Origin of the sequence: Streptomyces sp. NBC_00236 (assembly GCF_036195045.1) — a bacterium.
In the GTDB taxonomy this organism is placed as follows: domain Bacteria; phylum Actinomycetota; class Actinomycetes; order Streptomycetales; family Streptomycetaceae; genus Streptomyces.
In genome coordinates this window covers 3,830,352-4,284,654 of sequence record NZ_CP108100.1, presented here as the reverse complement: position 1 = coordinate 4,284,654, position 454,303 = coordinate 3,830,352, and the positions used below count along the sequence as shown (strand labels likewise).

General features: G+C 70.4%; 423 protein-coding genes, 8 tRNA genes and 3 pseudogenes (2 of these 434 only partly in view). 239 read left to right on the top strand and 195 right to left on the bottom strand.

Annotated elements, in window-relative coordinates:
- The 4 genes from OG446_RS19305 to OG446_RS19290 form a co-directional block, all read right to left on the bottom strand.
- On the bottom strand, positions 1-1,487 hold the 5' portion of the coding sequence (locus OG446_RS19305; RefSeq protein ID WP_328898340.1) for a HAMP domain-containing sensor histidine kinase. It extends 28 nt beyond the left edge of the window; the window shows 1,487 of its 1,515 coding nt (coding positions 1-1,487); the start codon lies at positions 1,485-1,487; its stop codon lies off the left edge, out of view.
- A gap of 64 nt (positions 1,488-1,551) precedes the next feature.
- Positions 1,552-2,292, bottom strand: a complete 741-nt coding sequence (locus tag OG446_RS19300; RefSeq protein ID WP_328895226.1) for a response regulator transcription factor — start codon at positions 2,290-2,292, stop codon at positions 1,552-1,554.
- 90 nt (positions 2,293-2,382) lie between these two features.
- Positions 2,383-3,294 (bottom strand): amidohydrolase family protein, encoded by a 912-nt coding sequence (locus OG446_RS19295; RefSeq protein ID WP_328895225.1) that lies wholly within the window; start codon positions 3,292-3,294, stop codon positions 2,383-2,385.
- 35 nt (positions 3,295-3,329) lie between these two features.
- Positions 3,330-4,214, bottom strand: coding sequence for a DUF2797 domain-containing protein (locus tag OG446_RS19290; protein ID WP_328895224.1), 885 nt, complete (start codon positions 4,212-4,214; stop codon positions 3,330-3,332).
- Between the two features lie 143 nt (positions 4,215-4,357).
- Between OG446_RS19290 and OG446_RS19285 the strand changes: the two genes are divergently transcribed.
- From OG446_RS19285 to OG446_RS19275, 3 genes are all read left to right on the top strand, one after another.
- Complete coding sequence (locus tag OG446_RS19285; protein WP_328895223.1) at positions 4,358-5,758, top strand: FAD-binding oxidoreductase; 1,401 nt, start codon at positions 4,358-4,360, stop codon at positions 5,756-5,758.
- A 61-nt stretch (positions 5,759-5,819) separates the two neighbouring features.
- Positions 5,820-6,764: an RNA polymerase sigma-70 factor gene (locus OG446_RS19280; protein WP_328895222.1), complete on the top strand. Its 945-nt coding sequence runs from the start codon at positions 5,820-5,822 to the stop codon at positions 6,762-6,764.
- A gap of 93 nt (positions 6,765-6,857) precedes the next feature.
- Positions 6,858-8,081: an NAD(P)/FAD-dependent oxidoreductase gene (locus OG446_RS19275; protein WP_328895221.1), complete on the top strand. Its 1,224-nt coding sequence runs from the start codon at positions 6,858-6,860 to the stop codon at positions 8,079-8,081.
- An 80-nt stretch (positions 8,082-8,161) separates the two neighbouring features.
- Here OG446_RS19275 and OG446_RS19270 read toward each other — a convergent pair whose 3' ends face one another.
- From OG446_RS19270 to OG446_RS19260, 3 genes are all read right to left on the bottom strand, one after another.
- Complete coding sequence (locus OG446_RS19270; protein ID WP_328895220.1) at positions 8,162-8,431, bottom strand: hypothetical protein; 270 nt, start codon at positions 8,429-8,431, stop codon at positions 8,162-8,164.
- A gap of 108 nt (positions 8,432-8,539) precedes the next feature.
- Positions 8,540-9,532 (bottom strand): cell wall protein, encoded by a 993-nt coding sequence (locus OG446_RS19265; RefSeq protein ID WP_328895219.1) that lies wholly within the window; start codon positions 9,530-9,532, stop codon positions 8,540-8,542.
- 428 nt (positions 9,533-9,960) lie between these two features.
- A complete protein-coding gene (locus OG446_RS19260; RefSeq protein ID WP_328895218.1) occupies positions 9,961-10,287 on the bottom strand; it encodes a helix-turn-helix domain-containing protein in 327 nt (108 codons plus the stop codon).
- Positions 10,288-10,451: 164 nt separating this feature from the next.
- Between OG446_RS19260 and OG446_RS19255 the strand changes: the two genes are divergently transcribed.
- Complete coding sequence (locus tag OG446_RS19255; RefSeq protein ID WP_328895217.1) at positions 10,452-10,889, top strand: hypothetical protein; 438 nt, start codon at positions 10,452-10,454, stop codon at positions 10,887-10,889.
- A 391-nt stretch (positions 10,890-11,280) separates the two neighbouring features.
- On the top strand, positions 11,281-11,718 hold the full coding sequence (locus tag OG446_RS19250; protein ID WP_328895216.1) for a glutaredoxin domain-containing protein: 438 nt from the start codon (positions 11,281-11,283) through the stop codon (positions 11,716-11,718).
- Between the two features lie 15 nt (positions 11,719-11,733).
- Here the strand turns inward: OG446_RS19250 and OG446_RS19245 are convergent, their stop codons facing one another.
- Entirely contained in the window at positions 11,734-12,282 is a 549-nt protein-coding gene (locus tag OG446_RS19245) for a hypothetical protein (RefSeq protein ID WP_328895215.1), read from the bottom strand.
- Between the two features lie 265 nt (positions 12,283-12,547).
- Here OG446_RS19245 and OG446_RS19240 point away from each other — a divergent pair, with 265 nt between their 5' ends.
- On the top strand, positions 12,548-12,988 hold the full coding sequence (locus tag OG446_RS19240; RefSeq protein ID WP_328895214.1) for a VOC family protein: 441 nt from the start codon (positions 12,548-12,550) through the stop codon (positions 12,986-12,988).
- Positions 12,989-13,057: 69 nt separating this feature from the next.
- On the opposite strand, the gene OG446_RS19235 is transcribed toward OG446_RS19240, so the two are convergent.
- Complete coding sequence (locus OG446_RS19235; RefSeq protein WP_328895213.1) at positions 13,058-13,504, bottom strand: hypothetical protein; 447 nt, start codon at positions 13,502-13,504, stop codon at positions 13,058-13,060.
- 445 nt (positions 13,505-13,949) lie between these two features.
- On the opposite strand from OG446_RS19235, the gene OG446_RS19230 reads away from it, so the two are divergent.
- Complete coding sequence (locus OG446_RS19230) at positions 13,950-14,561, top strand: TetR/AcrR family transcriptional regulator (RefSeq protein WP_328895212.1); 612 nt, start codon at positions 13,950-13,952, stop codon at positions 14,559-14,561.
- Positions 14,558-15,013: a DUF6069 family protein gene (locus tag OG446_RS19225; RefSeq protein WP_328895211.1), complete on the top strand. Its 456-nt coding sequence runs from the start codon at positions 14,558-14,560 to the stop codon at positions 15,011-15,013. Before OG446_RS19230 ends, OG446_RS19225 begins: the two co-directional genes overlap by 4 nt.
- A gap of 897 nt (positions 15,014-15,910) precedes the next feature.
- Here the strand turns inward: OG446_RS19225 and OG446_RS19220 are convergent.
- Positions 15,911-16,453 (bottom strand): GNAT family N-acetyltransferase, encoded by a 543-nt coding sequence (locus tag OG446_RS19220; protein ID WP_328895210.1) that lies wholly within the window; start codon positions 16,451-16,453, stop codon positions 15,911-15,913.
- Entirely contained in the window at positions 16,450-17,223 is a 774-nt protein-coding gene (locus OG446_RS19215; RefSeq protein WP_328895209.1) for a GntR family transcriptional regulator, read from the bottom strand. Before OG446_RS19215 ends, OG446_RS19220 begins: the two co-directional genes overlap by 4 nt.
- Before the next feature lie 640 nt (positions 17,224-17,863).
- On the opposite strand from OG446_RS19215, the gene OG446_RS19210 reads away from it, so the two are divergent.
- The 14 genes from OG446_RS19210 to OG446_RS19145 all read left to right on the top strand — a co-directional run bounded on the left by OG446_RS19210 (position 17,864) and on the right by OG446_RS19145 (position 27,846).
- A complete protein-coding gene (locus OG446_RS19210; protein ID WP_328895208.1) occupies positions 17,864-18,130 on the top strand; it encodes a DUF6284 family protein in 267 nt (88 codons plus the stop codon).
- Positions 18,127-18,324, top strand: a complete 198-nt coding sequence (locus tag OG446_RS19205; RefSeq protein WP_328895207.1) for a hypothetical protein — start codon at positions 18,127-18,129, stop codon at positions 18,322-18,324. The genes OG446_RS19210 and OG446_RS19205 overlap by 4 nt, the downstream gene beginning before the upstream one ends.
- Positions 18,324-18,608, top strand: coding sequence for a DUF6303 family protein (locus OG446_RS19200; protein ID WP_328895206.1), 285 nt, complete (start codon positions 18,324-18,326; stop codon positions 18,606-18,608). The genes OG446_RS19205 and OG446_RS19200 overlap by 1 nt, the downstream gene beginning before the upstream one ends.
- The gene (locus tag OG446_RS19195) at positions 18,605-19,930 is read left to right on the top strand and encodes a hypothetical protein (protein WP_328895205.1); all 1,326 of its coding nucleotides are present in this window, start codon (positions 18,605-18,607) and stop codon (positions 19,928-19,930) included. The genes OG446_RS19200 and OG446_RS19195 overlap by 4 nt, the downstream gene beginning before the upstream one ends.
- Positions 19,930-20,262, top strand: a complete 333-nt coding sequence (locus OG446_RS19190) for an RRQRL motif-containing zinc-binding protein (RefSeq protein WP_328895204.1) — start codon at positions 19,930-19,932, stop codon at positions 20,260-20,262. The genes OG446_RS19195 and OG446_RS19190 overlap by 1 nt, the downstream gene beginning before the upstream one ends.
- 15 nt (positions 20,263-20,277) lie before the next feature.
- Entirely contained in the window at positions 20,278-20,661 is a 384-nt protein-coding gene (locus tag OG446_RS19185) for a DUF6251 family protein (RefSeq protein ID WP_328895203.1), read from the top strand.
- Positions 20,662-20,738: 77 nt separating this feature from the next.
- Positions 20,739-21,059: a hypothetical protein gene (locus OG446_RS19180; protein WP_328895202.1), complete on the top strand. Its 321-nt coding sequence runs from the start codon at positions 20,739-20,741 to the stop codon at positions 21,057-21,059.
- A 51-nt stretch (positions 21,060-21,110) separates the two neighbouring features.
- Positions 21,111-23,264, top strand: a complete 2,154-nt coding sequence (locus tag OG446_RS19175; RefSeq protein ID WP_328895201.1) for a cell division protein FtsK — start codon at positions 21,111-21,113, stop codon at positions 23,262-23,264.
- A 210-nt stretch (positions 23,265-23,474) separates the two neighbouring features.
- Entirely contained in the window at positions 23,475-23,645 is a 171-nt protein-coding gene (locus tag OG446_RS19170; RefSeq protein ID WP_328895200.1) for a hypothetical protein, read from the top strand.
- Positions 23,646-23,730: 85 nt separating this feature from the next.
- Positions 23,731-24,633, top strand: a complete 903-nt coding sequence (locus tag OG446_RS19165) for a bifunctional DNA primase/polymerase (RefSeq protein WP_328895199.1) — start codon at positions 23,731-23,733, stop codon at positions 24,631-24,633.
- Complete coding sequence (locus tag OG446_RS19160; protein ID WP_328895198.1) at positions 24,630-24,980, top strand: hypothetical protein; 351 nt, start codon at positions 24,630-24,632, stop codon at positions 24,978-24,980. The genes OG446_RS19165 and OG446_RS19160 overlap by 4 nt, the downstream gene beginning before the upstream one ends.
- Complete coding sequence (locus OG446_RS19155) at positions 24,977-26,185, top strand: DUF3631 domain-containing protein (RefSeq protein WP_328895197.1); 1,209 nt, start codon at positions 24,977-24,979, stop codon at positions 26,183-26,185. Before OG446_RS19160 ends, OG446_RS19155 begins: the two co-directional genes overlap by 4 nt.
- A 189-nt stretch (positions 26,186-26,374) precedes the next feature.
- Positions 26,375-26,572, top strand: coding sequence for a helix-turn-helix domain-containing protein (locus tag OG446_RS19150; protein ID WP_328895196.1), 198 nt, complete (start codon positions 26,375-26,377; stop codon positions 26,570-26,572).
- Entirely contained in the window at positions 26,572-27,846 is a 1,275-nt protein-coding gene (locus OG446_RS19145) for a tyrosine-type recombinase/integrase (protein WP_328895195.1), read from the top strand. The genes OG446_RS19150 and OG446_RS19145 overlap by 1 nt, the downstream gene beginning before the upstream one ends.
- Before the next feature lie 80 nt (positions 27,847-27,926).
- Here OG446_RS19145 and OG446_RS19140 read toward each other — a convergent pair.
- A tRNA-Arg gene (locus OG446_RS19140) sits at positions 27,927-27,999 on the bottom strand.
- Positions 28,000-28,219: 220 nt separating this feature from the next.
- A tRNA-Ser gene (locus OG446_RS19135) sits at positions 28,220-28,310 on the bottom strand.
- 225 nt (positions 28,311-28,535) lie between these two features.
- Here OG446_RS19135 and OG446_RS19130 point away from each other — a divergent pair.
- Complete coding sequence (locus tag OG446_RS19130) at positions 28,536-28,994, top strand: SSI family serine proteinase inhibitor (protein ID WP_328895194.1); 459 nt, start codon at positions 28,536-28,538, stop codon at positions 28,992-28,994.
- Positions 28,995-29,207: 213 nt separating this feature from the next.
- Positions 29,208-33,644: a PAS domain-containing protein gene (locus tag OG446_RS19125; protein ID WP_328895193.1), complete on the top strand. Its 4,437-nt coding sequence runs from the start codon at positions 29,208-29,210 to the stop codon at positions 33,642-33,644.
- A 93-nt stretch (positions 33,645-33,737) separates the two neighbouring features.
- Here the strand turns inward: OG446_RS19125 and OG446_RS19120 are convergent, their stop codons facing one another.
- The 8 genes from OG446_RS19120 to OG446_RS19085 form a co-directional block, all read right to left on the bottom strand.
- A complete protein-coding gene (locus OG446_RS19120) occupies positions 33,738-35,387 on the bottom strand; it encodes a long-chain fatty acid--CoA ligase (protein ID WP_328895192.1) in 1,650 nt (549 codons plus the stop codon).
- 356 nt (positions 35,388-35,743) lie between these two features.
- Positions 35,744-36,388, bottom strand: coding sequence for a SigE family RNA polymerase sigma factor (locus OG446_RS19115; protein ID WP_328895191.1), 645 nt, complete (start codon positions 36,386-36,388; stop codon positions 35,744-35,746).
- A gap of 203 nt (positions 36,389-36,591) precedes the next feature.
- Positions 36,592-37,758, bottom strand: a complete 1,167-nt coding sequence (locus tag OG446_RS19110) for a lipid-transfer protein (protein WP_328895190.1) — start codon at positions 37,756-37,758, stop codon at positions 36,592-36,594.
- Positions 37,755-38,150 (bottom strand): MaoC family dehydratase, encoded by a 396-nt coding sequence (locus OG446_RS19105; protein ID WP_328895189.1) that lies wholly within the window; start codon positions 38,148-38,150, stop codon positions 37,755-37,757. The genes OG446_RS19110 and OG446_RS19105 overlap by 4 nt, the downstream gene beginning before the upstream one ends.
- Positions 38,147-39,205, bottom strand: coding sequence for an acyl-CoA dehydrogenase family protein (locus OG446_RS19100; protein WP_328895188.1), 1,059 nt, complete (start codon positions 39,203-39,205; stop codon positions 38,147-38,149). Before OG446_RS19100 ends, OG446_RS19105 begins: the two co-directional genes overlap by 4 nt.
- 1 nt (position 39,206) lies before the next feature.
- Entirely contained in the window at positions 39,207-40,220 is a 1,014-nt protein-coding gene (locus tag OG446_RS19095; protein WP_328895187.1) for a bifunctional MaoC family dehydratase N-terminal/OB-fold nucleic acid binding domain-containing protein, read from the bottom strand.
- Positions 40,217-41,398 carry an acyl-CoA dehydrogenase family protein gene (locus OG446_RS19090; RefSeq protein ID WP_328895186.1) on the bottom strand — a complete coding sequence of 394 codons (1,182 nt, stop codon included), beginning with the start codon at positions 41,396-41,398 and terminating at the stop codon, positions 40,217-40,219. The genes OG446_RS19095 and OG446_RS19090 overlap by 4 nt, the downstream gene beginning before the upstream one ends.
- Before the next feature lie 291 nt (positions 41,399-41,689).
- Positions 41,690-42,001 carry a hypothetical protein gene (locus OG446_RS19085; RefSeq protein WP_328895185.1) on the bottom strand — a complete coding sequence of 104 codons (312 nt, stop codon included), beginning with the start codon at positions 41,999-42,001 and terminating at the stop codon, positions 41,690-41,692.
- Between the two features lie 310 nt (positions 42,002-42,311).
- On the opposite strand from OG446_RS19085, the gene OG446_RS19080 reads away from it, so the two are divergent.
- Together OG446_RS19080 and OG446_RS19075 are read left to right on the top strand one after the other, a co-directional pair.
- Complete coding sequence (locus OG446_RS19080; protein ID WP_328895184.1) at positions 42,312-43,226, top strand: bifunctional DNA primase/polymerase; 915 nt, start codon at positions 42,312-42,314, stop codon at positions 43,224-43,226.
- Between the two features lie 640 nt (positions 43,227-43,866).
- Entirely contained in the window at positions 43,867-44,439 is a 573-nt protein-coding gene (locus OG446_RS19075) for an O-methyltransferase (protein WP_328895183.1), read from the top strand.
- 26 nt (positions 44,440-44,465) lie between these two features.
- On the opposite strand, the gene OG446_RS19070 is transcribed toward OG446_RS19075, so the two are convergent.
- Entirely contained in the window at positions 44,466-45,584 is a 1,119-nt protein-coding gene (locus OG446_RS19070) for an IS630 family transposase (RefSeq protein WP_328895182.1), read from the bottom strand.
- Positions 45,585-45,740: 156 nt separating this feature from the next.
- On the opposite strand from OG446_RS19070, the gene OG446_RS19065 reads away from it, so the two are divergent.
- A complete protein-coding gene (locus OG446_RS19065) occupies positions 45,741-47,060 on the top strand; it encodes an IS630 family transposase (protein WP_328898339.1) in 1,320 nt (439 codons plus the stop codon).
- A gap of 806 nt (positions 47,061-47,866) precedes the next feature.
- On the opposite strand, the gene OG446_RS19060 is transcribed toward OG446_RS19065, so the two are convergent.
- The 12 genes from OG446_RS19060 to OG446_RS19005 form a co-directional block, all read right to left on the bottom strand.
- A complete protein-coding gene (locus OG446_RS19060; RefSeq protein ID WP_328895181.1) occupies positions 47,867-48,970 on the bottom strand; it encodes a tyrosine-type recombinase/integrase in 1,104 nt (367 codons plus the stop codon).
- A complete protein-coding gene (locus tag OG446_RS19055) occupies positions 48,970-49,191 on the bottom strand; it encodes a helix-turn-helix domain-containing protein (RefSeq protein ID WP_443050164.1) in 222 nt (73 codons plus the stop codon). Before OG446_RS19055 ends, OG446_RS19060 begins: the two co-directional genes overlap by 1 nt.
- Positions 49,192-49,193: 2 nt before the next feature.
- Positions 49,194-50,609, bottom strand: coding sequence for a replication initiator protein RepSA (gene repSA / locus OG446_RS19050; protein WP_328895179.1), 1,416 nt, complete (start codon positions 50,607-50,609; stop codon positions 49,194-49,196).
- A gap of 91 nt (positions 50,610-50,700) precedes the next feature.
- Complete coding sequence (locus OG446_RS19045) at positions 50,701-51,015, bottom strand: SpdD-like protein (protein ID WP_328895178.1); 315 nt, start codon at positions 51,013-51,015, stop codon at positions 50,701-50,703.
- Between the two features lie 27 nt (positions 51,016-51,042).
- Positions 51,043-51,198 carry a hypothetical protein gene (locus OG446_RS19040; RefSeq protein WP_328895177.1) on the bottom strand — a complete coding sequence of 52 codons (156 nt, stop codon included), beginning with the start codon at positions 51,196-51,198 and terminating at the stop codon, positions 51,043-51,045.
- Positions 51,199-51,210: 12 nt separating this feature from the next.
- On the bottom strand, positions 51,211-51,402 hold the full coding sequence (locus tag OG446_RS19035) for a mobile element transfer protein (protein WP_003967784.1): 192 nt from the start codon (positions 51,400-51,402) through the stop codon (positions 51,211-51,213).
- A gap of 5 nt (positions 51,403-51,407) precedes the next feature.
- Positions 51,408-51,593: a hypothetical protein gene (locus OG446_RS19030; protein ID WP_328895176.1), complete on the bottom strand. Its 186-nt coding sequence runs from the start codon at positions 51,591-51,593 to the stop codon at positions 51,408-51,410.
- Between the two features lie 18 nt (positions 51,594-51,611).
- Entirely contained in the window at positions 51,612-52,265 is a 654-nt protein-coding gene (locus OG446_RS19025) for a DUF2637 domain-containing protein (protein ID WP_328895175.1), read from the bottom strand.
- On the bottom strand, positions 52,265-52,450 hold the full coding sequence (locus tag OG446_RS19020) for a hypothetical protein (protein ID WP_328895174.1): 186 nt from the start codon (positions 52,448-52,450) through the stop codon (positions 52,265-52,267). Before OG446_RS19020 ends, OG446_RS19025 begins: the two co-directional genes overlap by 1 nt.
- 83 nt (positions 52,451-52,533) lie before the next feature.
- Entirely contained in the window at positions 52,534-53,889 is a 1,356-nt protein-coding gene (locus OG446_RS19015) for an FtsK/SpoIIIE domain-containing protein (RefSeq protein WP_328895173.1), read from the bottom strand.
- Positions 53,890-53,891: 2 nt separating this feature from the next.
- Positions 53,892-54,251 (bottom strand): SCO3933 family regulatory protein, encoded by a 360-nt coding sequence (locus tag OG446_RS19010; RefSeq protein ID WP_326659849.1) that lies wholly within the window; start codon positions 54,249-54,251, stop codon positions 53,892-53,894.
- Positions 54,252-54,390: 139 nt separating this feature from the next.
- Positions 54,391-55,170: a GntR family transcriptional regulator gene (locus OG446_RS19005; RefSeq protein WP_328895172.1), complete on the bottom strand. Its 780-nt coding sequence runs from the start codon at positions 55,168-55,170 to the stop codon at positions 54,391-54,393.
- A gap of 18 nt (positions 55,171-55,188) precedes the next feature.
- On the opposite strand from OG446_RS19005, the gene OG446_RS19000 reads away from it, so the two are divergent.
- Both OG446_RS19000 and OG446_RS18995 read left to right on the top strand, forming a co-directional pair.
- Positions 55,189-55,653 carry an NUDIX hydrolase gene (locus OG446_RS19000; protein WP_328895171.1) on the top strand — a complete coding sequence of 155 codons (465 nt, stop codon included), beginning with the start codon at positions 55,189-55,191 and terminating at the stop codon, positions 55,651-55,653.
- A gap of 477 nt (positions 55,654-56,130) precedes the next feature.
- The gene (locus OG446_RS18995) at positions 56,131-58,944 is read left to right on the top strand and encodes a DNA methyltransferase (RefSeq protein ID WP_328895170.1); all 2,814 of its coding nucleotides are present in this window, start codon (positions 56,131-56,133) and stop codon (positions 58,942-58,944) included.
- A 205-nt stretch (positions 58,945-59,149) separates the two neighbouring features.
- On the opposite strand, the gene OG446_RS18990 is transcribed toward OG446_RS18995, so the two are convergent.
- From OG446_RS18990 to OG446_RS18975, 5 genes are all read right to left on the bottom strand, one after another.
- Complete coding sequence (locus tag OG446_RS18990) at positions 59,150-59,458, bottom strand: hypothetical protein (protein WP_328895169.1); 309 nt, start codon at positions 59,456-59,458, stop codon at positions 59,150-59,152.
- Positions 59,455-60,198, bottom strand: coding sequence for a GntR family transcriptional regulator (locus tag OG446_RS18985; protein ID WP_328895168.1), 744 nt, complete (start codon positions 60,196-60,198; stop codon positions 59,455-59,457). Before OG446_RS18985 ends, OG446_RS18990 begins: the two co-directional genes overlap by 4 nt.
- Positions 60,195-60,419 (bottom strand): hypothetical protein, encoded by a 225-nt coding sequence (locus tag OG446_RS18980; protein ID WP_328895167.1) that lies wholly within the window; start codon positions 60,417-60,419, stop codon positions 60,195-60,197. Before OG446_RS18980 ends, OG446_RS18985 begins: the two co-directional genes overlap by 4 nt.
- A 199-nt stretch (positions 60,420-60,618) precedes the next feature.
- The gene (locus OG446_RS37205; RefSeq protein ID WP_443050162.1) at positions 60,619-60,930 is read right to left on the bottom strand and encodes a hypothetical protein; all 312 of its coding nucleotides are present in this window, start codon (positions 60,928-60,930) and stop codon (positions 60,619-60,621) included.
- Between the two features lie 12 nt (positions 60,931-60,942).
- Positions 60,943-61,221, bottom strand: a complete 279-nt coding sequence (locus OG446_RS18975; protein ID WP_328895166.1) for a hypothetical protein — start codon at positions 61,219-61,221, stop codon at positions 60,943-60,945.
- Positions 61,222-61,299: 78 nt separating this feature from the next.
- Between OG446_RS18975 and OG446_RS18970 the strand changes: the two genes are divergently transcribed.
- On the top strand, positions 61,300-62,055 hold the full coding sequence (locus OG446_RS18970; RefSeq protein WP_328895165.1) for a GntR family transcriptional regulator: 756 nt from the start codon (positions 61,300-61,302) through the stop codon (positions 62,053-62,055).
- Positions 62,056-62,219: 164 nt separating this feature from the next.
- Here the strand turns inward: OG446_RS18970 and OG446_RS18965 are convergent.
- Together OG446_RS18965 and OG446_RS18960 are read right to left on the bottom strand one after the other, a co-directional pair.
- A tRNA-Ser gene (locus tag OG446_RS18965) sits at positions 62,220-62,306 on the bottom strand.
- Positions 62,307-62,359: 53 nt separating this feature from the next.
- Positions 62,360-63,847, bottom strand: a complete 1,488-nt coding sequence (locus tag OG446_RS18960) for a S1C family serine protease (protein ID WP_328895164.1) — start codon at positions 63,845-63,847, stop codon at positions 62,360-62,362.
- Positions 63,848-64,037: 190 nt separating this feature from the next.
- Here OG446_RS18960 and OG446_RS18955 point away from each other — a divergent pair, with 190 nt between their 5' ends.
- The 3 genes from OG446_RS18955 to OG446_RS18945 all read left to right on the top strand — a co-directional run bounded on the left by OG446_RS18955 (position 64,038) and on the right by OG446_RS18945 (position 67,076).
- Positions 64,038-64,883, top strand: coding sequence for a glycerophosphodiester phosphodiesterase (locus tag OG446_RS18955; protein WP_328895163.1), 846 nt, complete (start codon positions 64,038-64,040; stop codon positions 64,881-64,883).
- Positions 64,884-65,104: 221 nt separating this feature from the next.
- Entirely contained in the window at positions 65,105-65,794 is a 690-nt protein-coding gene (locus tag OG446_RS18950; RefSeq protein WP_328895162.1) for an ATP-binding protein, read from the top strand.
- Positions 65,795-66,110: 316 nt separating this feature from the next.
- On the top strand, positions 66,111-67,076 hold the full coding sequence (locus tag OG446_RS18945; protein WP_328895161.1) for a DUF5926 family protein: 966 nt from the start codon (positions 66,111-66,113) through the stop codon (positions 67,074-67,076).
- A gap of 718 nt (positions 67,077-67,794) precedes the next feature.
- On the opposite strand, the gene OG446_RS18940 is transcribed toward OG446_RS18945, so the two are convergent.
- Positions 67,795-68,517, bottom strand: coding sequence for a bifunctional DNA primase/polymerase (locus tag OG446_RS18940; protein ID WP_328895160.1), 723 nt, complete (start codon positions 68,515-68,517; stop codon positions 67,795-67,797).
- A gap of 481 nt (positions 68,518-68,998) precedes the next feature.
- On the opposite strand from OG446_RS18940, the gene OG446_RS18935 reads away from it, so the two are divergent.
- Entirely contained in the window at positions 68,999-70,486 is a 1,488-nt protein-coding gene (locus tag OG446_RS18935; protein ID WP_328895159.1) for a PP2C family protein-serine/threonine phosphatase, read from the top strand.
- Between the two features lie 123 nt (positions 70,487-70,609).
- On the top strand, positions 70,610-72,073 hold the full coding sequence (locus OG446_RS18930) for an aminopeptidase P family protein (RefSeq protein WP_328895158.1): 1,464 nt from the start codon (positions 70,610-70,612) through the stop codon (positions 72,071-72,073).
- A 37-nt stretch (positions 72,074-72,110) separates the two neighbouring features.
- On the opposite strand, the gene OG446_RS18925 is transcribed toward OG446_RS18930, so the two are convergent.
- Positions 72,111-72,707: an ATP-binding protein gene (locus OG446_RS18925; RefSeq protein WP_328895157.1), complete on the bottom strand. Its 597-nt coding sequence runs from the start codon at positions 72,705-72,707 to the stop codon at positions 72,111-72,113.
- Positions 72,708-72,964: 257 nt separating this feature from the next.
- On the opposite strand from OG446_RS18925, the gene OG446_RS18920 reads away from it, so the two are divergent.
- The 9 genes from OG446_RS18920 (at position 72,965) to OG446_RS18880 (ending at position 82,920) form a co-directional block, all read left to right on the top strand.
- Positions 72,965-73,768 (top strand): hypothetical protein, encoded by an 804-nt coding sequence (locus OG446_RS18920; protein ID WP_328895156.1) that lies wholly within the window; start codon positions 72,965-72,967, stop codon positions 73,766-73,768.
- 165 nt (positions 73,769-73,933) lie between these two features.
- Complete coding sequence (locus tag OG446_RS18915; RefSeq protein WP_328895155.1) at positions 73,934-74,677, top strand: YcnI family copper-binding membrane protein; 744 nt, start codon at positions 73,934-73,936, stop codon at positions 74,675-74,677.
- 79 nt (positions 74,678-74,756) lie between these two features.
- Complete coding sequence (locus OG446_RS18910) at positions 74,757-75,410, top strand: SCO family protein (RefSeq protein WP_328895154.1); 654 nt, start codon at positions 74,757-74,759, stop codon at positions 75,408-75,410.
- On the top strand, positions 75,407-75,853 hold the full coding sequence (locus tag OG446_RS18905) for a copper chaperone PCu(A)C (RefSeq protein ID WP_328895153.1): 447 nt from the start codon (positions 75,407-75,409) through the stop codon (positions 75,851-75,853). Before OG446_RS18910 ends, OG446_RS18905 begins: the two co-directional genes overlap by 4 nt.
- 14 nt (positions 75,854-75,867) lie before the next feature.
- Positions 75,868-77,805, top strand: coding sequence for a copper resistance CopC/CopD family protein (locus OG446_RS18900; RefSeq protein ID WP_328895152.1), 1,938 nt, complete (start codon positions 75,868-75,870; stop codon positions 77,803-77,805).
- Positions 77,806-77,921: 116 nt separating this feature from the next.
- Entirely contained in the window at positions 77,922-79,169 is a 1,248-nt protein-coding gene (efeB, locus tag OG446_RS18895) for an iron uptake transporter deferrochelatase/peroxidase subunit (protein ID WP_328898338.1), read from the top strand.
- Between the two features lie 101 nt (positions 79,170-79,270).
- Positions 79,271-80,206, top strand: a complete 936-nt coding sequence (gene pheA, locus OG446_RS18890; protein ID WP_328895151.1) for a prephenate dehydratase — start codon at positions 79,271-79,273, stop codon at positions 80,204-80,206.
- 630 nt (positions 80,207-80,836) lie between these two features.
- Entirely contained in the window at positions 80,837-82,126 is a 1,290-nt protein-coding gene (serS, locus tag OG446_RS18885) for a serine--tRNA ligase (RefSeq protein WP_328895150.1), read from the top strand.
- Complete coding sequence (locus tag OG446_RS18880; RefSeq protein WP_328895149.1) at positions 82,123-82,920, top strand: HAD family hydrolase; 798 nt, start codon at positions 82,123-82,125, stop codon at positions 82,918-82,920. The genes serS and OG446_RS18880 overlap by 4 nt, the downstream gene beginning before the upstream one ends.
- 26 nt (positions 82,921-82,946) lie before the next feature.
- Here the strand turns inward: OG446_RS18880 and OG446_RS18875 are convergent.
- The 6 genes from OG446_RS18875 to OG446_RS18850 form a co-directional block, all read right to left on the bottom strand.
- Positions 82,947-83,032 (bottom strand) — tRNA-Ser (locus OG446_RS18875).
- 274 nt (positions 83,033-83,306) lie between these two features.
- Positions 83,307-84,002, bottom strand: a complete 696-nt coding sequence (locus OG446_RS18870) for a hypothetical protein (RefSeq protein ID WP_328895148.1) — start codon at positions 84,000-84,002, stop codon at positions 83,307-83,309.
- Between the two features lie 281 nt (positions 84,003-84,283).
- Positions 84,284-85,003 (bottom strand): ABC transporter permease, encoded by a 720-nt coding sequence (locus OG446_RS18865; RefSeq protein WP_328895147.1) that lies wholly within the window; start codon positions 85,001-85,003, stop codon positions 84,284-84,286.
- A 28-nt stretch (positions 85,004-85,031) separates the two neighbouring features.
- On the bottom strand, positions 85,032-85,943 hold the full coding sequence (locus OG446_RS18860; protein WP_326659883.1) for an ABC transporter ATP-binding protein: 912 nt from the start codon (positions 85,941-85,943) through the stop codon (positions 85,032-85,034).
- On the bottom strand, positions 85,940-86,848 hold the full coding sequence (locus tag OG446_RS18855; RefSeq protein WP_326659885.1) for an ABC transporter permease: 909 nt from the start codon (positions 86,846-86,848) through the stop codon (positions 85,940-85,942). The genes OG446_RS18860 and OG446_RS18855 overlap by 4 nt, the downstream gene beginning before the upstream one ends.
- Complete coding sequence (locus OG446_RS18850) at positions 86,838-87,872, bottom strand: ABC transporter ATP-binding protein (protein WP_328895146.1); 1,035 nt, start codon at positions 87,870-87,872, stop codon at positions 86,838-86,840. Before OG446_RS18850 ends, OG446_RS18855 begins: the two co-directional genes overlap by 11 nt.
- A 299-nt stretch (positions 87,873-88,171) precedes the next feature.
- Between OG446_RS18850 and OG446_RS18845 the strand changes: the two genes are divergently transcribed.
- From OG446_RS18845 to OG446_RS18830, 4 genes are all read left to right on the top strand, one after another.
- Positions 88,172-89,023: a M24 family metallopeptidase gene (locus tag OG446_RS18845; RefSeq protein ID WP_328895145.1), complete on the top strand. Its 852-nt coding sequence runs from the start codon at positions 88,172-88,174 to the stop codon at positions 89,021-89,023.
- Positions 89,020-90,801: an SDR family oxidoreductase gene (locus tag OG446_RS18840; RefSeq protein ID WP_328895144.1), complete on the top strand. Its 1,782-nt coding sequence runs from the start codon at positions 89,020-89,022 to the stop codon at positions 90,799-90,801. Before OG446_RS18845 ends, OG446_RS18840 begins: the two co-directional genes overlap by 4 nt.
- Positions 90,798-91,769: a MerR family transcriptional regulator gene (locus tag OG446_RS18835; RefSeq protein WP_328895143.1), complete on the top strand. Its 972-nt coding sequence runs from the start codon at positions 90,798-90,800 to the stop codon at positions 91,767-91,769. Before OG446_RS18840 ends, OG446_RS18835 begins: the two co-directional genes overlap by 4 nt.
- Before the next feature lie 149 nt (positions 91,770-91,918).
- Entirely contained in the window at positions 91,919-92,461 is a 543-nt protein-coding gene (locus tag OG446_RS18830) for an RNA 2'-phosphotransferase (protein ID WP_328895142.1), read from the top strand.
- Between the two features lie 55 nt (positions 92,462-92,516).
- Here the strand turns inward: OG446_RS18830 and OG446_RS18825 are convergent, their stop codons facing one another.
- Complete coding sequence (locus tag OG446_RS18825) at positions 92,517-93,479, bottom strand: LLM class flavin-dependent oxidoreductase (RefSeq protein ID WP_328895141.1); 963 nt, start codon at positions 93,477-93,479, stop codon at positions 92,517-92,519.
- Positions 93,480-93,688: 209 nt separating this feature from the next.
- Here OG446_RS18825 and OG446_RS18820 point away from each other — a divergent pair, with 209 nt between their 5' ends.
- Positions 93,689-94,555, top strand: a complete 867-nt coding sequence (locus OG446_RS18820) for an HAD hydrolase family protein (RefSeq protein WP_328895140.1) — start codon at positions 93,689-93,691, stop codon at positions 94,553-94,555.
- 213 nt (positions 94,556-94,768) lie between these two features.
- Here the strand turns inward: OG446_RS18820 and OG446_RS18815 are convergent, their stop codons facing one another.
- The 5 genes from OG446_RS18815 to hisC form a co-directional block, all read right to left on the bottom strand.
- Positions 94,769-96,574, bottom strand: a complete 1,806-nt coding sequence (locus OG446_RS18815; protein ID WP_328895139.1) for a sensor histidine kinase — start codon at positions 96,572-96,574, stop codon at positions 94,769-94,771.
- A gap of 63 nt (positions 96,575-96,637) precedes the next feature.
- Positions 96,638-100,186, bottom strand: a complete 3,549-nt coding sequence (cydD, locus tag OG446_RS18810) for a thiol reductant ABC exporter subunit CydD (RefSeq protein ID WP_328895138.1) — start codon at positions 100,184-100,186, stop codon at positions 96,638-96,640.
- A gap of 45 nt (positions 100,187-100,231) precedes the next feature.
- On the bottom strand, positions 100,232-101,233 hold the full coding sequence (cydB, locus tag OG446_RS18805) for a cytochrome d ubiquinol oxidase subunit II (protein ID WP_328895137.1): 1,002 nt from the start codon (positions 101,231-101,233) through the stop codon (positions 100,232-100,234).
- 19 nt (positions 101,234-101,252) lie between these two features.
- On the bottom strand, positions 101,253-102,761 hold the full coding sequence (locus tag OG446_RS18800) for a cytochrome ubiquinol oxidase subunit I (protein ID WP_148019612.1): 1,509 nt from the start codon (positions 102,759-102,761) through the stop codon (positions 101,253-101,255).
- A 271-nt stretch (positions 102,762-103,032) separates the two neighbouring features.
- Positions 103,033-104,112, bottom strand: a complete 1,080-nt coding sequence (gene hisC, locus OG446_RS18795; protein ID WP_328895136.1) for a histidinol-phosphate transaminase — start codon at positions 104,110-104,112, stop codon at positions 103,033-103,035.
- A gap of 370 nt (positions 104,113-104,482) precedes the next feature.
- Here hisC and OG446_RS18790 point away from each other — a divergent pair, with 370 nt between their 5' ends.
- The 3 genes from OG446_RS18790 to OG446_RS18780 all read left to right on the top strand — a co-directional run bounded on the left by OG446_RS18790 (position 104,483) and on the right by OG446_RS18780 (position 107,833).
- The gene (locus tag OG446_RS18790; RefSeq protein ID WP_219567042.1) at positions 104,483-105,595 is read left to right on the top strand and encodes a LacI family DNA-binding transcriptional regulator; all 1,113 of its coding nucleotides are present in this window, start codon (positions 104,483-104,485) and stop codon (positions 105,593-105,595) included.
- A 173-nt stretch (positions 105,596-105,768) separates the two neighbouring features.
- A complete protein-coding gene (locus tag OG446_RS18785) occupies positions 105,769-106,827 on the top strand; it encodes a metallophosphoesterase (protein ID WP_328895135.1) in 1,059 nt (352 codons plus the stop codon).
- 181 nt (positions 106,828-107,008) lie between these two features.
- Positions 107,009-107,833, top strand: coding sequence for a hypothetical protein (locus OG446_RS18780; RefSeq protein WP_328895134.1), 825 nt, complete (start codon positions 107,009-107,011; stop codon positions 107,831-107,833).
- Positions 107,834-107,961: 128 nt separating this feature from the next.
- On the opposite strand, the gene OG446_RS18775 is transcribed toward OG446_RS18780, so the two are convergent.
- Positions 107,962-109,653: a DUF885 domain-containing protein gene (locus OG446_RS18775; RefSeq protein ID WP_328895133.1), complete on the bottom strand. Its 1,692-nt coding sequence runs from the start codon at positions 109,651-109,653 to the stop codon at positions 107,962-107,964.
- A gap of 100 nt (positions 109,654-109,753) precedes the next feature.
- Positions 109,754-111,553 carry a phosphomethylpyrimidine synthase ThiC gene (thiC, locus tag OG446_RS18770; protein WP_328895132.1) on the bottom strand — a complete coding sequence of 600 codons (1,800 nt, stop codon included), beginning with the start codon at positions 111,551-111,553 and terminating at the stop codon, positions 109,754-109,756.
- A 197-nt stretch (positions 111,554-111,750) separates the two neighbouring features.
- Between thiC and OG446_RS18765 the strand changes: the two genes are divergently transcribed.
- Complete coding sequence (locus OG446_RS18765) at positions 111,751-113,082, top strand: YibE/F family protein (protein WP_328895131.1); 1,332 nt, start codon at positions 111,751-111,753, stop codon at positions 113,080-113,082.
- 80 nt (positions 113,083-113,162) lie between these two features.
- On the opposite strand, the gene OG446_RS18760 is transcribed toward OG446_RS18765, so the two are convergent.
- The 4 genes from OG446_RS18760 to OG446_RS18745 form a co-directional block, all read right to left on the bottom strand.
- Positions 113,163-113,600, bottom strand: a complete 438-nt coding sequence (locus tag OG446_RS18760; RefSeq protein WP_114245561.1) for an SsgA family sporulation/cell division regulator — start codon at positions 113,598-113,600, stop codon at positions 113,163-113,165.
- A 101-nt stretch (positions 113,601-113,701) separates the two neighbouring features.
- Positions 113,702-114,472, bottom strand: a complete 771-nt coding sequence (locus OG446_RS18755) for an IclR family transcriptional regulator (protein ID WP_326659923.1) — start codon at positions 114,470-114,472, stop codon at positions 113,702-113,704.
- 241 nt (positions 114,473-114,713) lie between these two features.
- Complete coding sequence (locus OG446_RS18750) at positions 114,714-114,926, bottom strand: DUF5326 family protein (RefSeq protein ID WP_219567035.1); 213 nt, start codon at positions 114,924-114,926, stop codon at positions 114,714-114,716.
- A gap of 146 nt (positions 114,927-115,072) precedes the next feature.
- A complete protein-coding gene (locus OG446_RS18745; protein WP_328895130.1) occupies positions 115,073-115,390 on the bottom strand; it encodes a cupin domain-containing protein in 318 nt (105 codons plus the stop codon).
- A 68-nt stretch (positions 115,391-115,458) separates the two neighbouring features.
- Here OG446_RS18745 and OG446_RS18740 point away from each other — a divergent pair, with 68 nt between their 5' ends.
- The 6 genes from OG446_RS18740 to OG446_RS18715 all read left to right on the top strand — a co-directional run bounded on the left by OG446_RS18740 (position 115,459) and on the right by OG446_RS18715 (position 120,212).
- Positions 115,459-115,836 carry a phage holin family protein gene (locus OG446_RS18740; RefSeq protein ID WP_328895129.1) on the top strand — a complete coding sequence of 126 codons (378 nt, stop codon included), beginning with the start codon at positions 115,459-115,461 and terminating at the stop codon, positions 115,834-115,836.
- A 69-nt stretch (positions 115,837-115,905) separates the two neighbouring features.
- Complete coding sequence (locus tag OG446_RS18735) at positions 115,906-117,036, top strand: cystathionine gamma-lyase (RefSeq protein WP_328895128.1); 1,131 nt, start codon at positions 115,906-115,908, stop codon at positions 117,034-117,036.
- A 204-nt stretch (positions 117,037-117,240) separates the two neighbouring features.
- Positions 117,241-118,137: a LysR family transcriptional regulator gene (locus OG446_RS18730; RefSeq protein ID WP_328895127.1), complete on the top strand. Its 897-nt coding sequence runs from the start codon at positions 117,241-117,243 to the stop codon at positions 118,135-118,137.
- A gap of 63 nt (positions 118,138-118,200) precedes the next feature.
- On the top strand, positions 118,201-118,680 hold the full coding sequence (locus OG446_RS18725; RefSeq protein WP_266780427.1) for an NUDIX domain-containing protein: 480 nt from the start codon (positions 118,201-118,203) through the stop codon (positions 118,678-118,680).
- A gap of 90 nt (positions 118,681-118,770) precedes the next feature.
- Positions 118,771-119,298 carry a DUF2269 domain-containing protein gene (locus OG446_RS18720; protein ID WP_328895126.1) on the top strand — a complete coding sequence of 176 codons (528 nt, stop codon included), beginning with the start codon at positions 118,771-118,773 and terminating at the stop codon, positions 119,296-119,298.
- Between the two features lie 5 nt (positions 119,299-119,303).
- Positions 119,304-120,212 carry a GNAT family N-acetyltransferase gene (locus tag OG446_RS18715; protein ID WP_328895125.1) on the top strand — a complete coding sequence of 303 codons (909 nt, stop codon included), beginning with the start codon at positions 119,304-119,306 and terminating at the stop codon, positions 120,210-120,212.
- Between the two features lie 54 nt (positions 120,213-120,266).
- On the opposite strand, the gene OG446_RS18710 is transcribed toward OG446_RS18715, so the two are convergent.
- The 3 genes from OG446_RS18710 to OG446_RS18700 all read right to left on the bottom strand — a co-directional run bounded on the left by OG446_RS18710 (position 120,267) and on the right by OG446_RS18700 (position 122,651).
- On the bottom strand, positions 120,267-120,896 hold the full coding sequence (locus OG446_RS18710) for a hypothetical protein (RefSeq protein WP_328895124.1): 630 nt from the start codon (positions 120,894-120,896) through the stop codon (positions 120,267-120,269).
- Between the two features lie 69 nt (positions 120,897-120,965).
- Entirely contained in the window at positions 120,966-121,391 is a 426-nt protein-coding gene (locus tag OG446_RS18705) for a GlcG/HbpS family heme-binding protein (RefSeq protein WP_328895123.1), read from the bottom strand.
- A 45-nt stretch (positions 121,392-121,436) separates the two neighbouring features.
- Positions 121,437-122,651 carry an MFS transporter gene (locus OG446_RS18700; protein ID WP_328895122.1) on the bottom strand — a complete coding sequence of 405 codons (1,215 nt, stop codon included), beginning with the start codon at positions 122,649-122,651 and terminating at the stop codon, positions 121,437-121,439.
- A gap of 140 nt (positions 122,652-122,791) precedes the next feature.
- On the opposite strand from OG446_RS18700, the gene OG446_RS18695 reads away from it, so the two are divergent.
- From OG446_RS18695 to OG446_RS18685, 3 genes are read left to right on the top strand one after another with little or no spacing between them, the layout of a single operon-like run.
- On the top strand, positions 122,792-123,250 hold the full coding sequence (locus tag OG446_RS18695) for a MarR family winged helix-turn-helix transcriptional regulator (protein ID WP_326659940.1): 459 nt from the start codon (positions 122,792-122,794) through the stop codon (positions 123,248-123,250).
- A gap of 37 nt (positions 123,251-123,287) precedes the next feature.
- The gene (locus tag OG446_RS18690; RefSeq protein ID WP_328895121.1) at positions 123,288-123,740 is read left to right on the top strand and encodes a GNAT family N-acetyltransferase; all 453 of its coding nucleotides are present in this window, start codon (positions 123,288-123,290) and stop codon (positions 123,738-123,740) included.
- 28 nt (positions 123,741-123,768) lie between these two features.
- The gene (locus tag OG446_RS18685) at positions 123,769-124,932 is read left to right on the top strand and encodes a winged helix DNA-binding domain-containing protein (protein WP_328895120.1); all 1,164 of its coding nucleotides are present in this window, start codon (positions 123,769-123,771) and stop codon (positions 124,930-124,932) included.
- A gap of 36 nt (positions 124,933-124,968) precedes the next feature.
- Here the strand turns inward: OG446_RS18685 and OG446_RS18680 are convergent, their stop codons facing one another.
- Complete coding sequence (locus tag OG446_RS18680; protein ID WP_328895119.1) at positions 124,969-126,351, bottom strand: serine hydrolase domain-containing protein; 1,383 nt, start codon at positions 126,349-126,351, stop codon at positions 124,969-124,971.
- Positions 126,352-126,532: 181 nt separating this feature from the next.
- Here OG446_RS18680 and OG446_RS18675 point away from each other — a divergent pair, with 181 nt between their 5' ends.
- The gene (locus OG446_RS18675) at positions 126,533-127,096 is read left to right on the top strand and encodes a dihydrofolate reductase family protein (RefSeq protein ID WP_328895118.1); all 564 of its coding nucleotides are present in this window, start codon (positions 126,533-126,535) and stop codon (positions 127,094-127,096) included.
- A gap of 47 nt (positions 127,097-127,143) precedes the next feature.
- Here OG446_RS18675 and dnaB read toward each other — a convergent pair whose 3' ends face one another.
- Positions 127,144-128,622, bottom strand: a complete 1,479-nt coding sequence (gene dnaB, locus OG446_RS18670; protein ID WP_148019636.1) for a replicative DNA helicase — start codon at positions 128,620-128,622, stop codon at positions 127,144-127,146.
- Between the two features lie 459 nt (positions 128,623-129,081).
- Between dnaB and OG446_RS18665 the strand changes: the two genes are divergently transcribed.
- On the top strand, positions 129,082-130,419 hold the full coding sequence (locus OG446_RS18665; protein ID WP_328895117.1) for an MATE family efflux transporter: 1,338 nt from the start codon (positions 129,082-129,084) through the stop codon (positions 130,417-130,419).
- A 196-nt stretch (positions 130,420-130,615) separates the two neighbouring features.
- Here the strand turns inward: OG446_RS18665 and rplI are convergent, their stop codons facing one another.
- The 4 genes from rplI to rpsF form a co-directional block, all read right to left on the bottom strand.
- Positions 130,616-131,062, bottom strand: a complete 447-nt coding sequence (rplI, locus tag OG446_RS18660; RefSeq protein ID WP_073733221.1) for a 50S ribosomal protein L9 — start codon at positions 131,060-131,062, stop codon at positions 130,616-130,618.
- Between the two features lie 18 nt (positions 131,063-131,080).
- On the bottom strand, positions 131,081-131,317 hold the full coding sequence (gene rpsR / locus OG446_RS18655; RefSeq protein WP_003967857.1) for a 30S ribosomal protein S18: 237 nt from the start codon (positions 131,315-131,317) through the stop codon (positions 131,081-131,083).
- Between the two features lie 43 nt (positions 131,318-131,360).
- The gene (locus tag OG446_RS18650; RefSeq protein WP_328895116.1) at positions 131,361-131,978 is read right to left on the bottom strand and encodes a single-stranded DNA-binding protein; all 618 of its coding nucleotides are present in this window, start codon (positions 131,976-131,978) and stop codon (positions 131,361-131,363) included.
- A gap of 74 nt (positions 131,979-132,052) precedes the next feature.
- Positions 132,053-132,343, bottom strand: coding sequence for a 30S ribosomal protein S6 (rpsF, locus tag OG446_RS18645; protein ID WP_148019639.1), 291 nt, complete (start codon positions 132,341-132,343; stop codon positions 132,053-132,055).
- A gap of 279 nt (positions 132,344-132,622) precedes the next feature.
- Between rpsF and OG446_RS18640 the strand changes: the two genes are divergently transcribed.
- From OG446_RS18640 to OG446_RS18630, 3 genes are all read left to right on the top strand, one after another.
- A complete protein-coding gene (locus OG446_RS18640) occupies positions 132,623-132,943 on the top strand; it encodes a hypothetical protein (protein ID WP_328895115.1) in 321 nt (106 codons plus the stop codon).
- Positions 132,944-133,129: 186 nt separating this feature from the next.
- Entirely contained in the window at positions 133,130-134,248 is a 1,119-nt protein-coding gene (locus OG446_RS18635; protein WP_219569104.1) for a lipid II:glycine glycyltransferase FemX, read from the top strand.
- A 133-nt stretch (positions 134,249-134,381) separates the two neighbouring features.
- Positions 134,382-135,413, top strand: coding sequence for an alanine racemase (locus OG446_RS18630; protein WP_136330867.1), 1,032 nt, complete (start codon positions 134,382-134,384; stop codon positions 135,411-135,413).
- 21 nt (positions 135,414-135,434) lie between these two features.
- Here OG446_RS18630 and OG446_RS18625 read toward each other — a convergent pair whose 3' ends face one another.
- Both OG446_RS18625 and OG446_RS18620 read right to left on the bottom strand, forming a co-directional pair.
- Positions 135,435-136,931, bottom strand: coding sequence for a glycosyltransferase family 87 protein (locus tag OG446_RS18625; RefSeq protein WP_328895114.1), 1,497 nt, complete (start codon positions 136,929-136,931; stop codon positions 135,435-135,437).
- A 124-nt stretch (positions 136,932-137,055) separates the two neighbouring features.
- Positions 137,056-139,797: a transglycosylase domain-containing protein gene (locus OG446_RS18620; protein ID WP_328895113.1), complete on the bottom strand. Its 2,742-nt coding sequence runs from the start codon at positions 139,795-139,797 to the stop codon at positions 137,056-137,058.
- Positions 139,798-140,199: 402 nt separating this feature from the next.
- Here OG446_RS18620 and OG446_RS18615 point away from each other — a divergent pair, with 402 nt between their 5' ends.
- The 3 genes from OG446_RS18615 (at position 140,200) to OG446_RS18605 (ending at position 143,450) form a co-directional block, all read left to right on the top strand.
- Positions 140,200-140,904 carry a PadR family transcriptional regulator gene (locus OG446_RS18615; RefSeq protein ID WP_328895112.1) on the top strand — a complete coding sequence of 235 codons (705 nt, stop codon included), beginning with the start codon at positions 140,200-140,202 and terminating at the stop codon, positions 140,902-140,904.
- Between the two features lie 61 nt (positions 140,905-140,965).
- The gene (locus OG446_RS18610) at positions 140,966-142,048 is read left to right on the top strand and encodes an inositol-3-phosphate synthase (protein WP_328895111.1); all 1,083 of its coding nucleotides are present in this window, start codon (positions 140,966-140,968) and stop codon (positions 142,046-142,048) included.
- Between the two features lie 124 nt (positions 142,049-142,172).
- Positions 142,173-143,450 carry an MFS transporter gene (locus OG446_RS18605; protein ID WP_328895110.1) on the top strand — a complete coding sequence of 426 codons (1,278 nt, stop codon included), beginning with the start codon at positions 142,173-142,175 and terminating at the stop codon, positions 143,448-143,450.
- Positions 143,451-143,555: 105 nt separating this feature from the next.
- On the opposite strand, the gene OG446_RS18600 is transcribed toward OG446_RS18605, so the two are convergent.
- Positions 143,556-144,998: a CCA tRNA nucleotidyltransferase gene (locus tag OG446_RS18600; protein ID WP_328895109.1), complete on the bottom strand. Its 1,443-nt coding sequence runs from the start codon at positions 144,996-144,998 to the stop codon at positions 143,556-143,558.
- A 183-nt stretch (positions 144,999-145,181) separates the two neighbouring features.
- Between OG446_RS18600 and OG446_RS18595 the strand changes: the two genes are divergently transcribed.
- From OG446_RS18595 to trxA, 7 genes are all read left to right on the top strand, one after another.
- Positions 145,182-147,479, top strand: coding sequence for a DUF6049 family protein (locus OG446_RS18595; protein WP_328895108.1), 2,298 nt, complete (start codon positions 145,182-145,184; stop codon positions 147,477-147,479).
- A 49-nt stretch (positions 147,480-147,528) separates the two neighbouring features.
- Positions 147,529-149,688, top strand: coding sequence for a murein biosynthesis integral membrane protein MurJ (gene murJ, locus OG446_RS18590; RefSeq protein ID WP_328895107.1), 2,160 nt, complete (start codon positions 147,529-147,531; stop codon positions 149,686-149,688).
- Positions 149,689-149,816: 128 nt separating this feature from the next.
- A complete protein-coding gene (locus tag OG446_RS18585; RefSeq protein ID WP_328895106.1) occupies positions 149,817-151,511 on the top strand; it encodes a protein kinase family protein in 1,695 nt (564 codons plus the stop codon).
- Between the two features lie 25 nt (positions 151,512-151,536).
- On the top strand, positions 151,537-152,241 hold the full coding sequence (sigM, locus tag OG446_RS18580) for an RNA polymerase sigma factor SigM (protein WP_328895105.1): 705 nt from the start codon (positions 151,537-151,539) through the stop codon (positions 152,239-152,241).
- Complete coding sequence (locus OG446_RS18575; RefSeq protein ID WP_328895104.1) at positions 152,238-153,179, top strand: anti-sigma factor family protein; 942 nt, start codon at positions 152,238-152,240, stop codon at positions 153,177-153,179. Before sigM ends, OG446_RS18575 begins: the two co-directional genes overlap by 4 nt.
- Before the next feature lie 133 nt (positions 153,180-153,312).
- Entirely contained in the window at positions 153,313-154,275 is a 963-nt protein-coding gene (gene trxB, locus OG446_RS18570; protein WP_148019650.1) for a thioredoxin-disulfide reductase, read from the top strand.
- A gap of 42 nt (positions 154,276-154,317) precedes the next feature.
- The gene (trxA, locus tag OG446_RS18565; protein WP_219569130.1) at positions 154,318-154,647 is read left to right on the top strand and encodes a thioredoxin; all 330 of its coding nucleotides are present in this window, start codon (positions 154,318-154,320) and stop codon (positions 154,645-154,647) included.
- Between the two features lie 76 nt (positions 154,648-154,723).
- Here the strand turns inward: trxA and OG446_RS18560 are convergent, their stop codons facing one another.
- The 9 genes from OG446_RS18560 to rpmH all read right to left on the bottom strand — a co-directional run bounded on the left by OG446_RS18560 (position 154,724) and on the right by rpmH (position 161,508).
- Positions 154,724-155,341 (bottom strand): GNAT family N-acetyltransferase, encoded by a 618-nt coding sequence (locus tag OG446_RS18560; protein WP_328895103.1) that lies wholly within the window; start codon positions 155,339-155,341, stop codon positions 154,724-154,726.
- A 227-nt stretch (positions 155,342-155,568) separates the two neighbouring features.
- Complete coding sequence (locus OG446_RS18555; protein ID WP_328895102.1) at positions 155,569-156,672, bottom strand: ParB/RepB/Spo0J family partition protein; 1,104 nt, start codon at positions 156,670-156,672, stop codon at positions 155,569-155,571.
- On the bottom strand, positions 156,669-157,745 hold the full coding sequence (locus OG446_RS18550; protein ID WP_328898337.1) for a ParA family protein: 1,077 nt from the start codon (positions 157,743-157,745) through the stop codon (positions 156,669-156,671). The genes OG446_RS18555 and OG446_RS18550 overlap by 4 nt, the downstream gene beginning before the upstream one ends.
- A 255-nt stretch (positions 157,746-158,000) precedes the next feature.
- Positions 158,001-158,717, bottom strand: a complete 717-nt coding sequence (gene rsmG / locus OG446_RS18545) for a 16S rRNA (guanine(527)-N(7))-methyltransferase RsmG (RefSeq protein ID WP_219569136.1) — start codon at positions 158,715-158,717, stop codon at positions 158,001-158,003.
- Positions 158,718-158,825: 108 nt separating this feature from the next.
- Positions 158,826-159,335 (bottom strand): Jag family protein, encoded by a 510-nt coding sequence (locus OG446_RS18540; RefSeq protein WP_148019656.1) that lies wholly within the window; start codon positions 159,333-159,335, stop codon positions 158,826-158,828.
- Positions 159,336-159,349: 14 nt separating this feature from the next.
- A complete protein-coding gene (gene yidC / locus OG446_RS18535) occupies positions 159,350-160,618 on the bottom strand; it encodes a membrane protein insertase YidC (RefSeq protein WP_328895101.1) in 1,269 nt (422 codons plus the stop codon).
- Between the two features lie 3 nt (positions 160,619-160,621).
- Positions 160,622-160,981 carry a membrane protein insertion efficiency factor YidD gene (gene yidD, locus OG446_RS18530; RefSeq protein ID WP_219569142.1) on the bottom strand — a complete coding sequence of 120 codons (360 nt, stop codon included), beginning with the start codon at positions 160,979-160,981 and terminating at the stop codon, positions 160,622-160,624.
- Entirely contained in the window at positions 160,978-161,349 is a 372-nt protein-coding gene (rnpA, locus tag OG446_RS18525; protein WP_148019659.1) for a ribonuclease P protein component, read from the bottom strand. Before rnpA ends, yidD begins: the two co-directional genes overlap by 4 nt.
- A gap of 21 nt (positions 161,350-161,370) precedes the next feature.
- Positions 161,371-161,508, bottom strand: a complete 138-nt coding sequence (rpmH, locus tag OG446_RS18520) for a 50S ribosomal protein L34 (RefSeq protein WP_010985740.1) — start codon at positions 161,506-161,508, stop codon at positions 161,371-161,373.
- A gap of 380 nt (positions 161,509-161,888) precedes the next feature.
- Here rpmH and dnaA point away from each other — a divergent pair, with 380 nt between their 5' ends.
- From dnaA to OG446_RS18470, 10 genes are all read left to right on the top strand, one after another.
- Positions 161,889-163,694 (top strand): chromosomal replication initiator protein DnaA, encoded by a 1,806-nt coding sequence (gene dnaA / locus OG446_RS18515; RefSeq protein ID WP_328895100.1) that lies wholly within the window; start codon positions 161,889-161,891, stop codon positions 163,692-163,694.
- 951 nt (positions 163,695-164,645) lie between these two features.
- On the top strand, positions 164,646-165,776 hold the full coding sequence (dnaN, locus tag OG446_RS18510; protein ID WP_148022051.1) for a DNA polymerase III subunit beta: 1,131 nt from the start codon (positions 164,646-164,648) through the stop codon (positions 165,774-165,776).
- Between the two features lie 147 nt (positions 165,777-165,923).
- Positions 165,924-166,802, top strand: coding sequence for a phosphogluconate dehydrogenase (NAD(+)-dependent, decarboxylating) (gene gnd, locus OG446_RS18505; protein WP_123460434.1), 879 nt, complete (start codon positions 165,924-165,926; stop codon positions 166,800-166,802).
- Between the two features lie 66 nt (positions 166,803-166,868).
- A complete protein-coding gene (gene recF, locus OG446_RS18500) occupies positions 166,869-167,999 on the top strand; it encodes a DNA replication/repair protein RecF (protein ID WP_328895099.1) in 1,131 nt (376 codons plus the stop codon).
- Positions 167,996-168,565: a DUF721 domain-containing protein gene (locus OG446_RS18495; protein WP_328895098.1), complete on the top strand. Its 570-nt coding sequence runs from the start codon at positions 167,996-167,998 to the stop codon at positions 168,563-168,565. The genes recF and OG446_RS18495 overlap by 4 nt, the downstream gene beginning before the upstream one ends.
- 403 nt (positions 168,566-168,968) lie before the next feature.
- The gene (gyrB, locus tag OG446_RS18490) at positions 168,969-171,074 is read left to right on the top strand and encodes a DNA topoisomerase (ATP-hydrolyzing) subunit B (protein WP_328895097.1); all 2,106 of its coding nucleotides are present in this window, start codon (positions 168,969-168,971) and stop codon (positions 171,072-171,074) included.
- Positions 171,075-171,120: 46 nt separating this feature from the next.
- Complete coding sequence (gene gyrA, locus OG446_RS18485; RefSeq protein ID WP_328895096.1) at positions 171,121-173,790, top strand: DNA gyrase subunit A; 2,670 nt, start codon at positions 171,121-171,123, stop codon at positions 173,788-173,790.
- Between the two features lie 93 nt (positions 173,791-173,883).
- Positions 173,884-174,483 (top strand): DUF3566 domain-containing protein, encoded by a 600-nt coding sequence (locus OG446_RS18480; RefSeq protein WP_328895095.1) that lies wholly within the window; start codon positions 173,884-173,886, stop codon positions 174,481-174,483.
- Positions 174,484-174,560: 77 nt separating this feature from the next.
- A tRNA-Ile gene (locus OG446_RS18475) sits at positions 174,561-174,634 on the top strand.
- Positions 174,635-174,755: 121 nt separating this feature from the next.
- The gene (locus OG446_RS18470) at positions 174,756-174,956 is read left to right on the top strand and encodes a superinfection immunity protein (protein WP_328895094.1); all 201 of its coding nucleotides are present in this window, start codon (positions 174,756-174,758) and stop codon (positions 174,954-174,956) included.
- 214 nt (positions 174,957-175,170) lie between these two features.
- Here the strand turns inward: OG446_RS18470 and OG446_RS18465 are convergent, their stop codons facing one another.
- Positions 175,171-175,545 carry a DUF6344 domain-containing protein gene (locus OG446_RS18465; RefSeq protein ID WP_328895093.1) on the bottom strand — a complete coding sequence of 125 codons (375 nt, stop codon included), beginning with the start codon at positions 175,543-175,545 and terminating at the stop codon, positions 175,171-175,173.
- Between the two features lie 317 nt (positions 175,546-175,862).
- Between OG446_RS18465 and OG446_RS18460 the strand changes: the two genes are divergently transcribed.
- The 3 genes from OG446_RS18460 to OG446_RS18450 all read left to right on the top strand — a co-directional run bounded on the left by OG446_RS18460 (position 175,863) and on the right by OG446_RS18450 (position 179,425).
- Entirely contained in the window at positions 175,863-175,997 is a 135-nt protein-coding gene (locus OG446_RS18460; protein WP_003958712.1) for a DLW-39 family protein, read from the top strand.
- 150 nt (positions 175,998-176,147) lie between these two features.
- Positions 176,148-178,085 carry a vWA domain-containing protein gene (locus OG446_RS18455; protein ID WP_328895092.1) on the top strand — a complete coding sequence of 646 codons (1,938 nt, stop codon included), beginning with the start codon at positions 176,148-176,150 and terminating at the stop codon, positions 178,083-178,085.
- Complete coding sequence (locus tag OG446_RS18450; RefSeq protein ID WP_328895091.1) at positions 178,085-179,425, top strand: hypothetical protein; 1,341 nt, start codon at positions 178,085-178,087, stop codon at positions 179,423-179,425. The genes OG446_RS18455 and OG446_RS18450 overlap by 1 nt, the downstream gene beginning before the upstream one ends.
- 13 nt (positions 179,426-179,438) lie before the next feature.
- On the opposite strand, the gene OG446_RS18445 is transcribed toward OG446_RS18450, so the two are convergent.
- The gene (locus tag OG446_RS18445) at positions 179,439-180,797 is read right to left on the bottom strand and encodes a serine/threonine protein kinase (RefSeq protein WP_328895090.1); all 1,359 of its coding nucleotides are present in this window, start codon (positions 180,795-180,797) and stop codon (positions 179,439-179,441) included.
- A 109-nt stretch (positions 180,798-180,906) separates the two neighbouring features.
- Positions 180,907-181,455, bottom strand: coding sequence for a helix-turn-helix domain-containing protein (locus OG446_RS18440; RefSeq protein ID WP_219571613.1), 549 nt, complete (start codon positions 181,453-181,455; stop codon positions 180,907-180,909).
- A gap of 170 nt (positions 181,456-181,625) precedes the next feature.
- Here OG446_RS18440 and OG446_RS18435 point away from each other — a divergent pair.
- Positions 181,626-181,698, top strand: a tRNA-Ala gene (locus tag OG446_RS18435).
- 70 nt (positions 181,699-181,768) lie between these two features.
- On the opposite strand, the gene OG446_RS18430 is transcribed toward OG446_RS18435, so the two are convergent.
- Positions 181,769-182,488 carry a DUF5324 family protein gene (locus tag OG446_RS18430; RefSeq protein ID WP_328895089.1) on the bottom strand — a complete coding sequence of 240 codons (720 nt, stop codon included), beginning with the start codon at positions 182,486-182,488 and terminating at the stop codon, positions 181,769-181,771.
- 362 nt (positions 182,489-182,850) lie between these two features.
- On the opposite strand from OG446_RS18430, the gene OG446_RS18425 reads away from it, so the two are divergent.
- Both OG446_RS18425 and OG446_RS18420 read left to right on the top strand, forming a co-directional pair.
- Positions 182,851-183,378 (top strand): peptidylprolyl isomerase, encoded by a 528-nt coding sequence (locus tag OG446_RS18425; RefSeq protein WP_328895088.1) that lies wholly within the window; start codon positions 182,851-182,853, stop codon positions 183,376-183,378.
- 151 nt (positions 183,379-183,529) lie between these two features.
- Entirely contained in the window at positions 183,530-184,429 is a 900-nt protein-coding gene (locus OG446_RS18420) for a rhomboid family intramembrane serine protease (protein WP_328898336.1), read from the top strand.
- A 328-nt stretch (positions 184,430-184,757) separates the two neighbouring features.
- Here OG446_RS18420 and crgA read toward each other — a convergent pair whose 3' ends face one another.
- Positions 184,758-185,012 carry a cell division protein CrgA gene (crgA, locus tag OG446_RS18415; RefSeq protein ID WP_136326732.1) on the bottom strand — a complete coding sequence of 85 codons (255 nt, stop codon included), beginning with the start codon at positions 185,010-185,012 and terminating at the stop codon, positions 184,758-184,760.
- Between the two features lie 141 nt (positions 185,013-185,153).
- Between crgA and OG446_RS18410 the strand changes: the two genes are divergently transcribed.
- Genes OG446_RS18410 through OG446_RS18385 form a run of 6 tightly spaced genes read left to right on the top strand, consistent with a single transcriptional unit; the run spans position 185,154 to position 189,659 of the window.
- The gene (locus OG446_RS18410; RefSeq protein WP_328895087.1) at positions 185,154-185,921 is read left to right on the top strand and encodes a DUF881 domain-containing protein; all 768 of its coding nucleotides are present in this window, start codon (positions 185,154-185,156) and stop codon (positions 185,919-185,921) included.
- A gap of 25 nt (positions 185,922-185,946) precedes the next feature.
- Positions 185,947-186,657, top strand: coding sequence for a class E sortase (locus tag OG446_RS18405; protein ID WP_328895086.1), 711 nt, complete (start codon positions 185,947-185,949; stop codon positions 186,655-186,657).
- A gap of 56 nt (positions 186,658-186,713) precedes the next feature.
- Positions 186,714-186,902 carry a hypothetical protein gene (locus tag OG446_RS18400; protein ID WP_328895085.1) on the top strand — a complete coding sequence of 63 codons (189 nt, stop codon included), beginning with the start codon at positions 186,714-186,716 and terminating at the stop codon, positions 186,900-186,902.
- Positions 186,899-187,537, top strand: coding sequence for an aminodeoxychorismate/anthranilate synthase component II (locus OG446_RS18395; protein WP_328895084.1), 639 nt, complete (start codon positions 186,899-186,901; stop codon positions 187,535-187,537). Before OG446_RS18400 ends, OG446_RS18395 begins: the two co-directional genes overlap by 4 nt.
- Positions 187,534-188,898, top strand: coding sequence for a class E sortase (locus OG446_RS18390; RefSeq protein WP_328895083.1), 1,365 nt, complete (start codon positions 187,534-187,536; stop codon positions 188,896-188,898). The genes OG446_RS18395 and OG446_RS18390 overlap by 4 nt, the downstream gene beginning before the upstream one ends.
- A gap of 32 nt (positions 188,899-188,930) precedes the next feature.
- A complete protein-coding gene (locus OG446_RS18385) occupies positions 188,931-189,659 on the top strand; it encodes a class E sortase (RefSeq protein WP_328895082.1) in 729 nt (242 codons plus the stop codon).
- 79 nt (positions 189,660-189,738) lie between these two features.
- Here the strand turns inward: OG446_RS18385 and pknB are convergent, their stop codons facing one another.
- From pknB to OG446_RS18355, 6 genes are all read right to left on the bottom strand, one after another.
- Positions 189,739-191,739, bottom strand: a complete 2,001-nt coding sequence (pknB, locus tag OG446_RS18380; protein ID WP_328895081.1) for a Stk1 family PASTA domain-containing Ser/Thr kinase — start codon at positions 191,737-191,739, stop codon at positions 189,739-189,741.
- 167 nt (positions 191,740-191,906) lie between these two features.
- Positions 191,907-193,370 carry a peptidoglycan D,D-transpeptidase FtsI family protein gene (locus tag OG446_RS18375; RefSeq protein ID WP_328895080.1) on the bottom strand — a complete coding sequence of 488 codons (1,464 nt, stop codon included), beginning with the start codon at positions 193,368-193,370 and terminating at the stop codon, positions 191,907-191,909.
- A complete protein-coding gene (locus OG446_RS18370) occupies positions 193,367-194,779 on the bottom strand; it encodes an FtsW/RodA/SpoVE family cell cycle protein (protein WP_328895079.1) in 1,413 nt (470 codons plus the stop codon). Before OG446_RS18370 ends, OG446_RS18375 begins: the two co-directional genes overlap by 4 nt.
- Positions 194,780-194,802: 23 nt before the next feature.
- The gene (locus OG446_RS18365; RefSeq protein ID WP_328895078.1) at positions 194,803-196,296 is read right to left on the bottom strand and encodes a Stp1/IreP family PP2C-type Ser/Thr phosphatase; all 1,494 of its coding nucleotides are present in this window, start codon (positions 196,294-196,296) and stop codon (positions 194,803-194,805) included.
- Between the two features lie 129 nt (positions 196,297-196,425).
- Positions 196,426-196,941, bottom strand: coding sequence for an FHA domain-containing protein FhaB/FipA (locus OG446_RS18360; protein WP_148019768.1), 516 nt, complete (start codon positions 196,939-196,941; stop codon positions 196,426-196,428).
- A gap of 10 nt (positions 196,942-196,951) precedes the next feature.
- Complete coding sequence (locus OG446_RS18355) at positions 196,952-197,839, bottom strand: DUF3662 and FHA domain-containing protein (RefSeq protein ID WP_328895077.1); 888 nt, start codon at positions 197,837-197,839, stop codon at positions 196,952-196,954.
- Between the two features lie 315 nt (positions 197,840-198,154).
- On the opposite strand from OG446_RS18355, the gene OG446_RS18350 reads away from it, so the two are divergent.
- A tRNA-Leu gene (locus OG446_RS18350) sits at positions 198,155-198,237 on the top strand.
- A gap of 220 nt (positions 198,238-198,457) precedes the next feature.
- Here OG446_RS18350 and OG446_RS18345 read toward each other — a convergent pair.
- Positions 198,458-199,069 (bottom strand): FMN-dependent NADH-azoreductase, encoded by a 612-nt coding sequence (locus tag OG446_RS18345; protein WP_328895076.1) that lies wholly within the window; start codon positions 199,067-199,069, stop codon positions 198,458-198,460.
- Positions 199,070-199,192: 123 nt separating this feature from the next.
- Between OG446_RS18345 and OG446_RS18340 the strand changes: the two genes are divergently transcribed.
- The 4 genes from OG446_RS18340 (at position 199,193) to OG446_RS18325 (ending at position 202,647) form a co-directional block, all read left to right on the top strand.
- Entirely contained in the window at positions 199,193-199,540 is a 348-nt protein-coding gene (locus OG446_RS18340) for a winged helix-turn-helix transcriptional regulator (RefSeq protein WP_326660046.1), read from the top strand.
- Between the two features lie 148 nt (positions 199,541-199,688).
- Positions 199,689-201,140 (top strand): DUF2252 domain-containing protein, encoded by a 1,452-nt coding sequence (locus tag OG446_RS18335; protein WP_328895075.1) that lies wholly within the window; start codon positions 199,689-199,691, stop codon positions 201,138-201,140.
- Positions 201,141-201,198: 58 nt separating this feature from the next.
- A complete protein-coding gene (locus tag OG446_RS18330; protein WP_328895074.1) occupies positions 201,199-202,254 on the top strand; it encodes a J domain-containing protein in 1,056 nt (351 codons plus the stop codon).
- Between the two features lie 48 nt (positions 202,255-202,302).
- Complete coding sequence (locus OG446_RS18325) at positions 202,303-202,647, top strand: rhodanese-like domain-containing protein (protein WP_328895073.1); 345 nt, start codon at positions 202,303-202,305, stop codon at positions 202,645-202,647.
- A 64-nt stretch (positions 202,648-202,711) separates the two neighbouring features.
- Here the strand turns inward: OG446_RS18325 and OG446_RS18320 are convergent, their stop codons facing one another.
- The 6 genes from OG446_RS18320 to paaA form a co-directional block, all read right to left on the bottom strand.
- A complete protein-coding gene (locus OG446_RS18320; RefSeq protein WP_328895072.1) occupies positions 202,712-203,893 on the bottom strand; it encodes an acyl-CoA dehydrogenase family protein in 1,182 nt (393 codons plus the stop codon).
- Positions 203,894-204,021: 128 nt separating this feature from the next.
- On the bottom strand, positions 204,022-205,080 hold the full coding sequence (locus OG446_RS18315; protein WP_328895071.1) for a 2Fe-2S iron-sulfur cluster-binding protein: 1,059 nt from the start codon (positions 205,078-205,080) through the stop codon (positions 204,022-204,024).
- The gene (gene paaD / locus OG446_RS18310; RefSeq protein WP_328895070.1) at positions 205,081-205,596 is read right to left on the bottom strand and encodes a 1,2-phenylacetyl-CoA epoxidase subunit PaaD; all 516 of its coding nucleotides are present in this window, start codon (positions 205,594-205,596) and stop codon (positions 205,081-205,083) included. It abuts the gene before it with no gap.
- Positions 205,590-206,291: a 1,2-phenylacetyl-CoA epoxidase subunit PaaC gene (paaC, locus tag OG446_RS18305; RefSeq protein WP_328895069.1), complete on the bottom strand. Its 702-nt coding sequence runs from the start codon at positions 206,289-206,291 to the stop codon at positions 205,590-205,592. Before paaC ends, paaD begins: the two co-directional genes overlap by 7 nt.
- The gene (gene paaB / locus OG446_RS18300; protein WP_328895068.1) at positions 206,288-206,578 is read right to left on the bottom strand and encodes a 1,2-phenylacetyl-CoA epoxidase subunit PaaB; all 291 of its coding nucleotides are present in this window, start codon (positions 206,576-206,578) and stop codon (positions 206,288-206,290) included. The genes paaC and paaB overlap by 4 nt, the downstream gene beginning before the upstream one ends.
- Positions 206,575-207,672 carry a 1,2-phenylacetyl-CoA epoxidase subunit PaaA gene (paaA, locus tag OG446_RS18295; protein WP_328895067.1) on the bottom strand — a complete coding sequence of 366 codons (1,098 nt, stop codon included), beginning with the start codon at positions 207,670-207,672 and terminating at the stop codon, positions 206,575-206,577. The genes paaB and paaA overlap by 4 nt, the downstream gene beginning before the upstream one ends.
- A 114-nt stretch (positions 207,673-207,786) precedes the next feature.
- On the opposite strand from paaA, the gene OG446_RS18290 reads away from it, so the two are divergent.
- From OG446_RS18290 to OG446_RS18280, 3 genes are read left to right on the top strand one after another with little or no spacing between them, the layout of a single operon-like run.
- Entirely contained in the window at positions 207,787-208,572 is a 786-nt protein-coding gene (locus OG446_RS18290; protein WP_328895066.1) for a DUF5819 family protein, read from the top strand.
- Positions 208,569-209,834, top strand: coding sequence for an HTTM domain-containing protein (locus OG446_RS18285; RefSeq protein ID WP_443050158.1), 1,266 nt, complete (start codon positions 208,569-208,571; stop codon positions 209,832-209,834). Before OG446_RS18290 ends, OG446_RS18285 begins: the two co-directional genes overlap by 4 nt.
- Positions 209,831-210,556, top strand: coding sequence for a TrmH family RNA methyltransferase (locus tag OG446_RS18280; protein ID WP_328895065.1), 726 nt, complete (start codon positions 209,831-209,833; stop codon positions 210,554-210,556). Before OG446_RS18285 ends, OG446_RS18280 begins: the two co-directional genes overlap by 4 nt.
- Positions 210,557-210,738: 182 nt before the next feature.
- On the opposite strand, the gene paaN is transcribed toward OG446_RS18280, so the two are convergent.
- Positions 210,739-212,439: a phenylacetic acid degradation protein PaaN gene (gene paaN, locus OG446_RS18275; RefSeq protein ID WP_328895064.1), complete on the bottom strand. Its 1,701-nt coding sequence runs from the start codon at positions 212,437-212,439 to the stop codon at positions 210,739-210,741.
- 152 nt (positions 212,440-212,591) lie between these two features.
- Between paaN and OG446_RS18270 the strand changes: the two genes are divergently transcribed.
- Positions 212,592-213,185, top strand: a complete 594-nt coding sequence (locus OG446_RS18270; RefSeq protein WP_328895063.1) for a TetR/AcrR family transcriptional regulator — start codon at positions 212,592-212,594, stop codon at positions 213,183-213,185.
- A gap of 36 nt (positions 213,186-213,221) precedes the next feature.
- On the opposite strand, the gene OG446_RS18265 is transcribed toward OG446_RS18270, so the two are convergent.
- Complete coding sequence (locus OG446_RS18265) at positions 213,222-213,728, bottom strand: Lrp/AsnC family transcriptional regulator (RefSeq protein WP_389256959.1); 507 nt, start codon at positions 213,726-213,728, stop codon at positions 213,222-213,224.
- Positions 213,729-213,999: 271 nt separating this feature from the next.
- On the opposite strand from OG446_RS18265, the gene pdhA (OG446_RS18260) reads away from it, so the two are divergent.
- From pdhA (OG446_RS18260) to OG446_RS18230, 7 genes are all read left to right on the top strand, one after another.
- The gene (pdhA, locus tag OG446_RS18260) at positions 214,000-215,163 is read left to right on the top strand and encodes a pyruvate dehydrogenase (acetyl-transferring) E1 component subunit alpha (protein WP_326660076.1); all 1,164 of its coding nucleotides are present in this window, start codon (positions 214,000-214,002) and stop codon (positions 215,161-215,163) included.
- Complete coding sequence (locus OG446_RS18255; protein WP_328895061.1) at positions 215,160-216,191, top strand: alpha-ketoacid dehydrogenase subunit beta; 1,032 nt, start codon at positions 215,160-215,162, stop codon at positions 216,189-216,191. The genes pdhA (OG446_RS18260) and OG446_RS18255 overlap by 4 nt, the downstream gene beginning before the upstream one ends.
- The gene (locus OG446_RS18250; protein WP_328895060.1) at positions 216,191-217,660 is read left to right on the top strand and encodes a dihydrolipoamide acetyltransferase family protein; all 1,470 of its coding nucleotides are present in this window, start codon (positions 216,191-216,193) and stop codon (positions 217,658-217,660) included. Before OG446_RS18255 ends, OG446_RS18250 begins: the two co-directional genes overlap by 1 nt.
- Before the next feature lie 255 nt (positions 217,661-217,915).
- Entirely contained in the window at positions 217,916-218,764 is an 849-nt protein-coding gene (locus OG446_RS18245; protein ID WP_328895059.1) for an NTP transferase domain-containing protein, read from the top strand.
- Positions 218,761-220,338, top strand: a complete 1,578-nt coding sequence (locus OG446_RS18240) for a molybdopterin molybdotransferase MoeA (protein WP_328895058.1) — start codon at positions 218,761-218,763, stop codon at positions 220,336-220,338. Before OG446_RS18245 ends, OG446_RS18240 begins: the two co-directional genes overlap by 4 nt.
- A 20-nt stretch (positions 220,339-220,358) precedes the next feature.
- Positions 220,359-221,432: a potassium channel family protein gene (locus OG446_RS18235; protein WP_328898334.1), complete on the top strand. Its 1,074-nt coding sequence runs from the start codon at positions 220,359-220,361 to the stop codon at positions 221,430-221,432.
- A gap of 241 nt (positions 221,433-221,673) precedes the next feature.
- A complete protein-coding gene (locus tag OG446_RS18230; RefSeq protein ID WP_328895057.1) occupies positions 221,674-222,663 on the top strand; it encodes an NAD(P)H-quinone oxidoreductase in 990 nt (329 codons plus the stop codon).
- Positions 222,664-222,779: 116 nt separating this feature from the next.
- Here the strand turns inward: OG446_RS18230 and OG446_RS18225 are convergent, their stop codons facing one another.
- The 5 genes from OG446_RS18225 to OG446_RS18205 form a co-directional block, all read right to left on the bottom strand.
- The gene (locus OG446_RS18225) at positions 222,780-223,328 is read right to left on the bottom strand and encodes a bacterial proteasome activator family protein (protein WP_148019789.1); all 549 of its coding nucleotides are present in this window, start codon (positions 223,326-223,328) and stop codon (positions 222,780-222,782) included.
- Positions 223,329-223,459: 131 nt separating this feature from the next.
- Positions 223,460-226,300 carry an ABC transporter permease gene (locus OG446_RS18220; protein WP_328895056.1) on the bottom strand — a complete coding sequence of 947 codons (2,841 nt, stop codon included), beginning with the start codon at positions 226,298-226,300 and terminating at the stop codon, positions 223,460-223,462.
- Entirely contained in the window at positions 226,297-227,064 is a 768-nt protein-coding gene (locus OG446_RS18215) for an ABC transporter ATP-binding protein (protein WP_328895055.1), read from the bottom strand. Before OG446_RS18215 ends, OG446_RS18220 begins: the two co-directional genes overlap by 4 nt.
- A 110-nt stretch (positions 227,065-227,174) precedes the next feature.
- Positions 227,175-227,786: a PadR family transcriptional regulator gene (locus OG446_RS18210; protein ID WP_328895054.1), complete on the bottom strand. Its 612-nt coding sequence runs from the start codon at positions 227,784-227,786 to the stop codon at positions 227,175-227,177.
- An 84-nt stretch (positions 227,787-227,870) separates the two neighbouring features.
- Positions 227,871-228,122 (bottom strand): hypothetical protein, encoded by a 252-nt coding sequence (locus tag OG446_RS18205; RefSeq protein WP_328895053.1) that lies wholly within the window; start codon positions 228,120-228,122, stop codon positions 227,871-227,873.
- Between OG446_RS18205 and OG446_RS18200 the strand changes: the two genes are divergently transcribed.
- Complete coding sequence (locus OG446_RS18200) at positions 228,112-228,399, top strand: hypothetical protein (protein WP_328895052.1); 288 nt, start codon at positions 228,112-228,114, stop codon at positions 228,397-228,399. The genes OG446_RS18205 and OG446_RS18200 overlap by 11 nt on opposite strands.
- A gap of 363 nt (positions 228,400-228,762) precedes the next feature.
- Here OG446_RS18200 and OG446_RS18195 read toward each other — a convergent pair whose 3' ends face one another.
- On the bottom strand, positions 228,763-230,424 hold the full coding sequence (locus tag OG446_RS18195) for a protein kinase domain-containing protein (RefSeq protein WP_328895051.1): 1,662 nt from the start codon (positions 230,422-230,424) through the stop codon (positions 228,763-228,765).
- A gap of 317 nt (positions 230,425-230,741) precedes the next feature.
- On the opposite strand from OG446_RS18195, the gene OG446_RS18190 reads away from it, so the two are divergent.
- The gene (locus tag OG446_RS18190) at positions 230,742-232,382 is read left to right on the top strand and encodes a protein kinase domain-containing protein (RefSeq protein ID WP_328895050.1); all 1,641 of its coding nucleotides are present in this window, start codon (positions 230,742-230,744) and stop codon (positions 232,380-232,382) included.
- Positions 232,383-232,385: 3 nt separating this feature from the next.
- Here OG446_RS18190 and OG446_RS18185 read toward each other — a convergent pair whose 3' ends face one another.
- The 3 genes from OG446_RS18185 to OG446_RS18175 all read right to left on the bottom strand — a co-directional run bounded on the left by OG446_RS18185 (position 232,386) and on the right by OG446_RS18175 (position 234,726).
- Positions 232,386-233,375: a phosphotransferase enzyme family protein gene (locus OG446_RS18185; RefSeq protein WP_328898333.1), complete on the bottom strand. Its 990-nt coding sequence runs from the start codon at positions 233,373-233,375 to the stop codon at positions 232,386-232,388.
- 63 nt (positions 233,376-233,438) lie between these two features.
- Complete coding sequence (locus tag OG446_RS18180) at positions 233,439-233,867, bottom strand: pyridoxamine 5'-phosphate oxidase family protein (protein ID WP_328895049.1); 429 nt, start codon at positions 233,865-233,867, stop codon at positions 233,439-233,441.
- A 199-nt stretch (positions 233,868-234,066) separates the two neighbouring features.
- The gene (locus OG446_RS18175) at positions 234,067-234,726 is read right to left on the bottom strand and encodes a response regulator transcription factor (RefSeq protein ID WP_328895048.1); all 660 of its coding nucleotides are present in this window, start codon (positions 234,724-234,726) and stop codon (positions 234,067-234,069) included.
- Positions 234,727-235,065: 339 nt separating this feature from the next.
- Here OG446_RS18175 and pdhA (OG446_RS18170) point away from each other — a divergent pair, with 339 nt between their 5' ends.
- Genes pdhA (OG446_RS18170) through OG446_RS18160 form a run of 3 tightly spaced genes read left to right on the top strand, consistent with a single transcriptional unit; the run spans position 235,066 to position 238,627 of the window.
- Complete coding sequence (gene pdhA / locus OG446_RS18170) at positions 235,066-236,229, top strand: pyruvate dehydrogenase (acetyl-transferring) E1 component subunit alpha (protein ID WP_328895047.1); 1,164 nt, start codon at positions 235,066-235,068, stop codon at positions 236,227-236,229.
- 2 nt (positions 236,230-236,231) lie between these two features.
- Positions 236,232-237,212 carry an alpha-ketoacid dehydrogenase subunit beta gene (locus tag OG446_RS18165; protein ID WP_328895046.1) on the top strand — a complete coding sequence of 327 codons (981 nt, stop codon included), beginning with the start codon at positions 236,232-236,234 and terminating at the stop codon, positions 237,210-237,212.
- A gap of 11 nt (positions 237,213-237,223) precedes the next feature.
- Positions 237,224-238,627 (top strand): dihydrolipoamide acetyltransferase family protein, encoded by a 1,404-nt coding sequence (locus OG446_RS18160; protein ID WP_328895045.1) that lies wholly within the window; start codon positions 237,224-237,226, stop codon positions 238,625-238,627.
- A 106-nt stretch (positions 238,628-238,733) separates the two neighbouring features.
- Here OG446_RS18160 and OG446_RS18155 read toward each other — a convergent pair whose 3' ends face one another.
- Entirely contained in the window at positions 238,734-240,218 is a 1,485-nt protein-coding gene (locus OG446_RS18155) for an alpha/beta hydrolase (RefSeq protein ID WP_328895044.1), read from the bottom strand.
- A 389-nt stretch (positions 240,219-240,607) separates the two neighbouring features.
- Here OG446_RS18155 and OG446_RS18145 point away from each other — a divergent pair.
- Together OG446_RS18145 and OG446_RS18140 are read left to right on the top strand one after the other, a co-directional pair.
- Positions 240,608-240,865 (top strand): annotated as a pseudogene (locus tag OG446_RS18145) (S41 family peptidase); the annotation flags it as partial.
- A 299-nt stretch (positions 240,866-241,164) separates the two neighbouring features.
- Positions 241,165-241,842, top strand: a complete 678-nt coding sequence (locus OG446_RS18140; RefSeq protein ID WP_328895043.1) for a DUF4232 domain-containing protein — start codon at positions 241,165-241,167, stop codon at positions 241,840-241,842.
- A gap of 101 nt (positions 241,843-241,943) precedes the next feature.
- Here the strand turns inward: OG446_RS18140 and OG446_RS18135 are convergent, their stop codons facing one another.
- Entirely contained in the window at positions 241,944-242,843 is a 900-nt protein-coding gene (locus OG446_RS18135) for a D-alanyl-D-alanine carboxypeptidase family protein (protein WP_328895042.1), read from the bottom strand.
- Positions 242,844-243,229: 386 nt separating this feature from the next.
- Between OG446_RS18135 and OG446_RS18130 the strand changes: the two genes are divergently transcribed.
- Positions 243,230-244,465 carry a serine hydrolase domain-containing protein gene (locus tag OG446_RS18130; protein WP_328895041.1) on the top strand — a complete coding sequence of 412 codons (1,236 nt, stop codon included), beginning with the start codon at positions 243,230-243,232 and terminating at the stop codon, positions 244,463-244,465.
- Here the strand turns inward: OG446_RS18130 and OG446_RS18125 are convergent.
- A complete protein-coding gene (locus OG446_RS18125; protein ID WP_328895040.1) occupies positions 244,462-245,040 on the bottom strand; it encodes a TetR/AcrR family transcriptional regulator in 579 nt (192 codons plus the stop codon). The two genes, OG446_RS18130 and OG446_RS18125, sit on opposite strands and share 4 nt — an antisense overlap.
- A gap of 70 nt (positions 245,041-245,110) precedes the next feature.
- Between OG446_RS18125 and OG446_RS18120 the strand changes: the two genes are divergently transcribed.
- Entirely contained in the window at positions 245,111-246,004 is an 894-nt protein-coding gene (locus OG446_RS18120; protein WP_328895039.1) for an NADP-dependent oxidoreductase, read from the top strand.
- A 161-nt stretch (positions 246,005-246,165) separates the two neighbouring features.
- Here the strand turns inward: OG446_RS18120 and OG446_RS18115 are convergent, their stop codons facing one another.
- Positions 246,166-247,080 carry a D-alanyl-D-alanine carboxypeptidase family protein gene (locus OG446_RS18115; protein ID WP_328895038.1) on the bottom strand — a complete coding sequence of 305 codons (915 nt, stop codon included), beginning with the start codon at positions 247,078-247,080 and terminating at the stop codon, positions 246,166-246,168.
- 230 nt (positions 247,081-247,310) lie between these two features.
- Between OG446_RS18115 and OG446_RS18110 the strand changes: the two genes are divergently transcribed.
- Positions 247,311-247,985, top strand: a complete 675-nt coding sequence (locus OG446_RS18110) for a GntR family transcriptional regulator (RefSeq protein ID WP_328895037.1) — start codon at positions 247,311-247,313, stop codon at positions 247,983-247,985.
- Positions 247,982-249,292, top strand: a complete 1,311-nt coding sequence (locus OG446_RS18105) for an MFS transporter (RefSeq protein WP_328895036.1) — start codon at positions 247,982-247,984, stop codon at positions 249,290-249,292. The genes OG446_RS18110 and OG446_RS18105 overlap by 4 nt, the downstream gene beginning before the upstream one ends.
- Before the next feature lie 69 nt (positions 249,293-249,361).
- On the opposite strand, the gene OG446_RS18100 is transcribed toward OG446_RS18105, so the two are convergent.
- The gene (locus OG446_RS18100; protein WP_328895035.1) at positions 249,362-250,186 is read right to left on the bottom strand and encodes a maleylpyruvate isomerase family mycothiol-dependent enzyme; all 825 of its coding nucleotides are present in this window, start codon (positions 250,184-250,186) and stop codon (positions 249,362-249,364) included.
- A 185-nt stretch (positions 250,187-250,371) separates the two neighbouring features.
- Here OG446_RS18100 and OG446_RS18095 point away from each other — a divergent pair, with 185 nt between their 5' ends.
- A complete protein-coding gene (locus OG446_RS18095; protein WP_328895034.1) occupies positions 250,372-251,172 on the top strand; it encodes a carbon-nitrogen family hydrolase in 801 nt (266 codons plus the stop codon).
- A gap of 45 nt (positions 251,173-251,217) precedes the next feature.
- Here the strand turns inward: OG446_RS18095 and OG446_RS18090 are convergent, their stop codons facing one another.
- On the bottom strand, positions 251,218-251,709 hold the full coding sequence (locus OG446_RS18090) for an LURP-one-related/scramblase family protein (protein WP_328895033.1): 492 nt from the start codon (positions 251,707-251,709) through the stop codon (positions 251,218-251,220).
- 64 nt (positions 251,710-251,773) lie between these two features.
- Here OG446_RS18090 and OG446_RS18085 point away from each other — a divergent pair, with 64 nt between their 5' ends.
- Positions 251,774-253,585, top strand: coding sequence for an NHL domain-containing thioredoxin family protein (locus tag OG446_RS18085; protein WP_328895032.1), 1,812 nt, complete (start codon positions 251,774-251,776; stop codon positions 253,583-253,585).
- 258 nt (positions 253,586-253,843) lie between these two features.
- On the opposite strand, the gene OG446_RS18080 is transcribed toward OG446_RS18085, so the two are convergent.
- The 3 genes from OG446_RS18080 to OG446_RS18070 all read right to left on the bottom strand — a co-directional run bounded on the left by OG446_RS18080 (position 253,844) and on the right by OG446_RS18070 (position 257,740).
- Positions 253,844-256,675 carry an AfsR/SARP family transcriptional regulator gene (locus tag OG446_RS18080; RefSeq protein WP_328895031.1) on the bottom strand — a complete coding sequence of 944 codons (2,832 nt, stop codon included), beginning with the start codon at positions 256,673-256,675 and terminating at the stop codon, positions 253,844-253,846.
- 126 nt (positions 256,676-256,801) lie between these two features.
- A complete protein-coding gene (locus OG446_RS18075; protein ID WP_328895030.1) occupies positions 256,802-257,020 on the bottom strand; it encodes a DUF6458 family protein in 219 nt (72 codons plus the stop codon).
- 129 nt (positions 257,021-257,149) lie between these two features.
- Positions 257,150-257,740 (bottom strand): cysteine hydrolase family protein, encoded by a 591-nt coding sequence (locus OG446_RS18070; RefSeq protein WP_328895029.1) that lies wholly within the window; start codon positions 257,738-257,740, stop codon positions 257,150-257,152.
- A gap of 153 nt (positions 257,741-257,893) precedes the next feature.
- Between OG446_RS18070 and OG446_RS18065 the strand changes: the two genes are divergently transcribed.
- Positions 257,894-258,886, top strand: a complete 993-nt coding sequence (locus tag OG446_RS18065; protein WP_328895028.1) for a GlxA family transcriptional regulator — start codon at positions 257,894-257,896, stop codon at positions 258,884-258,886.
- Positions 258,887-258,935: 49 nt separating this feature from the next.
- Here the strand turns inward: OG446_RS18065 and OG446_RS18060 are convergent, their stop codons facing one another.
- The 3 genes from OG446_RS18060 to OG446_RS18050 form a co-directional block, all read right to left on the bottom strand.
- Positions 258,936-260,234, bottom strand: coding sequence for a M18 family aminopeptidase (locus OG446_RS18060; RefSeq protein ID WP_328895027.1), 1,299 nt, complete (start codon positions 260,232-260,234; stop codon positions 258,936-258,938).
- Between the two features lie 60 nt (positions 260,235-260,294).
- Positions 260,295-260,969 carry a hypothetical protein gene (locus tag OG446_RS18055; protein ID WP_328895026.1) on the bottom strand — a complete coding sequence of 225 codons (675 nt, stop codon included), beginning with the start codon at positions 260,967-260,969 and terminating at the stop codon, positions 260,295-260,297.
- 122 nt (positions 260,970-261,091) lie between these two features.
- Positions 261,092-262,918, bottom strand: coding sequence for an acyl-CoA dehydrogenase (locus tag OG446_RS18050; RefSeq protein ID WP_328895025.1), 1,827 nt, complete (start codon positions 262,916-262,918; stop codon positions 261,092-261,094).
- A gap of 150 nt (positions 262,919-263,068) precedes the next feature.
- Here OG446_RS18050 and OG446_RS18045 point away from each other — a divergent pair, with 150 nt between their 5' ends.
- From OG446_RS18045 to OG446_RS18035, 3 genes are all read left to right on the top strand, one after another.
- The gene (locus OG446_RS18045; RefSeq protein ID WP_018522179.1) at positions 263,069-263,509 is read left to right on the top strand and encodes an SseB family protein; all 441 of its coding nucleotides are present in this window, start codon (positions 263,069-263,071) and stop codon (positions 263,507-263,509) included.
- A gap of 189 nt (positions 263,510-263,698) precedes the next feature.
- Positions 263,699-264,655: a pirin family protein gene (locus OG446_RS18040; RefSeq protein ID WP_219573270.1), complete on the top strand. Its 957-nt coding sequence runs from the start codon at positions 263,699-263,701 to the stop codon at positions 264,653-264,655.
- An 84-nt stretch (positions 264,656-264,739) separates the two neighbouring features.
- Complete coding sequence (locus tag OG446_RS18035) at positions 264,740-265,825, top strand: AI-2E family transporter (protein WP_328895024.1); 1,086 nt, start codon at positions 264,740-264,742, stop codon at positions 265,823-265,825.
- 15 nt (positions 265,826-265,840) lie between these two features.
- Here the strand turns inward: OG446_RS18035 and OG446_RS18030 are convergent, their stop codons facing one another.
- Positions 265,841-267,937: an ATP-binding SpoIIE family protein phosphatase gene (locus OG446_RS18030; protein WP_328895023.1), complete on the bottom strand. Its 2,097-nt coding sequence runs from the start codon at positions 267,935-267,937 to the stop codon at positions 265,841-265,843.
- A 152-nt stretch (positions 267,938-268,089) separates the two neighbouring features.
- Here OG446_RS18030 and aspS point away from each other — a divergent pair, with 152 nt between their 5' ends.
- Both aspS and OG446_RS18020 read left to right on the top strand, forming a co-directional pair.
- Positions 268,090-269,907: an aspartate--tRNA ligase gene (aspS, locus tag OG446_RS18025; RefSeq protein ID WP_328895022.1), complete on the top strand. Its 1,818-nt coding sequence runs from the start codon at positions 268,090-268,092 to the stop codon at positions 269,905-269,907.
- A 300-nt stretch (positions 269,908-270,207) separates the two neighbouring features.
- Positions 270,208-271,050: a L,D-transpeptidase family protein gene (locus OG446_RS18020; protein ID WP_328895021.1), complete on the top strand. Its 843-nt coding sequence runs from the start codon at positions 270,208-270,210 to the stop codon at positions 271,048-271,050.
- 609 nt (positions 271,051-271,659) lie between these two features.
- Here OG446_RS18020 and metG read toward each other — a convergent pair.
- Positions 271,660-273,261: a methionine--tRNA ligase gene (metG, locus tag OG446_RS18015; protein ID WP_328895020.1), complete on the bottom strand. Its 1,602-nt coding sequence runs from the start codon at positions 273,259-273,261 to the stop codon at positions 271,660-271,662.
- A 157-nt stretch (positions 273,262-273,418) separates the two neighbouring features.
- On the opposite strand from metG, the gene OG446_RS18010 reads away from it, so the two are divergent.
- Complete coding sequence (locus OG446_RS18010) at positions 273,419-274,072, top strand: response regulator transcription factor (protein ID WP_326666483.1); 654 nt, start codon at positions 273,419-273,421, stop codon at positions 274,070-274,072.
- Positions 274,069-275,265: a sensor histidine kinase gene (locus tag OG446_RS18005; protein WP_328895019.1), complete on the top strand. Its 1,197-nt coding sequence runs from the start codon at positions 274,069-274,071 to the stop codon at positions 275,263-275,265. Before OG446_RS18010 ends, OG446_RS18005 begins: the two co-directional genes overlap by 4 nt.
- On the opposite strand, the gene OG446_RS18000 is transcribed toward OG446_RS18005, so the two are convergent.
- A complete protein-coding gene (locus OG446_RS18000) occupies positions 275,214-276,620 on the bottom strand; it encodes a VWA domain-containing protein (protein ID WP_328895018.1) in 1,407 nt (468 codons plus the stop codon). The genes OG446_RS18005 and OG446_RS18000 overlap by 52 nt on opposite strands.
- Positions 276,621-276,942: 322 nt before the next feature.
- On the opposite strand from OG446_RS18000, the gene OG446_RS17995 reads away from it, so the two are divergent.
- Both OG446_RS17995 and OG446_RS17990 read left to right on the top strand, forming a co-directional pair.
- On the top strand, positions 276,943-278,613 hold the full coding sequence (locus OG446_RS17995) for a hypothetical protein (RefSeq protein WP_328895017.1): 1,671 nt from the start codon (positions 276,943-276,945) through the stop codon (positions 278,611-278,613).
- Between the two features lie 61 nt (positions 278,614-278,674).
- A complete protein-coding gene (locus tag OG446_RS17990) occupies positions 278,675-279,082 on the top strand; it encodes an RNA-binding S4 domain-containing protein (RefSeq protein ID WP_326660181.1) in 408 nt (135 codons plus the stop codon).
- Between the two features lie 24 nt (positions 279,083-279,106).
- On the opposite strand, the gene OG446_RS17985 is transcribed toward OG446_RS17990, so the two are convergent.
- The 5 genes from OG446_RS17985 to OG446_RS17965 all read right to left on the bottom strand — a co-directional run bounded on the left by OG446_RS17985 (position 279,107) and on the right by OG446_RS17965 (position 284,281).
- Entirely contained in the window at positions 279,107-281,083 is a 1,977-nt protein-coding gene (locus tag OG446_RS17985; RefSeq protein WP_389256801.1) for an FUSC family protein, read from the bottom strand.
- 22 nt (positions 281,084-281,105) lie between these two features.
- A complete protein-coding gene (locus OG446_RS17980; RefSeq protein WP_328895016.1) occupies positions 281,106-281,357 on the bottom strand; it encodes a DUF2630 family protein in 252 nt (83 codons plus the stop codon).
- A 27-nt stretch (positions 281,358-281,384) separates the two neighbouring features.
- Positions 281,385-282,347, bottom strand: coding sequence for an NADP-dependent oxidoreductase (locus OG446_RS17975; RefSeq protein WP_328895015.1), 963 nt, complete (start codon positions 282,345-282,347; stop codon positions 281,385-281,387).
- A gap of 81 nt (positions 282,348-282,428) precedes the next feature.
- On the bottom strand, positions 282,429-283,391 hold the full coding sequence (locus tag OG446_RS17970; protein ID WP_328895014.1) for an endonuclease/exonuclease/phosphatase family protein: 963 nt from the start codon (positions 283,389-283,391) through the stop codon (positions 282,429-282,431).
- Positions 283,388-284,281, bottom strand: a complete 894-nt coding sequence (locus OG446_RS17965; RefSeq protein WP_328895013.1) for a hypothetical protein — start codon at positions 284,279-284,281, stop codon at positions 283,388-283,390. The genes OG446_RS17970 and OG446_RS17965 overlap by 4 nt, the downstream gene beginning before the upstream one ends.
- 133 nt (positions 284,282-284,414) lie before the next feature.
- Here OG446_RS17965 and OG446_RS17960 point away from each other — a divergent pair, with 133 nt between their 5' ends.
- A complete protein-coding gene (locus OG446_RS17960) occupies positions 284,415-284,813 on the top strand; it encodes a hypothetical protein (RefSeq protein ID WP_328895012.1) in 399 nt (132 codons plus the stop codon).
- A gap of 73 nt (positions 284,814-284,886) precedes the next feature.
- Here OG446_RS17960 and OG446_RS17955 read toward each other — a convergent pair whose 3' ends face one another.
- From OG446_RS17955 to OG446_RS17945, 3 genes are all read right to left on the bottom strand, one after another.
- Entirely contained in the window at positions 284,887-285,309 is a 423-nt protein-coding gene (locus OG446_RS17955; protein WP_328895011.1) for a universal stress protein, read from the bottom strand.
- Between the two features lie 118 nt (positions 285,310-285,427).
- Positions 285,428-286,081 (bottom strand): FMN reductase, encoded by a 654-nt coding sequence (locus tag OG446_RS17950; RefSeq protein ID WP_328895010.1) that lies wholly within the window; start codon positions 286,079-286,081, stop codon positions 285,428-285,430.
- Positions 286,082-286,085: 4 nt separating this feature from the next.
- On the bottom strand, positions 286,086-287,171 hold the full coding sequence (locus OG446_RS17945; RefSeq protein ID WP_328895009.1) for an LLM class flavin-dependent oxidoreductase: 1,086 nt from the start codon (positions 287,169-287,171) through the stop codon (positions 286,086-286,088).
- Positions 287,172-287,415: 244 nt separating this feature from the next.
- Here OG446_RS17945 and OG446_RS17940 point away from each other — a divergent pair, with 244 nt between their 5' ends.
- From OG446_RS17940 to trpS, 4 genes and pseudogenes are all read left to right on the top strand, one after another.
- Positions 287,416-287,571, top strand: coding sequence for a DUF6126 family protein (locus OG446_RS17940; RefSeq protein ID WP_328898331.1), 156 nt, complete (start codon positions 287,416-287,418; stop codon positions 287,569-287,571).
- Positions 287,572-287,782: 211 nt separating this feature from the next.
- Positions 287,783-288,019: pseudogene (gene tnpA / locus OG446_RS17935) on the top strand (IS200/IS605 family transposase); the annotation flags it as partial.
- 199 nt (positions 288,020-288,218) lie between these two features.
- On the top strand, positions 288,219-288,599 hold the full coding sequence (locus tag OG446_RS17930) for a VOC family protein (RefSeq protein WP_443050275.1): 381 nt from the start codon (positions 288,219-288,221) through the stop codon (positions 288,597-288,599).
- A gap of 230 nt (positions 288,600-288,829) precedes the next feature.
- Positions 288,830-289,867, top strand: a complete 1,038-nt coding sequence (gene trpS, locus OG446_RS17925; protein ID WP_328895007.1) for a tryptophan--tRNA ligase — start codon at positions 288,830-288,832, stop codon at positions 289,865-289,867.
- On the opposite strand, the gene OG446_RS17920 is transcribed toward trpS, so the two are convergent.
- From OG446_RS17920 to OG446_RS17900, 5 genes are all read right to left on the bottom strand, one after another.
- On the bottom strand, positions 289,864-290,454 hold the full coding sequence (locus OG446_RS17920; protein WP_328895006.1) for a 3'-5' exonuclease: 591 nt from the start codon (positions 290,452-290,454) through the stop codon (positions 289,864-289,866). The genes trpS and OG446_RS17920 overlap by 4 nt on opposite strands.
- A 66-nt stretch (positions 290,455-290,520) precedes the next feature.
- Positions 290,521-292,509 carry an NAD-binding protein gene (locus OG446_RS17915; protein ID WP_328895005.1) on the bottom strand — a complete coding sequence of 663 codons (1,989 nt, stop codon included), beginning with the start codon at positions 292,507-292,509 and terminating at the stop codon, positions 290,521-290,523.
- 29 nt (positions 292,510-292,538) lie between these two features.
- Positions 292,539-297,512 carry a DNA repair ATPase gene (locus OG446_RS17910; RefSeq protein WP_328895004.1) on the bottom strand — a complete coding sequence of 1,658 codons (4,974 nt, stop codon included), beginning with the start codon at positions 297,510-297,512 and terminating at the stop codon, positions 292,539-292,541.
- A 423-nt stretch (positions 297,513-297,935) separates the two neighbouring features.
- Positions 297,936-300,044: a flotillin family protein gene (locus OG446_RS17905; RefSeq protein WP_328895003.1), complete on the bottom strand. Its 2,109-nt coding sequence runs from the start codon at positions 300,042-300,044 to the stop codon at positions 297,936-297,938.
- 118 nt (positions 300,045-300,162) lie between these two features.
- Complete coding sequence (locus tag OG446_RS17900) at positions 300,163-300,825, bottom strand: hypothetical protein (protein ID WP_328895002.1); 663 nt, start codon at positions 300,823-300,825, stop codon at positions 300,163-300,165.
- Positions 300,826-301,128: 303 nt separating this feature from the next.
- Between OG446_RS17900 and OG446_RS17895 the strand changes: the two genes are divergently transcribed.
- The gene (locus OG446_RS17895; protein ID WP_328895001.1) at positions 301,129-302,214 is read left to right on the top strand and encodes a PucR family transcriptional regulator; all 1,086 of its coding nucleotides are present in this window, start codon (positions 301,129-301,131) and stop codon (positions 302,212-302,214) included.
- A 489-nt stretch (positions 302,215-302,703) separates the two neighbouring features.
- On the top strand, positions 302,704-304,248 hold the full coding sequence (locus OG446_RS17890; protein WP_443050156.1) for an MFS transporter: 1,545 nt from the start codon (positions 302,704-302,706) through the stop codon (positions 304,246-304,248).
- A 19-nt stretch (positions 304,249-304,267) separates the two neighbouring features.
- Here OG446_RS17890 and OG446_RS17885 read toward each other — a convergent pair whose 3' ends face one another.
- Positions 304,268-304,783: a nitroreductase family deazaflavin-dependent oxidoreductase gene (locus tag OG446_RS17885; RefSeq protein ID WP_328894999.1), complete on the bottom strand. Its 516-nt coding sequence runs from the start codon at positions 304,781-304,783 to the stop codon at positions 304,268-304,270.
- A 129-nt stretch (positions 304,784-304,912) separates the two neighbouring features.
- Here OG446_RS17885 and OG446_RS17880 point away from each other — a divergent pair, with 129 nt between their 5' ends.
- Together OG446_RS17880 and OG446_RS17875 are read left to right on the top strand one after the other, a co-directional pair.
- Positions 304,913-305,560: a class I SAM-dependent methyltransferase gene (locus OG446_RS17880; RefSeq protein WP_328894998.1), complete on the top strand. Its 648-nt coding sequence runs from the start codon at positions 304,913-304,915 to the stop codon at positions 305,558-305,560.
- Between the two features lie 64 nt (positions 305,561-305,624).
- Entirely contained in the window at positions 305,625-306,227 is a 603-nt protein-coding gene (locus OG446_RS17875; protein ID WP_328894997.1) for a MarR family winged helix-turn-helix transcriptional regulator, read from the top strand.
- Here the strand turns inward: OG446_RS17875 and OG446_RS17870 are convergent.
- The 5 genes from OG446_RS17870 to OG446_RS17850 form a co-directional block, all read right to left on the bottom strand.
- Entirely contained in the window at positions 306,224-307,492 is a 1,269-nt protein-coding gene (locus OG446_RS17870; RefSeq protein WP_328894996.1) for a cation:proton antiporter, read from the bottom strand. The two genes, OG446_RS17875 and OG446_RS17870, sit on opposite strands and share 4 nt — an antisense overlap.
- A 2-nt stretch (positions 307,493-307,494) precedes the next feature.
- Entirely contained in the window at positions 307,495-307,965 is a 471-nt protein-coding gene (locus OG446_RS17865; RefSeq protein ID WP_326737269.1) for a cation:proton antiporter regulatory subunit, read from the bottom strand.
- A gap of 176 nt (positions 307,966-308,141) precedes the next feature.
- Complete coding sequence (locus tag OG446_RS17860; RefSeq protein WP_328894995.1) at positions 308,142-309,581, bottom strand: flotillin family protein; 1,440 nt, start codon at positions 309,579-309,581, stop codon at positions 308,142-308,144.
- Positions 309,582-309,659: 78 nt separating this feature from the next.
- Entirely contained in the window at positions 309,660-310,169 is a 510-nt protein-coding gene (locus OG446_RS17855) for a hypothetical protein (RefSeq protein WP_328894994.1), read from the bottom strand.
- Positions 310,170-310,275: 106 nt separating this feature from the next.
- Positions 310,276-310,761, bottom strand: a complete 486-nt coding sequence (locus OG446_RS17850; protein ID WP_328894993.1) for a peroxiredoxin — start codon at positions 310,759-310,761, stop codon at positions 310,276-310,278.
- Between the two features lie 111 nt (positions 310,762-310,872).
- Here OG446_RS17850 and OG446_RS17845 point away from each other — a divergent pair, with 111 nt between their 5' ends.
- On the top strand, positions 310,873-311,580 hold the full coding sequence (locus OG446_RS17845) for an alpha/beta hydrolase (RefSeq protein ID WP_328894992.1): 708 nt from the start codon (positions 310,873-310,875) through the stop codon (positions 311,578-311,580).
- An 81-nt stretch (positions 311,581-311,661) separates the two neighbouring features.
- On the opposite strand, the gene OG446_RS17840 is transcribed toward OG446_RS17845, so the two are convergent.
- Positions 311,662-312,309, bottom strand: coding sequence for a TetR/AcrR family transcriptional regulator (locus OG446_RS17840; protein WP_328894991.1), 648 nt, complete (start codon positions 312,307-312,309; stop codon positions 311,662-311,664).
- A 69-nt stretch (positions 312,310-312,378) separates the two neighbouring features.
- Here OG446_RS17840 and OG446_RS17835 point away from each other — a divergent pair, with 69 nt between their 5' ends.
- A complete protein-coding gene (locus OG446_RS17835; RefSeq protein WP_328894990.1) occupies positions 312,379-313,845 on the top strand; it encodes an MFS transporter in 1,467 nt (488 codons plus the stop codon).
- A 99-nt stretch (positions 313,846-313,944) separates the two neighbouring features.
- Positions 313,945-315,663, top strand: a complete 1,719-nt coding sequence (locus OG446_RS17830; RefSeq protein WP_328894989.1) for a SpoIIE family protein phosphatase — start codon at positions 313,945-313,947, stop codon at positions 315,661-315,663.
- Between the two features lie 19 nt (positions 315,664-315,682).
- On the opposite strand, the gene OG446_RS17825 is transcribed toward OG446_RS17830, so the two are convergent.
- The 5 genes from OG446_RS17825 to OG446_RS17805 all read right to left on the bottom strand — a co-directional run bounded on the left by OG446_RS17825 (position 315,683) and on the right by OG446_RS17805 (position 319,512).
- Entirely contained in the window at positions 315,683-316,531 is an 849-nt protein-coding gene (locus OG446_RS17825) for a GNAT family N-acetyltransferase (protein ID WP_328894988.1), read from the bottom strand.
- A gap of 50 nt (positions 316,532-316,581) precedes the next feature.
- Positions 316,582-317,175, bottom strand: coding sequence for a hypothetical protein (locus OG446_RS17820; protein ID WP_328894987.1), 594 nt, complete (start codon positions 317,173-317,175; stop codon positions 316,582-316,584).
- The gene (locus OG446_RS17815; RefSeq protein WP_328894986.1) at positions 317,172-318,437 is read right to left on the bottom strand and encodes an MAB_1171c family putative transporter; all 1,266 of its coding nucleotides are present in this window, start codon (positions 318,435-318,437) and stop codon (positions 317,172-317,174) included. Before OG446_RS17815 ends, OG446_RS17820 begins: the two co-directional genes overlap by 4 nt.
- 63 nt (positions 318,438-318,500) lie before the next feature.
- Positions 318,501-319,061, bottom strand: a complete 561-nt coding sequence (locus OG446_RS17810) for a toxin (RefSeq protein WP_328894985.1) — start codon at positions 319,059-319,061, stop codon at positions 318,501-318,503.
- A gap of 1 nt (position 319,062) precedes the next feature.
- On the bottom strand, positions 319,063-319,512 hold the full coding sequence (locus OG446_RS17805; RefSeq protein ID WP_328894984.1) for a hypothetical protein: 450 nt from the start codon (positions 319,510-319,512) through the stop codon (positions 319,063-319,065).
- A gap of 625 nt (positions 319,513-320,137) precedes the next feature.
- On the opposite strand from OG446_RS17805, the gene OG446_RS17800 reads away from it, so the two are divergent.
- From OG446_RS17800 to OG446_RS17785, 4 genes are all read left to right on the top strand, one after another.
- Positions 320,138-320,476, top strand: coding sequence for a MerR family transcriptional regulator (locus OG446_RS17800; protein ID WP_328894983.1), 339 nt, complete (start codon positions 320,138-320,140; stop codon positions 320,474-320,476).
- Between the two features lie 335 nt (positions 320,477-320,811).
- On the top strand, positions 320,812-321,015 hold the full coding sequence (locus OG446_RS17795; RefSeq protein ID WP_319684733.1) for a cold-shock protein: 204 nt from the start codon (positions 320,812-320,814) through the stop codon (positions 321,013-321,015).
- 424 nt (positions 321,016-321,439) lie between these two features.
- Positions 321,440-323,026, top strand: coding sequence for a DEAD/DEAH box helicase (locus OG446_RS17790; RefSeq protein ID WP_328894982.1), 1,587 nt, complete (start codon positions 321,440-321,442; stop codon positions 323,024-323,026).
- 51 nt (positions 323,027-323,077) lie between these two features.
- The gene (locus tag OG446_RS17785; RefSeq protein WP_328894981.1) at positions 323,078-323,389 is read left to right on the top strand and encodes an SCO5918 family protein; all 312 of its coding nucleotides are present in this window, start codon (positions 323,078-323,080) and stop codon (positions 323,387-323,389) included.
- 87 nt (positions 323,390-323,476) lie between these two features.
- Here the strand turns inward: OG446_RS17785 and crcB (OG446_RS17780) are convergent, their stop codons facing one another.
- Complete coding sequence (crcB, locus tag OG446_RS17780) at positions 323,477-323,851, bottom strand: fluoride efflux transporter CrcB (RefSeq protein WP_328894980.1); 375 nt, start codon at positions 323,849-323,851, stop codon at positions 323,477-323,479.
- Complete coding sequence (gene crcB, locus OG446_RS17775; RefSeq protein ID WP_328894979.1) at positions 323,848-324,285, bottom strand: fluoride efflux transporter CrcB; 438 nt, start codon at positions 324,283-324,285, stop codon at positions 323,848-323,850. The genes crcB (OG446_RS17780) and crcB (OG446_RS17775) overlap by 4 nt, the downstream gene beginning before the upstream one ends.
- Before the next feature lie 210 nt (positions 324,286-324,495).
- On the opposite strand from crcB (OG446_RS17775), the gene OG446_RS17770 reads away from it, so the two are divergent.
- The 9 genes from OG446_RS17770 (at position 324,496) to OG446_RS17730 (ending at position 333,942) form a co-directional block, all read left to right on the top strand.
- Complete coding sequence (locus OG446_RS17770) at positions 324,496-326,043, top strand: hypothetical protein (RefSeq protein ID WP_328898330.1); 1,548 nt, start codon at positions 324,496-324,498, stop codon at positions 326,041-326,043.
- 218 nt (positions 326,044-326,261) lie between these two features.
- Positions 326,262-327,026, top strand: a complete 765-nt coding sequence (locus OG446_RS17765; RefSeq protein WP_328894978.1) for a peptidoglycan recognition protein family protein — start codon at positions 326,262-326,264, stop codon at positions 327,024-327,026.
- A gap of 79 nt (positions 327,027-327,105) precedes the next feature.
- Positions 327,106-327,690 carry a GNAT family N-acetyltransferase gene (locus OG446_RS17760; RefSeq protein WP_328894977.1) on the top strand — a complete coding sequence of 195 codons (585 nt, stop codon included), beginning with the start codon at positions 327,106-327,108 and terminating at the stop codon, positions 327,688-327,690.
- A 140-nt stretch (positions 327,691-327,830) separates the two neighbouring features.
- Positions 327,831-330,041, top strand: coding sequence for an MMPL family transporter (locus OG446_RS17755; RefSeq protein ID WP_328894976.1), 2,211 nt, complete (start codon positions 327,831-327,833; stop codon positions 330,039-330,041).
- 5 nt (positions 330,042-330,046) lie between these two features.
- Positions 330,047-331,240 (top strand): sensor histidine kinase, encoded by a 1,194-nt coding sequence (locus tag OG446_RS17750; RefSeq protein WP_328894975.1) that lies wholly within the window; start codon positions 330,047-330,049, stop codon positions 331,238-331,240.
- Positions 331,237-331,890: a response regulator transcription factor gene (locus OG446_RS17745; protein ID WP_328894974.1), complete on the top strand. Its 654-nt coding sequence runs from the start codon at positions 331,237-331,239 to the stop codon at positions 331,888-331,890. Before OG446_RS17750 ends, OG446_RS17745 begins: the two co-directional genes overlap by 4 nt.
- 160 nt (positions 331,891-332,050) lie before the next feature.
- A complete protein-coding gene (locus OG446_RS17740; RefSeq protein ID WP_328894973.1) occupies positions 332,051-332,782 on the top strand; it encodes a dienelactone hydrolase family protein in 732 nt (243 codons plus the stop codon).
- Positions 332,783-333,035: 253 nt separating this feature from the next.
- Positions 333,036-333,722: a polysaccharide deacetylase family protein gene (locus OG446_RS17735; protein ID WP_328894972.1), complete on the top strand. Its 687-nt coding sequence runs from the start codon at positions 333,036-333,038 to the stop codon at positions 333,720-333,722.
- Positions 333,723-333,819: 97 nt separating this feature from the next.
- A complete protein-coding gene (locus OG446_RS17730) occupies positions 333,820-333,942 on the top strand; it encodes a hypothetical protein (RefSeq protein WP_328894971.1) in 123 nt (40 codons plus the stop codon).
- Positions 333,943-333,962: 20 nt separating this feature from the next.
- Here the strand turns inward: OG446_RS17730 and OG446_RS17725 are convergent, their stop codons facing one another.
- Together OG446_RS17725 and OG446_RS17720 are read right to left on the bottom strand one after the other, a co-directional pair.
- Positions 333,963-334,301 (bottom strand): P-II family nitrogen regulator, encoded by a 339-nt coding sequence (locus OG446_RS17725; RefSeq protein WP_328894970.1) that lies wholly within the window; start codon positions 334,299-334,301, stop codon positions 333,963-333,965.
- Positions 334,298-335,623: an ammonium transporter gene (locus OG446_RS17720; protein WP_328894969.1), complete on the bottom strand. Its 1,326-nt coding sequence runs from the start codon at positions 335,621-335,623 to the stop codon at positions 334,298-334,300. Before OG446_RS17720 ends, OG446_RS17725 begins: the two co-directional genes overlap by 4 nt.
- Positions 335,624-336,133: 510 nt before the next feature.
- Between OG446_RS17720 and OG446_RS17715 the strand changes: the two genes are divergently transcribed.
- From OG446_RS17715 to OG446_RS17705, 3 genes are all read left to right on the top strand, one after another.
- Positions 336,134-337,039: a helix-turn-helix domain-containing protein gene (locus OG446_RS17715; RefSeq protein WP_328894968.1), complete on the top strand. Its 906-nt coding sequence runs from the start codon at positions 336,134-336,136 to the stop codon at positions 337,037-337,039.
- Positions 337,040-337,121: 82 nt separating this feature from the next.
- Positions 337,122-338,093, top strand: coding sequence for a hypothetical protein (locus OG446_RS17710; protein WP_328894967.1), 972 nt, complete (start codon positions 337,122-337,124; stop codon positions 338,091-338,093).
- Positions 338,094-338,525: 432 nt separating this feature from the next.
- Complete coding sequence (locus OG446_RS17705) at positions 338,526-339,302, top strand: polysaccharide deacetylase family protein (protein ID WP_328894966.1); 777 nt, start codon at positions 338,526-338,528, stop codon at positions 339,300-339,302.
- Positions 339,303-339,307: 5 nt separating this feature from the next.
- On the opposite strand, the gene OG446_RS17700 is transcribed toward OG446_RS17705, so the two are convergent.
- The gene (locus OG446_RS17700) at positions 339,308-340,129 is read right to left on the bottom strand and encodes a helix-turn-helix domain-containing protein (RefSeq protein WP_328894965.1); all 822 of its coding nucleotides are present in this window, start codon (positions 340,127-340,129) and stop codon (positions 339,308-339,310) included.
- Positions 340,130-340,279: 150 nt separating this feature from the next.
- On the opposite strand from OG446_RS17700, the gene OG446_RS17695 reads away from it, so the two are divergent.
- Positions 340,280-340,699 carry an SRPBCC family protein gene (locus OG446_RS17695; protein WP_328894964.1) on the top strand — a complete coding sequence of 140 codons (420 nt, stop codon included), beginning with the start codon at positions 340,280-340,282 and terminating at the stop codon, positions 340,697-340,699.
- Positions 340,700-340,736: 37 nt separating this feature from the next.
- On the opposite strand, the gene eno is transcribed toward OG446_RS17695, so the two are convergent.
- Positions 340,737-342,044 carry a phosphopyruvate hydratase gene (eno, locus tag OG446_RS17690; protein ID WP_328894963.1) on the bottom strand — a complete coding sequence of 436 codons (1,308 nt, stop codon included), beginning with the start codon at positions 342,042-342,044 and terminating at the stop codon, positions 340,737-340,739.
- Positions 342,045-342,206: 162 nt separating this feature from the next.
- Here eno and OG446_RS17685 point away from each other — a divergent pair, with 162 nt between their 5' ends.
- Entirely contained in the window at positions 342,207-342,629 is a 423-nt protein-coding gene (locus OG446_RS17685) for a MarR family winged helix-turn-helix transcriptional regulator (protein ID WP_328894962.1), read from the top strand.
- A 114-nt stretch (positions 342,630-342,743) separates the two neighbouring features.
- Here OG446_RS17685 and OG446_RS17680 read toward each other — a convergent pair whose 3' ends face one another.
- Positions 342,744-343,979 carry a hypothetical protein gene (locus tag OG446_RS17680; protein ID WP_328894961.1) on the bottom strand — a complete coding sequence of 412 codons (1,236 nt, stop codon included), beginning with the start codon at positions 343,977-343,979 and terminating at the stop codon, positions 342,744-342,746.
- A 63-nt stretch (positions 343,980-344,042) separates the two neighbouring features.
- Positions 344,043-344,552 (bottom strand): SigE family RNA polymerase sigma factor, encoded by a 510-nt coding sequence (locus OG446_RS17675; RefSeq protein WP_328894960.1) that lies wholly within the window; start codon positions 344,550-344,552, stop codon positions 344,043-344,045.
- 176 nt (positions 344,553-344,728) lie between these two features.
- On the opposite strand from OG446_RS17675, the gene OG446_RS17670 reads away from it, so the two are divergent.
- Positions 344,729-345,640, top strand: coding sequence for an NAD(P)H-binding protein (locus OG446_RS17670; RefSeq protein WP_443050155.1), 912 nt, complete (start codon positions 344,729-344,731; stop codon positions 345,638-345,640).
- A 48-nt stretch (positions 345,641-345,688) separates the two neighbouring features.
- Here OG446_RS17670 and OG446_RS17665 read toward each other — a convergent pair whose 3' ends face one another.
- On the bottom strand, positions 345,689-346,630 hold the full coding sequence (locus OG446_RS17665) for an AraC family transcriptional regulator (RefSeq protein ID WP_328894959.1): 942 nt from the start codon (positions 346,628-346,630) through the stop codon (positions 345,689-345,691).
- Between the two features lie 125 nt (positions 346,631-346,755).
- Between OG446_RS17665 and OG446_RS17660 the strand changes: the two genes are divergently transcribed.
- The 3 genes from OG446_RS17660 to OG446_RS17650 all read left to right on the top strand — a co-directional run bounded on the left by OG446_RS17660 (position 346,756) and on the right by OG446_RS17650 (position 350,076).
- Positions 346,756-347,979, top strand: a complete 1,224-nt coding sequence (locus OG446_RS17660; protein ID WP_328894958.1) for a Clp protease N-terminal domain-containing protein — start codon at positions 346,756-346,758, stop codon at positions 347,977-347,979.
- A gap of 62 nt (positions 347,980-348,041) precedes the next feature.
- Positions 348,042-349,427 (top strand): sensor histidine kinase, encoded by a 1,386-nt coding sequence (locus OG446_RS17655; RefSeq protein WP_328894957.1) that lies wholly within the window; start codon positions 348,042-348,044, stop codon positions 349,425-349,427.
- 4 nt (positions 349,428-349,431) lie between these two features.
- Complete coding sequence (locus OG446_RS17650) at positions 349,432-350,076, top strand: response regulator transcription factor (protein ID WP_328894956.1); 645 nt, start codon at positions 349,432-349,434, stop codon at positions 350,074-350,076.
- 81 nt (positions 350,077-350,157) lie between these two features.
- On the opposite strand, the gene OG446_RS17645 is transcribed toward OG446_RS17650, so the two are convergent.
- A complete protein-coding gene (locus OG446_RS17645; protein WP_328894955.1) occupies positions 350,158-350,502 on the bottom strand; it encodes a hypothetical protein in 345 nt (114 codons plus the stop codon).
- 330 nt (positions 350,503-350,832) lie between these two features.
- Between OG446_RS17645 and OG446_RS17640 the strand changes: the two genes are divergently transcribed.
- Positions 350,833-352,575 carry an acyl-CoA dehydrogenase family protein gene (locus OG446_RS17640; protein WP_328894954.1) on the top strand — a complete coding sequence of 581 codons (1,743 nt, stop codon included), beginning with the start codon at positions 350,833-350,835 and terminating at the stop codon, positions 352,573-352,575.
- Positions 352,576-352,770: 195 nt separating this feature from the next.
- Here OG446_RS17640 and OG446_RS17635 read toward each other — a convergent pair whose 3' ends face one another.
- Complete coding sequence (locus OG446_RS17635) at positions 352,771-352,998, bottom strand: DUF6243 family protein (protein WP_328894953.1); 228 nt, start codon at positions 352,996-352,998, stop codon at positions 352,771-352,773.
- A gap of 223 nt (positions 352,999-353,221) precedes the next feature.
- A complete protein-coding gene (locus OG446_RS17630; RefSeq protein WP_328894952.1) occupies positions 353,222-353,626 on the bottom strand; it encodes a winged helix-turn-helix transcriptional regulator in 405 nt (134 codons plus the stop codon).
- A 161-nt stretch (positions 353,627-353,787) separates the two neighbouring features.
- On the opposite strand from OG446_RS17630, the gene OG446_RS17625 reads away from it, so the two are divergent.
- Positions 353,788-354,519, top strand: coding sequence for an alpha/beta hydrolase (locus OG446_RS17625; protein WP_328894951.1), 732 nt, complete (start codon positions 353,788-353,790; stop codon positions 354,517-354,519).
- Positions 354,520-354,643: 124 nt separating this feature from the next.
- Positions 354,644-355,612 carry an FG-GAP repeat domain-containing protein gene (locus OG446_RS17620; RefSeq protein WP_328894950.1) on the top strand — a complete coding sequence of 323 codons (969 nt, stop codon included), beginning with the start codon at positions 354,644-354,646 and terminating at the stop codon, positions 355,610-355,612.
- A 153-nt stretch (positions 355,613-355,765) separates the two neighbouring features.
- Here OG446_RS17620 and OG446_RS17615 read toward each other — a convergent pair whose 3' ends face one another.
- Both OG446_RS17615 and OG446_RS17610 read right to left on the bottom strand, forming a co-directional pair.
- Complete coding sequence (locus OG446_RS17615) at positions 355,766-356,104, bottom strand: thioredoxin family protein (RefSeq protein WP_328894949.1); 339 nt, start codon at positions 356,102-356,104, stop codon at positions 355,766-355,768.
- Positions 356,105-356,192: 88 nt separating this feature from the next.
- The gene (locus OG446_RS17610; protein ID WP_328894948.1) at positions 356,193-357,332 is read right to left on the bottom strand and encodes a PucR family transcriptional regulator; all 1,140 of its coding nucleotides are present in this window, start codon (positions 357,330-357,332) and stop codon (positions 356,193-356,195) included.
- An 86-nt stretch (positions 357,333-357,418) separates the two neighbouring features.
- Between OG446_RS17610 and OG446_RS17605 the strand changes: the two genes are divergently transcribed.
- The 6 genes from OG446_RS17605 to OG446_RS17580 all read left to right on the top strand — a co-directional run bounded on the left by OG446_RS17605 (position 357,419) and on the right by OG446_RS17580 (position 365,137).
- Positions 357,419-358,474 (top strand): ferredoxin reductase, encoded by a 1,056-nt coding sequence (locus OG446_RS17605; RefSeq protein WP_328894947.1) that lies wholly within the window; start codon positions 357,419-357,421, stop codon positions 358,472-358,474.
- 7 nt (positions 358,475-358,481) lie between these two features.
- Entirely contained in the window at positions 358,482-359,600 is a 1,119-nt protein-coding gene (locus OG446_RS17600) for a fatty acid desaturase family protein (protein WP_328894946.1), read from the top strand.
- Between the two features lie 264 nt (positions 359,601-359,864).
- A complete protein-coding gene (locus tag OG446_RS17595; RefSeq protein WP_328894945.1) occupies positions 359,865-360,536 on the top strand; it encodes a lytic polysaccharide monooxygenase auxiliary activity family 9 protein in 672 nt (223 codons plus the stop codon).
- A 136-nt stretch (positions 360,537-360,672) separates the two neighbouring features.
- Positions 360,673-362,232, top strand: a complete 1,560-nt coding sequence (locus OG446_RS17590) for a PQQ-dependent sugar dehydrogenase (RefSeq protein ID WP_328894944.1) — start codon at positions 360,673-360,675, stop codon at positions 362,230-362,232.
- A gap of 105 nt (positions 362,233-362,337) precedes the next feature.
- A complete protein-coding gene (locus OG446_RS17585; protein WP_328894943.1) occupies positions 362,338-364,740 on the top strand; it encodes a PA14 domain-containing protein in 2,403 nt (800 codons plus the stop codon).
- A 55-nt stretch (positions 364,741-364,795) separates the two neighbouring features.
- Positions 364,796-365,137, top strand: coding sequence for a hypothetical protein (locus OG446_RS17580; RefSeq protein WP_328894942.1), 342 nt, complete (start codon positions 364,796-364,798; stop codon positions 365,135-365,137).
- Positions 365,138-365,182: 45 nt separating this feature from the next.
- On the opposite strand, the gene OG446_RS17575 is transcribed toward OG446_RS17580, so the two are convergent.
- Entirely contained in the window at positions 365,183-366,154 is a 972-nt protein-coding gene (locus OG446_RS17575; RefSeq protein ID WP_328894941.1) for a helix-turn-helix transcriptional regulator, read from the bottom strand.
- A gap of 122 nt (positions 366,155-366,276) precedes the next feature.
- Here OG446_RS17575 and OG446_RS17570 point away from each other — a divergent pair, with 122 nt between their 5' ends.
- A complete protein-coding gene (locus OG446_RS17570; protein WP_328894940.1) occupies positions 366,277-366,672 on the top strand; it encodes a RidA family protein in 396 nt (131 codons plus the stop codon).
- Between the two features lie 187 nt (positions 366,673-366,859).
- Positions 366,860-367,246: an Imm32 family immunity protein gene (locus OG446_RS17565; protein ID WP_328894939.1), complete on the top strand. Its 387-nt coding sequence runs from the start codon at positions 366,860-366,862 to the stop codon at positions 367,244-367,246.
- A gap of 545 nt (positions 367,247-367,791) precedes the next feature.
- On the opposite strand, the gene OG446_RS17560 is transcribed toward OG446_RS17565, so the two are convergent.
- Positions 367,792-368,541 (bottom strand): SDR family NAD(P)-dependent oxidoreductase, encoded by a 750-nt coding sequence (locus OG446_RS17560; protein WP_328894938.1) that lies wholly within the window; start codon positions 368,539-368,541, stop codon positions 367,792-367,794.
- A gap of 486 nt (positions 368,542-369,027) precedes the next feature.
- Here OG446_RS17560 and OG446_RS17555 point away from each other — a divergent pair, with 486 nt between their 5' ends.
- Positions 369,028-369,981, top strand: coding sequence for a hypothetical protein (locus OG446_RS17555; RefSeq protein WP_328894937.1), 954 nt, complete (start codon positions 369,028-369,030; stop codon positions 369,979-369,981).
- A 493-nt stretch (positions 369,982-370,474) separates the two neighbouring features.
- On the opposite strand, the gene OG446_RS17550 is transcribed toward OG446_RS17555, so the two are convergent.
- Positions 370,475-370,876 carry a DNA-binding protein gene (locus OG446_RS17550; RefSeq protein WP_328894936.1) on the bottom strand — a complete coding sequence of 134 codons (402 nt, stop codon included), beginning with the start codon at positions 370,874-370,876 and terminating at the stop codon, positions 370,475-370,477.
- On the bottom strand, positions 370,873-371,121 hold the full coding sequence (locus tag OG446_RS17545; protein WP_328894935.1) for a type II toxin-antitoxin system CcdA family antitoxin: 249 nt from the start codon (positions 371,119-371,121) through the stop codon (positions 370,873-370,875). The genes OG446_RS17550 and OG446_RS17545 overlap by 4 nt, the downstream gene beginning before the upstream one ends.
- Positions 371,122-371,419: 298 nt before the next feature.
- On the opposite strand from OG446_RS17545, the gene OG446_RS17540 reads away from it, so the two are divergent.
- Entirely contained in the window at positions 371,420-373,246 is a 1,827-nt protein-coding gene (locus OG446_RS17540; RefSeq protein ID WP_328894934.1) for a GmrSD restriction endonuclease domain-containing protein, read from the top strand.
- A 65-nt stretch (positions 373,247-373,311) separates the two neighbouring features.
- Positions 373,312-373,793 (top strand): annotated as a pseudogene (locus OG446_RS17535) (tyrosine-type recombinase/integrase); the annotation flags it as partial.
- 56 nt (positions 373,794-373,849) lie between these two features.
- Here the strand turns inward: OG446_RS17535 and OG446_RS17530 are convergent.
- Positions 373,850-373,923, bottom strand: a tRNA-Gly gene (locus OG446_RS17530).
- A gap of 503 nt (positions 373,924-374,426) precedes the next feature.
- Between OG446_RS17530 and dcd the strand changes: the two genes are divergently transcribed.
- Together dcd and OG446_RS17520 are read left to right on the top strand one after the other, a co-directional pair.
- Entirely contained in the window at positions 374,427-375,002 is a 576-nt protein-coding gene (dcd, locus tag OG446_RS17525; RefSeq protein WP_136326616.1) for a dCTP deaminase, read from the top strand.
- Positions 375,003-375,008: 6 nt separating this feature from the next.
- On the top strand, positions 375,009-375,521 hold the full coding sequence (locus OG446_RS17520; RefSeq protein WP_328894933.1) for a phosphoribosyltransferase: 513 nt from the start codon (positions 375,009-375,011) through the stop codon (positions 375,519-375,521).
- Positions 375,522-375,908: 387 nt separating this feature from the next.
- Here OG446_RS17520 and OG446_RS17515 read toward each other — a convergent pair whose 3' ends face one another.
- The 3 genes from OG446_RS17515 to OG446_RS17505 all read right to left on the bottom strand — a co-directional run bounded on the left by OG446_RS17515 (position 375,909) and on the right by OG446_RS17505 (position 377,861).
- Positions 375,909-376,067 (bottom strand): hypothetical protein, encoded by a 159-nt coding sequence (locus OG446_RS17515; RefSeq protein ID WP_328894932.1) that lies wholly within the window; start codon positions 376,065-376,067, stop codon positions 375,909-375,911.
- Positions 376,068-376,527: 460 nt separating this feature from the next.
- Positions 376,528-377,091, bottom strand: coding sequence for a GNAT family N-acetyltransferase (locus OG446_RS17510; RefSeq protein ID WP_328894931.1), 564 nt, complete (start codon positions 377,089-377,091; stop codon positions 376,528-376,530).
- Positions 377,088-377,861, bottom strand: a complete 774-nt coding sequence (locus OG446_RS17505; RefSeq protein WP_328894930.1) for a GntR family transcriptional regulator — start codon at positions 377,859-377,861, stop codon at positions 377,088-377,090. Before OG446_RS17505 ends, OG446_RS17510 begins: the two co-directional genes overlap by 4 nt.
- Before the next feature lie 157 nt (positions 377,862-378,018).
- Between OG446_RS17505 and OG446_RS17500 the strand changes: the two genes are divergently transcribed.
- The 10 genes from OG446_RS17500 to repSA (OG446_RS17455) all read left to right on the top strand — a co-directional run bounded on the left by OG446_RS17500 (position 378,019) and on the right by repSA (OG446_RS17455) (position 383,845).
- Complete coding sequence (locus OG446_RS17500) at positions 378,019-378,348, top strand: SCO3933 family regulatory protein (protein WP_328898328.1); 330 nt, start codon at positions 378,019-378,021, stop codon at positions 378,346-378,348.
- 2 nt (positions 378,349-378,350) lie between these two features.
- Complete coding sequence (locus OG446_RS17495) at positions 378,351-379,706, top strand: FtsK/SpoIIIE domain-containing protein (RefSeq protein WP_328894929.1); 1,356 nt, start codon at positions 378,351-378,353, stop codon at positions 379,704-379,706.
- Positions 379,707-379,788: 82 nt separating this feature from the next.
- On the top strand, positions 379,789-379,977 hold the full coding sequence (locus OG446_RS17490; RefSeq protein ID WP_328894928.1) for a hypothetical protein: 189 nt from the start codon (positions 379,789-379,791) through the stop codon (positions 379,975-379,977).
- 79 nt (positions 379,978-380,056) lie between these two features.
- On the top strand, positions 380,057-380,728 hold the full coding sequence (locus tag OG446_RS17485) for a DUF2637 domain-containing protein (protein WP_328894927.1): 672 nt from the start codon (positions 380,057-380,059) through the stop codon (positions 380,726-380,728).
- Positions 380,729-380,749: 21 nt separating this feature from the next.
- Positions 380,750-380,938: a mobile element transfer protein gene (locus tag OG446_RS17480; RefSeq protein WP_328894926.1), complete on the top strand. Its 189-nt coding sequence runs from the start codon at positions 380,750-380,752 to the stop codon at positions 380,936-380,938.
- Between the two features lie 12 nt (positions 380,939-380,950).
- Positions 380,951-381,280: a SpdD protein gene (locus OG446_RS17475; protein ID WP_328894925.1), complete on the top strand. Its 330-nt coding sequence runs from the start codon at positions 380,951-380,953 to the stop codon at positions 381,278-381,280.
- A 93-nt stretch (positions 381,281-381,373) separates the two neighbouring features.
- Positions 381,374-381,556 (top strand): hypothetical protein, encoded by a 183-nt coding sequence (locus tag OG446_RS17470; protein WP_328894924.1) that lies wholly within the window; start codon positions 381,374-381,376, stop codon positions 381,554-381,556.
- 5 nt (positions 381,557-381,561) lie between these two features.
- Positions 381,562-381,756 carry a hypothetical protein gene (locus tag OG446_RS17465; RefSeq protein ID WP_328894923.1) on the top strand — a complete coding sequence of 65 codons (195 nt, stop codon included), beginning with the start codon at positions 381,562-381,564 and terminating at the stop codon, positions 381,754-381,756.
- Between the two features lie 5 nt (positions 381,757-381,761).
- Positions 381,762-382,448 carry a DNA methylase gene (locus OG446_RS17460; protein ID WP_328894922.1) on the top strand — a complete coding sequence of 229 codons (687 nt, stop codon included), beginning with the start codon at positions 381,762-381,764 and terminating at the stop codon, positions 382,446-382,448.
- Entirely contained in the window at positions 382,445-383,845 is a 1,401-nt protein-coding gene (repSA, locus tag OG446_RS17455; RefSeq protein WP_328894921.1) for a replication initiator protein RepSA, read from the top strand. Before OG446_RS17460 ends, repSA (OG446_RS17455) begins: the two co-directional genes overlap by 4 nt.
- Positions 383,846-383,985: 140 nt before the next feature.
- Here repSA (OG446_RS17455) and OG446_RS17450 read toward each other — a convergent pair whose 3' ends face one another.
- The 5 genes from OG446_RS17450 to OG446_RS17430 all read right to left on the bottom strand — a co-directional run bounded on the left by OG446_RS17450 (position 383,986) and on the right by OG446_RS17430 (position 391,308).
- On the bottom strand, positions 383,986-385,419 hold the full coding sequence (locus OG446_RS17450; RefSeq protein WP_328894920.1) for a recombinase family protein: 1,434 nt from the start codon (positions 385,417-385,419) through the stop codon (positions 383,986-383,988).
- A gap of 385 nt (positions 385,420-385,804) precedes the next feature.
- On the bottom strand, positions 385,805-386,713 hold the full coding sequence (locus OG446_RS17445) for a Yip1 family protein (RefSeq protein WP_328894919.1): 909 nt from the start codon (positions 386,711-386,713) through the stop codon (positions 385,805-385,807).
- A 109-nt stretch (positions 386,714-386,822) separates the two neighbouring features.
- Complete coding sequence (locus tag OG446_RS17440) at positions 386,823-387,989, bottom strand: FG-GAP repeat domain-containing protein (RefSeq protein WP_443050152.1); 1,167 nt, start codon at positions 387,987-387,989, stop codon at positions 386,823-386,825.
- A 194-nt stretch (positions 387,990-388,183) separates the two neighbouring features.
- Entirely contained in the window at positions 388,184-390,466 is a 2,283-nt protein-coding gene (locus tag OG446_RS17435) for a (Fe-S)-binding protein (RefSeq protein WP_328894918.1), read from the bottom strand.
- A 146-nt stretch (positions 390,467-390,612) separates the two neighbouring features.
- Positions 390,613-391,308 carry a sugar transferase gene (locus OG446_RS17430; protein ID WP_328894917.1) on the bottom strand — a complete coding sequence of 232 codons (696 nt, stop codon included), beginning with the start codon at positions 391,306-391,308 and terminating at the stop codon, positions 390,613-390,615.
- A gap of 369 nt (positions 391,309-391,677) precedes the next feature.
- On the opposite strand from OG446_RS17430, the gene dnaK reads away from it, so the two are divergent.
- From dnaK to OG446_RS17410, 4 genes are all read left to right on the top strand, one after another.
- Positions 391,678-393,531, top strand: coding sequence for a molecular chaperone DnaK (dnaK, locus tag OG446_RS17425; protein WP_328894916.1), 1,854 nt, complete (start codon positions 391,678-391,680; stop codon positions 393,529-393,531).
- Positions 393,528-394,193, top strand: coding sequence for a nucleotide exchange factor GrpE (gene grpE, locus OG446_RS17420; RefSeq protein WP_328894915.1), 666 nt, complete (start codon positions 393,528-393,530; stop codon positions 394,191-394,193). Before dnaK ends, grpE begins: the two co-directional genes overlap by 4 nt.
- 69 nt (positions 394,194-394,262) lie before the next feature.
- Positions 394,263-395,450 carry a molecular chaperone DnaJ gene (gene dnaJ / locus OG446_RS17415; protein ID WP_328894914.1) on the top strand — a complete coding sequence of 396 codons (1,188 nt, stop codon included), beginning with the start codon at positions 394,263-394,265 and terminating at the stop codon, positions 395,448-395,450.
- A gap of 1 nt (position 395,451) precedes the next feature.
- Positions 395,452-395,898, top strand: coding sequence for a heat shock protein transcriptional repressor HspR (locus OG446_RS17410; RefSeq protein ID WP_093899393.1), 447 nt, complete (start codon positions 395,452-395,454; stop codon positions 395,896-395,898).
- 28 nt (positions 395,899-395,926) lie between these two features.
- Here OG446_RS17410 and OG446_RS17405 read toward each other — a convergent pair whose 3' ends face one another.
- The 3 genes from OG446_RS17405 to OG446_RS17395 form a co-directional block, all read right to left on the bottom strand.
- A complete protein-coding gene (locus OG446_RS17405; protein ID WP_328894913.1) occupies positions 395,927-396,964 on the bottom strand; it encodes a helix-turn-helix transcriptional regulator in 1,038 nt (345 codons plus the stop codon).
- Complete coding sequence (locus OG446_RS17400) at positions 396,961-397,941, bottom strand: helix-turn-helix transcriptional regulator (protein WP_328894912.1); 981 nt, start codon at positions 397,939-397,941, stop codon at positions 396,961-396,963. Before OG446_RS17400 ends, OG446_RS17405 begins: the two co-directional genes overlap by 4 nt.
- A gap of 189 nt (positions 397,942-398,130) precedes the next feature.
- The gene (locus OG446_RS17395; protein ID WP_328894911.1) at positions 398,131-399,141 is read right to left on the bottom strand and encodes a helix-turn-helix transcriptional regulator; all 1,011 of its coding nucleotides are present in this window, start codon (positions 399,139-399,141) and stop codon (positions 398,131-398,133) included.
- An 83-nt stretch (positions 399,142-399,224) separates the two neighbouring features.
- Here OG446_RS17395 and OG446_RS17390 point away from each other — a divergent pair, with 83 nt between their 5' ends.
- The 3 genes from OG446_RS17390 (at position 399,225) to OG446_RS17380 (ending at position 400,871) form a co-directional block, all read left to right on the top strand.
- Positions 399,225-399,482 (top strand): hypothetical protein, encoded by a 258-nt coding sequence (locus OG446_RS17390; protein WP_328894910.1) that lies wholly within the window; start codon positions 399,225-399,227, stop codon positions 399,480-399,482.
- 1 nt (position 399,483) lies between these two features.
- Entirely contained in the window at positions 399,484-399,804 is a 321-nt protein-coding gene (locus OG446_RS17385; protein ID WP_136326604.1) for a (2Fe-2S)-binding protein, read from the top strand.
- A 194-nt stretch (positions 399,805-399,998) separates the two neighbouring features.
- Positions 399,999-400,871 (top strand): hypothetical protein, encoded by an 873-nt coding sequence (locus OG446_RS17380; protein ID WP_328894909.1) that lies wholly within the window; start codon positions 399,999-400,001, stop codon positions 400,869-400,871.
- 67 nt (positions 400,872-400,938) lie between these two features.
- Here the strand turns inward: OG446_RS17380 and OG446_RS17375 are convergent, their stop codons facing one another.
- The gene (locus OG446_RS17375; RefSeq protein WP_328894908.1) at positions 400,939-401,343 is read right to left on the bottom strand and encodes a pyridoxamine 5'-phosphate oxidase family protein; all 405 of its coding nucleotides are present in this window, start codon (positions 401,341-401,343) and stop codon (positions 400,939-400,941) included.
- Positions 401,344-401,533: 190 nt separating this feature from the next.
- Between OG446_RS17375 and clpB the strand changes: the two genes are divergently transcribed.
- Complete coding sequence (gene clpB, locus OG446_RS17370; RefSeq protein ID WP_328894907.1) at positions 401,534-404,128, top strand: ATP-dependent chaperone ClpB; 2,595 nt, start codon at positions 401,534-401,536, stop codon at positions 404,126-404,128.
- Positions 404,129-404,268: 140 nt separating this feature from the next.
- Positions 404,269-404,832, top strand: a complete 564-nt coding sequence (locus tag OG446_RS17365) for a YbjN domain-containing protein (protein WP_328894906.1) — start codon at positions 404,269-404,271, stop codon at positions 404,830-404,832.
- A gap of 57 nt (positions 404,833-404,889) precedes the next feature.
- Here OG446_RS17365 and OG446_RS17360 read toward each other — a convergent pair whose 3' ends face one another.
- Positions 404,890-406,071 carry a pyridoxal phosphate-dependent aminotransferase gene (locus OG446_RS17360; RefSeq protein ID WP_328894905.1) on the bottom strand — a complete coding sequence of 394 codons (1,182 nt, stop codon included), beginning with the start codon at positions 406,069-406,071 and terminating at the stop codon, positions 404,890-404,892.
- A gap of 727 nt (positions 406,072-406,798) precedes the next feature.
- Here OG446_RS17360 and OG446_RS17355 point away from each other — a divergent pair.
- The 18 genes from OG446_RS17355 (at position 406,799) to OG446_RS17270 (ending at position 425,172) form a co-directional block, all read left to right on the top strand.
- Positions 406,799-407,323, top strand: a complete 525-nt coding sequence (locus tag OG446_RS17355; protein ID WP_328894904.1) for a DUF2617 family protein — start codon at positions 406,799-406,801, stop codon at positions 407,321-407,323.
- Between the two features lie 84 nt (positions 407,324-407,407).
- Entirely contained in the window at positions 407,408-409,006 is a 1,599-nt protein-coding gene (locus OG446_RS17350; protein WP_328894903.1) for a polyamine aminopropyltransferase, read from the top strand.
- Between the two features lie 83 nt (positions 409,007-409,089).
- Complete coding sequence (locus tag OG446_RS17345; protein ID WP_328894902.1) at positions 409,090-410,133, top strand: SRPBCC domain-containing protein; 1,044 nt, start codon at positions 409,090-409,092, stop codon at positions 410,131-410,133.
- A 21-nt stretch (positions 410,134-410,154) separates the two neighbouring features.
- Entirely contained in the window at positions 410,155-410,949 is a 795-nt protein-coding gene (locus OG446_RS17340) for an aldose epimerase family protein (RefSeq protein WP_328894901.1), read from the top strand.
- 51 nt (positions 410,950-411,000) lie between these two features.
- Entirely contained in the window at positions 411,001-411,540 is a 540-nt protein-coding gene (gene pyrE / locus OG446_RS17335; protein WP_148019897.1) for an orotate phosphoribosyltransferase, read from the top strand.
- Positions 411,541-411,741: 201 nt separating this feature from the next.
- Positions 411,742-412,764 (top strand): class II fructose-bisphosphate aldolase, encoded by a 1,023-nt coding sequence (gene fbaA, locus OG446_RS17330; protein WP_328894900.1) that lies wholly within the window; start codon positions 411,742-411,744, stop codon positions 412,762-412,764.
- A 93-nt stretch (positions 412,765-412,857) separates the two neighbouring features.
- Positions 412,858-414,024 (top strand): MalY/PatB family protein, encoded by a 1,167-nt coding sequence (locus tag OG446_RS17325; protein ID WP_328894899.1) that lies wholly within the window; start codon positions 412,858-412,860, stop codon positions 414,022-414,024.
- A 94-nt stretch (positions 414,025-414,118) separates the two neighbouring features.
- Positions 414,119-415,624 carry an MFS transporter gene (locus OG446_RS17320; RefSeq protein WP_328894898.1) on the top strand — a complete coding sequence of 502 codons (1,506 nt, stop codon included), beginning with the start codon at positions 414,119-414,121 and terminating at the stop codon, positions 415,622-415,624.
- 65 nt (positions 415,625-415,689) lie between these two features.
- A complete protein-coding gene (locus OG446_RS17315; RefSeq protein ID WP_328894897.1) occupies positions 415,690-416,103 on the top strand; it encodes a DUF3151 domain-containing protein in 414 nt (137 codons plus the stop codon).
- A gap of 200 nt (positions 416,104-416,303) precedes the next feature.
- The gene (locus OG446_RS17310; protein WP_328894896.1) at positions 416,304-417,152 is read left to right on the top strand and encodes a tryptophan 2,3-dioxygenase family protein; all 849 of its coding nucleotides are present in this window, start codon (positions 416,304-416,306) and stop codon (positions 417,150-417,152) included.
- A complete protein-coding gene (kynU, locus tag OG446_RS17305; protein WP_328894895.1) occupies positions 417,145-418,350 on the top strand; it encodes a kynureninase in 1,206 nt (401 codons plus the stop codon). Before OG446_RS17310 ends, kynU begins: the two co-directional genes overlap by 8 nt.
- Positions 418,351-418,465: 115 nt before the next feature.
- Positions 418,466-418,966 carry a hypothetical protein gene (locus OG446_RS17300; protein WP_328894894.1) on the top strand — a complete coding sequence of 167 codons (501 nt, stop codon included), beginning with the start codon at positions 418,466-418,468 and terminating at the stop codon, positions 418,964-418,966.
- Positions 418,963-420,123, top strand: coding sequence for an RNA-guided endonuclease InsQ/TnpB family protein (locus OG446_RS17295; RefSeq protein ID WP_328894893.1), 1,161 nt, complete (start codon positions 418,963-418,965; stop codon positions 420,121-420,123). Before OG446_RS17300 ends, OG446_RS17295 begins: the two co-directional genes overlap by 4 nt.
- Positions 420,018-420,602 carry an SUKH-4 family immunity protein gene (locus OG446_RS17290; protein ID WP_328894892.1) on the top strand — a complete coding sequence of 195 codons (585 nt, stop codon included), beginning with the start codon at positions 420,018-420,020 and terminating at the stop codon, positions 420,600-420,602. The genes OG446_RS17295 and OG446_RS17290 overlap by 106 nt, the downstream gene beginning before the upstream one ends.
- Before the next feature lie 99 nt (positions 420,603-420,701).
- The gene (locus tag OG446_RS17285; RefSeq protein WP_328894891.1) at positions 420,702-421,577 is read left to right on the top strand and encodes an alpha/beta hydrolase family protein; all 876 of its coding nucleotides are present in this window, start codon (positions 420,702-420,704) and stop codon (positions 421,575-421,577) included.
- 109 nt (positions 421,578-421,686) lie between these two features.
- On the top strand, positions 421,687-423,000 hold the full coding sequence (locus tag OG446_RS17280; RefSeq protein ID WP_328894890.1) for a sensor histidine kinase: 1,314 nt from the start codon (positions 421,687-421,689) through the stop codon (positions 422,998-423,000).
- A complete protein-coding gene (locus OG446_RS17275; protein WP_328894889.1) occupies positions 422,997-423,674 on the top strand; it encodes a response regulator transcription factor in 678 nt (225 codons plus the stop codon). Before OG446_RS17280 ends, OG446_RS17275 begins: the two co-directional genes overlap by 4 nt.
- 256 nt (positions 423,675-423,930) lie before the next feature.
- A complete protein-coding gene (locus OG446_RS17270; protein ID WP_328894888.1) occupies positions 423,931-425,172 on the top strand; it encodes a cytochrome P450 in 1,242 nt (413 codons plus the stop codon).
- A 76-nt stretch (positions 425,173-425,248) separates the two neighbouring features.
- Here OG446_RS17270 and OG446_RS17265 read toward each other — a convergent pair whose 3' ends face one another.
- Positions 425,249-426,877: an ABC transporter permease gene (locus OG446_RS17265; RefSeq protein ID WP_328894887.1), complete on the bottom strand. Its 1,629-nt coding sequence runs from the start codon at positions 426,875-426,877 to the stop codon at positions 425,249-425,251.
- Complete coding sequence (locus tag OG446_RS17260) at positions 426,874-427,800, bottom strand: ABC transporter ATP-binding protein (RefSeq protein ID WP_328894886.1); 927 nt, start codon at positions 427,798-427,800, stop codon at positions 426,874-426,876. The genes OG446_RS17265 and OG446_RS17260 overlap by 4 nt, the downstream gene beginning before the upstream one ends.
- Positions 427,801-427,901: 101 nt before the next feature.
- On the opposite strand from OG446_RS17260, the gene OG446_RS17255 reads away from it, so the two are divergent.
- Positions 427,902-428,456 carry a GbsR/MarR family transcriptional regulator gene (locus tag OG446_RS17255; protein ID WP_328894885.1) on the top strand — a complete coding sequence of 185 codons (555 nt, stop codon included), beginning with the start codon at positions 427,902-427,904 and terminating at the stop codon, positions 428,454-428,456.
- 21 nt (positions 428,457-428,477) lie between these two features.
- On the opposite strand, the gene OG446_RS17250 is transcribed toward OG446_RS17255, so the two are convergent.
- Both OG446_RS17250 and OG446_RS17245 read right to left on the bottom strand, forming a co-directional pair.
- Positions 428,478-430,436, bottom strand: coding sequence for a hypothetical protein (locus OG446_RS17250; protein WP_328894884.1), 1,959 nt, complete (start codon positions 430,434-430,436; stop codon positions 428,478-428,480).
- A gap of 134 nt (positions 430,437-430,570) precedes the next feature.
- Positions 430,571-431,425 carry a diacylglycerol kinase gene (locus OG446_RS17245; protein ID WP_328894883.1) on the bottom strand — a complete coding sequence of 285 codons (855 nt, stop codon included), beginning with the start codon at positions 431,423-431,425 and terminating at the stop codon, positions 430,571-430,573.
- A 186-nt stretch (positions 431,426-431,611) separates the two neighbouring features.
- Here OG446_RS17245 and OG446_RS17240 point away from each other — a divergent pair, with 186 nt between their 5' ends.
- A complete protein-coding gene (locus tag OG446_RS17240; protein WP_328894882.1) occupies positions 431,612-432,895 on the top strand; it encodes an adenylosuccinate synthase in 1,284 nt (427 codons plus the stop codon).
- 63 nt (positions 432,896-432,958) lie between these two features.
- Here the strand turns inward: OG446_RS17240 and OG446_RS17235 are convergent, their stop codons facing one another.
- Positions 432,959-434,494 (bottom strand): substrate-binding domain-containing protein, encoded by a 1,536-nt coding sequence (locus OG446_RS17235; protein ID WP_328894881.1) that lies wholly within the window; start codon positions 434,492-434,494, stop codon positions 432,959-432,961.
- A gap of 196 nt (positions 434,495-434,690) precedes the next feature.
- Here OG446_RS17235 and OG446_RS17230 point away from each other — a divergent pair, with 196 nt between their 5' ends.
- Positions 434,691-435,623, top strand: a complete 933-nt coding sequence (locus OG446_RS17230; protein WP_443050151.1) for a glycoside hydrolase family 19 protein — start codon at positions 434,691-434,693, stop codon at positions 435,621-435,623.
- Between the two features lie 313 nt (positions 435,624-435,936).
- Positions 435,937-436,833, top strand: a complete 897-nt coding sequence (locus tag OG446_RS17225) for a glycoside hydrolase family 19 protein (protein ID WP_328894879.1) — start codon at positions 435,937-435,939, stop codon at positions 436,831-436,833.
- Positions 436,834-436,899: 66 nt separating this feature from the next.
- On the opposite strand, the gene OG446_RS17220 is transcribed toward OG446_RS17225, so the two are convergent.
- On the bottom strand, positions 436,900-438,372 hold the full coding sequence (locus tag OG446_RS17220; protein WP_328898326.1) for a helix-turn-helix domain-containing protein: 1,473 nt from the start codon (positions 438,370-438,372) through the stop codon (positions 436,900-436,902).
- Between the two features lie 347 nt (positions 438,373-438,719).
- Here OG446_RS17220 and dnaN (OG446_RS17215) point away from each other — a divergent pair, with 347 nt between their 5' ends.
- A complete protein-coding gene (dnaN, locus tag OG446_RS17215) occupies positions 438,720-439,844 on the top strand; it encodes a DNA polymerase III subunit beta (protein WP_328894878.1) in 1,125 nt (374 codons plus the stop codon).
- Positions 439,845-439,935: 91 nt separating this feature from the next.
- Here dnaN (OG446_RS17215) and OG446_RS17210 read toward each other — a convergent pair whose 3' ends face one another.
- The 4 genes from OG446_RS17210 to OG446_RS17195 form a co-directional block, all read right to left on the bottom strand.
- Positions 439,936-441,963 carry a YncE family protein gene (locus tag OG446_RS17210; protein WP_443050150.1) on the bottom strand — a complete coding sequence of 676 codons (2,028 nt, stop codon included), beginning with the start codon at positions 441,961-441,963 and terminating at the stop codon, positions 439,936-439,938.
- 141 nt (positions 441,964-442,104) lie between these two features.
- Entirely contained in the window at positions 442,105-444,126 is a 2,022-nt protein-coding gene (locus tag OG446_RS17205; protein ID WP_328894877.1) for a serine/threonine-protein kinase, read from the bottom strand.
- A gap of 168 nt (positions 444,127-444,294) precedes the next feature.
- Positions 444,295-444,795 (bottom strand): MarR family winged helix-turn-helix transcriptional regulator, encoded by a 501-nt coding sequence (locus tag OG446_RS17200; protein WP_328894876.1) that lies wholly within the window; start codon positions 444,793-444,795, stop codon positions 444,295-444,297.
- Entirely contained in the window at positions 444,792-445,385 is a 594-nt protein-coding gene (locus tag OG446_RS17195) for a type 1 glutamine amidotransferase family protein (protein WP_328898324.1), read from the bottom strand. The genes OG446_RS17200 and OG446_RS17195 overlap by 4 nt, the downstream gene beginning before the upstream one ends.
- 169 nt (positions 445,386-445,554) lie before the next feature.
- Here OG446_RS17195 and OG446_RS17190 point away from each other — a divergent pair, with 169 nt between their 5' ends.
- From OG446_RS17190 to OG446_RS17180, 3 genes are all read left to right on the top strand, one after another.
- Entirely contained in the window at positions 445,555-446,916 is a 1,362-nt protein-coding gene (locus tag OG446_RS17190) for an aspartate aminotransferase family protein (protein ID WP_328894875.1), read from the top strand.
- A gap of 66 nt (positions 446,917-446,982) precedes the next feature.
- Positions 446,983-447,747, top strand: coding sequence for a GntR family transcriptional regulator (locus tag OG446_RS17185; RefSeq protein WP_328894874.1), 765 nt, complete (start codon positions 446,983-446,985; stop codon positions 447,745-447,747).
- 163 nt (positions 447,748-447,910) lie between these two features.
- Positions 447,911-448,561: a hypothetical protein gene (locus OG446_RS17180; RefSeq protein WP_328894873.1), complete on the top strand. Its 651-nt coding sequence runs from the start codon at positions 447,911-447,913 to the stop codon at positions 448,559-448,561.
- A 101-nt stretch (positions 448,562-448,662) separates the two neighbouring features.
- On the opposite strand, the gene OG446_RS17175 is transcribed toward OG446_RS17180, so the two are convergent.
- Positions 448,663-449,442 carry an SLATT domain-containing protein gene (locus OG446_RS17175; RefSeq protein WP_443050274.1) on the bottom strand — a complete coding sequence of 260 codons (780 nt, stop codon included), beginning with the start codon at positions 449,440-449,442 and terminating at the stop codon, positions 448,663-448,665.
- A 394-nt stretch (positions 449,443-449,836) separates the two neighbouring features.
- Between OG446_RS17175 and OG446_RS17170 the strand changes: the two genes are divergently transcribed.
- The 3 genes from OG446_RS17170 (at position 449,837) to OG446_RS17160 (ending at position 451,636) form a co-directional block, all read left to right on the top strand.
- On the top strand, positions 449,837-450,172 hold the full coding sequence (locus tag OG446_RS17170) for a YbaB/EbfC family nucleoid-associated protein (RefSeq protein WP_148022075.1): 336 nt from the start codon (positions 449,837-449,839) through the stop codon (positions 450,170-450,172).
- 103 nt (positions 450,173-450,275) lie between these two features.
- Positions 450,276-450,875 (top strand): recombination mediator RecR, encoded by a 600-nt coding sequence (gene recR / locus OG446_RS17165; protein WP_266780167.1) that lies wholly within the window; start codon positions 450,276-450,278, stop codon positions 450,873-450,875.
- 101 nt (positions 450,876-450,976) lie between these two features.
- Positions 450,977-451,636: a DUF5063 domain-containing protein gene (locus OG446_RS17160; protein WP_328894871.1), complete on the top strand. Its 660-nt coding sequence runs from the start codon at positions 450,977-450,979 to the stop codon at positions 451,634-451,636.
- Here OG446_RS17160 and OG446_RS17155 read toward each other — a convergent pair.
- Entirely contained in the window at positions 451,629-451,781 is a 153-nt protein-coding gene (locus OG446_RS17155; RefSeq protein ID WP_328894870.1) for a hypothetical protein, read from the bottom strand. The genes OG446_RS17160 and OG446_RS17155 overlap by 8 nt on opposite strands.
- On the opposite strand from OG446_RS17155, the gene OG446_RS17150 reads away from it, so the two are divergent.
- The 3 genes from OG446_RS17150 to OG446_RS17140 form a co-directional block, all read left to right on the top strand.
- Positions 451,771-452,136 (top strand): hypothetical protein, encoded by a 366-nt coding sequence (locus OG446_RS17150; RefSeq protein ID WP_328894869.1) that lies wholly within the window; start codon positions 451,771-451,773, stop codon positions 452,134-452,136. The genes OG446_RS17155 and OG446_RS17150 overlap by 11 nt on opposite strands.
- Positions 452,137-452,520: 384 nt before the next feature.
- A complete protein-coding gene (locus OG446_RS17145; protein ID WP_328894868.1) occupies positions 452,521-453,792 on the top strand; it encodes an aspartate kinase in 1,272 nt (423 codons plus the stop codon).
- Positions 453,789-454,303 carry the beginning of an aspartate-semialdehyde dehydrogenase gene (locus OG446_RS17140; RefSeq protein WP_328894867.1) on the top strand. Its footprint extends 550 nt past the window's final position, so the window shows 515 of its 1,065 coding nt (coding positions 1-515); the start codon lies at positions 453,789-453,791; its stop codon lies off the right edge, out of view. Before OG446_RS17145 ends, OG446_RS17140 begins: the two co-directional genes overlap by 4 nt.

The window sequence follows — 454,303 nt, the reverse complement described above, 5'->3', positions numbered from 1 at the left end:
TGCTGTGAGTGGGGTTCGGCCGGCCAGGGGGAGGCGGCGTCCGCCGGCAGATGGACGGCGAACACCGTGTCCCCCGGCACCGACCGCACCTCGACGACGCCGCCGTGCGCGACGACGACGGCCTGCACGATGGCGAGCCCGAGCCCCGTCGAACCGGCGTGCCGGGACCGCGAGGCGTCCCCGCGCGCGAACCGCTCGAAGACGTGCGGCAGCAGCTCCGGAGGGATGCCGGGCCCGTTGTCCCGGACCTCCACGGTCACCCACGGGTTCCCGGCCGCCGCGAGCACCCGGGTCGTGACCGTGGTCCCGGGCGGGGTGTGCGTACGGGCGTTGGCCAGCAGGTTGACCAGGACCTGCTGGATCCGGGTCGGGTCGGCCCGTACGGTCGCCGGAACCTCGGGAAGGTCCAGCCGCCAGTGGTGCGTGGGCCCCGGCCCCTCCGGCGAGGCGGGTCTGCCCGCGACCCGCGCGTCGCTGACCGCGTCTATGACGAGCGGAGAGAGATCGGTGCTCTCGTCACTGAGCGGGCGGCCCGCGTCCAGCCGGGCGAGCAGCAGCAGATCCTCCACCATGCCCGTCATGCGCTGCGCCTCGGACTCGATCCGTCCGAGTGCGTGACGGGTGTCGGGGCCGGTGTTCTCCCGGCCGCGCCGGGTGAGTTCGGCGTACCCGCGGATCGAGGCGAGGGGCGTGCGGAGCTCGTGGCTGGCGTCGGCGACGAACTGGCGTACCCGCATCTCGCTCTTCTGCCGCGCGTCCAGGGCCGAACCGACGTGTTCCAGCATCCGGTTGAGGGCCGCACCGACCTGACCGACCTCGGTGCGTGGGTCCGCCTCGGCGTCCGGGACCCTTTCGAAGAGGGTGACCTCGCCGCTGTGCAGCGGGAGTTCGGCGACGCGCGTCGCGGTGGCGGCCACCCGGCGCAGCGGCCGCAGGGCGACCCCGACCATGGCGGCACCGGCGATCCCGGCGGCGATCAGTCCGGCCCCGGTGACACAGACCTCGACGAGGATCAGGGTGTTGAGGGCGCCGCTCACCTCCGAGGTCGGGATGCCGACCAGGACGGTCGTGCCGTCCCTCGCGGGGGCCGCGGCCTGCACCCGGTAGCCGCCCAGTCCGGGCAGTTCGACGTCGTGCGCCTTGCCGTTCGCGGGGATGCGGGCCGCCTCCAGCGCGGCCGTCTGCGCGCCGGTCAGCGGTTCGGTGTTCTCCGAGGCGTCGAAGCCGCCGCCTGTGGCGACCGCCGAGTCGGTGACCTCTCCGTCCGCGGTGAGCGCGCCGAACGTCTTGAGGGGCTGGCCGCCGCCCATGCCGATGAAGCCGAGCGGCCCCTTGTCCTCGGGCCCTCCGGGCTCGGGCGTGCCCGGCATGCGGGCGGCCCGGATGCTGATGTCGCGCAACTGGCCGTCCAGCTTGCCGTACATGTAGGTGTGGAACGCGATGGCGGTGACCGTGCCGATCACGGCCGCGACGACCGCGATCAGCATCACCGAGGACACGGCGAGCCGGGTCCGCAGCGTCCACGGCCCCTTGCCCAGCCGCTTCAGGCGGCTACTCACCGGGCTTGATGAGATACCCGGCACCACGCCGGGTATGGATCATCGGCATCCGTCCGGCGTCGATCTTCTTGCGCAGGTACGAGATGTAGAGCTCGACGACGTTGGCCTGCCCGCCGAAGTCGTAGTTCCAGACCCGGTCCAGGATCTGCGCCTTGCTCAGCACCCGACGCGGATTGCGCATCAGGAAGCGCAGCAGCTCGAACTCGGTCGCGGTGAGGTGGATGTTCGTGCCGCCCCGGCTGACCTCGTGGCTGTCCTCGTCCAGTGTCAGGTCACCGACGACGAGCGTCGACTCGCTGCGTACCGCCGCCGTGCCGGACCGCCGGATCAGGCCGCGCAGCCGGGCGACGACCTCCTCCAGGCTGAACGGCTTGGTGACGTAGTCGTCCCCGCCGGCCGTGAGCCCGGCGATCCGGTCCTCCACGGAGTCCCGCGCGGTCAGGAACAGCACGGGCACCTCGGACAGCTCCCGGCGCAGCCGGCCGAGGACGGCGAGCCCGTCCGTGTCGGGGAGCATCACGTCGAGGATCACCGCGTCGGGCCGGAACTCCCGGGCCGTACGCAGGGCGCCGGCACCGTCGCCCGCGCTGCGGACCTCCCAGCCCTCGTAGCGAAGCGCCATGGAGAGCAGCTCGGCCAGCGGAGCCTCGTCGTCCACGACCAGCACCCGGACGGGGGTCCGGTCCGGCCTGAGCAGTTCGGTACGCCCCTGGGGCGAGGTCGTCGTCGTCATGTCCCCACCTTGTGAGGCGCCCCTGAGAGAGTTCTTTCCCGATTCTGTGAATTCCCTGAGAAAGCGTGCGGGCGCCCGGGCGAGCGCTCCTCAGCAGTCGAACAGCACCTTCGCGTTGTCGTGACAGACCGCACGCAGCCAGTCGTCCCCGAGCCCGAGCCGCTCCAGGGCGTGCAGCTGGTGGGCGTACGGGTACGGAATGTTCGGGAAGTCCGTCCCCAGCAGGATCCGGTCCCCGAGCGCCGCGAGGCGCCCGCGCTCCGCCACCGGGAACGGGGTGAAGTCCTCCACGAAGTCGGTGAACGCCATCGTCGTGTCGAGCCGCACCTCCGGGTACGTCTCCGCGAGCGTCAGGAACTCCGTGTACTCCGGCATGCCCATGTGCGCCACGACCAGCGGCAGCCGGGGGTGCCGGGCGAGCAGCCGACCGATCGGTTCCGGCCCGGTGTGCGTGCCGGGCGCCGGCCCGGACCCGCAGTGCATGACGACGGGGATCCCGGCCTCGGCGAGCAGCCCCCAGACCGGCTCCAGCAGCGGATCGTTCGGGTCGTACGAGCCGACCTGGATGTGCGACTTGAAGACCCGCGCCCTCGCCTCGACGGCCTCCGCCACGTACTTCTCGACGCCCTCCTCGGGGAAGAAGGTCGCGGTGTGCAGACAGTCGGGCACCCGGGCGGCGAAGTCGGCCGCCCAGCCGTTCAGCCAGGCTGCCATGCCCGCCTTGTGCGGGTAGATCATCGAGGTGAACCGGAGCACGCCGAACGAACGCAGCAGCGCGAGCCGCTCGTCCTCGTCGTGGCGATAGGCGATCGGCCAGTCCATCCCGGTCAGCGGCCCGACCGCGTCGAAGTACGCCCAGACCTTGCGCAGCACCCGTTCCGGCATGAAGTGCGTATGGACGTCCATGAGACCGGGCAGCCCGAGCCGCTCCCGGAACCGCACCACGTCCTCGCGCCCGTCACGTTCATCGCGCCCGACGTGTTCCTCGCGCTCGACACACATACAGCGCTCCCCTCGTTCGATCGCTCCCGTCGGTCTCAGAACAGCCCGGTCTGCAACGCGCCGCCCCCGACCACCACGGTCGGCACACTAACCCCGGCCCCTTCACCGGCCGCCGCCAGCGCCCAGCCGGTCATCAGCCGGGTGTCCACGACGACGACCCCGTCCCCTCCCGCGTCCAGCCGCAGATCCGGCCCGGCCGCCGCGATCAGCCGCCCGGCGACCACGCCCCCGTCCACCAGTCCGGTCACCGACCGCACCACCCCGCCCTGCCCCTCGTCGAGCGCGAAGATCCCCGCGTGATCGACCGCCTCGAACGGCAGCCGCTCCAGCGCCTCGGGCCAGCCGCGCCCGTCGAGCGCCGCCGCCCGCCCGTACAGCTCCGCCACCTCGGCGGCCCGTGCGGCAGGGTCCGGAAGGTCCGCCCGCACCGCCCGCTTGCGCGCGTACGGGATCCGGTCCGGCACCCCGAGCGCGGCCCGCAGCACTTCCTCGGCCCGCCGAGCCGCCATCAGCGGACCCCGTCCCAGCCAGCTGAAGACCACCGCCCCCTGCTCCCGCAGCCGGGCCGCGCCCCGCTCCTCGGCGGTGATCCCGACCTTGACCATCCCGGCCCCGAACCAGGCCAGGTACACGCGGTACGTCCGCGGATCATCGGGGATCGTGTCGGCCGCCACCGAATGCGCCCGGTCCAGCCGCCCGCACTCCGCGCACCGCGCGCCGGTACTGCGTTCCGGAACCGGGGCCGCCGTCGGGCAGGCGTTGCCCCGCGCACCGACACAGGTCCGCACCCCCGCGGCCCGGAACCCCAGCTCCGTCCCGTACGCCAGCACGCTGCCCCGCGTCTGCCGGCCCCTGCACCACCCGAGGACGGGCCCGCCCTGCGCGTCGGGCCAGCGGAGGCCGGTGCACTGCCATCCCATGGGCGAACTCCCGGACTCCTGGACGCGGATGCGGACGGACGAACCCGCAATGCTCCCACACATGGCCCACCAGTGTGATCTGCGTCACACTGGAAGGTGGTGGATTCGATTCCAGAGCCTTAGGTCCTCAGAGGTGTTCGACCATGACCAGCATCGACGGCACTGCACTCGACAGCCTGCGCACGAGCTTGCGGGGGACGGTCCTCGCGCCCGGGGACAAGGACTACGACGAGAGCCGCAGCCTCTACAACGCCATGATCGACCGCCGCCCCGCGGCCCTCGCCCGGTGCGTGGACGTCGCGGACGTACGGGCCACCCTCGCCTTCGCCCAGGACCAGGGCCTCGACCTGGCCGTACGCGGCGGCGGCCACAGCGGGCCGGGGCTGTGCCTGGTCGAGGACGGACTGACCCTCGACCTGTCCCCCATGCGCGGGGTACGCGTCGACCCCGAGGCGCGGACGGCGCAGGTGGGCGGGGGCGGTCAACTGGGCGATCTGGACCACGCCACACACACCTTCGGCCTCGGCGTACCGGCCGGGATCATGTCGACGACGGGCGTGGGCGGCCTCACGCTGGGCGGCGGGCACGGCTATCTGACCCGTGCCTACGGCCTCACCATCGACAGCCTGACCGCCGCGGATGTCGTCCTGGCCGACGGCACCTTCGTCACCGCGACGGAGACCGAGCACCCGGACCTGTTCTGGGCGCTGCGGGGCGGCGGTGGCAACTTCGGCGTGGTCACGTCGTTCACGTACCGGCTGCATCCGGTGGACACGGTCGGCGTCGGGGTGACCGTGTGGCCGGTCGACCGGACGGCCGAGGTGCTGCGCTGGTACCGCGACTTCCTGCCCGCCGCTCCGGACGACCTGTACGGCTTCTTCGCCCTCCTGGCCGTCCCGCCCGCGCCTCCGTTCCCGGAGGAGATCCACGGGCAGAAGATGTGCGGCGTCGTCTGGTGCCACACGGGCGACCCGGCGTCCGGCCGCATGGACGAGACGCTCTCGGCGGTCAACGACCCGGCGCCCCCGGCCTTCCACTTCACCAGCCCCATGCCCTACCCCGCCCTCCAGACCATGTTCGACGGTCTGATCCCGAAGGGACTCCAGTGGTACTGGCGCGGTGACTTCTTCGACGCCATCTCCGACGCGGCGATCGAGGTGCACGCCAAGTACGGCCGCAACCTCCCCACGGGCCTGTCGACGATGCACCTGTACCCGGTGGACGGAGCCGCCCACCGCGTCGCCCCCGACGCGACCCCGTGGGCCTACCGGGACGCCACGTGGTCCGGCGTCATCGCGGGCATCGACCCCGACCCCGCCAACGCCGGCCTGATCCGCCAGTGGTGCGTCGACTACTGGACCGAGCTGCACCCGCACTCGATGGGCGGCGCGTACGTCAACTTCCTCGGCGAGTCCGAGGAGCCGGACCGCGTCCGGTCCACGTACCGCGGCACGTACGACCGCCTGGCCGCGGCCAAGCACACGTACGACCCGGACAACTTCTTCCGCGCCAACCAGAACATCGCACCGGCCGCGGCAGCGTGAAACACCCGGCGGACCGCACCACTTCGGCCGGGCGGGCCCCCTGCGCGTTAGGATCCGGGCCATGCCACTGACCGTGCAGGACGTGGAGCGGTTCGAGGCCTCCCGGCCGCGCCTGGAGGCCATCGCCTACCGCCTTCTCGGCTCCGCGAGCGAGGCCGAGGACGCCGTGCAGGACACGTTCCTGCGCTGGCAGGCCACGGACGTGGACCGGATCGAGGTCCCCGAGGCCTGGCTGACGAAGGTCCTCACCAACCTGTGCCTCAACCAGCTCACCTCGGCCCGTGCCCGGCGCGAGATGTACGTGGGCCAGTGGCTCCCCGAACCGCTGCTCGCCGGAGACCCGATGCTCGGGCCCGCCGACACCGTGGAACAGCGCGACTCCGTCTCGTACGCGGTCCTCACCCTCATGGAACGGCTGTCCCCCAACGAGCGGGCGGTGTACGTGCTGCGGGAGGCCTTCGGCTACGCGCACCGTGAGATCGCGGAGATCCTCGACCTCACCGAGGCCGCCGCCCAGCAGATCTTCCACCGCGCCAAGAAGCACGTCGCGGACGGCAGGACCCGCACCGAGATCGACGAGGCGACCGCCCGGCGGATTGTCGAGGAGTTCCTCGCGGCCGCCACCAGCGGCCGCACCGAGCCACTCGTGCGACTGCTCACCGAGGACGCCGTCGCAATCGGCGACGGCGGCGGCAAGGTCCCGGCCCGCGCCAAGGCGTTCGAGGGCGCCCTCGCGGTCGCGAAGTTCATGCGCGGGCTGTTCAAGCCCGGCAAGGCCCAGCGCGCCCTCGCAGGCGGCCGGGTCGACGTGTACGCCACGCACGCCAACGGCTCCTCCGCGCTCCTGGCGGTCGTCGACGGCCGGATCATCGGCGTCATCTGCCCGGAGATCACCACGGAGGGCATCGCTGCGTTCCGCAGCCAGGTCAACCCCGACAAGCTCGAACGCGCGACCAGGCGTTGGGCGGCCTCCGACCACGGAGAACCCCTGTTCAGCGCCTTCTGATCGCTGTGTGACGTGGATCACACCCTCTCCCTGTCAGGAAACTGCGGGCTGCCCGGTTCAAGGGGCGAAACCGCGCGAGACAGGAGCAGGGAAATGCAGCAGCAGCACCGCATCATCGTCCTCGGCGCCGGATACTCGGGAGCCATCGCCGCCGGCCGCCTCGCCAAGCGGCTGCGCAGCGAAGACGTCGCCATCACCCTCGTCAACGCCGAGCCCGACTTCGTCGAGCGCGTCCGGATGCACCAGCTGGCGGTCGGCCAGGAACTGGCGCCGAGGCCGTTCAGCGAAATGTTCGCGGGCACCGGCGTCGCACTGAAGTACGCGAAGGTGACCGCGGTCGACGCCGACCGCAAGCGCGTCACGGTCGTGGACGTGAAGACGGACGCGGACGCGGACGGCGCCGAGGAACTGCCGTACGACACCCTCGTGTACGCCCTCGGCAGCGGCTGGAACAGCCAGGGCGTCCCCGGCACCGCCGAGCACGCCCATGAGATCGCTGGCCGCCCCGGCGCACTCCGGCTGCGCGAACGCCTCGCCGGCCTGGACGCCGGACAGCAGGTCGTCGTCATCGGCGGTGGACTGACCGGCGTGGAGGCCGCGACCGAGTTCGCCGAGGCCCGCCCGGACCTGGACATCGCCCTCGCCGTCCGCGGCGGCCTCGGCGACAACCTCTCCGCCAAGGGCCGTGGGCACCTGCGGAAGGTCTTCGGCAAGCTCGGCATCACGGTGCACGAGCACACAGCCGTGACCGAAGTGGCGGCCGGGTACGTGACAACGGCGGACGGCACCTCCATCCCCGCCGCCGTCACCGTCTGGACCGCCGGCTTCGCCGTCCACCCGATCGCGGAGGCCACCACCCTGGACATCTCCGACACCGGCCAGATCGTGGTCGACGCCACCATGCGCTCGCTCTCGCACCCGGACGTGTACGCCATCGGCGACGCGGCGCTGGTGGCCGGCCCCGGCGACAAGCCCCTGCGGATGTCGTGCGCCTCGGGCGTCCCCACCGCATGGCAGGCCGCCGACGCCATCGCGGCCCGCCTGACGGGCACGAAGCTGCCGAAGACCCCGCTCCGCTACTTCAACCAGTGCATCTCGCTGGGCCGCAAGGAAGGCCTCATCCAGTACGTCACCGCCGACGACCGCGCTGTGAGTGCGGCCCTGACCGGCCGCTTCGCCGCCGTCTACAAGGAACTGGTCTGCAAGGGCGCGGCCTGGGGCGTCGCCCACCCGACCCTCGGCGTTCCGGCCCGCCGCCGGCCGGTGGTCCGGGCCGAGCGGCAGCCCCAGGTCGCCGCCGCGAACGCCGAGGCCTGAACGCGGCGTTGTCCCTGTCCTGTTCCGGGCACAGCGGCTCAGCGCTTCTGTGCCCGGAAGGGGCCCTCCGAGCAGGCCGTTCATTCGCGCCAGGTGGCCACCAAGCGCGCCGCCAGAGCCAGTACCAGCGCGGCCCCGAGGAGATACATGCCAAGGCGCTCCTCGGTCACCGCCGACGACCACACCCGCCAGGCCGACGGGCTGTGGACCTCGGAACTCGAGGATCCGTACAGGAACAAACTGTCCGCCGAACTGTTCCGGCTGCGCAGCCACAGCAGGGCTCCTATGACGGCACTGGTCGCGGCTGTCGCGTACAGAGCCGTAGCGCTGTGCGGGGTCGGTCTCTTCATGGGTTCTTCCTCATCCATGTCGTTGCGGTGTGCGGGTCGTGGTGGTGTGCGGGTCGTGGTGGTGTGCGGGTCGTCGTGGTGTGCGGATCATCTCGCCTTCCGCACCGATCACATGAGGGTGGGGTGGCGCCCAATTCCGGTACGCCCACGGCGCACTCCGGTGAACTCGTACAGCAGCACCTCGTCCACGAGCCGGTTGGTGTACAGCCGACGGGTGTCCCGCTCGCCGAGGTTCTCCAGGGCGGCGATCACCAGGCCCGGGTCGTTCGCGGCGGCCGAGCGCAACTGGACGACCTCCCCACGGGTCAGCCCTCCGACGCCGTACGCCGGGCTGTCGGCACCCACCACGGACCACGCCTCCCGCGCATCGGTCACGGAGCGACGGAACGCCTCGGACGGGTCCGTACGCCCATGCCCCCTGGGCTCCCCCTCGCGCGACAGAACGGCGGTGATCCAGGCGGCCGGTCGGACCGGCCGCCATCCCGCAGCCAGGCCGCAGAGCTCGGCCGCGATGGCGAGGGCGTCGAGGCCCCGGTCGATGAGCGGACGCAGCGCGTACGCGAGACGGCGCAGCCCTTCACGCTGGGTCCAGCCGACGAGCGGGCGCACCTGCCGGGCGACGGCGATGTCCCGGGCGACCTGGAGCGGGGACCTGCGCGAGGTGTAGTTCCTCTTCCCCTCCACTTGAACTTGGCGTACGTCGTGGTGGCGCCCGGAAGAATGGGGCGCACGCCCGGCTGAACTGCGGTGATCCGCAGGCGGGTTATCCACAGGCCGGGACCTCGACTGCGCAGCCTCGACCGCACGCTCCCGGCCCTTGCCCGTCACCCCGCACACCCGCGCCCCGTAGCCGGAGCCCTCCAGGCGGTGGCCCATCGCCGCGTCGTACACGGCCGGAATCGTCGCGGCGTAGACCGTCGCCGTACCTGCGTAACGGCGGCCGGGCAGGCGCAGGTTGCGCTTCGTCCCGTGCCGCCGCCACACCAGCGCGCCCAACTCCCGTAACACCCGGACGTGCCGTTTCACCGTCGCCACGGAGACCCCGCACCGGGCAGCCGTGCCCTCCAGGTCGTACAGGACGAAGCCGAGCCGGTAGTCCATCCGCCCGGCCAGATCCCGCGCGACAGCGAGCGTCGTCGCCCCTGCCCGCGGGTGCAGCCCCGCCTCGACGAGCCATGCGACGGCCCGCAGCCACGCACGTGGTCGGGCGCGCCGGGATGCCGTCGCGTCGAGCTCCTGAAGGGGGCGGGGGACGGGAAGCCATGCCGTATCCGGGCATGACGGAGAAGCGCAGCACGAAGCCGCGCCGGTGGGAGGGCGCATCACTGTCCGTGGGGGTCGGGGGCGGCCGCCGGGGCCGCGGCAGGGATCTGTTTCCGGACGACTCAGGGCGCGGGAGTGGTCACCACGCGGGCACCGGACCTAGGATCGAGGACGAATCCTTCTCTTCAGGGTGGATTTCGGATCGGCGGGGTGATCACCCGCTGGTCATAACGGCCGGGCGGTCTCTACACCGCTCGGCCGTTCTGCTATTCGGCCGAGGTCTCGGTGTTCTTCTTGGGGCGGTTCTTCCCGGACCCGGAGTAGCCCCGCTCGATGTCCTGCACGGTTCCGATCGAGACCCCCAGGTTTTCGGCGATCTCGCGGTACGTCACCTTCTGCGACCGCAGGTGCAGCACGATCCTCCGGCGGTGCTCCTTCAGCCGCTTGGTGCGCTCGGTCTGATCTCTGAGCAGGCGGCTGATGATCTGCGCCTTCTCTAGCGAGTCCTCCATCGCCTCGACGGCGTCCAGGCCATCGAAAACACGCTGCACCTCCTCCCTCTCGACCGGCCCTTCACTTTCTGTCTCGGCCATCCCGTTCCTTCGGATCGGGCGTGCCGCTTGACTTGCATTATGGGACTCCCATAAATTTGCCGTCAAGTGGCGACGCCACCAGCAACAGAAAGGCTCCGGACCGGAGTTCGCACCTCCATATGGCCGGGGCCAGTCAGAACCCTGAGATCACCAGGAGACCGACCATGCGCCATCCTTCCACCCCGGCCCCCGAACCTGACAGGCGGCTCGTCACGCTGCCACCAGTCGTGACGCTCTCCGCCCAGCAGCAGCGAGGCGTGCACTGCGTCTACTGCGGTACGGCCCTGCACACCGGGGCGGTTGCGGTTCGCGACCTCGGCCCGCAGCTGACCGAGGCGCACGGATCGGAGGTCCGCTGGTTTCCGCGCAGCTGCCACTCCTGCCCGAAGGAACAGGCGTTGCCGATGACGTGCGACCGCTGCGACAGGCCGATCCCGGCCGGGGACGAGGAACGCGTAACGATCCACGGAGCGTCCGGGCCGGGCGGCACGATCACCGTGCACGCGGCGTACTGCCCTCCGCCACGGACCCGCCCGCCCGCTCCCGCAACGCCTCAGAACCCGGCCATGGACTTCGCAAGCACGCCGCCCACGGCGCCGTAGACGCTGCATCGGACCGAGTGCTCTGCTCTGCGGCGGAGCCCGAAGCCCACAGTGAACGACAACGTGAGGAGCCCACCGAGGGCGACGGCACCGGTGGGGCCGTACACGAAGTACACACAGCACGCGACGCCGGCCCAGACCAGGAGCGGCAGCATAGAGCCACGCAACACCGTCCGGAACGAGACCCGTTCGGGAGCGTTCGGCAGCACACGCCCGTGCCACACCTCTATGTGGTTCCGGGTCGCGCAGTTCTCACGTCGCATGAAGCCATGAGACCACTGCCCGTACAACCGGTCCTGTGCAGTCCCTTGTTGGACCGGCGCCAACGAGAATGTTCGAGCGAGCGGGGTGGTCCGAGGAGTAGCTCGACTCGCCGATAGCCTGCGCCCTCATGAAGCGCACCTGGATCCTGCCGACGCTGTTCGCACTCTGCGGCTCACTCGTCGCGACCGGGATGGTCCTCAGCGGGAGCCCCGGCGAAGCCGCAGCACTCCTGCTGATGTTCCTGCTGCTCGCGGGCATGCACTCGTCCCTGGTCTTCCCGAGATCGGTCGGCGCGCGGGAGGCACGACGCCGTAGCGCGGTCGACGGCCGGCCGATCGTCTACTGGCGTCCGGGCTGCAAGTACTGCCTTCGGCTGCGCATCCGGCTCGGCCGTCGCGCCCGCCAGTTGCACTGGGTCAACATCTGGCAGGACCCGGATGGAGCGGCAGCGGTGCGGGCGGCGAATGACGGCAACGAGACCGTGCCGACCGTCGTCGTGGCTGGTCGGCCGCACACCAACCCCGGTCCTTCGTGGGTGCGCGAGCAACTCTCCTCCGCCACGTGATCGAAGGCGTACCACTCAACTACCGGTGTGGAGAGCGGCACTGCCGACGACAGCCGCCAACTCTGCGGCGGCCTCGTCGGTCAGACGGTAGAAGCCCTGAAGGCTGATCGAGTTCTCGAGACGGCCATCCACCACGTACTTCAACGTACGAGTCCGGCCTCGGCGGTTGCGCCAGGTGAGCCGCCCGAGTAGTTCACCGGGTATGGGCACGTCGAAGCGTACGGGCGTCGCGTCCACATGCACCGCCTCGGCTCCGCAGCCCTCGGCGCCGAGCATCGACCAGTCTCCGTGACCGGGATACGCAGGGCCCTCCCAGGCCGCGGGAGCCGTGCCGCAGCAGTCGCGTCGCTCCACGTCGATCACGCGCATCCGGCTCACCACGAAGACCTCGCGCCGGTTGACGTGCAGCGCGTACACCTCGTCGTCGGCGCGGGCACCCGACCACGCCGGCAAGGACGAGTGAACGCCGCTGAAGGCGACCGGCGGCCGCTCGCCAGTGCGGCCTGCCTTGCGCAGCCCACGGCACGTGTCATGGGTCCACAGGACGGTGAAGGCGTCAGACATGCCGTGAGCCTATGGAGGGGGACTGACAACGCTCCCGCCGTGGACGCCACGACGCATGGTCGGCGGGCCTACGAAGCGGCCATCCTGCCCCCCGGAACCGGCGTACGCGTCCATCCGGACGAATCTCGCCTCATGAGCGCCCCGGATTCTTCGAAGACCGGCGATCCGGGGATGTCGAGAACGTGTCACCGGCTCCGTCCCAGGAGCAGCAGGGGCCGTCAGCGGCCACCAGAGGCCGTACAGGGAACAAGAAGGAGAAGCCAGCATGGCGATTCAGCGGATGGACAACGTCGGCATCGTCGTCGAGGACCTGGACGCCGCCGTCGCGTACTTCGTGGAGCTCGGTATGGAACTGGAGGGCAAGGCGACGGTCGAGGGCCTCGTCGCCGACCAGTGCACCGGACTCGACGGCGTCAGCTGCGACATCGCGATGGTCCGGACCCCGGACGGTCACAGCCGGCTCGAGCTGGCGAAGTACCGGACCCCCAAGGCGACCAGCGAAGGGCCACGCAACCGGCCGCACAACATCCTCGGTACGCACCGCGTCATGTTCGCCGTCGACGACCTCGAAGACACGGTCGCCCGCCTGCGTCCTCACGGCGCCGAACTCCTCGGCGAGATCGCCCGGTTCGAGGACAGCTATCTGCTCTGCTACGTCCGCGGGCCGGAGGGCATCATCGTCGGGCTGGCCGAGCAACTGGGCTGAACAGGGGTACTTCGCGGGCTACGCGCAAGACCCTCAGGGCTCTTCCTGAGGGCCCCGTGCGTGCCACCCTCAGGACGCGGGACAGAGCGTCTTGCGCAGCCCGATGTTGATGTGGCTGCCGTCGTCATCGGTCAGCGTGATGCCGTCGTAGGAGAACCGCTGCGCGGCACTGTGGTCCGTGTTCGCGGCGCCGCCGTCGAGGGCCGCGCACTGGTTGCGAGCCGCGTCGATGGCCTTGTCCTCGTCCTGGGTGAGCCTGCTGTTGACGTCCATGACGGCCGCAAGGACGGCGTCCCGCTCGGCGCCGGTGGGCTCGGGCGGAAGGCCGGTGTCCTTGGTTGCGGCGCTGCCGTCCGCAGCGGCGCCACTGCCGTCCGCGCTGCTCGAAGCCTCGGCCGCGCTGCTCGTGGCGGTCTCGGCCTTGCTGCCACTGTCACCGGTGCTGTCGCTGTCGCAGCCAACGGCGGCGAAGGCAAGTACGGCGGCGAAGGCCGCAGTGGTGGTACGGATGCGCATGGTCCCCCCTGGCGTGATGCGAGTAGGCACATGGTGGGGTCTGGATGGCACCCACGCCGCAGTAGTGACGGAGTCATGACACTCTGCGGACACATTTGGAACGGCACCGCCACGGCACGCCCGCCGCAATGCCCGCCGCAACGGGTGGAGCGATGGCGGCGAGTTGAGAGTGAAGTGGGTGTACCGCATGCGGTCGGGACCGCCTCCGGGGCGAGTGCGTGCACCCACATCGCTCTCAACCCGTGAGGGAGGCGCGTCGGCGGCCGAGCGCGCTTGGGCGCCCTATGGGCGGGCCGGCCCGTGAACGCCGTACGACGGACCGTCGGCCGCTCCGGCCCCACACCGCTGACGGTGCGGCCGCCACCTCCGGCGCATCGGCCACGACCTGAGCGGAGTGAGTCCTCACTCATTGACGGAGTGAGGACTCACTCCGTACCTTGGCATCATGACAGCACCCAAGGAAAGCCGGACCACCCGCCGTCGCGCCCCCGCCATGTCTCCGGAACAGCGCCGCGAAATGATCATCCGGACGGCGATCCCGCTGATCGCCGAGTACGGCGCCGCGGTGACGACCGCGAAGATCGCCCGCGCCGCGGGGATCGGGGAGGGCACGATCTTCCGGGTCTTCGCCGACAAGGACGAACTGATGCAGGCCTGCGTGGCCGAGGCACTCTCCCCCGACCACGCGGTCCGTGAACTCGACGCGATCGACGTGTCCCAGCCGCTGCCCGACCGGCTCGCGGAGGCGGCCGAGGCGCTGCAGGCGCACATGGCCAGGATGGGCGCGATCGCCGGCTCGCTGGGCCATCGCGGCGGCAAGCACCCCGGCACGGTCCGCGGCGCGGGCCGCGACGAGTCGACGACCCGCATCCGTGCGGCGCTCGCAGATCTGCTGGAGCCCGAAAGGGCCACCCTGCGGCGGCCGCCGGAACAGATCGCGGCTCTCTTCTTCGGACTGCTCTTCGTCCAGCCGCGTACGGACGACGAACCCGACCTGACCCCGCAGGAACTGGTGGAGGTCTTTCTGCACGGGGCCCTCTCGGGGACCACCAAGTGAGCCCGGGGCGGAGGCGCCTGGGAGTCACGGCTCTGACCGTCCTGGCCCCCGTTCTGGTGTGGCTGGTCACGGACCCACTGCTGGGACACCGGCTGCGGATGGCCGACGGCGACCAGACGCTCGACATCGGCGCCGCGCCCGTGGCGGTCGTCGCACTGTTCGCGTCGCTCGCCGGCTGGGGACTGCTGGCCGCCCTGGAGCGGTTCACGGCCGGGCGCGCCCGGACCATCTGGATCTGGGTGGCCGGAGCCGTACTGGTCGTCTCCTTCCTGCCGTTCATCGGCGACACCATGAACGGCGGCACCAGGGCCTCCCTCGCCCTCATGCACCTGGCGGTGGCGGCGGTGCTGATCCCCGGCCTGGTCGGCGGGCCCCCGGGGCGGACACCGGTGCCGCCGGGGACCGGCCGGCCTCCGACACCGAGCGGACCGACGCCCGACGTCACCCGCTGACGCCGAAGGCCCCCTGGACGATGTCCAGGGGGCCTTCGGTTTGTGTGCACTCGGCAGGATTCGAACCTGCAACCTTCTGATCCGTAGGCGGGTGCACCCACGGATCATTCGGTCTGCCACTGCCGTGGTGACCCGTTGACCACGCGACTCATGTACGCCGATGTATCCCCGTGTACGCCGACGTTGATGTCACGTGTTGATGTCAGACGGCAACGCCGACTGGCCACCGAGTGGGGGTCGCGCCCTTAGTTCGTACAGGACCAGGAAGGGCGCAGCGTAGTCCGAGGCCTCGGGTACTGATGCATGGCCGCTGACCACCAACGCTACGCCCGCCAGTGGGGCAGCCGCGCAGCATAAGATTGTCGCCCATCCGGGCCACGCGAAACCCTGGCCACGCGGCCTCTCTTCTTTCATACTGGGTAGTGCTCCAATCGGGATCGATCGGGGTCACGGCCACTCGCTTGTTTTCCGGCGCGCGAGTGGCCGCCCCGTTTTCTGGGCGCCAGATAAGTACCGCCACTGCCGCATCCTTTCGGACGCCAAGGGCGAGTGTCAAGCGCTACCTAAGCACCTCAGACAGAACTACCCACATTTCTATGGCACGTGCCATAGAAATGTGGGTAGCACTTTCGAATCACGTCCTGGAATCACTTCTGAATTACCCCTTCTGAATTACCCCTTCTGGAATCACACCGTCGAAGAGGTAATTGGGATGACGTAATCCGGTTGCAATACAAGGATGCAATGCAATTGCGGCGCGAATTGCTAGCAATGTTGCCCTGGCGCTACATGTCGCGTCTCGCGAGCCCGCGCCGCGACCGCCCGCTGAGCGAACCTCCCGAGCATCGATGGACAGGGCCCTCCACGTGCCCACACCTCTCGCATGCCGGTTATACGTCAGGTGGTGAGATCCTCGAAGCCATGTTCCATCGGCACGGCTCGCCGCTGCGCGAGCCAACCCGAGACGCGCGGCCCCCCATTAACCGCGCCGCCGACGCGGACTGTGCGCACGTGCTCGAACCCCCGCCTGAGGTAGTACTGCTGTAGGGCCGCATTCGTCGTCCACGCATCCAAACGCAGCCACTGCGCACCGTCGCGATACGCGCGGTCGCCCGCCCAGTCGAGAAGCCGACCACCGAGATTCTGCGCGGCATGAGTCCGGGCCACGGTCAGCTTGGTGACGAAAATCGATGGCTCGCTCAATTCCTCTTCGGTCCACAAACCATCTTCGACGTCCGCCGAGAGTGTGACGGTTGCTGCCGTCACATCGCCATCCATGACCATGAAGACGGAACCCGCCTGGATCGTGGCCAGCAGTCGGTCAGCCGGATAGGGGCGCTGCCACTGGTCAGTACCGAGACGCGTGAGCCAAGCCGCCGCCTCCTCGCGGAAGGCCAACAACTTGGTCACGTCGTCCGGGCACGCGTTGCTGATCTTCACTGGGGCTCGTTCTCGTTTCGCGCGGCCTGGTCGCCGATCTCGTAGTTCATCCGGTTCAGGTCACCCCGGAACGTCGTGACGGTGCAGCGAATGGGCCGCTCCGCCGAGTACCCCGTACGCATCCACAACAGAACAGGCACCCCTGCCCCGATCTCCAGCAACCGCGCCTCATCCGGGGTCGGCATGCGGGTCGAGATCTCGTCGAAGTATCCGATCTGCTCGGTGCCATGAGCGGCCAGGTATCGGGTGGTGCCCTCTTCGATGTCGCCGGGCTCAGCAAGGCGGGGAGCCTCATCGACTAGCCACGCCGGGTAGTAGGTGGCCTGAGTCGACCACGGCACGTCATCGACGTACCGATGGCAGAACCGCAGGACCGTACGGGATTCAGGGCCGACCTTGAGCCGGTCCGCCACATCGGCCGGCGCGGGCAGGATCTCGACCCTGAACGTCTGATGCGGACGGCGCCCTGCGGCCGTGACGTCCGTGCTGTAAGCGTCGCCGTTCTGCGGAAAGCTCAGGTTCTCGAACCGGGAGGCGTTCAGCTCGAACACCTCATGCTTTGCCACCTCGTATCCGAGGCCCTGGCTGGACGTGACAAGCCCCTGCGTAACCAGCAGGCCAAGCCCTGACCGCACGGTGTTCCGAGACGCGTCGAAGCGCGCGGACAACTCACTCTCCGAGGGGAGCCGCGACCCGGGTGGATACGTCCCGTTGTCGATTTCGCGGCGCAGAGCATCCGCGACTTGCCGGTACTTCGGCTGCTTGCTCATAGCCCCATCATGACGCACTCGCTCAACTTGTTGGTACATGTGGGCCCCGATCGCTTGACGCTTCACAGTCCGTTGGTGCACCATCACTGCATCAGCTTGTACCAACAAGTTGAGCAAGCGGTGCAGCTCCTTCAAGTGTGCTCGCTTGGGCGTTATTCCCGCTGGCTTCGGGCCGGTGGGCGGCACAACAGGAGGGGCCGGATGCGGCCGCTCTTGAGCTGAGGGCGGGGACGCTGCAATCCCGCTAAAGGCCAGGGGACAGGGCTTCGGCCCGACTGGCGAGGTGGCCCGGTGACCGCGAGCAACGGCCGGCGAGTGGGGACGTGATCCCCCTTGCAGTGATTGCCCTGATCCGAACACAAGAGAGGAACCCCATGAGTCAGCGAAGTACGTGGGCGCCGCCCGTGCTGGACCGGCCTGAGCGGTAAGCCCCTCGCGTCATCGCGTCGCCTGATCTGCCGCTCGCGCGGCCGGTTGCCTCCCCCGCCCGTCCAGACCGTCTAGCGCGGTGCTGTACGGGCGGGGCTGAGGGGAGCCGGAACACCTTTTCCCGCTTCACCCACGGACGGCGCGCGGCCCCGGTGCTGACACACCGGGGCCGCTGTTTGGGCCGTCGCACCTGCTAGGGAGACCACGACCCATGAAGACCATCGCTGCACTTCAGGCCACTGTTACGGCCGCCTCGCTCGACTTCGAGCCGTCGGCCGCCGAGCTGGACGCGATTGAGCTGGAGATGCCGCTCATCCGGGCGGAGGTCGAGTTGCTGGACGCGCAGATCATGACCATCGACCGGCCGGCGAACGAGCTGGACGTTCGGCGCGTGCGCCGGGCCCGCAACCGGGTCATGGCGGCGCGGCGGAACCTCACCAACCGCACCACGTCGACCCTGACGGGCGGTGCGGCATGAGCGTGACCCTTACCTCCGAGCGGGGCGCCCTGGTCGTCGTGTTCGTCGGCATCGCGCTGGCGCTGGCCGGGGCGGTTCTGGCGTCCCTGCTGGATGAGCCGTCCTTGCGGTGGCTGGCCACGGGCGGCGTGCTCGTCCAGGTCACCGGTTGGGTGCGCTACGGCCGCGCCCGGCGGGGCGGTGAGCGGTCGTGATGACGCTCCCCGCGCAGATGTCGAACAGCGGCGGCACGTGGCACCTGTACGTCCCGCTGATGAACACCCCGCATGCGTGGCCCGAGTACATCTGGCCCCGCACGGCCACGGTCCCGACCATCGCGGAGCGCGAGCGCGCCTTGAACGGTCTCGGCTACGAGAGCGTGCCGGGTGACGAGTGGTCCTGGATCGAGGACAGCGACATCCCCGGCGACCCCGCGTCGCCGGTCCGGCTGATCGCCTCGGTGCGGGTCCGGCCCATGCTGTGGGGCGGTAGCCGATGAGCACCTACAGCGAAGAGCGTCGCGCGGACCGGGCGGCCGATGCCGAGCAGCGTCGTATCGATCAGGCCGCCGCGGCTGAGCGTCGTGCGGAGCGGGAGAAGGTGGCCGACGAGCGGGCGGCCCGGCTTCGTGAGCAGCAGCTCGCGGAGAAGGGGCGGGCGAAGGATGCGCGAGCGCAGGCCCGTGCGGCCCGCCGGGCGGCCCGTGGGGCGTCGCTGACGGCGGGCAATGTGTACCGCAAGGGCACGCTCGGCCTGGTCACCGCGTCGGCCCTCGGTTCGCTGCCTGCTCAGGTTCTGCACTTCGCCGGTATCTCGCCGATGCTCCTGCCGTTGCCTCTGGCGATCGAGGGGGCGGCGTGGGTGATGGCGGCAGGTGTTGCCTACGCCGACGAACGCGGGCTGCCTGTCTGGGTGCGGTGGCTCCTGCGGTCGCTCGTGGTCGGCGCGGCAGGGTTCGCCGCGTCCATCAACTACACCTACGGCACCCACCTCTCCGGCCTGTCCCCTTCGGACGCACAGACCGCGGGGATCGGGCTTGCCGCGGTCACGCTGCTGGGCCCGCTTCTGTTCGAGGTACGGCAGTGGGTAACGACCTTGTCGGCCAAGACCGGCGACGCTCAGGACAAGGCCCGTCGCCGCCACGACCGCAAACGGCGCCGGCAGCACCGCTCCATCGCGATCCTGGCCGACCGGCTCGTATCCGCTGCCCCGTTCGGAGAGCTGTCCTTCGAGGACGCGTTCGCTCACGCATGGGAGATCGAGACAGGCACCACCACGCCCGGCATGACACCCAAGCTGCACCGCCGGGCCGCTCGATCGCTCGCCGCTCTCACCGACGCCCAGCACCCGTCAGACCGTACGCAGCAGCGCGGTGCCGGTTGGCTGCGGCGACGTCGACCGATCGAGCCCCTGGCCATTGAATCGGTCGATACATCAACAAATCGGTCTAGGGCTGACCTGGGAAAGTCGACTCCGGTCGCGATCACGACGGTCGAGCCGCGCCCGGCGCTGCCCGCCCCGGTGGTCATCGACCTGGTGAAGCCGGTCGAGTCGATCCCGGTCCGGGCGGTGGCCGCTGAGTCGGTTCGTCCCCGTCGGGCGACCGGCCGCGTACCGGCCGCTGCCCGATCGAGCCGACCGGCCCGCACCGCCGATCAGTTGCTCGATGAAGCCCGATCGGCCACCGCCGACTGGCCGGTCAAGGAACTGACGGCCGAGGGCATCCGCAAGGCCGTCCACACCTCACCCGCAAAGGCCCGCGTCCTGCGCGACACCCTGCGCGGCGAGCGTTCGGCCGCACCGGTCGACGCGGTCGCGTGATGGCCACGCTGCCCGAATACCGGTGGCGCCTGGCCCCGGACGGATATGCGACCCGCCGGCAGTTGCGGGCGTTGGGGTTGCGGCCCGGCGGACAGGACGTCGCGGCCGTACTCCACCGCCCCCGGCGTCGGCGGGAACCGCTGGTCGCCTACCTCTACCGCATCGACCTCGCCCGCCCGGTACGCCCCATGACCCCGGGCCGTGCCGCCGCGCTGGCCAAGGCCATGCGGGCCCGCCGCACCTGCCCGAACTGCCGCCGGGATGCCGGGTACTGCATCCCGCGCTCGCTCGGCATGTGCGTGCCCTGTCACGACTCCCCGCTGACTTCCTGACCTGGAAGGACTCGCATGGACCCCAACCTGCCCGCACCCCGGGCACTCACCGTGATTCAGCTCCCGGACGGCACGTACACCTACGCCGATGCCGCGAACCTGCCCGCACAGCAGGCGCCGCAGCAGATCGTCCAGCACATCCACCAGGCCCCGCCCGACCGCACGGTCCAGCGCCTCGCGCTCGGTTCCGGCATGGGTGCCGGGGCGGTCGCGGCTGGCGTCTACTTCGGCCCGCTCCTGGTCGGTGTCCTGACCGCCATCGCGGCGAACCTCGCGATGCTCGCGTTCCTCGCGGCCGTCATGGCGTGGGGCGTGGTCACCGTCGTGAAGTCGATCGGGGGCGGTGAGGGCAAGGCGGCCTCCAAGTCGGTGTCCCGGGCCCGGCGTGGCCGTGGCTGACGTGCCTGTGTCCGCCCGGACGTCGTTCCGGGCGGGTGCAGGACCGGACAGCCCGGCCCGACACCTGGGAGGACACCGTGGAGAGCTATACCCCCGCCGAGAAGCGTGAGCGTGCCCGGCTGTTCCGCAAGGGATTCCGCCAGGCCATGGCCGACTGCGTCGACCCCCGCCTTGAGGCCCGGATCGAGAAGATCGACCAGCGGGCCGCGGAGCGTGGCGCGCAGGAGCTGCGGGCCCTGCACCAGGTGCAGGCAGATGCCCGCCAGACCCTGGCCAACGCGAAGGCCGCCGAGCGCACCGCTCCCCGTTCCGACCGCCCCGCCGCCCGGCAGGCCCGCAAGGCCGCCGAGGACGCCGTGCGCCGCGCGGAGCGCGCCGTGCTGCGGGCCGAGCGCTGACCGCCTGCACGTCTTCCGCTCATCCGAAGTGAGACAGGAGTACAACCCGTCATGACCGAACTCGCCACCGAGGGGCCCGACATGGGCACCCTGCACCACCTGGACGACCACCGCCCCAGCCCCGACCCCCTGACCAAGACCGCCCCGGCATCCGACGACACCGCCACGGTGGTGGCGGGTGTCGAGGCGGTCGACCGTGCCGACAACCCGCTGTCGGACTGGCTGACCGTCCCGGACGCGCCGGTTCTGCCGGCGTGGGCCCGGTCGGCCGCGTCCATCAAAGCCAACGCCGCCGCCCTGGTGCGGCTCACGTGGTGGCACTCGCGCTATCACGCGGTCCGCACCCCGAAGTATCTGGTCAAGACTGTGCTGCTGGCCGCCCGCGGGTTCTTCCGCGCCACGGTGGGGATGTGGCCGACGCTGTCGGCGCAGGACCACACCGCCGCAGTGAAGGCGCTGCGGGCGCAGAGCAAGGCCCGGCCCGAGGACGTGGAACTCGCGGTGCGGTTGCAGATCGCGCATGCGGAGCGGACCCGGTCCCGTCGGTGGCGGTTCGGTGCCGCCGCCGTGGGTGTGGCCGCCGCCGCGATCGGCATCATGCTGGCCGACCCGCTGTTGCAGACCGGTATCGCCGGGGCGGTCGTGACGCCGCTCGCCTACCTGGGCAGGGGCAAGGACACCCAGTTCCTGGACCAGGGTGCGCCGCCGCTGCGGGTGGACATGTCCGCCCAGCAGCTCAACGACGCGTTGCGCGCTGCCGGCCTCCTGAAAAGCGGCCGGGGTGACGAGGAAGGCCCGCGTGTTTCTTGCTCGATGGGCCCGGTCCGTGACGGCCGTGGCTGGGCCGTGATCTTCGACCTTCCCCGGGGTGGCGGTAAGACCGCCTCGGACGTGCTGGCCAAGCGCGAGGTCATCGCGCAGGAACTCGGGGTCGATGAAATCCAGGTCATCATGTCCCGCGTCCGCGCCGCCAAGGGCGGCAACGCCGGCCGGGTGTCCATGTGGGTCGCCGACGATGACCCCTACCTCGGACCGCTGAACCCGTCGCCGTTCGAGACGGCCGAGCGGTTCTCCATCTGGGACCCGGTCCCCTTCGGCCAGGACGCCCGCGGCGTGCGGGTGAACATCCCCGTCATGTGGCAGTCGATGTTCTTCGGCGGCCTGCCCCGCCGCGGCAAGACGTTCTCCCAGCGGCTGCTGACCTCTGCCGGGCTGCTGGACCCGTTCGTGCGGCACTACGTCGCCGACGGGAAGGGCGGCGCGGACTGGATGCCCATGAAGGCCGTCGCGCACTGCCTGGTCATGGGCGCCGAGGACGACGCGATCGAAGCCTTGAAGGCGATGCTCGCCGAACTCCTGGTGGAGATGGAACGCCGGTTCGCCCTGCTGCGGGACCTCCCCACGTCCGTGTGCCCCGAAGGCAAGCTGACGCCGGAGATCGTGGCGAAGTACAACGTGCCGGTCATCTTCGTGACCATCGACGAACTGCAGGAGTACTTCACCGCGATGGAACGGGAGGACCGCGAGCAGGTCATCAACGACCTGTGCCGCATCGCCCGACGCGGCCCGGCTGCCGGGTTCGTGTCCAACTTCGCCTCCCAGCGCCCCGACGCCGACAGCGTCCCGACCAAGCTGCGCGAGATCATCACCATCCGCTACTCGACACAGGTCGTCGACCGGGCCAGCAGCGACATGGTCCTCGGCAAGGGCAAGGCCGCCCAAGGCGCCGACGCCTCCGTCCTGTCCGAGGAACACAAGGGTGTCGGTGTCCTGGTCACCGGACCCGCCTCGTACGTCACCGTGCGGGCCGACTACCTCGACGGCCCCTCATTCGCCGGACTGTGCCGCAAGGGCCGCGTCCTGCGCGAGCAGGCCGGACAGCTCACCGGACAGGCCGCAGGCGACGTGACCGCCGCCGCTGACGCGGCCGGCGTCACCGTCCCGCCGATCGTCTCGGACGCGCTCGAAGTCATGCGCCACAGCCCGCGCATGTTCACCACCGACCTGCTCAACGGTCTCGTGAACCTCGACGAGGACGTCTACGGCGACTTCAACGCCGAACAGCTCGCATCCGAACTCGAAGCCGCCGGGGTCAAGCGGACCAGCAAGCAGGTCAAGATCAGCGGCTCCAACGGTGCCGGATACCAGCGCCGCGACATCGAGGCCGCCGTGCCCGCCGAGATCCTGCTCAGCACCGGCAGGTAGAGGGGTCCCCCGCTACCTCACCCCCGCCGGACACTCCCGCCACGCCCCGTCCCGGCCCGTTCGGCAGGGGCTGCGGAGTAGAGGGGGCCCTTTACCCCGGTAGAGGGGGAGGTAAGGGCCCCTGACCTGCAAGGTAAGGCCGGTAAAGGGGGGCGCCCGCCACCTGCCCGCACCCCTCCACAGCCACATTCCCACCCGAGAGGAACACGCGTGACCAACACCCAGACCGACCACGACGACCACGACGCGGCCGAGGAACCCGAGTACCTCGACTGCGAACGGTGCGACCCCACCGACGGCACCGAGCCCTACTTCTACCCGCACTGCTGCGGATGCGGCGCGGACGGCAGCAGCGAATACCCCGACTGCACCTGCGACTAGCTACGCCGACGGCGGCCCCCGTCTCGGCAAAGTCCGGGGCCGCCGTCGTCCAGCCATCCACAACAGAGAACTGGAGACACCCAGCATGACCCACCACCGCACCACCACGCTGCTCGAAGCGGCGTTACGAGCAGCCGAACGCGGCTGGCACGTCTTCCCCCTCCGCCCTGACGACAAGCGCCCCGCCCTCCACGGAGAGACCGCCTGCCAGCGCCTCGCCGACTGTGCCGACGGGCACCGCAAGTGGGAGGACCGGGCCACGGTCGACCCGGACCGCATCCGCCGGGCCTGGGCCGACCGCCCGTTCAACATCGGGATCGCCACCGGCCCATCCGGGCTGGTCGTCGTCGACCTCGACATGCCCAAGCCCAACAGCAACACGGACACGCCTTCCGGCGTGACGACCTTTGGAGCGCTCTGCGAGCGCGCCGGACAGCCCGTCCCCACCACCTACCGCACCCGGACCGCGAGCAGCGGACACCACCTGTACTTCACCGCCCCGGACATGGTTCGGCTCGGGAACACCGCCGGAACCCTCGCACCCCTGGTCGACACCAGGGCATGGGGCGGGTACGTCGTCGCCGCAGGCAGCACCACAACCGCAGGCCCGTACGCGGTGGTTGACCCGGCGCCGGTCGCCCCTCTCCCCGGGTGGCTGCTGGCCCTGCTCCAACCGACCCGATCCACACCGGTCGTCTCGCTGGTTGTACCGGTTGTCAGTGGCAGTCGCGCCGGACGCGCCGCGCTGGAACGGGAGTGCAACCGCGTCGTCACCGCTCCGGAGAAGCAGGGCAACAACACGCTCAACCGGTGCGCGTTCAAAGTGGGGCGGTTCGTCGCGTGGGGCGACCTGGCCCGGCACGAGGTTGAAGCGGCCTTCCAAGGGGCGGGCGAGACCCGGGGGCTCACCCCGGCTGAGTGCCGCGCCACGATCCGCAGCGCCCTGGACAGCTCCATCCGCACCGCCCGGCCCCGGGAGACGGCATGAGTACCCGCCCTCGTCTCCGCTTGGAAGGCCTCCCGCCCCCCACCCACCGCAGCATCGCCGAACCGGCCCCGGGTGCATCCGGCAGTGGTGCGGCGAAGGTCGTCGCCGAAGGCGTCCGCATTGCTGTTCTCCCTGACCCGCGCACAGTCACCGTGTCCGGCATCCAGCCCGGTCTGACCGTGCGCGGGATCGGCCGCAACGAAATGCCCGTCGCCGACTGGCTGTGCACCTGCGGCCACCACGAACGGGCCCGGGGCCGAAAGGCCGTCACCGAACTCACCACCCGCGCACACGTCGGGCAGTGCCCCCACAACGCCCCCGACCAGTCCAGGAGGACCGCCGCATGAGTGCCACCGCACAGACCACGGCCCCCATCGACGGCGCTGCACTGCTCGCCGAAGTGGAGACGTTCCACCGCCGGTTCAACGTGTTCCCCCGCGAGGCCGCCTACGTGGCGGTCGTGTTGTGGGACGCGCACGCGCACCTCCTGGACGCGTTCGACTCCACGCCGCGTCTCGCGTTCCTCTCCCCGGAACCGGGCTCGGGTAAGTCCCGGGCCTTGGAGGTGGTGGAGACGCTGGTGCCGCGTCCGATGCTGGCGGTGAACGCGCGGGCCGCCGCGCTCTTCCGGTCGGTCTCCGATCCGGCTGGACGGCCCACGATCCTGTTCGACGAGATCGATACCGTCTTTGGTCCCAAGGCCGGGGACAACGAGGAGCTGCGCGGCTTTCTGAACGCCGGTCACCGCCGCTCTGGAGTCACCTACCGGTGCGTTGGTGACGGCGGTAATCAGACGGTGGTGGAGTTTCCTTCCTATACCGCCGTTGCCGTGGCCGGGCTCGGCTATCTGCCGGACACCATCACCACCCGTTCCGTCATCATCCGCATGCGGCGTCGGGCCAGGAACGAGAAGGCCGAGCCGTTCCGGGCTCGGCTCCATGAGGCCGAGGGACACGAACTGCGGGAGCGGCTCGCGCAGTGGGCCGAGCAGGTCCGCGAGGACATCGCCGGCCGGTGGCCGCAGATGCCCGAAGGCGTCACCGACCGGCCCGCGGATGTGTGGGAGCCCTTGCTCTCCGTCGCGGACGCGGCCGGTGGCGACTGGCCCGACCGGGCCCGCACCGCGTGCGTGGAGCTGGTCAACGCGGCCAGGGCCGACGACAAAGGCAGTCTGGGTATCCGCCTGCTGACCGACCTTCGTGATCACGTCATGGCGGGCATTGACCGGATGCCGACGGTCGCGATCCTGGATCGGCTGTGCGCGTTGGACGAAGCGCCGTGGGCGGACATGAGCGGCCGGCCGCTCGACTCCCGGGGCCTGGCCAAGATGCTCGGGGAGTACATGACCCTCGACAACACCCCGGTCAAGGCACGCAACATCAAGACCGCCGGGACCGTCCTGAAGGGCTACTACGCGCTCGATCTCCACGACGCGTGGGAGCGGTACTGCCCCCCACCCCCCTCAGGAGCCGCTACCTCCGCTACCTCCGCTACCTCGCAGGTCAGCGGCCCCGAAAAGGTAGCGGCAACGCTCTTCCCGTCCGCTACCTGAGCGCTACCCGCTACCCGCCGCGGCCCCAGCAGGGGCGGGGCCGGTAGCGGATTCCATCCGCTACCGCTACCTCATCCGCTACCTCGATCACGCCCCTGACCAGGGCGGTAGCGGAGGTAGCGGAGGTAGCGGACCTGACAGGAAGGGGCCCCGGGCCCCCGTATGCCCTGCCAAGGAGGCAGCGACCCGATGCGTACGCCACTCTCCACCGCGCCCGAAACCCTGACGGTCCCCGAGGTGATGAAGGCCCTGCGTCTGAGCCGCAGCAAGGTCTACGACCTCTTCCGCTCCAAGCAGCTCAAGAGCTTCACCGTCGGCCGCGCCCGCCGCGTCCCCGTCGACGCCCTGAACACCTACATCCAGCTCCAAGTCGAGGAGGCCGCCTGATGGCCAAGCGTCGCGCCAATGGCGAAGGAACGATCACGAAGCGCAAAGACGGTCGGTACCACGCAGCCGCTTACGTCTACCGCCCCGATGGCACCCGGGTACGAAAGTTCGTCTACGGGAAGACCCGAGACGAGGTGGCCGGCAAGCTCACCGAATTGCAGGAGAAGACGCGGCAAGGGATTCCGGCCGCGTCGTCCACGATGGCGTTCGGGGACTACCTCACCTACTGGCTGGCCACTGTCGCGCCTGAGCGGCTCAAGCCCGCGACGCTGAACAGCTATGAGGGGCTGTCACGCCTCTACATCCGCCCCGCGCTCGGAAAGAAGAAGCTCAATCGGCTGTCTCCGGCAGACGTGCGGCGGTTCCTCGCAGAGTTCAAGGTCTCGTGCCTCTGCTGCCTCCGCGGGGCGGACAAGGAGAGGCTGGAGGGCAAGCGCAACTGCTGCGCGGTCGGTCGCTGCTGTAAGCGCCGGCCGTCGGCCCGAACGGTGCAGTACATCCACGCGGTTCTCCGGTCCGCGCTCCAGCAGGCGATGCGCGAAGAACTGATCGCCCGGAACGTCGCACGGATCGTGGAGACACCGACAGTCGACGCCAAGGAGGTACGTCCATTGGACACCGGCGAAGTTCGCATGCTGCTCAAGACCGCCCAGTCCCACCGCCTGCACGCCTTGTGGCTGCTACTCATTTCCACTGGCCTACGTCGAGGAGAGGCCCTGGGGCTCACCTGGTCCGATGTTGACCTGGCGGGCGGTCAGCTACGTGTGCGGCGGAACGTGCAGCGCATCCGACGCGAGCTGATCTTCGGCACACCGAAGACCACACGGTCCGTGCGCACGGTCGCTCTGTCGAAGGGGTGCGTGCAGGCGCTCACCGAGCACCGCGACCGGCAGGAACGGGAGCGCAAGGTGGCCGGCCCGAAGTGGCAGCCGGTGCCCGAGCACCCGAAGGGCCTCATCTTCACCACGGTGACGGGCCGTGTCACCGACCCCCGCGGCCTGAACAGGATGCTCACCATCCTGTGCCGGGACGCCAAGGTCCGGCGGGTACGCGTGCACGACCTGCGCCACACCTGCGCGTCGCTGCTGCTGGCGCAAGGGGTCGACGCTCGCACGATCATGGAGACGCTCGGCCACAGCACCATCACCATGACCCTGGACACCTACGCGCACGTGATGGACACGACGCTGCGGGCAGCAGCAGAGAGCATGGACGACGCGTTGGAGTTCGGCAGCAAAGAAGATGAGGAGACGGAGTCCGACGACGACGCGTGATCCCGGATTCCGGGCGCGTTGATGTCACCCGCTGATGTCAAAGGCCCCCTGGACGATGTCCAGGGGGCCTTTGACCTGTGTGCACTCGGCAGGATTCGAACCTGCAACCTTCTGATCCGTAGTCAGATGCTCTATCCGTTAAGCTACGAGTGCTTGTGCTTTCCGGGGTTTTTTCTGCCCCGTCGGCGTTGCGAGAACAACATTACATGACCTGCGCCGTGACGCGAAATCCATTAGCCGCACCGTGGCTGAGCTGCGAGATCACTGGTTCGGGAGACCCCCTGATCGGACCGCCCCAGGCACCCTCCCGGCCCGACCCGACCCGGGAACGACCGAAGCCCCGTGCCAGTGGCACGGGGCTTCGGTGATCAAGCGGAGGCGGAGGGATTTGAACCCTCGATGGGCTTTAAGACCCAAACCGCATTAGCAGTGCGGCGCCATAGACCGGACTAGGCGACGCCTCCAGCACACCCCGCGCGAGCGCGAGTGGTGTGTGCAGATGATGACACAGCTGAGCGCTGCGTCACCAATCGCTGCCTACGGTACTAGGCAGTCGGCCGCGAGGGCAAAGTGCCTCCGGTTGCGCAACGCCGTGGCGTGCGGAGCGTTAGTCAGGGTGGGGCGTCCGCCCTTCGTTCTTCTTCGTCGTCGGCCGGTGCCGGCGACACGTACGACCACAGGAGTCCGCAATGATGCGTCGTCTCGCCCTCACCGCCGTCGTGTCACTGGCCGCACTGTCCGCCGCCGCCCCCGCGGCGACGGCCGTGGCCGGTCCCCTGCCGTTGCCGTTGCCGCTGCCCGTGCTGCAGAACGACACCGCCGGCACGCATCTCACCGTGGTCGTCTCCGGGTCGGGGGACCCGGAGGCCGACGGGACGTACGAGCTGGAGTGCGACCCGGCCGGCGGCAGCCACCCCGTGGCACAGCAGGCATGCGACCGGCTGGCGCAGCTGCCGGGGGAGAGCGCGGACCCGTTCGCACCGGTGTCCCGGAACGCGATGTGCACGCAGCAGTTCGGCGGAGGGGCCACCGCCCGGATCACCGGCACCTGGGAAGGGCGAAGCATCGACTCTGCGTTCGAGCGGACCAACGGGTGCGAGATCGGGCGCTGGAACAGTCTGCGGCCGGTGCTCCCCAACGTCCGGTGAGCTGCGGCTGCACCGGGTTCGGGGCGGCCCGCGGGGCACGTAATGGGCCAGAGTCGTACACCGTATGCACAGAACCTTGGTGAGAGCTCCCCCTCATCCGCCGCCCCTTGCCCCTCCCCTGCCTTTAGACTCCTCCAGTGACAGCCTGAGGCCCGAGGGGCAAGATGGGGCCCGCTGTCGGCAAGGTGCAGTAATCAGGGAGGAAGCGTCGTCGTGAGCAGCAGGCCATCTCGAGGCGCTGCTCGCCTCGCAGCCATACTCGACGCCCTTCCGGACGGGCTTCTGCTCGTCAACTGCAACGGTACGGTCGTCAACGCCAACACCATCGCCCTCGAAATGTTCGAGACGCCGGGCACCGCGCTCGTCGGTCGCGGACTGCTCGATCTGCTGCCGGAGTTCGACTCCAAGCTGATCCCGGGGTCGATGCGGAGGCCGGAGGCTGCGGACGAGCGGGGCCGGACCAAGCCCACGCGGATGACCGCGCGGCGCACCGACGGCAACGAGTACCCCGTCGAGGTGACGAGCGCCAGCCTGGAGGACGGGCAGGCGGCGTACACGGACGTCCAGAGCACCTACAGCGGCAGCTATACGGGTGACGAGCTGCTGATGCTCGTCGTGCGCGACCTCTCGGGCACCGTCGACACCGAGGCCGAGCTGGCCCGGTCCCAGCGCCAGACCGAGATGATCCTGCGGGCAGCGTCCGAGGGTGTCGTCGGTACCGACACGGACGGCCGTGTCGTGCTGGTCAATCCCGCCGCCGCACAGATCCTCGGCTTCCGCGCCACCGACCTGGGTGGCCAGGAGCTGCATCCGCTGATCCTGCACTCGCGAGCCGAGGGCGAGCCGTTCCCGTACGAGGAGTCGCCGCTCGCCGACACCCTCAAGTCGGGGCGCAAGCACCGGGTGCGCGGGCAGGTCCTGTGGTCCAAGAGCGGTGCGCAGGTACCCGTCGACCTGACCACCGCGCCCGTGCGGGACGGCGACCAGCTCGTCGGCGCGGTGATGACGTTCACCGACCGCCGGCCGTACGAGGACCTCGACGCGAAGCGCAGGACCGAGGTCGCCGAGCTGACCGCGAGCCACACCGCGGAGGTCACGGAACTCACCGAGCGGCACACCGCCGAGGTCACCGGACTGACGGAACAGCACGCGGCCGAACTCGCGGACCGCACCGAGCGCTACGCCTCCGAGCTGGAGGAGCAGGCCGAACGGCTGGCGGACCTGTCCGCCCGGCACACCCAGCTGACCGCCGTGCTCGGCGAGTCGCTGCGCGGGCCGCTGGAGGAACTGCGCGGTGAGCTGTCCGTGCTCGCCGCCGACCCGGCCGGCCAGCTGTGGCCCGAGGCCAACCAGATCCTGCACCACCTCGCCGCCGGCTATGCGCGGATGACGACGCTCGTCGACAACGTGCTGAGCTATCAGCGTCTGGACGGCGGCTCCGAGGCGCTCGTCAAGACGAACGTGCTGCTGGACGGCGTGGTGACGGCCGGTATCGACGCCGCCGTCGAACTGATCGGTCCCGGCCGTGCCCAGTTCGCCGTGCACGCGCCGCCGATCGAGGCCGAGGTCGACGCGGGACGGCTCGTGACCGCGCTCGCGCACCTGGTCGCGGACGTCGCCGGCGTCGACTCCACCGGCAAGGCCCGGCTGGTGCCGGGTGGCGGTTACGTCGACTCGACGGTCGTCGTGGCAGCGGCACAGCGTGGTGACGTCGTACGGATCGAGGTGCGCGGCCCGTTCGCCGGGGGAGACCCGGTGCACGAGCCGATCGTGCGCGGGATCGTACGGGCGCACGGTGGTGTGCTCCAGACGCATGAGATGCCGGGGATGAGCGGCAGCGCGTACGTGCTCGAAGTCCCGCTCGGCGCGGGTTCGGGGACCGTGATGCCGCCGATGGTGCCCGAGGCAGCCGTGGCTCCGCCGATGGTGCCCGAGCCGGCCCTGGCTGCGCCGATGGCCCCCGGGACCGCGGTGGTTGTGCCGGGGTCCGAGGCCCAGCACGGTTCCGGGACATCGTCGAGTGAGGTCGCGGTTCCCGACGGCGGCAGGCGTGGTCGCCGTGCACGCCGGAGCTCCACGGACGCGTTCCTGGAGAGCCCCGTGGGTGGCTCCGACGGCACGGGCGAGATCGGTGCCTCCGACACGGGGGCGGCCGAGCCCACCGGGCGCCGGCGTGCGCGCCGGGAAGCGGGCGCGAATTCCGCCCCGGAGTCCGTCGAAGCATCCGCGGACGCGCCCGCGCCCGATGCGGCGGGCCCGCACGAACTCGTTCCGGCCCCGCAGGCAAGCGGCTCCGGCCGTAGGCGCGGCCGGCCCAGCCCGGCGGAGACCGGCGCCCCGTCCGACGCCGTGCAGCAGGGCCCGGGGCAGGCGCTCGCACTGCCCGCGGCCGCGGCAGCCGCGCCTTCGGAGGGGTCCGTGGTGACGGCCGCCGAGGGCGCCCAGGGGGCCGGTGGCCGTCCGCAGCGCGGTCGGACCGTCCCACCGCAGGGTGTTCCGGCACAGGGCGTCCCGCCGCAGGGAGTGCCGGCCGAGGCGCCGATGCCGGTGCCGGCGGGCGGGCACCGGGCGCACCGGGGCGGCGGCGACCAACTGGCGCTTCCGGCCGCCGGCGCCGCCGTGGAGACCGCAGGCCCCGCGGCCTACCCCGGACACGACGACACCGCCCGGACGCACGGGCAGCCTCAGGGCGGACCGGATCAGGGCGGGCAGCCGGCATACGGGCAGGCGCAGGCCGGACAGGCAGGCGGCGTACAGGCAGGCGGCGTACGGGCGCAGGCCGGGGCGCCGGCGCAGCAGCCGACCGGGCGGCGTGCCCGTCGCGCCCTGTCGGCCGCCCAGGACCGGGCCGCCCAGGCCGAGGCGGGCCCGCGCGTCCCGTTCGCACTCCCGCCGGCGGATGCCGACCGGGTGCCGCCCACCGCCGGTGAGGCGGACGCCTCGCTGCCCGGGCGGCATGACGCGGTGTCCGGCGCGCCGGAGCACGACCACACCCCGCCGCAGGCCCACCCGCTCCCGACCGGGCGCCGCCGGGCCAGGCACGCCGAGGCACCTCCCGCACCTCAGGCACCTCACGCGCCTCAGGCTCCGCAGGCGCCTCACGCACCGCACGCACCGCACGCACCGCAGGAGGAGCAGGGCGGGCAGCCGGCCGGCCCCGGTCCCTCCGACCGGCCTTCGCCGCCTGTGCAGCCCGGTGGCTGGGACATGGACGACGCGTCGGGTCAGGGCCCCGCCGCCCAGGGCGGGCCCGAGGCCGACCCGAACCTGCCCGCCTCCGGGCCGACCACGCACACCACCGGGACGACCACCGCCGGCAACGCCCGCGGCGCCGCTCCCGAGGGCGCGGACGGCCCTGCGGAACCGGTCGGCCCCGCAGACCTGTCCGCCGCCCACGACGGCAGCCGGCCGCGGACGCTCTCGCCCGGTCCGGACGCGCGGCGGCAGCCGCTGCCCGCCGAGGCGCCCATGCCCGGGTCGCCGGACTCGACGCAGGGGCGCGCGTTCAGCGTGCGGACGCTGGGACAGGGCGTGCCGTTCGCCCAGCACATCGCCCACCAGCAGAACCAGACCCTCGGCGGCGGTGCGGGCGGCGCCGGCCGGCGCCGCAAGCTCGCCGCACCTCCCGAGGGCGACCGCGACGAACGCACCGCCCTGCCGCCCGCGGCCACCACCGCGCCCCACGCCCCCGCACCGCAGCCGCCCGCCGCGCAGACCGGCCCCGGCCCCGGCCCCGGCGGCACCGCCGGCACCGTGCAGGGCCAGGGCTCGGGGCAGTTGCTCGCCGCTCCGGCGGCAGAAGGACGTGCGTACGCGATAGGGGCGCCCGACGAGGGTGCCGTCGAGGGACCGGAACCACTGGACGGTCCCGGCGGCGCCGTCGAGGTCGCCAACCGCCCGTCCCCGCAGCCCGTCGACGACGAACTGCCCCCGGAACCGCTGGACAACCCGCGCCGGCTCCTCGTCTGGCCGGCCCCCGATGTCCCCACCCAGCAGGCGCTGAGCGACCGCGGCTACCGGCCGGTGATCGTGCACTCGCGCGAGGAGGTCGACGCGCAGATCGCGGCGTTCCCTGCCGCGCTCTTCGTGGACCCGCTGACCGGCCCCATCACCCGCAAGGCCCTGCAGTCGCTGCGTCAGGCGGCGGTGGCGGCCGAGGTGCCGGTGCTGGTGACCGCCGGTCTGGGACAGGCCTCGCGGGAGGCGGCGTACGGTGCCGACCCCGCCGTACTCCTGAAGGCCCTCGCCCCGCGCGACAGCGAACAGCATCCGCCGCGCGTCCTGCTGATCGAGGAGAGCCAGGAGATCTCGCTCGCGCTGACGCAGACCCTGGAGCGGCGGGGCATGCAGGTCGCCTGCGCCGCGACGGACAGCGAGGCGGTCTCGCTCGCGACCCGGATGCGGCCGAACCTGGTGGTGATGGACCTGATGCAGGTACGCCGCCGCCGCGCCGGGATCGTCGACTGGCTGCGCGCCAACGGCCAGCTGAACCGCACCCCGCTGGTCGTCTACACCTCGGCCGACATGAACCGCTCGGAGCTGCCGAAGCTGAGCTCGGGCGAGACGGTCCTCTTCCTGGCCGAGCGCTCGACGAGCGACGAGGTGCAGTCCCGCATCGTCGACCTGCTCGCGAAGATCGGCACGAACTGACCGCGGACGGTCTTCGGCACACACGGACGAGGGCGGTACGGGATCACTCCCGTACCGCCCTCGTCGTCTTCGCGTTCCGCCGCACCGCCCGGCTCAGAGCTGGGTGATGTCCAGCTCGCCCGCCGCGTACTGCTTGCGGATCACCTTCTTGTCGAACTTCCCGACGCTCGTCTTCGGCACGGACGCGATGACCGACCAGCGCTCCGGCAGCTGCCACCTGGCGATGCCCGACTCGGCGAGGAACGCCTTCAGCGCCTCGTAGTCGGCGGTGGCGGCCTCCTTGAGGACGACGGTCGCGAGCGGACGCTCGCCCCACTTGTCGTCGGGGACGGCCACGACCGCGGCCTCGGCGACATCCGGGTGCGCCATCAGCGCGTTCTCCAGCTCGACGCTGGAGATCCATTCGCCACCGGACTTGATGACGTCCTTGGCCCGGTCCGTGAGCGTGAGGAAGCCGTCCTCACTGATCACACCGACATCGCCGGTCTTCAGCCAGCCGTCCTCGCTGAACTTGTCCTCGGGCCGCAGCGCCTGGCCGTCGGCGCCGCCGTAGTACGCGCCGGCGATCCAGGCACCGCGTACCTCCAGCTCACCGGCCGACTCGCCGTCCCAGGGCAGGTGCTCGCCGGTGGGGCCGGTCAGCCGCGCCTCCACGCCTGCCGGGAAGCGGCCCTGCGTGACGCGGTAGGGCCACTCCTCCTCCTCGGTCAGCCCGGCGGGCGGGTTGGCCATGGTGCCGAGCGGCGAGGTCTCCGTCATGCCCCAGGCGTGGCAGAGCCGGACGCCGAGCTTGTCGTACGCCTCCATGAGAGCGGGCGGACAGGCGGCGCCGCCGATGGTGACGTTGGCCATCGAGGTGAGGTCGCGGGGGTTCGCGGTGACCTCGGCCAGCAGGCCCTGCCAGATGGTGGGGACGGCGGCGGCGTGGGTCGGACGCTCGCGCTCGATCATGTCCGCGAGCGGGGCGGGCTGCAGGAAGCGGTCCGGCATCAGCATGTTGACGCCGGACATGAACGTGGCGTGCGGCAGGCCCCAGGCGTTGACGTGGAACTGCGGCACGACCACCAGGCTGGTGTCCCTGTCCGTCAGTCCCATCGACTCGGACATGTTGACCTGCATGGAGTGCAGGTAGATCGAACGGTGGGAGTAGACGACGCCCTTGGGGTCCCCCGTGGTGCCGGAGGTGTAGCACATGGCGGCGGCCTGGCGTTCGTCCAGCTCGGGCCAGTCGTAGGTGGTGGGACGGCCGGCGATCAGCTCCTCGTAGTCGTGCACCCGTACCGCGGCCCCGTCCAGGACGGAGCGGTCACCGGGGCCCGAGACGACCACGTGCTCCAGCGACGTCAGCTGGGGGAGCAGCGGGGCGAGGAGCGGCAGCAGGGAGCCGTTGACGAGGACGACCTTGTCGTCGGCGTGCTTGACGATCCAGACCAGCTGCTCGGCGGGGAGCCGGAGGTTGAGGGTGTGGAGGACGGCGCCCATCGACGGGATGGCGAGGTACGCCTCCACGTGCTCCGAGTTGTTCCACATGAGGGTCGCGACCCTCTGGTCCCCGTCGATGCCGAGCTCGTCGTGCAGGGCGTGGGCGAGCTGGGTGGCCCTCCGGCCGATCTCGGCGAAGCTGCGCCGGTGCGGCTCGGGCTCTCCGGTCCAGGTCGTGACCTGCGACTTCCCGTGGATGGTCATCCCATGGGTCAGGATGCGGGTGACAGTCAGCGGTACGTCCTGCATGGTGCTGAGCACGGCGTCCTCCCGGTGGGCGCTACGCGGCAGTAAGGGTCCGCTGATTCTGCGCACATACCAAGCGGTATGTCACTACTCCCGAGGGAACGAATCGGTGTCGCCGGGCAATTTCACTCCAGCCGGACAGGCCGACGGACGCTTCTCGGCATGCTCGCTGCGTGCATGCTCGCCGCACGCATGGTCGTGGCATGCATGGTCGTGGCGTGCTGGTCGTGGCGTGCTGGTCGTGGCACTCACGACGCCTGTGGCATTTGGCCTGTGACGCCATGCCCGGGGGCGGGCAGCCCGGGGGCGGGCGTGCAGCCCAAGGGGCGGGCGTGCAACCCCGGCGACGGACCTGCGCGTCACCGGACGCGTCACCGGACGGGGGCCAGCTCCGGGTCCTCGCGCAGCTTGCCGAGCGCCCGGGACACCGCGCTCTTGACCGTGCCGATGGACACCCCGAGCACCTCGGCGGTCTGGGCCTCGCTGAGGTCCTCGTAGTAGCGCAGGACGACCATGGCCCGCTGGCGGTCGGGGAGCTTCAGCACGGCGCGCCACATCGCGTCGTGCAGCGTCTGCCGCTCGGCCGGGTCGGGCCCCGGTACGGCCTCCTGCTCCGGCAGTTCGTCGCAGGCGAACTCGTCGACCTTGCGCTTGCGCCACTGCGAGGTCCGGGTGTTCAGCAGAGCTCTGCGGACATAGCCGTCGAGTGCCCGGTGGTCCTCAATCCGCTCCCAGGCGACGTACGTCTTGGTCAGCGCGGTCTGCAGCAGGTCCTCGGCGTCGCTGGGATTCGCGGTGAGCGAGCGGGCGGCCCGCAGCAGCACCGGCCCGCGGGCCTTCACGAAGGACGTGAACGACGGATACGGAACGTGCGGTGCACGCGCGCCGTACGTCGGTCGCGCGGTGGCCGGGGTGCGCATGGCAGCGTGGGCGCGCGGGACGGCCTGGCTCCGCGGGACGGCCTGGGTGGTGGCAGCGGCTCCCCTGGAGGCGACCGTGCAGACTGGCGTGGTCATAACTCCACGCTAGGAGCGGACGCCGCCGCGGGGATCGCCCCCAGGTCCCGAAACGACGTCCGCCTCAGGGTGTAGGACTGGGGCCACCTCCACCTCCTGTAGGTGGAGGTGGCGCTCCTTCTGAGCTCAGGGTCCCCCCGAGACCACCCGGCCGGCCCCGGCCTTCCCACGGTGGGGCAGGGCCGGAGCAGGGTCGGAGCCCTTCACCCTGCCTGGCCCAGCACGAGGCCCGAGGTCGGCACCCCCGTGCCTGCCGTGACCAGGGAGGTGGCCGCTCCGGGTATCTGGTTCACCGACGTACCCCGGATCTGGCGGACCGCCTCCGCGATGCCGTTCATCCCGTGCAGGTACGCCTCGCCCAGCTGACCGCCATGGGTGTTCAGAGGCAGGGCGTCGGCGGCCACGAAGTCCGCGGCTTCACCCGGTCCGCAGAAGCCGAACTCCTCCAGTTGCATCAGCACGAACGGGGTGAAGTGGTCGTACAGGATCGCCACGTCGATGTCCGAGGGGGCCAGCCCCGAGTTGCGCCACAGCTGGCGGGCGACGACGCCCATCTCCGGCAGCCCCGTCAGATCGTCGCGGTAGAAGCTCGTCATCTGCTCCTGTGCCCGTCCGGCGCCCTGGGCCGCCGCGACGATCACCGCGGGCGGCTGCCGCAGGTCTCGGGCCCGTTCGGCGCTGGTGACGACGATCGCCTGCCCGCCGTCGGTCTCCTGACAACAGTCGAGCAGCCGCAGGGGCTCGACGATCCACCGGGAGGCGGCATGGTCGGCGAGGGTGATCGGCTTCCCGTAGAAGTACGCCGCCGGGTTGTTGGCGGCATGGCGCCGGTCGGTGACCGCGACATGGCCGAAGGCCTCCGGCGTCAGCCCGTACGCGTGCAGATAGCGCTGAGCCGCCATGGCCACCCAGGAGGCGGGGGTGAGCAGCCCGAAGGGCAGGTTCCAGCCGAGCGCGGTCCCCTCGGCCGTGGGCTCCCGCTGCTGCACGCCGGAACCGAAGCGGCGCCCCGACCGCTCGTTGAACGCCCGGTAACAGACGACCACGTCCGCTACCCCGCAGGCGACGGCGAGAGCCGCCTGCTGGACGGTGGCGCAGGCCGCCCCGCCGCCGTAGTGGATGCGCGAGAAGAACGACAGCTCACCGATGCCGGCCGCCTGGGCGACGGTGATCTCGGGGCTGGTGTCCATGGTGAAGGTGACCAGTCCGTCGACGTCGGCGGGCGCGAGACCCGCGTCGTCGAGCGCGGCGTGCACCGCCTCGACGGCCAGTTTGAGTTCGCTGCGGCCGGAGTCCTTGGAGAACTCGGTCGCCCCGATCCCGGCCACCGCCGCCTTCCCACCGAGCGAATCGGCTCTGCGCACGCTCATGCGGCCCCCTCCGGAACGGCGACGGTCACCGTGCCCGTCACGTGTCTGCCGATCCCGTTGACGCCGACAACCGCCACCTCGGCCGTACCGTCGTCGCCCACTGCGGTGACCGTGCCGCTCAGCACCATGGTGTCGCCCGGGTAGTTGGGGGCGCCGAGCCTGATGGCGACCCGCCTGAGCACGGCCGAGGGCCCGAACCGGTCGGTGACGTACCGCCCGACCAGGCCGTTGGTCGTCAGGATGTTCATGAAGATGTCCGGGGACCCCTTCTCCCGTGCCAGTTCCGCGTCGTGGTGGACGTCCTGGTAGTCGCGGGAGGCGAGCGCGCCTGCCACGATCAGCGTGCGGGTCACCGCGATCTCCAGCGGCGCAAGTTCCTCACCGGCCCTCACTCCGGTCCCTCCTTCACCAGCAGTTCGCCGAGTTCCTGAAGTACCGCGCCGCTGCCGCCGAGATGGGCGTCGAGCTGACGCCCCCAGAGGAAGTGGCGGTGCACGGGATGGTCGAGATCGGCGCCCGTGCCGCCGTGCAGATGCTGACCTGCGTGGACGACCCGCCTTCCGGCCTCGGACGCCCACCACGCGCTCGTCAGCGCCTGTTCCGCGTAGGGCAGCCCTTCATCGTGCCGCCATGCCGCCTCGTACGCCGTGACGCGTATCGCCTCGGTGTCCATGTACGCGTCGGCGGCCCGCAACAGCACCGCCTGATTCGTCGAGAGCGGACGCCCGAACTGCTCGCGGGCTCCGGTGTGTTCGACCGCGCGGGCCAGCGAACCGGCGCACACCCCTGCCTGCACTCCGGCGAACGCCGTCCGGGCGCCGGCCAGCACCTCCTCGTACGCCCCCGAGCCGCCCAGCCGCTCCGCGGGCGCCCCGTCCAGGGCGAGCCGCCCCGCCGACCATGGGGCCGTGGTCTCCACGGATTCCGTCACCACTCCCGGGCCCGCGGTCCGCACGATCCACAGGCTCCGGTCCGCAGCCGCGACCAGGACATGGGTGGCGTCCCGCAGCCACGGAACCAGCGGGACACTGCCGTTCAGCCGGCCGCCCGCCTCGGCGTCCGCGCCCGTGTCCGCCACCGCGTGCACCGTGCCGCCGGCCGGGAACGCCCCTGCCGCCACCGCCGTCCCGTCCCGGAACGAGGGCAGCAGGCGCTCGCGCTGTTCGTCCGTACCGTGCTCGGCGACGGCGAGGATCCCGTACACACAGCTCGCCACGAACGGCACCTGCGCGGTCGTCCGGCCCTGCTCCTCCGCGAGCAGCACCAGCCCGAGGAGCCCGGTCTCCTCCGCTGCGCCGGGCAGTCCGGCCGCGCAGATCTCCTTCCAGAGCCCGGCGTCCGTACCGCTGCCGGCCTGGACCAGGCGTTCATGCGTGGACAGATCACCGAAGATCCGGGCCGCCAGCCCCTGCGCCGCGGCCTGTTCCTCGCTCGGCGTGAAATCCATGTCAGCCCTCACTTCCCCGGAAGACCGGAAGGACCAGCTCAGGGTCCGTACGAAGGAACTCCAGCCGCACCGGCATGCCCACCCGCACCTTGTCGCAGGGCACCCCGATGACGTTGCTGACCATCCGGACCCCCTCCGCGAGCTCGATCAGCGCCACGGCATACGGCCCGCCCTCCCCGTCTTCGCTGAAGGCGGGGAAGGACGGGTGGTGCATCACGACATGGCTGAAGACGGTGCCCTCACCCAATGCCTCGACCGTGTCCCAGTCGGGCGACCCACAGGCGTTGCATCCGGGCAGCCAGGGGAAGCGGAGTGCCTCGCACGCGGTGCAACGCTGGATCAGCAGCCGGTGGGAGGCGACGCCCTCCCAGAATCCGGCGTTGTCCCGGTTGATCACCGGCCTGGAACGCAGCGCGTTCCCTTGCCCCTTTCCCCCTCCCGTTTCCGTTTCCGTTCCCGTTTCCGTTCCCGCGGTTTCGCTCCCGGGCTCGGGGGTGGTCTTCTGCCTCGGCTTCGGCTTGGCGGGCCGGTATTTGAGGATGCGGAAGCGATGCGTCCCGGCGAGTTCTTCCTGCGCCCTGACGTCCATGCGTGTGGTGACGAAATAGCCCGTCCCCAGTTTCGTCGTCTTGCGCTCCGACACCGCCTCTATCACCGCGTCGAAGGTGATCCGGTCCCCGGGTCGCAGGGGCCGCAGATACTCCTGCTCGCAGTCGGTCGCGACCACGGAGGTGTATCCGGCCCCGTCGAGGAGCCCGAGGAGTTCGTCGTAGGCCCCGCTCCGGTCCGTGTGCCCGGACAGTCCGCCCATCGTCCACGCCTGGAGCATCGTCGGCGGGGCGACGGCATCGGGTCCGCCGTAGGCGGGGTGCGTGTCCCCCATCGCCTCGCACCAGTGCCTGATCATCGGCTCGTTCACCCGGTCCTTGCCGATGCCCGCAGTGGCCGCCGCCCGGCCCTCGTACGCCCTGAGCCGCTCGTACAGCTCGTCCGGAACGCCCTGCCCGGCCGTCACCGTTTCCCCCTCTTCATTCCGAGCCGCATCGTCGCGACGATCTCCCGCTGCACCTCGCTCACCCCGCCCCCGAAGGTGTTGATCTGCGCCGCCCTGTTCATCCGCTCCAGCTCCCCGTCCCCGAAGGCGCCGGGCGAACCGCTGCGGACCGACCCGGCATCGCCCGTGACCTCCTGGCACATGCGATACACCTCCACAGCGCTTTCGGTCCCGGCGAACTTCACGCCGCTCGCATCGCCGGGGGCCAGCGCTCCCGCTCCCACGGCCCCCACCAGGCGCCAGTTGAGTAGGCGCGTCGCCGCGAGCCGGGCATGCGCCTCGGCCAGCCGCGAGCGGACCCACGGCTCGTCGGCCGGCCGCCTCCCCGTCATGGGATCGGGAGTACGGGCGAAGGCGAGCGCCGCTTCGTAGAAGTCCTCGGCCTGCATGCCGATCGCGGCGAGCGCCACCCGTTCATGGTTCAGCTGGTTGGTGATCAACCCCCAGCCGCCGTTCTCCGCGCCAACGAGCGCGGTCACGGGCACGCGCACACCGTCGTAGTAGGTGGCGGTCGTGGTCAGCCCGCCCACCGTGTCGATGGGCGTCCAGCTGAAGCCGGGCGCGTCCGTGGGCACGAGAACGATCGAGATGCCCCGGTGCTTGGGCGCGTCCGGATCCGTACGGCAGGCAAGCCATATCCAGTCCGCGTTCTGCGCGTTGCTGGTGAAGATCTTCTGCCCGTCGATGACCCAGGAGTCGCCGTCGCGTACGGCCCGGGTGCGCAGCGCAGCGAGGTCGGTACCGGCCTCCGGCTCGCTGTAGCCGATGGCGAAGACGAGCTCGCCCGCCAGGATGCGCGGCAGGAAGTACTCCTTCTGGGCCTCCGTTCCGTACTTCATGAGTGTCGGACCGACCGTGTTCAGGGTGACCATGGAGACCGGGGCGCCGGCCCGGTAGGCCTCGTCGAAGAACACGAACTGTTCGTCCGCGCCGCGCCCCTGCCCCCCGTACTCGACGGGCCAGCCGAGACCGAGCATCCCGTCGGCCCCGATGCGACGCAGCAGCCGCCGCTGCGCGTCCGGGCCCGGATCCGGGGAGGCGGGGCCGGCGTGCCCGCCGCCTGCGGGCATGACTTCACCGAAGTAGGCACGGAGTTCGGCGCGCAGCTCCTGCTGGCGCTCGGTCGGGGCCAGATGCACGTCGACTGCCTCCCGGGAACGGGCACGAGGATCAGGGTTTCTGACTGTCCGTCAGATTCCGTTCCCCTGTCAAGGCACCGGACGGCCGGACCCGCGCCCGGATTCCCCACCCACCTCCGCTCCCGCCCCCTCAACACCAGCCCCGGCCTCCCCGGACTCCTGCTCGGCCCCCATTCCTCACCCGGTCCCGAAGGTCCAACGGCCCGCGTCCGCCACCGCAGTGGCGACACGCAGGCCGTCGCTCCCCCAACCGCGGCCCGACCCCCCGACCGGACCGCGGCAGGCACCGGATCACCAGAGGTTGGTGAAGTTCACCGCCAGGTTGTGCGTGGACTGGTCGATGTCGGTGAACGTCGAGCCGTTGACCTGGGCGGAGTTGCTCTGGTTCGACGCCCCGGAGCCGGTGGCCTGCTGCTGCGAGGTGGACGCGTTACCGAAGTTGTCCCCACCGACCCCGCTGCCGCTGATCGTGGCCACTCCCGCGTTCGATCCGTCGTTCGCGAACGAGCCGTTGTCGGCCTGGGCCACACCGCCGAGGAGAACGGCGGCAAGAGGCAGGGCGGCAACAACGGCGAGGGCACGAGCGGTACGGATGCTTGCCATGTCTATTCCTCCAGGAACCGAAAGTAAGGCTGAACCCGGGCAGTTGGCCGACCGCCCCGGCGATGGTCACGACGTCGCGAGATCAAAGTTGCCCAGCACCGCACCGGCGAACCACCCACGCGATCCGATTCCCTCGCAAGCATGAGGAAGCGAAGATAAACGCCCAGATCACACAAACTCCCAGGTCAGCCCGGTTCATGAAGCGAGCCCGCGCCCCACGGGAGGAGAAGCGTTCCGCCACCGAGTCCCGACCACCCCCTCACACCCCCACCCTCTTCCCTTATTCGAACATCCGTACGAACATGGAACCATGGCCACCATCGACCGGCGAACCGCCACCCTGGCCCTGGCCCACGCGCTCTCCGCCGCCGAGCACGGGCTCCCCGTCATCCCGCTGTCCGCCGCCAAACTCCCCGCCCTGCGCTCCCCGCACCGCGACGAGAACCCTTCGTCCGGCTGCCGGGGCGCCTGCGGCCGTCCCGGACACGGCGTCCACGACGCCACCACCGACCCCACCGCCGTCCGCGCCCTCTTCGCCGCCGCCCCCTGGGCCACCGGCTACGGCATCGCCTGCGGACGCGCCCCGCACCACCTCATCGGCATCGACCTCGACATCGATGCCGCCGGCCGGACCGACTCCGTGGCGGCCCTGCGACAACTGGCCCTGCAGCACCTGTTCACCCTCCCGCCGACCGTCACGGTGCTCACCCCCTCGGGCGGCCACCACCTCTGGCTGTCCGGCCCGCCCGGCGTGGCCGTACCGAACTCCGCCGGCCGCCTCGCCCCCGGCATCGACATCCGCGGCTCCGGCGGCTACCTGGTCGGCCCCGGCTCGGTCACCGCCCACGGCACCTACCGCCTCGTACCCGGCACCGGCAGCCTCCCGCCCGCACCCTGCCCGAGCGCCCTGCTCCACCTGCTGACGCCTCCGGCCCGCCCACGGCACCACCACGGCCGTCCCGACGGAACCCGTTCCGATCACGGCCATCGCGACCAGGGCCGCGGACTGGTCCAGTTCGTCCTGGCCGCGGACGAGGGCCAGCGCAACACCCGGCTCTTCTGGGCGGCCTGCCGCGCCTACGAACACGGCTTCGGCGACACGTTGGCCGACGCCCTCACCCGGGCCGCCATCGGCACCGGCCTCCCCGAACACGAGGCCCGGGCCACCATCGCCTCCGCCGCCCGCCTCACCCGCACCCGCACCCGCTGCGAGCCCCCACGATGAGTACCGTTCACCCGTGGAACCACCCGCACAGGGTCCAGCCTCTGTCGCCACGCCGTTTCCGATGAGCGCGGTCCCCTGCTCGTGGCCCGCCACCGGCCCCGGTGGCGGGCGGAGTTCGAGTCGTCGGCCGGGGGGAGCGAGTCCGCCGTGGCGGATGATTCCGGTCCGCTCATGCCCGTACCGCAGGTCAACACCGCCCGCAGGCACCCGCAGCACACGCACAGGGCGGGCCTCCGAACCGGAGACCCGCCCTGTGACCTGCTGTTTCTCTGACCTGGCGGTGGGTGTGGGATTTGAACCCACGGTGACATCGCTGCCACGACGGTTTTCAAGACCTTTTGGCGGTTCGGCCCCTTCTAGCCTCCGCCGCAGGTCAGGCCTGTACGGGCGCCCCGAGGGAGTCACCATCAAGGTTGTCGTGCCCTCTGCGTGCCCCTTCGACGACACCCTCAGAGCTCCGGAAGCCTCCCGTCGCCCAACGCTTCCGACATCCCTTCCGCGAATCAACGCGCGGGCACTCCTATGCGAGCGTCAATGACTAGTGCTCTGACCGGGAAGGTTCGCCGGGTCTGGATAGGTGAAACTCCGTACAGACGCCTCTGCTGGCGGATAGCGTCATGCTCACGATGAAGGGGGATTCGTGATCATGGCAGAGCGTGCGGTTCCGCCTCACGTGGTGGCCGCGGAGCGGGTCGCCTCCGAGGCGGGCTTCAAGAAGAGTTGCGTCCCGGAGGTGGGCAGGTTGCTCAGGCTGGCCGCTGCTGCGAAACCCCACGGAGTCATTGCGGAGAGCGGCACCGGCTCAGGCGTGGGTACCGCCTGGCTGCACAGTGGGCTTGCCGCCGGTGCCCGCCTAATTACCGCAGAGCGTGACGAGGAGCTGGCCCGTCGAGCGGCTGGTGTCTTCGCGGACGACGACCGCGTCAGCGTCCTCACTGGGGACTGGAGGCTGCTTGAGCAGCACGCCCCCTTCGATGTCTTCTTCTGCGACGGCGGAGGCAAGCGTGACGACCCCGAGGGGGTCGTCGAACTGCTTGCTCCCGGTGGCCTTCTCATCCTGGACGACTTCACCCCATCGCCCCATTGGCCGCCTCGTTTCGGCGGCGAAGTGGATGAACTCCGCCTGTTCTACCTCACTCATCCAGCCCTGGACGCCACTGAAGTGCTCACAACTCCCACCAGTTCAGCGGTTGTTGCGGCACGCCACCTATAGCCAAGAAGGTTTGAACCGTTCCTGATTTACGCCGCGAGGGCTGGTCTGCCGCCCCAGCGAACGCTCTTCTCGCTGCGAATGCGGGCGCGTTCCTTGCGTTGCGCAGCGAGGACTTGAGGATGTCGGGCGTTGGCGTTGCGCCAGCGCAGGTAGGCATGCAGGGCCCGGGTCTGCGCGGGGTGGCTCCGGTGGTTCGAATTCGCCAGGGTGAACTGCCGCAGCGGGCCGAAGTGCGCCTCGATCGGGTTGGCCCAGGACGCGTAGGTCGGGGTGAAGCACAGCTCGACCTTGTTCTTCATCGCCCACCGGCGGATGTCCGCGCCGGTGTGGGCGGAAAGGTTGTCCAGGATGATGTAGATCGGGGCGCCGTCAGGTCGGGCGGCACGGATCGACTTCAGCGCGGCCAGCGAGTTGATGGTGCCTTTGCGGCGGCGGTTGACGCCCCACAACCGGTCGTCGCCAACGGAGTAGCAGCCGTGGAAGTAGGTCACGCCGTGGGTGCGACGGTAGGTCGCCGGCAAACGGTTGGGTTTGCCCTGCTTCGCCCAGCAGGAGCCTCCGATCGGCCTAATCCCGAGGGGCCCGAACTCGTCGAAGGCGAAGGCTCGGTCCGGGAAGTGCTTCAGCACGTGCTCGATGCGGTCGAGCTTGGCGTCGCGCTCGGGGTCGGGCGACTCCTTCCAGGTCTTGGTGCGCTGGAAAGTGACGCCACGGCGCAAGAGCAGGCACCGTAAGGCTTCACGGCCGATGCGGATGACGCGTCCGTGCACGCGGCGCAGGTAGGCGGCGAGTTTACGGAGCGACCAGCGAGTGAAGGGCTGGCCTAGCTTGGCGGGTCGGGTGGTGGCCGTCTGGACGACGAAGTCCTCGTCGTCAGAGGCGAGCAGGCGGGGACGGCCTCCCGCCCATCGAGGGTCCAGGCAGGCCAGGCCGATCTCGTTGAACCGGTGGATCACGTTCCGCACCGTGTCCTCGTCGGCCTGGACCAGCTGGGCAATCACCGGGACACGGTTCCCGCCGGCGGACGCGAGCAGCATCATCGCCCGCCGATAGCGCACCGAACTTGTACTTCCCCGGCGCACGATCTGCTGCAGCTTCTGCCCCTCCTGGTCGGTCAGTCTGCGCGTCCGCACAGGCTCAGCCACCACACCTCCAGGGATCGGAACGGACGTCACCGCCTATCCAACCGTTCCAACCGCCAACCCGGCGAACCTTCCCGGTCAGAGCACTAGTGTGATGCGCCAGAAGTTCTGAGAGTTAGTAAGTACCCTGTTGTCATGTCGCATTCGGGGCCTTCTGCTGTGGCGATCGCGTTGTCCGAGGCCGAGCGTGCCGAGTTGTTGCGTCGGACAGAGGTGCCGCACCGGCGCTCGGCTGAGAAGGCTCGCATCATCCTGGCGTGTGCTGACGGCATGTCGAACGCGGGTGTCGCACGGCTCGTGGGTGTCCAGGCCAAGACGGTCGGCAAGTGGCGTCGGGCTTTCGCGGCGGAGCGGATGGCCGGTCTTGAGGACGCCGGCTGGATTGGCCGGCCGAAGGCCGACCTGATCCTCGACGATGCTGAGCGCAGGCAGCTACAGCAGTGGGCGCGGCGGGCCAAGACCGCCCAGTTCCTCGCGTTGCGAGCCAAGATCGTGCTGCGCTGTGCGGAGGGCGGTACGAACCAGCAGGCTGCGGCCGACCTCGGCATCGACAGGTCGACCGTGGACCGCTGGCGGGCCCGGTTCATCGCGAAGCGCCTCGATGGTCTGCATGACGAGCCGCGCTCGGGCCGGCCGCCTTCGATCCTCCTCGACCAGGTCGAGGAGGTCGTCGTGGCCACCCTGGAGTCGGCCCCGGGCCAGGACACGCACTGGTCGCGGGCCTCGATGGCCCAGCGCACCGGCCTGTCGAAGTCGACGATCGGGCGAATCTGGAAACGGTTCGACCTCAAGCCCCACCTGCAGGACTCCTTCAAGCTGTCCACCGATCCGCAGTTCGTCGCGAAGGTCGTCGACGTTGTCGGCCTGTACCACCACCCGCCCGAAAAGGCGGTCGTGCTCTGCGTGGACGAGAAGAGCCAGATCCAGGCGCTGGACCGGTCCCAGCCGGTGCTGCCGATGATGCCGGGCATGCCCGAACGCCGCACCCACGACTACTACCGGCACGGCATCACCAGCCTGTTCGCCGCCTTCAACATCGCCGACGGCACCGTCATATCGGCACTGCACCGCCGCCACCGGGCGATCGAGTTCAAGAAGTTTTTGATACGGATCGACAAGGCGGTGCCCGCCGGACTCGACGTGCATCTCGTCTGTGACAACTACGCCACCCACAACACCGCCGAGGTCCGGACATGGCTCGGCAAACACCCCCGCTTCCACGTCCATTTCACCCCCACCGGCTCCTCTTGGATGAACCAGGTGGAGCGGTGGTTCGGCCTGCTGACCGACAAACTCATCCGCCGCGGCGTCCACAGGTCCGTGAAAGCCCTGGAGGACGACATCACTGCGTGGATTGATACCTGGAACGAGAACCCGCGGCCCTTCACCTGGACCAAGACAGCCGACGAGATCCTCAACTCTCTCGCCGACTACCTCACCAAGGTCGGAACCACCGGCCAGAAGACAGAGCAGAACTAACCCTCAGAATTTCTGGCGCATCACACTAGCGACCTGGGCAGGCGCTACACCTCCGAAGACTCAGCCGAAGCGGCAGTACACCACGCCCCAACGCGAACGTTGAGATTCCTACAAACCGTAGGTCTGGAGCTGGAATCGCCGCCACAACGAAGCCCAACCAGAACACTGAAGCGCCATACAGAAGGCATACGTAAGTCCGTACGGGCATCGGCAGGCGGAAGCGGCACAACACCAGCACGAATCAAGGCACTAGGCCATCGCAACCTGAGAAGCAACGATTGTGACCCGATAGATATCGTGGAATCAAAAAAAACTTTCCAGAAGGGTTTGTATCCGCCCGCAGGAAGCGGTCTACTTCTCCATACGCGACGACGAACGACCCTCCGAGAGCAGCTAGTTGGCTCTCAGCGGGCCGTGTCACTACGTGGCGAACGCAAAGAGAGCCCCTGTATCGACCCGGGCGTCCAAACCATAGGTCGGTGGGGCTCTCCGCGCGTGCTTCCCTCATCCGCTAGCTGGGAACGGAGAAATCACGATTCATGAATGATAGGCAGCCCAGGCGGGTCCCGTATAGGCGTGCCGCCGAGTCGGCACGACGAGTACTGCACTGGATCACTCGGCACCGCAGGATTGCCGCGCTGCAGGTCCTCCGAGGAGCGTCCTACGGTGCGGGAACCACCGTCGTAAGTCTGATCGCACTGTGGATCAAGACCCGCTAGTGATCGCATCGTTCGCCAAACCTGAGGCGAGGTAGAGGAACCGAGGGAAGGGGTGTCTCCCCATGGAGGCGCCCCTTCCACTTGCTGTCAGCCCTTGTAAAGCCACTCGTCCGCAGCAGCAGCAACCTGGTCATCACGACCGGCGACCGGCCGGGCGTAGTGCCGAGTGGTCACGCTCGCGTTCGAGTGCCCGAGCCGGTGAGCGGCGGTCATCACGCCGTACCGGTCGGCCACCCACGTCCCGTGCGAGGCGCGGAGATCGTGCGGCGTGACGTCAGTGAGCCCGGCCGCCGCCACGGCGGGATCGAAGTACGCCTTGCGCCACTGGTTGTAACGCAGGGGCTTGCCGCCAGGCGTGACGAAGAGGAGAGCGTCCTCCCCGCCAGGCAGCGTCTCCAGGTGCCGGCCGATCCGCGCCGCGAGTGACGGCCCGATCCGCAGGACCCGCTTCTGATGGGACTTGGGGGTGTCGAAGACGAGGGTGCCATTCGCTTCGGCCAGGTTCTCGTCGACGACCAGGCCGCCGGACACATCGATGTCCGCTCGCCGCAACGCGAACGCCTCACCGACCCGCAGACCCGCGTAGGCGAGCAAGGAGATCAGCAGGTCATGCGGTTTCGTCGCGCTCCGCACAATTCGTGAGGCTTCCAGCGGGGTGAGGATGTGCGGCTCGGTCTGCGGCATCCGAGGCAGCTTCACGCCCCTGCACGGGGTCTGCCCGATCATCTCGTTGTCGACGGCCGCCCGCATGATCTGCGAGAGCACCCGGTAGGCCTGCCTGATCCGCGATGCGCTGAGACCACGGGTCTTCATCGCGCCGACCCATTCCACGACGGTGATCGGCCGAAGGCTGGACAGCTCACGATCACCGAGAGCCGGAACGATCAGCGAGTTGATCAGAGACCGGTACGACGCCTGTGTCTTGTGCTTGAGCTGCGGGGAGACAGCGGTAAGCCATCGTGCCGACCAGTCGCGGACGGTGGTCTTCCCCTCGGTGGGGTCGAGCCAGCGGCCCTCCTCCATCTCGATTCGCTTCCGTGCCAGCCAGCGATCGGCGTCCGTCGTTGTCGCGAACGTCTGATCGGCGGCACGCAGCACGCCGTCAGGCCCCGGATACCGAGCCTGGAACCGGCCGGACGGCAGCTTCCGGATCCGACCGAAGGCGCGTCGGGACTTACGCTTCGCGGCCATCAGGCAGCCCTCCGGTACGGGTACGCCGAGGCGGGCCGCAAGACGATCGGCGCCACCGTGTGCGCACTGACGTACTCCTCCACGGCACTTTCGGGGATGCGGACGTGTCGGCCGACCTTGACGAACGTGATGCGGCGTTCCTCGATGAGCCGGCGAGGGAAGCGGAGGCCGGTGCCGAGGCGTTCGGCGACCTGATTCACGGTGAGCAGGCGGTCCGGCACGGTCACCACTCCCTCTCGTCGGCAGTGCGCTCCTTCAGTGCGTCGCGGGCGGTCTCACGGTTGCTCTGAAGGTCACGGGCGATGGTGGCGGCGAGAGCTCCTTCGCCGGGGGTGTGCCCGTGGCCGACGTACTGCCAGTCCGCCAGGACGAGGACGGTGTCCGGTTCACGGTCGGCCAGGCCGAGGACGGTCGCTTCCTGTGAAGCCCGGTAGTCGGCGCGTTCCTGGCGGAGGGCGCCGAGGGTGGTGGAGTAGGTGCGGGACTTGGACGAGAAGTGGCCGCGAAAGCCGAGCATGTGCGCCCAGGCCCAGAGGCGCCGGTCCGGATAGAGGCTGTCCAGCTCACGGCATGCGGTGATGAGTCGACGGGTGTGATCGGGAACGCGGTGGCGTTCGAGTTCGGCGAGTTCGCCGATGCGGCGGTCCAGGGTGCCGGTGTTCTCGGCGGCTTTGGTGGCGTACTTGGCCACGTACGAGGCGACTGCCTGTTCGGTGACGTCGGAACCGTCGCCGAAGGCTTTGACCGGGCGGACGTCGAGCTGTCGGCCCCAACGGAACGTCCGGGACGGCTGGTCACCGGCAGCCGGGACCGAGACCGAGGTGTACGAGTGCGCGGCGGCGGCTCGTATCGCGTCGGTGAGGGCGTCGACCGTGGCCCAGGCGGGCGGCGGTGTGCCGGGGCCCGCCGGGCCGTCGAGGCGTATGACGGAGTGGAAGTGGAGGGCCCCACGCTTCTGAAATTCGGCGACCTTGCCGAAGGAGACGCGGAGATGATCACCCAGCTCACGGCGTGGGATGCCGGCGTGGATGGCGAGTTCGCGGCGGAGTCGGGTGGTGAAGCGCTGCCAGAGCTGACCGGCCTGGTTGTTGAAGAGCACGGCGCCCGCGTAGTCGTAGGAGTCCGGATCGAGGGCGGTGCCGAGGTCCGGGGCGTCGGTGGCGTGCGGGGTTCCGCAGCGGCAGGTGCCACGGTCGGGGCGGTTGTGGACCGGGCCAAACGATGGGGCGGTGAGGGTCGCGAAGACGCGCGGGTGGTCGCGGACGGTGGCGGGGATGTCGCGGCGGTCGTCTCCGGCGAGGCCGGCGCGGATCAGGTGGTAGGTGTCGCCCGCGTAGGTCCAGGCGCAGGAGGGGCAGCGGGAGGCGCGGCGGTTGCCGCAGGCGATACGGAGGCGTCCACCCGGCTCGTACGCGGTGGAGTAGCGGTGCAGGGTCTCGCCGCTGGTCTTGTCCTTGTGGGTTACCCAGCCGCTCAGGTGGACGGGGTCGGCGCAGCCGCCAGTGCGGCGGATCTGGTCTTCCCAGCGGGTGTAGTCGGAGGCCGAGGCCACGCGGAGGACGTCCCCGAGGACGGCCGGGTCGAGCGTTGGAGCGGGCATGGACGGTTTCTGTGTCGAGGCTGAGGCCCGGTGGGCCATGCTGGGGGTTCCTTCCGGTTGCGAGTTCGATCGGTGGGGATGGCTCCCAGGCGGCGGATGCTTGGCGGTATCGAGGCCGCCCGGGGGCCGGTCAGCGGCGTTTGGCGTCCGAGGCGATCAGGGAGCGCAGGACGACCGCGCAGACGGCGACCGATGCGCTGGTGACGGCGACCGCCAGGAGCAGCGAGACCAGGACGGCGCCCACGACCAGGACGACGGCGGTGCCGGCGCCGACGAGCGCGAGCGCGGTGCCGGGGGCGAGCTGGAAGACCGACCGGGAAGGCGCCGGGGCGGCAGCGGGTACCGGGCCAGGCGTACCCGGGGTGATGGTGGTCGGCTGGATGACGGCGGGCGGGGTGACCAGGCCGGTGGGCTGGGGCATGGTCGGGATCTTGGGCTGGAACATGGTTGGTTCTCCTCTCCCGGGTGCGGGTTACTTGACGGCGGTATCGATGACGGAGGCGAAAAGGCTGTCGGCGAGGAGGTAGCCGCCAAGGAGGAGCACGCAGATCAGCCACAGCGGCGGGCGGAAGAGCTTGATACCGAGGTAGCCGACGGCCAGCAGGGCGAACCAGAGGGGGACGTCCATGGACGCTGTCTCCTAACGGACGGTGCAGCGGTGGGTGCGGGCGGCGAGTTGGGCGGCGGTCCGGCTGGAGTAGTCGGCGGACCAGCCGCAGCGGTCGGCGGTGCAGACGGCGGCGTGGGCGGTGCGGCCGGTGCGGTCGCGGTGGGTGCCGATCTGCACGGGGCCGATACGCATCACGGAGTGGAAGCTGTCGCGGGCGGGCATGCCGGTCAGTCCCTGTCGGTCGCGGGATCGGGGTACTGGGCGCGGATGCTGCGGGCGGTGGCCGGGGCGTCGACGCGTCGTGCGGCTTCCTCGGCGAGCAGGTGGGCGAGGAAGGGGCGTCCGGCCGCGGCCATGTCCCGCGCTCCGTCGAGGTAGTCGGCCACGGTCAGGTCGGCGGGGTGGTTGGTCATCTCGGTTCTCCTTTGCGGTCAGTTGAGGTGGGCGGCGATGGCGTCGGCGAGGTGGGGCGGGACGCCGAGGCGTGAGCGGAGGGTGTCGGTGTCGATCGGAGAGCCGGTGCGCGTGCGGTACTCGTCGGCGACCTTGCGGGCGTGGTCGACCAGTGCGGCGGGGACCTGCGGAGCCGGGGGCGAGGGCAGGGCCGGAGGCGTACTGGCTTCCTCATCCGGGGGCGGGGCCGGGACGGCGTCAGGCGCAGGGACGGGCCCGATGTCCTGCGCGTCCGCGACGGTGGCCGGCGGAACCGGCTCCGACTTCCCCGACGAGTGCGCGAGGAGGGTGCCGCCGAGGAAGGCGAGCGCAGGCCATCCGGCGATGCCGAGGCGGAGCGGGGCGGGCGGGTCGGCCAGGTCGAGAAACCCGGCGGTGGCGACGTTGGCACCGAGCGAGGCGAACAGGGCGACCAGGAACCAGCACCAGGCCAGCCGGGACGGTCCCTCACTGCGCAGTCGACGCCAGGCGGCGACAAGGAGGAGGTCGACGCTGACCGGGTAGGCCCATGCCTTCCAGCCGTCCTGTCCGGCTGCGGCGGCGAGGTCGTGCAGGTGGGCGAAGGAGAGGGCTCCGGCGATGACCGCCTGGATCAACACCGCGTCGATCCGGGGACCGTGCCGGGTGCCCATCAGGAGTCCTCAGCGGGGTCGGAGTCATCCGGGAACGTGCCCTGCGGCGGCTCCGGCAGCGACGCGGCGAGCGACGAGCTGACGGCGTCCGCGAAGTCGAGGTCGGCGCCGGCCATGTCGGCGTACAGGGCGAGTTGACCGAGGAGGAGCACGGTCCGGGCGAAGTCCTCGCAGTCCGGGCACATGGCGGTTCTCCCTTCTTTGGGCATGGAGGGGGTAGGGACCCGGCGCGAAGGCGGTCGCGCCTACCGGGTGGATCGGGGAGGAATCAGGCGGTGGCCGGAGAGGCCTTCGCCGAAGGCACGAGAGCGGTGGCGGGAGCAGTCACGGCAGGCCGGAAGGGGGCCAGCTCAGGCAGGTCCGGGGTGCGGTCGGCGTACCGGTTGCAGAGGTTCACGGCCTGGCGGAGCGAGGTGTGTGGAGCGCGGATGCGGTGCCACCCGCCGGACGAGTCGCCAGCGATGGCGAGGCCCCGCATGTCGGCGGGAATCTGGATGGCGGCGAGGACCGCGTCCGGGGCGATGTCGCCGAAGGCCATGTTGGCGGAGGTCTCGTCGTTGAGGCGGTGGGCGGTGCGGCCGGTGAGTTGGGCGCGGAGCATGGTGATGCCCTTGCCGAGTTCGGAGCCGAAGCGCTGTCCGCAGATTTCGAGGTAGATGCCGGCCGCGCGGCCGAGCTGTGCGAGACGGACCAGGGCAGTGATGATGCGGTCCCGCCGCCTCTCCTCCTCCTTCGTTGCGTACAGGGCGAGTTCGGCCACCTCATCGACCAGGACGACAACCGGGGTCGGGCGGAGTTCATCCGGCAGGTCCCAGATGTCGGCGGCGATCTCCGCGTCCGACACATCGACCGTGATGCGCTGCTGGGTACGGATGAGTCGGTAGACGTCTGCCATCCGGGCCACAAGTGCGTCGAGGAGTTCGGCGGCGGTGTCCGGGCTGTCGGCCAGCGCGGAGAACCGGCGGGCGAGCGGGAAGAGTTCGACTCCCTGCTTGCAGTCGATGCCGACGAGGGCGAGGTCCATGGGAGCGAGGCCGGCGACCAGGTTGCGTTGGTAGACGGACTTGCCGGACTCCGTGGCGCCGAGGGTGAGGGCGTGGGGTATCGCCCGGTAGTCGCGGTAGTGCACCGCCCCGTCCTCCCGAAGGGCGACCGGTACCCGCATCGGCCGGGTCTCTGTCTCAGCGGGCATCTGCACCCGCTTGAGCACGTCGTATCCGGTCATCCGGACTTCGACGACGCCGGACCGCACTTCACGCGAGGTGACGCCGAACATCGAGAACGAGTGCCGGAGCCGGTCCGAGGCCGCGGCGATGTCGAAGGCGTCCTGTCCGGGACGGAGCTTGAGCCGCAGGACCAGGCCGGTGCGCGTCGGCCGCAGCCGCCGGATGCGCGGCGGGCGGGGCTCAGGTATCGGCCGGTTTGCGGCCCGAGCCAGGGCTAACCGCCACCGTGCCGGCGGAACGGTCAACCCGCACGCGTCCATGACCGAGCGGTACCGGACCAGGACCCGCAACGCGGCCAGAGTGACCCCGAAGGCCAGCCAGTACCAGGCGGGGCGCCGCCACCGCAGGAGACCCGTAGCGGCGACGACCAACACAAGAGCGACCGTGAAGGCGGTCATGATCAGGCCGCCTTCGACCCAGCGGCGGCAACGTCGGCGAGCGAGGTGACCGCGACCGCGCGGAACGCGATGCCATGCCGCCGCTGACCGTTGAAGTCGTTCTCCCAGGGCCGGGCGACCAAGCCGGTGAGCGCGACCGGCGTACCCATGGACAGCTCACCGCTGATCCCGGGCTCCGGAACGGTGACGGACAGGATCTCCACCTCCTCGTTCGCCGCGAACATCACGTCCACCGTCATGAGCTGTGCACCGGTCTCCATGTCGGTGGCGATCTCACCGGTACGACGGTCACGCACCTTGACCTGCGGAGTCTTGGCGACCATTACGACCGCGCTGGAGGTGTCGACGGGAATCTGACGCACAGCAGATCACTCCTCTATAGATGCTGAACTCCGCCACTCATGTATATGAGTGACATGAAGAAGAGTGCATCACTCCTGTACATGAGTCAACCCGCCGCGAAGAAGAACTCGCGACGGGCTGCGGGGAGTTGAGCGTGCGTCAGTCGCCGGCAGGGATCCGGTACTCGAAAACGAACTGGTCAGCGGCCATGAGCGTGTCGCACACCTCGACCACGCGCCCCGCGGTCGTACGGGCCTCCCGGATCAGGTGAACCACGGGCGCACCAGGGCTGAGCGCCAGCTCCGACGCTTCCGACTTCGAGGCCGGACGCGCTTGCAGCGTCTCGACGAACTCCGCGAACTCATGCCCGTGGTCTTCGAGTCGGGCGTAGATGCCGCCGCCCCCGGGGTTCTCGGCGAACAGTTCCGGGATCTCCTTCACCACGTCCCAGGGCAGGTAGGACGAGGCGGTCTCGACCGGGGTGCCGTTACGGAAGTAGAGGCGCCGACGGGCCAGCACCTGCGTACCGGCGGGGACGCCCATGCGCTCGGCGGCATCCTCGGGCGCGTCCATGGGGCCGATGTAGAGGACGCTGACCTTCGCGGTGGCGCCGGACTGCGCGGACTCCGCGAGGTATGCGGCCTGGCCACTCTGCCGGAGCGAGCGCCGGAAGCGATCGGAGGAGCGGTGCCGCACGGGGGGCCGGTTCTTCACGATCGAGCCCTTGCCGTGCCGGGTCTCGACGAGCCCACTCGCCCGCACCTCGACCATGGCCTTACGGATCGTCCCGCCGGAGACTCCGTAGCGGTCCACCAGCTCGGATTCACTCGGCACCATGTCGCCGGCCTTGAGAACCCCCGTCCGGATCTGCTGCACGAGGTCATCAGCGATCTGCACATACCGAGGCCCGGAACCGGCCCCTCCCGCCGCAGTTCCCATAGTCCTTCCCTGCCTCCTATGCTCCTCTACATGAGTCAACCACAGGAAGCGACACCCCCTCCCCTGCACTCCGTCTCCGTAGCCGGAGTAGTGGTGCGCGAGGACGGCCGCCTCCTGGCGATCCGCCGAGCCGACAACGGCACCTGGGAGCTCCCCGGCGGCATCCTCGAACTCAACGAGACACCCGAGGCCGGCGTTGCCCGCGAGGTCTGGGAAGAGACAGGCATCCACGTCGAGGTGGACCATCTCACCGGCGTCTACAAGAACACGACCCGAGGCATCGTCGCCCTGGTCTTCCGCTGCAAACCCTCCGGCGGCACCGAGCGCACATCAAGCGAGTCGACAGCCGTCTCCTGGCTCACGCCCGACGAGGTCACCGAGCGCATGTCCGAGGTCTACGCGATCAGACTCCTGGACGCCCTGGACGACAAGGGCCCCCACGTGCGGAGCCACGACGGCAAGCAACTCACCACAGCGGGATAAGACTTTCTCTACTTCATCAAGGCCCGCGCACGGCGCGGGCGCGCGCCGCCGGGCGCGGCCTGCCTCCTGTCTCCGCCCCGGCTGGCCGCGCCCGGCGGCGCGCTCGGGGGCTGCGGGCATGAAGTGGGAGACACCCCTCTGTGGCTGGGGCGGTCGGCTCCACGGCTTTAGGCAGCCACTTTGGGGCGAGCCTCTAAGATCATGGCCCCAACGTCGTGCTTTAACGGGCAGGTCCACAGACTGCCCGACTCGCCGGAAGCTTAAGGGGCCATGATCACTCGCCACAAAGCAGCTCCAGCCCAAAGCCGCTCCGCCGACCTTGCCAGGCAGCTACGATTCACTTCCACACGATATGTCCGATTGGTGGCTGCCAAACGACCTACGCGCGGCTGCGCCCCAACCGTCGCCCTCCCCAGGGCACCACTTTCGCAACGCAGCGTCGTTGTCTGTCACAGCTCGCAGTCGTAAGATCCATACATGGCGAAGCCCTTGTCCCTGAACGAGATCCGCATTCGCGCCGCAAGGTTTTTTGGTGAGTGGAAAAACTCGCCCGGCGATGAGCGGCAAGATGCCCAGTCGTTCGTGCGTGATCTTCTGAAGGTCTACGGCGTGACCGAGACCCGCGCTGCGTTCTACGAGAAGCGCGTCAAGAAGGCCTCTTCAGGTGGTCAGGGGTACATCGACGCCCTCATACCAGGCTTGGCCCTGATCGAGATGAAGTCAGCGGGCAAGAATCTCGTCGTTGCCGAACAGCAAGCTTTGGACTACGTGAACGGCCTGACCGAGGTCGAGTCCCCGCGCTGGATACTCACTAGCGATTTCAAGAAGTTCCGCCTTCTGGACCTGACCGCCCCTAAAGGCGAAGACATCACTGAATGGAACATCGAGGATTTTCCGAAGAACTCGGATCGCTTGGCGTTTTTCGCCGGTTACGGGGTGCGGCAGTTCGCTTCGCCCACACAGGAGCAGGCCTCCATCTCGGCCGCGCAACTCATGGCCGGCCTCTACGAGAGCCTTGAAGGCTCAGGGTACGACGATCACTCTGCCAGTGTCTTCCTGGTGCGCACACTGTTTGCCCTATACGCCGATGACTCCGGCGTATGGGAGCGCGACTTGTTCCTGCAGTTCCTGACCGACCGCACTAGCGAGGACGGCTCCGACCTCGGGGCGCAGCTATCGATGCTTTATCAGGTCATGGCTACCCCGGTCGGGAAGCGGCAGAACAACCTCGACGAGCTAATGTCCCGCTTCCCGTATGTCAACGGCGGCGTGTTCGAGGAACCGCTAACAATCCCAGCGTTCAACGCCGAGATGCGCGGCAAGCTCATGGACGCCGCCATGTACAACTGGTCATCCATCAGTCCCGCCATTTTCGGCTCTCTTTTCCAGGCCGTGAAAGACAAGAAGGCCCGGCGCGAGCTCGGCGAGCACTACACGACCGAGACAAACATTTTGAAGGTCATCGGTCCGATGTTCCTCGACGACTTGCGTCAGCGCTTCGCCGACCACCAGCATGACATCAAGAAGCTGGAAGGCCTCCGCGAGCACATGGGGAGAATGCGCTTCCTCGACCCCGCTTGTGGGTGTGGCAATTTTCTGGTCGTCGCCTACCGTGAAATGCGGGCTCTGGATTTGGCGGTCCTCGAACGACTGCAGGCACTCAGAGGAAAAGGCTGGCAAGAAGGAACCATGTTCTTCGATGAGACGCTCCTGCCAGTGCGTCTGGAGAACTTCCACGGAATCGAGCTCGAAGAATGGCCGGCCCGCATCGCTGCGACCGCACTGCATCTGGTCGAGCACCAAGCCAACCAGGCCCTTGAACTCACGCTCGGCATGGGTCCTGACCCTCTGCCTCTGAATAAAATCCACACCATCCAGGCCGGCAACGCCCTCCACATGGACTGGAACTCTGTGCTGCCTGCGAGCAATGACGTCTATGTGCTGGGCAACCCACCCTTCATCGGCATGAACCGCATGACCCCGGAACAGCATAAGGACAACCGCCTGGTGTTCACCAAGGTCGATGCGAAGGGACTGCGAACGGGACGTCTGGACTACGTGGCCTGCTGGTACGCCAAGGCGATGGACTACCTGCGCCATGCAGGAGAAGCACGGGTGGCGTTTGTGTCCACGAATTCCATCACCCAAGGTGAACAAGCGCGCACCATGGTTCCCCTTCTAGACCGCAACGGCTTCGCCGTGGACTTTGCCCACCAGACCTTCAAGTGGACCTCCGAGGCCCCTGCAGCAGCTGTTGTTCACTGCATTGTCGTCGGCTTTTCCGGCAAGGCTCGACGCGCCCGAAACACCCGCCTGTTCTCCTATAAGGACATTGCCCGAGAACCCATTGAGAAGCCGACGAGCCGTCTCAACTTTTATTTGTCTGACGGCCCTGATTTGGTGCCAGCAAAACTGACAGCACCTGCAGTTCAAGGCATGCCTAATGCCCACAAGGGCAGCCAACCCACCGACGGCGGACACCTACTGGTCACCGAAGCGGAGTATCCGAACGTCGCAGCCGACCCTAACGCAGCCCCTTATCTGCGTCGCTTTGTCCAAGGTAAGGACATGTTGCAGGGCAAACCACTGCGCTGGTGCCTGTGGCTCAGAGACGCCAACCCAGCCCACATCAAAGCGTCGGCGCTGCTTCACACTCGGCTGGATGGCGTAAAGGAAGCACGTCTGGAGTCTCCGACTGAATCGGTGCAGGAGTACGCAAACCAACCGGGCCTGTTCACGCAGGATCGTCAACCCAGCACAGACTACTTCGCCCTTCCAGAGGTTTCCTCAGAGAACCGCCGGTGGATTCCTGGGCGTTTCTTCACGCCTGAGACTGTAGCTGGTAATAAGCTCATCATTTTTCCCGAGGCTGATCCCTGGCATGCAGCACTTCTCCAGTCCTCCATGTTTATGGCCTGGGTTGAAACCTTCGCCGGACGCCTTAAGTCCGACATCTCCCTGTCTCCTGGACTGGCCTATTTTCCGATCCCCTGGCCGATCCCAACCAAGAAACAGAGGACGTCACTGGCCGAGGCTTGGCAAAAGGTCGAGGAGGCACGAGCGGCTTATCCCACATCGACTCTTTCCGACCTCTACGACAAATACGCAATGCCGGACCGCATTTTGAGTGCACATCAGAGCCTGGATGTCGCAGTTGATAGCTTGTTTAGTGGACGGAAAAAGCTCTTGGATAACACAGAGCGTTTGACTGTGCTGCTGACAGCCTACGAACGAATTACAACCGCCGGACAGCTCGCAATGCCGAAAGCTCGCCGCCGGGCAAGAAATTGAGAGGCCGCCGGTAGGCGAGGTCGCGATCTAGCGGATCCTCCATACTGGTAGACACTGACGTCAAGGGGCGGTGACTGCTCCCAGCCGAGATGGCAGGCCTTTGGACCATTCGTGGACGAGATGACAATGGCCAGAAGCCCATGGCGCCTGAGCTGGTCAGAGCCATGGGCCTCTCTCTCGCTGTGCTACTCAGCGGGACCGTAGATCAATAGGCGGACTCACGCGGATCGCTCGTTGCCCGGAGGTGGCCGCGGCTCGTTGCGACGCGGTAGACGTCCCGCAGAGCCCCAGTCAGCCCTTTGGCCAGGCACCGCATCTCGTCAAGAGTCGTGTCCCGGCTGTCAAGAACTTCGGTGGCCTCTTCCAGCAGTGCGCCTGCCGTGCCGAGTTGGATGGCTTCGATGCTGTCTGCGAGGCGGGACATGTAGCCGTCCGGGTCGTCAGTGCTCAGGTAGCAGGGCTTGTTCTCCGGGCCTGACCACGGAAGCAACCGCATTTCGTCCTGTGCCGTCATCCTTGAGTCTGCCTTTCGTCGAGCACGTGGTGGGCGGTGAAGACCGCATCAACGCGGGCTCCCGGGAAAGCCAGAAGCGCAGCCTCGACGACGCGGCCGGTGGAGTCGGTGGCGATGCGGGTAATCGCGAGGATGGCCGTAGCGGATCCGATCCGGAGGGCCGAGGCTTCGTCCGGAGTCGGAGAGCGGGCGCAGACCGTCTCGCGGACGGTGGCCGGCGACGGGCCGAGGACGGCGAATCTCGTGGCGGCCTCCCGGCACACGGAGTCGTCGTCGAGTACTCCGGCCGGGGCCAGGTCGCGCGGGATGTAGATGCGGGCCAGGCCGTGCGGCGACCCTTGTTCGAGGCCGAGGCAGGTGTACTCGGCGAGAGGGGTGGCCGTCGGCACCTTCAGCAAGGTTGTCAGGTACACGGAGGCCGGAACCGTAGTGCTGCGAACCGTGACGCGCACCGTTGGCTCGGCGGCGGTCCAGGGGTCCAGCGTGCCCCAACCGCCGACGTACATGATCTTGCGGCGGGGGCGACGGACGTAGTTGCCCTTGCCGTGGATCTTCTCGACGAGCCCTTCGCCCTGGAGTACGGCGAGAGCACGGCGCAGGGTCACTGTGCTGACCTTGTACCGGGTGGCCAGGCCGACTTCGGACGGTAGGCGCTCACCAAGCTTGATGCGGCCAGTCGTGATCTCGTGGCGAAGATCGTCGGCGATGTCGTGGTGACGAGAGGGCACGGAGCCGGTCACCGCCTTCTCAGCAGTCGCACGGCAACGAGCCGAGTACGCGTGTGTATGGCCAGCAGCTCGCCCGACTCGAAGACCAGTTGTTTGGCCCCTTGGGGGAGTTGAAAGAGGTTTCTCACCCGGCATGCCTGGCCGCCGAGTTGAATGATGTCGCCGCGCTGCACGGTGGCCGCGGTGACCTCAATATGGGAAACCAGCGCACCGACGGGGACTTGAGGCCTCACAGCGCCACCTCCACGACCGCGGACAGCTCGGGCGTCGAGTGGCACGGGCAATCGCACGCCTCATAGATCACGGGGACGTCGACCGGTGCCAAGAACGGGGAGGACTCAACGCAGGAGGAGTGTGTGCCGATCCGGCACGCGATCGAGCGGTAGGGGACGGAGGTGGTGTCCGCACCGCACGGCTGTTGACGAGGTGGCATCAGCGAACCCCCGCGAGGGTCGACCAGGCATCGGCCGGCAGACGAGGCGCGACGACCACCGCTCGCGTCCGTACACGCGCTTCCCACGCCACCAGGTACGGACGGACAAGCGCGACGTCCTCACCCCTCAAGGGGCGACGGTGGACTGCACCAGCCGAAGCCTGGCCCAGGAAGACGGTCGCAGCGTCAGCCGACGCGGCGGGGGTCGGAGGGGCCAGCGGCCGGGAGGGCGTTAAGGGGCGGCGGTGCCGGCCCTTGGGGAAGTACCGCTCCCTGGTGAGCGAGGCGGCACGGCGGATACGGTTGAGCATGCTGTTCAGCTCCTATCGCTGATAGCCCGGTCCCCCGACATCGCCCGTCGTGGGGACCGTTTTGCGTACGACCGCCCATAAGGTGCGGCCGTTCAAGCTGGTGGCCAGGAGTCCGAATCGATCGGCATCGGCCACCACGTCCAGGACCTCCCGCCATGACTCGGCGGAGAGCGTTTCCGGTACTTCTGCCTCGACCGTCGTGAACCGGTTGTGCTCCTCCACGCGCGTGGGGAGCCCGACGGCGGACAGCCGGGCGGCGATGGCCGCCGCACTCATTCCCGAAGCGGACACAGGGCAGCCTCCGTCACCAGCAATCACGTTCAGTGACGCTAGTTAACTAGATTAGAGCTAGTGGACTAGATTTTCCATATGTCTGAGCAACCGCCGTATCTCCGCATCGCCGACGAACTCCGGCAGCGCATCGCGGAGCACGTCTGGGAACCGGGGGACCGCCTTCCCTCCCGCGCGCAGATCGGCCAGGAGTGCGGCGTGGGCGAGAACGTGGTGCGCCGGGCACAGGAGTTGCTGATCTCCCAGGGAGTGCTGGAAGGCCGAGCCGGATCGGGCACCTACGTCGCCGAAGCCCGGCAACGGGTTCGAGTCGTGCGGTCGTCCGCACGCGAACAGCCCACGGGGTCCCCGTTCCGCCAGGACATGAAGGCTCTCGGCAGACAGAGCGACTGGGAGAGCCGGACCGAGGCGAAGGTGCCGGCCCCGACAGAGATCGCCGCGCGGCTGGGGATCGCCGAGGGCGAGTTGTGTGTGCGGACGACGTACGAGTTCCTGGCTGACGGCAGGCCAGTGCAGTTGTCGACGAGTTGGGAGCCGTACGACCTCACCGCCGGCACACTCGTCGTCCTCCCCGAAGGAGGGCCGCACGCCGGGGCAGGTGTCGTGAACCGCATGGCCGAGATCGGCGTCACCGTCAGCCATGCGGTGGAGCAGCCGGAGCCACGGCAGGCGACCGCCGAGGAGGCGTCGCTACTCGGCATCCAGAAGGCCGCACTCGTGACGCACATCCGGCGGACGTACTACAGCGACCAGGGCCGCCCCGTGGAGACAGCCGACATCGTGGTGCCCGCAGCGCACTGCGAGATCGTCTACGAGATCCCGATCAGTCGCTGACGGGTCGGCCCCAGCAGCTACGAAGAGCAGCCCTCAGCCGTGCCCCCCGCGTGCCCCTTCCGTGCCCGATAGACCGGGAAACCAGGGGGAACAGCGGTGATAGGCAGGGACCGGGCATGGCAACGGCCCCCGACCATACGTACTGGTCAGGGGCCGTTCACCTGCGGTGGGTGTGGGATTTGAACCCACGGTGACATCGCTGCCACGACGGTTTTCAAGACCGTTCCCTTAGGCCGCTCGGGCAACCCACCCCGCGTCGGCAACCGGTGAGGACCGGTTTCGACGCGGAGGACAGCCTAGCCGGTCAGCTGTCGCCCTTGCGCTCGCCCAGGGTGACTTCCACCGTGGACGTCTTGCCGTCGCGCTTGTACGTCAGCGTGACCTTGTCGCCCGGCTTGTGCGTCCAGATCTCACCGATCAGGGTCGGGCCGCTGTCGACGACGGTGTCGTTGAACTTCGTGATGACATCGCCCGCCCGGAGGCCGGCCCGGGCCGCGGGGCCGTCCTTCGAGACCGCTTCCGTGCCACCGGCGCCCTGGTCCGAGATGACCGCACCACCGGTCTTCTCGTCCATCGTCACCGTGGCGCCGATGACCGGGTAGACCGGCTGGCCGGTCTTGATCAGCTGCTGGGCGACGTTCTTCGCCTGGTTGATCGGGATCGCGAAGCCGAGGCCGATGGAACCGGCCTGGCTCTGGCCGGTGCTTCCGGTCGACTGGATCGCGGAGTTGATGCCGATGACCGCACCGCCGGCGCTCAGCAGCGGGCCGCCGGAGTTGCCCGGGTTGATCGAGGCGTCGGTCTGCAGCGCGCTCATGTACGAGTTGCTGCCTCCGGAGCCGTCGCCGGAGGCGACCGGGCGGTTCTTCGCACTGATGATGCCCGTGGTCACCGTGTTGGACAGACCGAACGGGGCACCGATCGCGATCGTCGAGTCGCCGACCGCCACCTGGTCCGAGTTGCCCAGCGGCAGCGGGGTGAGCCCCTGCGGCGGGTTCTTGAGCTTCAGGACGGCCACGTCGTAACCCTGGGCCCGGCCGACCACCTCGGCGTCGTACTTCTTGCCGTTGGAGAACGTCGCCGTGAGCTGGCCGCTGTCCGCCGCGGAGGCCACCACGTGGTTGTTCGTGAGGATGTGGCCTTCCTTGTCGTACACGAAGCCGGTGCCGGTACCGCCCTCGCCGTCACCGCCCTGCGCGTCGATCGTGACCACGCTGGGGAGCGCCTTGGCCGCGACACCCGCGACCGTGCCCGGGTCGCGCTTGAGGTCCTGGGGGGTGCCCGACGCGGCGACCGTGGTCGAACCGGAGGAGCCGGAGTCGTTGTTGCTGTCGGCGGCCCAGAAGCCGAGGGCTCCGCCGACTCCGCCCGCGACGAGTGCCGCGACGACCACCGCGGCCACCAGGCCGCCCGCGCCCCGTTTGCGCGGCGCGTCGGGTGTCTGCGGCTGGGCGGGCGCGCCCCACACGGGGCCGCCGCCCTGCGCCCCGTGGGCGTACGACGGGACCGCAGGCGGGGGCGGGGGCCAACCGGCATCGGCCGCGGACTGCGGTGCGGCCGGGGGTGCGTACTGCGGCGCGGCCGGCGGAACCGGGGCCATGGGCGTGGTCGCCGGGTTCTGGGCGGGGGAGGGCGGCTGCTGCTGTGTGGTCATCGCGTCCGGGTGCGGCGGGGCGGCGGGCGCGCTCTCGGGGGGACCCTGGGGAGCGTCGGCCGGCACTGGAGGTGCGGACGGAACGGACGGGGCGGCCTCGGCCGCGTTGCCCTCGTTGCCCTCGTTCTCTGTGCTCACAGCTCTTTACTCCTCGGTTCCACATCATCATTCGGCAAGAGATCCGCTGTGTACGTGTCTGGAGTCAGCTTTTCCCACGGCACGTCAGGCCACTGTAAGCAGGACCTGTGCATCTGCGCACGGCCCTTTACATCGGACAAAACGACCTCGTGTCACCAGGTGTACGCGTCCGTGGTCTCCCGGTGACACCATGATGCGGGTGACCCAAGCACGGCAGCAGCCCCCGAGCCAGCATCCCATCCAGGTCATCGCACACCGGGGTGCGTCCGACGACGCTCCCGAGCACACCCTGGCCGCGTACCGGAAGGCGATCGAGGACGGCGCCGACGCCCTGGAGTGCGACGTACGGCTCACGGCCGACGGCCATCTCGTATGCGTACACGACCGACGGGTGAACCGCACGTCCAACGGCCGGGGCGCGGTCTCGGCCCTGGAGCTCAACGAACTCGCGGCCCTCGACTTCGGCTCGTGGAAGGACCGCGAGGAGGCGGAGTCCCCGGACTGGGACCCGGTGCCCGGTGAGCTCACCTCCGTACTCACCCTGGAACGGCTCCTCGAGCTCCTCGTCGAGACGAGGGCCGCCGGCCGGCCGCTGCAACTGGCCATCGAGACCAAGCACCCGACGCGCTGGGCGGGCCAGGTCGAGGAGCGGCTGCTGCACCTGCTGAAGCGCTTCGAGCTCGACGTGCCGCCGTCCGACGCCCCTTCGCCGGTCCGCATCATGAGCTTCTCGGCCCGCTCGCTGCACCGCGTCAAGGACGCCGCGCCCCAGCTGCCCACCGTCTACCTGATGCAGTTCGTCTCTCCGCGGCTGCGTGACGGACGACTGCCGGCCGGTGCCCGGATCGCCGGTCCGGGGATGCGGATCGTACGCAGCCACCCGGGGTACATCGACCGTCTGCACCGCGCCGGTCATCGGGCGCACGTCTGGACGGTCAACGAACCGGAGGACGTCGAGCTCTGCATCCGGCTCGGGGTCGAAGCGATCATCACGAACCGTCCGAAGCAGGTTCTGGCCCAGCTGGGGCGCGCGTAGCGGGAACGGCGAGGGAGGCGGGAACGGCGAGGGTAGTGCGACCGGTGGAGTCGGCACCCGCGAGGGCGCCGTCCGGGAGCGGTGACGGAGAGCGGTCACCGGGACCGGTGACACGCCGCAGGCACCGGGAGCGGTGGCTGCGGAACAACCGGGGAGGCACCCCCGCACTATCGGTCACAGGGAGTACACCGGCGCATTCGCCGCGTACCCGATCGTTACGAGTGCGTCACTCGCAGGCCATTGGCCGGTTTCCGGTCCAGTCCAGGGGGGCATCCACTCCGTGGCGTGGGGCAAAGGAGGTCTCGGGGGTGGCGTTGGTGGTGGCACAGGAAGTGCCCACGTCGTCGAGCATGGCCGTACCCCATGGCCCTGCGGGCGTGGGTCAGGCACGGCACCGGATGCGTGAGCAGTTGCGCAGCCACGGGGTGTCGGATTCGGTCGTCGACGATGCTGTATTGATTCTTTCCGAACTGCTCAGCAACGCCTGCCGGCACGGCAGGCCGCTGGGTCGGCACACCGATGTGGGAGACGGCGATGTGCGCGCCGCCTGGCGCGTCGACAGAACGGGCGGGCTGACCGTCGAGGTGACGGACGGAGGCGGCCCGACGCGGCCGGTTCCGGCCACTCCTTCGGTGACCGCTCGCGGCGGCCGGGGCCTCAACATCATCAGCGCCCTCGCCGAGGAGTGGGGTGTGCGGGACAACGCGTCGGGCGAGGTCACGGTCTGGGTGCTGGTCAACGAGGGGCACGGAGATTCCGACGGACGGCCTGCCGCACGGGGCACCGGGCGGGGCCCAGGCACGGCAGGGGCAGGGGCAGGGGCAGGGCTATCAGACCGCGGCTCGGGGGTGAACGGTGCGGCGGGTCTCGACGGGCTGGATTTCGCCGGCGCGTTCGACGACGTGGGCTGAACCGGGGTGGCGCACCACGGTGGCGGCGCCGGGACCGCCGGAAGACCGAAACGCCGGGACCGGAAGGCCGGGACCGGAAGGCCGCGGCAACAGGACCGGGTGGCCGGAGCACCAGGACCGGGTGGCACGGATGCCCAGGTGCCGGAACACCAGGACCGCCGGGACCGCCGGAAGACCGGGACCGCCGAACGCCCGGAGCACCGGGAGACCTGTCCCCCCGGGGGGCCTGCTGCCGGGTCGGCTGTGCCCCGTGCGGCGCACGGGCGGCTAGGCTCGCGGCCCAGACCGCACTGTCGCAATCGGGAGAAAGCCCACCATGGCGAAGAAGCGCCCTCAGACCAAGGCCGGGAAGCAGCAGCTTGACGACGGCGAGATCCCGGTGGTCGGGGCTCGCGAGCCCTGCCCGTGCGGTTCGGGCCGCCGTTACAAGGCCTGTCACGGCCGCGCCGCCGCCCAGGCCGTGGCCGAACTCGTCCAGCGCCCCTTCGAGGGCCTGCCCGGCGAATGCGACTGGGTCGCGCTGCGCGAGCTGGTGCCCGCGGCCACGGTCGAACTGACGCTGAAGGGCGGACTTCCCGAGGGTGTGCCGTCGGTGACGCTCGCGACCGTCCTCCCGATGGCGTGGCCCGCACTGCGGCGCGACGACGGTTCGGTGCTGCTCGCCCTGCAGAACGACACCTCTTCCGGCGACCTCAGCCGCGACCTCGCCGACACGCTCCAGCGGGCGCTGGAGGCCGAGCCCGGCTCGCCCGTCGCCGCCCGGCGCGTACCGGCCGAAGGGCCGCGCCTCCAGGACCTCCTGGACGCCGACGCCCCGTTCGCGCCCGTCGTGCACTCGGGTTTCGAGTTCTGGGTGCCCGACGCGGAGAACGCCACCGCCGAGGTGTCCGCTTCCCTGGAGCGCGCCAACGACGCGGCGCTCCCGACCGTCCTGCTTTCCGGGGTGGACGCCGCCTACTGGTGCGAGACCCCGGAGAAGAACCACCTGCGCTGGGTCATGCCGCACCCCGAGGAGCGGCTCCTGGACGCGCTCGCCCGGCTGCACGCCGCCGGCACCTCCTCGCTCGGCGAGGGGACCCGGCTGGTCGGCTCCTTCCGCGCGCACGGCCTGATGGTCCCGGTCTGGGACCTGCCGAGCTCGATGGGTGCCGAGGAGTGCGAGAAGCCCGCCGTCGCGTTCGCTGAGCGGCTCGCGACGGCGCTCGCGTCGGACGCGCCGCTCAGCGCCGAGGAGCGTCGGGCCCGTGGCGGGCTCACCAACCGCCAAGTGACCCTCAGCTGACAGTGACCATCACCCGGAGCGTACGGTGACGCCCGTCACAACTCCCCGTACTCACAGGTAAATCGCTGTCCGAATACGCGAGATCGAATTTGCGAACAGCAGATCTCTTGTTACCGTTCTGGAAGCCCGGTCGCTGGTGCATCCCCCGTCGCCAGCGATCGGGCATCCTCATGTCCGGGCACGGCGCACCACCCGGCGCACGAACCGCGCACAGGCCCTGCACAGACACCGGCCGCGCCCCCGGCTTCCCCGCCCGCCCCGCACCTCGGCCCGGCCGCCCTTCCGACAGCCTTGATGCGTCTGCCATGTGGCCCGGCGTCAACCCGCCACCGTGGGCGCCTCGTTGGATCCCGCGTCGACAACGACTCCGTGCGGTCACCGGACCACTCAGAATCGGACAGAAGCCGTCGGACGCGCCCCTTTCCGATTTCGCCGCGAAACATGTCCCGAAGAGATCTTCGAAGGGAGATCGAACGGTTTTCGGAAAGCGCATCAGAAAGCCGACCACCGACGGACTTTGCACCGGCAGACTTTGCATGACCGAAACGGCCCGCACGGAATGACCGAAACGGACCCTGCCGATCGCCTCGCCCCGAAGTGATACGCCAGGGAGCCGACAGCGCTCGGTAATGACGGCGCGCGAAGAAACGGGCGAAGCAGCGGACGAGGAAACGGACGAAGAACGGGCGAAGAAGCCCACCGCCCGGCAGCCCGCAGCTCAGTAGGCGAGCCGGCTTCCGCCGTCCGGGGCGCTGTTGCTCGCCTCGACCAGCGCGTCCAGAAGCGCCCCCACCTCCGGCAGCCACGGCGACGCCACCGCCCGGACCTGCGCCCCGCCACCGGAGCCCTGCCGGGACACCCGCTCCGGCGCCCGCTCCCAGCGCACCTGCCCCGTGCCGATCTCCGACGGCGGAAGGACGAGATAGCCACCCTCGCCGTGGAAACGCAACGAACTGGGCACCCAGTCCTGCGCGTGCAGCAGTTCACCGAGCCGTTCGAGCGTGTACGGAGCGACCAACAGCGACCACCGGGTCGGCGTCGCCACCACGGGGCCCAGCCTCATGCCCATCCGGTCGAGTTCCGCCAGTGCGCGGGCCCCGGCCACCGCCGGCAGGCTCAGCGCACACGGCGCACGCCCGCCCGTGGCCAGCAGGAGCGGCGCGGTGGGGCGGTTCGTCCACCACCAGCGCACCATCCGGGCGTCGGTGGTAGCGGCGAGCAGTCCGGGATCGAAGGGGTGCGCGCCGGGAACGGCGCACTCGGGGTCGGGACAGGCGCAGCCACGGCCGCGCTCACCACGGCCGCCGGCCGCCTGGAGGCCCACCCCCGGGAGCACGGGCCACTGCCATGCGGTGGCACAAGTCAGGGCTGCGTCGAGCCGGGCGGTCCCGCCCCTGCGTCCCAGCCGGAGCCTGCGTCGCCTTCCGAGGATCTCGCGCATGAGCGCTCGTTCCTTTCCGTTGAACGCCGAGGGTCCACATCACACCACGCGCGCGTCACAACACGTGTGCGGAACTTCACTGTGTGTACATGCTCGTCGAGCCTGCGGTACGGGTTGGTCGTCGATACCGAGCCTGAGCTGTGCTGAGCCGAATCGAGCCGGTTCCAGTCGAGAATGTCGCGAGGTGCAGGGCGCGCGCCGCGCCTGCCGTCCGTCGTACGACCCCGCCACTCGGGGGTGGGGCGTGGCCGTCACAGGTGAGGACGTCCGGGCCCGCTGCCAGGTTCCGGAGGCGGTCGGAACCGTCTCCTGCCATCTACCGATTTACGTACCCAGCATGCCCGGAATGACGCTCCCCCTGGCACTTCACCCGGGGGCAACCCCCGGTCGAGCACCCTCAGTCGACCGCAAATGACTGCCGCATGGTGCATTTTTTGGCCAAGTTACTCACCCCACGGACACCACAAATCCCGTGGGGACAATGCTGGACATCGCCTTACTTGTGCGTGTACATGTGGATGCACTGATAGCGGCGCAGAATGACATGGGGGTTTGCGATGCTATTCGACGAAACAAACCAGTCGGAAAGCCGGCGACCATGAGCGCCCCACACCTGCCGAAAGTGGCTGGAATCGATCCCACAGTTCAGGTTTCGGCGCACACTGCCGGGCCTCTCTCCGAGGTGCCGGCCGCGCCCGGCGCCTTCATCCAGGACCGTCTGGCGGGCTGGGTCTCCGACCTCACGACGCTGCACGAGCTCACCGAACGGCTGGCCAGAACCAGCACCCTCGACGACGCCCTGCACGAGCTGCTCGACGCCGGGGCCGCGCTCGTCGGCGCCCGTCGCGGGCTGATCGCCTTCGAGCCGTCCGACCGCCGCGGCCCCGTCAGCACCATCGGTCTCGGGCTGGCCCACGCGGAGCTCGGCCAGATCGAGACGGTTCCGCGGAGTGCCACCTCCTACGGCCGCATCCTTGAAGGTCTGCCGAACGCCGACGGCCCGCTGACCACCCCTGATCTGCTCGGCGACACCAGCCTGGACCCCCGCAGGCGCGAGGTCGCCGCCCGCCTGGGCTACGCCGCCAGTTACGCGCTGCCGCTCACCACCGAGCGGACCGGCCGGCTCGCCGCCGCGGTCTGGCTCTACGACGAACCCGCCGAGCCGCTCGAACGCCAGCGCCACCTCGTCGGCCTGTACGCCGGGTACGCCTCCGAACACCTGGCCCGGCTGCTGGAACTGGAGCGGGCCAGGACCGACGTCGCCACCATCGCCGAGGAACTCCTGCCCAGCCGGCTGCCCCGCGTCCCCGGCGTACAGCTGGCCGTGCGCCATCACGCCGCGGCGCAGAGCGGCAGCGACTGGTACGACGCGCTGGCGCTGCCGGAAGGAGCGCTCGGTCTCTCCGTGGGTTCGGTCGGCGGCTCCGGGCCCAGCGCCCTGGCCGCCATGGGCCGGCTGCGCGCAGGCCTGCGGGCGTACGCGGTGATGGAGGGCGAGGATCCGGTCGCCGTGCTCTCCGATCTCGAACTCCTGATGCGGCTGACCGAGCCGGCCCGTTCCGCGACCGCGCTCTTCGCCTACTGCGAGCCCGCGCGCCGCAAGATCCTGCTGGCCGGTGCCGGGCACACTCCGCCGCTGATCGTCGGCGACCGGCGCACCGAGTTCGTCGAGACGACCCTCTCCGCTCCCCTCGGCATGCTCGCGTGCTGGGAGGCGCCGAGCGTGGAGATCGCCCCGGCGCCCGGCGAGACGGTCCTGCTGTACACCGACGGTCTGCTGCGTCGCGCCGGTGACTCGATGGACCGGGCGTTCGCACGGCTCCATTCGGCCGCGGCGAGCGTCCCGAGGGCGCTGCGGCACGACGCCGGATCGGTCGCCGACCATGTGGTGCGCACCGTGCTGCCCGACGGGATCGACCGGGGCGACTGCACCGAGGACGTGGTCCTGCTCGCGGCACGCTTCGACTGAGCCGCCCCGCGCCCGCCGGTAGCGGGCGGACCATCCTGTGTAAGAGGTCTTCCGGCCCTGGGCCCCCTTCCGTACGCCCGTACGATGGAGGGGGTCCAGTGTCGTATCAAGGAGAGACAAGTCGTGTCTGAGGAGCTCACCCCGGAGAACCCGGAGACCGAAGAGGCAGAGCCGGTCAAGCAGCGGAAGAACGGCCTGTACCCGGGCGTCTCCGATGAGCTCGCCGCGAGCATGAAGTCCGGTTGGGCCGACACCGAGCTGCACGGCCTGGAGCCGATCGCCCAGGCCGCGCACACCGCCGACCGCCGCGCCGCGCTCTCGGCGCGCTTCCCGGGCGAGCGGCTGGTCATCCCGGCCGGCCGGCTGAAGACGCGGTCCAATGACACCGAGTACGCCTTCCGTGCCTCCACCGAGTACGCGTATCTCACCGGCGACCAGACGCAGGACGGCGTCCTCGTCCTGGAGCCGAAGGGCGACGGCCACGAGGCGACCGTCTACCTGCTGCCGCGTTCCGACCGGGAGAACGGCGAGTTCTGGCTCGACGGCCAGGGCGAGCTGTGGGTCGGCCGCCGTCACTCCCTCACCGAGGCCGAGAAGCTGCTCGGCATTCCGGCGAAGGACGTCCGCGAGCTGCCCGCCGCGCTGGCCGAGGCCACGGGCCCGGTCCGCAACGTCCGCGGGCACGACGCCGGCATCGAGGCCGCGCTCACCGACAAGGTCACCGCGGAGCGCGACGAGGAACTGCGTGTCTTCGTCTCCGAGGCACGTCTGGTCAAGGACGCCTTCGAGATCGCGGAGCTGCAGAAGGCCTGCGACATCACCGCGCGCGGCTTCGAGGACGTCGTGAAGGTCCTCGACAAGGCCGAGGCGACGAGCGAACGCTACATCGAGGGAACGTTCTTCCTCCGCGCCCGTATCGAGGGCAACGACATCGGCTACGGCTCGATCTGCGCCGCCGGCCCGCACGCCACCACCCTGCACTGGGTACGCAACGACGGCGCGGTTCGCTCGGGCGAACTGCTGCTGCTCGACGCCGGCGTGGAGACCAACGACCTCTACACCGCCGACGTGACCCGCACGCTTCCCATCAACGGCACGTTCACGCCGCTGCAGCGGAAGATCTACGACGCGGTGTACGAGGCGCAGGAGGCCGGCATCGCCGCGGTGAAGCCCGGCGCGGGCTTCCGCGACTTCCACGACGCCGCTCAGCGCGTGCTCGCCGAGAAGCTCGTCGAGTGGGGCCTGCTCGGCGACCGGACCGTGGACGAGGTCCTGGAGCTGGGGCTCCAGCGCCGCTGGACGCTGCACGGCACCGGTCACATGCTCGGCATGGACGTCCACGACTGCGCCGCCGCGCGGACCGAGTCGTACGTCGACGGGACGCTGGAGCCCGGCGTCTGCCTCACCGTGGAGCCCGGTCTCTACTTCCAGGCCGACGACCTGACCGTGCCCGAGGAGTACCGCGGCATCGGCGTCCGGATCGAGGACGACATCCTCGTCACCGAGGACGGCAACCGGAACCTCTCGGACAAGCTGCCGCGGCAGGCCGACGAGGTCGAGGCGTGGATGGCCCGGCTCAAGGGCTGACCGCCCGCCCCGTACCGCGCGCCGGAGGGCGCCCTGCTCAGGAGGCCATGAGCAGGGCGCCCTCCCGCCATTTCAGGACCTTGTCGAAACTCACCACCGCCCCGCCGTGCCCCGGCCGGTTGCCGAAGTGAACGTGATCGGCGAGCTGCTCGATGAGACACAGCCCCCGCCCGTCCTCAGCGGTGAGCGGCGGGTGCTCGGCGTACTGCGGTGGGTACTGCTGCTTGGCTGTGTACGGCTGCGGTGCGTCGTGCAGCTCCGGCTCGTGGTGCTGCTCTGCTTCGTGTTGCTGTGCGGCAGTGCGAAGTGCGCGCCTCGCGGGGAACCCCGGTCCGGAATCGGCGACTTCGATACGGCATTTCTCGCCGTCCAGATACGCGGTGACCCGGTACTGCCCGCTGGCAGTACCGGACGGCTCCTCCCAGGCTTCCCAGGTCTCCGCCCCATCGCCCGGGTCTCCGTGTGTCCCGCCGTGTTCGACGGCGTTGGCACAGGCTTCGCTCAGGGCGAGCGACAGGTCGAAGGAGATGTCCGGGTCCACGCCCGCTGATTCCATCGTGCCCAGCAGGAACCGTCGGGCGAGCGGAACGCTCGCAGCTTCGCGCCGCAAATGGAGTGACCACCAGATGCTCATGCTCCAGCCTCCTGGCTGCGGCTCGACATACCGATACGTATTGCCGCCCGAGGCCGTTCGTAAGCACGGGCGGGGTGTGAGACCGCTCATTCGGCGGATACCCGTATTCGCCACACCTGTGCATCCCCGGCCCACACGACCGTTCTGCCCCGTCCGTAACCGGTCCGAACGGCCCGGCTCCCGCCCATTCGGGCGGAAGACGACCTTCCGGACCTGCCGTACGGGGGCGGGGGGTGCAGTGGGATGATGTCTCGGCCATGACTACGTCTGTGGGACGCGCCGGAGCCGGTATGCGGCTGTCGAGGGCCGCGGTGTTCGCCGCGGTCTGTGTCGCGTTGTCCGCGGCCGGGCACGCGCTGGCGGCCTGTGCGACGGTCCCCTGGTGGACGCTGCTCGCCGGATTCCTCGGGATCCTCGCGGTGACGGCCCCCCTCGCCGGACGCGAACGCTCACTGCCGTCCATCGCCGCCGCCCTGGCCGGCGGACAGCTGGTCCTGCACACGCTCTTCGGCGTGGGTACGCACACCGCCTCGCCCCGGGTACCGGCCGGCGAGGACGCGCTGATCCGGTTCGCGGCGAACCTCGTCTGCGGCGCCGGGCCCGAACGGTTGAACGCCGCCGACGCCCACCACATCGTCACCACCGCGGGCATCGACCCGGCATCGGTGACCGGCCAGGCCCATCAGCACCTGGCGGCCGCCCCTTCCACCGGTCCGGCCGGCTTTGCCGGGATGCTGCCGGACCTTCCCATGGTGCTCGGCCATCTGCTGGCCGCGCTGGCCGCCGGCTGGCTGCTGCGGCGCGGCGAGGTCGCTCTCTTCCGCCTCGCCCGGCTGTCGCTCCACGGCGCCCAGCAGGTGGCGGCCGGGGCACGGCTGCGGGCGTTGCGCGCCGCGCTCGTCCTCGTGGCCGCGCTGCGCGCGGGGCTTCCCGGCGGGCCGACGACCGGGCCGCGTATCTCCCGTACCGCGGCGGACGCACCGCCCCCGGCCACCGGGGATCCCTTGCAGCACATGGTGATCAGGCGCGGGCCGCCCTCCGTATTCACCCTCGCAGCCTGACGCGACGCCCTCCAAGCGATGCCCGCGCGCCCCTGCCACGCACCCTCGCGGTGCCGGTACGGGTTCTCGTACGCACGCCGCTCGTGAGGAAGAGGTGTCGCGACCCGTCGCGCACCCGCGCGCCGGAGCACCCTTCCTTCGTGCATCTGTGGAGTGATCCCTGCCATGAACGTTTCCCGCATCGCTCTCGCCGGCGGCGTCGCCGCGTCCACCGTGCTGATCCTCGCCGGTACGGCCTCGGCCCACGTCAGCGTCCAGCCGCAGGGCGAGGCCGCCAAGGGCGGTTACGCCGTCATCAACTTCAAGGTCCCCAACGAGCGCGACGACTCCGCGACGACCAAGCTCGAAGTCAACTTCCCCACCGACCACCCGCTGGCATCCGTCATGCCGCAGCCCGTGCCCGGCTGGGACATCAAGGTGACCACCAGCAAGCTGGCCAAGCCGCTCGACATGCACGGCAAGAAGATCAACGAAGCCGTGTCCAAGGTCACCTGGACCGCGGCCGGCAGCAAGATCGAGCCCGGCCGCTTCCAGCAGTTCCCGCTCTCGGTCGGGCAGCTCCCGGAGGATGCCGACCAGCTGGTGTTCAAGGCCATCCAGACGTACGACAACAAGGAAGTCGTGCGCTGGATCGAGGAGCAGAAGGAGGGCGCGGAGGAGCCCGAGAGCCCCGCCCCGGTCCTCAAGCTGACCGCGGCCGCCGAGGACGCGCACGGCGCCACCGCCGCCTCCGGCTCGGACTCCGCCGACAAGAACGCCACGGACGACCACGCGAAGGACGAGCAGACGGCGGCCTCGGCGGCCTCCTCCAGTGACACCACGGCCCGTGTGCTCGGCATCGTCGGCATCGTCATCGGCGTCGCGGGCGTCGCCTTCGGCGTCCTGGCCGGCCGTCGCCGTACCGCCTGAACGTCCGTGCACCAGTCCCACGCACACGTCCCATCCGCCAGTCCCACCCGCTCCACCGACCCATCAGGAACAGTGCTCCATGGTTAAGAAGTCTGTGCTGGCCGCGGCGCTCGTCGCCGCGGCCGCGCTCACCCTGTCCGCCTGTGGCGGCAGTGACAACGACAGCAAGAAGCCCATCGCCGATGTGTCGGTGGAGGCGAAGACGCAGGCCGCGACGGTGCTCGACCAGCCGTTCACCAAGCCGAATCTCGTCCTGACCGACACTCACGGCAAGAAGTACGACCTGCGCGAGCAGACCAAGGGCAAGCCGACACTCATCTACTTCGGCTACACCAACTGCCCCGACGTCTGCCCGCTCATCATGAGCAACATCGCGATCGCCAAGAAGTCCCTCCCCAAGGCCGACCAGGAGAAGCTCCAGGTCGTCTTCGTCACCACCGACCCGGAGCGGGACACCCCGGCCTCGCTGGGCTCCTGGCTCAAGGCCCAGGACCCGTCCTTCATCGGTCTCACCGGCGACTTCCCGACCATCCAGGCGGGCGCCCGGCAGATCGGCATCGGTATCGACGCTCCGAAGAAGGAGAAGGACGGCACGGTCGTCTCGATGCACGGCTCCCAGGTCATCGCCTTCTCCCCGAAGACCGACCAGGGTTACGTGCTGTACAGCGAGGACACGACTCCCGACGACTACACCAAGGATCTCCCCAAACTGGTCAAGGGGGACAAGCCGTGAACCGCCGCACCACCCTCGCCGGCGTCCTGGCCCTCTCCACCGGGCTGGCGCTGACGGGGTGTTCCTCGGACGGCAAACCGGAGCTGAAGGTCATGGGCGCGTTCATGCCGCAGCCCGTCAACGACATGGCCGCGGCCTTCCTCGTCGTACGGAACGACGGCGGCAGCTCCGACCGCCTCACCTCGGTCACCAGTCCGCTCTCGGACGACGTCACGATCCACGAGACGAAGAACCAGGCCATGCGCATGGTGACGTCCTTCGACGTACCCGCGGGCGGTGAGCTGGATCTGGAACGCGGTGGAAACCACATCATGTTCATGAAGCTCAAGCAGCAGCCCAAGCAGGGCGAGACCGTGTCCGTGGAACTGCACTTCGAGAAGGCCGGCCCCATGAAGGTCGACCTTCCCGTGAAGGAGACCACCCACAACCCGAAGAAGCAGTGAGGGACTGACACACCATGACAGCCACCGCCCCGCCCTTCGGGCGCTCCCCGTCCGCATCCGCCCCGCGTCGGCCGCTCGCCGTCGCCGGGCTCCTCGCCGCCCTGGCCGGCGTGGTGTTCGGTCTGCTGCTGGCCGTCGCGGGCCCCGCGTCGGCGCACGCCGCGCTCACCGGGAGCGACCCGCAGGACGGGGCGGTGGTCGCTACCGCGCCCAAGGCCGTCACGCTCACCTTCTCCGAGCAAGTTGCCATGGGCGAGGGGTCCATCCGGGTCCTGGACCCGGACGGCAAGCGCGCGGACACCGAGGACGCCCCGCGCGACCTGCACAGCGGCTCGACCGTGAAGTACGGCGTCGCCCTGCACACCGGGCTGCCCGACGGCACGTACACCGTCGCCTGGCAGGCCGTCTCCGCCGACAGCCACCCCGTCTCCGGAGCATTCACCTTCTCCATCGGTGCGCCCTCCGAGACGGCCGTCGCCCTCCCGGACAGCGAGGCCGGCGGCGGCCTGGTCGGCACGCTCTACGGCATCGCCCGCTACGCCGCGTACGCCGGATTCATCGTGCTGGCGGGCGGCGCCGCGTTCGTGCTGGCCTGCTGGCAGCGCGGAGCGGGCGCCCGTCCGCTGCAGCGCCTCGTGGTCCGCGGCTGGATGACCCTCACCGCGGCCACACTCGCGATGCTGCTGCTGCGCAGCCCGTACACCGGCTCGGGGAAACTCGGCGACGCGTTCGACCTCGACGGCCTCAAGGCGGTGCTGGACACCAAGCCCGGCGCCGCTCTGGTCTCGCGGCTGCTGCTGCTCGGTGCCAGTGCGTTGTTCATCGCGGTGCTGTTCGGGGCGTACGCGAAGCGCGAGGACGAACGCGAGAAGAAGGACCTCACCTTCGGTCTCGCCATCGGTGGTGCGGTCATCGCCGCCGGGATCGCCGGGACCTGGGCCCTGGCCGAACACGCGTCGACCGGGATCCAGCCCGGTATCGCGATGCCTGTCGACGTGCTCCACCTGCTGGCCGTCGCGGCCTGGCTGGGCGGGCTGACCGCCCTGCTGATCGCGCTGTACCGCACCCCCGACATCACCGCGGGCGCGGTACGCCGGTTCTCACGGATCGCGTTCATCAGCGTGCTCGTCCTCACCGCGACCGGGATCTACCAGTCCTGGCGCCAGGTCGGCTCCTGGTCCGCGCTGACCGGCACCGGATACGGGCAGTTGCTGCTGGTGAAGGTGGGTCTCGTCGCCGTCCTCGTCGGGATCGCCGGGATCTCGCGCCGGTGGACCGCCCGGCTGGCGACGGGCGGGGTCACGAACGCGGACACATCTGAGGCGAGCCCCACGGCCGTCGACGCGGAGACCCCGCAGGCGGCGGCCTCCGAGGATCCCGCGCGCGCCGCCCAGCTCGCGCGGCAGCAGGCGGCCGTGGCGACCGCGGAGAAGAAGCGGATACGTGACGCCGACCCCGACCGGTCCGGCCTGCGCCGCTCGGTGCTGGCCGAGGTCGGGGTCGCGGTGGCGCTGCTGGCGGTGACCACCATCCTGACCTCCACCGAGCCCGGTCGCACCGAGGAGGAGGCGGCGCGCTCGTCCGCACCGGCCGCCGCGCCGGTGGCGAGCGGCCCCGTCAACCTCACCCTGCCCTTCGACACCGGCGGCGAGAACGGCAAGGGCACGGTCCGCATGGACCTGGACCCCGGGCACGTCGGAGCCAACGTGGTGCACCTCTGGATCGACGGCATCGACGGGAAGGCCATGGACGTCCCCGAGGTGAAGCTCGCCTTCACCCTGAAGTCCAAGGACATCGGGCCCCTGCCGGCCGTCCCCGTGCGGCTGACCGAGGGCCACTGGACCTCCACCGGAATCCAGATCCCGATCGCGGGCGACTGGAACGTCGCGGTCACCGTACGAACCTCGGACATCGACCAGATCACGGTCGACAAGAACGTCAAGATCGGCTGAGCAGGACCGTGAGCGGACACCGGACAGACAGCACAGACAGCACGGCCACGTCGAGTGGCGCGGACGGCCGGAACAGGCGCACCGGAAGCGATTCCGGTGCCCGGGCGACCGGCGCGATCTCCCGGCGGCGGCTGCTCGGAACCGCGGGAGCGGCCGGGGCCACCGGCCTGGTCCTCGGGGCGGCCGGCGGCGCCACCGGCTACGCCGCGACCCAGGACGACGCACCGGCGGCATTGACCACGGTGGGCTCCACCGAAGTGATGTTTCACGGGAAACATCAACCGGGGATCACCACTCCGCTTCAGGCCCGCGGCCACCTCATCGCCTTCGACCTGGCCCCCGGGGCAGGACGCAGGGAGGCGGCAGCCCTGATGCGCCGCTGGTCGGCCACGGCCGAGCGGCTGATGGCCGGCGCACCCGTCACCGGCGGCTCGGCGGACGGCACCGGGCACGACACCGGCATCGCACTGGACGCCGGACCGTCCTCGCTGACCGTCACCTTCGGCTTCGGCGCCACCTTCTTCGAACGGACGGGCCTGAAGGCTCACCGTCCGCCGGGACTCGACCCACTGCCACCGTTCTCCGCCGACCGCCTCGACGCCGGCCGGTCCAACGGCGACCTCTGGGTGCAGATCGGGGCCGACGACGCGCTCGTCGCCTTTCACGCGTTGCGGGCCGTACAGAAGGAGGCCGCTACGACGGCCACCGTCCGCTGGCAGATGGACGGCTTCAACCGCACCCCCGGCGCCACCGCGAAACCGATGACCGCCCGCAACCTCATGGGCCAGATCGACGGCACCGGCAACCCGAAGCCCGCCGACAGCGACTTCGACCAGCGTGTCTTCGTTGCGGCGAGCACCCAGGACGCCGCGTACGACTGGCTGACGGGTGGCTCGTACGCGGTGGTCCGACGGATCAGGATGCTGCTCGACGACTGGGAGAAGCTCCCGGTGGAACGTCAGGAACGGGTCATCGGGCGGCGCAAGGCGGACGGCGCCCCGCTCAGCGGCGGCACCGAGACCACCGAGATGGACCTCGACAAGGCGGGCCCGGACGGCAAGCTGCTGATCCCCGACAACGCTCACGCCCGCATCTCCTCCCCCGACCGCAACAGCGGCGCCGCCATGCTGCGGCGCCCGTTCTCGTACCACGACGGCATCTCCCCGGACGGCAGCCCCGACGCCGGGCTGCTGTTCATCTGCTGGCAGGCGGACCCCCTGCGCGGATTCGTCCCCGTGCAGCGCAAACTCGACCGGGGTGACGCGCTGTCGCCCTTCCTCCGCCACGAGGCGAGCGGGCTGTTCGCCGTGCCGGGCGGTGCGGCGCAGGGGGAGTACGTGGGTCAGCGGCTCCTGGAGTCGTAAACACACTGCGGGGTGGGCGCACGCGCGTGGACCGCGTCCGCTGCCGGACGGGTCGGCACGTACGGGGACGCCGTGCCGACCCGGCGCATTAGGGTGACGGTATGTCCGCCACGCGCTACGCCTATCTCGGCCCCGAAGGCACCTTCACCGAGGTCGCCCTCCGTACGCTCCCGGAGGCCGCCACCCGCGAACTCGTACCGATGGTCTCCGTACCGGCGGCGCTGGACGCGGTGCGCAACGGCACGGCCGCCGCGGCGCTCGTACCGATCGAGAACTCCGTCGAGGGCGGCATCACCACCACGCTCGACCAGCTGACCAGCGGTGAGCCGCTGATGATCTACCGCGAAGTGCTGCTCTCCATCACCTTCGCCCTGCTCGTACGTCCCGGCACCAAGCTGTCCGACGTCAAGACGGTCACCGCGCACCCGGCCGCGCAGCCGCAGGTACGCAACTGGATGGCGGACCATCTCCCCCAGGCCGTATGGGAGTCGGCGGCGTCCAACGCGGACGGCGCCCGGCTCGTGCAGGAGGGGCGCTACGACGCCGCCTTCGCCGGGGAGTTCGCGGCGGCGACCTATGGGCTCGAACCGCTGGTGACCGAGATCCACGACGCGGAGAACGCCCAGACCCGCTTCGTTCTGGTGGGGCGCCCGGCCCGCCCGTCGGCGCCGACCGGTGCGGACAAGACCTCCGTGGTCATCTGGCTCGGGGACGACCACCCCGGCGCGCTGCTCGAACTGCTCCAGGAGTTCGCGGTGCGCGGGGTGAACCTGATGCTGATCCAGTCCCGGCCGACAGGTGCGGGGATCGGGAACTACTGCTTCGCGCTGGACGCCGAAGGCCATATCTCCGACCGCAGGGTCGGCGAGGCGCTGATGGGGCTGAAGCGGATCTGCCCGAACGTCCGGTTCCTCGGCTCCTATCCGCGGGCCGGCGTGACCACGGCGGACGTACGCCCTCTGCGGGCGGGCACATCGGACGCGGACTTCACCGAGGCCTCCGACTGGCTGGCCCGGAACCAGGACGGCCGGGCCTGACCTCCCCGGTCAGCCCGTCTCCCACCCCATCCACCCTTCGGCCACCCCGTCCGTCCTACGGTCGTCGCGTTGCCCGGATGAGCGGTGCGATCAGCCGATAGTCACCGACGGGAAAGTTATCCACAGGTGCGCGCCTCGACCTGGGGACAAGTCGACACCGCAACGCGACATGGTCGACAAATCTGCCCACCTCACTCAGATCGGTCCACAGGTCGACGGGTCATGCGTTGTCAGCTCAATTCCAATGATCAACTCTTTAGGGCGAGGAATTCCCACCCGAACGAGCGTCTGAAGTGGGTTTGAACCGTGAATCCACGAGCCGGTGTGCGGCTTTCGGAATGATCTCCTCCATGTCCACAGAGCTTCCTCACAGCCTGTGGATAACTTTGACCGACCGTGCATTCCTGTGGACAAGCGGCGCCCAACTCCCCGCTCACGCAAGGCTGATACGTCAAGGCGCACAACCCTTCTGCCCCATTTAGGGGAATAGGGGTCCTTTCCTTGATCCCGCCACCTCGCACCCCCTGCGGATTCCGCCCCCAGCATTACCAATACCGGCAATTCGGGCAAAGTGACACGCTTGGCAATATCGGTTCGGACTACCGAAGCCGACACCGGTAGCCTGGAGGGGTGATTGACCTTCGCCTGCTTCGTGAGGACCCCGACCGTGTTCGCGCCTCCCAGCGCGCCCGTGGAGAGGACGTCGCCCTCGTCGACGCCCTGCTCTCCGCCGACGAACGGCGCAGGTCGTCCGGGGTCCGGTTCGACGAGCTCCGTTCCGAGCAGAAAGCGCTCGGCAAGCTCATCCCCAAGGCCTCCCCCGAGGAACGTGCCGAACTCCTGAAGAAGGCCGAGCAGCTCAAGGCAGACGTCAAGGCGGCCGACGCGGCGCAGGACGAGGCCGACGAGGAGACCAAGAGCCTGCTGCTGCGGCTCGGCAACATCGTCCACACGGACGTGCCGGTCGGCGGCGAGGAGGACTTCGTCGTCCTGGAGACGCACGGCACCATCCGCGACTTCGGCGCCGAGGGCTTCGAGCCCAAGGACCACCTGGAGCTCGGCGAGGCGCTCGGCGCGATCGACATGGAGCGCGGCGCCAAGGTGTCCGGGTCGCGTTTCTACTACCTGACGGGCGTCGGCGCGCTCCTGGAACTCGCCCTCGTCAACGCGGCGATCGCCCAGGCCACCGAGGCCGGCTTCATCCCGATGCTCACCCCGGCGCTGGTCCGTCCGCGCGCCATGGAGGGCACCGGCTTCCTCGGCCAGGCCGCGGAGAACGTGTACCACCTGGAGAAGGACGACTTCTACCTGGTCGGCACCTCCGAGGTACCGCTCGCCGCGTACCACATGGACGAGATCATCGAAGCGGACAAGCTGCCCCTGCGGTACGCGGGCTTCTCGCCGTGCTTCCGCCGTGAGGCGGGTACGTACGGCAAGGACACCCGTGGCATCTTCCGGGTCCACCAGTTCGACAAGGTCGAGATGTTCTCGTACGTCGACCCGGCGGACGCCGAGGCGGAGCACCAGCGCCTCCTCGACTGGGAGAAGCAGTGGCTCACCGCGCTCGGGCTGCCCTTCCAGGTGATCGACGTCGCCACCGGCGACCTGGGCGCCTCGGCCTCCAGGAAGTTCGACTGCGAGGCCTGGATCCCGACCCAGGGCAAGTACCGCGAGCTGACCTCCGCCTCCAACTGCGACGGCTTCCAGGCGCGCCGGCTGTCCGTCCGGATGCGGGACAACCGCGACGGCAAGAAGGTCCTGAAGCCGCTGGCCACGCTCAACGGCACGCTCTGCGCCGTACCGCGGACCATCGTGGCGATCCTGGAGAACCACCAGCTCCCCGACGGTTCGGTACGGGTGCCCGAGGTACTCCGTCCGTACCTGGGCGGGCGCGAGCTGCTGGAGCCGGTCGCCAAGTGACCTTTCCCTACAAGCTCGTCGCGACCGACCTCGACGGCACGCTGCTGCGCGGCGACGACACGGTCTCCGGGCGCACGCGCGAGGCACTGGCCGCGGTCACCGCGGCCGGTGCGGCGCACATCATCGTCACCGGCCGCGCCGTCCCGTGGACCCGGCACATCCTGGACGACCTGGGCTACGAGGGCCTCGCGGTCTGCGGCCAGGGAGCGCAGGTCTACCACGCGGGCGAGCACAAGCTGCTGACGTCGCTGACGCTGGACCGGCAGCTGGCCGGTCTCGCGCTCTCCAAGGTGGAGGCCGAGGTCGGTCCGCTGGCACTGGCCGCGAGCCGCGACGGGCTCGACGGGGAAGTGCTCGTCGGCCCCGGGTACCGCGTACAGGAAGGCCCGCTGCCGGCCGTCCTGGTCGAGGACCCGGCCGAAATGTGGTCCGCCCCGCTGAACAAGGTCTACATACAGCATCCGGAGCTGGACGACGACACGCTGGCGAAGGCCGCGCGGGCCGCGGTCGGCAACCTGGTGGACGTGGTCATGGCGGGTCCGGGCGTGGTGGAGATCCTTCCGCTGGGACTCAGCAAGGCCACCGGCCTCTCGCTGGCCGCGCGTCGGCTGGGCGTGAAGGCGGCGGACACGATCGCCTTCGGTGACATGCCGAACGACATCCCGATGTTCGCCTGGGCACGGCACGGTGTGGCCATGGCCAACGCGCACGAGGACCTGAAGGCCGTGGCCCAGGAGGTCACCGCGTCGAACGAGGACGACGGCATTGCCGTGGTGCTGGAGCAGTTGCTCTAGACATCGGCGCCGGGTCTTCTGCGAGGCGGAGGATGCGCGGATCGAACGCGCGCGGGGTCAGGCCCCGACGACGGCTTAGCAAGCCGCTGCCTTACCACTCGGCCAATCCTCCGGGAGGACGGCCGCGCGCGGTGCGCAGCGACGGCCGCCCGGGCGTGCTGCTCGGAGCGGCGCGGCGGAGCAGTCGCTGACTACTCCGGTGCCGGCTCGGGCACGCCCTGCTGGGAGCTCGACGGACTCGGACTCTCGGTCATCGCCGCACTCCTCTCCCGGTCTGTGGTGCCGTTCCCGGCGGGTGCCGTCTCACCTACTGTGCCGTGGCCCCGTTGCCCGGCGCCACCCGATTACGGCGGCGCCGGGCAACGGGACTTCGGCAGGACCCTTCGTCAGCGGTTCCTGTTGCGGCGGCTCAGGTCCTTCAGGTTCCGCGCGAGCTCGTCCATGCGTCCGTCCAGCCGCACGATGTCCTCGGACACTCCGCCCAGCCGCACGCTCATGGCACCGACCACCTGGTGCGTGACCTCCATCCTGCGGTCGAGGCTGTCGAGGCGGTGCGACATCCGGTTGAGGACCGGCCCGAGTTCCTGCAGGGCGCTGCCGACTCCGGCCAGGCAGCTTTCGACCCGGGTGACGCGGTGTTCGAGCGAGGCGTATCCCGCGCGCAGGTCCTGCTCGGCGTCGAGAAGATACGTACGGACGCATCGGGCGATGTCGCTGTCGCGAAGAAGCATGGCGACGTTGAGGACGGTCCTGCGGGTGTGGAGGCGGAGCTGAGTTGCCGCCTGTGGATAACTCCCGGCGCCCTCGTCACCCCATAGCGACACCATGTCGCTATGGAATGTCCGCAGTTCAGAGCCACGGAGCACCCGCATCCCATTCTGCGTGAGCTCGTCCTGATGGCGATCGGTCAGCCTTCTGACAGCACCTGTGGATACTTCGAAGTAGCGGGCCACGTCCTCGGTGCGAACGTGAACTCCGTCAGGGAGCATGACAAGGCTCTTCACCTTGTCCAGGGCGTCGACGCGCCCCATCTGTTCGACGCGCAACGCGCGTGATTCGAGCAGGGCGACTTCCGTGGGCATGAGCGTGCCTTCCGATCACGGATGCAACGGGCGGACAGCCCTCTCCCCGGGCTTCAGGGGCGGAGGACGCTCACGGTTGCCACTCACTCATGGACCGACCGACGGTGCTTCCCGCCGTATCGGCTATCCGGATTCACGAACGCTCGACGCCACAGATTCCAGTTGCCTCCACGCAGAGTGGACAACGAGCCGATATCCGTACAGTTACGCGTATGACTGTCCGATATGCGACAACCCCCGTCCATCGGACGGGGATTGTCGCCATCGCAAGCCGCCTGTGCTCACTCCTCGCCGGCGAGCTTCAGCGTCCGCAGCTTCTGACCGGCGTACCAGGTCGCCACCACGGTGACCGCCAGCAGCAGCACCGTCGCGACCGGGAGGCCGACATCGGAGGTGATCGCGCCGCCCCCGCCCACCTTCTCCGCCAGAGCCAGTGACCACTGCTGCACGCTGAGCGTGCGGGCGCCGGGTACGAGGCTGCCGAAGAGGGCCTCCCACACGAGCGCGTAGACGAGACCGAGCACCACCGCGTGCCGGCTGACCGTGCCCAGCAGCAGGAACAGCGCGCTGTAGGCGATCGAGGCGACCAGCGCGGCGATCGTGTACGCCACCGCGATCTGCTGGCCGTTCCCGTTGAGGATCAGACCGGCGATCAGGGTCGGCACCGCCGAGAACACCATCGTCACCGCGATCGCCACGACCAGCTTGGTCAAGATGATCCTCGGCCGCTTCACCGGCTTGGCCAGCAGATAGACGATCGATCCGTCGTCGATCTCCGGCCCGATGGCTCCCGTACCGGCGATCACACCGATCAGCGGCACCATGGTGGCGATGGCGAATCCACCGAGCACGTCCGAGGCCACCTGGTCGTCCGCCCCGGCGAACATGCGTACCGCCACCGCGATGACGATCAGGAGCGCCGGCAGGACGAAGAGGATGGCGGCCCGGCGCCGGCCGAGCAGGGCCCGGTAGGTGAGCCGGGCGACTGTGGGGTCGTACATGACGTCACAGCTCCTTTCAGGCCACTACTCAGGCCGCTACGAGATAGGAAAAGACCGATTCGAGGGACTCGTCGGACGGCGAAACGGTCAGCAGCCGAATGCCCTGATCACGTGCCACCTTCGGCAGCAGCGTGGTGAAGCGTGCGAAGTCGACGGCCTGGATGCGCAGCGCGTTCTCGCCGAGGTCGACCTCGATGCCGGCCGTCGACGGGTCGGCGATGAGCGCGGCCGCGAGGGCACGGTCGTCACTGGACCGTACGAGATAGCGGTGCGGCCGGTCCGTCATCAGCCGGCGGATCCTGCGGAAGTCACCGGACGCGGCGTGCCGCCCCGCCACGATCACCTCGATGTGCGAAGCGAGCTGCTCGACCTCTTCGAGGATGTGGGAGGAGAAGAGAACCGTGCGCCCCTCGGCCCCCATCCGTCGCAGCAGTTCCATCAGCTGCATCCGCTGGCGCGGGTCCATTCCGTTGAACGGCTCGTCCAGCAGCAGCACGGACGGATTGTGGACCAGCGCGGACGCCATCTTCACGCGCTGGCGCATGCCCTTGCTGTACGTGGAGATCTTCCGGTCCTGCGCGTACTCCATCTGGACCGTGGCCAGCGCGGCAGCCGCCTCGGCATCGCCGAGGCCCTGCAGTTCGGCGTTGGCCACGACGAACTCCCGGCCGGTCAGGAAGTCGTACATCCCCTCCCGCTCCGGCACGATGCCGATCTGCCGGTAGACGGCCTCGTTGCGCCAGATCGGCGAGCCGTCGAGCGTGACCGTGCCCGTCGACGGGGCGAGGAACCCGGCCATCATGTTGATCAGCGTGGACTTGCCGGCGCCATTGGGCCCCAGCAGACCGGTGACCCCGGGGCCCACGGTCATGCTCACGTCGTTGACGGCGACCACATTGCCGAACCAGCGGGAGGTGTGGTCGATCTCGATGGTGGTCACAGGCCGACCCTCCGGTAGCGGCGCATCAGTACGGCGTACGAGCCGGCGACGAGCGCGAGAACAACGATCAGATAGACCACACCGGCCCCGGCCCCCGGGCCTTCCCCTCCGGGGAAGGCGGAGTCCGCTCCGAGGAACGCGGTCTGCACACCGTCGATGAGCGTGATCGGGGAGAAGAGCCCCAGCCAGGGCACGGCGCCGGTGGACCCCGTGTCCCAGGCGATGCCCTGGATCGTGCTGACCGCGCCGTACGTGATCGTCAGCACGGCGATCACCGCTGCGACACCGAATCCGCGCCGCGGCGTGAGTGCGGCCATCACCAGGCCGAGACCTGCGAAGAGCACGGACAGCAGCGCCACCGACACCATCCCCTGAGCGAACCACTTGGTCTGGTCGGCGAAGTCGAACTTCCCCAGCAGAGCGCCCGCGTACAGGATGACGAGCGGCGCCGCGGTGAGGACGAAGAGCGCCGATGCCATGGCGGCGAACTTCGCGAGGACGTAGTCGCCCCGCTCGATCGGCCGGGAGAAGTAGAGCGGGATGCTCTTGAACCGGAGATCCCTGGAGACCGACTGCGGTGCCTGCGCGGCGATGAACAGGCCGATGACCGCCTGCAGATAGATCGCGAACCGGGTGTACTTGATCGGCAGCTGCGTCGTGTTGGGAGTCGCGACCGCGACTGCCACGAGAACCGCCGCGACCAGGCACATCACGCCGAACAGCAGCATGGGCAGCACCTTGGACTTGGTCGAACGACCGAGCCCGAAGGAACCGCGCAGGGACTGCGAGTAGAGCGACCGGCGGGCGTAGGCGCGGCCGAGGCGCGGGCCGTCGTAGGCGCGGTAGCCGATGTTGTGGATCCGGGAGGTCTCGCTCCCGGTCGCGGCGCCGGTCTCAGTGCTCATCGCGACCGCTCCCCTTCTGCTGTACGGCCCCGGCGGACACGGGCGCGGTCCGCGCCTCGGGGTGTGCTGCCGGTGCCTCTTCGGTACGGAAGACCTCGGAGATGTGATGGCGGCGCTGTTCCATCCGGACGAGGCCGAGACCGAGACCGGCGACGCTGTCGCGAACGAGGTCGTACGTCTCCTCGCCGGACGCCTCGATCAGCAGGATGTGGCCCGCTCCCGGCAGCCCCTCGGCGTCGAGCCCGTTGAGCCCCACCAGCTTGATCCCCGCACCGGTGAGGACCTCGCGCAGTGCGTCGGTCCCATCGGGGTGGGTGTCGCTGTCGGTGACCTCGACCGCGAGTGTCGTGGTGGTCTGGGTGAAGTCGCTGGTGGAGCTGGAGCGCAGCAGTGCTCCGCCGTCGATGACGACGACGTGGTCGCAGGTGCGCTCCAGTTCGCCCAGGAGGTGCGAGGTGACGAGGACCGAGATGCCGAAGTCCGTGTGGATCCGCCGGATCAGGCCGAGCATCTCGTCGCGGCCCACCGGGTCCAGCCCGTTGGTCGGCTCGTCGAGGAGGACCAGCTGCGGGTCGTGGACCAGCGCCTGGGCCAGTTTCACCCGCTGCTTCATGCCGGTCGAGTAGCCGCCGATGGGGCGGTAGCGCTCCTCGTACAGGCCGACGTGCCGCAGCGTGTCCGCGGTGCGTTCACGGGCCGCGGTCGGCGGGAGTCCGGACATCCGCGCCATGTGGACGACGAACTCGGTGGCCGAGATGTCGGGCGGCAGACAGTCGTGTTCGGGCATGTAGCCGACCCGTTCCCGGATGGCGGCGCCGCTGGTCGACACGTCGAGCCCGAGCACTGCGGCCCGGCCCTCGGTCGCGGGGGACAGACCCAGCAGGATCTTGATCAACGTGGACTTGCCGGCTCCGTTGGCGCCCACCAGCCCGGTCACACCGGGGCCGATGTCCAACGAGAGCCGGTCAAGCGCGGTCACCCTGGGGAACCGCTTGCTCAGGCCTTCGGTCGCAATGACAGTCACGTCGTCGACGTTAGTGGCGCGGGCCACACCGGTCGTCAGACCTGACGGCTGGATTCCCGTCAGACTCCAGATGTACGGACCCGTAGGGGGACCCCTCGGAGGAGGACCGGCCGCCACAGGGACGGGGAGCGCCACCCGGCGTCGCGTCCGGGGCGGGCAGCTGCGTCGTGTCCGGAGCGGCCGGCTGCGGAGTTGTCCACAGGCCGGGCGCACCCCTTGACGTAGCCGCCGGACATTGTCACATTCATCAGTGTCACGTTACGGACACGTACCGCACACGGCAGGGAACGGACGGTGGCATGGCCTCGCGCGTCAAGGACGAACGGGCCCCGGAACTGCAGGGGTTCAGGGAAGTGCAACGTCTCGCGTACGACTGCGCGGAAGCGGTCGCAGCCCGCCTGAGACCGGGGGTGACGGAGCGCGAGGCGGCCCGTATGCAGCGCGAGTGGCTGCGTGAGCGCGGGGTGCGCGACTGGTTCCATCTCCCGTTCGCCTGGTTCGGGGACCGTACGGCGTTCGCCGGGTTCAGGGTGCCGCTGCAGTTCTTCCCGACCGACCGGCGGCTGGAGCCGGGGATGCCGTTCATCCTCGACATGGCCCCGGTCCACAAGGGGTTCACGGCAGACATCGGGTACTCCGGCTGCCTCGGTCTCCACCCTCTCCACGACCGGCTGCTGGCCGATCTCGAGGCGCACCGCGGGCTGATCCTGAGCGAGGTGCGGGAGCGGCGTCCACTGCGCGAGATCTACGAGGACGTCGAACGCCTCATGATCAGACAGGGGTACGCCAACCGGCACCGCGCCTACCCGTTCGGGGTCATCGCCCACAAGGTCGACCGGGTCGCCGAACGGCGTTGGTCGCCCCATGTGTTCGGGTTCGGGACGCAGTCGCTCAAGGGGCTGCTGAGCGATGCGGTGCACGGACACCGGGACGGCTGGTCGCCGCTCTGGAGTCCGTACCGCTTCTCCGACCATCCTCCGCAACCGGGGCTGTGGGCGGTCGAGCCGCACCTCGGATTCCGGGGTACGGGTGCGAAGTTCGAGGAGATCCTGGTCGTCACCGACTCACGCGATCCCGAGCAGAGTGCCTTCTGGCTGGACGATGATCTGCCGCATGTGCGGCGCTGGGCCGAGGAGAGGGTGGCGGCGTGAGTCTGCGAGATCTGCCGGGGGCGCGCGAGCGCCGGGTGGCCACGGGAGGTATCGAGCTGTGTGTCGTGGAGCTCGGTGACGCGGCCCGGCCCACGATCGTGCTGGTGCACGGCTATCCGGACAGCAAGGAGGTCTGGACGCAGGTCGCCCGGCAGCTCGCCGAGCAGTGGCATGTCGTGCTGTACGACGTGCGGGGGCACGGCAGGTCGACGGCTCCGGTGCCGCTGCGCGGCGGGTTCACGCTGGAGAAGCTGACCGACGACTTCCTGGCCGTCGCCGACGCGGTGAGTCCGGACCGGCCGGTTCACGTGGTCGGGCACGACTGGGGTTCGGTGCAGGCCTGGGAGTTCGCCACGGTCAGCCGCACCGAGGGGCGGATCGCCTCCTTCACCTCGATGTCCGGCCCGTCGCTGGATCACTTCGGGCACTGGATCAAGCAGCGGATGGCCCGTCCCACCCCGCGCCGGGTCGGCCAGCTGCTCGGGCAGGGCGCCAAGTCCTGGTACGTGTACATGCTGCACACTCCCGTGCTGCCCGAGCTCGCCTGGCGCGGACCGCTCGGCAAACGGTGGCCGCGCATCCTGGAACGGCTGGAGAAGGTGCCTCCGGGCGACTACCCGACGCCGTCCCTGCCCGACGATGCGGCCCGTGGGGCCTGGCTCTACCGGGACAACGTCCGTTCCCGGCTGCGCCGGCCGCGCGCCGACGCCTTCGCGCACGTACCGGTCCAGCTGATCACCCCGACCGGCGACATATTCCTCTCGGAACAGCTCTACGACGGACTCGACGCATGGGTACCGCAGTTGACGCGACGCTCGCTGCCGGCCAAGCACTGGGTGCCGCGTACCAGGCCGGACCAGCTGGCTTCCTGGATCGGCGAGTTCGCCGCTGCCAACGAGGCAGCCGCGCAAGGCGGTGTGCCGGTGCAGGACACCGCGCCCAAGGGTGCCTACGCGGAGCGGTTCGGCGGGCAGCTGGTCCTGGTGACGGGTGCGGCCGCCGGGATCGGGCGGGCCACGGCCTTCGCGTTCGCCGAGGCCGGCGCACGCGTGGTGGCCGTGGACCGGGACGAGGAGGGAGCCGCCCGGACCGCGGAACTGGCCCGGCTGATCGGCGCCCCGGCCGCCTGGGCCGAAACCGTCGACGTCAGCGACGAACAGGCCATGGAGAAGCTCGCCGAGAAGGTTGCCGCCGAGTACGGCATCGTCGATGTCCTGGTCAACAACGCCGGTATCGGGGTCTCGGGTTCGTTCCTGGAGACGAGCGCCGAGGAGTGGCGGCGCGTACTCGACGTGAACCTCTGGGGCGTCATCCATGGCTGCCGGCTCTTCGGCAAGCAGATGGCCGACCGCGGGCAGGGCGGCCACATCGTCAACACGGCTTCCGCCGCCGCGTATCAGCCGTCCCGTGCGCTGCCCGCGTACAGCACGTCGAAGGCCGCCGTGCTGATGCTCAGCGAGTGTCTGCGTGCCGAACTCGCGGAGAAGTCGATCGGGGTCAGCGCCATCTGCCCCGGGATCGTGAACACGAACATCACCGCCACCACCCGCTTCGCCGGAGCGGACGCGGCCGAGGAACAGCGGCTGCGGAAGCGGACGGGCAAGCTGTACGGGATGCGCAACTATCCGCCGGAGAAGGTCGCCGACGCGATTCTCAGGGCGGTCGTCCGCAACCAGGCCGTCGTCCCGGTGACGCCCGAGTCGCATGCCGCCCGGTTCCTGTCCCGGCTCAGCCCGGGAGCGCTGCGCGCGGTCGCCCGGCTGAAGCCTCCGCTGTGAGTGCCGCCGGGCCGCCGGCGGCCGGCCGGACAGTCGCCGAGTACCGGATCGAGGACCTCGCGCACGCCAGTGGCGCCACGGTCCGCACCATCCGCGCCTATCAGGACCGGGGGCTGCTGCCGACCCCGGAACGGCGCGGCCGGGCCAATGTGTACCGGGACACCCATCTCGCCCGGCTCCGGCAGATCGCGGACCTGCTGGACCGGGGCTACACCCTGGCCAGCATCAAGGAGTTGCTGGAGGCCTGGGACACGGGGCGCGGCCTGGGCGGCGTGCTGGGGCTCGTCGCCGAGGTGCACGGGCCGTGGACGGACGAGCGGGCCGACCGCATCACCCGCGCGGACCTGGCAGAGAGGTTCGGCGGGCACCCCGACGACGAGGCGGTCGCCGAAGCCGTGGGGCTCGGAGTGCTCGAACGTATTCCGGGGCGCGACGACGAGTTCCTTGTCCCGAGTCCGCAAGAGCTCGCGGTGGCGGTCGAGTTGTACGCCGCCGGCGTACCGCTGAGCGCAATCTCCGGTCATCTGCGGGAGCTTCGCGGGCAGGTCGAGCAGATAGCGTCCCGTTTCCTGGAGTTCACGACGGAACACGTCTTCGCCCGATATCTCGGCCACCGGCCCCCGTCCGACGCGGACGCGTCCGCGGCGGCTTCGATGGTGCGGCGCCTCCGTCCGCTGGCACAGCAGACAGTGGACGCCGAACTCGCCAGGGCCATGCGGACGTTCGCCACCAGACATCTGGAGCAGCATCTCTCCGCCGTCGGCCCCTTCGCCTCGCCGTCCACCACTCCGCCGCCGATACCGGTCGCGCTCCCCACCGGGACGATCAACGCTGTGGAACGCCTGGTTGGCCGGGAGAAGGCCGCAGCCTTCATCGCGGCAGCCGCCGAACGTGAGGTACAGACAAGGATATTGGACACACTAGCCCCACCTTCGGCCAATTCACCCATAGTTGATCAAAGCGGCTAATTGGTAAGTGAGTTGTCCACAGAATCGCCAAATTACCTGTGGATAACTGGAGTTGGCTGTGGATCAAACCTGTGGGCGAAAATTTGCTGAGCGAACTCGGGAGCCAAATCCGGATGCGCCGGAGAGGGCCCGGCAGGCAGGCTGTCCGGATGGATGACAGACGCACCGTCAAGGTGTCCAAATACCTCTCGAAACACCTCCGGCATCAGCCCGAACGGATCGGTCTCACGCTGGACGCCAACGGCTGGGTGGCGATCGACGAGCTGCTACGGGCCGTTGCCCGCCACCACTTCCCGCTCACCCGCGCCGAACTCGACCATGTCGTCGCGTCCAACGACAAGCAGCGCTTCGCCATCGAGGGCGACCGCATCCGGGCGAGCCAGGGCCACACCGTCGAGGTGGACCTGGACCTGCCGCCGGCCGAGCCGCCCGCGTACCTGTACCACGGCACGGTCGCCCGGTCCCTGGACGCGATCCGCGGCGAGGGGCTGCGTCCGATGAATCGCACGCATGTCCACCTCTCGCCCGACCGCGAGACGGCGACCCGCGTCGGAGCACGGCGCGGCCGTCCTGTCGTCCTGTCCGTGGACGCGGGTGCCATGCACCGGGCCGGACACGTCTTCTACGTCAGCGCCAACGGGGTCTGGCTCAGCGCCGCCGTACCCCCGGAATTCCTGCGCCTGCCCGGCTGACGGGGCGCTCGCCCCGGCCACCGCGCCCGTTCGGGCGCTGACCCGGTACCGCCCGCTACCCCGCGAGCTGGTCCAGCCCCTGCGTCACGATCCGCTCGAAGAGCTTCTCGTCCGCCACCACAGCGGGGAACTCCGGGCTGCCGTCCGGCACCGGTGCGTGGATCACGATCTCGGTGAAACCGAGCTCCGCGTACCTGCCCGCGAAGTCCACGAACGCGTCCACGGAAGCGAAAGGTCCGACCCGGCCGCCGACGAGATCCGGGTTGAACTCCGGCGTGAAGCCGGTGAGGAGGATCTTGTCGAGCTCGTCCACGTCCCGGCCGCCCTCGGCACAGGCCTTACCCAGCCTGGCGACCTGGCCCCGGACGGCATCGACCGACTCCGCCGCACTGCCCGCCTCGTACATCTTCGGATCACCCGTGGTCACCCACGCCTGTCCGTACCGCGCGGCCAGCGCGAGCCCGCGCGGTCCCGTCGCGGCGACGGCCAACGGCAGCCGCGGGAGTTGCGCGCAGCCCGGGATGTTCCGGGCCTCGGTGGCCGAGTAGAACGCTCCCTCACGCGTCAGCCCGGCCGGCTCGCGGAGCAGTCCGTCCAGCAGCGCCACGAACTCACCGAACCGGTCCGCCCGCTCGCGCGGGGTCCACGGCGATTCGTCGCCCCGCAGGAGCGTCGTCGCGTCGAAGCCGTTGCCACCGGCCCCGATGCCCAGCGTCACCCGGCCACCCGAGATGTCGTCGAGCGAGATGAGCTCCTTGGCCAGGGTCACCGGATGCCGGAAGTTCGGTGAGGTCACGAGCGTTCCCAGCCGCAGCCGCGAGGTGGCACAGGCTGCCGCTGTCAGGGTGGGAAGGGCGCCGAACCACGGCCGGTCGCGGAAAGCCCGCCAGGCCAGGTGGTCGTAGGTGTACGCGGCGTGCAGACCCAGCTCCTCGGCGCGCTCCCACTGCGTCCGGCCGCCCTCGTGCCAGCGGCGGACGGGCAGGATGACGGTGCTCAGGCGCAGGGGGGTGCTCATGGCCCAGAGTTTACGGTGGGCCGCCCGGCCCCACCTTTCCCGCAGGCTTCCGTGCGGGACGGCACGGGGACACCGGCATGCGGGATCCGCAGAGAACGCCGGAAATCCGCAGACATATGCCAGAGGAATGTTCCCCTGCTCAGCGGCGTGCGCACTCAAATGTGCGCCCCTGCGCACGCCCGTGCACCCTCGTACGCGAGAATGGACCGGTGACCTCAGCTACCGAACCGCCCGTTCCTGCCGCTCCCCGGCTGATCGCCACCGACCTGGACGGCACCCTCCTGCGCGACGACAAGACCGTCTCGGACCGCACGGTCGCGGCACTCGCCGCTGCCGAGGAGGCCGGCATCGAGGTCTTCTTCGTCACCGGACGTCCCGCCCGCTGGATGGACGTCGTCAGCGATCACGTGCACGGCCACGGTCTGGCCATCTGCGCCAACGGAGCCGCAGTCGCCGACCTGCACGCCGGCGGCAGGCTGCTGAAGGTGCGGGGACTGGAGCGGCCGATCGCCCTCGATGTCGTGCACCTGCTGCGCGCGGCCGCCCCCGGCACGTCGTTCGCCGTCGAGCTGGCCACCGGTATCCACTACGAACCGGCCTACCCGCCCTTCCACCTCGACCCGGGCGCGACGGTGGCCGTGGCCGAGAAGCTGCTCCACGAGGAGACGCCGGGCGCCGGTGCCCCGGTGCTGAAGGTCCTGGCCCACCACGGCGAAATGACCCCGGACGCATTCCTCGCCCTGGCGCGCAGCATCGCCGGCGACCGGGCATCGTTCACCCGGTCCAGCCCCACGGCGCTCCTGGAGATCAGCGGCCCCGGTGTCTCCAAGGCCAGCACGCTGGAGCTGTGCTGTGCCGAGCGCGGCATCTCCGCCGCCGAGGTCGTCGCCTTCGGCGACATGCCGAACGACGTGGAGATGCTGAGCTGGGCGGGCACCTCGTACGCGATGGGCAACGCGCACCCGGCCGCTCTGGCCGCGGCCTCCGGCCGTACGGTCACCAACAACGAGGACGGTGTCGCGGTGGTCATCGAGCGGATCATCGCCGAACGCGCCCGTCTTCGCGTGGAGCGCTGAGGGGCGGACCCAGCCCGTCTCCGCGTGGAGCGCGTGGAGCGCAGGGAGGGCGGCCCCTGCCCGTCCCCGCGCGCAGCGCAGAGAGCGCGGACCCAGCCCGTCCCCGCGCGCAGCGCAGAGAGCGCGGACCCAGCCCGTCCCCGCGCGCAGCGCAGAGAGCGCGGACCGCACCCGCTGCGGTGCCCACCGGGGGATCGGAGAGGTGCCTGCCCATCAGAGAGGCGCCTGCCACACCACCGTCGTACCCGCGCCGTCCTCCCCGATCCCCGGTCCGAACCAACTGGCCCCGCCGAGTGATTCCGCCCGGCGGGCCAGGTTCCGCAGCCCGCTGCGCCGGCCGCCCGCCGGGATGCCCACCCCGTCGTCGGCGACCGAGAGCCGGACCGCGTCCCGTCCGTCGGGCAGCGTCACGGTCGCGTCGACGACCACATCGATCCGCGCCGCATCGGCATGCCGGAAGGCGTTGGACAGCGCCTCCCGGAGCGCAGCGATCAGGTTCTTGCCGGTCAGCTCACCGACCAGGGAGTCGACCGCACCGAGGAAGCGGTGGGACGGTTTGAAGCCCAGCGGGACGGCGGCCATGTTGATCTCGCGCAGCACACGGGTACGCAGCCCGGAGGGCGCCTCCGCCGGCTCCTGCTGGAGCGCGAAGATCGCGGTACGGATCTCCTGAATGGTCACGTCGAGTTCGTCGACCGCCCTGCCGACCCCGGTCTGCACCTCCGGCACGTCCGACCGGCGCTGTGCGCTCTCCAGCATCATCCCGGTGGCGAACAGCCGCTGGATGACCAGGTCGTGCAGGTCCCGGGCGATGCGGTCGCGGTCCTCGTAGACCGCGAGCCGCTCCCGGTCACGCTGCGCCTCGGCCATCATGAGCGCCAGGGCCGCCTGCGAGGCGAACTGGGTGGCGAGGGTCCGCTCCGTCTCCGTGAACGGCCGCCCGCCCCTGGCACGTGGTGTGGCGAGCGCGCCGAGCACCCGGCCCCCGCTGTGCAGCGGGAGCATCATGCTCGGGCCGAAACGGTCCGCCAGCCTGGTGATCATGCGGGAGTCGGTGGCCGAGTCGGCGACGAAGACCGCCTCCCCGTTCAACAGTCTCGCCACCACCGGACTGTGCGCGGGAATGATCACCCCGAGCGAGGCGGACGGGTCGTCCGCGGAGACGGCGACGATCTCCAGGCCCCCGTCCTCGGCCGGCAACAGCACGATGCCTGCCGCGGATCCGGCGAGATGGCGGGCCTGTTCGGCCACGACGGAGAGCGCGTCGTCGGCGTCTCCGCCGGACAGCAGAGCGGTGGTCACGGCCACCGACCCGTCGATCCAGCGCTCGCGCTGCCTGGCCGCCTCGTACAGCCGTGCGTTACCGATGGCGATGCCTGCCTCGGTGGCCAGCACACGGACCATGTGCAGGTCGTAGTCGTTGAACTCGCCGCCGTCGGCCTTCTCCGCCAGATACAGGTTGCCGAAGATCTCGCCCTGGACCCGGATCGGGACGCCGAGGAACGTGCGCATCGGCGGGTGGCCCGGCGGGAAGCCGGCGAACCTCGGGTCGGACGTCAGGTCGGCCAGCCGCAGGGGGTGCGGTTCGTGGATGAGGGCGCCGAGCAGTCCCCGCTGTCCGTCCGGCCGGCGCCCGATGGCGCGCTCCACACTCTCGGAGACTCCGTACGTGACGAAGTCGGACAGCCCTTTGCCCTCCTCGTCCACGACACCGATGGCGGCATAGTGGGCGTGCGCCAGCTCGGCAGCCGTCTCGCAGATCCGGTCGAGCGTGGAGTGGAGTTCCAGGCCCGTACCCACCGACCTCATGGCTTCCAGCAGCCGTGGAACGCGAGCGGTGAGTTCGGTCGACAGACCCTGCAGGCTGCGGGTCGCCTCCGTCGCCGCGTCGAGCGAGTCCAGTGAATCCTGTGGATTCAGGGGCTTCGGTGCCTTCGGCGGCCTGGACGGCTGCAGGGGCTCCAACGGTTGATCGGAATGATGCGCATGCTCCGGGTGGCTCGGGTCCTGCTCTGACATACCCAGAGCGTAGTTAGTCCTTTTTGAGGGGGAAAGTCGAGAGATGGAGCCGATCCATACGTCTCAGACACCCGCACCCACCGGCTCGCCGGGACCGGCCGTCGTCTCCTGCTCGCGCTTCAGCATCCGGCTCAGCGGCCCGTCCACCGCTGCGAGGCCGTTGTACGGGCCACGCTGTACGACTGAGCCCTCCTCCAGGACCACCACCTCGTCCACGGCGTCCAGCCCTTCGAGCCGGTGGGTGATCAGTACGGTCGTACGCCCCTGAGTCGCCGCCAGCAGGTCCGCGGTCAGTGCATCGGCCGTCGGCAGGTCGAGGTGCTCGGCCGGCTCGTCCAGGACCAGCACGGGGAAGTCCGCGAGCAGCGCCCGGGCCAGGGCGAGACGCTGGCGCTGACCGCCGGAGAGGCGGGCTCCGTGCTCACCGACGAGCGTGTCCAGACCGTCCGGCAGCGCCAGTGCCCAGTCGAGCAGCCTGGCCCGGCCGAGGGCGTCGCGCAGTTCCGCGTCCGTCGCGCCGGGGCGGGCCAGCCGCAGGTTCTCCCGGATGGAACTGTCGAAGACGTGGGCGTCCTGCGCACAGAGGCCGACGAACCGCCGGACCGTGTCCCCGTCCAGCGCGGACGCGTCCACCCCGCCGATCCGGTACGTGCCCGTCCGCGCGTCCAGGAAGCGGAGCAGGACCTGGGCCAGCGTGGTCTTCCCGGAACCGGACCGGCCCACGACCGCGATGCGCCGGCCCGCCTCCAACGTGAGGTCGAAGGAGTCCAGCGCATCGTGCCCGGCTCCCGCGTAACGGGCCGACAGGCCCCGTACCTCCAGCGGGAACGGTGACGCGGGAGCCTCGGCGGGGACGGCGGGTTCCCGTACCGGCACCGGGGCGTCCAGCACCTCGAACACCCGCTCCGCACTCCGCTTGACCCGCTGCCGGTACTGCACGGCGAGCGGCAGACCGGTCACGGCTTCGAAGGCGGCCAGCGGGGTGAGGACGACGACGGCGAGTTCCACCCCGGCCAGCCGGCCGTCGGCCACTGCGGGAAGGGCGACGAGGGCGGCGGCGACCACGGTGAGGCCGGCGACCAGGGCGCCGAGACCGCCGCCGAGCGCGGTGGCCTTAGCCGCCCTGGCGGCGATCCGGGTCAGCACTCCGTCGGCCTCCCGGGTCCGGGCCAGGCGGGCCGGAAGCGCGCCGGCGACGGTCAGTTCGGCGGTTCCGCCGAGCATATCGGTGATCCCGGTGGCCAGGTCCGCCCGCGCGGGCGCCAGGCGGCGCTCCGCGTGCCGGGCACAGGCTCCGCTGACGAGCGGAACCCCGACCCCGGCCAGCAGCAGTCCGGCAGCCAGTACGGCGCCTGCCTCGGGCAGCAGCCACGCGGTGAAACCGACGGCACCCGCGCCCACGACGACCGCGGTGCAGGCAGGCAGCAGCCATCGCAGCCAGTAGTCCTGGAGGGCGTCCACATCGGCGACGAGCCGCGAGAGCAGGTCTCCCCGCCGGGTCCGGCGCAGGCCCGCGGGCGCGATGCGCTCCAGGCTCCGGTAGACGCTCACACGAAGCTCCGCGAGCATCCGGAGCACAGCGTCGTGCGAGACGAGGCGCTCGGCGTAGCGGAAGACCGCCCGACCGATCCCGAACGCCCGGGTCGCCGTCACCGCCACCATGAGATAGAGCACCGGGGGCTGTTCGGAGGCACGGGAGATCAGCCAGCCGGAGACGGCCATGAGGCCGACGGCCGAGCCCAGTGCGAGGCTTCCCAGCAACAGAGCCAGCAGCAGCCGGCCGCGCTGTGCGCCGGCGGCCTCCCTCACCCGGGCGAGCACATGCCCGGTCCACGCCGTCGTGTCCCGCAGCGTGCTGGATTCCTTCGGCGTATCGGTCGCGACGCCCGCTTCCCGGGCCTCCACCTGTCCCGGCACCACAGCGGCTGTCTGTTCCCCCGCCCGCTCAGCCGCCGCACCGGGCGCCTGCGCGGCCACTCCGGGAGGTGACAGGGCGACCACCCGGTCTGCCACGGACAGAAGCGCCGGCCGGTGGACGACCAGCAGCACGGTCCGGCCCACCGCCAGCCGTCGTACCGCCTCGACGATGCCCGCCTCCGTCTCGCCGTCCAGGCTCGCGGTCGGTTCGTCGAGCAGCAGGACCGGCCGGTCAGCGAGGAACGCACGGGCGAGTGCGAGCCGCTGGCGCTGTCCGGCGGAGAGACCCGCGCCGTCCTCGCCGAGGAGCGTGCCGGCACCGTCCGGCAGCGCGGCCACGAAGTCGTACGCCCCGGCCTCGCGCAGCGCGGCCGTCACCGCGCTGTCGTCCGCCCCGGGCCGGGCCAGCCGGACGTTCTCCGCGATGCTGCCCGCGAAGAGGTGCGGGCGCTGCGGCACCCAGGCGATCCGCTCGCGCCAGCGCTCGGGGGAGAGAGCCGCCAGATCGGTCCCGCCGACCCGCACCCGGCCCTCGTCGGGTGTCACGAATCCCAGCACCACGTTCAGGAGGGTGGACTTGCCGACGCCGCTCGGACCGACCAGCGCGACGGTCTCCCCCTCGTCCACCACCAGCGAGGCCGCGGCGAGCGAGGGTTCAGGGCGCCCGGCGTGCCGGACGGTCACTTCCTCCACTTCCAGCCGCAGCGAGCCGGGAACATCCTGCGTACCGCTTGTGCGCGGCTCGGTCTCCAGGACGGCGAAGATCTCCTCCGCGGCCGAGAGCCCCTCGGCCGCCGCGTGGTACTGCGCGCCTACCTGCCGGATCGGCAGGTAGGCCTCGGGGGCGAGGATCAGCACGACCAGACCGGTGTAGAGGTCGAGCTCCCCGTGCACGAGCCGCATGCCGATGGTGACCGCGACGAGCGCCACCGAAAGCGTCGCCAGGAGTTCCAGGGCGAAGGACGACAGGAACGCGATCCGCAGGGTCTTCAGCGTGGCCTGCCGGTACTGCGAGGTGATGGTGCGGATGGATTCGGCCTGGGCCTTGGCCCGGCCGAAGACCTTCAGCGTCGGCAGTCCCGCGACCACGTCGAGGAAGTGCCCCGAAAGCCGGGAGAGCAGGCGCCACTGCCGGTCCATCCGCGACTGGGTGGCCCAGCCGATCAGAATCATGAAGAGCGGGATGAGCGGCAGCGTGACGACGATGATCGCGGCCGAGACCCAGTCCTCGGTGACGACTCTGGCCAGCACGGCCACCGGCACCACCACCGCGAGTCCGAGCTGCGGGAGGTAGCGCGCGAAGTAGTCGTCGAGCGCGTCGATCCCCCGCGTGGCGAGAGCCACCAGTGAGCCGGTGCGCTGCCCGCTCAGCCAGTCCGGCCCCAGCTCTGCCGCCCGGGCGAGAAGGCGTCCGCGCAGCTCGGACTTGACGGCCGCGCCGGCCCGGTAGGCGGCCAGTTCGGTGAGCCACGCGACCAGGGCCCGGCCGAGTGCGACCGCGGCCAGCAGCAGGAGCGGAGTGCGCAGGTCCCCGCCCGAGAGCCCGTCCTCGAAGCCGCCCACCACCACTTCGGCGACGAGCGTGGCCTGGGCGATGACCAGCGCCGCTCCGGCCACTCCGAGTGCCACGACTGCTGCCAGGAACAGGCGGGTGGCACGGGCGTGGCGGAGCAGACGCGGATCGATCGGTTTCACGTGAAACACCCCATGGAGCTCGGCTCGGTCAAGGCACTCACTGCTTCAGTGCGCGTCGGCGATGTGCTGCGTACCGATCCGCTTGCGGAACACCCAGTACGTCCAGCCCTGATAGAGCAGAACGACAGGGGTGGCGATCCCCGCACACCAGGTCATGATCTTCAGCGTGTACGGACTGGACGAGGCATTGGTGACCGTGAGGCTCCAGGCGTCGTTCAGCGAGGACGGCATGACGTTCGGGAAGAGCGTCAGGAACAACATGCTGACCGCAGCCGCGATGGTCACCCCGGAGAAGGCGAAGGACCAGCCCTCACGCCCGGCCGCGATGGCCCCGATCGCCGCGACCAGGGCCACCACGGCGACGAGCATCGCGATCAGGCTCCAGCCGTCCCCGTTGTCGGCCTGGGTCCAGATCAGGAACCCGAGAGCGAGAACGGCGGTGGCCGCCCCCAGCTTCAGTGCCAGCCTGCGCGCCCGGGCCCGGATGTCCCCGACCGTCTTGAGTCCGGCGAACACCGCTCCGTGGAAGGTGAAGAGGAAGAGGGTGACCAGCCCGCCGAGGATCGCGTACGGGTTGAGCAGATCCCAGAAGTTGCCCACGTACTCCATGTCCGCGTCGATCTTCACGCCGCGGACGATGTTGCCGAAGGCGACGCCCCAGAGCAGGGCCGGGATCAGCGAGGTCCAGAAGATCGCGTGTTCCCAGTTGGTCTGCCACTTCGCCTCGGGCCGCTTCGCCCGGTACTCGAAGGCCACTCCCCGCACGATCAGGCAGAGCAGGATGATCAGCAACGGCAGGTAGAAACCGGAGAACAGGGTGGCGTACCACTCGGGAAACGCGGCGAAGGTCGCTCCGCCGGCGCTGAGCAGCCAGACCTCGTTGCCGTCCCACACGGGCCCGATCGTATTGATCAGGACCCGTCGTTCCTTACGGTCCCGCGCCAGCAGCTTGGTCAGGACACCGATCCCGAAGTCGAATCCCTCCAGGAAGAAGTAGCCGGTCCAGAGAACGGCGATGAGCACGAACCAGACGTCGTGGAGTTCCATCTCTCGGCTCCCTGTGCTCTCAGTAGGAGAAGGCCATGGGCCGGTCGGCGTCGTCGTGGTCGCCGCCGATCCTGGTGGGCGGGTTGAGGTCGGCGTCGGTCAGCTCCGGCGGCCCGGCCTTGATGTACTTCACGAGCAGCTTGACCTCGATCACGGCGAGCACGGCGTACAGCACCGTGAACAAGATCATCGAGGTGAGCACCTCGCCCTGCGAGACGCCGGGGGAGACCGCGTCACGGGTCTGCAGGACGCCGTAGACGACCCAGGGCTGACGCCCCATCTCGGTGAAGATCCAGCCCCAGGAGTTGGCGATCAGCGGGAAGAGAAGGGTCCAGAGCGCGACGATCCAGTAGCACTTGGCGAGCTTCGGGCTGAGCGCCTTGTTCTTGAACAGGACCAGATGCGGCACCTCGTCCTCGCCGGTGCGCATCCCCGGCGGCAGCATGAACTTCTTCCGGGTCAGCCACAGGCCGAGGATCCCGAGACCGAAGGACGCCATGCCGAAGCCGATCATCCACCGGAAGCTCCAGAAGGCGACGGGGATGTTGGGCCGGTAGTCGCCGGGACCGAACCGCTCCTGCTCGGCCTTGTTGATGTCGTTGATGCCGGGGACGTACGAGTTGAAGTCGTCGTCGGCGAGGAAGGACAGTATCCCGGGGATCGAGATCTCGACGGAGTTGTGGCCCTTGCTGACGTCTCCGTACGCGAAGATCGAGAAGGGTGCGGAGTTCTGCCCGTCCCACAGCGCCTCGGCCGCGGCCATCTTCATCGGCTGCTGCTTGAACATCACCTTGCCGAGCTGGTCTCCGCTGACGGCGGTGAGCAGCCCCGAGATCACGATGGTGATCAGGCCCAGCCGCAGCGAGGTCCGCATCACCGGGATGTGCTTCTTGCGCGCGAGGTGGAAGGCGGCGATGCCGACCATGAACGCGCCGCCGACCAGGAAGGCCGCCGTGATGGTGTGGAAGAACTGGGCGAGCGCGGTGTTCTGCGTGAGCACGTGCCAGAAGTCGGTGAGCTCGGCGCGTCCGCGTTCCTTGTTGATGCGGTAGCCGACCGGGTGCTGCATCCAGGAGTTGGCGGCCAGGATGAAGTACGCGGAGAGGATGGTGCCGATCGACACCATCCAGATGCAGGCGAGGTGGATCTTCTTGGGCAGCTTGTCCCAGCCGAAGATCCACAGACCGATGAACGTGGACTCGAAGAAGAACGCGATCAGCGCCTCGAACGCGAGCGGGGCGCCGAAGATGTCACCGACGAACCGTGAGTAGTCGGACCAGTTCATTCCGAACTGGAACTCCTGGACGATGCCCGTGACGACACCCATCGCGATGTTGATCAGGAAGAGCTTGCCCCAGAACTTGGTGGCCCTGAGGTACTTCTCCTTGTTGGTCCGCACCCAGGCGGTCTGCAGGCCGGCAGTGAGCGCGGCGAGAGAGATCGTCAGTGGAACGAACAGGAAGTGGTAGACGGTCGTCGTTCCGAACTGCCATCGCGCCAGGGTCTCCGGCGCCAGAGCCAGCTCCACGTCGTCTTCTCCTTACGTCGCCGCCGATACGTCGGCAGTTTGTCCTTTAAATCCGACTGATCACGGGAGGAAGCAGGACACGCTTGTGAACGCGTTCACATTCACAAGCAATTATGGCGCACAGGCATCCGGGGGGTGCGACCGGGGTACCCCTCCGGGACGTAGCGATCATTCCCCCCGAAGCAGACATCCCCGGGCCCTCGTCCGCCCATGCGAAAGGCCCCGCACCTCGCGAACGAGATACGGGGCCGCCGACCGGAGTCCGGGAGGGCTACAGCTCCTTGCGGTACGACTCCGTGACCTTCAGGAACAGGTCGTTGGCCTCGTCCTCGCCGATGGAGACCCGCACGCCCTCGCCCGCGAACGGCCTGACCACCACACCGGCCTTTTCGCAGACCGCGGCGAAGTCGGCGGTACGGTCCCCCAGGCGCAGCCAGACGAAGTTCGCCTGGGACTCGGGCACCGTCCACCCCTGCCGCACCAGTGCCTCGTGCACCCGCTGGCGCTCGCACACCAGGGAACCCACCCGGCCCAGGAGTTCGTCCTCGGCCCGGAGCGAGGCCACCGCCGCGTCCTGGGCGAGCTGGCTGACGCCGAAGGGCACCGCCGTCTTGCGCAGCGCGGCCGCCACCGGCTCATGGGCCACGGCGAAGCCGACCCGCAGTCCCGCCAGGCCGTAGGCCTTGGAGAAGGTCCGCAGCACCGCCACATTGGGCCGGTCGCGGTAGATCTCGATGCCGTCGGGAACCTCGGGGTCGCGGATGAACTCCTTGTACGCCTCGTCGAGCACCACGAGCACATCGCCCGGCACCCGGTCCAGGAACCGCTCCAGCTCCGCCCGGCGCACCACGGTGCCGGTCGGGTTGTTCGGGTTGCAGACGAAGATCATCCGGGTCCGGTCGGTGATCGCGTCCGCCATCGCGTCCAGATCGTGCACCTCACCGTCGGTCAGCGGAACCTTCACCGACGTGGCGCCGCTGACCTGGGTGATGATCGGGTACGCCTCGAAGGAACGCCAGGCGTAGATGACCTCGTCGCCCGGACCCGAAGTGGCCTGGAGCAGCTGCTGGGCCACGCCGACCGAACCCGTTCCGGTGGCCAGGTGCGAGAGCGGCACACCGAAACGGTCCGACAGCTCGTTCATCAGAGCGGTGCAGGCCATGTCCGGGTACCGGTTGAAGTTCGCGGCCGCGGCCAGCGCGGACTCCATCACCCCGGGCAGCGGCGGATACGGGTTCTCGTTGGAGGACAACTTGAACGCGACCGGTCCGCCCGCCGCGGCCGGCTTGCCCGGCACGTATGCGGGAACGCCATCCAGTTCGGCACGCAGCTTGGGGCTCGTCTCGCTCACCGCAGGTCCTCCTCGACCGTCCGTACACATCAATACTGCTCACCTTATGAGGATTGGGCGCCACTGCGAATGGGCGGCCGTGGATTCGCCGGATGAGCCCCGGAATGAGGGGGAGCGCTCCGCACCGTGGCGCGCGCCGGTGGCTCACGCCGTGGCGCGCATCCCCCGAAGAGGTGAGTTGAGACCTCTTCGAGACCTCCACCTATCGCCAGGCCCATCCGGCCCGACGCGTGACACATGATGGCCCGACCCCATAACACCCTTGATTAGCAAGGCGATTGCTCGTTGATGACCATGCAGAAACGTGCCTGTCAACGAGTGAATATGCGACCGGGCCAAGTGGCCGCCCGCGCCCTACTATCGGCTCGCCATGACAGCAGCAGGGAAGCACCAGGTGAGCCGGACGGAGACCCCCCGGCGCGGCGGCCGACAGGGACGAGCGGGAATCCGGGACGTGGCCGCCGCCGCCGGGGTCTCCATCACGACCGTCTCCGACGCGCTCAACGGCAAGGGCAGGCTCCCGGACGCCACCCGCCGCCATGTCCGCGAGGTCGCCGAGCGTCTGGGCTACCGCCCGTCCGCCGCGGCCCGAACCCTCCGTACCGGAAAGTCCGGCCTCATCGGCCTGACCGTGACGACCTACGGGGATGAACCTTTCACCTTCACCGAATTCGCGTACTTCGCCGAGATGGCCCGAGCCGCTACCTCCGCCGCACTCGCCCGCGGCTACGCCCTCGTCATCCTCCCCGCCACCTCACGCCACGACGTCTGGTCGAACGTCGCGCTCGACGGCACCGTCGTCATCGACCCCTCCGACCAGGACCCGGTCGTCACCGAACTCGTACGCCAAGGGCTGCCCGTCGTGTCCGACGGCCGGCCGGCCGGGACCCTTCCGGTCACCGCATGGGTGGACAACGACCACCGGGCCGCCGTCCTCGACCTCCTCGACCACCTCGCCGCCGCAGGGGCACGCCGCATCGGACTGCTCACCGGCACCACCACCGACACGTACACCCGGCTCTCGACCACCGCGTACCTCCACTGGTGCGAGCGCGTCGGCCAGGACCCCGTGTACGAGTCGTACCCCGCCCACGACCCGTGCGCGGGCGCGGTGGCAGCCGACCGCCTGCTGGCCCGTCCGGACCGCCCTGACGCCGTGTACGGCCTCTTCGACCCCAACGGCACCGATCTGCTGGCGGCCGCCCGCCGGTACGGCCTGCGCGTCCCGGAGGACCTGCTGCTGGTCTGCTGCAGCGAGTCCACCGTGTACGCGACGACCGAGCCGCCCATCACGACGCTCTCGCTCAAACCGCGCCGCATCGGCACCGCGGTCGTCCAGTTGCTCATCGACGCCATCGAAGGCGTCGACCAGGACGGACCGGTGGAACAGGTCATACCCACGGAACTCATCGTCCGGACCTCCTCGCAACGCCGTCCACCCCGCACGACGGTCAGTGCTCCGCGCTCCCCGGCAGGGGATTGATCAGGCGAATTGGGACCAATCGACCGACGAACCTGGCGTGCGCGCGGATTCACCACCCCTGGTGCGTCACAGAGCACGATCCTCATTCCTATGATGGGCGCACGACACCGCGGACCACCCCGACCAGCAGGGCCCGTCAGGTGTACGGCGGCGCGACGGTGGTGGAGGGGTCGATGACACAGGGGGCCGGTCAGGAACCCGTGGTGCGGACGGCGACGTTGCGCGACTTCCGCGTACCGCCCTATGCGCAGTCCCCTGCGCCGCCCGCCCCACCGCACCCGGGCAACGGATTCCCGGGGGGCGAGCCGCCGGAGGGGTACACCCCGACCGCGCGCGACCTCCCCGTGATCAGCCGCGAGGACACCGTCCAGGTGAGGGCCGTGCCCGAGCCGCGTCCCGCACAGGAGTCGGGACTCGGCCCGCTGTACGTCGTCGGTGACGTCCACGGCTATCTCGACGAGCTCGTCGCCGCCCTCACCGAGCAGGACCTCATCGACTCCGAGGGCAGCTGGTCCGCGGGCAACGCACGGCTCTGGTTCCTCGGCGACTTCACCGACCGGGGACCCGACGGAATCGGCGTCATCGACCTCGTGATGCGGCTCTCCGCCGAGGCCGCGGCCGCCGGCGGCTACTGCAAGGCCCTGATGGGCAACCACGAACTGCTCCTGATCGGCGCCAAGCGCTTCGGCGACACCCCCGTCAACTCCGGCGCCGGCACCGCCACCTTCCAGGCCGCCTGGCTGCTGAACGGCGGCCAGAAGACGGACATGGAACGGCTCCAGGACGTCCACCTCCAGTGGATGTCCCGGCTCGACGCCGTGGTCGAGGAGGACGAGCACCTCCTGATGCACTCGGACACGACGGCGTACCTCGATTACGGCTCCACCATCGAGGACGTCAATGACACAGTGCACGCCATTCTCACGCGGAACGACGCCGATGAGTGCTGGGACCTCTTCCGCAAGCTGACCAAGCGGTTCGCCTTCCGCGACGAAGCGGGTCCGCAGGCCGTGCAGGAGCTCATGGCGGCCTACGGCGGCCGACGCGTCGTCCATGGTCACAGCCCCATTCCCTACCTGCTCGGCGAGGTCGGCTCCGAGGACGGCGAGGACCGGTCGGGACCGCTGGTGGACGGTCCGCACGTGTACGCGGACGGGCTCGCCATCGCCATGGACGGCGGAGTGACCATGGCCGGAAAGCTACTGGTCGTTCAGCTCCCGCTGCATGACTGACGTTCTTCGGGGAAGACGCACCCCGACCTGAACACGCGGACCACTGGGCCTATTTCCGGAAACCCCCTGTCACCCCGTGCCGTGGGCGCTCTACCATCGGCGTATCAGTAGCAGGCTCTCCTCCGTTTCCGCCCGACTGCCCGGTTCGAGCGGGCAACCAGGCCCTACGGAGCATCGGGGGATGCACATGAACAGCGCTCCGCACCTGCTGACCGAGGACCGGCCCGAGTACGAGCGGATCCTCGACGACGCACTGCGTCACGCCCATGAACGACCGGATCTGGCCGCTGTCGGCGAACGGCTCAATCCCGTGCAGCTGCGCACCATGGCCATGGCGGCCACCGCGCTGATCACCGCCGCGGCGGCCACCGAGTACGAGCACTACGTGAAGGCCCGCGACGAGATCCGTGCTGCGGCCACGGGAACGGACGAGGACGGTGGCCCTGACACCGGCGCGCACGGCGCCCGGGAGTCGGGCGCCGGCGTGGGGGTCGTCATCACCGTCCTGGCACCGGTGCTGGCAGGCACCGCCGCGGTGATCTTCCTGCTCATCGGCTACATCCTGAAGGCGCTCGACCCGCCCCCGGCGTTCGCGCGCACCATGGTCGGCGCGGGCTGGTTCTTCGCGGCTGCGATGGCGGCCGCCATCCTCGTCGCCGGCGTCGGCCTTCTCGTCACGGCTCTGCGCAACGGCTCGACCTCGGTGGCCGCCGAGGAGCACGGCGAGGAGCTGCCGGAGGACGTGGCCCGCGCCAGGGAGGCCTGGCGCCACGCCCTGCTGGAGCGCGGCATACTGCCGTTCCTGCGGGACGCCCTCGCCGACCCCGGGGCCGCCCCGGCCGCGCGCATCCCGCACCGCTCGCCCAACCGCATCCCGAAGATCGGCTACAGCCGGCCCGACTTCACCAGCCCCGACGGCGGCCCGGCTGCCGCGCCCCGCCCGACGTTCACGAGTCCGGACTTCACCAGCCCCGACTTCGGCGGGCCCGAGCACGAGCTGGAGTAGCCGGCCCCGGTGCACGAGAGGTCCTCGCACCGCGCCGTTTCCCAAGGGGTCGGTCCTCGCACCGGGACCGGATCCCGAGGGGTCGATCCGCGACGGGCCCCGGGTGCCGGCCCGGGTCGATTCCGGATCTACAGGGCCGCCAGGCTGCCGACCAGGTCATCGAGACCCAACGAGCCCTGGGACAGGGCCTTCATGTGCCAGGCCTTGAGGTCGAAGGCCGCACCATGACGCCGTTTCGCCTCCGCACGGCCCTGGAGCCAGGCGCGTTCGCCGAGCTTGTAGCCGATGGCCTGGCCGGGCCAGCCGAGGTAGCGGTCGATCTCCGCGTCACGCCGGGCAGCGGGGCTGCCGTTGTAGGTGGCCATGAACTCCGCTGCGAGGGCACCCGTCCACCGCTCGCCCGGGTGGAAGCCCGAGTCGGCGGGGACGGCGAGGCCGAGGTGCATGCCGATGTCGACGATCACCCGGATGGTGCGCAGCATCTGCCCGTCCAGGAAGCCGAGCCGGCGCGCGGGATCGGAGAAGTGGCCCAGATCGTCCATGAAGCGTTCGGCGTACAGCGCCCAGCCTTCGATGTTGGCGCTGACGATGCCCTCGGTGACCTGGTAGCGGCTGAGGCGGTCGGCGACCGTGACCCACTGGGCGAACTGGAGGTGATGGCCGGGGACGCCCTCGTGGTACCAGATGCTGACGAGCTGCCAGGTCGGATAGGTGCCCTGTTCCAGGGTCGGCAGGAAGGTACGTCCCGGGCGACTGAAGTCGAGGCTGGGGCCCTGGTAGTAGGGCCCGGAGGCGCTGCCGGCCGGCGCGATGCGGGACTCGACCTTGCGGAGCGGGCCGGAGAGGTCGAAGTGACTGCCGTCGAGTGCACTGATCGCCTCGTCCATCAGCTGCTGCAGCCAGTCGCGGGCGGCCTCCTCGCCCTTGACCGCGTGGCCGTGCTCCTCCAGGTGGTGCATGGTCTCGAGGAGGCCGGCGCCGGGCAGGACGCGTTCGGCTTCGACGCGCATGTCGGCGAGCGTCCGGTGGAACTCGTCCCAGGCCCAGCTGTAGGCCTCGTCCAGGTCGAGTTCCGCGCCGGTGTTGTGCCGGGCGGCCCGCAGATAGCGCTCCCGGCCCACCGCGTCCGGAGTGCCGGCCGCAGCGGGGAGGTAGGTGTTGCGCAGCCACGCACGGAACTCGGATACGGCGCGGGTGGCCCGGAGGGCCGCGGCGTCCAGTACGGGCCGCATCCGCTCGGTGCCGTCCGCGACGAAGCCGGCGAACCATCCCGCGCTCCTGCCCGCGCCCTGTCCGGCGGACTCCCCGGTCCAGTCGGCGAGCTGGCCGATCACCCCGGTGACCTGCCGGGGAGCAGCGAGCAGGCCGCGGGCCATGCCCTCGGTGAGGGTGCGCCGGTAGCCGTCCAGCGCCCCAGGGAGGTTGCGCAGCCGGCCAGCCACCGCCGCCCAGTCCTCATCGGTGTCCGTGGGCATGAGGGTGAAGATCGACCGCACCTGCTCGACGTGCGCGCCCACCGTGCGCAGCTGTCGGTAGTTCTCGCCGGTGTCGTGCATCGCGAGTTCGGCGGTCAGTCGTTCCCGCAGCAGCCGGGCGCACGCCTGCTCGGCGGGGTCGCCGGGCACAGGAACGGCGTCGAGCGCGGTGAGACTGCGCCGGGCCAGCTCGGCGTGGGCCTCGAAACCATCCGGGGAGAGGTCCGGCTGCCGGTCGTCGCCCGGGTTCAGGCCCAGCCATGCGGAGGTCATCGGATCGTGTGCCGCCACCTGATCGAGGTGGCTGTCGGCGATGCTGCGCGGGGTGACCGATTCGTTTGCCATGAACACATCTTGACGTGCCGTCGGATCCTTCCTCCAGGCTCCCGAGCGCTGTTCCGGACGACCCCCGGCCCGTCCGGAACAGCGTCTGCTCAGCCGGACGTCAGTCCGTCAGCGGGAGGTACACCCGGCTGCCCCGGGCGGCGAACTCCGCGGACTTCACCGCCATCCCGGCCAGCGCCTCCGCGTCGAACTCGGTACGGACGGCCGTGGACCCGTCGCCGTGCTCGTCACGGATCTTCTGGGAGATCTTCATCGAGCAGAACTTGGGACCGCACATGGAGCAGAAGTGCGCCGTCTTCGCCGGTTCGGCGGGCAGCGTCTCGTCGTGGAACTCCCGTGCCGTGTCCGGGTCGAGGGCCAGATTGAACTGGTCCTCCCAGCGGAACTCGAACCGGGCGTCCGACAGTGCGTCGTCCCATTCCTGCGCCCCCGGGTGCCCCTTGGCGAGGTCCGCCGCATGGGCCGCGATCTTGTACGTGATGACCCCGGTCTTCACGTCGTCCCGGTTGGGCAGGCCGAGGTGTTCCTTGGGCGTCACGTAGCAGAGCATCGCCGTCCCCCACCAGGCGATCATCGCGGCTCCGATGCCCGAGGTGATGTGGTCGTACGCGGGCGCCACATCGGTCGTCAGCGGACCGAGCGTGTAGAACGGCGCCTCCTCGCAGATCTCCTGCTGGAGGTCGATGTTCTCCTTGATCTTGTGCATCGGGACGTGGCCCGGCCCTTCGATCATGGTCTGGACCCCGAACCGCTTGGCGATCGTGTTCAGTTCGCCGAGCGTACGCAGCTCCGCGAACTGGGCCTCGTCGTTGGCGTCCGCGATCGACCCGGGGCGCAGCCCGTCGCCCAGCGAGTACGTCACGTCGTACGAGGCGAGGATCTCGCAGAGCTCCTCGAAGTTCTCGTAGAGGAACGACTCCTTGTGGTGCGCGAGGCACCACGCCGCCATGATCGAGCCGCCCCGGGAGACGATGCCGGTCTTGCGGCGGGCCGTCAGCGGTACGTACGGCAGGCGCACGCCGGCGTGCACCGTCATGTAGTCGACGCCCTGCTCGGCCTGTTCGATGACGGTGTCCTTGTAGACCTCCCAGGTCAGCTCCTCCGCCCTGCCGTCGACCTTCTCCAGGGCCTGGTAGAGCGGCACGGTGCCGATCGGCACGGGGGAGTTGCGAAGAACCCACTCACGGGTGGTGTGGATGTTGCGGCCGGTGGACAGATCCATGACGGTATCGGCGCCCCACTTGGTCGCCCAGGTCATCTTGTCCACCTCCTCCTCGATGGAGGACGAGACCGCGGAGTTGCCGATGTTGGCGTTCACCTTCACCAGGAACCGCTTGCCGATGATCATCGGCTCGATCTCCGGGTGGTTCACGTTCGCCGGCAGAACGGCCCGGCCGGCGGCGATCTCCTCGCGCACCACCTCCGGATCGACGTTCTCCCGGATCGCCACGTACTCCATCTCCGGCGTGACCTCGCCCCGGCGGGCGTACGCGAGCTGGGTGACGGGGCGGCCGTCCCGGCTGCGTCGCGGCTGGCGGGGGCGGCCGGGGAAGACCGCGTCCAGGTTGCGCAGCCCACCGCGCGGTGAGGTGTGCTTGAGCCCGTCGTCCTCGGGGCGTCCGGGACGTCCCGTGTACTCCTCGGTGTCGCCGCGGGCGATGATCCAGTTCTCCCGCAGAGGTGCCAGTCCGCGGCGGACGTCGGTCTCGGTGGTGGGGTCGGTGTACGGCCCCGACGTGTCGTACAGCGTCACGTCGTTGCCGTTGGTGAGGTGCACCTGACGGACCGGCACCCGAAGGTCCGGACGTGAGCCCTGGACATAACCCTTGTGCCAGCCGATGGACTTCCCGGCCTCGTCACTCTGGTCGGAGGCAGGCGTGCGTGTGTCCGATGTGGTCATGAGACCTACTCCCTACGCCGGCATTACCCGGTAACAGGTTCGGCGGTCGGCGCAGCCTGTCCCGTACGGACGTACGGAGATCAGCGCCCTCTCAGCCCGGTGCTCCGAGCTCCCGCGTGTGCAAAGGTGCCACCACGCTAGCGCCCCTCTTGGCGAGCTGACCAGAGGGCCCCTTCTCTTCTTGCGATGATCGGCCGGTGACGTCCCCTCATAACGATCCCGAACCGCAGGGTCATCAGCACACGCACTCCCACAGCCACGGACCCGCCGCTCCCGTCTCCGGCCATCTGCGCAAAGTGATCGCCGCCGTGCTGATCCCGTTCGCGGCCGCGGTCGTCGTCGGGCTCGCGGTGCTCTGGCCCGGTGGTGCGCCGGCGCACGAGCGAACCGGCGTCGGATTCGACCGGCAGACCCAGCAGGGAAAGGTGGTGAACATCGACAAGGTCGACTGCAAGGACGTGAACGCCTCCCAGTTGCCCGTCAGCGGCGAGACCGCACCGCCCACGGGCGAGGGGGGCGGCGGGGCCGCTCTCTGCAAGAAGGCGACCGTCGAGATCACGAGCGGACAGGACAAGGGCCGGAAGTTCATCGAGGTCGTCCAGCCCGACGCGCCCCGGCAGCTACGGGACGGACAGGGGGTGGTCGTCGCGTACGCCCCCGACGCTCCCCATGACCTCCAGTACTCCGTGACCGACGTGAACCGGAAGTTCCCGTTGATGCTGCTGGCCGGAATCTTCGCGCTGGTGGTGGTGGCCGTGGGCAGAATGCGCGGGGTGATGGCCCTGGTGGCGCTCGCCCTGTCCTTCGCCGTCCTGACCCTGTTCATCCTTCCGGCCATCCTGCAGGGCTCGAACCCCCTGGTCGTGGCGGTCGTCGGGGCGAGCGCCATCATGCTGATCGCGCTCTACATCTGCCACGGGCTGACGGCCCGCACCTCGGTCGCCGTCATCGGCACCCTGGTCTCACTGCTGCTCATCGGGCTGCTCGGCTCGCTCTTCATCGGCTGGGCGAGTCTGAGCGGGAACACCGACGACAACACCGGCCTCATCCACGGCCTGTATCCGGACATCGACATGAGCGGTCTGCTGCTGGCCGGCGTCATCATCGGTTCCCTGGGGGTGCTCGACGATGTGACGGTCACCCAGACCTCGGCGGTCTGGGAACTGCACCAGGCGGACCCGACGATGAGTGCGAAGAAGCTCTACCGGGCAGGGATCAGGATCGGACGTGACCACATCGCCTCGGTGGTCAACACCCTGGTCCTCGCCTATGCGGGCGCCGCACTTCCCTTGCTGCTGCTGTTCTCGATCGCCCAGAGCAGTGTGGGGACGGTGGCCAACAGCGAACTGGTGGCGGCGGAGATCGTGCGCACACTGATCGGCTCGATCGGGCTGGTCGCCTCGGTGCCGGTGACCACCGCGCTCGCGGCGCTGGTCGTCTCCGCAGACCGCGCCGGGCCCGCCGCGGGTTCCGGAACTCCGGCCCTCGTACGGAGCGGCAGGGGACGCCGTCGTCGGGCGAAGTCCTGAGTGCCCGGACACGGAGAGCGATTCACCCGTTCGGCAGGTGTGCTGTTCGACCGTCATGCAGGCCAGGGACACGGGCTTCCTCAGCCGGCGTTCTGTTCCTCGGCCAGAATCCGCCCCAGCGCCTCTTCCAGATTGCCCTCGAAGTCACCCAGCGTGCACTCCTGCCCGAGCGGCACGAGCTTGTCCGTCCGGTCGAGGAACGCCACGAGAGGCGCCGTTCCGGCCCGGAAGAGCGCACGGTCGGCCCCCACCTGGAGGCGGATGTGAACGTCGGACAGCCCTTCGGGCTCGGTCGGCCCGATGTGCACATCGCCGTCACCGCTGGGGCTGTTGAGACCGTCGAGCAGCAGCTCGCGGCCGAAAGCCCAGGTGACGGGGGCGTCGCCGGGCAGATGGAAGGTCATCCGGATCGCGTACGGATCGCACACTTCGTACCGGAGCTCCACCGGGATACGGAAAGAGAGCTCCTCGGAGACGAGGAAGCTCATCATGACCTCAGCTTGAACCGACTCGCGCATCGTTCAACCCCGCAGTAGATGAATCTGGCCAGGAATGATCCCCCATGGCCCTATTGACGCCATCGTGGTGCACGCGATAGCAGATCACAAGGAGTGATTTTTCAGATACTGATAGAGAACACGAACGAACGCAAGAGGCTGGCCACTTCGCCACGTAGTCGTTCGACTGCGGGGAGCAACCGTTCTTCCTGGTCGAGGGGGACCGAAATGGCCATCGCGGCGGCCGTGAATCCGGCCGCGATCGGGATGGCCGCGCAGACCGTTCCGAGCGCGTACTCCTGTCGTTCGATGACAGGTTCCGTGCGCTCGATCGACCGCAGCCGTTCAAGAAGTGCCGGCCGATCGCGCACGGAGTAGCGCGTCAGCGGGCGCACCGGATGCCGGTCCAGGTGATCCTCGCGGGCCTGCTCGTCGAGCTGGCTCAGCAGACACTGACCGATCGCGTGGGCGTGCCCCGTCTCACCGAAGGCCGCCCACTCCTCCACCGCAGGCGCCGCCGGGGTGTCCGCGACCGCGACGAGCTCGATCTCGCCGTCGCGGTACACGGCGCAGTACACCGGGGCACCGATGATGTCCCGCCACCGCCCCAGGGACTGGGTCATTCTGCTGCGACGATTCTGCAGCGCTCCGTCGTCCACCAGCCGCTCCGCTGCGGCGCCGAAGAGGAAGACGCCGTTCTCCCTGCGCAGATATCCCTCATGGGTCAGCGTGCGCAGCAGGTGGTAGGCGGTGGGAAGGGGAAGCCCCGCTTCCCGTGCGAGCTGTTTGGCCGGTGCCCCGTCGCGATGGGTGCCCACAGCCTCCAGCAGCCTCAACGCCCGCTGCACCGATCCGATCAGCGTCGGAACGGCGGTACTCGATGCCGTGGTCAACGGTCACCCCCAGGCATGGTGACGGGCGGTCAGCCCGCCTGTGGGGGCCGCCCCCACAGATCTGCCGCAGGCCTGGGGTCCAGAAGGCCGGATGCCGTACAAACCACTGGTCAGGGTGGCGACTGACGGTGTTTTCCCAGGTGGCGGCAGCGGACTGCCACTGTATCGGGAGCATCCTGGCCGAGTGCCGTTTCGCCTTCCGCTTAGCTCAGCTGGGCTAATCGCCCGGCTGCCCGTGCGGTTACCAGTCGCCTCGCGAGGAGGAGGACGACATGAACTTCCGCACGACGAAGACGAGCCCGCCGATCAGGATCACGAAGAGCAGGATCTTGAACAGCAGACCGATCACGAAGCCGACGATGCTGGCGATCAGACCGCCGAACACGACGATCGCGATGACGGGCACCGCGATCCACTTCACCCACCAGGGCATTCCCGCGAATATCTCCCGCACGGCCATCGTCGTACCTCGTCTCTGTGAGTTCCTGCTTCGATGCTAGAGGGGTCACGGTCGGCTGCGGGGGCTCCGATCCCTTGAACTCCCCTGATCGATCCCCTAGGGATCCCCGAGACGCGGCCCTGCCCCAGGCCGCGTGCGGCTCAGCCCTCGGGCGGCGAGAAGACCACCATCACGCGCAGGTCCTCCGTGATGTGATGGAACTTGTGGGCGGTGCCGGCAGGTACATACACGACACTTCCTCTGCCCACCTGCGTCGTTTCCATGCCCACGGTGATCGAAGCGCGCCCGCTGACGATGAAGTAGACCTCGTCCTGGTTGTGCGGTTGCTGCGGGTCGAGCTCACCGGCGTCCAGTGCGTACAGACCGACAGACATGTTCCGTTCGCGGACGAACTGGAGATAGGCGCCGTCGTTGGCGGCCCGTTCCGCCTCCAGTTCGTCCAGTCTGAATGCCTTCATGGCCCGTCCGCCCCTTGCCTCTGTCCAGCCGGTGTCCGCCACCGATCATGTCTGCCACGATCAGACACATGAAGAATTTCGTAGTCAAGACGATCGCCAACGCGGGTGCGCTGGCCGTAGCCATCTGGCTGCTCCACGACATCACGCTGACCGGTGGCAGCACGGGCCGCAAGGTACTGACCCTGATCGTGGTCGCGCTGATCTTCGGGCTGGTCAACTTCCTGGTCAAGCCGGTGGTGAAGCTGCTCACGCTGCCACTCTTCATCCTCACCCTGGGGCTGATCACCCTCGTGGTGAACGCCCTGATGCTGCTGCTGACCTCGTGGCTGGCCGATGTGCTGGATCTGAGTTTCCATGTGGACGGCTTCTGGACCGCCGTCCTCGGCGGTCTGATCATTTCGATCGTGTCCTGGGCGCTGAACGTCGTCCTGCCCGACGAGGACTGATCCACCGGGTGCCTGAGACAGTGGCGGCAGGACCGGTGACAGACCGGGGAGAGAAGCGAGGACACATAAATGAGCGCGATGGGCGACGGAACCCGGGCGGTACGTGCGGGTCTGCCGGAACCGCAGCAGTACGAGCCCACTCTCCCCGGTCCGGTCTTCGCGGCCCACTTCCACCTCTCCGGCGAGCCGACCGGGCCGTACACCTACGGCCGTGACACCAACCCGACCTGGACCCACCTGGAGCGGGCCATCGGCGAGCTCGAAGCGCCGGGCGAGAACGTCGAGACCACGGTCTTCGCATCCGGCATGGCTGCGATCTCCGCGGTCCTGCTGTCCCAGGTGCGCACCGGCGATGTCGTCGTGCTGCCGGACGACGGTTACCAGGCTCTCCCGCTGGTACGTGCGCAGCTGGAGGCCTACGGCGTCGAGGTGCGCACGGCTCCGACCGGAGGCGATGCCCAGCTGGCCCTTCTGGAAGGGGCGCGGCTGCTGTGGCTCGAGACCCCGTCGAACCCCGGGCTCGACGTATGTGACGTGCGCCGGCTCGTCGAGGCGGCGCACGCGGGCGGCACGCTCGTAGCCGTCGACAACACCCTCGCCACCCCGCTCGGCCAGCGCCCGCTGGAACTCGGCGCCGACTTCTCGGTGGCCAGCGACACCAAGGGCATGACCGGTCACGGCGACATCCTGCTGGGCCATGTGACCTGCCGGGATTCCGAGCTGGCAGCGGGGGTGCGGCGCTGGCGCAAGGTCGTGGGCGCCATCCCGGGGCCCATGGAGGCCTGGCTCGCACACCGCTCACTGGCCACGCTGGAGCTGCGGATCGAGCGGCAGTGCGCGAACGCCCTCCTGCTGGCCGAGACCCTCGCCAAGCACCCCGAGGTGAGCGGGCTGCGCTACCCCGGGCTGCCGGCCGACCCCTCGTATCCGAACGCGGTGCGGCAGATGCGGCGCTTCGGATCCGTGGTGTCGTTCGTGCTCGCGGACCGCGGCACGGCCGAGCGGTTCCTGTCGGCGCTGCGTCTCGCCGAGGACGCCACGAGCTTCGGCGGCGTGCGTTCCACCGCCGAACGCCGGGCCCGCTGGGGCGGCGACGCCGTGCCGGAAGGCTTCATCCGCTTCTCCGTCGGAGCCGAGAACGCCGCGGACCTGGTGGCCGACGTGGAGCGCGCGCTTTCCGAGGCCGTCACCGGGAGCTGAGGACCGCACCGGTGCGGTACGGACGGTCCGAGCCTCCCCCCTCGTGGCTCGGACCGTCCCGGTTCCCGCCTTCTCCTTGCGAAGAACCGCCTCGACAAGGCTAGTTGACTCTGCGTCAGTGTCCAATCACAGTAGCGGCAGCGACCTATCGACATATTTATAGTTGCCGGAGTCCGACGGGCCGCACGGTGAGAGGGAACGGACATGGACCTGGCCCTGCTGCGCACCTTCGTCACCGTGCACCGCGCGGGCTCGTTCACCCGCGCCGCCGCGCTCCTCGGCCTCTCCCAGCCCGCCGTGACCTCGCAGATCCGCACCTTGGAACGGCAGCTGGGCCGCCCGCTCTTCCTCCGCCGGGCCCGCGGCGTGACACCCACCACCATCGGCGACGAACTCGCGCACCGGGCCGCTCCCCACCTGGACGCACTGGTCGAGATCACCGAGACCGAACTCGACGAGGAGTCGGGCGTGCGGACGCTCCATCTGGCGGGCCCGCCGGAGTTCACCTCGCTGCGGGCCCTGCCGGCGCTCACCCCGCTCATCGCCCAGGGGCTGGCACTGCGCAGCTCGTTCTCCGCCGACACCGACGAGACGCTCGACGGTCTGGCCGCCGGCCATCACGACCTGGCCATCGTGACGGCCCGGCCGCGCGGCGGCCTGCTGACCGCGGCCCCGCTCTGCGACGAGGAACACATCCTGGTCGCAGCACCACGGTGGGCGGGGCGTCTGGGGCCGGGAACGCTGCGGCGCAACGGCCCGGTGGTCCTGGAACAGCTGCCGGTGGTGGAGGTGCACGAGAGCCTGCCCCTCGTCTCCCGGTACTGGGCTTCGGTCTTCGACAGCAGGCCCGCGGCGGCGGGGGCCGTCATCACGCCCGATCTGCGGGCGGTCCTGGAATGCGCGGTGGCCGGGGCAGGGCTGGCCGTGCTGCCCCGGTACCTGTGCGAGGACGCGTTGGAGCGGGGCGAGCTGGTGGCGCTCCTCGATCCACCGGTGCCTCCTCTGCGCACGTACTTCCTGGCCGCACGGACCGGCACGCTCGCACTGCCGCATCTCGCACGGGCACACGAGGTACTGCTGCGTGCCGCGGCCGCCTGGTGACCGCAGGACGGGCCGGAAGCCGCCGGGTGTTTCAGAACCCGTTCTGCGGGCCACTCTCTTGCCATGACCGAACGTCCTGTGGTCAAGCGCACCGCACGCGCCGTCCTGCTCGACGGCAATGACCTGATCCTCATCAAGCGCACCAAACCCGGGGTGGATCCGTACTGGCTCACGCCCGGCGGCGGGGTCGAGCCCGAGGACGCGACCGTCGTCGAGGCCCTGCACCGTGAACTGGACGAGGAACTCGGCGCCAAGATCACTGATGTGGTGCCCTGCTTCGTCGACACCGTGGAACACATCGAGGGCGGCGGCGTGAAGGGCGTCAAGGTCCAGCATTTCTTCGTCTGCCGTCTCGAATCCATGGACCTGTCCCTGCGTCACGGCCCCGAGATCGATGACCCCTGCGGGGAGTACGACGTCGTCCGGGTGCCCTTCAGCCGGGTCGGGATCGCTGCCGTGCACCTCGTACCGCTGTCGCTGAGGCACTACCTGGACGGCAACATCGAAGGTGTCCGGGCGATGCACGCGCCCGACCTGGGCTGATCCGGGGGAAGGACATACGCCGAGCCAAGTACAAGGAGATACTCCCCTCGGCAGATGACTGGCCACGCGGCCCGCAGCACCGTGTTTCACGTGAAACCACTCAAGCGCCGCAGCCGCAGAAGCCTTCTCGTCGCCCATGTATCGGTATCCGTCAGTTGGCTCGGCCTCACCGTCGGCCTGTTGACTCTCGCCATCACAGCGTTCGCGACCGGCGATCCGGTCACCGCCCAGGCCGCCACACGGGCCATGAAGATCTTCGGCGACTGGCTGGTCGTCCCGGTCGCCCTGGCCACCCTGCTCAGCGGCCTGGTCCTGTCACTCGGCACCCCCTGGGGGCTGGCCAGACACCGCTGGGTCTGGACGAAGTTCTGGCTCACCCTGGTGACGACCGGACTGACGGTCTTCTCCTTGCGCCCCGGCATCAACGAAGCCGCGGAACGGGGAGCTGTCGACATCAGCCTGGTCGTCGCTCCCTCGGTGGCCACGGCGGCCTATCTCTTCATGACCGCGATCTCCGTGCTGAAGCCATGGGGGCCGACCCGGCGCGGCCGACGGCTGCGCGTCTCATCCAGATCTGTTAAAGCGGTGGACGAGCGATCACTGCGTCGGACAGCCTGACCCCTATGTCCCGCTCACTGCCCCGCCCGCTCGCCGAACTGCCCCTACGGCGCCTCACCCGGGACGATCTGGTCCCGTGCGCCGATCTCAGCGAGGACCGCGGCTGGCCCCGCGATGAGCACCGGTGGAGTCTGCTGTTGTCTGCGGGCACGGCCTACGGCATCGACGATCCGGAGAGCAAGGGTCTGATCGCGACGTGCGTGGTGACCGCGTACGGCCCCCGCATGGCTGCCATCGGCATGCTGCTCGTCGCCGGACGCCACGCCCGGAAGGGGGTCGGGCGGTACATGATGCGGCAGGTGATCGAGTCGACCGGGGGCGTTCCCCTCAGCCTCCACGCGACGGATGCGGGTCGGCCGCTCTACGAAGAGCTCGGATTCCTGGCTGTGGGGCGGACCGAGCGGGTGAGCGGCCCCTTCCGGCCCCTCGCGGAGCCGGACCGTCTCGGCACGGCGGGTGGCCCGGGCACGGCAGCCGGTGCGGGCCTGACGGTTCGCCCGGCCTCAGCGGGAGATCTGCAGGCCATACTCCGCCTGGACGCGGACGCCTTCGGCCTCGACCGGACGCACATCCTGGTCCGCCTCCCGGCCTTCGCCGACCATCTGCGGGTGGCCGAGGAGGACGGGGAGCTGGTCGGCTACGGCGCACTGTGGCCCAGCGCGGAGAGCCATGTGGTCGGTCCGCTGATCGCGCGGGACACCGCCACCGCGAAGCTGCTCGTGACCTCACTGGCCGCGGCGACGGACCGGCCGCTCCGTGCGGACATCGACGCCCGCCACGAGGAATTGCTGGACTGGTTCAGGGAGTGCGGGCTGGGGTCCGGACCGGCCACCACGGTGATGAGCCTCGGGAGCCCTGAACAGCCGGGACAATGGACACACCGCTTCGCGCCGCTGAGCGTGGCGACGGGCTGACAGCCGGCAGAACGATCCGAGCCTCCGGGATCACCGCTCCGGGCCGGGTCCTGCTCAGTTGTCGAACCACACGGTGAGCCGGACGTTCTCGTCGCCGTGTACGGCGGCGAGGGCTTCCATCACGGACCACACCGGCTTCCATTCGCCCTCCGGTGGCACAGCCTCACGCCGGGTCATCCGCTCCAGCCGGTAGAGACGGTCGCCGTCGCGCCACTCCGTTCCCTCCGGCCAGTCCATCCGGCCGTAGCCATCGCCCACCCGGGTTGCCGGATCGGCCGGGAGTCCCGCCGCTTTGGCGAAGCGGGCACTCCAGGACGCCTTGGAGACGAGGACCCACGTACCGTCCACGGCTTCGTACTCATGGATCCGCCGGTCCGTGGTCTCGGCGGACTCGTCCCAGTCGACGCGCTTCAGTTCACTCCAGGCGATCCAGCTGGAACTGTGCGCGCCGGAATCCCAGTCCTCGTAATCCGCGCGTGCGGCGTCGGAGATCAGCTCGGGCAGCCCCCGATCCGCCGCGAGAGGGGCGAAGCCCGCATAGTTGCACACGCCGAACAGGCAGCCGAACGCGTCGTAGTTCCGGCCCTCATACAGCAGCTCCAGATCGACGGCCGCGGACCACGCGTCGTCCGGCCCCGCCCAGCGCGACCGGCACTCGATGAACCCATGAATGTCAGCTCCCATGGACGGAGATTCTCCGTACACATGGGAGCCGGCACCAACGGGTCTGCCCGAGCGCAGGGCAGAAGGGACTCAGACGAGTCCGGCGACGGCTGCGGTCGCGAACCCGTGGTCCTGCTCGGGAGCACCGCCACCGACCCCGACAGCGCCGATCAGCCGGCCGTCACGGTGCACCGGGACCCCACCGGCGATGAAGAGCAGCGGCCGGTCCAGCGCGGTCGGCAGCGTGTGGAAGAGGCCGCCCGGCTGGACCGCGTCGACGAGGTCGGCCGTGGGGGCGTCGAGCTGCAGCGCTGTGTACGCCTTGCGGGTGCTGGTCTCACCGGCGATGAGGACAGCCCGGTCGTCGCGGCGGAAGGCCAACAGGTGACCGCCGGCGTCGAGGACCGTGACGGCCGCCGCGACGCCCGCGGTCTCGGCGGCGGAACGGGCCGCTTCGATCAGCGCCTCCGCATCCTGCGTGGTCAGCGGGGCTACAGCGGTGGAGAGGGTGCTCATGGGGGGCTCCTTGGTGATGCGGTGACGGGTGGGGGATACGGGTGGTCAGCGCCGGGTGGCCGCGGGTACGGCGGCCTGCTCCGGAACGTGCGCGGCCACGAGACGGCTCCGGGCGGTCGTGCGGCGCTCCAGGGTGCTGGAGACGACGGCGAGCACCAGGGCGGAGGCGGCGAGCGCCGCGCCGACCCAGTTGGGCGCGGTGTAGCCGAGACCGGCGGCGATGACCATGCCGCCGAGCCACGCAGACAGGGCGTTGCCGAGGTTGAAGGCGCCGATGTTCACCGCCGAGGCGAGCGTCGGGGCGCCGGCCGCCTGGTCGAGCACCCGCTTCTGCAGCGGGGGGACGGTCGCGAAGCCCAGGCCGCCGATCAGGAAGATGGTGACGGCTGCCGCGATCTTGTTGTGGGCGGTGAGTGTGAACAGCGACAGGACGACGGCGAGGCCGCCCAGCGACACGAACAGCAGGGGCATCAGACGGCGGTCGGCGAACTTGCCGCCGAGCAGATTGCCTCCGACCATTCCGAGGCCGAAGAGAACCAGCAGCCAGGTGACGGACGAGGCCGAGTAGCCGGCGATCTCGGTCATCATCGGTGTGATGTACGTGATCGCGGCGAAGACTCCGCCGAAGCCCAGCACGGTCATCGCCATGGCCAGCAGCACCTGCACGTTGCGGAACGCGGCGAGCTCGTGGCGGAGCCGGACGCCTTCGGGCCGGGGCTGGTCGGGAACGAGCCTGGCCACGCCGAGCAGACCGATGACACCGAGCGCCGCGACGACGAAGAACGTGCTCCGCCAGCCGACGCTCTGCCCGATGTAGGTGCCCAGCGGCACACCCACCACGTTCGCGACGGTGAGGCCGGTGAACATCATGGCGATCGCGCCGGCCTTCTTGTGCGGGGCGACCAGATCGGCTGCCACCACCGACCCGATGCCGAAGAAGGCACCGTGGGCGAGCGAGGCGACCACCCGGCCCGCGAGCATCACTCCGAAGACGGGTGCGGTCGCGGAGACCACGTTGCCGATGACGAACAGGGCCATCAGGATCATCAGCATGCGCTTGCGGCTGACCTTGGTGCCGAGAAGGGTCATCAGAGGGGCTCCGATGACGACACCGAGCGCGTACCCGGTGACGAGGAAGCCTGCGGTCGGAATCGAGACCTGGAAGTCCGCGGCCACCTCGGGCAGCAGCCCCATGATCACGAACTCGGTCGTTCCGATGCCGAATGCCCCGATGGCGAGGGCGAGGAGCGCGAGCGGCATGGGTTTCACCTTCCCTGGAGATTGCGTCTGCGCCTTACGAGCGTCCACAATAATTGCAGACGCGGGTTAATTGCAAACGCGGGCTATTGCGTCCGTCGCCTATCCTGGACGCAAGCAGCTCCGGCACGGAGGAGAGACCCATGACAGCGACGGACCCGGCACTGACCGCCCTCTCCCAGGGCTGGTGCGCACTCTCCCTGCTCCACGGGCAGATCGAGGCCCGGATCGAGCGGGCTCTGCAGGCGGGGCACGGCCTCAGCGTCAGGGAGTACTCCCTGCTGGACGTCCTGAGCCGCCAGCACAACGGACCCGGCGGACACCTTCAGATGAAGCAGGTGGCCGACGCCGTCGTGCTCAGCCAGAGCGCCACCACCCGTCTGGTCACCCGCCTCGAAGACCGGGGCCTGCTGACCCGGTATCTCTGCGACACCGACCGGAGGGGCATTTACACCGATGTCACCGAAGCCGGTCTCGCCCTGCTCTCCGAGGCCAGGCCGACCAACGACACCGCTCTGCGGGCCGCCCTGGACGAGGCTGCCGAGAACCCCGAACTGGCCCCGCTCGTCCGTGCGGTCGAGGAGCTGAAGGTCCCCGTATAAGGGACCCGGCCCGGGGGCGCGGCGTAGGCTGCCGATCATGAGCGATCTGGAAATCCGCCCCGCAGCCGTCGGCGATCTCGCCCAGATCGTGGCCATGCTCGCCGACGATCCGCTGGGCGCCGGGCGTGAGTCGCCGGACGACCTGACCCCGTATCTCGCGGCGTTCCGGCGGCTGGCCGGCGATCCCCACCAGCATGTGATGGTTGCCGTACGGGCGGACCGTGTCGTCGGGACGCTCCAGCTGACCGTGATCCCCGGTCTCTCCAGGCGCGGCTCCACCCGGTCGGTGATCGAGGGCGTCCGTGTCCACGGGGACGAGCGCGGCAGCGGTCTCGGCACACAGCTGATCCAGTGGGCCGTGGATGAATCGCGGCGCCGGGGCTGCCAGTTGGTTCAGCTGACATCCGATGCGACCCGGGCCGACGCGCATCGCTTCTACGAACGGCTCGGCTTCGTGGCCAGCCACGTGGGCTTCAAACTCACCCTCTGACCGCAGCCGGGCATCCAAGGGAGCGACCGTGCACCGCATCAGCGACGAGCAGCGCCGCATCAGGATCGGGCGACGCCACCTCCTGGCCCCGTCGATGCGGCGGGAGTCCCCCGTAACGGTGGCCGACGCCCTCGTCGCCCTGCACGCCACCGACGCAGCCACCGTGTTCCTGTCGGCGTGCGCTCGGCTGAGGGCGCCTGAGGTCACCGCCGTGGAGAAGCACCTCTACGAGGATGTGTCGCTGGTCCGGCTGCTCTCCATGCGCAATACCCTCTTCGTCGTATCGGAGGAGATGGCTCCTCTGGTCGAGGCGTCGAATGCGCGCGCCGTCGCCGCCAAGGAACGCCGGACCCTCGTGAAACACCTGACGGAGGACGGCAACGGGCTGGACGAGCAATGGCTGGCCGCCACCGAGGAGTCCGTCCTCGCGACCCTCACCGTCCGGGGCTCTGCCACGGGCACCGAACTCTCCGCCGCCGTACCCGCTCTGCGCACCAAGATCACCGTCTTTCCCGGCAAGAAGCAGGAGGCGGTGCAGGGCGTGGCCTCACGGGTCATCCGGGTGCTGGCCGCCGAAGGACGGATCCGGCGGGACCGGCCGCGAGGATCCTGGACCTCCAGCCAGTTCCGGTGGACAGCTTCCGAGCCGCGTGCCGGACGCGAAACCAGCTGGGCGCAGACGGAGTTGGCCCTGCGCTGGCTCCGTTCGTACGGCCCCGCGTCCGAGGGAGACCTCAAGTGGTGGACGGGCTGGGGACTCGGCCAGGTCCGCAGGGCGCTGGCCGACGCGGGGGCGGAAGAGGTACGGCTCGACAACGGCGCCGCGGCCTGGGTCGCACCCGGGGACCAGGGGCCCGAGCCGGCGCCCGAGCCCTGGGCCGCCCTGCTGCCGGCGCTCGACCCGAGCGCCATGGGATGGGCCGATCGCGGATTCCACCTCCCGGCCGAACACCGGGCGGCACTCTTCGACCGCTCCGGCAATGTCGGCCCCACCGTGTGGTGGAACGGCCGGATCGTGGGCGGCTGGGCTCTGCGCGCCGATGGGGAGCCGGTCTGGCGGCTGCTCACCGATGTCGGCCGGGATGCCTCCACCGCGATCGAGGCGGAGGCATCCCGGTTGGCGCACTGGGTCGGCGAGGTCCGGATCACACCGCGCTTCCGCACGCCGCTGGAAAGGGAGTTGACGGGCTGACCGGCTCCGCACACCGTTTCACGTGAAACGGGCCGCTCAACTCCCCAGGCCGCGCCACCCGTCCTCGTCCACGCCCCCCGGAACGGCCGCTGCGGGATCGTACGGCTCACGGGTGAAGACGAACGACCCGAGATCCAGATGGTTCACGCTGCCGTCGTCATTCCGTACGACCCGAAGGGTCTCCCCCGCGTAGTAGCCGTCCAGCCCGATCCACGTACCGTCGGGGCGGGCGGTGAAACGGGCACCACGTCCCTGGCCGTTCAGGGGCTGCAGTTCGAGCCCGCGGCCGGGGGTCAGCCGCAGGATGTTCATACGCGTGCCCCAGTACCAAGGGCCGGTCAGCGCCAGAAGCTCGTCGTCCACCTCGGGCAGCGGGCGCCACGGATCCGGGATACGAGGCTCCGCCTCGGCGACGATGCCCACGAGCTCGGCGGCCACCTCGCCCACCGGCACGCCGGACGTGACATTGGCGAACGCGACAGCCGCCACATCGTCCTCGACGCTGAACCAGAGCGCTGCCAGAAAGCCCGGCAGCGACCCCGTGTGCCCCACTAGCGTGCGGCCCTTCCTCCGGACCACCTGAAGGCCCAGGCCGTACTGGCCGTCCCAGTCCCCCGACTCGGGCGCTGCGGCCGGCGCCCTCATCTCTGCCACGGACGCGGCCGCGAGCACCCGGTCGTCTCCCTCGGCAAGGAACGCGGCGAACCGGAGAAGATCGGCCGTGGTGGACCAGAGCTGCCCGGCCGGCGCCATCAGGCCAAGGTCCTCGGCCGGTTCGGGCAGCATGACGTCCGCCCACGGGTGCACGGCCCAGCCGCCTGCATGCGGGGCCTGTGCCTGCGGGGTCGTACGGTGCATGCCCAAGGGCTCCAGGATCTCGTTCCGCAGCACCTCCGCCCACGACGCTCCGCGTGCCGCTTCGACCAGTGCACCGAGCAGTGTGTAGCCGGGGTTGGAGTAGTGGTGCCGACGGCCGGCGGGATGCATCCGGCTCTGCTCGCCGAGCACGTCCTCGAGTTCGGGACGCAGACTGCCGGGAGTCCGCTCCCACCAGGGCGCGGGCGACTCGGCGCCGAGCCCCGCGCTGTGGCCGAGCAACTGATGAACGGTGACGTCACCCACACCCGTACCGGGCAGGTGCTTCTCCAGCGGATCGGCGAGATCCAGCAGGCCTTCGTCCCGCAGGCGCAGGACCAGCACGGCGGTGAACGTCTTCGTGAGGGAACCGATCCTGAACTGTGTATCGGCATCCGGTGCGTGCCCGTCTACACAGGTGCGAGAACCGCTCCAGACGACCTGGCCCTGTCGCTGCACGGCAGCGGCCAGAGAAGGCGAGCGGCCCTCGGCCTGGGCGGTGGCAATGCGGTGCAGCAACGCGCGCCGGGTACTCGGGAGCAACTGTTGATCAGAGGAAGTCATCGTCAACAACTACCTTCCGCACAGCCCGTTGGCGACCTCATTCCCGGCGGACACCGCGTCCCGGGTCTGCGGCCGAGCCACCGAGCAGGGGCACTGCGTACGAGCCCGGATCACGCACCGATGGGTTTCCCGTGCCGTGTTGGTCTGCACACGTGAGACCGACTCACGAAAGGCTGGCGCCATGCGAAAACTGATCTACGGCATGAACCTGACCCTGGACGGCTACATCGCCGCGCCCGGCGACGACATCGGCTGGAGCGTGCCGAGCGACGAGCTGTTCCAGTTCTGGTCCGACCAGTTGCAGGCGACCGAGCTGTCGCTGTACGGCGGCAAGCTGTGGCGGACGATGAGCTCCTACTGGCCGACCGGCGACCAGCAGCCCCACGCCACCCCGGCGGAGATCGAGTTCGCGCGCCGTTGGCGGGACATGTCCAAGGTGGTGTTCTCCTCGACGGTCGACGAGGTCGACTGGAACACCCGTCTGGTCACCGGCGACGCGGTCGCCGAGATCACCCGGCTCAAGACAGAGGACGGCGGTCCGATGGACATCGGCGGCGCGACGCTCGCCGGGGCGGCCATGCGGGCCGGGCTGATCGACGAATACGTGCTGGCCACCGCGCCGGTGCTGGTGGGCGGCGGCACACCGTTCTTCACCGCGCTGGACAACTGGGTGAACCTGAATCTGGTGGAGACGCGGACGCTTCCCTGCGGCGTGATCCTGACCAGGTACGAGACGAGGCGCTGAGCGCCCGTCACGCGACTCGGCCGGCTGCCGCGTACACGCCCGCCAGGTCAGGTCTGCGCCATGTCCACGAAGCGCGAGTAGTGCCCCTGGAAGGCGACGGTGATCGTCGCCGTCGGACCGTTACGGTGCTTGGCCACGATCAGGTCCGCCTCGCCCGCACGCGGCGACTCCTTCTCGTAGGCGTCCTCGCGGTGCAGCAGGATCACCATGTCGGCGTCCTGCTCGATCGATCCGGACTCACGGAGGTCGGAGACCATCGGCTTCTTGTCGGTGCGCTGCTCGGGGCCACGGTTCAGCTGGGAGAGCGCGATGACCGGCAGCTGGAGTTCCTTGGCCAGCAGCTTGAGGTTTCGGGACATGTCCGAGACCTCCTGCTGACGGCTCTCGGCACGTTTCGAGCCACCGGACTGCATCAGCTGCAGATAGTCGATGACCACCAGCTTGAGGTCGTTGCGCTGCTTCAGCCGACGGCACTTCGCCCGGATCTCCATCATGGAGAGGTTCGGGGAGTCATCGATGTAGAGCGGGGCCGCGGAGACATCCGGCATCCGCCGCGCCAGCCGCGTCCAGTCCTCGTCCGTCATGGTGCCCGAGCGCATGTGGTGCAGCGCCACCCTCGCCTCGGCGGAGAGGAGACGCATCGCGATCTCGTTCCGTCCCATTTCGAGGGAGAAGATCACACTGGGCAGATTGCTCTTGATCGAGCAGGCGCGGGCGAAGTCCAGGGCGAGCGTGGACTTACCCATGGCCGGGCGAGCCGCGATGACGACCATCTGGCCCGGGTGAAGGCCGTTGGTCAGAGCGTCGAGGTCGGTGAAACCGGTCGGCACACCAGTCATCTCGCCGCTGCGTGAACCGATCGCCTCGATCTCGTCGAGCGCGCCCTCCATGATGTCGCCCAGCGGCAGGTAGTCCTCGCTGGTCCGCTGCTCGGTGACGGCGTAGATCTCGGCCTGGGCGGAGTTGACGATGTCGTCGACATCGCCGTCGGCCGCGTATCCCATCTGCGTGATCTTCGTGCCGGCCTCGACGAGCCGCCGCAGGACGGCACGCTCATGGACGATCTCGGCGTAGTACGAAGCGTTGGCCGCGGTCGGCACCGACTGGACCAGGGTGTGCAGATAGGGAGCTCCCCCCACCTTGGTGATCTCGCCGCGCTTGACCAGTTCGGCCGCCACCGTGATCGGGTCGGCCGGTTCGCCCTTGGCATAGAGGTCGAGGATCGCCTGATAGACGGTCTCGTGCGCGGGCCGGTAGAAGTCGTGGCCCTTGATGATCTCCACGACGTCGGCGATGGCGTCCTTGGACAGGAGCATGCCACCGAGGACGGACTGTTCCGCGTCGAGGTCCTGGGGCGGGACCCGCTCGAACCCGGGGGAACCGCCCTCCCAGCCGCTGCTCTCCCGGCCTCGCTCGTGCTGCTCGCCGCGGTCCCTGCTCTCACCCCGACGCTGGCGGGAAACGGGCAGCCGGTCGCTGGGACCGGTGTCGGCCCAGGGATCGTCCAAAGGCTCGGGAATGCTCATCCGGCCACCTCCTCCCGTCCGCTCCGCGGACCTAGCCGTGCCACTCTTTCTTACGGCACGGCACCGACAAACAAGACGCCCGACTCCGGTTCCGGTGTGTCGGGTTCTGCGGGTTTCCAGGGCCGAAACGAGGTGGGGGCGCCGGACCACGGTAGGCGCCTCGGCACCGTCAGCCAATCTGGTTATCCACAGGGCATGTGGACGACGGACCAGATGCTGTGGAGAAGTCCGCAGAACCTGTGCACGGACCGGGGGACAGCACTGTGGACAAACTCATAGCCACGCCGCCATCAGCGGCTTGACCTGCACTTTCTCCATCCACGGGCTGTGGGGGAGAAAAACTTTCCAAGTCAGCACAAGATCGCGGCAACCGGCACATGCCAGAACGTCACTCCACGGCATTTGTAAGGATCGCAAACCGCTTGCATCCATTACCTGTGGAAGATTAGATTGGCTCCCATGATCCAGGCACCGGCGACCCCGCCGTCCCGTCGCAGGCGACACGACCGCGAGATCATCGCGCTCGCCGTCCCCGCCTTCGGCGCCCTCGTGGCAGAGCCCCTTTTCGTGATGGTCGACAGTGCCATCGTCGGCCACCTCGGGACTCCACAACTGGCCGGTCTGGCCGTTGCCGCAGCCTTGCTGATGACCGGCGTGAGCATCTTCGTCTTCCTGGCCTACGCCACCACCGCGGCTGTCGCACGACGGGTCGGTGCCGGCGACCTGCCGTCCGCGATCCGCCAGGGAATGGACGGGATCTGGCTGGCGATCCTGCTCGGCCTCGCCGTCATCGCCCTGGCGCTCCCCCTGGCCCCCTGGCTCGTCGAGGTGTTCGGCGCCTCCGACACCGCGGCCCCCTACGCGACCACCTACCTCCGGATCTCCAGCCTCGGCATCCCCGCGATGCTCGTGGTGATGGCCGCGACCGGTGTGCTCCGGGGCCTGCAGAACACCCGCACCCCGCTCTACGTCGCCATCGGCGGATTCGCCGCCAACGGGGCCCTCAACGCCGGCCTCGTCTACGGTGCCGGGCTCGGCATCGCGGGATCGGCCTGGGGCACGGTGATCGCCCAGATCGGCATGGCGGTCGCCTATCTCGTGGTCGTGGTCCGTGGCGCCCGGCGCCACGGGGCCTCGCTGCGCCCCGACGCCGCCGGCATCAAGGCCAGCGCCCGGGCAGGCGTGCCCCTTCTGGTCCGCACGCTGTCACTCCGCGCCGTCCTGCTCATCGCCACCGCCGTCGCCGCCCGGCTGGGCGACACCGACATCGCCGCGCACCAGATCATTCTGTCGCTGTGGAGCCTGATGGCCTTCGCGCTGGATGCCATCGCCATCGCGGGCCAGGCCATCATCGGGCGCTATCTGGGGGCCGGTGACACCAAGGGCGCCCGTGAGGCCTGCCGCCGCATGGTGGAGTGGGGAGTCGTCGCCGGCGTCGTGTTCGGCGCACTGATCGTTCTTGCCCGTCCGCTGTTCGTCCCGCTCTTCACCAGCGACCAGTCCGTGCAGGACACGCTGTTCCCCGCCCTGCTGGTGGTTGCGCTGACCCAGCCGGTCGCCGGAGTCGTCTTCGTCCTGGACGGCGTACTGATGGGCGCCGGGGACGGGACCTATCTGGCCTGGGCCATGCTCGTCACCCTGGCGGTCTTCGCCCCGGCGGCCCTGCTGGTTCCCGTCCTCGGGGGCGGCCTGACCACGCTGTGGTGCGCGATGGCTCTCATGATGCTCGTACGCATGGCGACGCTCTGGCTTCGCGCCCGCTCCGGCAGATGGGTGGTCACGGGCGCCACCCGCTGAGCCCACCGCTCCGGACCCGTTTCAAGTGAAGAGCCGTCCCGATCCTCGTAGGGACCGGTCCCGTTTCACGTGGAGACCGGTCCCGTTTCACGTGGAGACCGGTCCCCGTTTCACGTGAAACGGAGCCGCCCGGCAACGGCGAAGGGCCGCACCCTCGGGGTGCGGCCCTTCACTGTTCTGCTGAGGTGCGGCCCGATCAGGCAGCAACAACCTCGACGCCGAGCTTCGCAGCGACCTCGGGGTGCAGACGCACGGACACCTGGTGTCCGCCGAGCGTCTTGATCGGCGAGCCGAGCTCGACGCGACGCTTGTCGACATCCGGGCCACCCGCAGCCTTGATCGCCGAAGCGATGTCGGCAGGGGTGACAGAGCCGAAGAGACGGCCGGCGTCGCCGGAGCGAACGGCCAGACGGACCTTCACGGCCTCGAGCTTGGACTTGATCTCGTTGGCCTGCTCGATCGTGGCGATCTCGTGGATCTTGCGGGCGCGGCGGATCTGCGCCACGTCCTTCTCGCCACCCTTGGTCCAGCGGATGGCAAAGCCACGCGGAACCAGGTAGTTACGGGCGTACCCGTCCTTGACGTCAACGACGTCGCCAGCAGCACCGAGGCCGGAGACCTCGTGGGTGAGGATGATCTTCATGATTCGGTCACCCTTCCCTTATCGCGCGGTGGACGTGTAGGGCAGCAGCGCCATCTCACGGCTGTTCTTGACAGCCGTGGCGACGTCACGCTGGTGCTGAGTGCAGTTGCCGGTGACGCGGCGGGCACGGATCTTGCCGCGGTCGGAAATGAACTTCCGCAGCATGTTCGTGTCCTTGTAGTCCACGTACTGGGTCTTGTCCTTGCAGAACGCGCAGACCTTCTTCTTAGGCTTGCGCACAGGCGGCTTCGCCATGGTGTTTCTCCTGTGTGATCAAGAAGTGGGGGTACGAGCTGCCCTAGAAGGGAGGCTCGTCCGAGTAGCCGCCGCCAGAACCGCCGGAGCCGCCGGAGCTTCCGCCCCAACCGCCTCCGCCGCTCTGCTGGCCCCCGCCCTGCTGGCCGCCGGCCGGCGCGCTCGTGGCCCACGGGTCGTCGGCGGGAGCACCGCCACCACCCTGCTGGCCACCAGCACCGGGACTGCCGCCCCAGTTACCGCCACCCTGCTGGCCGCCGCCGTATCCACCCTGGCCGCCGCCCTGGCCACCACGACCGGTGGTCTTGGTGACCTTGGCAGTCGCGCTCTTGAGACTGGGGCCGACTTCCTCGACGTCCAGCTCGTAGACCGTGCGCTTGACGCCCTCGCGGTCTTCGTACGACCGCTGCTTCAGCCGGCCCTGCACGACAACGCGCATGCCTCGCGTGAGCGACTCGGCGACGTTCTCCGCCGCCTGACGCCAGACCGAGCAGGTGAGGAACAGGCCTTCGCCGTCCTTCCACTCATTGGTCTGCCGGTCGAAGATGCGGGGTGTGGACGCGACGCGGAACTTCGCGACCGCCGCACCGGACGGGGTGAAGCGCAGCTCGGGGTCGTCGACGAGATTGCCGACGACCGTGATGACGGTCTCGCCTGCCATGGATGAACCTCTCGGCGGGGATTGCTTCTGGCTGCTTGCTGCTACTCGAACCCGATGACCACTGAGCTAGAAGCTCAGTGGATCTCGGGACGGAGGACCTTGGTCCGGAGGACCGACTCGTTCAGGTTCATCTGGCGGTCAAGCTCCTTGACGACCGCAGGCTGGGCCTGCAGGTCGATGACCGAGTAGATGCCCTCGGGCTTCTTCTTGATCTCGTAAGCGAGCCGACGACGGCCCCAGGTGTCGACCTTCTCAACCTTTCCTTCGCCCTCACGGACGACGGAGAGGAAGTTCTCGATCAGCGGGGAGACTGCTCGCTCCTCGAGATCGGGGTCGAGGATGACCATCACCTCGTAGTGACGCATGTGGAACCCACCTCCTTTGGACTCAGCGGCCACGGTCGTTCCGTGGCAGGAGGGTCGTGATGCGTAAGCAACAGTGTCTCCGAGTAAAACAGCCGCCACTGACAACGCCCTCCTTCGAGAAGGGGCTGACTGTGCTGGCCTGGGCAGACACCGGTGCAGACCGTACAGAGTACCTGCAGACCGGCTTCCGGTTGAAATCCGGTGGTCAGGAGACGCAATCTGTACACATCGGGTGTGAGCGGCGCCACGACGCGCCGCCTTTCGGCCAGGAGGTACTCCATGGCACAAGCAATGCGATCCCGCCCCCGCTCCTCCGTCTCCCTCTTCGCGACGGACGGCAAGCCCCACCCGCTCCAGGACACCCTGGTGGCCGTGACGGTGGTTCTCGGCGCCCTCGCGTTCGTGACGGCGATGTTCCACAGCCTGCATCTGATCAGCTCGTGGGCCGGGCTCGTCGGATTCCTCACGGGCGGTTACGGGCTGTACATCTCCGCCACCACACGGGAGAGGTTCCCGTTGCTGGTCGGCATGGGCGCGGCCGGCCTCGGGTTCTTCCTGGGTATGGCCCACGGCGGACTCTTCGGCGGCGTGATCGGCTGACCGCGGCGCAGCACCGCCCCGGCAGCCTGCGGGGCGGCGCCGTCCACGGACGGGGCCGCCCCGTGCGCCGTACCGGCACCGCACGCACGACGGGGCCAGACCGCGCGCTTCCCGGTCACAGTAGGCTTCGGCGCGAGAGCCGGAGCCCCTGACCCATGGGGACACACCTGCCGAGGAGCGCCCCGCATGAGCCTGACCCTGAGGACCATCAGCCGAGAGCAGCATCTGGCGTACATCCAGAGCCTGCCCGCGGCCAGTCACATGCAGGTCCCGGCATGGGCGGATGTGAAGGCCGAGTGGCGCTCGGAGAGCCTGGGCTGGTTCGACAAGGGCGGCCAGCTCGTCGGCGCCGGCCTGGTGCTCTACCGGCAGCTGCCCAAGATCAAGCGATACCTCGCGTATCTGCCCGAGGGCCCGGTCATCAACTGGTACGCCCCCAATCTGAACGACTGGCTGCAGCCGATGCTGGCGCATCTCAAGCAGCAGGGCGCCTTCTCCGTGAAGATGGGCCCGCCGGTCGTCATCCGCCGCTGGGACGCCGCCGCCATCAAGGCCGGCATCCAGGACCCGGACGTCAAGCGTCTGCGCGACGTCGAGGCCACCCACATCGAGCCCCGTGCCTTCGAAGTCGCGGACCGGCTGCGGAAGATGGGCTGGCAGCAGGGAGAGGACGGCGGCGCCGGATTCGGTGACGTACAGCCTCGCTACATCTTCCAGGTGCCGCTGGCCAACCGCTCCCTCGAAGACGTGCACAAGGGCTTCAACCAGCTCTGGCGGCGCAACATCAAGAAGGCCGAGAAGGCCGGTGTCGAGGTCGTCCAGGGGAGCTACGCGGAGCTCGCCGAGTGGCAGCGCCTTTACGAGATCACGGCGGAGCGTGACCACTTCCGCCCGCGCCCGCTCGGCTACTTCCAGCGCATGTGGACGGCCCTCAACAACGAGGACCCCAACCGGATGCGGCTCTATTTCGCGCGTCACGAGGGCGAGAACGTCGCGGCCGCGACCATGCTGATCGTGGGCGGGCACGTCTGGTACTCGTACGGCGCCTCGGCCAACCACAAGCGCGAGGTCCGTCCCTCGAACGCGATGCAGTGGCGGATGCTGCGTGACGCGTACGCGATGGGTGCCACCGTCTACGACCTGCGCGGCATCTCCGATTCGCTGGACGAGACCGATCACCTCTTCGGCCTGATCCAGTTCAAGGTGGGTACCGGCGGCCAGGCCGCGGAGTACCTCGGTGAGTGGGACTTCCCGCTCAACAAGCTGCTGCACAAGGCTCTCGACATCTACATGTCACGCCGCTGATCCGCCGAGCAAGGCTGACGAAACCGGCTTTATTCGTTTCAATGGGCTCTTCCGGCAGGACCTGAGAAGGCGCTTCCGGAGCACCGCACACCACCGACACCACCGCAGCCACCAGAAAGGTTCCGGACCGGCCATGGCGCTCTCCCTGTACGTCGACACCGCGCGCTGGCGGGCGCACCAGAAATCCGTGCTCGACCAGTTCCCCGGCCTGGTACCGGTCTGCAAGGGCAACGGGTACGGCTTCGGCCACGAGCGGCTGGCCGACGAGGCGATCCGTTTCGGCTCCGACATCCTCGCGGTCGGCACCACCTACGAAGCGGCCCGCATCAAGGACTGGTTCAGCGGTGATCTGCTGGTGCTCACGCCGTTCCGGCGGGGCGAGGAGCCGGTGCCGCTGCCCGACCGGGTCATCCGCTCCGTCTCCTCCGTGGACGGCGTGCACGCGCTGGTGGGCGCCCGTGTCGTCATCGAGTGCATGAGCTCGATGAAGCGCCACGGCGTCAAGGAGGAGGAGCTCGGGCAGCTGCACGCCGCCATCGAGGACGTGCGCCTCGAGGGTTTCGCCCTGCACCTCCCGCTGGACCGGACGGACGGCTCGGACGCGGTCGAAGAGGTCATCGCCTGGATGGACCGTCTCCGGGCGGCCCGGCTGCCGCTGCACACGATGTTCGTGAGCCACCTGCGTGCCGAGGAGCTGGGCCGGCTGCAGCAGCAGTTCCCGCAGACCCGGTTCCGCGCCCGCATCGGCACCCGGCTGTGGCTGGGTGACCACGAGGCGACGGAGTACCGGGGCGCGGTGCTCGACGTCACGCGCGTCGTCAAGGGCGACCGGTTCGGCTACCGGCAGCAGAAGGCCGCCTCCGACGGCTGGCTGGTCGTCGTCGCGGGCGGCACGTCGCACGGCGTGGGCCTGGAGGCCCCGAAGGCCCTGCACGGTGTGATGCCGCGCGCCAAGGGGGTCGCCCGGGCGGGGCTGGCCACCGTCAACCGCAACCTGTCGCCGTTCGTCTGGGCCGGCAAGCAGCGCTGGTTCGCCGAGCCGCCGCACATGCAGGTGTCGATCCTGTTCGTGCCCTCGGACGCGGAGGAGCCACGGGTGGGCGACGAACTGGTGGCCCATCTGCGTCACACGACGACCCAGTTCGACCGGCTCGTCGACCGCTGAGGCCCCCGGGCCGCCGGTCGCTCAGTCGGCGGCCGGCGTGCCCGCCGTGCCCCATTCCACTCGCGGTCCCGTCTCGGTGAACGCGGCATGGCGCGGCGGATGCGCCGCCGCGTGCCCGAGGACGAAGACGTCCTCGGCCCCGTCGAGAACCCCGCCCGACGGATCGTCCGAGCCGTCACGCCGCACCACGTCGCGCTCCGGCATCAGGATGTCCCGTACGACCACGGCGCAGAGGTAGAGCGTGCCCAGCAGGTGCAGGACGATCGCCAGCTGATAGCCCTCCGTCGGCAGTCCCTGGTGCTTGTCCCCGCTCGTCGTGTAGGCGAGGTACATCCAGATGCCCAGGAAGTACATGACCTCGCACGCCTGCCAGATCAGGAAGTCCCGCCAGCGCGGCCTGGCCAGCACGGCGAGCGGGATCAGCCACAGCACGTACTGCGGTGAGTAGACCTTGTTGACGAGGATGAACACCGCGACGACGAGAAACGCCAGCTGGGCGAAGCGCGGCCGGCGCGGTGCCGTCAGCGTCAGCGCCCCGATCGCTGCGCACAGGCCGACCGTCGCCAGCGTGGAGACCGTGTTGACCGTGGAGACCTCGATGGATTCACCGGTGCGCTGGGTGATGACCAGCCAGAAGGAGCCGAAGTCGATCGAGCGCTCCTGGCTGAAGGTGTAGAACTTCTTCCAGCCCTCGGGCGCGAACACCATCACCGGCAGGTTGACCACCAGCCAGGAGGCGGCCGCGCCGAGCGTCGCCACCGAGAACTCCCGCCACTTCCCGGCCCGCCAGCACAGGACGAAGGCCGGGCCCAGCAGGAACACGGGATAGAGCTTGGCGGCCGTGGCCAGCCCGATCAGAATGCCGAACGCGAGGGGGCGGCTCCGGGACCACATGAGCATCGCCGCGGCCGTGAGGGCGACGGCCAGCAGGTCCCAGTTGATGGTGGCCGTGAGGGCGAACGCGGGCGCCAGCGCCACCAGCAGGCCGTCCCAGGGGCGGCGGCGGTGTGTGCGTGCGACACACACGGCCAGGACGGCGGTGCAGATCATCAGCATGCCCGCGTTGACGAGCCAGTAGGCCTGTTCCTGCTCCTGCATGGAGCCGCCCGGGGTGAACCAGGCGGCGACCTGCATGAACACACCGGTGAGGACCGGGTACTCCAGGAACTGCATGTCACCGGGCAGCCGGTCGAAGTACGGCACCAGACCCTCGGCGAAGCCGCGTCCGGAGTACAGATGCGGAATGTCGGAGTAGCAGGCATGGGTGTACTGCGAGCCCGCACCCCTGAACCACGCCCAGTTGTAGCAGGGCAGCTTCTGCACCATACCGAGCGCGAACATCCCGATCGCCACCAGCGCGACAGCGCCCACGGGGGTGAGCGCGGTGCTGCCGAGCCGGGTCCAGCGCCCCGACCTCCCACCGATCAACTCGCTGCCGGCCGCGGCGATCTCGTCCTGGTGCGTGGGCCGTACGACGGACCGTTCCTGGTGCACGCTCGTGTCCTCTGCGCTTGGCATGCCGCACATCCTGCCGTACCGGACTGTGGAAACGTCGAGGGCCGCCGCACCCCGTGGTGCGGCGGCCCTCGTCATACTGCTCGGATCGCCTCGCGCGGGCCCGTCGGACGCGCGAGGGTGGACGCTATCCGCCGCCGCCGATCCAGCCGGTCCCGTTGCTGTTGGCGTTGCCGGCGCCACCTGTGTCGGGCGAGGGGCTGGTACCCCCGTCGGTCTCGCCCTCCGTGGTTCCGGTGGTGGTCCCGGCATCCGTGCCGCCGGTCCCGCCGTCGGTCGTCCCGGCGTCGGCGCCGCCGTCGGTCCAGCCTGTGGAATTGCCGCCGTTGTTGTTCTGGCAGTTCACGTCCCACGTGCCGCAGGTCGTCTGCGACGGGTCGGGCGTGGGGTTCTCAGGAGTGGGAGACGGCTTGACGGTCTCCGTCTCGGTCGGCGTCGGGGTGGGCGTCGGCGTGGGCGTCGGCGTGGGGCTCTTCGCTCCGCCTCCGTAGACCGTTTCGCCGATCGGCTCCGGCTTCGGGAAGGACAGCTTCTCCTGGCCGTCCAACGCCTCGGCCATGTAGTCGTGCCAGATCTGCGCGGGGAACGACGCACCGTGGATCGACGTCTCACCACCGGTGCCGTACATCTTCAGGAACTTGCGGTCCTTGTTCTTCTCGTTGTCGTCCAGCCGGTACATGCTGATCGCGGTCGACAACTGCGGCGTGTAGCCCACGAACCAGGCGGACAGGTTGTCGTCCGTCGTACCCGTCTTGCCCGCGACGTCCCGCCCGGGAAGCTTGGCCGGTGTGCCGGTTCCCTTGTCGACGACGTTCTTGAGGACGTCGGTGACGTTGTCGGCGATGATGTTGGAGAAGGCGCTCTTGGCCACCACCTTGTGCTGGTAGACGACCTCGCCGCCCTTCTTCACCTCGGTCACCGAGAAGGGCTCACGCTGCTGGCCGCTGGCCGCGAAGGTGGCGTACGCCCCGGCCATACGGGTCGTACTGGGCGAGGAGGTGCCGATCGAGAACGACGGCACGCTCGCGTTCGCCATGTACTGGTCGTCCTTCAGGCCCGCAGCGAGGGCCACGTCCTTCACCTTGTCGGTGCCGACGTCCATGCCCAGCTGCACGTAGGGAGAGTTGGCGGACACCCGCATCGCCTCGCGCAGGGTGACGTTGCCCAGCGAGTCGTCCCCGTCGTTGACCTGGAGCCACTCCTTGCCGTTCTCGTCCGTCCAGACGTCGCCGTTGTACTTCTTGATCTTCAGCTTGTTGTCGCCGTTGTAGATGCTCTTCGGCGAGACCTTCGTACGCTGCGACTCGTCCTGCTCGGGACCGCCCGAGGGATCCCGCTTGCCGTACTCCATCGCTGCCGCCAGGACGAACGGCTTGAAGGTCGAGCCGACCGCGGCGCCGGTGGGATCGGCGTTGCTGGTGTAGTGCTTCGTCGCGTCGACACCGCCGTAGATCGCCTCGATGGCTCCGGTCTTCGGATTCACCGACGAGCCGCCGAACTGGACGTGGGTGTCCTTCGTGGGGCGCTTCTTGAGGTCGATCTTCTCGTCGTAGACCCGCTTGACGGCCTTGCTGAGCTGGGCGACCTTCTTCTTGTCGAAGGTCGTGTGGATCTCGTAGCCGCCCTGGTCGAGCTGGTCGCGGGTGATGTCGTAGTTGCTGAGGAAGTTGGACCGGGCCATGGCGACGAGGTAGCCGATCTGGCCGCCCAGCTGAGCGTCCTTCTTCGGCTTGTCGGGCATCGGGAACTCGGTGTACTTGTCGCGTTCCGACTGCTCCATGCGGCCGTCCTTGACCTCCTCGTCAAGGATCCACTTCCAGCGCTTGATCGCCCGTGCCGTGTTCTTCTCCGGGGTCGCCTCCACCGGGTCGACCTCCACGGCACCCGCGGGGTCGTAGTAGCTGGCCCCCTTGAGCAGGGTGGCCAGGAAGGCGCACTGGCTCGGGTCCAGCGCCTTGGCGTCCTTGCCGTAGTACGTACGGGCTGCCGCCTGGATGCCGGAGGCGCCACGTCCGTAGTACGAGACGTTGAGGTACCCCGCCATGATCTGCTTCTTGTCCATCTCGCTGCCGACCTTCAGCGTGATGAAGAGTTCTTCGAACTTGCGGCTCAGGGTCTGGTCCTGCGAGAGCCGCGAGTTCTTCACGTACTGCTGGGTGATCGTCGAGCCACCCTGGGTCTGGCCGCCCTTGGCCATGTTGAACACGGCCCGGGCGATGCCCATCGGGTCGATGCCGTGGTCGGTGTCGAAGGTCTTGTTCTCCGCCGAGATGACGGCGTTGCGCATCGCTTCCGGGATCTGGGCGTAGTCGATGATCTGGCGGTTGACATCACCGCCGGTGGCCACCATCTGCGAGCCGTCTTTCCAGAAGTAGACGTTGTTCTCCGCCTTCGCGGCCGCCTGGACCTCGGGTTTGGCGACCATCGCGTACGCAAGGCCGGCGAGCCCCATCAGAAGGCCGAGAAAGGCGATGCACAGCCCGGAGACCAGCTTCCACGACGGCATCCAGCGCCGCACGCCGTACCTGCCGGCTCGCGGGTAGTCGATGAAGCGCTTCTTGGCCGGACGCTGGCTTCCGCGCCCACGCCCACGGCCGGGGCCCTCGTGGCCGCCGTCCCCGCCTCCGCGACGTCGGCCGCCGCCCCCGCCGTCGGAGCCGCCGCGGCCACCGCCGCCGCGCTGTGCGGCCCGTCTGGCCGCGGCGCGCCCGCCGTACGGGGAATCCTCGCCATAGGAATCGGAAGGTGATTCAGACGTCACTCCACGTGACGGTGCCGCGCGGCGTCCAGTGGACTGCTGGGCGGCTCGTCTGGCCGCGGCACGCCCGCCACCTTGCGGTTGCGGCATCTTGCGACGGTGCTCGCTCATCGAACGACTACTCCTCGGGCAGGCGAGATCGCCTGGAAGCGGCAGTTGAGATCCGGTCCCCCCGAATTACGGACCAGCCCTGCGACAGGCTCATCCGCAGTGCATCCGGTCAGTCCGCGAAAACTGACGCGTTCGGACGTCACGCGGTTCCCGGTGGTCTGCATGCCGCACAGACTACGCACGGTCAAAACCCTCCTGGGGCCGAACTTCACCCCAAATTACGCAAGTCGGTTGCTACGAATTAGCGATGTGACGCCGCTCACTAAGGCCCCCCTTGTCGCAGCCCTCAGTCCGATCTATCGTGCTGATGTATCGAGTCGATACATCAGCTCGGTACATCGACCCGGTACATCGGCTCGGCACAAAGTCACGTGAGAGCACTCGGAGAAGGAGGAGGCGAGGTTGAGCAGACGCTCAGGCATCCTCGAGTTCGCCGTCCTCGGGCTGCTCCGCGAGTCCCCGATGCACGGTTACGAGCTGCGCAAGCGCCTCAATACCTCGTTGGGGATCTTCCGTGCCTTCAGCTACGGAACCCTTTACCCCTGCCTCAAGACGCTGGTCGCCAACGGCTGGTTGATCGAGGAACCGGGGAATGTTCCGGCAGACCTTCCGCCCGGCGCCGGCCGTGCGGTCGCCCCCGCCTCTTCACTGGCAGGGCGCCGCGCCAAGATCGTCTACCGGTTGACGGCAGAAGGTAAGGAACACTTCGAGGAACTGCTCTCGCACACCGGCCCCGACTCCTGGGAGGACGAGCACTTCGCTGCTCGTTTCGCCTTCTTCGGGCAGACGGAGCACGACGTGCGGATGCGGGTGCTGGAAGGCCGTCGCAGCCGGCTGGAGGAGCGCCTCGAGAAGATGAGCGCCTCTCTGGCCCGCACCCGCGAGCGCCTCGACGACTACACACTTGAGCTTCAGCGACACGGCATGGAGTCCGTGGAGCGCGAAGTGCGCTGGCTGAACGAGCTCATCGAGAGCGAGCGGTCGGGACGGGATCAGCGACGATCCTCGCCCGAGGGCTCAGCTCAGCAGAACACCGCAGGAGAGCCGGACGGCCTGCCCCGGCGGGGTAACAACCCGCCGGATCCGTCCGGCGACACCGCCAAGTGAGTTCCCCGCAGATCCGCGGGGCCTCATCAGGAACATCCATTACACACAGGGAGCAACCGGAATGGGTTCGGTTCGCGTAGCCATCGTCGGCGTGGGCAACTGCGCCGCCTCGCTGGTCCAGGGCGTCGAGTACTACAAGGACGCCGATCCGGCCGGCAAGGTGCCCGGCCTGATGCACGTCCAGTTCGGCGATTACCACGTCAGCGACGTCGAGTTCGTCGCCGCCTTCGACGTCGACGCGAAGAAGGTCGGCCTCGACCTCTCGGACGCCATCGGCGCCAGCGAGAACAACACCATCAAGCTCTGCGACGTGCCGAGCGCCGGCGTGACCGTCCAGCGCGGCCACACCCACGACGGCCTGGGCAAGTACTACCGCGAGACCATCGAGGAGTCGGCCGAGGCCCCGGTCGACATCGTCCAGATCCTCAAGGACCGCAAGGTCGACGTCCTCGTCTGCTACCTGCCCGTCGGCTCCGAGGTCGCTGCGAAGTTCTACGCGCAGTGCGCCATCGACGCCAAGGTCGCGTTCGTCAACGCCCTCCCGGTCTTCATCGCCGGCACCAAGGAGTGGGCGGACAAGTTCACCGAGGCCGGTGTCCCGATCGTCGGCGACGACATCAAGTCGCAGGTCGGCGCCACCATCACGCACCGCGTGATGGCGAAGCTCTTCGAGGACCGGGGCGTCGTCCTGGACCGCACGATGCAGCTGAACGTCGGCGGCAACATGGACTTCAAGAACATGCTCGAGCGTGAGCGCCTTGAGTCCAAGAAGATCTCGAAGACGCAGGCCGTCACCTCGCAGATCCGTGACCGCGACCTCGGTGCGGACAACGTCCACATCGGTCCGTCGGACTACGTGGCCTGGCTGGACGACCGCAAGTGGGCGTACGTGCGCCTTGAGGGCCGCGCGTTCGGCGACGTTCCGCTGAACCTGGAGTACAAGCTCGAGGTCTGGGACTCCCCGAACTCGGCCGGTGTCATCATCGACGCCGTCCGCGCCGCGAAGATCGCGAAGGACCGCGGCATCGGCGGCCCGATCCTCTCCGCTTCCTCGTACTTCATGAAGTCCCCGCCGGTCCAGTACTTCGACGACGAGGCCCGCGAGAACGTCGAGAAGTTCATCCGCGGTGAGGTCTCCCAGTAACGTCACCTGACACGGTGCATCGGCGCGGAGCAGTGAGGAGCGGCAACGCTCCTTGGCTCACGCACCCTTGAGGGTCCCCGGGCAATCCGCCCGGGGACCCTCAACGTATGTGACCCTTGCTCCCATGCCCGTCGTGCGTGACCTGCGCGTACTCCTGCGCCTTCGGAACTTCCGCCGCCTGCTGGCCGTGCGGATCCTGTCCCAGTCGGCCGACGGCGTCTATCAGGTGGCTCTCGCGGCGCATGTCGTCTTCTCTCCGGAGAAGCAGGCATCAGCCGGGGCGATCGCCTCCGCAATGGCCGTACTCCTGCTGCCCTACTCGCTCATCGGCCCGTTCGCCGGTGTGCTGCTGGACCGCTGGCCGCGCAGGCAGGTCTTCCTGTACGGCAACCTGCTGCGCGCCGCGCTCGCCTGCTGTACCGCGCTCCTGATCCTCGGCTCAGCCCCCGACTGGCTCTTCTATGCCTCGGCGCTCTGTGTGACCGCGGTCAACCGTTTCGTCCTGGCCGGCCTCTCCGCCGCGCTGCCACGCGTCGTCGACCGGGACCTGCTGGTCCTGGCCAACTCGCTGTCACCGACCGCGGGCACCCTCGCCGCCACGGCGGGCGGCGGTCTCGCCTTCGCTGTTCGCCTGATCCTCTCGGACTCCGACGCCGCGGTGGTGCTCCTGGGCGCCGGCCTGTATCTCGCCTCGGCACTGGCCTCCCTGAGCCTGGCTTCCGGCCTGCTGGGTCCGGACCGGAGCGAAAGCCACCTTCGCCTGCGTGCGGCACTGGTCACTACCGCACGCGGGCTGCGCCACGGATTGCACCATCTGGCAGAACGGAGGAGCGCCGCGCGGGCACTGGCCGCCATGACGGTGATCCGCTTCTGTTACGGGGCGCTGACGGTCATGGTCCTGATGCTGTGCCGGTACGCCTGGACCGACAACGACTCCGACGGGCTGGCGCTGCTCGGCCTGGCGGTCGGGGTGTCCGGTGCGGGCTTCTTCGCAGCGGCTGTACTGACTCCCTGGGCCGCAGGCCGACTGGGACGGTTCCGCTGGATGGTGGTGTGTGCTGCGGCGGCCGCTGTTCTTGAGCCGGCCCTGGGCCTCTGGTTCAGGCCCGCCCCGATGCTCGTCGCAGCGTTCGTTCTCGGCCTGGTGACCCAGGGAGCGAAAATCGCGACGGACACCGTGGTGCAGACGGCGGTGGACGACTCGTTCCGCGGCAGAGTCTTCTCGCTCTATGACGTGCTGTTCAACGTGGCCTTCGTGGGCGCCGCCGCAGCCTCCGCACTCCTCCTTCCCGCAGACGGGAGATCAGCAACGGTGGTGATCGGCGTCGCTCTCCTCTACGCCCTCACGGCCGTGATGCTGTGGCGATGGAGCAGGACCGACCGGGCGCGCCGATTCGACTGAGGGCGCTGTTTCACGTGAAACAGCGCCCTCGACGTATCCGCGGCTGGTCATGTTTCACGTGAAACATGACCAGCCGCCCTGGGGACCGAGCCGGTCTTCGCGACCTCAGCCCTGTGCCGCCCACCACTTCTTGAGCTCTGCGACTGCCGCGTCGTGCTCCATCGGCCCGTTCTCCAGCCGAAGCTCAAGCAGGAACGCGTACGCCTTGCCGATGACCGGCCCCGGCCCGACGTCCAGGATCTGCATGATCTCGTTGCCGTCCAGGTCCGGCCGGATCGAGTCCAGCTCCTCCTGGTCCTGCAACTGAGCGATGCGCTCCTCAAGCCCGTCGTACGTCCGCGAGAGAGCACTGGCCTTGCGCTTGTTGCGCGTGGTGCAGTCCGAGCGGGTCAACTTGTGCAGCCGCTCCAGCAGGGGGCCCGCATCGCGCACATAGCGACGGACCGCCGAGTCGGTCCACTCCCCGTCGCCGTACCCGTGGAAGCGCAGGTGCAGCTCCACCAGCTTGGCAACGTCCTTGACCATGTCGTTGGAGTACTTGAGATCGGTCATGCGCTTCTTGACCATCTTGGCGCCCACCACTTCGTGGTGGTGGAACGAGACCCGCCCGTCCTTCTCGAAACGCCGGGTCCTCGGCTTGCCGATGTCATGGAGGAGAGCGGCGAGGCGCAGCACGAGATCCGGGCCGTCCTGCTCCAGGTCGATCGCCTGCTCCAGGACGGTCAGGGAGTGCTCGTACACATCCTTGTGACGGTGATGCTCGTCACGTTCCAGCCGGAGCGCGGGGAGTTCGGGAAGGACATGGTCGGCCAGTCCCGTGTCGACGAGGAGCGCGAGCCCCTTACGGGGATGCGAGGAGAGCAGCAGCTTGTTGAGCTCCTCCCGGACCCTCTCGGCAGAGACGATCTCGATCCGGCCCGCCATCTCCGACATCGCGGCGACGACATCCGGGGCCACCTCGAAGTCGAGCTGCGCGGCGAAGCGCGCGGCACGGAGCATGCGCAGCGGATCGTCGGAGAAGGAGTCCTCAGGTGTGCCCGGAGTGCGCAGCACTCGCTCCGCCAGGTCATCGAGGCCACCGTACGGATCGACGAACTCCTTCTGCGGCAGCGCGACGGCCATCGCGTTCACCGTGAAATCGCGGCGGACGAGGTCCTCGTCAATGGAGTCGCCGTAGGAGACCTCGGGCTTCCGCGAGGTCCTGTCGTACGCCTCGGACCGGTATGTGGTGACTTCGATCTGGTAGCCGTCCTTCTGCGCGCCCACCGTGCCGAAGGCGATCCCGACCTCCCACACCGAGTCCGCCCAGGGCCTGACGATCTTCAGCACGTCCTCGGGGCGCGCGTCGGTCGTGAAGTCCAGGTCGTTCCCCAGCCGGCCGAGGAGCGCGTCCCGGACCGACCCGCCGACCAGGGCGAGACCGAATCCTGCATCCTGGAATCGGCGGGCGAGATCGTCGGCGACCGGCGACACCCGCAGCAGTTCACTGACTGCGCGGAGCTGCACCTGGGTCAGGGCGCTGGAGTTGTCTTCATTGGCGTTCGGCACAACAGAAAAGGGTACGTGCCCGGACCGGCCCGGACGTCATGGTTTCCGTTCACGCTGCGAGACGCTCCCCCTCGTGTGACCCACTCCCTGGCACTTGACCGCGGCGCAGATCGTTACCATGCGGGGACGCAGCGACGGAGACAACGCTCGACAGCAGCTGACGACGACGAGGGACGGGTACGCGTGGCCGAGGCGGCAGACAACCAGGGGACGAGTCCCTCTCCTGCCCGTCGGTGGCTGCGGCGCACAGCCGCCGTGCTCGCCGCGGCCCCGCTCGTCGCCGCACTGCTGGCCGGGGTGGCCGCCCCGCAGGCGCAGGCCGGCGGGACGAGCAAGGCCCCCACGGGCTCCAGCACCGTCTCGGTATCCCTGGACACCCTGACGCCGAGCGCCCCGGTGAAGGGGGACACGCTCACCATCTCCGGCACCCTGGTCAACAGGGGCAAGGAAACCGTCACCGACGCACAGGTCGATCTGCGCGTGGGCCCGCGGCTCTACGGCAGGACCTCGATCGACGCGGCCGCTCAGCGGACGGGGTACGACCCGGGAGCGGATCCCTACCCGGTCGGCGGCAAGTACACGGCCAAGATCGCCACGCTTCCTTCGGGCATCAGCCAGGACTTCACGCTGTCCGTGCCGGTCAGCAAGCTGGACCTCGGCGACGACGGCGTCTACCAGCTGGGCGTCTCGTTGTCGGGCCGGACGGCCGCCGCTCAGTACGACCACGTACTCGGCATCAAGCGGACGTTCCTGCCCTGGCAGAACAAGGACAGTGACTCCAAGACCGGCATCAGCTACCTGTGGCCGCTGATCGCGTCGGCGCATCTCACCGCGGAGACCGGTTCCGACGAGCAGCAGACCCCGGTATTCGCCGATGACGACCTGGCAGCCGAGATCGCGCCGGGCGGCCGCCTCGAACGGATGGTGTCACTCGGCAGCCAACTGCCCGTGACCTGGGTCATCGACCCGGATCTGCTCGCCAGCGTCGATGCCATGACCAAGAGCTATCGCGTCAAGTCGGGTGACACCACGGTCGCCGGGACGAACCAGGCAGTGGCCAAGAAGTGGCTCAGCTCACTGGAAGCTGCCGTGGCGGACAGCAAGGTCGTCGCGCTGCCCTTCGGGGACCCCGATCTGGCTTCCATCGCGCACCGCGGCAAGAACGTGTCGGGCACGCTCAGCCACCTCCAGACGGCCAGCGAGGTCGCCGGGGTGACGGTGGAGACGATCCTCCATCTGAAGCCGTCGACCGACTTCGCCTGGCCCGTCGACGGTGCGATCGACCCGTCCATCGTGGATGTCGCCACCTCGACGGGTGCCCACAACGTGATCGCCCGCAGCGACAGCCTCCAGGAGATCGCCGGCCTGTCGTACACACCGACCGCCGCGCGGCCCATCGGCGGCGGCACCACGGCGGTGGTGTCCGACGCCCGGCTCTCCAAGGCCTTCCAGGGCGACATGGCGAAGGCCGGGGACTCCACGCTCGCCGTGCAGAAGTTCCTCGCCCTCACGCTCGCGCTGTCCGAGCAGGACACGGACAAGGACCGGAGCGTCGTCGTGGCTCCCCAGCGGATGCCGACCATCGCCCAGGCCCAGTCGATGGCGCGCGCGCTCCACGCCCTGGACGACGGGCGCTGGACCGAGTCCCAGACCCTGATCGAGGCAGCTGCGGCGAAGCCCGACGCCGAGGCGACCACCACGGTCCCCCGGACGTCCCAGTACCCCAAGAAGCTGCGCAGCCAGGAGCTGCCGACCCAGGCCTTCCAGGACATCAAGTCCACCCAGGCCTCGCTCGACAACTTCCAGGTCGTCCTCACCCAGCCCGAGCGGGTCGTGACCCCCTTCGGCAACGCCGTCAACCGGTCCATGTCGACGTCGTGGCGGGGCAAGCCCCTGGAGGCCCAGCAGTACCGGGATTCGGTACGCACCTACCTCCAGGGCCTCATCAACGAGGTCCAGCTCATCTCGAAGTCGGACGTCACGCTGTCCGGCCGCAGCGCCACGATTCCCGTGACGGTGCAGAACAGGCTTCTCCAGGACGTCGATCATCTGGTGCTCCGGCTGAAGTCGGAGAACGCGACGCGCCTTGAGCTGAACGACGGCGGAGCCGTGGCGGAGCAGCCGATCCAGATCGGCGCCGGTCACAGCCAGTCCGTGAAGTTCGATGCGGCGGCCAACATCAACGGTCAGGTGCAGATGACCGCGCAGCTCTACACGGACGACGGCAGGCCGTACGGCGCGGAGATGGCGTTCACCGTGAAGGTGTCCGAGCTCACCCCCACCGTGCTGCTCGTGATCGCCGGTGGCCTCCTGCTCCTGGTCCTCGCCGGAATCCGGATGTATGCACATCGCAAGCGTGCCAACGCGGGCGGCGCGGCGGGTGACGACGGCAGTGAACCCGAGCAGCCGAGTGACCCGACGCCGGACACCGGTCCCGAAAGCACGGAGCCGTCGGGCACGGGTGAGAAAGTGGACCGTTGAGCGATGTCTGTCGTGGCCGGTCGGCCGGGGACGATGAGGTGGGGTTTCGATGAACGCGCCGTACGACGGTGATCGCGGTCAGGGTACGGGCGGAGCGGGGTATCCCGGAGAGCCGGCGATGCCCCCGGGTCCGGAGCAGGTACCCCCTGCCCCGGACCCGTATCTGCAGGACGCGTATGACTACGACCCCTACCGGTCCCAGGATCTCTCCGCCCAGGACCCGGTGAGCGAGGCGCTGTACGACCGCGCCGCGCATCCGCCGCCGCCCCCCGGGACCTACCAGCAGCCGCAGCCGCTCTACCAGCAGCCGCCGGCAGCCCAGTACCCGCCCGATCCGCGGATCTGGGCGCAGACCCCGCCCCCCGAGCCGGACGGCCCGTCGCGTCACCTTCCGTACGGGGACGACGCCGCGACGACCCAGTTCGTGGGCATCGACGACCTCGTCACCCAGGCGTCGACGAACCGCGAGGAGCCGGACGCTTTCGCGCACCTCTTCCGGGACCAGGAGGGCCCGGCGGGGGTCCCGGCCTCGCACCGGCCCGAGCCGGCCCCCGCACCCGCGCCGCCGAAGTCGGGCGGCGGGCGGGCGTCCAGCCTGCTGAAGTCCAGCGCGGTCATGGCCGCAGGCACCCTCGTCTCACGGCTCACCGGCTTCATCCGCAGCCTGGTGATCACCGCCGCGCTCGGCGCGGCCCTGCTCGGTGACAGCTTCACCATCGCGTACACGCTGCCGACGATGATCTACATCCTCACCGTGGGCGGCGGCCTCAACTCGGTCTTCGTCCCGCAGCTCGTCCGTTCGATGAAGGACGACGAGGACGGGGGCGAGGCCTATGCCAACCGGCTGCTGACCCTGGTGATGGTCGCACTCGCGCTGATCGTCGCCGTGGCGGTCTTCGCCGCGCCCTTCCTCATCCGCCTGATGTCGTCGACGATCGCCGGCGATCCCGCAGCCAACAACGTGGCCACCACGTTCGCCCGGTACTGCCTGCCCACCATCTTCTTCATGGGTGTGCATGTGGTCATGGGGCAGATCCTCAACGCCCGCGGGAAGTTCGGCGCGATGATGTGGACCCCGGTCCTCAACAACATCGTCATGATCGTCACGTTCGGCCTGTTCATCTGGGTGTACGGCACTTCCCACGAGTCCCAGATGGGCGTCACGACGATTCCGCCGGAGGGCGTCCGGCTGCTGGGTATCGGCACCCTGCTCGGCCTCGTCGTCCAGGCCCTGGCCATGATCCCGTATCTGCGTGAGGCCGGATTCCGCTTCCGTCCGCGCTTCGACTGGAGGGGCCACGGGCTCGGCAAGACGGTCAAGCTGGCCAAGTGGACGGTCCTGTTCGTCCTCGCCAACCAGGCCGGTGTGCTGGTCGTCACCCAGCTCGCGACCTCCGCGGGCAAGGCGTCCGGCCAGAACGGGGCGGGCTTCCTCGCGTACTCCAACGCACAGCTGATCTGGGGCATGCCGCAGGCGATCATCACCGTCTCGGTCATGGCCGCGCTGCTGCCGCGCATCTCGCGTGCCGCCCACGACAACGACCCGGGCGCGGTACGCGACGACATCTCCCAGGGCCTGCGCAACTCGGCGGTGGCCATCGTGCCGGTCGCCTTCGCCTTCCTCGCCCTGGGCGTGCCGATGTGCACCCTGCTCTACGCCTCCAGCGGCCCCGAGGCAGCCCGCTCCATGGGATTCATCCTGATGGCCTTCGGCCTCGGACTGATTCCCTACTCCGTGCAGTACGTGGTGCTGCGCGGGTTCTACGCGTACGAGGACACCCGGACGCCCTTCTACAACACCGTCATCGTCGCCCTCGTCAACGCGGCCGCCTCGGCCGTCTGCTACGTCGTGCTGCCCGCCCAGTGGGCCGTGGTCGGCATGGCCGCCTCCTACGGGCTCGCCTACGCCGTCGGCGTCGGTATCGCGTGGCGCCGGCTCCGCAACCGCCTGGGCGGCGATCTGGACGGTGCTCACGTCCTGCGTACCTACGCCCGGCTGTGCCTCGCCGCGATCCCTGCGGCAGTGATCGCCGGCGGGGTGGGATTCGGCCTTCTCCACGTGCTCGGCGACGGCGCCTCGGGCTCGCTCCTGGCCCTGCTCTGCGGCGGGATCGTGCTGCTCGGAGTCTTCGTCGTCGCGGCGAAGCGGATGCGGATCGAAGAGATCAACGGCATGGTCGGCATGATCAGGGGAAGGCTCGGCCGCTGAGGATCACCGGCCCGCACAACCATCGTCGGTTCCCGCGTGTCGTGCATGGTGCCGGAGTGTGGGCACAATTGGCGTGACTGTGCGGGGCTGGCTGGCATCGCCCAACGGATGGGGAGGCAGGAACGACGGTGGCGGAACGTAGCACGGCTGCCGTCGACGTGGCCGACAACAGTGGCGACAAGCCGCTGGCCGCGAAGGCGGACGAGGCCACGAGCGACGGTACGGCAGAAGCTCAGGATTCAACGGGCACAAGCCCTCAGGACGCGGAGAGCGAGTCGAGCGACTCCGGAACCACCGTGCCGACCCCTGATCTGCACAGCGGTCACAAGCTTGCCGGGCGCTACCGGCTCGAGGAGTGCGTCACCCGTCTGGACGGGTTCAGCAGCTGGCGCGCTGTCGACGAGAAACTGCGCCGCGCGGTAGGAGTGCATCTCCTGCCCGCGGACCATCCACGGGCCCGCTCCGTGCTGGCTGCGGCCCGTTCGTCCGCCCTTCTCGGCGACCCCCGCTTCGTGCAGGTCCTCGACGCCGTGGAGGAGAACGATCTCGTCTACGTCGTCCATGAGTGGCTTCCGGACGCCACCGAGCTGACCGCCCTTCTGGGCGCGGGGCCGATGGACGCCCACGACGCCTACCAGCTCGTCAGTCAGCTCTCCCAGGCCATGGCCGCCGCGCACCGCGAGGGCCTTGCCCATCTGAGGCTCACGCCCGGGGCGGTGCTGCGCAGTTCCTCCGGCCAGTACCGCATCCGCGGCCTCGCGGTGAACGCCGCGCTGCGGGGGATCACCTCCGACGGACCCCAGCGCGCCGACACCGAAGCGATCGGGGCCCTTCTCTACGCGGCGCTGACCCGGCGCTGGCCCTACGAGAGCGACGCCTACGGCCTCACCGGGCTCCCGAAGGGCGTCGGGCTGATCGCACCCGACCAGGTGCGGGCCGGAGTCCACCGCGGTCTCTCCGAGATCGCCATGCGGGCGCTCGCCAACGACGGGGCCACGGCCTCCCGCCAGGAGCAGCCGTGCACGACTCCGGACGAGCTCGCCAAGGCCGTCGCGGCGATGCCGCGCATCCGCCCGCCCGAGCCCACGTTCACCGCCCCGCCGGAGTACCAGCGGACCACGTACCAGCAGGGCACCTACGGGCGCCCGGCCGGACCCGGCGCCGGCAGCACCCAGCCTGTCCCCGTGCCTCCCGCCCCGCTCCAGAGCCGCACCGGGAAGGCGCTCAAGTGGGCCGTGTCCGCGCTGCTCATCGCCGCGCTCGGTCTCGGCAGCTGGCAGCTGGCGGAGACGCTCCTGGACCGCGACAAGGGCTCTGACGACCCTGGCACGACGCAGACCAACCCGGAGAACGGCGACGAGCCGAAGCCCGTCGCGGAGAGCAAGCCGGTACCGATCATGGGCGCTCGGGACTACGACCCCCTCGGGGACCAGTCCGAGAAGCCCAAGGACATCAGTCACGTCTACGACGACGACGCGACAAGTTACTGGAACACCGACGGCTACTTCACCGCCGACTTCGGCAAGCTCAAGGACGGCGTGGGTGTCGTGCTGGACCTCGGCAAGGTCCAGCAGGTCGGCACGGTGGATGTGACCTTCCTGGGTGGCACCACATCGGTCGAGTTGCGGACGGCCACCAGTGCCGAGGTGCCGGGGCTACCCACCGGCTTCACCAAGGTTGCACAGGGTTCCGGAACAAAGGTGGCACTCAAGCCTGGCGAACCCGTCCAGGCACGGTACCTTCTGGTCTGGCTCACCAATTTGCCACCGAGCGATTCAGGGAACTTCCGAGGCAAGATCTCGGACATCAAGGTCACCAGCTGACAGCGCCAGGGGAGGGGGCTCACCGTTGGACAGCACGAGATTCGCCGGCACGAGCGACCAGGACCTTCTGGCCGACCACGTCGCCGGCGAACCGGACGCCTTCGGTGAGCTCGTACGACGTCATCGCGACCGGCTGTGGGCCGTGGCGCTGCGGACCCTGGGCGACCGCGAGGAAGCGGCCGATGCCGTACAGGACGCCCTGATCTCCGCCTTCCGCGCCGCCCACACCTTCCGTGGCCAGTCCGCGGTCACCACCTGGCTGCACCGGATCACGGTCAACGCATGCCTGGACCGGGTCCGGAAGGCCTCCTCCAGGAAGACCGCTCCGGTCGACGACGCGGAGCGGCTCGACCAGCTCATGGAGCCCCACGAGTCCGCCGAGGCACCGGCCGAGCGTCAGGACCTTCAGCGCGAGCTGTTCGCGGCCCTGGCCACGCTCCCTGCCGAGCAACGTGCCGCCCTCGTCCTCGTCGATATGCAGGGGTACCCGGTGGCGGAAGCGGCCCGCATCCTCGATGTGCCGGTCGGAACCGTGAAGAGCCGCTGTGCGCGGGGACGCGCCAGGCTGGCCCCCCAGCTCACCCATCTCCGCAGCGGGACCGGCGACAGCGAGGAGCCGGGAAGCGAAGGGAACCGGACGCGGAGAGCATCCGTCCCACCGGCGGCGGGACCAAGGGATGTGGACACGGGTGATCCAGCGGCAGCGAAGGGCGGAGGTGGACGCGCATGACATCAACGACCGACACGACCCGGCACCCGGACGTCTCGGAGATCGCCGACCTCACCGAGGATCTGCTCCCCCCGTCCCGTGCCGAGGATGTCCGAGGCCATCTGGCCGACTGCGGGATCTGCTCCGATGTACTCGCCTCACTGGAGGAGATCCGTGGGCTCCTGGGCACCCTGCCCGACGCTGAACCCATGCCCGCCGATGTCGCGGACCGCATGGACGCCGCACTCGCGGAGGAAGCACGAGGCCGCGCCCCCTTCGCGGCGCCTGCCTCCACGGCAGATGTTTCACGTGAAACAGAGCCCGCTGTCGCGGCGAAGGAACTCGCGGACCGGCCCGCAGGGCACTCACGCGCCGCCACCGGTCCCGGCCGCAGCGCTGTCCGCCGACGGCGCCGAAACGCAGTGCTCGGCGCCGCACTCGGCGCCGCTGTCGTCAGCGTGAGCGTCCTGCTTCTTCAGAACGTCACCTCGTCCGGGGGTTCGGACAGCTTCAAGGCGGCCGACCAAGGCGTCAGCGCTTCCCAGGAGGGAACACAGGCGTTCTCGCAGTCCACACTGGAAGAGCGGGTCCACAGCCTTCTGGGCTCTCGGACGGACACGGTCGGCCCGCAGGATTCCAGTGGCGCAAAGCAGAATCCTTCCGCTGACACGAAGTCTTCGGCGGAATCCACGTCGCCCACATCCGCATCACCTCAAACCCCGCTCCGCGCGCCCTCCGTGCCCGTCCCCCCCTGCATCAAGCAGGGAACCGGACGGAACACGGCCGCCCTCGCCATCGAGCGGGGCACCTACGAAGGGTCCGACGCCTTCCTCGTCGTCCTGCCGCACCCCACGGACTCCGCCAGGGTTCAGGCCTACGTCGTCGACGCGGCTTGTGTCGGCGCCGAGCCTGCGGCCAAGGGAAAGCTCCTGCTGACGCACGTCTACGCCCGCCCCTGAAAATCACCTCGGATGCCACCCCGGCACGTCGGGAATGCATCCCCCGTAGGATCCGTTGGGTGGGGTGAGAGTCGTTGAACCGACCCCAGTAGGCGTGGACAGTAGGCAGTCTGCAGAGACGAGGAAGAAACCCGTGAGCGACGTGCGTAATGTGATCATCATTGGCTCCGGCCCCGCGGGCTACACAGCCGCCCTGTATACCGCGCGTGCCTCGCTGAAGCCGCTGGTGTTCGAGGGCGCCGTCACCGCCGGTGGCGCGTTGATGAACACCACCGACGTGGAGAACTTCCCCGGCTTCCAGGACGGGATCATGGGCCCGGAGCTCATGGACAACATGCGTGCCCAGGCCGAGCGCTTCGGTGCCGAGCTCATCCCGGACGACGTGATCTCCGTGGACCTCACGGGTGACATCAAGACGGTCACCGACACCGCCGGCACGGTACACCGCGCCAAGGCCGTCATCGTCACCACCGGTTCGCAGCACCGCAAGCTCGGCCTGCCCAACGAGGACGCCCTCTCCGGACGCGGCGTCTCCTGGTGCGCGACCTGCGACGGCTTCTTCTTCAAGGACCAGGACATCGCCGTCGTCGGCGGCGGTGACACCGCGATGGAAGAGGCCACGTTCCTCTCCCGCTTCGCCAAGTCGGTCACCATCGTCCACCGCCGCGACTCGCTGCGCGCCTCCAAGGCCATGCAGGACCGCGCCTTCGCCGACCCGAAGATCAAGTTCGCCTGGGACAGCGAGGTCGCCGGTGTCCACGGCGAGCAGAAGCTCTCCGGACTGACCCTGCGCAACACGAAGACCGGCGAGACGTCCGAGCTCCCCGTGACCGGCCTGTTCATCGCCGTCGGCCACGACCCGCGCACGGAGCTCTTCAAGGGCCAGCTCGACCTCGACGACGAGGGCTACCTCAAGGTCGCCGCGCCGTCGACGCGCACCAACCTCACCGGTGTCTTCGGCGCCGGCGATGTCGTCGACCACACCTACCGGCAGGCCATCACCGCTGCCGGAACAGGCTGCTCCGCCGCCCTCGACGCCGAGCGCTTCCTGGCCGCGCTCGCCGACGACGAGAAGGCCGCCGCAGCCACCGTCTGATCCACGCCTCACCCCACACCCCGCGAAGTTAAGGAGGCCGCCGTGGCCGGCGCCTTGAAGAACGTGACTGACGACTCCTTCGACGAAGTCGTCCTGAAGAGCGACAAGCCCGTGCTGGTGGACTTCTGGGCTGCCTGGTGCGGTCCGTGCCGTCAGATCGCCCCCTCCCTGGAGGCAATCGCGGCCGAGCACGGTGAGATCGAGATCGTCAAGCTCAACATCGACGAGAACCCGGCCACCGCTGCCAAGTACGGCGTCATGTCCATCCCGACGCTGAACGTCTACCAGGGTGGCGAGGTCGCCAAGACCATCGTCGGCGCAAAGCCGAAGGCCGCGATCCTCCGCGACCTCGAAGGCTTCATCACCGAGTAGAGCCGGACAACAGTCCCGCTGTTTCACGTGAAACGGGCCCATCCCTCAGGGGGGTGGGCCCGTTTCACGTTCCTGCTCACAGAGGCCGCAGCGCAGGCTCCTTCTGCACAGCCCCCAGCAACCGGTCCAGAGCCAGCTCGACGTCTTCCTTCCACGACAACGTCGTGCGCAGCTCCAGTCTCAACCGCGGGTGCGCCGGGTGGGGCCGTACGGTCTTGAAGCCCACAGCCAGCAGATGATCTGCGGGCAGCACACAGGCCGGTTCCTTCCAGCGAGCGTCCCCGAAGGCCTCGATCGCCTTGAACCCTCGACGTATCAGGTCCTTGGCCACCGTCTGCACCATGACCCGGCCCAGTCCCTGACCCCGGTATCCGGGCAGGATCAGGGCAGTCATCAGCTGAACCGCGTCGGGGGAGACGGGACTCGTCGGAAAGGCAGTCGCTCTCGGCACGTAGGCGGGCGGAGCGTAGAGAACGAAGCCGGCCGGAACGTCGTCGACATAGACCACGCGGCCGCAGGATCCCCACTCCAGCAGAACGGCGGAGATCCAGGACTCCTTCTCCTGTTCGGCTCGGCCGCCCTTGACCGCGGCGTCTCCCCTTACCGGATCGAGCTCCCAGAAGACACACGAGCGGCAACGCTGAGGGAGATCAGGCAGGTTGTCCAGCGTGAGCGGTACGAGCCGACGCCCCATGAAGGCTGTTCCTCACTTCCTTCACCCACCGCATCGTGTGGCGGCCGGTGCACTCCGTTCGCGGAGGTGGATCAAATGGATGCGCCCTACCAGAACGCATCGTATCCACCGAGGGATCAAGCCGACACCGTGAAAGAGCAAAGGGCAGACCGTCACCCGCAGACAGCGAAAAGCGGGCCGTGCTCCGTCATCCGCCGGAGCACGGCCCGCCACTCACCACGCAGAACTCAGCCCTCGTCGTCCTCGGCCGTCTCCTCCGCGGTGGCGCGGTCCAGGACACGCCCCTCGCCGGGCGCGAGGCTGCCGAGGATGCGGTCCAGATCCTCCATCGAGGCGAACTCGACGACGATCTTCCCCTTCTTCTGCCCGAGGTCGACCTTCACCCTGGTCTCGAACCGGTCGGACAGCCGGGACGCCAGATCGGTCAGCGCCGGCGACAGCCGACCGCCGGCCCGGGGACCCTTCGATCGTGCCGCACTCGTGGGCCTGGAGCTCATGAGCGTCACGATCTCCTCGACCGCGCGCACGGAGAGCCCTTCGGCCACGATGCGATGCGCCAGCTTGTCCTGCTCATCGGAGTCGTCCACCGACAGCAGCGCCCGCGCGTGTCCTGCCGACAGCACCCCGGCCGCGACCCGGCGCTGCACCGGCGGCGACAGCCGCAGCAGACGCAGGGTGTTGGACACCTGCGGCCGGGAACGCCCGATCCGGTCGGCCAACTGGTCATGGGTGCACTTGAAGTCCTTGAGCAGCTGGTCGTACGCGGCCGCCTCCTCCAAGGGGTTCAGCTGAGCCCGGTGAAGGTTCTCCAGAAGCGCGTCCAGAAGGAGCTTCTCGTCGTCGGTGGCCCGGACGATCGCAGGGATCTGCTTCAGACCGGCCTCACGGCAGGCCCTCCAGCGCCGCTCACCCATGATGAGCTCAAAGCGCCCGGATTCCGCCTTCCGTACGACGACGGGCTGGAGAAGACCCACCTCCTTGATGGAAGTGACCAGCTCGGCGAGCGCGTCCTCGTCGAACACCTCACGCGGCTGACGAGGGTTCGGCGTGATCGAGTCGATGGCAAGCTCGGCAAAGTACGCCCCGGCCACCTCTGCCGGTCCGGCGGTACCGTCGGACACCGAGACCGGTGAGCTCGGCTCCGGCACCACAGGGCCACCCGAGCCAAGGGTGGTCACCTTCGCGACGGCCACACCCCGCTCGGACGTCAGCACCGGCATCGCCCCCGGCGAGGACGTACCCATCCCGGCGGGCGGCACCTGCTTCTCCTGCGGAGCGGCGGGGATCAGGGCACCCAGCCCTCGCCCCAAACCTCTGCGACGCTCACTCACTGGATCCCCTCCGAAGTATTCTGCTGGCTGTTCCGGCTGCCCGTCCGGGCGTGCTGGGCCTCGTACTGGACCCCGACCCCACGCAACGCGATCTCACGGGCTGCTTCGAGGTAGGACAGGGACCCGCTCGAACCGGGGTCGTACGTGAGCACGGTCTGCCCGTAGCTCGGCGCTTCCGAGATCCGTACCGACCGGGGAATGCTGGTCCGCAACACCTCCTTGCCGAAGTGACTGCGCACCTCCTCCGCGACCTGTGACGCGAGCCTGGTCCGGCCGTCGTACATGGTGAGCAGGATCGTCGACACATGGAGATCGGGGTTGAGATGCCCTCGTACCAGGTCGACGTTGCGCAACAGCTGTCCCAGCCCTTCCAGCGCGTAGTACTCGCACTGAATCGGGATCAGCACCTCCGCACCGGCCACCAGGGCATTGACCGTCAGCAGGCCGAGCGAGGGCGGGCAGTCGATCAGGATGTAGTCGAGCGGCTGCTCGTACGCCTGGATCGCTCGCTGCAGCCGGCTCTCCCGCGCCACCAGCGACACCAGCTCGATCTCCGCACCGGCAAGATCGATGGTCGCCGGGGCACAGAAGAGACCTTCGACGTCCGGGACCGGCTGGACCACGTCGGAGAGCGGTTTGCTCTCCACCAGGACGTCATAGATGGAGGGGACTTCGGCATGGTGGTCGATCCCCAGAGCCGTGGAGGCGTTCCCCTGCGGGTCGAGGTCGACCACCAGAACGCGTGCACCGTGAAGCGCAAGCGAGGCGGCAAGGTTGACCGTCGAGGTGGTCTTGCCTACCCCGCCCTTCTGGTTGGCCACCACCATGACCCGTGTCTGGTCAGGCCGCGGCAGCCCCTCGCCGGCACGGCCGAGGGCCTCCACCGCCAACTGGGCCGCACGGCCGATGGGTGTGTCATCCATCGGCGGCGGTGTTTCACGTGAAACACCGTCCCCCGCCGATTCGGTTCGGGGACCGGGGACCGGATCGGTCATCGGTCCCGCGATGTTGGCGTCGGACCGCAAGGATTCACTCTCCTCGACTTCAGGCTCGCAATGAGCAGAGCCTGCCATGGTTTCGGGGTCGCGAACCAGCGAGGCCCGCTCTTCTGTGGATGAATCCACTTCTGTGGACAACTCCGTAGCCCTAACGGGCCTGCGATGGCGAGGGGTGGCGGCCGCACGACCGCGGCCGATGATTCCATGCAGCAGAGAGCGACGTTTCACGTGAAACACGATGCCCCTGCAGCGTAGCTACAGGGGCACGACACTCCGCGCGGGGTACGCACAGCTGCTCTCAGCGACGACAGCGGGTACGCACAGCTGCTCTCAGCGACGACGACGGGTCCGGCTGACCCGAGCGGCCTTGGCACGCTTTGCGGCGAACCTCACACCGCCAGGACTCTCGCCCACCACCACACGCACGACAGTGGACATCGGGTCGACGACACCTTCACCTACATGGAGCACCTCGGTCTCCACGACGCCGAGCTTGCTGAGGGCCGCTCGCGCGCCGTTGATCTCCTCCTCGGCGGTATCGCCCTTGAGCGCCAGCATCTCCCCGTACGGGCGCAGCAGAGGCACTCCCCAGCCCGCCAGGCGATCCAGCGGTGCTACCGCCCGGGCCGTCACCACATGCACCGGCTGAAGCGTGCCCAGAACCTCCTCGGCCCGGCCACGGACGACCGTCACATGATCGAGCCCCAGCAGCTCGACGACCTCCTGGAGGAAGTTCGTACGCCGCAGCAACGGCTCCAGCAGAGTGATCTTCAGGTCCGGGCGCACCAGCGCCAGGGGAATCCCCGGAAGGCCCGCCCCGGACCCCACATCGCAGACCGTGACGCCGTCAGGGACGACCTCGGAGAGCACCGCACAGTTCAGCAGGTGCCTCTCCCACAGGCGCGGGACCTCGCGCGGACCGATCAGCCCACGCTTGACCCCCGCATCCGCCAGCAGTTCCGCGTACCGGACGGCCTCGGGAAAGCACTCACCGAACACCTCCCGGGCCTCGTCGGGCGCCTGGGGAAGCGCTACTTCCTCCGTCACGGGAACCGTCCTTCCATACCGCACTACCGCACCATGGGTGGCTGACTATCAGGCTGACAAAGATCGGCCCCGTCTGCGAACAGACGGGGCCGACACGAGAGGCTCCGGTCAGGCCGGAAGGACGACGACGAAGCGCTGCGGCTCCTCGCCCTCCGATTCGCTGCGCAGACCTGCGGCCGCGACCGCGTCGTGCACGACCTTGCGCTCGAACGGCGTCATCGGGTCGAGCTTCACCGGCTCACCGGTGCTCTTGACCTCGTCCGCGGCCTTGGCACCCAGCTCGGCGAGCTCCGTGCGCTTCTGGGCGCGGAATCCGGCGATGTCGAGCATCAGACGGCTACGGTCACCGGTCTCCCGGTGCACGGCCAGCCGCGTCAGCTCCTGGAGTGCCTCCAGCACCTCACCGTCGCGGCCCACGAGCTTCTGCAGTTCACGCGCCGATTCACTGATGATCGAGACCGCGGCCCGGTCTGCCTCGACGTCCATGTCGATGTCGCCGTCGAGGTCAGCGATGTCGAGCAGGCCTTCAAGGTAGTCCGCTGCGATCTCCCCTTCCTGCTCAAGGCGGGTCAAGGTGTCGCTGCCCTCAGCGGCCGTGGAGGTGGTGCCTTCCGTCACGGATGGACTCCTTCTTACTTCTTGGACGGGTGCTTGGGCCGCTGCGGGCCCTTGCGCTGTCCGGACTTGGCTTGGCGTGAGGAGCCGGACGCGGACTTGCCCGCCGGCTTGGGCTTGGCGTCCTGCGGTGCGCTCTTCTGCAGGGAGGTCTTCGACTCGGAATCGGACTCGTCGGTCTCGACGTCCTTGGCGCCGCCCGGGTGGCCCGCGGCGGTCTGGCGCTTCGCCTTCGTCTGACGCTTGGGCTGCTGGCGCCGCTGTGCGACACCGCCCTCGGCCTCGGCGACGGCGGTGTCGCTCTTGGCCACCGTGCCGTCCTCCTGGGGGGCGAGACCGAGCTTGGCCAGGCCGGTCACGAACTTCCGCTCGATGTCATTGCGGTCCGTGCCCTTGGCCACAATGCGCTTGACCGTGTTGCGCCGGGTGCGGCCCTTCACCTCACCGTGCGAGGTGACGCTCTTCAGGAGACGCCCGAGGTACTGCTCCTGCGCCTTGCTGCCCGGGGTCGGGTTCTGGTTGATCACGTACATCTGCTGACCCATGGTCCAGACGTTCGTGGTGAGCCAGTAGACGAGGACGCCGACGGGGAAGTTGATGCCCATGACGGCGAAGATCAGCGGGAAGATGTACATGAGCATCTTCTGCTGCTGCATGTACGGCGTCTTGACCGTGAGGTCGACGTTCTTCGTCATCAGCTGGCGCTGCGTGAAGAACTGCGAGGCCGACATCATCACGATCATGACGGCGGTGACGATCCGGACGTCGGTCAGCGAGGCGCCGAGTGCCTCGACCTTCTCGGCGCTGTCCATGAACTTGGCGGCCAGCGGAGCACCGAAGATGTGTGCCTGACGAGCACTGTCGAGCAGCGACTGGTCGATGACACCGATCTTCTTGTTCGACGCGATGGCCGAGAGCACGTGGTACAGGGCGAAGAAGAACGGCGACTGCGCCAGGATGGGAAGGCACGAGGACAGCGGGTTGGTACCCGTCTCCTTGTACAGCTTCATCATCTCTTCGGACTGACGCTGCTTGTCGCTCTTGTAGCGCTCCTGGATCGCCTTCATCTTCGGCTGGAGCACCTGCATGTTCCGCGTCGACTTGATCTGCTTGACGAACAGCGGGATCAGACAGATACGGATCAGCACCACGAGGGACACGATGGAAAGACCCCAGGCCCATCCCGTGTCAGGGCCGAAGATCGCCCCGTACAACTTGTGGAACTGGACGATGACCCAGGAAACGGGCCACGTGATGAAGCTGAACAGACTGGCAATCGTGTCCACTAATCAGGCTCCTTGAGCATTGGGCGAAGTCTCTGCGGCCGGGCCCGGGAGGTCGGTGGCCGACTTCCCGGAAGGCACATCAGCGGCGGAGTCCCCGCCCTTGCTGCCGCGTACGGCACTACGCAGCAGTTCGTGCCAACGCGGACGTTTGCGTGGTGGAACGTGATCCACGCCGCCGGGTGACCACGGATTGCATCGCAGGATGCGCCAGGCTGTCAGCGCCGTGCCCTTGATCGCTCCGTGCCGGTCGATCGCCGTATATCCATAGTGGGAACACGACGGGTAGTAACGGCAGACAGGCCCGAGTAGTGGGCTGATCGTCCACTGGTACAGCTTGATGAGAGCCAGCAGCGGGTACTTCATCGCGCGCCCCCTCCCAGCAGCCGCTGGAGAGCGGCATCCAGGTCTCGGGCCAGCTGTTCATGGTCGGCGTCACCCGAACCGGGCAACGCGCGTACGACAACCAGGCTACCGGGGGGCAGCAGGGCCAGCCGCTCGCGGACCAGATGGCGAAGCCTTCGCTTCACCGCTGTGCGGACGACCGCACCACCCACTGCTTTGCTGACAACGAAACCCGCACGCGGCGGGGGAGCAGTCTCCCCAGTCACGTGCGGGTCCGTTGCACCGCTGCGTAGATGAACGACGAGTAGCGGGCGGCCTGCCCTGCGTCCTCGTCGTACTGCGGTCGCGAAGTCCTCGCGCCGCCTCAGCCGATTCTCGGTAGGCAGCACGTCATGACGACCTGTACGCGATCAGGCGGACAGGCTGGCGCGGCCCTTGCCACGGCGGGACGCGAGGATCGCGCGGCCGGCACGGGTCCGCATACGCAGACGGAAACCGTGGGTCTTCGCGCGACGACGGTTGTTCGGCTGGAAGGTGCGCTTGCTCACTCGGGGGCTCCAGTAATGATCGTTTGTTGGCGGGACATCGCCTGGCTGTCACCGTGCGCCCACGAGAGACTCGCGTAAACGCCCTAGTTGCACCGCTTCACAATCACAGATCGTGATCTTTGCCCATCGGAGGCAGGCGGCAGCAGCCATCGACAACTCGACCTGGTCACGGTACGCGCGGCTACGCCATCCGGTCAAACCGACCCTGTCGGGCCCCCCATTGTGCACAGCCTGTGGACAACGACTTGAACCGCATGGGTCGGCCCGCCTACCGTGGCTGAACTCCGGTTCTTTTTCTTCCCGCCTGCCGGTCCTCACCCATCCCGACCCATACGTCCCGAGAACCACACATTCGTGGGACCAGCGAGAGAGCGTGCCTTGTGGCTGACGTACCTGCCGATCTTGCCGCAGTGTGGCCACGCGTGCTGGAGCAACTCCTCGGGGAGGGCCAGCAGGGCATCGAGCCCAAGGACAAGCAGTGGATCGAGCGCTGCCAGCCGCTCGCCCTGGTCGCCGACACCGCGCTGCTCGCCGTCCCCAACGAATGGGGCAAGCGCGTCCTGGAGGGCCGGCTCGCCCCGCTCATCAGCGAGACCCTGAGCCGCGAGTGCGGGCGGCCGATCCGGATCGCGATCACGGTCGACGACTCCGCGGGCGAACCGCCGAATCCGCCGGCGCCCCCCATGCACCAGTCCCAGCAGCCGCAGCAGCACCGCTACCAGGGACCCCCGCACGACGAGCGTCAGCACAACGACGGCTATGACGGATACGGCCACCGGCCCTCGGACGACGGCATGCCGACGGCCCGGCCCGCCTACCCCGACTACCAGCAGCAGCGGCCCGAGCCCGGTGCGTGGCCGCGCACCCAGGAGGACCTCTCCTGGCAGCAGCCCCGGCTCGGCGGGTTCCAGGACCGCGATCCGTCCCCCGAGCAGTGGCGCGAGCCGTACGGAAGCGGCCGCCCCCAGCAGCAGCAGCCACAGCACGACTACCGTCCGCAACCGCCCGAGCGCCAGGGATACGAGTCCCAGCGGCCCGAGCGCCACGACATGCAGGAGCCCCAGCACCGGCAGGGCGGCGGCACCGGACGGCCCGGCGGCGGCACCGGCCCCATGGGCGCACAGCCCGCACCGGCGCCCGGCCCCGGTGAGCCGCACGCCCGGCTGAACCCGAAGTACCTCTTCGACACCTTCGTCATCGGGGCCTCGAACCGGTTCGCGCACGCCGCGGCCGTCGCGGTGGCCGAAGCGCCCGCGAAGGCGTACAACCCGCTCTTCATCTACGGGGAGTCCGGGCTCGGCAAGACCCACCTGCTGCATGCCATCGGGCACTACGCCCGCAGCCTGTACCCCGGCACCCGCGTGCGGTACGTGAGCTCGGAGGAGTTCACCAACGAGTTCATCAACTCGATCCGTGACGGCAAGGGCGACACCTTCCGCAAGCGGTACCGCGATGTGGACATCCTGCTGGTCGACGACATCCAGTTCCTGGCGAGCAAGGAGTCGACGCAGGAGGAGTTCTTCCACACGTTCAATACGCTCCACAACGCCAACAAGCAGATCGTGCTGTCCTCGGACCGCCCGCCCAAGCAGTTGGTGACCTTGGAGGACCGGCTGCGGAATCGTTTTGAGTGGGGTCTGACCACCGATGTGCAGCCTCCGGAGCTGGAGACGCGCATCGCGATCCTGCGCAAGAAGGCGGTGCAGGAGCAGCTCAACGCCCCTCCGGAGGTCCTGGAGTTCATCGCCTCCCGTATCTCCCGCAACATCCGTGAGCTGGAGGGCGCTCTCATCCGGGTGACGGCCTTCGCCAGCCTCAACCGTCAGCCGGTGGACCTCGGTCTGACCGAGATCGTGCTGAAGGACCTGATCCCCGGCGGCGAGGACTCGGCTCCGGAGATCACGGCGACGGCCATCATGGCGGCGACCGCGGACTACTTCGGTCTGACGGTGGAGGATCTCTGCGGATCCTCCCGCAGCCGTGTGCTGGTGACGGCGCGCCAGATCGCCATGTATCTGTGCCGCGAGCTGACGGACCTGTCACTGCCCAAGATCGGTGCCCAGTTCGGCGGCCGGGACCATACGACGGTGATGCACGCCGACCGCAAGATCCGCGCGCTGATGGCGGAGCGGCGCTCCATCTACAACCAGGTCACCGAGCTCACCAACCGCATCAAGAACGGCTGACGGCTCTCCCGCAGCCGGCCACGCACGCGACCGAAGGGCGCTGTGCGGACTCGTCAGGAGTCCGCACAGCGCCCTTCTCCGTTCCCCGTGGAGTGCCCGCCAACCCTGTCGGAGGCGATGGAGAGGCGCTGGCAGACCGTCGTCACGCCGATGCCGGGCGCTTCCGCCCGGCCGCGCTGTTCGAATACCTGCCAGGACACGGGTGTTCTCCACAGATCTGGGGAGAATTTTCCCTCCACAGCCTGGGGATCCAAAAGTTGTCCATACTGCTTCCACAGGCGAGGCAGCCGATACTCCATCAGGCCAGCTCAGGGGCCTGGGGATTTGTGGTCAACAATGATCCACAGCCTGTGGACAAGTTTTTCGTCCACAGGGCACCTTCGACGTTGTCCACCGTCGGCCCACAGGGCGGCGGCTGTTTTCCCCAGGAAGGACGGGCTTCTCCACACCGCTGTCCACTGTTCGGCAACGCAACACCCGCTTTCACCGCCCCGAGTGAAAGGCGTCACACCGAGAGGGTCGGTTGGGCTGTGGGGAACGTGGGTAAAGCTGGGGACAGCCCTGGGGAGAAACCCCCCTGCCCTGTGTATCGGGTGTGCACAACTTTCGGGTGTCCACAGAAACACCGGGTTGTCCACCGGTCCCACCCACAGGGTCGGTGGACAAAAAACAGGGCCTGACCTGGGAAAACGACGTTATCCACCGTATCCACAGGCCCTACTACTACTGCCACCTATAGTTAGCCCGGAATCCGCTTCGAAGTGGGGCCTGTGCACAACTCGGCGCCGGAGCTCTCCGAACCTCTTGTCGCGACTTGACCCCGAGCAGCACCGAGTGTCGGTGCCGTACGTCAGACTGGTCCCCGGCGTCCTCCCCCCGGCATCGGTGGAGCGACCCGACCAGACGACGAAGGCCAGCAGGGCGAGCGAGCAACAGCAGGAGGCGGTTCCGGTGAAGATCCGGGTGGAGCGCGATGTACTCGCGGAGGCTGTGGCCTGGGTGGCCCGTAGCCTCCCGGCCCGTCCGCCGGCGCCCGTTCTTGCGGGCCTTCTGCTGAAGGCTGAGGACGGCGCCCTCAGCTTCTCGAGCTTCGACTACGAGGTCTCGGCCCGGGTCTCGGTGGATGCCGAGATCGAGGAGGACGGCACGGTGCTCGTCTCCGGCCGGCTGCTCGCCGACATCTGCCGCGCCCTGCCCAACCGGCCGGTGGAGATTTCCACAGACGGTGTACGGGCGACGGTCGCCTGCGGATCCTCGCGGTTCACACTCCACACCCTTCCTGTGGAGGAATACCCCGCACTCCCGCAGATGCCGACCGCCACCGGCACCGTGCCCGGCGAGGTCTTCGCCTCCGCCGCCGCCCAGGTCGCCATCGCCGCGGGCCGCGACGACACGCTGCCCGTGCTGACCGGTGTGCGCATCGAGATCGAGGGAGACACCGTCACCCTCGCCTCCACCGACCGCTACCGCTTCGCGGTCCGCGAGTTCCTCTGGAAGCCGGAGAACGCCGACGCCTCCGCCGTCGCTCTGGTGCCTGCCAAGACGCTGCTGGACACCGCCAAGGCTCTGACCAGCGGTGACACCGTGACGCTCGCCCTGTCGGGCTCCGGCGCAGGCGAAGGCCTCATCGGCTTCGAGGGCGCGGGCCGGCGGACGACCACCCGACTGCTCGAAGGCGACCTGCCGAAGTACCGCACGCTCTTCCCCACCGAGTTCAACTCGGTCGCGGTCATCGAGACGGCGCCGTTCGTCGAGGCCGTCAAGCGCGTGGCCCTGGTGGCCGAGCGCAACACCCCGGTGCGGCTCAGCTTCGAGCAGGGCGTCCTGATCCTCGAAGCGGGTTCCAGTGACGATGCACAGGCTGTGGAGCGCGTCGACTCCGTCCTGGAGGGCGACGACATCTCGATCGCCTTCAACCCGACCTTCCTGCTCGACGGCCTGAGCGCCATCGACTCGCCGGTCGCCCAGCTCTCCTTCACGACGTCCACCAAGCCCGCGCTGCTCAGCGGCCGGCCTGCCGTGGACGCCGAGGCGGACGATGCGTACAAGTACCTGATCATGCCGGTGCGCCTCTCCGGCTGATCCGGTCACCGGTCCTGCCGTTCGTTCACTGAATCGCGGCAGGACCCGACGGGCATGTTCAGCGCCGAGCATGCCCGGCGTCCTGTCCCCCGCCGGGCGTAGGCTCGGTCCTGGGTACGAATCGGCACAACGCTTAAGGAATCTCTGATGGAGCTCGGTCTCGTCGGCCTCGGCAAGATGGGCGGCAACATGCGCGAGCGCATCCGCCGCGCTGGCCACACCGTCATCGGTTACGACCGCAACCCGGACGTCGCCGATGTCCACAGCCTCGAAGAGCTCGTGGGCAAGCTGAAGGGCCCCCGCGTCGTGTGGGTCATGGTCCCGGCCGGTGCCGCGACCCAGTCGACGATCGACGAGCTGGCCGAGCTCCTCTCGCCCGGCGACATCGTCGTGGACGGCGGGAACTCCCGCTGGACCGACGACGAGAAGCACGCGGTCGAGCTGGGCATCAAGGGCATCGGTTTCGTCGACTGCGGAGTCTCCGGCGGCGTCTGGGGCCTGGAGAACGGCTACGCGCTGATGTACGGCGGCGACGCCGAGCACGTCGCGAAGGTCCAGCCGGTCTTCGACGCCCTGAAGCCCGAGGGTGACTTCGGTTCCGTCCACGCGGGCAAGGTCGGCGCCGGCCACTTCGCGAAGATGGTTCACAACGGCATCGAGTACGCCATGATGCAGGCCTACGCCGAGGGCTGGGAGCTCCTGGAGAAGGTCGACTCCGTCACGGACGTGCGCGAGGTCTTCCGTTCCTGGCAGGAGGGCACGGTCATCCGTTCCTGGCTGCTCGACCTGGCGGTCAACGCGCTGGACGACGACGAGCACCTGGACCAGCTCCGTGGCTTCGCCGCCGACTCCGGCGAGGGCCGCTGGACGGTGGAGGCCGCCATCGACAACGCCGTTCCGCTGCCCGCGATCACCGCCTCGCTCTTCGCGCGCTTCGCCTCGCGGCAGGACGACTCCCCGCAGATGAAGATGATCGCCGCGCTGCGCAACCAGTTCGGCGGCCACGCGGTCGAGAACAAGAAGTAGCGGCCGAGAACAAGCAGCAGCCGCAACGGAGCACGGAGCGGAAAGCCGGAAAGGTCGGCGTACACCATGCATGTCACGCATCTGTCGCTGGCCGACTTCCGCTCGTACGCCCGGGTCGAGGTTCCTCTCGACCCGGGCGTCACCGCGTTCGTGGGCGCCAACGGGCAGGGCAAGACCAATCTCGTCGAGGCCGTCGGCTATCTCGCGACGCTCGGCAGCCACCGCGTCTCCTCCGACGCGCCGCTGGTGCGGATGGGGGCCGACCGGGCCGTCATCAGGGCGGCCGTCACCCAGGGCGAGCGGTACCAGCTGGTCGAACTGGAGCTGAACCCGGGCAAGGCCAATCGTGCCCGGATCAATAGGTCGTCGCAGGTCAGACCCCGTGATGTGCTGGGGATAGTGCGCACGGTGCTGTTCGCGCCGGAGGATCTCGCGCTGGTCAAGGGCGACCCCGGCGAGCGCCGGCGGTTCCTCGACGAGCTGGTCACCGCGCGGTCACCGCGCATGGCCGGGGTGCGTTCCGACTACGAGCGGGTGCTGAAACAGCGCAACACACTGCTGAAGTCCGCGGCGATGGCGCGCCGCCACGGCGGACGGTCGATGGACCTGTCGACGCTCGACGTGTGGGACCAGCATCTGGGCCACGTGGGCGCCGAGCTGCTGGCGCAACGGCTGGATCTGATCGCGACGCTGCAGCCCCTCGCCGACAAGGCGTACGCGGACGTGGCGCCGGGCGGCGGTCCGGTGACGCTGGAGTACCGGAGCTCGGTGGGCGCGGAGGTGGAGCCCGCGCGCACGCGCGAGGAGCTGTACGGGCAGCTGATCGCGGCCCTCGCCGACGTGCGCAAGCAGGAGATCGAGCGCGGCGTGACGCTGGTCGGCCCGCACCGCGACGACCTGGTCCTGGGCCTGCGCGGAATGCCGGCCAAGGGGTACGCCAGCCATGGTGAGTCCTGGTCGTACGCGCTGGCCCTGCGGCTGGCCTCGTACGATCTGCTCCGCTCCGAGGGCAATGAGCCGGTGCTGGTGCTGGACGACGTCTTCGCCGAACTGGACGCGCGGCGCCGGGAGCGGCTGGCCGAGCTGGTGGCCCCCGGCGAGCAGGTGCTGGTGACGGCCGCGGTGGACGACGACGTCCCCGGAGTGCTCGCGGGGACGCGGTACGCAGTGTCCGCCGGTGAGGTGGAGCGGCTGTGAGCGGCGACGGAGACGGCAAGGACCCGGCCGGACCGGCCGAGGGCCCGGCGAGGCAGCCGGAGCCCTCGGGAGTGGACCTGGCGCGGGTGGCCCTGCGCGCGGCGAAGGAGCAGGCGAAGGCGCGCGGGGCGGCCGCCCAGCAGAAGAAGCAGGCCCGGCGGGGCGGCGGGCTGCGTTCCGGTGCGCGCGCCGACGGCCGGGACCCACTGCCGCTGGGAGCCGCGATCAACCGTCTGATCACCGAGCGCGGCTGGGAGACACCGGCCGCGGTGGGCGGTGTGATGGGCCGCTGGCCGCAGATCGTGGGTGACGACCTGGCGAATCACTGTGTGCCGTTGCGATACGACGAGGACCCCGACGAGCGGGTTCTGACGGTGCAGTGCGACTCCACGGCGTGGGCGACGCAGCTGAGGCTGCTGGCACCGCAGCTGGTGGCCCGGCTGAACGCGGATCTGGGACACGGCACCGTACGGATGATCAAGGTCCTGGGGCCGGGAGGGCCCGCGCGGCGATACGGTCCGCTGCGCGTGCCGGGCAGCACGGGCCCGGGCGACACCTATGGATGACCAGCTCTGACCTGGTCTTTTTCCCCTGTTCCACGAGGGCCCCTGCGCTGTGCGCGAGGGGCCCGGTACCTGCTGTGCCCCTGTTGCCGCCGATGACCGCGGTACCCGTGTTGTGCGGGTGTGTGGTGGTTGAAACCGTACGGCGGTAAGCGGGCGTCCCTCACCGTAGCGGGAGGCTGACAGGCCGAAGCGCTCAATGCCCGTGTGAGCCTCTTGAGGCCCCTTCCCGAATATGGGGAGTCGTCAGGCGCTCATTCAGGGCGGCACATGCGGACTCAGGTACCGGCAAACCCCCATTCGGGTCGGCGCTACCGGTAGACTGATGGACAATCCCGCGTCCTTGCGGGATTCGTCGATACAAGCCGAACGACGCAGCCGCTCCCGCCTGCCCGGAGAACGGCCTGTGCTGTGCCAGAAAGGGCGCTTCGTGGCCGATTCCGGCAACCCCAACGAGAACATTCCGTCCACCCCCGGTGAGAGCAGCGCTGCTCCCGCCCCGGCCGAGGCGAAGGCGTCGGGTGAGGTGAAACCCTCGTACGACGCCAACGCGATCACCGTGCTCGAGGGTCTGGACGCGGTCCGCAAGCGACCTGGCATGTACATCGGCTCGACCGGTGAGCGCGGTCTCCACCACCTCGTGCAGGAGGTCGTCGACAACTCGGTCGACGAGGCGATGGCCGGGCACGCGGACAGCATTGACGTCACGATCCTCGCCGACGGCGGGGTGCGCGTGATCGACAACGGCCGTGGCATCCCGGTCGGCATCGTGCCGTCCGAGGGCAAGCCGGCCGTCGAGGTCGTCCTCACCGTGCTGCACGCGGGCGGAAAGTTCGGAGGCGGCGGTTACGCCGTCTCCGGCGGTCTGCACGGCGTCGGTGTCTCCGTCGTCAACGCGCTGTCCACCCGGGTCGCCGTCGAGGTCAGGACGGACGGCTACCGCTGGACCCAGGACTACAAGCTCGGCGTCCCGACGGCCCCGCTGGCCCGTAACGAGGCCACCGACGAGACGGGCACGTCGGTCACCTTCTGGGCAGACGGCGACATCTTCGAGACGACCGAGTACTCCTTCGAGACCCTCTCCCGGCGTTTCCAGGAGATGGCCTTCCTCAACAAGGGCCTGACCCTCAAGCTCACCGACGAGCGTGAGTCGGCGAAGGCGACGGCCGGTGCGGACAGCGCCGAGGCGGTCGACGTCCCCGAGGAGGAGACGACCCGCACGGTCACGTACCACTACGAGAACGGCATCGTCGACTTCGTCAAGTACCTCAACTCCCGCAAGGGCGATGTCATTCACCAGTCGGTGATCGACATCGAGGCCGAGGACAAGGAGCGTCTCCTCTCGGCCGAGATCGCCATGCAGTGGAACACGCAGTACAGCGAGGGCGTCTACTCCTTCGCCAACGCGATCCACACGCACGAGGGCGGTACGCACGAGGAGGGCTTCCGTGCGGCGCTGACCTCGCTGGTCAACCGGTACGCGCGCGACAAGAAGCTGCTGCGCGAGAAGGACGACAACCTCACCGGTGAGGACGTCCGCGAGGGTCTGACGGCGATCATCTCGGTGAAGCTGGGCGAGCCGCAGTTCGAGGGGCAGACGAAGACCAAGCTGGGCAACACGGAGGCCAAGACCTTCGTGCAGAAGGTCGTCCACGAGCAGCTGACGGACTGGTTCGACCGGAACCCCAACGAGGCCGCCGACATCATCCGCAAGGGCATCGCCGCCTCGACCGCCCGTGTGGCGGCCCGCAAGGCGCGTGACCTGACCCGTCGCAAGGGGCTCCTGGAGAGCGCCTCGCTGCCGGGCAAGCTGAGTGACTGCCAGTCCAACGACCCGACGAAGTGCGAGATCTTCATCGTCGAGGGTGACTCCGCCGGCGGTTCGGCGAAGTCCGGCCGTAACCCGATGTACCAGGCCATCCTGCCGATCCGGGGCAAGATCCTGAACGTCGAGAAGGCCCGGATCGACAAGATCCTGCAGAACACCGAGGTCCAGGCGCTGATCTCGGCCTTCGGTACCGGGGTCCACGAGGACTTCGACATCGAGAAGCTCCGCTATCACAAGATCATTCTGATGGCGGACGCCGACGTCGACGGTCAGCACATCAACACCCTGCTGCTGACGTTCCTCTTCCGCTTCATGCGGCCGCTGGTCGAGGCCGGGCACGTCTACCTGTCGCGCCCGCCGCTCTACAAGATCAAGTGGGGCCGGGACGACTTCGAGTACGCGTACTCGGACCGCGAGCGCGACGCCCTCGTGGTGCTCGGCAAGGAGAACGGCAAGCGGATCAAGGAAGACTCGATCCAGCGCTTCAAGGGCCTCGGCGAGATGAACGCCGAGGAGCTGCGTGTCACCACGATGGACGTCGACCACCGTGTGCTCGGCCAGGTCACGCTCGACGACGCGGCGCAGGCCGACGACCTGTTCTCGGTGCTGATGGGTGAGGACGTCGAGGCACGGCGCTCGTTCATCCAGCGCAACGCCAAGGACGTCCGCTTCCTCGACATCTGAGTCGGCCGTACAAGCAAGCCGCAGCGCGAAAGGACTTTGACCAGCAATGGCCGACGAGAACACCCCCGCCCCCGTGACGCCCGAAGAGGTCCCGCCCGTCGAGGGCGTGGGCATGCGTGTCGAGCCCGTCGGGCTCGAGACGGAGATGCAGCGCTCCTACCTCGACTACGCGATGTCCGTCATCGTGTCGCGGGCCCTGCCCGACGTGCGGGACGGCCTCAAGCCCGTCCACCGCCGGGTGCTGTACGCGATGTACGACGGCGGCTACCGGCCCGAGAAGGGCTTCTACAAGTGCGCCCGCGTCGTCGGTGACGTCATGGGTACGTACCACCCGCACGGCGACTCCTCCATCTACGACGCCCTGGTGCGTCTGGCGCAGCACTGGTCGATGCGCATGCCGTTGGTGGACTCCAACGGCAACTTCGGTTCCCCGGGCAACGACCCGGCCGCCGCCATGCGGTACACCGAGTGCAAGATGATGCCGCTGTCCATGGAGATGGTCCGTGACATCGACGAGGAGACCGTCGACTTCAAGGACAACTACGACGGCCGCAACCAGGAGCCGGTGGTTCTGCCGGCGCGCTTCCCGAACCTGCTGATCAACGGTTCGGCGGGCATCGCGGTCGGCATGGCGACCAACATCCCTCCGCACAACCTGCGCGAGGTCGCGTCCGGTGCCCAGTGGTACCTGGAGCACCCGGAGGCCTCGCAGGAGGAGCTGCTGGACGCTCTCCTGGAGCGGATCAAGGGCCCGGACTTCCCGACGGGCGCGCTCGTCGTGGGCCGCAAGGGCATCGAGGAGGCCTACCGCACGGGCCGTGGCTCGATCACGATGCGCGCGGTCGTGGCGGTCGAGGAGATCCAGAACCGCCAGTGCCTGGTCGTGACGGAGCTTCCGTACCAGACCAACCCCGACAACCTCGCGCAGAAGATCGCCGACCTGGTGAAGGACGGCAAGGTCGGCGGCATCGCGGACGTCCGTGACGAGACCTCGTCGCGTACGGGCCAGCGCCTGGTCGTCGTGCTGAAGCGGGACGCGGTCGCCAAGGTCGTACTGAACAACCTGTACAAGCACACCGATCTGCAGACCAACTTCGGCGCCAACATGCTGGCGCTGGTGGACGGGGTGCCGCGCACCCTGTCGATCGACGCGTTCATCCGACACTGGGTGACGCACCAGATCGAGGTCATCGTCCGGCGTACGAAGTTCCGGCTGCGCAAGGCCGAGGAGCGCGCGCACATCCTGCGTGGCCTGCTCAAGGCCCTGGACGCCATCGACGAGGTCATCGCCCTCATCCGGCGCAGCAACACCGTGGAGATCGCGCGTGAGGGCCTGATGGGCCTGCTGGAGATCGACGAGATCCAGGCGAACGCGATCCTGGAGATGCAGCTGCGCCGGCTGGCCGCGCTGGAGCACCAGAAGATCACCGCCGAGCACGACGAGCTCCAGGCGAAGATCAACGAGTACAACGCGATCCTCGCCTCGCCGGAGCGGCAGCGGCAGATCGTCAGCGAGGAGCTGGCGGCGATCGTCGAGAAGTTCGGCGACGACCGGCGCTCCAAGCTGGTGCCCTTCGACGGTGACATGTCCATCGAGGACCTGATCGCCGAGGAGGACATCGTCGTCACGATCTCCCGCAGCGGCTATGTGAAGCGCACGAAGACGGACGACTACCGCTCGCAGAAGCGCGGCGGCAAGGGTGTGCGCGGCACGAAGCTCAAGGAAGACGACATCGTCGACCACTTCTTCGTGTCGACGACGCACCACTGGCTGCTGTTCTTCACCAACAAGGGCCGCGTCTACCGGGCGAAGGCCTACGAGCTCCCGGACGCCGGCCGCGACGCCCGCGGCCAGCACGTGGCCAACCTGCTGGCCTTCCAGCCGGACGAGCAGATCGCGCAGATCCTGGCGATCCGCGACTACGACGCGGCGCCGTATCTGATCCTGGCCACGAAGGGCGGTCTGGTGAAGAAGACCGCGCTGAAGGACTACGATTCGCCGCGTTCCGGCGGCGTCATCGCCATCAACCTGCGCGAGACGGCCGACGGATCGGACGACGAGCTGATCGGCGCCGAGCTGGTGTCGTCCGAGGACGATCTGCTGCTCATCAGCAGGAAGGCCCAGTCGATCAGGTTCACCGCTACGGACGATGCGCTGCGCCCGATGGGCCGCGCCACTTCGGGTGTCAAGGGCATGAGTTTCCGCGAGGGAGACGAACTGCTCTCGATGAATGTCGTCAGGCCCGGTACTTTCGTGTTCACTGCCACTGACGGCGGGTACGCGAAGCGGACCCCTGTCGACGAGTACCGCGTCCAGGGTCGCGGCGGCCTGGGTATCAAGGCTGCCAAGATCGTGGAGGACCGGGGCTCGCTGGTCGGTGCGCTGGTGGTCGAGGAGACGGACGAGATCCTCGCCATCACGCTCGGCGGCGGTGTGATTCGTACGCGAGTCAATGAAGTCAGGGAGACGGGCCGTGACACCATGGGCGTCCAACTGATCAATCTGGGCAAGCGAGACGCCGTTGTCGGTATCGCTCGCAACGCCGAGGCAGGTCGCGAGGCCGAAGAGGTCGACGGATCCGTCGACGCTGATGCCGAAGGCGGGACGACCGACGCAGTGTCAGCTGAGGCCACCATGGCCGACGCGGCTGCCGAGAGCACGGACGACGGCACTGTCGAGGGCAACACGTCCTCGACCGGGGAGCACGAGGAGTAGAGCGTGAGTGGAGCCACGGGCGCAGGTTCGGCCGCTTCAGGAGCCGGCGGGAACGGTGCCCGTGGCTCTGCCACGGACTCCCAAGGGGGCACTGTGACGGATACCCGGGGCCCTCAGCCCCAGTACGAGGGTTACGCGACCGGGCCGTTGCCCGGTGAGCGGGAACCCGCACCGGGCCAGGCGGGCCCGTACCACCCGCCGCAGGCCTACCCCTCGCCTCCGGGCGGGACCCAGGGCGGCGGCCGGTCCTACGGCGGGCAGCAGGGCGCGGGAACGGCCCAGGCGGCCCGCAGACCCCGGACGGGTGCGCGGACGACTCCGCGTACCCGCAAGGCGCGCCTGAGGGTGGCCAAGGCGGATCCGTGGTCGGTGATGAAGGTCAGCTTCCTGCTGTCCATCGCACTCGGCATCTGCACGGTGGTCGCGTCCGCGGTGCTGTGGATGGTCATGGACGCCATGGGCGTCTTCGAGACCGTCGGCGGCACCATCAGCGAGGCGACCGGTTCCAACGAGGGCAACGGCTTCGACCTGCAGTCGTTCCTTTCGCTGCCGCGCGTGCTGATCTTCACCTCGGTCATCGCGGTGATCGACGTGGTGCTGGCGACCGCGCTGGCGACGCTGGGCTCCTTCATCTACAACCTGTCGGCAGGCTTCGTGGGCGGAGTCGAGCTCACGCTGGCCGAGGACGAGTAGCGGTACGGGTATCGATTTTGGGACTGGCCCCGACGTGCGCTAATCTTCTTCACGTCAGCGCGACACAAAAGCGCGGCGGGGCTATAGCTCAGTTGGTTAGAGCGCATCCCTGATAAGGATGAGGCCACAGGTTCAAATCCTGTTAGCCCCACAGCGGTAAGTGCCAGATCAGAAGGCCGGTAGATCTCAGGATCTACCGGCCTTCTGCATGCGTACGGCCCTGGGGCTCCGCCGGGTACGGTGTGCGCCTCATTGATCAAGGTGGGGGGCGTATGGAATCCGTGGTGACCGGGCTGCTCGCCCTGGCGGGCTTGGCGGTCTGTCTGCTTCCGTCGCTGATCGCCTTCAACCGGCGGACGGACAACCGGTGGCTGGTTCTGGCCATCAACGTCATCTTCGGTGCGACGTTCCTGGGCTGGGTGGTGGCCCTCGTGCTGGCCCTGCGTAAGCCCGAGGTCCCGTCCGCGGCGTGACACCCGGCCCGGCAGGGCGCGCCGTGGCGTGGCACGTGCCCCGCAGGGCGCGCCGTGGCGTGGCGCCGGCCCCGCAGGGCACACCCCGTGGCGTGACAGCCCTGCAGGGCACCCCGCGGTGTGGCACCGTGCCCGCAGGGCGCCCCGCGGGCATGAAGAAGGCCCCTGCCGGGGATCCCGGTCCAGGGGCCTCGCGTGGTCAGGCGCGGTGCGCTCAGGGTGGCAGGGGGACGCCGTCCTGGGCTTGGGCGTTGCCGAGGGCGGTGCGGGTGCCGTGCGTGGCGCGGGCGGTGTCCAGGGTGTCGGGGGCGAGCGTCCGGGTGGCGGGCGAGGAGCCGTGGGCCTCGGCGCGGATGCGCTGCTTCATCGTGGGCGGCAGTGCCCGGTCACGCGGGAGGGTCCATCGCACCGACGGGGCGGTCGGAGTTGCGACGCCCTGGGCCCTGTGCTCGTGGCTCGTGGTCGCCGGCTCCGTGACCGTGGCTTCCGTGGCTGCCGCGGTGGAGCTTGCGAGGCCCAGCGACGCGAGGAGTGCGAAGAACGCGGTGATGAAGGCGGTCCAGATGCTCTTGGCCTTGAAGGTGCTCATGGCCCCTCACTTTCAGGTGGTCCGGTTTGCTTACCTTTCTGATGATGTGGATCCGGCTCCCGATTCCGTGGAGCGACGCCACCGATATGCCGTTCTTCAGATGAACACCACTCGTATGGTGCAACCGGGGCGGATATGAGGTGTCCAGGCGTCGAGTGCGGGTGCCGCCGGCGCCCGGGCTGTCGATGCACAGGCCGGCGATGATCGCTCTTCCGTAGGCGCCAGTTGGGTTGCGGGGAGGTCACCGGTCGATATCGGCCGATGTGTATAGTCGGGCAGCAGAACTCCCCAATGCCAAGGAAAGACGAGGTCGCGCGGTGAAGAAGCTTCTCCTGGTCGCACTGGCCGCCATCGGCGGGCTCCTCGTGTACCGCCAGATCCAGGCGGATCGCGCCGAGCAGGATCTGTGGACGGAGGCGACTGACTCCGTGCCCGCAGGTTCGGGTGTGTGAGACAGAACAGCCTGTCGCGGGCCCCGGTCGCAGATGCGGCCGGGGCTTCGTGCTGTTGCGGGACCGTGACACCTGTGCCCTTGAGTTCCCTTAAGCAAATCAATAGCTTGCTTGAGCAAAGAAACCGGGGTTCGGGCCGAGGGGGAACGGGTGAACGCACGCACTCACCACCGCACCGCACGAGTGGGGACATTGATCGGCGGGGTGCTGTTCGCCCTGGTGGCAGGCGCGCTGCCGGCCCTGGCGGACCCGCCTGCCGCCCCTGACACCCCGGCCGCGGCCCGGTCCGACGGGAGCGGCAGCCTGGTCATGGTGCTCGACTCGTCCGGCTCCATGGCGGACGACGACGGTACGGGGCGTACCAGGATGGAGAGCGCCCGGACGGCCGTCGGCACGGTCGTGGACGGCCTCCCCGACGGCTATCCGACGGGTCTGCGCGTGTACGGCGCCGACCGGCCGCGGGGCTGCACGGACACCCGGCTCGTACGCCCGGTGCGCCCCCTCGACCGGGCCGCGATGAAGCGGGCCGTGGCGGCGGTACGGCCGCGGGGGGACACTCCCATCGGCCTGTCGCTCCGGAAGGCGGCGCAGGACCTGCCGCAGCCTGCGGGCGGATCCATCGGTACGCGCACGGTCCTGCTGATCTCCGACGGTGAGGACAACTGCGGTACGCCGCCGCCGTGCGAGGTCGCCCAGCAGCTCGGCAAGCAGAGTGTCGGGCTGCGCATCGACACCGTCGGCTTCCAGGTGAAGGGCGCGGCCCGCGAGCAGCTGGAGTGCATCGCGAACGCGGGCAACGGCCGCTACTACGACGCACCGGACGCCGAGGCGCTGGCCCGTCAGCTCCAGCGCGCCTCCCGGCTCTCCGCCGACGGCTACCGGCTGAGGGGCGAGCGGGTGACGGGCGCGGCCACCGCGGGCGGGGCGCCCGTGCTCGTACCCGGGCAGTACCTGGACACCATCGGGCCCGGCGAGAAGCGGTACTACGCGGTGGACCTGGACGCCGTGTCCACGGCGGACTTCGCGGCGACGGCCGTGCCGCAGCCCGGGGCGGCCGTGGACACCTTCGACGCGCTGAGCACCAGGATCGAGTACGACGAGCACGGCTCCTGCGGGACGCACACCGCGCGCTTCCTGCAGAAGGAGGGGGCGGTACCGCTGACTTCGGCGGTCGCCCGGATCCGTTCGGAGGCGGGCACCCGCACCTGCGACCGGGCCGGCCGCTACCGGCTGGTGGTGGAGCGCGAGAGCAAGAAGGGCTCCGACGCCGCGCGTTGGCCCCTTGAGCTCGTGTACGGGGTCGAGCCACCGCCGGCGAAGGGCATGACGCCCGCCCAGTCGCAGACGGAGTACGGCCGGGGCGGCAAGGAGGCCGCCCTGCCGGCGGGTGATCCCCGTGACGTACGCGGCGGCACCGGGTTCAACGACGCCGAGACGGTCGGTGAGGGCGTGTGGCGCGACCGGATCCTGCCGTCCCAGACGCTCTGGTACAGGGTGCCGGCGGGCTGGGGCCAACAGGTGCGCTACGAGGTGGAGTTCGCCAACGAGCCCACGGTGGAAGGCTCCACGGCCACGTACTCGTACGGCGCGACCCAGCTGTACACGCCTGCCCGCCACCCGCTCACCGACGGCGGTGAGTTCCACCCGAGCGCGATGTACAACGGCCGCCCTGCCGCGGTGGAGATGGGCGGGGTGCCGGTCGCCTGGACCAACCGCTACGAGGACCGGACCGATGTGTGGCCGGTGCACGCCGGGGGCGGGTTCTACGTCTCGGTGACGCTGGGCGCCGAGGCAGCCGAGATCGCCGAGAACCCGCACATCGGCCTGGTGCTGCGGGTGTCGGTACTCGGCGACGAACGGGCAGGCCCGGAGCACGGAGCCCCTGTGGCCAAGAGGGAAGCTGCACGGGATGAGGACAAGCCGGGCGATTCGATCGCGTCCGCAGACAGCAGTGGTGCGGGAGGGGCAGGATGGACCGGCATCGCGGCTGCTGCCGGGGCTGCCGTCATGGCCGCGCTGGTCGCCGTGTTCGTATATGTACGCAGCCGCCGCGGAGCAGCCGCACGGACGACGAGGGGAAGCGCGTGATGAGGCAGCGCAGCAGGGGCCGGGTGACGCTGGCCGCGGTCGCGGCGATGTGCGCGGTGGCGGCGCTCCCGGGACCGGCGTGGGCGGACGGTGAGACCGCTGCGTACACCTTCGACCCGGGTGCCGAGGCGGTGGCGGGCGCGGTGGTGAGCACCGATGCGAAGGCACTCAAGGCGGGTTCCGTCTACAGGAGTTCGATCAAGGCCGGCGAGAAGCTGTACTACCGGCTGAACCTGGACGCGACGACGAACGCGTACGTCTCGGCCGTCGCCGTACCGAAGAGCGGCGGGAAGGTCGCCTACGGGGACGGCATCACCGTGAGCGTCAGGGACTCGTCCGATCTGCGGTGCAGCTCCGAGGACGCCCGGTTCGAGTCCGCGGAGTACCCGCGTCCGATCGCCGCGTACGCCTACCGGGTGGTGGAGAAGGACAGCAGCACCTGTCAGGGCCCCGGTACGTACAACGTCCTCGTCGAGCGGGAGAGCAAGGCCACCTCGGGGCCGGAGGACTGGGAGCTGGAGCTGCGGTACGCGACGGAGCCGGCACTCGCCGATGACGCCGCGATGCCCACTCAGGCGCCGGAGGACTGGCCGTCCGCCTCGCCCGCGCCGCCCACCCCGGCATCCGACAACCGCAGGCAGGGCGGGGCCAGTTATTACGACGCCACGAGCCTGGAGACGGGTGAGTGGAAGGACGAGATCACGCCGGGGCAGACCCGCTTCTACCGGGTGCCGGTGGACTGGGGGCAGCAGATCTTCGCCACGGCCGGTCTCGGCAACAGCCCCGCGTCCGACGAGTACATCAGCGGGGCGCTCGCGATGGCCCTCGACAACCCGGCCCTGGGACATGTCGACAACGTGTCGCCCATGGCCTACTCGGGCAAGCCGGCCTCCGTCTCCCTGGACCCGGTGCCTCCGGTCGCGTACTCGAACAGGTTCGACGCGAGCAGCAGTGTCAGCGCCATGCGGTTCGCGGGCTGGTACTACCTGTCCGTCACGCTGAGCCCGAAGGTCGCCGAGGCCTACGGCGCCAAGCCGTTCCCGCTGACGCTGTCCGTCAAGGTCGAGGGCAAGGCGGAAGGGTCTCCGTACGCGGGCGACGCCGGGATCTTCGCGGTCACGGACAAGGACAAGGACCTGGCCAAGAGCGGAAAGAGCGGTCCGCAGGCGGCCAAGAGCGAGAGCGACACCATGAAGCTCGTCGGCGCGGCCGGCATCGGTGCGGGCGCCGTGCTGGTTCTCGCGCTGGGCGTGTGGACCTTGCTCGCGCGGCGCCGCGCGGCCGCCGCCACCCCCGCCGGCGGTCAGCCGCCGTACGGAGGGCCGCCGCAGGCCTGGTAGCCCCGCGGTCCGCTCAGGCCTGGGTCAGCGCCCAGATGCCGACGGCGAAGCAGATCAGCGCCACCAGCAGGACCGGGACCGCCACCTTCGGGGGCGGTCCCGGACGCGTTCTCGGCGCGTGCGAGGCGGGCACCGGGGCGGGCGTGCGGTGCGCCGCCGGAGCCTGCGGGTGCTGGGCGGTGTAGGCGCGGGTGAGCGGCTGTTCGTGCTGCACCGCGGAGGTGGGGGCCTGCGAGGGATCCGGTACGGCGGCGGGGAAGGGGGCCGTCGTGTGGGTCGCCGGGTGCGGGGCGAGGGGGTGCGCGGCCTGGGGCGTGGAGGCGGTGGGCTGCGGAGGCGGCGGGAGGTGGAAGCTGCCCGTCTCCGACATGGCGGCCGGGGCCGGTGCGTACGGCTGCTGTCCCGTGGCCTGCTGTCCTGCCGCCGGCGGTCCGGGTTGCGGGGCCTGCTGTCCTGCCGTCGCCTGTCCGGGCTGCGGGGCCTGCTGGTCCGTTACGGGACCTGCCGGGCCGAATCCGGCGGGCAGCGGGCCGATCTGGTCGAAGACCTCCACCGGCTCGTCGTCGGTGCCCGGCTCGGGGAGCATCTCGACGGCGGCCGCCAGGGCCTTGCGCGCGCCCGTGGCGGTACGGAACCGGGCCTGCGGGTCCGGCTGCAGCAGCCCCGCGAGGACCTGCCACAGCGGCTCGGGGATGCCCTGCGGCGCGCTGGGCGTCCCGTACGAGGCGAAGTGCTCCACGAGCGCCTGGGAGTCGGGCTTCTGGCCCTGGAGCAGATACAGGGCGACGAGACCGACCGCGAAGAGGTCAGCGGGGAAGTCGGGCTCGGCGCCCATCATCTGCTCGGGTGCGAAGTAACCCGGCGTCCCCACGACGTAGTTCGTCTCGGTGAGGCGGGGCTCGCCCTTGCGCATGGAGATCCCGAAGTCGGACAGCCGCAGATGCGGTCGTCCGGTGCCGGTGGCCTCCATCAGGATGTTGGCGGGCTTGATGTCCCGGTGCACGACCCCCTCGGCGTGCACCGTCGAAAGACCCGACAGCAACTGGTCGAGCAGCGTGCAGACGAATCTCGGGGGCAACGGGCCGTAGTCACCGATGACATGGGCCAGCGAACCGCCGCTGACCAGGTCCATGGTGAACAGGACCTTGTCGTCGTCGGCCGCCCAGCTCGCCGGAGCGAGCACATGCGGGTGCTCGATCCGCAGCGCCTGCTCGCGGACGAAGCGCAGCAGCGTGTGCGCGTCGCTCTGCTGGAGGACCTTGGCCGCCACGTAACGGCGGCGCCGGTGATCCCAGGCACGCCAGACAGCACCGACCCCACCACGTCCGATCGGATCGATCAGTTCGTACCGACCAGCGAAGACCTCACCCATTGCGCTGCGCCCGCTCCCCGTTCCTGTGTCGGCCCGTGCGTGTCCTTGTTACCGCGCCCGGACCCGGATGCTCCGGTTGCCGGGCGGGTGCCCGGTCCCGGCCGGCCGTCTAGCTCTGGTGGCCCTCGTAGTGCGCCACCGCGTCCGCGGTGCGCCCTGCGCCGTACACCCGGAGGAACTCTGCCAGTTCCGGGTGGGCCGGGGCGAGGGAGTCGGCGGCATCGATGATCTCACCGGCCGCCGCGACGGACCGCAGCAGCGACTGGATCTCGCGGACCACGCGGCGCACGGTGGGGGCGCCGCCGGTCGTCGTGGTCTGGCCGGTGCCGGTGAGCACGGAACCTCCCTGGGACTTCTTGATCTCTTCCATGCGGTCGGTCGCCTCTCCCGCGCTCACGCTGCCGTCCGCCACCTGACTGGCCAGTTCCTGGAGCGCCTGGACGCGCTGGACGACCGCGGGGTTGCCGATCTTCGCCCGCTGACCGCTCATGAGCTGGGAGAGCATGGGGGCGGACAGTCCGAGCACCGCGGCGAGCCGGGCCTGGTTCAGGCCGAGGTCATCTATCAGCCGTCGGAAGAGCGCACCCAGCGGCTCCCCGTACCAGCTGCGCTGAAGATCCCTGGCTCTGGCCGTTGCCTCTTGCTGCGCTGCATCCATGGCGTCTCCCCTTCGCTGCGGCTTCGCTGCTGCGAACCTCGACGTGCATCTTACGGAGAGTGGTTGCCCACCGGGAGTCCCTATCTTTTTGGAGGTTTCAGGGGGTCACCCGGTACTCTGGTCTGCGGCGGTGGCCCACGGCGCGTAGCGTCGGGTGCTGCCTGCTGTCCGGGGCCTTAGCTCAGTTGGTAGAGCGCTGCCTTTGCAAGGCAGATGTCAGGAGTTCGAATCTCCTAGGCTCCACACACAAAGTCCCCCTTGAACTGCGGAAACGCAGTTCAAGGGGGACTTTTTCGCTCTGTTCGGCTCTCGGTCAGGGGCGCTCGTCCGGGTCCTGGCCGTCCAGGGTGCCCTCTGCCTCGGCTTCGGCCTGCTTGGCCCGGACCTCGGGGTCCAGGACCGCCGGATCGCTGCCGTCGACCGAGGTCAGCGGGGCGCGGTCGTCGACCTCGGTGGGGGCGGGGGGCTCGACCAGCCAGTCGGGGTTGGCCTGCTTGTCCCACCAGCGCCAGGCGGCGTAGGCGGCGCCCGCCAGGAGGCCGGCCACGGCCAGGCCCTTGAACGCGCGGCCGCAGGCGGCCCGCCGTTCGTGCTTCCGGGCCAGCTTCCTGATCTCCTTCGGCGTGACCTGTCCGCGCAGAGCGGCCAATGCGGCCGCGCTGCGGGCCGTGGCCTCGGAGGCCACGGGCTGGGCGGCGGCGATGGCGTGCTCGACGCGCGGAACGGTGTAGTCCGCGGCGCTCCGGGCGGCCTGGCGGGTGCGCAGCGCCGCGCGCTGCGCCGCGTCGTCGACCTTGGGGGGTACGTGTGCGAGGGCGAGTTCGAGACGTGGTGCGAGGTGCGCGTCGTACTGGACACGGGCCTGCTGAGCTGCCTTCGACACCTTCGGCGCGAGCAGTGTGCGTGCCTCGTGCGCGTAGTGAACGGCCTGCTCCTTGGCCGAGTCGGCGTAGGGCGCCACCACTACCGCGGCGTGCTGCACGCTGTCCCTCGCCGAGTCGGTTGCGGCGCGCACGCTGTCGATGCGGGTCACGGGATCCTCCTCCTTGGTGGCGGGTAGGTACTCCGCCTATCCACCCAGTTCGAGATCATGCCTGCAGGGGACCTGTGCGGCACGCGGAGCTGGCATCCGGGTCATTCAGGTCATCAGGGATGCCCTGGGGCAAGCAGGTGCAAGGGGAGCCTGTCGATGACAATGCCACGGTTCGGTCCGTCACGCGCTGGTTCGTCACGCACTTGGCCGCATTTGTTGTCGCACGGCTGCCGGCCGGGAGTGAGGCCGCGAGGGGGCGCGACGGTGGGCGGGCCGGGTGCGGCGCGGCCGGGCCGGGCGCCGGGCGGGGTGGTCCGTGCGAGGATCGGCTGACGTCAGATCAGACTTACGGAAGGCAGACCGTGGCCGAGCAGCTTTACGCCACCTTGAAGACCAATCACGGCGACATCGAGATCCGGCTTCTGCCGAACCACGCGCCCAAGACGGTCAAGAACTTCGTCGAGCTCGCCACCGGTGAGCGTGAGTGGACCCACCCGGCGACGGGAGCCAAGTCCAAGGACCGGCTGTACGACGGCACCGTCTTCCACCGGGTCATCAGCGGCTTCATGATCCAGGGCGGCGACCCGCTGGGCAACGGGACCGGCGGCCCGGGGTACGAGTTCGGCGACGAGTTCCACCCCGACCTGGCCTTCACCAAGCCGTACCTGCTGGCGATGGCCAACGCCGGCCCGGGCACCAACGGCTCGCAGTTCTTCGTGACCGTGTCGCCGACCGCCTGGCTGACGGGCAAGCACACCATCTTCGGTGAGGTGGTGGACCCGGCGAGCCAGAAGGTGGTGGACGCCATCGCGGCCACGGCGACGAACGCGCGCACCGACCGCCCGGTGCAGGACGTGGTCATCGAGTCGGTCGTGGTCGAGAAGCGCTGATCGCCCGACGTCACCGTCCGGTCACTCTCCGGTCCTCCTGCCGGGAACCAACCGCCCTGTCCGTCCGTACTTGATGTGAGGGCGGACGCGCAGGGCGGTGCCGTGTGCGCTGTCGCCACGACGAGGACCGAGGGGACCGCGCATGGGACCGATGGACCAGCAGCCACCGGGCGGCCAGGGCCCGACCCCGCCCGCCGGTGGTCCGGTCAGCTGTTATCGCCACCCCGGCCGTGAGACGGCGATCCGCTGCACCCGCTGCGACCGGCCCATCTGCCCGGACTGCATGGTCAGTGCCTCGGTCGGCTTCCAGTGCCCGGACTGCGTGCGCCAGGGGTCGGGTACGGGACACCACCCGGCCGCCGCCCGGCCGCGGACGATCGCCGGCGGTGCGGTCGCGGCCGACCCCCGGCTGATCACCAAGATCCTGCTGGGGATCAACGCCGCGGTGTTCCTCGCCGTGCTGGCCGACGACGCGCTGACCAATGACCTGGCGCTGCTGGGCCAGGCTCCGTACTACCTGGGCGGCCCGGTCGAGGGTGTCGCCGAGGGCCAGTGGTACCGGCTGGTCACATCGATGTTCCTGCACGAGGCGGTGTGGCACTTCGCCTTCAACATGCTGGGGCTGTGGTGGCTCGGCGGACCGCTGGAGGCAGCGCTCGGACGCGCCCGCTATCTCGCGCTCTATCTGGTCTCCGGCCTGGCGGGCGGCGCCCTGACCTATTGGCTCGCTCCGCAGAACCAGCCCTCGCTGGGCGCCTCGGGCGCCATCTTCGGCCTGCTGGGAGCCACGGTCGTCCTGATGCGCCGGCTGAACTACGACATGCGCCCGGTGTTCATGATCCTCGCGCTCAACCTGGTCATCACCTTCAACCCCTGGGGCGGAATCGCCTGGCAGGCGCATGTGGGCGGACTGATCGCGGGCGTACTGATCGGGATCGGCATGGTGCACGCGCCACGGGAGCGGCGGAACCTCGTGCAGTTCGGCACCTGTGCCGCGGTGCTGGCCGCGGTGGTCCTGATCGTGGTGGCGAGAACGGCGGCGCTGACATAGGCGGGCGGCGACGCCATGAACTGGTCTGCCGCGCAAGCTGTCAGCCCGATATGGACCATTTGTGATCGAAGTTGTCCACAGTGTGTAGCTGATCTTGTGCATGATGCGGGCATAACTGTGCCCCTTGCCGCTGAGCTGGGTTTTTCCAGCCAGGACAAGGGGCGTGCCACCTGCGTCGAGGGGTGGCTGCAGTCACACCGGCGTCAACGGCCGAGGAGTTATCCACAGATCGTCTGACCTTTTCCCCCGCCTGTGGATAACGCTGTGGGTAACTCAGGGCAAGGGTTGCGGGACCAGGGTCCGCTGTGGTGCTACGCGGTCTGTGGAGCTACTTCCACTGGGTCGAGACGCCGAAGCCGCCGGCGATGAAGCCGAAGCCGACGACGATGTTCCAGTTCCCCAGCGAGTCGATCGGCAGGTCGCCGTCGGTCACGTAGAAAACGACGATCCAGGCCAGTCCGATCAGGAACAGCGCCAGCATCACCGGCGCGACCCAACTGCGATTGGTCAGCTTTATGTTGGTTGCCTGCTTCGCCGGAGGGGGCGTGAAGTCGGCCTTCTTGCGGATACGTGACTTCGGCACGAGGAACTCTCCTGTCGATGCGCTGCGTGACCGCGCAGGGAACTGTGGCTGACGCCGGGGCTGGGCGCGAGGGGGAATGCTGCCTCCCCCGGGCGTCCGTTAGCGTAGTGCTTCCGTGGCGCCGAAGGAGATAAGGGTACGTTGAGCAATTCTGCCGACTCTCCCCCAGGCCCGGTCCGGCGCACCTTCCGGCATCCGGCCAAAGTGCTCACGGCTGCCGTTTTCGCCCTGGCCGGCCTCATCTTCGTCACCAGCGCCAATACCGCCAAGGGCACCAATATCCGTACGGACTCCTCGCTGCTGAAACTCTCCGATCTCATTCAGCAACGCAGTGAGAAGAACGCCGTCCTGAACGAGTCCGTGGCCTCCGTGCGCGACGACATCGACACCCTCGCCGAGCGAGACGGCGGCAGTACCGAGGCGGAGGACGCCAGGCTCAAGGCGCTGGAGCGGGCCGCCGGCACCGCGAAGCTCTCCGGCCGAGCCGTCTCCGTCACGCTGAACGACGCCCCGCAGAACGCCACGGCGAGCCCCGGCTACCCCGATCCGCAACCCAATGACCTGGTCATCCACCAGCAGGACCTCCAGGCCGTCGTCAACGCCCTGTGGCAGGGCGGCGCCCGTGGCATCCAGGTCATGGACCAGCGGCTGATCTCCACCAGTGCGGTGCGCTGCGTCGGCAACACCCTGATCCTCCAGGGCCGGGTCTACTCGCCGCCGTACAAGATCACCGCGGTCGGTGACCCCGGAAAGCTGGAGCAGGCGCTCGACGCCTCCCCGGCGATCCAGAACTACCTGCTGTACGTGAAGGCGTACGGGCTCGGCTGGAAAGTCGACGAGCGCGAGGCGGTGACTCTTCCCGGCTACTCGGGCACAGTGGATCTCCACTATGCGGAGCCGGTGAAGTAGCGAGCAGCTGCGGGGAGGCCGACCGGTGTCGGTGCGACTGATCGTCAGGACGTTCAGCGAGCTGTGCATCACCGTCGGCGCCCTGATCATCCTCTTCGTGGTCTACGTCCTGTTCTGGACCGGGGTGAAGGCGGCGGGCGCGACCGAGGGACAGATCGACGACCTGCAGAACCAGTGGGCGCACGGGGCGGTGACCGCACCCGCCCCGCAGGCCACTGAGGAGACCCCGAAGCCGTCGGCCCCGGCGCCGGCCCCGAAGGCGTACCGCGACGGGAAGCCGTTCGCGATGCTCTACATACCCCGCTTCGGTAAGGACTGGGAGTGGCCCGTCCTGGAGAACACGAAGGTCAGGACCCTGCAGAAGGGGCTGGGGCACTACCGGGGCACCGCGGCGGCGGGCGCGACCGGCAACTTCGCGGTGGCCGGGCACCGGCGCACCTACGGCGACCCCTTCAAGGACTTCCCGAAGCTGCGCCCCGGTGACGCGGTGATCGTGACGGACGGGACGACGTGGTTCACGTACCGCATCGACAGGAAGCCCTACCGGACCGTGCCGAGCGATGTCGGTGTCATCGACCCGGTCCCCCGCAAATCCGGCTTCGACGGACCCGGCCGCTATCTGACGCTGACCACCTGCGAGCCCGAGTGGGGCAGCAGTCACCGCCTGATCGCCTGGGCGCACCTGGACGCGACCCAGCCCGTCACCGACGGGAAGCCCGCGGCTTTCCACAGCTGACCCACGGCGATGCCCCGGCCCTTTAGTCTGGTCCCGTACCGAATGGAGGGGTCAGCATGTACGGCTGGATCTGGCGGCATCTGCCGGGCAACGCGTGGGTGCGTGGGTTCATTTCGCTCGTGCTCGCCCTGGCGGTCGTCTACGTCCTGTTCCAGTACGTCTTCCCCTGGGCGGAGCCACTGCTTCCGTTCGGCGACGTGACGGTGGACGGCGACGGCACGAACGCGATGGGGGCCGGCCGATGAGCGCCCGCATCCTCGTCGTCGACAACTACGACAGCTTCGTCTTCAACCTCGTCCAGTACCTCTACCAGCTGGGTGCCGAGTGCGAGGTGCTCCGCAACGACGAGGTGACCACGGCCCACGCCCAGGACGGCTTCGACGGCGTCCTGCTCTCGCCGGGCCCCGGCACCCCCGAGCACGCGGGCGTCTGCGTCGACATGGTGCGGCACTGCGCGGCGACCGGTGTCCCGGTCTTCGGCGTCTGCCTGGGCATGCAGTCGATGGCGGTGGCGTACGGCGGCGTGGTGGGCCGCGCCCCGGAGCTGCTGCACGGCAAGACGTCCCCGGTGATCCACGCGGGCAGGGGCGTCTTCGCCGGTCTGCCCTCGCCCTTCACCGCGACCCGCTACCACTCGCTCGCCGCCGAACCGGACACGGTCCCCGAGGAGCTGGAGGTCACCGCGCGGACGGCCGACGGCATCATCATGGGGCTGCGCCACCGGGAGTTGGCGGTCGAAGGGGTGCAGTTCCATCCGGAGTCGGTGCTCACCGAGCACGGCCATCTGATGCTGGCGAACTGGCTGGCGCGGTGCGGTGACGCCGGAGCCGTCGAGAGGTCGGCGGGACTCGCGCCGGTGGTGGGCAAGGCCGTCGCGTGACGCCACCCCGCCATGGATCCGACGCCGGACAGGACGGCCCGTACGAACCGGGCGGTTTCGAGGCGGCGGTGGATCACCTGGCGGACCCGTTGAACGACCCGCTGCCGGGGCGGCACGCGTCGCCGTGGTTCCGGGCGGAGAACACCCCCGCCGGGCAGGCGGTCGCGGACGGGGCGACGCCCCCGCAGGTGTCACACGGGCCACAGACGGCCCAGGACCCTCCGAGCGAGTGGTACGACCCCGAGGGATACGAACGGGACTGGTACGGCCGCCAGGAGCCCGCGCAGGCCCCGCCCGTGACCGGGTCGCCCGTGGCCGGGGCACCCGTCGCCCCTGCCGAGCCGCTGCCCCGCCACGAGGAGACCGTGGCGCTGCGGAAGGCGGAACCCCGGCGCGTAGTCGTCGCCGACCAGGCGGCGACCGCGGTCCTGCCGGTGACGACGATCCGTCCTCAGCCGGACCTCGGTCGCGATGCCGGCCCCGGGGACGGCGGCCCCGGGGAAGCCGACGGACCGGACGCCTCCGCTCCGGCCACCGGTGGACGGGCCGAGCGGCGCCGGGCGGCGAAGGGGCGCGGGCGCAGGCGCGGCGACGGGCAGCCGGAGACCGCGGCGGCGGGCGGCCCGGATGCCACGCCCCCGAAACCGATGTCGCGCGTCGAGGCACGGCGGGCGGCCAAGGCGGCGAAGGACAGCCCCGCGGTCGTGGTCAGCCGGGTGGTCGGCGAGCTGTTCATCTCGCTGGGCGTCCTGATGCTGCTCTTCGTCACGTACCAGCTGTGGTGGACGAACGTGCGCGCCGACCAGATAGCCGGCAAGGAGACGCACAAGATCCAGGACGACTGGGCCAAGGGCAAACGCAGCCCCGGCGTCTTCGCACCGGGTGAGGGCTTCGCCATCATCCACATTCCGAAACTCGACGTGGTCACGCCGATCGCCGAAGGCATCAGCAAGGAGAAGGTCCTCGACCGCGGCATGGTCGGGCACTACGGCGAGGAACCACTGCGCACGGCGATGCCCTCGGACAAGCAGGGCAACTTCGCCCTGGCCGGCCATCGCAACACCCACGGCGAGCCCTTCCGCTACGTCAACCGGCTGAAGCCCGGCGACCCGATCGTGGTCGAGACGCAGGACGCCTACTACACGTACGAGATGACGAGCGTCCTTCCCCAGACCTCGCCGTCCAACGTGTCGGTCATCGACGCGGTGCCGCCGCAGTCGGGGTTCAAGAAGCCCGGCCGCTACATCACCCTGACGACCTGTACGCCCGAATTCACGAGTACGTACCGTTTGATCGTCTGGGGCAAGATGGTCGACGAACGGCCGCGCAGCGAGGGGAAGCCCGACGCGCTCCTGGACTGAGCGGGCCGAGACATCACGACAGGGACGGTGCGGTGGCAGCGAGGACCGAGGACGAAGAGCAGACCGACGAGGCCGCGCCCCCGGTGCGGCTCAGGGGCCGTCACCCCGTCGCGACCGCCGTCAGCGTCTTCGGCGAACTGCTGATCACCGCGGGCCTGGTGCTCGGCCTCTTCGTCGTCTACTCGCTGTGGTGGACGAACGTCCTGGCCGACCGCGAGGCCACCAAGCAGGGCCACACCGTCCGCGACCGCTGGGCCGACGGCCCGGGCGCGCTGGACACCAGGGACGGCATCGGCTTCCTGCACGTCCCGTCGATGAAGAACGGCGAGGTGCTCGTCAAGAAGGGCACCGACACCGAGACCCTCAACGACGGCATCGCCGGCTACTACACCGATCCGGTGAAGTCGGCGCTCCCGTCCGACAAGGAGGGCAACTTCACCCTGGCCGCCCACCGCGACGGGCACGGGGCGAAGTTCCACAACATCGACAAGGTGCGGACCGGGGACGCGATCGTCTTCGAGACCAAGGACACCTGGTACGTCTACAAGGTCTTCAAGGAGCTCCCCGAGACGTCGAAGTACAACGTCGACGTCCTCCAGGCCGTGCCGAAGGGCTCGGGCGCCAAGAAGGCCGGCCGCTACATCACGCTGACGACGTGCACCCCCGTCTACACGTCGAAGTACCGCTACATCGTGTGGGGCGAGCTGGTGCGTACGGAGAGGGTCGACCACGACCGTACGAAGCCGGCGGAGCTGCTCTGATCGGGAGGCGACGACAGACACAGGGCCCCGGTCACCGTTGAGGTGACCGGGGCCCTGTGCTTCTGAACCGTGGTGCGTTCTACCGGCCGTTCCCGCCGCCCAGGAGACCGTTCCCGTTCCCGCCGCCCCCGCCGCCCATCGTCGTGAGCGTGATGGTGGTGGCGGCAGGGTCGGCCTGGGTGCCCGGCTGCGGGTCGCTGCCGGTCACGAAGGCGTTGTCGTCACCCGAGCTGCCCTCCGCGAACTGGATGTTGGTGAAGCCGGCCTGGGCCAGTTCCGCCTTGGCCTGGGACACCGGCTTGCCCAAGACCTGCGGAACAGCGACCGTCGCAGGCTGCGTCGGGCCCTTGGACACCTTGAGGATGATCGAGGTGTTCTTGCCCACCTTCTCGTCGGCCGCCGGGTTCTGCTCGACGACCTCGCCCGCGGGCTTCTCGTTGTCGACCTCGGACTTGCCGATGTTGGTGAAGCCGAGCTGGGTGAGCTGGGCCACCGCTTGATCCCACGAACGGCCGGTCACCGGAGGCACCGCGATCAGCTTCTCCGTGGCGACCGTGAGCTTCACCTCGGAGTTCTTCTCAGCCTTCGAGTTGCCCTTCGGCGTCTGGTCCAGGACCGTGCCCGGGTCGGCATCGGAGGACTCGACGGAGTTGACCGTGACCGTGAAGCCCTTTTCCTCAAGCTGCTTGCGGGCGCTCTCCTGGGACTTCTCCGTGACGTCCGGCACCTCGACCTTCGGCGCACCGCTGGAGACGAAGACCGTGATGGTGTCGTTCTCCTCGACCTGCGCGCCCTTCTCGGGCGTCTGCCGGCAGATCTTGCCCGCGGGCTGCTGCTCGCACTCCTCCTTCGGGCCCTGCTTGAGGATGGTGTTGGTGTTGTCGGCGAGCAGCTTCGCTTCCTGGATCGTCGAGCCGACCATGTTCGGCGCACCGAACGTGCCGTCGCCGCTGTCCCCGTCGCCGCCGAAGACGGACTTGCCGATGAGGATCGCGCCGATCAGCACCAGGATGCCCGCGACGATCAGCAGGATCGTCGAGGTGTTGCCCTTCTTCTGCCGGCGGCGGTCGGGGCGGTCGTCGTAGCCGTAGCCGCCGTCGTCCGGGTTGACCGGCGGCAGCATCGACGTCGGAGCGCCGTTCTGGTCCGCGGCCCGCAGGGCGGTGGTCGGCTGGTCGTTGTCGTAACCGCCGTAGCCGCCGTACCCGGCCGCGCCCATCGCCGCGGTTGCCGCGACCGGCTGACCGTCGAGGCAGGCCTCGATGTCGGCGCGCATCTCGTCCGCCGACTGGTAGCGGTAGTCGGGGTCCTTGGTGAGGGCCTTCAGCACGATCGCGTCCATCTCGGGCGTGATCTCGGGGTCGAAGTTGCTGGGCGGCTGAGGCTCTTCCCGTACGTGCTGGTAGGCCACCGCGACGGGCGAGTCCCCGACGAAGGGCGGCCTGACGGCCAGCAGCTCGTAGAGCAGGCAGCCGGTGGAGTACAGGTCGGAGCGCGCGTCCACCTGCTCGCCCTTGGCCTGCTCCGGGGAGAGGTACTGGGCGGTGCCGATGACGGCCGCGGTCTGGGTCATCGTCATGCCGGAGTCGCCCATGGCGCGGGCGATGCCGAAGTCCATGACCTTGACCTGGCCGGTGCGCGTCAGCATGACGTTCGCCGGCTTGATGTCGCGGTGCACGATCTGGGCGCGGTGCGAGTACTCCAGCGCCTGAAGGATCCCGACGGTCATCTCAAGGGTGCGCTCGGGCAGCAGTCTGCGGCCGGAGTGGAGCAGTTCCCTGAGCGTCGACCCGTCGACGTACTCCATGACGATGTACGGGATCGAGACCCCGTCGACGTAGTCCTCACCGGTGTCGTATACCGCGACGATCGCCGGGTGGTTGAGCGAGGCGGCGGACTGGGCCTCACGGCGGAACCGGGCCTGGAAGGACGGGTCGCGGGCGAGGTCCGCCCGGAGCGTCTTCACAGCTACGGTGCGGCCGAGCCGGGTGTCGTGAGCGAGGTAGACCTCGGCCATGCCACCACGGCCGAGCACCGAGCCCAGCTCGTACCGGCCGCCGAGGCGACGCGGCTCTTCCATAACTGTTCCAGCCCTCTCCGTCAGTCCTGACCGCACCGGTGTGCGGTCCGGCGGTGTGCTGTTCGCGCATACGCTACCGGCCGCGCACTAGCTGATCGGCCCGCAGGCAATACCTGATATCCGACCGGTATCCGCGGGCGTGGATTCGGGGCCGGTTGTGAGCGGTGTCACTTCTTGCTGTCGATGACGGCCTTCATGACGTCCTTCGCGATGGGTGCGGCCAGTCCGCCACCGGAGATGTCGTCGCGGTTGGCGTTGCTGTCCTCGACGACCACGGCGACGGCCACGGGCGAGCCGTCGTCCGTCTTTGCGTAGGAGATGAACCAGGCGTACGGGTTCTCGCTGTTCTTGAGACCGTGCTGAGCGGTACCCGTCTTGCCGCCCACCGTGACGCCGTCGATCTTGGCGTTCGTGCCCGTGCCGGTGTTGACGACCGTCTCCATCATCTGCTGGAGCTTCTGTGCGTTCTCACCCGAAATCGGCTGGCTGAGCTGCTCGGTCTCGTGGGTGTAGATGTCGTCCAGGCTGGGCGACTGCCGCTTGGCCACCATGTACGGCTGCATCAGCTTGCCGTCGTTGGCGACCGCCGCGACCACCATGGCCATCTGGAGCGGGGTGGCACGGTTGGACGCCTGGCCGATGCCGGCCATGGCGTTCTGCGGACGGTTGTCCTTCGGGTAGATGCTCGCGGCGGAGCGGACCGGAGTGAAGATCTCCTTGTTGAAGCCGAACTTGTCGGCCTGGTCGATCATCTTCTGGTTACCGAGGTCGTCGCTGATCTTGCCGAAGACGGTGTTGCAGGACATCCGCAGCGCTTCGCGGAGCGAGGCGTTCTCGCACGGGATGTTGCCTTCGTTGGGCAGGGGCTGCCCGGTGGTCAGCGGCAGACGCCAGGGCAGCGGCGACTTCGTGTCCGCGTCGATGTCGGTGTAGAGCCCGTTCTCCAGAGCGGCTGCCGCGGTGACGACCTTGAAGGTCGAGCCGGGCGGGTAGGTCTCGCGCAATGCCCGGTTGAGCATCGGCTTGTCCTTGTCCTTCTGGAGCTTCTGCCAGGCCTCGGAGTCCTTGTCGGAGTTGCCCGCGAAGGTCGAAGGGTCGTACGACGGGGTGCTGGCGAGCGCCAGGATGGCGCCGGTCTGCGGGTCGAGCGCGGCGACGGCGCCCTTCTTGTTGCCGAGGCCCTCGAACGCGGCCTTCTGGGCGGCGCTGTTGAGCGTGGTGACGACGTTGCCGCCCTGCTTCTCGTCGCCGGTGAACATCGACATCGTGTTGTCGAAGAAGAGCTGGTCGTCGTTGCCGGTGAGGATGCCGTCCTCGATGCTCTCGAGCTGCGTGGCGCCGAAGGCCTGTGAGGAGTAACCGGTGACGGGCGCCCACATGGGCCCGTTCTTCCAGACCCGCTTGTACTTGAAGTCGCTGTCCTTGGTCTCGGCGGACCCGGTGATCTCGGCGCCACCGTCGACGATGATGTTGCCGCGCTCGTGTGCGTACCGCTCGATGCGGACGCGGCGGTTCTCGTCGCGGGTGTTGAGCTCGTCGGCCTTCACGTACTGGAGGTAGTTCGTCCGTGCGAGCAGGGCGAAGATGAGGACGCCGCAGAAGATCGCGATCCGGCGCAGGGGCTTGTTCACGGGCGGACCACCTGGGTCATCTCGGCGTCGGAGGACGGAGCGGGGGTGGGTGCCGGCCGACGGGCCGTGTCGCTGATCCGGATCAGGATTCCGATCAGCGCCCAGTTGGCGATCACGGACGAACCACCGGCGGCGAGGAAGGGCATCGTCATGCCGGTCAGCGGGATGAGGCCCATGACGCCGCCGGCGACGACGAAGACCTGGATCGCGAAGGCGCCGGAGAGGCCGATCGCGAGGAGCTTGCCGAAGGGGTCACGCGCGGCAAGGGCTGTGCGGACGCCGCGCTCGACGATGAGGCCGTAGATCAGCAGGACGGCCATCATTCCGGCGAGACCGAGTTCCTCACCGACGGTGGAGAGGATGAAGTCGGCGTTGGCGGCGAAGCCGATCAGGTCGGAGTGGCCCTGGCCCCAGCCAGTACCCAGGGTGCCACCGGACCCGAAGGACATGATGGCGTTGCCGATCTGCTCGCAAGCGCCGTCCGTCGCGTAGCAGGCGAACGGGTCCATCCAGGCATCCACTCGCTGCTGGACATGGGACTCGAAAGTGGAGACCCCCACGGCACCGACGGCGGACATCAGCAGGCCGAAGACGATCCAGCTGGTCCGCTCCGTAGCGACGTACAACATGATCACGAAGAGGCCGAAGAACAGCAGGGACGTGCCGAGGTCGGTCTCGAAGACGAGGATCAGGATCGACAGCGCCCAGATGACGAGGATCGGGCCGAGGTCTCGTCCACGGGGCAGATACATGCCCATGAAACGACGGCTGGCCAGGGCCAGGGCATCACGTTTCACCATGAGGTAGCCGGAGAAGAAGACCGCGATGATGATCTTCGCGAACTCGCCGGGCTGGATGGAGAAGGGACCCAGGCTGACCCAGATCTTCGCGCCGTTCACCGCGGGGAAGAACATCGGCATGATCAGCAGGATCAGCGCCGCGACCATGGAGATGTAGGTGTACCGCTGCAGGATGCGGTGGTCCTTGAGGATCACCAGCACGCCGACCATCAGCGCTACGCCGATCGCCGAGTACATCAGCTGCTTCGGAGCATCCGGGGTGTACGTCCCGAAGAGGTTCTCGGCCCGTTGGATCAGTCGTTCCGACTGGTCGAGCCGCCAGATCAGCACCAGGCCCAGCCCGTTGAGCAGTGTGGCCAGCGGCAGCAGCAGCGGGTCCGCGTACGGGGCGAACTTGCGCACCACGAGGTGGGCCACGCCGCCGAGCAGGATCAGGCCGAGGCTGTATCCGATCATGCCGGAAGGCAGCGAGCCGTCGATCGCGAGGCCCACGTTGGCGTAGGCGAACACCGAGATGGCGATGGCGAAGACCATCATCATCAGTTCGGTGTTGCGCCGGCTCGGTGCGTCGATCGCGCCGATCGTGGTCGTGTTGGTGACAACGCTCATGGTGCTGAAGGCCCCCTACGGCTTTACTGCTTACCGCACTGCGGGACCAGCTTCTTCTCTTCCTCCGAGAGGCTGGGACCGGGAGTGGGAGTCGCTGAAGTCTGCTTGGTCTTGGCGTCGGACGTCGCGGACGTCTTGGTGGCGTCCTTGTCCGTGCCGGCGGCCTGGCCCTCGTCGCTGGGGGCGTTCTTCTCGGCTGCGCGGCGCTGTGCGTCCTTCTTGCAGGCGGTCGCCTGCGTGGCGAGCTCGGTGATCTTCTCGCGGGCGTCGGCCAGGCTGCCCTCGGCGATGGTCGCCTCGACCTGCTTGCGCTGGTAGGGCGGGAGGTACTTGAGTTCGATCTCGGGGTGGTCCGTCTCGACCTTCGAGAGCGAGACCCACGCCAGGTCCTGGCTGATGCCCCGGTACAGCGCGACGTTGTCGTTCTTCGCGCCGACGAAGTACTGGGTCTGGGTCCAGCGGTAGCCGCCGTACGCACCGCCGCCGATGACCGCCAGGGCGAGCACGATGTACAGGGACCGCTTGAGCCACTTGCGGCCGCCGGACTTCACGAAGTCGTCGTCGGAGTAGGAGCCGAAGGCCCCGTCCGGCAGGCCGTCGTAGCCGACGTCGTCACCGCTGCCGGGAGGGCCGAAGCCGCCCGCGGGCGGCGGGACGGGGCGGCCGAGGCCGGCCGCGCGTCCGGCGGGGGTCTGCATGGCGCCGCCGTCGTTCAGCTGGGCGGCCTGGTTCTCCGCGACGGCTCCGACGATGACCGGGGTGTCGTTGAGCTGCCCGGCCAGGGTGTCGTTGCTGTCGACGTCGAAGACGTCGGCGACGATGCAGGTGATGTTGTCCGGACCGCCACCGCGCAGAGCGAGCTGGATGAGGTCCTGGATGGTCTCCTGCGGGCCCTGGTAGCTGGCGAGTGTCTCCTCCATCGTCTGGTGGGAGACGACGCCGGAGAGCCCGTCGGAGCAGATCAGGTAGCGGTCGCCGGCCCGGACCTCACGGATGGAGAGATCGGGTTCGACGTGGTCACCACTGCCCAGCGCGCGCATCAACAGGGAGCGCTGCGGGTGGGTGGTGGCCTCCTCCTCGGTGATCCGGCCCTCGTCGACCAGCCGCTGGACCCAGGTGTGGTCCTGCGTGATCTGTGTCAGGACGCCGTCCCGCAGCAGGTAGGCGCGCGAGTCGCCGACGTGGACGAGACCGAGGCGCTGACCCGTCCACAGGAGTGCGGTGAGCGTGGTGCCCATGCCCTCCAGCTGGGGGTCCTCCTCGACCATCATGCGCAGCTGGTCGTTGGCCCGCTGGACCGCCGTACCCAGCGAAGTGAGGATGTCGGAGCCCGGGACGTCGTCGTCGAGCTGGACGAGTGTGGAGATCACCTCGGAGCTGGCGACCTCACCGGCTGCCTGGCCGCCCATGCCGTCGGCGATGGCGAGCAGACGGGGTCCGGCATAGCCGGAGTCCTCGTTGCCCTCCCGGATCATGCCCTTGTGCGATCCGGCGGCGAAGCGCAGGGAAAGACTCATGCGCACCTCGCCCGTCGGCTCGGGGTACAGCCGGTCTCGAGCCACACTGCCCACCCTCCGGTCGGGAGCCTGGCCGGGTCCGTTGCCCGGGCCGCCGCGGCTCGCTCGCTCCGCTCGCTCATTGTCGTACTACTTCCGCAGCTCGATGACGGTCTTGCCGATCCGGATCGGCGCGCCCAGCGGAACAGGCGTCGGGGTGGTGAGACGGGTCCGGTCCAGATACGTGCCGTTGGTGGACCCGAGATCCTCGACGATCCACTGGCCGTCACGGTCGGGGTAGATCCTGGCATGCCTGCTGGACGCGTAGTCGTCGTCCAGCACGATCGTTGAATCATGGGCCCGGCCCAGCGTGATGGTCTGGCCCTGGAGCGCCACCGTGGTGCCGGTGAGCGTCCCTTCGGACACGACCAGCTTGGTCGGTGCCCCCCGGCGCTGGCGGCCGGGCTGCTGGCGTTGCTGCGGCGGTGCCGCAGCGGTCTGGCGTGCCTGTGGAGGCCGCGCGTCGGTAGCAGTGCGGCGTGAGCCGCGCTGCGTGACGCGCGTTCCGAACAGGTCACTTCGAATGACCTGGACGGCCACGATCACGAACAGCCACAGAACAGCCAGGAATCCTAGCCGCATGACCGTAAGGGTCAGCTCTGACATTGCCCCCGCTTCACCCTTCGGCTTGCCGGTAAACGATGGTGGTGCTGCCCACGACGATCCGCGAGCCGTCGCGGAGCGTAGCGCGGGTTGTGTGCTGCCCGTCTACCACGATGCCGTTGGTAGACCCGAGATCCTGGATCGTCGAGGGCGTTCCGGTCCGAATCTCACAGTGCCGGCGGGATACGCCGGGGTCGTCGATCCGTACGTCGGCGTCGGTGCTGCGGCCCATCACCAGCGTCGGACGGGAGATCTGATGGCGGGTGCCGTTGATCTCGATCCAGCGTCGCACCTGCGTGTTCGGCAGGGGGCTGGGGGTGGCCGGCGGGCGCCGGTCGGGACCCGGTGCTCCGCCGTGCCTGGCGCCCGGCGGCGGGGCCGCGGGCATGGGCGGTGCGGAGGTGGGCGGGTAGCCGTAACCGCCGGGTGTCTGGGGACGCCCGGGGCCGGGGCGGGCGGGCGGTGCGGCCTGCTGCCCGGGGTGGTTCGGGAACGCCTGCTGGCCGGGCTGCTCCTGCTGTGACGAACTCGACGCCAAGGTGCGGCTGCGTACCCGGTAGAGACCGGTGTCGAGGTCGTCCGCCTTCTCCAGGTGGACCTTGATGGGGCCCATGAAGGTGTACCGCTGCTGCTTGGCGTAGTCCCTGACCAGCCCGGAGAGCTCGTCGCCCAGCTGGCCGGAGTACGGGCTGAGACGCTCGTAGTCGGGGGCGCTGAGTTCGACGATGAAGTCGTTGGGGACGACGGTCCGCTCGCGGTTCCAGATGGTGGCGTTGTTGTCGCATTCCCGCTGGAGGGCGCCGGCGATCTCGACCGGCTGGACCTCGGACTTGAAGACCTTGGCGAAGGTGCCGTTGACCAGACCTTCGAGACGCTGCTCGAAACGCTTCATGACTCCCATGGGGCACCTCCTCCGGTGTCGTCGTCCCTGTACTGCTTACTGATCGTATCCACGCGTAGGGAAATCGGCTGGTTCCCCTTGTCTGCACTGTGGAGGAGTGTCCCCCCTCACACGGATCGTAGAGGCGGTCTCCTGACAGTGTCCCGCACCTTGGGTGCACTCAGGAGGAGTGGGGGGCGGCGGCTCCGGGTTCCCGGTTCCCTCGGGACGTTCGGCGAAACAAACGGATGTGAATCCACCCTGTCCAGCGTGCTAATCTTCCGTTTGTCGCCAGGCGCTCGCAGCAACAAGCGAGAGTCTGGAAACACCACTCATGCGCGAGTGGCGGAACGGCAGACGCGCTGGCTTCAGGTGCCAGTGTCCTTAGGGACGTGGGGGTTCAAATCCCCCCTCGCGCACAAGAGAGAAGCCCCACAGGTCATTGACCTGTGGGGCTTCTTCGGTTCTGGCCCGGACTTGTCCGGTGCTGGGGCGGTGCTTGTCCGGTTCTGGTCCGGTCAGGGGTTCCGGGCCGGCTCGGGCAGAGGTTCCGGGTGTTTGGTTTCACGTGAAACGTCCGATTCGCAGGGAGGGGCCGGGGTCTGTGGACCCCGGCCCCTCCCTGCTGTCGCGCCCTGCTCAGGCGGCGAGGCGGGAGGCGAGGGCCTTGGCCTTCTCGGAGGCGTCGGTGAGTGCCTTGGTGCGGGAGGCGTCGGCGAGCGGGATGAGCTCGGCCATCTGCGGATTGCTGTGGGCCAGGGTGAGCTCCGGCACGATGAAGTCGACCTCGGCGGCGAACATGGACGTCAGCAGCGTCGCGAGATAGTTCTGCACGAATTCGGCGTCCTCGCGCGGGGTGCCCGCGGCGTACGAGCCGCCACGGCTGGCGACGACGGTGATCGGAGTGCCGGCCACCGGGCTGTCGGGGCCGGCGTTGTGGCCGACGATGATCACGTGGTCGAGCCATGCCTTGAGCGTCGACGGAATCGTGAAGTTGTACATCGGGGCGCCGATCAGGACCGCGTCCGCGGCGGAGAGCTCCGCGGCGAGTTCGCCCCGCAGAGGGTGTGCGGCACCGGCTGCGGCGGCCTCGGCGTCCAGGTGCGGCAGGGGCTCGGCCGCGAGGTCGCGGTAGACGACCTTCCCGTCGGGGTGCTGCTCGAGCCAGGTCTGCACGAAGGCGGCGGTGACCTCGCGAGAGGCGGAGCCCTCGGGGAAGACGGCGGAATCGAGGTGCAGGAGGGTGGCCATGAGGGTCTCCGTAAGTCGGTGAGGGGAGGGCCGGTGAGCGGTCCAATATTTCGTACGTACCTAGTAATAACATAGTGGCTTACGAATAGTAAGTCCCTCACGTCCACGCAGTACTCTGGACGTATGGCGGATCACAGCGAGCAGGCGTGCAGGCGGGTGGACGTGGGCATCAGCCGCGTTTTCGAGCTGTTCGGTAAGCGCTGGACCGGGCCGATCGTCTCCGTGCTGATGCAGCAGCCGGTGCACTTCGCCGATCTGCGGCGGGCCATTCCGGGCATCAGCGAGCGCATGCTCTCGGACCGGCTCACCGAGCTCGGGGCGGCGGGGCTGGTGGTCCGCGAGGTCGACGAGGGGCCGCCGCTGCGGGTGTCGTACCGCCTGACGCAGGCCGGTGCCGCGATGGAGCCCGCCCTCAAGGAACTGGGGAGCTGGGCCGAAACCCATCTGAAGGACGACCTCGGCGGCTGCTAGGGACTGTCTTCGTCTGGATCGGGCCGGGCTCGCGGAGCCCGAGGGCGGGGCGGGAGTGGACAGCGGTACCGTCTGCGGCAGTTGATGCTGGGCCGGGACGCCGGACGCCGACGGCGGCGCCGGGTGCGGTCGGGGGAGGCTGCGCGCCATGAGCGAGATCGAAGCGACACTGCCGGTACAGCGGGCCGCGAAGGACGGTTCACGCATTCCCGTCGTGCCCGGGTTCGCCCACCGTGCGGCCCCGGACGACCGGACCGCACCGCCGTCGCCGAGAGAGGCCGGCAAGGCGCTGCGCCGGAGCGTGCCCCGCTCCTCCCACGCCTCACTGGTGCTGCCGGCCGGGCGGCCCGACGCGGTGCGGGCGGTCGAGGAGTCGAATCAGGGCCGGGTGGCGGGTCTCACACCGATACGGGTGGGACGGATGGCCGCGACGCCGTTCGCCTTTCTGCGGGGTTCGGCGGGCCTGATGGCCCACGACCTGGTGGGGACGCCCGTCACCGGGGTGGCCGCTCAGCTCTGCGGCGATGCGCACGCGGCGAATTTCGGGCTGTACGGCGACGCCCGGGGCAGTCTGGTCATCGACCTGAACGACTTCGACGAGACCGTGGCCGGCCCCTGGGAGTGGGACCTCAAGCGTCTCGCCACCTCACTGGTGCTCGCGGGCCGCGAGGCCGGTGCGGACGAGGAGACCTGCCGCAGGGGCGCGTACGACACGGTCGGCGCCTACCGGCGGACCATGCGGCTGCTGGCGCGGCTGCCCGCGCTCGACGCGTGGAACGCCATCGCGGACGAGGAACTGGTCTCGCACACGGACGCGAAGGACCTGCTGGGCACCCTGGAACGGGTTTCGGAGAAGGCGCGCAACAACACCAGCGCCCGCTTCGCCGCGAAGTCCACGGAGGGCTCCGGGGACGGCGGACGCCGGTTCGTCGACGCGCCGCCGGTGCTGCGCCGGGTGCCGGACGCGGAGGCGGCGGCCGTGGCGGCGGGGCTGGGCGACTATCTGGGCACCGTCTCGGAGGACCGGGTGCCGTTGCTGGCCCGGTACGCGATCCACGATGTGGCGTTCCGGGTGGTCGGCACGGGAAGCGTGGGCACCCGGTCGTACGTGGTGCTGCTGCTGGACCACCGGGGCGAGCCCCTGGTCCTTCAGGTGAAGGAGGCCAGGCCGTCGGTGCTGGCGCCCTATCTGCCCGCAGTGGGCTTCGTCGTGCCCGAGGTGGCGCACGAGGGGCGCCGGGTGGTGCTCGGGCAGAAGCGGATGCAGGTCGTCAGTGACATCCTGCTGGGCTGGGCGACCGTGGAGGGCCGGCCGTTCCAGGTGCGGCAGTTCAGGAACCGGAAGGGCAGCGTGGACCCTGCGGCGCTGGCGGCCGACCAGGTCGACGACTACGGGCGGATGACGGGTGCGCTGCTGGCGCGGGCTCATGCGCACAGCGCCGATCCACGGCTCATCGCGGGGTACTGCGGGAAGAACGACGAGCTGGACGAGGCGGTCGCGGCGTTCGCGGTGACCTACGCGGACCGTACCGAGGCGGACCACGCGGACCTGGTGCGGGCGGTCGGAGCAGGGCGGATAGCCGCCGAAACCGGGGTGTGAGGTCCGCTGCGCCGACCGTGCGTCCTCGGCACCCCGGCCGTGGCCATACGCTGGACGGGTGACCCACGAAGCCGCCGGGGTGCCGACCACCCGGAACGACGATGCCCGGCAGGACGACGCCCCGCAGGACGAGCGGCCCGGCCCTGTGGCCGAGGCGCAGGACGAGGCGCAAACGGACGGGCCCGGCACCGGACGTGATTCCGGTGCGCCCGGTGACGGTGGTGTGCCCGTAGACGACGCTGCGACCGGTGACGTGACCGGTGGAACGACTGACGATGCTGCCGCGGGCGGCGCGGGCGGCGCGGGCGGCGCGGGCGGCGCGGGCGCTGTGGGCGGAGAGCAGGCGCGTCCCGAGGCGCGGTTGGCGCATGCCGTGCGGGTGGCCGAGCAGGCCCTCATCGAGTTCGAGATCGCGGTGGAGACGTTCCGGGTCGAGGTCGAGAACTTCTCCCGGCTGCACCACCAGCGGCTGGGCCCGATGTACGCACGGCTGGACGAGCTCGACGCACTGATCGCGGAAGCCCGGGCCGCCAGGTCGGGCGATCCGGAGGATCTGCGCAAGGCGCAGGACGCACGGGCGATCGTGATGCCCATGCCGGGGGTCGACGAGCTGTTCCACGACTGGATCGACTCCGACGGTCTGTCGCCCGAGGCCGCGGCGATGCTGACCGAGCAGCCGGTCCGGCCGCCGAAGCGGGTCCGGCCGACCGACGAGGCACGCAAGCTGTACCGCGAGCTGGCCCGCAAGGCCCATCCCGACCTGGCCCAGGACGAGAAGGAGCGGGCCCGGCGCGACGAGTTCATCACGCGCGTCAACGCCGCCTACGGGCGCGGGGACGAGGCGCTGCTCAGGGAACTGGCCCAGGAGTGGGCGGCCGGACCGGTGGTGGCCCCGGCGGAGCTCAGCGAGGCCGATGAGCTGTACGCCCGGCTGAACTGGCTGACGCAGCGCAAGGAACTGCTGACGGTGCTCGCCCAGGAGCTGGAGCAGAGCGCGATCGGCGCCATGCTGCGAATGGCTCCGGACGATCCGGATCACCTGCTGGAGGAGATCGCCGAACAGTTGCTGGGTGAGGTCTCGCAGCGTGAGGCCGAGCTGTCAGGTCTGCAGTAGCGTTTCCGGTGACTTCGGTGCGCATGTGAACGAGAGAAGGCATGACCCATGAATTTCGCCCCGCTTCCCGCGGTCGCCGTCAACGCGGTGCCGGTGGACGGCTTCGTGCTGGACGTCCGGGAGGACGACGAATGGGCGGCCGGGCATGTCGACGGCGCCCTGCACATTCCTATGAGCGACTTCGTGGGCCGGTTCGGAGAACTGACCGAGGCGGTGGAGGACGGCCGGCGCGTGCACGTGATGTGCCGGGTCGGCGGCCGGTCCGCCCAGGTCACCCAGTACCTGGTGCAGCAGGGCATTGACGCCGTGAACATCGACGGCGGCATGCTCGCCTGGGACGGTGCGGGACGCCCGATGGTCACCGACAACGGGGCGCCCGCCTTCGTCGCCTGATCGCGCGCGGGCCCTGCCCGGCCTTGGGGTGCCTTCGAAGTCCGTCCGCTCTGCCCCGGTGGTGTCAGCCGAGGGGGTGGGCGGCCAGCAGGTCGCCCAGGGCCTCCTCGTGGGCCGCTGCCGGGCCGAGGGAGAGCTCGATCTGCTTCGCCCAGGCGTGGAAGCGGTGCAGCGGGTAGTCGGTGTCCGCGCCGAAGCCGCCGTGCAGGTGCTGTGCCGTCTGTACGACCCGGCGGACCCCGTCGGACGCCCAGATCTTCGCCACCGCGACATCGCCTGCCGGTGGCAGCGCACCGGCCCCGCCTACGGCGATCCGCCAGGCCGCCTGCCAGAGGGTCACCTCCATGGCCCGCAGGTCGATGTAGCGGTCCGCGGCCTGCACGGCGACGGCCTGGAAGGTCGCGACGGGGAAGCCGAACTGCTCGCGCTTGCCGGTGTACTGGCTCGTCATGGCCAGTACGGCCTCGCCGAGGCCCAGCGCGAGCGCGCACGTTCCGGTGGTGAGGACGGAGCGCAGCCACTCCCAGGCATCGGCGGCGTCGATCAGCCGGCGGGGCTCGATCCGGACCGCGTCCAGCCGTACCTCGCCGAAGAGTTCACCGTTGGTGGAGACCTGCTCCGCGAGGGTGACACCGTCGTCGTCGCGGCGGATCAGGGCCAGCACGGCGAGGCCGTCCCCGGCGTGGGCGGGCACCGCGATCCAGTCCGCTGCCTGAGCCCACGGCACGGCCGACTGGACACCGTCCAGTACCCAGGATGTGCTTGCGTTGTTGCCCCCGCCCCCGCTGCCGCTGCTGCCCTCTTCGTCGCCGCCCGGGCGTGCGGTGACGGCGAGTTCGGCCGGGTCGTGGCCGGTGCGGCCGTTGGCGCCGACCGTGAGAACCAGCTCTCCCCGGCCGATCCGGGGCAGCAACTCGGCCGCCAGTTCCTGGTCGCCGTAACGCTGGACCGCCATCGCGACCGCGCACGTCTCCAGCAGGGGGACCCGGGCGAGAACCTTCGCGGACTCACGCAGCACCAGGCAGAGCGCGACCAGGTCGAGGCCCGCCCCGCCATGCTCCGGAGCCAGCGTCAGGCTCAGCAGGTCGCCCGCGGCGAGCCCGGCCCACAGCGGACGGTCGATGTCCTCGGCGACCGCTCCCGGGACGAGGGCGGGGCTGGGAACCGCATCGGGGGCGACGCCCGAGAAGACCGCCCGCGCTGCCTCGGTGGCTGCCTGTTGTTCCTCGGTGAAGGTGAAGTCCACTGTCCTGGCCTCCCGCGAACCGCTGTGCCCGTAGCCCGACCTGACGGAGCGTCAAGATAGAACAGGTTCTACAAGAAGGGAACAGGCCGGGCGCGGTGCGGGGTACGGGGCGCGTGCGCCGCCTCGGGTCAGCGGTCGAAGTCGAGCTCGACCTCCCCCGTCACCGGATGGGACTGGCAGGCCAGCACGTACCCCGCGTCCGTCTCCTCGGGCTCCAGGGCGAAGTTGCGGTCCATCCGCACCTCTCCCGAGACGAGGAAGGCCCGGCAGGTCCCGCAGACCCCGCCCTTGCAGGCGTATGGCGCGTCGGAACGGCTGCGCAGCACCGTCTCCAGGAGGGAATCGCCCTCCTGCACCGGCCAGGTGCCCGAGCGGCCGTCCAGGGTCGCGGTGAGCGTGCTGTGTGCCGAAGCGTCGACCCGAGGCCGCGCGGAGGCATCCGGGCTGTCCTCGACGTGGAAGATCTCCTGGTGGATGCGGGTCCGGTCGACGCCCAGACCGTGCAGCGCGCCTTCGGCGGCCCGGACCAGGCCGAGCGGACCGCACAGGTACCAGCCCTCGATCCCGGCCACCGGGAGCAGGGCCGGCAGCAGGCCGGTGAGTCTTTCGCGATCGAGCCGGCCGGAGGGAAGGCCCGCCTGCTGTTCCTCCCGGGAGAGCGCGGTGACCAGCTGGAACCGGTCCGGGTACCGGTCCTTGAGGTCGGCGACCTCGTCCAGGAACATGGTCGAGGCGGCGGTCCGGTCGCTGCGGATCAGGCAGAACGAGGCGTCGGCCTCGCGGGCCAGCAGGGTCGCCGCGATGGACAGCACCGGGGTGATGCCGCTCCCGCCGACGATCGCCGCGAACTGCCCGGCGCGCGGTGCGAGCACGAAGCGGCCCATCGGCGGCATCGCCTCGACCTGGTCGCCGACCGCCAGTTCCTTGAGTGCGTACGTGGAGAACGCGCCGCCGTCGACGAGCCGGATGCCCACGCGAAGCGCGGGGTCGGCCGGCTGTTCGGTGGCCGGTGCGCAGATCGAGTACGAGCGGCGGATCTCCTCGCCGTCGACCGTGTAGCGGACGTTGAGATGCTGGCCGGGCTTGTGGCGGAAGGTCTCGCGAAGCTTCGGCGGAACGGCGAAGGTGACGGCCACCGAATCGTCCGTGAGCCGCTCGATCGCGCTGACCCGGAGCGGATGGAACATCTACAACTCCTTGAAGTGGTCGAACGGTTCACGGCACGACACGCAGCGGCGCAGTGCCTTGCAGGCGGTCGACGAGAACCGGCTCAGAAGCTCGGTGTCGGTCGAGCCGCAGTGCGGACAGCGCACCGACAGGGCGACCGGCACGGGCCCTGCCGCCGCCGCGGCGGCGGTCGCGGCGTCGTGCGGCCGGGGAGGCGCGATGCCGAACTCGGCGAGCTTGCGCCGGCCCTCCGCGCTGATGTCGTCCGTGGACCAGGCCGGGGAGAGGACGGTGACCACGGAGACCTCGGTCATGCCGTGGTCGTACAGCACGCGCTCGATGTCCGTGGACATGGTCTCTATCGCTGGGCAGCCGGTGTAGGTCGGGGTGAGCCGCACCGTGACGCGGCCGGGCGCAAGTACCTCCACGCCCCGGAGCACACCCAGCTCCTCCAGGGTCAGTACGGGCAGTTCCGGATCGGGGACGGCGCCCGCGAGGCTGCGCAGCTCCTCCTCCAGAGTTGTCCACGTCACCATGACGCCCCCGGGTGGCTGCGGTGCAGGTGCTGCATCTCGGCGATCATCCGGCCGAAGGGTTCCGTGTGGATGCCCTGCCGGCCGGCACCCGCTGTCCAGGCGCCGGTCTGCGGTCCGGTCGGCACGGTCAGCGTGGCCCGCTCCAGCACGGTGGTGAGGGAGTCCAGCCAGCGGCTGTGCAGCGCCTGCCAGTCCACGTCGATTCCTTCGACGGGCTGGAACAGTTCGCCGGTGTAGCGCCACAGGGCATCCACCCCGTGCTGCATGCGTGCGTGGCTCTCGGCCGTACCGTCCCCGAGACGCAGGGTCCACTGCTCGGCGTGGTCGCGGTGGTAGGCGACCTCCTTGACGGCCTTGGCCGCCAGACCGGCGAACTCGCCGTCCCCGGCCGCCAGCTGTTCGTACAGGCCGTGCTGGTGGACCGAGAAGTACAGCTGACGGGCGATGGTGTGGGCGAAGTCGCCGTTGGGCTGCTCGACCAACTGAACGTTGCGAAAGGCGCGCTCCTCGCGCAGGTACGCCAGTTCGTCCTCGTCACCCGCCAGGGAGAGCAGGATCCGCGCCTGACCCAGCAGGTCCAGGGCGATGTTGGCGAGGGCCACCTCCTCCTCCAGCACGGGGGCATGGCCCGCCCACTCGCCCAGCCGGTGCGAGAGCACCAGCGCGTCGTCGCCGAGAGCGAGGGCCGCGGTCACAGGTGCTTCACCCCGTCCGGGATGGCGTAGAAGGTCGGGTGCCGGTAGGGCTTGTCACCCGCCGGTTCGAAGAACGTGTCCTTCTCGTCCGGGGAGGATGCCGTGATCTGGTTCGAGGGCACCACCCAGAGGGAGACGCCCTCGGAGCGCCGGGTGTAGAGATCGCGGGCGTTGCGCAGGGCCATCTCGGCGTCCGGGGCGTGCAGGCTGCCGGCGTGGGTGTGCGAGAGCCCGCGCCGCGAGCGCACGAACACCTCCCACAGCGGCCAGTCGGTCGAGCTGCTCATGCTGTCGCCTCCCCGTTCGACACAGCGGCACCCGATGCGGCGGCAGGCGGTACAGCCGCGGTCGGTACGGCCGTGTTCAGTGCTTCCGTTTGCGGTGCGTCCGTGTGCTGCGGTGTGTCCGTGTGCTTCTGTGCGTATGCGGCGGCTGCGTCCCGGACCCAGGCGCCTTCCTCGTGGGCCCGGCGGCGCTGGGTGAGGCGCTGTTCGTTGCACGGCCCGTTGCCCTTCAGGACCTCCTGGAACTCCGTCCAGTCGATCGCCCCGAAATCATGCTGACCGCGCTCCTCGTTCCACCGGAGGTCCGGGTCGGGGAGCGCGAGGCCCAGGGCCTCGGCCTGCGGGACGCAGATGTCCACGAAGCGCTGCCGCAGCTCGTCGTTGGAATGCCGCTTGATCTTCCAGGTCATCGACTGGGCGGAATGCGACGAGGCGTCGTCCGGGGGGCCGAACATCATCAGGGACGGCCACCACCAGCGGTTCACGGCGTCCTGCGCCATCTCGTGCTGCGCCGGTGTCCCGTGGCTGAGCGCGAGCAGCAGTTCGTAGCCCTGGCGCTGGTGGAAGGACTCCTCCTTGCAGATACGGACCATCGCCCGGGCGTAGGGGCCGTACGAGCAGCGGCAGAGAGGGACCTGGTTGGTGATCGCTGCGCCGTCCACGAGCCAGCCGATGGCGCCGACGTCCGCCCAGGTCAGGGTCGGGTAGTTGAAGATCGAGGAATACCGCTGGCGGCCCGCGTGCAGCTTGTCGAGCAGTTCCTCGCGGCCCGTGCCGAGGGTCTCCGCCGCGCTGTAGAGGTACAGCCCGTGTCCCGCCTCGTCCTGCACCTTGGCCATCAGGATGGCCTTGCGGCGCAGCGAGGGGGCGCGGGTGATCCAGTTCGCCTCCGGCTGCATGCCGATGATCTCGGAGTGGGCGTGCTGGGCCATTTGCCTGACCAGCGAGGCGCGGTAGGCGTCGGGCATCCAGTCCCGTGGCTCGATGCGCTCGTCGGCCGCGACCGCGGCGTCGAAGGCTGCCTCCAGAGCCCCGTCCGCCCCATCGGTACTGCCTGCTGCCGCCTGCGCTGTCTGGCCCGCAGTCACTGCCGCCATCCCGGACTCCCTACCGACCGATCGTTCGGTTCAATGTCTTCAATGGTGAGTCTGCGGCCCGTAGGGTGTCAACCCTGTGGATAACTGACCGGGATCGACGGGGATCGGGGCGGGATGGATTCGTACGACGACAAGGGCGTCGGCGGGGGCGTCAGTGGGAGCGTCGACGGGGGCATCGACGGGGGTGTCAGCGAGGGGGACGGGAGCGGGGCCGGCCCCGATGCGCGGACCGTTCCCGAGCCGCGCGCAGGTATGGCCGGGCTCTCGTTTCCGTACCAGGTCGTCGCCGCTGTCGCACTGTCCGTGATCGGGCTCATCGCCTGCGTGCAACTGGCCATGGTGTTCCTGCACGTCGCCCCGTCCAACACGCTGACCAAGCAGCACGGCGAGGCGGTGGACCAGTGGATCTATCCCGAGTTCGAGCAGAACTGGAAGCTCTTCGCGCCCAATCCCCTGCAGCAGAACATCGCCGTGCACGTGCGCGCCGAGATATCCGGCCCCGACAAGCGGCGGACCACCCCCTGGATGAGCCTGTCGGGCGAGGACCGCAAGGCGATACGCGGCAATCTGCTGCCCAGCCATGTCCAGCAGAACGAACTCCGCCGGGGCTGGGACTTCTATCTCGGCTCGCACGACAGCCAGAACCGGGCCAACGGACTGCGCGGCAAACTCTCCGAGCAGTACATTCGGCGCATCGTGATGCTGCGCCTCAGTGAGCACGACTACGGCGGCGACGTCCTGAGAATCCAGGTCCGGTCCGAGACCCGCTCCGTGGCGGCCCCCGCGTGGAGCAGCGAGAAGATCAGCACCAGGCCGTCCTACCGGGTACTGCCCTGGTGGACCGTCACCGCGGCCGATCTCCCCGAGGGCTCGGCCACCTCCAAGGAGGCGGACCAGTGAGCACACCCGGCTCCGACCACATGCTCGCCCGCGGCATCCAGCGCGCCACGGCCGCTTCCCTGGGGCCGTACCAGAGCGCCGTCATCCGGATCGGCATCTCCGCCACGTACTTCCTGTTCCTGCTGCGCGAGATTCCGCACCGGCACGAGATGTACGGCCCCGAGGCCCCGTGGCGCTGGGACATGGCACAGCAGCTCATCTCCGGCAACCAGGCCTTCACCACGCTGATGTGGTCGGACAGCGCTGTCTGGTTCGAGATCGTGTACGTGCTCGCGCTGGTCGCCTCCGCCCTGCTGATGGTTGGCTGGCACACCCGGGCCATGTCCGTCCTCTTCATGGTCGGCGTGCTCTCCCTGCAGAACCGCAGCATCTTCATGGGCGACGGCGGCGACAACGTCATCCACCTGATGGCGATCTACCTGGTACTGACGCGATGCGGTCAGGTCTGGTCCCTGGACGCCCGCCGTGTGCGGCGTTCGCCCGGCGCGGACTCCGCACCGGGCGGTGCGGGTGTGGCCGGTCCGCTGCTGTGGGTGGCCTTCGGGGCGGTACTCTGCGGCGCCACGGTCACGGACAGCCTGGGCGGGACCACCTGGCTGCCGGCCCTCTTCTGGATCCTGTGGATCGGCCACGGCGCCTGGTGGGCGGTGAACCGGTACGCACCGGACGGCGAGCCGCGCACTCTGCTCGACGTCATCGCCAACCTCGCCCACAACGCCACACTCGTCGTGATCATGGCCGAGGTCTGCATGATCTACGCGACCGCGGGCTGGTACAAGATCCAGGGGTCGCGCTGGCAGGACGGCACGGCGCTCTATTACCCGCTCAATCTCGACTACTTCACCCCGTGGCCCGGTCTCTCCGACCTGCTCGCGTCGAGCGGCGTGATGGTGATGGTGCTGACGTACGCCACCGTCGCCGTGCAGGTCGCCTTCCCCTTCACGCTGTTCAACCGGCGCGTCAAGAACGTGCTGCTCGTCCTGATGATCTGCGAGCACGCGGGTATCGCCCTGCTGCTGGGGCTCCCCTTCTTCTCGATGGCCATGATCGCCGCGGATGCCGTCTTCCTGCCGACCGTCTTCCTGATGTGGCTCGAAGGGCGGGCGGCGCACGGCCGGGATCTGCTCCTGCGCCGGCGCGGCAAGGTGCCGGGGCCGCGGGACGGTGCGGCCGCCGTGGCCCAGGAAGGAGCGCAGGAAGGTCCGCAGGACCGGGAGGCACCGCAGCGCCGTGACGGTGAGGGCCATACGCTCGTCGGGTGAGCAGCGAGACAGGCAGTACAGGCAGCACCGATGGTGCGGGTGGGGTGGCCGACCCGTCCGCGGCGTCGGCGACGGACGATGCCGCGCAGTACGACGAGGGGTTCGGTACGGAGATCGGCGTCGGGCCGCATCCGCTGCCGTGGCCCGTGGGCGAGCGGTACGACCCCGAGCTGCTCGCCCACGGCGACCGGCGCAATGTGGGCGATGAGTACCGCTACTGGACCCGGGAGGCGATCGTCGCCGATCTCGACCTGCGGCGGCACGACTTTCATGTGGCGGTGGAGAACTGGGGCCACGACTTCAACATCGGTTCCGTCGTACGCACCGCGAACGCCTTCCTCGCCAAGGAGGTGCACATCGTGGGGCGGCGGCGCTGGAACCGTCGCGGAGCGATGGTCACCGACCGTTACCAGCATGTCCGTCACCACCCGGACACCGCGGATCTGACCGCCTGGGCGGCGGCCGAAGGGCTGCCGATCATCGGCATCGACAACCTTCCGGGCGCGGTTCCGCTGGAGCGGACCGAGCTGCCGCGGCGGTGTGTGCTGCTCTTCGGGCAGGAGGGGCCGGGGCTGACGGAGGAGGCCCGCAAGCACGCCTCGATGGTGTGCTCGATCGCGCAGTTCGGGTCGACGCGGTCCATCAACGCGGGGGCCGCGGCGGCGATTGCGATGCATGCGTGGGTGCAGCGGTATGCGGATATTCCGGGGGGCGGGGCGTAGGGCTCCGGCCCCTGGGCCGCCCGGGGCACCCGGCGCCCTGGGTGGCCCGGCGGGCGCGGGTGTGCGGGAAGGGTGGGGTGCGCCTGCGGCGGGACTTGTCCCCTCCCCGCCCCTTCCCGTAACCGGGGGCTCCGCCCCCGGACCCCCGCTCCTCAACGCCGGAGGGGCTGGATCTGCGGGGTTCAGCGTTGGCGGCGGACTTCCAGGGTGCGGAAGCGGTTGGACACGAAAGCGCCGTCGCACAGGGCCGCGTTCGCCGCCGGGTTTCCTCCCGAGCCGTGGAAATCGGAGAACGCCGCCGTCTGGTTGACGTACACCCCGCCGGTCAGATTCAGGGAGAGCTGGGCCGACTCGTCCAGGCAGACGTCCTCCACCGCACGCTCCACCTCCGGTGAGGTGGTGTACGCGCCGACCGTCATCGCGCCCTTGTCGCGGATCGTGCGGCGCAGCAGTTCCACCGCCTCCGCCGTCGACTCGACGGCGACCGCGAACGAGACCGGGCCGAAGCACTCCGCCAGACAGGGCGAGTCCTCGTCTGGCTTGCTGCCGTCGAGCTTGACGATCAGCGGGGTACGGACGACTGCCTCGGGGAAGTCCGGGTTGGTCACCTCCCGTGAAGGCAGTGCCACCTCGCCCAGCTGTGCGGCCGCCTCCAGGCGGGCCTTCACGTCCGGGTTGACCAGGGCGCCGAGCAGGCCGTTCGCCCGGGCGTCGTCGCCGAGAAGTCCGGTGACCGCGGCGGCGATGTCCGTGACCACGTCGTCGTACGACTTGTCGCCGACATCCGTCGTGATGCCGTCCCGGGGGATCAGGAGGTTCTGCGGGGTGGTGCACATCTGGCCGCTGTAGAGGGAGAGCGAGAACGCCAGGTTGGCCAGCATGCCGCGGTAGTCGTCCGTGGAGTCGACGACGATCGTGTTGACGCCGGCCTTCTCCGTGTACACCTGGGCCTGGCGGGCGTTGGCCTCCAGCCAGTCACCGAACGCGGTGGAGCCGGTGTAGTCGATGATCCGGATCTCCGGACGGACCGCCAGGGTCTTGGCGATGCCCTCGCCCGGACGCTCGGCGGCCAGCGCTGCCAGGTTGGGGTCGAAGCCCGCTTCCGTGAGGACCTCACGCGCCACCTGCACGGTCAGGGCCAGCGGGAGTACTGCCCGGGGGTGCGGCTTGACCAGGACCGGGTTGCCGGTGGCCAGGGAGGCGAAGAGGCCCGGGTAGCCGTTCCACGTGGGGAAGGTGTTGCAGCCGATCAGCAGGGAGATGCCACGTCCGGCCGCGGTGAACGTCTTGTGCAGGTCGATCGGGTCGCGCTTGCCCTGCGGCTTCGACCAGTCGGCGCTCCGGGGCGCGCGCATCTGCTCCTCGTACGCGTACGCCACCGCCTCCAGACCGCGGTCCTGGGCGTGCGGGCCGCCGGCCTGGAACGCCATCATGAAGGCCTGCCCGCTGGTGTGCATCACCGCGTGGCCGAACTCATGGGTGCGGGCGCTGATCCGCGCCAGGATCTCCAGGCACACCAGAGCCCTGGTCTCCGGGCCGGCCTCGCGCCAGGCGGGCATACCGGCACGCATCGCGGGGAGCAGCACGTCGAGGTCGGCGTGCGGATACTCGACGGCCAGCTCCGGGCCGTACGGAGAGATCTCGCCGCCCGTCCAGCCGTCGGTGCCCGGCTGGTCCAGATCGAGACGTGTGTGCAGCACGGCGTCGAACGCGGCCTTGCCCTCGGCGGCGCCCAGGCTGCCGGGGGCGCCGCCCTCGCCGTAGGCCTTCGGGTGCTCGGGGTGCGGCGACCAGTAGGCACGCGTGCGGATCGCGTCGAGGGCCCGGTCGAGCGTGGGGCGGTGCCTCTCGGACAGCAGGTGCGGGGAGAGCTCGGCGGCCATGACGGACCAACTCCTCATCGAGCTGGGCAGGGACGGGCGGACAGAGTTAGAGTAACCGAACGATCGGTCGGGACAAGAGGGCCCGCGAAACCTGTGGACAAGACCGCCCCCCATTTGCCGGTCGGTCCGACGCGTAGGGGAGGATCGCGGGCATGACCACGGCCAAGCGGGACACGTACACCCCGGAGACTCTGCTCACCGTCGCCGTCCGTGTCTTCAACGAGCGCGGTTACGACGGCACCTCGATGGAGCACCTGTCCAAGGCGGCAGGCATCTCGAAGTCGTCCATCTATCACCACGTCGCCGGCAAGGAAGAGCTGCTGCGGCGCGCGGTCAGCCGGGCACTGGACGGGCTCTTCGGGATCCTCGACGAGCCGGGCGCGACCCGGGGCCGTGCGATCGAGCGCGTCGAGTACGTCACGCGTCGGACCGTCGAGGTGCTGATAGCCGAACTGCCCTACGTCACGCTGCTGCTGCGGGTGCGGGGCAACACGAAGACCGAGCGCTGGGCCCTGGAGCGGCGCCGAGAGTTCGACCAGCGCGTGGCCGAACTGCTCAAGGCGGCGGTCGCGGACGGTGACCTCCGCTCCGACGTGGACATACGGCTCGCGACGCGGCTGCTGTTCGGGATGGTCAACTCGCTCGTGGAGTGGTTCCGGCCGCTGTCGGACGGAGGCGCGGAGGGGGTGCGGCTCGCCGACACCGTCGTGCAGCTGGCCTTCGAAGGCATGAAGTCCAGCCGCTGAGCCCCGGGAGCAGAGCCGGTGGCCGGGGGGCCTCGCTCAGGTGAGTTCCGTGGGGCGGTCGGATCCGGGGGTCAGGTCCGTTTCCTCGAACACCAGCAGGGTGCGGGTGGAAAGCACCTCCGGAATGGCCTGGATCCTCGTCAGGACCAGCTCGCGCAATGACCGGTTGTCCGGGGTGTGCACCAGCAGCAGGACGTCGAAATCGCCGCTGACCAGCGCGATGTGCGTGGCGCCCGGCAACGCCTGAAGCTGCTCCCGCACGGTGCGCCAGGAATTCTGGACGATCTTGAGCGTGATGTATGCGGAGGCACCCTGCCCCGCCCGCTCATGGTTCACCCGTGCGCCGAAGCCGCGGATCACGCCGTCGTCGATGAGCCGGTTGATACGGGCGTACGCATTGGCCCGCGAGACGTGGACGCGGTCGGCGACCGACCGTATCGAGGCGCGGCCGTCCGTCTGGAGCAGTCGGAGGATGGCGCCGTCGACGGCGTCGAGCGGGCGTGCCGGGGGAACTCCGCCCGGCCCCTCGCCCCCGTCGGCCATTTGTTCAGCTGCCATGTTCCCGTGCCTCCCCGTCCTGGACGACCTGTCCCCATCCCAGGCTGTGGAGAACCGTTTGTCCACAGGCTGACGGTGCCTGTAGCCAAAATGCGCTCGCGACCGAACAATCGGTAGGTGAGGCACACCACATGGCACCACATGCGCGCCTCGCTCAGCTTTGGTTGATTCGACACATATCAACGCCCCTCGGCATCGGTCACCCCGATGCCGCCAGATGTCGCTCGATACCCCTCGACGCCAGGAGGTGCTTGTCATGACGGTCCAAGAGCTGCCCGGCGCGGCCGCCTACCGGCCCACGCCGCCCCCGGCCTGGAAGCCGCTCACCGATCCCGCGCCCCTGCTCCCGGACCCCGAGCCGTACCGCGTGCTCGGTACGGACGCCGCGGCCGAGGCAGACCCCCAGCTGCTGCTGCGGCTCTACGCGGAGCTCGTACGCGGCCGGCGGTACAACGCACAGGCGACGGCCCTCACCAAGCAGGGCAGGCTCGCCGTCTATCCGTCGAGCACCGGGCAGGAGGCCTGCGAGATCGCGGCCGCCCTGGTGCTGGAGGAGCGGGACTGGCTCTTCCCCAGCTACCGCGACACGCTCGCGGCCGTCGCGCGGGGACTGGACCCGGTCGAGGCCCTGACCCTGCTGCGCGGCGACCGGCACACCGGGTACGACCCGCGCGAGCACCGCATCGCCCCCCTGTGCACCCCGCTCGCCACCCAGCTTCCGCACGCCGTGGGCCTGGCCCACGCGGCGCGGCTCAAGGGGGACGACGTGGTGGCGCTCGCCATGGTCGGTGACGGCGGCACCAGCGAGGGCGATTTCCACGAGGCACTGAACTTCGCGGCCGTCTGGCGGGCCCCTGTCGTCTTCCTCGTGCAGAACAACGGCTTCGCCATTTCCGTGCCCCTGGCCAAGCAGACCGCGGCCCCGTCCCTGGCCCACAAGGCCGTCGGGTACGGAATGCCAGGACGGCTGGTCGACGGCAATGACGCGGCCGCCATGCACCAGGTCCTCTCCGAGGCCGTGGCGAGGGCCAGGAGCGGTGGCGGTCCGACGCTGGTGGAGGCCGTCACCTACCGCATGGACGCGCACACGAACGCGGACGACGCCACGCGCTACCGGGGGAACAGCGAGGTCGAGGCCTGGCGGGCCCACGATCCGGTGCAGCTCCTGGAGCGCGAACTGACCGGGCGCGGGCTGCTCGGCGACGACGGCATCGAGGAGGCACGCGCGGCCGCGGAGCGGATGGCGGCGCAGCTGAGGGAGCGGATGAACGCGGACCCGGTCCTCGACCCGATGGACCTCTTCGCCCATGTGTACGCGGAGCAGACGACGCAGCTGCGCGAGCAGGCGGCCCGCCTGCGGGTGGAGCTGGACGCGGAGCACGACGAGCACGGCACGGACGACAGGGGTGCGGGGCGATGACGACGGCAGCGGCCACGGACGGGGAGCGGACGGCGAAGGCCAAGCCCGCGACCATGGCGCAGGCACTCGGTCGCGCGCTGCGCGACTCGATGGCCGAGGACCCCTCCGTGCACGTCCTCGGTGAGGACGTGGGCACGCTCGGCGGGGTCTTCAGGATCACCGACGGTCTGGCGAAGGAGTTCGGCGACGAGCGGTGCACGGACACCCCGCTGGCCGAGGCCGGCATTCTCGGCGCGGCCGTCGGCATGGCCATGTACGGGCTCCGGCCCGTGGTCGAGATGCAGTTCGACGCCTTCGCGTACCCGGCGTTCGAGCAGCTCATCAGCCATGTCGCCAAGATGCGGAACCGGACCGGGGGCGCGATGCCGCTGCCGATCACGGTCCGGGTCCCCTACGGCGGAGGCATCGGCGGCGTCGAGCACCACAGCGACTCCTCGGAGGCGTACTACATGGCGACCCCGGGTCTCCATGTCGTCACCCCCGCCACGGTCGAGGACGCGTACGGGTTGCTGAGGGCCTCGATCGCGTCCGACGACCCGGTGGTCTTCCTGGAGCCCAAGCGGCTCTACTGGTCGAAGTCCGACTGGTCGCCGCAGGCACCGGCCGTCGTCGAACCCATCGGGCGGGCGGTCGTACGCCGTCCCGGGCGCAGCGCGACGCTGATCACGTACGGACCGTCGCTGCCGGTCTGTATGGAGGCGGCGCAGGCCGCTGTCGAGGAGGGCTGGGACCTCGAAGTCGTCGACCTGCGTTCACTGGTGCCGTTCGACGACGAGACCGTCGCCGCGTCCGTGCGGCGCACCGGTCGCGCGGTCGTCGTCCACGAGTCCACCGGCTTCGGCGGCCCGGGCGGCGAGATCGCCGCCCGGATCACCGAGCGCTGCTTCCACCACCTGGAGGCACCGGTGCTGCGCGTCGCCGGCTTCGACATCCCGTACCCGCCGCCGATGCAGGAGCGCCACCATCTGCCGGGCGTGGACCGGGTGCTCGACGCCGTCGCACGACTGCAGTGGGAGGCGAACAACTGATGGCCCAGGTACTTGAATTCAAGCTTCCGGATCTTGGCGAGGGGCTGACCGAGGCGCAGATCGTGCGCTGGCTCGTGGAGGTCGGCGATGTCGTCGCCATCGACCAGCCGGTCGTCGAGGTCGAGACGGCCAAGGCGCTGGTGGAGGTGCCCTGCCCGTACGGGGGTGTGGTCACCGCGCGGTTCGGCGAGGAGGGGACCGAACTCCCCGTCGGGGACCCGCTGCTGACGGTCGCGGTCGGGACCGTGGAACCGTCGGGGTCGCAGACGCCGACCGGTGCGGGATCCGGTGCGGGTTCCGGTGCGCGTTCCCGTACGGGTTCAGGTGCGTCGGTCGCCGACTCGGAGCCGTCCGGGTCGGGGAACGTGCTGGTGGGGTACGGGACGGGGGCGCCGCCGGTGCGGCGCCGACGGGTCCGGCCGGAGGGCCTTTCGGCTTCCACCGCGTCCGCCGCCGCTCCTGCCGCGTCCGCTGCCACTCCTGCCGTGTCCGCCCCGGCTGCCGCGCCGTCGGCCGAGGCCGCGGGCTCCGCGCGGGTCGCGGACGACGTACGGGGGCCGGTCCCCGTGGTCTCCCCGCTGGTGCGCAAGCTTGCTCGGCAGCACGACCTCGATCTGCGGCAGCTCGCCGGATCCGGGCCCGACGGGCTGATCCTGCGCGCCGATGTCGAGTCCGCCATCCGGTCGGTGGCGTCGGCTCCCGTCGCCGCTCCGGCAGTGACGCCGGGAGCGAGTCCCGCGGTGACGAACGGACCCGTGGCACGTTCCGCCGGCGAGCGGATTCCGTTGCGCGGTGTACGGGGTGCCGTCGCCGACAAGCTGGCACGCAGCCGGCGCGAGATCCCGGATGCCACATGCTGGGTGGACGCCGATGCCACCGAGCTGATGGCGGCCAGGGCGGCGATGAACGGTGCCGGCGGTCCGGGTGCCGGTCCCAAGGTCTCGGTCCTGGCCCTGCTCGCCCGTATCTGTACGGCTGCCCTGGCCCGGTACCCCGAGCTCAACTCCACGGTGGACATGGAGGCGCGCGAGATCGTGCGGCTGCCGGAGGTCCACCTGGGCTTCGCGGCGCAGACCGAGCGCGGACTGGTCGTCCCGGTCGTCCGGGACGCGCAGACGCGCAACGCGGAGTCGATCGGGGCGGAGATCGCCCGGCTGACCGAGGCGGCGAGGACGGGGACGCTGAAGCCGGCCGAGCTGACGGGTGGCACGTTCACGCTCAACAACTACGGGGTGTTCGGCGTCGACGGATCGACGCCGATCATCAACCACCCGGAGGCGGCGATGCTCGGCGTCGGCCGGATCGTCCCCAAGCCGTGGGTGCACGAGGGCGAACTGGCCGTGCGACGGGTCGTCCAGTTGTCCCTGACCTTCGACCACCGGGTCTGCGACGGCGGTGCGGCGGGAGGCTTCCTGCGCTACGTGGCCGACTGCGTGGAACAGCCGGCGGTGCTGCTGCGGACGTTGTAGGCGAGGCGGGAGAGGTACAGGGCCGTGCGGGGCCTGCGGGCTCTGGGCTCAGGGCTCCGGGCTCCGGTGCTGAGGGGCTCCTTCCCGTTCCGCGTTGATCCACCGGAACGTGGACGGTCTTGAGCCACCGGAACCTGGACGGTCCTGATCCACCACAACGTGGGCGGTCTTGAGCCACCGGAACCTGGACGGCCCTGATCCACCACAACGCGGACCGGGAGGACCCGCTGGATGGTGGGCACGCATACTCGGGGCATGACCGCGTATGACGCCATCGTTCTCGCCGGAGGAGCCGCCAAGCGGCTCGGCGGTGCCGACAAGCCCGGGGTCCGGGTCGGCGGCCGTGCGCTGCTCGACCGGGTGCTCGGCGCCTGTGCCGGAGCCGCGACCACCGTGGTGGTGGGAGGACGACGGCCCACCGCACGCGCGGTGACCTGGACGCGCGAAGAGCCGCAGGGCGGCGGCCCGTTGGCCGCACTCGGTGCGGGGGTGCGGCACACGGCGGCGGAGCGCGTACTCGTGCTCTCCGCCGATCTGCCGTTCCTGGGCTCGGACACGGTCGGCGCGTTGCTGGAAGCGGCCGGTCACGGGGACGTCGAGGGTGCTGTGTGCACCGACCGGGACGGCCGGGACCAGCCGCTGGTCGCCGTCTACCGCGCGGAGCCGTTGCGCCGCGAACTGGCACTCATCGCCACCGAGCACGGCACTCTGGCCGGCCTGCCCCTTCGGTTGCTCACCCACGAACTGACGCTCTCCAGGGTGACGGCGGACCCACTCGCCTCGTTCGACTGCGACACCTGGGAGGACATCGCCTCGGCCCGGGCCCGGATCAGGGAGCATGGGACCGTGCTGGACGAATGGATCACCGCAGTCAAGAACGAACTGGGCATCGAGCTCGACGTCGACACCGATGTCCTGCTCGACCTCGCCCGCGATGCCGCCCACGGCGTCGCCCGCCCCGCCGCACCCCTGACGACCTTCCTGGTCGGCTACGCGGCGGCGAAGGCGAGCGCGGACGGTGGCGGCCCGGAGGCAGTGGCCGAGGCCGCGCGGAAGGCCGCGGCGCTCGCCGTCCGGTGGGCGGACGAGACCGAGACGCCATGACAGGCCACGGCGGCAACGCCGAACGGGACAGCGCGGCCGAGGCCGACGAGGAGCGGGCCGTCGCGCAGGCCCTCGCGCTGGTCGGCCGGCAGGCACCTCCTTGGGCCGGTGCGGGGGGAGCGCCCGGATCCGGACCGGGATCCGCGGCCGCAGGCCCGCCCGGGGACCGTCCCGAGTCCGCGGACCGGCCCCGGACCGCGCCGTCCGCCTCCCCGCGCGACGAGGACCCCATCACCTCGACCAAGCCCACCTCGACCATGCCCAACCCGGCCACCCCCACCCACCGGCATGTCCGGGCGACCCCGTGGCGCGAGGCCCGTGCCGCTGCCACCAGGGCCGGACGCGCCGTTCCTGCCCGTGTCGTGCGGCTTCCTCTCGACCAGGCGCTCGGCCAGGTGCTCGCCGAGCCGTTGGCCGCGCTCACCGATCTGCCGTCGTTCGACACCTCCGCCATGGACGGCTGGGCCGTCGCCGGGCCGGGCCCGTGGACCGTCCGGGACGATGACGGGATCCTCGCCGGCCATGGCACACCCGCCCCGCTCCCCGACGGCGACGCCATCCGCATCGCCACGGGCGCCCGCATCCCGGCGGACGTCACCGCGGTCATCCGCAGCGAACACGCCCATGCCGACGAAGCCAAGGGGCTGCTGTACGCACAGCGGCAGGTCAACCCGGGCCAGGACATCAGGCCGCGCGGACAGGAGTGCCGCTCCGGAGACCAACTCCTGCCTGCCGGAACGCTGGTGACGCCCGCAGTCCTCGGCCTGGCTGCGGCCGCCGGATACGACGAGCTGCCGACCCGGGCCCGGCCGCGTGTCGACGTACTCGTCCTGGGCGATGAACTCCTCACCGCCGGGCTCCCGCACGACGGGCTGATCCGGGATGCTCTCGGCCCGATGATCGGCCCCTGGCTGCGTGCCCTGGGCGCCGAGGTCTCCGCCCCGCGCCGCCTCGGCGACGACGCGGAAGCCCTGCGGCAGGCGCTCACCGGTTCCGAGGCCGACCTGATCGTCACGACCGGCGGTACCGCTGCCGGACCCGTCGACCATGTGCACCCCGTGCTGGCCCGGATCGGCGCCGAGCTGCTTGTCGACGGGGTTGCCGTCCGCCCCGGTCACCCCATGCTGCTGGCCCGGCTCGGCGCCGCGGGGCCCTGTCTCGTCGGCCTGCCCGGCAACCCGCTGGCCGCCGTGTCCGGACTGCTGACCCTGGCCGAACCGCTGCTCAGAGAGCTGGCGGGCCGCACCGCCGAGGCACCCTACCGAGTGGCCGTACGCGACGACGTGCACGGCCATCCGCAGGACACCCGTCTGGTCCCCGTGGTCCACCGTGCCGCCGGTGCCCCCGGACCGGCCTCCGGTTCCGCAACTCGTCGCGACAGCACGGGAACCGAGGGGGCCACGGATCACGTCGTACCCCTGCATTACAACGGTCCTGCCATGCTGCGCGGCGTCGCTGCCGCGGACGGGCTGGCTGTTGTGGGGCCGGGCGGGGTACGGTCCGGCACCGAGGTGGAGATCCTCGATCTACCGTGGGCCCCGGCGACGCCGTGGACTGAAGGGTGTTTCACGTGAAACTTCCCGGCCATGACGCGATGGCCAGGCGCGCCGACGAGCAGGTCGTCCCGACCCGGGTGATGCTCCCGCGGCGGGTCGTCGACGGTCCGGCCCGTCAGGTCGCCAAGCGGCTGATGATGGCTCTGGCGGTGCTGGCCGCCACGGTGCTGATCGTCTGGATCGACCGGGGCGGTTACCACGACGCCGCCGATGGCAAGGTCGACCTCCTGGACGCGGTGTACTACGCGACGGTCACCCTCTCCACCACCGGATACGGCGACATCACCCCGTACAGCGACAGCGCCCGGCTCATGAACGTGCTGCTCGTGACACCGCTGCGCGTGCTCTTCCTCATCATCCTGGTCGGCACCACCCTTGAAGTCCTCACGGAACGGACCCGCGAGGACTTCCGGCTGAAGCGTTGGAGAACCAACTTGCGTGACCACACCGTCGTCGTCGGTTTCGGTACGAAGGGCCGTTCGGCCATCCAGACCCTGTGCGCCACAGGGCTGCGGAAGGACCAGATCGTCATCGTCGACCCGGCGTCCAAGGTGATAGAGATCGCCAACGCCGAGGGCTTCACCGGGGTGCTCGGGGACGCGACGCGCAGCGATGTGCTGTTGCGTGCGGAGGTGCAGAAGGCACGTCAGGTCATCATCGCCACCCAGCGCGACGACACCGCGGTCCTGGTCGCGCTGACCGCACGTCAGCTCAACCGTGGCGCGAAGATCGTGGCCGCGGTGCGTGAGGAGGAGAACGCCCCGCTGCTGCGGCAGTCCGGCGCCGATGCCGTGATCACCAGTGCCAGTGCCGCGGGCCGGCTGCTGGGACTCTCCGTGCTCAGCCCCAGCGCGGGCATGGTGATGGAGGACCTGATCCAGCAGGGCAGCGGGCTCGATCTCGTCGAACGTCCAGTGATAAAGGCCGAGGTGGGCAAGAGCGTCCGGGAGACCGACGACCTCGTGGTCAATGTCCTGCGCGGCCACCGGCTGCTGGGGTACGACGATCCGGCGGCGAGCCCCCTGCAGCTGACGGACCGGCTGATCACCATCGTGCGTGCCTCTAACGAGCCACCCCTGAACCACCCGCCGCAGGCGGCCCCGCGCGGCTGACCGGAGCGGGCCGGAACGGACACTGTCCTGCTCTCCCGGCCCCGCCGGCCCGCCCGGCTCCACCGCTGATCCGCCCCGCCGCCCCGCCCGGCTCCACCGCTGATCCGCGCCCCCCGCCCCGCCCGGCCCCGCAGCTGATCCGCCGCGCCGACGCGTCCCGCCCCGCCCCGCCGCCGACCCGACCCGCCCCGCGGCACCGTGCATCGTGGCCCTCCATCGTCCACGGAGTAGCCTCGCGGCCATGCATGCGATCACGATCCCCGAACCCGGTGGCCCCGAGGCGCTCGTGTGGGCCGAGGTGCCCGATCCCGTACCCGGCGAGGGCGAGGTTCTCGTCGACGTCGTGTCCAGCGCGGTCAACCGGGCCGATGTGCTCCAGCGGCAGGGCTTCTACAACCCGCCGACCGGCGCCTCCCCGTACCCGGGCCTGGAGTGCGCGGGCCGTATCTCGGCCCTCGGCCCCGGCGTCGTCGGCTGGTCGGTCGGCGACGAGGTCTGCGCGCTCCTCGCGGGCGGCGGCTATGCCGAGAAGGTCGCCGTCCCCGTGGGGCAGCTGCTCCCCGTACCCGAAGGCCTGGACCTCACCCTGGCCGCGGCGTTGCCCGAAGTGACGGCCACCGTCTGGTCCAACGTGTTCATGGTGGCCCATCTGCGCCCCGCCGAGACGCTGTTGATCCACGGTGGGTCCAGCGGTATCGGCACGATGGCGATCCAGCTGGCCAAGGCGGTCGGCGCGCAGGTCGCCGTGACCGCCGGCGGACCCGAGAAGCTGGCGCGCTGTGCCGAGCTCGGTGCCGACATCCTGATCGACTACCGGGAGCAGGACTTCGTCGACGAGCTCCGCAAGGCGACGGACGGGGCCGGCGCGGACGTCATCCTCGACATCGTCGGCGCGAAGTACCTGGACCGGAACGTGCAGGCACTCGCCGTTAACGGGCGGCTCGCGATCATCGGTCTCCAGGGCGGGGCCAAGGGCGAGCTGAACCTCGGCGCCCTGCTGACCAAGCGGGCCGCCGTCACGGCTACGTCACTGCGCGGGCGCCCGCTCGCCGAGAAGGCCGCGATCGTCGCCGCCGTACGCGAGCACGTCTGGCCGCTGATCGCGGACGGTGTCGTCCGGCCGGTCGTGGACCGCACGCTGCCGATGCGGGATGCGGCGGAGGCCCACCGCGTGATGGAGTCCAGCACCCACGTCGGCAAGGTGCTCCTCCAGGCGCCCGCGACGGCCTGAACAGGAGAGACCCGGCTGAGCGCGGGAACGTCGAAGGGCCCGGCACACGAACCTCGTGTGCCGGGCCCGTCGCGCGGGATCGGTGGGTCGATGGACGTACCGGACCGGGCCGGGGCCTACAGGTACGGGCCCGAGCGGAGCGGCCCGTGCGGGTCCGCGCCGCCGTCCTCCTCCTCGTGACCGCTGCCGGGCGGCAGTGCGCGGCGCATCTGCTCCAGCTGCGCCCGGGCCGCCATCTGCTGGGCGAACAGCGCCGTCTGGATGCCGTGGAAGAGGCCCTCCAGCCAGCCGACCAACTGGGCCTGCGCAATCCGGAGTTCCGCCTCGGAGGGAACCGACTCCTCGGTGAACGGCAGCGAGAGCCGCTCCAGCTCCTCCACCAGCTCCGGCGCGAGGCCGTCCTCCAGCTCCTTGACCGAGCTGGCGTGGATCTCCTTCAGGCGCACCCGGCTCGCCTCGTCGAGGGGAGCCGCCCTGACCTCCTCCAGGAGTTGCTTGATCATGCTGCCGATGCGCATGACCTTCGCGGGCTGTTCGACCATCTCCGTCACCGGGACCTCACGCGACTCGTCGTCAGTGCCACCGCCGCCGATCGCCATTCCGTCCTGCCCCACTACGAGGACTTGGGGGTGCTCCTGCGACCGTTCATTCCTCGGCATCTCCATGCCGCCCATTGTCTCGCACACACGCCGTACAACATGGTGGTGCCCCCGGAAACGGATGATCCACCGTTTCCGGGGGCACCGGATGTACGTCGAAGCGGCCGGTCAGGCAGCCGCCGAGGCCTCGTGCCGGTTCACCCGGCGCGCCGGGCCAGCGTCAGCCGCGAGCGGGTGAACGCCGCTGCCAGCAGTCCGGCCAGCAGCGGAACGACCACGGCCAGCAGCCCGATGGTCGCCCAGGGCAGCACGATCGGAGTGAAGGCGGACTCCATAGGTTCCTCCCGCATCGCCTCCATCGAGTTGCGCAGGTCGACCAGGCGCAGCGCCACCGCGGGCACCAGCCCCGCCGCGGTGCCCAGCAGCACCCCGGTGAGCGCGACCACCAGGCACTGGAAGCCGGACAGGGTCCGCCGTACCCGCGGGGGCGCGCCGATCGCACTCAGCGTGGTGAGGTCGGCCTCCGCGTCCGCCTTGGCGAGGCCGGTGGTGATGGCCGCCGCACCCAGGGTCACCACACCGGCGAACAGGGTGAGGATCAGCAGAATGATGCTCTCCCGGTCACCGGGGATGCGTTCGGTCTGGAGCCAGATCCCGCCGCCGGTCTGGTCGATGGCGGCCGAGACGCGCTGCTCCTCGGCGTCCGAGGGCGGGTGGGGGACGGCGTACACACTGCCGGACAGCTCGGTGTGCAGGCCGAGACGCTCGGCGGTCCGCTGGGGAAGGATCATGCGGAGGCCGGGGGTGGCGGCGTACTCGGCGTCCGCGACGTACACCTTCAGCCGGTCCGTGGACGTGCGGGCCGGGCCGGGGTGCAGCTTGCGGTTCTTCTCGTCCTTCGCGTTGTAGGTGTGGACGGCCTTGAGCGTGACCCGGCCGTCCTTCGCGTACGCCTGGTTCAGCAGGACGGGCGTGCCGGCCTTCAGTGCCGCGGCGGCCGCGGGGTCGTCGAGCTTGGCATAGGTGCGGAGCAGTTCGGGGCCGCCCACCACGATGTTGTTCGACTCCGAGCTGAAACTGCCCGAGGAGATGTACTCGTCCATGCAGGCGGGGGAGCGCATCATCCGCCGGTGCTCCTCCGCGGAGAGCCGTGCGGCGAGCTCCTTGGCGCCCTTGGTGTTGAGCGGGCACGTGTGGCCCTTGCCGGTGGGCTTGATCAGCTCCATGCTCCCGCAGCTGTTCTCGTCCTCGTAGTAGACGTTGCAGTCACTGCCCGCCCAGACCCGGGAGAAGTCGGCGTGACCGCCGGTCACCGCCATGTTCCGCTCGACGGACGCCCGGGCCAGCGGGAGCCGCTCGGCCGCCTTGGCGTCGGTGGACGACAGGACCATCGTCCCCCGGGCCAGCATGGGTGTGTAGTCCTGGTCGGACTCGGCCAGGCTGCTGGACATGTACGTCGCGATGGCCACCGAGCCCGCGACGGCCGCCATCACGGCGGCGACCGCCGGGGCGGTGCGGCCGCGGTTGCGTGCGGCATCGCGCAGCGCCATCCGCGGCGAGAGCGGCAGTCGGCGGCCGAGCCGGCCCAGCAGGCCGACGATCACCGGGATGCAGGCGAGCAGCCCGACCTCGGCGACGACCGAGCCGCCGGCGACGAGCGTGGAGTTGCCGCTGGTGCCGCCGAAGACGGCGACCGCGACGCCGAGGGCCAGTACACAGGCGCCCACGGTGGGCAGCACCCGGGAGCCGCGGCGCACACCGCGACGGCCGGTGAGCGATTCCAGTACGGACTGCCGGGCGGCCACGATCGCCGGGGCCAGGGCCGCGAGGAGCCCCGTGACGAGGCCGAGCGCGGCGATGACGAGGAGCTCCGTCGGCTTCAGGAGCAGGGAGCCGAAGCGCTGCCCGGCCCACTCCTCGATCAGCGGCCGGAACGCCATCGTGAGCAGCAGCCCGGCCGCGACGCCCGTCACCGCCCCGACGGCGCCGAGCACCAGCCCGCCGGAGAGCACGACGGCACGTACGTGGCGCCGGTCGCCGCCGCAGGTGCCGACGAGGCCGAGCTGACGGCGCGAGCGGCGGGCACCGACGGCGAAGGCCGGTCCGGCGAGCAGGACGATCTCCAGGAGAGCCATGGCGACCACGGTGACGGCGGCCGCGCTCGCCTCGGCGGAGTCGTTCGAGTAGTAGTGGTTCGCCGACTGCGCCATGGGGATCTCGGAGTCCGGCGGCGGGTCCAGGACCACCTGGCGGGACACGACCAGGGCGCCGGCCTTGTTGGCCGCGAGCACGTCGCCCCAGCCGACTCCGGCTCCAGAACCGTTGACCAGCCACTCGGTCGAGCCGGTGTTCGGCGGCAGCACCTTCTTGTCGCGGTCGGACTCGGCCTGCCACGGGGCGATGACGGCGCCCGGGTCGGCGTACAGCTGCTGCGCCTTCAGATCGGAGGGCTGCTCGACCGCACCGGTGATGGTGTACGTGCGGCCGGTGCTGTTCACGGTGGTGCGGGAGCCGATGTGCAGCCCGGACGAGTCCAGGAACGGCTTGGTGGCCGCCATCTCACCGGTGCCGCGCGGGAACTCGCCCTCGACCAGGTCGACCTTGCCCCGGGCCATCGGGTCCGCGGTCCGGAACTCCACGATCTCGGTGTTGGTGAGTCCGTACGCGGTCGTGACGCTCGCGGGTACGGACTGGATGCTGATCGCCTTCGCGCCCTCGGGGAACGCGGTGCGCATGTCGACCGGCGGAACCTCGCCCTCGGGCGGTTCGTCACCGGCGATGTCGTACGAGTTGCCGTCGGGCATCTGCTGCAGCGGTCCCATGCCCGGGTCGCTGAACAGCGCGTCGGCCGAGCCCATCCGCGCCGTCAGCTGCTCGGCCTCGGTGGAGTCGATGCTGCGGTACGTGACGTCCGCGGCCGTCACCCCGAGCACCGGCAGCGCGATCATCGCGACCACCAGGGCGCTGCGGCCCTTGGCCCGCATGGCGTCGCGGCGGGCTATCCGGAGGGCGGCGCGCCACCCCGTGAAGGGGCTCACTCGGCGGTCCCGGCGGCCAGCAGCGAGTCGGCGCCCGAGGTCAGTGTCTGGTCGACGATCGATCCGTCCCGCAGGAAGACCACCCGGTCCGCCCAGGCGGCGTACCGCGGTTCGTGCGTCACCATCACCCCGGCGGCGCCCTGGTCGCAGCGGTTGCGGAGCAGCGCGAGGACGGCCTCTCCGGTCTCGGAGTCGAGTGCCCCGGTCGGTTCGTCGGCGAGCACCAGGCGCCGGTCGCCCACCAGCGCGCGGGCGATGGCGACGCGCTGCTGCTGGCCGCCGGACATCTCGTCCGGGAAGCGGTCGGCGACGTCGAGGAGGTTCATCTCCTCCAGGGCGGCCCGGGCCTCCTTGCGTGCCTTGCGGACCGAGACCCCGTCGAGTTCGCGCGGCAGGGCGATGTTCTCGGCGGCGGTGAGGGCGGGGATCAGGTTGTAGTCCTGGAAGACGTAGCCGACGCTGCGGCGGCGCAGTGCGGCGATGCCCTTGCGGCCGAGCGTGGAGATGTCCTGGCCCTCGATGATGATCTGGCCGCCGGTCGCGGTGTCGAGCCCGCCGGCGAGGGTCAGCAGGGTGGACTTGCCCGAGCCGGAGGGGCCCATGACGGCGACGAGCTCACCGGGATGCACCGCGAGGTTGATGCCGCGCAGGGCGTGCACCTCGGCGATGCCGGTGCCGTGGGTACGGGTGAGGTCGCGGAGTTCGAGCACCGGAGCATCCACCGGCAGGGGCGGAGCGGCCGGGGACGGGACGTGCGGGGACATGACGGTGGGTTCCCCCTCGGAACAGATGTGTGGTCGGGTCCCGGCGGCAGGCCGGGGCCGTGGCCCGCGTGCGGGGCGCAGGCCGCGGTGGAGCGGTGTGCGGCGTCGGCTCAGCGGCGGGCGCGGGGCCGGGAGGCGGTACGGGAGGCGGCGCGCGAGGGCGTGTTCGCCTCGGGCTCGGTGGCGGCGGCCTCGGCGAGACGGACCAGCCGGGACTCGCAGTGGTCGAGCCAGCGGGCCTCGGCCTCGGCCTGGAAGATCAGCTGCTCCAGTACGAGCAGCCAGGCGACCTCGTCGCGGTTGGCGGGGACGTCGGTGAGCGCCTGGGCCTTGAGGCGGGTGTAGTCCTGCATCGCCTTCACGGTGTGGTGGCGCTGGGACTGGATGACAGCCCGGATGTCGACTCCGGGGGCGCCGACGGCCATGGCGAGCTTGATGGCGAGCTCGTCACGGGGCGGGTTGCTGCGGTCGACCGGTGTCTCGAACCAGGCGCGCAGTTCGGCGCGTCCGTCGTCGCTGATCGAGTAGAGGGCGTGCCCCTGGTCGTCCTCGCCGTCCTGGACGACCAGGCCGTCGCGCTCCAGTCTGCTCAGCGTCGTGTACACCTGCCCGACGTTGAGCGGCCAGGTGGAGCCGGTGCGCGACTCGAATTCGGTGCGGAGCTGGGAGCCGTACCGAGGCCCCCGCTCCAGGAGGGCCAGAAGCCCATGGCGGATCGACATACTGAGTATGTATACCGAGTATGTTGGCGAATGCAAGTCGCGGCGACCCGCTGTCGCCGGGGCAGGGCCCCTCTTGTGCGACGCTCAGCCGGTGCGGCGCATACGGAGGGCGAGGAAGCCGAGACCCAGCCCGACCAGGGCGATTCCCGCGCCGAGCGACACCTGCTGGACCTGCTCGACGGCCGGCCCCCCAAGGGCCTGCCGCGACATCCGGTCGGCTCCGGGAGACGTGCTCGCGTCCGGGGTGACGACCGGCACGGCGGCCGGCTCCGTCGCCCCGGCCTCCTTCTCGGCCGCGTCGAGCGCGTCGGCCCGGGCCAGCTCCTTGGGCGTCATCGTCCTCCCGGGCCGCGGCCGCCCCTGCCCGGCGGGCCACCCGGCCAACGGCGACAGGGCGTCGTCGGGGCGCGGCGATCCGGGGCTCGGCGAGGGCGGTGCGGAGGAGGCGGACGAGGACGCGGAAGGCGCGGGCGAGGCGGAATGCGGGGGCGCGGGGGGCGCCGGGTGCGCCGGCGCGGCGGAGGGGCGGCCGGACGCGCCGGGGTGCGAAGCGGACGGCGACGCCGCCGGCGGACCGGACGGCGGAATCGACGGCGGAACGGCCGACGGATGAGCCGACGGAGCAGTCGACAGCCGGGACGACGACACGGACGGCGCGGACGGCGAACCGGACGCGAGCGGCACCCGGGGCGCCACGGTCACGACCGCCCTCGCCGTCACCTCCCGCACCGGCGCACGCCGGCCGGCTGCCTGCGCCTCCCCGACCGTCATGGCCCCCAGTACCGCGGCTGCCGTCAGTGCCAGGCAGGCCACGCACCTTGAGGGCCGTGAGGCGAGGTGTCCTGAAGCCATGAGGCCAGCGTCACATGTGACGGTATGTCCGGCATCTCCGGTCGTGCGGACGGATGGCGCGAGGACGGCGGAGGGAGCCGTCGCAGAGCGCCGAAAAGGGCCTTACGTGCAGCGCGACGCGCCCCTACGCCGGGTCGCCCGTCGCGATGCGCAGTTCGAAGTGGGCGCCCGTCTCGGACACGGCGGCCCCGGGGGTGGGGAACTGGTCGATGATCTGGTCCTCCGCGTAGGCGTTGCCGGGAACCTCGATGATCTTGACGGTCCAGCCTGCGGCGTCCGTGCACGCGCGGGCCGAGAGGATGTCCTTGTAGAGGAAGCTCGGCGCTTGGACCTTGTTCGGGTCGTCGATGTCCTCCGACGCGTCCGTGCACTTCTCGGTGTCCATCGTCCGGTTCCGCTCCGGATCCTTGTGCTCACCGTTCGGGGACTCGCTCGACGTGGCCTCGGTGCCGCCCTTGCCCGATTCGTCGTCCTTGTTCAGCGTGATGGCCGTGATCAGACCGCCGATCGCGATCAGGGCGACCACGACCGAGCCCACGATCACCGGCATGTTCCGCCTGGAGCCGCCGCCCGAGGACGACGTGGCGTGCGTCTGCGGCGAGACCGTGTACGGCGGCGGGGTCTGCTGCTGCATCGGTGACATCGCGGCCGGCGCCTGGTACGCCTGAGCCGACTGCGGATAGCCGTAACTGGGTGCCGGGGTGGGCGCCGGGGTCGGTGCGCCGTAGGGGCCGGGCTGCTGCTGCGACTGGTACGGGCCCGGCTGGTACGGCGTCTGGACGTTCTGCGGCGCGGGGGTGGACTGGTCGACCGGGGGGAAGACCGCCGAACCGACACCCGAGCCGCTGTTCGTCGGTGCGCCCGCACCGCTGACGATCACGGGGGCGCCGGTCTGGCCGCTCGCGCTCAGCACCCGCGCGATCTCGTCCTGCATCGCGGCGGCGCTCGGGAAGCGCTCGTTCGGGTTCTTCTTCAGGGCGCGGGCGACGAGGGCGTCCATCGCCGGGGTGATCGACCGGTTGATCGTGGACGGGGCGATCGGCTCCTCCTGCACATGCGCGTACGCGATGGCGAGCGGGGAGTCCGCGTCGAACGGGATGCGGCCGGTCAGCAGCTGGAACAGCATGATGCCGACCGAATACAGGTCGGAGCGGGCGTCCACGCCACGGCCCAGGGCCTGTTCGGGAGAGAGGTACTGCGGGGTGCCGACGACCATGCCGGTCTGCGTCATCGACGTGACGCCCGACTGCATGGCGCGGGCGATGCCGAAGTCCATGACCTTCACGACACCGCGCTTGGTCACCATCACGTTGCCGGGCTTGATGTCGCGGTGGACCAGCCCCATTTCGTGGCTGGTGTCCAGCGCGGCCAGCACGTCGGCCGTCACCTTGAGGGCCTTGTCGGCGGGCATCGCACCGTAGTTGCGGATGTCCGCCTGGAGGACGGAGCCGAGCGGCTGCCCCTCGACGTACTCCATGACGATGTACGGCATCAGCGCGCCGCCGAGCTCGTCCTCGCCCGTGTCGAAGACGGAGACGATGTTGGTGTGCTGAAGCTTGGCGACCGCCTGGGCCTCACGCCGGAACCGCTCGCGGAACGAGGCCTCGCGGCCGAGCTCCGTGTGGAGCGTCTTGATCGCCACCTGCCGGTCGAGAGCGGAGTCGTACGCCAGATATACGGAGGCCATCCCGCCTTCGCCCAGCAGGTCACGCAGCTGGTAGCGGCCGCCGGCGACCGAACCGCCCGCGTAGCGACCCTGGGCACCGTGTGCGCCGTCCTGGCTCATGACTTGCTTCCCCCTAGGGCGCGCGACCGCGCGAAGATCCGTATTACTGGCCAAGTCTGCCCGAGGGGTACGACACGTCAAGCCAGGTGCCCGTTCCGTGACCCTACGCACAAGAAGCGTCTCGGAAGCGTTACAGGAACCGCATCGAATTTGCGCAGGGGGCGCGCCAGCCGGTTGGATGGCCCGTCCCTCTCGAAAACGGTGTGTCCGACGAAGGCTGTAGCGTGACGTCGCAATGCAGTCGGCAACGCGGCCGGCGACGCAGCAAGGCACCGTGAGACCCGCGGACGCGCGGACAGAAACGACGGCGAGGACTGATGGCACCCGAACCCGAAGCAAACGGCGGCGGAGTTCCGGATGGCACCGACTCCTGGGGCGTCGGCGGTGTCGTCGGCGACGGACGTTACCGGCTGACCGGCCGCCTCGGGCGGGGCGGTATGGCCGAGGTCTTCGCGGCCGAGGACGTCCGGCTGGGACGTACGGTCGCGGTGAAACTGCTGCGCTCCGATCTTGCCGAGGACCCGGTCTCCAAGGCCCGGTTCACGCGCGAGGCGCAGTCGGTCGCCGGACTCAACCACCATGCGGTCGTGGCGGTGTACGACTCCGGCGAGGACACCGTGGCCGGCCAGACCGTCCCGTACATCGTCATGGAGCTGGTCGAGGGCCGCACCATCCGCGACCTGCTCCTCAATGCCGAAGCCCCGCCTCCCGAGCAGGCGTTGATCATCGTCTCCGGGGTGCTGGAGGCGCTCGCCTACTCGCACCAGCACGGGATCGTGCACCGGGACATCAAGCCCGCCAACGTGATCATCACGCACTCCGGTGCGGTCAAGGTGATGGACTTCGGCATCGCCCGTGCGCTGCACGGCGCGCAGTCGACGATGACCCAGACCGGCATGGTCATGGGCACGCCGCAGTACCTCTCCCCCGAGCAGGCGCTGGGCAAGGCCGTCGACCACCGCTCCGACCTGTACGCCACCGGCTGTCTGCTGTACGAACTCCTCGCGCTGCGGCCCCCGTTCACCGGCGAGACGCCGCTGTCGGTGGTGTACCAGCACGTCCAGGACATTCCGGTTCCGCCCTCGGAGATCTCGAACGGGGCGGTGCCGCCGGAGCTCGACGGGCTCGTCATGCGTTCGCTGGCGAAGGACCCGGACGACCGGTTCCAGAGCGCCGAGGAGATGCGCGGGCTGGTCCAGTACAGCCTGCAGATGCTCCAGGTGCAGGGCGGTCACACCGGTACGTGGAACACCGGCCCGGTCGTGCTGAACGACGGCTCCGGCACCCCGCCCCGGGGCATGACCGGTGCCACCCGGGCCATGGGGGGCTACCAGCAGCACGGGGACACGTCGCAGGGCCCGATCCTGCCGCCGATGAACCCGGACGACGGCGGCTACGACGGCGGCAGCACCCGGCAGGGCGGTGGCGGCCGCGGCAAGCTGTGGCTGTTCGTCGTGCTCGCCCTGATCGCGATCGGTGTGGGTGTCGCCTTCGCGGTCAACGCGGCGAACGGCAAGGGCGAGAAGCCCAAGGAGCCGGTCACCTCGACGTCCACCACCCCTTCTCCGACGGAGACATCGCCTTCGCCGACCGAGGAGGAGACGACGCGGGACACCGAGCAGCCGGGCAACTCCACGGGTGACCAGCAGGAGCAGCCCACGTACCGCCCCTCGTACACCCCGTCGTACACCCCGAGCGAGACGGCCGATCCGACGCCCACGGACACGGAGCCGACCGAGACGTCCACGTCGGGCACGAGCGAGGGCAACACGGACGAGGGGACCAGCTCGGGCACGGACGAGGGGGCCAGCTCGGGCACGGACGAGGGCACCAGCTCGGGCACGGACGAAGGCACCAGCACGGGCACGGACGCGGGCACGGGCACGGACGCCGGAACCACCACCACCGGCGCCGCCGCCGGAGCCGCCGCGGGCGCCGGTGGTGGCACCACCCCGTAACGCTCACTCCGTGAACGCGTCGCGCACCGCCTCGTACTCACGGGTCCACCAGACCGCCAGGGCCGACACCGCAGGGAACTGCGGGTCGGCCCTGCGGTCGTTCAGGCAGTAGCGCCAGTGCAGTATCCAGAAGTCGTTGAGCCGCTCCCACCACACCCGGTGCACGGCGGCGGCCAGTTCGTCCGCCCCGGCTCCGGCCGCCCGCCGGTAGGCGCGCGCGTACGCCCGCACCTTCCCCAGCTCCAGCTCCCCGGCCGGCAGCACGAAGAAGATCGCCGCGGCCCGTACCGCCTCCTCCGCGCGCGGCTGCACCCCGAGCCGGTCCCAGTCGAGGATCGCGACCGGGTCCGCGCCCCGGTAGAGCACGTTCAGCGGATGGAAGTCGCCGTGGACCCAGCCGGTCGCCGGACCGTCCGGGGTGGGCGGCCTGCGGTCCGCGTGCTGTTCCAGCAGCGTGCGCCGCTCCAGGAGCCGGTGCTCGGCCAGTTCGTCGAAGGCGTCCCGGGGCCGCCGGCCACGCGCCGCGGCCAGCAGCTCGTCGATCACCGCGAAGGTGTCGGCGGGATCGGGGCTGGTATGGCCGGACCGCACCCCGGCCCCCGCCCCCGCGTCCATCACCTGTTCAAGACCTGTGTGTACGGCTCCGAGCAGCGCCCCGAGACGCAGCGACTGGGCGAGGGTGAGCTGGGAGCCTGCCCGGTGCAGCCCGTCGACCCAGGGATGCAGGGCGTAGCAGCGGCCGCCGATCTCGGTGACGGTATCGCCTTCGCCGTCCACGACGGGCGGCGCGACGGGCACTCCGAGCGACTGGAGCCGCTGGGTGGCCCGGTGCTGGCGGACGATCGTGGCGCGGTCGCCGGTGGAGTCGTCCAGGTGGTGCTTGAGGAAGTACGAGCCGCGCGTCGTGGACACCCGGTAACCGTGGTTGAGCAAGCCCTGGTCAAGGGGCTCGCAGGTGAGCGGATCACCGGCGTCCGGATAGCGGCGCAGCACCTCGCCGACCGGAGGAACAGGCGGGAAGGTTACAGATGAGCGCGACACTCGACAGATGTTAGATCACGCTGCGTTGCGGATCTGCGGAGTTGCGTGGAAGTCCAGAGTGTGCACAGTGATGAAGTGCGGGTCGAGCCGGAGATAGGCCGGAGCGAAGGGCTCCCCGTTGACCTCGACGGGCGCGGGGCCGAAGAGCTCGCGCTGGGCGCAGGTCGGCTCGACGATCCGCGCCGGCCCGGTGAACTGCACGGACCACAGGTCCCTGCTGCCGGCCGAGGTGGCCTCGTTGTAGTTGTCCGCCCCGTAGGCCACGACCGCGCCGTCGCAGGCGTCGTGGTAGCCCAGGCCGCCGTGCATGCGCAGCACGACGCGGCCGTCGGTGACGATGTGCCGGGCCACCGTCAGGATCGGGAGGGCTCGCATACTCGTCGCCAGCCGGCCGTAAGGGACGCGGCCGAGCAGCTGGATCGCGTGGAGTTCCTCGGAGGACATGCCCTCCACTGTCCGTCACCTGTGCGGACGGAAAAAGAGGCCGGGGCCCTGGGCGGGCCGGGACCAAAGTCCCGAACCGGGGCTCCGGGGGCGTGTCGCCAGTCCCGAACCGGGGCCCCGGGGTGCGTGTCGCCGGTCCCGGAACCAGGGCCCCGAGGGCGTATCGCCGGTCCCGGACCGCGGCCCGGAGCGTGTCCGCTCAGCGCCTCTCGGCCTGGAGCCGCGCCACGTACGCGGCGGCCTGCGAGCGCCGTTCCATGCCCAGCTTCGACAGCAGGCTGGAGACGTAGTTCTTGATCGTCTTCTCGGCGAGGTGGAGCCGCTCGCCGATCACCCGGTTCGTCAGCCCCTCCCCGATGAGGTCCAGGATCTTGCGTTCCTGGTCGGTGAGGGCGTCGAGCTTGTCGTCGCCGCGGCCCTTCCTGCCGTCGCGCAGCCGCTCCAGCACCCGCGCCGTGGCCACCGGGTCGAGCAGCGACTTTCCGGCCGCCACGTCCCGTACCGCGTTCAGCAGTTCGTTGCCGCGGATCGCCTTGAGCACGTATCCGGCGGCGCCCGCCATGATCGCGTCGAAGAGTGCCTCGTCGTCGGCGTACGAGGTCAGCATCAGGCAGTTGATGGACTCGTCCTGGGAACGGATCTCGCGGCAGACCTCCACCCCGCTGCCGTCCGGCAGCCGTACGTCGAGGACGGCGACGTCGGGGCGGGTCGCGGGGATCCGTACCAGCGCGTCAGCCGCCGTACCGGCCTCGCCGACCACTTCGATGTCGTCCTCGGACGAGAGGAGCTCATGGACTCCGCGGCGGACGACTTCATGGTCATCCAGCAGAAAAACGGTGATTTTTCCTTCTTTGCGCACAAACGCAGTGTCACACACTCCCCCCTTCCCTGCCGCTGTCCGGCGGGATAACGTGCCGTTGTTCCGGCGGCCTGCAAGGCTGTTACCAGTGCTGTGACCAGCGAGAGTTCCCGAATTCCTCGATTTACTTGGATATCCAAGCAAAATCGCAGGTCAGGAAGGGTTTCGCAGTTATGCGAAGCACTGGGTAACGTGCATTGGACAGGGCGCTCGCCGGGGCACCTGTCACGCCTGTTCCCGGACCGAGCGGCACCCACCCCGTGCACGGGTACGGACACAGGCGAGCCGCACTGGTCACCCGGCAGACCCCGGGGGCCGGACCGACGGAGGAGCACGCACGTGACCGTGGAGAGCACTGCTGCCGCGCGTAAACCGCGACGCAGCAGCAAGCGGACCAGCGCCGCGAAGACGCCCGCGACGACATCACAGAGTTCCGGGCCCGAACTCGTACAGCTGCTGACGCCCGAGGGCGAGCGCATCGAGCACCCGGACTACTCGATCGACCTGACCGCGGACGAGCTGCGCGGTCTGTACCGGGACATGGTCCTGACCCGCCGCTTCGACGCCGAGGCCACCGCGCTGCAGCGCCAGGGCGAGCTGGGCCTGTGGGCCTCGCTGCTGGGCCAGGAGGCCGCGCAGATCGGCTCCGGCCGGGCGCTGCGCGACGACGACTACGTCTTCCCGACCTACCGGGAGCACGGCGTCGCCTGGTGCCGCGGTGTCGACCCGACCAATCTGCTCGGGATGTTCCGCGGTGTGAACCACGGCGGCTGGGACCCGAACACCAACAACTTCCACCTGTACACGATCGTCATCGGCTCGCAGACCCTGCACGCCACCGGCTACGCCATGGGCGTGGCCAAGGACGGCGCGGACTCGGCCGTGATCGCGTACTTCGGCGACGGCGCCTCCAGCCAGGGAGATGTCGCCGAGGCGTTCACGTTCTCCGCGGTCTACAACGCCCCCGTCGTGTTCTTCTGCCAGAACAACCAGTGGGCGATCTCCGAGCCCACCGAGAAGCAGACCCGGGTGCCGCTCTACCAGCGCGCCCAGGGCTTCGGCTTCCCCGGCGTCCGGGTCGACGGCAACGACGTGCTGGCCTGTCTCGCCGTCACCCGCTCCGCCCTGGAGCGCGCCCGCCGCGGCGAGGGCCCCACCCTCGTCGAGGCGTTCACCTACCGCATGGGCGCGCACACCACCTCCGACGACCCGACGAAGTACCGGGCCGACGAGGAGCGCGCCGCCTGGGAGGCCAAGGACCCGATCCTGCGCCTCCGTACCTACCTGGAGAACGAGGGCGTCGCCGACGAGGCCTTCTTCACCGCCCTGGACGAGGAGAGCGAGACCCTCGGCAAGCGGGTGCGCGAAGCGGTGCGGTCCATGCCGCAACCGGACCGGATGGCGATCTTCGAGCACGCCTACGCCGACGGGAGCGCCCTCGTCGACGAGGAGCGCGCCCAGTTCGCCGCCTACCAGGCATCGTTCGCCGAGGAGGGCAAGTAGCCATGGCCATGGAAAAGATGTCCATCGCGAAGGCGCTCAACGAGTCGCTGCGCAAGGCCCTCGACACCGACCCCAAGACCCTGATCATGGGTGAGGACGTCGGCAAGCTGGGCGGGGTCTTCCGGATCACCGACGGGCTCCAGAAGGACTTCGGCGAGGACCGGGTGATCGACACCCCGCTCGCCGAGTCCGGCATCGTCGGCACGGCGATCGGCCTGGCTCTGCGCGGCTACCGGCCCATCGTGGAGATCCAGTTCGACGGCTTCGTCTTCCCCGCGTACGACCAGATCGTCACGCAGCTCGCGAAGATGCACGCCCGCTCGCTCGGCAAGATCAAGCTGCCGGTCGTCGTGCGCATTCCGTACGGCGGCGGCATCGGCGCGGTCGAGCACCACTCCGAGTCCCCCGAGGCACTGTTCGCGCACGTCGCGGGCTTGAAGGTGGTCTCCCCGTCCAACGCGTCGGACGCCTACTGGATGATGCAGCAGGCCGTCCAGAGCGACGACCCGGTCATCTTCTTCGAGCCCAAGCGCCGCTACTGGGACAAGGGCGAGGTCGACACCGAGTCCATCCCGGGCGGGCTGCACCGGGCCTCCGTCGCCCGCAGCGGCACGGACCTCACGCTCGTCGCGTACGGCCCGATGGTGAAGGTCTGCCTGGAGGCCGCCGCGGCCGCCCAGGAGGAGGGCAAGTCGATCGAGGTCGTGGACCTGCGCTCGATGTCCCCGATCGACTTCGACGCCATCCAGGCCTCGGTCGAGAAGACCCGCCGGCTCGTCGTGGTCCACGAGGCGCCGGTGTTCTACGGCTCCGGCGCGGAGATCGCCGCTCGCATCACGGAGCGGTGCTTCTACCACCTGGAGGCACCCGTGCTGAGGGTCGGCGGCTACCACGTCCCCTACCCGCCCGCGCGGCTGGAGGACGAGTACCTGCCGGGTCTCGACCGTGTGCTCGACGCCGTCGACCGCTCGCTGGCGTACTGAGGGACTGGGACGTGACAACGATGACCGACACTTCCAACGCTGCTCGCTTCCGTGAGTTCAAGATGCCCGACGTGGGCGAGGGACTGACCGAGGCCGAGATCCTCAAGTGGTTCGTCCAGCCCGGCGACACCGTCACCGACGGCCAGGTCGTCTGCGAGGTCGAGACGGCGAAGGCCGCCGTGGAGCTGCCGATCCCGTTCGACGGTGTGGTGCACGAACTGCGCTTCCCCGAGGGCACGACCGTCGACGTCGGCCAGGTGATCATCGCGGTTGATGTCGCGCCGGGTTCCGGTGACGACGCCCCCGCCGCCGAGCCTGCCCCCGCACCGGCCCCCGAGGCCGAGCCGGAGGCGCCGAAGGGCCGCCAGCCGGTCCTGGTGGGCTACGGCGTGGCCGAGTCCTCCACCAAGCGGCGCGCCCGCAAGGGCACGGAGGCGGCCCCCGCCGCCGCCTCCGCCGCGATCCAGGGCGAGATGAACGGCCACGGCACCGGCCACGCGGCTGTCGCCGAGGCCCGTCCGCTCGCCAAGCCGCCGGTCCGCAAGCTGGCCAAGGACCTGGGCATCGACCTGGCCACGGTCACCCCGACCGGCGACGGCGGCATCATCACCCGCGAGGACGTCCACGCGGCGGCGACGCCGGCGCCGGCTCCCGCGCCGGTGCCGACCGAGGCCCCGGCCCCGGTCGCGGCCCCCGCCCCGGTGGCGGCGGGCGCGCGCGAGACCCGTATCCCCGTCAAGGGCGTACGGAAGGCGATCGCTCAGGCGATGGTCGGCAGCGCGTTCACGGCGCCGCACGTCACGGAGTTCGTGACCGTCGACGTGACGCGCACGATGAAGCTTGTGGCGGAGCTCAAGGAGGACAAGGACATGGCCGGGGTGCGGGTCAACCCGCTCCTGATCATCGCCAAGGCCCTCCTCGTCGCGATCAAGCGGAACCCCGAGGTCAACGCCGCCTGGGACGAGGCGAACCAGGAGATCGTGCAGAAGCACTACGTCAACCTGGGCATCGCCGCCGCCACCCCGCGCGGACTCATCGTCCCGAACATCAAGGACGCGCACGACCAGACGCTGCCGCAACTGGCCGCCTCCCTGGGCGAGCTGGTCTCCACGGCCCGCGAGGGCAAGACGTCCCCCGCCGCGATGGCGGGCGGCACGGTGACCATCACCAACGTCGGCGTCTTCGGAGTCGACACGGGAACGCCGATCCTGAACCCGGGCGAGTCCGCGATCCTCGCGGTCGGCGCGATCAAGCTCCAGCCCTGGGTCCACAAGGGCAAGGTGAAGCCCCGCCAGGTGACCACCCTCGCGCTCTCGTTCGACCACCGCCTGGTGGACGGCGAGCTCGGCTCCAAGGTCCTCGCGGACGTCGCCGCGATCCTTGAGCAGCCGAAGCGGCTGATCACCTGGGGGTAGTTGCCCCGGTGGTACGTGTATGAGGTGGGCCCGCACGGAGTTCGTGCGGGCCCACTCGCGTGTGTCGGCAAACCGTTCCCTTCGCTGACCGCCCCGGAGCGTGCGGTCAGGAGGGCACGGCGGGGCAGACGGTGCCCCGCGGTGGAACTGTCAGCTCGGTCAGGTAGCGGTCCACGGTGTCCTCCATGCACGGGCCGCTGGTGACACTGCCGTGCCCGTGGCCCTCGTACGTCAGAAGGACACCGCTGCGCCCGAGCTGCCGGGCCACCGAGACGGCCCACGGGTAGCCGGTGGCGGGATCGTGCCGCGCGTTGGACACCAGGATCGGTGGGGCGCCGTGTGCGTCCAGCCTGTGCTGCGGGTTGGCCGTCGGCGCGCCCAGACATGCCGCCACCATGTGAATCGGCAGCAGGTACGGCAGATCGGGCGCGGTCCTTCTCATCATGGCGACCAGCGAGGAGTACTCCCGGTAGTCGCGCACGGGCAGGTGCCAGTCGGAACAGAAGACCGGGGTGGCCGGAGGCAACGCCGCCGCCGAGGTGGGCGACGCCGGCAGCGGCTTGCTCGCGTCCATCTCCGCGATGGTCGAGGCCAGGCCCGCGTAATCGGCGGCGTAGAACCTCCGGAACGCGTGTCTGTTGACCAGATCCGAGGACGACAGCGAGATGCCCGGCTTCGCCGGGTCCTCCAGCTCGCCGCGCCCGGCCCGCGCCAGCAGGCCCTGCCAGACGGAGCGGACGTCGCGGCCGTGCAGCGCGCAGCTCGTGGCCCCGGCGCACCACTTCACGAACTCCTGGAACGAATCCTCTGCCGCGGCTGCCTCCGACCGCAGGAAGTCACGGGCGGTCGGGACGCTGTGGTCCATGACGCTCTCCAGCACCATCGCGCGCACGCGCCGCGGGTACGCCTCGGCGTACTGCGCGCCGAGCAGGGTGCCGTACGAGCTGCCGTGGAAGGTCAGTTTCCGCTCACCGATGGCGGCCCGGAGCGCGTCCAGGTCCCGGACCGTCCGGGCGGTGTCAAGGTGGTCGAACACCGGGCCGGTACGGGCCCGGCAGTCGGCACGGAGCCGCCCGTTGTACGCCACGGTGGCGTCGAAATCCGCCTGGCTCCTCAGCTCCGGTGACGGCCGCTGGGCCAGCAGGTCGCCGGAGCAGGCCACCGGGTTGCTCCCGCCCACACCGCGCGGGTCGAAGCTGACGATGTCGAACCTGCGGCGGACCTCGGGGCTGAACCGGCTGATGCGGTCCACCACCATCTGCACACCGGAGTCGCCCGGCCCACCGGGGCCGAACACCATCGAACCGACGCGTGCGCCGGGGTCGGTGGCCTTGCGCCGGGCCACGGCCAGGCCGAGTCTCGGTCCGCCCGGGCGGGCCCAGTCGACCGGCACCGAAAGCACGGCGCACTCGGCTCCGGGCTGCGCCGCGTCGTCGCACGGTGCCCATCGCAGGGCCCCGGCCGCAGACGGTAACGCGTGAACCGCAGGAGCGGCGGCGACGCCGGTGACGACGGCCGTCGCGGCGCCCACGGCCAGGGCCGTGCCGCGCGTGGCGACGAGCCGCAGCGCAGATTTTTCCTTGAACGGCATGTTCCTCCTCGTGAACAGAGCGGTTGTGCTGCGCCAGGCGTACGAACCCGGCTTGTGCACCGCCGGCGCCACGCTAGGGGCACTGCCGCCCGTGTGGAGTCTCTGTCAGGGGTATCTCCGGGTCGGATCGGGGACCGCTCGGGGGCGGTCGGCCCGGCAGCCGGGATCGGGAGTGATGTGGGTGGAATCCCAGGCGCCCAGGGGCATCCGACGCGCTCACTTCGCTTCCAACTCGCCGCGACGTCGGATGCTGCCGAGCCATCCGTGTCACGGAGTCGCCGGGGTCTCCTCCCGCTGCCGCAGGGCGAGTTCGGCGTACACGGTCTTGCCGACGGTGCGCGGCTCGACGCCCCAGCGGTCGGCGAGCCGGGCGACGATGAGGAGCCCGCCGGCCCGGCCGGACCGTCCGCGTCGGAGAGAACACCCAGGGCGTCTTCTCCGACACCCTGGACCGCACGCTGCCGGGCGGTATGGCGGTCTGGCTTCCGAACGAGGAGTTCCTCACCCGCCAGGGAGGGACCTTCGACGGCGCGGGGATTCCGCCCCACATCCGTACACCGGTCTTCACCGAGGAGGAGTTCGCCACGGACCGGGACTCCGCCTTCGACGCGGCGGTCGCGGTGCTCCGGGAGCAGAAGAGGTCGTGAGACGCCACTCGTCTGTCCGGCGCGTCAGGTCACGGGACTGTCCCAGCGGGTGGTCGGCCCGGACGAGCGCGGAACCGTGGCGGAAAGTGGCCTCCCGGCAGGCCCGGCAACGTGTTCAGGCCCGGCGCAGCCGGTGTGGAGGGGCGTGTGGGCGGGCGGTACGTGTAACAGCCATGTCTTAGGCGGTGGTTACGCGGAACGGCGCGGCGGGCCCGCCGGTCTTGGTGATCAGTAACGCTCGCTCGTACCCGATCAGTACGGAGCGGCCGGTCCCGTTCACCGATGCTGAGGAAGAAATGATGCGCGCTCGCAGGATCACCTTCGCCGCCCTGGTCGTTGCCGCCGGCCTCTCGCTCACCGCCTGCCAGAACGGCGACGACGGTGCGGCGGCGAGTGACCCGTCGTCCGCCTCCTCGGCCTCCGCCGCGTCCTCCGCGGGAGGGGGTTCGGGCTCGGGCGGCTCGGATCAGGACAGCGGGAAGGAATCCGCCGGTACCGGCTCCGACGGCAAGGGCACGGCCGCCCCCGCCGACTCCGGGTCCGACAGCAGCGGCAAGACCGCCAAGTGCACCACCGACGGGCTGGAGATCACGGCGCAGGACGGATTCATCGACGGCGACCCCGATGGCAGCGTCGTGGTGGCGCTGACGAACGGCAGCGGCGCGGACTGTGTGATCTCCGGGTTCGCGGGCGTTGACCTGAAGACCGACTCGGGGGACATCTCCGCTACGCGCAAGGGTGAGCCCGGTGACCCGTACATCCTCAAGAACGGCAAGGAGATCGACTTCTACGTCAGCTACCCGCTCAATGAATCGGGTGGCTCCGGCGTCCGCATCACCGGGCTGGTGGTGACCCCGCCGAACGAGACGAAGTCGGTCACCCTCGCCTGGCCGGGCAACAGCTCGCTGCCGGTCACGGACGGCTCCGGCTCCTCGGTGCTGGTGGGCCCGATCGGCAGCGCGGGCCAGGGCGGCTGACCCGCACGCACCTGCGGCGCCGGACGGACCGGGCGGACGGACGGAAGGAGGGGCCCCACGTGCTTTCCGCGGGGCCCCTCCTTCCGTCACTCCGGAGCGGGCTACTTCTTGAAGCCGTAGTCCATGAGCTTCTTCGCGTCCGCGGTGCGGTTCGCCTCCGAGGTGGAGGTAAGGACCGTGCCGATGACCGTCTTGCCGTTGCGAGTGGCGGCGAAGACCAGGCAGTACTTGGCCGACGGGCCGGAGCCGGTCTTCACGCCGATCGCGCCGCTGTAGGTGCCCAGCAGCTTGTTGGTGTTGGTCCACGACATGTAGCGGTAGCCACCGCTCTTCGTGGTGACCTTCTGCTTCGTCGACTTCGTCTTCACGACCGTGCGGAACGCGGAGTACTTCATCGCGCTGCTCGCGAGCTTCGTCAGGTCGCGCGGGGTCGAGTAGTTGGACCCGTTGCTTATCCCGTCGAACGAGTCGAAGTGCGTGTTCTTCAGGCCGAGGGTCTTGGCCGTGGAGTTCATCTTGCCGATGAACGACTTCACCCGGGCCGCACGCGTCGAGCCGGAGCCGAACTTGTCGGCGAGTGCGTACGCGGCGTCGCAGCCGGACGGGAGCATCAGGCCGTAGAGCAGCTGACGGACCGTGACCTTGTCGCCCACGATGAGGCGGGCTGACGAGCCCCCCTTGGAGACGATGTAGTCGCTGTACGCCTTCTGGATCGTGACCTTGGAGTCCAGGTTGAGGCCCTTCTGGGCCAGCACCACCCGGGCGGTCATGATCTTCGTGGTGGAACCGGTGGAACGGCGGGTGTCCGCGGCTTTGGTGAACAGCGTCTTGCCGGTGCCGTTGTTCATTACGAAGCCGCCCTTGGCGACGATCTTCGGAACCGGCGGTGCGGCGGCCTGTGCGGTGGAGGCGAAGGCGCCGCCCGCGATGACGGCACCTGCGGTGAGAGCCACCGTGGCGGTAGCCGAAACGCGCTTTATGCGCTGAATGCCGAGTTTCAAGTTAACTGCTCCAAATGCCCCTGGAATGCGGCTGCATGGGGTGCCGCGCATGGGTGAGACGTGCAGGGGCGAGGAATGGTTGTGGCGTAGGAGGGGTGATTTTTCGCGATATCCGGGAGGCGTCACCGGCCGAGTCGGTCACGCCCAATGGGCGGCCCGAGAGGCAGCGCCGGCAAGGGCGGCCGCCGGCCCGGTGGTTCGCGCGCGGTCGGGAGGCAAGCCCTCGGCCGAGTCCTCGGGTCAGCCCCCGGGCCGCCCTGACGACAGCGCCACCCGGCGACGGGGGGCAGGCAGGATGGGCCGGTCCCCGCTCCCCTGGTGGGATGGGCGCACCCTCGAAACCGGGCGGCGAAGGGCCGCGGGCGAGGGCGGAAACGGGGTCCCTCATGCAGGTGTTACGAACGCGCCGGCGACGACTGTTCGTCCTGACCGGCCTGGCCGCGCTCCTCCTCGCCCCATCGGGCGGCACGGCCGCCGTCGCGGATCCGCAGCACACCGATCCGCTCCAGCGGCGGGTGGACGCGATCCACGACACAGGGGTGGTCGGGGTGTCCGCCGAGGTGACATCACCGGGCACACGGGACGTCGCGCGGGCCGGGGTGGCGGAGAGGGGAACCAGGAGGCCGATGCCTCCGGGCGGCAGGTTCCGGATCGGCAGCGCCACCAAGACGTTCACCGCGACGGTCGTGCTGCAACTCGTCGGCGAGGGGCGCCTGTCCCTGGAGGACACCGTCGAGCGGTGGCTGCCGGGAGTGGTCCGGGGCGGCGGTCCCGACGGCGGTTCCGCCACCGTGCGGCAGCTGTTGCAGCACACCAGCGGAATCCCTGAAGTCCTGCCGGAGATCGCCGCGTTGAACAGCGCCGACGGCTACCGGGCCGAGCGGTTCCGTACGTACACCCCGGAGGAACTGGCGGGGCTGGCGATGCGGCGCCGGGAGGACGTGCTGACCGAGGCCGCGTGGTCGTACTCCAACACCAACTACATTCTCGCCGCGATGATCATCCGCGAGGTGACCGGCCGGAGCTGGGACCGGGAGGTGGAGGACCGGATCATCCGGCCGCTGGGGCTGAGCGGTACCAGCACACCCGGCACCTCGCCGATCGTCCCCGGTCCCCATGCCCATGCCTACGCCTACGCCTACGCGGCGTTCGGCAGAAGCGCAGACACAGGCACCGGCACAGGCGCAGACACAGGCACCGGTGCAGACACAGGCACTGGCATCGATGTCACGCTGCTCAACGCGAGCATGGCCGTCGGATCCGGTGCGGTGATCAGCACGACGCACGACCTGAGCCGGTTCTACGCGGCACTGCTCGGCGGCCGCCTCCTGGAACCGGCGGAGCTGGCCGAGATGACGACCACCGTGTCCGCACCCGGGATGGGCGTCAGCTACGGACTCGGGCTGGGCGAGATCCCGTTGACCTGCGGCGGCACCTACTACGGGCACCCGGGCGAACTGCTCGGCTATCGCACCTGGGCCGGCATCACCCGGGACGGATCCACGACGGCCGTGGTGTACGCGACGAGTGACGGAGGCCCGGACACGCAGCAGGCGATGAGGACGCTCGTGGACCGGGAACTGTGCGGTGCCGCCGCCCCCGGGGAGAGGCGGACCGGCTAAGGGGAGGTGGTGACGCCCCACGCCGCCTCGATCATTTCGAAGATCTCGTCCACCGCGGCCTCCGGATCGGGCGCCTCACGGGACAGCGCGTACGCGTCGATCACGAACCTCGCGATCGTCCGGCAGGCCGTTGTGGTCCGTGTCAGGTCGGGATCGGCGGCGATGGCCGCCGCCAGGGTCTCCGCATGGCGCAGCCGCATCGATTCCTCGTACTCCCGCAGAGCGGAGGACCCGACGACCATGTCCCAGATCGGGGCGTTGCCGTCCGCCGTGCAGTGGCGCACCAGGGCGTGGATCTCGTGGCGCAGGGCGGGCAGGAGCGGTTCGTGCGGCGCCCGGCCGGTGACCGCCTCGGTGAGGCGCTGCTCGAAGGCCGTGTCCTGTTCGAACACCAGGGCCTCTTTGGAGGCGAAGTGGGAGAAGAGCGTGGTGACGGCCACGTCGGCCTCGGCGGCCACGTCACGGATGCCCACCGCGTCGTACCCGCGTTCCAGGAAGAGCCGCAGGGCGGTGTCGGCGATCTTCTGGCGGGTCGCGGCCTTCTTGCGCACACGGCGTCCGGACTCAACGGTCATACGGTGACGCTAGCAGGTAGGAAATCCTCACCGTTCCAAAAAGCTAACCGTTAGTGTTACGTTCCTCCGCATGAAGAAAGTGAGCTTCGCCGAGTTCGGCGGTCCGGACGTTCTGCAACTCATCGATGCCGAGGAGCCCCACGCGGGCCCCGGCCGGATACGCATTGCCGTGCGGGCGGCGGGCGTGAACCCCGTCGACTGGCGGGTCCGTGAGGGGCAGGTGCTGGGCGCCCATCCGACCGAGTTGCCCGCCGGTGTGGGGCTGGACGCCGCCGGGATCGTGGACGAGATCGGGGAGGGCGTGGACGGGGTCGAGGTCGGTGACCGGGTGTTCGGCGAAGGCTCCAGTACGTACGCCGAGTTCGCCGTCCTGTCCGCCTGGGCCCGGATGCCCGAGGGGCTGTCGTTCGAAGAGGCGGCCGGGTACCCCTCCGTGGTGGAGACCGCGCTGCGCGTCATCCGCGAGGTCGGTGTCCTGCCCGGGCAGACGCTGCTGGTCAGCGGGGCGTCCGGCGGAGTCGGGTCGGCGGTGCTGCAGATCGCCCGTGACCGCGGCATCACGGTGATCGGCACGGGCGGTGCCTCGAACCAGGACTACCTGCGGGGCCTGGGCGCCCTCGCCACCACGTACGGCGAGGGCTGGACCGAGCGGGTGCGGCAGCTCGGCCGGGTGGACGCCGCTCTCGACCTGGCCGGTTCGGGAGTGATCCGTGAGCTCGTCGGGCTGACGGGGGATCCCCGGAGGGTCGTCTCCATCGCCGATCTCGGCGCGCCCGCGTTCGGTGTCCGGTTCTCCGGCGTGGCAGGGAGTGTGCCGGACGCGCTCGCCGAGGCCGCCCGGCTCATCGCACGGGGAAAGCTCCACATCCCGGTCGAGAAGTCGTACCCGCTCGCCGAGGCCGCGGAGGCGCACATCGACAGCCGGGCCGGCCACACGCGCGGCCGTCGGGTCATCGTCGTCTGACCGGCTCCGCGCGCCGGCCGTGACCTGATCCGGGAGGGGAGGGGGTCACGTCCGCGGCGACCTCGCGCGAGTGCCGGCCTGCGGGCCCGGTGCACGAAGGTGCCCGGCGCATTACGGGAAGCTGCCCGGCGTATGCGGTGTGCGTACGCCGGGCGCCGTCGTCACACCCGGTTGAGATACCTCTGGAGGCCGTAGTCCATGAGCTTCTTCGCGTCCGCCGTGCGGGTCGCCTCCGAGGTGGAGGTCAGGACCGTGCCGATGACCGTCTTGCCATGACGGGTCGCGGCGAAGACCAGGCAGTACTTGGCCGACGGGCCGGAGCCGGTCTTCACGCCGATCGCGCCGCTGTACGTGCCCAGCAGCTTGTTGGTGTTGGTCCACGACATGTAGCGGGAACCGCCGCTCTTCGTGGTGACCTTCTGCTTCGTCGACTTCGTCTTCACGACCGTGCGGAACGTGGAGTACTTCATCGCGCTGCTGGCGAGCTTCGTCAGGTCGCGGGGGGTCGAGTAGTTGGACCCGTTGTCTATGCCGTCGAACGAGTCGAAGTGCGTGTTCGTCAGGCCGAGGCTCTTGGCCGTGGAGTTCATCTTGCCGATGAACGACTTCACCCGGGCCGCGCGCGTCGAGCCGGAGCCGAACTTGTCGGCGAGCGCGTACGCGGCGTCGCAGCCGGACGGCAGCATCAGACCGTAGAGCAGCTGACGGACCGTGACCTTGTCGCCCACGATGAGGCGGGCCGAGGACGCGCCCTTCGCGACGATGTAGTCGCTGTACGCCTTCTGGACCGTGACCTTGGAGTCCAGGTTCAGGCCCTTCTGGGCCAGCACCACCCGGGCAGTCATGATCTTCGTGGTGGAACCGGTGGAACGACGGGTGTCCGCGGCCTTGGTGAACAGGGTCTTCCCCGTGCCGTTGTTCATCACGAAGCCGCCCTTGGCGACGATCGTCGGAGCCGGCAGTGCGGCGGCCTGTGCGGTGGAGGCGAAGGCGCCGCCCGCGATGACGGCGCCTGTGGTGAGAGCCACCGTGGCGGCTACGGATGCGCGCCGTGCGCGCTGAATGCCGAGTTTCAAGTTGAACGCTCCAAAGGCCCCTGGAATGCGGCTAGATGGGTGGCCGTGCGCTGATGAGACCGATGGGGACGATCAATGGTTGTGGCGTGCGGGAGGGTGATTTCGTACGACATCCGGGGGCCCGCGTTCCGGATGTCGGGCGAGGGTCGGACCGGGGGCCGGGCCGGGGGTCGGCGTCCGCATCGTGGAAGGGTTCACGCTTGCGTGCATGTTGTATCTATGCTGTGCGCATGCCTGCTCCAGCCGCGTCCCCCGTCCGTCCGCCCGCGAAGCGGCCCCCCGCCGCCGAGCGCGTCTACACCCACATCAAGGACGCGGTCCTGAACCGCCGCTACGAGGGCGGGACGCTCCTGACCGAGGGCGACCTCGCCGACGCCGTGGGGGTCTCCCGTACTCCCGTGCGCGAGGCGCTGCTGCGGCTGGAGGTCGAGGGGCTGATCAAGCTCTACCCGAAGAAGGGCGCCCTCGTGCTCGCCGTCTCCGCGCAGGAGATCGCCGACGTCGTGGAGACCCGGCTGCTCGTCGAGGAGTTCGCCGTACGCAAGGCGGTGCCCGCCTCGGCGCAGCTGATCGCCCGACTGGAAGAGCTCCTGGAGGAGCAGCGGCAGTTGTCCGAGGCAGGGGACCTGGCCGCCGTCTCCGTGAAGGACCGCTGCTTCCACGCCGAGATCGTCCGCCACGCGGGCAACGAGATCCTGTCCCGCCTCTACGACCAGCTGCGCGACCGGCAACTGCGGATGGGGGTCGCCGTCATGGAGTCCCACCCCGGCAGGATCGCCGCCAACATCACCGAGCACGGCGAGCTGCTGGACGCGATCAGGGCCGGCGACGCGGACGGTGCCGCGCAGGTCGTGCGCCGCCACGTCAGCCGGGTCAAGGTGCTGGTCAGGGGTGAGGACCGGTGAGTGCCGGCGCTGCTCCCACCCTGTCCCTGCCCGGCGATCCGCCCGGTGGCCGACGTGCCGCCTGGGTCTGGGGCATCGGTGTCGGCGTCTACTTCGTCGCGATCATCTTCCGTACCAGCCTGGGTGTCGCCGGCCTCGACGCCGCCGAGCGCTTCGACGTCAACGCCTCGGCGCTCTCCACCTTCTCCATCCTCCAGCTGCTCGTCTACGCCGGCATGCAGATACCCGTCGGCCTGATGGTCGACCGGCTCGGCACCAAGAAGGTCCTCGCCATCGGGGCCGTCCTGTTCACCCTCGGGCAGCTCGGCTTCGCGCTCTCCCCCTCGTACGGCAGCGCGCTGGCCTCCCGTGCCCTGCTGGGCTGCGGCGACGCGATGACGTTCATCAGCGTGCTGCGGCTGGGGGCCCGCTGGTTCCCGGCCCGGCGCGGCCCGCTGATCGGACAGGTCGCCGCCCTCTTCGGCATGGCGGGCAACCTCGTCTCCACGCTGGTCATCGCCCGGTCCCTGCACGGCCTCGGCTGGACCACCACCTTCGTCGGCAGCTCGCTGGCCGGGGTCGTGGTGCTGGTGCTGCTCCTGCTCTTCCTGAAGGACCACCCCGAGGGGTTCGAGCCGCCGCCCGCCGAGCACGCCGGTGCGACGTACGTACGCAAGCAGATCGCCGCCGCCTGGCGGGAGCCCGGCACCCGGCTCGGCATGTGGGTGCACTTCACGACGCAGTTCCCGGCCATGGTGTTCCTGCTGCTGTGGGGCATGCCGTTCCTGGTCGAGGACCAGGGGCTGAGCCGGGGGACCGCGGGGGAGCTGCTCACGCTGGTGGTGCTCTCCAACATGGCCGTCGGCCTCGTCTACGGACAGGTCATCGCCCGCCACCACGCGGCCCGGATCCCGCTCGCCCTGGGGACGGTCGGCATGACGGCCCTGCTGTGGGCATCGGCCATCCTGCACCCCGGGGACCATGCGCCGATGTGGCTGCTGATCACCCTGTGCGTGGTGCTCGGCGCCTGCGGGCCCGCCTCGATGATCGGCTTCGACTTCGCCCGCCCGGCCAACCCGCCGGAGCGCCAGGGCACCGCGTCGGGCATCGTCAACATGGGCGGCTTCGTCGCCTCGATGACCACGCTGTTCGCCGTCGGTGTGCTGCTGGACGCGACCGGCGACAACTACCGCATCGCCTTCGCCTCGGTCTTCGTCCTGGAGGCGCTCGGCGTCGTACAGATCCTGCGGCTGCGGCGCAAGGCCGCGCACCGGGAGCGCGAGCACCATGTGATCAGCCGCGTGGAGGCCGTGCACGTGCCCGTGTGACCGCTGTGCCCCGCCGGCCGCCGCGTGCGCCCGTCCCGTCCGCGGGGCGGGCGCACCGGTGTGCCGTGACTACGGGGTGACGGCGAAGTTCTGCAGGATCGCGGCGGCCAGGTCCTGATCGCCCTCGGCCTTGATCCGGTCCGCGACGGCGCCCGGCCGCACCCGGCCGCAGGCGAGGCGTACGTACGTCTCCCAGTCCATCGCCAGCGCCACCACGGGACCGAGCGAGGGCGCACCGTCCACCGAACCGCGGCCCTCCGCGTCGACCCTGACGGTGCGCAGGAACTCCATGGGACCGTGCACATCCAGCACGACCGCCGAATTGGGCGGTGCGCCCGCGTCCTTGGCCACGACCTTCGGCAGCGCCAGAAGCAGCGTGTCCCGGACGACGGCGGCGCCGGGGGAATCCAGGTTGCCGGGCTTGCCCAGCGTCGTCCGCAGGTCCTGCTCGTGCACCCAGACGTCGAAGGCGCGCATCCGCAGCGCCAGTTCGAGGGTCTGCTCGGCACCGAGCGGCGCCCGCGTCATGGTCTCCGGGTCACGCGTCTCGTTGCGCAGCTGACGGGCCCGGCGGATGATCGTGTACTCCAGCTCGGAGGTCATCTCCGGCGCGGTGTGGTGGCGCCGGACGTCGACCTGCATCTCCATGTAGCGGGCGAAGTCGCTCTGTACGTGGAAGAGATCACGCGGAAGCGTGTGGATGGGACGCGGGTCGCCGAGCTGCTCGCACTCCATGCCGATGATGTGCGAGACGATGTCGCGCACCGACCAGTTGGGGCATGGCGTACGGCCGTTCCACTCCCCCTCGGTGAGCGGGCTCACCAGCTCGGCTATCGACTCGATGGAGTGGGTCCAGGCGTCGGCGTAGGTCTGGAGGCTGGGATGGACGGTCACGGGACCCCTCGTGCGGTTCTGCGGTGCATGGGCTGGAGAGCTGGGCGCGGACGGCGGGCTGCGGGCTGCGAGAGCGGCGATGAGGTTCGGTGGCTAAGTTACGCTGCGAGCAGGCACCCCGGCAGTGCTTTCGTGTGACGATCGTAGGCCCGTGTTGACGGCTCGAATGCCAGGACGGTGGTAGTGTGCGCGCCTCCCTCATCCAGATCGCAGTAGACCCGGACGAATCCGTGAATTCCCGCAGGGAACGCGCGGCTTCACTCATCGCCGCCCAACAGGGCGCGGACCTGGTGGTCCTGCCCGAGCTCTGGCCGGTCGGAGCCTTCGCCTACACGGAGTTCGAGAGCGAGGCCGAACCGCTGCACGGCCCCACGCACGAGGCGATGGCCAAGGCCGCCGCCGAAGCCGGGGTCTGGCTGCACGCGGGGTCCTTCGTCGAACGGGATGCCGACGGCACGCTCTACAACACCACGCTCGTCTTCACGCCCGAGGGCGAGCGGGCCGCCGCCTACCGCAAGATCCACCGCTTCGGCTTCGACAAGGGCGAGGCGGTCATGATGGGCGCCGGCGACGAGCTGGTGACCCTCGCCCTGCCGCAGACCACCCTCGGCCTCGCCACCTGCTACGACCTCCGCTTCCCCGAGATGTTCCGCGGCCTCGTCGACGCGGGCGCCGAGACCCTCGTCGTCGCGGCCGGCTGGCCGGAGCGCCGCCGCGCCCACTGGACGCTGCTGGCCCGGGCCCGGGCCGTGGAGAACCAGGCGTACGTCCTGGCCGTCGGCTGCGCCGGCACCCACGCGGGTGTCCCGCAGGCGGGCCACAGCATCGTCGTCGACCCGTGGGGCGAGGTGCTCGCCGAGGCGGGCGCGGACGAGGAGGTGCTGACCGTCGAGTTCGACCCGGCCAAGGTCGCCACCACCCGGGAGCAGTTCCCCGCGCTCAAGGACCGCCGGCTGGGGCTGTCGCGGCCCGCGTCACTGGGCTGACCGAGGGCGGTGCCTGTTTCACGTGAAACAGGCACCCGCCGCCTCTCAGTCCTCGTGCTCCTTCTCCGCCAGCACGATCACGCACACCGCCACCGCGATCAGCAGCCCCGCGTCGGCGTCCTCGCGCACGATGTCGATCCCGTACGTGTCCCGCACGGTCAGCCAGCGGCGCGAGATCTGGGCCAGCAGCTCCCCGTCGTAGTCCACCGCGAACTCGCGGTCCAGGATCTTGCCGCTGACGTCGAGCTCGGTGCCGTCCACCAGCGTCACCCGGTAGTGGTTGCGCAGCAGCGACAGCCGCTTCCGCTTGACCTTCGCGAGCTGCTCGCCGTCCCGCTCGATGAGCATCGTCTCGCGCAGGCTGAGCAGCTTCTGCCGGATCTCGACGATGATCCGGCCCTGCGCGTCCTTCAGCTCGAAGGTGTCGCGCATCCGCATGGCCTTGCCGTCGACGAGGAAGACCTTGCGCCCGTCGGCGTCCTCGATCCAGTAGTCGTCGCCGATGCCGAACAGTCGCTCACGCACGAGAAGTCTCATGGCTCACAGGTTCCCCGAGCCCTCCGCGGAATGCGTGGACGCCACGGTGATGTTGACTGTTCACATGGCAACACGTGCGCGCGTCAGGGCCCCCGAACTGATCGGCAAGGGCGGCTGGCTCAATACAGGCGACCGGCAGTACACCCTCGCTGACCTGCGAGGGCGCATTGTGATCTTGGATTTCTGGACGTTCTGCTGTGTGAACTGTCTGCATGTCCTCGATGAGCTCCGCGAGCTGGAGGAGAAGCACCGCGACACCGTGGTGATCATCGGCGTCCACTCGCCGAAGTTCGTCCACGAGGCGGAGCACCAGGCCGTCGTCGACGCCGTCGAGCGGTACGAGGTCCACCACCCGGTACTGGACGACCCCGAGCTCGCCACCTGGAAGCAGTACGCCGTACGTGCCTGGCCGACGCTCGTCGTCGTGGACCCCGAGGGCTATGTCGTCGCCCAGCACGCGGGCGAGGGCCACGCCCACGCCATCGAGAAGCTGGTCGAGGAGCTGGAGGCCGAGCACGCGGCGAAGGGCACCCTGCGCCGCGGCGACGGACCCTATGTGGCGCCCGAGCCGGTGGCCACGCACCTGCGGTTCCCCGGCAAGGCCCTGCTGCTGGCCGACGGCGGCTTCCTGGTCTCCGACACCACCCGCCACCGTCTGGTCGAACTGGACGCGGACGGCGAGAGCGTCCGGCGTCACTTCGGGTCGGGCGAGCGCGGGCTCGTGGACGGCGGGCCCGACGACGTCCGGTTCAGCGAACCGCAGGGGCTGGCAGTGCTGCCCGACGGGCGGATCGCCGTCGCCGACACGGTCAACCACGCGATCCGCGCCCTCGACCTCACGACCGGTGTGACGACCACCCTCGCGGGCACCGGCCGCCAGTGGTGGCAGGGAGCCCCCACCAGTGGCGCGGCCCGCGAGGTCGACCTCTCCTCGCCGTGGGACGTCGCCTGGTTCGACGGCCGGCTGTGGATCGCCATGGCGGGTGTGCACCAGCTGTGGACCTACGACCCCGAGGCCGGCACCGTCCGGGTCGCGGCCGGCACCACCAACGAAGGGCTGGTCGACGGGCCGGGTGCGGAGGCCTGGTTCGCCCAGCCGTCCGGGCTCGCCGCGACCGAGGACCGGCTGTGGGTCGCCGACTCGGAGACGTCCTCCCTGCGCTACGTCGACCGCGGGGGTGCCGTGCACACCGCTGTCGGCACCGGCCTCTTCGACTTCGGCCACCGCGACGGCGCAGCCGCTCAGGCGTTGTTCCAGCACCCGCTCGGCGTCACCGCCCTGCCGGACGGGTCCGTCGCCGTCTGCGACACGTACAACCACGCCCTGCGCCGCTACGACCCGGCGAGCGACGAGGTCACCACGCTGGCCACGGATCTGCGCGAGCCCAGCGACGCCGTGCTGGTCGACGGCGACCTCGTGGTCGTCGAGTCCGCCCGGCACCGGCTGACCCGGCTGCGGCTGCCCGAGGAGGCGGTACGGGTCGCCGACCAGGCGCACCGGACCCAGCGCGCGGCGACCGCGATCGCTCCGGGCACGCTCCGGCTCGATGTCGTCTTCCAGGCGCCCGCCGGCCAGAAGCTGGACACCCGCTACGGGCCCTCGACCCGGCTGCTGGTCTCCTCGACGCCGCCGGAGCTGCTGGCCGCGGGCGAAGGCGCGGGCACCGACCTCTTCCGCGACCTGGTCCTCGCCGAGGGCGTCACCGAGGGCGTCCTGCACGTCTCCGCGATGGCCGCTTCCTGCGACGACGACCCGGCGAACGAGTACCCGGCCTGCCACGTCCACCAGCAGGACTGGGGCGTCCCCGTCACCGTGACCGCCGAAGGGGCCTCGCGGCTGCCGCTGGTGCTCGCGGGCATGGACGAGCGGGGCTGAGAGCGCGTCGGCCGGGATGACGGACGAGCAGGGCTGAGAGGACGCGACCGGGACGGGCGCGCGGGACCACCGTCGTCCGCCCCGGCCGTCTTCGCTGCCGTCGGCTCCGGGACGGGCGCGCGGGACCGCCGCCGTCGCCCCGGCCGTCTTCGCTGCCGTCGGCCCCGGGACGGGCGCGCGGGACCACCCCCCGGCCCCGGCCGTCCTCACCGTCACCCGCCCCCGCAGGCCTTCACCTGCCGTCGGTCCCGGGGCCGTTCACCCGTCGTCGGCGAGCCGCCGGACCGCTTTCTCGTACCGCCGCACGTACTCCGGCCCCGAGGAGACCCGCAGCAGCGCCTCCAGCGCCCGCACCGCGCCCACGTCGTAGCCGGCCCGCTCGGCCTCCGTGGCCGCCTGGTCCAGCAGCAGGACTCCCTCGTCCTCCGCGCCCAGGGCGAGCTGCGCCTCGCCGCTGACGGTCGTCAGGAGCACCCGGCGGGCCGCCTCCTCGTGCTCGGGGCCCAGCTCGAAGGCGGCGCGGGCGGAGTCCAGGGCGTCCTGTGGGCGTCCTGCGGTGAGCTGCATGCGGGCGAGGTGCTGGAGGGCGAGCATCTCGGTGTGCGCGTCGGGTTCCTTCCTGGCCAGCTCCAGCGCCCGGCCGCAGCCCTCCATGGCCACGTCGAGGCCGCCCTGTTCGGCCTGGACGATCGCCAGGTTGATCAGGGCCGTCGCCTCGCCGAGCCGGTCCCCGGCCTGCCGCGCGAGGCCGGGCGAAGGCTCCAGAAGGGCCACGGCCTCGCTGGTCCTGCCCTCTTCCGACAGCACCCAGCCCAGCAGATTGCGCACCCGGGACTCGGCGTACGGATCGCTTCGCGCGACTGCCGCGGCCAGGGCCAGTTCCAGCATCGGGGCCCAGCCGTCCCGTGCCCGCCACACCACGTGCGGCCACTGGAGCAGGATGATCCGCCAGGCCCGGTCCTCGAGTCCTGCGGTGCGGGCGGCGGCAGCGGCCAGGGAGAGGTCCTCGCGCTCGGCCGCGAGCCAGTCCATCGCCGCGTCCCGGCCGGTGAAGTCCCGTACGGCGGCGGGCCGGTGAAAGTCGTCCGGCAGCACGAAGCAGGGCTCGCCGCCGGGTTCGGCCGTGTCCGCGGCGGCCAGCGCGGTGGCGATGTAGTGGTCGAGCACGCCGAGGAGCGCGTCAGGCCCGGCCGCCGGGTCGAGCCCGCGGGCGTAGAGCCGCACCAGGTCGTGCAGTATCCAGCGCCCGGGTCCGGCCTCGGTCACCAGATGAGCGGCGGCGAGCCGTTCCAGCGCGGCCGCGGCGACGACCGGGTCGCTGCCGGCGAGCGCGGCGGTCGTGTACGGGTCGAAGTGGCTGCCCGGGTGGTGGCCGAGCCGGGTGAAGTGGCGGACGGCGTCCGGCGGCAGCTGCTGCACGGTCAGCCGCAGCGCGGCGGAGACCCCGGTGTCCTCCACGGCGAGGTACGTCAGCCGGCTGCGCTCGTCGGCGAGTTCGTCCGCCATGTCGGCGAGCGTCCACTGCGGGCGTCCCGCCAGCCGGGCCGCCGTGACCCGCAGGGCGAGGGGAAGTCCGCCGCAGAGCTCGGCGAGCCGCCGGGCCGCGACCGGTTCGGCGGCGACCCGCTCCTCGCCCAGCACCCCGGCCAGGAGCGCGGTGCCGTCCGGCGGCTCCAGCACGTCCAGCGGCACCGGGACGGCGGCGTCCGAGGCGATGAGGCCCTCCAGCCGGTGCCTGCTGGTGATCAGCGTGACGCAGTCCGTGCCGCCCGGCAGCAGCTGCCTGACCTGGGCGGAGTCACGGACGTTGTCGAGGACGACGAGCAGGCTGAGCCGGTCGGTCAGCGAGCGGAACAGCGCCGCGGCGCCGGTGACGGACTCCGGGACCCGGCGGGGCGCGACGCCGAGCGCGAGCAGGAACTCGCGCAGGACTTCCAGGGGGGTCGGCTCACCGGTGTCGGAGAACCCGCGCAGGTCGGCGTAGAGCCGCCCGTCCGGGAACGCCGCGGGGGACCGGCGCGCCCAGTGCAGGGCCAGCGCGGTCTTGCCCACCCCGGCCGGTCCGGTGAGCAGACAGACGGGTGCCTCGCCGGCCGCGGCCCGGGACAGCGCGGTGAGTTCGGCGCCGCGCCCGTGGAAGCCGCGGGGTGCGCGGGGCAGCAGGTCGGTGGGGTGCGGCGTGGTGCCGGGGTGCGTCGGCGGCAGGACGAGCGGGGCGCGGGTCGGAGCGGCGGGGTCGGGCACGGCGGCGCGTGCCGGGACCGTTCCGGCGCCGTCAGGGGCCCCGGGCGCGCGGTCGGCCTCGGGCACATCGGGCAGGTCACCCGGTGACCGGTCGCCCGCCGGGTCCGGATCGCCGCGCAGGATCTGCGCGTACGCGTCGGCCAGCTCGCGCCCCGGGTCGATGCCCAGCTCGTCGGCGAGCATCCGGCGCGTGCGGTGGAAGCGGTCCAGCGCCTCGGACTGCCGGCCCGACCGGTACAGCGCCGTCATCAGGGCCGCGGCGAGGGACTCCCGCATCGGATGGGCGTCGGCCTCGGCCCGCAGGACCGCCGCCGCCCGGTGGTGCTCCCCCAGCACGGCGTAGGCGCGCGCCAGCTGCTCGACCGTCGCCAGCCGGGACTCCTCCAGCGCGTGCGCGGCAGCCTGGAGCGGCGCGCTGGCGTACGTACCGGTGAGCGCGGGCCCCTGCCACAACGACAGGGCCTCCTTCAGCATGAGCACGGAGTCGGCCGGGCTGCGCTGCTCCCGGGCCAGCATCAGCAGTTCCTCGAACCGCTGGGAGTCCAGCAGGGTCTCCGGCGCCCGCAGGACGTAGGCGTCGCCGAGCGTGGCCAGTTCGACCCCGTACGCCTCCGCGTCCGCACTCGTCAGCAGGACGCGCAGCCGGGACACATGGCCCTGAATGACCGTGCGGGCGTGCAGGGGCGGGTCGTCGTCCCACAGGCAGTCCGTCAACCGCGCCATGGAAACAGGTGTGTTGGCGCGCAGCAGCAGTGCGGCGAGCAGGCTGCGGCGCTTGGCGGGGCCGAGTGGCAGCGGTCCGGTCAGCGTGTCGACGCAGACGGTGCCGAGCAACCGGAACTCCACGAGCGGCTCTCCCATTCCCGGGCGTGACGCGCCCGGTTCCGGGTCACGGACAAGCGGCCAGAATATCGGGGGTTCCGCCCTGTCCGCCAAGGGGTGCGCCCGCCCGGCGGGGCGCACCCACGCAGGTCACAGCCGCCGTTCGTCGTCACCCACCACGGTGGTGGTGGGCGGCACGACCATGCGGCGCCGGCGCATCACGCTCGCGTAGACGAAGACACCGATGATGCCGACGATCATCATGATCCAGCCGACCATGTCGACGTTGACCGAGTCCATTTCCCAGTCGGTCGCGAAGGCGAGTATCGCCCCTGCACCGATGAGGATGATGCATCCTCCGAGTCCCATGAGTTCTGCCTCCTTGACGGCCGGAAGCTCCGGGCCGTGTGCGAGACGGGTACCCGGTCCGGGAACGGCCATGCCCCCGGCGCCGGTCCGGGGCGTCCGCGTGGGACGGGCCGGACGCCGCGGATATCGCTAGGCCAGGGACTCCTGCGTCGGGACGACGACCCCGTACAGGTCGGTGATGGTGGCGAGGGCGCCTTGGTGCACCTGGTCGGAGTCGAGTTCGCGGCCGGCGACCGGCAGGGAGCGGGTGGCGCAGGCGTCGGCCACGACGGTGGGCCGGTTACCGCGCAGGAAGGCGCCCTGCGCGGTGAACTGGACGCACATGTGGGTCATGAACCCGGCGATGACGAGGTCGGTCCGGCCCGCGGCGTCGACGTGCTCGCCCAGGTCGGTGCCGACGAAGGAGTCCGGTGCCTGTTTGACGACGACGGTCTCGCCGTCGGCGGGCGCGACCGCCGGGTGGATCCGGCCGATCTCGGCCCGGATGTCGTACGCGGACCCTTCCCCGCCGTCGTTGATCACGTGGATGACCTTCGTGCCCGCCTCGCGGGCCCGTGCCAGGAGCCGGGCGCCGGCGTCGAGTGCGGCCTGCCAGCCGTCCAGTTCCATCACACCGGTCGTGTAGGTGTTCTGGTAGTCGATGAGGACGAGGGTCGATTCGGCGAGCTTCGCGGGGGTGTCGTCGAGGCCGTTGAGCTGACGCAGCGTCGTTCGGGGCATGACTGTGGCACCTGGGTTTCGGTCGGGGAGCGCGGTCCCACCGGATCGGTGGGCGCACTTACGACGCTAAGACACGCTCCGCGTGTCGGCAATGTCGTCTAACCTGCAGAAACAGACACCCCGGCTGGAGCGGAAACAGGAGGCGCGAGGCCCGTGAGCACCGTTGACCGGCTGGTCGTCATCGTCCTCTTCGACGGCGTGGACCTGCTCGACGTCACCGGGCCGCCCGAGGTGTTCTCCCTCGCGCGCCGTGAGGCGGCGGAAGCGGCGGGCTACGAGGTGGTCCTGGCCGCCGAGACGACTGCCCCCGTCACCACGTCCGCCGGGGTCCGGATCCTCCCCGACCTCACCTTCGACGACCTGGCGGCGAGGAGTATCGACACCCTCCTGGTGCCCGGAGCGGTGGAGACCGACGGGCAGGGGCGTGTGCACCCGCTCACCGACCCGGCCGTGGTGCGCCGGGTGGAAGCGCTCGCCGGGCGCACGCGCCGGGTCACGTCCGTCTGCGTCGGCGCGCACATCCTCGCCGCCGCGGGACTCCTCGACGGCAAGCGGGCGACCACGCACTGGTCGACCGCACAGCGACTCGCCGACGACCACCCGCTGGTGGAGGTCGACGCCGATCCCATCTTCATCCGCGAGGGAGACGTGTGGACCGGCGCGGGGATCAGCGCCTGCCTCGATCTGTCGCTCGCCCTCGTCGCCGACGATCTGGGCGAGGCCGTCGCGCTGCGGGTCGCCCGGCAGCTCGTGATGTACCTGAAGCGGCCGAGCGGGCAGAGCCAGTTCAGCGTTCCGCTGGAACAGGTCTCCACGACCCGGCGCATCGAGGACCTGCGGCACTACATCATGCGGAACATCGCCGAACCGCTCACCGTCGCGGACCTCGCCGCGTACGGCCACATCGGAGACCGGCAGCTCACCCGGATCTTCAAGACCGAACTCGGCACGACGCCGCACGCCTACATCGAGTCGGTCCGCGTCGAGAGGGCCCGCAACCAGCTCGAATCCACGGACGCCACCCTTGAACGGGTCGCGTCCGCCTGCGGGTTCGGCACCGTGGACACCCTCGTCAGGGCGTTCCGCCGCAGGCTGGACACCACCCCGACCGAGTACCGCCGCCGCTTCCGGACAGGCCCGCAATGACAGCGGTCCCCCTGCCCGATCGGGGCAGGGGGACCGGCGGAGCGTGTCGTCAGCCCGCCAGGAACGACGCCAGCGCGGTGGCCAGCAGATGCGGGTCGTCGGCGCCGCACAGCTCACGGGCGCTGTGCATCGACAGGATGGCCACGCCGATGTCGACGGTCTGGATGCCGTGCCGGGCGGCGGTGATCGGGCCGATCGTCGTCCCGCAGGGCATCGCGTTGTTGGAGACGAACGTCTGCCACGGCACGCCCGCCTTCTCGCACGCCGCCGCGAACACGGCCCGGCCGCTGCCGTCCGTCGCGTACCGCATGTTGACGTTGACCTTGAGGATCGGTCCGCCGTTGACGACCGGGTGGTGCGTCGGGTCGTGACGCTCCGCGTAGTTCGGGTGGACCGCGTGGCCGGTGTCCGAGGAGAGGCAGACGGTGCCGGCGAAGGCGCGGGCGCGGTCCTCGTACGTACCGCCGCGGGCGAACACCGAGCGCTCCAGGACCGTGCCGAGCAGCGGTCCGTCCGCGCCGGTGTCGGACTGCGAGCCGTTCTCCTCGTGGTCGAAGGCGGCCAGTACCGGGATGTACGGGATCTCGGCGTCGGGCTGCCCGGCGACGGCGGCGAGCGCCGCGGTGGCCGCGTGCACCGACAGGAGGTTGTCCATGCGCGGACCGGCCACCAGCTCGCGGTCACGGCCCAGGTAGGACGGCGCCTCGACGGGGTGCGTCATCAGGTCCCAGCCGGTGACGTCCTCGGCGTCGACGCCCGCCTCCTCGGCGACGAAGCGGATGAGGTCGCCCTCCGCGACGTCACCGAGCCCCCAGATGGGCTGCATGTGCTTCTGGCGGTCCAGCTTGAGCCCGTCGGTGTTGGCCGACCGGTCCAGGTGCACGGCCAGCTGGGGGACGCGCAGCAGCGGCCGGTCGATGTCGACCAGGCGATGCGTGCCGTCGTTCAGCGAGATCCGGCCGGCGAGGCCGAGGTCGCGGTCCAGCCAGGTGTTGAGGAGCGTGCCGCCGTAGATCTCCACCGCGACCTGCCGCCAGCCGTGCACACCGGTGTCGGGCAGCGGCTTCACCCGGAGGTTCGGGGAGTCGGTGTGCGCGCCGACGATCCGGAACGGGGTGTGCGCCCCGGCGCCCTCCGGCACGTACCAGGCCACGATGGCGCCGCCCCGCAGGACGTACTTCCCGCCGGTCGTCCCGTCCCAGGCCGCGGTCTCCTCGACCTGCCGGAAGCCGGCCTTCTCCAGCCTCGCCGCGGCGCTCGCCACGGCGTGGTACGGGGAGGGGGCGGACATCAGGAAGGCCATCAGATCGTCGGTGTGGCCGCGGTCGAACCGGAGGGAGGAACTCATGTTCTTCACTCTAACCAGGCCCGGCCCGGAGGATTCACCGTAGTGCCCCCGGGGCCACCGCTATCCTCCGGCAACGGCGGCGGAGGGCTTCTCGCCGTTCTGCGCCTGCTGGGCGCGCTCGGCGAACACGGCGGCGAACTCCTTCACCTCCTGGTCGGAAACCGCCTTCTTGCCCTGGGTCCCGGTGCTGATGCCGAGCACGGTCGTGCCGACCCGGAGCTGGGTGATGGTGGCGGGCCCGCCCATGGTGCCCATCCCGGCGCGGTTGGCCTCGCGTTCGTCGCCCGGTTCGCCGATGTCCACCGGCACCGCGCCCACGCCGACCCGGTCGCCGCCGTAGTACTCGACGATGGCGTCATAGGCGGTGTCGGCGGTCTTCTCGTCCGGGTAGGCGAGCACCCAGTAGTTGAGCGAGGTGACGTCGGGTTTGCGCACGTAGGCGGCGACGCCGTAGTAGGTGATCTTGCCGCAGGCCGTGGCGCGCTTCGCCTTGTCCTTCGTCAGGCAGACCGTCGGCGGGTACTCCCGGACCGGCTCCTGGGCATCGGGCTCCAGCTGCGTCCGCCAGCCCGGCATGGCCTTCGCGTCGGGCAGGACCGCGGAGACCTCCGCCTTGCCGAGCGCCTTCGCGGCTCCGCCGCCGTCGTCCCCGCTGCCGCAGCCCGCGACCAGCAGCAACAGGACCGCCCCGGCCGCCGCGCCCCGTATGTACCTGTGCCCGTCCACTCGGCTCATGCGCCGGCCTCCCCCTCGTCAACGAGGTCCGATCATAGGGAAGAAGGCGCAGACGACAGCACCGCCACCCGAAAGCGTGTCCGGGTGACGGTGCGTGGTGACGGTCTTGAGGGCGGAAGCTTCTAGAACGCGGCCTCGTCCAGCTCCATCAGGGAGTTGTCGACGGCCTCGGCGAGCGCGCGCTCGGCACCGACGCCCGGCAGGATGTTCGCGGCGAAGAACTTCGCGGCGGCGATCTTGCCCTGGTAGAAGGCGACGTCCTTCGGGGAGGCGGTCGGCAGCTTCTCGGCGGCCACGGCCGCGCCCTTCAGCAGCAGGTAGCCGACGACGACGTCACCGGAGGCCAGCAGCAGACGGGTCGAGTTGAGGCCGACCTTGTAGATGTTCTTGACGTCCTCGCCGGTCGCGGTGAGGTCGGTGATCATCGTGCCGACGATCGCCTCCAGGTCCACGGCGGCCTTCGCGAGGTGGTCCAGCGCGCCGGACAGCTCCTCGTTGTCCTGGGCGCCCGCGAGGAACTTCTTGATCTCCTCGGAGAGCGCGTTGAGCGAGGCGCCCTGGTCGCGGACGATCTTCCGGAAGAAGAAGTCCTGGCCCTGGATGGCCGTCGTGCCCTCGTACAGCGTGTCGATCTTGGCGTCACGGATGTACTGCTCGATCGGGTACTCCTGGAGGTACCCGGAGCCGCCGAACGTCTGGAGCGACTGCGCCAGCTGCTCGTACGACTTCTCGGAGCCGTAGCCCTTCACGATCGGGAGCAGCAGGTCGTTGAGGCCGTGCAGCGCCTTCGCGTCCTCGCCCGCGGCCTCCTTCTCCTGGATCGCGTCCTGGACGGAGGCGGTGTACAGCACGAGGGAGCGCATGCCCTCGGCGTACGCCTTCTGCGTCATGAGCGAGCGGCGCACGTCGGGGTGGTGCGTGATGGTGACCTTGGGGGCCGTCTTGTCCATGAACTGCGACAGGTCGGTGCCCTGGACGCGCTCCTTGGCGTACTCCAGCGCGTTGAGGTAGCCCGTGGAGAGCGTGGCGATGGCCTTCGTGCCGACCATCATGCGGGCGAACTCGATGATGCGGAACATCTGGCGGATGCCGTCGTGCTTGTCGCCGATCAGCCAGCCCTTGGCGGGGTGCTGGTCGCCGAACGTCATCTCGCAGGTGTTGGACGCCTTGAGGCCCATCTTGTGCTCGACGTTCGTCGCGTACACGCCGTTGCGCTCGCCCAGCTCACCCGTGGTCCAGTCGAAGTGGAACTTCGGGACCATGAACAGGGAGAGGCCCTTGGTGCCGGGTCCGGCGCCCTCGGGGCGGGCCAGCACGTAGTGAATGATGTTCTCGGACATGTCGTGCTCGCCCGAGGTGATGAAGCGCTTCACGCCCTCGATGTGCCAGGAGCCGTCCTCCTGCTCGACGGCCTTCGTGCGGCCCGCGCCGACGTCGGAACCGGCGTCCGGCTCGGTCAGCACCATCGTCGAGCCCCACTGCTTCTCGACGGCGATCTCGGCGATCTTCTTCTGCGCCTCGTTGCCCTCGTCGAAGAGGATGCCGGCGAACGCCGGGCCGGAGGAGTACATCCACACGGCCGGGTTGGCGCCGAGCAGCAGCTCCGCGTAACCCCAGATCAGGGAGCGGGGCGAGGTCGTGCCGCCGATCTCCTCGGGGAGGCCGAGACGCCAGTACTCGGAGTCCATGAAGGCCTGGTACGACTTCTTGAAGGAGTCCGGGACCGGTGCGGTGTTGGTCTCGGGGTCGAAGACCGGGGGGTTGCGGTCGGCGTCGGCGTAGGAGTCGGCGAGCTCGTTCTCCGCGAGGCGGGTGACCTCGTCGAGGATGCTCTTCGCGGTCTCGACGTCCATCTCCGCGAACGGTCCGGTGCCGTACAGCTTGTCGCGCCCGAGGACCTCGAAGAGGTTGAACTCGATGTCGCGGAGATTCGACTTGTAGTGCCCCATGGGAAGGCTCCGTAATCAATAGCAGTGGCGCGCAGCGCCCCGTGTGCAGGGGTGGCCCGGACGTATCAGCTGACCTCTACGATGATGCTACCCGTCAGTAATAAGACGCAACCCCTCAAGGGCCGGATGTGTCCGATTACTCTTTGCTCCATGTACGGCTACGACCAGAACCAGGGCGCACAGCAGCCGATGGGTGGCGGCTACGGCGAGCAGCCGCTGTATCCCGAACCCTCGCCGCCCTCGCTGGGCGACGCGGTACGGGCCTTCACGACCGGCTCGCTGGCCGCCGAGGACTTCCAGCAGATCTTCGCGACGTCGAAGGTCTACTGCCCGCGCGGTGACAATCCGGGCTTTCTCGCGCTGCACAACACCCAGCAGCCCGTGATCCCGATGTTCACCACGCTCAAGGAGCTGAGGCTGTACGCGGGCAAGGAGTCCAAGTACTTCGTGATCACCGGGGCCGAGGTGATCGATCTGCTGCCCACCGGCTACGGCTTCGTCCTGGACATGGAGGGCGAGCACCGCATGGTCTTCGACGCCAAGGCCGTGGAGCAGATGGTCGACTTCGCGATGCGCCGCATGTACGGCTGATCGCAGGCCGTCGGGAGGGGGTCCGTGCCGCTGGGCGGTACGGGCCCCTTTCTGCTGCTCCGGCGGGGTTTTCGTCGCTCCGGACCGGGGATTCCGCCGCTCCGGACCGCGCGGGAATGGATGGCGCCTTGCGGGATGTTCACCATTCAACTAAATTGGTTCCAGAACAGTCCCCCGGAGGTGGCTCCCATGCCCGCAGTGACCGTCGAAAACCCGCTGACCCTGCCCAAGGTCGCCGCCGCCGGCGACGCCGCGGCCCGTCCCGTGCTCGCCGTGACCACGGCGCCGAGCGGGTTCGAGGGCGAGGGCTTCCCGGTCCGCCGCGCCTTCGCGGGGATCAACTACAAGCACCTCGACCCGTTCATCATGATGGACCAGATGGGTGAGGTGGAGTACGCCGCAGGAGAGCCGAAGGGCACTCCGTGGCACCCCCACCGCGGCTTCGAGACCGTGACCTACCTGATCGACGGCACCTTCGTCCACCAGGACTCCAACGGGGGCGGCGGCACCATCCAGAACGGTGACACCCAGTGGATGACGGCCGGATCGGGGCTGCTCCACATCGAGGCGCCGCCGGAGTCCCTCGTCATGTCGGGCGGCCTCTTCCACGGCCTCCAGCTCTGGGTGAACCTGCCCAAGGCCGACAAGATGATGGCCCCGCGCTACCAGGACATCCGCGGCGGCCAGGTCCAGCTGCTCGCCTCCCCCGACGGCGGCGCGCTGCTCCGGGTGATCGCGGGCGAGCTCGACGGCCACGAGGGCCCGGGAGTCACCCACACCCCCATCACGATGATCCACGCCACCGTGCGCCCCGGCGCCGAGGTGACGCTGCCCTGGCGCGAGGACTTCAACGGCCTCGCGTACGTGCTCGCCGGCCGCGGCACCGTCGGTGAGGAGCGCCGTCCCGTCCACATGGGCCAGACCGCGGTCTTCGGAGCCGGGTCCTCGCTGACCGTCCGCGCGGACGAGCAGCAGGACGGGAACACCCCGGACCTGGAGGTCGTGCTGCTCGGCGGCCGTCCCATCCGGGAGCCGATGGCGCACTACGGACCGTTCGTGATGAACAGCCAGGCCGAACTCAAGCAGGCCTTCGAGGACTTCCAGGCCGGCCGCCTCGGCACCGTGCCCGCCGTCCACGGAATGTGAGCCCCGCTGCCGCCGTATGACGGTTCATCACTCGTACGGCGGCGCAGGCGGGACACCACTGCCGCGGCGTGATCGGGTGGGAGGGTGCAGACCCAGAAGCCCCTCCTGCCCGATGCCGCCCGGCGTGCGGCCGCGTGGTGCGGTGTCGTCCTGCTGGTCGCGGGTGTCGCCGCCGTCCTCGTCTTCCTCTGCATCGTCTTCAAGACCGCCGTCACCCCGGTCCTCCTCGCGCTGCTGGGTACCGGACTGCTCGGGCCGGTCCACCGCCGGATGGCCGCCCACGGGGTGAACCGCTCCGTGGCGGCCGGGCTCACCTGCGCCGTGCTCGTCGCCGTGGTCGGCGGGGCGGGCTACATCGTCGTCACCGCGCTCGTCGACACGGGCGAGCAGATCGTCCAGTCGCTGAAGGACGCCGCGCAGTGGGTCATCGACCACTTCGGGATCGAGGACGGCGCGAACGTGGACGACCTCGCGGGCAACGCCAAGACCCTGGTGGAGAAGTTCGGTGCGAGCGCCGCGGGCGGACTCCTCTCCGGGATCAGCCTGATCGGTTCGCTCGTCGCCACCAGCGTCCTCGCCCTGCTGCTGACCTTCTTCTTCCTGCGCGACTCCGACCGAGCCGTGAAACTCGCGCACTCCATCGCGCCGCGCGGCACCGGCGACCTCGTCGAGGCGATGGGCCGGCGGGCCTTCGAGGCCGTCGAGGGCTTCATGCGCGGGACGACGCTCATCGCCCTGATCGACGCCGTCTGCATCACGGTGGGCCTGCTGATCCTGCGCGTGCCCGGCGCGGTGGGGCTCGGTGCGCTGGTCCTGGTCGGCGCCTACATCCCGTACCTCGGCGCCTTCATCTCCGGCGCCGTCGCGGTCCTGGTGGCGCTGGCGGACCGGGGGCTGGTGATCGCGCTCTGGGCGCTCGGGGTCGTTCTCGCCGTCCAGGTGCTGGAGGGGCATGTCCTCCAGCCGATGATCCAGAGCCGTACGGTCCAGATGCACCCCGCCATGATCCTGATCGCGCTGACGGCGGGCGCGAGCGTGGCGGGGATCCTCGGGATGCTGCTCGCGGTCCCGCTGTGCGCGGCGGCCTTCGGCGTCCTGGGCGAGCTGCGCCCGGGTGGCCCGGACGCCCCGGAAGTGCCCGGAGGGGCGGCCGCGGGGCCGTCGGCGTAACGCCCGCGCGGCTGCCTACGGCTCCGAGAGCTCCGCCGACTCGTACAGCTCGAACCAGATCGACTTCCCCGAGCCCCGCGGGTCCACCCCCCACGCGTCGGCGAGCATCTCCATCAGCACCAGGCCGCGCCCGCTCGACGCCATCTCGCCGGGCCGCCGCCTGTGCGGCAGCTCGTCGCTGCCGTCGGACACCTCGACCCGCAGTCGCCGCTCCCCGTGCTCACCGGTCGCCTGCGCGACCATCAGCGCGTCGCCGTCCGTGTGGACCAGCACGTTCGTGGCCATCTCGGAGACCATCAGCACCGCCGAGTCGACCTGCTCCTCGTCCGCCCAGTCGTGCAGCAACTCGCGCAGCAGCGCGCGGGCGGCGGCGATCCGTTCCGGTTCCGCCTGGGCGATGGTCAGCGCGATACGGCGGGGCGCGGCCCGGTGCGTCGTGGAGGCCTCGCGCCGCAGCAGCAGGAGCGCTATGTCGTCCTCGCGCCGGTCGGCGAGGGGCCCCGTCGTGTGGTGCGAGGCCGGTCCGTGCACGGCCTGCACCAGCTCGTCCGCGAGCTTCTCCAGATCCCCGGTGTGCCCCTCCAGGATCGGCCGGAGCCGGACCCAGCCGGTGGCCAGGTCGTGCCCGCCGGTCTCGATCAGGCCGTCCGTGCACAGCATGATCGTTTCCCCGGCCTCCAGCGTGATCCGGGTCGCCGGGTAGTCCGCGTCGGCCTCGATCCCGAGCGGCAGCCCGCCCTCGGTCCGGCGGATGACGGCGGTCCCGTCGCCGGTCATGACCACGGGGTCGGGATGACCGGCCCGCGCGATGTCGAGGACGCCGGTCACGGGGTCCGCCTCCGCGTACAGGCAGGTCGCGAAGCGTGCCTCCGGCTCCTCGCCGTCCTCGTACGCGTCGGTGAGCCCGGACAGGAAGCGCGAGGCGCGCGAGAGCACCGCGTCCGGGGGGTGCCCCTCGGAGGCGTACGCGCGCAGGGCGATCCGCAGCTGGCCCATCAGCCCCGCGGCCCGCACGTCGTGCCCCTGGACGTCGCCGATGACGAGGGCGATGCGGCCGTTGGGCAGCGGGATCATGTCGTACCAGTCGCCGCCGACCTGGAGGCCGCCCCCGGTCGGGACGTAGCGGGCGGCGACCGTCATCCCCGGGATGTCGGGCCCCAGGGACGGCATCATCGAGCGCTGGAGCCCCAGCGACAGTTCCCGCTCCGTCTCGGCGACCCCGGCCCTGGCGAGCGCCTGGGCGAGCATCCGGGCCACGGTCGTCAGCACCGACCGTTCGTCCGGCGAGAACGAGACCGGGTGCCGGAACCCGGCCATCCAGGTACCCATCGTGCGGCCCGCCACGATCAGCGGCAGGAAGGCCCAGGACCGGCGCCCGAACCGCTGGGCGAGCGGCCAGGTGGCCGGATAGCGGTCGCGGTAGTCGTCGGCGGTCGGCAGATAGACGGCCCGGCCGGTCCGGACGACCTCGGCGGCGGGGTAGTCGGTTTCCAGCGGCATGTCGCTGAACGGGCCCTCGTCGCCCATGTTGTGCCCGTGGTGGCCGATGATCGTCAGCCGTTCGCCCTCGACCCCGAAGACCGCCAGCCCGTCCGGCGAGAACCCGGGCATGGAGAGCGAGTAGGCCACCCGCAGCACCTCCGCCGTCGACCGGGCCTCGGCCAGCGCCCGTCCCGCGTCGAGCAGGAACGCCTCGCGGGAGCGCCGCCAGTCGCCGGTGATCGGGGTGTGCGCCCCGGTGGTGCCGGGCTGCGGCTCGGCGACCTCCTGGAGCGTGCCGACCAGCACGTAGTCCGCCTCGGAGCCCGCCTCGGGCCGCAGCGGTTTGGAGCGGCTCCGGACGGTCCGCAGCACCCGTCCGTGCTCGTCCACGATCCGCACCCGGGCCTCGGCGAGCGTGTCCTCGGCGACGGCGAGGTTCACCACCGCGTAGATCTCGTTCCAGTCGACGGGATGGAAGCGGGAGCGCACCTCCGACTCACGGAAGACGCTGTGCTCGGCGGGCAGCTCCAGGAGCCGGGCCGCCTCCGCGTCGAGCGTGACCGTTCCGGCCCGGTTGTCCCAGCGCCAAAGGCCGGTCGCCGTCGCGGCCAGGACTTCCTCGGTGCGCATTGCCCCACTTTAGACCGGCATGTGCATGCGGGGCAGCGCCAGAGCCCCGCCGACGATCTTGGCGCGATCAATGACAATGAAACGGTCCGGTCGCGGGCGGTAGCCTGGGGTGGCTGAATCATCCCCCAACCGCGAAGACTGGATGAACGACGATGCATCGGTACAGGTCCCACACCTGCGGCGAGCTCCGCGCCTCTGACGTCGGCACCGACGTCCGGCTGAGCGGCTGGCTGCACAATCGCCGAGACCTGGGTGGCATCCTCTTCATCGATCTGCGCGACCACTACGGTCTGGTGCAGCTCGTCGCCCGTCCCGGTACCCCCGGCAACGACGCCCTGGCGAAGCTGACCAAGGAGACCGTCGTACGGATCGACGGCAAGGTCTCCGCCCGCGGCGCCGACAACGTGAACCCGGAGCTGCCGACCGGCGAGATCGAGATCGAGGTCACCGAGGTCGAGGTGCTCGGTCAGGCCGCCCCGCTGCCCTTCACGATCAACGCCGAGGACGGCGTCAACGAGGAGCGGCGCCTGGAGTACCGCTTCCTCGACCTGCGCCGCGAGCGCATGCACCGCAACATCATGCTGCGCTCGTCCGTCATCGCCGCCATCCGCTCCAAGATGGTGGCCCTCGGCTTCAACGAGATGGCGACCCCGATCCTCGCCGCGACCTCCCCCGAGGGCGCCCGTGACTTCGTGGTCCCGTCCCGCCTGAACCCGGGCAAGTTCTACGCCCTTCCGCAGGCACCGCAGCAGTTCAAGCAGCTGCTGATGATCTCCGGCTTCGACCGCTACTTCCAGATCGCGCCGTGCTTCCGCGACGAGGACGCCCGCGCCGACCGTTCGCCGGGCGAGTTCTACCAGCTCGACGTCGAGATGTCGTTCGTCGAGCAGGAAGACGTCTTCCAGCCGATCGAGAAGCTCATGACCGAGCTCTTCGAGGAGTTCGGCAACGGCCTCCCCGTCACCTCGCCGTTCCCGCGCATCCCGTTCCGCGAGTCGATGCTGAAGTACGGCAACGACAAGCCGGACCTGCGGGCCCAGCTGGAGCTCGTCGACATCTCCGACATCTTCGCGGACTCGGAGTTCAAGGCCTTCGCCGGCAAGCACGTCCGTGCCCTGCCGGTGCCGGACACCGCGGGTCAGTCCCGGAAGTTCTTCGACGGCCTCGGCGCGTACGCGGTCGAGCACGGCGCCAAGGGCCTCGCCTGGGTCCGCGTCGGCGAGGACGGCACGCTGGCGGGTCCGATCGCCAAGTTCCTCACCGAGGCGGACATCAAGACCCTCACCGAGCGTCTGTCCCTCGTCCCCGGCCACGCCGTGTTCTTCGGCGCGGGCGAGTTCGACGAGGTCTCCAAGATCATGTCCGTCGTCCGCGTCGAGGCCGCCAAGCGCGCCGGCCACTTCGAGGAGGGCGTCTTCCGCTTCTGCTGGATCGTCGACTTCCCGATGTACGAGAAGGACGAGGAGACCGGCAAGATCGACTTCTCGCACAACCCGTTCTCCATGCCCCAGGGTGGCATGAAGGACCTGGAGGAGAAGGACCCGCTCGACATCCTGGCGTGGCAGTACGACATCGTCTGCAACGGCATCGAGCTGTCCTCGGGCGCCATTCGTAACCACGAGCCCGAGGTCATGCTGAAGGCCTTCGAGATCGCCGGCTACGAGGCCGAGACCGTCGAGCGGGAGTTCGCGGGCATGCTGCGCGCGTTCCGTCTCGGCGCTCCGCCGCACGGTGGCATCGCCCCGGGCGTCGACCGCATCGTGATGCTGCTGGCCGACGAGCCCAACATCCGCGAGACCATCGCCTTCCCGCTCAACGGCAACGCCCAGGACCTGATGATGGGTGCCCCGAGCGAGCTGGACGAGACGCGGCTGCGCGAGCTGAACATCCAGCTCCGCAAGCCGGTCGCGTCGGCCAAGGAGAAGGCGGAGGCCAAGGACTCCGTGGCGAGGGACACCGGCGCGAAGTAGGCGTCGGCGCTCCGCTTCGGTTCCACGTGAAACAGTCCCCGGCCGCCCGGCCGGGGACTGTTTCCGTGTGTGCGGCGCACGCCCACCCCGGTTCCGGGTCCCTCCTGCTGCCCACGGACACATGGCTGCGTGCATACAAGTACATGAATCACCCGAACGGTGAGACCCGGATGGCCCTCGCGCCGGATTGGCGGACGGCGACTGCGGCAAAGACTGCCTGGGCCGACCCCGGCGCAGCGCGGACCCCGGCCCGTGTCCGCAGAGCCCCGGAGCCGGCCACCTACCGCTGAGGAGCCCTCCGTGCCCGTGCCCCGTCCGCGCGTTCCGCTGCGCCTCCCGTACGTCATCTGCGCCGCCCTCCTGCTGCTGCTGGCCGGGTGCGGGGCGGGGCCGCTCGCCGGGATGGGCGGGAGCGGCGCCACCACGAAGGCCGCGGGCGCCTCCGGCGTACCGGGACCGCCCGGGGCAGCCGGTGCACCCGGCGCCCCGGGCGCACCCGGCGCCCCGGCGCAGTCCCGGGCAGCCGTGCCGCCCGCTCCCGCGCCGCCGAAGGAGATCCCGGGGCTGGGGCCGCAGACCCGCGCGCAGATTCCGGCCGGGGCCCACCAGGCGTTCGTCGTCACCGGCCAGTCACCGGACTCCAACCGCTCCACGGCCGTGCTCTACACCCGGGACGACCCGGCCGTCGGCTGGCGGGCGGCCCGCGCGCCCTGGCCCGCGCACAACGCCCTGAACGGCTGGACGGCCGAGCACTGGGAGGGCGACCTGCGCTCGCCCGTCGGCGTCTTCACCCTGACCGCGGCGGGCGGCCGCCTCGAACCGCCGGACACCGCCTTCCCGTACGACCTGAGCCCGGACTTCAAGGTGGAGGGCGAGGGCTTCCACGGGGAGCCGCTGGAGGGCTCCTTCGACTACGTGATCGCCATCGACTACAACCGGATCCCCGGCACCTCGCCCCTGGACCACACCCGCCCCCTGGGCGACGAACGCGGCGGCGGCATCTGGATCCACGTCGACCACGGCGGCCCCACCCAGGGCTGCGTCTCGGTCACCGAGGACCGGATGAAGGAACTGCTGAGCGTCCTCGACCCGGCGAAGGAGCCGGTCATCGTGATGGGGGACGCGGCGTCGCTGAGCCGCTGAGGCCCCTGTGGGGCCGGGTCCTTGGTGTGGGTGCCCCCCGGTCCGGGGCGCGGGGTTCCGTCCTCAAGCGCCGGACGGGCTTGGTTCGGGTGCGGGTTCCTTGTGGGGTGCGCTTGTGGGTGGGGGCGGGGCCCCTCCGGGGCGTCTCCTCAGAAACTGGCGTGGCAACGTACGCCGTTGCGGGGGCCGGGTAGTACGCCATTTTCCTGCGGGGACGCCCCTGCACGGCCCCACCCGACGCCGTCGTGCGCCCGCGCCCCGGTGGCACCACCGGTGGAAGAACCGGGGGCACGGGCGCACTCCGGCCGGGTCCGGGGGCGTGCAGGGGCGTCCCCGCAGGACGACGAACGGATACCGGGGTCCGTTGCGTGGGACTGGAAACGTTCGTCGTTCGAGGAGACGCTCCGGAGGGACCCCGGACCCCCATCCACCGGGTGAAGGCGCACCCCGCGGGGCTCGGCGCCCAACCCAAGCCCGTCCGGCGCTTGAGGACGGAACCCCCGACCCCGGGCCGGGTCAACCGAAACACGGAGACCCGGCCCCGAAGGGCCGAGGCCCACGACCCGGGACCGGGTCAACCGAAACGTGAAGACCCGGCCCCGAAGGGGCCTACGGCTTCTCCTCCAGGCGCGGGAACAGCACCGCGCCCTTCGTCACCGTCGCCCCCGCGGGCAGCCGGCCCCACGTGGCCGCGTCCTGCACGCGCTGGTCGGACAGGGCGCCCAGGGACTCCTCGGCGCCCAGGGACTCCCACAGCTTCTGCGAGGTGTCCGGCATGACGGGGTTCATCAGGACCGCGACACCGCGCAGCGCCTCGGACGCCGTGTACAGGATGGTCGCGAGGCGGGCCTTGCCCTCCGGCGACTCGTCCTTGGCGACCTTCCACGGCTCCTGCTCCGTGATGTAGCCGTTGACCTGCTTCACGAAGTCGAAGACCGCCAGGATGCCCGCCTGGAAGTCCAGCTCCTCACCGATCTTCAGGTCGGCCGTGGCGACCGCCTTGGCCAGCCCCTCCTGGACCGCCCGCTCCGCCTCGCCCGAGGCCGTGGCCTCGGGGAGCGTGCCGCCGTAGTACTTGCCGACCATGGCGGCGAGGCGCGAGGCCAGGTTGCCGTAGTCGTTGGCGAGCTCGGAGGTGTAGCGGGCGGTGAAGTCCTCCCACGAGAACGAGCCGTCGCTGCCGAACGCGATGGCCCGCAGGAAGTACCAGCGGTAGGCGTCCACGCCGAAGTGCGAGGTCAGGTCCTGCGGCTTGATGCCCGTCAGGTTCGACTTCGACATCTTCTCGCCGCCGACCATCAGCCAGCCGTTGGCCGCGACCCGGCCCGGCAGCGGCAGGCCCTGCGCCATCAGCATCGCCGGCCAGATCACCGCGTGGAAGCGCAGGATGTCCTTGCCGACCAGGTGCACGTTCGCCGGGAACGTACCGTCGAACTTCTCCTGGTTGGCGCCGTAGCCGACCGCCGTGGCGTAGTTGAGCAGGGCGTCGACCCACACGTAGATGACGTGCTTCTCGTCCCACGGGACCGGGACGCCCCAGTCGAACGTCGAGCGGGAGATCGAGAGGTCCTGCAGACCCTGCTTGACGAAGTTCACGACCTCGTTGCGCGCGGACTCCGGCTGGATGAAGCCGGGGTTGGCCGCGTAGAACTCCAGCAGCTTCGGGCCGTACTCGCTGAGCTTGAAGAAGTAGTTCTCCTCCTTGAGGATCTCCACCGGCTTCTTGTGGATCGGGCACAGCTTGACGCCGGCCTCGTCCTCGATGAGATCGCCGGGGAGCTTGTACTCCTCGCAGCCCACGCAGTACGGGCCCTCGTACCCGCCCTTGTAGATCTCACCCTTGTCATGCAGGTCCTGCACGAACTCCTGCACACGGTCGGTGTGCCGCTTCTCCGTCGTACGGATGAAGTCGTCGTTCGCGATGTTGAGGTGCTCCCAGAGGGGCTTCCACGCCTCCTCGACGAGCTTGTCGCACCACGCCTGGGGCGTGACGTTGTTCGCCTCGGCCGTGCGCATGATCTTCTGACCGTGCTCGTCCGTGCCGGTGAGGTACCACACCTTCTCGCCGCGCTGGCGGTGCCAGCGCGTGAGCACGTCGCCTGCGACGGTCGTGTAGGCGTGGCCCAGGTGAGGAGCGTCGTTGACGTAGTAAATGGGGGTCGAGACGTAGAACGCCGTCGCCCCCTGCTTCTCGGATCCAGTGGCCGCCATGGTCGAAATCCTAACGGTCCGGGGGAGATCCACTCACACCGATAAACCCGGCCGGGAGTGCCGGGAGCGCGGAGAGCTTTGCGAAACATCTGTTCCGGTAGCAAAGACGCATCCTGGGAGGGAGTGGACACGCATGCACGAGGCAGGGGACATCACGATGCGGGTACTGGTCGCCGAGGACGAGGAGATCCTGGCGGAGCTCGTCGCCACCGGACTGCGGCGGGCCGGGTTCGCCGTCGACACGGTGTACAGCGGTGACGCCGCCCAGGCCTACCTGGGGCTGCACGACTACGACGTCGTCGTCCTGGACCGCGATCTGCCCCGGGTGCACGGCGACGACGTGGCCCGCGGTCTTGTCGCCTCCGGCTCCCGGACCAGGATCCTGATGCTGACGGCCGCCGGGTCCATGGAGGACCGCGTCTCCGGCCTCGACCTGGGTGCCGACGACTACCTGGGCAAGCCGTTCGAGTTCCCCGAGCTCGTGTCGCGGGTCCGCGCCCTGCGCCGGCGCAGCGCCCGCCCCGTACCGCCGCAGCTGGTGCGGCACGGCATCCGGCTCGACACCGTGCGCCGCACCGCGACCCGGGACGGCCGGGAGCTGGACCTCTCGCCGAAGGAGTTCACCGTGCTCCAGTTGCTCCTGGAGGCCGACGGCGGGACGGTCAGCGCCGAGGAGCTCCTGGAGCGGGCCTGGGACGCCAACGCCGACCCCTTCACCGGAGCCGTCCGCGTCTGCATGAGCAAGCTGCGCGGAAAGCTCGGGGAGCCGGCCCTGATCCGTACCGTCCAGGGCGTGGGGTACGCCCTGTGAGTATCTGGGCACGGGTGCCGCACGCCACGATCAGGACCCGCATCGCGCTCGTGTACGGGGGCGTCTTCCTGGTCCTCGGCACCGCGCTCCTCGCCACGGTCAACCTCGCCTCCCGGGCCGGTACCGACTCGCAGGCCCGCGCCATCGCCCGTACCGCCGCGGTCGTCCAGCCCGGATACGCCGTCAACGGTCCTCTCGTCACCCGGGGCAGCCTCGGGCCGCCGACCGTCTACGACCTCACCGACGATGTCAGCAACGCGGCCGGGGACCAGCTCCTCAACTGGTCCGCGGCCGCCCTGCTCGTGATGACGGCGTGCGCGGTGGGCGTGGGGTGGTGGACGGCCGGGCGGCTCCTGCGGCCCGTCCACGAGATGACCGCGAAGGCGCGCCGGCTCTCCGCGCACACACTGCACGAGCGGATCGCCTCCAGCGGGCCCGACGACGAGTTGAAGGAGCTGGGTGACACGCTGGACGCGCTGCTTGCCCGGCTGGAGAAGGCCTTCGACAGCCAGCGCCGGTTCATCGCCAACGCCTCGCACGAGCTGCGCACACCGCTGGCCACCCAGCGGGCGGCGATCCAGGTGGGCCTGGAGGACCCGACTCCGGACGATCTCGTACGCACCCGGCAGACGCTCCTGGACAACAACCGGCGCAGTGAGCGGCTCATCGAGGGCCTGCTGGTGCTGGCGCGCAGCGAGCGCGGCCTGGAGAAGGGCGAGCGGGAAGCCGTGGACCTGGACCGGGTGGTGGCGGAGGAGGCGGGCCGGTACCCGGGGGTGGCGGCCGACGCCGAGCTCTGCGTGGTGCGCGGGAACCGGCCGCTGCTGGCCCAGCTGGTGGCCAATCTGGTGGCCAACGCGGTGACGTACAACGTGCCCGGCGGGAGTGTGGAGGTGTCCCTGGTGCCGGCGGGCGCGGGTGCGCTGCTGGAGGTGCGCAACAGCGGTCCGGTGGTGGAGGCGGCCGACATCCCGGGCCTGTTCGAGCCGTTCCGGCGCGGTGAGGGCAAGGACCGGATGGGGGCGGGCTCGGGACTCGGTCTTTCGATCGTCCGCTCCATCGCCCTGGCGCACGGCGGTACGGTCACGGCGGTGCCGGGCCCGGAGGGCGGGCTCGCCGTGACCGTACGACTCCCGGTGGATCAGGCGTTGGCGGCGACCCAGGCGGGCAGCGCGGCCAGCGCCTCGCGGTAGAACGCGGCGTCCGCGACCTCGCGCGGGGCGGGGCCCGCGTGGAAGAAGCCGGCGTTCGGGGCGTCCAGCTTCCGCAGGAAGTCGAAGCCCTTCGCGTCCTCGTCGCCGAACGCGACGAACTGGAAGAACAGCGGCAGCCGTGCCGCGTCGTCGATCGCCTGCCGGGCGGCCTGCTTGACGTCCGGCGGGCCGTCGGTCTGGAAGATCACCAGCGCCGGCCCGGTGGACCCGGACTTCTCGTAGTGCGTGACGACCTCTTCGACGGCGCGGTGGTAGTTCGTCCGGCCGAGCCGTCCGAGTCCCGCGTTGAGCTCGTCGATGCGGCCCTCGTGGCCCTCCAGTCCGACCGTGGCGGTGCCGTCGATGTCGGTCGAGAAGAACACGACCTGGACGGTGGCGCTCTCGTCGAGGTGTGCGGCGAGCGCGAGCGTGCGGTCGCCCAGGTGCTGGGCGCTGCCGTCCTTGTAGAACGGCCGCATGGAACCGGAGCGGTCCAGGACCAGGTAGACGGTGGCGCGCAGGCCGGTGAGGCCGTGCGCCTTCAGCCCGGCCTGGGCGGCCTTGTACGGCCCCACGAGCTCGGGCGCGCGGGCCTTGACCTTGGCGAGGGTGAGCGCGGGCTTGCCGGCGGGGGCGGCGGGGGCCGCCTCGGCCAGGGGCTCGGGGGTCGGTTCCGGTTCGGGGGCCGGGTCCATGTCGATCGTGATCGGTTCGGGCTCGGCGACCGCCGCGGCCACGACCGGCTCGGGCTCCGCGACCGGTTCCGCGACGACCGGTTCGGGCTCGGCAAGGGCCTCGGCCACGACCGGCTCGGGCTCGACCACTGCGGCAGGGGCCTCGGCCGCCGTCTCCTCGGGCTCCGGCACCACGGCCTCGGGCTCCGGCACCACGACGGCCGCCACGGGTTCCGCTTCGACCTCCGGAGCGGGCGGGGCCACCGGCTCCACGGCCTCGGCCTGCACCGGCTCGGCAGCCTCCACGGTCTCCGCCGCCTGCACCGGCTCGGCAGCCTCCACCGGCTTCGTCCGGGACCCCGATCCCTGTGACGGAACCGTGGGAGCGGTCTTGGGGGCGGGCGCGGCGGCCTTGTCGAAGGCCGCGGCCACCAGGTCCGCCGCCACCCCGGCGTCGTCCTTCGTGGACCGGGACGTGGTGGACGGGGCCGACTCCGAAGAGGCCGGGGCCGGTACCGACACCTTGACCGCCGGGGCGGGTTCGGCCGCGGGCTCGTCCACCGTCACCGGCTCCGGGGCCAGGGTGCGCTCGCCCTGGGCCGGGACCGTGGCCGTCGTCGGCTCGTCCTGCTCCGTGCGGTCACGGCCGAACACCTTGCGCAGCAAGCTCCGAATGCCCATGGGCGAGGCCTTTCGCATGAGTTGGGTGCGATGAATGTCCGTACTGCGGGAATTGATCCCTGGCCAGGGCGGATACGTAAGGTTAGCGGCCGGATCCGGCCCTTCGTCGGCGCGGCCCGCCCGTGGGAGAACTGAACCGCAAACGATCCCGTACCGAGTCCTGTGACCGGGGTGTGGGGACCTCATGGATGTCATCGGTAAGTCGTTCACACACGCCTTCGAGGTGCCTGTTCGCGTTGCTAGCGTGAGCGGCCGGTGCGTCTGACAAACAGTCAGGGGCACCGTTTCCGTTATCCGCAGATGTGAAAAGAAGGGCTCTCGTATGAAGAACCCATCCCGCCGAATACGTCTCGCGGCCTGTGCGGTGGCGGCCGGGGCGATGCTTTCCGGCCTCGCGCCCACGGTCGGTGCGAGCGCGGCGCCCATCGCCGGACCGGCCTCGGGGATCCCGGCCGCGGACGATCCCGTACCGGAGCACGAAGGCATGCCGGACGACGGCTTCGACGACGAACCCGAGAGTGAGCAGGACGACTTGGCCGGCGCCGCCGCGGCCGGTGCGAGCAGGGGCGCCGTGGCGGCGGCCCCGGTGCCGGGGCGCCCCGCCGACTTCAAGCTGGCCAAGGGCACGGACCTGTCCGGGCTCGTGACGAAGCTGGACGCGGGACTCCCGAAGCAGGGCCTCACGGAACTGCTGGAGCAGGCCAACCGCCCGGCCGCCGACTGCGGTGCCGCCGGTATCTACGGCCCCGACCTGACCGTCAGCCACCGGATCTGCTGGAAGGCCGACGACGACGCGACGTCCAAGGAATGGGTGCCGCAGGCCATCTCGGGTGTCTCGGACGCACAGGAGGACGAGGACTGGGGCACGTCCGACGCCGAGCCGGTCGCCGTGGGCAGCTACGACGCGGTGAACCCGGGACGAAGCGACTACATCGCGGGGCGCGACAACTGTCTGGAGAGTTCCGCGTCGGACGCCTGCAACGAGAAGGGCATCCGGGTCACCTTCTTCAACCAGGCCACCGGAAAGTACCGGCATGTGCTCCTGGTGTGGCCCTACATCAACTCCAAGGACCACATATCCTTCGACGCCCTGCACGCGCGCGAGGGCCGGTGCAACCCCGTCATCGTCACGGGCTGCGCCGCGCAGAACGGCATCCACGCGGGCGGCATGGTCTGGTACGGCAACTACCTCTACGTCGCCGACACCGCCAACGGCCTGCGGGTGTTCGACCTCCGCACGATCATGGACCTCAACCCGGACAACGACGCGGCCGTCAACGACCCGACGCCGGACGGCCTCGAAAGTGACGTCCAGGACAAGAAGCAGGTCGGCCGGCAGAACAACGTCTGGTACGCGTACGGCTACCGCTACGTCATGCCGCAGGTCGCCACGCTGAAGTTCACCACGGCGAAGAACGGCGGCACCACCAGCCTGAACCAGTGCTACGCGACCGGCCGGCCGAAGGCCTCGTACGTCTCGCTGGACCGCACCGACACCGACCACATGGTCCTCGGCGAGTACTGCAACACCAACAACGGCGGCACCAGCCCCGGGCGGGTGGGCGCCTATCCGATGAGCGCGCTGACCGCCGCGGTCGAGGGTGCGACCGGGACCGCCGCGAGCGCCGACGAGGCCTACGGTCTGCCCACCGGGGCGGCGTTCGGCGACGAGGACCTGTGGCACAAGATCCAGGGCGCGATGCGGTACGAGGGCAAGTGGTACTTCCACCGCAGCAACGCCTACGACAACGGCCGGCTGCTCCAGGCCACCCCGGGCACGGTCGGCGGAACGACGCAGCTGGTCGGCAACCCGAAGACCCTGCAGACGTCGTTCGGGCCCGAGGACCTCTACCTCGCCCATGGGCGCGGTGACGGGTTCGCACCCCAGCTCTGGTCGCTGAGCGAGCACGCGCCGGACGCCACGAAGTGCCCGACGTGCAAGCGGGAGGTGTACAGCTACAACTTGTCCGAGGTGATCGGCGACTTCGGCTGATCCCGGGCGGCCACCTCCGTACGGGCCGCCGAAGGACAGTCCGCCGCATTACAGTCGTCCCATGGTTTCCGGTGAGGCGCCGCAGGCGGCAGGCAGCGTTCGGGTCGATGTCTGGATCTGGTCGGTCCGGCTCACGAAGACCCGGGCGCAGGCCGCCGCCGCCTGCCGCGCGGGTCATGTGAAGGTCGCGGGCGAGCGGGCCAAGCCGGCCCAGGCGTTGCGCGTCGGCGACGAGGTGCGGCTGCGGCACGACGGCCGGGACCGGGTCGTGGTCGTGTCGAAGATCGTGAAGAAGCGGGTCGGGGCACCGGTGGCGGTGGAGTGCTTCGTCGACAACAGCCCGCCCCCGCCGCCGCGCGAGGCCGCGATCCAGGTGCCGGTACGCGACCGGGGCGCGGGGCGGCCGACGAAGCGGGACCGGCGCGAGATGGACCGGCTGCGGGGTGCGGGGCCCGAGTCCGCGGAGTAGCGGGCGGGACTTCCGAAACACGTCCTAGGGCTCGGGTGAGGCGATGGCCCGGGCGGCCGCCACTTCCTGGCGCAGGGGTGCCAGGACGCCCTCCTCGTCCCCGGGGAGTTCGGTGCGTACCGCCACCAGGACCTTGCTGGTCCGCACGCCTTCGGCCAGTTCGCGGAGCTGGGCCTGGACCGCGGCCACCTCCGCCGGTTCCGGTTCCTCGGCTCCGTGGTTGACGCGGACACGGGCGGCCGTCGTGGCGTCGACGATGCGTTCCACGGCCACGACCAGCGGCCACCACGCGGCGGCGCGGGTTCCGGTGGGCGGCGGCTCGGTCAGGGCGCGCTGGAACTCGGAGCGTACGGACGACAGATCGCGGTAGATGCGGCGGCGGGCGCGGACCCGTTCGGCACGGTCGCCCTCGCCGCCCGGCTCGAACGCGACCCCCACATAGTCCGCGATGTCCGCGACCGCGTCGGCCAGCCGTCGGCCGATCCGGGAGTGCCAGCTCTCCGGCCACAGCAGATATCCGGCCACCAGCACGATGGCGCAGCCGATCAGGCTGTCCAGGAAGCGTGGCCAGACCAGATGTACGCCCTCGTGGTTCAGCAGGTCCGACAGGAGCAGGATGACCGGAGTGACGGCCGCGGTCTGAAAGGCGTACCCCTTCGCCGTCAGCGCCGGGATCAGCGCGGCGAGCAGCATCATCACCGGCACGTCCCACCAGCCGATCGGTACCTCCGCGAGCACCGGGGCCGCGATGACGAGCCCCGCGGCCGTGCCCACGGAACGCAGCACGGCCCGGGAGAACACCGAGCCGAAGTCGGGCTTGAGCACGAAGGTGACGGTCAGCGCCACCCAGTACGAGCGCGGCACGTCGATCAGCGAGGTCAGCGCCTGGGCCAGCCCGATGCAGAGCGCGAGGCGCAGCCCGTACCGCCAGGAGGGCCCGGACAGCACGACGTTGCGGGTGGCGCGCCGGACGCGTACCCCGAGGGCCGCGGGCCGGCCGAGCCGGTCGTCGACGTTGTACGGGTCGGGGTCGGCCTTGTGCACGACGGCGGCGGCATGGCGCAGCGCGCTGTCCACCGCGCGGGTGGCGGGTGAGTCGGCCGGCGGCAGGCGGGGTTGGTCGCCGCCGGTGCGGGTCTCCTCGATGTCCTCGGCCAGTACCCGGACCGCCGCCGGGATCTCGTCGGGCAGCAGGATCCCTCGTACGTGCACCGCGGGCGCCGCCTCGACCAGCGGGATCACCACGTTGAGCTGGGAGAGCATCCGCACCATGGTGCCGCTGCGGCCGTGATAGCGGGCGCGGCGGGCGAGGACCAGGTCGTAGGAGGTGTTGAGCGACTCGGTGACGGCCTGTCGCTTCTCCTCGTACGCCTGTGTGCCGGCGGCGGCGAGCAGATCGGCGACCGCGAGATAGGTGTCCGCGACCGCGACGCGTTCCGGCAGTTTCCGGCGCAACGGCCAGGCCAGCAGCGTCAGGGCGAGGACGAACAGACCGCCCAGCGTCAGCAGCAGCGGCGCCACCCACCACGGGTCCGGCATCGGGAGTCCGGCGCCCACCACGGAGTTGAGCAGGAGCAGCAGGCCGGACACGGAGGCGACGGCCCCGATCGTCGACATCATCCCGGAGACGAGGCCGATGACCGTGAGCACGGCGACGGCCGCCCAGCCGGTCCCGTACACGAGGGTGCCGATCATGATGCCGAGAGCGCCGAACACCTGCGGCACGGCGATGTTGAGGATGCGCATCCGGTACGCGTCGGCGGTGTCGCCGATGACACCGGAGAGCGCGCCCATGGAGGCCAGCGCTCCGTACACCGGCCGGTCGGCGGCGAATCCGGCGGCGAGCGGCGCGGCCAGGGCGACACTCGCGCGGGCGACGGCGGCCCAGGGAACGGGCGTGGGCAGGGGACGCAGTCCGTAGCGCAGCCAGACGGGCGGTGTGCCGCGCCGGTGCGCCGCGGTGGCGGAGCGGCCGGTTCCGTCGGCCCTGCTGCCGGTCAATGCGTCCCCCTCCGCGCAGCGGTCAGCTGCGGTACCCCTCGACCTCGTCGGCCGGGCGGACCCGGGCCTGTGCCGGGTCCTCGCCGTACTCGCTCAGGGCCCGGCGTTGCCGCAGCAGGTCCCAGCACTGGTCGAGCCGGACCTCCACGGTACGCAGTCGTGCCTTCTCCTCGGCGGACAGGCCGGGTTCCCGGCCGTTGCGGTCGCGCAGGGCGCGTTCCTCCGCGACGAGTCCGTCGATGCCGCCGATGATGTCCCGTTCCTGGTCGTCCATGACGTCTTCCTCCCGGCCGTGGCGGATTCAGCAGTGCCCGTTCTCCTTCAGCACGATGACGGTCTTGCCGCGTGCCCCGCCGGTCCGGTTGCGGTCCAGGGCCTGCGGGGACTTCTCCAGGGGCAGTTCGATGTCGATGGGGACGCGCAGGACACCGTCCGCGGCGCCGGCGGCCAGCACGTCCAGCAGGACCGGGCTCGGATCGAGCCGGAAGTCGATGCCCCGCACCGCCGCGGGGAGCGCCGCCCCGGCCGCGACGCCGCGGGTGGACAGCGCGACGGCGCCCGGCCGGAGCGTCGCGGCGTGCGCGGCGAAGGCCTCGGGCGTCGCGGACGCCAGGTCGGCCAGGGCGTCGACGCCGTCCGGGCAGGACGCCCGTATCGCGTCGGCCACCGGGCCCTGTGCGACGTCGATCGTGACGGCGGCGCCCAACGACCCCATGCGGGAACGCTCGTCACCGCGCACCGCGGCGATCACGCGCACGTCCCGGGCCTTGGCGAGCTGGGTCAGACAGCTGCCGACCCCGCCTGCCGCGCCGACGACCAGCAGGCTCTCGTGGCCCCGGAGCGACACCGCCTCCAGGATCTGCGCGGCGGCCATCCCGGCCGACGGCAGCGCGGCCGCGATCCGGGCGTCCAGCCCGCGCGGGACGAGGGCGATGGCGGAGTCCTGCGGCACACAGACGTAGTCGCCGTACGTCCCCGCACCGGCCGCCGGACCGCCGGCCCGGCCGAAGACGTGGTCGCCGACCCGGAAGCGGTTGTCGCCGCTGCCGATCATGTCCACATGGCCCGCGTAGTCCACGCCGACGACCAGGGGGAACACCTGGGGCGCGAGGCCGTCCAGGGTGCCGTCCGCGAGCTGCCAGTCACAGGGGTTGAGCGAGGCGTACTCGATCCGCACCCGGACCTCGCCGGGTCCCGGATCCGGCTTCGGGACGACGACGAGGGCAGGATCGGCCCGGAGTGAGCTGACGGCGATGGCTCGCATACGCACGACCTCCCAGTAGCCCCCGCGGTCACCTCTTCCACTCTTGCCCGGCCCGGCGGCGCCCGCACGTCGGCGCGGGACTCACCCGCCGTCGTGCAGTTCGAGGGCGACGAGCAGTGCGCGGTGGTCGGTGGCGGCGAGGCGCAGGAATCGGGCCGAGCGGACCGAGAACTCCTCGCTGACCAGCACATGGTCGATCTGGGCCCGCAGCGGTGCGGGCCGGTCGGCGGGCCAGGAGTACGCACGGGAGGAGCCGGCGAGGCGGGCGCTGTCGTGGAGGCCGCCCGCGTCGAGGACGGCCCGGAAGGCGGCGTGGTCCTGGGAGGCGTTGAAGTCGCCCGCCACGATGGCGGGCTGTGCCCGGGCAGTGGCGGCGAGGTCACGGATCCGGCCGAGCTCGCGCCGCCATGCGGCGACGTTGCCGGGGACCGGGGGCATGGGGTGCGCCAGCTGGAGCCGCACCCGGCGGCCCGCCACTTCGGTGACCGCCCCCGGCATGGCCATCGCCCCGTCGACCCGCCCCGCCGGACGCAGCGGGAACCGGCTGAGGATCGCCGAGCCGAGCGAACCGTCGAGCCGCACGACGTCCCGGTACGGGTACGCGGCGGCCGGGACACGGGCGGCGAGCGCGTCCGCGCACGCGAGGTCGCACTCCTGGACGAAGACCACGTCGGGCCCCTCGCGGCGCACCGCCCCGATCAGCGCGTCCGTCGCGTCCCCGAACTCCACGTTGGAGGTCAGGACCTCCAGCCGGGCCACCACCGGGCCGTGGGCGCCCGTGGAGCCGGGGCCGTACGGGCGCACGAACCACACGGTGAGCGCGAGCGCCACCGACGCCCACACCAGGCCGCCGCGCCACCGGGCCAGCGCGGCCAGGCCGAGAGCGGTGGCGCCGGGCACCAGGAGCCAGGGCAGGAAGGCCAGGGTCTGGGGGACGGGGGTCGTGCCGTCGGCGTCGGCGGCGCGGAAGCCGATCACGACGCTCACTCCGGCCAGGAGGAGGACGGCCGCGCAGAGCGCGAGGCGGCGGAGCGGTTCCGTCATGCCCCGGACGGTACCGGCAGCACCCGCTGGGCCCAGATCCGCGCCGCCACCGCGCACACGGCCACCGCCAGGCCCGTACCGAAGACGATCCACACCGTGGTGCGCAGCGACCCGGTCAGCGCGTCGTACACCGCCGCCGCCCCGCCCGTGTCGCTGCCGGGCACCTCGGCCAGTACCCGGTTGCGCGCCAGCGCGATCGCCCCGCGCAGCACCAGCGCGCCGAGCGCGAAGCCCGCCCCGGCGACGGCGGTGGCGGCGAGCGCGGCCAGGGCGGAGCCGCGGCGGCCCGGCCCGCCGCGCACCCAGGCCAGGACGACGGCGAGCAGCGCGAACACGAGGGTGCCGACGGCCGGCCAGATGCCGGCGGCCCGCAGCCACCGGAAGCTCTGGCGCATCTGGTCGGCGCGGTCGGCCGAGATGATCCGGATGTCGGTGTGCTGGACGGGGATCTGGTCGGCGAACGGCACGCCGTTGTCCACCAGGTTCTGCTTCACCTTCCCCGTCACGGGGGCCAGATCGATGGTGACGCTCTCGCCGCTGTCCCCGTCCAGTGCGGCGGTGACGGCCTCGTGGGCCGTGCGGTTGGCGGCGTTCCAGGCGGCCTGGAAGGCGTCGGTGGTGGTGAAGGACAGCACGGCCTCGTGGAGGAAGTCGCGGACGGTGTCCTGGAGCGGGCCGACGTCGATCTGCTTCATCGCCTCGTCGGTGATCAGGTCGGCGACGGTGTTCCGCACATCGGGGTCCGAGGCGAGCGGCGCCACCGCGGCCACGTAGCGGTCCGTGTCGTCGATCTCCAGATCGACCCAGGCGGACAGCGCGCTCAGCGGCACCAGGACGGCGAGCAGCACCAGGAGTGCCGCCGAGAGAGCCGCCGAGAAGTAGGTCCGCACCTCACCAGGGAACCGCGGATGCCGGGGCCCCGCCCCGGGCCGTGGGCCATCCGAGTTGCCGGTGGCGACGGCCGGGTGTGCTCTGGAAGTGAACGTGAAGGGAAAGCGGGGGCGACGGAAGGAGCTTCCTGCCATGGCCGTACACGCTTCGGTGCAGGCACGCGGAACGCATGCGCGTGCCCGGCGCCATTCCACGATGAGCTGGGCCGTGCCCGTCACGCTCGGTGTGATCCTCGGCTGGTACGCGACGTCCATCGTCCGCGGCGGCGGTGTGCTCACCGGCACGCAGCTCGCGCTCGGACTGGTCTCCGGCGCCGTGCTGGCGGCGCTCTGCTTCGGGCTGGGGCGGGTGCAGACGCGCCTGCCGGCCGAACTCGCGGCGGCCGCGTACGGTGCGCTGTTCGGCGGCTCGGTCGGCTTCCTCTACAGCCTCTCCGGCAAGAGCGTGCTGGCCGCATCGGTGCTGGGGCTGCTGACCGGGGCGGGCATGCTGGTCTTCGCGTTCTACTACTTCTACACGCGGGGGGACTGAGCCCGCCGCGTGCGCACACCGGTACGGGCCCGCGCTTCGCCGCGCGGGCCCGTCCCGGTGTGCGGAGCCTGCGTCAGCCGCGGACCACGGTCACCGGGCACGGGGCGTGCTGGGTGACGTGCAGGCTGACCGAACCGAGGAGGGTCGCCTTGAGGGGGCTGCGCCCGCGCGCGCCGACCACCAGCAGATTCGCGCCCTCGGCACGGTCGAGCAGGGCCTGAGCCGGATTGCCGATCACCACGACCTTGCTGATCTCGGCCGCGCGCGCACCGCCGACGGCCTCCTCCAGCGCCTCGGTGAGGGACACCGTGGCCAGGGCCTGCGGATCGAAGTCCTCCGGCATCCCCGGCATCATCGACGCCCAGCTGGTCGCGGGGTACTCCCAGCTGTTGACGGCCTCCACCGTGTCACCGGTCAGCTCCGCCTGGCGTACCGCCCAGTGCAGTGCCTTGATCGACGACTCCGAGCCGTCAACGCCCACCACGATCCTGCCCATCTCTGCCTCCCGCTCGCTTGCGCTCGGTCATGCCGGTGCGTCGTGCGGGATGCCCGCAGGACGCACCTTTCTCGTGCAACTGTAGTCAAACCGGGCGAAAGGGTAGACGCTGGGGTGATCAGGCCGGCCGGAGACCGGCCAGCTGCCGCTCGAAGGGGACCACCTCGTCGTCCGGCCCGGCGGTCCTGGTGGCCCCGGAGACCGCCCGGCCACCCGTGACCGCCTGCGCGAGCTCGCCGCCCGCGCGCCGGATCCGGGCCGGCAGACCCTCCGTGTACGCGTCGCCCGACGCGCCCCAGTCCTCCGACGCCGCGTACACCGACGTCGGCAGGGTGACGGCCCGCAGATAGGCGAAGAGCGGGCGCATCGCGTGCTCCAGCACCAGCGAGTGCCGGGCGGTGCCGCCGGTCGCCGCGACGACGACGGGCTTGCCGGTCAGCGCGGTGTTCTCGACCAGGTCGAAGAACGACTTGAACAGACCGCTGTACGAGGCGGTGAAGACCGGGGTGACGGCGATCAGTCCGTCGGCTCCCGTCACCGCGCCGATGGCCTCCTCCAGCCTGGCCGACGGGAATCCGGACACCAGGTTGCCCGCGATGTCGACGGCCAGGTCGCGCAGTTCGATCACGCGGACCTCGACCGGGCGGTCCTGCTCGGTCTCCAGCCGCTCCCGGGTGGCCGCGGCCAGCCGGTCGGCCAGCAGCCTGGTCGAGGAGGGGCTGCTCAGCCCGGCCGCGACGGCGACGATCCTCAGCGGTTCGGTGGTGAACACGGTGTCAGCTCTCCTTCGCGACGGTGGCGGCGACGGCCGGGTGCAGGGGCGCGGACTCGGGCACCCCGGCGGGCCGCAGGCCGGCGAACTCCTTGCGCAGCACGGGCACGACCTCCTCGCCGAGGATGTCGAGCTGCTCCAGGACCGTCTTCAGTGGCAGTCCCGCGTGGTCCATCAGGAACAGCTGGCGCTGGTAGTCGCCGACGGCGTCCCGGAAGGACAGCGTCCGCTCGATGACCTCCTGCGGGGAACCCACGGTCAGCGGGGTCTGCTGGGTGAAGTCCTCCATCGAGGGCCCGTGCCCGTAGACCGGCGCGTTGTCGAAGTACGGACGGAACTCCCGTACCGCGTCCTGCGAGTTCCTGCGCATGAACACCTGGCCGCCCAGCCCCACGATGGCCTGCTCGGCGGTGCCGTGGCCGTAGTGGGCGTAGCGCTGCCGGTAGAGGTTCACCATCTTCTTCGTGTGCTCGATGGGCCAGAAGATGTTGTTGTGGAAGAAGCCGTCGCCGTAGTACGCGGCCTGCTCGGCGATCTCCGGGGAGCGGATCGAGCCGTGCCAGACGAACGGTGGGACGCCGTCCAGCGGGCGCGGGGTCGCGGTGAAGGACTGCAGCGGCGTACGGAACTTCCCCTCCCAGTCGACGACGTCCTCGCGCCACAGCCGGTGCAGCAGGGCGTAGTTCTCGATGGCGAGCGGGATGCCCTGGCGGATGTCCTTGCCGAACCAGGGGTAGACCGGGCCGGTGTTGCCGCGGCCCATCATCAGGTCGACGCGGCCGTCGGCGAGGTGCTGGAGCGTGGCGTAGTCCTCGGCGATCTTCACCGGGTCGTTGGTGGTGATCAGGGTCGTCGAGGTGGACAGGATGATGCGTTCGGTGCGGGCGGCGATGTAGCCGAGCGTGGTCGTCGGCGAGGACGGGACGAACGGCGGGTTGTGGTGCTCACCGGTCGCGAACACGTCGAGCCCGACCTCCTCGGCCTTCCGGGCGATGGCGACGGTGGCCTTGATCCGCTCGTGCTCGCTCGGCGTCGTGCCGGTCGTGGGGTCGGTGGTGAGGTCCCCGACGGTGAAGATCCCGAACTGCATGGCGCCCGCCTCCAGGCTCGTAGGGTTGAACCGCTCATGTGGTTGAACGTTGAACTATCTGGACACACCCTACAACGGAGCACCCCGGTTGCCTATTCCGCGGCAGGCCCGGACCCCGTCCAGCGCCGGGCGTCAGCCGTCACCGCGGGCCCCGCTGCGTACCCTGGTCGGAGACGGAGGCCGCCCGAGCCCCGGGCGGATGGAGGCAGACGTGAGCCGGACCGGAGCGGAGAGCGGCGAGACCGTGCCCGCGCGTGCGGGCGAGGGCGGGGGCGGCGGCACCGAAGGCTGGAAGGAGCGCGGCGTCGCGCTGCGCGTCTTCGTCTACGTCTTCGCCACGCATATGTTCGCCGGGTTCGTCTGGATCCTCTTCTACGTGGGCGAGCACGCGAAGAATTGACCATCCTCGCCCCCGTAAATGAGGGCGATTCCCTTCAGCTCGTGTGAGCAGGCTTCGGGGCTTCACGCATCCGCCTCCGGCCGGTGGCCGGGACTCGCGTCTTGGGGACGCTGCGCGTGCTGTTGGTAACCGTGCCACCGGTCCGGCGGGCACGGGCCTCGATCTCTACCGAGGCGTTGTGGTCGGCGTCGTCCTCGTGTCCGCAGTGGAGGAGAACAACCACGTGCACCTGCTCGTGAACTTCCCGCCCAAGGTGGCCGTCTCCAAGCTCGTGAACTCGTTGAAGGGCGTCTCCTCCCGCAGGCTCCGCCAGGAGTTCCCCGACCTCGTCCAGCACTACTACCGGGCCAACAGACTCTGGTCCGGCTCCTACTTCGCCGGGTCGGTGGGCGGGGCACCGCTGAGTATCGTGAAGCAGTACATCGAGCAGCAAAATCGTCCGCTGTAACCTCCAGGTCGGAGCACTTCTCAGAATCGCCTCACCATCTGGCTGAAGCCCGATGCACTGCGATTGAACCCGGGGACCAGGACCAACAGCCGATGCGGGCGCCCGCGCCGGACGCCTACGCTGCCGGTTCCGGCGCGCGCCGAGCGGGCCGACGGCGGAGAGGAACACCGTGCTGTTCACCGGTCACACCCATGTCCGTATGGCCCGGCCGTCCCGGGATCTCGTGGCCGCCGAGCGGTTCTGGGCGGCGGGGCTCGGGCTGACGGTCCTGTTCCGTGCCGTGGGCGGCGAGGAGCCCGGCGCCCACGATCTGCTGATGGTGGGGCATCCGGACGCCTCGTGGCACCTGGAGCTCGTGCACGGCGGCGACCACCCCGTGGACCCCCGCCCCACCGACGAGGACCTGCTCGTCCTCTACCTCGACGGAGCCGTGCCCCAGGAGCTCGTGGACCGGCTGCTGGACCACGGCGGCACGCGGGTCGCCTCGCCGAATCCGTACTGGAACGAGTGGGGCGTCACCGTCGAGGACCCGGACGGGTACCGGCTCGTGCTCTGCCGGCGCGCATGGTCCAACTCCTGACGGCGGCGGAAAGTCCTCGTGCTCCCGCCCCCGCGCCCGGCTAAGCTCGACCCATGACCTCCGTACCGTGCCGCAACTGGTGGCGCTCCTCCTAGGAGCGGCCACCTCTTCAGCGCGGGACCAGGGCCGTTCGATGCGGACGGCCCTTTTCTCTGCCCTCTTCCGGTACGGGCTCCGAGCCCGGCGGGGGCCGTCCTCCACGCACACACCATCGCGAGGAGAGACCAGCCATGACCACGACCTGCCCCGACAGCACCGCCACGCTCGACGAGCGGATCCACCGGGACCCCGCCGCCTTCCGGGTCCTGACCGGCGACCGGCCCACCGGGGCGCTGCACCTCGGGCACTACTTCGGCACGCTCCACAACCGGGTGCGGCTCCAGGACCTCGGGGTCGAGGTGTTCGTCCTCGTCGCCGACTACCAGGTGCTCACCGACCGGGACGTGGCGGAGCGGCTCACCCCGATCATGGAGGGGCTGCTGCTGGACTACCTGGCCGTCGGCATCGACCCGGAACGATCGGTGATCTTCAACCACAGCGCCGTACCCGCGCTCAACCAGCTGCTGCTGCCGTTCCTGAGTCTGGTCTCCGTCGCCGAACTCGGCCGCAACCCCACCGTCAAGGACGAGATCGCGCACTCACGCCAGGCGGCCGTGAGCGGCCTGATGTTCACCTACCCGGTGCATCAGGCGGCCGACATCCTGTTCTGCAAGGGCAACGTGGTGCCGGTCGGCCAGGACCAGGTGCCCCATCTCGAAGTGACCCGGACCGTCGCCCGGCGGTTCAACGAGCGCTACGGGTCACTCTTCCCGGACCCCGAGGCGCTGCTCTCCGCCGCACCCCTGCTGCTCGGCACCGACGGCACCAAGATGAGCAAGAGCCGCGCCAACTCCGTTGCGCTGAGCGCCGACGAGGATGCCACGGCCCGGCTGATCAAGGGAGCGACCACGGACGCCGAACGCCACATCACGTACGACCCCGAGAGCCGGCCCGGGGTGTCCGGTCTGGTGCAGCTCGCCGCGCTCTGTCTCGACCGGGACCCGCACGACGTGGCCGAGGAGATCGGGGGCGGGGGCGCGGCGGCCCTCAAGCGGACCGTGACCGACGCGGTCAACAGCCGGATGGCGCCGATGCGGGCCCGACGGGCGGAGTACGCACGGGACATGGGCTACGTCCGGTCCGTGCTGCGGGCCGGCAACGAGCGCGCCAACGAGATCGCCGACGCGACGCTGGCGGAGGTGCGGGAGGCGATGGGGGGCCTGCTCTAGATGTATTGACCCGCAGGGTTCTCCGACGGCCATCCGTCGCGGGCCACCACGTCCAGGATCAGCGCCGCGATGTTCCACGCGTCGTCCGCGCCGCTGTGGTGCCGGCCCTCCAGCGGGAGCCCCGCGATCCGGAGGGCATGCGCCATGCCGGGGCGCTTGCGCAGGCCGTGGGCGGTGGTGAAGGGGATCTTGGCGTTCGTGTGGCGGTGGCCGAACGGGTAAGGCGTGCCGGTCGCCTCGCACTGGCGGGTGAACTGCTTGCGGTCGTAGTCGCCCCAGCTCGCCCAGGCGCGGGTCCCGGCCCGGTGCTCGGCCGCCAGCAGCCGGCAGGCGTCGGCGAAGGGGAGGCCGGTGTCGACCTCGGCCTGGGTGAGGCCCGTCAGTTCGGTGCAGAAGGCGCTGACCGAGGAGCGGACCGGGCGGACCAGGACGCGGTGGCGGGCGAGGCGCTCGCGGGCGTGCAGATCGAGGACCGTCAGCCCGATCTCGATGATCTCGCTCACCGCTCCCGGCGGCGGCTGTCCGTCCCAGCAGGTCGCCTCGATGTCGATGACGTTGAGGAGACGCGGCTCCGGTTCCTTGTCCATGGAGGGCAGGGTAGGAGGCCGGGGCCGCACCGGGCATCCGGATATCGCGGGGCGCCCGGCCCGGTGTCAGTGCCGGGTCAACGAACCGCGCCTGCGCAGGAGTTCGGCCAGGCCGCGGCGGGTCGCGGCGATGACGACCCGGTCGGTGGGCTGGAGTACGTACCCCGGGTGCAGGTTCCAGACCAGTCCGGCCGGCCGGTCCTGGGCGCCGTCGCCCGTGACCGGCGTGGCCAGGTCCGGCCGGCGGTCGGCGGGCTGCGCCACGTCCAGGGCGAGGACCCGCCAGGCACCGGCCCGGAACGCCTGCTCCACCGTCCGGCCCTCCAGCTGCGGGTGCCCGGCCACCTCGACCGCGGCGAACAGCATCACCTTCCGCTCGACCGGCACCGCCCCCAGGATCTGCCGGCCCATCATGGCGACGGCGAACGACGGCGCCGCCAGATGCGAGACCGACCGGGACCGGGTCAGCGCCTGCGGATGGGCGGTGCGCAGGGTGCGGTAGACGGCGGTGGCGAACTCGTCGTCGAAGAGCCGCAGCGTCACCCGCAGGTCCGGCTTGACCGAGCGGGCGTACAGCGCGGCCTCCAGGTTCGTGGTGTCGACGCTGGTCAGGGCGAGCAGTGCGCGGGAACGGCGGATCTTCGCGGCCTCCAGGACGCCCTCCTGCGTCACGTCCCCGAGGACCACCGGCACCCGCAGCCGTCGTGCCACGGGGATGCCGCGGGCGTCCGGGTCGTCCTCCACGCACACCACGGGGATGCCGAGTTCACGCAGCTGGACGAGGACGCGCGTACCGATCTTGCCGAGACCGAGCAGCACCACGTGCCCCGACAGACCGCGCGGCGGCCGGCGCAGGGCGGAGGCGGTGCGCAGCGACCCGAACGCCTCCAGCACCCCGGCCACCAGCAGGGGCAGCAGCATCAGCCCGGCGACCCCGGACAGGATCTGGATGACCTGGCGGGCGGTCGGGTCACCGATCGCCGGGTCGCCCATCGCGAACAGGTCGAGCAGCGTCAGATACGCGGCGTGCACCGGCTCGTCCCCGGTGGTGAACGTGGACGCCACCGCGAGTCCCAGGACGGCCGCGCCGACGCCCAGCGCGGACCAGCGCAGCCGCCGCGAGAAGACCTGGCCCAGCGGGGCGCCCCTGCCCCCCATCCGGCGTTCGCGGCCGGTGGGGCCCGGCCGGCTGACGGCCTCCAGGACGATCGTCCCGCGTCCCGTCGCGGCGGCCACCTGCGCCTGGTCGGGCAGGAGCCGGGGGCCCTCGTCGCCGCTGCTGTCGGAGCCCTCGGTGCCGGCCGGGTCATGGGTGGTGGAGGAGAGCAGCGCCAGCGTGCACAGGGCCGGGCGGACGGCCTGGCCGTCCCGCGGCGGGGTGCGCTCGGCGGCGCGCAGGAGCAGACCCTCCGCCTGGATCACCTTGCTGGAGCCGGAGAGCGCGGTCGCCGCGAGGGCGGGCGCCGCGGTGTCGGCGTCGGACAGGACCGTGGTGGAGGCGTCCAGCACGGTCTGGTCGATGCCGGGTGAGGCGACGGCGGCCGCCTGGTCCAGCAGGGTCTCCAGATGCTGGCCGAGCTTGCGGTTGTAGAGCCGGATCACCAGCCGGACACGGGGGTTGAGCCTGCGGGCGGTCAGCGCGGCACGGATGTTGCGCTCGTCGTCGTCGTAGACGAGGGCCAGCGCGGCGGCCGTGCCGACGCCGGCCTCCTCGAAGGCCTCGTCGGAGGGTTCGGCCGCCTGGAGGATGCGGACCGCCTCCACGCCGGCATTGGTGTCGCCGTCCCCGTTCCCGGCGCCGTTGCCCCCGTTGCGGCTCATCGCCGACGACATCCGGCCGAACAGCGCGGCCGCCCGGCCTCGCCCGGTCAGCGGCAGCTCCGGTCCGGCCGTGCCGGGCTCCGGGGGCAGGACCAGGGTGACCCGCTCCCCGTAGACGTACCGCAGTTCGACGGCGAGCCGCTGGGCGAGCGCGTCGTCGCCGCAGACGACCATGTGTCCGGAGAGGGGGGAGCGTTGGGGCTGCTGGGGAAGAGGAGGCACAAGTCCCAGCATGCCTTGCTCCCTTCTCGTGATCGGTACGGTCAGCGGCCCTCGTGTGTCCCGGAGTGTGTCCCGGAGGGCGTCTCGGAGTGTGCTTCGGACGGCGGCCGGGCGAGCAGGTGGCGCGGGTCGGCGGCCCTGCTGATCGCCGTCTCGACAGCCGCGATCCGGTCCGCGAGCACCCCGAGCGCGGCCACCGCGCGGGTCAGCGGATCGCCGTCGGGGCCGCCGAGCGCCTGGCCGCGGACGTACGAGGCGGTGACGGCGGACCAGCGCGCGGCCTGCTCGGGGCCGAGCGTTCCGCGCAGGGCGGCGAGTTTCAGCAGGGCGGACTCGGCGCCCGTGGTGAGCGTCTGGGCCTCGCCCGTGTAGTGGTCGTCGATGACGGCGGACAGTTCGGCGTCGTTCATCACGGGCACGATGCGCTCCGCGATGCGGTTCATGTTGCGGTACGAGCCCTGGAGGCGGAACGGCGGTTCGGTGCGGGTCGCATCGGTCTGTGCGGCCGAGGCGATGTACGCGGCGTTGACCGCGAGCACGGTGTCGCGGGCGTGCAGCAGATGGCGGAGCACGGCGGTGATCCGGTCCACTTCGGCGGGGGCGTAGGGGTGTTGGAGCCGGTCCGCGCGGGCGGTGGCGTCGGTGCCGGAGGCGAGCCGCAGCAGCAGGGCGAGGTCCTCGCGGGACCGGCCGGCGAGCGGTGCCAGCACCGGGTTGGCGGTCAGCGCGTTCTCGACGAAGCTCAGCGCGAAGACGTCCTCGCGCCCGCTCAGCACCTCGCCCAGGTTCCAGACGTCGGCCCGGTTGGCCAGCATGTCGGGGACCTGGAACCGCTCCCCGGACTCGGTGTACGGATTACCCGTCATGCACACCGCGAACCGCTTGCCCCGCAGGTCGTAGCTGCGCGGCTCGCCGTCCCGTACGCCTTCGATCCTGCGGGTGGCGTCGCAGAGCGGGATGAACTTCTGGAGCAGTTCCGGTGAGGTGTGCTGGATGTCGTCGATGTGGAGCAGGGTGTTGTTGCCCGCCTCCAGCGCGAAGTTGATCTTCTCGATCTCCTGGCGCGCGGTCGCGCTGCGGGCCTGGGCGGGGTCCAGTGAGGTCACGTCGTGGCCGAGGTTCGGCCCGCTGACCTTGACGAGCACCATTCCGAGCCGGTCGGCGACGTACTCCATGAGCGTCGTCTTGCCGTAGCCGGGCGGTGACACGAGCAGCAGCAGGCCCTGCGAGTCGGTGCGCCGGTCGGCGTCCGCGGTGCCGAGCTGCTTGGCGAGGCTGTCGCCGATCAGCGGCAGGTAGACCTCGTCGAGCAGCCGGTTGCGGACGAACGCGGACATGATCCGGGGCCGGTGGTCGTCCAGCCGCAGCCGGGTGCGTTCGGCGGAGACCAGGGCGGTGCGCCGGCGCTGGTAGGCGCGGAAGCCGGGGACGGTATCGGTGCGGAACGTCTCGGTACGGACAAGGAGTTCGTCGATCCGTACGGTCATCCGGCCCCGCTCGATGCGTGAATGGACGCCGAGGAGCCCGTCCACGGTCGCGGTCAGCGGGGCGTCGCCCTCGTAGCGGGCCAGCACCGGCTCCGGGCAGAGCTCGACGGCGACGGCCTCCGCGAGATCACCCGCCTCCAGGTCCGTCCCGCTCGCCCGGGCGTACGAGCTGAGCCAGCCCTCGACGAGCTGGCGGCGGGCCGGCAGGTCGTCCCTGAGGGCGGTCAGGTCCTCGTCGTACGCCGAAGTGCCGGTCGTGCGACGGAACTTGTCCAGGAACGTGCGGAGGTGCGCGGCGGTGACGAAGCCGTCGGGGCCGCTGGTCAGCTCCTCGAAGAGATACGCGGCGACGGCCCGGGAGCCGTCTCCCGGGATGACCGACGCCCACTCCTCCTGGAGCGCGGCGACGGCAGGGCCGCTACCGAACGTCTCGCGGGCGCGTGCCAGGGAGCGGGCCCGGCGCGACCAGGACGTCCTGCGGGCCTCGTCCGTCCCGTCCGCCCAGAACAGCTGGGCGGCGGCCCGTACGGCGGGCGGGAAACGCAGCAGCCCGGCGGTCGCGTGCAGCCGCAGCAGGGCGGCGAGGATCGCCGTGGCGTCCTCGTCGTGGACCCCGCGCTGGTACCCCTCGTCGTAGGCGGCGGCCGCCGACTCCCGGACGAGTGCGGCACGTTCGGTGTCGTCCAGCGAACTCAGCCGCTCCGCGCCGTGTTCGGCCAGGAGCCGGGCGGCCAGGTGCTCGCCCCGGTAGACGGACGGCGACTCGGAGGGCAGCAGCTGGTCCCAGTACGGGCGGGTGTCGGCGAACCCCGGGTCGGTGACCGGCGCCCGGTAGTCGGTGCCGGTGACGGCGAACGCGAGGCCGTCCGCCTGCGGCACCAGTGTCAGCTCGAACGGCTGGGTGTTCACCGCGAACCGGTGCCGGCCCAGCCGGACCGTCGCCCCGCCGTCCGCGTACAGCTCGCTGCGGTCACGCAGCGCCCGGCCCGCCTCCTGGCGGGCGGCCAGCAGTTGCCCGTCGAGCTCCTCGGCCCTGACTGTGTCGCCGAGCCCGCGCAGCTCCTCGGCGGTGCGGCGGACCTTGGCGACCATGGGGTCGGAGGCGAAATAGGTGTGCACGGCGTCCGCGTCGGCCAGCGCGGAACTGCGCCGGGTGACGGTCTCCAGGACGCGGGCGGCGGAGGCCGCGAGGCGTTCCGTCCGGCGGGCGAGCGCGTCCTGAAGGGTCTGCCGGCGGGCCGAGAACGCCTCGTACACCTCCGTCCGCCGCTCGCCCAGCGCGGCGAGGAAGTCGTCGTACTCGGCGAACCGTGCCTGAAGGTCCTCCAGTCGGAGCAGCAGCCGCGCGAGCTGGTCGTCGCAGGCGTCCGGGGTGTCCGCGGCGGCCAGCGCGGCCGTGACGGCCTGTCCCAGCAGCGCGAACTCGGCGGCGAACTCGGCCCGGCCCTCCTGGTCGAGCAGGGCGCGCCGGCGGGCGTCGAGCGTGGCGCGGGCCCGGTTCACCCCGCCGAGGACGTCCGCGATCCGCTCCAGGATCGAGGTGCGGACCACGCCGTCACCGATGTCGAGCCCGGCGACGACGTCCGTCACCGTGCTCAGCCCGCCCGTCATCCCCGCCAGCCGCTCGCCGAGCACGGTGGCGTCGGTGACCGTGGCGAGGCCGGCGGCCTGCTCGGTGAGCCGGGCGACGTCCTCGTGGTAGCCGGCGAACGCGTCGTCCCAGGACAGGAACGCGACCGCGCGCCGGCCTGCCGAGGCGATGTCGTCCGCGGTGGCGGCGGTGAGTTCGGCGATCCGCCCGGTGTCCGCGTACCGCATCTCGGCGAGGCCGGCCAAGTGGCCGTGCGCGGCCCGTAGTTCGGTCAGCCTGTCGACCCAGTCGGCGGCCGACCGGGGAGCCTCGCCGCGGACCCGGCGGACCAGGACGGTGATGCGGTCCGCCGTCTCGGTGAGGGCGTCCGCGGCGCTCCGGATCTGCTCCTGCACGGCGTCGAACTCGGCGAGCACCTGCTGTGCGGTGTCGCGGAGCGCGGCCAACGGGGCGCCGAGAGAGCCGAGTTCGATGTCGTCCAGCCAGTGGTAGCGGTCGGCGGCGCGGGAGCAGTCCGCCACCAGCCGGGCGTAGACGGCGGCCGTCGGGGTCGTCGCTTCGGCGCTCTGCGCGAGTGCGAGGCAGTCGGAGATGCCGCGCACGAGGTCGGCGTTGCCGACCCGGGCGAGCGGGCCCGTCCCGGGCGGCCGGGAGGCGGCGAAGGTGTCGGAGACGTACGGCGTCCGCCACCGCTGCACCGGGTGGACGCGGGCCGGGCCGGCGTCCCTGCCCTCCACCGGGTCGCGCAGGAGCACCAGCGTGCCATCGTCGAGCAGCGCGTGGCCGCGGCCCTGGAGCGGGGTGGCGACCTCCTGCCGGATCACGTTGTACGGGAGCAGCAGGCTGCGCCCGTCCTCCCGTGAACGGAACACGTACAGGACGTCCTCGCCGTTGGGGGAGCGGACGGCCCCCTCGAAGACGGGGTCGGTGAGGGGTTCGGCGATGTCGAAGGTCTTCGCGGTGCCGGCGGTCAGGTAGTAGCCGCCGGGGAAGATGATCCCCTGGTCCTCGGGGAGCAGATGGCAGGAGGGGCCGATCCCGTCGAGCCGTTGCACGGTGCCGAGGAGCCGGTTGAAGACGAGATGGCGCCAGGCGTCCTCCTTGTACGGCCGGACGCGGAGCAGGACGAGCGGCCCGGACTCCGCGTACGCGACCTCGGCGTCGGCGAGCGACTGGAGGGGTTCGGTGACCGGTTCGCGGTAGATTCCGTCGGGGGTCTCCGTGTCGTCGACGGTCTTGAGGGTGAGGTGTCCGCCGAGCGTGGAGAGGTAGAGGGGGGCGCCGTCACCGTCCTCGGTTCGGCGTGCGCCGATGGCGATGTGCGGGTGACGGCCGGGGACGTGGGCCTCGCGGCCCGCGACCGTCCAGGCGAAGTCGTGCGACGGCGGGAACACGTGGTCGCGCTCGCCGCGGGCGTCGAGGAACGCGCCGGGCGACCCGTCGGCGTCCAGTGCCCAGCGCAGGACGCGGATGTCCTCGGCGTTCTCGCCGGTACGGAAGACGGCGAGGAGCCGTCCATTGGTACGGCGCAGCCGCAGCAGGCGGGCGTCGCGGTAGTAGCGGTGGAGGCCGCCGAACTCGCGCACGAAGGGCTCGTCGGCGAGGAGCGGGGCGGTGACGGGGGTCAACTCGGTTCCGTACGCCCTGAGTACGTCGTCGACCACGGGCTCGTCGCGCCGGCCCGGGCCACGCTCGAAGCCGAACAGGAGCTGGCCGCCGATGGCGACGAGGTCGCGGGCGGCGGACGGCTGAGCCGTCCGGACCTGCTCGCTGCCGAGCAGCTGGAGTCCGGTGGAGCCGAACTCCTCGGTCCGCTGCGTGTTGAGCGCCTCGGCGCGGTGGGTGAGCTCGGCGGCCTGGGTGCGGAGCCGCCTCCGCAGCACGTCGTGGGCCCCGGCCTCGGGGCCGTCCGGGGGTGACGAGGTGGCGGTGTCCATGCGGGCGGCTCCTTGGGGCGGTGGTGTGACCTGCGGCCGGCGTTGTCCTCAGGCGCCGGCCGGGTTTGGTTGTGGCCTCGGGTTCCGGTGCGCCGGGCTGTCCTCAAGCGCCGGACGGGTTTGGTTGTGGCCTCGGGTTCCGGTGCGCCGGGCTGTCCTCAAGCGCCGGACGGGCTTGATCTCGGGCTCGGGTTGCCGTGCGGGTTGACGACGGTCCGGGGGTGTCCTCAAGCGCCGGACGGGCTTGATTTCGGGCTCGGGCTCGATGTGTCCGGCGTTGTCGTGCGCCGCGTGGGCGCCCCGCCTGTCCGGGCATCGCCAGCCCGTCCGGCGTTTGAGGACGGACCGCGCCCCGGGGCTCCTCAGGCGGACGGGGCGCAGTCCGATTCAGCCCGTCCGGCGTTTGAGGACAAAAGGCCCCGGCTACCCCACCGGCGTACCGTTCCGCGAGGGCGAAGGGCTCGGCACGGCGGCGACCGGGACGTCCGCCAGGCCCAGGGACCGCGCGTGGTCCAGGAGTTGGCGGACCTGGTCCGCGCCGACGCCCCCCACCCCCGGCGCAGCCATCATCCGCATCAGCAGCGCCGACACCGTCAGGTTCTGTACGTCACCCGACGACACCGACCCCAGCACCCGCGTCACGTCGTCCGTGAACGACGACGTGCCGTTCAGCCACGCACCGCCCAGCGCCTTCGCCGTGTCGGAGTTCTCGACGAACCCGTCGAGGCTCTTGCCCAGGGAGATGGACGAGACCAGCCGGTCGAAGAAGACCGACTCCCCGCCGACGATGTCGATGTCGGCGTTCTCCAGACCCGTCGCCAGCACCGTCGCCTGCGCCTCGGCGACCTGGCGCTGGACCTCCAGCCCGGCAAGCCGGATCTCCTTCTCCGCCGCCAGCCGCAGCCGGTACTCCTCGTGTCCGCGCGACGCGTCGTCCAGTGCCGCCATCGCGGCCGCCTTGTCCGTGAGCCCCGCCGCCTCGGCCTTCAGCTTCTCGCCGATCATCGCCGCGTCCGCCGTCGCCTGGGCCCGGGTGCCCTCGGCCGTCGCGAGCGCCTTGAGCCGGGAGCCCTCCGCCTCGGCCCTGAGCCGGGCGGACGTCGCCTCGGCCTCGGCCCGGCCGGTCTTCTCGACGACCTCGGCCGCCGCGTCCCGTACCTGTACGTCCGCGAGCCCGGGCGCCGCCGACTCCGCCTGGACCCCCTCGGCCAGCCGCAGCTTGGCCCGCGCGTCCAGGTCCGCGGTCTTCAGCCGGGCCTCCGCGAGGGTCAGCTGCTCGGCGGCCCGGTGCGTCGCCGCCGCCTCGGCCGCCTCCGCTGCCTTGATGTCCTTGACCAGCTGCTCCTGCGCCTCCGCCTCCGCGGCGATGATCACGGACTTGCGGGTGCGCTCGGACTCCTCGACGGACCGCAGGGTCTTGATGGACTCCTCCTGCTCGGCGACCGTACGGTCCACCGCGATGCGTTCGCGGATCACGTCGGCGACCTCGCGGCGCTCCGCCTCGACCTCCTTCGTCGCGGCGATGCGGTTGAGCTCGGTCTGCCGCTCGCGCCCGATGACCTCGATCATGCGGTCCTTCTCGATGCGCTCGTTCTCCACGGCGATGACCCGCTCGCGGTTCTTCTGCGCGACGGCGATCTCCCGGGCCTGGTTCTCGCGCTGGATACCGAGCTGCTCCTCGGTCTTGATGAACGCGGCCTGGGCGCCCAGGCGTTCCTCCTCCTGGACGCGGGCGGTGACCGCCTCCTCGCGGGCGCGCAGCGTCTCCACCTCGCGGCGCTGCTTGATCTCGGCCTCGGCCTGCCGGCGCTCCAGTTCCAGGATGGTCTCCCGGGCGTCGACGTCCTGCCGGGTGATCTCCTTCTGCTCCGTGCGCTGGAACTCGTTGGTCCGTACGTGCTCGATCGCCGTCAGCTCGGTGATCTTCCGAATGCCCTGCGCGTCAAGGATGTTGGCGCCGTCCAGCTGCACCATCGGGGTCTGCTCGAGGAAGTCGATCGCCGCGTCGTCGAGGTGGTAGCCGTTGAGGTCGGTGCCGATGACCCGGATGATCCGGTCCCGGAACTCCTCGCGCTTGGTGTAGAGGTCGACGAAGTCCAGCTGCTTGCCGACGGTCTTGAGCGCCTCGGAGAACTTCGCTGCGAAGAACTCCTGGATCGCCACCTTGTCGCTGGCCCGTTCCGTACCGATGGCCTGGGCGACCTTGATGACGTCCTCGACCGTCTTGTTGACCCGGACGAAGAACGTGATGTGGATGTCGGCGCGGATGTTGTCCTGGCAGATCAGGCCCTCGCGGCCGGTGCGGCGGATCTCGATGGTCTTCACCGAGATGTCCATGGACTCGGCCTTGTGGAGGACCGGCAGGACGACGGCACCGGTGAAGGTCACGTCGACCTTCTTGGTCTTGGAGATGATCAGGGCCTTGCCCTGCTCCACCTTGCGGAAGAGCCGGGTGACGACCAGGAGCAGGGCGATCGCGATGAGCAGGACCACGGCGACGATCAGGCCGAGGCCCAAGGAGATGGCTTCCATGACAGTCCTTGGCGGCTGGTGGTGCGGACAGGAGAAGAAGGAGGGGTGTGCGGCCCGCGCGGATCCGGGCAGCGCGCAGCGGCACGGGGCAGCACGGAGCGGTACGGGGCGTGTCGGATCAGGCGGTGCGGCGGGGCGGCGTACGGCGGTGCGTACGCGGCAGGGCCGGCGGCGGTCCCGGGTCGAGCGCACGGTCGTACGGGGAGACCCAGAAGAACTCGCCCGTGTCGTCGTACGCGTACAGCAGTCCCGGACTTCCCGCCGACAGCGCGTCGTCGGCCGGCGCCAGTTGGCGTACCTGCACGATCGCGGTGGATCCGTCGGCCGCGGCGACCTCCGCCTGACCGAAGTCCGTGCCGACCGAGCCGGTACGGATCGTGCAGACCCGGCCCAGGAAGTCCTGACGCGATGGAGGAGGCTGGTCGGCGAAGAAGCGGCGGAAGTGGTGCACCAGCAGCCGCACCACGGCCCAGGCCAGCAGCAGCGCGCCGACGAGGATGCCGACGGCGAGCGCGGCCCGGACGGTTCCGGTGGTGTCGCTGCGGTGGAGCAGGACCGAACCGGTCAGCGCCGAGAACCAGCCGACGGCCACCATCACGGAGACCGAGACGGTGACGGGCACGCCGCCGATCCCGGCGAGATCGGTGTCGAGGTCCGCGTCGAAGGAGTGGTGGTCCGCCGCACCGGCCAGGACGAGCAGCCAGAAGGCGATGACGACGACCAGGGCCGCGGAGAAGAGCACGGCCGGGAAGGACTGCGTCGCGGTCAGAAACTCCTGCATCGGTCCACCTCCCTGCCCGCTGTTCCGGCGGTTGCGCCGGAGCGTGTCGCGGGGTCCGGTGGTGACTCCGGAGCCGCGGTGCCGTCCCAACGGCACCGCGGCAACCGGGTCTTCCCCCGTCCCCCTGCACCCCCGTGTTCCCCCGTGGTCCCCCGGTTGGTGCTGACAGGATCGTGTCATCCACAGCCGGTCGGCCGCATTGCCGGAATCCGGCAATCTTTCTCCGTGCTCGATGCCGGGCACCGGCATGCGCGCGTATGCGTTGTGTAAATATCAGTGACGCATCAGGAGTGGAGGCGGGGCGTGGCGGAACCGGTGATTTCCGACGATTTTCTGGAGGGCTACGCCCAGATCCTGGGCGAAGTCGCCGTCTCCGGACGTCGGCTGACCCGGGAGGAGCTCGACACCCGCCGCACCCTCGGCAGGCAGGCGGCGGAGGCCGGGCACCAGCTGCGCGCCCTGGTCCGGATGCATCTGGCCGAGACCCGCGCCACCTGGCCGTCCGCCGTTCCCGGAGCGACGGCGTCCGCCACCGCCGCGTCCACCGAGAGCGTGCTGGCCGCGGTGGAGCAGACGGTCGACGCGTTCGCCGAGGGTTTCGAGCGGGCCCAGCGCCTCACCGTCCGGCGGGAGGAGGCCGCCCGCCGGGAGTTCATCGACGACCTGCTGTACGGACGCAGCGACCTGGGCCGGCTCGCCGAGCGCGCCACCCGGTTCGGGCTGCGGCTCTCCCGCGCGCACGCCGTTGCCGTGGCGGCGGGCCCCGAGGCGTACACCGAGACCGACGCCGTGCCGCGGCAGGTGGAGTCGGCACTGCTGGCCCGGTTCAGCGGCCGCAAGATCCTGCTCACGACGAAGGACGGCCGGCTGATCTGCATCGCGCCCGGCAGCCAGCCCGATGTCCTGCGGTACTTCGCCAAGCAGGCGCACGCGGCGACGGACGGCGGCCGGGTGGCGGTCGGCCGGCCCCACCGGGGGCCCGGCGGGGTGGTCCAGTCGTACGACGAGGCGCTGGACGCGCTCGATCTGGCGGACCGGATGGGTCTGGACGACCCCGTCCTGTACGCCGCGGATCTGCTCGTCTATCCCGTGCTGACCCGGGACCGGCAGGCGATGGCCGATCTGGTGCGCAGCGAGCTCGGCCCGCTCCAGCAGGCGCGGGGCGGCGCGGAGCCGCTGCTGAAGACGCTCTCCGTGTACTTCGACGCCGGCTGTGTCGCGGCCGAGACGGCCCGGCGCCTCGCGCTGAGCGTACGGGCGCTGACGTACCGGCTGGAGCGGATCCACCAGCTCACCGGCTCCGACCCGGCCGACCCGATGCACCGCTACACCCTGCAGACCGCGGTGATCGGGGCCCGGCTGCTGGACTGGCCGGCCAAGGAGATCTGAGCCCCGCCGTGCCGGGCAGCCGCCCGTCGGGCGGTGTCCTGCCGTCGCCTGCCGTGCCGGGCAGCCGCCCGTCGGACGGTGGCCCGCCGTCGCCTGCCGTGCCGGGCAGCCGCCCGTCGGATGGTGGCCCGCCGTCACCTGCCGTGCCGGGCAGCCACCCGCCGGATGGTGGCCCGCCGTCACCTGCCATGCCGGGCCGCCACCCGCTGGACGGTGTCCTGCCGTCGCCTGCCGTGCCGGGCAGCCGCCCGCTGGATGGTGTCCTGCCGTCGCCCGCCGTGCCGGGCAGCCGCCCGCTGGACGGTGTCCTGCCGTCGCCCGCCCTGCCGGGCAGCCGCCCGTCGGATGGTGTCCCGCCGCCCTCCCCGCTGCCGGGTTCCGGCAGCGTTCGCCGTGCGCGGCTCTCCCCGCATGCGGGGAGGCCGAGCTGCGCCTAGCGTGATCACCCGGGGGATTCCGGTGGCGTGTGCAGTGAGGGAGATCCGCACCATGGCCCGTCATTCACGTCAGTCAGGGGAACCCTCCGAGGACGGCAGGCGGGGGCGGGTGGCCACCGAAGCGGCGTCCCGGGGCGCGCCGGGACAGGAGCGCGGCCCCTCCCACCGGTGGTGGGTGCTGGGCGTGATCGGGCTGGCCCAGCTGATGGTCGTCCTCGACGCGACGATCGTGAACATCGCGCTGCCGTCCGCCCAGCAGGACCTCGGTTTCAGCGACGGGAACCGGCAGTGGATCGTGACGGCGTACGCCCTCGCCTTCGGCTCGCTGCTGCTGCTCGGCGGACGCATCGCCGACCTGGTCGGCCGGCGGGTGGTGTTCCTGACCGGTCTGGTCGGCTTCGCGGTCGCCTCGGCCATCGGCGGCGCCGCCCCGAGCTTCGAGGTCCTGGTGCTGGCCCGCGCTCTCCAGGGCATGTTCGGGGCACTCCTCGCCCCGGCCGCGCTCTCGCTCCTCACGACGACGTTCACCGTGCCCAAGGAGCGGGCGAAGGCGTTCGGGATCTACGGCGCCATCGCGGGTGCGGGCGGTGCGGTGGGGCTGCTGCTCGGCGGGGTGCTCACCGAGTACCTGAACTGGCGCTGGTGCCTGTACGTGAACCTGCTGTTCGCGCTCGTCGCCTTCGTCGGCGGCGCGCGCCTGCTCACCGCCGGTGCGCCGGCGAACCGGCCGAAGCTCGACATCCCGGGGACCGTGCTGGTCTCCGCCGGGCTCTTCTGCATCGTGTTCGGGTTCTCCAACGCCGAAACGCATGCGTGGAGTTCGGTGCAGACCTGGGGGTTCCTGCTGGCCGGTGCGGTGCTCCTCGTCGCGTTCGCGTGGTGGCAGACCCGGGCTGAGCACCCGTTGCTGCCGCTGCGCGTGGTGCTGGACCGGGACCGTGCGGCCTCGTTCCTCGGCATGTTCATCTCCGGCGCCGGTATGTTCGGCGTCTTCCTGTTCCTGACGTACTACCTCCAGAAGAGCCTGCTGTACTCGCCGGTCTCCACGGGTGCCGCCTTCCTGCCGATGGTCGCCGTCATGATCGTGGCGTCCGTGACGACGACCAACACGCTCGTGCCGCGGTTCGGCGCCAAACCGATCGTGCCGCTCGGTATGGGCCTCGCGGCGGCCGCCATGATGTGGCTGACCACGCTGGACCTGAGCAGCAGCTATCTCGCCCACGTCCTGCCGCCGTTGCTCTGCATGGGCCTCGGGCTCGGCATGGTCTTCGCCACGGCGATGAACCTGGCCACCGCCGGAGTGGGGGCGCGGGACGCGGGAGTGGCCTCGGCGATGGTCAACACCAGCCAGCAGGTGGGTGGCTCCATCGGTACGGCGCTGCTCAACACCCTGGCCACGAGCGCCGCCACCGACTACATGGTGGGCCGCAAACCGACGCCGGACGCCCTCGCCCAGGCCCAGCTGGAGAGCTACTCGACCGCGTACTGGTGGTCGGCGGGCTTCTTCGCCCTCGGCCTGCTGATCACGGCGATCCTCTACCGCCGCGGCGCACCCCGTCCCCACCTGGTCGAGGAGACCGGGGCGGCACCGGCCTGAGACACCCGGCCGCCCGGGCTCAGCGACCGGGCCCGGGGCTCTCCACCAGCCGGACGAACGGGATCGACGCGCCGACCCGCCGGTAGTCCTCCGTACCGCCGTCGACCGTGAACCCCATGAACGCGGAGAGCCGGCGGGCGGTCCGGGGGTGGCGGGGCGCGTACCGTGCCATCAGCTCGCCGCCCTCCTCGTCCGGCAGGAAGTGCGCCGTCACGGCGTGGAACCCGCGCCCGACCTGGACCGTGGCATGCGGCGTACGGAGCAGATTGCGGTACCAGTCGGCGCCCGGGCCGAAGCCGGAAGCCACCGTCCAGCTCCGCCGGCCGTCCGCCGACCTGGACTCGACGACCTCGATCACCGTCCGCCGGGGAAGGCCCGAGGTGCGACCGGTGTGCACGAGGAGCAGCAGACGGCCGCGGAACAACGGTCCTAGCCCCGCACGGAACATATGGACGGGCAGCCGGGCCGCGGCGCGCCGCAGTCCGGTCGGCAGGGGCGGACGCTGCGGTCCGGGCTCAGGTGCGGGTTCAGGCATCACTGTGCAAACGTTGCACAGTCCAAAGGTGGGTGTCATGGTCCTGCGTCAAGGATTCGGTGACGGTTCGACACCGTTTCGAACTCGATGCGCCCGCGGAGTGACCGGGAACGCCCTAGTGTCGCGGCCATGGTCGAACACGATGCCCTCACGACGACCCGCGAGGCCTACGACGCCGCCGCCCGCACCTACGCCGAGCTGTTCGGCGACGAGTTGCGCGACCGGCCGCTGGACCGCGCGATGCTGGGCGCCTTCGCCGAGCACGTACGCGCGAACGGGGACGGGCAGGTCGCGGACCTGGGATGCGGACCCGGTCATGTCACCGCCCATCTGGACGCCCTGGGCCTTTCCGTGTTCGGAGTCGACGCGTCCTCCGCGATGATCGAAGCGGCGCGGCACGCCCATCCGGACCTGCGGTTCGACATCGGCTCCATGGCCGCGCTCGACATCGCCGACGGCGTGCTGGGCGGCGTTCTCTCCCGGTGGTCCGTCATCCACACACCTCCGAAGGAACTGCCCGGCATCCTGGCGGAATTCCACCGGGTCCTGGCCCCCGGCGGCCACCTGTTGATCGGTTTCTCCGCCAGTGAGGGCGCCGCGCGCCCGACGCAGGTCTTCGACCACGCGGTCGCGCCGGCCTACCGGTGGTGGCCCGATCACCTCGCCGCGTCGCTGCGCACGGCCGGGCTGGCCGAGACGGCCCGGATGGTGCGCGAGCCGCAGCCGGCCGACCGGCGGCAGTTCCAGGAGGTCTACCTGCTGGCCCGGAAGGGCTGACGGGCGCGCTGGTCACGGGTGGCACAGGATTCGAGTACGGCCGTCGCGCACGGTACAAAGAAGCATGGCCGCGCACGAACAGTCCTCTGAGGAACGACCGTCCGCCCCGGGCCGGGACGATGTCGACGCGGTGACGCGCGCGGTGCTCACGGCGTCGCGGCTGCTGGTGGCGGTGGCCGCCCGCTCACTGGCGACGGTCGAGGACCGGGTGACGCTGCCCCAGTTCCGGCTGCTCGTGGTGCTCGCCACGCACGGGGACGCCAAGCTGGTCTCGCTCGCCGAACGCCTGGGGGTGAACCCGTCGACCGCGATGCGCATGGTGGACCGGCTGATCGCCGCCGGTCTGGCGGAACGGCAGGTCAACCCGGCCAACCGCCGGGAGACCTCACTGCGGGTGACCTCCGGGGGCTTCCGGCTGGTGGAGGACGTCACCTCCGCCCGCCGCCGCGAGGTCGCCGCCATCGTCGAACGCCTCGCGCCGGAGCAGCGCACCGCGCTGATCGAGGCGCTGACGGCGTTCACCGCGGCGGGCGGCGAACCGGCCGTGCCCGGGGGCGGCGCGGATGCCTACCCCCTGGGCTGGGCACCCGACCTCCCCGCCCCCGGGGAGACCCTTGAGGAGCCCCCTCGGGAGACCTCTGAGGAGCCCCCCGAGCAGACCGCTTAAGGAGTGTCCGCGGACGCGGCCAGCTCCGGCTCGGTCTTCGGCTCCTCCTTCGCGGCGGGCACCCTTGCGGCGGGGCCTGTTCCGGTCCTGCCGGCCGTACCGTCGTCCTTGCCGCGCCATTTCCGGATCTGCTCGACCGCCGGCTGGGTCCAGCGCGCGGTGAGCGGGCCCACGATGACGAGGATGAGGACGTACGCGGTGGCGATCGGCCCGATCCGGGGCTCGGTGGCCACGGCCAGTCCGGCGATGACGATGGAGAACTCGCCACGGGCCACGAGCGTGCCGCCCGCCCGCCAGCGCCCGCGCGATCCGATGCCGGCCCGCCGGGCCGCGTACCAGCCGGTGGCGATCTTGGTGAAGACGGTGACGACGGCCAGCAGCGCGGCCGGCAGCAGCACCGGCGGAATCTCCGCAGGATCGGTGGAGAGCCCGAAGAACACGAAGAACACGGCGGCGAAGAGGTCCCGCAGCGGGGTCAGCAGCTTGCGCGCGCCCTCCGCGACCTCACCGGAGAGCGCGATGCCGACGAGGAACGCCCCGACGGCCGCCGAGACCTGCAGCTGCTGGGCCACACCGGCGACCAGCACGGTCAGGCCGAGCACGACGAGCAGCAGCATCTCCGGGTTGTCGGAGGACACCGCCCGGCTGATCAGCCGCCCGTGGCGCAGCGCCAGGTAGAGCACGAAGCCGACGGTGCCGAGCGCGACGAGCAGCGCGATGCTGCCTCCGGCGAAGCCGACGCCGGCGAGCATCGCGGTGAGCAGCGGCAGGTAGACGGCCATCGACAGGTCCTCGATGACCAGCACCCCGAGGATGACGGGCGTCTCCCGGTTGCCGAGCCGGCCCAGGTCCGCGAGGACCTTGGCGATCACCCCGGACGAGGAGATCCAGGTGACCCCGGCCAGGGCCACGGCCCCCACCGGTCCCCAGCCGAGCAGCAGCGCCGCGACGGCGCCGGGGGTCGCGTTGAGGACGAAGTCCACGGCGCCGGAGGGGTACTGGGTCTTCAGACTGGTGACGAGTTCGGAGGCGCTGTATTCGAGGCCCAGCAGGAGCAGCAGCAGGATGACGCCGATCTCGGCGCCCACGGCGGTGAACTCCTCGCTCGCCCCGAGGGGCAGCAGCCCGCCCTCGCCGAAGGCGAGCCCGGCCAGCAGGTACAGCGGGATGGGCGAGAGTCCTACGCGGCCGGCGAACCGGCCGATGATGCCGAGTCCCAGGATGACGGAGCCGAGCTCCACCAGCAGTGCGGTCGTGTCGTGCACGGTCAGCCCTCCGCAATGATCTCGGAGAGCGTGTCGACGCCCTCCCTCGTACCGACGGCGACGAGCGTGTCCCCGATGGCGAGCCGGAAGTCCGGCCCGGGTGACGGATGCGCGCTGTGGGTCCGCAGCACCGCCACGATGGAGGCCCCGGTCCGGGTCCGCGCCCGGGTGTCCCCGAGCAGCCGGCCGCCGTACGGGGAGCGCGTCCCGAGCGGGATGTGCTCGGTGACCAGGTCGATGCCCTCGGTCCGCACGGCGTCGATCGGCGCCGCGTCGATGAGGTGGGCGAGGCCGGTCGCCTCCTGTGGAGTCAGGGGTACGGAGAGTTTGCAGGAATCGGGGTCGTCCTGGTCGTAGAAGCCGATGAACCGGCGCCCGTCGTGGTGGACGACGACGGAGATGTGCTGGCCGGACTCGGTGGTGTAGTCGTACTGCACACCGACTCCGGGCAGTGTGGTGCGGTGGGTTCCCATGGCTTCCTCCCGAGGAGCACGATGTGCGTCTGTGGCGTTCTTGGTGATCTCTTTAGTTGCCCATGACCATATCCGGAGGGTGCCGCCGCCTTCGTGGCCGGTTCCGTAACCGCCCGAACGCACGCGTGCCCGGCCGGTGCGCAACCGGCCGGGCACGCGGTGGTCGAGGCGGGGCGTCAGCCGCTGATCTCGATCTTGCCGTTCGGTTCGGCCGCGGTGTCCTGCTGGGCCGGGACCTCCGCCTTCGGGCCCGCGCCCTTGAGGTTCTTCAGCAGCGCGGCGAGGTCGACGCCCGTGGTGGAGCTGAGGAGCTCCATGCCCTGGGCGACGTTGTCCGTGACCGTGCGCGACAGCTGGCTCGCGCCGTCGGTCGAGATCACGGTCAGCTTGTCGATGGCGCTCAGTGGCTCGGAGGCCTTGGCGACGACCTGCGGGAGCACCTCGACGAGCATCTGGAGGACGGCCGCGTCGCCGTACTGTGCGAAGGCGTCGGCCTTCTTCTGCATGGCCTCGGCCTCGGCCGAACCCCGGGCGGCGATGGCGGCGGCCTCGGCCTCGCCCTCGATGCGTACGGCGTCGGCGAGCGCCGAGCGGTGCAGCTTCTCGCCCTGACCGGTCAGCCTGGAGCGCTCGGCGTCCGCCTCGGCCTCCTTGACCTGGGCGATGCGGCGGGCCTCCGCCTCCTGCTCGGCCTGGTAGCGCGCGGCGTCCGCGGGCTTGCGGACCCTGGTGTCGAGCTCGCGGTCGGTCAGGGCGGCCTGACGCTGGGCCACCTTCTCCTGCTCGGTGAGGACTTCCTGCTGACGGGCGGCCTCGGCGAGCGGACCCGCTGCGGCGGCCATCGCCGCGGCGGCCTCCGTCTCGGCCTTGATCTCGGCCTGCTTCAGGTAGAACGTCCGCTCGGCGATGGCGATCTCCTCGGCGGCCTTCAGCCGGGCCTGCTCCGAGGCGCGACGGGCGATCGCCTCCGCGATGTCCGCCTCCTGCTTGGCGCGGGCGGCCTCGGGGCGGCCGAGGTCCTCCAGGTACGAGCCCTCGGTGGTGATGTCCTGGATCTGGAAGGCGTCCAGGATCAGGCCCTGACCGGACAGGCTGGCCTCGGCCTCCTCCGCCACCTGGCCGGCGAACGCGGCCCGGTCGCGGATGATGTCCTCGACCGACATCCGGCCCACGATGGCGCGCAGCGCACCGGAGAGCACTTCCTGGGTGAAGCCGACGATGCCGTCCTGCTGCTGGAGGAAGCGCTGGGCGGCGGCCCGGATGGCATCCTCGCTGCCGCCGACCTTGACGATGGCGACGCCTTCGAGGTGGGACTTGACCCCGCGCAGGGTGACGGCCCCGCGCACGGCGACGGGGATGTGCCGGCTGGACAGGTCCAGGGTGAACTTCTGCTGGACGAACGGGACGACGAAGACGCCGCCGCCGACGACGACCTTCTGGCCGCTGTTGTCGATGCTGGACCGTCCGGTCACCGGGTCCACGGACTTCTTGCCGCGGCGTCCGGTGATGATGAAGGCCTGGCTGGGTCCCGCGACCTTGTAGCGCGTGATGACGGCGAGGGCGAGCAGGAACAGGAGTACGACGACTCCGACGATGGCGATCAGGACTGGACTCATAAGGATGTCCCCCTCTGCCTCCCGACAGGGGGGCGGCAGTTGCGTGGCGAGCGGTGGCGTGCGGGCCGGTGGGCCGGCTCAGCGTTCGACGGGACGGACCGAGACCGAGGTGGTCGAGAGCGTGGCCTCGACCCAGATCTCGGCGCCGCGCGCGACCGGTACCGGACTCTTCGCCGAGAGCTTCACGGGCTGGCCCCCGAGCTGCACCAGCACCTCCCCGTAGCCGTCGGCCGGAATGGCCGTGACCACGGACCCCGACGTGCCGACGAGGTCCGCCTCCCGCGGGGTGGCATCGGTCTGATCCCGCATCAGGGCCCGGCTGAACTTCCAGGTCAGCCAGGCCGCGACCAGACCGGCGAGCGCCCCGGCGGCGGTGGCGGCGATCGTGCCGGCACCGGTCGTACCGAGCACGATGGCGCCGCCGAAACCGAGCATCGAGAGGAATCCGGCGATCACCGGAAGGGAGACCAGCCCGCTGAAGAGGCCTTCCAGCAGGCCCCCGAAGAGTCCTTCGAGGATCCCGTCGAAGATCAGTGACAGGGCGAGAAGCGCGATTCCCGCGATTCCGAGACCAAGAAACACGTTCACGCGGTCACCCCTCCCGGCTGCCGGAATCCCCCGAAGATTTCCGTCGAACTGGCTGGATGGTCCCATACATCCCCGACCGCCGACACTGCCGTGTCCCGGCAGTGTTCTAGCTGTTACCCATGCCGGACAAACGCGCGGACAGGGTGTCCAGCGACTGGAAGGTGGCACCGAGCAGTGCCACGTGCTTCCAGCGGAGCACCCCCTCGGCGTCGATCAGGAACACCGCGCGCCGCACCCCGATCCCGGGCGCCGCCACTCCGAACGTCCGGGCCGTCGTGCGGCCGGTGTCCGCAAGGAGCGGCATCCGCAGCCGGTGGGCGCGGGCGAACGACTCGTGGCTGTCCACGTCCTGCGGGCTGATCCCCCAGACCTCCGCGTCGAGCCCTTCGAAGGTCTCCATGCCCGAGGAGTACGAGCAGAGCTGCTTGGTGCACACGGCCGTGTTGTCGCCGGGGTAGAAGGCGAGGACGAGGGCGCGGCCACGTGCGGCGGAGAGCGTGTAGTCGCGGCGTCCGAAGGAGTCCCCGTCCAGGACGCCTCCCGGGAGCGTGAAGTCCTGGATCTGCTGGCCGATCTGGGGTGAGGATCCCATGTGATGTCCTTTGCGGGTCCGGCAATTGGGGGAGCGGCGCTGCGTGCGGGTGCTGCCCGTGCCCGTACAGCATGCTCGGTACGGATCCGATCACCGCACCCGGAGGTACGCATGACGCAACCACGCCCGCCGGCGGCCGCGGTACTCCTGCTGCACGGCGGCCGGGAGACCGGTCTCGGGGTGCCGCCGCCCGGCCCGTTCAACCTGCCCGCGGTGCGGATGCGGCCGTTCGCGCGCGTCCTGCGGGGCGCGCTGCCCGGCGAGGTGCTGGTGCGGGCGGTCCGGTACCGGCACCGGGGGTGGAACGGGGACCGGTCGGATCCGCTGCACGACGCCGTGCGCGCCCTGGACGTGCTGCGGAGTACGGCGGGCGAGGTCCCGGTCGTGCTGCTCGGGCACTCGATGGGCGGCCGGGCCGCGCTGGCCGCCGCCGGGCATCCGCTGGTACGGGGCGTGGTCGGCCTCGCCCCGTGGTGCCCGCCGGGCGACCGGACCGCCCAGCTCGCCGGACGGGACGTCGTCCTGGTGCACGGCACGGACGACCGGGTCACGAAGCCGGCGGAGTCCCGCGCGCTCACCGAACGGGCCAGGAAGGGCGGCGCCCGGACCTGTCTGGTCACCGTGCCGGGCGGGGACCACGCGATGCTCCGGCGCGCCGGAGCCTGGCACCGCCTGACGGCCGCTCTGGTCGCCGGGCTGCTGGACCGTACGCCGCTGCCCGGCCCCGTCGCCGAGGCGTTGCGACTGCCTCCGGGGGCCACGGCCGACGAGGGGACGGTGGACCTGGACCGGGTGCTCCGCCCCGGCGGGCCGCGGTAGACAGTCCCCGGCGTGCGGCTACAGGGGGCCGAGCGTGTTCATCCGGTCGTTCCGGCACACGTCCGGGACCACACCCGGGTCCTACGCGTCGGGCGGCACGGGCGGGGCGTAATAGCCCAGGAACATGTCCACGCCGTGGGTGATCAGCCGGTCGGTGGCGGCGTCGTCGATCGTCGTGCCGTACGAGCCGAAGACCAGGTGCGGGAAGACCAGCAGTGCGTACAGCTGGATGATCGCCGTCTCCAGGTCGGGGACGACCAGCCGGCCGCGGCCCGCCAGTTCGCGCAGGGCTTCGGCGACGGCGGGGTGGTGGCCCTCGGGCCCGTGGCCCTGCCAGGCCTGCGCGATCTCCGGGAAGCGGTGCAGTTCGGTGGCCACCAGATTGCGCAGGGCGATCACATCCGCGTTGCCGCGCACGGACGCCACCCAGGTGCGGGCCGCTTCGACGAACGCGGCCCGCAGGTCGGGGGCGTCCGCGAGGGCGGCGAGCGCCGTCGCGGACGCGCCGCCGAGCGGTTCGTCGAGCGCGCCCGCGATGACCGCGGTGAACAGCGCTTCCTTGCTGCCGAAGTGGTTGTAGACGGTCACCTTCGAGACGCCCGCCCCGGCGGCGATGGTGTCCATGCCGACGCCGAACCCGTCCCGGAGGAACGCCTCGCGGGCCGCCTTCACGATGGCCTGCCGCTTGGCCTCGGCGCGGGGTCCTGCGGGGCGGGGCTTGATGTCCATCAGGCGATGCTAACAGCGACCTGAACTGAACAGTTGAGTTCAACTGAACTGAGCCGTACAGTTCAGTTCATGACACATGACACTGCCTCGAAGAGCGCCGCACACGGCGACAGCCCCCCGCACGGGCACTACCCGGCCGCCGTCCGCAGGCCCGGGACGGTGCTCGCGCTCATCTGCGCAGCCCAGTTCATGCTGGTGCTCGACGTCACCGTGGTGAACGTCGCGCTGCCCGGCATGGCCGCCGACCTGCACCTCGACCGCGCCGCGCTGACCTGGGTCGTCACCGCGTACACCCTCTGCTTCGGTGGCCTGATGCTGCTCGGCGGACGTCTCGCCGACGTCCTGGGCGCCCGCCGTACCCTGATGGCGGGCCTCGCCGTCTTCACCGCCGCCTCGCTGGTCTCCGGGCTCGCCGGCAGCGCCCCGGTGCTGATCGGCGGCCGGATCGCGCAGGGCGCGGGCGCCGCCCTGCTGTCACCGGCGGCGCTCTCGCTCGTCACCACGTCGTTCCACGGCCCCGCCCGCAGCAGGGCGCTCGGGGTGTGGGCCGCGATCGGCGGTACCGGATCGGCCATCGGGGTACTGGTGGGCGGCGCCCTGGCCGCCGGGCCCGGGTGGAGCTGGGTCTTCTACGTCAACGTGCCCGTCGGGCTGGTCCTGCTGGCCGCCCTCCCCGTCTTCGTCCCGCCGCGCGCACCGCGACCCTCGGCCGGCACGGCCCGGCTCGATGTGCCCGGGGCGGTGCTCGTCACTGCCGGAACCGGTGCGCTGATCTACGGACTGGTCAAGGCCGGGGACGGTGGCTGGGGCGCTCCAGCCACCCTGCTGCCGCTCGCCGCCGCCGTGGTGCTGTACGCGGGGTTCGCGGCGATCGAACGGATGGTCCGGGAGCCGCTCATGGACCTGCGCATGTTCACCCGTCGCCCGGTGCTCGCCGGGGCGTTCCTGATGCTGATCGCCACCGGACTGCTGATCGCCTTCTTCTTCCTCGGCTCCGTCTACCTCCAGCACGGCCGCGGCTTCGGGGCCATGCGGACCGGCCTCGTCTTCCTGCCGGTGGCGGTCGCCGTCGGCGCGGGCGCGCACCTGGGCTCGCGGCTCGTCACGTCGGCGGGGAGCCGGGCCACCGCGGTCGGCGGGATGCTGATCGCCACCGCCGCCTGCGTCCCGCTCACCCGGATCGACGGGGACAGCAGCGTGTACGGGGTGCTGCTGCCGGGTCTCGCGGTGGCCGCGTTCGGGCTCGGGGCGGTGTTCGTCACCGCCACCACGACGGCCCTGGGCATGGTCGCGCACGAGGAGGCCGGGCTCGCGTCCGGCGTGGTCAACACCTTCCACGAGGTGGGCGGGTCGATCGGTGTCGCGGTCGTGTCCACGGTGGCCGCCGCGGGAATCGGCGGCGCGGCGGGCGCGGCGGGCGGCTTCGCGGACGCGTTCCTCGTGTGCGCGGTGGCGGCGGGCGGCTGCGCGGTGGTGTCCGCGGCGCTGGTGCCCCCGGGGAAGCCGGAGACCGGGGGCGCGATGCCCTTGCACTGACGGTGGGGCGGGCGGTCTGCGGATGCGGCGGGGGTGCGGCCGTCCGACGATGAAGGGCCGGGCAGTCGGGCGGCCCGCGCCCTGCCCCAGGAGGTTGCCTTGCCGGTCGATGCGCACGCCGACATCCCGTCGCCGCTCGACATCGTGGCGCTCGCGGCCCTCATCGACGGCACCACGGCCGGGGTGGGCGTCCTCGACACCCGGCTGCGCTACCTCTACGTGAACCCGGCCCTCGAACGGCTCAACGGCGTCCCGGCCGTCGCCCATCTGGGCCGTACGGTCTCCGAGGTGCTTCCCGAGGTCGACGCGCGCGAGGACCTGATGCGCGCGGTCCTCGCCGACGGCCGGGCGCGCGAGATCACCTCCAGCGGCCGGACCCCCGCCGCGTCCGGCACCGCCACGCGCTACTGGCACGGGGCCTACCACCGGCTGGAGGTGTCCGGCCGGGTCGTGGGCATCGCCGGGATCGTCCTGGAGGTCATGGCATCCGACGAGGACCAGCGGCTGCTCGCCCAGGCGCAGCGCCACCTGAATCTCCTGGACGCCGCGAGCACCCGGATCGGCACCACCCTCGACATGGACACCACCTGCGCCGAACTCGTCGACCTCGTCGTCCCGGGGCTCGCCGACTACGCCACCGTCGAGGTCTTCCCCCGGGACGTCGCCCCGCCGGTGCGCCCCGCACCACCGGGGGTGGTCCGGCTGCGGCGGGCCGCAGTCACGGCGGTGCCGTGGCTGCGCGAACGGGTGGCCCCGTTCGGCGGGCCCGGCGACTACGTCGACTACCAGGAGACCGCGGCCGTACCGCGCTGCCTGGCCGCCAACCAGCCCGTCGTCGAGAACCTCACCGACGACGAGCAGCTCGGCCGCTCCGCGCCCTCGCCCGAACGGGTCGCCGCCTACCGGGCCCTCGGCATGCACTCCGCCGTCATCGTGCCGGTCGCCGTGCGCAGCGAGCCGATCGGCATCCTCGGCCTGGTACGCGCCGGCGACTCGCCCGTCTTCACGGACGAGGACGTGGTGATCGCCCGGGAGCTCGCCGGCCGGGTCGCCGTCGACCTCGACCACGCGCGCCGCTTCACCCATGAGCACACCATCGCGCTGGAGCTCCAGCGCTCCCTGCTCTCCGAGCCGCGCCCGCCGCATCCGCACATCGAGATCGCCACCCGCTACCTGCCGGCCGACCGGAGCGTGCTGGTCGGTGGCGACTGGTTCGACGTCATCCCGCTGCCGGACGGCCGCCACCTCAAGGCGATGGGCGATGTGATGGGGCACGGCGTCGAGGCGGCCGTCGCGATGAGCCACTACCGCTCGCTGCTGCGGCTCCTGGCCGATGAGGAACTGCCGCCGCACCGCATCCTGGAGCAGCTCGACCGGATGGTCGAACGGTCCGGGCTCGACCGGGCGGCGACCTGTCTGCTGGCCGTGGTCGACCGGGCCGGCGGGCTCTGCGAGCTGTCGAGCGCCGGCCATCTGCCGCCCGTCCTCATCGATCCGGGGCCGGGCGGGACCTGGCTGGCCGACGTGCCGGCGGGCCCGCCGCTGGGCACCGGCTTCGGCGGCTACCGGACGACGAGGGTGGAGTGCGGACCGGGAACCGTGCTGTTCATGTACACCGACGGACTGGTGGAGCGGCGCGGCGAGGACATCGATGTGTCCGTCGGCAGGCTCGGCGAACTGCGCCTGCCGGCGAGCGGCGACCTGGAGGAGCTTCTGGACGCGGTGCTCGAACGGTTCGGCCCGGGCGCCGAGGACGACATCGCGGTGATGGCCTCACGGTCCCGGTGGGTCCAGGGCGGCGACGGTGTGACGGACTGAGGCCCTCGCCCGCCCGTGCTCACCCCAGTTCGAGGCTGGTGATGCCGAACAGCCCGCTGTGATCGACGTCCGGCGCCGGGCCGGTGTACATGCGGGCCGTCTCGAACGACGGGGTGAGCCCCAGCTCTTCGGCCAGCCGCACCGCCGCCGGATTCACGTCGGGTACGTCCACGGCGACGGGCGCGGACGGATCGGTGGCCGCGAGCGCGCTCACCAGGGCACGGGCGATCTCGGGCGTCGCCGCGTACAGCGGGCCGATGCGCGAGGACGTACGGCAGGCGCGCAGCACGGCGAGCCCCTGGACCTCGCCCTCGGACAGCGCGACCAGCGCGGTGCGCCCGGGCGTGGTCGTCCAGGCCGCGAGGAAGCCGTCGCGCTCCGCGGGGAAGAACCGGCGGTCGTACGCGGTGACCTGGCCGAAGGGCAGGGTCCGGGCGTCCGCCAGCGTGACGCCGGGCGGCGCTGCGACGTCGAGCGGGACGAGCCCTTCGTACCGCAGGTTCGTCCAGACCGGACTGAAACCGGACTTCCGGTAGTTGGGCTGCTGTGCGACCACTCCGTCGAGGCCGGTGTTCCGCCCCGCCAGCCGGGCCGTCCCGGTGGCCCAGATCCGGCTCCCGTATCCCCGGCCGCGCAGTTCCGGGCGGGTCAGATAGAAGCCCAGGAAGCCGAAGCCGGAGCCGTAACGGACGACGGAGACACAGGAGGCGGGCACCCCGTCGAGGCGGCCGATCAGGAAGCCGCACGGATCGGCGGCGAAGAACGCCTGACCGTCGGTCAGCCCGGGGTTCCAGCCCTCGGCATGGGCCCAGTCCGCCATCATCCTGATGTCGTCCGCGCTTGCTGTGGTGATCTCGAATGTCGGCACGGCACCACCATGGCCCCCGCGCGCGGTCCGTTCAATGACGCCGGGCCCGCTCACCCGAACAGGAACGCGCCCGCCGTCGCCGCGCCCAGCGCCGTCCCGGCCGTCACCTGGCCCACCGTGTGGTAGCCGAGCGCCACCCGCGACCAGCAGACGGCCGCCGTCATCAGGTACCCGAACAGCCACCACGGAGAGTGCACCGCGGCGAGCAGCGCGACCGCGGCCGAGGCGACCGAGGCGTCCACCGAGATCTTCCACACCGTGTTGACGGCCAGCAGGACGACGGTCATCACCCAGAGCCCGAGCATCGCGGTCAGGATGCCCGAGGGGGCGCCGCCCAGCACCATGACCGCCGAACCGGTGCCGATGGAGCCGAGGATGACGAGGAAGATCGGGGCCCGCTTGGTCCGGTCCACGACATGGCGGTCGCCCCAGGTGCCGCGCCCGCGCTCCCACTCGATGTAGCCGGCCGGGACAAGCCCGGCGCACAGGGCGCCGAGGAACCCCCACAGCAGCCCCGTCCAGTGGCCCGCCGCCGCCAGTCCGATGGCGAGCATGCCGGCCAGCAGGACGTTGCGGGGCTGGAAGACGTCGGTCACGGTGCGCGCGGTGGACGTGCCCGTCTCGTGGGTGGTGCTCGTGCTCATGCCTGCTGCTCCTGCTCCTGGACCGCTGTGGACGCTGTGAGGACCTGCCGGGCCCGCTCCGGCGTGACCGTGCGGTACGCCGCCGCCACCCGGACCAGCCAGGCGACCTCGCCGTCCTGGTCGGTGGCGTGCTGGGTGCCGACGGCGGCCGCGTCGCCCGCCGTTGTCCCGGCGCTCCGGGCCGCGAGCGCGGCCTTGATCCAGTAGGCGTCGGCCAGCGGCCCGGTCCGCTCCCGCCCGGCACCGCCGTCCGCGGCGGCGGCCTCGGCGGCCGGCAGCAGCGCGTCGGGCACGTAGTGGCGCAGCTTCTCCACCGCGTCGGCGATGTCCGCGGCCCACCGGTCGACGCGCAGGTCGGCCGGGGTGCCGAAGCGGGTCAGCTCGCGCAGCAGCGGGGCCGGGGGGTCGAAGGGCTGGTCGGGGAAGGCCGTCATCAGCTCGTACCAGAGGGCGTGCAGCTTCACCTGGGCGCGCCAGAGCGTCGCCCGGCGGCTGACGTTGCGGCACGCGGGGATGGAGGCGCCGATCGCGAAGAAGGCGAACAGGACCACCTGCGAGGCCTCGGTGATCTCGTCGAAGCGCAGCGCGAAGGCCTCGCCGGGCGGGTCGACGACGCTGACCCAGAGGAACAGCGTCCGGCTGACCGTGTAGCCGACGCCGATGAACATGGCGAAGGTCATCATCCCCAGGCCCACCCGCAGATGGCGCCGTTCGGCGCCGGCGGTGGCGAGCGCCCACTGGTAGGCGCAGACGGCGGAGGCGGCACCGAGGTAGAGGTAGAACACGCTCATGTAGAGCGTCGCCCCCCACTGCCCCGCGTGGTCGGCGACGAAGCGGTCCGACGGCTCGGACCGGTCGACGACGGTGAAGAACAGCACCGTCAGCAGGACGAGCGTGGCGACGGAGGCCTTCGCCGCGACCTGCTGGATCATCCGCGCGAACCGTACGTGGCGCGGGACGGCCCCGGCGTCGGCGTACTGGCCGTAGATCGCGACGATGTAGCTGAGAATGGCCAGAATCGCGACCGTCGCCGTGTAGTGCTTGATCAGTACCGAGAGGTCGGTGACCGGGCTGTCGTTGAGTCCGATGCGCACGGCCCGGGTCTTGGTCCACAGGGCGGCGGCGAATCCGGCGTAACAGCCCCACAGGGCCCGGCGGCGCCGGTCCTCCTCGTCGCCCCACAGGGCGGCCGGCATGCGCCACACGGCGACGGCTGTCATCAGGCCGGCTATCAGATAGCCGGCGACGTCGAGCGGAGTCACGGCAGAAGTCCTCGTGGTGGGGGGAACGGGCGGAAACGCGGTGCTACGTACGGAAACGCGGTGCTACGTACGGCGGAACAGGCCACGGCGGCGGTGGGCGACCGGACGCGAGAGCGAGTTGGCGAGCCGCCCCACCATGTCATCGCTCGTCACGTCCCTCGCCATGCGGGGGATGAGCGAGGCACCCAATTCGGCCATGCGTTCGTCATGGGTGTCGTACTGGGCGCGGGCCTGCACGGCGTCCGGGCTGTGCAGCGCGTCCGGGCCGACGACCCGGGCGATCAGGGAGGTGTCGAAGACGGGCAGCAGCCGCCGCAGCTGCTCCGCGTCCAGCGAGGTGCCGTGGTCGAACCACTCGTGGCACAGCTCGTGCAGGATGACGTGCTGGGTCTGGTACGCGGTGGGGCGCCGGCGGTAGAGCACGACGCTGGTCCCGCCGGCCTTCAGCCGCAGCCCGCAGGCCGCGTTGACGCGGGCGAGCCGGTCGGGCATCTCGTGCAGCACGATGGTGCGGCCGCGGGCCGCCTCCATGTTGGCCACCAGCCCCTCGACCGTGAAGGGGGAGGGCAGCGGGAGTCCGGCCAGCCCGGCTTCGCACTCCTTCCGCAGTTCGCGCATGGACACCTCACTGACCCCGCGGTCCGCCGTCGGCCGGTGGCGGCCGGTCCTGTGCGTCCCTCAGCAGGGCGAGCGCGAACTGGAGGAGCTCGGGAGGCAGTCCGTCCTCGTCCAGCCCGCGTCCGGCCAGCCCGCTGATCTCGCCGGTACGCCGCTTCGCCAGGAACTGCAGCCCCGCGACGACGTCGTCGACGACCTCGGACTCCTCCTTGAAGAAGCGCCAGTCCACGCCGAATCCGATGCCGAGCGCCTTGAGGATGTCCTCGGACGGCTGGGTGACCTTGCCGGCCAGGATGTTGGAGAAGTAGCTGTGGGAGAGGGACCCGCCGCGCTCCTTGACCAGGTCGGCGAAGACCCGCCCCGAGATCTTGCGGCCGGGGAAGGTCTTCTCGACCATGTACTCGACCTTCTGCCGCAGCGTTCGCAGCTCCGGCGCGCGTTCTTCGCCGCTGTCCATCCGGCCCCCACGTTCACATCCGCCGCACGGGCGTCTGGTCCGGCTCCGCGCGGTGCTCGATTCGGTCAACGGGCTCGTACTGTAACGAACCCCGACGCGGCGTCCACGGCCCGGGATCCTTGGTGGCACACCGGAAAGGGATGAAGTGGAGCATCTTGCTCCGGTGTCCGGAGCGGGCTTGCGCAAACACTTTGCGTCACTGTTAACTCGAAAAAACATGGGCAGGGGACCACGAGGGGAGTCCCTTGCCCATGAAATCTCCTGCGCGAACCCCGGCACGCACGGGCCGGCGCGGCGCGCACATGGGTGTAGCCCTTCACGACGGGGGATGCGTGAAGGGCTACGTCTGCATTATGGCCCCTGGTCAGGCAGTCATCAACTGACCGGTCGGTCAGCCGTCTTGGTGAACCCCGCCCGTCCTCGTCCAGGAGGCGCCGCCGCAGTGGCGCGGGCGCGCCCGGCCGGCGGGCTCCAGGCCGGGTCGGCCAGAGCCGGGGCCGGTCCGGACCAGACTATTTCCCCCGTACGGCCCGGGAAATCTACCGCGGCTATGCTAGACACGATGGCTCGCACAATGAGAGTTTCTCGTTCGGTCAACGAAGTCGGCGATACGCGGCAGGTGCACATGCCCCCCGAAACCCCTCCGCATGCCACTGACCGTCTCGATGACGACGACTACCCCGCCTACACCATGGGGCGCGCCGCCGAGATGATCGGCGCCACGCCCGGATTCCTCCGCGCGATCGGTGAGGCGCGGCTGATCACCCCCCTGCGGTCGGAGGGCGGCCACCGGCGCTACTCCCGCTATCAGCTGCGCATCGCGGCCCGCGCCCGCGAGCTCGTCGACGGCGGGACGCCGGTCGAGGCGGCGTGCCGCATCGTGATCCTGGAGGACCAGCTCGAAGAGGCGCTCCGGCTGAACGAGGAGCTGCGCCGCCCCACGCCGGGCCGCGACACCGCCTGACCGTGCCGCCCCCGGGCACCGGGTCGGCGGGCCGTAGCACGGAGCGACGAATATCTATAGCCGCAAGGACAGAATTTTGCGCAATGTCCGGTGAAGGTTTATGACGCGCCGGGCGGAGCGAAATTACTTGCCGCGCCCACTCGCATTCATTGTGCTACTGTGGATCTCAGTTGCAGTTGTGGTTCCCAAAGACTCCAAGTGCTCTCCTCGGCTAAATGGGCCGGTGGGTGCGCTTTTGTATTTTCCGGTTCATTATCCGGATGGGGTAATCATCGCGGCGACGCGGGATTGGCACAGTGCCAGTCCCCGGGCTCTGCCCCAGAAGGAGATAAAACATGGCTACTGGCACCGTCAAGTGGTTCAACGCGGAAAAGGGCTTCGGCTTCATCGAGCAGGATGGTGGCGGCGCTGACGTCTTCGCCCACTACTCGAACATCGCCGCCAGCGGCTTTCGCGAGCTGCAGGAGGGCCAGAAGGTGAACTTCGACGTCACGCAGGGCCAGAAGGGCCCGCAGGCGGAGAACATCGTCCCCGCGTGAATCCGATGACACCGGCGCTTACGCGCTGAGTGAGCATCCACAGCTGGGGCCCGCACCTTGGGTGCGGGCCCCAGCTCGTTGCTTTTCCCGGGTCCGCCCCCCGTGCACGCCGTGTCGGCACCATCGCCACGAGCCGCCGGGGAAGCGCACAGGACCCACACTCTTCACCGTGCGGCGGACGATCCGCCATGGCTCCCGGACCACTGGTCCGCCGGAGCCCCGTGACGAGACACGCAGGCCCGCGTCCCGGGCCGGTTCGTCCGTCATTGCGAAGCGCCGGACCCGGCTGCGCCGGGCCCGTATCGGCTCAAGACCGGCTGCCGGGCTTCGTTCACGTATGCCAACGGCCCGTTCTTGCGATTCTTGTGCCGCTCGTCGCCGCAATGAATTCCTCGATACGCGCCATATCGAGGAAAGGTTCTGTATGAACCGCGATCGCACAGCTCGTTCCAATGACCGTTTCTCCCGCACCACCCGCGGCGGTGGAGCCCCCGGTTCCGGTGGCTCCCGTTCGGGTGGCGGCGGTTTCCGCTCGCAGGCTCCGAGCAGCCGTCAGGGCGGCGGCCAGGGACGCTTCGGCGCCCCGGCCCAGCGCTCCGGTGGTGGCTACGGCCGCCGCCCCGCCGCCAAGCAGGGTGAGTTCGCCCTGCCGAAGACCATCACGCCGGGACTGCCCGCCGTCGAGGCCTTCGCCGACCTGGAGATGCCCGCGCCCCTGCTGTCGGCGCTCACCAACGAGGGCGTGACCGTACCGTTCCCGATCCAGGCGGCCACGCTGCCCAACTCGCTGGCCGGCCGTGACGTGCTCGGCCGCGGCCGTACCGGCTCCGGCAAGACGCTCGCCTTCGGTCTGGCCCTGCTGGCCCGTATCGAGGGACGGCGCGCCGAATCGCGTCGCCCGCTGGCCCTGGTCCTCGTGCCCACCCGGGAACTGGCCCAGCAGGTCACCGACGCGCTCACCCCGTACGCCCGCTCGCTCAAGCTGCGGATGGCCACCGTCGTCGGCGGCATGTCGATCGGCCGGCAGTCCGCCGCGCTGCGCGGCGGCTCCGAGGTCGTCGTCGCCACGCCCGGCCGGCTCAAGGACCTGATCGAGCGCGGCGACTGCACCCTGGACCGGGTTTCCATCACCGTGCTCGACGAGGCCGACCAGATGGCCGACATGGGCTTCATGCCGCAGGTCACCGAGCTGCTCGACCAGGTGCAGCCGGGGGGCCAGCGGATGCTGTTCTCGGCGACCCTGGACCGCAACGTCGACCTGCTGGTCCGCCGCTACCTGCACGACCCGGTCGTCCACTCGGTCGACCCGGCCGCCGGCGCGGTCACGACGATGGAGCACCACGTGCTCTACGTCCGCGGCGCCGACAAGTACGCCACCACGACGGAGATCGCCGCCCGCGACGGCCGGGTGATCATGTTCCTCGACACCAAGCACGCCGTGGACAAGCTCACCGACCACCTGCTCAGCAGCGGGGTGCGGGCGGCCGCGCTGCACGGCGGGAAGTCCCAGCCGCAGCGCACCCGGACCCTGACGCGGTTCAAGACCGGCCATGTCACGGTGCTGGTCGCCACGAACGTCGCGGCCCGCGGTATCCACGTCGACAACCTCGACCTGGTCGTCAACGTCGACCCGCCGAGCGACCACAAGGACTACCTGCACCGCGGCGGCCGCACCGCCCGGGCCGGTGAGTCCGGCAGCGTCGTCACGCTGGTGCTGCCCAACCAGCGCCGCGAGATGACACGTCTGATGGCCGACGCGGGGATCACCCCGCAGGTCGCCGAGGTCCGTTCCGGCGAGGCCGAGCTGAGCCGGATCACCGGTGCGCAGGCCCCCTCGGGCATCCCCGTCACCATCACCTCGCCGCCGTCCGAGCGCCCCAGGAGCGGCTCCTCCTCCCGAGGCCGGCGCAGCCGGCCCGCCCAGGGCCGCCGCACCTCGTCGTCGTCGGCGTCGTCCCAGCCGCGGGGCGGTGGCGCACCGCGCCGCTCCTCCGGCGACCGCGCCGCCTGACCGACATCCGCGTTCCCGCCCGGTTCCGTCCCCCGACCCCGTTGAGGCACTATGCGCTGCGTCATCGCCCGTTTCCCGTTCGACCTGTTCAAGCACGAGGTCGAGGAATCGATGAAGGGCATCAAGCCCGAACCCGTCACCGGGGATTCGGTGATCATCAGTCGTCGTGTGTACCCCGTCAAGCAGGTGGGCGAGGTCATCACCCGGCAGGACCGCCGGGACTTCTCGGCCGGTGAGGTGACCAGGGCGCTCTCGCGTCTCGGTTTCACCTGCCGGTCCATCCCGGCCCCCGCCGCGCCCGTGGTGCTCAGCCCTCTGGAAGCGGCGTCCGCCGCGCTGGGGACGCCCGGCCAGGACGTCTGAGCCCCGCACCGTCACACGCCGAGGCCCGGTCTCCCCGAGAGGGAGGCCGGGCCTCGGCGTGTGCGGTCCCGTGTACGGGCCGGGCGGTCAGCTCCACAGCGCCTCGGCGAGCGCGACACCGGCGAACGCCGCGCCGAGACCCGCGACCACGCTCGCCACCGCGTTGGCCGCCGCGTGGAGCCGCGCCCCGCCCTCGGCCAGCCGCAGCGTCTCGTAACTGAACGTCGAGTACGTGGTCAGCGCCCCGCAGAGCCCCGTCCCGAGCAGCAGCTGCAGGTGCGAGGACGCGGCGCCGGCGGCCACCGCGCCGGTCAGCAGGCCCAGCACCAGACAGCCGCTCACGTTCACCGTGAAGGTCCCCCACGGGAAGACGGTGTCGTGCCTGGCCTGCACCGCCCGGTCGGTCAGATACCGCAGCGGGGCACCCACCGCCGCACCGATGATCACCAGCAGCCAGTTCACGGGCGTTCCCCGTCCCGTCCGGGCCGGACGGTCTCCAGTGCGCGGCGTGTCAGCCACGCCGCGCTCCACACCGCCGCGAGGGCCGCGAGCAGGGTCAGGCCCAGATAGGCCAGACCGGTGCGGGCCCGGCCGCCGTCGACGAGGCGCTCGATGTCCACGGCGTACGTGGAGAAGGTGGTGAAACCGCCCAGTACCCCGGTGCCGAAGAACGGCCGGACCAGGCGGTGCGGCGTCCACGCCTCGCTGATCACCACCATGAACACACCGATCACCGCACAGCCGACGACGTTCACCACGAGGGTCGTCCACGGGAATCCGCCCGTCGCGGTGGGCCACAGGAGCGCGGCCCCGTAGCGGGCGGACGCGCCCGCCGCGCCGCCGAGCGCGACCACCGCGACGACGGCGGTCTGCGGGTGGTGGGACTTCGTGGACACACGTCTCCTGCCGGTCGGGCGCGGCCGCCAGGTTATCGCCCGTGTGCTGCCGGGAAGCGTTGTCCTAGGGTTGCCCGGGTGTATGCCAACGGGGAGTTGCGGACAGCAGCGGCAGGGGACGTCGACCGGGGTCGCATTCCCCGGCAGCGGGACGGGGCGCGGGGGGTCCGGGAGCCGGAGGTCCGCGCGTCGTGGTGGCGGCGGCACCGTGTGCCGGTCGTCGCCGTGGCCGTCGTCCTTCCCCTCTACGGCGTGTGGGCGGCCGTCCTGGCCACCGGCGGCGGTGATCTCGCCGCTCAGCTGGCCTGGTCGGGGTTCACCGCCCGCCACCCGGGCGCGGCCTACAACCTCTCCTGGTACGGGGGGATGCACACGGCCAACTACAGCGTCTTCTCCTCGTATGTGATGGCCTTCCTCGGCGTGCGGACGGTGTCCGTGGCCGCCGGGCTCGCCGGCACCTGGTTCATGTCCCTCCTGTTCGCGCGCAGGAACGTGCCGCACGCCGTCCTTCCGGCGGTCCTGGCGGCGCTCGCCCTGTGGTGCAACGTGGCGTCGGGGCGTACGACCTTCGCGCTCGGGGTCGCCGTCGGGCTCGTCGCCTGCCTGTACGCGCACCGTTCGGTTACCGCCGTGGTGGCCGGGGCGCTCGCGACGATGGCCAGTCCGGTCGCGGGGCTGTTCCTCGTGGTGGCGGGGGCGGCGTACCTGCTGGACCGGCAGTGGCGCAAGGGTGCGGTGCTGATGGTGCCGTTCTTCGCCGTCGTCGGCGCCACCACGGTGCTCTTCCCGTTCGAGGGCGAACAGCCCATGCACGCCAACCGGTTGTGGATGCCGATCGTCGTCTGCGCCGTCCTCGCGGTGGCGGCGCCGGTGGGGCGGGAGTGGCGGCTGCTGCGGTACGGGGCCGTGGTGTACGCCGTCGGCGTGCTCCTCACCTACCTCATCGCCTCTCCGATCGGTACGAACGTGGAGCGGCTGCTCGGTCTCGTCGCCGTGCCCGTGCTGTTCATGGCGGTCCTCGCCCTCGTGGGGGAGAAGGCGTGGGCGCGGACGGCCATGATGGCGGTGGCCCTCGTGCTGTCCGCCAACTGGCTGGTCGACAAGACCGCGGACGACCTCCGGGTGTCCACCCAGGTGCCGTCCTGGGCGTCGCGCACCGAGGGGGTGACCGGTGAACTGGAACGCCTGGGCGCCGGTCTCGGCCGGGTGGAGGTCGTTCCGGCCCGCAACCACCGGGAGGCGGCCGTGCTCGCCCCGCACGTGAACATGGCGCGCGGCTGGAACCGCCAGCTCGACGTCGAACGCGGGCGGCTCTTCTACGACGGGACGCTGTCCCCCGACACCTACCGGGCCTGGCTGGACCGGTGGGCCGTGGGCTATGTGGTGCTGCACCACGGGCAGCCCGACGGGCCCGCCGAGGCCGAGGCGGCGCTGGTCAGGGCCGGGCAGCCCTGGCTGGAGCAGGTGTGGCAGGACGACGGGTGGACGATCTACCGGGTGCGGGGCGCGAGGCCGCTGGTCGAGGCCCCCGCCCAGGTCGTACGAGGCGACGACGCCGAGCTGGTGGTGCGGATGCCCGAGGCGGGCTCGGTGACCGTCCGTCTCGCCCATTCGCCGTGGCTGCGGGTGCGCGGTGTCGACGGGGCCCACCGGGGATGCCTGCGGCAGGACGGCGAGTGGACGAGGCTGACCGTGCCGCGGGCCGGGACGTACCGCCTGGACTCGGCGTACCGGCTGCCGAGCCGGCGGGGCTGCTGAGGCGGGGCGGCCGCCGCCCGGCCGGGGGCGCCGCCGGCGGCTGAAGACATCGTGGACGCCGTCGCGGCGGGTCCAGCACCTCGGCGGCCTCCGCCGGCAGCGGCGCGGGCCGCGGGGCGCGGGCTGCCCGCCCTGAGCGGCGCGCGGTCCGGACCTGCGGTTTCACCCGATCGGCCACCGTATCTGCGCGCCGGGCACAGAAGCCGCAGGGTGGTCCCATGTGGCTCCGTCACCGACTCTGGCCGGCCGCCGCGGTCCTCCCGCTCACCCTTCTGGTGCTGCGGGGCGCCCCGGTGCGCTTCGCGCCGCCCCCACCGCAGGCCCAGGCGCACGAGCAAACGCGCGGGGTGCCGCAGCCGGCGATCGTCACCCGGGCGGCCTGGCACGCGGACGAGGGCATGGTGCGGGAGCACGCGGTCTACACGGGCGCCGTGCGGGCGGTCTTCATCCATCACACGGGCGAGTCCAACACCTACGACTGCGCCGACGTGCCGCGCATGCTGCGGGCGGTCGAGGAGTCCCACATCAAGGGCAACGGCTGGGACGACATCGGCTACAACTTCCTCGTCGACCGGTGCGGCACGATCTACGAGGGCCGGGCCGGAGGCATCACGCGCCAGGTCCGGGGGGCGCACACCACGGGCTTCAACGCCGACAGCGTGGGCATAGCGGTGCTGGGCGACTACGGGCGGGGGGCCGTGGTGCCGAAGGCCATCGTCCGGGCGCTCGCCGAGGTGGCCGCGTGGAAACTGCGGCCGGGGGCCGATCCGCAGGGCCGGGTGCGGCTGGTCTCCACGAACGACGCGAGCCGGTACGCGAAGGGCGAGGCGGCCGTGCTGCACGTCATCTCGGGCCACCGCGACGCCTACCAGACCAACTGCCCCGGCGAGGCGCTGTACGCGAAGCTCCCGGCGATCCGGGCCGCGGCGGCGGCCCTGCGCCAGGCCCGGACGGGCACGGCGGACGCGGAGCCGCCCCACTGAGCCTGTTCCGCCACTGGTCCCGTTTCGCACTAGTGCATAACGCTTTTATGCCTAGTTCGAAATGGGCTAGCATGCCGGCATGTCTGCCACGACCCCGCTTCCCGTGACCCTGACCGGCCGCCACGTCCGCGTCGAACCACTCACCCCGGACCACCTCGACGACCTCTTCGCCGCCGGCGGCGGTGACGACGAGGTCTGGCGCTGGCAGGGCGGACCGACCCCGCACACCGCGGAGGAGCTCGGCGAGAAGCTCACGGCGCTGCTCGCGGACGGGGCGTACGTCCCGTTCGCCGTCATCCACCGCGCGAGCGGACGGGCGGTCGGCTGGACCACGTACATGGACATCGACGAGGCCAACGAACGCCTGGAGATCGGCTGGACGTGGTACGGCCGCGCCCACTGGCGCTCGGCGGTCAACACGGAGACGAAGCTGCTCCTGATCGGCCACGCCTTCGACGAACTGGGCATGGGGCGCGTGCAGTTGAAGACCGACCACCTCAACGTCCGCTCCCAGGAAGCGATCGCCCGGCTCGGCGCCCACCGCGAAGGGGTGCTGCGGCGCCACCGCCGCCGGCCCGACGGCACCTGGCGCGACACCGTCTACTTCTCCCTGCTCGCCGACGAGTGGCCCGAGGCGAAGGCCCGTCTGGAAGCCCGCCTCTGACCCGTCCGCGAGCCGTCTGCGGCGCGCCTCGGGTGTCCGTACGGGGGCCTGCCCCCGGGTCCGTGTCCACCGGCCGGTGGACCCCGGGTTCCACCGGCCGGGGCTGCCGGGCGGAGGGCCCCGCGAACCAGCATGGACGCATGAGAATGCGACCCGTACGTATGGCCCGTTGGAGCGCCCGGCATCCGTGGCGCGCGATCGTCGGCTGGTTCGTCTTCGTGCTGCTGTGCCTCGGCGCGGGCATCGCCGCCGGCAACAACTCCGCCACCACCAAGGACTTCTGGGTCGGCGAGGCGGGCCACGCCGAATCGATGGCCACCGACGCCGGGCTCCAGCGCCGGCCCACCGAGCACGTCCTGATCCGCGCCAGGTCGGGCCCCCTGGACACGGAACGGGCCGGCGCGGCGGCCCGCGACCTCACCGCCCGGATGGACGCGCTGCCCGAGGTGGCCGAGGTGGCGCCGCCGGTCCGCTCCGAGGACGGCACGGCCCTGCGCGTGACCGTGGTCATGAAGGGCGCCGAACTCGACGGCAAGAAGAACGTCGTCCCGCTCCTCGACCGGACCGCGCAGGTGGCCGAGGCCCACCCGGACCTGATCGTGGAGGAGACCGGCTCGCCCGCCATCAGCAAGGGCGTCAACGACCAGCGCGGCAAGGACCTCGCGCTGTCCGAGCGCCTCTCCCTGCCGGTGACGCTCGTCATCCTGCTGATCGTGTTCGGCTCGGTCGTCATGGCCGGTGTGCCGCTGCTCCTGGCGCTGTCCTCGATCGCCGCGACGATGGGCCTGGCCATGCTGGCCTCGCACCTGATGCCCGACCCGGGTGTCGGGACCAACATGATCCTGCTCATGGGCCTCGCGGTCGGCGTCGACTACACGCTCTTCTACCTCAAGCGCGAACGCGAGGAACGGTCCCGGGCAGCCGGCCGCCTCAGTTCCGAAGCACTGGTGGAACTCGCCGCGGCGACCGCGGGCCGGGCCGTCGTGGTCTCCGGCCTCGCCGTGATCGTCTGCACCGCCACCCTCTACCTGGCCACCGACGTCATCTTCTCCTCGCTGGCCACCGGCACCATTCTCGTCGTCGCCGTGGCCGTCCTCAGCTCGCTCACCGTGCTGCCCGCACTGCTCGTGAAGCTCGGCCGCCGCACCGAACGCCGTGCCGTGAAGAAGGCCGCCCGGCGGGCGAAGCGCGGTGCGCCGGTCCGTACGAAGCCGGCGAAGCCCGAGAACGGCCGGATCTTCGGCGCCCTCATGCGCCCCGCCCGGCGCCACCCCGCGATCACCCTGTGCGTCTCGGTCCTGGTCATGCTCGCCGTGGCGGCGCCCGCGCTGGGCCTCAAGCTCGTCGACCCCGGCCGGGACACCTTCTCCCGCGACATCCCGGCCATGCAGGTCTACGACCGGCTGACGACGGCGTTCCCCGAACTCCTGGTCAAACACGAAGTGGTGACCCGCGGCACCCCGGAACAGGCCCCCGAGGTCAGGAAGGCCCTGACCGAACTCGGCCGGACCGCCCAGGCGGACCCGCTCTTCTCCCGCACCGGCGAGCCCGTGGTGCGCACATCGGCCGACGGCCGGACCAGCGTGCTGGAACTGGCGGTGCCGCACCCGGCGCCCTCCGACGAGGCGATCACCTCGCTGGACCACCTGCGCGACCGCTACATCCCGGCGACCGTGGGCGAGTTGACGGCGGTGGACACGGGGGTCAGCGGTGATGTGGCCCGCGGTCAGGACTATGTGCACCACGAGCGGAGCAAGCTGCCGCTGGTGATCGGCTTCCTGCTGCTGCTCACCTTCGTCACGACCGCGGTGGCGTTCCGCTCGGTGATCGTCGGCCTGCTCGGAGTCGTACTGAACCTGCTCTCCGCGGCAGCCGCGCTCGGCGCGCTCGTCCTGGTCTTCCAGGGCACCTGGGCCGAGGGCCTGCTGGACTTCGACTCCCTCGGCGCGATCGCGTCCAGGGTGCCGCTCTTCCTCTTCGTGCTCCTGTTCGGCCTCTCGATGGACTACCAGGTCTTCGTCGTCAGCCGGATCAAGGAGGCCATGGACCACGGGATGACGGCCCGCGAGGCGGTGCTCGACGGCATCGACCGCTCGGCCAAGGTGGTGACGAGCGCGGCCCTGGTCATGGTCACGATCTTCGCGGCCTTCGTCTTCCTGCACCTCACCGAGATGAAGCAGATGGGCTTCTGCCTGGCGGTCGCGGTCCTGCTGGACGCCGTGGTCATCCGGATGATGATCCTGCCGTCCGCCCTGCTGCTCCTCGGCGAGCGTGCCTGGCGTCCGCTGCGCCGCAGGCCCGGCAGCGCCCCGTCCGTCCCCGCGGACCGGCCCGTCCCCCACGTAGGCTGACAGGCATGCTTCAACGGCCTCGGCGCGGCGATCCCGTCTGGATCTGGGTGCTCCACGGGTGGGAGCTCCTCTCCTGGGGGCTGATCGCCCTGGTCACCCTCATCACGATGCTGGGCGGCGGTCCGGTGGACCGCAAACTCGGGATCCTCGCGCTGACGGCCGTGCTCGCGCTCTGCTACGGACTGGTGCGTACGCGCCCGGCGGGCCGGCCGGCGCTCGGCTACGGCTACCTCGCGGTCCTCGTCGTCGTGCTGGGGCTGCTCGCGTACCTCGGTGACGGTCTCGGCGTCTACTACACCGTCACGCTCACGCAGTTCATCGTCTTCGCGGACAGCCCCCGGGGCGCCATCCTGTTCACCGGCCTCGGCGCCCTGGCGATCACCGTCGGCGGCAGTCTGCGCGAGGGCGGTCAGCCGGACGTGTTCCTCACGAACACCGTCTCCTCCCTCGGCGTCTGGGCGGTGGCCGTCGTGATGGCGCTGATCACGCCCCGGGCGCTGGCCCAGCGCGACGAACGCGCCGCTCTGCGCGCCGAGTTGGAGAACACCCAGCTCGAACTGGCGGAGGTCTACCAGCGCCAGGGCGCGGCCGAGGAACGCGAACGTCTCGCCCGGGAGATCCACGACACCCTCGCCCAGGGCTTCGCCTCCATCATCGTGCTCGCCGAAGCGGCCAGGTCGCAGCTGGCCGTGGACGTCGACCGCAGCGCCCAGCAGCTCCAGTCCATCGAGCAGACGGCCAGGGAGAACCTCGCCGAGGCACGGGTCCTGGTCGGCGCCGCCCCCCGCAGCGGCGTGGCCCCCGGGTCGGTCGCCGCGACGCTCCGTCGCACCCTGGACCGCTTCACCGAGGACACCGGACTCGACGTGACGGCGGACCTCGCCGACATCGACTGCGACCAGCCGACCCGGATCGCCCTGCTGCGCTGCACCCAGGAGTCCCTGGCCAACGTCCGTAAGCACGCGGCGGCGACCACGGTCGGCGTGGTCCTGGCACACGGACCCGACACCGTCGAGCTGGAGATCACCGACGACGGCCGCGGGTTCGTCGTCGAGGACTCCCACGGCTTCGGCCTGGACGGCATGCGCAAACGGCTCGCCGAGTTCGGCGGCGGCCTCACCGTCACCAGTTCGCTCGGCGACGGCACGCGGATCCTCGCCACCATCCCGCTAGTGCTGCGCCAGTCAGGAGTGACATGACATCCGACACGGACACCCCGCCCCCGCTGCGGATCATCCTGGCCGACGACCACACGGTGATGCGCGCCGGACTCGTCGCGCTGCTCTCCTCGGAACCCACGGTCGAGATCGTCGGCGAAGCGGGCGACGGCCGCGAGGCGGTCCGGCTCGTCGAGCGGCTCCGCCCCGATGTGGCCCTGCTGGACCTGCGGATGCCGGTACTGGACGGGGTGGGCGCCACCCTGGAGATCGTCGCGGGCGAGGCTCCGACCCGGGTGCTGATCCTGACGACGTACGACACCGACGCGGACATCGAGCGAGGCGTCGAGGCGGGCGCCACGGGCTACCTCCTCAAGGACGCCACCCGTGAGCAGCTGGTCGAGGCGATCCACTCGGCGTCCCGGGGCGAGACGGTCCTGGCCCCGCGGGTGGCGCAGCGCCTGGTGGCGAGGATGCGCCGGCCCGCGCCCGTCACCCTGACCGCTCGCGAGTCCGAGGTGCTCCGGGCGGTCGCGGACGGGCTGTCCAACGTGGAGATCGGCCGCAGGCTGTTCATCGGCGAGGCCACGGTGAAGACCCATCTGCTGCGGATCTTCGCCAAGCTCGACGTCAACGACCGCACGCGTGCGGTGGTGGTCGCGCTGGACGCGGGTCTGCTGCAGGGGAGTTGACCCGTGCGGGAGGCACCCGGGACGCGGATCGTCCGCGTCCGCGCCCTGCTCTCGCGAGCCAACGGCGCCGGACATCCGGGTGGACCCGGCGCAGCCGCGCGGGCCCCGCCTCCAGCCGTGCGGACCGGCACCGACTCGTCAACCATCACAGGAGAAGATCATGCGCACCGAGACGCTGTACATTCCCACCGCGGACGGCCGGGCGGACGCCTTCGCGGCCTTTCCCGACGACGGCGAGCGGCACCCGGGGGTGCTGATGTACCCGGACGGCTTCGGGATCCGGCCCGTACTGCGGGACATGGCCTGCGAACTGGCCGGCCACGGGTACTACGTGCTCGTCCCCAACATCTTCTACCGGAACGGCCCGACACCGGTGATCGAACTTCCCGGGCACATCGGAGCGGAGGAACGGCCCGCGGTCTTCGCCCAGCTGATGCCCCTGATCGAGGCACACACCGCGGAACGCACCCTGCGCGACGCCGACGCCTACCTCGGCTTTCTCGCTGCACGGCCCGAGGCCGACGCCGGGCCGGTCGCGGTGACCGGCTACTGCATCGGCGGTCTCGTGGCGACCCGCACCGCCGTGGCCCACCCCGGCCGGGTGGCCGCCCTCGCCGCATTCCACGCTCCCGTGGGCGCCGACGGGACTGACAGCCTCGCGAAACTGACCGCCGAGGTCCATTTCGGCCACGCCGCGAGCGACTTGACGCCGGAGGCGCTCGCCGAGCTCAACCAGGCCCTGGACGCGGCGGGGGTGCACCACACCTCCGAGATCTACCCCGGCTCCGTCCACGGCTTCACCATGTCCGACACCGATGCCTTCGACGCCGGTGCGCTGCAGCACCACTGGGACCGCCTGCTGCCGCTTCTCGACGCCGCCCTGGCCCGGTAGTCGAGGACCGGGGGCCGAGGTTGGGGCCCTCTTGACGAGGACGGGAAACCTCCCTACGTTCTCCCCGATCGTTCGTGAGAAATCTCGAAACATTCGATACGGCGGTGAGCGCGGGGCCTTCGGCCGTACGGATCGCTCCGCCGGTACACGGAATCGAGGCCCCGCATTGACCACGGCCCGGAGCAGTGCCCACACCTCCGCCTCCGCCTCCGGCGGTCGGCGCTTCCGGCTGCGCCGAGGCCCGGGCCGGCGCGTGACGCCCCTGCTGACGGCGGGCTTGCTGTGCCTCGGCGCGTCGGCGGCCACCGGCGTCGCCCAGGCCGATCAGGGCGGCCGGACCGGCACCGGCATCGTCGACTCCACCCGGCACGGGGGCAGAACGCTCGCCCTGACCTTCGACGACGGGCCGAACCCCACCGACACCCCGCAGCTGTTGAAGGTGCTGCGCAAGCACCATGTCAAGGCGGTGTTCTGCCTGTGGGGCGACCACGTCAGGGAGCACCCGGAGCTGGTGCGCGCGATCGTCGCGGGCGGCCACACGCTGTGCAACCACACCATGCGCCACGAGGACCTGGCCACCTGGATGCCGGAGCTGATCCGGGCCGACCTGGAACGGACCAACGCCGAGATCCGGCGGGCCGTGCCCGGCGTGCGGATCCCCTATTTCCGTGCTCCGTACGGTAGTTGGGGCGGAAGCCCGGACGTGGCGCGCAGCCTGGGGATGCAGCCGCTGGGCTGGCGCCTGGCGATCGGCGACTGGGAGCCGCCGGGCACCGACGAACTGGTCCGCCGGATCAACGAGGGGATCACGCCCGGCGCCGTGGTCCTGATGCACGACGGCGGAGGAGACCGCAGCCAGACGGTCGCGGCCGTCGACCGCATCGTGCCGGAACTCAGGTCGCAGGGCTGGCGCTTCGATCGCCCGGCCCGGCGCGCGTAGGGCCGCTCGTTCGGATCAGGGCGGGCCTCGGGGTCCGGCCTGATCCGAACAGAGGACCGTAAGTCCCGTCCCGCCTCCCCCTCTTCAGGAGTTCCGCATGAGAGAGCACCTCTTACGGCCGCGCATGCCCCGTACCGGTGGCCGGTGCGTGGCCCTGCCGGCCGGAGCCCTGCTGCCGGCCACGGTCCAGCCGGCCACCGCCGCGGACCGGCCGGCCTGACGGCCGGTGGCGGGTCGGCCCTACAGCGCGTCCGGCCCGCGCTCGCCCGTGCGGACCCGCACCACCGTTTCGACCGGCTGGATCCACACCTTGCCGTCGCCGATCCGGTCGGTGCGGGCGGCGCGCACGATCGCGTCGACGACCGGTTCGGCGTCCGGGTCGGCGACGACGACCTCGATGCGGATCTTGGGCACCAGGTCGACCCGGTACTCGGCGCCCCGGTACACCTCGGTGTGGCCGTGCTGCCGTCCGTAGCCGCTGGCTTCGGTGACGGTGAGGCCGTGGACGCCCAGTTCCCGCAGCGCGGCCTTCACCTCGTCGAGGCGGTGCGGTCTGACGACGGCGGTGATGAGCTTCATGAGGCGGAGTTCCTGTCCTTGGGGAGCGGCGTCGGCCGGGCGGGCACGGCCTGCGGAGCGCCATGACCCAGGGCGCCGTGATCGTAGGCGCTCTCCGCGTGCAGTGTCTGGTCCAGGCCGGTGAGTTCCTCGTCCGCGGAGGCCCGCAGCCCCATGAACCGGTCGACGGCCTTGCCGATGCCGTACGTCATGAGGAAGGTGTACGCGGCCACGGCGAGTACGGCGACGGCCTGCCGGGCGAGCTGGCCGAACCCGCCCCCGTACAACAGCCCTTCCGCGCCGCCGGTCATCGCGGCCGTCGCGAACAGGCCGATGAGCAGGGTGCCGACGATGCCGCCGACGAAGTGCACGCCGACGACGTCCAGCGAGTCGTCGTAGCCGAAGCGGAACTTCCACGCGACGGCGTACGAGCAGATCACGCCCGCCGCGAGGCCGACCGCGGCGCCGCCGAGGATGCCCACGGTGCCGCAGGCGGGGGTGATCGCGACCAGCCCGGCGACCGCGCCGGAGGCGGCGCCGAACGTGGTGGGGTGGCCGTCGCGCTTCTGCTCGACGAAGAGCCAGCCGAGCAGTCCGGTGCAGCCGGCGACCAGGGTGTTGAGGACCGAGGCGGCCGCCAGCCCGTTGGCGCCGAGCGCGGAGCCGCCGTTGAAGCCGAGCCAGCCGAACCAGAGCAGTCCGGCGCCGAGCATCACCATGGGCAGGTTGTGCGGACGCATCGCGTCCTTCCTGAACCCGATGCGAGGTCCCACGACGAGCGCGAGCGCCAGTCCGGAAGCCCCGGACGCGATCTCCACGACCAGCCCGCCGGCGAAGTCGAGCGCGCCCAGCTGGTCCTTGATCCAGCCGCCGGGGCCCCACACCCAGTGGGCGACGGGGGCGTAGACGAGCAGCGTCCACACCGGCACGAGAACGAGCCAGGCGGTGAACTTCGTCCGGTCCGCGATCGCACCGCTGATGAGTGCCGCGGTGACGATCGCGAAGGTCAGCTGGAACGTGGTGAACAGCAGGGTCGGCACGCTGCCGGTCACGCTGTCGGGCCCGATGCCGGCCATGCCGACGTGCCGCAGATCCCCGACGAGCCCGCCGAACGCGTCGTCGCCGAAGGCCAGCGAGTATCCGGCGAGCAGCCAGACGACGGTGACGAGAGCGATCGACACGAAGCTCATCATCAGCATGTTGAGTACGTTCTTCGTACGGACCATGCCGCCGTAGAAGAGCGCGAGCCCGGGCGTCATCAGCAGAACGAGTGCGGTGGCGGCGAGCAGCCAGGCGGTGTCACCTGTGTCGATGCCGGCCGCGGTCACGGTCACGGGGGTCACGGGGGAGTCCCTCCTCGGGGCGCGTGCGGTGCGGGCGACTGAGAGCGTGACCGGTGCGCGTTTCGTCGGAGGGACCCGGATGTTTCCGCCGCATTTCATTGCGCGGGAGTTGCCGAGATCTCACGGCCGCGGGCAGCCGCGGAAGCGGCCCCTCCCGACTGGTGTCTTGCATTGCATGGAACCCGGTACGGCAAGTGGGCAGCCGAGCGACCGGACCCCGGGCAGGATCGAGAGCCGACTGCTCAAGGGAGTGCTGGAGTAGCGGTGGCCAACATCTCCGGGGGCGGGGCCGAGCGCAACCGGCTCCTCATCGCCGCCGAGACCAGCCTCTACTCCGTGGTCATGGGCGTGACGGGGACCACCCGGCCGGGCCCGGGCGCAGGCCGTGGCCGGACCCGCAGGACTGAACGGGCCGGCGCGTACGGCCCTTCGGCTGCCGTGACGCACCCCGCGGATCCGTACCCCGGCAGGGTGAGGCGGCGAACGCCGAGGGTGCGCATACTCGGTCACATGAAGAAGCACGGGCAACTCGCCGACTTCCTCCAGGTGCGCAGGGGCCAACTGCGGCCCGAGGACGTCGGACTGAAGACGTACGGTGAGCGGCGCCGGGTGCCGGGACTGCGGCGGGAGGAGCTCGCGATGCTCGCCGGCATCAGCGCTCCCTACTACGCGCGGCTGGAGCAGGGCCAGTCGCACAACGCCTCCCCCGAGGTACTCGACGCCCTCGCCGGTGCGCTGCGGCTGGACGGTGCGGAACGCGCCCACCTGCACGCCCTGGCCCGCGCCCCCAGACGGGGCAGGCAGGCAGGCCGGCCGAGGGTCGAACGCATCAGCGAGGCTACCCGGGCCCTGCTGGCCGCCATCGACGGGACACCCGCCATCGTCCTGGGGCGCCGCAGCGACGTCCTGGCCTGGAACCGGCAGGGGCACGCGCTGTTCGCCGGCCATCTCGACCGGACCGGCCCCGACGAACCGGGCCGGCGGCCCAACATGGCCAGGGCGGTGTTCCTCGACGCCCATACCCGTGATCTGTACGCCGACTGGCCCGCCAAGGCCAGGGCCGTGGTGGGCAACCTCCGGCTGACCGCAGGACGGCACCCCGACGATCCGCTGCTGGCCGGGCTGATCGGCGAACTGACCATGCACAGCCGGGAGTTCGCGACCATGTGGGCGGACCACCGGATCCTGGCCTGCGACACCGCCGACTACGAGATGCGCCACCCGCTGGTCGGGACGCTCACCGTCACCCAGCAGACCCTGCAGAGCCCCCAGGGCGACGGGCCGGCCCTGGTCGTGGCCACGGCCGCCCCCGGATCACCGTCCGCGGCCGCCCTGGCCCTGCTCGCCCACGCCGTCGCGCCGCAGGAGACGGCGGCTCGGCCGCTGCACGACACCGGCCCGCGCATCACCGGCTGAATCCTCCCCCGCCCCTCCGGGCACCCCTGTGGCTTCGGCGCCGCACCGCGGCTGCCGCATGCCCGAAAACGAAGAAGGAACCATGTCCAAGCGAACCCTCATGACCACCGTGTCGCTCTTCCTCGCGGCCGCCGCGGCCCTCACCACCGCCGTACCGGCCGGTGCGGCACCCGGAAGGGCCGGGCAGCTGACCGATGTCCGGATCGCCGCCCACTTCGACCAGAACGCGGGTCAGCTGCCGGAGAACGTCGCCCTGCTGCCCGACGGCTCGGCGTACGTCACCTTCGCCGGCGCCCACCAGGTCGCCCACCTCACCCGCGGCGGCGCGACCCGCGTCCTGGCGACGCTGCCCGCGCCCGCCGACGACGGAGCCCACACGCCCGTCCTCGGATTCGCCCTGACCACCGGCATCGTCCGCGCCGCTGACGGCACCGTGTACGTGCTGTACGCCACCGGCACCTCCGACCTGACGGGCCTGTGGCGGCTGCGCCCCGGGCAGGATCCCCGCCGCATCGCCGCACTGCCCGCCGACGGCCTGCCCAACGGGCTCGCCCTGGACGAGCGGAGCAGGCGGCTCTACATCACCGACTCCGTCCTCGGCACCGTGTGGACCGTGCCCACCACCGGCGGCACGCCCACCGCATGGTCCACGGCGCCCGAACTCGCCTCGACGGGCTTCCTCGGCGTCAACGGCGCGAAGTTGCACAACGGTGCGCTGTGGGTGAGCAACCTGGACCGGGGCACGCTCCTTCGCATCCCGGTCCGCCCCGGCAACCGTGCGGGCACGCCGCAGGTCAAGGCGTCCGGCCTCGTCGGCATCGACGACTTCGCCTTCACCGGCCGCGGCGACGAGGTCCTCGCCGCACTCAACGGCCCGAACCAGGTCGTGCGCATCCGCCCCGACGGCACCAGCACCCCCCTCCTCGACGGAGCCGACGGACTCCAGGGCCCCACCTCCATCGCGCTGCGCCACGACGACGTGTACGTGCTCAGCGCCGCCTACACGACCGTCGACCCCAACCTGCTGCAGGCCCGCCTGAGTTCGCGCCGGTGAGAGCCGGTCCCTCGGCCGGACGGCCGGCCCGGCCGTAGGGTCCCGCAGGCACCGCGCCCGCCATGAACATGTGGCGTTCCTCGCGAGGAAGGACGGGGCGGTGAAGGCAACTGCACCCGTTCGTCTCGTGTGTCCGTACCGCTTCTCCGGCTTCGGCCGAAGCGCGTGAAGAAGTGGTGATGACGGGCCGCTGACCTGGCCATACGATCACCTCGGCGGAACCGGCCGGCGCGGCCGTCCGAGGCCCGGCACCTTCCCCGGTGCCGGGCCTCGGACGTGTCCGCCCACCCCGAACCGGTCGCGGAATCCCTGCCTTTGTCGCCACCCGCCTGCAGGTTTGTCCGCAAACGGTAACCGAGGCAGCCTGCGGGGGTGTTCGTGTGTCTTGATGGGCGCACGGCATCGGTGGAGCGGACAAAGGGGCGGGCGGACATGGCGAAGCACAAGGGCAGGGCATGGCATGTCCGGCTTCTCGCGGCGGCGCTCGGGGTGACCGCGTTGGCCGCCGGTGCCTCCGTGTGGACGGCGCAGGCCGGCACCGCGGCGGCGGGGCCCCGGGCAGGTATCTCCTCGCCGGAGGCCAAGCCGCAGGAGCGGGTGACCGCGGTGGCGGCGGACATCGCGCACGCCTCGGACCGCGGCGCCAAGGGCGTCAACATCACCATCGACGACGGACCGGACCCGAACTGGACGCCGCAGGTGCTGCAACTGCTCAAGGACAGCGGGGTGAAGGCCACGTTCTGCATGGTCGGCACGCAGGCCCAGGCGTACCCGGACCTCGTCAAGAAGGTCGTGGCGGACGGGCACCGGCTGTGCAACCACACCGTCTCGCACGACACCGCGATGGACACCAAGTCCGAGGCCTACCAGTCCCAGCAGATCCTGGATGCCGAACGCATGATCATCAAGGCGTCCGGAGGTGTCCGGCCGCAGTACTACCGGGCCCCGGGCGGCGCGTTCACCCCGTACAGCCGGAAGCTCGCCGCGTCCCACGGGATGCGGCCGCTGGGCTGGAACGTCGACACCAAGGACTTCGAGCGTCCCGGCGTGGACACCATGGTCGCCACCGTCAAGAGCGAGATCTCCAACGGTCCGACCGTCCTCTTCCACGACGCGGGAGGAGACCGCTCCCAGACGCTGGCCGCTCTGGGCCAGGTCCTGCCCTGGCTGAGGGAGCAGGGGTACGCCTTCGGCTTCCCCGTGCGGTGACCCCGTCAGGATGACCGCGGGGCGAGGAGCCGCCGCAGCGCCGTCGGCGTGTGGCCGAGGTACTGACGCATGGTCCGGCAGAGATGCGCCTGGTCGGAGAAGCCCAGGTCGGCGGCGAGGACGGCGAGACTGTCCTCGCCCGCGTCCAGCCGGTCGAGGGTCCGGCCGACACGGACCCGGTTGCGGTAGCGGGTCAGGGAGACGCCCAGTTCGCGGCTGAAGGAGCGGCTCAGGCGGTACGGCGAGACGCCGAGGAGCTCCGCGAGCGGCAGCAGCCCCTCCGATGCGGGGTGGGCCACACCGATCGCGTGCCGGGCCGCGGCGACGAGCCTCGCATCGTCCCGGCCGGGACGGTCCCCTGCCGGGACGGTCCCGTCGACGGCCTGGCCGACGGTGACGGAGAGCAGGCCGAGGAGGTCCTCGGTCACCGCATGGTCCACATCGCCCGTCCGGGCGGACGCGAGGACGCGGCGGTGGGCCAGGTCGAGGCGGGCGCCCACGTACACGCTCTGCCGGACCGGGCCCGCGTCCTCACCCGCCACGACCCGCCACAGGGCGGGCGTCAGGCTGATCGAGGTGCACACGTCGCCCCCGCCGGCCGGGTGCGCGAAGTGCTCCTCCTCGCCCGGGACGCCGAGATAGGCCATCGTCCGGTCGACGTCGGCCGGGGTGCCGGCCGTCCGCCTGCGGAACCTCCCCCGGCGCACGAGCACCACGCGGTAGTCCTCGCGCACCTCGGCCGGTGACCAGCGGGTGTGGTCGTCCCGGCAGTTCACCGCGGTGATGCGGAACCCCGGCCGGGCGGCGAGGTCGGTGAAGGTGAGCACACCTGAACGCTACGCCGCGGGTCGGACAGTCGCCCCGCGCAAGAATCTTCAAGACCGGGACCGGGCCGGACGAGCAGGCTGGGCGCATCGCTGTTCGAGCTGCCCCGCCACCACCGGCGCCCGGGCGGTCACCCGACTGGAGAAGACCACATGGCGCACATCCGCAAGGAATTCCTGATCGACAACGCCCCCGAGAACGTCTGGGAGGCCCTGCGCGACGTCGGCGCCGTACCCAGGCGTCTGGCGCCGGGCTTCGTCACGGACACCCGTATGGAGGAGGACATCAGGATCGTCACCTTCGCGAACGGTGCCGTCGTGCACGAACTGATCGTCGACATCGACGAGGAGGCCCGCCGGGTGGCGTACGCGGTGGTCGGCGGCTCGCTGGCGCCGAGGCACCATCACGCCACCATGCAGGTGTCCGCCGACACCGAAGGGCGCAGCCGGTTCGTCTGGACGATCGACGTGACGCCCGGCGAACTGGCCGGCCCCATCGGTGAGATGGCCGAGCAGGGTGCACTCGTCATGCAGAGGACACTGAACGCCGCTCCGGCGCCGTCGGGAGCCTGAGGCGTGTGGGCGGCGCGGCGCAGCCCCGTGCGGCCGGTCAGACCCGGCGCAGCGCGGAGCGGCCCGCATAGTGTGCCGTGTCGCCCAACTCCTCCTCGATGCGGATCAGTTGGTTGTACTTCGCCGTGCGGTCGGAGCGGGAGAGTGATCCGGTCTTGATCTGACCGCAGCCGGTCGCCACCGCCAGATCCGCGATGGTGGTGTCCTCCGTCTCGCCGGAGCGGTGCGACATGACGGCCGCCCAGCCCGCTCGGTGGGCCGTGGTGACCGCGCTCAGCGCCTCGGTCAGGGTGCCGATCTGGTTGACCTTGACCAGGATGGCGTTGCCGACGCCGGTACGGATGCCTTCGCGCAGGAGCGTCTCGTCGGTGCAGAACACGTCGTCGCCGACGAGCTGGCAGCGGTCGCCGATGCGGGCGGTCAGCTCGCGCCAGCCGTCCAGGTCGTTCTCCGCCATCGGGTCCTCGATGGAGACGACCGGGTAGGCGTCGACGAGCTTCGCCAGGTAGTCCGCGTTCTCGGACGGGGTGCGGCGCACGCCCTCGCCCGCGTAGTCGTAGACCCCGTCGCGGAAGAACTCCGACGACGCCGGGTCCATGAGCAGGCCGATGTCCGTGCCGGGACGGTAGCCGGTGCGCTCGATGGCGGCCGTCACGAAGTCCAGTGCCTCCTCGGCGGTACGCAGCGCGGGCGCGAAGCCGCCCTCGTCGCCGACGCCCGTGGAGTGCCCGGCGGCCAGCAGGTCGCGGCGCAGGGTGTGGAAGACCTCGCTGCCCATGCGTACGGCCTCGGCGAAGGTCTCCGCGCCCACGGGCGCGATCATGAACTCCTGGAAGTCCAGCGGGTTGTCGGCGTGGGCGCCGCCGTTGACGATGTTCATCATCGGCAGCGGCAGGAGGTTCGCCCCGGCGCCGCCCAGGTAGCGGTAGAGGGGCAGGTGGTGGGCGGCCGCGGCGGCCTTGGCGGTGGCGAGGGAGACGCCGAGGATCGCGTTGGCGCCGAGCCGGGACTTCGTGGCGGTGCCGTCGAGGGCGATCAGCGCGGCGTCCAGCCCCGCCTGGTCCGCCGCGTCCCGGCCGTGCACGGCTGCCGCGATCTCCCCGTTGACGTGGGCCACCGCGCGGTCGACGCCCTTGCCGTGCCAGCGCGCGGAGTCCCCGTCGCGCAGTTCCACGGCCTCGCGGGCGCCGGTGGAGGCGCCGGAGGGGACGGCCGCGCGCCCCAGGGAGCCGTCCGTCAGGACGACGTCGACCTCGACGGTGGGGTTGCCCCGGCTGTCGATGATCCGGCGGGCGGTGACGGTCCGGATGGCGGTGCCGGCGGGTCCGGATGCTTGTGCGGGCATGGGTGTTCCTTGCCGTTGTGGTGTGCCGTGGCCCCGGCTGCGACAACGCTGGCGCTGGGCCCGGCATCACAAACACTACAGCAATGCTGCTCAGTTTGGCTGTTCAGTATTGCTGTGTAGTTCAGTTGCACGGCTCTGCTGACCAGCGGGGTAAAGTGCCCTATGCCCACCCCGGAAGCCGCCGCCGTCGCCGCCGAACTGCGGACGGCGATGGGCAAGCTCACCCGACGCGTCAAGCACGAGGACCGCATCCCGCTGGGACAGGTGGCCGTGCTCGGCACGCTCGACCGCGACGGCGCCATGACCACCAGCGACCTCGCCGCCGACCAGCGCGTACGCCCCCAGTCGATGGCCCGGGCGGTCGGACTGCTCATGGAGCAGAACCTGATCACGCGCCGGGCGCACCCCACGGACGGCCGGAAGTCGCTGGTGGAGCTGTCGGACGCCGGCCGGGCCGCGCTCGAAGCGGAGCGCGGCCGCAGAGCCGGCTGGCTCGCGCAGGCCATCGAGGCCGAACTCACGGACGAGGAACGGACGTTGCTGGCCCGCAGCGCCACTCTCCTGGAGCGCCTCGCCACCCGGTAGACAGGGCCCGCGCGCCGCGCGGACACACCGGGCGCGGTGCATGCCTGCCCGAACGGCCCACCGGCCCTGTGCCGGTGGGCCGTTCGTCGGTGGCCCGTCCGCCGGGGGTCGGAACTACTTCAGCCACACCTTGCTCGTGGCGATCTTCCGGAGCTGGGCCAGGGTCAGCGCGGGCTCCGCACGGGTCGCGGCCTCGTTCTGGTTCGCCGTGTTGAACGCGGAGATCACCACCCGGAATCCGTCGGGGCGCATCGCGTCGGCCTGCCTCATCTTCACGCCGGCGCCGCCCTTCTCGCCCGGTCCTTCATGGGTGACGACCTTCGTGCCGTCCGGCAGGACCTCCGTGCCGGCACCGAACAGGTCGCCTTCGACGTCGGACATGTCCGGCTGCACGTTGATCTGCACGAAGCTCTCGCCCCGGCCGTCGTCCACCACCAGGTACGCGTACTCCGTCTCCTGCTTCCCGGACGCCTTCACCGTCAGACCGTCGGGGAGCTGCGCGGTCAGCCGGTCCACGATCACGGCACCGCTCAGCCCTCGCGGGGCCGGCTGCTCGGGCGCCTGCTTCTCAGGCTCGGGAAGGGACGCGATGATCGGGCGCCACTCCTCGGCGCCGACCAGTTCCTTCATCAGGTCCAGGGACAGCGGTGGGGTGGAACGGCTGACCGGGGCGCCCTTCTCGGCGGGCGCGTTCCATTCGGACACCGAGATCCGGTAGCCCTCGGGCGTCAGCAGGTCCGCGTACCACCGCTTGGTGTCCTCACGGCGGTCCGGGTACTCCCAGCCCTTGAACAGCACGAGGCGCGAGCCGTCCTTCAGCTTCGTGGCGGTGCAGGCCTCGAACGTGGTCAGGTGGCTGTCCGGGCAGGAGAGCTCGCCCTCGTCCGGACGGCCGGGGCTCTGCCGGCTCAGCGCCACCGACAGGGCGGCCTTGCCGTGGCCGTCGTCGTACACGACGGAGGCGGCGGACGGATGCGCGCTCTTCCGGTCGTCCGTGGCGCCGACCCCACTGACCGGCTCTTCGCTGAGCTGCCCTTCCGGCAGCAGAGCCGCGAGTGTCCGGGCCACCGGGGAGAGCTCCGCGGACGCCCCCCCGACCTCACCGGCGTTCTGCGAGGAGCCGATGCCCCCCGTGACGAACGATCCGCCGAGCCCGATCACCGCCAGAGCCGCCACGCTCCCGGTCACCGCGGCGCTGCGGCGCAGTACCGTCCGGCGCCGGCCGCGCGCGACCCCACCGTCCAGCAGCGGCCGTCCCGCCACGGAGAACTCCTCCCCCGCCTGCTTCATCGCCGCGCCGAGACCGTCCTCGAAGGACTCCCGGTCCTTCCTGCCACCGTTTTCGAGCATGCCGATCACCACCGTCCCCACACCTGTGGAAAAAAGAGGAACAAGAAAGAAGAAAAAGAAGACTCAGAGCGCGGCCAGCTCGCCGATGCTGCCGCCGAGTCGCTCACGCAGCCGGGCGAGCGCCCGGGTGCTCCGGGTGCGTACCGCAGCCGAGCTGACGTGCAGCGCGTCCGCGGTCTCCGACACCGACCGGTCCTCCCAGTAACGCAGCACGATCACCGCCCGGTCCTTGGGCGGCAGCTCGCGCAGTGCGTCGAGGAGCGTCATCCGCAAGGAGGCGTCGCCCGCCGACTCGCCCGGCCGGTCCGGCAGTTCGCCGCTCGGCCGTTCCCCCGCCGATCTGCGCCGCCGGTGTCCGAGATAGCAGCGCACCAGCACGGTCTGCGCATACGCCGCAGGGTTCCCGAGGCGCGACGTACGCCCCCAGACCACATACATCCGGCCGAGCGTCTCCTGAACGAGATCCTCGGCGAGATGCGTGTCCCCGCCGGTCAGCAGGCACGCCGAACGGAACAGATGGCCCATCCGGGCCTCCGCGAACTCGCGGAACGCACCTTCCCTGGACTGCCTCAACCGTCACCCCCTCTCGCTCACACCCTTTAGATGCGGTGGCCGCCGGGAAATGTTTCACCACGTGCGGCCGAGATATCCCGGACATGGTGCCCACCCGTCGCGCGCCCGGACGCACGGACATCCCTCCCGGACGATGAGCCATGGCCGGGGCCCGGTGGGGTGGCCAGGCTTGCGGTATGACACAGACGGAAGCAACACGTGGGGAAGCAACACAGACCGAAGCGACACGTACGGACACGACGCGCATCCGCAACCGGGTGCTGGTGACCGGCGGCACCGGCAAGACGGGCCGCAGGACCGTGGCCCGGCTCCGCGCGCTGGGCGTGGAGACCCGGGCGGCCTCGCGGTCGGGGGAGTGCCCCTTCGACTGGGCCGACCGGACGACCTGGCAGGCGGCCCTCGACGAGGTCGACGCCGTCTACATCGTCCCGCTGGACACCTCGCCCTCCCCGACGCCCGCCTTCGTCGAGCAGGCCGTTGCCGCCGGGGTGCGACGACTGGTGCTGCTGTCGGCCCGCGGTGTGGACGTCCCCGGCTACTTCGGCTCCTCCTACGAGGGCGGCGGCCCGCATGCGGAGGGCGAGGCGGCCGTCCGGTCGTCAGGGGTCGCCTGGACGATCCTGCGGCCCGGCTGGTTCGCCCAGAACTTCAGCGAGGGGGTCTTCCTCGACGGCGTACGCGCCGGCGAACTGGCCCTGCCCGCGGGCGACGGGACCGCCGCGTTCGTCGACGCCGACGACATCGCGGAGGTCGCCGCTGTGGCTCTGACCGAGGACGGCCACGACGGCGAGGTGTACGAACTCTCCGGCCCGCGGGCTCTCGGCATCGCCGACGTACTCGACGAGATCGCGAAGGCGACCGGTGCGCGGGCCGCCTACGTCCCGGTGGAGGAGTCCGCCTTCCGGGCCGGGCTGGTGGCACAGGGCCTGCCCGAGGAGGAGGCCGCGCTCTGGACCGACGCGATGAGGCCGATCCGCACGAGCCGGGAGGCCCCGGTCACGGACGGGGTCCGCAGAGCACTGGGCCGCCCTCCGCGCGACATCGCCGACGTCGTCCGTGACGCGTCGGCGGCGGGCGCCTGGGGCTGACGGGAGCCGGGGTGGGTGCGCGTCGGAGGATCCCGCCGGCCTACCGGATCAGCCCGCCGGTACGGCGCGGTCCGGCACGCGGGCGGTGGCGGCCTCCTGCCGGTACGTGCTCGGGCTCTCGCCCCGGAGCCGTTTGAACGCCGCGCTGAAGCCGAACGCGTCCGCGTAACCGACCCGCCGGGCCACCGCCGCCACCGTCAGCTCCGGGCGGGTGAGCAGATCGGCGGCCAGCGTCATCCGCCACTCGGTGAGGTATGCCGCCGGCCCGTTCCCGACCAGATCCGTGAACCGCTTCGCCAGGGTCGTCCTCGACACCCCCGCCCGGCTCGCCAGCTCCGCCGTCGTCCACGGGTGCGCCGGATCCTCGTGGATCGCACGCAGCGCGGGCCCCGCCACTTCGTCGCCGAGTGCGCCGTACCACCCCGGCGGTTCGGCCTCCGGGCGGTCGAACCAGTCCCGCAGCGTGCACACCAGCAGCCAGTCCAGCAGCCGGTCGAGTACGGTCTGGTGCCCCGGCCGGCCGCCACCGATCTGCGCCTCCAGGTAGTCCCGCAGCGGCGAGCAGTCCTGCTCGTCGGGTACCACCAGGACCGGCGGCAGGGCACGCAGAAGCCGTTGCGGAACCTGCTCCCGTACGTCATAGGCGGCGGCCAACAGCACGGTCGAGCCGCCGAGTTCGCCGTCCCGGTCCGTGAGGCCGGGTGCGTCCTCGCCCCAGTGGACCTCCCGTACGCCCGCCGTCGTGGCGTTCGCCGGGTCGTCGGTGAACGAGAACGGTGCGGGCCCCCGGACGATCGCGGCCTCGCCCAGCGCCACGTGCCGCGGCTCCCCGGTCTCCGGCACGATCCACCCGGCGCCGCGCATCGGTACGCACAGGGTCAGGTACGCGCCGTCGGCGAACCGCAACGACCACGGCGGCCACAGCACCGAACGCCCGAACACCGCACCCTTGCCCCGCACGCCCCGCAACAGTTCGTCGAACACGTCCATGGGGCCAACGATAGGCAGGCGAACCCGGCCGTTCGGACCGGAAGCATGGCCGGTCGGCCGAAGCGGTGCCGGAGGAAGCGCCCTAGCGTCCTTCTCGTCAATAACACCGTGGAGAGGACGACCCGATGGACCAGCGGACTTCCGCCCCCGACACCGGCGCGACCACCGAGTTCGCGACGGACGTCGTCAAACTGCTGCTGGAGGCGGTGAGCAGCGCGGTCAAGCAGGAACGCGGAGACGTCGGTACGGAGAGCGTGCTCGCCGCGCTCGTGGCGGGCGACTCGGCCGCGGGCTCCGCCATCGCCCCCGGGATGAGGGCCTCCGGCTCGCTCGGCGGTTCCATCGGGGTCCGTGGGACGTCCGTGTGGGTCAGCGAGGACCGGGGGGTCGGCGCGGCGGGAGCCCCGGACGACGAGCGGGAGATCGACGCCGTCTGGCGGGAGGTCGGGCAGGACCGGGCCAAGAAGCTGCGATGGCAGAATCGGAAGAAGGCGGAGTCCGAGCAGGAGAGCGCCGAACTCCCTCCGGTGACCGGTGCGTTGAGGGCATGTCTGCGCATCGCGCTGCAGGCCGCACGGCAGGAGGGCACCCTCTCCGTGCGCGTCCGTCATGTGGCGCACGCACTGGTCGAGCTGCCCGGTACCCGTGCCCGGGAGGCGATGGCCGTGGAGAAGCTGGATGTCACCGCCGTCTCGGCCGCGCTCGGCGCCTTGCGGGGGAGCGACGCGGAGCCGGAGCCGGGATCGGTGTTCGTCCTGCGCAAGTCCGGGACGTTCGGGAAGAGCGGCAACCCGCTGACCAGGAAGTTCACCGCCTGGATCTTCGGAGGCGGTGCGGGGTTCGGCTCCGCGGTCGTCAGCGCGGTGCGCGCGGAGGCGCTACGGGGAGCGGTACGGCGTGGGGCGTCGGTGCAGGAACCGGTCGACGTGCTGCTGGGCATCCTGGCGCTGGACCGGTCGTTGACCGTCGCGGGACGGGAACTGCCGGAGGCGCTGGCCGGGGCGAACCGGGGGGCGGAACTCCTGCGCCGTCACGGTGCGCGGCAGGACGCGGTCACCCGCGTACTGTTCACCTCGACCGAGGTGACGGAGGGCGAGACCGTGAGGGGTGACGGCGTCGCCGACCGCGACCGACGGCTGCTGCACGTCACACAGTTGACGGCTTCCGCGCAGGGCTCGCCCACGGTCGGCACGACCCATCTGCTGGCCGCCCTGCTGGACGACGCCGGGACGGACGCGGAGACCGCGGCGGAGATCGAGCGGGTACTGACCGGGAGCGGGGTGGACGTCGCCGCGCTGCGGGCGGAGCCGGAGCTCCGGGTGCCCGGAGGAGCGGCGCGGGCTGCCTGAGGCGGTTCGTCGACCCGCAGGCAGAGTACGACCGTTGAGAACGGCACCCCACGGAGGAAACCATGATCCCGGCAGCGCAACCGTGGCGGGGGGCGCTCCGCGAGGCCACCGCGATCCGTGACGCGGTGCGCGCCGCGCCCCGCCGGACCGTCGTCACGGAGTCCGTCCTCGTCGGCCTGGCCCTGCTGTGCGCACTCGTCCCCCTTCCGCTGGTCCCGCCGGCCCATCCGGTCATGGCCGCCCTCCTGGGTGTGTGGGCGGCGCTGCTCGTGCCCGCGCGGCGGATGTACCCGGCCCTGACGGTCCTGTGCTGCGTGCCGGTGATGGCGGGGGACAACGTGTGGGCGATGGTGGTGGTGCCGTGGGTCGTCTGGTCCGCCGCGCGCCGCATCGCCCCGGCGCGGCGGGCCTGGCGGGTGGTCGGGACGAGCGTGGCCGGGTCGGTGCTCGCGTCGGTCGCCGTCCAGTCCCTCGACGGACTTCCGAAGCCGGAGTACCTGTTCGCCGACGCCGGGGCGAGCGCCCTGTTCATCCTGATGCCCGCGCTGTCCGGCCTGATGCTGGGGCGCCGCCGTCGGCTGACGGGGCTGCTGCGGGAACGCAACGCCTACCTCGAACATGCCCGCTCGCTCGCCGACGAGGCGGCCCGCATGGAGGAACGCGCGCGCATCGCCGGCGAGATGCACGATCTGCTCGGCCACCGCATCGGCCTGATCTCGGTGCACGCCGGAGCGCTCCAGCTCGCCGCCGAACGACAGGCGCCCCCGCTGGCCGCCCACGCCGAACTCCTGCACACCACCGCGGGAACCGCGATGGAGGAGCTGCGCGGCATCCTCGGCGTCCTCCGGCACCAGGCGGACCAGGAGAGCGGTGAGCGAGGGACCCGCGAGGATCTCGCGGCCCTCGTCGCGGATTCCCGGAGCGCCGGGGCCGACGCCGAACTGCACTGGAACGCGACCGGCCCCGCGGACGCGGATCCCCGTACCCGACAGGCCGTCCACCGTGTCGCCCGGGAAGGGCTCGCCAACGCCCTGAAGCACGCGTCCGGAGCGCCGGTCCGCGTGACGGTCCACGACGAGGGGGGCACGGTGGTGGTCTCCGTCGTCAACGGAGCCCCGCCGGTGCCGCGTTCGCCCGGGGACGGGAACCGCAGCGGCCTCGTCGGCCTCCGGGAGAGGGTCGGCCTGCTCGGCGGCACCCTCGACTGCGGACCGCGCCAGGAGGGCGGCTTCGTCCTCGCCGCCCGCATACCCGCCAGGCCCGAGGTGCCGCCCGCGTACGCCGCGTCGATGAAGCCGCTGTCCGGCGGGGCGGGATCCCGGCCCCCGCTCCCGACGGAGGTGCTCACCTGGCCGCGCCTGCTGGGCGGGGGCTGCGCGGCGATGCTGGTGCTGCTGCCGACGATCGGCGGCAGTCTCATGCTGCTGATCATGGTGGTCCTAGACTGAACCGATGATCCGCGTGCTGATCGCCGACGACGAGGCGCTGATGCGCGCCGGAATCCGCCTGATCCTGGAGAACGACGACGGGATCCGGGTCGTGGCCGAGGCGCAGGACGCCCGTGAGGCCGTCGAGGCCTGCCGCGCCCACGTGGTCGACGTGGCCCTCCTCGACATACGTATGCCGGGTGACGGGATCACCGGCGCCGCCGGGATCATCCGCCACTCCCCCCGTACCCGGGTGGTGATGCTTACGGCGTTCGGTGAGGAACCGAGCGTCACGCGCGCCCTGCGCGCCGGAGCCCACGGCTACCTCCTCAAGGACACCGGCCCCCGCGACCTCATCGAGGCCGTACGCCGCGCAGCCGCCGGAGACCCGGTCCTCGCCCCGCAGGTCACCCGCCAGCTCGTCGACTTCCGGACCAGGTCGGGCCGTGACGACGAGGCCGCGGCACGGCGGATCGCCGGCCTGACGCCGACCGAGCGGGACGTCCTGCGGCTGCTGGGCACCGGCCTCTCCAACGCCCGGATCGCCGCACAGCTCCACCTGAGCTCCGGCACGGTCAAGGCCCACATCAGCAGCATCCTCACCCGTACCGACTGCACCAACCGGGTCCAGGCGGCGGTGCTGGCGCACGAGGCGGGGCTCAACGGCTGACACGGAGCGCTTTGGGGGCGGTGGGGCCGTCGGCCCCACCGCCCCCGGCCGGCCACAGTGGGAAGCGATACCCCGCCAGGCTCAGGAGAAGACGACCGAGCGCACCAGCAGCCGGTCCGAGGCGCCGCCGCCCGGGCGCAGGGTGAAGTAGGCGTCACCGGTGCAGTCCGCCTCCAGGAACACGGTGGCCACCGCGTCGGTGCGGTTCTTGGGCGCGTACGCCGCGGATCCCGGCTCGGATCCCGGCCCCTGGAGGTTGATGCACGTGGCGCTGTCGGGGTCGTTCAGGAAGCCGACGGCCTCGTAGCCGTCGGAGGTCAGGTACGTGTAGCGGAACTGGCCGTTGGCGGCCGAGGCGGATCCGGCGGTGGCGAGGAGCAGGACGACGGCGCCGGCCGACGCGGCCAGGGAGGAGCGGAGACGCATGGGGGGTGTTCACCTTTTCTCGGGCGTACGGAGATCAGGGCAGGGACTGCCCGGACCGTTGATCGGGGCAGGGGCTGCCCGGACCTGAGATCAGGGCAAGCGCTGCCCGGACCGCCCGTGGGGCAATCGCCGCGTCGCCTGAACGAGGTGTGCAGGATCGTTCCTTCCGGTCATTCGGCCCTGCCGGACTCCGGTCGGCCCCTGGATGGGAGGCATCCGGATACGTAGAGATCGTTTCCGTGAACCGGCCCGCTCGTTGGGTCGGACATAATGATCAACATCGATGCATGCGTGCAGGCCGACGGGCAACTCGCCCCTTGCCTGCCTGAGTTGACCGACCTCCTCTTCCGGGACGGAGGCGAGGGCCCGGACGCCCACGGTCTCTGGCGCAAGGTGATCTCGACCGACCGGTTCCGCCATCGCGCCCATGTGCGTGCCGAGGAACGGTGGCAGCTGTCGTACGACCGGCTGCGCGCTCTGAACGAGGAGGTGCTGTGCCCGGAGTCCCTGGCCCGGGACCCCCGTGGGCTGGCCGCCCTGCACGAGTGGACCTCGGTGGTGGACGGGGCCACGGCCACGGTCGCCGGAATTCACTACAACCTCTTCCTCGGCAGCCTGCTCGACGACGGCACCTCACCGGTGCGTGACCTCACCGGTTTCGCCGCACTGACCCGCACGGGAACCTTTCTGTGCACCGAGCGCGCGCACGGCAACGACGCGACCGCGATGGAGACCACCGCCCGCTACGACCGCGAGCGTGACGCGTTCGTGCTGCACACCCCGCACGAGGGCGCGCAGAAGTACATGCCCAACACCGGCCCCGCCGGCGGGCCGAAGACCGCGGTGGTCGCGGCCCGGCTCCTGGTCGACGACCGGGACCATGGCGTCTTCCTGTTCCTCACCCCGCTGAGCGACCGCGACGGAACGCTGCCGGGCATCACGGTGACCGTGCTGCCCGACCGCATCGGCAGCCCCGTGGACCACTGCGTCACCGCCTTCGACCAGGTACGCCTGCCCCGCACCGCCCTGGTCCAGGGGGAGCACGGCGAACTGCTGCCGGACGGCACCTTCACCAGTGCCGTGGGCAGCCCGCGCAAGCGGTTCCTGCACGCGATCCGCCGGGTGACGGTCGGAAAACTGTGCATGAGCGCGAGCACCCTCGGGGGCAGCCGAGCGGCACTGGCGATCGCGGTCCGCTACGCGGGCATCCGGCACATCTCCGGCCCCGCGGCCGGGCAGCGCGTCCCGCTGGCCGCGCACCGCAGCCATCACGCCCGGCTGCTCGCCTGCACGGCCACCGCCTACGCCATGACCTTCCTGCACCGGGCTGTCACCGACCACTGGATCGCCCACGCGCCCGAAGACCGGGCCGAGAGCGAGCGGCTGGTCGCGGTGGCCAAGGGCTGGATCACCTGGCAGGCGCGGGCGATCACGACCGAGAGCCGGGAACGCTGCGGCGCCAGGGCCCTGTTCCCGGTGAACGGGCTGGCCGAGTTCACCGCGAACGCGGACGGAGCCATCACCGCCGAGGGGGACAACCTGGCGATCTGGTGCAAGGCCGGGGCCGAGATGATCTTCGGCCACCCGATGGTCCCGGAACCGGCGCGGGCGACCGGCCAGGAGTTGCTGACCGATCCCGCCTTCCTGCGCCGGGCCCTCTCCGCCGCGGAGCGCCACTGGCACCTGGCCGCGCGGCACGACCTGCGCGGCGGTGCCGGGGGCGACGCCCTCGGCCGCTGGAACCACGCGTCCGCCGCCGCCCTCGCCCTCGTCGAGACGTACGCGGTGGGCCGGGCCGCCGACGCCTTCGCCACGGCCTGCGCCGACGTCACCGACCCGGGCACCCGCGCCACCCTGGACGATCTGCGCGCGCTGTTCCTGCTCGACCGGCTGGCCGCGCTCAGCGGACTCCTGCTCGTCGAGAACGCGCTCACCGCCGACCAGGTCCGCTCCCTCCCCGACACGGTGCGCGCGCTGACCTCCCGGCTCGCCCCGCATCTGCCGACGCTGACGGAGGCCTTCGACATCCCGGAGGAGTACCTGATGTCGCTGCCGATGCTGACATCCGTCTGAGGCGGACGCCGGCTGCGAGGCCCGGGCGCGAACCCGGTAGGCGGGTGGCCGCGGCCCCCGGCAGGGCGGTGGGGGCGGCTCCCGGCAGGGCGGCAAGGGCGGCCCCGGCACGGCAGCAGGGCCCGGACCACGTGGTCGCGGTCCGGGCCCTGCCTCGTGCGGTGAATGCCGCTGCCGCCCTGCGACGGCGGTACGTCAGCTCTCGGCGGAGTCGTCGCCCGTCTGCCCGGCGCCCTCGGCCGCAGCGTCGGCCGAGCCTGCCTTCTCACGCATCTTGCGCACCAGCTCAGCCTTCCGGTCGGCTGCGCCCTGGCGGTCGAGGTTGCGGTGCGGGCCGTTGTTCTGCCGTTCGGTGCGGGACAGCCTCTTGCGCTTGCCGCCGCCCATGCCCACGGGGTTGTTGATGTTCTTGCTCACGGTCACGGGTTCTCCCGGTCATGATGTGAAGTGATCTACGGATTCATCGGTGGGGGACGAGCGGCGACGTCGAAGGACATCAGCAGGCGCCCGTCGCGCTCTCACTCGTAAATCGGCGTCTGGAAGAACATGACAAAGACGTTACCCGGTTCCGCCGACTCCGCACACCAGCCGTTTCGGGAGCATCGGTCCGACCGGGCCGGTACGCGGGAGCAGCCGGGGTGAGAGGTCAGGCGGGCGGGGTGTCGGGGCGGGCGTCGTACTCGGCGCGGGCGGCGTCGATGTGCGTCAGGTGCGTGATGCTCCACTCCAGCAGGGGGGCGGTGGCTCCGCGGAGGGCCCTGCCCATCGGAGTGAGTTCGTAACTGACGTGCGGTGGCATGACGTTGCGCACGGTCCGGGTGAGGATCCCGTCGCGTTCCAGGCCGCGCAGCGTGACGGTGAGCATGCGCTGGCTGATCCCGTCGACCGCCCGCTTGAGCTCGGTGAAGCGGCGTGGCCCCTCGCTGAGGTGACGCACGATCAGCAGCGACCACTTGTCACCGACGATGCCGAGCACCTCACGGACCTGGCACGGGTCCTCCGGCGGTGCCGGCTGTGCTGCCCGCGCATCGCCGCCCTCTGTGCCGTTCATGGTTACCTCCAGAGAACCGGGGCACCTCAATGTGCCGTATTGATCGGGGTGCGGCAGGTGCAGCACGATGATGTCGGTTCCTGAAGAGTACCGAGGCACGAACAGGAACCGTATTGCTTCCGCGCCTTCCCATGCTCCGAAGAGGAAGAAGTCATCCCCTCATGTCAACTTTTCTGCTGGTACACGGTGCCTGGCACAGCGGCCGCTGCTGGGAGCGGGTGGTCCCGCTGCTGGAGGCGGCCGGACACCGTGTGTTCGCGCCCTCACTGACCGGCTACGGCGACAAGTCGCACCTGCTCGGCCCCGAGGTGGGGCTCGACACGCACGTCGAGGACATCGTGAAGCTGATTCACGAGGAGGACCTGACCGACGTGGTGCTCGTGGGCCACAGCTACGCGGGGCTGGTCGTCTCGTCCGTGGCCAACGAGGTACCGGAACGGATCGCGCATCTGGTGTACCTGGACGCGATGGTCCCGGAGCACGGCGAGACCGCCGTCGACGTGCAGCCCCTGACCCAGCACCTGATCGACCTGGCCGCCCGGTCGGGCAACGGCTGGCGCATCCCACCGCTGCCCGAGATGCCTCCGCCCCTCGGCCTGTTCGGGGTCACCGACCCGGCGGACGCCGCATGGCTGCGTGCGATGCTCTCCGACCAGCCGGTGCGCTGCCTTCAGCAGCCGGTCCGGCTGGACAACCCCGCCTCGGCCTCGGTTCCGCGTACGCACATCCACTGTGTCGGAGCCGAGCCGGAAGGCATCGTGCGCCGGCCCGTCCCCGCGACACAGCCCAACGGCTCCCCGGCCCGCATCCGGGAACTGCCGACCGGACACGACTGCATGATCACCATGCCGTCGGACCTGAGCGAACTGCTGCTGGAGTCCACCCTTCGGTAGCGCCCGACCGTGACCGCGGCAGCGGGCCGGAGGCCGCAACGGTGCCGCGACCCGTACGCCCCCATGACGTGATCCGTGGATTTCCGAACGGATGTACAACCCTGAACGGCCTTCGTGAGTCGCTGTGTTCGCGGCAGCCGGAGCTGCCGCCTTCACCGTCTGGGCGCCCGTGCCGGGCACGACGGAGTTCCGCCTGGACTGGGACGGCCTCCTCGACAAGTTCCCGGCGTACGGAGGCGCGTACACGTGGACGATGAGGGCCGAGCCCGACAACGGCATCGGCCCGGCCGTCGAGCGCACCGGCGCGTTCACGGCCACCCGCGCGCCCCGCGCGCACGACTTCGACGGCAACGGTTCGCCGGACGTCTTCGGCCGCTCCTCGGCCGGCGTTCTGTCCCTGTACGACGTCGGCCAGCTCCGGCACCTGACGTCCCGCGACACGCCACGCCGGACCAGGATCGGCGGCGGGTGGAACACGTACGACCGGATCGTCCCCGGCACCGCCGGCGTCGCCGCCCGCGACAGGACCGGCGTCCTCTGGTCGTACGCGGCCGTGGGCGACGGCACCCTCACCGTCCGCAAGCGCGTCGGCGGTGGGTGGAACATCTACGACAAGCTCACCAGCGGCTCCGATCTGACCGGCGACAGCCGGGACGACCTCCTCGCCACGGACAAGGCCGGTGTGCTGTGGCTCTATCCCGGCAGGAGCGACGGCACGTACGCCGTTCGCAGGAGAGTCGGCGGCGGCTGGGGCGTCTACAACGAGTTGACGGCGACCGGAAACCTCGGCGGCGCCCCCGCCGGTGATCTGGTCGCTCGCGACGGATCCGGTGTGCTGTGGCTCTACCTCGGAAAGGGCGACGGTACGTTCGCGCCCCGGACGCGGATCAGCGGCGGCTGGGGCGGGCACCGGATTGTCGGCAGTGGAGACATCGACGGCGACGGCCGGAGCGATCTGGCAACCGTCTCCGCGGGCGACGGCAGTGCTGCCACACAGATGAGGTTCCGTTACGGCACGGGCCAGTGGAGGGAACCGTTCTCCGCCATCGCATTCCCCGATACGAGACTGACCGGGCTGGACCCGCTCCTCTGACGAACCGGTCCGGCCCGATGGAGGACAGGAACCGAACATGACGGATCACGGGTCAGGGGGCGGCGTGATGGCCCAGCGGTGGGCCATCGACGCGCCACCTGACCCGCAGTCCGGCTCGTCCGTGAACACGGCCGGCCCGTGCCGACCCGCCCCTCAGAGGTGACCGTCCAAGAACTTCCGCACCTCGTCGACGGTCATGGGCCCCGCGCCGTGCGCCACCGCCTCTCCCTCCTTCAGCAGGAGGCAGGACGGGGCTCCGGTGATCCCGTATCGCTCGGTTGCCGCCGGGCAACGCGTGATGTCGGTGCGGACGACCGTCAGGCGGCCCGTGTAGTCGTCGGCGATGTCGCCCACGACGAGGTCCATCACCCGGCAGGGCTCGATGGCCTTGGGCCATGCCCCGGTGAAGTATGCGAGCACCGGAACCCTGCTTCTCCCGAGGATGAAATCGAACTCCGCGTCCTCACGAGGTCGGTGAACCAGCTTTGCCACGGAAGCTCCTGACCTACGTTTCGTATTCCGTCCCATCATCCCTCGCGCGGTGTGCCGGGTCGGCCCCGGTTTCGGACGGGTGGACGCGTCAGCTGACCCGGAGACCGACCGCCAGCGTCAGTTCGAGAACCCGGTGCGGTGATGCGAGATCGGGGAACAGCTCCCGCAGCTGCGACATCCGGTAACGAACCGTCTGGGGATGGACGAACAGTGCCGCCGCGACCTCGTCCCGCCTGCCCTGGTGCAGCAGCCACGCCCGCAACGTGTCCTCCAGCCGTCGAGCGGTTGCGGCAGGCAGGGGTTTCAACGGTGCGAGGGCACGGGCGCGCAGGTCTGCGAACGCCTCCGCGTCGGCGCTGAGCACCAGGTCGGGCAGGTGGTCCTCGGTGTCGCGAATGTCAGGGGAGAGGGAGCGTGCGCGTACGGCTCGTGCGTACGAGGCGGACGCACGGGTCCACGGCCGGGCCGGGCCGACCACGGCGGCGCGGTCGGTCAGCTGCCGCAGGAGACGTGACCGGTCGGCATCGGGGACGAGGAGCACACCGGTGGCGTCCGGCAGATCGTCGAGGACGAGGGTGCTCGGGTCGAGTGTCCGGTAGGCAGGCCGGGCCTGGGCGGCGGGCAGCAGGACGGCGGTCAGCGAGACCGGAGGCTGCCACCTGGCCCGTTGGCCCGAGGCCAGCAGCACGTCCGGGCTCGCGCCGGCGAGGAGGTCGCGGGCCAGGTGCTCCAGGTGGCGCTCGTGGGCTCTGCCCCGGGCGGCCAGTTCGTCGGCGTGGCCCGCGGCGCTCGCGGCGGAGAGCTCGTCGATGTAGGCGAAGGTCAGCTCGGCGAACTTGGCGACCTCGGCAGCGGGCAGACCCGCGGGTACGGCACCCGCCGCCAGGCATCGCCAGGCGACGCGGGCGCCGACGCGGTAGGCGCCGAGCAGGGCGTCCATCGAACGGCCGTCGCGTACCTCGCCGCGGCCCAGCTCGTAGGCGGCGTCACCGGCGTCGCCGCCCGTGGCGTTCCCGGTCGCAAGGTCCAGGTAGTGCCCCAGGGCGGTGCGGACGGCTCTGCGGATGGTGGCGCCCATGCGGCCCGAAAGGGCGTTGGCGTAGGGAGGGACCTCGTCGATGATCGCCTGGACGACTTCGTCGGCGGTGGTCCTCAGTGCGGCCCGAAGGGCGGTGACCGTCGTCTCATCCAGGGCCAGTTCGCTGGCCCTCCGGATTGCATAGCTCACTTTTTGTTCCCTGCGAACAATTCAGTTGACCAGGTTTACGTCCTGTGGTCAGGACTTTACGCCTTGGGGCGCAGCAAGCTGGAGTCATGACGAGTGGAGCCCTCCGCAGTAGGGCGTGGAAACTGCTGGAGATGGTCACGACACCGCTGCTGCCGTCGGACTACCTCGACCTGGTCAGCCCGCTGCGTGCGGGCGCTGACCTGTGTGGGCGCATCGAGGCCGTGCACTCCGAGACGAGTGACGCCGCGACCGTCGTGATCAGGCCGGGGAGGGGCTGGCGCGGCCACACAGCCGGTCAGTACGTGAGGGTCGGGGTCGACGTCGACGGAGTGCGCCTGTGGCGTGCCTACTCCCTCACCTCGCCGACGGACCGCCGGGACGGCCGTGTCACGATCACCGTGAAGGCGGTCCCGGACGGCAAGGTCAGCAACCACCTCGTCCGCAGGGCGAGACCGGGCACGCTGATCCGGCTCGACCAGCCGACCGGTGACTTCGTACTGCCGCAGGTCAAGCCCGCCAAGGTGCTCTACCTGACGGCCGGCAGCGGCATCACGCCCGTGATGGGCATGCTGCGCGACACCGAGTTCGACGACGTCGTCATGGTCCACTGCGCGCCACAGCCTCAGGACGTGATCTTCCGCGAGGAACTGCACGGCCTGGTCGCGGACAAGAAGCTTCGGCTCATCGAGGTGCACACCGACACGGACGGCAAGCTCGACATCGCCCGGCTCGACGCGCTCGTGCCCGACTGGGCCGAGCGCGAGACCTGGGCCTGCGGGCCCGCGGGCCTGCTCGACGCCGCCGAGGAGCACTGGAGCGAACAGGGCGTCCAGGAACGCCTGCACACCGAACGGTTCCGCCCCGGCATCGTCGTCGCCGGCGACGGCGGCGAGGTCACGTTCAGCGCCACCGGCAAGACCATCGACGCGGACGGCGCCACGCCGTTGCTCGACATCGGCGAGGAGGCCGGCGTGCTGATGCCCTCCGGGTGCCGCATGGGCATCTGCTTCGGCTGCGTCACGCCGCTCAGGGCGGGCGCCGTCCGCGACCTGCGCACCGGTGAGATCACCGAGGCCGAGCCGGGCGTCCTCATCCAAACCTGCGTGTCCGCCGCTGCGGGCCCCTGTGACATCGAACGGTAGGAGCACCTTGACCGCCATCGACCCCACCGCCCACCTGACCGCGGAACAGATCGAGGAACTGGGCCGCGAACTGGACGCGATCCGCGACGAGGTGATCGCCGCCCGCGGCGAGAAGGACGCCGCCTACATCCGTAAGGTCATCTCGGCGCAGCGCAAGCTCGAGCTGGCCAGCAGGGGTGTGCTGCTGTTCTCGGTCTTCCCGCCCGCGTGGCTGCTCGGAACCGCCGGGCTGTCCGTGGCGAAGATCATGGACAACATGGAGATCGGCCACAACATCCTGCACGGCCAGTGGGACTGGATGCGGGACCCGAAGATCCACTCCACCACCTGGGAGTGGGACCACGTCTCGCCGTCCGATCAGTGGAAGCACTCGCACAACGAGCTGCACCACACGTACACCAACGTGATCGGCAAGGACAACGACCTCGGCTACGGCATCATGCGCGTCGACGAGGACCAGAAGTGGCACCCCTTCCACCTCGGCCAGCCGCTGTGGAACTTCCTCAACGCCTGCTTCTTCGAGTACGGCATCGCGGCGTACGACCTGGAGCTCGGCAAGAACCTCGGCAAGCGCCGCCGCGGGAACCCGGAGTTCCGCGCGCGGGCCAGGGCCGTGGGCCGCAAGATCCGCAAGCAGGTGCTCAAGGACTACGTGATCCACCCGCTGCTGTCGGGCCCCTCATTCCTCCCCACCCTCGCCGCCACGTTCACCGCGAACCTGGTCCGCAACATCTGGACCCACTCGGTCATCATGTGCGGGCACTTCCCCGAGGGCGTGCAGGTCTTCGAACGCCGGTCGATCAAGGGTGAGTCACGCGGCCAGTGGTACCTGCGCCAGATGATGGGCTCGGCGAACATCAGCGGCAGCAAGGCCATGCACTTCATGACCGGCAATCTGTCGCACCAGATCGAGCACCACCTGTTCCCGGACCTGCCGAGCAACCGGTACGCCGAGGTCGCGGTGAAGGTGCGCGCGCTGTTCGAGAAGTACGAGCTGGAGTACGTCACCGGCCCGCTGCCCAAGCAGGTGTTCTCCGCGTGGCACAAGGTCTTCCGGCTCGCGCTGCCGAACAAGCAGCCCGCGGTCGGAACGCCGGACCGCGAGCGGGACCTCATCGCCGCCTGACTCCCGGCACCGGTGCGGACTCCTCGGCCGTACCGGGCTGCCCGGGGACGGAGACCGCGCCCGGCGGCCTGCCCGGCGGCAAGGCCCTGTCCGGGGCCCGGCGGCCGTCCTCGGGGCAGAGGCACTTTGCGCCATGCGGTGTCGAAGTGGCGTGAACAGATATTGCCCGTCCCGCCACGCCGTGCGCACTGTGGAAGTGCGGGAGCGCTCCCACACCGTCGACCCCGCCGGGCTCCCCGGCTCCCCCCACCGAAGGAAGAGATCATGAGTTGTCATGTACGCAACAGAAAAGCATGGCGCACCCCGACGCTCGTCCTGAGCACCGTCGCAGCGGTGCTTCTCGGCATGACCGCCTGGAGCGGCACAGCCATGGCTCACGGTTCGGTCGTCGACCCGGCCTCACGCGCCTACGACTGCTGGCAGCGCTGGGGCAGCGATTTCCAGAACCCGGCCATGGCGCAGCAGGACCCGATGTGCTGGCAGGCGTGGCAGGCCGACCCGAACGCCATGTGGAACTGGAACGGCCTGTACCGCAACGGCTCCGGGGGCAACTTCCCGGCGGTCGTACCGGACGGACAGCTGTGCAGCGGCGGTCGGACCGAGGGCGGTCGCTACAACGCGCTGGACACCGTGGGTGCGTGGAAGACCACGGACATCACCGATGACTTCACCGTCAAGCTGTACGACCAGGCCAGCCACGGCGCGGACTACTTCAAGGTCTACGTCAGCCGGCAGGGCTTCGACCCGACCACCCAGGCGCTGGGCTGGAGCGACCTCGAACTGGTCACGCAGACCGGCAGGTACGGGCCCAGCCAGAACTACTCGATCCCGGTGAGCACGTCCGGCTACACCGGTCACCACGTCGTCTACACGATCTGGCAGGCATCGCACATGGACCAGACGTACTTCCTGTGCAGCGACGTGAACTTCGGCTGACGTGAACCTCGGCTGACCTCACCGCCCACCGGGTGATCCCGCCGGACGCCACCCGCCCGGCGGGACTCCCGTGTCCCGACGCCCCCTCGTGTCCCGACGCCCCCGCCGTGCAAGCGCCCTCGATTCCGGAGCCGACATGCCGCGACGACACCGCTGGACCGGGCAGCTGCTGCTCGCCCTCCTGTTGACCACCCTCACCGCACTGCCCGCCGCCGCCCAGTCCCTCGTGGCAGCTCCTCCCACGACGGCGACCACCACACCGACCGAAGCGGCGACGAACTCCTCCACCGTCCCGCTTCCGTCGCTCCGCGCGACCACCACCCAGGTCGCCTCCGGACTGCGACGGCCGACCGCCGTCGTCGCACCCGATGACGGCACCGACCGCTTGTTCATCACCGAGAAGTCCGGAACCGTACGTGCCTACCACCCCCGTACCGGCCTGGACCCGGAGCCGCTCATCGACATCACGTCGGCCGTGGACGAATCGGGCAACGAGCGCGGCCTGCTCGGCATCGCCGTTCCGCCCGACTTCGCCGACAGCCGCAGCGTGTACCTGGCGTACACGGCACTGCCCGACGCCGCGGTCACCGTCGCCCGCTACCGGCTCGACGACGCCCGCCTGGAGGTCCTGCTCTCCCAGCCCCACTCCGAGTTCAGCAACCACAACGGGGGCCAGCTGGCGTTCGGCCCGGACGGCCACCTGTACTGGAGCATCGGCGACGGCGGCGGTTCCGCGGACCCCCTCCGTGCCGGGCAGCGACTGGACACCCTGCTGGGCAAGATCGTGCGCATCGACGTGAGCCGCAGCTGCGGCACGCTTCCCTACTGCGTGCCCGAGGACAACCCCTTCGTGGGCACCCCCGGCACCCGCGAGGAGATCTGGCACTACGGGCTGCGCAACCCGTGGCGATTCTCCTTCGACAGCGTCGACGGCTCGATGTGGATCGGGGACGTCGGCCAGGGCCGGTGGGAGGAGGTCGATCACCTCAGCCCCGGACAGGGCGGTCTGAACCTCGGCTGGTCCTGCTACGAGGGACTGGAGAAGTTCAGCGGCGGCGACTGCGACGCCGGCGCAACGTACACCGCGCCGGTCTTCACCTACTCCCCGTACACCGGCGGCTGTTCGGTCATCGGCGGTCACGTCTACCGGGGCCGGCAGCACGCCGGCCTCGTGGGCGGCACGTACATCGCCACCGACTACTGCTCCTCCACCGTCTGGGCGCTGCGCCCCGATGGCGAAGGCGGCTACGAGCAGGCCGAGATAGGGGAGATGCCCACCCAGGTGACGGCGATCGGTACGACCGTCGACGGGGAGCTCTACGCGGTCAACGACCTGCCGGGCGGTCTGCACCGTGTGTCCTTCGCCCAGGAGGAACCCACCTGCCGAGTGCAGCCCACCGTGCGGGCGTGGGGCACCGGTACGACGGTCGACCTGACGGTCACCAACACCGGCAGCACTCCGGTGAACGGCTGGACACTGAGGTTCCCGCTGGCCCTCGGGCAGACCGTCACCTCCGACTGGAACACCGACCTCACCCAGGGAAGCAACACGATCACGGCCGCCAACAGCTCGCACAACGCCACGATCGCTCCCGGCGAGAGCATCACCCTCGGCTACCTCGCCGCCCATACCGGCGACTCGTCGCCACCGCCGCGCTTCACGCTCAACGGGGACGCCTGTGCGGTGGGCCACTGAGATCAGCTGTCGCGGCTGAGGCTCGTACAACCAACCGGCCCTCCTGTCTGTCTTGTTCGGCGACGTCTGACCCAAATCGGCCGCCGAACAGGACTGAAGGACTTGATGAACCCAGCCAGACGCACGACCGCCACCGCCTTGGTTCTGGCCACGGCAGGCGGAGTGCTGTACGCCACCGCCGTACCCGCCTCCGCGGCGGTGAGCTGCACTTCCCCCGTCTTCAAGCGGCAGTTCTTCGCGAACACGACGTTCTCGGGCACGCCGAAGAAGACGGACTGCGATTCCGCGATCGACCAGAACTGGGGCTCGGGCGCACCCGCCTCCGGCCTCCCGTCGAACAACTTCGGCGTGCGCTGGGCGGTGACGCGCGACTTCGGTTCCGGCGGCCCCTTCACGTTCACGGCCTCCGCCCAGGACGGCACGCGGGTCTACCTCGACGGCGTCCGCAAGATCGACGTGTGGAAGAACGTCTCCGCCACCGTCAAGAAGACGGTCAACGTGACGATCCCCGCGGGCAGGCACACGCTCCGCGTCGACTTCGTCAACTGGACGGGGTCCGCGAACGTCAGGTTCGCCTATACGCCGCGCACCTCCGCCGCCTACGACAAGGTCAGGCCCCTCATCCCGGCGGGCGCGGCCGTCTCGTACAACTCCACCACCGGCGCGGCCAGGCTCACCTGGACCAGGAGCAAGGAGATGGACCTGGCGAACTACCGGGTCTACCGGCGGCTGAAGGGCGCGGCGTACGGGAGCAAGCAGCTCGCGACGACCACCGCCACGTCGTACACCGACAGCGCGCTGCCCAGGACCGGCGCGGCCTACTACTACGAGGTGCGGGCCGTCGACAAGGCGGGCAACGTATCCGGCGGCAGCTCCGACAAGCTCGTCACCACCGTCGACAGGACGCCGCCCGCCGCGCCCTTCCTCGAATGGGATGCCTGCCCGGCCGACCAGCCCTACGCGGCGCCGGAGCTGGTCACCACCGCGAAGAACGCCGCCGACATCGCCCGGTACGAGATGCAGCGGCTCGACGCGACCACGAAGCTCTGGAGCACCGTCTACTCCGGCACCAAGGGCGCGATCTGCGACACCGGCTACCGGGCCGACGGCAGCAAGGTCACCTACCGGGGGCGGGCCCGGGACGCCGCCGGGAACTGGTCGGCGTACTCGGCCGCCATGACGTTCACCACCCCCGACCTGACCCCGCCCGCCGCCGTCACGGGGCTCCGCGCCGAGTACCGGTCGGGCGTTCCGCATCTGGTGTGGTCGCCCGTCACCGGGGCCGCCTCGTACCAGGTCCTCCAGTACGACCCGGCGACCGGCGGCTACGCCGACGCTCTTCCCGAGGGGAGCCCCGGCACCCGGACCGACGTGGTGCCGCGCCAGTCGGCCGCCGTCGCCGACAGCTACCGGTACGCGGTGCGCTCGCTGGACGCCAAGGGCAACCCTGCCGCGCCGGTGGAGATCGCTCTGGAGTTGGCCGACCGTCCGGAGGCGATCCCCGCGTTCAAGACCACTGCCAGCGTGTTCGACGAGGGTGTGATGGTCGCGTGGAGCAGCGTCGACCCGTGGACCGTCGACGAGCGGCCTCTTCCCACGTACAGGATCATCCGGACCGACACCACGACCGGCGAGACCGACATCGTGGACCAGTGCAAGCCGAACCGCTCGGTGGACCTGCCGCTTGATGACCCGGACACGTACTGGACCTGGGCGGACGACGATGCTCCTCTGTCCGCCCGCAAACAGGTCAACGGCACCTGCTGGGACGTGCAGGGCAAGTCGGAGACGACGTACGAGTACCGAGTCGTGACGACCGACCGGTACGGACATGTGTCGCAGCCCGGCCCGCCCGCCACGGAGACCACCCCGGACACCCAGCGTCCCGCCGCGGTCCAGGACCTGACCGCGGAACGAGTCCCGCTCGGCGTCCGGCTGACCTGGACGCCGCCCGCCGACACCGATGTCTCCGGCTACCGCGCGTGGCAGGGCGTCACCGACCCGGACAGCGGCGAGACGGTCTGGAAGGACAACTGCTGGACCGGCAGCTCCCTGACCAGGACCGAGATCCTCTGCCCGACCGTGCCGGACGGCGCCACCCACGTCTACAAGGTGGCGGCGATCGACGATCACCGCGACGATCCACTCGGCGCACTCCACCCCGCCGAGGTCTCGGTCACCCTGCCCGACACCCGGCCGCCGGGCTGGACGGAGACCGAGGTCCGCGAGGGCCAGTACCCGGATCTGTACGTCGGCTGCTCCGAAAGCTCCGGACTCGGGGACTGTTCCCGGTTCACGAGCTACCGCGTGGAGCGCTGGGACCCCGTCACCGCCACCTACGTCGCCCTGGCGGAGGGCGCGACGGGTGGCGCCGCGTTCTCCATGGACACCACGGTGCACGAGGACCGGCTCGGCCTGTACTACTACCGCGTCGTACGGCTCGACGCCTCGGGCGTCGAGGCCGTGACCCGATCGACGGCGTACGGCATCTGGGACTCCTGGCTCTGACCGGAGGCGGGAGGGGACCGAAGGGTTCTTCGGTCCCCTCCCCACGCCGGGCGACGTGCGGTTCGACCGGCGGCAGGACTTCGACCTGGGCGGGTACGGGGTCTCCCGCCTCGATGGCTTCCTGGTCAGCGTCGTCCTCGCGGGGATACCCGACCGCAACGCAGGAGCAGCAGGAGGCGTGCTCTCCACCGTCAACCAGATCGGCGGAGCAGTCGGCATGGCCGTCCTCGGTACCGTCTTCTTCACCCGTGCTGCCGGATCGACCACCGGGCCACCGACCCTGATCGACGACAGCCGTGCGCTGGGCGCTGTCCTGCTCATCTCGGCGGGTCTCTACGTCATCACCGCACTCGTGATGCCCGCATTGCCGAAGTCCGCTGCCGCGCATGACGCGTAGGCGATCCCACGCGGAGAACCGGTGGGCCGGGGGAGAGGGGCCCTCTCAGTCCGGATCGTCGTATCGAGCGGCGAGGGTGGCGATGCGGTCGCGCAAGGCCGTGCGCAGCGCGTCGGGGGCGAGGACTTGAGCGTCGGTGTCGAGCTGCCATACCGCCCAGACCGCGTGCCGCAGGTCCTCGAAGGTCACGTCCAGGCGAACCCAGTCCTCGCCGTCCGGTTCCTCGGCGCGGACAGCCCGAGCGGCGTTCAGTAGTTCTTCTCGCCGCGAGGGCTTGACCCGGACCGTCACAGAGATGTGGGCCTCGGAGAGGAAGCGTGCGCTGCGCTCGGCCCAGATGCGATCGAGATCGACCTGCGCCGGGCGCTGAGCGGGTTCGGGGAGCTCTTCGGCTGCCAGCATCCGCGACAGTCGGTAGGTGCGGTCCTCCCCGGACTTGGTGGCCAGCAGATAGGTTCGGTCGCGGACGGTGACCATGCCGATCGGGTCGACGGTGTGCCAACGAGGTTGCCTGTCCGGTGCGGCGTAGTGAAAACGCAGTCTGCGCCCCGTGAGCACGGCGCCACGGACTTCGCTCATCACGGCGCCCACCACGTCCTCGGCCACGAGTCGGCGGGAGAGCATATCGGTTTGGGGCTCGACGAGGAACCGCTTGGCGGCGTCGTCCAGGGCGGCTCGATGCCCCTCGGGCAGCGCGTCGACGACCTTGCGCATCGCGGAGGCGAGCGGGGCGCTGAGACCGAAGACCTTCCGGCCATGCCTCGATCCGGCGGTGAACAGCGCGAGGGCTTCGTCATGGTTCAGCCCGGTCAGTTCGGTGCGGAAACCGGGTAGCAGGGAGAAGCCGCCATGCCGGCCACGGTCGGCGTACACAGGGACTCCCGCTGTGGACAGCGCCTCGATGTCACGCAGCACCGTGCGGGCGGAGACCTCCAGCTCGCCGGCCAGCTCGTCCGCAGTCATCCGGCCCCGCTGTCGCAGCAACAGCACCAGTGAGACCAGCCGATCCGCGCGCATGGTTTCACTCTACAAAAAACATGACACAAGGTGTCGTGTTTTCTCGAGAGGCTTGCTTCAAGGGCGTTCGGACGGCGGCTTCCCGGTCGCCGGCGCACGCAGAGACAACGGATGGAGCGGCAATGGAACGAACAGCAGTCAACCCGGTGGCCTGGTCGCTGGAGATGGGATTCAACCAGGGCGAGGTCGTCTCCGGGGAGACCCGGACCCTGTACATCTCGGGACAGACCGCGATGAGCAAGGAGGGCAGGCCCGAGCACGACGGGGACATCGCCGCGCAACTCCGGCTCGCGGTGGACAACCTGGAAGCCGTCCTCGCCGAGGCCGGCATGTCGCTGGCGAACCTCGTCCGCCTCAACGTCTACACCACCGACGTGGACGCGCTGTTTCCGCACTACGGCACCCTTGCCGGACGGCTGGGTGCTGCGGGTGTTGCTCCGACGACCACGATGCTGGGGGTCACCCGACTCGCGATACCCGGTCAGATGGTCGAACTCGAAGGAACCGCTGTCGCCTGATCCGGTCCTGCTGCTCCAGTTGCCCGAGCCGACGCGGTGCGGCGCGAGCGGCAGGCGGAGGACGGCGGGCGCCGAATGGCCGGTGCCCCGACGATTGCCGTGCCCTCGCCCGTACGTCGAAGGCCCCGGTCATTGACCGGGGCCTCCAGCGGCATGATGGAAGTTCGACCATGAAGGAGTGCCGCCTGTGCGACTCGTTTTGGATCCCGTCCTCGGCGAAGTGGAGCTCACCGCGTCAGCGGAGGAACTGGCTGCTGTGGCAAACGCGGTGGCCAGGGGTGACGGGTTCATGGGATCCACCTCATCGGCAGCCACAGGCGTCTTGGCCGGGATCGAAGCCAGGAGGTCTTCCAGGTCCGGGGTGCGGATCGAAGTCGACGTGTCGCGACACATCTTGGTGATTTGTGGCGATCCGGGTGGCAGGGCCATCTTGGCAGACAATCTGAGGGCTATGGCTGCCGCCGAGGATGGTGGTCACCTTCACGTTGACTACTTCCCCGAGCATCCCTACCTCCTTGAAGGCTCTGCGTCGATCGTGGTCAACAGCCCCCTTGGAGGCATGCCGACCCGATGAGCGGTGGTACGCAACGAGGGCGGGTGGCCGGAGCGGAGTGCCCAGATCTACTCGTCGATTGCGTTCGGCCGTGGCCTGTTTGCTTGATGCTCGGCTCGACTGCGGTTCCTTTCATCTCTTCCGTACCGGACTCGCCCCGGGGAGCGGCGGAACTCGCCGGGTTTTGCTGCCTTCGCCCGGACAACAAGGAAGCCCCGGCTGTTGGCCTGGGGCTTCGAGGAGTCGTGCTGTGGAGCGGGTGACGAGAATCGAACTCGCGCTCTGAGCTTGGGAATCAACGGTTCTTACGCTGTTTGAGGGGCTCTGACCTGAGATTTCGGATTGGGCAGGTGGATGGCTCCCGGTCTCTGGGGGTCGTATCTGACCGCATGGGCGGCAACCGCAGGGGTTCCCCCTCGTACCCATCGAATTGGGGTGCGTGGGCGGGCATGGCTCGTGCTCCTCGATGTGGAGGGTGGATCAGGCCGCCTCGCATCGGTCCCGGCGCAACGAGTGTGGAGTCTGGCTGGTCGCGTGCGGAGCGGCTGCGCATCCGTGACGAGCCGTCACCGCCCCAGTGTCGCGCCCCCGTTCACATGCATGATCTGCGCCGTCATGTACGCCGCTTCAGGTGACGCCACGTAGTGCACCGCGGCGGCGATGTCCGAGGGGCGGCCCGCCTGGCCCGTCAGTGACTGCTTGGTCCGGGCGGCGACGAACTCGGGCGTGGCCCGGTCGCCGAAGAACTCGGTGTCGGCGACAAAGCCTGGAGCGACCGCGTTCACGGTGATGCCCTGCGGGCCGAGCTTCTGCGCCAGGTCGACGGTGTAGGCGTTGACGGTGGCCTTGGAGCCGCCGTACGAACCGGGGCCGCGCAGCGCGGCGACAGACGACATCTGGATGATCCGCCCACCGGGCCGGGTGAGGTGGGGCAGCAATCCTTCGGTGAGCAGCACGGCGGTGAGCACGTTGGCCTCGAAGTTGCGGCGGAAGCTGTCCGCGACGCCTTCGAGGGTGCCGTCGTGGGACGGTGCGACGTTGCCGCCGGCGTTGGCGACGATCACGTCGACCTGCGCGCCGCCCGCGGTGCAGAACTCCACGGCTCTGCGGGCCTGGCCGGGATCGCTCAGATCAGCGGCTACCCAGGAGGCCGTTCCCGCACCATGCGCGGCGTCGAGCTCTCCGGCGGCCTTCTCCAGGGGCTCCTCGCGCCGCCCGATGAGGACGACGTGGTCGCCGTCCGCCGCGAAGACCTCGGCCACCGCCCGCCCGATCCCCGTACCGCCACCCGACACCACGACCTTGCGCTGCCCCATGACCCCACCCCATGTCCTCGTTTATGAACGATGGTCACATCTCTGACTGGCGACGGTACGACCGCCGGTCTTCGGCGTCAACAGGCAGGTGCTGCAGGACCCTCACCCGGATGGCGGAGCCCAGGCTGGCCACCCTGCCCGCCCAGCAGCCCTGGGCTGCCGTACCGGGCCGTACCGGGCCGGACCGGGCCGGGTGCGGCAGCCCGGGTGAAGCAGGAGGGTGGGAATCGTGGGAACGACACCCCTGACCCCTGGCGGGAGATGCAGGGACCAAGGAGCTCCGGCTGTTCGCCGACTGCGTGGCAGATGTGGACATGTGTCCCTCCCTGGCCGTGGTGGGCGAGGCCCCGAGTACCTGGGTGGCCACAGTGCCGCAGCAGTCCATCCATGCGCAGTTCTGGGCGGCTATCTCCCCCAGCAACCCTGATAGGTGCGGGAGTTGAGGCAGAGTACCCTCGTTGCGGAGGCTGGCCCCGGGGGTGCGGAATGACCAGTACGAAGACGGGTGAGCCGCCGTCAGAACCTCGGCGAGCGGCCAGGCGTACGCTGCGCGCGGCCGGAGTGGGGCTGGGCCTCGTGGTCGCGCTGTTCCTCGCAAAGTGGCTACTCGTCTCCTCCTCCGCCTGCCGGGATGCCCCCGGCTGGGGCTGCCTCGGGGTAGGCGTGCTGTGGCGCGATGCCATCCCGTTCGTTCTGTTCTTCGGCGGGTGGGCGTCGCTGCGGGTGGCCGGGGTGCGCCCTGCGTGGCTCACCGCTCTGGTCGGCACCGGGCTGAGCTGGTACTTGCTGCGGTACCTGACAGTGGTCAACAGCGTCTCCTGGTTCCTGGGCCATGTCAGCTGGGTCCAGTTCGTACTGCCGATCGCCGGCTTCGCACTCGCTGCGTGGTTCACCGCCTCGCTGCACCCGTGGCTGCCACGTATGGCGGTGGCGGCGGCGCTGGCGCTGGTGGTGCCCATGAACACCTTCGCCGCCTCGCAGATCACCGAAAGCCGGCAGGAGAGCGCCCTGTCGGCGAGCCCGGTCCCACTGCTCGGACCGCGGGTCCCCAGCGGGTATCACATCGAAGGCGTCGGGACCCAGACCACCACCGCCCCCACCTTCCACTACCGCCTCGCCCTAGACGGGCGGCAGGCGACCACCATGGCGGAGCTGAATCGCGAGATCCAGGTCAGCGTCGCGCACGTGCAGCCGCGGTTCACCCCGCCGTCCCATTGTGCCGCGATCAACTCGACCTACCCAGTCCCGGCCCCCGCCTGCACCGCCGTCGCGCCGGGGGTGTGGCGTTCAGGGGATTCCCAGTACGTCTCCTACTACGTCCGCGTGGACGACACGGTGGCGGACATCCAGGCCACCTCGCCGCCGGTGAGCCCGGCCGTGCTCACCGCGATCGCGCGGAGCATGAGAGTCCGCGAGCCCTCCTACTTCGCGGGAGGGTGAACCGCACGTGAACCTCATCGAGCGCCGCGGTCACCGACCACTCCGGGCCCACCGCATTTGTGTCCCAGATGGGCTCACCGTTGTTCCTGGCCCACGCCGCCACGCCCACGACACGGGAGGGCCGGTGTGGTAGCTGGTGCACTTCTTCTTGCCCTCACCCATCAGGCTTGCCCCTCGACGCTTCCAGTCCGCTCTGCCCGGCCGCCGGCGGCTTCGACGCGGGCCGACTGGTCACTGGTGGGCAGACCGCCACAGAGAAGTAGAGGTGCCTGGGGAAGCGGGTGAGCCGCGCCCCATCTCAATCTGCAGATGTGGATCACCTGAGTGAGTGGTTTCGCCCTCAGCCGGTGCTGCGGGCCGCCCGCTCGCGGAGCCCCGGGTGGATGGCTCCAGGTCTCTGGGAGCCGTATCCGACCGCTGTTGTCCGCTCTGCTGGGCACGGATGGGGCACGAGAGCTGGCAGTGCGACGCGTGCTCCGGGCGGGCCGACTGGTCAGAGGGGGACGATGCGGACTTGGCTGCCGCAGAGCTTGGTCATGTCATCGCTGTCGGAGGTCAGCAGGGCGACGGGTTTCGGCTGGCGGAGCGCGACCTCGGCGACCGTGGCGTCGATGGCGTACTTGTGCCCGTGCAGCCCGGCGTCTTTGAGGAGCGCAGCCGCCGCTCTCGCCGCCTGCTCGGTGACGGGCTCCACCTTGACACGGGACAGGGCCCAGTTGAGGCGAGGCATGTTGGTGCGGGAGTGGGTGACTTCCACGATGGTGTTGGCCCCGATCACCAGGTCGGCTCCCATGTCGTGGAAGACCTGCAGCATGGCGAGGAGCTTGCGGTCCTGCGCGACCCAGGCGGACAGTCCTTCCGAGTCCAGGACGACGGTCTCGATGCGTTCGCTCACGCGGCATCCGCGCCCGTGGAGGTGCCGGCGGAGCCGAAGATCTTCGCGCGAGCCTCGGCGAGCTCCTCGTCGCTGAAGGGCCCGTGCTCCGCCTCATGGCGGCGGAGATCGTCGCCCAGGAGCTGGTGCCGGATCTGGCGGGCTACGGCTTCCGCCACGTAGCCGGAGACGTTGTCCGTGAGCTTGCGAAGCTCCGCCACCTGGTCGCTGGGGAGCGTGACGGTGATACGCGTCGTGGAGGACATAGGTCGAGCATACTGGAGTATGCGGGATGTTGCTGTTCGGTGCTTCGGCTGCTAGTGGAGGCAAGCGTCAGCTCCTGATGGGGAAGCGAAAGGGCTTTAAAAGCTCCCTCAAAGTCACGATTCCGGCCACCTGGGGCAAGAGGAGACGTGTATCGGTCCTGAGCCGACGCAGCGCGACGGCCCGTGGCGAGGGGGCAGGCGCCACCCCCCTGGCAGCTCGAATTTCAGCACTGACCTCGTGCTCACCCCACCACCGGTAACCTCGCGGCAGCGTTCAGTGTCGAGAAGGGGGTGGGTCGTGACTGAGCAAGCATTCGGGATCGACAAGATTCAGCTGGTCAAACTGCTGCGGCGAGTGGCCGAGGGCGAAGCACAGCTACCGGAGTTCCAGCGCGGCTGGGTGTGGCCGGATCACAACATCATCGGTCTGCTCGCCTCGATCTCTCGTGGATACCCGGTCGGCACCCTCATGTTGTTGCAGACCGGTGGTGACGTCCGTTTCAAGTGTCGTCCGGTTGAGGGCGCCACTCCGCCCCCGGGCACCGAACCGGACACCTTGATTCTCGACGGCCAGCAGCGGATGACCTCGCTCTTCCAGTCGCTCATGCTCGGCAAGCCGGTCGAGACACAGAACCAGCGTAAGCAGCGGATCACCGGCTGGTTCTACGTCGACATGGTCAAGGCTCTCGACCCTCAGGCGGACCGTGAAGACGCAGTCCGCCTTCTGCCGGCGGACCGGGTGGTCCGCAGCTTCCGTGGCGATCTCATCGAGGACTACTCGACTCCGGAGAAGGAATACGCGGCCCGGCTCTTCCCACTCTCCCAGCTCTTTTCCAACCGTGATTGGAGCTACGGTTACGAGGACTATTGGAAGGATCAGGGGCAGGACGGCCGCAAGTGGTGGCGGGACTTCGAGGAGGCATTCGTCCGCCCCTTCGAGCTCTACCAGGTGCCGGTAATCGAACTGGGGAAGCAGACCGAGAGACAGGCTGTCTGCCAGGTCTTCGAAAAGGTCAACACCGGCGGCGTCACCCTCACAGTCTTCGAGCTACTCACCGCCACATATGCCGCCGAAGAGTTCGACCTGCGCGACCACTGGAACAATGTGGTCCGGGCCGCGTGGAGGGCGCCGGAGTACCGCGTCCTCAAAGAGGTTGCCAACACCGACTTCCTGCAGGCAGTCACCCTCATGGCAACGGCTGCCCGGCGCGCCGATGCCGCTACCGTCGGGATTGACGAAGAGCGTCTGCCGCGAATCGGCTGCAAGCGCAAGGACATTCTAGAACTGGGCCTGGACGAGTACCGCCGCTACGCACCACTGGTCGTCAAAGGCTTCAAGGACGCGGCCAAGTTCCTCCGCCAGCAGTACCTCTTCGACACCAAGTTCCTCCCCTATGGCACCCAGCTGATCCCTCTCGCCGCGATCCTCAGCACGCTCGGCGAACAGGCCCAACCGGCCGGTGCACAGCAGAAGCTGGCCCGTTGGTACTGGTGCGGTGTGTTCGGCGAGCTGTACGGCGGCTCGACGGAGACCAGGTTTAGCCACGACCTCCCCGAAACCGTGGGCTGGGTGCGCGGCACTTGGGCCGAACCTCGCACCATCCGCGACGCCCGGTTCAGTGAGAGCCGCCTGATGACATTGCGCACCCGCAACAGCGCCGCCTACAAGGGGATCTACGCACTTCTGATGAAGGAAGGCGCCGTCGACTGGCGGACTGGTGAGAAGACCGAGATCACCGAGTACTTCGCGGAGGCCGTGGACATCCACCACATCTTCCCGCAGGCGTGGTGCGAGCGGGAGAACATCGCCCGGGGCACTTACAACTCAATCGTCAACAAGACCCCGCTGACCGGACGCACCAACCGCATCATCGGCGGGACAGCGCCCTCTGCCTACCTCCCCAGGCTCGCAAAGAGCGCCGAGGTGGACGCGGACACCGTGGCCAACCACATTCGTACCCATCTGGTTGATCCCGCGCTGCTCGCCAAGGATGACTTTGCGGGCTTTTTCGAAGCACGGCAACATGCTCTGGTCGAGGCCATCGAGACGGCCACTGGCAAGGCGGTCGTCACGGAAGACGGATATCCCGCAACCGGTGGGGTGGACGAGGGCGACGAAGACTGAATATCCGCCGGGTGCCGTGGCGGCCTCTCTGCCCGAGCCGTATCGACTACTCGCTGATCGGGCTCCCTGCCGTCAGTCGCAGCCGACGTGCGGGCGGGGCCGGTCGCGGACAAGAGGGCACGAGACCTGAGTCCGGTAAGCGCGTGGTCGTGCTGCCGAAGTTCCTGCGGAATGACCTTCAGCGGCACTTGAGCCGGTACGCCGAGAACGAGCGGACGGCCTGCTGTTCGTCAGGGGGAGTGGCAAGCCGTTCCGCCGTCCCACCTTCGGGCGGAAGTGGCGCGCAGCTCGCTCGAAGGTGGGCCTTCCCGACGGCTTCTGCTTCTACGACCTTCGTCACTCCGGGCGCACCCTGACGACTCGGTCCGGGGCCACGCTGAAGGACACGATGGTGCGCGCGGGGCAGTCGACCGAGCGGGCCGCGCTGATCTATCAGCATTCGGACCTGGAACGGCAGCGTGAGGTGGCGGCCGGCCTCGACCAGCTTGTGCGGGCCCGGCGTGAAGCGGCGGATGACCAGGCATCTGACACGGATATGGCACGAGATACCTGTATTGGTTCAGACAACAAAGAAGCCCCCGGCCTCTGGCCTGGGGCTTTTCGTGGAGCGGGTGACGAGAATCGAACTCGCGCTCTGAGCTTGGGAAGCTCATGTTCTACCATTAAACTACACCCGCGAAACGTACTGGCTGACCAGCGACGCATCGTCCCACACTCTACCCCATCGCAGACCCCCCGAGGCGTGCCCCCGGGAGCGAGTCGCCGTGAGGGGCCGGTGGGAGCCGACGGGGGCGGTGGGTGGTGGACGGGGGTGTGTGGGGAGGGAGTTGGGGGCGTAGCGTGGGTGGTCGGAGTGCCGCGTGCGGTGGCGTCCTGTTCATCCCCTAATGTGGCTTTCTCGTCCACGGCTTGATGGGGAAGGGACTTGATGGAGTCCATGGAGCGCACCGTCGTCCGCTGTGCCGAAGGGCACGTTTTCGCTACCGCCTCGTTCCCGATGCAGCAGCTCGGGTCCGGGCGGATCGGTCCCGGGCGGCTTATCCGCTGTCCTCGTTGCGCCCGGTTGCGGCATGCCGTGCCCGTGGTGTTCGAGGAGCGGTAGCCGCTTCCGGGAAGGTGGCGACAGGCGCGCGGGCGGCCCGATGGGGGCGGGCCCGCGCGTTCTGCGTATCCTCGGTGGGTGCTTCTCTCAGACAAGGACATCCGGGCCGAGATCGACGCCGGACGCGTACGTATTGATCCTTTCGACGCGTCGATGGTGCAGCCGTCGAGCATCGATGTGAGGCTCGACCGCTATTTCCGGGTGTTCGAGAACCACCGCTATCCGCATATCGATCCGGCCGTGGAACAGGCCGATCTGACCCGTACCGTCGAGCCGGACGGGGACGAGGCGTTCATCCTGCACCCCGGTGAGTTCGTGCTGGCGTCGACGTACGAGGTCATCTCGCTGCCCGACGATCTCGCGTCGCGGCTGGAGGGCAAGAGTTCGCTCGGCCGGCTCGGGCTGGTGACGCATTCGACGGCCGGGTTCATCGACCCGGGGTTCTCCGGGCACGTGACCCTGGAGCTGTCGAATCTGGCGACGCTGCCGATAAAGCTCTGGCCGGGGATGAAGATCGGTCAGCTGTGCATGTTCCGGCTGAGTTCTCCGTCGGAGTTCCCGTACGGCTCCGAGCGGTACGGGTCGCGGTACCAGGGGCAGCGTGGGCCGACGGCTTCGCGTTCCTTCATGAACTTCCACCGGACGCAGGTGTGATGCCCCGTGAGTGACGACGTGCGGGAGAACCTGACGTACGACGGCTTCGGGCATGCCGTGCGGGAGCTGGCGCAGGCCGTGGCCGATGACGGGTACGAGCCGGATGTGGTGCTGTCCATCGCGCGCGGCGGGGTGTTCGTCGCGGGCGGGCTCGCGTACGCGCTGGACTGCAAGAACATTCATCTGGTGAATGTCGAGTTCTACACCGGTGTGGGCACCACGCTGGAGATGCCCGTCATGCTGGCTCCCGTGCCCAATGCCATTGATTTCTCGGCGAAGAAGGTTCTCATCGCCGACGATGTCGCCGATACCGGGAAGACGCTGAAGCTCGTGCGTGACTTCTGTATCGACCATGTCGCCGAGGTGCGCTCCGCCGTGATCTACGAGAAGTCGCATTCGCTCGTGAAGTGCGAATACGTGTGGAAGAAGACCGATCGCTGGATCAACTTCCCCTGGAGTGTCTTGCCTCCAGTACATACGTTGGGCAAGGCGTCTAAGGCGAACACAGAAGCGTTTTAGGCCGCGTAGCTCCAGTGACGTCAGACGGTGTGGGTTGATCAGCTAGTCACAACGGGTGGGGAGTAAGCGGTGGCTGACCTGGCGACGTGGCTTGGGGCGGTCGGCGGTGCTGTTGGAGCTCTTGGCGGGCCAGCAGGACTGTGGGCGGCTTATCAGCAGAGGGAGCAAGTTCGGCGGGAGGCGCAGCGGCGCGAGGCTCTATGCCGTGCTCCGTCACCTGATGTTCTTCGGGATCTGTTGGTCGTGAAGTCCGAAGTGCGGGCGTTGCGGGAGACCTATCGTGGCCGCACATGGTGGGACGCATCGCCGGCTAGAGATGCTGCACGCAGGCTTCGCGATGCTGAGCCCACGCTGGAAGTCAACGAAGGCGTTCACGGAGCTGTAGTTCTAGTCGTGGCGCACTTCGACCACGCGTCGCTCATGGTCGCGGAGAGGAACCACGATGAGCATCAGCGAATGAGCCGTGTCGCGGGGCAACGGGATGTGGTGAAAGACCTCGATGCTGCCTTGGATCGAGCCATACGGCTGGTGCAGGGCGCTATCCACGCGGCGCAAGCCTGACGTCCGCCCTAACGCACCCCTCACCTAGCTCCCATCCCGTCCGCCTTCGACCCACACACCGTGGAGCGGGCGTGGTTCAGGGCGTCAAGGTGGAGCGCGCCACTGTACGAACGACCTTGGCGCCCTGGGCCTCGTCTGCTCGGCTCTGCCTGGGTCGAAGGTGGTCGGGATGGGAGCCCCACGACGCTCACCACGAATCCGCCGGCACCCGCAAACGGCGCCCGATCCATCCCGGTGCCGTAGCGCCCCCGCCGGAGGCATGTCTTTGACCCGCGGATTGGTCTCGACTCATGCCCCGGGCCTATCCAGTTGTGGGCGCGCGTCGGCGGCGGCAGCGACGAGCGGGCCGAAGGCAGGAGCGCGGGAGCAGCCAGAGCCGGGAAGCGCGCCCGGCGGAGCGGAGCGCAGCCGGGTGCCTTGATGAGGTAGAGAAACCTGTAACAGCTCAGCTGCCAAAGGGTGTGGGGCTGGGCGTCTGGTCCTCGAACCCGTGCTGGGCGGGGGAAGCGGGACGCTGGGCAAGCCAGCCTGAGACGCGTGGGCCGCCGTTGATGGCGCCGCCTTCTCGGACAGTCCGAACGTGCTCGAAGCCATGCCGTAGGTAGTAGCGCTGAAGTGCGGCGTTGTTGGTCCACGCGTCAAGGCGGAGCCACACGGCTGACGATTGGTAGGCGCGGTCTCCCGCCCAATCGAGGAGCCTGCCTCCAAGATCCTTCCCCGCGTAATCGCGGGACATCGTCAGTTTGTTGACGAAGATGGAGGCCTCCCCCAACTCCTCGGGCGTCCACAACCCCTCTTCCGCCTGTGGCGTGAGGGTGATGGTCCCAGCGGTCCGGCTGCCATCGCGAAGCATGAAGACGGTGCCGGCCTCGATGGTCAACAACAAGCGATCGGCAGGGTACGGCCGGCTCCACTGGTCGCTGCCCAGTTTGCTGATCCAGGATGCGGCCTCTTCCCGGAACGCCAGAAGCTGGTCCAGGTCGCCCGGTACTGCGGTGGTGATTTTCACTGGGGGGCGTTCTCGCTTCGGGCGGACAAGTCGCCGATCTCGTAGTTCATCCGGTTCAGGTCGCCGCGGAACGTCGTGATCGTGCAGCGGATAGGGCGCTCGCGGGAGTAGCCGGTTCGGGTCCAGAGCAGGACCGGAATTCCCGCTCCTATGTCCAGAAGTCGGGCCTCCTCTGGTGTCGGCATCCGGGTGGCGATCTCGTCGGCGTATCCGACCTGCTCGATGCCGAGACTCGTGAGGTAGCGGGTCGTTCCTTCGGCGATGTCCCCCGGTTCAGTCAGCCGAGGGGCCGTCTCGACCAGCCAATCGGGGTAGTGAGTGGCCTGGGTGGACCATGGGACATCGTCAACGAACCGATGGCAGAACCTGAGGACAGCTCGGGAGCCGGTATCGACCTTCAGGCGTTGGGCCACGTACTCGGGGGCAGTGGTGAGCTCGACACGAAACGTCTGGTGCGGCCTGCGGCCGGCGTTCGTCACGTCCGTCGAGTAGGCGTCGCCCGTCTGCGGGAAGTTCAGGTTCTCGAAGCGGGAAGCATTGAGCTCGAAGACCTCGTGCTTACGGACCTCGTAGCCAAGACCTTGGCTTGACGTGATCAAGCCTTCGCTCACCAGCAGGCCTAGGCCCGATCGGACAGTGTTTCGGGACGCCTCGAACCGTGTCGCGAGCTCGCTCTCTGAAGGAAGGCGCGCGCCGGGGCCGTAGGCGCCGCTGTCGATCTCACGACGCAGTGCGTCGGCCACCTGTCGGTACTTCGGCTGCTTGCTCATGACTCCATCATGACGCACTCGGTCAACTTGTTGGTACATGTGCGTCCGAAGTGCTTGACGCCTCACCCTCGGTGATGCAATCTCTAGGTATCAGCTTGTACCAACAAGTTGAGCAAGCGGTCTAAGAGGCTTAGGTCGTATGACCAAGGAGATAGCCATGCCGTCGTTCAAGATCGATGTTTCGACCGCTGTCGTGTTCGTTGCGACGCCTCCGACTCCGAAGCTGGTGAGCAAGCAGACCGGTGAGATCGCGATGGACCGGGAGACCGGTGCCCCGCTCGCGACCGTGGGCCTGCTGATCTCGGACGACGGGGAGGGCAACCTCTACCAGGTAACCGTCCCGAGCACGGGTGTCCCGGAGAGCCTGACCCCGGGCACGCCGGTCACGGTGATCGGCCTCAAGGCCCGTGACTGGGAGAACACCTTCAACGGCCAGACCCGGCACGGGATCAGCTTCCGCGCGGTAGCGATCACGGCGGGTGCCTGACCATGCCGGACCTGACCATGATGATCGAAGCGGCCGGGGCCTTATCGGCTGCCGGCGGTCTCGGTTACGCGAAGGCCCGCGCACCGCGGGTGTTCTGGTCGCTGGTGGGCTTGCCGGTCGCTCGGGTTCGGTTCGCGGCTACGTACCGGTCGACGATGGATGTGTGTGGTCTGACGGTTCAGCCGTCCAGGCTGCGGGCGTTCATGGTCCGCAACGTGGCCCGCCGCCAGGATGTGCAGCCGGTCCCGCCGAAGGTTCGCCGGGTCCGTGGTTCCTCGACCGGGATGCGGGTGGTACTGCGCCTCCCGGCCGGGCTGGAGCCCGCGGATGTGGCTGCGGCCTCGGAACGGTTGCGGCATGCCTGGGGCGTCCACTCTGTCCACGTGGTGGAGGTCAAGCCCGGCTTCGTCGAACTGCGCATGACCGGCTATGACGTGCTGCGCCGGGTGAAGATGCCGCGCCGGCTGCCCCGCAAGCTGTCCGGTCCGATGGTGGTGCCGGTGGCGTTGCGGGAGGACGGTACGGCGTTCGTCCGGGACTACAAGAAGATCCCGCACGGTCTGACGCTGGGTGCGAATCAGTCGGGCAAGTCGATGTTCCAGCGCAACCTGATCACCGGCCTGGCGAAACTCCCGGTCGGCCTGATCGGGATCGACTGTAAGCGCGGTGTGGAACAGCGCGGCTACGCACCCCGCCTCTCCGCACTGGCTACCACCCCGGATGAAGCTTCCAGCCTGCTGGAAGTCCTCGTGCGGGAGATGGAAGAGCGCTTCGACACCCTGAGCGCCCACGGAGTCTCCGACCTGTGGGATCTGCCCACCAAGGTGCGACCGGTGCCGCTGGTCGTCCTGGTCGACGAGGTGGCAGAACTGTTCCTGACCGCGGTCAAGAAGGACGAGGAACGGCGCGATCAGATGGTGATGCGCCTGGTTCGTCTCGCGCAGATGGCCCGGGCGGTCGGCATCTACTTGGAGGTCTGCGGGCAGCGCTTCGGCTCCGAACTCGGCAAGGGCGCAACTATGCTCCGCGCCCAGCTCACCGGCCGCGTCGTGCACCGCGTCAACGACAAACAGACCGCCGATATGGGCCTGGGCGACATCGCCCCGGACGCAGTCTTCGCCGTGACCACCATTCCGCCGGACCGCCCCGGTGTCGCGGTGGCCGGCGATGCCTCCGGGGGCTGGTCCCGCATTCGCACACCCGAAATGACCGCTGCCGAAGCGGTCGCGATCTGCCGCGAATACGCGCACATGACCCCGGACATCGCCGCGCTCGCCCCGTTCCGCCCGGTCGTCCGCACCACCCCGGCCCCGGTTCCGACATCGCCGCTGGTCAATCCGCGGCCGGTCACCGAGTAGCACCCCGCCCCTCCCGGTTGGCGTGACCGTCTCGCGCCGGGTCCCTACCCGCCCATGCCCGGAACCGAAAGGAACCACCGCCATGGCCACCACGAAACGGACCACCAAGCCCAAGCCCTCGCCCGCGGACGAGCCGGTGCCCTGCACGCCGTGTGGCGGGACCGGAAACGTCTCCACCACGGTGCGGGTCGGTCGCAAGCGTCGCCCGGTCGGCCAGCAGGACGGCTTGTGCCTCAACTGCTTCGGCTCCGGCACCGACCCGGACGCCTGACCCTGTCGCTCCGGGTGCTGGGCGGTGACCACCACATCCCGCCCGGCCCCGACCCACCCCAGATTGGAGGTGAACCCCGATGTCCCGCTCCATCCGACCGGATGCCGTGCTGGTCCAGGCGTTTATCGCCGGTGCTCTGTCGTTCTCGCACCTGCATGACCTGGCCGAAGCGGCCGGACAGAACGGCTGGAAGGCCTGGGCCTACCCGATCAGCGTGGACCTGCTGCTGGTCGCCGCCTGGCGCCGAATGCGCACCCATGCCGACAACCGTCCGGCCTGGGTCTGGTTCGTCATTGCCCTTGCCGCATCGTTGGGCGCGAACATCGCGACTGCGGGAATGCTCGACCTCGACGACGTCCCGGCCTGGCTCCGCATCCTCGTCGCCGGCTGGCCCGCCCTCGCCTTCCTCGGCGGAACCCTCCTCGCCCACACCCCCGCCACGGCACCAGCCGAGCCCGAACCGGCCGTCTCGCTGGATGTCTCGGACGCCGATCCGGTCCCGGACGTCACGGTGGAACGCGCTCCCGAACCGGCGCCCGAACTCCCGCCCACCCCGGCCCCAGTGGCTGCCCCGGAGCCCGTTCCTGCCCCGGCCGCGGTCGCTGTTCCGCCGGCACTGCTGGACCACGCCCGAAAGCTCGCCAACTCCCACCACGCCACCACCGGCCACCCCATCGACGCCACCACCCTGCGTGCTCGCCTCGGGGTCCCTGCACCACTGGCCGCTGCGATCACCGCCCAACTCGCCTGACACAGAAGGGAAGCCCACACCATGCCGCGCCCGAACCGCTTCACCAACGTGATCCGCATCGGCCCCGTGAGGGTCGGCACCCACTACGACGGCCGTGGCCGCACCAAGCACACCGCGGCCTGCACCGCCCCCGGCTGCAACTTCTCCGCCGACTACGCCAACCGACCCGCCGCCGAACTCGCCGCCAAAACACACCGCTGCAACGCCTGAAAGGAGCAAGCCATGTTCACCCCGAAGTACCCGGCACCCGACACCCCGCCCACCGCGGCAACGTCCCTCGTCCCGCCGCTCACCGGCCTCGTGCACCCGCCGGCCTGCGACTGCCACCACACCCCCGCCCCGGTCCCGGCGCCCGTTCCGGCCGCTCGGTCCGCGGTGCAGCTCACCCCCGGCACCCTCGCTGTGGCTGTCGCCGGCGGCACCGCCGTGGTCCTCGTGGTCGGTGCGGTCCTGGTCTCGATGCTCCTCGCGGTCGCGATCACCGCCGCATCCGTCGCGATCTGCGCGGTCGTCCTGCGCTCCCTGCTCAACAGCCACAACCGCCAGCGCTAACAGCCCCCGGGGCGGCCTCGGTCGCCAAACTTCCGCCGCCCCGGGCGCCTCAACACCCTCCAGATCTCGCAGACCCGAAAGGGAGATCCCATCATGCCCGAGAACACCCTGCCCCGGCCGATCTGTGCCCACTGTGACGGCTTCCCCCAGGTCGCCATCACCACCGGCCAGACCACCCCGGACGGCCACCGCGAGACGGTCACCGCGACCTGCCACCCCTGCAACGGGACCGGCCACGTCCTCCCCGCTCGCGCCTACGCCCGCGCCGGGAGGTGACCGCCGTGTCCGACCTGACCCCGACCCCGGACCGCCCCGGCCTGCACGTCAGCAAGCCGTCCCCCAACGCCCCCGCCACCGGATCCGCCGTCTGCCACTGCGGCGCCTCGGCCACCGCTACCGGTGACGCACAGGTCCGCGCCCTGGTGGAGGGCTACACCGCCAACCACGGACCCGCCCACAACCGGACCGGACGGTGACCACCATGCCTCGCGTCCTTGACCTCTTCTCCTGCGCTGGCGGGGCCGCCACGGGCTACCACCGCGCCGGCTTCAACATCGACGGCGTCGACATCGCCGCACGGCCCAACTACCCCTTCCCGATGCACCGGGGAGACGCACTGGAGCGCCTCGCCCACCTCATCACCACCGGTGAGATCGAGCGCTACACCCTCGTGCACGCCTCACCCCCCTGCCAGGCACAGTGCGCACTCACCGTGGGCACCAACCGGTCCCAGGGCTGGGGCGGACTCCATGACGACCTGGTCGCCCCCACCCGCGAACTCCTGGAACGGACCGGCCTCCCGTACGTGATCGAGCAGCCCAACGGCCGCGCCACCATCCGCAAGGACCTGTCCCTGTGCGGGGAGATGTTCGGCCTCGGCGTCCTGCGCCACCGCAACTTCGAACTCGGCAACTGGACCACCCCTCGTCCCACCCACCGAGTGCACCGGGGCTACGTCCGCGGCCACCGCCACGGCATCTACCGGGAAGGGCCCTACGTCGCCCCGTACGGCTCCGGCGGCGGCAAGGCCTCCGTCCCCGAGATGCAGACCGCGATGGGCATCACCTGGACCGACGTCCGCGAGGAACTCACCGAGGCGATCCCCCTGGCCTACACGAAGTGGATCGGGACGGCGTTCCTCACCTGCCGGCAAGAGGTGCTCGCATGACCGACACCGCCACCGCGGCGGGCCTGGACCCGACCACCCTCGCCGACGTGCTGAGGGTGGCCGGGTCCACCGGCTTCGACCGCTGGAACGAACAGATCCGCCGCACCGGAGGATGCGCCCAGCCCATCCACCTCACCGGCGCCACCAAGACCACCGACCGGACCACCGGCACACTCCTGCGCCACTACACGACCGACACCGAGCCCGGCGGCCGGTTACGCATCGCCTGCGGCAACCGCCGCGCCTCCCGCTGCCCCGCCTGCGCCTGGACCTACGCCGGCGACACCTACCACCTCATCCGAGCCGGCCTCACCGGCGACCCCGACAAAGGCACCCCCCACACGATCCGCGACCACCCCCGCGTCTTCGCCACCCTCACCGCACCCTCGTTCGGTGCGGTCCACAACCGGCCCGGGAACCGGCCCTGCCGCTGCGGCACCCACCACCCCGACAACGCCCCCGAACTCGGCACCCCGCTCCACCCCGACCGGTACGACTACGCGGGTGCGGTGCTCTGGAACAACCACGCATCCGACCTATGGCGCTACTTCACGATCTACCTCCGCCGCGAAATCGCCCGCCGCGCTGGCCTCACCCAGAAAGCCGCCCGCGAACAGTCCCGGCTCTCCTTCGGGAAGGTCGCGGAGTACCAAAAGCGCGGAGCGGTCCACTTCCACGCTGTGATCCGCTTCGACGGACCGGACGGCCCGGACTCACCCCCGCCGGCCTGGGCCACCCTCACTCTGCTCGACGACGCGATTCGCGCCGCGGCGGCTCGGGTCGAAGTCGTCGTGCCTGCGAACGAGGAAGCCGGATTCATCACCCCTTGGGTGCTGCGCTGGGGCACACAGCTCGACGTCCAGCCCATCGGGGCGTTCGGGAACGGCGAAGACCTCACCGAGCAAGCCGTTGCCTCCTATGTCGCCAAGTACGCCACGAAGGCGGCCGAGACGACCGGGACCGTGGACCACCGGATCGGAAACAAGGAAGCGCTGATCCTGCTCGACGTCCCGGACCACCCCCGGCGACTGATCGAAGCGTGCCTGGACCTCCACCACGCCTACCCCGATCGCAAGCTCCGCGACTGGGCCCACATGCTCGGCTTCCGCGGCCACTTCTCCACCAAATCCCGCCGCTATTCCACCACTCTCGGCGCCCTCCGGCAGGTCCGCGCCGACTACCGCGCCGCCCAGCAACGCGCCGCCCTCGGTCTCCCGGGCCCCGACGAGCACCCCGAGGCCACGACCCTCACGCTCGCGCACTGGACCTACGCCGGCCACGGGCACACCCCCGGCGAATCCTGGCTCGCCGCCAACATCCACCGCGACATCCAACACAACCGCGACGCAGCCCGTGAAGCCCGATTGGGAGGTGTGCTCGATGAGTACGACGACTAGTTCGCGGCCTCGGCAACGGGAGGCGAAGCCGGCGGTGATGTCCACGGAGGAATGGATGCGTATGCATCTTCGCCGAGCGCCTGCACGCGATGAGGAATGGGTACGGCGTGCGCTCCTGCTTCAGGGGCGATCCGTCCCTCCTACCGCCAAACCGGCTCGATGAGGCTGGGGTCAAAAACCCGCCTGCCTCGGCCTGCCGGATGGATCATTACGGCTGACAGGCTGTGCAGGACGATTTCTTGCTGGCGTTCAATGGGTAGGTCGAAGAACTCCTCAATGGTGAGGTCACCGGCTCCTGTCTTTGCCTCAGCCTGCTTCCGTTCCTTGTGGAAGCGTGCGCGGGCAAGTTTCAATTCATCCCGATCACGCTCCTTGGCGGGCAACATCTGAAGAAGCGTGGAAACGGAGATTTGCTTCGCCTTCTCGGCTTCGATGAGTTGGGTGATTTCTTGCGATACAAGCTCCAAGTCATCTTCCTGTGGCCACCGTTCATCCCCAGGTGTGGCGGCCGTTGCGGCCCGCTCGCGCTGCTCCTCCAGGACCAGTTGGACGATCAGTCGGTCCGCTGGCTCACCGACGCGGCCAACCTTGCCGCAGCCGCCATTGACCACTGAGCACTGGTACTTGTACCGCGATGCCTTCGATTCTGGCTTCCACTTGTGGTTGGTCTGGCCTCGGATCTTCGTCTTGCACAAGGAACACCGGGCGATGCCGGAAAGCAGGTACTTCCGGGCTCGGTTTTTGTTGGGATAGTCCAGCTTGCGTTCCGCGACCACGGCGCAAACGGCCTCCCATTCTTCGAGCGTATTGATGGTTTCCCACTCGCCCGTCACTGGCTTGCCGTCCTCGCCGTAAAGGACCTCGCCGTGATAGGTCCGGTAGCCGACGAGTCGGGGACTCGTGAGAATGTGTTCCACGTGATGGTGGGCCATGCGCTTGGTCCCGGCGCGCGGATTGCCCAAGCCCTCTTCCCACCAGCGCTGCCGGATGGTTCCGATGCGCACGCCGGCCAGGAGGTCTCGCTGAGCCTCGCGGATAGCTTGGGCGGCCTTCGGGTCAACCTTGTTGCGGGCTTCCTTGCGCCATCCATACGGCGCCGGCCCGCCGCTGTCCTTGCCTTGCTGCGCTAGCTCCAGGTGCTTGCGCCTGATCCGGCGTGACGCGTCGTGTGACGACTTGTTGGCGAAGGCGACCATGATGCGTGCCATGGTCCTGCCGTCCGGTGTCGCGATGTTGATGTCATTGGTGACAGTGGCGAACGTCAGCCGAGGTCGGTCGTCGAAAATCTCGATCAGTCGTTCCACGTCGCGTGGTTGTCGTGCGAGCCGGTCGAGGTCATACGCGACGATGCCGTCAATGAGGCCCGCGCGGAGATCCTTCAACATCAGTTCGAACTCGTCGCGGACGACGTTCCGCTTGAACGCCGACACGTCGTTGTCCTCGTAGACCTTCACGGCCTGCCAAGACCGGATGTCGGCCAGACGCTCGCAGTCCTGTCGCTGGCGTGCCACACCTAGTGCGTCGCCCTCGTCGTCCCGAGAGATTCGGGTGTAAATCCCCACCTTGCGCGCCACTATGGACGGACCTCCCCCTGCTTCTCAGAGCACGGCCAGACTACTACCGTCATAGAGTCAAGTCAGCCTGGAGCGTGGAGAAGCCCGTCGTGCGGCGCAGTGGGCAGGTCCTGGACGCCTGAGGGACGTCTGAGGGAGGCCCGAGGGGCGTCTGAGGGACGTCTGAGGGAGGCCCGAGGGGCGTCTGAGGGACGTCTGAGGGAGGCCCGAGGAGCGTCTGAGGGATGGGGGAGGCCCGAGGAGCGTCTGAGGGATGGGGGAGGCCCGAGGAGCGTCTGAGAGAGGCCCGAGGGAGCCCGAGGGGCGTCCTGTGGATGCGTTCTGCGGATGGAAATGACGAGAGCCTCCGCGTCCCCTTCCAGGGGCGCGGAGGCTCTCGCTCTCTCTAGATCGTGCCCAGTTTGAGGATCGAGACCAGGGCGAGCAGCTGGATCGCCGACGCGCCCAGCGCCTTCGGCCACGGCAGGTCGTGGGACTTGCTCACCATCGAGGTGAGCAGGGCCGCGGCCGCCAGCCAGGTGATCCAGCCGAGGATCTGTACCAGTGAGTTCTCGCCGCCCAGGAAGAGCGCGAAGACCAGGCGCGGGACGTCCGTGATCGACATGATCAGCATGGAGAGGCCCACCGTCGGCTGCCACGCGCCGTCGCCGCCGAGCTGGCGGGCGAGCGTGTGGGTGACCGCGCCGAGCACCAGGCCGCCGAGCACGAAGCCGACGCCCGTGATGATGACGTAGGGGATCGCGTTGCCGACCGGGGCGTTGATCGCGTCGTCGCGGGCCTGGTCGAAGCCGAACAGCGCCAGCAGGCCGTAGAGGAACGTGACGACGAGCGCCGGGCCCCAGACGGGGTAGTCGCGCATCTGCCAGAACGTCGGGCCGGGGCGCGTGACGATGCCGCTCAGCAGCTGCTTCCAGTGCAGGCGCGGGCCCGCGGGCTGGGCGGGGGCCTGGCCGGCGCGGTAGGTGTTGCCGTCGCCGTACGGGTCCTCGTTGATGCTGAAGGCCTGGGTGTGACCGGGGCTGTTCGCGTACGGGTCGCCCTGGTGGGGGTGCTGGGGGTGGTGGGGCTGCGGGTACGGGTCGGCGAAGTACTCGGGCTCGTCGGCCCCGCCGCCCTGGTAGCCGCCGTTGTTGTATCCGGCGTTGTGCGGGGCTCCACCACCTCCCGTCGGCGGCCATTGCTGCTGTCCGTACGGCGGCGGTGCCTGATTGCCGTACGGCTGCTGCCGCGGTTGCTGCTGCGCTTGCTGCGGGGTGCGGTTGTCCCGGCCGCGTCCGATCCTGAATCCAGCCACGTAATCGAACGTACCTGGTCCGCGGGGGTCGGGTGGGCGGGGCGGGGGAACTGGGCCGCCTTTGCCGCCTACCTGTGACATCCCCTAAGGGAACCCTGGGGGGCTGTCCTCAGCCCGCCGTGAACAGGGCGCTGGTGAACGTGATCAGCGGGCGGTCCGGCGTCGCGGCCGGGTACAGCGCGATCAGGTCCGCCGTTTCGCCCCGGTGCGTGCGGACCACCGTGTCCGGCTTCCTGTCGCCGTCGAAGTCCGCGTACCGCTGGAGAAGGGTCGTTTCCGCACGGGGTACGGCCGTGCTGCCCGCGGTCTTGCGCAGGGGTGCCGTCGGGAGGGCCGCGGCCGGGGCGCCGAAGCGGTACGGGCCGCCCGGGCGGCCCGGTCCGTCGGGGCTGCCGAGCAGCAGCGTGCCCTTGCCGGCGGTTCCGGGTTCATGGGGGAGCGCGGTGTACACCAGGTCGTCGTAGCCGTCGCCGTTCGTGTCCGTCCGGGGCTCGGGGGCGGACAGGGCGGGGCCGGCTCCCGGGATCGTGCCGCCGGCGGCGTGCGGGCGGCCGTCGCGGGCGAACGGGCCCCGCAGGAAGCTGAACCGGCCCGAGCTCGCCGTCACGGCCAGGTCCGCCTTCCCGTCCCCGTCGAAGTCGCCGCAGACGGGGTGGTCGGGCCACTCGTTGCCGAAGCGGGCCCGGTCCGGGATGCGCAGCGTGACCGCCTTGCCGGTGAGGCCGGCGGGCGAGCCGAAGAGGATCTGCAGCGGGACGGGCGGGCGGCCGATGCCGTTGTACGGGGGGTCGGTGGCCACGATCAGATCGGTGAAGCCGTCCCGGTCCAGGTCGCACGACGCCTCGGCGTCGAAGGCCGCGGGGAGGGTGTCGCCGGACTTGGCGGCGTTCGTCCGGGCGCTGAGCAGCTGGCGTACCGAGGGGTCGAGGCCGCGGGTGGCGGAGCCGTACACGATGCCGATCCCGGCGTCGTCGCCGTGGCTGTCGGCCGCGGGTTTCACCAGATCGTCCAGGACGAGGTCGCGGTGGCCGTCGCCGTTGAAGTCGTCGGGGACGCGGCTGCCGGTGCCGTGCGGGACGGGGTGACGCTCGGCTCCGGCCAGGCCGGCCAGGGCGGTGGGAGGGGCGTCGCCGTTCTTGGGGGCCGAGGAGGCGGGGGAGCCGGTGCAGGCCGTCAGCAGGAGGACGCAGGCGCAGCCGATCGCTGCCGTTGCTGCCGCGCGGACCGGTCCGCCGGTCTGTGCTGTCGTTTTCGCCGTTGCCCTGCGTATCCGCACGGGATGCCTCCGAATGCGTATCCCCGCAGGAATACCTCGTACGTCGTGGCCGTCGTGGCCGTCCCGGCCGTCTCTTCCGTCCCGGCCGCCCCACATCATGTGCCACCGGAGCCGTAAAGCAGAAGCGGCCGGTCCTGCCCCCGAGGCAGGTCCGGCCGCTTGTGCAACGCGGTGGCGCGTTACTGGGTTACCCGTTACTTCACTGGTTCCGGCTCCGGCGCGTCCGCCGTCTCCGGCTCGCCCGCGGGGTCGGCCGGGGTCTTCACGGAGTCGAGCAGCAGCTGCGACACGTCGACCACCTGGATCGACTCCTTCGCCTTGCCGTCGTTCTTCTTGCCGTTGACCGAGTCGGTCAGCATGACGAGGCAGAACGGGCAGGCGGTGGAGACGATGTCCGGGTTGAGGGAGAGGGCTTCGTCGACGCGCTCGTTGTTGATGCGCTTGCCGATCCGCTCCTCCATCCACATCCGGGCACCACCGGCGCCGCAGCAGAAGCCGCGCTCCTTGTGGCGGTGCATCTCCTCGTTCCGCAGACCCGGGACCTTCGCGATGATCTCGCGCGGGGGCGTGTAGATCTTGTTGTGACGGCCCAGGTAGCAGGGGTCGTGGTACGTGATCAGACCCTCGACCGGCGTCACCGGGATTAGCTTGCCCTCGTCCACCAGGTGCTGGAGCAGCTGCGTGTGGTGGATGACCTCGTACTCGCCGCCGAGCTGCGGGTACTCGTTCGCGATGGTGTTGAAGCAGTGCGGGCAGGTCGCGACGATCTTCTTCGTCGCCTTGGCCTTCTTCGTCGAGTCGTCCTCCCCTTCCTCGCCCGGGGCGGACTCGCCGAACGCCATGTTCAGCATCGCGACGTTCTCCTGGCCGAGCTGCTGGAACAGCGGCTCGTTGCCCAGGCGGCGGGCCGAGTCACCCGTGCACTTCTCGTCGCCGCCCATGATCGCGAACTTGACGCCCGCGATGTGGAGCAGTTCCGCGAAGGCCTTGGTGGTCTTCTTGGCGCGGTCCTCCAGGGCGCCGGCGCAGCCGACCCAGTAGAGGTAGTCGACCTCGGTGAGGTCCTCGACGTCCTTGCCGACGATCGGGACCTCGAAGTCGACCTCCTTGGTCCACTCGACGCGCTGCTTCTTGGCGAGCCCCCAGGGGTTGCCCTTCTTCTCCAGGTTCTTGAGCATCGTGCCCGCCTCGGACGGGAACGCGGACTCGATCATCACCTGGTAGCGGCGCATGTCGACGATGTGGTCGATGTGCTCGATGTCGACCGGGCACTGCTCCACGCACGCACCGCAGGTGGTGCAGGACCAGAGGACGTCCGGGTCGATGACGCCGTTCTCCTCGACCGTGCCGATCAGCGGGCGCTCGGCCTCCGCGAGAGCGGCGGCCGGGACGTCCTTGAGCTGCTCCTCGGTCGCCTTCTCGTTGCCCTCCATGTCCTTGCCGCCGCCGGCCAGCAGGTACGGCGCCTTGGCGTGCGCGTGGTCGCGCAGGGACATGATGAGGAGCTTCGGGGAAAGCGGCTTGCCCGTGTTCCAGGCGGGGCACTGCGACTGGCAGCGGCCGCACTCCGTGCAGGTGGAGAAGTCGAGGATGCCCTTCCAGGAGAACTGTTCGACCTGGGAGACACCGAAGACGGCGTCCTCGGCCGGGTCCTCCCAGTCGATCTCCTGGCCGCCCGAGGTCATCGGCTGGAGTGCTCCCAGCGCGACCTCGCCGTCGGCGTTCCGCTTGAACCAGATGTTCGGGAAGCCGAGGAAGCGGTGCCAGGCGACACCCATGTTGGTGTTGAGCGAGACCGTGATCATCCAGATCAGCGAGGTGCCGATCTTGATCATCGCGACGAAGTAGATGAGGTTCTGCAGCGAGCCGAGCGCGAGTCCCTTGAAGGCGAGGACCAGCGGGTACGAGACGAAGTACGCGGCCTCGTAGCCGTCGACGTGGTGGATCGCGCCCTCGAGGCCGCGCAGGGTCAGGATCGCCAGGCCGATGACGAGGATGACGTACTCGACGAAGTACGCCTGCCAGGCCTTGGATCCGGCGAACCGGGACTTGCGGCCGGCCCGGGAGGGGAGGTTCAGCAGCCGGATGGCGATCAGCACGAGGATGCCGACCGTCGTCATCAGGCCGATGAACTCGATGTAGAGCTCGAACGGCAGCCATTCACCGATGATCGGCAGCACCCAGTCGGCCTTGAAGAGCTGTCCGTACGCCTGGAGCAGCGTCGGCGGCAGCGTCAGGAAGCCGATCGCGACGAACCAGTGCGCGAAGCCCACGATGCCCCACCGGTTCATCCGGGTGTGGCCGAGGAACTCCTTGACCAGGGTGATCGTGCGCTGCTTGGGGTCGTCGGTGCGGCTGCCTGCCGGTACCGGCTGTCCGAGGCGGACGAACCGGTAGATCTGCGCGACCGCTCGGGCGATGAGCGCAACGCCGACGACGGTCAGCACCAGCGACACGATGATCGCGGCGAGTTGCATTGGGGGCTCCTCGGGCCTGCGAGGGTGGGATCCAGCGATGTTCGCTGATTACTCGGGTACTCAGGGACGTCAGGTGATGGCTGTGCGATTGATGGCTATGCGATTACTAAGCAGTAACTTAATCAGTCTGTGCTGACACTATCCACTTATTCCGCCGTCCTGTAGCCGGGCCGGCGGTGATCTGTGTCGCTCAGGTCTGCCTTGCCGCGCCCGGCGAGGCTCCGGGCCGCCCGGTACAGGGGTGCGCCGACGGCCTCCGCGAGGATCGCCAGGTCCAGGCCCGGCCGGTGGTGCTCGGCGTAGTGCTGGTCGAGGAGGTCCGGCTCGTCCCACGGCATGGCCGAGCGGTGGCGGATCTGGGCCAGGCCGGTCAGGCCGGGCTTCAGTTCCAGACGCCAGTCTCTCGCACCGGTCGGCCGCCCGCGTACGTCGCCCGGTGCGAGCGGCGCCGGGCCGACGAGGGAGAGCTCGCCCCGTACGACGTGGGGGAGCCGGGAGATCACGTGCAGCCGGAGTCGCCGGGTGCGCAGTGACCGCAGGACGAACGGTCTGCCGTCCGCCCCCAGCCGGGTCGAGCGCGTCAGTACGCCCCCGGAGCCGCGCTGGGCGGCGAGGGTCAGGGCGGCAGCGGCGAGCAGGGGAGCGGCCAGGATCAGGAGGGCCGAGCCGAGTGCCAGGTCCAGGGCGCGTTTCGCGGTGGGGCGGGGCAGGGCCGTCGGGGCCAGTGCCCGCAGGGCCCTCCGGGCGGCCGCGAGGCGGGGCGGCGTCGGCCGTCGGCCGCGGCCCGTGGGCCTGGGTTGCCGTCGGGGCCCGCGACTCTGCCCTTGCCATTGCGTCTGCATGGTGCGCACCTGCCTGGGTCGGCCGACCGGAGCCGGTGGGTCGGCTGCCGGTGGATCATGTGCCGATGGATCGTGTGCCTGTTTTGCGCGGCTCACGGCATTTTGTGACAGAACGATCCCATGCGGCGATGATGGGGAGGGGTGTGTGACCCGTGGGGCTGGGCAGGTGTCGCCCGTACGTGGGTCCGAATTGCCGCTGATCGACTGTATGTGCACTGTGTCCGCTGTCACAGGTCGTGATGTTTTCGCTGGTGGCGGTAGGTGCGTGCACGATAGTTGAGTCCACTCGACTCAGGTCTGTTGACTCCGGAGCGGGTGTCATGCATCCTTGAGTCAGATCCACTCAAGTAGTCAGTTGGAGGAATTGAAATGGCACGTGCGGTCGGCATCGACCTGGGCACGACTAACTCCGTCGTCAGCGTTCTCGAAGGCGGCGAGCCCACCGTCATCACCAACGCCGAAGGCGCCAGGACCACGCCGTCCGTCGTCGCCTTCGCGAAGAACGGCGAGGTTCTGGTCGGCGAGGTCGCCAAGCGCCAGGCAGTGACGAACGTCGACAGGACGATCCGTTCGGTCAAGCGCCACATGGGCACTGACTGGAAGATCGAGATCGACGGCAAGAGCTTCAACCCGCAGCAGATGAGCGCCTTCATCCTGCAGAAGCTCAAGCGTGACGCCGAGGCGTACCTGGGCGAGAAGGTGGCCGACGCGGTCATCACCGTCCCGGCGTACTTCAACGACTCCGAGCGTCAGGCGACGAAGGAGGCCGGCGAGATCGCGGGCCTGAACGTCCTGCGTATCGTCAACGAGCCGACGGCCGCCGCGCTGGCGTACGGGCTCGACAAGGACGACCAGACGATCCTCGTCTTCGACCTCGGTGGCGGCACCTTCGACGTGTCCCTCCTGGAGATCGGCGACGGCGTCGTCGAGGTGAAGGCCACCAACGGTGACAACCACCTCGGTGGTGACGACTGGGACCAGCGCGTCGTCGACTACCTGGTGAAGCAGTTCGCCAACGGGCACGGCGTGGACCTGTCCAAGGACAAGATGGCTCTCCAGCGTCTCCGCGAGGCCGCGGAGAAGGCGAAGATCGAGCTGTCGTCCTCGACGGAGACCTCGATCAACCTGCCGTACATCACGGCGTCGGCCGAGGGCCCGCTGCACCTGGACGAGAAGCTCACGCGCTCGCAGTTCCAGCAGCTCACCGCTGACCTCCTGGACCGCTGCAAGAACCCGTTCCAGAACGTCATCAAGGACGCGGGCATCCAGCTCTCCGAGATCGACCACGTCGTTCTCGTCGGTGGCTCGACCCGTATGCCGGCCGTCGCCGAGCTCGTCAAGGAGCTCACGGGCGGTCAGGACGCCAACAAGGGTGTGAACCCGGACGAGGTCGTCGCCATCGGCGCCTCGCTCCAGGCCGGTGTCCTCAAGGGCGAGGTCAAGGACGTCCTGCTCCTCGACGTCACCCCGCTGTCCCTCGGCATCGAGACCAAGGGAGGGATCATGACCAAGCTCATCGAGCGCAACACCACGATCCCGACCAAGCGTTCCGAGATCTTCACGACGGCCGAGGACAACCAGCCGTCCGTGCAGATCCAGGTCTACCAGGGCGAGCGCGAGATCGCGGCGTACAACAAGAAGCTCGGGATGTTCGAGCTGACCGGTCTGCCGCCGGCCCCGCGCGGTGTGCCGCAGATCGAGGTCGCGTTCGACATCGACGCCAACGGCATCATGCACGTCGCCGCCAAGGACCTCGGCACCGGCAAGGAGCAGAAGATGACCGTCACCGGTGGCTCCTCGCTGCCGAAGGACGAGGTCAACCGGATGCGCGAAGAGGCCGAGCAGTACGCGGACGAGGACCACCGTCGTCGCGAGGCCGCCGAGTCCCGCAACCAGGGCGAGCAGCTCGTCTACCAGACGGAGAAGTTCCTCAAGGACAACGAGGACAAGGTCCCCGGTGACGTGAAGACGGAGGTGGAGACCGCGCTCACCGAGCTGAAGGAGAAGCTCAAGGGCGAGGACACCGCCGAGATCCGTACGGCCACCGAGAAGGTCGCGGCCGTCTCCCAGAAGCTGGGCCAGGCGATGTACGCCAGCGCCCAGGCCGAGGGCGGCCCGCAGGCCGACGCGCAGCCGGGCGCCGAGCAGGCCAAGGCTGACGACGATGTCGTCGACGCCGAGATCGTCGACGACGAGAAGGACTCCAAGGGCGGTGCGGCGTGACCGAGGAGACTCCGGGCTTCGAGGAGAAGCCCGACGTCCCCTCCGGCGCCACCCCTGACGACGCCGAGCCGAAGGCCGCCACCCCCTCCTCGGAGGAGGCGGCGGCCCCGGCCGGGGACGCGAACGAGACGGACGCAAACCGGACGACGGCACTGACGGCCCAGCTGGACCAGGTCCGCACCGCGCTCTCCGAGCGCACGGGCGACCTCCAGCGGCTCCAGGCCGAGTACCAGAACTACCGCCGCCGCGTGGAGCGGGACCGGGTCACGGTCAAGGAGATCGCAGTCGCGGGTCTCCTGTCCGAGCTCCTGCCCGTGCTCGACGACGTCGGCCGGGCCCGTGAGCACGGTGAGCTCGTGGGCGGGTTCAAGTCGGTGGCCGAATCGCTGGAGACGGTCGTCGCCAAGCTCGGACTGCAGCAGTTCGGCAAGGAGGGCGAGCCCTTCGACCCGACGATCCACGAGGCCCTGATGCACTCGTACGCGCCGGACGTCACGGAGACGACCTGCGTGGCGATCCTGCAGCCCGGGTACCGGATCGGCGAGCGCACCATCCGCCCCGCGCGGGTGGCGGTGGCCGAACCCCAGCCGGGGGCGACCCCCGCGGCTGCGAAGGAAGAGAAGGCAGACGACGAGGAGAGCGGTGGCGGCGAGGAGGTCTGACATCCCGTCCGACCACCTGGCAGCACACCACCCGGCCACCCGGCCGGGCGTCCGGAAGGAGGGACGTCGATGAGTACGAAGGACTTCGTCGAGAAGGACTACTACAAGGTTCTCGGCGTCCCGAAGGACGCCACCGACGCCGAGATCAAGAAGGCGTACCGGAAGCTCGCCCGCGAGTTCCACCCGGACGCCAACAAGGGCAATGACAAGGCGGAGGAGCGCTTCAAGGAGATCTCCGAGGCGAACGACGTCCTCGGTGACACCAAGAAGCGCAAGGAGTACGACGAGGCACGCGCCCTCTTCGGCAACGGTGGCTTCCGCGCCGGGCCCGGCGGCGCCCAGGGCAACTTCAACTTCGACCTGGGGGACCTCTTCGGAGGTGCCCCGGGCGGGGGCCAGCAGGGCGGCGCCGGCGGTTTCGGCGGCGGTGGCCTGGGAGATGTCTTCGGCGGTCTCTTCAACCGGGGCGGCACCACCGGCACCCGGGTGCAGCCGCGCCGCGGCCAGGACATCGAGTCCGAGGTGACGCTCAGCTTCACCGAGGCGGTCGACGGGGCCACGGTCCCGTTGCGGATGTCCAGCCAGGCTCCCTGCAAGGCGTGCTCCGGCACCGGCGACAAGAACGGCACCCCCAGGGTCTGCCCGACCTGCGTCGGCACCGGCCAGGTCTCGCGCGGCAGCGGCGGCGGGTTCTCGCTCACCGATCCCTGCGTGGACTGCAAGGGCCGGGGTCTCATCGCCCAGGACCCCTGCGAGGTCTGCAAGGGCAGCGGCCGGGCGAAGTCGTCCCGCACCATGCAGGTCAGGATCCCGGCGGGCGTCCTCGACGGCCAGCGGATCCGGCTGCGCGGCAAGGGAGCCCCGGGCGAGCGCGGCGGACCGGCCGGCGACCTCTACGTCGTCGTCCACGTCGACGCCCACCCGGTCTTCGGCCGCAAGGGCGACAACCTCACGGTCACCGTGCCCGTCACGTTCACGGAGGCGGCGCTCGGCGGCGAGGTGAAGGTCCCCACGCTCGGCGGACCGCCGGTCACCCTGAAGCTTCCGGCCGGTACGCCGGGCGGGCGTACCATGCGGGCCCGGGGCAAGGGCGCGGTCCGCAAGGACGGCACCCGCGGCGACCTGCTGGTCACCGTCGAGGTGGCGGTCCCCACGGACCTGGGCACCGACGCCCGGGACGCGCTGGAGGCCTACCGGAAGGCGACCGCGGACCAGGACCCGCGGGCGGAGCTGTTCCAGGCAGCGAAGGGAGCTTGAGGTGGACGGCCGACGACGCAATCCGTACGAACTCACCGATGAATCCCCGGTGTACGTGATCTCGATCGCGGCCCAGCTCTCGGGCCTGCATCCGCAGACGCTGCGCCAGTACGACCGCCTCGGCCTCGTCTCGCCCGACCGCACGGCCGGACGCGGACGGCGCTACTCGGCCCGCGACATCGAGCTGCTGCGCACCGTGCAGCAGTTGTCGCAGGACGAGGGCATCAATCTGGCCGGCATCAAGCGCATCATCGAACTGGAGAATCAGGTCGCGGCGCTCCAGCAGCGCGTCGCCGAGCTCTCGGCGGCCGTGGACGGGGCGGCGGTGGCCATGCAGCAGCGCGAGGCCCAGGTGCACGCGTCGTACCGGCGCGACCTGGTCCCGTATCAGGATGTGCAGCAGACCAGTGCGTTGGTGGTCTGGCGGCCGAAGCGGCCGAAGGACTGAGCAGGACCCTTCCCGAGCACGGAGCCCGTCACCCCGGAACGTCGGGGGTGGCGGGCTCTTCTGCTGTGCGCGGCGCCGGGGGCCCTTTCGCCGTACGCGGAGCTGCGGGCTCGGCGATGCCGGAGCGGACGAGGAGCGCGCCGAGGTGGGTGCGGCTGGTGGCGCCGAGGGTCTGCATGAGTTTGGCGATGTGGGCGCGGCAGGTGCGGACGCTGATGCCGAGTTTGTGGGCGACGGTCTCGTCCACGTGCCCTTCGGCGAGGAGGCGGGCGACGCTGTGCTGGACGGCTGTGAGCGCTGTCCCGGGCAGGGCGGTGGGGAGCTGCTGGGTGAAGGGGGTGGCCTGGGCCCAGAGCGTTTCGTACGTCTGGGCGAGGAAGGTGACCAGCGCGGGATGGCGGATCTCCAGGGCGACGCTGCGGTCGGGTTCGGCGGGGACGTAGGCGACCGTGCGGTCGAAGATCATGAGGACTTCGATGGCCTGTTCCATGGTGCGGACCTGGAGGAGGCTGCTCGGCAGCTGTCCCACGTACGCCTTGAGAGCCGGGCTGTAGCGCGCGGAATGCTGGTAGATGTGCCGCACCCGAACGCCCCGTTCAACCGTGGGCAGCGTGCCTGACAGGGCCAGTTGGAGATCTTCCGGTGTCCGGGTGCTGCCGGGCTGAAGCGTGAGGATCTCTTCGCGCACGTCTCGCGCGGATTCGTTGATGGACGCCTGGACTGTCGAGCGTCCCTTGAGCACGGTGATGGCGAGGTGAGGCACGTCGTGTCCGAAGGAGACCAGCGGTGCCAGCGCCTTGGCCAGGCGGTCGGAGGCCCGCACCTGATCCAGGAGCCCCTGTGCGATGGGGTGCAGCAGGTGAGCGAGGGCCGCCGTCGGCGGTACGGGGCGCAGGAAACGGCTGTCGAGCGGATCGGGTACGAGGAGCGCGTTGTCGCTGAGACAGGGCAGCGGGGTGGCCGCGGACCGGGAGACGCGCCCGACGGCCAATGCCTCGGAGTACAGGCTCATCGCCGCGTCGCACACCGCGTGGTCACTGTGCACGTGCAGCGGCCTCGTCGTCATGGCGCAGGGCTTTCGGCAAGGCCGGACTGGGCCAGGAGGGCGCCCAGTTGGGTGCGGCTGGTGGCGTTGAAGGTCTGCATGAGCTTGGCGATGTGGGCGCGGCAGGTGCGGACGCTGATGCCGAGCTTGCGGGCCACCACCTGATCGATGTGGCCTTCGATGAGGAGGCGCGCGATGCTGAGCTGGACCGCGGTGACGGTGGCGCTCGGAGGGGCCGGCTGCAGCGGTTCGGTGAGTGGGGTGGCCTGGGCCCACAGGACCTCGTAGACCTGGATCAGGTAGCGGACGAGCGCGGGGTGACGGATCTCCAGGGCCACGTCGCGCGTGGGGTTGGCGGGGATGAAGGCCACGGTGCGGTCGAAGATGAAGAGCCGCTCGACGGTCTGCTCGATGGTGCGGACCTGGATGTGACCGGGGGGCACCTCGTCCAGATAGGTCTTGATCGTCGGGCTGTAGCGCGCGGGGTGCTGGTAGATGTGGCGGAGGGTGGCGCCGCGGTCGACCGTGGACAACGCACGTGCCAACGCCTTCTTGAGTTGTTCCGCCGGGCGGCTGCTCCCCGGCTGCAGGGTGAGGATTTCTTCCTGTGCACCATCCAGGGCGCTCTGAATGGCGGCCTCGATCAGCGGGATGCCTTCGAGGACGGTGATGGAGAGGTTGGGGTCCGCGCTGGGGACAGAAGCCAGGGGAGCCAGGGAATCCGCGAGCGAGGCGGAGAGCCTGATGCGCTCGTGAATCTCCCGTATGACGGGCTGCAGCAGGTGGGCGAGGGCCGCGGACGGCGGCACCGGCCGGATCCAGTCGTCGTCCTGGGGGTCGGGGTGCACGAGCGCCAACTCGAGCAAGCACGGTGCGGGCTGCAGCGCGGTCCGGGGTATTCGTCCTGTGCGGAGCGCTTCGGTGTAGATCGTGACTGCTGCGTCGCACAGTTGGCGGTCCGCGTGCGCGTGGACCGGTGTGTCCTCATCCCTGCCCATTCCTGACCCCCCACTTTCGGCAGTGCAGCAAGATGACGGTGGTGGAAGCGTAGTCCTCGGGCCAGTGTGGACCTGTCGGGGGAGCCGGGAACTCCCCCGGCTGATCAAAGGGCGCGGCCTCGCTTCTCCCCCGTTGCGTGGCTGCGCCCCCCCGGCCCGGGGGTGGGGATCTTTTGGGGCCGTACCCGGTCAGGAGTCCTGTTCGAGGATTCCTGACCGGGCTATCAGGTAGCCGAGTTGGGCGCGGCTGGTGCTGCCCAGCACAGCGGACAGCTTGGCGACGTGAGCCCGGCAGGTGCGGACGTTCATGCCGAGCCGGCGGGCTATCGAATCATCCACATGGCCCTCGACGAGAAGCTGGGCGATGGAGCGCTGGACACCGCTGATGCCCTTGGGCGCCGGGTTGTACGGCAGTGCACCAAGCAGGGGTGATGCACGATTCCAGAGCTGCTCGAAGACTGTGATCAAGTACTCGACCAGTCCGGGATGGCGTAGTTCCAGGGCTATCTGGTCGTCGTTGCTGGCAGGAATGAAGGCTACGGTCCGGTCGAAGACGATCAGGCGCGCGATGAGTTCTTCGAGCGTGCGGATCTCCACCTTGCCCTCGGCCATGCGTTCCGCATAGGCGAGAGTGCCCTGGCTGTGCCGGACGGTGTGCTGGTACAGGGTGCGCATACCGACCCCTCGGTCGACCACCAGCAGTCCGCGCTCCAGGCCTTCTCGCAGGCGGTCCTCGCCACGGTCTCCTCCTGGCTGGACGGTGAGGACCTCCGTGCGGCATTCAGCGGTGGCCAGGTCCAGTGCGGCGTTGATGCGATGCTTCCCCTCCAGCACGGTGATGGCGTGAGTGATGGGCGGATCCTGTGCGCTGATGTCCATGAACGGTTCGAATGACTCGGCCAGTTCGAGGGACCGGCGTCGGCGTTCCTGGATTTCGCGCTCGATGGGGTGGAGCCGCTGCGCGAGTGCGGCGGACGGCGGAAGGGGGCGCAGCCAGTCGGGGTCGTCAGGATCCGGATGCAGAAGGGCGAAGTCCATCAAGCAGGGTGCTGGAGCCACTTCGGCTCGGGATATGCGGCCTGAACGCAGCGCGCTGGCGTAGAGGTGTGCTCCCTCGGCGCACAGTTCGGTGATCCCGTGACGATGTGTCTCTTCTGCCTCGTTTGTTGCCATATCTACACCCCCCAGGTTCCTGAACATGCAGGAACATGATGCATCGACTCGGTGGTGTTCGTGTGCCCAGGTGAGACATCGTCTTAGGTGCGGGGGAGAAGAATCCACAAGTGAGGACGAAGCCGACTATGTATAAGCGAATGCTTCGCTCGGCGCTTGCCGTCTCATTCGTCGCGGCAATGGGCTTTGCCGTCCTGGCGAGCAGCGATGAGATCAGCTGGAGTGCCGAGGCGGCTGCCGGGCCCGGTGAGATCAGCTGGAGCATCGAGGCTGCGAGCTCACCCGGTGAGATCAGCTGGTTCGCTCAGGCGCCTGAGGCGGCCGGTGAGATCAGTTGGGTTTCCGTCTCCGACCGCGTGGGCGCCTGACATGACTACGCCGCCGGACGACCGGACCTTCCGGCGCGAGATGGCAACCGCCTATCGCTCAGGGTGGCATTTCATCGACCTCGTCACGGCACTCCCCCACCGTGGTGATTCGTTGATGGTCACTCTGTTCGGTGACCCGGTCGTCGTCGCCCGTGAGGACGACGGTGAACTCCGCGCCTACCGGTGCCTCCGCAAGCCCCGCGGAGCGCCGCAGCCCGTGCGCTGTGCCATTCGGTACGACATGATCTTTGTGAACCTCGCTCAGCGTGACCACCAGCTGTTCGAGCCCGAAACCATCTCCGCCACCCCCCGCAGTGCCTGAGCGATCCCCCGTCGTTCCACGTCGCTCAGACACTCCCCCACACAACGGCGCCACCGTGACCTGAACACGGTGGCGCCGTTGTGCTTCTCCCGGAGACATTCCGGTCGGAGCGGCACAGAAGGTGTCGAAATTCGCCTCTGTGTGGGTGGGGACACGGTCCTCCATGCTCCGCCCTTCCACCACAAGGGTCATTCATGAGCGGACACAAGGTCGACAAACAGCCCGGCCGGCGCGGAGGTGACGGCGATGCCGTCTACCTCGACAAGACGTTGCTCCACCGCGAGGTGGAGGTCTCCTTCGACGACTCGGTGAACGGGAGGGCTTTCCTGGCGGTGTGGCTGAGGGCCGCCGGCGTGGCGTTCGGCGTGTTTCTCCCCTTCGGCTTCGCCGGGCTCATCACCCTGGCCGGCGATCCGCGGAGCGGCCTCGGGATCATGGGCATCGGCCTGCAGATCGCCGTGATCGCCTTCGTCGCCGTCTTCCTCGCGTCGAGGATCACCGAGCCGGTCGGGGAGTGGCGGGTCCTGCTGGCCGGCCGGGGGACGCACGCCGAATCCGCGTACGCCGAGATCGCGAGGGTCGTGCGGGAGCGCCGGCTGCCGGTGGTGCCGGTGTTCCGCCGTATCCGCACCGCGGGCGAGCACCCCCGGGTGACCCACCGGATGGTGCTCCAGGACGGGAGTTACGTCGCGTACCTCTCGGTGTTCGCCTACGGCACCAGCCTCTACCTCGGCTGGGTGATGTGGCGCAACCGGCGCGGCACCGAACTCGTCGGGCAGTTCGTCTCCGACTTCGTCCGGGGCTTCGGCGGTACCGACATGGAGAGGGTCATGATGCGGACCGAGCCGCCGCGCGCCCTGCTGGAGGCGCTGCACGCCGCCGCCCGGGAAGGGATGGACGCCGCCGTCGACGGCCGCACGGTCGCCGTCGGACCGGTCTTCCCGCACGGGCTCCCGCAGATCGAGGAGGAGGCCGCGGCTTCCCTCCCGGTCCAGGCGCAGGCGCCCGCGCCCATGGCGCCGCCGCCCGTGCCGCCGCGCCGGCCCTGGGCGGGGGGCGGCAGCTGACGGCGGGCGCGGGGCCGGCGGGCGCACGGCGTCACCCGCGGCCGAGTGCCCGCCGGAGTGGAGGCGGTCACCCGTGGCCGAGCGCCCGGTCCAGGGTGATCTCGATGACGACGCGGTCCGGGTTGGGCGAGGGTGTGCGCTCGTAGCGCTCCGTGTGGCGGCGTACCGCGTCGTCGACCCTGTCCTGCTCCGTACGCACCCTGGCGACGCCCTCCAGGGTCGCCCAGCGGGCCCGGTGCACCTGGCAGGCCGCGACGCGGGCGCCGTCCGGGCCCGCGGCCAGGATGTTGGCGACCTTGCGGCTGTTCTTGTTGGTGATGATGCGGGCGAGGCCGGCCTCGGGGTCGTACGTCACGCACACCGGGACCACGTGCGGGGTGCCGTCCGGGCGGGGTGTCGTGAGGGTGCACAGATGGGACTCGCGCCAGAAGGCGAGGTACTCCGGGGCGGGATTGCGTACGTCGACTGCCATGGCGCCAGCGTAGGCAGTCGCGGGACCGGCTGCGGTGGCGGGCAGGGGGAGCGGCCGGTTCACTCGGAACGGACGGCCGGAACGGAGACGGGGCCCGTTTTTGCCTTGAGTGGAATAGACTCAACTTTGTGCACGTTGATCGTGTCAGTAGTGAGGACGGACCAGTCACCGCAAGGAGGAGAGAGCGCACGTGGACGCCGAGCTGACCAACAGGAGCAGGGACGCCATCAACGCGGCCACCAGCAGGGCCGTGAAGGACGGGCATCCCGATCTGACCCCGGGGCATCTGCTGCTCGCGTTGCTCGAGGGCGAGGACAACGAGAATCTCGTCGACCTGCTGGCCGCCGTCGAGGCCGACCAGGTCGCCATCCGTACCGAGACCGAGCGGCTCCTGGGCGCGCAGCCCAGCGTGACCGGGTCGACCGTCGCGCCGCCGCAGCCCAACCGCGAACTGCTCGCCGTCATCTCCGACGCCGCCCAGCGGGCGAAGGAACTCGGCGACGACTACATCTCCACCGAGCACCTGCTCATCGGCATCGCGGCGAAGGGCGGCCGTGCCGGTGAGATCCTCGACGGGCAGGGCGCCAGCGCGAAGAGGCTGCTGGACGCATTCGAGAAGAGCAGGGGAGGGCGCCGGGTGAGCACACCCGACCCGGAGGGCCAGTACAAGGCCCTGGAGAAATTCGGTACGGACTTCACCGCGGCCGCGCGCGAGGGCAAGCTCGATCCGGTCATCGGGCGCGACCAGGAGATCCGCCGCGTCGTCCAGGTGCTCTCACGCCGCACCAAGAACAACCCGGTGCTCATCGGTGAGCCCGGCGTCGGCAAGACCGCCGTCGTCGAAGGACTCGCGCAGCGCATCGTCAAGGGCGACGTCCCCGAATCCCTGAAGAACAAGCGGCTCGTCTCGCTGGACCTGGGTGCCATGGTCGCGGGCGCGAAGTACCGCGGCGAGTTCGAGGAGCGCCTGAAGACCGTCCTCTCCGAGATCAAGGAGAGCGACGGCCAGATCATCACGTTCATCGACGAGCTGCACACCGTCGTCGGCGCGGGCGCCGGAGGCGACTCCGCCATGGACGCGGGCAACATGCTCAAGCCCATGCTGGCCCGCGGTGAGCTGCGGATGGTCGGCGCCACCACGCTCGACGAGTACCGCGAGCGGATCGAGAAGGACCCCGCCCTGGAGCGCCGCTTCCAGCAGGTGCTCGTGGCCGAGCCCTCGGTCGAGGACACCATCGCGATCCTGCGCGGGCTCAAGGGCCGCTACGAGGCCCACCACAAGGTGCAGATCGCGGACGCCTCCCTGGTCGCCGCCGCCACGCTCTCCGACCGCTACATCACCTCCCGCTTCCTCCCCGACAAGGCCATCGACCTCGTCGACGAGGCGGCCTCCCGGCTGCGCATGGAGATCGACTCCTCGCCCGTCGAGATCGACGAACTCCAGCGCGCCGTCGACCGGTTGCACATGGAGGAGCTCGCCCTCAAGAACGAGAGCGACCCCGCGTCCAAGCAGCGGCTGGAGAAGCTGCGCCGCGACCTCGCCGACAAGGAGGAGGAGCTGCGCGGTCTCAACGCCCGGTGGGAGAAGGAGAAGCAGGGCCTCAACCGCGTCGGTGAGCTCAAGGAACGCCTCGACGAACTGCACGGCCAGGCCGAACGGGCCCAGCGCGACGGCGACTTCGACACCGCGTCGAAGCTGCTGTACGGGGAGATCCCGGGCCTGGAGCGGGAGCTGGCCGAGGCGGCCGAGGCCGAGCAGGAGGCCGCGAAGGAGCCCAAGGAGACCCTGGTCAAGGACGAGGTCGGACCCGACGACATCGCCGATGTCGTAGGGGCCTGGACCGGCATCCCGGCCGGCCGGCTGCTGGAGGGCGAGACCCAGAAGCTGCTGCGCATGGAGCAGGAGCTGGGCCGCCGCCTCATCGGGCAGACCGAGGCCGTGCAGGCCGTCTCGGACGCGGTACGCCGCACCCGGGCCGGTATCGCCGACCCCGACCGGCCCACCGGATCGTTCCTCTTCCTCGGCCCGACCGGCGTCGGCAAGACCGAGCTGGCGAAGGCCCTCGCCGACTTCCTCTTCGACGACGAGCGGGCCATGGTCCGCATCGACATGAGCGAGTACGGCGAGAAGCACAGTGTGGCCCGGCTGGTCGGCGCCCCGCCCGGGTACGTCGGCTACGAGGAGGGCGGCCAGCTCACGGAGGCGGTCCGCCGCCGCCCGTACAGCGTCGTCCTGCTGGACGAGGTGGAGAAGGCGCATCCCGAGGTCTTCGACATCCTGCTCCAGGTCCTCGACGACGGCCGGCTCACCGACGGACAGGGCCGGACGGTGGATTTCCGCAACACCATCCTGATCCTGACGTCCAACCTCGGCAGCCAGTACCTGGTCGATCCGCTGACCAAGCCCGAGGAGAAGAAGAAGCAGGTCCTGGACGTCGTCCGGGCGTCCTTCAAGCCGGAGTTCCTCAACCGGCTCGACGACCTGGTGGTCTTCTCCGCCCTGTCCGGTGACGAGCTCGCGCACATCGCGGGGCTCCAGATCGACCGCCTCGCCAAGCGGCTGGCGGACCGGAGGCTCACCCTCGACGTCACCCCGGCCGCCCTGGCCTGGCTGGCCGAGGAGGGCAACGACCCGGCCTACGGTGCCCGGCCGCTGCGCCGCCTCATCCAGACGGCGATCGGCGACCGGCTCGCGAAGAAGATCATCGCGGGCGAGATCACGGACGGCGACACGGTCCGCGTCGACCGGGAAGGTGACGGTCTGACCGTCGGCGCGGCGGCCTGACCGGAGCGCATGTGGCGTAACGGCGGCCCCGGTCCCCACCGGCTGGATATCAGCTTGTGGCGGATCGGGGCCGTCCGGGCTTGCCATGCCCCGCCCGGCATGGGAGAGGATGGCAGCCAACCGCACGAAGGGAAATTACGGTGAGCATCGATCCGTCCTCGATTCCTAACTTCGGGGGCCAGCCCGAACCGCAGGCGGCAGGACCGGAGGGCCCCGTCGTCCCTGACCAGGACCTCGTCAAGCAGCTCCTGGAGCAGATGGAGCTGAAGTACGTCATCGACGACGAGGGCGACCTCGCGGCGCCGTGGGAAGACTTCCGCACGTACTTCATGTTCCGTGGCGAGGGCGAGCAGCAGGTCTTCTCGGTCCGTACGTTCTACGACCGCCCGCACGACACGGACCAGCGCCCGGTCCTCCTCGACGCGATCGACGACTGGAACCGCCGCACCCTGTGGCCCAAGGTCTACACGCACACCCACGAGCCCGAGGAGGGCTCCGAGGACACCGGCACCTCGGTCCGGCTGATCGGTGAGGCGCAGATGCTCATCGGCACCGGCGTCTCCCTGGAGCACTTCGTCTCCTCGACGGTCAGCTGGGTGCGCGCCTCCATCGAGTTCGACAAGTGGCTGCTGGAGCGCCTCGGCCTGGCACCGGCCGACGAGAAGCCGGCCGAGGGCACGGAGCAGGCCGCTCCGGAGGCCTGAGCCACCGCACACGACGACGAGGCCCGGCGCGCTCCGCGCCGGGCCTCGTCGTGGGTCTCAGCGCAGGCCCTTGAGCCGGGAGACGGCCTCCTCCAGTACCTCCGTACGCTTGCAGAACGCGAAGCGCACGAAGGGTGCGCCCTGCTCCCGGTGGTCGTAGAAGACCGCGTTCGGAACGGCCACGACCCCGCACCGCTCCGGAAGCGAGCGGCAGAACGCGAAGCCGTCGCCGCTGCTGTCGAGCGGGCGGATGTCCGTGGTGACGAAGTACGTGCCCGCCGGCCGGTAGACCTCGAACCCGGCCTCGGCGAGCCCGCCGCTCAGCAGGTCGCGCTTGGCCCGCAGATCCGCGCGCAGTGCGTCGAAGTAGCCGTCGGGCAGGCTCAGCGCCTCGGCGACCGCGTACTGGAACGGGCCTGCGGAGACATAGGTCAGGAACTGCTTCGCCGAGCGCACCGCGGACACCAGCTCCGGGCTCGCGGTGATCCAGCCGACCTTCCAGCCGGTGAAGGAGAACGTCTTGCCGGCCGAGCTGATGGTGACCGTCCGCTCGCGCATCCCCGGGAAGCCGGCGAGCGGCAGGTGCTCGCCCTCGAAGACCAGGTGCTCGTAGACCTCGTCCGTGACGACGAGGAGATCGCGTTCGCACGCCAGCTCGGCGATCGCGCCGAGTTCCTCGCGGGTCAGGACGGTGCCGGTGGGGTTGTGCGGGGTGTTGAGCAGCAGCAGCCGGGTGCGGGGGGTGAGCGCCGCGCGCAGTTCGTCGAGGTCCAGCCGGTAGGTACCGGAGGACGGCTCGGGGTGCAGGGTCACCGGGACGCGGGTGGCGCCCGCCATGGCGATGCAGGCGGCGTACGAGTCGTAGTACGGCTCCAGGGCGACGACCTCGTCCCCCGGCTCCAGGAGCGCCAGCAGCGTGGCCGCGATGGCCTCGGTGGCGCCCGCGGTGACGAGGACCTCGGTGTCGGGGTCGTACGTCAGGGCGTAGCGGCGCTGCTGGTGGGACGTGATCGCGGTACGCAGCTCGGGGACGCCCGGCCCCGGCGGGTACTGGTTGCCGTGCCCGGCGCGCAGGGCGCGGACGGCGGCCTCGCGGACCTCTTCGGGGCCGTCGGTGTCGGGGAAGCCCTGGCCGAGGTTGATGGCGCCGGTGCGGACGGCCAGCGCGGACATCTCCGCGAAGATCGTCGTGCCGAACTCGGCGAGGCGGCGGTTGAGCAGCGGTCGTCCCTGTGTCATGAACGCCATCCTGCGCGGAAGCTCTGGAGTTGCTCAAGTCTGCTTTGGCCGTACGGGGACGGGGGCATCCCCCTGACACGCGGGAATCGGTACGGAGCGGGGGACTTTCGCTTCGGGGGAACGGAAGGACGTGAGGTCCGTGGTGAGTGTGGTCGTAGCGGTGAGCGTGATGGTCTTCGTGCTCTTTGTTTCGCTGCTGGTGAGTGCCAGGAACCGCGGCACGTCACCGGCTGGGCGACGCAGGGCGAGCGGCGGCGCCGGCGGGGGCGGCGGCAGCTGGTGGGCCGGGGACGGGGGCGGCGACTCAGGCGGTCACTCCGGGGGCCACTCGTGCGGCGGGGGTTCCTCGTGCGGCGGTGGCGGCGGCGGGGGTGGATGCGGCGGAGGCAGCTGACACGGGGCAGCTGGTCCGCGGCCGGGCACGGCGGCCGGCCCGGCGCCCGGCGGGACGAGGAGGAGCCTCTAAGTCCCGCCGGGCGCCTTTTCGTTGGGCCGCGCGGCGCATCCCTGGTGAACACCAGAACCGGCAGGCCCCCGAGGGGATGGAAACCACGCCAAGTTGGGTAAAAACGCTGCGAGTGCGGCGTAGTTCGTGATTCCCTCGGTTGAGAGAACATTCAGCCCTCGGACCCCAGTTGGACCTGATCGGGCGCTTCCCACCTCCCACGTGCACCACGTCGGGGCGCCCCCTGTCCACGTGTCCATGTGTGTTTTGCGGAGCCGACCCATGCTCACGACCCTTCATACGGCCTATTCCGACACCCGTGCCGCCGATCTGGCCTGGGCGCTGGGGCGTGAACCGCTCCCGGCGCTGGCCGTCCTCGATCTCGGGCTCGCCGGCGCGCAGCTTCAGCTGCGGCTGCTCGGCGCCTCCCACCAGGTACTTCTGGAAGAGGAACAGGGCAGCTGTTCCGAAACCGTCGCCTGTATGCCCGGCAGCAGCACCCCACTGCCCTTAGGCGTCTCCAAGCGGCTGGGGGACTGGGAGTACGAGTTCGCGGCGCGCGTCGAGACGCTCGGCGCGGGCTCCTTCGCGGGGCGCGCGCAGGAGCTGCTGGCACTCGTCGCCGACCATCCCCACGGACTGGCCGGGACGTTCCCGGGGAGCCCGCACGCCTTCACCGCGATGCTCGCCCAGCGGACCGAGGGCCAGGTGCGGTGGCGCACCTGGCACGCGTACCCGCAGGAGGGCCGGCTGGTGGTGACGCGGACCCGGGTGGGGGTGCGGATGCCGGCAGCGGCGGCGCCGTGACCGGCGTCAACTCCGTTGGGAATGCGCCGATTACACCCTTGTGGGTGACAAGCGGCGACGTTTCAGTGACGTAGCGTTCGCGGCATGATCGACCAGCAGGTGCCGCTGCGAGGGGGCGCGGCGCGGATTCCCGTGCGACCGAGGACCGGCAGGTACCTCGTGCTGGCCACTGTCTTCATCTGCGCCGCCTGCGGGCTGGTGTACGAGCTCGAACTGGTCGCACTCGCCTCCTATCTGATCGGTGACTCCGTCACCCAGGCGTCCGTCGTGCTGTCCGTGATGGTGTTCGCCATGGGCATCGGCTCGCTGCTCGCGAAACGGCTGCGCAGCCGTGCGGCGGTCGGCTTCGGGCTGATCGAGGCGGCGCTCGCCCTGGTCGGCGGCTCCTCCGCACTGGTGCTCTACGCGTCGTTCGCCTGGATCGGGGAGTCGCGGTACGCGCTGGTCGGGTTCTCGCTGACGATCGGTGTTCTGATCGGCGCCGAGATCCCGCTGCTGATGACGCTGATCCAGCGGGTGGACCGGCAGGACGCGGGCGGTGCGGTCGCCGATCTCTTCGCCGCCGACTACGTGGGCGCGCTGGTGGGCGGGCTGGCGTTCCCGTTCCTGCTGCTGCCGATGCTCGGGCAGCTGTCGGGCGCGCTGTTCACCGGGACGGTCAACGCGGCGGTGGGCGGGGCGCTGGTCCTGTGGGTGTTCCGGCGGGATCTCACCTCCCGCTCCCGGTGGCTGCTGATCGCCGTCAACGTGCTGGTGATCGCCGTGCTCGCCACGGCCGCCGTGCTGGCCGACGACTTCGAGCGGGCGGCGCGGCGTGCGGTCTACGGCGACCAGGTGCGGGTCGCGCTGCAGAGTGAGGTCCAGGAAGTGGTGCTGACCGGGTCGGACCGGAGCTCCCTCGACCTCTATCTGGACGGGCGGCTGCGGGTCAGCTCCCGCGACGAGTACCGCTACCACGAGGCGCTGGTGCACCCGGCGATGAACGGACCGCACGCCCGGGTGCTGATCCTGGGCGGCGGTGACGGCCTGGCGGCCCGCGAGGTGCTGCGCTACCCGGATGTGCGGAGCGTGACCGTGGTGGAGCTGGACCCCGCCGTCACCCGCTTGGCCCGTACGGACCGGGCGCTGTCCGAGCTGAACGCGCACGCCTTCCGGGATCCGCGGACGACGGCCGTGACCGGGGACGCGTTCAGCTGGCTGCGGACGGTGCGCGACCGCTTCGACGTGGTGGTCGCGGACCTGCCCGACCCGGGGATCTCGGCCAGCACGAAGCTCTATTCGGCGGAGTTCTACGGACTGGTCGACCGGGCCCTGGCACCGGACGGCCGACTGGTGGTGCACGGGGGTCCGGCGGTGAGCCGGCCGCGCACGTACTGGACGGTCGAGGCGTCCGTGCGGGCGGCGGGACTGCACACCCGCCCCTATCGGATCAGCGGGCGGTACGCCGGATTCGCGGTCGGCCCCGACCGGGCCACGGGCCGGACGGCCGAGGTGCACGGCTGGGGGTTCGTGCTGGCCGGCCCCGCTGCGGAGCCCGCCCTCGGTCTGGACGACGGGGCCCCGCGGCTGCGGTCCCTCACGGGCCCCGCGCTGCGGGACGCGGGGCGGCGCGCGGAGGCCGGGCGGCTGCGCGGCCAGGCCCCGTCGACGCTGGTGCATCCGCGGTACTGGGAGGAGCGGTGAGCGTGCGCGACGGGCCGGTGGCGGGGTCTTCGGGGATGCGGAAGCGCTGACGTGGTGGCCGGGGCTGAGTAGGCTCGGTTTCCATGGAGCATGAGGTGTTCGTTCCGGTTCCGGTCCCGGCCCTTCGGCGGACGCTGGGCGATCCCGCCCGGGTCGCGCGCTGTGTGCCAGGGCTCCAGCAGGACGCCGACGCGTCCGCGGGCCCGCTGTCCGGCCGGCTCAAGGTCCGGGCCGGCGGCCACGCCATCACGTACCGGGGCGCGCTGCGGCTCACCCCGCTGGCGGGTGCCGAGCACGGGGTGGCCGTGGCGGGCGAGGGCGCGGAGGCGCGCGGCAGCGGTTCGGCGAAGCTGGCCCTGACCGTCCGCCTCACCGCCCGCGACGGCGGGACGGCGATCGGCTTCGAGGGCACGGTGAGCGGCGACGGCCGGCTGCTGGATCTGGACCCGGCGGCGGCGCTGTCGGCGGCCCACCGACTGCTGGACCGGTTCGCGCAGCAGCTGGTGACGGAGTCCCTCGCGGGGGATGACGGGGATGCGGGGGATGGCGGTGAGACCGGGGCGGCCGGTGTGGCGGCCGATGCCGGGGATGCCGGGGCGGGCGACGCGGTGGCGGATGCCGGGGATGCCGTGGATGCCGGTGCGGGCGACGCGGTGGCGGACGCGGGCGAGCCCGCCGCCGCAGCCGTCACCGCCGAGGAGCAGGCCGTCGGCGAAGCCGTGGAGCAGGCGTTGGAGGAGGCCGCCGAGGAGGCGGACACCTCGCGGCCCGGTGACGCACCGGCCCCGCACGGCGCGGCTCCGGACGAGCCGCCGGCCGGTGAGCAGCCGCCGGAGCAGGCTTCCGTCTTCGACACCCCGGTGCCGCCGTCGTCGATGGACCCGGTGGCCGGGATCGAGTTCACCGTCCCGGACGGGCCGCCCGCCGAGGCCGCACATGCCCGGCGCACCATGATCGGCCGCAGTGCGGAGGAGGTCGACCACGCACCGCCGCGCGGCCGGTACGCCCCCGTCCCGTCACCCGATTCGACCGGTGCGGGCGCCACGCTCCGCTGGGTGGCCCCCGCGGCCGCGCTCGCCCTCGCCTCCGCGGTGGTGGTGGGCCGGGCGCTGCGGCGCCGGAGGTAGCCGCGCCAGTAGGGTCGTGGGGTGAGCAGCAGCGAGAAGGACGTCCGGCTGTCCGTCGGCGACGCAGAGTTGACCGTGAACCCCGCCAACGGCTGTCGTATCAGCAGCCTGCGCATCGGCGGCACCGAACTGCTGCGGCAGGGGGAGCGCTACGGCTGCTTCCCGATGGTGCCGTGGTGCGGACGCACCGAGAACGGGCAGTTCCACAACGGCGGTGTGCTGCATCAGCTGCCGCTGACCGCCCCGCCGCACGCGATCCACGGCACGGGCCGTGACACGGCCTGGCGCACGGCGCGGGAGAGCACGACGGACGCCGCGTTCTACTACGACCTGACCGACCCCTGGCCGTACCCGGGCCGGGTGACGCAGACCTTCGAACTGACCGAGTCCTCGCTGACGTTGGCCTTCGGCGTCGAGACGTACGGGGACTCCTTCCCGGCCCAGGCCGGCTGGCATCCGTGGTTCCGGCGCAACCTCGGCGGCGAGGACGTCCGGATCGACTTCGACGCCGCGTGGCAGGAGGAGCGGGGGGAGAACCATCTGCCGACCGGCCGCCGGATCCCTCCCCTGGCCGGACCGTGGGACGACTGCTTCGGCATGCCCGACGGTGTCGATGTGACCCTCACCTGGCCGGAGCAGCTGGAGCTCACGGTCAAGAGCCGCACCGAGTGGGTCGTGGTCTACGACGAGCAGGACGAGGCGGTCTGTGTGGAGCCGCAGTCGGGGCCGCCGAACGGCCTGAACAGCGCTCCCCGCTATGTCACGCCGATCGAACCCCTGGAGATCGCGACGACGTGGAGCTGGCGCACGCTCTGAGCGCGACGGTCCGGAGCGGGTGCGGGGCAGGCCGGCCTTATCCTCGTAGCCATGACTGACGTACGCGCTGAGCTGTTGCAGCAGATCAAGGACAAGGCCGTGGTTCACGGCAAGGTGACTCTCTCCTCCGGTCTCGAGGCCGACTGGTACATCGATCTGCGCCGCATCACGCTGGACGGCAAGGCTGCTCCGATGGTCGGTCAGGTCATGCTCGACGCGACCGCCGAGCTGGACTACGACTGCGTGGGCGGGCTGACGCTGGGCGCCGACCCGGTCGCCACTTCGATGCTGCACGCCGCCGCCGCCCGCGGGCAGGAGCTGGACGCGTTCGTGGTGCGCAAGGCGCAGAAGGCCCACGGCATGCAGCGCCGGATCGAGGGCACGGAGGTCAAGGGCCGCCGCTGCCTGGTCGTCGAGGACACCTCGACGACCGGCGGGTCGCCGCTGACCGCCGTCGAGGCGGTGCGTGAGGCGGGCGGCGAGGTCGTCGCCGTCGCGGTGATCGTGGAGCGGGGCGCGGCTCCGGCCATCGCCGAGGCAGGGCTCCCGTATGTCCACGTCTACTCGGTCCCGGACCTCGACCTGGCCTGACCTGCGCTTTCCCTCAAGGGGGGTCGGTTTCACGTGAAACCGACCCCCCTTGTCGTATGTCTGCAGCGGGGCGCCCGGAACGCTGGGGGAGTACGCGGGGTGGAGCCGGGACGAGAGTCTGGGAAGATGGGGGCGACGATGACGTCGCCCCCAGGTCAGGGAACCAGCAACGCACACCCGCACATCCCAAGGAGCGGACAGATGCCCATCGCAACCCCCGAGGTCTACGCCGAGATGCTCGACCGGGCGAAGGCAGGCAAGTTCGCCTACCCGGCCATCAATGTGACCTCGACCCAGACCCTGCACGCTGCGCTGCGCGGTTTCGCGGAGGCCGAGAGCGACGGCATCATCCAGATGTCCACCGGTGGGGCGGAGTTCCTGGGCGGCCAGTACAACAAGGACATGGTCACGGGCGCCGTCGCCCTCGCCGAGTTCGCGCACATCGTCGCCGCCAAGTACGACATCACGGTCGCGCTGCACACCGACCACTGCCCCAAGGACAAGCTGGACACGTACGTCCGTCCGCTGATCGACATCTCCGCGGAGCGCGTCGCCAAGGGTCTGAACCCGCTGTTCCAGTCCCACATGTGGGACGGCTCGGCCGAGACGCTGGCCGACAACCTGTCCATCGGCCAGGAGCTGCTGGCCAAGGCCGCCGCCGCCAAGATCATCCTTGAGGTCGAGATCACCCCGACCGGTGGCGAGGAGGACGGCGTCACGCACGAGATCAACGACGAGCTCTACACGACCGTCGACGACGCGCTGCGTACCGCCGAGGCGCTCGGTCTGGGCGAGAAGGGCCGCTACCTGCTGGCCGCGTCCTTCGGCAACGTGCACGGCGTCTACAAGCCGGGCAACGTCGTCCTGCGTCCCGAGCTCCTCAAGGACCTCCAGGAGGGCGTCGGCGCCAAGTACGGCAAGACGTCCCCGTTCGACTTCGTCTTCCACGGCGGCTCCGGCTCCACCGCCGAGGAGATCGCCACCGCGCTGGAGAACGGCGTCGTGAAGATGAACCTCGACACCGACACCCAGTACGCCTTCACCCGCCCGGTCGCGGACCACATGTTCCGTAACTACGACGGTGTGCTGAAGGTCGACGGCGAGGTCGGCAACAAGAAGGTCTACGACCCGCGCACCTGGGGCAAGTCCGCCGAGGCGGGCATGGCCAAGCGCGTCACGGAGGCCTGCGCCAACCTGCGGTCCACCGGCACCAAGCTGAAGTAACTCCGTACGGATGTCCGCCTGGGCCCGGTACCCCTTGGGGTGCCGGGCCCATGGCATGTCCGTACCCGGCAGGAATGATGTGAGGGAGCAGCTGTGAGCACGTCCTACGACTTCGACACCGTCATCGACCGCCGTGGCACCTGGAGTGTGCAGTGGGACGGGGTCGCGGACCGGTTCGGGGTGGACGGACTGCTGCCGTTCACGATCTCGGACATGGACTTCGAGACGGCCCCCGAGGTACTGACCGCCCTGCGGGCCCGGCTCGACCACGGTGTGTTCGGCTACACCGACTGGCGGCTGGGCGACTTCCGCCCGGCGGTGGCCCACTGGTTCGCGACCCGCTACGACACCGTGATCGACACCGGGCGTCTGGTGTACGGGCCTTCCGTGCTCAGCCAGTTGTCGCAACTGCTCCAGATGTGGACGGCCGAGGGCGACGGCGTGGTCGTCCACACGCCGACGTACGACGGTTTCCGCAAGGCGGTCACCGGGCTCGGCCGCGAGCTGCGCGGTGTGGGTCTCGGGGACACGGAGGCACTGGAGCGGGAGCTCGCGCGTCAGGACAGTAAGGTCCTCGTGGTCTGTTCGCCGCACAACCCGTCGGGGCGGGTGTGGACGGAGGCGGAGCTCATGGAGATGGCCTCCCTCGCGGCGCGGCACGGGGTCGCGGTGATCAGCGACGAGATCCACGCCGACTTCGTGCACGAGGGGCGTGTCCACGTGCCGTGGACGCGCGTGGGGGGCGACGGGCGCTGGGCGCTCATCACCTCGGCCTCGAAGGCGTTCAACTTTCCGGCGCTGACCGGTTCGTACGGGATCGTCGGCCGTACGGAGGACCGGACGGAGTTCCTGCGCCGGATGGAGACCGCGGAGGGCCTCGCCTCACCGGCGGTGCTCTCGCTGACCGCGCACATCGCCGCGTACCGGGACGGCGCGGCGTGGCTGGACGCCGTACGCGCGTATGTCGCCGGAAACCTGGCGCTGGTCGCCGAACGGCTGAACGCGGCGTTCCCCGGTCTGGGGTGGGAGCCGCCGCAGGCCGGCTACCTGGCCTGGATCGATCTGCGCCGGGCGGGCGTGAAGGACGACGAGGCGCTCCAGCGCGTGCTGGTCGAACGGGAGCGCGTCGCTGTGATGCCGGGGGGCGTGTACGGGGCGGAGGGCTTCGTACGGCTGAACGTGGGGTGCGCGCGGAGCAAGGTGGTGGCGGGGGTGGAGGCGCTGATCCGGGGGGTGGAGGCGGTGCGGGAGGCCGCGTAACGACCGGGCGGGGGTGGGGTGCGTTTCGGGGGAGCTGCCCCCGGACCCCTGCTTCTCAATCGCCGGAGAGGCTCGATTGCGCGATGCTGGGGCCATGGCGGAGAGCTCAGCAGGTCCCGGCGGCATCCGTGTCGCCTCCACCGCCGGGCGCTGGGTCGTCCTCACCACCGTGCTCGGGTCGAGCATGGCCATGCTCGACTCCACCGTCATCAACGTCGCCCTGCCCCGTATCGGCGAGGACCTCGGCACCGGACTGGCCGCGCTCCAGTGGACCGTCAACGCCTACATGCTGACGCTGGCCGGGCTGATCCTCCTCGGGGGAGCGCTCGGTGACCGGTACGGGCGGCGGCGGGTCTTCGTCGTCGGCGTGGTGTGGTTCGCCGCCGCCTCGCTGCTCTGCGGGCTCGCGCCGAGCGCGGAGGTGCTCATCGCCGCCCGCGCCCTCCAGGGGGTCGGCGGCGCCCTGCTCACCCCGGGGTCGCTGGCCCTGATCCAGGCGAGCTTCCACCCGGACGACCGGGCCCGTGCGGTCGGGTTGTGGTCGGGGCTCGGCGGGGTCGGCGCCGCCGTCGGGCCGTTCGTCGGAGGATGGCTCGTCGACGGTCCGGGCTGGCGGTGGGTGTTCCTGCTCAACCTGCCGCTGGCCGCTGTCTGCGTGCCCGTCGCCCTGCGCCACGTACCGGAGTCCCGGGATCCCTACGAGCACGGCCGCTTCGACGTCCTGGGGGCCGCCCTCGCCGCCCTCGCGCTCGCGCTGGTGACGTATGCGCTGATCGAGGCGCCGGGACAGGGGGCCTCTCCGGCCGTGATCGGCGCGGCGGTGGTCGGGGTGCTGCTCGGCGCCCTGTTCGTCCAGGTCGAGCGGCGGCGGCCGGATCCCATGCTCCCGCCGTCGGTGTTCGCGTCCCGGCAGTTCACCGCCGTCAACATCGTCACCCTCTGCGTGTACGCGGCCCTCGGCGGCTTCTTCTTCCTTTCCGCCATCCAGCTCCAGGTCGTAGCGGGCTACTCGGCGCTCGGCGCGGGTACCGCCCTGCTGCCGACCACCGTCCTGATGCTGCTGTTCTCGGCCCGGTCCGGCGAACTGAGCCGGCGCATCGGCCCCCGCATCCCCCTCACCGCCGGTCCACTGATCGCCGCCGGCGGAATGCTGCTGATGCTGCGCGTGGGGCCGGGTTCCGCCTCCGTGACCGGATACCTGGCCGACGTCCTCCCCGCCGTCGCCGTTCTCGGCGTCGGGCTGGTGGCCCTCGTGGCGCCCCTCACCGCGACCGTCCTGGCCTCCGTGGACACCGGCCGGGCAGGCCTCGCCAGCGGCATCAACAACGCCGCAGCCCGGGCAGCCGGACTGATCGCGGTCGCCGCCCTGCCGCTGCTCGCCGGGATGGGCCCCGAGGCCTACCGGGACGCCGGGGAGTTCGCCGCGACCTTCCGGCGGGCCATGCCGATGTGCGCCGGGCTGCTGGTCCTCGGCGCCGTCATCGCATGGGCGACCGTGCGTACGCCGCCGGCCGCCGTGCAGGACACCGCGCAGCCGGAGTGCACGATGCACTGCGGCGTCACGAGCCCTCCGCTGGAGCCCGCCCCGGACAGGTCCTAGACGTTTCGCGGCCTTGTGCGCACCGGGTGCCCCGGTTGGCGCCGGTGGCAGGCACACTTGAACCCATGTCGATCCACGAGAACCTGCTCGGGGGCCCTGCCCCGACCCATCTGCCCGACGACCCGGAGCCGCGCGAACTGCTCGCCGCCGGCACCGCGCCCGCCGATGTCGCGGCGAAGTACCCGACCTCCTCGCTGGCCTGGGCACAGCTCGCCGACGAGGCGTTCGAGGGCGGCCGGGTCATCGAGTCGTACGCCTACGCCCGCACCGGCTACCACCGCGGCCTGGACGCCCTGCGCCGCGCCGGCTGGAAGGGCCACGGCCCCGTACCGTTCGAGCACGAGCCGAACCGCGGCTTCCTGCGCGCCCTGCACGGCCTCGCGCGCGCCGCGCAGTCGATCGGTGAGCAGGACGAGTACGAGCGCTGCTCGACGTTCCTCCGGGACTCCTCGCCGACCGCCGCCGAGACGCTCGGCTAGGGCCTCTCGTTGGGATCATGCCGGGCTCGCTGGAGCCGGCGCTCCCACCTGCGGGCCCCGTGGACGATCGTCGTCCGCGGGGCCCGTGCGGCTGTCGCGGCCTGCGGATCTCCGCTTAGGATGCGAGCAGGGGACCGGAGCTCCACCACCTCACGGTGGGGGCGGACCGCTACCCGGAAGCTCGTGTCGAGGAGACAGCAATGTCGACGATTCCCCCCGACCCCGAAGCCACCGGTGCGCAGACCCCGCACCTCGACTTCGCGGGAACGACTCCGTACGAGGACTACGTCCAGGCGGATGTCCTGACCCACCTCCAGCACCTCCGCTCGGACGACCCCGGCGAGATGGTCTTCCTGGTCACCACCCAGGTCATGGAACTGTGGTTCACCGTCATCGTCCATGAGTGGGAGACCGCCGCGCACGCGATGCGCGAGGACCGGCTGGACGTCGCGCAGGACGCGCTGAAGCGCTCCCTGCGCGAGCTGGAGGCGCTGAACGCCTCCTGGACCCCGCTCGCCCAGCTCACCCCCGCCCAGTTCAACTCCTACCGGTCCTCGCTCGGCGAGGGCTCCGGTTTCCAGTCGGCCATGTACCGGCGGATGGAGTTCCTGCTCGGCGACAAGTCCGCGTCCATGCTCGTGCCGCACCGGGGCGCGCCCCGCGTCCACGCGGAGCTGGAGAAGGCCCTCGGCGAACCCGGTCTGTACGACGAGGCGCTCGCGCTGCTCGCCCGGCGCGGCTACGCCGTGCCGCAGGAGGTGCTGGGCCGCGACCTCGCCCTGAAGTACGAGCCGTCGGGCGAGGTCGAGGCCGTGTGGGCGGAGATCTACGCCAACCCCGACCAGAACGACGAACTGGTCCGGCTCGGCGAGGCTCTCACCGACGTGGGCGAGCTCGTGTGGCGATGGCGCAACGACCACCTCGTCGCCACCCGGCGGGCCATGGGCTCCAAGACCGGGACCGGTGGCTCCGCCGGCGTCGCCTGGCTGGAGAAGCGTGCCACGAAGAACGTGTTCCCCGAGCTCTGGACGGCCCGCAGCCATGTCTGATCTCCAGGAGCGCGCACAGGCGCTCGACACCGCGGACGGACTGGCACCGCTGCGCAAGCTCTTCACCCTCGACGACACCGTCTACCTGGACGGCAACTCGCTCGGCGCGCTGCCCCGCCATGTGCCCTCCCGGCTGCAGGAGGTCCTCACCCGTGAGTGGGGCGAGCTGCGCATCCGGTCCTGGGACGAGAGCGGCTGGTGGACCGCGCCGGAGCGGATCGGTGACCGCATCGCCCCGATCGTGGGTGCGGCGGCAGGCCGGATCGTCGTCGGCGACTCGACGAGCGTGAACGTCTTCAAGGCCGTCGTCGCCGCGACCCGGCTGGCCCCCGAGGGCCGCGACGAGATCCTGGTCGACGCCTCCACGTTCCCCACCGACGGGTACATCGCCACGTCGGCGGCCCGGATGACCGGCCACCGGATCGTGCCGGTCGCTCCCGCCGACGTACCGGGCGCGCTCGGCCCGCGTACCGCGGCCGTGCTGCTCAACCACGTCGACTACCGCTCCGGCCGGCTCCACGACCTGCCCGGCCTCACCGCCGCGGTGCACGCCGCGGGCGCGGTCGCCGTCTGGGACCTGTGCCACAGCGCGGGCGCGCTGCCCGTCGGGCTGGACGCCCACGGGGTGGACCTGGCGGTCGGCTGCACGTACAAGTACCTCAACGGCGGACCCGGTTCGCCCGCGTACCTGTACGTCGCCGAGCGCCACCAGGCGGCCTTCGACTCGCCCCTGCCGGGATGGACGTCGCACGCCGACCCGTTCGCGATGACGCCCGGGTACGCACCCGCGGACGGTGCCGTCCGGGGCCGGGTCGGGACCCCCGACATCCTGTCCATGCTGGCCCTGGAGGCGTCTCTCGACGTCTGGGACGGCGTCGGGATCGACGCGGTACGGGCCAAGTCGCTGGCGCTGACGGACTTCTTCCTGGAGTGCGTCGCCGCGTACGCCCCCGAGGGCCGGGTCACCTCCGTCACCCCGGCCGCGCACGCGGAACGCGGCAGCCAGGTCGCGCTGCGGTGCGAGGACGCCGAATCCGTGATGGCCGCGCTCATCGCACGCGGAGTCGTCGGGGACCTGCGGCGGCCGGACGTGCTGCGGTTCGGCTTCACCCCGCTGTACGTGGGGTTCGCCGACGCGGAACGTGCGGCGCGGGTGCTCGCGGACGTGTTGACCGGTTCCGCCGCTCCGGCGGCGTAGGCTGCCGGGTCAGTCCGGCGACCGGCTCGCCCCGGTCGCCGGACGGGCCCGGGAGCTGTCGTGCGCGCACCACAATGGGGTGCAAGGACAGCCGACGGGCAGGGAGTTGCGCCAGGTGCTCTTCGATATCGACGGTGACGGCGAGGACGGCGACCGCGCCCGCTGGGTACGGGCCTCACGGGAGGTCCTCGCGGATGTGGTGCACCGGCCGGAGGATCTCCGGGCACTGTGCGATACCGGCTTTCCGCAGCGCCCCTTCTGGATGGCCCCGGCCCTGACCGCCGACGGCTGCGCGGTCGAGGGCGGCGGCCCCGTCGTGGACCTCGGCGACGAGGTGGTGATCATCGAGGAGGAGTTCGGCGCCATTCTGCTCTTCGGCGCCGTTCAGCGTGATCTTGCGAGGGATCCCGGGCGTTCACGCCGGGAGGAATCGCATCCTGTGGTTGCGACGCGGAGCGTCGCGGCGTCTTCCGGGCGCGGAGCGCCCGGAAGGGGGTGTCCGGCGGAGCCGGAGAACGCCGGGGTCGAACGGTTGGTCGCTGGTTCGCTGGAAGGTGGGACTGGTTTACGGAAGTCGCCCACATGTCCGGTGGGGTTTGTACGGTCATCGGTATGAAGCTCGTGGTGCAGGTCAAGCTCGTGCCGGATGCCGTGCAGGCGTCGGCTGTCGAGTCGACCCTGCGCGCGGCGAACGAGGCGGCCTGTTGGGTGTCGGAGGTCTCCTACCGGCATTTCGGGTTGAAGGGATCGGTCCGTGAGCTGCGGGGGCTGTGCTACGGCGAGTTGAAGGGCCGGGGGTTCGGTGCCCAGGCTGCGCAGCATGTGATCAAGCGGGTCGCGGACGCCTACCAGGCGCTGCGGGCCGGCATCAAGGCCGGAAACCTCGGCGCTGCGGGCTCGAAGCGGCGCGTGAGGGCGCAGTCCAAGCCGATCGTGTTCCGGCCGGATGCGGCGCACACGTACGACGACCGGTGTCTGTCGTGGAACTACGACGCGCGGACGGTGTCGATCTGGACGCTCGCGGGCCGGATCAAGAACATCCGCTTCGCCTGTTCGGCCGGGGCGCTCAAGCAGCTCGCCGAGCACCGCCAGGGTGAGTCCGACCTGGTCCAGCGGGACGGAAAGCTGTTCTTGGTCGCCACCATCGACATCCCCGAGCCGGAGGTGTTCGAGCCCAAGGGCTGGATCGGAGTGGACCGCGGTATCGTCAACCTCGCCACCACCAGCGACGGCGACAACCACTCCGGGCGCCGCCTTGGCCGATACCGCAGGTGGCAGGCACGCAAGAAGGCCGAGATCCAGGCCAAAGGGACACGGTCCTCCAAGCAGCTGCTGAAGAAGCGGGCGCGCCGGGAGGCCCGGCACGCCACGCACATCAACCACAAGATCGCCAAGACAGTCGTTGCTGTCGCCCTACGCACCGAACGCGGCATTGCTCTGGAAGAACTGAGGGGCATCCGCGAGCGGGTCACGGTTCGACGCGACCAACGAGCACGACTGTCCTCCTGGCCCTTCCACCAACTCGGCACCTTCATCGCATACAAGGCGCGCCGCGCCGGGGTGCCCTACCTGGAGGTGGATCCGGCCTACACCTCGCAGCGCTGCCCGCGCTGCGGGAACACCGAACGGGCCAACCGGCCCACTCGTGACCATTTCTCCTGTCGGCGGTGCGGCCTCGCTGGGCCCGCCGACCACGTCGCCGGGGTCAACGTGCGCGACCGCGCACGCTCGGCGTGGGTATTCGTCAACATGCCCGACCCGGCCCCCGCATAACGCGGCGACCGGTGAATGTGCCCCGTGACCGCCCTGCCGTAGAGGGTAGTCGGGAGCATAAGCAACGCCCTGACAAGGACTCAGCCTCCAAGCTCGGTCCCTTCAGAGCCGAGTCAGTTGACGGCTGGTACTTCTTCCTCGGCCTCGACGACGGCACGGTGTACGCCCTCCCCGACGAGTTGGAGCTCTTCGAGGGGGACCTGCGCCCGGTGCACACCGACCTCTCCTCGCTCCGGCACCTGCTGGAACTGCTGCGCCGGCGGGTGCTGAAGGTGGACCGCGAGTGGGCCGGCGGCGACCAGAGCGCGCGGTACGCCGAGCTGGCCCGGTTCGCCGACGGGATACAGGACGAGTTCGAACGCGTCGACCCGGTGGTCTTCTCCGCGGAGGAGTCCAGGGAGAGTCCCTGGGTCTACTTCTTCGGTGATCTCCGGGACGGGCTGTACGGCGACTACTACTCCCGGCTCGGCCGCCCCTGACGCGGGATCACCCGCCGCCGGGGAGCGGGACGCCTCCGTACTGATACCGTCCCCGCAGGTCAAGCCAGTTGACCATGGCACAGGGACGGTTGGAGCAGCATGTCGGATTCTGCCGCGCGTGATCAGGACGCAGCCGAGACCGAGTCGGCGTTCTCGCATCCGGAGGTCGCCCCCGATGTCTCCGCCGCCTACGGCAGCCACCCGGACCAGGTGATCGACTTCTACGCCCCGCGCGACGGGCGGGCCGGCGCCCCCCTCGTGGTCGTCCTGCACGGCGGGGCCTGGCGGGCACCGTACGACCGGCTCCACCTGTCGCCGTTCGCGGACTTCCTGGCCCGGCGCGGGTTCGCCGTCGCCAGTGTCGAGTACCGGCGCGGCAGCGAGCTCCCGCAGCAGCGCGGATCGGGCCCCGTCGCCGGGCGCTGGCCGGAGACCTTCGACGACGTCGCGGCGGCGATGGATGCGCTGCCGGAGCTCCTGGCGCTCCACATGCCGTCGGCGGACGCCCGGCGGATCGTCGTCACGGGGCACTCCGCGGGCGGGCAGCTGGCCCTGTGGGCGGCTGCCCGGCATGTTCTGCCGGAGGGCTCGCCGTGGCGGCTGCCGCGTGCGCCGGCGCTGCGCGGAGTGGTCGCGCTCGCCCCGATCGCGGACTTCGCCTCGGCCGTCGGGCTGGATGTGTGCTCCGGCGCGGTGGGGCAGTTCCTGGGGCGCGCGGAGGACTTCACCGAGCGCGCCGCGCACGCCGACCCGGCCCTGCTGCTGCCCACCGGCATCGCCACGGCGGTGGTGCAGGGCACCACCGACCTCACCGTGCCGCCGGCCGTCTCGGAGGCCTTCGTCGACGCGGCGGCGAAGGAGGGCGAGATGGTGGGGCTGACGCTGCTGCCGGACGTCGGGCACTTCCCGCTGATCGACCCGGCGGCCGACGCGTGCGCGGTGGTCGCCGAGGAGATCGCCCAGCTGGCCTGGTAGGGCGTGCGCCGCGGCGCAGGGGACGGACCCGCGTAGTCCTTGCGACGGACGGCTCAGGATCCGTATCACTGCTGACGACCGGGGGCGCCGTGCCCCCTACCGTGGAAGCGTGACCGAGACCAAGACCAGAAGCCCGGAGCTCCGGGTGGCCGCAGGGGCGATAGGCGGCCTGCGCCAGGACCTCATCCACGACGCGTTCGCCTACCGCCCGCTGGGGCCTATGCGGACCGACGGGGTACTGACCCGGAGGCTGTCGGAGCGGCTGCGGGCGCGTGCCGAGTGGACTCCACACGCGGTGGTCCTGGCGGCCGCCCTGTTCGCCTTCATGATGGGGTTCTCCATCACCGGCAACGCCGGTGTCCTCGTCTCGGGGCTGCTGCCCGCCGTCTGTGTCGCGATGACGCTGGTCAGGCCGGTCGGGGCGTTCTGGATGTCGATGGCGCTCATTCCGCTGAGCATGATCGTCGGTGGCGATGACGGGCCGTGGGGGCCGAGCACCTTCTTCGCCCATCTGATGGTGCTGTCCGTCGTCGCGGCGCGGACCAGGCCGCGCACCGCGGCCTGGATGTGGGGCCTGACCGTGCTGTTCGGCACGCTCCTGGAGAACGTCGGCGGCTGGGCCTCCGCGCCGTCCACCGCGGCCATGGCGGTGGTCTCCGCGTTCGCGCTGCTGCTGGTGAGCGTGGTGCAGATCCGCCGGGAGGCGGAGCGCGAGGTCACCGTGCAGCGCACCGTCACCGCCGTCGAGCGCGACCGGCGCACGCTGCTGGAGGAGCGCACCACCATCGCCCGTGAACTGCACGACGTGGTCGCCCACCACATGTCGGTCGTCGCGATCCAGGCCGAGGCCGCCCCTTACCGGGTGGAGAACCCGCCGCCCGAGCTGGAGCAGGCCTTCCTCACGATCCGGGAGAACGCCGTCGCGGCCCTCACCGAACTGCGCCGGGTGCTCGGCGTCGTGCGGGCCGAGGACTACGAGGCGCCGGACGCCCCGCAGCCCACCCTGGCCGAACTGGACGGGCTCCTCGCCAATGTCGGCGAGGCCGGACTGCCGACGGAGAAGACCGTGACCGGTGCGGTGCGCGAGCTGCCGCAGGGCGTCGAGCTGTCGGCGTACCGGATCATCCAGGAAGCTCTCAGCAACAGCCTGCGGCATGCGCCGGGCGCCACCGCCAAGGTCGAGATCGGCTATGTGCTGGGCGGTCTGGGGCTGCGCGTCGTCAACGGTCCGCCGACCGCCCCGGCGAAGCCCTCGCCCGGTGCCGGGCACGGGATCACGGGCATGCGGGAGCGGGTGGCGATGCTGAACGGTGAGATGACGGCGGAGACGACCGCGGAAGGCGGTTACGAGGTCACCGCCTTCATTCCCGTGCAGTCCGCCCCGTCCGACGCGCCCGCGGAAGCCGCTGGGGAGCAGACATGACGGCCGCCGCCGGTACGCCGATCCGGGTGCTGATCGTCGACGACCAGATGATGGTCCGCGAGGGCTTCTCGGTGCTGCTGAACGCGATGCCGGGCATCGAGGTCGTCGGCGAGGCCGTCAACGGGCGGGAGGCCGTCACCCAGGTCGCGGCGCTCCGTCCCGACGTGGTGCTGATGGACATCCGGATGCCGGAGCTCAACGGCATCGAGGCGACCCGCGAGATCGTCGCCGCCGACGCGGACGCGAAGGTGCTGGTGCTCACCACGTTCGACCTCGACGAGTACGTCTACCAGGCGCTGCGTGCCGGTGCGTCCGGATTCCTCCTCAAGGACGCCTCGGCCCGCCAGCTCGCGGAGGGAGTACGTGTGGTGGCGTCGGGCGAGGCGCTTCTCGCCCCCACGGTCACCCGACGCCTCATCACCGAGTTCTCCAAGCTCGCGGCGGCCCCGAGGCCGCCGGCGCTCGCCCAGATGGGGGACCTCACGGAGCGCGAGACGGAAGTGCTCGTCCTGATCGCCCAGGGCCTGTCGAATGCGGAGATCGCCTCGCATCTGGTGGTCGCCGAGTCCACGATCAAGACCCATGTGAGCCGCATCCTGGTGAAGCTGGGCCTGCGCGACCGCACCCAGGCAGCCGTATTCGCCTACGAGGCCCGGCTGGTCACGCCGTCGTAGGCGGGCGGCGGCCCCCGGGGCGGGTCTGGTCCGGGGCGGGGGCGGGGGCTGGTCCGCGGTGGGGCCGGGTGCGGCCTGCGGGGCGGGGCCGGGTGGCGGTCCGTGGGGCGGGTCTGGCCCGGGGCGGGCTGGGCGGCGGCCCCCGGGGCGAGTCTGGTCCGGGATGGGTGCCGGTCTGCGGGGCGGGGCCTGTTGTCGGTCCGCGGCCCCCGGGGCAGGGCTGGCCCGGGAGTGGGTGGCCGGTTAGCGTCGGGCCATGGATCAGCCCATGCACGCCGACTCCGACTCCGGCCCCGCCGCCCCGTTCGATCCGTGGTCGGCGGCGTTCGTCGCCGATCCGTACCCCGCCTACGCCGAACTGCGTGCCACCGGCCGGGCGCACTACTTCGCGCCGACGGACCAGTGGCTCGTCCCGCACTACGCCGACGTGTCGGCGCTGCTGCGCGACCGGCGACTGGGCCGGACGTATCTGCACCGGTTCACGCACGAGGAGTTCGGCCGGACGCCGCCGCCCGCCGCGCACGAGCCGTTCGAGACGCTGAACGGGCAGGGGCTCCTGGACCTCGAACCGCCGGACCATACGCGGATCCGGCGGCTCGTCTCCAAGGCGTTCACCCCGCGCACCGTCGAACAGCTCGTGCCGACCGTTCAGCGGCTGGCCGCCGGACTCGTCGACGACTTCGTCGCGCAGGGCGGCGGCGATCTGCTGACGGCGGTCGCGGAGCCGCTGCCCGTCGCCGTGATCGCGGAGATGCTCGGCATTCCGGAGTCCGACCGGGCCCCGCTGCGGCCCTGGTCTGCGGCCATCTGCGGAATGTTCGAGCTCAATCCGTCCGAGGAGACCGCCCGCGCCGCCGTCCGCGCCTCCCTCGACTTCTCCGCGTATCTGCGGGAGCTGATCGCCGAGCGGCGTGGCAACCCGGGGACCGATCTGATCTCCGCGCTGATCGCCGCCCATGACGAGGACGAGCGGCTGACCGAACAGGAGATGGTCTCCACCTGCGTGCTGCTGCTGAACGCGGGCCACGAGGCGACCGTCAACACCACCGTGAACGGCTGGTGGACGCTGCTTCGGCACCCGGACCAGCTGGCCGCGCTGCGGGCGGACCACGGCCTGCTGCCCACCGCGGTGGAGGAGCTCATGCGCTACGACACCCCGTTGCAGATGTTCGAACGCTGGGTGCTCGACGACATCGAGATCGACGGCACGGTCATTCCACGAGGCTCGGAGGTGGCCCTCCTCTTCGGTTCGGCCAACCGCGACCCGGCCCGTTTCACGGCCCCGGACACGTTGGACCTCGCCCGGCGGGAGAACCCGCACATCACCTTCGGCGCTGGCATCCACTTCTGTCTCGGTGCACCTCTGGCCCGGGTGGAACTGGTCACCTCCTTCGGCGAGTTGCTGCGCAAGGCGCCCGGAATGCGGCTGGTCGCGGAACCGGAGTGGAACCCGGGTTACGTGATCCGGGGAGTGAAGGAACTCCGGGTCGAGCTCTGAGGCGTGGGCGGGGCGGCCGGGGCGGGCCCGGGGCCCCACCGGGGCGGGTGCACCGGGCCCCCGCCCCCGCGTCCCCTCAGGTCAGCATGTCGCGCCGACGCAGCGCCGTCAGGCCGCCCGCTGTCAGTGCCACTGCGGCCGCGGTGAGGAGCGCCACCGGCCCCCACTCCATGGCCGCCGCCCCCGGCAGCTTGGGCAGGTGCGTGAACGGCGAGACGTCCATCACCGGCTGCGGCAGATCCAGGGCGGGGCCTATCCATCCCAGCGCCAGGCAGAGACCGACCAGGCCCCAGCCCGCCGCTGCGGCCTTCGGCAGCGCCCCGTACAGCAGGACCGTCACCCCGCCCAGCAGCCAGACGGCGGGCAGTTGTACCAGCGAGGCGCCCAGCACGGCGGGGAGTTCGTGTCCGTAGCCCACCGCCAGGCCGAGGCCGCCGACCGTCATGATCAGGGCAGCGCCGCCGAAGGCGATGAGCAGATGGCCGGCGGCCCAGCCCGTCCGGCCGACCCCGCCCGCGAGCACCGGTTCCGCGCGCCCGGCGGTCTCCTCGCCGTGCAGCCGCAGCACCGAGGAGACGATGTACAGCGCCGCCACCGTGCCGAGCACGGAGACCATCGAGGCGAGGAACGCGTCGGTGAGGCCGGACTGGCCGCCCATCCGCTCGAAGATCTCCTTCGTCTTCTCGTTGTCCCCGACGAGATCCGCCGCGCCGCCGGTCAGCCCGCCGAAGACGACGCCGACCACGGCGAAGGACACCGTCCACCCCAGGAGCGCACCACGCTGGAGCCGCACCGCGAGGCCGAGGGCGGTGGAGATCCGCCCGCGGGCGGGCCCCGGCCGCGTGGCGAGGAAGCTCATGCCGACATCGCGGCGCCCGGTCAGCGCGTACGCCACGGCGCACTGCACGGCCACGGCGCCGACTGTCACCAGAAGCACCCACCACCGCTCGTCCGCGTAGGGCCGGACGCTCGAAGCCCAGCCGAGCGGGGAGAGCCAGGTGAGGACCGACGAGCCGTCGTCCGTCGCGGAATCGCCCGCCGCCTTCAGGACGAAGGCGGCGCCGATGACCGCGGCCGTCAGCCCCTTCGCGAGCCGGGCGCTCTCGGTGAACTGTGCGGCGATCGCGGCGGTGCACGCGAACAGCGCACCGACACCGGCGACGGCCGAGGCGAGCGCCACCGCCCCGGCGCCGCCCGCGCCCGACGCCGCCATCCCCGCCACGATCACCAGGGCCAGAGCGGCGTTGGCGATCAGGGCGGCGAGCAGCGCGGCGGTGAGCGGCGCCCGGCGCCCCACCATGGCGGAGGAGAGCATCTCCTGACGACCGGTCTCCTCTTCCTCCCGGGTGTGGCGCACGACGACGACCAGGCTCATCACCGCGGCCAGCGCGGCACCGAAGGCGATCATGCGCCAGCTGACGAGCGCGCCCACGGTGTCGCCGAACACGGGCCCGTACATCGCGCGCAACGAGCTGTTGCCGTTCATCGAAGCGGCGAGCTCGGCGCGTTGTGCGGTCGTCCCGTAGAGCGAGGCGATGGACTGCCCGACGGAGGAGAACGACCCACCGAGCACGAGCACCCAGACCGGCATGATGATGCGGTCGCGCCGCAGAGCGAGCCGCAGCAGGGGCCAGGTCCCCGCGAGCTGCCCGGTCCCGGCCCGGCGCCCCGCGCCGGCCGTCGCGGTCATGGTCACGGCAGTCATCGCGCCGACACCCCCGCGCCCTGTCGCGTGCCCTGCTCCGCGTCCGTCGTGTAGTGCCGGAGGAAGAGCTCTTCCAGGGTGGGCGGCGTACTGGTCAGGGACCTGACTCCGGATGCGGAGAGCGACTTGAGGACGGCGTCCAGCTTGTCCGTGTCGACCTGGAGCGAGACCTGATGTCCCCGGATGTCGAGGTCGTGGACCCCTGGCAGCTGCGCCAGACCGTCGGGGGAGTCCGCCAGCTCGGCGGTGATGTTGGTGCGGGTCAGATGGCGCATGCCGGCCAGTGAGCCGGTCTCCACCGTCCGGCCCGCCCGGATGATGCTGACGCGGTCGCAGAGGGACTCGACCTCGCTGAGGATGTGGCTGGAGAGCAGCACCGTCCGCCCGCGGTCGCGCGCTTCGGTGACGCAGCTCTGGAAGACCTCCTCCATCAGGGGGTCGAGCCCGCTGGTCGGCTCGTCCAGGATCAGCAGGTCCACATCGGAGGCGAACGCGGCGATCAGGGCGACCTTCTGCCGGTTGCCCTTCGAGTACGTCCGCCCCTTCTTCGTCGGGTCGAGCTCGAACCGACCGACGAGATCCGCGCGCCGGGTGTCGTCGAGGCCGCCGCGCAGCCGCCCGTACAGATCGATCACCTCGCCGCCCGAGAGGTTGCGCCACAGCGTGACGTCCCCGGGGACGTACGCCACGCGCCGGTGCAGCTCCACCGCGTCGCGCCAGGGGTCGCGGCCGAGCAGTTGGGCGGCGCCGGAATCGGCCCGCAGCAGGCCCAGCAGGACCCGGATGGTGGTGGACTTCCCCGATCCGTTCGGCCCGAGAAAGCCGTGGACCTCACCGGACTCGACGGCCAGGTCGAGCCCGTCCAGCGCATGCGTCCGGCCGAACGACTTGTGCAGTCCGGCCACGGTGATTGCCTTCGTCATGATTCTGAACGTACGCTACTTTCACAAATTTGTGAAGTTAAGGAAGCGTATAAACTCAGTACGGGTGACAAGGGCCCGAGACGTGGAGGGACGAGGGGTCGATGAGCAGCGAATCCGCAGACACGCACGAGCCGAACGGCGCCGCCCAGGGGCGCGAGGACAGGGACGCCGAGGCGGTCTCGCGGTTCGTCGAGCGGTTCGCGTCGGAGATGACCGAGGCGGGGATGCAGCGGATGGCATCCCGCGTCTTCGCCGCGCTGCTCGCCGACGACGACGCCTCCATGACCTCGGCCGAGCTCGCCCTGGCCCTGCAGATCAGCCCCGCCGCCGTGTCCGGCGCGATCAACTACCTCACCCAGGTCAGCATGGTCGGCCGCGAGCGGGACCCGGGCTCGCGCCGCGACCGCTACCGGCTGCACAACGAGATCTGGTACACCACCTTCGCCAGCCGCGACCGCGTGCTCACCCGCTGGGAGAACACCCTCAGGGACGGCGCCCGCACGCTCGGGGAGCACACCCCGGCCGGTGCCCGGATCGCCGAGACGGCGGCGTTCTTCGAGTTCATGCAGTCGGAGCTGGGCGCGATGATGGACCGCTGGGAGGAACACCGCAAAACCCTCGACCTGCCGACCGCCGAGGGCGCGCGGGACGCCTGAACGCCCCCGGTCGCTCCCCGGTCACGCCCCGCCGCGACCGATACCGAAGCGGGCGCCCAGATCCTGGGAGCCCACCGAATCGATGTCCTCCACGGCACCCTGCGGCCAGTAGGGGCGCCCGTCGATCCACGCGACGGCCGAAGGCTGCCCGCCGATCCATCCGCGCAACTCGACGGTGCCGGTGGGCGCGGGCAGCCCTGTCCACGGCTCCTTCCGCGGACCCGGCGGCAGGAGCGGCAACAGGCCTTCCGGCCGGGCGTCGACGCTCGGCGCGGCGCTGTGCGGTGCCCGGCCGTGCCCCGCCTCCGCCGCGTTGGCCGGGCCGGTCGCGGGAGTCTCCTCGGCGGCGAAGAGCACCAGCGTCGGGCCGTTCACCCGGCCGTCGTGCAGCAGGGCGTACCGGCGGATCCGAGGCGCGGGCGCGGTCGCGGCGGCGGCCAGCAGGCGAGCGCGAGGGATGCCCGAGGCGACCGCCCGCCAGGCCGCGAAGAGCCCGAAGAGGCCGATCAGAGTCGGTACCGCCTTGAGCCCGTTCGAGACCGAGCCGCTGCCGGTCAGGAGCAGTACGGCGACACCGCCCGCGTATGCCAGTGGCCACAGCGCCTCCGAGGTGCCGGCGATGCGCCGCAGTGCGGGCACCCGCCACCAGACCAGCCGCTCACCCGGCTGCGCCGGGCCTGTCGCGGCGGGAGCGACCGGGGCCGCCCCCCGCAGCCGGGCCTGCGATGCGGCCTCGACGGCGAACGCCGCGTAGGAGAGCGGCGCGGGCGGCGGTGAGGCGGCGCCGGTGTCCTCCGGGCCCGTGCCGGGCGCCTGCGCCTGCGCCCGCCCCTGGCCCTGCCCGGCGATCGTGTACCCCTGCAGGGGCAGGGCCTGAGTGCGCAGCCGCCGGGCCCGTACGACCCGAATCGTTCCGCCCACGAGGCCGATGACGGCGAGCGCCAGTCCGCCCAGCCCCACCCCGTCGGTCGTGGAGTAGGCCGCCGTACCGCGCAGTTCCGCGTCGTACAGATCGCCCTCGAACGGCCCGTACGAGACGACGAAACCGGTGTCCCAGTCCCCTGGCCTGCCCGTGTACCCGTGGCACGGGAACGCGCCGGTGCGGGTCCGCCCGTCGAAGGGATCGGTCCACCGGACGTCGCAGCCGCCGTCGGAGCGTTCACTGATCCACGTCAGATCGACCTGCGGGTCGTCGTCGGCGGCCACGGACCAGCTGGTGGCGAGCGCCGTCATGAGGAGGCCCACGAGCAGCAGCCAGCGGAATGTCCCCCGCCACCAGGGCCGCCGCCGCTTCGTCTCCACGGCCGATCCCGTATCCACGGCCGATCCCGTATCGACGGCCGGCTCCGCACCCACGGCCGGCCCCGCATCGACGGGGAGGCCGCTCTCCTCCGGCGGAGCGGGCTGCGGCTGCGGCGGGGCAGGCCGGGTCAGCAGGCCCTTCACCTGCGGGCGGGCCACGAGTGAGCGGGCCCGGCGGCCCCGGACGGGCTTGGCCCGGATCAGTTCCGTGCCGCCCGGCGGTGCCAGCACGCCCCCGGTGCGGGGATCGCCGCACCACCACAGCACCCCGTCGGACCGGTTCAGCAGGTCCAGGCGCCACTGCGTGGTCCACGGCGTCAGCGGCAGCAGCTCGTGCGGGCCGGGGCCCCTCAGCACCACCGCGGCGCCGCGCGCGGCAGGCTGCACGACGACCGAGGTGTGGGCTGTCCAAGGTCCGGCGGCGAGCACCCGGCGCATGCGGCGGGCCTGGAGCGGCACGACGGCCCCCATCAGCAGCGACAGCGCACCGAACACGGCGAGCGGCGCCACGAAGGACCCTCCGAACCCGTCGGCGAACACCGCGAGAAGCAACGCCGGGATCACCCCCGCGGCGCCGGCCACGCACCAGAGCCGGGCCGTTGCCCGGTACCGCGTCAGCCCGCCGGCGGTACCGGCGAGATCGAGCGCCACCGGAGCCGTGCGAACGGGCCCGGACATCACCGCCCCCGTGTCCGCCGCGGGTCTGCCACCCTCACCCGAACCGTCCGACACGACCCACCCCACCCCTTCGAAGCAACCGGACCCAACCGGACCCAACCGGAACCACCCCGGCTCCGCCCCACGAGCGGAGGTTATCCCTCCGCCACCGGCAGCATCAGCCCCCAGGCCCCCGCCCGTATCGTCCACGTCCGGGTCCGCACCGGCCCGGCCACCTGTATGTCCGCCCGGTAGCGGAAGTCCGCGCCGGAGACCGTGACGGCCTTGGCCCCCGTGGTCATCGGGTCGCCGCCCGGCGCGTGGATCGTGACCTCGGCCATTCCGTCGCCGCAGCCCGAGGTCAGCGTCACCGACTCGACCGGGCGGCCCAGATCGTTCAGCACGACGCCGTCCGCCTCGACGCGCAGCCGGTGCGTGGCCGGTGGGCCGGGCGGGGCCGAGGGGGCGGGGCGCACCAGGGTGCGGACCAGGGAGCGGCAGGTGTCCCAGACCGCGGTGACGCCCGTACGGTCCGGCCGTGTGCCCGGTGCGCCGGTCAGGGCCGGGATCCGCAGGGCGTCGAGGACGACTCCGTCGCTGTCGTCGACCAGCAGGTCCAGCCGGCGCACCGCGCCGTCCAGTGCGGTGCGCGCCGCCGCCACCGCGCCCATCGGCACGCCGAGCGAGTGCGCGAGTTCCAGCGCCGCCGCGGCCCCGACGGGGATGAGGGCGAGGGCGCTCATGGCCGGTTCTCGCTCCCGGTGGAGGAGGGCCACCGCACGCCGCAGCGCCCGGTCGTCGCCGATCACCACCGGCCTGCGGGTACCTCGCCGCGCCAGGGCCCGGGCGAACTCCTCGGGCCCGTCCGGGAGGCAGATCTTGGCGTGCGAACCGGCGCTCAGCACGTCTTTTGCGATCCGGACGGACTCACCGTCCGTGCGGCGGGCGACCGGATCGATCACCACCAGCAGATGGGGCGCACCGTTACCGGGGGGCTGGGCAGCCGACACCTCGGTCCTTCCTCGGGTAGCATCTTTGTGCAAGAGCCCCTTGCGCTATTGCGCCAGGGGCTTCGTCTATTCCGGGGCACCCGGTTCGACGGTTCAGGCCTTGTCGTACAAAGTCGTACGGCATGTACGGCGTTTACGTACGCCCCCTGACCTTGGACATGCCCCGCCCGGAAGGGGTGTACGCCTGTGCCCGCACTTGTGCTGCTCGGTGCTCAGTGGGGTGACGAGGGCAAGGGAAAGGCCACCGACCTCCTCGGTGGATCCGTGGACTATGTGGTGCGCTACCAAGGCGGCAACAATGCCGGCCACACGGTGGTCGTCGGTGACCAGAAGTACGCACTTCATCTCCTCCCCTCCGGAATCCTTTCACCGGGATGTACCCCGGTCATCGGTAACGGTGTCGTCGTCGACCCTGCGGTCCTGCTCTCCGAGCTGAGTGGGCTGAACGACCGCGGCGTGGACACGTCCAAGCTGCTGATCAGCGGCAACGCTCATTTGATCACCCCGTACAACGTCACCGTCGACAAGGTGACGGAACGGTTCCTCGGCAAGCGCAAGATCGGTACGACCGGGCGCGGCATCGGCCCGACGTACGCGGACAAGATCAACCGGGTCGGCATCCGTGTCCAGGACCTCTACGACGAGTCGATCCTGGAGCAGAAGGTCGAGGCGGCCCTGGAGCAGAAGAACCAGCTTCTGGCCAAGGTCTTCAACCGGCGCGCCATCGAGGCCGGCAAGGTCGTCGAGGACATGCTCCAGTACGCGGAGCAGATCAGGCCCTACGTCGCCGACACGACGCTGATCCTGAACAACGCCATCGACGAGGGCAAGGTCGTCCTCTTCGAGGGCGGTCAGGGCACGCTGCTCGACGTCGACCACGGCACGTACCCCTTCGTCACCTCGTCGAACCCGACCGCGGGCGGCGCCTGCACCGGTTCCGGCGTGGGCCCGACGAAGATCAGCCGGGTCATCGGCATCCTCAAGGCCTATACGACGCGTGTCGGCGCCGGACCGTTCCCGACCGAGCTGCTCGACGAGGACGGCGAGGCGCTGCGCCGGATCGGTGGCGAGCGCGGTGTCACCACCGGCCGTGACCGCCGCTGCGGCTGGTTCGACGCCCCGATCGCGCGGTACGCGACCCGGGTCAACGGCCTGACCGACTTCTTCCTCACCAAGCTGGACGTGCTGACCGGCTGGGAGCAGATCCCGGTGTGCGTGGCGTACGAGATCGACGGCAAGCGCGTCGAGGAACTCCCGTACAACCAGACCGACTTCCACCACGCGAAGCCGATCTACGAGATGCTGCCGGGCTGGTCCGAGGACATCACCAAGGCGAAGACCTTCGGCGACCTGCCGAAGAACGCCCAGGCGTACGTGAAGGCGCTGGAGGACATGTCCGGCGCCCCGATCTCCGCGATCGGTGTCGGCCCCGGCCGCACCGAGACCATCGAGATCAACTCGTTCCTGTAGGCATACGGGAGCGGAGGAGGGCCGGGGCGGCACCATCGCCCCGGCCCTCCCGCATGTCCGCCCTCAGTCCTCGCCGCAGATCCGCAGCCCCTCCGGAGTCGCGCACGGCAGATGGCCGTGGGTACGGATGACGTCCTGGCCGCTGCCCCGGCTGAGGTAGGAGAGGAAGCTGGAGGCCAGCGAGTCGGCGGGCGGGCTGCCGTAGGTGTACGCGTACTCGATCTCCCGGTACGGGTAGGTGCTGGTGCCGATCGTGTCGACGGACGGGGCGGCGCCGTCGATGGCGATCTGGTGCGCCCCGGCCGGTTTGGTGCCCGTACGCAGTTCGCTGTAGCCGATCGCGCCGTCGAGCCGGCCGACCTCGGCCAGGACCTGGTCCGTGGAGTCGAGTTCGCAGCGGATGACGAGGGCCTCGGGGTCGTCCTTCGTGGTGCAGTCGCGGGAGGACTGGGCGGGTTCGTTGCGGCCCAGGACGCGGCGCTGGAAGACCTCGCGGGTACCGGAGTTGGCGTCCCGGCTCACCAGCAGGACGGGCAGGTCGGGGCCGCCGAGCTGCTTCCAGTTGCGGATGTCGCCGCGGTAGACGCCGCGGATCGCGTCACGGCTGAGGTTCTTCAGCGGGACCTTGTCGTTGACGACCAGCCGGAAGAGCGAGACGGCGACGCGGTTCTCGCGCAGTTGCGGGAAACCGCTCGGCTTCGGGCCGTCGGAGAGGGCCACGAGGGCGGGCGAGCCGGACTTCCCGGCCGCGGCGCCCCGTTCGGCCAGTTCTCGTATCCCGGCGGTGCTGCCGTGCGGGTCCACCGTGACGGTGGCCCCGTCGCACGCCTTGCCGTACTTCTCCGCCAGTTCGTCCAGGACGGGCTCGAAGGCGGTGGAGCCGGTCACGGTCAGTTCGCCGCGGGCGCAGCCGATCGGGGGCGGGGTGTCGTCCCGCACCAGGATGATGGAGGCCAGCGTGACGACGCAGACGGTCAGGGCCACGGTGATGAACCGGGCGGCCCGGCCGAACAGCGGGGGCTTCTCGTCCGGGCGGGCGGCGGTGTTCGGACGTACCTCGCCGTCCCGGATGCCCCCGGTGATGCGGACGGGGCTGCCCACGCGCGAACCGGTGAGCAGGACCAGGAGTTTGAAGTGTTCGCCCCGGTTGAGCGGGACGCGGGGCAGCCGGATCAGGGACCCGCTGCCGCGGAGGCCCTCGGACGGGGTGAAGTGGTCCATGAGGTGGTCGGCGCCCGGGGAGTGGGTGACGGCGATGCCGCGTACGTGCCGGTCGGTGAACTCGACGACGAGTCCGTGAAGTTGTCCGTCCGGGCCGGTGTAGTCGCCGCGGTCGACGGACTGCGAGCCGTCGTTCTCGATGCGGAGCAGGACGAGGGTGGCGTCGGCCATGTCCGGGGTCTCGTCGAACAGACCGAGCCGTACGTTGGCCCGGGCCTGGCTGACGTCGCTGCCGATCGGCGTGTCCATCTGGACGCGGTAGCCGATGCGTTTGCGGCGGGGTACGCGCCGTTCGTACCAGAGCACGCCCACGGAGGCGAGGACGCCCAGCACTGCGGTGAGCACGGCCACGATGTTCTCGGCGCTGAACCACTCCACGGCCCGTTCCCCCTCGGCTGCCGGACGTCTGTACGAGTGCGGGTCACCGTATGGGGCGTGGGGTGCGGGTGGTGGTGAGTACCGGGTTCCGTCGTCAGGTGTTCGCCCGCCGTTCGGACAGGAGGCCCGCCGTGCGGAGCGGAGGCGATTGGTCCAGACCTTGACAGGTCCAGACCAATCGGGGTTGGGTGTCGGGATGTCCGGACGGCATGCGGAGCCTGTTCGGGCGCCCTGCCGAAGGAGTGAGCAGCGCTTGAACCGCATCAAGAGCCTTCTGACCGCACTGGGTGCCGTCGTCGCGACGGCGGTCTTCCTCCCCGTCCCCGCGCACGCCGCCCCCGCCGATCCCGCCGCGTGTGCGCCCCTCTGGAACTCCTCGACCGCCTATACGGCCGGTGGCGCCGTCGCCCATCACGGCCGCAACTGGACGGCGAAGTGGTGGACGCTGGGCGAGAATCCGGGCGCCACCGCCGTCTGGTCCGACCGCGGGGCCTGTACGGGCGGGGTCTCCGACTTCGTCGTCAGCGAGGCCGAGTTCGACGAGATCTTTCCGGATCGCGCCCCCTTCTACACGTACCAGGGCCTGATCGACGCCCTGCACGCCTACCCGCGCTTCGCGAACACCGGAACCGAGGCGATGCGGGGCCGGGAGGCTGCCGCCTTCCTGACGCACGCCGACTTCGAATCGGTCGGCCTCCAGTACGTGAAGGAGATCAATGAGGCCAACTACTGGATCAAGTGCGACTACAGCCAGCCGTTCGGCTGCCCGGCCGGCCGGTCCGCGTACTACGGGCGCGGACCGATCATGTTCAGCTGGAACTTCAACTACAAGGCGGCGGGCGACGCGCTCGGCCTCGATCTGCTGAACGATCCCTGGCTGGTGGAGCGGGATCCGTCCGTCGCCTGGCAGACCGCGCTCTGGTACTGGAACACCCAGAACGGCCCCGGCACCATGACCTCGCACGACGCCATGGTCGGCGGCGCGGGCTTCGGCGAGACGATCCGGTCGCTCAACGGGGCGCTGGAATGCGACGGCGGCAACCCCGCGTCCGTGCGGGCGCGGGTTGCGACGTACAAGCGGATCACGGGCATCATCGGCACCCGCCCCGGTTCGCATCTCACATGTTGACGTCGCGTCAGGGTGAACGGGACTGAGAGGCCCGCGAGTTCGGTGTCCCGCATGCTGGACGCATCCGAAGGATTTGTCATCGGGCGCGTCGGCGGCCGGCCGGTGATCCGGACCGACTCCTCCCGGAATCAGTGCTGTTGAGGGATCGTTTCGGGAGGGGGCTTGGCCGCGGGGGAGGGGTGAAGGCCGCTTCGGAAGGACTCCTGGTGATGGTCTAGACCTTGACAGGTCCAGACCATCACCGCTTGAGTGTCGGCACCCCCCATGGCGGCGCACCGATGAGCTCGGTGCGCCGCGCCGAAGGAGTGATCACATGATCAAACGCATCATGGGCCTGCTCGCCGCGCTGGTCGCGGTCGTCGCGACGGTCGTCATCCTCCCCGCCACCACCGCCTCGGCGGCCGCGTGCGCGGCTGCCTGGAACTCCTCCTCCGTCTATACGGGCGGCGGAGCCGCCTCGTACAACGGGCACAACTGGACCGCCAAGTGGTGGACCCAGAACGAGAAGCCCGGCAGTTCCGACGTCTGGGCCGACCAGGGCAGCTGTGGAAGCGGCGGCGGCACGGACCCCGGTGACCCGGGCTCGTCCACCGGCTTCGTCGTCAGCGAGGCGCAGTTCAACCAGATGTTCCCGGGCCGCAGTTCCTTCTACACGTACAGCGGCCTGACCGCCGCGCTGAGCGCCTACCCGGGCTTCGCCAACACCGGCAGCGACACGGTGAAGAAGCAGGAGGCCGCCGCCTTCCTCGCCAACGTCAGCCATGAGACGGGCGGCCTGGTGTACGTGGTCGAGCAGAACACGGCCAACTACCCGCACTACTGCGACACCAGCCAGTCCTACGGCTGTCCCGCGGGCCAGGCCGCGTACTACGGGCGCGGTCCGATCCAGCTCAGCTGGAACTTCAACTACAAGGCCGCCGGGGACGCCCTCGGCATCGACCTGCTGGGCAACCCCTACCTGGTCGAGCAGAACGCCTCCGTGGCCTGGAAGACCGGCCTCTGGTACTGGAACACCCAGAACGGCCCCGGCACCATGACGGCCCACAACGCCATGGTGAACGGCGCCGGATTCGGCGAGACGATCCGCTCGATCAACGGCTCCCTGGAGTGCAACGGCGGCAACCCCGCCCAGGTCCAGAGCCGCATCGACAAGTACCGGGCCTTCGTGCAGATCCTCGGCACCACGGCCGGAGCGAACCTCAGCTGCTGACCGGCCGAACTCCCCGGGAACGGGGGGTGTGCCCGGCCCGACGGCCCGGCGCACCCCCCGTTCCGGTCATCCGGGGCCGGCGAGGTCCAGCGCCCGGAACGCGAGCCACAGGTCGTAGCGGGCGCTCGGGGTCCGCAGGAGTGAGCGCTGGAGCACGGTCTCCAGCCGGGTCAGCCGCTTGCGCGCCCCCGGCACGGAGAGGCGCAGCGCCGCGGCGGCCGGGCCGAGTTGGGCCTCGTGCTCCAGCCAGATACGCAGGGTGGTGTGCGGATCGGCGGAGCCGCGGGCAGCCCCCGGGGCGCCGAGCGGCCGCAACTGCTGCACCGCCCAGGCACGGACCGCCGGAAGGCGCAGGATCTCGTCCAGCGAGCGTACGGACTCCGGGGCGGATCCGGTCAGCCGGGGCGCGGGCCTCGGCAGGGCCGGCGTGGCACGGATGCACAGGGCCAGGTCGAGCGCGGACTGGTCGGCGACCTTGTTCAGGTCCATGCCGAGCAGCTCGCCGATCAGCCGCAGCCGTGCGGCCAGTGTGTTGCGGTGGATCTTCAGGTGCTCGGTCGCGTGCGAGGAGAACGCCAGCCAGGAGGCGAGGGTCGCCGCGAGTTCCTGGCTGCCCGGGTCCTGGGCGCGACGCGGCAGATGGGTGAGCAGCGGGGCCAGCAGCGCGTCCGCCCACCGGGCGCCCTCCGCGCCGGTCACCAGGGCGAGTCCGGGAGCCGAGCCGAAGTGGGCGTGGCGCTCCGGCAGTCCGCGGGCGACGGCGAGCGCGTGGAACGCCTGGCGGTACGCGGTCGCCGTGTCGGCCAGTGCCACGTCCTCGCTGATACCGACGACGCAGTCGTCCACCACCGAGGCGACCCGCGGGCCGAGCTGCCCGTCCGCCTGCCCCGGGCGTGCGGGCACGATGAGGATCAGGTGGCGTGCGTACACCGGGCACCGCACGATCCAGGACCGTCCGCCGGAGAGGTCCGTACAGATGCGGGCCACCTCGTCCCGGTCCCGGCCCGAGCACTCGACGACGCAGACCCGGACCGGGTCGGGCAGGCTGGGCTTGAGGGCGCCGGCGACCTGGTGCGCGATCGACAACTGGCCGGTCATCAGCAGATGCAGCACCGCTTCCCGGCCGCGGGACTCCGCCAGGTCGACGCGACGGCGCTTGCGTTCGACGGTCTCGGCCGCCCAGCACAGGGCCAGCGGCAGGGCCGCGTCGGCGAGGAGCAGGGACAGGCCCTCGGGCAGCGGACGCCTGCCGACCACGGCGAGCACCGGTGCGGGAACGTCCGGCGGCGCGTTCAGCGAGTAGAGCAGGGCGGTGTGGGCGTCCTTGTCGAACGAGAGGGAGCGGGCACCGAGCGCGGTCAGTTCCCGTGCGCCCTCCGCCGCGAGGGCGGCCGATCCGACGGCCGAGGAGTCGGGGGCCCGGGCGACGCCGTGCAGAACGGTTCCGTCGCCGCCGAGCAGCCCCGCCCAGCCGTCGGCGCGCCCCGACAGCCAGCGCAGCAGCTCCGGGGAACCGCCCGACCGGGCGAGTCCGTGCATCCGTATGACGTCGTCGGCCCGCCTCCGCGCGTGCACTCTTCCGCTGCTCCCGTCCCGTTTCCCGTACTTCAGCCAGAAACCGGAGTGCAGCGTACCGGTGCGGCTGTGCGAACTGATACCTCTGTCCGGCCACACCGTGCGAACTGATTCTTTCCCTCGTCCACCCCGCGACCTAGAGTCCGAACGCGGTTGCGGGCCTTTCGGGGGAGAGGCACGGGGGACGACGGCATCGGCTCACGGGGGTGGCCGCTGTCGTCGGCCGCAGCCGCCTTTTTCGTCGCGTTGTCAGTGGTGCCCCTTAACGTCGGAGACCGGAGACGGCCGGCGCGCGAGGAGAGGTCACCACCATGGAGTTCCGGATCGAACGCGGCGAACTCACGGACGCTGTGGCCTGGGCGGCCCGGGTGCTGCCGACGAGATCGCCCGTCCCCGTGCTGGGCGGACTGCTGCTGGAAGCGGCGGACGGCAGGCTCCGCATCTCCGGCCTCGACTACGAGGCGTCCGCCCGCATCGACGTTTCGGCCGAGACCGTCCGGCCCGGCAAGGTGCTGGTCATGGGCCGCCGGCTGCTGGACGTGTGCCGGGTGCTGCCCGAGGGGGCGGTGGAGTGCGCGGTCGAGGGGTCCCGGTTCACGGTGACGGGCAGCGGCGCGGGCTTCGGACTGTCGGTCCTGCCGCTCGACGACTACCCGGCCCTGCCGCCGCTGCCCGATGTGCTCGGGGCGGTGGACGGGCAGGAGTTCGCGGCGGCCGTCGCCGACGTGGCGGTGGCCACGGGGAGGGACGACACCCTGCCGACGCTGACCGGGATCCGGCTGGGGCTCGACGGGGACCGGATGACCCTGGCGGCCACGGACCGGTACCGCTTCGCGGTCCGCCGGCTCGCGTGGAAGCCCGCGGCGGCGGACGTCTCGGCCGATGTCGTCGTCCCGTCCCGCAGGCTCGTGGAGATCGCCCGCTCCTTCGGCCGGGCGGGCCTGGTCAGCCTTGCGCTGGACGGCGGTTCGGCCGGCTTCGAGCTGGACGGCATGCGCACGACGGTGCGGCTCCTGGACGGCCGGCTGCCGCGCCACGACAAGCTGTTCGCGATGAAGGACCCGGTCGCGGCCGTCACCGACCGCGAGCCGCTGGTCGAGGCGGTGAAGCGGGTCTCGGTGGTGGCGGACGGGGACAGCCCGTTGCAACTCGCCTTCCGGAACGGCTCGGTGCTCCTCCAGGCCGGGTACGAGGACGATGTCGCGTCCCAGCGGCTGCCCGCGGAGCTGACGGGCACGGACGAGCTGACGGTCGCCTTCAACCCGTCGTACCTGATGGACGCGCTGGCCTCCTTCGACGCCCCGGTCATCCGGTTCAGGCTGATGGGGCCGGGGCAGCGCGCCATGGTCACCGGGCACGCGACGCGGGAGGACGCGGCAGGTCCGGCGGAGGGGGCCCACCAGCACCTGCTGATGTCGGTGAAGCCGCTGATGTAGGGCTCTGCCCTCACAGGCCGAGGACATGGCTGCGGGGCCGGGCTGCCCGCGCCCGGCCCCGCAGCCGTTCCGTGTTCCCGCCGCCGCCGTGCTACTTGGTGAAGTAGAAGTACTTCCAGGCGCCGTGGGTGGTCGAGTTCACGTAGTCGCCGGACGTGTTGTTGACGTACGAGGCCCGGACACGCATCCGGTAGCCCGTCTCGTGCGTCCCGGTCAGCGTCACGGTCGACTTGCCGCTGGTGCCGAGCTTGAAGTACTGCGAGCCCGCGTCGTACCACTTGCCCGCGTAGTAGAGCTCCAGGGAGAGCCGGTACTTGCGGTTCTTGTAGTAGCTCATCGTCGTGGTGAAGGCCGGGTTGGTCTTCTTGTGGAAGTAGGCGTACGAAGTGGAGCCGATCCTGGCCGTCTTGTACTGCTTGGCGACGGAGGTCGAGACCCTCACCTTCGCGTACGCCGTGGAGGCGACCGTCCTGGCCGCGTAGCGGCCGTCACCTCTGAAGACGGCGGTGACGGTGGTGTCCCGGGTCATGTCGACCGTGGTGGACAGGTTGCCCTTGGAGTTGACCTTGCCGGTCCGCGCCAGCCTCTTGGGCTTGTCCGCGCCGTACGGGTCCACCCACAGTTCGACGGTGCGGTTCTTGTACGTCGTGCCGAGGTGGGCGGTGAACGACACATCGGTGCCGTAGGCGTACAGCGCCTTGTTGCGGTTCAGGGACAGCGAGGTGGCCGCACGGGAGACGGCGACCTTGTCGCTGCCCGATCCCGCGGCGTGGGTGGCGTCACCCGCGTACGAGACCTTGTAGGTGACCGTGCCGCCCGCGGTCGGGGTGTCGGTGAAGGCGAACGCGCCGTTGGACTTCAGCGCCACCGAGGGCAGTGCCTTGCCCTTGGGCGACTCGATGTCGGTACGCGTCACCGTCGCCCTGGCGCCCGCCGCGAAGGCGCTGTTCGACGCCGCTGTGCCGGTGACCGTGAGCTTCTTGCCGCGCGTCGCCTTCGCCGGGGCGCTGACCTTGACCGTGGTCACGGATCTGACGGGGTCGGTGAGCACCCGCAGCGAACGGACACCGAGACTGTTCACGGTGACGGCGAACAGCCGGCCGGAGTCCGGTGCCCAGGCCAGACCGGCCGGGTCCAGGGTGTCCGAACCGCTGTTGTTACCGGTGTTGGGGAATTCGTAGGTCCGCACCGGCTTGGCGGTGGACCCCGGCTTGTACACGTACACGTCCGGCGAGTACCAGCCGTCGATGCCGGCGGCGACCATGCCGTTCGGGGCGATGTCGACGGCGTTGGGGTACGAGTCGGACGGGTACGCGATCCCGGGCGTGAGATCCGACGTGCGGTAGCCCTGGTGGGTGTACGGGTAGCCGCTGGCCACCACGACCTGGGTACCGTCCGGGCTGAGCGCGAGATCGCGCATGTTGCCCCCGTCGGTGCGGGTGTACGCGGTCCGCGTGGCCGTGCCCGAGGCCACGTCGTACGTGGCCAGCTCCGTCGGGCTCTGGCCCTCGATACCGGCGGCCAGTACGCCGGGTGCGCCGGGGGCGGATGCCAGGGTCGGTGCCGCGTACCAGGTGTTGTTCGTGTCCTGGCCCAGGCTCACGACCGGCTCGGCGCCGGACAGGTCGAGCGAACCGATCTGGCCCGCGCCGGCCGAGCCGTACCCGAACCAGAGCTTGCCGCCCGCGAGCGCCGGGTACTTCGGGTCCGTGTCGCTTCCGGTGGCGTAGCGGGCGGACTCCTTGAGCGCCGCCGTGTCGATGGCGACGATGGCGTCGGCGCCCGGTACGGCGGCGTAGAGCGTGCCGGAGTCGGCGGACAGGTCGAGGCCCGTCACTCCGGGGAGCGACGGGATCGTCGCCACGACCGAACCGTTGTAGTCGGCGACGAGGACCTTGCCGCCCGTCGGGTCGCTGATGAACACGCGTTTGTGCACGCCGTCGGCGACGATGTCGCCCAGGGACGCGGCAGGGAGGAACTTGCTGGAGTCGGCGGCGGCGGGGTTCGCCGCACCACCGACCAGTACGACCGAGCTGAAGAGGACCGCGAGCGAGGTCGCGGTGGAGATTCTTCGTGTACGAATGATGACGTCTACCCCCACGGTGAATGTGGGCCGCATGGCACCCGGAGATGAGAGCGGGGTGCGGCCCAGGTACGCAGGTTATGGCATGGCCTTCACATCGCGTGCACATATACGGGCCGGTGGAGGCGGTTGTGCGAAGCCGAACTGCCGCTCGTGGGCGGCGGGATCAGGATCGGTTCAGCCGGACTTCGTGTACGTGAGCTTCTCGCCGGAGTCCGTGTTCACCCGGCTCAGCGTGCCGTCCGGGAGCAGGGTGAGCGTGGTGGAGCTGCCCGGTGTGCAGGACGTCATCGGCTCCCCCTCCGTCACCGCGGACGGCCCGATGCTGACCGGTTCGCCTTCGGACGGATCCGTCGCGAGATCCGCCTGGAAGACGCAGCGGTAGGAGCCGCCGGTGTCCAGCGGCCCCTCCGCGGTGAGAGTGAGGACGGGGTCGCCCACCCGGCCCTGCTGGATGACGAGTTCGCGGGTGGAGTGGCCGGCGGCGTTGTCGATGCTGCCGGACCAGGTGCCCACGTACTCCTCCGGGATGACTCCCTCGTCGTCCCCGTTCTGCCCGTCGTCGCTGGGCGACGGATCCTGCGGGCCGTCCGGGGAAGGGGAGTGGGAGGAGTCGTCCGACGGGGAGGGATCGGCCGAGTCGGTGGGGGAGGCCGTGGTGCCCGCGCCGCGGTCGTTCATGAGCGCGTAGACGGACCCGCCCGCCCCGATGGCGACGAGCACCGCGACGGCGACGAGGGCGATGGTCGACCCGGCACTGCGGCGCGCGGGCGGCGGCTGGGCACCGGCCGGCTGGACCGGGCCGTACGGGGGCGTGGGCCCGAAGCCCGGCTGCTGCGGATAGCCGTACGCGTAGCCCTGGGTGGGGTTCGGCTGCTGCGGATAGCCGTATCCCTGGCCCGGGTGCGGCTGTGCGGGCAGTTGCGGATAGGCGTACGCGGGGGAGGCCGGCCCGGGTGGTGGGGCTCCGGCCGGAGAGGGAGCGGGCGTGGGGGGCTCGACCATGGTGGGCAGTCCGTGCGCATGGGCTGCGACGGGCGGTGCGGGGGGCACGGGAGGTGCCGGTTCCGGTACCTGACCCGGCGTTTGCGCCGGCGACGTAATCGGTGGGGCCTGCGGGGGTGCCGGGACGGTGGCCGTGTCGGTGGCGGCCTCCGTTCCGGGGACGGCGTCGGAGGGGACGGCGCCGGCCGGTTCCCCGTCCGTCGGGATCGTGTCCCTTGGTTCCCCGTCCTTCGGGACCGTGTCCTTGGGGACCGTGCCCGTCGGGTCCTCCGAGTCCAGCAGGCCCACGGCATGGCGCCCGAGTTGGGCGATGAGGGCGCCCGGCAGCCAGGGCTCGGCGGTGTCTCCCTCGTCCAGCCGCTCCAGGATCTCGTCCGGCGACGGACGGGTCGCCGGGTCCTTGCGCAGACAGTCCTGGATCAGTTCCACGAGGTCGACCGGCACGCCGGTCAGGTCCGGGTCCTCCTGCGCGATCCGGAACAGCAGCGCGTGCACCCCGCTGGCCGCCGCTCCGAACGGAAGGCGCCCGGTCGAGGCGTACGCGAGCACCGCCCCCAGGCAGAACACGTCGCACGCCGGGGTCACGCGCTCGCCGCGCACCTGCTCGGGCGACATGAAGCCGGGGGAGCCGACCAGGGCACCGGTGCGGGTGAGGCCGCCGTCCGTGACGGTGTCGAGCGCCCGGGCTATGCCGAAGTCGATGACCCGCGGGCCGTCGATCGTCAGCAGAATGTTGGACGGCTTGAGGTCGCGGTGGATGAGATCGGCGCCGTGGATGGCCCGGAGGGCGTGGGCGAGACCGGTGCCCAGGATGTGGACGGAGCGGTCGGGCAGCGGGCCGTACGCCCCCGGGGCCGGGCCGGCCGCGGTGTTCGCACGCCCGGTGACGGTGGCCTGGAGGGAGGGGCCGGCGACGTAACCGGTGGCGACCCAGGGAACGGCGGCCTCGGTGTCGGCGTCCAGCACGGGAGCGGTCCAGGTGGAGCCGACCCGGCGGGCGGCCCGCACCTCCTGCCGGAACCGGTCGCGGAACTCCTGCTGTGCGGCGAGCTCCTCGCGGACCAGTTTGAGCGCGACCACGCGTCCGCGGTCGGATCGGGCCAGATACACCTGGCCCATGCCGCCCGCGCCGAGCCGGCCCAGCAGGCGGTAGGCGCCGATGCGTTGCGGATCGGCGGACCCGAGCTTCTCCATGGTGTGCAGTCCTCCCCCGTACGGCGACACACCGGACGGGGACGAGAATAGCGGCGCGGGTCGCCCCGGCGGGGGCCGGTGGGCGGGGCTCGTCCGCGGGGGCTCCGGTCAGGGGTGGACGCGGACCGCGCCCTCAACCGCCGCACGGGCCGGGGGAGTCGGACGGGATCAGGGGGCGGGCGGCGCGTCCGAGGAGTCGGGAGGGTTCAGCGAGCCCGGAAGGCCCGGGGGCCCGAGGGTCTCCAGCGCCCGGGTCAGGCGCTCCAGTACCCGGACCGTCTCCGTGAACCCCTCGTCCCCCAACTCCCGTGCCAGGCGCGCCGCGAACTCCGCATGCCCCGGGTTGATCCGGGACATCGCGGCCCGGCCCTCCTCCGTGGGGCGGAGCAGCTTCGCGCGACGGTGGGCCGGGTTGGGGAGGTACTCCGCGAGGCCCTTGCCCACCAGCAGATCGGCGATGCGCTGCACGGCCTGCCGGGTGATGCCCATCGAGCGAGCGATCCCGGAGACCGGCAGCGGCTCGGTGATCACCGCGCCGAGCACCTGCCACCACGCGGCGGTCAGCCCGGCCGGAGCGGCCAGCTTCTCCGCCACGGAGAGGAACCTGCCGTTGAGGTGGAAGATCCCGAGGGCGGTCCGGCTCAGCCGGTCCTGGTCCGCGTGGCTCATCCCTGCAGCACCTCGTACGCGCTCGGGTCCGAATCGTGGAAGAGCCGGTACCAGGCGTCGAGCTTCTTCTCGTCGTACACCCCGAGACGGGCGAAGACCTCGCGGGCGAACGCGACCGGTTCGGTGGGTCCGGCGGTGATCAGGTCGCCGTCGGTGACGGCGTCGGCCTCGGTGTAGTGCGCGCCGCCCGCGTACCCGGTGGCCGCCAGGTAGAACGGGACCGCGCTCGTGTGCGTCCGTTCGTCGAGCAGCCCCTCGCGAGCCAGTCCCGCAGTCGCCCCGCAGATCGCGGCGACCGGCACCCCCGCGTCCAGGAAGGTGCGCGCGGTGCGGGCGAAGGGGGCGAGCGCGTCGCCGGAGTCCCACAGGGCGGCGCCCGGCAGGATCAGCAGCGCACTGTCCTCGGGGCGCAGCCCGGTGAGCGGCAGATCGGGCTGGACGGTCAGTCCGCCCATGCTGGTGACGGGGCCGGTGGTGGGGCCGACCGTCCGGACGGTGAAGCCGTTCTGGGCGAGGTGGGCGGTCGTGTGCCCGGTCTCCCAGTCTGCGTAGGTGTCGTACACGGCAAGGTGTGCGGTCCGGCGGGTCATGACGGCCTCCTCGACGGGAAGAACGCTGATGACAACATGTTGTCGCATCGACAGCATGTTGTCAATTGCATCGATCCTCGCGGCAACCCGACACCCTGCCGAACCAGGCGGCCCACGGCATACAAGGTGGCCATACCGCCCGCCGCCCGGCGCCGCCTACGCTCGGCGCATGACCCCTCATCTCCCTGTCGACTCCGCTGCCGGCGCGGCCGTCAAGGCCGCCGACCGCGCGCACGTGTTCCACTCCTGGTCCGCCCAGGGCCTGATCGACCCGCTCGCCGTCGCCGGCGCCGAGGGGTCGTACTTCTGGGACTACGACGGCAACCGCTACCTGGACTTCACCAGCGGCCTCGTCTTCACCAACATCGGCTACCAGCACCCCACCGTCGTCGCCGCGATCCAGGAGCAGGCGGGGAAGATGACGACCTTCGCGCCCGCCTTCGCGATCGAGTCACGCTCCGAGGCCGCCCGCCTCATCGCCGAGCGCACCCCCGGCGACCTGGACAAGATCTTCTTCACCAACGGCGGTGCCGAGGCCGTCGAGAACGCCGTCCGGATGGCCCGGCTGCACACCGGCCGTACGAAGGTTCTCTCCGCCTACCGCTCGTACCACGGCGCCACCTCCACCGCGATCAACCTGACCGGCGACCCGCGCCGCTGGGCGTCCGACAACGGCTCGGCGGGTGTCGTCCGGTTCTGGGCCCCGTTCCTCTACCGTTCGCCGTTCTACGCGCAGACCGAGGCGGAGGAGTGTGCCCGCGCGCTCCAGCACCTGGAGGACACCCTCGCCTACGAGGGCCCGTCGACCATCGCCGCGATCATCCTGGAGACCATCCCGGGCACGGCCGGCATCATGACCCCGCCGCCCGGCTACCTCGCCGGTGTCCGCGAGATCTGCGACCGGTACGGCATCGTCTTCGTCCTCGACGAGGTCATGGCGGGCTTCGGGCGCACCGGCAAGTGGTTCGCCGCCGACCACTTCGACGTCACGCCCGACCTGATGACCTTCGCCAAGGGCGTCAACTCCGGGTACGTGCCGCTCGGCGGTGTCGCCATCTCCGCCGAGATCGCCGCCACCTTCGAGACCCGCCCCTACCCGGGCGGCCTCACCTACTCCGGCCACCCGCTGGCCTGCGCCGCCGCCGTCGCCACCATCCAGGTGATGGAGGACGAGAAGGTCGTCGAGAACGCCGCCCACATCGGCGAGAACGTCCTCGGCCCCGGCCTGCGCGAACTCGCCGAAAACCACCCGTCGGTCGGTGAGGTCCGCGGCCTCGGCGCGTTCTGGGCGCTGGAGTTGGTCCGTAACAAGGAGACCCGCGAGCCGCTGGTCCCGTACAACGCGACGGGCGAGGCCAACGCGCCGATGGCGGCCTTCGGCGCCGCGGCGAAGAAGCACGGCCTGTGGCCCTTCATCAACATGAACCGCACACACGCCGTTCCTGCCTGCAACGTCACCGAGGCCGAGGCCAAGGAGGGCCTGGCCGCCCTCGACGCCGCACTGTCCGTGGCCGACGAGCACACCGCGTAACGCTGCCGCGCCCCTTCCCGCCGCCCTCGTCTAAGGTGACCCGAGGCCGAAACGGGGAGGGGCGCCATGCGCGCGAGCGGAGCTGTCACACGCAGTACGCTGCGGCAGCAGATCGCGGACGCGCTGCGTGACGAGGTGCTCGCCGGGCGTTTGCAGCCGGGACGGGAGTTCACCGTCAAGCAGATCGCCGAGCAGTACGGGGTCTCCGCGACGCCCGTCCGCGAGGCGCTCTTCGACCTCTCCGCGCAGGGCCTGCTCGAATCCGACCAGCACCGCGGCTTCCGCGTCCACGAGTTCACCGTCGCGGACTACCGCGCGATGGTGGAGGCCCGCACCCTGGTCATGGACGGGGTCATCCGGGACGTCTTCGCGGGGCCGCTCCCCGGCTCCGCACGCCAGGCCGTCCACCGGGACGCGCTCGTCTCCGTACGCCGCCGGGCCGAGGAGGCCTCCCGCGCGGCGCGGGGCGGCGACCTGGACATCCTGATCGGCTACGACCTGCGCTTCTGGCGCGAACTGGGCGCCCTCGTGGGCAACACCTACATCACCGACTTCCTCCATCGGCTGCGCGTCCACGCGTGGGTGTTCGCCGTGCCGTACCTGCGGGGCGACGCCGACGCGCGGAACTGGCTGTGGAACGGGCACCCCGAACTCGTCGCCGCGATCTCGCACCGCGACCGTGACGCCCTGCGCAGGGCCGTCGAGGACTACAACAACCACTCCCTGAACTGGGCGGACTGGCTGGCGGCCCGGGATCCGGCCCGTCCGGGGGGCGCGCCCCGGCCGGACGGGCGGGACGGGCCCGCGGACGGGTCCCGCCCCACGCACTGAACGGTTCGGACGGGCGGGGCGAGCAGGGCACGCCCCCTCGGGCACGCCGGGCGGAACAGGCGCGAGCCGGTCCCGATGGGCCACTGTCCGCGACGCCCCGACCGCATTACGCTGTCCCGACCATCGCACCACCGCACGCATCCCCGCATGAGAGCGAGACTTCGTGGCCTGTGACCTGTGGCTGGTCCCCCTCGTCGATGTGCTGTGCCACAGCCCCGACAACCCCTTCGCCGAAGAGATAGCCGTCTACGACAAAGCGCTCGGTGAGGCAGGGCTGCCGCCCGTGCCCGTCTACGCGTACATGCCCGGCCTGACCGGTGACGTGGCCCCGATCGCGGGCTTCGACTACGACGCGCTGCACTTCCTGCGCCGTGCCTATCTCCTCCAGCTCAGCGGCCTCGCCGTCACCCCCGTCGACGAACTGGGCGGGGACTACGAGCAGTTGCTGGAGATGTTCGAGCCGACCGCCCATCAGTCGCACCTGGTGTGGCACTACGACCACGCGGGCGCGTACGTCCCCGTGGACTTCGCCGTGCCGCTGTCCACCGACGCCCTGCTGGAGGGTGGCGGTCCGCTCGGCTCGGCATACGGACTGCTGCGCGAGCTGCAGTTCGTCGCCCCGTCCATCGGCATCGACCCGGCCAACCCGCCGCCGGCCCCGCTGCCGCCCGCCGGGCCCACCTCGCTGGAGGAACCGGCGATGCCGGTCCCGTACGACAACAACCCGTTCGCCCGGGAACGCCACGTCTGGCTCGGCCTGCACGCGGCGGCCACCCGCAGTCTCGCCCAGGGCTCGATGATCATCTTCAGCTGACCGGCTGACCGGCTGACCGGCTGACCGGCTGACCGGCTGGCCAGCTGACCGGCTGTCGGGCGCGGACCCTGCCATTCCCCGCGGTGCTCACCGGTGACCGGTCACCGCGGGGACTCCGGCGGCCGCTGCCGCGGCATGTTCGGCCGGCCCATCGACTGCAACGGGAACCGTCCCGGCTGGACCCCCGGCTCCGCGCGCCCGCCGCCCGAGCCGCCCGAGACCAGCGCCTGCATGCCCATCGGGGCGGGACCGGCCCGGAACTCCACCATCCAGTCCGCGGTCTCCGACCGCACGAGTTCCGTGATGTCCTCCGAGAAGCGCCGCAGCACCCCCAGGCACCGTTCGGCCGCCTCGCTCGCCGTCCCCTCGGCCGGGCCGAGCACCTCGCGCACGCACTCCGACGCCCAGTCGAACTGGAGCACCTGGAGCCTGCGCTGTACGGCCTGGGCCGTGGCGAGATTCCTTATCCAGCCCGAGGTCAGGCCGAAGTACCGGTCGCACGCCATGCACGCCGCGCCCAGCAGCAGCGACAGATACCCCCAGCCCGCAGCGCCGTGCAGCGCGCCCGTCAGGTCCAGCAGCGGCAGCGCGGCTCCCGCGACCACCCCGGCCGCCGTCCCCAGCCGCAGCGCCCGTGCGCCGCGCCGCTTCCACACCCGGTCGCCCAGATACCAGTCGGCGGTGCGCAGCGCGTCGGCCTCGACCCACCGGTACAGCTCGTCGAGCCGCTGGGCGGGTTCGCCCCAGTCGCCGAGGGGGAACGGCGTCCCGGTCAGATCCCTGCCCTGCGTCTCACGGTTCCGAGCGCCGGAGCCCGCACCGGAAGGAGTGGCCGGACCGGGCACACCGGATTCGTTGCGGGGCGGCCCCTCGGGCTGCATCTCCGGCTGACTCACCGGGGTACTCCTCTGCATGCTGCATAGCGACGCGTGTTCTCGACCGCGTACTCGACGATGGGCGGATCTCTGCTCTCTGTGCACTCGCTGCTCACTGGCCCTCGGTGCGACCCGCAGTCCCCCGTGCGTAACCTTGCGTGACGGGAGAGACGCGTGCGCGTACCGGGACGCACCCCTTCCTACCGCCGAATGGTGGGCCGTGGGGTCGAAATCGCGGTATTCCCGGGTGCACAGGGCCTCTGGTCAGGTATAGGAGCCCCGCCATGGGTCGCGAGGACTCACTCGAAAGAGTTGCTCGCCAGCGGGTGGGGCGCGCCGCCCGGGGAGCACGTAGGCTCGGCTTACCGAAACATTTGTCGTCGAAATGCCTGGAGTGACCGTGATTCCCGGTGGTGGTCAGCCCAACATGCAGCAGCTGCTTCAGCAGGCCCAGAAGATGCAGCAGGACCTCGCCCAGGCCCAGGAGGAGCTGGCCAGGACCGAGGTCGACGGCCAGGCGGGCGGTGGCCTGGTGAAGGCGACGGTCAACGGCTCCGGCGAGCTGCGCGGCCTGGTGATCGACCCGAAGGCGGTGGATCCGGAGGACACCGAGACACTCGCGGACCTCGTCGTGGCGGCGGTCCAGGCGGCGAACGAGAACGCCCAGCAGCTCCAGCAGCAGAAGCTGGGCCCGCTCACCCAGGGCCTGGGCGGCATGCCCGGCCTCCCCTTCTGACCCCGGATACACCGCACACGACCGCGGACATGTCCAAGACGGTACGCACCCCCTACGGTACGTACCACGACGCAGCAGCCGACCCGGCCCGAAAGGCGATCCGTTGTACGAAGGCGTGGTTCAGGACCTCATCGACGAGTTGGGCAGGCTGCCCGGCGTCGGTCCCAAGAGCGCGCAGCGGATCGCCTTCCACATCCTGCAGGCCGAGCCCACGGACGTGCGCCGTCTCGCCCATGCCCTCCTGGAGGTCAAGGACAAGGTCCGCTTCTGCGCCGTCTGCGGCAACGTGGCCCAGCAGGAGGAGTGCGGCATCTGCCGCGACCCGCGCCGCGACCGGACGGTCATCTGCGTGGTCGAGGAGCCGAAGGACGTCGTGGCGATCGAGCGGACCCGTGAGTTCCGGGGCCGCTACCACGTGCTGGGCGGGGCGATCAGCCCCATCGAGGGCGTCGGCCCGGACGATCTGCGCATCCGCGAACTGCTGGCCCGCCTCGCCGACGGCTCCATCACCGAGCTGATCCTGGCGACCGATCCCAATCTGGAGGGCGAGGCCACCGCGACGTACCTGGCGCGGATGGTCAAACCGATGGGCCTGCGCGTCACCCGGCTGGCCAGCGGCCTGCCGGTGGGCGGCGACCTGGAGTACGCGGACGAGGTCACCCTCGGCCGCGCCTTCGAGGGGAGGCGCCTGCTCGATGTCTGATCGCCTTCCGGCCGTTCTTCCGCAGTCTCACGACGGCTTTACGTTCAGCGCCGTTATCTTCTTCCCACCGTCTGCGACCGTGCTCATGGGAGGTCTCCTCGATGTCTGACGCCACGCTGAACACTGTCACTCAGGACCCGGACGACTTCGCCGTCCAGATCGCCGACCAGATCAAGACGTTCATCGTCGCGGTCACCGAGGTGTCCCACGTCGAGGAGCCGGAGGAAGCCGTTCCGGTGCTGCTCCTCCAGGTCTCCCAGCTTCTCCTGGCGGGCGGCCGGCTGGGCGCGTACGAGGACATCCTTCCCGACGAGCGCTACGAGCCGGACCTGGGCGCCGAGCCGGACGCGGACGGGCTGCGCGAGCGGTTCGCGACCCTGCTGGAGCCGATCGACGTCTACTCCGAGGTCTTCGACCCGTACGAGCCCCGCAAGGCCCCGGTCCCGGCGCGCATCTCGGACGACCTGGCCGACCTGGTCACGGACCTGCGCCACGGCCTGGCCCACTACGAGGAGGACCGCACCACCGAGGCCCTGTGGTGGTGGCAGTTCTCGTACTTCTCCAACTGGGGCTCCACCGCCTCCGCCGCCCTGCGCGCGCTCCAGTCGCTGATCGCGCACATCCGGCTGAACCAGCCCCTCCAGGAGCTCGACGGCCTGGACACCGACCAGGACGCCGGCGACGACGACCTGGCCGAGGAGGCGGGCCGCGTCATGGTCGAGGAGATTGCGGGCCCGCTGGGGCTGCGCCCGGTCAAGTAGGGGACGGGGCGTCCGCCAGGGCTTCGAGCAGTCGGCCGGCGTCGACGATGGGGGTCGTCGGCGTGGGCCGGGACTGCCACATCAGGGGCCAGGTGTGCCCCTTCAGTGCCGGTACGCCGACGAAGAAGTGGACGGTGGACGGCACGGCGTACGACCACGAGGACCGCCCGGACGGTCTCGACGCGGACCTCACGCTGACGGGACCTGCCGGAGCGGGCGCCTCCGCCCAGGAGTGGGGTGTCACCCGGGAGGGCTACGCCGCCGGTGGCACCACGACGATCGCCGAGACCGTGGAGGTGCCCGCGTCCTGCACGCTCGACGAAAGCCGCCTGGCGGTGGCGACGGCGGCCACGGCGGCGGCCACGGTGACGGCGGCCACGGCGGCGGAGGCGGGAATCTGGCCGAGACCGGTGGCGTCACCGGGTGGTGGCCGGGAATCGTCGCGGTGGTGCTGGTGGCCGCCGGGGCGGTACTCACGACCCGGCGGCGCGGACGGCTGACGGTGCGTGGCGGAGCGGCTCGCCACTGACCGGCAGACGCTGCCCGACCGGACGGGTCGTGGGGCACGGCCGACCCGGCCGTGCCCCACAGTCCTGCCCGGCAGCGGCGCCCGCGAGCCGCCTCGGCCGGGCCCGGCTCCCCGAATCGGGGCCGTAGCCCTGGACGGACCGGCAGCGGCCTACGCACCGCCTCGGTGTGGGCTGGGCCACATGGGGGAGTGGGCGCGCGATCACAGGGCAGCAGCCTCGTACGAGCAGTTCGGAGCGACACGCCGATGATCACGTGGTGAGCGGGACATCTCAGCATGTGGTATTAACGGGGCGTTTCCGGACTGCTCGTTAAACTGAGCCGACCGCGATAAATGGATTGAGCGAGGAGCGCACGTGGGCCTTGTCGTGCAGAAGTACGGAGGCTCCTCCGTAGCCGATGCCGAGGGCATCAAGCGGGTCGCCAAGCGAGTCGTCGACGCCAAGAAGAACGGCAACCAGGTGGTTGTCGTGGTGTCCGCGATGGGTGACACGACGGACGAGTTGATCGATCTCGCCGAGCAGGTATCTCCGATGCCGGCCGGGCGTGAGTTCGACATGCTGCTGACCGCCGGGGAGCGGATCTCCATGGCCCTGCTGGCCATGGCGATCAAAAACCTGGGCCACGAGGCCCAGTCCTTCACGGGCAGCCAGGCCGGTGTCATCACCGACTCGGTCCACAACAAAGCGCGCATCATCGATGTCACGCCCGGCCGCATCCGGACCTCGATCGACGAGGGCAACATCGCCATCGTCGCAGGGTTCCAGGGCGTCAGCCAGGAGGGCAAGAACATCACGACCCTCGGCCGCGGCGGGTCGGACACCACCGCGGTGGCGCTCGCGGCGGCGCTGGACGCCGAGGTCTGTGAGATCTACACCGATGTGGACGGTGTCTTCACCGCCGACCCGCGGGTCGTGAAGAAGGCCCGGAAGATCGACTGGATCTCCTTCGAGGACATGCTGGAACTGGCCGCGTCCGGTTCCAAGGTGCTGCTGCACCGCTGTGTGGAGTACGCACGCCGCTACAACATTCCGATCCACGTCCGCTCGTCCTTCTCGGGACTGCGCGGAACCTGGGTCAGCAACGAGCCGCAAGGGGACCAGCAGGTGGAGCACGCCATCATCTCCGGAGTCGCCCACGACGTCTCCGAGGCCAAGGTCACGGTCGTCGGCGTGCCCGACAAGCCGGGCGAGGCAGCGGCGATCTTCCGCGCGATCGCGGACGCCGAGATCAACATGGACATGGTGGTGCAGAACGTCTCCGCCGCGTCGACCGGTCTGACCGACATCACCTTCACGCTCCCCAAGGCGGAGGGCCGCAAGGCCATCGACGCCCTGGAGCGCAACCGGGCCGGCATCGGCTTCGAGTCGCTGCGCTACGACGACCAGATCGCCAAGATCTCCCTGGTCGGCGCGGGTATGAAGACCAACCCGGGGGTCACCGCGGGCTTCTTCGAGGCGCTGTCCGATGTCGGCGTGAACATCGAGCTGATCTCGACTTCCGAGATCCGCATCTCGGTGGTCACCCGCGCCGACGACGTCAACGAGGCCGTGCGCGCCGTGCACACCGCCTTCGGTCTCGACAGCGACTCCGACGAGGCAGTCGTGTACGGGGGCACCGGCCGATGACCGCACGCCGCCCTTCGCTCGCGGTCGTCGGCGCGACCGGGGCGATCGGCGGCGTCATGCTCCAGATCCTCTCGGAACACGCGGATGTCTGGGGCGAGGTGAAACTGATCGCCTCACCGAGTCTCGTCGGCCGCAAGCTGGTCGTGCGCGGTGAGGAGACCGAGGTCCTCGGACTCACCGAGGACGTCTTCGACGACGTCGACGTGGCGCTCTTCCTGGTGCCCGACGAGGTGTCCGCACGCTGGGCGCCGCTCGCCGCGTCCAAGGGCACGGTCGTCATCGACGACTCCGCGGCCTTCCGGATGGACGGCGAGGTCCCGCTGGTCGTGCCCGAGATCAACCCCCATGCCGTACGGATCAGGCCGCGCGGCATCGTCGCGAGCCCGAACTGCACGACGCTGTCGCTGATCGTCGCGGTCGGCGCCCTGCACGCCGAGTTCGGGCTGCGGGAACTGGTCGTCTCGTCCTACCAGGCCGTGAGCGGAGCCGGGCGCGACGGCGTCGCGGTCCT

Bases quoted from the DNA above. Each gene is read 5' to 3' on its own strand.
- OG446_RS19300 (WP_328895226.1), bottom strand. From the start codon at position 2,292: ATGACGACGACGACCTCGCCCCAGGGGCGTACCGAACTGCTCAGGCCG.
- OG446_RS19295 (WP_328895225.1), bottom strand. From the start codon at position 3,294: ATGTGTGTCGAGCGCGAGGAACACGTCGGGCGCGATGAACGTGACGGG.
- OG446_RS19290 (WP_328895224.1), bottom strand. From the start codon at position 4,214: ATGGGATGGCAGTGCACCGGCCTCCGCTGGCCCGACGCGCAGGGCGGG.
- OG446_RS19285 (WP_328895223.1), top strand. From the start codon at position 4,358: ATGACCAGCATCGACGGCACTGCACTCGACAGCCTGCGCACGAGCTTG.
- OG446_RS19280 (WP_328895222.1), top strand. From the start codon at position 5,820: ATGCCACTGACCGTGCAGGACGTGGAGCGGTTCGAGGCCTCCCGGCCG.
- OG446_RS19275 (WP_328895221.1), top strand. From the start codon at position 6,858: ATGCAGCAGCAGCACCGCATCATCGTCCTCGGCGCCGGATACTCGGGA.
- OG446_RS19270 (WP_328895220.1), bottom strand. From the start codon at position 8,431: ATGAAGAGACCGACCCCGCACAGCGCTACGGCTCTGTACGCGACAGCC.
- OG446_RS19265 (WP_328895219.1), bottom strand. From the start codon at position 9,532: ATGGACTACCGGCTCGGCTTCGTCCTGTACGACCTGGAGGGCACGGCT.
- OG446_RS19260 (WP_328895218.1), bottom strand. From the start codon at position 10,287: ATGGCCGAGACAGAAAGTGAAGGGCCGGTCGAGAGGGAGGAGGTGCAG.
- OG446_RS19255 (WP_328895217.1), top strand. From the start codon at position 10,452: ATGCGCCATCCTTCCACCCCGGCCCCCGAACCTGACAGGCGGCTCGTC.
- OG446_RS19250 (WP_328895216.1), top strand. From the start codon at position 11,281: ATGAAGCGCACCTGGATCCTGCCGACGCTGTTCGCACTCTGCGGCTCA.
- OG446_RS19245 (WP_328895215.1), bottom strand. From the start codon at position 12,282: ATGTCTGACGCCTTCACCGTCCTGTGGACCCATGACACGTGCCGTGGG.
- OG446_RS19240 (WP_328895214.1), top strand. From the start codon at position 12,548: ATGGCGATTCAGCGGATGGACAACGTCGGCATCGTCGTCGAGGACCTG.
- OG446_RS19235 (WP_328895213.1), bottom strand. From the start codon at position 13,504: ATGCGCATCCGTACCACCACTGCGGCCTTCGCCGCCGTACTTGCCTTC.
- OG446_RS19230 (WP_328895212.1), top strand. From the start codon at position 13,950: ATGACAGCACCCAAGGAAAGCCGGACCACCCGCCGTCGCGCCCCCGCC.
- OG446_RS19215 (WP_328895209.1), bottom strand. From the start codon at position 17,223: ATGAGCAAGCAGCCGAAGTACCGGCAAGTCGCGGATGCTCTGCGCCGC.
- OG446_RS19210 (WP_328895208.1), top strand. From the start codon at position 17,864: ATGAAGACCATCGCTGCACTTCAGGCCACTGTTACGGCCGCCTCGCTC.
- OG446_RS19205 (WP_328895207.1), top strand. From the start codon at position 18,127: ATGAGCGTGACCCTTACCTCCGAGCGGGGCGCCCTGGTCGTCGTGTTC.
- OG446_RS19200 (WP_328895206.1), top strand. From the start codon at position 18,324: ATGACGCTCCCCGCGCAGATGTCGAACAGCGGCGGCACGTGGCACCTG.
- OG446_RS19195 (WP_328895205.1), top strand. From the start codon at position 18,605: ATGAGCACCTACAGCGAAGAGCGTCGCGCGGACCGGGCGGCCGATGCC.
- OG446_RS19190 (WP_328895204.1), top strand. From the start codon at position 19,930: ATGGCCACGCTGCCCGAATACCGGTGGCGCCTGGCCCCGGACGGATAT.
- OG446_RS19185 (WP_328895203.1), top strand. From the start codon at position 20,278: ATGGACCCCAACCTGCCCGCACCCCGGGCACTCACCGTGATTCAGCTC.
- OG446_RS19175 (WP_328895201.1), top strand. From the start codon at position 21,111: ATGACCGAACTCGCCACCGAGGGGCCCGACATGGGCACCCTGCACCAC.
- OG446_RS19165 (WP_328895199.1), top strand. From the start codon at position 23,731: ATGACCCACCACCGCACCACCACGCTGCTCGAAGCGGCGTTACGAGCA.
- OG446_RS19160 (WP_328895198.1), top strand. From the start codon at position 24,630: ATGAGTACCCGCCCTCGTCTCCGCTTGGAAGGCCTCCCGCCCCCCACC.
- OG446_RS19155 (WP_328895197.1), top strand. From the start codon at position 24,977: ATGAGTGCCACCGCACAGACCACGGCCCCCATCGACGGCGCTGCACTG.
- OG446_RS19150 (WP_328895196.1), top strand. From the start codon at position 26,375: ATGCGTACGCCACTCTCCACCGCGCCCGAAACCCTGACGGTCCCCGAG.
- OG446_RS19145 (WP_328895195.1), top strand. From the start codon at position 26,572: ATGGCCAAGCGTCGCGCCAATGGCGAAGGAACGATCACGAAGCGCAAA.
- OG446_RS19130 (WP_328895194.1), top strand. From the start codon at position 28,536: ATGATGCGTCGTCTCGCCCTCACCGCCGTCGTGTCACTGGCCGCACTG.
- OG446_RS19115 (WP_328895191.1), bottom strand. From the start codon at position 36,388: ATGACCACGCCAGTCTGCACGGTCGCCTCCAGGGGAGCCGCTGCCACC.
- OG446_RS19110 (WP_328895190.1), bottom strand. From the start codon at position 37,758: ATGAGCGTGCGCAGAGCCGATTCGCTCGGTGGGAAGGCGGCGGTGGCC.
- OG446_RS19100 (WP_328895188.1), bottom strand. From the start codon at position 39,205: ATGGATTTCACGCCGAGCGAGGAACAGGCCGCGGCGCAGGGGCTGGCG.
- OG446_RS19085 (WP_328895185.1), bottom strand. From the start codon at position 42,001: ATGGCAAGCATCCGTACCGCTCGTGCCCTCGCCGTTGTTGCCGCCCTG.
- OG446_RS19080 (WP_328895184.1), top strand. From the start codon at position 42,312: ATGGCCACCATCGACCGGCGAACCGCCACCCTGGCCCTGGCCCACGCG.
- OG446_RS19060 (WP_328895181.1), bottom strand. From the start codon at position 48,970: ATGGCCGCGAAGCGTAAGTCCCGACGCGCCTTCGGTCGGATCCGGAAG.
- repSA (WP_328895179.1), bottom strand. From the start codon at position 50,609: ATGGCCCACCGGGCCTCAGCCTCGACACAGAAACCGTCCATGCCCGCT.
- OG446_RS19045 (WP_328895178.1), bottom strand. From the start codon at position 51,015: ATGTTCCAGCCCAAGATCCCGACCATGCCCCAGCCCACCGGCCTGGTC.
- OG446_RS19040 (WP_328895177.1), bottom strand. From the start codon at position 51,198: ATGGACGTCCCCCTCTGGTTCGCCCTGCTGGCCGTCGGCTACCTCGGT.
- OG446_RS19035 (WP_003967784.1), bottom strand. From the start codon at position 51,402: ATGCCCGCCCGCGACAGCTTCCACTCCGTGATGCGTATCGGCCCCGTG.
- OG446_RS19030 (WP_328895176.1), bottom strand. From the start codon at position 51,593: ATGACCAACCACCCCGCCGACCTGACCGTGGCCGACTACCTCGACGGA.
- OG446_RS19025 (WP_328895175.1), bottom strand. From the start codon at position 52,265: ATGGGCACCCGGCACGGTCCCCGGATCGACGCGGTGTTGATCCAGGCG.
- OG446_RS19020 (WP_328895174.1), bottom strand. From the start codon at position 52,450: ATGTGCCCGGACTGCGAGGACTTCGCCCGGACCGTGCTCCTCCTCGGT.
- OG446_RS19015 (WP_328895173.1), bottom strand. From the start codon at position 53,889: ATGACCGCCTTCACGGTCGCTCTTGTGTTGGTCGTCGCCGCTACGGGT.
- OG446_RS19005 (WP_328895172.1), bottom strand. From the start codon at position 55,170: ATGGGAACTGCGGCGGGAGGGGCCGGTTCCGGGCCTCGGTATGTGCAG.
- OG446_RS19000 (WP_328895171.1), top strand. From the start codon at position 55,189: ATGCTCCTCTACATGAGTCAACCACAGGAAGCGACACCCCCTCCCCTG.
- OG446_RS18995 (WP_328895170.1), top strand. From the start codon at position 56,131: ATGGCGAAGCCCTTGTCCCTGAACGAGATCCGCATTCGCGCCGCAAGG.
- OG446_RS18990 (WP_328895169.1), bottom strand. From the start codon at position 59,458: ATGACGGCACAGGACGAAATGCGGTTGCTTCCGTGGTCAGGCCCGGAG.
- OG446_RS37205 (WP_443050162.1), bottom strand. From the start codon at position 60,930: ATGCTCAACCGTATCCGCCGTGCCGCCTCGCTCACCAGGGAGCGGTAC.
- OG446_RS18970 (WP_328895165.1), top strand. From the start codon at position 61,300: ATGTCTGAGCAACCGCCGTATCTCCGCATCGCCGACGAACTCCGGCAG.
- OG446_RS18955 (WP_328895163.1), top strand. From the start codon at position 64,038: ATGATGCGGGTGACCCAAGCACGGCAGCAGCCCCCGAGCCAGCATCCC.
- OG446_RS18945 (WP_328895161.1), top strand. From the start codon at position 66,111: ATGGCGAAGAAGCGCCCTCAGACCAAGGCCGGGAAGCAGCAGCTTGAC.
- OG446_RS18940 (WP_328895160.1), bottom strand. From the start codon at position 68,517: ATGCGCGAGATCCTCGGAAGGCGACGCAGGCTCCGGCTGGGACGCAGG.
- OG446_RS18935 (WP_328895159.1), top strand. From the start codon at position 68,999: ATGCTGGACATCGCCTTACTTGTGCGTGTACATGTGGATGCACTGATA.
- OG446_RS18925 (WP_328895157.1), bottom strand. From the start codon at position 72,707: ATGAGCATCTGGTGGTCACTCCATTTGCGGCGCGAAGCTGCGAGCGTT.
- OG446_RS18920 (WP_328895156.1), top strand. From the start codon at position 72,965: ATGACTACGTCTGTGGGACGCGCCGGAGCCGGTATGCGGCTGTCGAGG.
- OG446_RS18915 (WP_328895155.1), top strand. From the start codon at position 73,934: ATGAACGTTTCCCGCATCGCTCTCGCCGGCGGCGTCGCCGCGTCCACC.
- OG446_RS18910 (WP_328895154.1), top strand. From the start codon at position 74,757: ATGGTTAAGAAGTCTGTGCTGGCCGCGGCGCTCGTCGCCGCGGCCGCG.
- OG446_RS18900 (WP_328895152.1), top strand. From the start codon at position 75,868: ATGACAGCCACCGCCCCGCCCTTCGGGCGCTCCCCGTCCGCATCCGCC.
- pheA (WP_328895151.1), top strand. From the start codon at position 79,271: ATGTCCGCCACGCGCTACGCCTATCTCGGCCCCGAAGGCACCTTCACC.
- OG446_RS18870 (WP_328895148.1), bottom strand. From the start codon at position 84,002: ATGCCCACGGAAGTCGCCCTGCTCGAATCACGCGCGTTGCGCGTCGAA.
- OG446_RS18865 (WP_328895147.1), bottom strand. From the start codon at position 85,003: ATGTACGACCCCACAGTCGCCCGGCTCACCTACCGGGCCCTGCTCGGC.
- OG446_RS18855 (WP_326659885.1), bottom strand. From the start codon at position 86,848: ATGAGCACTGAGACCGGCGCCGCGACCGGGAGCGAGACCTCCCGGATC.
- OG446_RS18845 (WP_328895145.1), top strand. From the start codon at position 88,172: ATGGCCTCGCGCGTCAAGGACGAACGGGCCCCGGAACTGCAGGGGTTC.
- OG446_RS18830 (WP_328895142.1), top strand. From the start codon at position 91,919: ATGGATGACAGACGCACCGTCAAGGTGTCCAAATACCTCTCGAAACAC.
- OG446_RS18825 (WP_328895141.1), bottom strand. From the start codon at position 93,479: ATGAGCACCCCCCTGCGCCTGAGCACCGTCATCCTGCCCGTCCGCCGC.
- OG446_RS18815 (WP_328895139.1), bottom strand. From the start codon at position 96,574: ATGTCAGAGCAGGACCCGAGCCACCCGGAGCATGCGCATCATTCCGAT.
- cydB (WP_328895137.1), bottom strand. From the start codon at position 101,233: ATGGAACTCCACGACGTCTGGTTCGTGCTCATCGCCGTTCTCTGGACC.
- OG446_RS18790 (WP_219567042.1), top strand. From the start codon at position 104,483: ATGACAGCAGCAGGGAAGCACCAGGTGAGCCGGACGGAGACCCCCCGG.
- OG446_RS18785 (WP_328895135.1), top strand. From the start codon at position 105,769: ATGACACAGGGGGCCGGTCAGGAACCCGTGGTGCGGACGGCGACGTTG.
- OG446_RS18780 (WP_328895134.1), top strand. From the start codon at position 107,009: ATGCACATGAACAGCGCTCCGCACCTGCTGACCGAGGACCGGCCCGAG.
- OG446_RS18775 (WP_328895133.1), bottom strand. From the start codon at position 109,653: ATGGCAAACGAATCGGTCACCCCGCGCAGCATCGCCGACAGCCACCTC.
- thiC (WP_328895132.1), bottom strand. From the start codon at position 111,553: ATGACCACATCGGACACACGCACGCCTGCCTCCGACCAGAGTGACGAG.
- OG446_RS18760 (WP_114245561.1), bottom strand. From the start codon at position 113,600: ATGCGCGAGTCGGTTCAAGCTGAGGTCATGATGAGCTTCCTCGTCTCC.
- OG446_RS18745 (WP_328895130.1), bottom strand. From the start codon at position 115,390: ATGAAGGCATTCAGACTGGACGAACTGGAGGCGGAACGGGCCGCCAAC.
- OG446_RS18740 (WP_328895129.1), top strand. From the start codon at position 115,459: ATGAAGAATTTCGTAGTCAAGACGATCGCCAACGCGGGTGCGCTGGCC.
- OG446_RS18735 (WP_328895128.1), top strand. From the start codon at position 115,906: ATGAGCGCGATGGGCGACGGAACCCGGGCGGTACGTGCGGGTCTGCCG.
- OG446_RS18730 (WP_328895127.1), top strand. From the start codon at position 117,241: ATGGACCTGGCCCTGCTGCGCACCTTCGTCACCGTGCACCGCGCGGGC.
- OG446_RS18725 (WP_266780427.1), top strand. From the start codon at position 118,201: ATGACCGAACGTCCTGTGGTCAAGCGCACCGCACGCGCCGTCCTGCTC.
- OG446_RS18715 (WP_328895125.1), top strand. From the start codon at position 119,304: ATGTCCCGCTCACTGCCCCGCCCGCTCGCCGAACTGCCCCTACGGCGC.
- OG446_RS18710 (WP_328895124.1), bottom strand. From the start codon at position 120,896: ATGGGAGCTGACATTCATGGGTTCATCGAGTGCCGGTCGCGCTGGGCG.
- OG446_RS18705 (WP_328895123.1), bottom strand. From the start codon at position 121,391: ATGAGCACCCTCTCCACCGCTGTAGCCCCGCTGACCACGCAGGATGCG.
- OG446_RS18700 (WP_328895122.1), bottom strand. From the start codon at position 122,651: ATGCCGCTCGCGCTCCTCGCCCTCGCCATCGGGGCATTCGGCATCGGA.
- OG446_RS18695 (WP_326659940.1), top strand. From the start codon at position 122,792: ATGACAGCGACGGACCCGGCACTGACCGCCCTCTCCCAGGGCTGGTGC.
- OG446_RS18690 (WP_328895121.1), top strand. From the start codon at position 123,288: ATGAGCGATCTGGAAATCCGCCCCGCAGCCGTCGGCGATCTCGCCCAG.
- OG446_RS18680 (WP_328895119.1), bottom strand. From the start codon at position 126,351: ATGACTTCCTCTGATCAACAGTTGCTCCCGAGTACCCGGCGCGCGTTG.
- OG446_RS18675 (WP_328895118.1), top strand. From the start codon at position 126,533: ATGCGAAAACTGATCTACGGCATGAACCTGACCCTGGACGGCTACATC.
- dnaB (WP_148019636.1), bottom strand. From the start codon at position 128,622: ATGAGCATTCCCGAGCCTTTGGACGATCCCTGGGCCGACACCGGTCCC.
- OG446_RS18665 (WP_328895117.1), top strand. From the start codon at position 129,082: ATGATCCAGGCACCGGCGACCCCGCCGTCCCGTCGCAGGCGACACGAC.
- rplI (WP_073733221.1), bottom strand. From the start codon at position 131,062: ATGAAGATCATCCTCACCCACGAGGTCTCCGGCCTCGGTGCTGCTGGC.
- rpsR (WP_003967857.1), bottom strand. From the start codon at position 131,317: ATGGCGAAGCCGCCTGTGCGCAAGCCTAAGAAGAAGGTCTGCGCGTTC.
- OG446_RS18650 (WP_328895116.1), bottom strand. From the start codon at position 131,978: ATGGCAGGCGAGACCGTCATCACGGTCGTCGGCAATCTCGTCGACGAC.
- rpsF (WP_148019639.1), bottom strand. From the start codon at position 132,343: ATGCGTCACTACGAGGTGATGGTCATCCTCGACCCCGATCTCGAGGAG.
- OG446_RS18640 (WP_328895115.1), top strand. From the start codon at position 132,623: ATGGCACAAGCAATGCGATCCCGCCCCCGCTCCTCCGTCTCCCTCTTC.
- OG446_RS18635 (WP_219569104.1), top strand. From the start codon at position 133,130: ATGAGCCTGACCCTGAGGACCATCAGCCGAGAGCAGCATCTGGCGTAC.
- OG446_RS18630 (WP_136330867.1), top strand. From the start codon at position 134,382: ATGGCGCTCTCCCTGTACGTCGACACCGCGCGCTGGCGGGCGCACCAG.
- OG446_RS18625 (WP_328895114.1), bottom strand. From the start codon at position 136,931: ATGCCAAGCGCAGAGGACACGAGCGTGCACCAGGAACGGTCCGTCGTA.
- OG446_RS18620 (WP_328895113.1), bottom strand. From the start codon at position 139,797: ATGAGCGAGCACCGTCGCAAGATGCCGCAACCGCAAGGTGGCGGGCGT.
- OG446_RS18610 (WP_328895111.1), top strand. From the start codon at position 140,966: ATGGGTTCGGTTCGCGTAGCCATCGTCGGCGTGGGCAACTGCGCCGCC.
- OG446_RS18605 (WP_328895110.1), top strand. From the start codon at position 142,173: ATGCCCGTCGTGCGTGACCTGCGCGTACTCCTGCGCCTTCGGAACTTC.
- murJ (WP_328895107.1), top strand. From the start codon at position 147,529: ATGAACGCGCCGTACGACGGTGATCGCGGTCAGGGTACGGGCGGAGCG.
- OG446_RS18575 (WP_328895104.1), top strand. From the start codon at position 152,238: ATGACATCAACGACCGACACGACCCGGCACCCGGACGTCTCGGAGATC.
- OG446_RS18560 (WP_328895103.1), bottom strand. From the start codon at position 155,341: ATGGGGCGTCGGCTCGTACCGCTCACGCTGGACAACCTGCCTGATCTC.
- OG446_RS18550 (WP_328898337.1), bottom strand. From the start codon at position 157,745: ATGGCAGGCTCTGCTCATTGCGAGCCTGAAGTCGAGGAGAGTGAATCC.
- yidD (WP_219569142.1), bottom strand. From the start codon at position 160,981: ATGAAGTACCCGCTGCTGGCTCTCATCAAGCTGTACCAGTGGACGATC.
- gnd (WP_123460434.1), top strand. From the start codon at position 165,924: ATGGAGCTCGGTCTCGTCGGCCTCGGCAAGATGGGCGGCAACATGCGC.
- recF (WP_328895099.1), top strand. From the start codon at position 166,869: ATGCATGTCACGCATCTGTCGCTGGCCGACTTCCGCTCGTACGCCCGG.
- gyrA (WP_328895096.1), top strand. From the start codon at position 171,121: ATGGCCGACGAGAACACCCCCGCCCCCGTGACGCCCGAAGAGGTCCCG.
- OG446_RS18470 (WP_328895094.1), top strand. From the start codon at position 174,756: ATGGAATCCGTGGTGACCGGGCTGCTCGCCCTGGCGGGCTTGGCGGTC.
- OG446_RS18465 (WP_328895093.1), bottom strand. From the start codon at position 175,545: ATGAGCACCTTCAAGGCCAAGAGCATCTGGACCGCCTTCATCACCGCG.
- OG446_RS18450 (WP_328895091.1), top strand. From the start codon at position 178,085: ATGAGGCAGCGCAGCAGGGGCCGGGTGACGCTGGCCGCGGTCGCGGCG.
- OG446_RS18445 (WP_328895090.1), bottom strand. From the start codon at position 180,797: ATGGGTGAGGTCTTCGCTGGTCGGTACGAACTGATCGATCCGATCGGA.
- OG446_RS18440 (WP_219571613.1), bottom strand. From the start codon at position 181,455: ATGGATGCAGCGCAGCAAGAGGCAACGGCCAGAGCCAGGGATCTTCAG.
- OG446_RS18420 (WP_328898336.1), top strand. From the start codon at position 183,530: ATGGACCAGCAGCCACCGGGCGGCCAGGGCCCGACCCCGCCCGCCGGT.
- OG446_RS18400 (WP_328895085.1), top strand. From the start codon at position 186,714: ATGTACGGCTGGATCTGGCGGCATCTGCCGGGCAACGCGTGGGTGCGT.
- OG446_RS18395 (WP_328895084.1), top strand. From the start codon at position 186,899: ATGAGCGCCCGCATCCTCGTCGTCGACAACTACGACAGCTTCGTCTTC.
- pknB (WP_328895081.1), bottom strand. From the start codon at position 191,739: ATGGAAGAGCCGCGTCGCCTCGGCGGCCGGTACGAGCTGGGCTCGGTG.
- OG446_RS18370 (WP_328895079.1), bottom strand. From the start codon at position 194,779: ATGAGCGTTGTCACCAACACGACCACGATCGGCGCGATCGACGCACCG.
- OG446_RS18365 (WP_328895078.1), bottom strand. From the start codon at position 196,296: ATGAGTCTTTCCCTGCGCTTCGCCGCCGGATCGCACAAGGGCATGATC.
- OG446_RS18360 (WP_148019768.1), bottom strand. From the start codon at position 196,941: ATGTCAGAGCTGACCCTTACGGTCATGCGGCTAGGATTCCTGGCTGTT.
- OG446_RS18355 (WP_328895077.1), bottom strand. From the start codon at position 197,839: ATGGGAGTCATGAAGCGTTTCGAGCAGCGTCTCGAAGGTCTGGTCAAC.
- OG446_RS18345 (WP_328895076.1), bottom strand. From the start codon at position 199,069: ATGGCCACCCTCCTGCACCTCGATTCCGCCGTCTTCCCCGAGGGCTCC.
- OG446_RS18340 (WP_326660046.1), top strand. From the start codon at position 199,193: ATGGCGGATCACAGCGAGCAGGCGTGCAGGCGGGTGGACGTGGGCATC.
- OG446_RS18335 (WP_328895075.1), top strand. From the start codon at position 199,689: ATGAGCGAGATCGAAGCGACACTGCCGGTACAGCGGGCCGCGAAGGAC.
- OG446_RS18325 (WP_328895073.1), top strand. From the start codon at position 202,303: ATGAATTTCGCCCCGCTTCCCGCGGTCGCCGTCAACGCGGTGCCGGTG.
- OG446_RS18315 (WP_328895071.1), bottom strand. From the start codon at position 205,080: ATGTTCCATCCGCTCCGGGTCAGCGCGATCGAGCGGCTCACGGACGAT.
- paaD (WP_328895070.1), bottom strand. From the start codon at position 205,596: ATGGTGACGTGGACAACTCTGGAGGAGGAGCTGCGCAGCCTCGCGGGC.
- paaB (WP_328895068.1), bottom strand. From the start codon at position 206,578: ATGAGCAGCTCGACCGACTGGCCGCTGTGGGAGGTGTTCGTGCGCTCG.
- paaA (WP_328895067.1), bottom strand. From the start codon at position 207,672: ATGGCGGCAGTGACTGCGGGCCAGACAGCGCAGGCGGCAGCAGGCAGT.
- OG446_RS18290 (WP_328895066.1), top strand. From the start codon at position 207,787: ATGGATTCGTACGACGACAAGGGCGTCGGCGGGGGCGTCAGTGGGAGC.
- paaN (WP_328895064.1), bottom strand. From the start codon at position 212,439: ATGGCCGCCGAGCTCTCCCCGCACCTGCTGTCCGAGAGGCACCGCCCC.
- OG446_RS18270 (WP_328895063.1), top strand. From the start codon at position 212,592: ATGACCACGGCCAAGCGGGACACGTACACCCCGGAGACTCTGCTCACC.
- OG446_RS18265 (WP_389256959.1), bottom strand. From the start codon at position 213,728: ATGGCCGACGGGGGCGAGGGGCCGGGCGGAGTTCCCCCGGCACGCCCG.
- pdhA (WP_326660076.1), top strand. From the start codon at position 214,000: ATGACGGTCCAAGAGCTGCCCGGCGCGGCCGCCTACCGGCCCACGCCG.
- OG446_RS18255 (WP_328895061.1), top strand. From the start codon at position 215,160: ATGACGACGGCAGCGGCCACGGACGGGGAGCGGACGGCGAAGGCCAAG.
- OG446_RS18250 (WP_328895060.1), top strand. From the start codon at position 216,191: ATGGCCCAGGTACTTGAATTCAAGCTTCCGGATCTTGGCGAGGGGCTG.
- OG446_RS18245 (WP_328895059.1), top strand. From the start codon at position 217,916: ATGACCGCGTATGACGCCATCGTTCTCGCCGGAGGAGCCGCCAAGCGG.
- OG446_RS18240 (WP_328895058.1), top strand. From the start codon at position 218,761: ATGACAGGCCACGGCGGCAACGCCGAACGGGACAGCGCGGCCGAGGCC.
- OG446_RS18235 (WP_328898334.1), top strand. From the start codon at position 220,359: ATGGCCAGGCGCGCCGACGAGCAGGTCGTCCCGACCCGGGTGATGCTC.
- OG446_RS18230 (WP_328895057.1), top strand. From the start codon at position 221,674: ATGCATGCGATCACGATCCCCGAACCCGGTGGCCCCGAGGCGCTCGTG.
- OG446_RS18225 (WP_148019789.1), bottom strand. From the start codon at position 223,328: ATGGAGATGCCGAGGAATGAACGGTCGCAGGAGCACCCCCAAGTCCTC.
- OG446_RS18215 (WP_328895055.1), bottom strand. From the start codon at position 227,064: ATGTCCCCGCACGTCCCGTCCCCGGCCGCTCCGCCCCTGCCGGTGGAT.
- OG446_RS18210 (WP_328895054.1), bottom strand. From the start codon at position 227,786: ATGTCGATCCGCCATGGGCTTCTGGCCCTCCTGGAGCGGGGGCCTCGG.
- OG446_RS18205 (WP_328895053.1), bottom strand. From the start codon at position 228,122: ATGACGCCCAAGGAGCTGGCCCGGGCCGACGCGCTCGACGCGGCCGAG.
- OG446_RS18195 (WP_328895051.1), bottom strand. From the start codon at position 230,424: ATGAGCCAGGACGGCGCACACGGTGCCCAGGGTCGCTACGCGGGCGGT.
- OG446_RS18190 (WP_328895050.1), top strand. From the start codon at position 230,742: ATGGCACCCGAACCCGAAGCAAACGGCGGCGGAGTTCCGGATGGCACC.
- OG446_RS18180 (WP_328895049.1), bottom strand. From the start codon at position 233,867: ATGTCCTCCGAGGAACTCCACGCGATCCAGCTGCTCGGCCGCGTCCCT.
- OG446_RS18165 (WP_328895046.1), top strand. From the start codon at position 236,232: ATGGCCATGGAAAAGATGTCCATCGCGAAGGCGCTCAACGAGTCGCTG.
- OG446_RS18155 (WP_328895044.1), bottom strand. From the start codon at position 240,218: ATGCCGTTCAAGGAAAAATCTGCGCTGCGGCTCGTCGCCACGCGCGGC.
- OG446_RS18140 (WP_328895043.1), top strand. From the start codon at position 241,165: ATGCGCGCTCGCAGGATCACCTTCGCCGCCCTGGTCGTTGCCGCCGGC.
- OG446_RS18130 (WP_328895041.1), top strand. From the start codon at position 243,230: ATGCAGGTGTTACGAACGCGCCGGCGACGACTGTTCGTCCTGACCGGC.
- OG446_RS18125 (WP_328895040.1), bottom strand. From the start codon at position 245,040: ATGACCGTTGAGTCCGGACGCCGTGTGCGCAAGAAGGCCGCGACCCGC.
- OG446_RS18120 (WP_328895039.1), top strand. From the start codon at position 245,111: ATGAAGAAAGTGAGCTTCGCCGAGTTCGGCGGTCCGGACGTTCTGCAA.
- OG446_RS18110 (WP_328895037.1), top strand. From the start codon at position 247,311: ATGCCTGCTCCAGCCGCGTCCCCCGTCCGTCCGCCCGCGAAGCGGCCC.
- OG446_RS18090 (WP_328895033.1), bottom strand. From the start codon at position 251,709: ATGAGACTTCTCGTGCGTGAGCGACTGTTCGGCATCGGCGACGACTAC.
- OG446_RS18085 (WP_328895032.1), top strand. From the start codon at position 251,774: ATGGCAACACGTGCGCGCGTCAGGGCCCCCGAACTGATCGGCAAGGGC.
- OG446_RS18075 (WP_328895030.1), bottom strand. From the start codon at position 257,020: ATGGGACTCGGAGGATGCATCATCCTCATCGGTGCAGGGGCGATACTC.
- OG446_RS18070 (WP_328895029.1), bottom strand. From the start codon at position 257,740: ATGCCCCGAACGACGCTGCGTCAGCTCAACGGCCTCGACGACACCCCC.
- OG446_RS18060 (WP_328895027.1), bottom strand. From the start codon at position 260,234: ATGAGTTCCTCCCTCCGGTTCGACCGCGGCCACACCGACGATCTGATG.
- OG446_RS18055 (WP_328895026.1), bottom strand. From the start codon at position 260,969: ATGAGCCGAGTGGACGGGCACAGGTACATACGGGGCGCGGCGGCCGGG.
- OG446_RS18050 (WP_328895025.1), bottom strand. From the start codon at position 262,918: ATGGGGCACTACAAGTCGAATCTCCGCGACATCGAGTTCAACCTCTTC.
- OG446_RS18045 (WP_018522179.1), top strand. From the start codon at position 263,069: ATGTACGGCTACGACCAGAACCAGGGCGCACAGCAGCCGATGGGTGGC.
- OG446_RS18040 (WP_219573270.1), top strand. From the start codon at position 263,699: ATGCCCGCAGTGACCGTCGAAAACCCGCTGACCCTGCCCAAGGTCGCC.
- OG446_RS18030 (WP_328895023.1), bottom strand. From the start codon at position 267,937: ATGCGCACCGAGGAAGTCCTGGCCGCGACGGCGACCGGCCTTTGGCGC.
- aspS (WP_328895022.1), top strand. From the start codon at position 268,090: ATGCATCGGTACAGGTCCCACACCTGCGGCGAGCTCCGCGCCTCTGAC.
- metG (WP_328895020.1), bottom strand. From the start codon at position 273,261: ATGGCGGCCACTGGATCCGAGAAGCAGGGGGCGACGGCGTTCTACGTC.
- OG446_RS18010 (WP_326666483.1), top strand. From the start codon at position 273,419: ATGCGGGTACTGGTCGCCGAGGACGAGGAGATCCTGGCGGAGCTCGTC.
- OG446_RS18000 (WP_328895018.1), bottom strand. From the start codon at position 276,620: ATGGGCATTCGGAGCTTGCTGCGCAAGGTGTTCGGCCGTGACCGCACG.
- OG446_RS17995 (WP_328895017.1), top strand. From the start codon at position 276,943: ATGAAGAACCCATCCCGCCGAATACGTCTCGCGGCCTGTGCGGTGGCG.
- OG446_RS17990 (WP_326660181.1), top strand. From the start codon at position 278,675: ATGGTTTCCGGTGAGGCGCCGCAGGCGGCAGGCAGCGTTCGGGTCGAT.
- OG446_RS17980 (WP_328895016.1), bottom strand. From the start codon at position 281,357: ATGGACGACCAGGAACGGGACATCATCGGCGGCATCGACGGACTCGTC.
- OG446_RS17975 (WP_328895015.1), bottom strand. From the start codon at position 282,347: ATGCGAGCCATCGCCGTCAGCTCACTCCGGGCCGATCCTGCCCTCGTC.
- OG446_RS17970 (WP_328895014.1), bottom strand. From the start codon at position 283,391: ATGACGGAACCGCTCCGCCGCCTCGCGCTCTGCGCGGCCGTCCTCCTC.
- OG446_RS17960 (WP_328895012.1), top strand. From the start codon at position 284,415: ATGGCCGTACACGCTTCGGTGCAGGCACGCGGAACGCATGCGCGTGCC.
- OG446_RS17955 (WP_328895011.1), bottom strand. From the start codon at position 285,309: ATGGGCAGGATCGTGGTGGGCGTTGACGGCTCGGAGTCGTCGATCAAG.
- OG446_RS17945 (WP_328895009.1), bottom strand. From the start codon at position 287,171: ATGCAGTTCGGGATCTTCACCGTCGGGGACCTCACCACCGACCCCACG.
- OG446_RS17930 (WP_443050275.1), top strand. From the start codon at position 288,219: ATGGCCCGGCCGTCCCGGGATCTCGTGGCCGCCGAGCGGTTCTGGGCG.
- trpS (WP_328895007.1), top strand. From the start codon at position 288,830: ATGACCACGACCTGCCCCGACAGCACCGCCACGCTCGACGAGCGGATC.
- OG446_RS17920 (WP_328895006.1), bottom strand. From the start codon at position 290,454: ATGGACAAGGAACCGGAGCCGCGTCTCCTCAACGTCATCGACATCGAG.
- OG446_RS17915 (WP_328895005.1), bottom strand. From the start codon at position 292,509: ATGCTGGGACTTGTGCCTCCTCTTCCCCAGCAGCCCCAACGCTCCCCC.
- OG446_RS17910 (WP_328895004.1), bottom strand. From the start codon at position 297,512: ATGGACACCGCCACCTCGTCACCCCCGGACGGCCCCGAGGCCGGGGCC.
- OG446_RS17905 (WP_328895003.1), bottom strand. From the start codon at position 300,044: ATGGAAGCCATCTCCTTGGGCCTCGGCCTGATCGTCGCCGTGGTCCTG.
- OG446_RS17900 (WP_328895002.1), bottom strand. From the start codon at position 300,825: ATGCAGGAGTTTCTGACCGCGACGCAGTCCTTCCCGGCCGTGCTCTTC.
- OG446_RS17890 (WP_443050156.1), top strand. From the start codon at position 302,704: ATGGCCCGTCATTCACGTCAGTCAGGGGAACCCTCCGAGGACGGCAGG.
- OG446_RS17885 (WP_328894999.1), bottom strand. From the start codon at position 304,783: ATGCCTGAACCCGCACCTGAGCCCGGACCGCAGCGTCCGCCCCTGCCG.
- OG446_RS17880 (WP_328894998.1), top strand. From the start codon at position 304,913: ATGGTCGAACACGATGCCCTCACGACGACCCGCGAGGCCTACGACGCC.
- OG446_RS17875 (WP_328894997.1), top strand. From the start codon at position 305,625: ATGGCCGCGCACGAACAGTCCTCTGAGGAACGACCGTCCGCCCCGGGC.
- OG446_RS17865 (WP_326737269.1), bottom strand. From the start codon at position 307,965: ATGGGAACCCACCGCACCACACTGCCCGGAGTCGGTGTGCAGTACGAC.
- OG446_RS17860 (WP_328894995.1), bottom strand. From the start codon at position 309,581: ATGAGTCCAGTCCTGATCGCCATCGTCGGAGTCGTCGTACTCCTGTTC.
- OG446_RS17850 (WP_328894993.1), bottom strand. From the start codon at position 310,761: ATGGGATCCTCACCCCAGATCGGCCAGCAGATCCAGGACTTCACGCTC.
- OG446_RS17845 (WP_328894992.1), top strand. From the start codon at position 310,873: ATGACGCAACCACGCCCGCCGGCGGCCGCGGTACTCCTGCTGCACGGC.
- OG446_RS17840 (WP_328894991.1), bottom strand. From the start codon at position 312,309: ATGGACATCAAGCCCCGCCCCGCAGGACCCCGCGCCGAGGCCAAGCGG.
- OG446_RS17835 (WP_328894990.1), top strand. From the start codon at position 312,379: ATGACACATGACACTGCCTCGAAGAGCGCCGCACACGGCGACAGCCCC.
- OG446_RS17820 (WP_328894987.1), bottom strand. From the start codon at position 317,175: ATGAGCACGAGCACCACCCACGAGACGGGCACGTCCACCGCGCGCACC.
- OG446_RS17805 (WP_328894984.1), bottom strand. From the start codon at position 319,512: ATGGACAGCGGCGAAGAACGCGCGCCGGAGCTGCGAACGCTGCGGCAG.
- OG446_RS17800 (WP_328894983.1), top strand. From the start codon at position 320,138: ATGCCCCCCGAAACCCCTCCGCATGCCACTGACCGTCTCGATGACGAC.
- OG446_RS17795 (WP_319684733.1), top strand. From the start codon at position 320,812: ATGGCTACTGGCACCGTCAAGTGGTTCAACGCGGAAAAGGGCTTCGGC.
- OG446_RS17790 (WP_328894982.1), top strand. From the start codon at position 321,440: ATGAACCGCGATCGCACAGCTCGTTCCAATGACCGTTTCTCCCGCACC.
- OG446_RS17785 (WP_328894981.1), top strand. From the start codon at position 323,078: ATGCGCTGCGTCATCGCCCGTTTCCCGTTCGACCTGTTCAAGCACGAG.
- OG446_RS17765 (WP_328894978.1), top strand. From the start codon at position 326,262: ATGTGGCTCCGTCACCGACTCTGGCCGGCCGCCGCGGTCCTCCCGCTC.
- OG446_RS17760 (WP_328894977.1), top strand. From the start codon at position 327,106: ATGTCTGCCACGACCCCGCTTCCCGTGACCCTGACCGGCCGCCACGTC.
- OG446_RS17755 (WP_328894976.1), top strand. From the start codon at position 327,831: ATGAGAATGCGACCCGTACGTATGGCCCGTTGGAGCGCCCGGCATCCG.
- OG446_RS17750 (WP_328894975.1), top strand. From the start codon at position 330,047: ATGCTTCAACGGCCTCGGCGCGGCGATCCCGTCTGGATCTGGGTGCTC.
- OG446_RS17745 (WP_328894974.1), top strand. From the start codon at position 331,237: ATGACATCCGACACGGACACCCCGCCCCCGCTGCGGATCATCCTGGCC.
- OG446_RS17740 (WP_328894973.1), top strand. From the start codon at position 332,051: ATGCGCACCGAGACGCTGTACATTCCCACCGCGGACGGCCGGGCGGAC.
- OG446_RS17730 (WP_328894971.1), top strand. From the start codon at position 333,820: ATGAGAGAGCACCTCTTACGGCCGCGCATGCCCCGTACCGGTGGCCGG.
- OG446_RS17725 (WP_328894970.1), bottom strand. From the start codon at position 334,301: ATGAAGCTCATCACCGCCGTCGTCAGACCGCACCGCCTCGACGAGGTG.
- OG446_RS17715 (WP_328894968.1), top strand. From the start codon at position 336,134: ATGAAGAAGCACGGGCAACTCGCCGACTTCCTCCAGGTGCGCAGGGGC.
- OG446_RS17710 (WP_328894967.1), top strand. From the start codon at position 337,122: ATGTCCAAGCGAACCCTCATGACCACCGTGTCGCTCTTCCTCGCGGCC.
- OG446_RS17705 (WP_328894966.1), top strand. From the start codon at position 338,526: ATGGCGAAGCACAAGGGCAGGGCATGGCATGTCCGGCTTCTCGCGGCG.
- OG446_RS17695 (WP_328894964.1), top strand. From the start codon at position 340,280: ATGGCGCACATCCGCAAGGAATTCCTGATCGACAACGCCCCCGAGAAC.
- eno (WP_328894963.1), bottom strand. From the start codon at position 342,044: ATGCCCGCACAAGCATCCGGACCCGCCGGCACCGCCATCCGGACCGTC.
- OG446_RS17685 (WP_328894962.1), top strand. From the start codon at position 342,207: ATGCCCACCCCGGAAGCCGCCGCCGTCGCCGCCGAACTGCGGACGGCG.
- OG446_RS17680 (WP_328894961.1), bottom strand. From the start codon at position 343,979: ATGCTCGAAAACGGTGGCAGGAAGGACCGGGAGTCCTTCGAGGACGGT.
- OG446_RS17670 (WP_443050155.1), top strand. From the start codon at position 344,729: ATGACACAGACGGAAGCAACACGTGGGGAAGCAACACAGACCGAAGCG.
- OG446_RS17665 (WP_328894959.1), bottom strand. From the start codon at position 346,630: ATGGACGTGTTCGACGAACTGTTGCGGGGCGTGCGGGGCAAGGGTGCG.
- OG446_RS17660 (WP_328894958.1), top strand. From the start codon at position 346,756: ATGGACCAGCGGACTTCCGCCCCCGACACCGGCGCGACCACCGAGTTC.
- OG446_RS17655 (WP_328894957.1), top strand. From the start codon at position 348,042: ATGATCCCGGCAGCGCAACCGTGGCGGGGGGCGCTCCGCGAGGCCACC.
- OG446_RS17650 (WP_328894956.1), top strand. From the start codon at position 349,432: ATGATCCGCGTGCTGATCGCCGACGACGAGGCGCTGATGCGCGCCGGA.
- OG446_RS17645 (WP_328894955.1), bottom strand. From the start codon at position 350,502: ATGCGTCTCCGCTCCTCCCTGGCCGCGTCGGCCGGCGCCGTCGTCCTG.
- OG446_RS17630 (WP_328894952.1), bottom strand. From the start codon at position 353,626: ATGAACGGCACAGAGGGCGGCGATGCGCGGGCAGCACAGCCGGCACCG.
- OG446_RS17625 (WP_328894951.1), top strand. From the start codon at position 353,788: ATGTCAACTTTTCTGCTGGTACACGGTGCCTGGCACAGCGGCCGCTGC.
- OG446_RS17605 (WP_328894947.1), top strand. From the start codon at position 357,419: ATGACGAGTGGAGCCCTCCGCAGTAGGGCGTGGAAACTGCTGGAGATG.
- OG446_RS17595 (WP_328894945.1), top strand. From the start codon at position 359,865: ATGAGTTGTCATGTACGCAACAGAAAAGCATGGCGCACCCCGACGCTC.
- OG446_RS17590 (WP_328894944.1), top strand. From the start codon at position 360,673: ATGCCGCGACGACACCGCTGGACCGGGCAGCTGCTGCTCGCCCTCCTG.
- OG446_RS17585 (WP_328894943.1), top strand. From the start codon at position 362,338: ATGAACCCAGCCAGACGCACGACCGCCACCGCCTTGGTTCTGGCCACG.
- OG446_RS17575 (WP_328894941.1), bottom strand. From the start codon at position 366,154: ATGCGCGCGGATCGGCTGGTCTCACTGGTGCTGTTGCTGCGACAGCGG.
- OG446_RS17570 (WP_328894940.1), top strand. From the start codon at position 366,277: ATGGAACGAACAGCAGTCAACCCGGTGGCCTGGTCGCTGGAGATGGGA.
- OG446_RS17560 (WP_328894938.1), bottom strand. From the start codon at position 368,541: ATGGGGCAGCGCAAGGTCGTGGTGTCGGGTGGCGGTACGGGGATCGGG.
- OG446_RS17555 (WP_328894937.1), top strand. From the start codon at position 369,028: ATGACCAGTACGAAGACGGGTGAGCCGCCGTCAGAACCTCGGCGAGCG.
- OG446_RS17545 (WP_328894935.1), bottom strand. From the start codon at position 371,121: ATGTCCTCCACGACGCGTATCACCGTCACGCTCCCCAGCGACCAGGTG.
- OG446_RS17505 (WP_328894930.1), bottom strand. From the start codon at position 377,861: ATGAGCAAGCAGCCGAAGTACCGACAGGTGGCCGACGCACTGCGTCGT.
- OG446_RS17500 (WP_328898328.1), top strand. From the start codon at position 378,019: ATGCCGTCGTTCAAGATCGATGTTTCGACCGCTGTCGTGTTCGTTGCG.
- OG446_RS17495 (WP_328894929.1), top strand. From the start codon at position 378,351: ATGCCGGACCTGACCATGATGATCGAAGCGGCCGGGGCCTTATCGGCT.
- OG446_RS17490 (WP_328894928.1), top strand. From the start codon at position 379,789: ATGGCCACCACGAAACGGACCACCAAGCCCAAGCCCTCGCCCGCGGAC.
- OG446_RS17485 (WP_328894927.1), top strand. From the start codon at position 380,057: ATGTCCCGCTCCATCCGACCGGATGCCGTGCTGGTCCAGGCGTTTATC.
- OG446_RS17480 (WP_328894926.1), top strand. From the start codon at position 380,750: ATGCCGCGCCCGAACCGCTTCACCAACGTGATCCGCATCGGCCCCGTG.
- OG446_RS17475 (WP_328894925.1), top strand. From the start codon at position 380,951: ATGTTCACCCCGAAGTACCCGGCACCCGACACCCCGCCCACCGCGGCA.
- OG446_RS17470 (WP_328894924.1), top strand. From the start codon at position 381,374: ATGCCCGAGAACACCCTGCCCCGGCCGATCTGTGCCCACTGTGACGGC.
- OG446_RS17460 (WP_328894922.1), top strand. From the start codon at position 381,762: ATGCCTCGCGTCCTTGACCTCTTCTCCTGCGCTGGCGGGGCCGCCACG.
- repSA (WP_328894921.1), top strand. From the start codon at position 382,445: ATGACCGACACCGCCACCGCGGCGGGCCTGGACCCGACCACCCTCGCC.
- OG446_RS17435 (WP_328894918.1), bottom strand. From the start codon at position 390,466: ATGCAACTCGCCGCGATCATCGTGTCGCTGGTGCTGACCGTCGTCGGC.
- OG446_RS17430 (WP_328894917.1), bottom strand. From the start codon at position 391,308: ATGCAGACGCAATGGCAAGGGCAGAGTCGCGGGCCCCGACGGCAACCC.
- dnaK (WP_328894916.1), top strand. From the start codon at position 391,678: ATGGCACGTGCGGTCGGCATCGACCTGGGCACGACTAACTCCGTCGTC.
- dnaJ (WP_328894914.1), top strand. From the start codon at position 394,263: ATGAGTACGAAGGACTTCGTCGAGAAGGACTACTACAAGGTTCTCGGC.
- OG446_RS17405 (WP_328894913.1), bottom strand. From the start codon at position 396,964: ATGACGACGAGGCCGCTGCACGTGCACAGTGACCACGCGGTGTGCGAC.
- OG446_RS17400 (WP_328894912.1), bottom strand. From the start codon at position 397,941: ATGGGCAGGGATGAGGACACACCGGTCCACGCGCACGCGGACCGCCAA.
- OG446_RS17395 (WP_328894911.1), bottom strand. From the start codon at position 399,141: ATGTTCAGGAACCTGGGGGGTGTAGATATGGCAACAAACGAGGCAGAA.
- OG446_RS17385 (WP_136326604.1), top strand. From the start codon at position 399,484: ATGACTACGCCGCCGGACGACCGGACCTTCCGGCGCGAGATGGCAACC.
- OG446_RS17380 (WP_328894909.1), top strand. From the start codon at position 399,999: ATGAGCGGACACAAGGTCGACAAACAGCCCGGCCGGCGCGGAGGTGAC.
- OG446_RS17375 (WP_328894908.1), bottom strand. From the start codon at position 401,343: ATGGCAGTCGACGTACGCAATCCCGCCCCGGAGTACCTCGCCTTCTGG.
- OG446_RS17360 (WP_328894905.1), bottom strand. From the start codon at position 406,071: ATGACACAGGGACGACCGCTGCTCAACCGCCGCCTCGCCGAGTTCGGC.
- OG446_RS17355 (WP_328894904.1), top strand. From the start codon at position 406,799: ATGCTCACGACCCTTCATACGGCCTATTCCGACACCCGTGCCGCCGAT.
- OG446_RS17350 (WP_328894903.1), top strand. From the start codon at position 407,408: ATGATCGACCAGCAGGTGCCGCTGCGAGGGGGCGCGGCGCGGATTCCC.
- OG446_RS17345 (WP_328894902.1), top strand. From the start codon at position 409,090: ATGGAGCATGAGGTGTTCGTTCCGGTTCCGGTCCCGGCCCTTCGGCGG.
- pyrE (WP_148019897.1), top strand. From the start codon at position 411,001: ATGACTGACGTACGCGCTGAGCTGTTGCAGCAGATCAAGGACAAGGCC.
- fbaA (WP_328894900.1), top strand. From the start codon at position 411,742: ATGCCCATCGCAACCCCCGAGGTCTACGCCGAGATGCTCGACCGGGCG.
- OG446_RS17320 (WP_328894898.1), top strand. From the start codon at position 414,119: ATGGCGGAGAGCTCAGCAGGTCCCGGCGGCATCCGTGTCGCCTCCACC.
- OG446_RS17315 (WP_328894897.1), top strand. From the start codon at position 415,690: ATGTCGATCCACGAGAACCTGCTCGGGGGCCCTGCCCCGACCCATCTG.
- OG446_RS17310 (WP_328894896.1), top strand. From the start codon at position 416,304: ATGTCGACGATTCCCCCCGACCCCGAAGCCACCGGTGCGCAGACCCCG.
- kynU (WP_328894895.1), top strand. From the start codon at position 417,145: ATGTCTGATCTCCAGGAGCGCGCACAGGCGCTCGACACCGCGGACGGA.
- OG446_RS17295 (WP_328894893.1), top strand. From the start codon at position 418,963: ATGAAGCTCGTGGTGCAGGTCAAGCTCGTGCCGGATGCCGTGCAGGCG.
- OG446_RS17285 (WP_328894891.1), top strand. From the start codon at position 420,702: ATGTCGGATTCTGCCGCGCGTGATCAGGACGCAGCCGAGACCGAGTCG.
- OG446_RS17275 (WP_328894889.1), top strand. From the start codon at position 422,997: ATGACGGCCGCCGCCGGTACGCCGATCCGGGTGCTGATCGTCGACGAC.
- OG446_RS17270 (WP_328894888.1), top strand. From the start codon at position 423,931: ATGGATCAGCCCATGCACGCCGACTCCGACTCCGGCCCCGCCGCCCCG.
- OG446_RS17265 (WP_328894887.1), bottom strand. From the start codon at position 426,877: ATGACTGCCGTGACCATGACCGCGACGGCCGGCGCGGGGCGCCGGGCC.
- OG446_RS17260 (WP_328894886.1), bottom strand. From the start codon at position 427,800: ATGACGAAGGCAATCACCGTGGCCGGACTGCACAAGTCGTTCGGCCGG.
- OG446_RS17255 (WP_328894885.1), top strand. From the start codon at position 427,902: ATGAGCAGCGAATCCGCAGACACGCACGAGCCGAACGGCGCCGCCCAG.
- OG446_RS17250 (WP_328894884.1), bottom strand. From the start codon at position 430,436: ATGTCCGGGCCCGTTCGCACGGCTCCGGTGGCGCTCGATCTCGCCGGT.
- OG446_RS17230 (WP_443050151.1), top strand. From the start codon at position 434,691: ATGTCCGGACGGCATGCGGAGCCTGTTCGGGCGCCCTGCCGAAGGAGT.
- OG446_RS17225 (WP_328894879.1), top strand. From the start codon at position 435,937: ATGATCAAACGCATCATGGGCCTGCTCGCCGCGCTGGTCGCGGTCGTC.
- OG446_RS17220 (WP_328898326.1), bottom strand. From the start codon at position 438,372: ATGCACGGACTCGCCCGGTCGGGCGGTTCCCCGGAGCTGCTGCGCTGG.
- dnaN (WP_328894878.1), top strand. From the start codon at position 438,720: ATGGAGTTCCGGATCGAACGCGGCGAACTCACGGACGCTGTGGCCTGG.
- OG446_RS17210 (WP_443050150.1), bottom strand. From the start codon at position 441,963: ATGCGGCCCACATTCACCGTGGGGGTAGACGTCATCATTCGTACACGA.
- OG446_RS17205 (WP_328894877.1), bottom strand. From the start codon at position 444,126: ATGGAGAAGCTCGGGTCCGCCGATCCGCAACGCATCGGCGCCTACCGC.
- OG446_RS17200 (WP_328894876.1), bottom strand. From the start codon at position 444,795: ATGAGCCACGCGGACCAGGACCGGCTGAGCCGGACCGCCCTCGGGATC.
- OG446_RS17195 (WP_328898324.1), bottom strand. From the start codon at position 445,385: ATGACCCGCCGGACCGCACACCTTGCCGTGTACGACACCTACGCAGAC.
- OG446_RS17190 (WP_328894875.1), top strand. From the start codon at position 445,555: ATGACCCCTCATCTCCCTGTCGACTCCGCTGCCGGCGCGGCCGTCAAG.
- OG446_RS17185 (WP_328894874.1), top strand. From the start codon at position 446,983: ATGCGCGCGAGCGGAGCTGTCACACGCAGTACGCTGCGGCAGCAGATC.
- OG446_RS17175 (WP_443050274.1), bottom strand. From the start codon at position 449,442: ATGCAGCCCGAGGGGCCGCCCCGCAACGAATCCGGTGTGCCCGGTCCG.
- OG446_RS17160 (WP_328894871.1), top strand. From the start codon at position 450,977: ATGTCTGACGCCACGCTGAACACTGTCACTCAGGACCCGGACGACTTC.